Origin of the sequence: Mycobacterium europaeum (genome assembly GCF_034555895.2) — a bacterium.
Lineage (GTDB): Bacteria > Actinomycetota > Actinomycetes > Mycobacteriales > Mycobacteriaceae > Mycobacterium > Mycobacterium europaeum.
Window position 1 is genome coordinate 3,027,864 of sequence record NZ_CP157315.1, and the last position, 453,541, is coordinate 3,481,404.

A 453,541-nucleotide genomic window follows, 5' to 3' on the forward strand; every position below is an offset into this window, starting at 1 on the left:
GGACGCGGCGGCATGTTGCCGGGCGACGCGCCGGGACGCGGGGCGCCGGGCCGGGGCGCGCCGGGGCGCGGCGCCATGGGACGCGGGATGGGCCGGTCGACAGGCTGCGCCGACGAGAACGGGTTGTTGCCGACGCGCGGGGTGCGCACGCCGGGCTTCGGCGCCGGACCGGGGCGCGGACCCGGCGTCATGCCGGGATGGGGACCGGGCTGAGCGGGGGGCTGACCGGTCGGCTGCCCGGGAACGGGCGGCTTCGGCTGCCCCGGTGCGGGACGGCCGGGCACGGGGCCGGGGCGCGCCGGCGCTTCGGCGGGCGCGGCCGGGGCCGCCTCGGCGGCGGCGGTGGTCGTCCCGCCAGCGGGCGCGGCGGCCGATTCGCCGTTACCGATGGCCTTGTCGAGCGCCTGGTCAAGCGACTTGTCCGGCCCCTTGACGGGAGCCTTCGCGCCCGGCTTGGCCGCGGGCTTCTGGGGAGCCGGCTTGCCGCCCCCGAAGGATTCGCGCAGCCGACGTGCGACCGGCGCCTCCACCGTCGACGATGCGGATTTTACGAATTCGCCCTGTTCATTCAGCCGGGCGAGAACTTCCTTGCTGGTAACACCGAGTTCCTTGGCCAACTCGTGTACGCGGGCCTTACCTGCCACTACATCTCCTGTCTGAGAGGCGACAGTCGTGGGGCCGCGCCTCGGGAATTAGCTGTAACGCATAGGAATGCGAGTCATCGGGACTTCACGGTGTGCTCATGTTCTTTGCTGCCTCTTCTGTTGCCGGGCAAGTCGAGCGCTTCTAGAGACTCTAGGTGCTCGACCAGCGCGGAGGTGTCCGGTGGACGGTCGATGCGCAGCGCTCTGGTGAAAGCTCGCCGCCGAATCGCCTGTTGCACGCATTGCGGCACGGGATGCAGCCACGCACCCCGCCCCGGCAGGCTGTTCTTGGTGTCAACGATCACGGCATGTTCGCCGTTCCCGTCCGACACAGCCACGACGCGAAGCAGTTCGACGGCCAGCTCTCGCTTCCGGCACCCGACACACGTCCGGACTGGTCCGTCCACACGCCTGTGCGCCGAGACCGAAGGCTCACGCTGGATCACGGCTCAGTCTAGCGTCACTTATCCGATGGTCAGAACCGGCCGCGCTAGCGGTCGTGCGCCATCCCGCGGGTGGCCCCGTGTTCGGGGTGGCCCGACGAATGCGCCTCGGATCCGCCGGGCGTGTCGCCGCGGATGTCGATGCGCCACCCGGTGAGCCGGGCGGCCAGCCGCGCGTTCTGGCCCTCCTTGCCGATGGCCAGCGACAGCTGGAAATCGGGCACCACCACGCGGGCGGCGCGGGCGTTCGGGTCGATGATCGACACCGAGACCACCTTGGCCGGCGACAACGCGTTGGCCACGAAGCGGGCCGGGTCTTCGTCGTAGTCGATGATGTCGATCTTCTCGCCGGACAGCTCGCTCATCACGTTGCGGACCCGCTGGCCCATCGGGCCGATGCAGGCCCCTTTCGCGTTCAGGCCGGGGACGTTGGATTTCACCGCGATCTTGGAGCGATGGCCGGCCTCCCGCGCCACGGCCACGATTTCGACCGACCCGTCGGCGATCTCGGGGACCTCCAGGGAGAACAGCTTGCGCACCAGGTTGGGATGCGTCCGGGACAGCGTGATCAGCGGCTCCCGCGCGCCGCGGGTCACCCCGATCACGTAGCACCGCACCCGGTTTCCGTGCTCGTAGCTCTCGCCGGGGACCTGTTCGGCCGCCGGGATCACGCCCTCGGAGGCTTTGGTCTCGGTGCCCATCCGGACCACGACCAGGCCGCGGGCGTTGGCGCGGCTGTCCCGCTGGATGACGCCCGCGACGATCTCGCCCTCGCGGGTGGAGAACTCGCCGTAGGTGCGCTCGTTCTCCGCGTCCCGGAACCGCTGCAGCATGACCTGACGGGCGGTGGTGGCGGCGATGCGGCCGAAACCCTCGGGGGTGTCGTCCCATTCGCTGATCACATTGCCGTCTTCATCGGTCTCGCGGGCGACCACCTTGACGACGCCGGTCTTGCGGTCGATATCGATGCGCGCGTCGTTCTGATGGCCCTCGGTGTGCCGGTAGGCGGTGAGCAGCGCCGACTTGATCGTCTCGAGCAGCTCGGTGACCGAGATGCCCCGATCGACCTCGATCGCATGCAGCGCGGCCATGTCGATATTCATGCTCCGGCCTCCGTCCTGTCGGCCTGGCCCGCCAGGTCCAACTCCGCTTGAGCTGGGGGCGAAAACTCCACCTGGACAACGGCTTTGGCGATATCACCGAGCGGGATCCGGCGCAACCCATAGTCGCGGCCCGCGCGGACCACCAGCGCGACGGCGCCACCGCCCGTCTCGCCGACCCGGCCGGTCAGCCGCGTACCGTCGGCGAGGACGACGTCGACCCTGCGGCCGCGGGCGCGGCGGAAATGCTTTTCCGTGGTCAATGGGCGGTCCACGCCCGGCGAACTCACCTCGAGCACGTACCGGTCCCCGATGTCGTCGAGCTCGTCCAGCAAAGCCGACGCCGAATGCGACAGCGTCGCGATGGTGTCCAGGTCGAGGGCTTTGTCGCCGTCGGCGATCACCGTGATCCGCGGCGGGCGCGTCCGGGCGTCGATGACCACGTCCTCGATCTCATATCCCGCGCGCGCGAACTCATCACCGAGTAGCTCGATCACCTGCGTCTGCGAAGGTAGCCCGGTGGTCACGGCGAGCTCCTCATCTTGAGTTGTCCGGTCAGCTGGAGGGCGTCGCCGCCCCGCTGGCTTGCGGGCGGCTCCAGTGTCCCGGCGGAACGGGAAGGCTGTCGTCCCGCGAGAGCCAGCTATCAACGATACGCCAGGATTCGCGTCTGACGGCCGGATCGCGTCCTGGCTTCGTGCCCACCTCCGTACCGATGGCAGGATGTGTTTGTGTCTAGCGCAGATCCCGTCGTCAACCGGCGGGGTGTGCTCGTCGGCGGCGCGGCCCTGGCTGCGCTCGGGGTGGTCGCCTCCGCCTGCGGCGAGTCCCCGCCCAAGCCCCCGGCCGTCGAAGAGCTGCTGGGGCCGTTGGACCAGGCCCGCAAGGACAGCGCGCTGGCCGGCGCGGCCGCGGCGGCCGTCGGCAATCCGCCGCAGATCGCCGCCGCGTTGACGGTGGTCGCGAGCCAGCGCGCCGCGCACGCCCGCGCCCTGTCCACGGAGATCTCGCGGGCCGCCGGCAAGATCACCACGTCGTCGACGAGCGAGACGACCGCCCCCTCCCCCAGTCCCGCCGAACCGGCCGGCCCGCCGCCGCCCCCGCCGCCGGTGTCCGACGTGATCAACGCGCTGCGCGCCTCGGCGGACAGCGCCAACCGCCTGGTGGCCGGCGAATCGGGCTACCGGGCGGGGCTGCTGGCCTCGATCATCGCGTCCTGCACGGCGTCGTACACGGTCGCCCTGGTGCCCGGGGGGCCGTCGATATGAGCTCGGGCAAGGACGCCGACAACGCGGCGCTGTGCGACGCGCTGGCCATCGAGCACTCGACGATCTACGGCTACGGCATGGTGTCGGCGCTGTCGCCGCCCAGCGTGAACGGCCTGGTGGTGGAGGCCCTGGGCCAGCACCGCCAACGCCGCGACGACGTGATCGCGATGCTGACGGCGCGCAAGGTCAACGCACCCGTCGCCGCCGCCGGTTATCAGTTGCCCATGCTGGTGGGCAGCGCGGCGGATTCGGCGCGCCTGGCCGCGCGGATGGAGAACGACTGCGCGTCGGCCTGGCGTGTGGTGATCGAGCATGCCGAGACGGCCGACGACCGCGCGTTCGCCGCGACGGCCCTGACGCAAAGCGCCGTGATGGCCGCCCGATGGAACCGCGTGCTGGGCGCCTGGCCGATCACGACGAGTTTCCCGGGCGGAAACGACTAGCGCCGCAAGGCTTTTGGCCCTATCCGGCCAGGGCGGCCGCGAGGTCGGTGGCCAGCGACGGCCCGGTGGCCAGTTCGCGGGTCTCCCCGGTGAAGCGGTCACGCAGCTCCACCACGCCGTTGCCCCAGCCGCGCCCCACCACCAGGATCCAGGGCACGCCCAGCAGCTCGGCGTCCTTGAACTTGACCCCCGGCGACGCCTGCCGGTCGTCGAGCAGCACGTCGACCCCCAGCCGGTCCAGGTCGCCGGCCAGCTCGGTGGCCCCGGTGCGGGCGTCCGCGTCCTTGTTGGCGATCACCAGGTGGACGTCGAACGGCGCGATCGCCGGCGGCCAGCGCAGGCCCAGCTCGTCGTGGTGCTGCTCGGCGATCACCGCCACCATCCGCGACACCCCGAGGCCGTAGGAGCCCATGGTGAGCCGCACCGGCTTGCCGTCCTCGCCGAGCACGTCGGCGGTGAACGCGTCGGTGTATTTGCGGCCGAGCTGGAAGATGTGTCCGATCTCGATGCCCCGCGCCGAGACCAGCGGGCCGGCGCCGTCGGGAGACGGGTCGCCGTCGCGCACCTCGGCGGCCTCGATGGTGCCGTCGGCGGTGAAATCGCGGCCGGCCACCAGGCCGACGACGTGCCGGCCCGGTTCGTCGGCGCCGGTGATCCAGCTGGTCCCGTCCACCACCCGCGGGTCGACGAGATAGCGAACACCGTTCTCGCACAGCGCCTTCGGCCCGATATACCCCTTCACCAGGAAGGGGTACTTGGCGAAGTCGGCGTCGTCGAGGAGCGCGTAGTCGGCCGGTTCCAGCGCCGCGCCCAGCCTCTTGTCGTCGACCTCGCGGTCGCCGGGCAGGCCGATCGCCAGCAGTTCCCAGTCCCCGCCGGGCTGGCGCACCTTGAGCAACACGTTCTTCAGCGTGTCGGCCGCGGTGACGGTGCGACCGAGGTCGGCCTGGTTGGCCCAGTCGACCAGGGTGGCGATGGTCGGGGTCTCCCCGGTGTCGTGGACCACCGCCTCGGGCAGCCCGTCGGTCGGACGCGCCTCGGGGCGGGCGGTGATCACGGCCTCGACGTTGGCAGCGTAGCCGGACTGCAGGCAGCGCACGAAGGTGTCCTCGCCGACCGGACTTTCGGCCAGGAACTCCTCGGAGGCGCTGCCGCCCATCGCTCCCGAAACCGCGGACACGATCACGTACCGCACCTGCAGCCGATCGAAGATGCGCTGGTAGGCCTCGCGATGCGCGTGATAGGCGGCTTTGAGTCCGGCGTCGTCGATGTCGAAGGAGTAGGAGTCCTTCATCAGGAACTCGCGCACCCGCAGGATGCCCGCGCGCGGCCGCGCCTCGTCGCGGTACTTGTTCTGGATCTGGTAGAGCAGCACGGGGAAGTCCTTGTAGGAGCTGTATTCGCCCTTGACGGTGAGGGTGAACACCTCTTCGTGCGTGGGCCCCAGCAGGTAGTCGTTGCCGCGGCGGTCCTTGAGCCGGAACACGCCGTCGCCGTATTCGGTCCACCGGTTCGTCGTCTCGTACGGCGCGCGCGGCAGCAGCGCGGGAAACAGGATCTCCTGCCCGCCGATCGCGTCCATCTCTTCGCGGACGATGCGTTCGATCCTGCGCAGCACCCGCAAGCCGAGCGGCAGCCAGCTGTACAGCCCGGGCGCCACGGGCCGGATGTAGCCGGCCCGGATGAGCAGCTTGTGGCTGGGCACTTCCGCGTCGGCGGGATCGTCGCGCAATGTGCGCAAGAACAGCTGGGACATCCGGGTGATCACAGCGGGCCAGCCTAGCGGTGACCGCGAGCGCGGCGAAGCCGGGCGCGGCGGGTCACCGCCATCGGGCCCAGCGGTGACCAGCGGCCCGGCGACGATGCGGGCCGCGTCGGCCCGTTGAGGAGCCGGGCAATTCAGCACGGCGCGGAGATCAGGACCATACGAGGCTTCGAGAATGAGATATCGCGGGCGCTATCACACCCGGCGAGCACCAAATGGTTCCCGGCCCGCCACGGCCGTAATGCGGTGAAATCCGCGAGCTACAGCTCGCCGGCGTCGATCGCTTCCTTGACCTCTTGCGCGTGGGCCACCTGTGCCGGCGTGTAGCCGATCAACAGCGCCGCGCCGCCGACAACGACCGCCACCCCGGCCACCCACAGCAGTCCATAGGTATAGCCCTGGTCGAGCGCATGCAATTGGAGGTTGTTCATGATCTTCACCGGGCCGGTGGTGCCGCCCAGGTACAAGGTGCGCGAGGTGATCACGGCCTGGATGACGGCCAGCACCAGCGGCCCGCCCAGGCTCTGCAGCATCAGCGCGATCGCCGACACCGGGCCGATCTGGTCGAAACCGACCCCGGCGATCGCCGACAACGTCAGCGGGACGACGCAGATGCCGATGCCGATTCCGCCGACGATGATCGGCAGCACCAGGTTGGGGAAATAGGGCACCCCACGGTGCATGAACCCCCAGCCGTAGATCATCGCCCAGAAGAGCAGGAGTCCGCCGCCGATGGTCAGCACCCGCGGCGAGAACCGGGACACCAGCTGGGAGGAGACGCCCAGGCCGATGCCCATCGCGATGACGAACGGGATGAAGCCGACGCCCGCGCGCAGCGCGCTGTAGCCGAGGATGTCCTGCACGTACAGGCCGATGCAGACCGTCAGGCTGAACATCAGCCCGCCGGCGAGGAAGATCGCGGCGAAGGTGACCAGCCGGTTGCGGTCGCGGAACAGGTCGAACGGGACGACGGGGTTTTCGGCGGTGCGCTCCACGATGATGAACGCCAGCGCGGCGGCCATCGCCACCACACCCGAGCCGACGGTCGTGATCGACACCCAGCCCTTTTCCGGCCCCATCGAGAAGGCGAACACGGCGGCGGTGCAGGCCAGCGTGGCCAGCATGGCCCCGGTCGCGTCGAGCTTCATCCGTTCCCGGTTGGTCTCGCGCAGCGCGGTGCGGGCCAGGTAGATCATCACCAGCCCGATCGGCACGTTCACCAGGAACGCCAGCCGCCAGGACACCTCGGTCAGCGCTCCGCCGACCACCAGGCCCATCACCGAACCGATGGCGGTCATCGCGGCGAACACCGCCGTCGCGAAGTTACGCGCGGGCCCCTTGGGGAATGTGGTCGCCACCAGCGCCAGGCCCGTGGGCGAGGCGATGGCGGACCCGACGCCCTGGGAGAGCCGCGCGATCACCATGGTCGCCTCGTCCCACGCCACCGCGCACAGCACCGAGGAGATGGTGAACAGCGCGACGCCGACGATGAAGGTGCGCTTGCGCCCGATGGTGTCGCCGAGCCGGCCACCCAGCAGCATCAACCCGCCGAAGGTGAGCACGTACGCGGTGATCACCCAGCTACGGCCGGCATCGGACAGGCTCAGCTCGTTCTGGATCCTGGGGAGCGCGACGATGGCGACGGTGCTGTCCATCGTCGCCAGCAACTGCATGCCGCCGATGGCGATCACGGCCGCGATGAAGCGACGCGAAGGCAGCCACGCCGGGTAGTACTTGCTGATGCGAGTGGAGGCGGTCTCCGCCGGGCGCGTGGCGCGCACCGGGGCCGGACGATCGGGGCGCGCAGAAGTGAAGTTTCGCACCGCGCGCTCACTGTCGTTGAGAGCCGTCATAAAGGGTTACCTTACAGTAATCTTAAGATCCGTTTAAAGCCCGAAACCGGCCACCGGCCCGATCACGATGATCGCGGGAGGTCGGATGCCCTCGGCGCGAATCTTTTCCGGCGTGTCGGCCAGGGTAGCCCGCAAAGTTTGCTGAGCCGCCGTCGTGCCGTGCTGCACCACCAGCACCGGCGTATCCGCAGGTCGGCCACCTTTTATCAAAGCATCGGCGAAAAGTTCGATGCGTTCGACGGCCATCAGCAAAACCAGCGTGCCGGACAAGGCGGCCAGCGCATTCCAATTCACTAACGATTCGGGGTGATCGGGTGGCAGGTGGCCGCTGACCACCACGAATTCGTGATTTACGGCCCGATGCGTGACCGGCACGCCGGCCAGCGCGGGCACCCCTATGGCACTTGTCACACCCGGCACGACGGTGACCGGGATCCCGGCGTCGACGCAAGCGAGCACTTCCTCGTACCCGCGGGCGAAGACGAACGGGTCGCCGCCCTTGAGGCGGACGACGAACTTTCCGGACCGGGCCCGGTCGATCATGACGTCGTTGATCGCGTCCTGTGCCATCGCGCGCCCGTACGGGATCTTCGCCGCGTCGATGACTTCCACGTGCGGCGGCAGTTCGGCCAGCAGTTCCGGCGGCGCAAGCCGGTCGGCGACCACCACGTCGGCGTGGGCCAGCAGGCGGCGCCCGCGCACCGTGATCAGTTCGGGGTCGCCGGGCCCTCCGCCCACGAGCGCCACCCCACCGTGCACGACGTCGGAGCTCGCGGCGCTGTCGGTGGTGATGATCCCGGCCTGCAACGCCTCGCGGATGGCCGAGCGGATCGCTGCCGACCGGCGGTGCTCGCCGCCGGCCAGCACCCCGACCGACAACCCGGCGTAGCCGAAGGACGCCGGTGTCACCGCGGTCCCCTCGACCGCGATGTCGGCGCGGACGCAGAACAGGTGGCGGCGCTCGGCCTCGGCGACCACCGCGGCGTTCACCTCGGGATCGTCGGTGGCGGCGATCGCGTACCAGGCGCCGTCCAGGTCGCCGTCGCGGTACTCGCGCAGAGACAAGGTGATTCCGGTCATCGCCTCGACCGACATGGTGGCACTGCGGGAGATGACGTGGACGTCGGCGCCGCTGGCGATGAGGAGGGGCAGCCGGCGCTGGGCAACCGAGCCGCCGCCGACCACCACAACCTTCTTGCCGGCCAGCCGCAGTCCAGCGAGGTAGGCGTTCTCGGTCACCGGGCAAGCCTAGTGGTTGGCGTTCGCAGCGCCGGCGCGGCGGTCGGCGGCGTGCGCGACGAACCGCGCGACCGCGGTGGGCGCCGCCGCCGGATGGGTGTGCAGGTAGGAGGCGTGCACGCCGGCGTGCACGACGCCATCCCGCACGGCATCGGCGTCCGCGCCCCGGTACACCCACGCCGGCTGGTAGCTGTCGCTGAAGCTGACCGCGGTCCGGTGGAACTCATGCCCCACCGCCCGTTGCCCGGCGGAATACAGCGGCGAATCGGCTACCGCGACCGCGTCGCGGTAGGCCAGCGTGAGGTGCGGGGTGAACCGCGCCGACCCGGCGAGCACTCCGCACATCGGGTAGCCGTCGAGTTCGGTGGCCAGATAGATCAGGCCGGCGCATTCGGCGTGTACCGGCGCGCCGGCGGCGGCCAGCGCGTGGATCTGTCCGCGCACGGCGACGTTGGCCGAGAGTTCCGCGGTGAACTGTTCCGGAAAGCCGCCGGGCAGCAGCACCGCGTCGGTGCCATCGGGCAACCCCTCGGCCAGCGGGTCGAATTCGGCCACGTCGGCGCCGGCCGCCCGCAGCAGCTCGGTGTGCTCGGCGTAGGCGAAGCTGAACGCCTTGCCGGCCGCCATCGCCACGGTGGCGCGCCCGCCCCGCGTCTCCCCTATCGCCGTCGCCGGGTCCCACGCCGGGGCGGCCCGGCTCGCGGCGACCGCCGCCACGGCCGCCAGGTCGACGTGACGCGCGACCAGGTCCGTCATCGCCTCGACCGCCTGCCGCGCCCGCCGCCCGTATTCCACAGCGGTGACCAAGCCCAAATACCTTGTCGGAAGCTCTAATTCGGCCGCACGCGGAATGGCGCCCAGCACCGCGACGCCGGCCTGCTCGCAAGCCTGCCGCAGCACGTGTTCGTGCCGGGCCGAACCGACCCGGTTGAGGATCACGCCGCGGACCCGCGTCGCGGCGTCGAACGTCGAAAAGCCGTGCAGCAGCGCGGCGATGCTGTGGCTCTGGCCGCGCGCGTCCACGACCAGGATGACGGGTGCACCCAACAACCCGGCGACGTGGGCGGTGGAGCCCTCCGCGGGGCCGCCCGCCGCGGGCCCGATCCGCCCGTCGAAGAGGCCCATCACCCCTTCCACCACCGCGATGTCGGCGCCGCCGGCCCCGTGGGCGTAGAGCGGGCCGACGAGGTCCTCGCCGACCAGCACCGGGTCGAGGTTGCGGCCGGGACGCCCGGCCGCCAGGCCGTGGTAGCCGGGGTCGATGAAGTCGGGGCCGACCTTGAACGGTGCCACCACCCGACCCGCGCGCCGTAGGGCGCCGATCAAACCCGTTGCGACGGTGGTCTTTCCGCTGCCCGACGCCGGCGCGGCGACGACGACCGCGGGCACGCTCACCACTCGATGCCCTTCTGTCCCTTGCGGCCCGCGTCCATCGGGTGTTTGACCTTGGTCATCTCGGTGACCAGGTCGGCGGCGTCGATCAACCGTGGCGGGGCGTCACGCCCGGTGACCACGACGTGCTGGTGGCCGGGCCGCGCCAGCAGGACGTCCACCACCTCGTCGACGTCCACCCACCCCCACTTCAGCGGGTAGGTGAACTCGTCGAGCACGTAGAAGTCGTGGCGCTGCTCGGCCAGCCGGTGGGAGATCTCGGTCCACCCGTCGGCCGCGGCCGCCGCGTGATCGACTTCGCTGCCCGCCTTGCGCGACCAGGACCAACCGGACCCCATCTTGTGCCATTCGACGGGCCCGCCGACGTTGTGCTGCTGGTGCAATTGGCCGAGTTGGGTGAAGGCGGTCTCCTCGCCCACCTTCCATTTCGCGCTCTTGACGAACTGGAACACCGCGACGGAAAGCCCGGCGTTCCAGGCGCGCAGCGCCATCCCGAACGCGGCCGTCGACTTCCCCTTGCCGGGCCCGGTGTGGACAGCCAGCACGGGGGTGTTGCGCCGGGCCTTGGTGCTCAGTCCGTCGTCGGGCACCTGAAGCGGGCGGCCTTGGGGCATGAGCGATCGCCTTTCTCAGGCCGCGTCGCGCACGGCACGGGTCAGAGAGTCCGCGTGCAACTGCTCCAGGCGCACCGCGGGCGCGCCGAGCTGGCGGGCCAGTTGCCCGGCCAGACCCAGCCGCACGTAGGACGTTTCGCAGTCGACCACCACCGCGGCGGCGCCCTCGGCCGCCAGTCGGGCGGCCGCGGCCCGGCTGCGGCCCAACGGGTCGGGCCCGGCGGTGGCCCGGCCGTCGGTGAGCACCACCACCAGGGCACGCCGGCCCCGGTCGCGCGCCTTCTCGCGGATGATCAATTCCCGCGCGGCCAGCAGGCCCTCGGCGAGCGGGGTCTTGCCGCCGGTGTCGAACCGGGCCAGCCGCCGGCCGGCGATGTGCGCCGACGACGTCGGCGGCAGCAACAGCCGCGCCTCCTGCTGGCGGAACGTGATCACGGCGACCTTGTCGCGGCGCTGGTAAGCGTCGCGCAGCAACGACAGCGTGGCGCCGCTCACCGCGGCCATCCGGTCACGCGCCGCCATCGAGCCCGACGCGTCCACGACGAAGATGACCAGGTTGCCTTCCCGTCCCTCGCGGATCGCCCGCCGCACGTCGTCGGGCCCGGGCCGCAACGGGCCGGCCCCGGCGCGCGCGGCGGCCGACAGCAGGGTGGCGAACAGGTGCAGCCCGTGCGCACCCGCGCCGATGTCGTTGCCGTCGGCGGCCGCGATCACGCTGCCGGCGGCGTTGCGGGCCCGCGACCGCCGCCCCGGCGCGCCCGCGCCGACGCCGGGCACCGTCAGCGCCTTGGCGCGGAAGGTCTTCGACGGCGGCGCGCTGGGGCGCGGTGGCTGCGGCCTTGGCGATCTCGACGGGTTTGATTGCGCCGCAGGGTCTTCCGCGGACTGGCCGCCGCCGGGCGGCCCGGGGTCGGGGTCGGGCTCGGGTCCGCCGTCGCCGGCTTGCGCCAGCGCCTGGTCCAACTGGTCGCGGTCGATGCCGGGGTCGTCGAACGGGTCGCGGCGGCGGCGGTGCGGCAACGCCAGCTCGGCGGCCACCCGGACGTCTTGCTCCTCGACCGACACGGCCCCGCGCCAGGCGGCGTGCGCGGCGGCGGTGCGGGCCACCACCAGGTCGGCCCGCATCCCGTCGACGTCGAACGCCGCGCACACCGCGGCGATGCGACGTAACTCGTTGTCCGGCAACATCACCTGGCCGACCAGCGCCCGCGCGTCGGCGATCCGGCGGGCCAGCCGGGCCTCGGCGTCGGCGTAGCGCTCGGCGAATGCGTCCGGGTCGGCCTCGTAGGCCATGCGCTGGCGGACGACCTGGACCCGCACGTCGACATCGCGCGACGCGTGCACGTCGACGGTGAGACCGAACCGGTCCAGCAGTTGCGGGCGCAGTTCGCCCTCTTCGGGATTCATGGTGCCGATCAGCACGAACCGCGCCTCGTGCGAATGGGAGATGCCGTCGCGTTCGATGTGCACCCGACCCATCGCCGCGGCGTCCAGCAGCACGTCCACCAGATGGTCGTGCAGCAGGTTGACCTCGTCGACGTAGAGCACGCCACCGTGGGCGCGGGCCAGCAGCCCGGGCGAGAAGGCGTGCTCGCCGTCGCGCAGCACCCGCTGCAGGTCGAGCGAGCCGATTACCCGGTCTTCGGTTGCGCCGAGCGGCATTTCGACGAGGCCGGTCCCCGCGCTGCCGTTGGCGGCGGACAGCAGCGCCGCCAGGCCGCGCACGGCCGTCGACTTGGCCGTGCCCTTCTCGCCCCGGATCAGCGCGCCGCCGATCTCCGGTCGAACCGCGCACAACAGCAGCGCGAGGCGCAGTTGGTCGTGTCCGACGATCGCGCTGAACGGATAGGGCTTCACGGTAGCTCCGCCAGACCCGAGCCCGGCCGCAGCATCGGCACGTGCGGGATGCCGTCGTCGACGAAATCCTCACCGGCGCGCACGAAGCCGTGCTGGGCGTACATGTCGGCCAGATAGGTCTGCGCGTCGATCCGGCACGGGTACTCGCCGACCTCGGCCAGGGCGGCACGCAGCAGGCGGGTGGTGTGGCCCTGCCCGCGGGCGCTGCGCTTGGTGCACAGCCGGCCGATCCGGAACGTCTTGTGTCCGCCGGCGTGCTCCTCCATCAAGCGCAGCGTGCAGATCACCTCGCCGTCGGGCGTCTCGAGCCAGAAGTGCCGCGTCTCGGCGAGCAGGTCGCGCCCGTCGAGCTCCGGGTAAGGGCAGGCCTGCTCCACCACGAACACCTCCACCCGCAACTTGAGCAGCTCGTAAAGGGTCCGCGCGCCAAGGTCTTTGGCCCAGGACCGACGCAACGCTTCACTCATGACCGCACCCCCGAATCGGACCTCAACCCCAGCACCTCGGTGCTCCAGGACCACACCTCGTCGTACAGCGCCGGCTCGCGGGACAGCTCGACGCCCAGCGACGGCACCATCTCTTTGAGCACGGGCAACCAGGCGCGATAGTGGTCGGCGAAGCACCGTTGCAACACCTCCAGCATGGCCGCCACCGCGGTCGACGCTCCCGGGGACCCGCCCAGCAGCCCGGCGATGCTGCCGTCGGCGGCGGCCAGCACGGTGGTGCTGAAGTCCAGCACGCCGCCCTTGCGCCTGTCGCGCCGGATCACCTGCACGCGCTGACCGGCCACCGTCAGCTGCCAGTCGGAAGCGGATGCGCTGGGCGCGAATTCGCGCAACACGTGGATGCGGTCCGGTTCGGACAGCCGCAACTGGCCGATCAGGTAGTTGACCAGTTTCAGCTGGGTCAGGCCGACCCCGAGCATGGACAGGGCGTTGTCGGGCCTGACCGAGCGGGGCAGGTCGCTGAGGCGGCCGTGCTTCAAGAACTTCGGAGACCAGCCGGCGTACGGCCCGAACACCAGCCACGGCTTGCCGTTGACGAACCGCAGGTCCAGGTGCAGGGCGCCGAGCGGCGGGGCTCCCGGTGCCGGCACCCCGTACACCTTGGCGCGGTGGCCGGCGACCAGCTGCGGGTTGTCGGTGCGCAGGAACCGGCCGCCGATGGGAAACCCGGCGAAGCCCCTGACCTCTTTGATGCCGGACTTCTGCAGCAGCGGCAGCGCGTCGCCGCCGGCGCCGACGAAGACGAATTTGGCGTTGAGCCGGTGCTTTTCGCCGGTGCGCCGATTGCGCAGCAGCAGCGTCCAGGTGCCGTCGGATTGCCGGGTCAGATCGCGGACCTCGTGGCCGAACAGCGCGGTCGCGCCGCCCCGCACGCAGAAGCCGACGAGTTGGCGGGCCAGCGCACCGAAGTCGACGTCGGTGCCGTGTGGGGCCCAGTTGAGCGCGGTCGGCTCGGAGAAGTCGCGCTTGGCGGCCATCAACGGCAGCCGGCGGGCGAACTCGCGCGGGTCGTCGATGAATTCGGTGCCGGCGAACAGCGGGTTGGCCGCCAGGGCCTGCTGCCGTCGACGCAGGAACTCGACGCGCCGCGCGCCGCGCACGAAACTCACGTGCGGGAGCGGGTTGAGGAAGCCGGTGTCGGTCAACATCCCGTTCTCGACGGCGTACGCCCAGAATTGGCGGGTCACCTGGAACTGCTCGTTGATCCGCACCGCCTTGGTGATGTCGATCGAGCCGTCGGCGTTCTGCGGGGTGTAGTTGAGTTCGCACAGCGCGGAGTGCCCGGTGCCTGCGTTGTTCCAGGGGCTGCTGCTTTCCGCAGCGACGGCGTCCAGTCGCTCGACGACGGTCATCGACCAGTCGGGTTGCAGCCGGCGCAGCAACGCGCCCAGCGTGGCGCTCATGATGCCCGCGCCCACCAGCACGACGTCCGTCCGTGCGGTTCTGGCTAGCGACGACACCTGCTCCTTGGTCCTTCCCTCGACTGCGCCGACACTCAGGCTATCCCGAGCCAAACCGGCCACGAACGGCGTGCGCCCCCCGGTGGCCAGCAAAACCTCTAAGCTGGCCTCGTGACTGGCTGGGAACCCGATGTCCTGCCCGGTTATTGGCAGCGCACCATCCCCCTGGGGCCCGACCCGGTGGGCGAAGGGGAGATCGTCGCGACGCTGGTCCGGCGCGGCGAGCCCGCCGGGCCGCCCGGCGCTTCCGGCACGGGCCACGCGGTGCTGGCCGTGCACGGCTACACCGACTACTTCTTCAACACGGCGCTGGCCGATCACTTCGCCGCCCGCGGCTTCGCCTTCTACGCGCTGGACCTACAGAAATGCGGCCGGTCGCGGCGCGACGGGCAGACACCGCACTTCATCACCAACCTCGACGACTATGACGCCGAACTCGAACATGCGCTGACGGTCATCCGCGAGCGGGACCGGTCCCCCAGGGTTCTGGTGTACGGCCATTCCTCCGGGGGGCTCATCGTGTCGTTGTGGCTGGACCGGCTCCGCCGGCGCGACGCGGGGGCCCACGCCGGCGTCGGGGGGTTGGTGCTCAACAGCCCGTTTTTGGACCTGCACGGCCCGGCGGCCCTGCGCCTGCCGGTCACCTCGGCGCTGATCGCCGGCCTGTCCCGGGTGCGCTCCAAGGGGGTGGTCCGCACCCCCACCGACGGCGGTTACGGCACCACCCTGCACCGCGACTACCACGGCGAGTTCGATTACGACCTGCAGTGGAAACCGGTGGGCGGATTCCCCATCACGCTCGGCTGGCTCAACGCGATCCGCCGCGGCCACGCCCGGTTGCACCGCGGGCTCGACGTCGGGGTGCCCAACCTGATCCTGCGCTCGGATCACACCGTGCGGGAGACCGCCGACGCGGCGTCGATGCAATGCGGCGACGCGGTGCTCGACGTCACCCAGATCGCCAGGCGGGCCGGCTGCATCGGCAACCACAGCACCATCGCCCCGATCATCGACGCCAAACACGACGTCTTCCTGTCGTTGCCGCAGCCTCGTCGGGCGGCCTACCGCCAGCTGGACCTCTGGCTCGACGACTACCTCGACACCGATCGCACGGACGCCTCGCCGTCGTCGAGGAAGGGCTGACGGGGTGGAGGCGTACGACATCGCGATCATCGGAAGCGGGTCGGGCAACACACTTCTCGACGATCGCTTCCTCGCCAAGCGCGCGGCGCTGTGCGAGCATGGCACGTTCGGCGGCACCTGCCTGAACGTCGGGTGCATCCCGACCAAGATGTTCGTCTACGCCGCCGAGGTCGCCACGACGATCCGCGCGGCGGGGCGCTACGGGGTCGACGCACGCATCGACCGGGTGCGCTGGGACGACATCGTCTCGCGCATCTTCGGCCGGATCGATCCGATCTCGATGAGCGGGGAAGACTACCGCCGCGCGTCACCCAACGTGGACGTGTACAGCCAGCACACCCGGTTCGGGCCGGTTCAGCCCGACGGCCGCTACCTGTTGCGCACCGACGCCGGCGACGAATTCACCGCCGAGCAGGTGGTGATCGCTGCGGGCTCGCGCCCGGTGATTCCACCCGCGATCGCCGAATGCGGCGTCACCTATCACACCAGCGACACGATCATGCGGATCCCGGAGCTGCCCGAGCATCTCGTGATCGTCGGAAGTGGCTTCGTCGCAGCCGAATTCGCCCACGTCTTCTCCGCTCTCGGCGTGCGGGTGACGCTGGTGATCCGCGGCGGCACCATGCTGCGGCACTGCGACGACGCCCTGTGCAAACGTTTCACCCGCATCGCCGCGGCCAAATGGGAGCTGCGCACCCATCGCAACGTCGTGGGGGGCACCGACAGCGGCTCCGGTGTCTCCCTGCGCCTCGACGACGGGTCCACGCTGAACGCCGACGTGCTGCTGGTCGCGACCGGCCGCATGTCCAACGCCGACCTGCTGGACGCCGAACAGGCCGGCGTCGACGTCGAGGACGGCCGGGTGCTGGTCGACGAATACCAACGGACCTCCGCCCGTGGCGTTTTCGCCCTCGGCGACGTCTCCTCGCCGTACCAGCTCAAGCACGTCGCCAACCACGAGGCCCGCGTCGTACAACACAACCTGCACTGCGACTGGGACGACACCGATTCGATGGTGATGACCGATCACCGCTACGTGCCGTCGGCGGTGTTCACCGATCCTCAGGTGGCGACCGTCGGCCTGACGGAAAACCAAGCCACCGCAAAGGGGTTCGACATCTCGGTCGCGATACACGACTACGGCGACGTGGCCTACGGCTGGGCGATGGAGGACACCACCGGGATAGTCAAGCTCATCGCCGATCGGGACACCGGCCGCCTGCTGGGCGCGCACGTCATGGGCGCCCAGGCGTCGTCGATCATCCAGCCACTGATCCAGGCGATGAGCTTCGGGCTGACCGTCCCGGAGATGGCCCGCGGCCAGTACTGGATCCATCCGGCGCTGCCGGAGGTGGTCGAGAACGCGCTGCTGGACCTGTACTAGTGGCGATCGCGAGCGCGGCGAAGCCGGGCGAAGCGGGGCGAAGCGGGTCGCCACCATTGGGCGAAGGTCAGCGCCGCTGGCACTCGGGGCACAGGCCGTGCAGCGTCAGGCCCGCGGCCTCGGACAGCGCGAAGGAACTGCCCGCCATCGCGTGTTCGAGCGCCGAACTGAGCTGCCGGGCGGGCACCTCGATGATCGAGCCGCACGCGGTGCATACGGCGTGGTGGTGCGGCGCCGTGGCCATCCCGTAGGTGGTGACGCCGCCGTCGAGGGTCAGCGCGTGCAATACCCCCTGCCCGACGAGGGTGGTCACCGTCCGATAGATGGTGGCCACGTCGGGAGCGTGCGCGCCGTGCGGCAGGCAGTCGCGCAGCCGCTGGTGGATCTCCGCCACCGGCAGATGCCCGTCCACCGGCTCGAGCACGGCCAGCACCTGGATCCGCGACGACATGCGCCGCAGCCCCTTGGCGCGCAACAGATCGCCGATCCGGGCGGTGACGGAGGGATCCAATGCCGACGGCTGGGGCGTCACCCGTTCAGTGTCGCGCCGCCGCCCGGGGGCGCGCCAGTTTTCCGCCGAATTCGGCCCCTGCGCCGGCCGTGGCGATTCCTGCAACCCACTTGCATCTAGTTGACCGCGGCGCGCACCGGCACATACATTCGTGCCGGTTGCTTTCCTCCCGATGCTGGAAGGACCCCGGTGACCAGTACCGAGCCCGGCCGGCGCCCGTCATGGGTGACCAGGCTCCGCAGCGCGTTGACGCCGGCGGAGTGGTGGCGGCTCGCGGCCATGCTGACGGTCATCATCGGGTTGCACGTGGTCGGCTGGTTCACCCTGGTGGCCTTGGTTGCCCCCGCGCAATTCAGCTTCGGCGGCAAGGCATTCGGTGTCGGGATCGGGTTGACGGCCTACACCCTGGGCATGCGGCACGCGTTCGACGCCGACCACATCGCGGCCATCGACAACACCACCCGCAAACTGATGAACGACGGGCAGCGCCCCCTGGCCGTGGGATTCTTCTTCTCGCTGGGTCATTCGACGGTGGTCTTCGGGCTGGCGGTCCTGCTGGCGTCGGGGGTCAAGACCATGGTCGGGCCGGTCCGGGACGACTCCTCGAACCTGCACCACTACACCGGGCTGATCGGCACCGGCGTCTCGGGCGTGTTCTTGTACGCGATCGCCCTGCTCAACTTCGTCGTGCTGGTCGGCATCCTGCGGGTGTTCGGCCGGCTGCGCCGCGGCGACTACGACCCCGAGACCGACGGGGCCGAGCTGGAACGGCAGCTGGACAGCCGGGGCCTGATGAACCGGATCCTCGGCCGCTTCACCAAGTCGATCACCAAGTCGTGGCACTCCTACCCCGTGGGGCTGCTGTTCGGGCTCGGCTTCGACACGGCCACCGAGATCGCGCTGTTGGTTCTGGCAGGCACCAGCGCGGCCGCCGGGTTGCCGTGGTACGCGATCCTGTGCCTGCCCGTGCTGTTCACCGCCGGCATGTGCCTGCTGGACACCGTCGACGGCTCGTTCATGAACTTCGCCTACGGCTGGGCCTTTTCCAACCCGGTGCGCAAGATCTACTACAACATCACCGTGACCGCCCTGTCGGTGGTCGTCGCGCTGCTGATCGGCAGCGTCGAACTCCTCACCCTGCTGCAAGCGCAGTTCGGCTGGCGCGGCGCGTTCTGGAGCTGGATCGGCGCGCTGGACCTCAACGTCGTCGGCTATTTCGTGGTGGGCGCGTTCGTCGCCACCTGGGCGGTGGCCGTGCTCGTCTGGCGTTACGCGCGCCTGGAGCAGAAGTGGACGTCCTCCTGACACCGCTGCGCGGCCGGGGCGTCCGGGTGTAGAACGGTGCTCATGAGCCTCGCTGGACGCCGGTGACCGCCGGTGCATGAGCTGTCGCTGTGCGAAGCGATCGCCGGGGTGGCCAAGACGCATGCCGACGGCCGGCACGTCGACGTGGTCCGCGTGCGGATCGGGGCGCTTCGGCAGGTGGTGCCCGAATCGCTGTCGTTCTGCTGGACGCTGGTGCGCGACGCCGAGGACATGCCGGAGGCCGAACTCGAACTCGAGTGTGTGGGCGCCGAGGTGCGCTGCCGGGCGTGCGGCCGGCAATCGGAGATCACGTCGGCCTGGTCGATCTGGTGCCCGGAGTGCGACAGCTCCGACGTCGAGGTGTTGCGTGGCAACGAATTCTTGGTGACGTCGCTGGACGTCTCGTGACAATCGATCGCTCCGAACGGATTTGACCATGGGCAGATTTCATCGGCACGACGACGGTACCGTGCACACCCACGACCACGACGATGTCGACCACCGGCACGGCGATCACGGCCAGTACCGAACGGGCAAGCAGCGCGTCGATGTGCTGGAGGCGATCTTCGCCGAGAACGACATCCTCGCCGACGCCAACCGGGCGGCGTTCGACAACAACGGGGTGCGCACCCTGAACCTGATGAGCTCGCCGGGATCGGGCAAGACCACCGTCCTGCAGGCGACGCTCGACGAGCTCGCCGGTGAGCTCGCCATCGGGGTGATCGAAGGCGACATCGCCACCGATCTGGACGCGGCCAAGCTCAGCGGCCGGGGCGCCCAGGTGTCATTGCTGAACACCAGCAACGGTTTTGGCGGTGAGTGCCACCTGGACGCGCCGATGGTCAACCGCGCCCTGCCGGGGCTCGACCTTCCCGCGCTGGACCTGGTGATCATCGAGAACGTCGGCAACTTGGTCTGCCCGGCGGAGTTCGACGTCGGCGAACACGCCAAGGCCATGGTGTACTCCGTGACCGAGGGCGAGGACAAGCCGCTCAAGTACCCGGTCATGTTCCGGTCGGTGGATGTGGTGCTGCTCAACAAGATTGACCTGGTCCCCTACCTCGATGCCGACGTCGACACCTACATCGAGCACGTGCGCAAGGTCAATGCGGCGGCAACCATCCTGCCGCTCAGCGCGCGCACCGGCGCGGGGATGGCCGCGTGGTTCGGCTGGCTACGGCGCTTTGCCGGGGAGCCGTCGGCCTAACGATCCGTCTTGGAACGCTTTTGCATGACCCCGGGGCTCCCGGGCCACCGATCGCCGGCCCGGCGGCACGAAACACGATGCAACGCTTGTCTAAGTACTTGGTTCCGCGGAACCGTTGACACGCCCGGCGGTGAGGAGTAGACCCGGAAATTAGCGCTGCGCAAGTGGGCCGACGGTCGACTCCGGCGGCGCAGGGGTCTCAGCCCGGCCCCGGAAAGCTGCAGCATGTCAACAGAAGCAGCAGTCAAAGCAGAAGAGACGTTGATTCACGTTCTATGGATCAATGCGGGGCTCAGTTGTGACGGCGATTCGGTGGCGTTGACTGCCGCCACCCAACCCACAGTCGAGGAGATCGCCCTGGGCGCTCTGCCCGGGCTGCCGAAGGTCGCCGTGCACTGGCCGCTCATCGATTTCGAGTGCGGACCCACCGGGGGGGCCGACGACTTCCTCTCGTGGTTCTTCAAAGCCGACCGCGGCGAGCTGGAGCCCTTCGTGCTCGTCGTGGAGGGTTCGATTCCCAACGAGAAGATCAAGGACGAGGGGTACTGGTGCGGGTTCGGCAACGACCCGGCGACCGGCCAGCCGATGACCACCAGCGAGTGGCTCGACCGGCTGGCGCCCAAGGCCACCGCGGTCGTCGCGGTAGGAACCTGTGCAACCTACGGCGGCATCCACGCCATGGCCGGCAACCCGACGGGGGCGATGGGGGTGCCCGACTACCTGGGCTGGGAATGGAAGAGCAAGGCCGGCATTCCGATCGTGTGTGTGCCCGGTTGCCCGATCCAGCCCGACAACCTGTCGGAGACGCTGACGTATCTGCTCTACATGGCGACCGGTCAGGCGCCGATGATTCCGCTGGACGACGCGCTGCGGCCCAAGTGGTTGTTCGGCGCCACCGTCCACGAAGGCTGTGACCGGGCCGGCTACTACGAGCAGGGCGACTTCGCCACCGAATACGGATCACCGAAATGCATTGTCAAGCTTGGCTGTTGGGGCCCAGTCGTCAAGTGCAACGTGCCCAAGCGCGGCTGGATCAACGGCGTGGGCGGCTGCCCCAACGTCGGTGGGATCTGCATCGGGTGCACGATGCCGGGCTTCCCCGACAAGTTCATGCCGTTCATGGACGAACCGCCCGGCGGCAAGGTTTCCACCACCGCATCGGGCCTGTACGGCACCGTGATTCGCAGTTTGCGGGGTATCACGGCGCGCACCGTCGACAAAGAACCGCGGTGGCGCCACAACGGTAACCAACTCACTACCGGAGCGCGCCGCACCTGGTAGGTCACCTACCAGGTCGGCGCGCTTCGTCCTCACCACCTGAGCCGTCAGGCCGAAGAGCCCACAGCGGGAAGAAGTAGCGCGATGACAACCATCATTCCGGAGCCCACCCACGCCAACCGGGAACCCGGCCAACTGGTCGACATGGCCTGGGACCCGATCACCAGGATCGTGGGCAGCCTGGGCATCTACACCAAGATCGACTTCGAGAACCGCGAAGTCGTCGAGTGCCACAGCACCTCGTCGATCTTCCGCGGCTACTCGATCTTCATGAAGGGCAAGGATCCCCGCGACGCCCACTTCATCACCAGCCGCATCTGCGGCATCTGCGGCGACAACCACGCCACCTGCTCGTGCTACGCGCAGAACATGGCCTACGGTGTCAAGCCGCCGCATCTGGGCGAGTGGATCGTCAACCTGGGTGAGGCCGCGGAATACATGTTCGACCACAACATCTTCCAGGAGAACCTGGTGGGTGTGGACTTCTGCGAGAAGATGGTCTCCGAGACCAACCCGAGCGTGCTGTCGCTGGCGGAGAAGACTCCCGCGCCGCAGGCCGGCGCGCACGGGTACCGGACCATCGCCGACATCATGCGCTCGCTGAACCCGTTCAGCGGGGAGTTCTACCGCGAGGCGCTGGCGGTCAGCCGCTGGACGCGAGAGATGTTCTGCCTCATGGAAGGTCGCCACGTGCACCCGTCCACGCTGTACCCCGGCGGGGTCGGCACCGTGGCGACCATCCAGCTGATGACCGACTACATGACCCGGCTGATGCGCTATGTGGAGTTCATGAAGAAGGTCGTGCCGATGCACGACGACCTGTTCGACTTCTTCTACACCGCACTGCCCGGGTACGAGAAGGTCGGGCTGCGGCGCACCCTGCTCGGCTGCTGGGGCTCCTTCCAGGATCCCGAGGTGTGCAACTTTGCCTACCAGGACATGGAGCGCTGGGGCAACGCCATGTTCGTGACCCCGGGCGTGGTGGTCGACGGCAAACTCGTCACCCACTCGCTGGTGGACATCAACCTCGGCATCCGGATCCTGCTAGGCAGTTCGTATTACGACGACTGGACCGACCAGGAGATGTTCGTCAAGACCGATCCGCTGGGCAACGCGGTGGACCGGCGGCACCCGTGGAACCAGCACACCAACCCGCACCCGCAGAAGCGCGACATGGACGGCGGCAAGTACAGCTGGGTGATGTCGCCGCGCTGGTTCGACGGCACCGACCACCTCGCGCTGGACACCGGCGGCGGCCCGCTGGCCCGGCTGTGGGCGACCGCGCTGGCCGGCCTGGTCGACATCGGTTACGTCAAGGCCACCGGCAACAGCGTCAAGATCAACCTGCCCAAGACCGCGCTCAAGGGCCCGGTCGAGTTCGAATGGAAGGTCCCCAAGTACGGCAGCAACACGATCGAACGGGACCGTGCGCGCACCTACTTCCAGGCCTACGCGGCGGCGTGCGCGCTGCACTTCGCCGAGAAGGCGCTGGAAGAGATCCGGGCCGGCCGCACCAAGACGTGGGAAAAGTTCGAGGTGCCCGACGAGGCCATCGGGTGCGGCTTCACCGAGGCGGTGCGTGGCGTGCTCAGCCACCACCTGGTGATCCGCGACGGCAAGATCGCCAACTACCACCCCTACCCGCCCACCCCGTGGAACGCCAACCCGCGCGACAGCTACGGCACGCCGGGACCCTACGAGGACGCGGTGCAGGGCCAGCCGATCTTCGAGGAGAACAGCCGGGAGAACTTCAAGGGCATCGACGTCATGCGCACGGTGCGCAGCTTCGACCCGTGCCTGCCCTGCGGCGTGCACATGTACCTGGGTAAGGGCAAGACCCTGGACAGACTGCACACGCCGACGCAGTCGCCCGTCGGTACGTGACGCATGGCGGATCGCCCGGAGGCACCCCGATGACCTCAGACAACGACGCGCAGTGGCGCATGGCGGGCGATCGGATCCAGACCCTGCTGGATTCCTGCGCGGCAAGCGGAGCGGCCGCGTATGAACGCGCGAGCGAGCTGGTCCGCGAGGTGGTCGGGCTCTACGGGGCCGGGCTGGAACGGATCATGCTGTTGGCTCAGGACGGTCCAGGCCCGGGCCTGGCCGAGCGGCTGGCCACCGACGACCTGGTGGCCAGCCTGCTCCTGATTCACGGGCTGCACCCGCACGGCGTGGGCCGCCGGGTGTCCGACGCGCTCGACCGGGTGCGGCCCTACCTGGGCTCGCACGGCGGGGACGTCGACCTGCTCGGCGTCAGTGACGACGGGGTGGTGCGGCTTGCCTTCACCGGCAGTTGCAAGAGCTGTCCGTCATCGGCGGTGACGCTGGAGTTGGCGGTGCAGGACGCGGTGCTCGCCGCGGCACCCGAGGTCACGTCGATCGAGGTGGTAGCGGCCGAACCCGGCGCCACCGGCGTCATCCCGGCCGAATCCCTGCTGGCGCGTGTGCATTCCAACGGGCCGAGGGGCTGGCACCCGGTCCCCGAGCTGGCCGAGCTGGCCCCCGGCGACGTCGCGGGCTATCGGGTCGACGCAACCACCGTCCTGGCGTGCCGGGTGGGCGACCAGGCGTTCGCATACCGCGACCACTGCCCGGTGTGCGACGCCACCCTGGCCGGTGCGGAACTGCATGGGGCGCAACTGCGTTGCCCCCGCTGCCAGACGGACTTCGACGTCGTCCACGCGGGGGCGGCCGTGAACGGCACGCACCTCGATCCGCTGCCGCTGTTGGCCCGCGACGGCGTGCAGTCGGTGGCGATACCGGCCCGGGAGCCGGCACAGACGATGGGCGCCCCGGCATGACGACCCCGTACGAGGTCCTGACCCGGATCCGCAGCAACCGGCCGGCCCCCGAACCGGCCGGTGAGCGCTGCGAGATGTGCGCGGAACCGGTCGCCGACGAACACCAGCACGTGGTCGATGTGGCCGACCGGCAGCTGATGTGCGTATGTCGCGCCTGCTACCTGCTGTTCACCGACTCCCGGGCCGAACTGCGCTACCGCGCGGTGCCCGACCGGTATCTGTCCTTCCCCGGCTTCGCGCTGGACCGGCGCGCCTGGGAGGCACTGCAGATCCCGGTCGGCGTCGCATTCTTCTTCACCAACTCCGCCCTGGGGCGCACCGTCGCCTTCTATCCCGGGCCGGCCGGGGCCTGCGAATCCGAGCTCGCCCTCGACGTGTGGGACGCGCTCAGCGGCGCCGACGCGCGGGTGGGCCTGCTCGCGGACGACGTGGAGGCGCTCCTGGTCCGGGTCCCCGAATCCGGTCCGCCGCAGAGCTATCTCGTTCCCATCGACGCCTGCTACGAGTTCGTCGGGCGGCTGCGCCTGCTCTGGCGCGGGTTCGACGGCGGGCAGCAGGCCCGCGAGTTCATCGACGGCTTCTTCGCCCACCTCGACGCCCGCGCGGTCAAGAGACCGCCATGATGGACATCGAGTTCTCCGTCCTCGACGTGGCGCCCGAGCCGTACACCGTGAGCCCGGTGCTCGCCGCACGCGTCGCCGTGGCCACCGGCGGCGCTGACGGCGGGGACCCGGTGCACGCGATCGCCCTGCGCTGCCAGGTCCGCATCGAGCCGCTGCGGCGGCCCTACTCCGACGACGAAGCGGCCGGCTTGACGGACCTGTTCGGGCCGCGCGAACGCTGGGCGAGCACCCAGCGCACCTTCCTGTGGCAGCACTGCACCGCGATGGTGCAGGGCTTCACCGGAAACACGACCGTCGCGCTGCCGCTGGAGTGCACCTACGACTTCGAGGTCGCCGCCGCCAAATATCTGCACGCGCTGCGTGACGGCGCCCTGCCCCTTCAATTCCTGTTCAGCGGAACGCTTTTCGTCCGATCCGAGCGCGGGTTTTCCGTCCAGCAGATCCCGTGGGACTGCGAAGACCGCTACGACATGCCGGTCGCGGCCTGGCGGCAGCTGATCGCCCAGCACTACCCGAACGCCGGGTGGCTGCGGCTCAGTCACGAGACGATCGCCGCGCTGGCCGCCTACAAGTCGGCGCACGGGCTGCTCGACCTCGACCACGCGATCACCGCGCTGTTGGACGCGGACCGGGAGACGGCGCGGTGACCGCGCATCGGGACCGGGCCCGCGCCGTCGCCGACGCGGTGCTCTACGAGGGCTACCTGCTCTACCCGTACCGCGGAACGTCGAGCAAGAACCAATCGCGCTGGCAGTTCGGCGTTCTGGGACCGCCCGGGGCCGCGGACGCGGGCCTGGGCGAGGACGCCACCCTGGCGGCGCAGTTCCTCGTCGACGGCGCCCGGGAACTGCACCTGGTGGTGCGGTTCCTGCAGTTGCAGCACCGCGGGGCCGAGCAAGAGATCGCCCCGGGCGAATACCGGCCCGTCGACCAGCTGAGCACCCCGGGCGGGTCGTGGCTCACCTGGGACGAGGCGGTCGAATGCGAAAGGTCCTTCGGCCCTGTCGCACTGGACGGCCGGCCGTGGACACTGTCGGTGACGGCGGACCCGGGTACCGACATCGAATTCCTCGAGGACGGTCGCCTGGTACGCCAACGGCGGGAGGTACGCGGAGTGCTGACGGTCGCCGGTGAGGCGGACGGTGACCTGTGCCGGGTGTCGGTGCGGCTGAGCAACGTCGGCGACCGCGCGGCGGACAAGAACGACGCGATCGCGCGGTCCATGATCGGAACACACCTGATCGCCGAACTCCAGGAGGGGCAGTTCGTCTCGCTGCTCGAGCCGCCCCCGGCGGCGGCCGACGCCGTGACCCGGTGCGGCCAGCATCGCTGCTTCCCGGTGCTCGCCGGCCCACCCGGCGCCCGGGACCTGCTGCTGATCTCGCCGATCATCCTCTACGACCACCCAGAGGTCGCCGAACAAAGCGACACCGCGCTGTACGACTGCACGGAGATCGACGAGATCCTCACCCTGCGGGTGATGACCATGACGGACGAGGAGAAGGCGCAGGCCCGGGCCACGGATCCGCGAGCGGCGCGGATCATCGACGAGTGCGACGCCATGTCGCCCGAGGCGATGGCGCGCCTGCACGGCGTGCTGCGCGATCCCCACGCGATCTCGGGTCTGGTCCCGCAGATCCCCGAGGGGGTCGACTGGTGGGATCCGCTGGCCGACAACGCCGTCCGGCCGGAAGTCGACGCGGTGCTGGTGAACGGGATCCGGGTGGCGCGCGGCAGCAGGGTCCGGTTGCGGCCGCGGCGCAACGCCGACGCGCAGGACATCTTCGTGGCCGGCAAGACCGCCCGCGTCACCTCCGTGCACTCCGACGTCGAGGGCAACACGCACGTCGCGGTCGTCGTCGACGACGATCCCGCCGCCGACCTGCACGACTGGTACGGGCGTTACCTGTACTTCTCCCCCGACGAGATCGAGCCCCTGGAAGCTCAACGCAGCCCCGCAAACTCGTGAAAGGAGTTTTCAGATGGAAATCCTCGGCTGGATATTCCTCGCTATCATCGCGCTGGTGCTGGTGATCGGATTGGCGCTGGGGGTGGTCTCCATCCCCGATGCCCGCCGCTACCTCAAGCTGAGGCGGATGTAACTTGCTCGGGCGACGAAGATGACAGCGCGCATCCTGGTAGCGGGCATCGGCAACATCTTCCTGGGCGACGACGGGTTCGGATCGGAGGTGATCCGCAACGCCGAGATCCCGCGGGACGACCCGAGGGTACGCGTCACCGACTACGGCATCAGCGGCATGCACCTGGCCTACGACCTGCTCGAGGGATGGGACACGCTGGTGCTCGTCGACGCGGTGCCCAACCGCGGCAGCCCCGGCACGTTGCACGTGTTCCAGGCCGACCATGAACCGGATTCGGCCGCAACAGGTTTCGACGCCCACAGCATGGATCCGGCCGCGGTGTTCGCCAGCCTGCGGGCGCTGGGCGGCACTCCGCCCTACACCGTCGTCGTCGGATGCGAGGCGGGCAGCGTCGAGGAGGGCATCGGCCTCACCGAGCCCGTGGCCGAGGCGGTTCCCCGCGCCGCGCGCGCCGTCGAGGAGATCGTCGCGGCGTTGCACGCCCACCCGGGCGCCAGCACGGAGGGGACCGCTGAGCCATGTGTCTAGGAATTCCCGGTCAGGTGATCCGGATGCTGGACGGCTTCGAAGGGCAGCTCGCGCTGGTGGACGTCACCGGCGAACAGCGCCGGGTCAACGTCGGCATGCTGCCGGAAGAGACCTTCAATCCCGGCGACTGGATCATCATCCACATGGGCTTCGCCGTCGAAAAGACCGACCGCGCGGGCGCCGAGGAGGCGATGGCCGGCCTCGAGCTGATGGGACGCGGCCGCACGGACACGACTGACTTCCCGGAGGGCGGCTGAAATGACCCCGTCCCCCCTGCTGCTGCGGCATGACCCCTCTTCCCGGGTTCGGCAGCGCTTCACCGTGACCGGTGTTGTCCAGGGGGTGGGCTTCCGGCCCTTCGTCCACCGCATCGCGACCGAGCTCGGCCTGTCCGGCTTCGTCGGCAACGACTCCGGCGCCGTCTTCCTCGAGGTGCAGGGCGAACCCGCGCGCGTGGCCGAATTCGGCCGGCGCCTGCGCGCCGACGCGCCGCCCCTGGCCCGGATCAGCAACGTCAGCGTCCACGAACTCGCCGCCGACGCCGGCTGCCAGGGCGGGTTCTCGATCGTGGACAGCCGGTCCGTCGCCGGCGCCACGACACCGATCCCGCCCGACATCGCGGTGTGCGACGACTGCGTCGCCGAACTCTTCGACCCGCGCAACCGGCGCTACCGCCACCCCTTCATCACCTGCACCAACTGCGGACCGCGATTCACCATCATCCGCGAGCTGCCCTACGACCGCCCGGCCACCACCATGGCGGGGTTCGCCATGTGCGAGCGCTGCGCCGCCGAATACCACGACCCGGCGGATCGCCGGTTCCACGCGCAGCCGATCGCCTGCCCCGACTGCGGCCCGTCCCTGTGGTTCCGGTCGGCGGCCGAGCGCATCGACGGGGCGGACGCCGCGCTGGCGGCCGCCCAGCGCGCGCTGGCCGCGGGCGCGGTGGTCGCCATCAAGGGCGTCGGCGGCTACCACCTGGCCTGCACGGTCAGCGACGGCGCCGCGGTCGGCGCGCTGCGCACCCGAAAGGCCCGCGGCGCCAAGCCATTCGCCGTGCTGGTCCGCGATCTCGAGGTGGCGCGCCGCTACGCCTACATCGGCGACGCCGAGGCCGCGGCGCTGCTGGGTCCCGCCCGCCCGATCGTGCTGCTGCGGCGGCGGACCGGTGACGACTCCGCGCCGGTGGCCCACGCCGTCGCGCCCGGCAGCCCGCTGCTCGGCCTGATGCTGCCGTACTCCCCCCTCCATCACCTGCTGCTGGCGCCCGTCCCCGGCGCGGCCGGCCGGCCCCCCGACGCGCTGGTGCTCACCAGCGCCAACCGATCCGACGAGCCCATCTGCTTCACCGATGACGATGCCGCACAACGCCTTCCGGCGCTGTGCGATGCGGTCCTCGACCACGACCGCCCGATCCATGTCCCGTGCGACGATTCGGTGGTGCGCATCGTCGGTGACGCCGAACTGCCGATCCGTCGGTCCCGCGGCTATGCGCCGCTGCCGGTCGACCTGAACGTCGCGGGCCCGCCGGTGCTGGCCGTCGGCGGGGAGTTGAAGAACACGTTCTGCCTGACCGACGGCTCGCGCGCCTACCTGTCCGGGCACATCGGTGACATGTCCAGCTGGGAGACGCTGCGCGCGTTCGAACGGGCGGTGCGCCAGCTCAGCGAAATTCGCGGTGAGCCGGCGCGGTTGGCCGCCGACCTGCATCCGGGGTATCACACCCGAAGCTGGGCGGAGCGCCACGCGGACGGCCGGCCGCTGGATCTGGTTCAGCACCATCACGCGCACGTGGTGTCGCTGCTGGCCGAGCACGGGCGTATCGGCGAACCGGTCATCGGGGTCTCCTTCGACGGCACGGGTTACGGATGCGACCAGAGCGTCTGGGGCGGTGAGATCCTCCGGCTCGGCGACGACAGTCACCGATTCGTCCGGGCCGGCCACCTGTTGGCAGTGCCACTGCCCGGCGGCGACGCGGCGGTCCGCAACCCATGGCGGATGGCGTTGTCGCAGCTGTGGTCCGCCGGCATCGACTGGACCGCCGACCTGGCCCCCGTCGCGGCGGCCACCCGCGACGAATTACGGTTCACCCGTGCCCAATTGGAGACGGGAACCGGCTGCGTGCCGTGTTCGAGCATGGGCCGCCTGTTCGACGCGGTCGCCTCGCTGCTCGGCGTCCGCCACCGCATCGACTACGAGGGTCAGGCCGCCATCGAGCTGGAGACGCTGGCGGAGTCGGCCGCGACCAAGGCCGGGCCGTCGCTGCCGCTCACGGTGCGCGGCGACGGGGTGATCGACCCGGCCCCCATGGTGCAGGCCCTGGTGTCGGCGCTCTACGCCGGCACGCGGCCCGCGCTGCTGGCGGCGGCGTTCCACGAGGCCGTCGCGGACGCCGTCGCCAAGGTGGTCGCTCAGGTGGCCGGCGCGACCCGGCTGGTGGGCCTCACCGGCGGGGTATTCCAGAACGTGTTGTTGCTGAACGCGTGTCGTCAGCGGTTGCAGCTGGCAGGATTCGAGGTGCTGACCCACCGGACCGTGCCGCCCAACGACGGCGGGCTGGCGCTGGGGCAGGCCGCGATCTCCGTGCTGAGCGCGTCGAGGGGGACCGAGTCATGACCACCACAGCCATCGATCGGGGCCTGGGCGCCGAATTGGCCGACGACCTCGCCGCCACCGCGTTCACGCTCGCCAAGCGGTTCGCCGCCGGCGCCACCATGTGGTCGATCGCGCCGTCGTGGGAACCGCATGCACTGCACATCGCGGTCGAGTTCGTCCACCCGGTGATCATGGGCAAACGGGCCCTGCCCGCGGTGGCGCTGACCGGACCGGACCTGGTGGACCTGGTCCGGGTGTCCGTGCGGCCGGGTGACATCGTGGTCGCGGTGTCGGGTGCGGACGAGGCGCAGGTCCGCTCGGTGATGCGGCGCGCCCCCGCATGGGGCGCCACCACCATCTGGATCGGCAGCGGCGAACACCCCGCGCCGGGCATGGCCGATCACGTGTTGTGGCTCGACGATCCCGACCCGCGGGTCCCCGCGACGGGCGGCTTCGTGCTGTTCTATCACCTGCTGTGGGAACTGACCCACGTGTGTTTCGAGCACCCCGGCCTGCTCAAACCCGAATGCGCCGAATCGGTTTGCGTCACCTGCAGCGACGAGGGGCGCCCGGCCGAGGCGGTGACGGCGTCGGCCGACGGGCACGCCACGGTCCGCACCGCGCGCGGCATCGAGAACGTGGTGACCACGCTGCTCGACCCGGTGGATGCCGGGGACCTGATTCTGGTGCACGCGGGCATGGCGATCGGCAGACTGGAAGACGAGGAGGGCGAACAATGAGCCCCGAAGACCGCGACGAACCCACCAACTTCCTGTACCCGTTCATCGACGCGCAGGAGGACGATCCCGGGTCGCTGCTGGCCGACCTGGCCGCGTCGGCTCAGGCGAAAGCGGCCGAGAGCCTGGCATTGCGGCGCTCGACGCTGGAGGCCAATGCCGCGGTGCTGGGGCAGGCCGCCGCCGAGGTGGCGCGGCGCTTCGCGGCGGGCGGACGCATGTTCACCTTCGGAAACGGCGGCAGCTGCACCGATTCGACCACCCTGGCCAGGCTGTTCGCCCGGCCGCCGGTCGGCAAGCCGTTGCCCGCGTGGCCGTTGACCACCGACCAGGCCATCCTGACCGCCCTGGGCAACGATGTCGGGTTCGAGTTGGTGTTCGCCCGGCAGCTGATCGCCCGCGCCGGGGCCGGTGACATCGCGATCGCCATGTCCACCAGCGGCGGCTCACCCAACCTGCTCGCCGCGCTGGCCGAGGCGCGGCAACGCGGCCTGTACACCATCGGGTTCGCCGGCTATGACGGTGGCGCGTTCGCGAACAACCCGAATGTGGACGCCTGCTTCGTCGTTCGCTCGCAAAGCGTGCACCGCATCCAGGAATCGCAGGCGCTGCTCGGCTATCAGCTGTGGCTGAGCGTGCATCAACACCTCGGCGGCGAGCAGGGCCTGGGGGCGGCATGAACAAGCCTGCGGGTGAGTACCTGTCGTCGGGGCCGCGGTTCGCCGAGGGCGAGGTGATCGAGCGCATCGAGTCGTTCCGCAGGCGCCGCCCACGCCTGCTCGACAATCACGTGACGCTGGCGCACGGCGCCGGCGGCAAGGCCTCGGCGGCGCTGGTGGACGCGGTGTTCGTGGAGGCGTTTCGCAACCCGCTGCTGGAATCGCTCGGTGACAGCGCGGTCCTGCCGCTGCCCGGCGGCCAACGCCTGGCGATGTCCACGGATTCGTTCGTGGTGCAGCCCAGGCGGTTCCCCGGCGGCTCGCTCGGCGCACTCGCCGTGCACGGCACCTGCAACGACCTCGCGATGGCCGGCGCCGTGCCGTCGTGGATCTCGGCGGCGTTCGTGCTCGAAGAGGGCTTCCCCATCACCGAATTGAAGGAGATCGTCGCGGACATGGCGGCCGCCGCCGCCGACGCGGGCGTGCGGATCGTGACCGGTGACACCAAGGTGGTGCCCCGGGGCGCCGCCGACGGCGTGTTCGTCACCACCGCAGGGGCGGGCGTCATCCCCGCCGGACGCGCGCTGTCCGCGGCGTCGGTGCGGCCGGGCGACAAGCTGCTGTTGTCGGGTTCGATGGGCGATCACGGCATGGCGGTCATGCTGGCGCGGGGCGACCTGGCCATCGAGGCCGACATCGCCTCCGACACCGCGTGCCTCAGCCCGCTGGTGGAGCTGTTGATGGCCGCGGCGCCGTCCACCCGCTGGATGCGGGACGCGACGCGGGGCGGGGTGGGCACCGTCTGCAACGAGCTGGCGCAGGCCTGCGGCCTGGGGGTGCTCCTCGACGAGGAGCGACTGCCGGTGGCGCCCACGGTCAACGGCGCCTGCGAGCTGCTCGGCATCGACCCGCTCTACGTCGCCAACGAGGGCAAGTTCGTCGCCGTCGTCGCGCCGGAGGAGGCGGCGGCCGGGCTCGAGGCACTGCGCTCGCATCCGTTGGGTGCCGACGCGGCCGAGGTTGGGGAAATCGTCGCCGAACCCGCCGAAAGCGTGGTGCTGCGAACAGGATTCGGTGGAACGCGGATCGTCGACATGCTGGTCGGTGACCCGCTGCCGCGGATCTGCTAGGGCGTAGCGGGGTCGCCACCAGAAAGGAAGGGAGGCCGCACATGTGTCTGGGGATTCCAGGCCGGATCGTTGAGATCACCGATCCCGCCAACTATTTGGCGAAGGTCGATGTCAGCGGCGTGCAGCGCACCATCAGCGTCCGGCTGCTCGAGGACGACATGCCCGAGCCCGACGACTGGGTCCTGGTGCACGTCGGGTTCGCGATGGCCAAGATCGACGAGACCGAAGCGCTGCTCACCCTGGCCGCCGTCAAGAAACTCGGCGACGCCTACGACACCGAGATCCAAGCCTTCGACTCGTCGGCCATCATCTAGGAAGGCGCACAATGAAATTCGTTGACGAGTTCCGTGACCCCGCCGCCGCCCGCAAGCTGCTGGGCGCCATCGGGCGGCTGGCCGGCAGCGACTCCCCCGGCGGTGAGCAGTTCAAGTTCATGGAGGTCTGCGGCGGCCACACGCACACCATCTACCGGCACGGCATCGAACACCTGCTGCCCGACAATGTCGAACTGGTGCACGGCCCCGGGTGCCCGGTCTGCGTGATCCCGATGGGCCGCATCGACGACGCGATGTGGCTGGCCGGCCAGCCCGACGTGATCTTCACCTGCTTCGGCGACATGATGCGGGTGCCCGGGTCCAACGGCAGCCTGCTGGACGCCAAGGCACGCGGCGCCGACGTCCGGTTCGTCTACTCGCCGCTGGACGCGCTGAAGATCGCGCTCGACAACCCCGACAAGCACGTGGTGTTCTTCGCCATCGGTTTCGAGACCACCGCGCCGTCGACGGCCGTGACGCTGGTCCGGGCGCGCGAGCAGCGGCTGACCAACTTCAGCGTGTTCTGCAACCACGTGATGATCGTGCCGCCGATCAAGGCCATCCTGGAGTCGCCGGACCTGCGGCTGTCGGGGTTCATCGGGCCCGGGCACGTCTCGACGGTGGTGGGCAACCGGCCCTATCGGTTCGTGCCGGAGGTGTACCGAAAGCCGTTGGTGGTGGCCGGTTTCGAGCCGCTGGACATTCTGTCGGCGGTCGCGATGCTGCTCACCCAGATCCGCGAGGGCCGCTGCGAGGTGGAGAACCAGTACAAGCGGGTGGTGCCCGAGGGCGGCAATCCGGCCGCCCTGGCGCTGATGGGCAAGGTGTTTGCGCTGCGTCCCCACTTCGAGTGGCGCGGCCTGGGCTTCATCTCCCAGAGCGCGTTGCGGCTGCACGACGACTTCGCGGAGTTCGACGCCGAGCTGCGGTTCTCGATGCCGGGGGTGCGCGTCGCCGACCCCAAGGCGTGCCAGTGCGGCGAGGTGCTCAAGGGTGTGCTCAAGCCTTGGGAGTGCAAGGTTTTCGGCACCGCGTGCACCCCGGAGACCCCGATCGGCACCTGCATGGTGTCTCCCGAGGGGGCGTGCGCGGCCTACTACAACTTCGGCCGGCTGCACCGGGATGCGGTCAAGCTGGTGGGGCGCCCTTGACCCACACCGGCGGCCCGGTCAGCGGCGTGGAGATGTTCGCGCGCTACGCGTACGCGCCCAACGCGCTGGGCTACTGCGGTCCCCCGCTGGGCGCCACCCTGCGCGACGGTTCGGCCGACGAGGTGCGCACGGCCGTGACGCGGTTCTCCGGGGCGTGGCCGTACCTGCGGGTGTTGTCGGCGCTGACCGGGATCGCGGACCCGCTGGATTACCGACTGGTGGAGTCGTACTGGCTGGGCGGTGGCGTCGGCGCCGGGCTGGACCCGCGGGACTTCTTCGAGGCGTTGTTGGAGATCATCGGCCCGCAGGCGGGCCGCTACTGGTCGCACCTGACGCCCGAGTTGGCCCGCGAGGCCGCCGCCAACCACAGCTTCCACGTGTTCGGCGTGTATCCGTGGACGCGGTTCCTGGGCCGGGGCATGGACGAACATCCCCTGACGGTGCTGGACAACTGCCGCATCACCTGGGGGACCGTGGTGTCGCGCGACCACGACCGGATCGAGGTGCTGCGCCGCCCGCTGGCCTTCGACGGCGGGGCGCTGGCGCTGTCCGAACCATCCTCCGGCGTGTTCGACGTCTGGACCGACGGGTACAGCGCGGTCCCCGACGTGGCCGCCGGCGACGAGGTCGCGCTGCACTGGGGGCGGCTGTGCGGCCGGTTGTCGCCGCGACAGGTTCGCGCGCTGGCCGACGGGACCGAGCGCCAGCTGCGGCTGACGAGCCGCCGACTGGCGCACGCCTGGCGGTGATCGCCACAGTCCAGCGGAAGCCGCGCGACGTCCCCCTGGTCGCCGCCATTGGCGGTCGGCTCATGCCAGACTGGCCCGGTGCCCGGTTCCCTCTGCGACGTGCTGCCGTCCGTCGCTGCACTGCTCGGCGCGCCGGGCGCCGCCGACAGGCTGGGTTTGGCCGACTGGCTCGGCGGGACCGATCAACTCGATCGTGTCGCGGTCGTCCTGGTGGACGGACTGGGCTGGCACCTGCTCGACGAGCTGGCCGGCAGCGCCCCGCTGCTGGCCGCGGTGCTGGCCGGGCAAACCGGGCGCCTCATGGAGCTGAACTGCACGTTCCCGTCGACCACCCCGACGAGCCTGGTTTCCCTGGGCACCGGTGCGCAGCCCGGCGAGCACGGGATTCTGGGCTTCACGCTCAACGTTCCCGGCACCGACCGGGTGCTCAATCACATCCTGTGGCGCGACGACCCACCGCACGCCCAGTGGCAGCCGTTACCGACCTGGTTCGGGCGGCTCAACGAGGCCGGTGTGAGCGCGCGCGCCGTGTTGCCGGCCGCGTTCATGGGCAGCGGGCTGACCGACGCGGCGTACCGCGGCGCCGAATTCCGCCCGATCCAGCCGGCGGACGACAACGCGCAGAAGGTGGCCGACGAGGTGCACGCGGCGCCGGGCCTGGTCTATGGCTACACCGCCGCCCTGGACACCGCGGCGCACGCCTTCGGGGTCGGATCCGCCCAGTGGCACCAGGCGGCGGCCCAAGTCGACGCGCTGCTGACCCGGCTGGTCGAGACGCTGCCGCCGGGTGCGGCGCTGCTGGTGACGGCAGATCACGGCGGTTTCAACGTGCCGCCGCACGCACGGGTCGACCTCGACACCGACCCGCGGCTGGGCGCGGGAGTCCGCGTGGTCGCGGGCGAGCCGCGGGTGCGATACCTGCACACCCAGCCGGGCGCCGCGGCTGACGTGCAGGCCACCTGGAGCGAAGTGCTCGACGGCAGGGCGAATGTCTACAGCCGGGAGCAGGCCGTGGCCACCGGGATGTTCGGGCCGGTCAGTCCGGCACATCTGGCGCGAATCGGCGACGTCGTCGCCGTCTGCACGGGCGATGCCGCCGTCCTGGCCACCGGGCACGAACCGCCGGAAACGGCCCGCCTCGTCGGCTTTCACGGCGCGGCGACACCCGCCGAAATGGCCATCCCGCTCATCGGCTTCAGGTCCGCCGCCGCTTAGCGCTGCCGATGGGCAGGGCCACCGCTGACGCACGCCGGATTTTGACCGTTTTCACAGCTCGTTTGGACTTGCGGTCCAAGCTTCGCGTTGTAGGTTCGGGCCACTGTGACAGTCGGAGGCGCCTGCCGGGTTTCGCGATGGCCGTCAGCCATCGCGATCACTGCGGCGATCTGCCTGTTCGGCGCGGTCACCGCGGGCTGGTCGTCGGGCGGGACCGCGGTGGCCGGTGTGGGAGTGCCGCAGGCGTCGGCGCTGTCCACTCAGACCGTCCACGCCGGCGCAGACGCGGCGCCGGTGCAGGCGCACGGCGCCAGCGCTGTCGCACCGCGTTTTTCGTCCGGCTCGGCTCCGACACATCACAACAAATTCACCAAGCGCGCGTGGATGACGCGGGACCGGCCGCCGACGTGGGCGCGTTTGATACCTCCATCAATCGGGTCCCCGTTGCCGGATTCGTTTGCGGCCGCGGCATTTTGGGCGCCCGGCACACCCTCCCGCGATCCCGGGGCGGTTCCGCCCGACCGGGACCTGCTGACGCGGCTCTGCATCGCTCGCTGCTGAGGGATCCGTCGCCGGCGGCTGCCGCCGTCGTTGCACTGCCGCGCGTGCAGTGAGGCCCGTAACCCTTCGGCCTACGTCCCAACAGAAGAGTCCACATGCTCGCACCGGCCCCATTGGGCGCCGATACCGCCGTCGTTAGGCAGAGATCAATGAATTTCACGACGCTCCCGCCGGAGATCATCTCCGGGCAATTGCATGCCGGTCCTGGACCGAAACCGATGAAAGAAGCAGCGGCGGCCTGGGCCCTGCTGGCCAACCGACTGCACGCCGCGGTCGCGGACTACCGGGCGGTCACCTCGAAGCTGCTGGCCCGATGGGAGGGCCCGCCGGGCGCGATCCCCTACACCGAGTGGCTCAACACCACCGCGATACGCGCCGCGCAAGCGGCCACCCAGGCCGCCGCGGCGGCGGAGGCCGCCGAAACGGCTCTGGCGGCGACCGTTCCGCCGTCGGAGATCGGCGCCAACCGAGCGCTGCGCGGCTCGCTGGTTTCGGCGGATGCGCTGGGGCTGGCCGGCCCGGCGATCGCCGACACCGAGGCCGACTACGACCGGATGTGGGCCCAGGACGCCGCGGCCATGTACGCCTACGCCGGGGCCTCGGCGCAGGCCGCGGTCCTCACGCCGTTCACCACGCCGCCCGGCCGCGTGACCGAAGGCACCTGGGCGCTCAAGTCCGCGCCGGAGGTGGTGTCGGCCGGCCGGCAGCTGATCTCGGCCGTTCCCACCGCCCTGCGCGCGCTGTCGGAGTCGCCGCTGACCACGTTCGACGTCTCGCTCGCGTCGGTGACGTGCCCCCTGTCCAAGCTCAGCTCGCTGACGGCGCCCTCGGGTGTGGCGATCGCCTACCTGAATTCGCTCAACAAGGCGGCGGCAGTGCGGTGCCTGCTGCCCGACCGGCGTGGCGGCGGTCGGGCGGGAACGACCGCGCGGCCCGGCGGCGCGACGTCGGTCGGGGCGCTGTCGGTGCCCCCGGCCTGGGTGGCGGCCGCCGCACCGGCGGCCGTCTACCACGGAACGGTCGCCTAGCGCCGACTCAGCCCCGCGTACGCCCGCGCGGCGCCCACCACGGCGGCAAAGAGGCGCAAGTCGTCCAACGACTGTTCCGGATGCCACTGCACCGCAAGCACAAACGCGTCCCCGGGCAGCTCCAGCGCCTCGACCACGCCGTCGGGATCCCAGGCGCTGACCACCAGGCCCGCACCGACTTCGTCGATCGCCTGGTGGTGGTAGCACGCCGCGTCGGCGGACTCCCCCACCAACGCCGCCAGCCGGGTGCCCGCGACCGTGCGCACCGGCAACCTGGTGAACACCCCTTCGCCCGCGCGATGCCCGTCGTGCCCGAGCACGTCGGGCAGGTGCTGGTGCAGGGTTCCGCCGAGCGCCACGTTCAGCACCTGCGCGCCGCGGCAGATGCCCAGCACCGGCAGCCCCCGGTCCAGCGCGCCGCGCAACAGCGCGAGTTCCCAGGCGTCGCGGGCGGCGCGCGGCTCATCGGTGGCCGGATGCGGTTGCTGGCCATACGCGGCGGGGTCCAGGTCGTAGCCGCCGGTGATCACCAGACCGTCCAGGCGATCGAGCACCCGGTTGGCGATGTCCGGGTCGACCGGCTGCGGGGGCAGCAGCACCGCGATGCCGCCGGCCATCGTGACGCCTTGAAAATAGTTGGCCGGCAACACACCGGCGCAGATATCCCATACACCCATCTGCGCACGATCCAGGTAGGCCGTCAGCCCCACGATCGGTCCCGGACTAGAGGCGTTCAAAACCACGCATCCTCTCCCAGTCGGTGACCGCCGAGTTGAAAGCCGCCACCTCCACGCGAGCGTTGTTCAGATAATGCGCGACAACGTCGTCGCCGAAGGCCTCGCGAGCAAGCGCCGATTCGCCGAATAAGGCGGCCGCCTCGGCAAGGGTACTGGGCAGCCGCTCAGCGCCGGTCTCCTCGTACGCGTTGCCCGCGCAAGGCGGGGGCGGCTCGAGGCCTCGCTCGATACCGTACAACCCTGCGGCGATCAGCGCCGCCACCGCCAAGTACGGGTTGACGTCGCCACCGGGGACCCGGCACTCCACCCGGGTATCGCACCCGTGGCCGACGACGCGCAGGGCGCAGGTGCGATTGTCCAGCCCCCATGCCACAACCGTCGGCGCAAAGCTGCCATCAGCAAATCTTTTGTAGGAGTTGATGTTCGGCGCATAGAACAGCGTCAGCTCACGCAGCGTGGACAGCACACCGGCGACGAAACTGCTGAACGTCGCGGACATGCCATGCGGCCGGCCGGCGTCGGGGAACGCCGCCGAGCCGTCGTGGTTGCGCAGGGAGAGGTGGATGTGGCAGCTGTTGCCTTCCCGCTCATCGTATTTCGCCATGAAGGTCAGACTCTTGCCGTGCTGACCGGCAATCTCTTTGGCGCCGTTCTTGTAGATGGTGTGGTTGTCGCACGTGACCAGCGCTTCATCATAACGAAAGCCGATCTCCTGCTGTCCCTTGTTGCATTCGCCTTTGACGGCCTCGAATTGCAGGCCCGCGCCCTGCATGCCCTGCCGGATGTCACGCAGCAGCGGCTCCATGCGCGACGAAGCCGAAATCGCATAGTCGACGTTGTAGTCGCTGGCCGGGGTGAGCCCGCGGTACCCGCAGGCCCACGCCTGGCGATACGGCTCGTCGAACACGATGAATTCCAGCTCTGTCGCGACGTTGGCGAGAAATCCGTGCTCGCCCAGTCGGTCGAGTTGGCGACGCAGGATGGCGCGGGGTGACACGGTAATCGGGCCGCCGTCAACCCGACTCAGGTCGGCCATCACGAGACCCGTGTTGGGCAGCCAGGGAACCAGGCGAAGCGTGGACAGGTCCGGAGTCATCACCATGTCGCCGTAGCCGGTGTCCCAGCTCGACATCGCGTAGCCGCTCACCGTGTTCATGTCGACGTCGACGGCGAGCAGATAGTTGCAGCACTCGATTCCCCGTGTGGCCACTTCCTCGATGAAGAACCGGGCGGCCACGCGCTTACCGACGAGCCTGCCCTGCATGTCGGCGAACGCAACGATGACCGTGTCCAACCCGCCGACACCGACGAGTTGTTCAAGCGCGGCCAACGAGAGCGTAGGCGAAACCTGGGTCACAGCGACTTCCTTCCTGGCCATGACCGCAAGTCGACCAGGGCCCTACCAGGTACTGGTGCGCAATACGATCTCGGCGGCCAACTGTGCGGTCGACTCCTGCACGGTGCGCCTGCCCAGGTGCACCACGCGGTATTCGGCGTAGACGTATTGCTGGCTGGCGCGCGCCACCGCGCGCGCGGCCGGCGAGCTGAACAGCACCGTGGTGCCGATCTCCACCGGCGGGCAATGCTCGTCGCGAACGACGCCCTCGCGGCCGGCCACCCGCGGATGCCCGCGGTCGATCACCACCAGGCCGACGAAGCGGCCCAGCTTCGTCGCCGCCAGCTCCCAGGCCAGGTCGCCGCCGGCGCGGTCGCCCACCACCACCGCCCACCCGATGGCCAGCGCGTCGAGGATGCCGACCACCGACTTCGGGGTCAGGCGCGGGTCGAGACCGATGACGACCGTGCGAAGCGACGCGGTGTGCAGACGCTCGCAGACCGCGTCGTACGCGGCGGGGGCGCGTTCCTCGTCGCCCAGGATGACGACCACGACGCCCTGCTCGGGGCCGGCGACGGACACCGGCACGGGAAACCCGTCGAGCGTGGTCATCATGGAGGGCACCTACGCACGCTACAACCGATCGGCCTGCGCGCGCGACGATTTCTTCAACATCCGTGCGCGATCAACGGGATTGCGTCGCCGTCAATTCCGCTTCCGCCACGCGACAACACGACGAATACCTCAGGGCCGCAACCGAGTTGCGAGGTGCGGCCGACGCGGCGGCGGACCGTCGAGCAGCCCGAGGACCGCGTCGACGTCGAGGTGCGCAACCAGCAGATCCGCGATGCGGTCGAGTTGGGCGTCGCGTCGCGCGGCCACGTCGGTGTCGGCCACGACGAACCCGCCGCGGCCAGCCGCGGCGGCGACCCGGGTCAGCCACGCCCGGCGGAAGTCGTCGTTGTCGAGCAGCCCGTGCCAATGCGTGCCGAAGACCGCGCCGCGCGCAACGCCGTGTGGTTGACAGTCTCGGCCGCCCTCCACGCCGAACCAGGTCTGTTCGGCGCACCGCGTCACCCGGCCATGGTGGATTTCGTATCCGGCGAGCGGCGGCGGCCACCGGCGCAGAATCTTGGCCTCGCCGAAGGCGATGTCGGCGTCCAACAGCCCCAGCCCGGCGACCTCGCCGGCCCGCGATTCCACGGTGTCGTCGATGCGCCGGCACAGCATCTGGAAACCCCCGCAGATACCCAGCACCGGCTTGCCGGCCGCGGCGTGCGCGGTGATCGCCTCGGCCAGGCCGCGATCCCGCAACCAGGCCAGATCGGCCACGGTCGACTTGCTCCCGGGAAGCACGATCAGGTCGGTCCCGGCCAGGTCGGCCGGGTCGGTGCTCCAGCGCACCAGGACGCCGGGTTCGCAGGCCAGCGCCTCGACGTCGGTGGAGTTGGAGATCCGCGGCAACCGGATCGCGGCCACCCGCAGCCAGTCACGCCCGCGCGGCGGCGCCGGGGTGCCGACGACCCGGTGCGCGACCACCGACAGCGAGTCCTCGGCGTCCAGCCACAGCTTGTCGGCGTAGGGCAGCACCCCGTAGGTCGGGCGGCCGGTCATCTCGTGCAGCTGCCGCAGCCCGGGCTCCAGCAGCGCGGGATCCCCGCGGAACTTGTTGACCACGAAGCCCGCGATCAGCTCTTGGTCGCCGGGCTCGAGCACCGCGACCGTCCCGAACAGGTGCGCGAGCAGCCCGCCACGGTCGATGTCGCCGACCAGGATCACCGGCAGGTTCGCCGCCCTGGCCAGGCCCATGTTGGCTAAATCGGTTGCCCGCAGATTGATTTCGGCTGGCGAACCGGCACCCTCACAGATGACTGCGTCGAATTCTTCACGCAGGCACGATAATTCGGCCGCAACGATCCCCGCGAGGCGATCCCGATGCCGCACATAGCTTGCCGCGGTCACCGAATCGGCGACCTGGCCCCGGATCACCAGCTGCGACGTCCGGTCGCTGCCCGGTTTGAGCAGGATCGGGTTGAACCGCACGCTGGGCTCCAACCCCGCCGCCCGCGCCTGCAGCGCCTGGGCCCGGCCGATCTCGCCGCCGTCGACGGTGACCACCGAGTTGTTGGACATGTTCTGCGCTTTGAACGGCGCCACCCGAACGCCGCGGCGCGCCAGCAGCCGGCATAGGCCCGCGACCACCACCGATTTCCCGGCGTCGGAGCTGGTGCCGGCGACCAGCAGCGCCCCGCTCACCCTATTTCGGCCACCAGACACAAACTCGCATCAATCAGGCGGAAAGCATGCGAGTTTGCGTCTGCTCGCGGTGGGCGTGTCACGCAACCGTGAGGATCTCGACGCCGGTGTCGGTCACCAGCAACGTGTGCTCGAACTGCGCGGTCCACTTGCGGTCCTTGGTGACCACCGTCCAGCCGTCGTCCCAGATTTCGTAGTCCAGGCCGCCGAGGTTGATCATCGGTTCGATGGTGAATGTCATCCCCGGCTGCATGACCGTCGTGACCGAGGGCTGGTCGTAATGCAACACGACCAGCCCGTTGTGGAAGGTGGTGCCGATGCCGTGTCCGGTGAAGTCACGAACCACGTTGTACCCGAACCGATTCGCATAAGCCTCGATGACGCGGCCGACGACCGACAGGGCGCGGCCCGGCTTGACGGCGTTGATCGCACGCATCGTCGCCTCCCGGGTCCGCTCGACCAGCAGCCGGTGTTCCTCGGAGACGTCGCCGGCCAGGAAGGTCGCGTTGGTGTCGCCGTGCACCCCGTCGATGTAGGCGGTCACGTCGATGTTGACGATGTCGCCGTCTTCGATCACGGTCGAGTCGGGGATTCCGTGGCAGATGACCTCGTTGAGCGACGTGCAGCACGACTTCGGGAAGCCCTTGTAGCCCAGCGTGGACGGGTAGGCGCCGTGGTCGATCATGTAGTCGTGGGCGATCCGGTCCAGTTCGTCGGTCGTCACCCCGGGCGCCACCGCTTTGCCCGCCTCGGCCAGCGCGCCGGCCGCGATCCGGCCGGCGACCCGCATCTTCTCGATCACCTCCGGGGTCTGCACCCACGGCTCGCTGCCCTCGCGCACGGTGGACTTCCAGGCGTATTCCGGACGGGCGATACGGCTGGGCACCGGCAGAGTCGGGGACAACTCTCCGGGGGAAAGCGCGGTGCGAGCGGGCATGCCGACCAGCTTAATCACGCCGCGCGACGCCGGCTCAGCCGAAGCGGCCGCGCAGCAACGCGCGCCGCTGCCCCCGGATGGTCACCGAACCGCACACCACCCGCCCCGTCAGCACGACGTGCGGCCGCCCTTCGCCCGGCGCGTCTTTGCGGCGGTCGCTGGCGCTGCCCACATAGACCTCCACGTCGTCGATCGACGCGCTGGCACCGTCGGGCAGTCGGATCTCCACCGAGCCGAACCGCATGTCGAGTTCGATGACCACCACCGGGCCCGCGAACCGCGCCTTGGTGAGGTCGAGTTCGATCGAGCCCAGCCGCCGGACCAGCGCAAGGCGGGTCGGCACCATCCACTCCCCATGCCGTTTGAGTGAGCCGGCCCAGCCACGCAACTCGACCCGGTCGGCCGCGGAGGTGACGATGGCGCCGGGACCGGGCAGGTCACCGACCAGCCCGTCGAGCTCGCCCCGGGTGCGCGCGTAGGACACCTGCGACGAGCGCTGCTCGAATTCGTCGATGTCGATCAGGCCCAGCGCGACGGCGTTGTGCAACCGCCGCATCGTGCCGTTGCGGTCGGCGTCCGAGACCCGCAACGCGACCATGTCGCCGCCGGTATCCGTCATGCTCGCAATTTACCGCCGAAGCGGCATCGGGGACCGGCTCAGGCCAGATGGCGCCGCCCCGCTGCGCGCGGCGCCGGCGCCGCGCTTGCGAACGGAGCTAGGCCAGAAAGTCCGGGGGCAGCGACTCGAACATCACCTTGGTCATCCGAACCGCGTATTCCGAGCTGCCACCCCCGACGATCAGCGACGCGAACGCCAGGTCGCCGCGGTATCCGGCGAACCAGGAATGCGAACCGCCCGGGAACTCGGCCTCACCCGTCTTCCCGTAGACCGCGCCGCAGCCGGCGATCTCCTTGGCGGTCCCGTTGGTCACCACCAGCCGCATCATGGGCCGCAGCGCGTCGACCATCTTGGGACTGATCGGCGTGGTGTCGCCCTGAACCGCGGTGGGCCGCCCCGCGATCAGCTGCGGCGTCGGGGTCTTACCGGCGGCGACGGTCGCCGCCACCAGGGCCATGCCGAACGGGCTGGCCAGCACCTTGCCCTGGCCGAAGCCGTCCTCGGTGCGCTCGGCGAGGTCGACCGTCGGCGGCACCGACCCGGTCACCGTGGTGATGCCGTCCACCTGATAGTCCAGCCCGATCCCGTATCGGCTGGCGGCCTGCGTCAGGCCCCGGGGCGGCATCTTGCTGCTCAGCTCGGCGAAGGTGGTGTTGCAGGAACTGGCGAACGCCCGCGACATCGGCACCACCCCGAGGTCGAAGCCCCCGTAGTTGGGGATGGTGCGGTGCCCGATGTCCAGATGGCCCGGGCAGCCCAGCATCGTGTTGGGGGTGGCCATGTCGCGGTCGACGGCCGCGCCCGCGGTCACCATCTTGAACGTCGACCCCGGCGGGAACAGGCCGGTGGTCGCCAGCAGGCCGTCGGCGTCGGCGCCCCCGTTCTGGGCGATCGCCAGGATCTCCCCGGTCGACGGCTTGATCACGACCATCATGGCCTTGCCGCCACGGGTGTCCACCGCACGCTGGGCGGCGTTCTGCACCACCCGGTCGAGCGTGATCGAGATCGACGGCGCCGGCGACCCCGGCACCTCGTGCAGGACTTCGACTTCGACGCCGTTCTGGTTGACACTGACCACCCGCCAGCCGGCCTCGCCGTCGAGTTGGTCGACGACGGCCTTCTTCACCTCTGACATGACGGCCGACGCGAAATGCGGGTCGGTGGGCAGGATCTCGGGCTGCGGCGTGACCACGACGCCGGGCAGCCGGCCGATCGCCGGGAAGACCTTGTCGTTGTCGTCGGGGTGCAGCGTCACCAGGTCCACCTGCTGTGTCGCGGAGCTGGCCTGCTCGGCGAGCAACTGCGGGTCGTTGAGCGCGCCGTTGAAGGGGCGCAGGACGTCGACGATCGCGTGTGCCGTCCCGAACAGGGCGGCTCCGGATCCGGCCTGGGTGGCGTCCAACGTGTAGTGGTACAGGTAGCCGGGCACCAGCACATCGCTGCCGCCGAGCTCGTTCACCGAGGCGCGCCGCGGGGCATCGGCCCGCAGCGCGAACGTCTGATGCTCGCCCAGTTTGGGGTGCAGGTCGGTGGTGGTCCAGCGGACCTCCCAGCGACCCTCGTCGCGCGCCATTTTCAGCTGGCCGTCGTAGGTCCAGAGGCGGTTTTTGGGCAGGTGCCAGGTGAAGCGGTAGCCGACCGTGCCGGTGTCCTCGGCGTACTTGGCGTTGAGGATCTGCGCGTCGAGGTGACTGGCCTGCAGCCCCGCCCACGCCGCGTTGAGCGCCTCACGGGCGTCGTTGGGGTTGTCGCTGAGCTCGGCGGCCGTGGCGGTGTCGCCGACGGCCAGGGCGCCGAAGAACTTCTCGGCCGCCGGCCCGGGGCCGTCGGGCCGCGGCGTGCACCCGGACATCGCGACGGCAGCAACGAGTGATCCGGCCGCCACGATTACCAGTGGGGTTTTTGTGACCATTGGTACAGATGTTATGAAGTCTGGCTGCCCCACCGGCATCGACACACCGAGACGCGATCGTTATGCATGCGCACGTAACGCCACGGCGAAGAAGACCGCCGAAAATCGCCGCCCCGTTAGGCGCGCGAACGCGCGGGGCGCCTTAATCCAGCAGGACCGTCGCGAAGGTGCCGACCTCGGCGAAGCCGACGCGGGCGTAGGCCGCACGCGCGACCGTGTTGAAGCTGTTGACGTACAGGCTGGCGGTGCGCCCGCTGCCGACGACCACGGCGGCCACGGTCGCGGTGCCGGCCGTGCCCAGGCCCAGGCCCCGCCACTCCGGGTGCACCCACACCCCCTGTATCTGGCCGACGCCCGGCGACTGCGAACCCACCTCCGCCTTGAAGACGACCTGGCCATGCTCGAAGCGGGCCCAGGCGCGGCCGGCCGCGATCAAGCTCGCCACCCGCCGCCGGTAACCGCGACCGCCGTCGCCGATGCGGGGGTCGACGCCCACCTCGCCGATGAACATGTCCACCGCGGCCACCAGATAGGCGTCCAGCTCGTCCGGCCGTACCTGGCGCACGCCGGGGTCGATGTCGCAGTCGGGGTGTCTGGACAGCGCCAGCAGCGGCTGGCTGTCGCGCACGTCGCGGGCCGGGCCCCACGCGGACTCGAGCCGCTCCCACATCCGCATCACCAGGTCCGCCCTGCCCACCAACGACGAACAGCGCCGAGTCCCGCTCATCGCCTCGTCGGCGAAGGCGTCCATGTCCGCCGGTGTGCCGCGCAGCGGGATCAGGTTGGCGCCGGCGAAGCACAGCGACTCGTCCGCGCCGCGCAGGGTCCACAGTTCGCCGCCGATGGAGTTCGGGTCGATGCCGTGGTCTGCCACCCGGGCCGCGACCATGCAGGAGCCGACCGGATCCTCGTCGAACACTCGCCAGACGGCGGCGGCGTCGCGCACCACGGACACCCGTCGCTCACCGACAAGGCGGAACAAGGGCGGAGCCGACATCTGGCGAACTCTCTGTGCAGCGAACTAGAGGACCGGCACGGGGAAGCCGGCCCCCATCAGCTTACGGTCACGATCGGCGAACCGCTGGATGTTGTGTCAGGACCGTGATCGGTCCCCATCTCGGAGGCGAGCCGCATGGCTTCCTCGATCAGCGTCTCGACGATCTGGGCTTCCGGCACGGTCTTGATCACTTCGCCGCGAACGAAGATCTGCCCCTTGCCATTTCCGGACGCGACGCCCAGGTCGGCCTCGCGCGCCTCGCCCGGGCCGTTGACGACGCAGCCCATCACGGCGACCCGCAGCGGCACGTCGAGGCCGTCCAGCCCGGCGGTGACCTCGTTGGCCAATTTGTAGACGTCGACCTGCGCGCGGCCGCACGACGGGCACGACACGATCTCCAGCCCGCGCGGCCGCAGGTTCAGCGACTCGAGAATCTGGATGCCGACCTTGACCTCTTCGACCGGCGGCGCGGACAGCGACACCCGGATGGTGTCGCCGATCCCCCGCGACAGCAGCGCGCCGAAGGCCACCGCGGACTTGATGGTGCCCTGGAAGGCCGGGCCGGCCTCGGTGACGCCGAGGTGCAGCGGATAGTCGCACCGGGCGGCCAGCTGCTCGTAGGCGGCGACCATCACGACGGGGTCGTTGTGCTTGACGCTGATCTTGATGTCGCCGAAGCCGTGCTCCTCGAACAGCGAGGCCTCCCACAGCGCGGACTCGACCAGCGCCTCAGGTGTGGCCTTGCCGTACTTCTCCAGGAAGCGCTTGTCCAGCGAGCCGGCGTTGACGCCGATGCGGATCGGGATGCCCGCCGCGGCGGCGGCCTTGGCCACCTCGCCGACCCGACCGTCGAATTCCTTGATGTTGCCGGGGTTCACCCGCACCGCGGCGCACCCGGCGTCGATGGCGGCGAAGATGTACTTCGGCTGGAAGTGGATGTCGGCGATCACCGGGATCTGGCTGTGCCGGGCGATCTCGGCCAGCGCGTCGGCGTCCTCCTGACGCGGGCAGGCCACCCGGACGATGTCACAGCCGGCGGCGGTCAGTTCCGCGATCTGCTGCAGCGTCGTATTGACGTCATGGGTTTTGGTGGTGCACATCGACTGCACCGAAATCGGATAGTCGCTGCCCACCCCGACGTCGCGGACCATGAGTTGGCGCGTGTTGCGCCGGGGGGCGAGCGTGGGCGCCGGAGCGTCCGGCATGCCGAGGCGAACGGTCATTTGCGGCACTCCTCCGCATCGCTTCGTCCCCCTCGCCGCTTCGCGGCTGGGGGTGGCCCCACTGCATCGTCGCGGGCGCGGGTCACTGTTCTAGTCCTTTGGTCGATTATTGGAAGAGCCTGATCGGATTGACCAGATCGGCGGTCACGGTCAGCAACATGTAGCCGACCACGAACACCAGCACCACGTAGGTGGCGGGCATCAGCTTGAGGTAGTTCACCGGCGCGGCCGCGACCATGCCGCGGGCCGACCGGACCAGGTTGCGGAGCTTCTCGAACACCGCGATGGCGATGTGGCCGCCGTCGAACGGCAGCAGCGGGACCAGGTTGATCGCGCCCAGGATGAGGTTCAGCTGGGCCAGGAAGAACCAGAACGCCACCCACAGCCCATGGTCGACGGTGTCGCCGCCGATGATGCTGGCGCCGACCACGCTCATCGGGGTCTGCGGATCGCGCTGCCCACCACCGATGGCGTGCACCAGCGCACCCACCTTGGTGGGGATGGTGACCAGCGCCTTGCCCACCTCTCCGGTCAGGTCGGCGGTGAACGCGAAGGTGGCCGGCACCGCCGAGAACACGCCGTAGTGCACGGGCGCGAGCCTGACGCCGGCGACGCCGATGGCGCCGACCGTCGAGGGCGCCGCCTGACCGCCGGGGCCATTGGTCCCGTTGGTCAGGTAGCGCTGGGTGGGCGTGACGTCGACGTAGGTGGTGATTGTCTTGCCGTCGCGCTCGACGACGACCGGAACGGTGCCGTGCATCTTGCGGACCGCGGCGGCCATGTCGTCGAACGTGGACACCGGGGTGTCGCCGACCTTGACCACGACGTCGCCGGCGCGGATTCCGGCCAGCGCCGCCGGGCCGGGACCGGTGCAGTCGGCGATCTTGCCCGGTGCGACTTCGGGTGCGACACAAGCCGTTTCACCGATCACCGCCTTGGTGGGCGGGTGCAGGTTGGGCAATCCCCAGACCAGTGCGATGCCATAGAGCAGCACCAGGCAGATGACGAAGTTCATGGCCGGGCCGGCGAACAGCACCGCGACGCGCTTCCACGCGTCCTGCTTGTACATAGCCCGGTCGGTCTCGTCGGGAGCCAGCTCCTCGACCGAGGTCATCCCGGCGATGTCGCAGAAGCCGCCCAGCGGCACCGCCTTGAGGCCGTACTCGGTCTCACCGCGGCGCGTCGACCACAGCGTGGGCCCGAACCCGACGAAGTAGCGGCGCACCTTCATGCCCGTGGCACGGGCGACCCACATGTGACCGCACTCGTGCAACGCCACCGACACCAGGATGGCGAGGGCGAACAGCACAATGCCGATAACGAACATCATCTCCGCTGCAGGACCTTTCTCACACCATTCCGGAGGCGTTGACGGAGGCCTCGGCGGGCCGTGCGTGTGCGACGGCGCGTCGCGCCCGCTCCCGCGCCCAGCGCTGCGCGTCCAGTACCTCATCCACGTTAGCGGGTGAATGCGCCCATTGGTCTGCGGCGTGCAGCACGTCGGCGATGGATTCCACGATGACGGGGAATCCCACCCGGCCGTCCAGGAACGCCGCGGCCGCCTCTTCGTTGGCCGCGTTGTACACGGCGGTCATGCAGCCGCCGGTCTGGCCGGCGTACCGGGCCAGTTCGACGGCGGGGAAAACCTCGCTGTCCAGCGGTTCGAACTCCCAGCTGGAGGCGGTGCTGAAGTCGCAGGACGCGGCCACCCCGGGGACCCGGTGAGGCCAGCCCAGGGCCAGCGAGATGGGCAGCTTCATGTCCGGCGGGCTGGCCTGGGCGATGGTCGAGCCGTCCACGAATGTGACCATCGAGTGAACAATCGACTGCGGGTGCACGACGACCTCGATGCGGTCATACGCGACGCCGAACAGCAGGTGCGTCTCGATGAGTTCGAGCCCCTTGTTGACCAGCGAGGCCGAGTTCAGCGTGTTCATCGGCCCCATCGACCAGGTCGGGTGGGCGCCGGCCTGTTCCGGGGTGACGCCCTCGAGCTGCGCGGCGGTCCAGCCGCGAAACGGCCCGCCGGAGGCGGTCAGCACCAGCTTGGCGACTTCCTCGGGGGCACCGCCGCGCAGGCACTGGGCCAGCGCGGAGTGTTCGGAGTCGACCGGCACGATCTGCCCCGGGCGCGCCGCGCGCAGCACCAGCGGACCACCGGCGACCAGCGACTCCTTGTTGGCCAGCGCCAACCGGGCGCCCGATTCCAGCGCGGCCAGCGTCGGTCGCAGCCCCAGGGCGCCCACCAGCGCGTTGAGCACCACGTCTGCGTCGGTGTCCTCGACCAGCCGGGTCACCGCGTCGGGACCGCGGTAGGGGACGTCGGCGATCTGCGCCGCGCGTTCGTCGGCGACGGCGATGTTGGTGACACCGGTGTCGGCGCGCTGGCGCAGCAAGGTGTCCAGGTTCGCGCCCCCCGCGGCCAGGCCGACCACCTCGAAGCGGTCGGGGTGGGCCGCTATCACCTCCAGCGCCTGGGTGCCGATGGAGCCGGTGCTGCCCAGCACCAGCACGCGCAGGCGGCCTTCGGGTGTCGCGTTTGTCACTCACCCATTGTGCCCCGCCATCGGACCCCGCAATGGCTGCGGGACCGCGCCGCGGGTATGCCAGAATCGCTGCAGAAGCGACGAAAGGGATCAACCGTGGCCAGTACCGAGGTGGAGCAGTTCACCGGTGTCGACACCGTCGAGGTGCCGTCGGCGGCGTGGGGTTGGAGCAGGATCAATCACCGCACCTGGCACATCACCGGTCTGGTCGTCTTCGGATTCCTGCTGGCGATGCTGCGCGGCAACCACGTCGGCCACGTCGAGAACTGGTACCTCATCGGGTTCGCCGCGCTGGTGCTCGTCGTTCTGGTCCGCGACCTGTGGGGCCGCCGGCGCGGCTGGATCAGGTAGCCGGCTACCCGCCTGCTACCTCTTTTCGAAGGCCAGCTGTCCGCAGGCGGCGCTGATCTCGCGTCCGCGCGTATCGCGGACCGTGCACGAGACCCCTTGGGCGCGGACCCGCCGGACGAACTCCCGCTCCACCGGCTTGGGGCTGGCGTCCCACTCGCTGCCCGGCGTGGGGTTGAGCGGAATCAGGTTGACGTGCACCAGCGGGCCGAGCGCCCGATGCAGGCGTTTGCCGAGCAGATCGGCCCGCCACGGCTGGTCGTTGACGTCGCGGATCAACGCGTACTCCACCGATACGCGGCGACCGGTGACGTCGGCGTAGTAGCGGGCGGCCTCAAGCGCCTCGGTGATCTTCCACCGGTTGTTGACCGGCACGAGCGTGTCGCGCAGTTCGTCGTCCGGCGCGTGCAGCGACAGCGCCAGCGTGACCCCGAGCCGTTCGTCGGCCAGTTTGCGGATGGCCGGGGCCAGGCCGACGGTCGACACCGTGACCGAGCGGGCCGAAATCCCGAAGCCGTGGGGTGGCGGTTCGGTGATGCGACGCACCGCGGCGACCACCCTGGCGTAGTTGGCCAGCGGCTCGCCCATGCCCATGAACACGATGTTGGAGAGCCGATCGCCGAAGTCGTCGCGCAGGGCGGCGGCAGCCGAACGGACTTGCTCGAGGATCTCCGCGGTCGACAGGTTGCGTGTCAGTCCCCCCTGCCCCGTCGCACAGAACGGGCAGGCCATGCCGCAGCCGGCCTGCGACGAGATGCACACGGTGTTGCGCTGCGGGTAGCGCATCAGCACCGACTCGAACGTCGTCCCGTCGGTGCCGCGCCACAACGTCTTGCGGGTCTGCCCGGCGTCACAGGTGACTTCGGCGGCCGCGGTGAGCAGTCGCGGGAACATCGCCTCGGCGACCCGGTCCCGCACGGCGGCCGGCAGGTCGGTCATCTCGCGGGGGTCGGCGATCAGGCGGCCGTAGTACTGATGCGCGAGCTGCTTGGCGCGGAACGCCGGCAGGCCCAACTCGGCGACGGCCGACGCGCGGCCTTCCGCGTCGAGGTCGGCGAAATGCCGCGGCGGCCTGCCGGGGCGGGGTTCGGTGAAAACGAGTTGTTGGACCATGACCAGTCCAGTATCGGTCCTCCGTCAGGGGACCAGCGTCAGCACCGTCCACGCGGCGACCGCCGACGGCAGCACGCCGTCGAGCCGATCCATCAGACCGCCGTGGCCGGGCAGCAGGCGGCCCATGTCCTTGATGCCCAGATCACGCTTGATCTGGGATTCGACCAGGTCGCCCAGCGTGCAGGTGAGCACCAGGACGACGCCCAGCAACGCGCCGATCCAGGGCGGTTTTCCGGCCAGGAACGTGGCCGTCAGGATCGCCGCGGTGATGCCGAAGAAGAGCGAGCCCGCGAAACCCTCCCAGGACTTCTTCGGGCTGATCGCAGGAACCATCGGGTGCTTGCCGAGCAGGACGCCCACCGCGTAGCCGCCGACGTCGGAGGCGACGACGGTGACCATCAGGCAGAACACCCGGCCCGCGCCGTCCTTCGGGTAGACCAGCAGGGCACCGAACGAGGCGAACAGCGGCACCCACGCGGCCAAGAACACGGTCGCCGACGCGTCACGCAGATAATTCGCCGACGGCGAACCGGCGAACGGCTCGGGCCGCTTGCTGTTGTCCTGCATGAACAGCCGCCACACGTTGCAGACCACCACGGTGGCGCCGAACCCGGCCAGGGCTCCGGCGGCGTGGAAGGGCCACGTCAGCCAGATCGTGACCTGGCCGCCGATCAGCAACGGGATGAGCGGGATGACGTATCCGGCCTCCCGCAGGCGGCGCGCCACCTCGAGGGTGGCCACGAAGATGGCGAGCGCGACGATGGGAACCCAGTAACGCGGCGCGAACACCAGCGTCACGATCAGCACGCCGCCGATCCCCGCACCCACCGCGATGGCGGCGCGCAGGTCGCGTCCCGCGCGGGACGTCTTCTTGGCGGGCTGCTGCGCGGCGTCGGTGGCCTCCCGCGGCGGCTCGTCGGGCGGGCTGGCTGCGCCGGTATTAGCCACGGACCTGGGTGAACTCAGCTGCTGGACGGCCGCTAGACCTCCAGCAGCTCGCCTTCTTTGTGCTTGACCAGGTCTTCGATCTGGGTGATGTACTGGTGGGTGGTCTTGTCCAGGTCTTTTTCGGCACGGCCGACCTCGTCCTCGCCGGCTTCGCCGTCCTTGCGGATGCGGTGCAACTCCTCCATCGCCTTGCGGCGGATGTTGCGCACCGACACCTTGGCGTCTTCCCCCTTGCCCTTGGCCTGTTTGACCAACTCCCGGCGCCGCTCCTCGGTGAGCTGCGGCACCGCCACCCGGATGAGGGTGCCGTCGTTGGTCGGGTTGACGCCCAGGTCGGAGTTGCGGATCGCCGTTTCGATCGCGCCGAGCTGACCGGTCTCGTAGGGCTTGATGACGACGAGCCGCGCCTCGGGCACGTTGATGCTGGCCAGCTGCGTGATGGGGGTGGTAGCGCCGTAGTAGTCGATGACGATCCGGGAGAACATGCCGGGGTTGGCGCGGCCGGTCCGGATGGTTGACAGGTCGTCACGGGCCACCGCCACGGCCTTCTCCATCTTCTCTTCGGCGTCGAAGATAGCCTCGTCAATCATTGCGCCGCTCCTCTTCGTCACTGCGTTGCGCATCGTCGCCAGCGCGGATCATGATTCGCTCTTCCCCTCAGGTGGTGACCAGTGTCCCGATTTTCTCACCGGCGACCGCGCGGGCGATATTGCCATTGGTCAGCAGGTTGAACACCAGGATCGGCATGCCATTGTCCATGCACAGGCTGAACGCCGTGGCATCGGCCACTCGCAGGCCCCGGTCGATGACCTCGCGGTGGCTGATCGCGGCGATGAGCTCGGCGTGCGGGTTCTGCCGAGGATCCGCGGAAAACACCCCGTCGACCGCCTTGGCCATCAAGACCACCTCCGCGCCGATCTCCAGCGCCCGCTGCGCGGCCGTGGTGTCGGTGGAGAAGTACGGCAGTCCCATGCCGGCCCCGAAGATCACCACCCGGCCCTTCTCCAGGTGGCGCACGGCGCGCAGGGGCAGGTACGGCTCGGCGACCTGACCCATGGTGATCGCGGTCTGCACCCGGGTCACGATGCCTTCCTTCTCCAGGAAGTCTTGCAGCGCAAGGCTGTTCATGACCGTGCCGAGCATGCCCATGTAGTCCGAACGGGTGCGTTCCATGCCGCGCTGCTGCAGCTGCGCGCCGCGGAAGAAGTTGCCGCCACCGATCACGACGGCGACCTGGACGCCGTCGCGAACCACCTCGGCTATCTGGCGGGCCACCCGCGCCACGACGTCGGGATCCAGGCCGACCTGGCCGCCGCCGAACATCTCGCCGCCGAGCTTGAGCAACACCCTGGAGTACTTCGGCCGCGTTCGCGCCTGCCCGGCAGCCGATCCGTTCTCCGGTGCCATGTCCTCCGTCTTCGGAGCCGCCGCGCCGGCGGCTTGGGGCTCGCTGGACTCCGTCATCAGGCTCCTCGCATGAGAGTGCCATCCCGGCGTGATCTCATCCGGAACGGCATTTCACATCCTGCCTCATCGCAGCACAACGCGGCCTCGGCGGGGTGCATTATGCGCAGAGTTGGCGATGCGGACGGCTTTTCGAGTCGATCGGCCCAGGTGAGCCGACGGCCGCGTCGGTTCCGCCGCCCTCGGCGAGCCAATGTTTGAGCGGTGGCCGACAGGGGGAATCCGCACCATCGGCGGCGGGAATTCACGGTCTTGAGAATAAGGACCAATCCGCCGTGTGACAGGACCGATCGCCCCGGCGATCGGCATTGAGCGATCGCTCAAGGTACGCCTACGAGGAGGAACTGACCCATGGCGGACAACAACTCGGGACCTGCTGAAGCTGTCAAGGGCGTCGTCGAGGACGTCAAAGGCAAGGCCAAGGAGGCCGTTGGTGCGGTGACGGGTCGCGACGACCTGACCCGCGAGGGCCAGGCCCAGCAGGACAAGGCTGAGGCGCAGCGCGACGCGGCGAAGAAGGAAGCCGAAGCCGAGGCGGCGCGGGGCGGCGCCGAGGCCGCTGAGCAGCGCCAGAAGGCCAATCAGTAGCTTGCTGGAAGGATGGGTCCGGTCTGTGCAAACGGACCGGGCCCATCGACTTTTTCCGGTCAGGGCACTCACGCCGAGTTAGCCGGGCCGACGCGCTCCGCCACCTCGTCGAAGCAGTTTGCTTAAGTTCGTGCTGAGCGGGTAATCATCGCTGCGCGTTGGCAGACATCTCTTTCGCGAGATGCCTGCGGGGCCGGGGCCAGAACCACGCGAAGTGTTCGGGAGATGCCGTTGGACGTTCTATTGCTGACCGACGCGGACGACTTCGATCGGGCCCTCCCGCCCCTGCCGTCGTTCGCGCGAATCACGCGGCGCGAGCCCCTCACCGGTGACCGCGGCGCACCCGACGATTCCGGTGACGTCGCGATCGTCGATGCGCGTGGCGACCCCGCGGCCGCCCGGGAGGCCTGCCGTCGGCTCACCACCGCAGCCCCCGCCACCGCGGTGCTGGCCCTGGTGGAAGGGGCCGAAGGAGCGCCGGTAGGCGGCGACTTGGTCGTTGACGACGTCATGGCGTGCGGCGCCGACGCCGACGAGGTGCAGGAGCGGCTGCGGCGCGCAATTGCCCAGCGGCGCAGCGCAATCGACGGCAGCCTGCGATTCGGGTCCCTGCTCTTGCACCCGACCAGCTTCACCGGGTTGCTGGAGGGCAAGGATCTGGGTTTGACGCTGACCGAGTTCAAGCTGCTGAGTTTCCTTGTGCAGCACGCCGGCCGGCCCTTTACCCGGACCCGACTGATGCACGAGGCGTGGGGTTACGACAGCAATGGTCGAGTCCGTTCGGTCGACGTCCACGTCCGCCGGCTGCGCGCCAAGCTCGGGCCCCGCCATCAGTCGATAGTCGACACCGTCCGGGGCGTCGGCTATAGGGCGGCCACCCCACCGTATCCGGAGTGGATCGTCACTGAATCGCCGCTGACACCGATGTGGACGGACTCCGCTTCGAACCCGGTGCCGCACTGATTCTGCGGAATCGAGTGATGTTGCAGGACAGAGACTTTCGCATCCATCAGCCGAACAGTGGGAAGGCTCGCTTACGGGCCAGCGCATCCATGCCTTGCTGGATGGAGTCCTGGATCTCGCGGTACTTGCGGTCGATGTAGGCCTCGTCCTCCGCGCGCGCGGGATCGTGGTCGAGTTCCACCGCCGGCATGAACCGGGTCCTGATCTTGGCCGGCAGCGGCAGCTGGGGAAGCGCCGCCGGCGCTATCCCCCACGGCAGTGAGATCGCCAGCGGGAACACCTTGAGGCGCAACAGCCGGTCCAGCTGCAAGGCCTTCGACAGCTTGTCACCGCGGATTAGCACGGGCATGGCGTCGGCACCGCCCACCGTGGCGATCGGCACCACAGGGACGCCCGCCCGGATCGCCATCTTCACGAACCCTTTTCGCCCCGCCAGGTTGGCCTGGTCGCGCTCGGTCCACGGACGCAGCGAGTCCACCTCGCCGCCGGGCCACAGCGCGACGTCACGCCCCTCGGCCAGGGCGGTGGCGATTGCATCCGGGGCGGCCGGAAGGACGCCCATGGACCGGAAGTACCGCCCGATCACCGGGATCGCCATCAACGCGTCATGCGCCGTGCCGTGGAGCGGGCGTTCCTGACCGAAGCGCCGCCACCACTGCAGACCGACGGTCCAGGCGTCCCAGACGAACGGAGCGCCGGAGTGGATACCGACCAGCAGCGCCGGCGGCGGCGGGACGTTCTCCCAGCCGTCGATCTCCATGCGAAACCAGTAGTCCACCAGCACGTTCCAGAGATACTTCTGTCGTTGCAGGGTGGTCTCGTCCTGCCCGCTGAGATCCCACTTGCCGGCGCGCTCGGCGACCCAACCGCTCAATCCGCCGCCCTGATCGCTGCGCCGCTCCTCCATCGTGGCCCGCGCCCGCTCGGCATGGACCTGCGCCTGTTCGCGAATGTCGGCTGGCCTGTGATCCGGGTTACTCATGGGTGCCGGGTACCCGATTGATGCCCGCACGATGCAACACGGCCATAAAAACGGAATCTCCCCGCGTCGCACGCGACACGGGGAGATTTCCGCGAGCCGGACTACGTGTGGGCCGGGGCCGGCGGAGCGCCCGGTGCCGGGCTGGCGTTGGGAGCGCCGGGCGCCGAGCCACCCTGCACGTTCGAGGTCCAGATCAGAATGTCTTGCATTCCGTCGTTGTAGACCACGCCGTTCGGCGGCGCACCCGTCACGTCGAAGTACAGCGTGCCGGTCGACTCGCTGCCCTGCGGGATCGGCGCCGGGTTGAGGCCATTGGGGACCCCCACCTTGTCGATCACCCGGTAGTTCTGGCCATTGGGGCCGCGGGCGATGAAGTCGTTGACCATCGGGGTGACGACCCCGCCGTCCGACCGCGCGGTGATGTCAGCCTGGTAGAGCGTCCCCTTGGGCGTGTAGCCGGGAATCGCGGCATTGCTGGGCTGCAGGTTGCTCACCGTGTAGTCCGTGATCAGCGGCCCGTCGACGAGTTTTTCGCTGGTGCCGAAGCCCTGAATGTTGGGCGGCGGCGCGGCCGAAGCCGGCGTCGCGGCGAAGATACTCGCCACCGCTATGCCCCCGGCTGCGGCGGCTGTCTTGACGGCCGTCTTGGTGACCTTCATTGTTCATTCCTTTCGTGTTGAACAATCGCCCCCCAGAAGGGCAATACGCACATATGGCGCCAATAGCCATTTGTCATCCGCTTTAAACATGTCCGCGCGTCGAAATTGCGAAATAGGCGGCGCTTACTGCCGGAACGGATTTTTTTGCCGGACAGCACCTTTCGTATCATTTCTTAACATCTGTATCGCTATTCACGTCGTATCACTGATATGCCCGCGCTCCGCGTCGGCGCCAGCGGGCGATTAGCCACCGTGGTGGCGGGTAGTCGGAGCCAGACGAAGCAGCCGATGAGGAAAGGGCCGTCCATGGAACGCGGAAGTTCGAAGCACAGCTCGCGCGAGGACGACGAACTCAAACACGAGTTGGACGGCACGCTACGCGGTAACCGCCCCAGTCGCGCCGAGGAATGGCGTGATCCCGAGCCACCGGCCGACGACGACGCCGACATCCCGACCGCCGGCCCGGTACCGCGGAAATCCTAGAGCCGCTTGTCCGCACCAGTGCATGGCGGACCTTCGATCACGAAAGAGAAATCGGATGGGTTTTGCCCCTCAGCAACAGGACGTCCCAGGCGTGCCATCGCGAATTTCTCGGCCAGCCTGGCACAACTGCTCGGCGAGAAGGGAATCCGGGTCAACAGCGTGGCGCCCGGCCCGATATGGACGCCACTGATTCCCTCGACCATGCCGCCCGACAGCGTCGAATCCTTCGGGGAGAACGTGCCGCTGGGGCGCGCCGGTCAGCCGGCCGAACTCGCCCCCATCTATGTGCTGTTGGCCTCCGACGACGCGAGCTATATCTCCGGCGCACGGGTCGCGGTGACGGGAGGGCGACCGGTGCTGTGAGCCGCCCGGGCGCCCGGTCACGGCCGGAACGGGCACGCCATGCCGGGCGTCCAGCCGAGCGGAACCGCCGGGTTGGCGGGATCCGGCGGGCAGACGCGGTAGCACCGGGTACCGCCCGAGGGTGACCATCCGCCCTGGCATGCGGCCGTCGGCAAGTTGTCGACGGGCCCCAACGGGTTGTCCGGCAAGGGGATTGGCCTGCCGGGCTCGGCCGCGGGCGCGCAACGCGCCGGGCTCAGGAACCCCTGTTCTCGCCCAGCTCGTCGACGATCGGGCTCTGGACGGGGATGTCCTTACCGTTTTCGGCGAGCCCGGGTTTGGTGTGGGAGCGACGCGCCGCGGCCTTGTCGCCGTCTTGGACGTCGTGTTCGTCGGTGATCGTGACCGACGCGGCGACCTGGGCGGCGTTGTTGTAGGTCTCGGGGGGAATGCCCCGCAGGGCGCGGATCGTGTCGTCGTTGCAGCCATTGCGACCGGCGGCGTCAAGCAGATCCTGCTTGTTGGCCGGAAAGTCCACATCGTTGAGGCACTGGCGCAGCTGACTAGGGGTGGTGGACGCAACCATGGCTGTCGGGATGCCCGGTGGCCACTGGTCTAAACGAGGCCACCGGGTGCCGACTGGGTCACATCGGCGCGACCGCCGGTGCGATGCTCAGCGGCCACGGACCCGCCGGTTGTGCTTCACGATCGCGTCGACCAACTCCGGCTTGCTCATCGTCGAGCGGCCCCGGACGTCGAGCCGACGGGCCAGGTCAAGCAGGTGTTTCTTGCTCGCGTTGGCGTCCACGCCCTCAGCGGTCGCCCCGGAGGCTTGCGGGCCGCCGCTCGTGGCGCGCTCGTCGGACGGACCCTTCTCCTCCTTGGGTTCCCAATGGTCGCCGACTTTTTCGAAACTGTGCTTGAGGGCCGAATACGCCACCCGGTGGGCGCGCTCTTCGCTGCCGTATTCGTCTGCGGCCGCATCGTGCGTCTTCGCGAACGTGCGTTGCGCCTTGGCGCTGGAACGCTGCAACGTGCTCGGCAGTTCGTCCTTCTTCGGCTTGCCGCCCTTCGTCGTCTTCGGCATGGAAAAACCTCCTGATCAAACCCGCGCGATGGGGGGCCACCCACCGGTGGTCGGTTACCCCCTTGACGGGCCGGCAATCACGACTTCGCCGCGCCGAATCCACGTCCGGACCGCCGAAATATGTCAATATCGTTGACATGGTTCTGGCCGAAGACGCCCCGCTCGGTTACCTGCTCTACCGGGTAGCGAGCCTGCTGCGACCGGAGGTGTCCGCCGTGTTGGGCCCGCTCGGTCTGACGCTGCCCGAATTCGTCTGCCTGCGTATGCTTTCCATGTTTCCCGGCACGTCGAGCGCCGAACTGTCCCGGCAGGCGGGCGTCACACCACAGGCGATGAACACCGTGCTGCGCAAGCTGGAAGACATTGGCGCCGTGGCGCGCCCGACGTCGGTGTCCAGCGGCCGCGCGCTACCCGCCACGCTGACCGGGCAGGGCCGGGCCCTGTTGAAGCGCGCGGAAGGCGCGGTGCGGACCGCCGATGCCCGCATCCTGGCCAAGCTGACCGAACCTCAGCAGCGCGAGTTCAAGCGGATGCTCGACAAGCTCGGGTCCGACTAGGTCGAGGTGTGGATCTTGGCCCAGGGCCGGGCCTCTTCGAGTTCGTAGGCCAACTCGAGCAACAGCGCCTCCTGCCCGACGGCGGCCGAGAACATCATGCCCACCGGCATGCCGTCGGCGGACTGGGCCAGCGGGAGCGAGATCGCCGGCTCCCCGGTGACGTTCTGCAGCGGGGTGAAGGACACCCAGTCGATCAGCCGCTCGATGACCTGGTGGTAGTCGGTGGGTGCCAGATACCCGATGCGGGGCGTCTCGTCGGCCAGCGTCGGGGTGAGCACGACGTCGTAGGTGCCGAAGAATTCCGCGGTGCGCCTGCGGATTCGGCGCAACCGCATGATGGCCAGCGGCAGTCGGTGCATGTTGCGGGCGGTGTTTCGCTCCAGACCCAGCGTCAGGCTGTCCAGCCGGCCGCGGTCGAACGTCTTGCCGAACATGTGCCGCCCGCTGCGCACCTGGGCCAGCGCGAGAAATCCCCAGTAGAGGACGAAATCGTCGACGAAGCTGGCCGGCACCGGGGGCTCATCGAGGTATTCGACGCGGTGCCCCAACTCCTCGAGAAGACCGGCGGACTTCAGCGTCAGCTCGCGTACCTGGGGGCTGCAGTCGCGTTGCACCGACCGGGTCAGTACGGCGATCCGCAGCCGCTGCCTGCCGGGGCCGGTGACGTCGCCGACAGGCGCCAGTTTCGGGTTACGCCAGATGCGTTCGGCCTCCCGGTAGAACGCCGCGGTGTCACGCACCGAACGGGTCACCACACCGTTGGCGACGATGCCCACCGGCATCCGGCGCAAATGGGCGTCCAGCGGCAGTCGCCCGCGCGACGGCTTCAGCCCGACGAGCCCGTTGCAGGCGGCAGGGATGCGGATGGAGCCGCCGCCGTCGTTGGCGTGGGCGATCGGCACCACGCCGGCGGCAACGAACGCACCCGAGCCCGACGAGGATGCGCCGGCGCTGTAGTCGGTGTTCCACGGGTTGCGGACCGGCCCCAGCCGCGGGTGTTCGGCCGACGCGCTGAACCCGAATTCCGACAACTGCGTCTTGCCCACGGGGGCCAGCCCGGTGGCCAGAAACAGCCGGGTGAATTCGCCGTCGGAGGTGGCATTCGACGGCGTCCACGCATCGGTGCCGTGCATCGTCGGCTGGCCGGCGATGTCGACGTTGTCCTTGAGGAACGTCGGGACGCCGTCAAAGAAGCCGGTCGCCGGGGCGGCGGACCTCGCCTGATGGAACGCCGCGTAGGCCAGACCGTTGAGGATCGGGTCGACGGCCTCGGTGCGGGCGATGGCGGCCTCGACGACCTCCGCCCTGCTCACCCAGCCGGCCTGGATGGCGTGGGCGAGGCCCACCGCGTCCAGATCACCGAGCGCGTCGTCGCCGAACGCGTGCACGTGTCGCATGTGTCGACGCTAACGCGCCCGGTCCCGCGGGTTAAGCCTGGCCCACCTCGAAGCGAACGAACCGCGTCACCGTGACGCCGGCGTCGTCCAGGAGGGCCTTGACCGTCTTCTTGCTGTCGGACACCGACGGCTGCTCCAGCAGCACCGCGTCCTTGAAGAATCCGTTCAGCCGCCCCTCGACGATCTTGGGCAGCGCCTGCTCGGGCTTGCCCTCGGCCTTGGCGGTCTCCTCGGCGATGCGGCGCTCGCTGGCCACGACGTCCTCGGGGACGTCGTCACGCGACAGGAACCGCGCCTTGAGCGCGGCGATCTGCAGCGCGACCGTGTGGGCGGCGTCCTTGTCGGCGCCCTCGAACTCGACCAGCACTCCGACGGCGGGCGGCAGGTCGGCCGCGCGCTTGTGCAGGTAGGCCTCGACGGTGCCGTCGAAGTACTGCACGCGCCGCAGTTCCAGCTTCTCGCCGATCTTGGCCGACAGGTCGGCGATGGCCTGCTCGACCGTCTTAGTCGCCGATCCTGAAGAAATCGGAGCCGCCTTGAGGGTCTCGACGTCGGTGGCCTTGGCGGCCAGCGCGGCGTCGACGACCTGGTCGGCCAGCGCCTGGAACTCGGCGTTCTTGGCGACGAAGTCGGTCTCGGAGTTCAGCTCGATCAGCGCGCCGCCCTTGGCCGCGACCAGGCCCTCGGCCGTGGCGCGCTCGGCGCGCTTGCCGACGTCCTTGGCGCCCTTGATGCGCAGCGCCTCGACGGCCTTGTCGAAGTCGCCGTCGCTCTCAGCCAGCGCGTTCTTGCAGTCGAGCATGCCGGCGCCGGTGAGCTCCCGAAGCTTCTTGACGTCGGCGGCGGTGAAGTTGGCCATATCAGCCTTCCGTGGTTGGTTCGGGTGCGCCCGCAGCGGCTTCGGTGGGGGCGCCGGTGGCAGCAGCGGAGGCCAGCAGTTCCTGCTCCCATTCGGGCAGCGGCTCGGCAGCCTCCACCTCGGGCTTGCCGTCGCCCCGGCCGACTCCGGCGCGCGCCTGCAGGCCCTCGGCGACCGCGGAGGCGATCACCTTGGTCAGCAGCGCGGCCGAGCGGATCGCGTCGTCGTTGCCGGGGATCGGGTAGTCGACCTCGTCGGGGTCGCAGTTGGTGTCCAGGATCGCGATCACCGGGATACCCAGCTTGCGGGCCTCGCCGACGGCGATGTGCTCCTTGTTGGTGTCGACGACCCAGATCGCCGACGGCACCTTGGCCATGTCGCGGATACCGCCCAGGCTGCGCTCCAGCTTGTTCTTCTCCCGGGTCAGCATCAAGATCTCTTTCTTGGTGCGGCCCTCGAAGCCGCCGGTCTGCTCCATCGCCTCGAGCTCCTTGAGGCGCTGCAGCCGCTTGTGCACGGTGGAGAAGTTGGTGAGCATCCCGCCCAGCCAGCGCTGGTTCACGTACGGCATGCCGACGCGGGTCGCCTCGGCGGCCACCGATTCCTGCGCCTGCTTCTTGGTGCCGACGAACAGCACCGACCCGCCGTGGGCGACGGTTTCCTTGACGAACTCGTATGCCTTATCGATGAAGGTCAGCGTCTGCTGCAGGTCGATGATGTAGATGCCGTTGCGGTCGGTGAAGATGAACCGCTTCATCTTGGGATTCCAGCGACGGGTCTGGTGCCCGAAGTGGGTGCCGCTGTCCAGCAGCTGCTTCATGGTTACGACGGCCATGGTGGTGCCTTACTTGTGTCGGTTGTCGCCCGGCATCGGGTGAGGCCGGGCCCTGGCGCCTGCTGCGATGCCGGACCCCGTCAGGAAAAGCCCTGGCGGGGACCGCCCGGCACGCGGTGCGAACTCCTAGTGGAACGGGAGACGCGGGGCGGACGCGCGAAGTCAGCCCGCGAACGAGCTGCGACCAGGAGTTTACACCGACTCAGCAGGTGGTTTTGCACAGCACCGGCGGGCCTGAGTGGTGCCGGCGTCGGCGGCGCAGTGAACTGAGCGGATGCGACGGGCCCTCTGGCTGGCGGTATGCGCGACGCTGCTCGGTGCGGCGCCCGCGGCCGCGGACGACGTGCGCCTGGACTGGCCGTTGCGCCCGCCGCCGGCCGTACAGCGGGGATTCGACGCCCCGTCACCGGACTGGAAGCCCGGGCATCGCGGGGTGGACCTGCCCGGCGCCCCCGGTCAGCCGGTGTACGCCGCGGGCGCCGCCACCGTGGTGTTCGCCGGGCTGCTGGCGGGACGGCCGGTGGTGTCCCTGGCCCATCCCGGCGGGCTGCACACCAGCTACGAGCCGGTCCGGGCCGCGGTGCGCACGGGCCAGGCGGTGACGGCCCAGACGGTCATCGGCGCGTTGCAGGCCGGGCATGCGGGCTGCCGGGCCGCGGCGTGCCTGCACTGGGGCGCGATGTGGGGCCCGGCGTCCGGCGCCCACTATGTCGATCCGCTGGGGCTGGTGAAGTCGACGCCGATCCGGCTCAAACCGCTGCACGGGTGAGCGCGCCTCACGGCTTTTTGCGCGTGTGCACGCGGCTTTTTGCGCGTGCGCTCAGGGCTTCCCGTGTGCGCCCTGGGCGCGGCTTTCGCGGATTTCCCGCCGTCACCGCACACTCAGCGCCGTCGACGCACACTCACGCCCGCGGGTGGGCCTGATCGTGCACCGCCCGCAACCGGGAGACGGCGACATGGGTGTAGAGCTGGGTGGTCGCCAGGCTGGAGTGGCCGAGCAGCTCCTGCACCACCCGCAGGTCGGCCCCGCCTTCGAGCAGGTGCGTCGCCGCACTGTGCCGCAGCCCGTGCGGCCCCATGTCGGGCGCGCCGTCCACCGCGGCGACCGTCTGGTGCACGACGGTGCGGGCCTGGCGCACGTCGAGGCGCCGCCCGCGCGCACCCAGCAGCAGCGCCGGGCCCGACGCCGCGGTCACCAGGGCGGGCCGTCCCTCGTCCAGCCAGGCGCGCAGCGCCTCGGCGGCCGGCGTCCCGAACGGCACGGTGCGCTGCTTGTTGCCCTTGCCCAGCACGCGGACCAGCCGATGCCCGGTGTCCACGTCGTCGACGTCCAGGCCGCACAGCTCGCTCACCCGGATTCCGGTGGCATACAACATCTCGACGATCAGCCGGTCCCGCAACGCCATCGGATCCCCTTGTTGGGCACCAGATTTCGCGGCGGCCATCGCGTCGAGCGCCTGGTCTCGGCGCAGCACCGCCGGCAGGGTGCGGTGCGCCTTCGGCACCTGCAGCCGGACGGCGGGGTCCCCGGCCAGCAGGCCGCGCCGCACCGCCCACGCGGTGAACGCCTTGACCGCCGAGGTGCGACGCGCCAGCGTCGTGCGCGCCGCGCCGGCCGCGGCCGCGGACGACAGCCACGCTCGCAGCAGCGGCAGGCTCAGGGTGTCCAGCCCGGCGCCGCGGTCGTCGAGGAACGTCAGCAGCGCGCGCAGGTCGCCGAGGTAGGCCCGACGGGTGTGCGCCGAGCGCCCGCATTGCAGCGCCAGGTACTCGTCGAACTCCTCGAGGATCGGTTCGCTGTCCGGCACTCCCCCACGCTCGCAGACACCGGCGCGCCGCGGTCAGTCGACGCGCCGAAGCGTGTCCGGGGTGAGATCTTGGCGGGTGGGATACCCGTCGACGGCCATGATGAGGTCGGCTTCGGCGAGCATCATCCGCAGCACGTGCACGATGCCGTCGACCCCGCCGAGGGCCAGGCCGTACGCGTACGGGCGGCCGATGCCGACCGCGGTGGCGCCCAGCGCGAGCGCCTTGATGATGTCGGCGCCGCTGCGGACCCCGGAGTCAAACAGGACGGGAAGGCCGTCGGCCGCCTCCACCACCCCCGGCAGGCAATCGAGGGCGGGCAACCCGCCGTTGGCCTGCCGGCCGCCGTGGTTGGAGCAGTAGATGCCGTCGACGCCGCCGTCCCTGGCGCGCCGGGCGTCGTCGGGATGGCAGATGCCTTTGACGAGCAGCGGCAAGTCGGTGAGCGACCGCAGCCACGGCAGGTCGTCCCAGCTCAGGGCGTGGCCGAAGACCTGCACCCAGCGCAGCACCGCGCCCTGGGGGTCCTCCTCGGGCGGGCGGGCCAGGCCGGCGCGGAAGACCGGGTCGCTGGTGTAGTTGGCCAGGCAGTGCCCGCGTAGCTGCGGGAAGTTCGATGTGCTCAGGTCGCGGGGGCGCCAGCCCGTCACCCAGGTGTCCAGCGTGACCACGATGCCCTTGAAGCCGGCCGCCTCCGCGCGCCGCACCAAGCTGGCGGCCAGCTCGCGGTCGTTGGGCGTATAGAGCTGGAAGAAGCCCGGGGTGTCGCCCAGGGCGGCGGCGACGTCTTCCATCGGGTCGACGGTCAGCGTGGAGGCGACCATCGGGACGCCGGTGGCCGCGGCCGCCCGCGCGGTGCCCAGGTCGCCGTGGCCGTCCTGGGCGCAGATGCCGATGACGCCGATGGGCGCCATGAACACCGGCGCCGGCAGGGTCATCCCGAAGAGCTCGACCGACAGGTCGCGCTGGGCGGCGCCGACGAACATGCGCGGCATCAGCCCCCACCGGTCGAAGGCTTCGCAGTTGGCGCGCTGGGTGCGCTCGTCGCCGGCCCCGCCGGCCACGTACGACCAGACCGACGGCGGCAGCGCGGTGGCCGCCTTGGCCTCCAGCTCGGCGAAGGCCATCGGCAGGGGCGGCACCACGCCGCCCAGGCCGCGCAGGTAGATCTCGTTCTGGTAGTCCCCGAAATGCGCCATGGGATAAGAGGATGCCAGCCGGCACCCCGGGCCGACGAACCCGCTACGAGGCGCCGGCCTCCGCTTCGGCCAGTTCCCTCTTCCATTGCCGGAACGTCTCTTCGGTGCGTCCGCGCCGCCAGTAACCCGAGATGGACGACGCCCACTTGGCGTCCACGCCCCGCTCCTTGCGGATGTAGGGCCGCAGGTTGTGCATGACGCTTTGCGCCTCGCCGTGGATGAAGACGTGCACCTGGCCGGGCAGCCACGGCGTGGTGGTGACCGCCTCGATCAGCGGGGCGTGGTCGCCGGCGCGGTCCTCGGGAACCAGGTCCGCGCGGCCGCCGCGATAGACCCAGTGCACCTCGACACCGTTCGGCGCGGCCAGCGGAATCTCGTCTTCCTGGCCGGCCACCTCGATGAACGCCTTGCCGACGGCGTCGCGCGGCAACGCTTCCAGCGCCGCGGCGATGGCCGGCAGCGCGGATTCGTCGCCGGCCAGCAGGTGCCAATCGGCGGCCGGGTCGGGTGCGTAGGCCCCGCCGGGACCCATCAAGAAGATCCGCTGGCCGGGCTGGGCGGCGGCCGCCCACTGGCCCGCGATCCCGTGCTCGCCGTGCACGACGATGTTCAGCGTGATCTCGCCGGCCGCCACGTCGACGTGCCGGACGGTCATGGTCCGGACCGACGGCCGCTTCTCCGGGGGCAGCTCGGCGAAGCTGTCCAGGGTCAACGGCCGGGGCAATCCCGCGACGTCGACGTCATCGGCGACGAACACCAACTTGACGTAGGAGTCGGTGAATTCGCTGGGCACGAAGGCGTCGAAGTCCTTGCTGCCCAGCACCACCGCCACCATGTGCGGTGTGAGTTCCTTGGTATCGACAACCTCGAAACGTTGCAGAGGTCGACCCGCCACTTGTCCTCCCGTCCAGACCCCGCCCCCCGTAGGACTATACGAGCCGCGTCGTCGAGCTAGCTTGGCCGCCCGCGACCCGGACAAGGCGCCACCGACCGTCCTGGCGCTGCACCAACCCGGCCAGCTCGAGGATCGCCAGCGGCCCCAGCACGCGCTCGGGCGCCAGGCCCGACGCGACCGCGAGCTGCTCGACGGTGGCGGCGCCGCGGCCGGGCAGGGCCTCGTAGACCCGGCGCTCGGCGCCGCCGAGCCCGTCGAGCGCCGTAGCCGGGCGCGGTTCGTCGGCGGCCAACTCGCCGATGCGGCCGATGAGCTCGACGATGTGGTCGGCCCTGGTCACCAGCTCGGCGCCGTTGCGCAGCAGCGCGTGGCATCCGGCCGACGCCGACGAGGTCACCGGCCCGGGCACGGCGGCCACCACCCGTCCGAGCGCCCGCGCCCAGGCGGCGGTGTTCGCCGCGCCGCTGCGCAGCCCCGCTTCCACCACCACGGCGGCCCCCGCGACGGCGGCCACCAGGCGATTGCGGGTCAGGAATCGGTGGCGGGCCGGCCGGACACCGGGCGGGTACTCGGTGAACAGCAGCCCGTGTTGGCCGATGCGATGCAGCAACGCCGAGTGGCCGCTGGGATAGGGGACGTCCAGCCCGCCGGCGAGGACGGCCACGGTGATCCCGTCGGCGTTGAGCGCCGCGCGGTGCGCCGCGCCGTCGATGCCGTACGCGCCGCCGGAGACGACGGCGACCTCGCGTTGGGCCAGGCCGTCGGCCAGGTCGTCGGCCACCTGCTCGCCGTATGCCGTCGCGGCCCGAGTTCCCACCACGGCGGCCGCGCGATGCGCCACCTCGTCGAGCCGGCTCGGGCCCTGCGCCCACAGCACCATCGGCGTCCCGCCCCGCGCCTTTGCCGAAGCGCCGCCGAACGCGGCGAACGCCAGCAGCGGCCACTCGTCGTCGTCGGGCGTGATCAAACGTCCGCCGCGGTTGGCGAGGAGCTCGAGGTCGGCTGCTGCGCAGTCGATTTCGCGTCTCGCCACGGTGTGGCGCGCCAGCTCGTCGTCCACCAGGCCGCGGCGGACCCGGTCCGCCGCCTCCACCGGGCCGACGGACCGCACCAGCGCGCTGAGCCCGGCGCAGGGCGGCTCGGCCACCCGCGACAGGTATGCCCAGGCCCGCAACGCGGGATCGTCTACCGCGGTCAGCATGGCCGCGGCCGGAGTTCTGCCAGCCGACCGGGCTCGCCATCCTGGTGAACGCGGCGATCGTGGTTCGGGGCGGCCACAACGACTGGCTGGCCAAGGCGTGCTGGTGATCCGTTGGCCCTCATCGGCCCGCCCCCGGTTGCCGGAAGCTGAGCGCGGCCGCGACCTCGTCGGGTCCCGGCGAGGTCCCGCCGGCCAGGTCGGTCAGGCTCCACGCGACCCGCAGGGTGCGGTCCAGGCCCCGGATGCTGAGCAGCCCCCGGTCCAGCGCTTTCTGCAGTGGGGTCATCGTGGTGTTGCCGGGGCGGAACTTTCGCCGCAGCAGCGTCCCGCTCACTTCGGCATTGGTGCGGAACCCGTGCGGTCGCCACCGCTCGGCCGCCGCCGCACGGGCCTGTGCCACCCGCCGCCGGACCTGTGCCGTCGACTCCGCTTCGGTGCCCGAGAGCGCGCCCGCGCGCACCGCATGCATCTGCACCCGCAGGTCCACCCGGTCGAGCAGCGGCCCGGACAACTTCCCCAGGTAGCGACGCTTGACCGCCGCCGCACAGATGCAGTCCTGCGGATCGGCGGGTGCGCACGGGCACAGGTTGGCCGCCAGCACCAGCTGGAACCGGGCCGGGTAACACGCGACCCCGTCGCGTCGGGCGAGGCGAATCTCCCCGTCCTCCAAGGGCGTTCGCAGCGCTTCCAGCGCACGCACGTTGATCTCGGCGCATTCGTCGAGGAAAAGCACGCCGCGGTGCGCGCGGCTGACCGCGCCCGGGCGCGCCATGCCCGAACCGCCGCCGACGAGCGCCGCCACGCTGGAGCTGTGATGTGGCGCCACGAACGGCGGCATGGTGATCAACGGCGTGTCCCCCGACAGCAGGCCGGCCACCGAATGGATCGCGGTGACCTCCAGTGACTCGCTCTCCGACAGCGGCGGCAGCAAGCCCGGAAGTCGTTGGGCCAGCATCGTTTTCCCGACGCCCGGCGGCCCGGTGAGCATGAGGTGGTGCGCCCCGGCGGCGGCCACCTCCACCGCGAAGCGCGCCTGCGTCTGCCCGACCACATCGGCGAGGTCCACCGCGGGCTCCGGCGCCGTGGCCGTCGCGGTGATCCTGTGGTCCAAGGCGACCGACCCGCTGAGCCACTTCTGCAACTGCCCCAGCGTGCGCACGCCCCAGACATCGATGCCGTCGACCAGGCTGGCCTCGGCCAGGTTGTCCACCGGGACGACGACGGCCGGCCAGCCGTCACGCTTGGCGGCCAGCACGGCCGGCAGCACGCCGCGCACGGGGCGGACCCGGCCGTCCAGCGACAGCTCGCCCAGCAGCACCGTTTTCTCCAGGCGCTCCCACGGGTTCTTTCGTTGCGCCGACAGGACGGCCGCGGCCAGGGCGATGTCGTAGACGGAGCCCATCTTGGGCAGCGTCGCCGGGGAGAGCGCGAGCGTGAGCCGCGCCATCGGCCAGCTGTTGCCGCAATTGGCGACCGCCGCCCGCACCCGGTCGCGGGACTCCTGCAGGGCGGCGTCGGGCAGACCCACCAGGTGCACGCCCGGCAGACCGGAGGTGATGTCGGCCTCGATCTCCACGATCTGCCCGTCGACCCCGCGCACGGCGACCGAGAACGCGCGCCCCAGCGCCATCAGCCGATCCCTTGCAGGTGGGTGATTTCCGGGGTACGGCGGCGCCCGATCCGCACCTGGATCACGTCGATGCGAAGCCCCGCCCAGCGGGTGTCCTGGGCGGCCAGCCACAGCCCGGCCAGCCGGCGCAGCCGGCGCACCTTGCGCTCGGTGACCGCGTACGGCAGGCCGCCATAGCCGTCGCCGGTACGGGTCTTCACCTCGACAAACACCACCGTGCCGGTGGCCCCGTCGCAGGCGATGACGTCCAGTTCGCCGTAGCGGCAGCGCCAGTTGCGGTGCAGGATCCGCAGCCCCATCCTCGTCAGGTGGTCCACGGCCAGCGCCTCACCCATCGCCCCGAGCTGGACCCGGGTCATCGTCATTTCGGTCGTCATGGGGCCACTGTGCGGAACGGCCACGACAAGCCCGGCCGCGGCGGTGCGGGCACGCCGCCCGGGACGGCCGGTTATCCCCAGTGCCGCGTTCGTCCACAACCGGCGGGAAACGGCTAGCTGATTCGGTCCGCCCGGGTGTAGACGTTCATCGAGTCCTCCCGCAAGAACGCCACCAAGGTGATGCCCGACTCCTCGGCCAGCGACACCGCCAGCGACGACGGCGCGGACACCGCGGCGAGCACCGGAATCCCGGCCAGCACGGCCTTCTGCGTCAACTCGAAGGAGGCCCGCCCGCTGACCAGAAGCACCGAGCCCGCCAGCGGCACGCGCCGATGTTCCAGCGCCCAGCCGATGACCTTGTCGACCGCGTTGTGCCTGCCCACGTCCTCCCGCACGGCCAGCATGGTGCCGTCGGCGCCGAACAGCGCGGCGGCGTGCAGCCCGCCGGTGCTGTCGAAAACCTTTTGCGCGGAACGTAGTTGGGCGGGCATCGCCTGAAGCGTCGCCGCCGCGACGGTGGCGGGGTCCGCGCCGGGCGCGAAGCGGCCGATCAGCCGCACCGCGTCCAGCGACGCCTTGCCGCAGACCCCGCACGACGAGGTGGTGTAGAAGTTGCGGGTGACGTCGAGGGTGGGCGCCGGGACGCCGGCGGCCAGCGTCACGTCGAGGACGTTGTAGGTGTTCGCGCCCTCGACCGCGCCGCCGCAGTACCGGATGGTCAGCACGTCGTCGCGGCCGGCGATGATCCCCTCGGTCAGCAGAAAGCCTTGCGCCAGTTCGAAATCCGCTCCCGGCGTGCGCATCGTGACGGTGACCGCGGCGCCGTTGACCCGGATCTCCAGCGGCTCCTCGACGACGAGCGTCTCCGGCCGGCTGATCGCGGTCCCGGCGCTGAGATGCTTCACCCGCCGGCGTGCAGTTACGTGCCGCACTAGGCGATTTCACCGCCGGGCGGGCTGGCGGCGGGAAGGGGGGACCTCACCCAGTCAACCTACCTCGGCGGCCGGCCGGTCGCCGGCCGTCACACCGCCGAAGCCAGCGCCGCGAGGGTCTCCGCCGACGAGTGCAGCGGCCGCCAGCCCAGCTGGGTGCGCGCTTTGGTGGTGTCCATGACCATCGACGTGCGCGCGGTGTGCAGCCACTCCAGCATCGACGGGACCAGCGGGACCCGCGACAGCGCCGCCGACGCCGCCGACGCCGCGACCGCCGGCACCCGCACCGGGCGGCCACCCAGGGCCCTGGCCACGTCCCCCACCGTCACCACGCCGTCACCGGCGATGTTGTAGGCCCCGGGCGGGGCGGGGGCGGTGGCCGCCAGCGCGATCGCGCTCGCGACGTCGTCGTGGTGCACCAGCTGCAACGGGATGCCGGGATCGGGCACGACCGGCTTCAGGACCGGCACCGCCTTGACCACGGCGCGGATCGGGCCGGGCAGCTGGTTCCAGGGCATCGCGTCGGCCAGGACGGTGGCGTTGGGCCCCGCGACGATGCACGGCCGCAGCACGAAGACCTCGAGCGGCGAGTCCTTGGTGATCTCGCCGAGCAGCGCCTCGCACGCGGCCTTCTGCGCGGAGTAGTAGTGCTCGTCGGAGCCGCGGGCCGGGACGTCCTCCGTCAGCGGGTCGGGGTTGTCGGCGTGGTAGCCGTAGGCCGCCACCGACGAGGTGTACACCAGGCGGCGCGTGCGCTCGCTGGCCACCGTCGCGTCGAACACGTTGCGGGTGCCCTGCAGGTTGATGCGGGCGCTCTCTTCCCGCGAACCCATGATGATGAACGCGAGGTGGATCACCACGTCGGCCTGCGCCACCAGGGCGTCGACGGCCTCGCGGTCCAGGATGTCGCCCTGCTGGTAGCTGGTCTTGAGCCAGCCGCGCGACGACGGGTCGAACGGCCGGCGCGCCATGCCGACGATGGCGTCCACGGCGGGTTCGCGCTCCAGCGCGGTCACCGCGGACATCCCGATCTCGCCGGTCGGCCCGGTCACCGCGACGGTAATTCCCATCCCAGGGCTCTTGCCCGACTCGGCCTCGCCGAAACCACCGGGTGGGAAACATCACCTGCGGGACCGCCGCGGGGCGCCGCCTTTCGTGAACGGCGAACGCACGGGTATCCCGTATTGTCAGCGGATTCTGTTTGCTGGCCGGTGGCCGGCAGCCCGGGCGCAAGGATTTCGGCGCAATCGCACCGAACATCGTGTGAGGCTCGCGCCGAGGAACGATAATCTACGGCGATCAAGCGCGGGTCACACGGCGACTGCGCGGGGAATGAGGCACAGCATGGGGGACGAATCGACAGCCGACGGCGCAACGCCCGGCGGCGACAAGGCCGATCCGGGCACCGTTTTCGCCGCGTTGGCCGAGATCATCTACCAGGGCTCCGACGCCGGCCAGATGTATGCGGCGATCTGTGTCGCCGCCACCCTGGTCGTCCCCGGATGTGATCACGCCAGCCTGTTGGTGCGCGACGGCGACCGCTACGTCACGGTGGGCGCGAGCGACCGGCTGGCGCAGCGGGTCGACGAGCTGGAACGGCGTTCGGGGGACGGACCCTGCATCGACGCGATCGAGGAGGAGACGCCCCAGATCGAGCCGGACCTCACCACCCCGTCCCTGTGGCCCAAGCTGGCGAAGATCCTGGTGGCCGAGACCCCGGTACGCGGGGCGATGGGCTTCCGGTTGCTGGTGGACAAGCGCAAGGGCGCCGCGCTCAACCTCTTCAGCGATGCCGCCAACGTGTTCGACGCCGAGTCGGCCGGACGCGGGGCGCTGCTGGCCGCGTTCGCCAGCGTGGCCATCAACGCGGTCGCCAAGGGTGAGGACGCCACCAGCCTTCGCCGGGGGCTGCTGAGCAACCGCGAGATCGGTAAGGCCGTCGGCATGCTGATGCTGCTGCACGACATGACCGAGGAGCAGGCGTTCGACCTGCTGCGGCGCCATTCCCAGGCGCTGAACATCAAGCTGGCCGATGTGGCGCGGGAGGTCATCGAACGGCGCGGCGAACTGCCGCCCGCGGAGGGCGGCTAGCGGCGGCTATTCCGGCAGCCGCAGCTCGGGCTTTTCCACCTCTTCGATGTTGACGTCCTTGAACGTCACCACCCGCACCTGCTTGACGAATCGCGCCGGCCGGTACATGTCCCAGACCCAGGCGTCGGACAGTCGCAGCTCGAAGTACACCTCGCCGTCGGCGTTGCGCGGCACCATCTCCACGCTGTTGGCCAGGTAGAAGCGCCGTTCCGTTTCCACCACGTAGCTGAACTGGCCGACGATGTCCTTGTATTCGCGGTACAGCGAGAGCTCCATCTCGGTTTCGTACTTTTCGAGATCCTCGGCACTCATCTGCTCAGACGTCCTTCTCGGAGAAACACTGCCCCGGCGTTGCGCCCGGGGAATCTTCGACCCATCTTTCCTCACCGATATCCCCCGCGCGCGGGCGAGGGCCCGGCCCGCATTCCGCCAGCACGCGGCCCACCCTCTCCGACCCTAGGGCCACGCGCCGGACGTTGATGAACGAATGGCGATGTTCGGGGCAGGGACCCAGCCGGGTGAGCGCCGCGCTGTGCGCCGGCGTGCCGTAGCCCTTGTGCTCGGCGAAGCCGTAGCCGGGGTGCTCGGCGTCCATGGCCACCATCAGCCGGTCCCTGCTGACCTTCGCCAGCACGCTGGCCGCGGCGATGCACGCCGCCACCGCGTCGCCGCCGATGACCGGCAGCGACGGCACCGGCAGCCCGGGCACCCGGAACCCGTCGCTGAGCACATAGCCGGGCCGCAGGGACAGGCCCGCCACGGCGCGGCGCATGCCTTCGATGTTGGCGACGTGCACGCCGCGCAGGTCCACCTCGGCCGGCGGAATGAACACCACGTGGTAGGCCAGCGCGTAACGACGGATAAGCGGGAACAACTTCTCCCGGGCGCTCTCGGTGAGCTTTTTTGAATCATCAAGCGCGGCAAGGCTTTCCAGTCGTCCCGGCCCGAGTACGCAGGCCGCAACCACCAGTGGACCCGCGCAGGCGCCGCGGCCGACTTCGTCGACCCCGGCGACCGGCCCCAAACCGCTGCGGTACAGCGCCGATTCCAGGGTCCGCAGCCCCCCAGCCTTGCGGATCACCGTCCGCGGCGGCCACGTCGTGGCCATGGCTACTGATGCTGCTGCGGGTTCACCGAAGACACGCCACCCCATCGCCCGGGCGGCCACACGATGAACCTCGCCTTGCCGATCACGTTGGACACGGGAACCGTTCCCGACGTCGGATCACCCGTGCACAACACCCCTTTGAGCGCCTCGGCCGGGACGCTGGTGCAATGCGCACGCGAATCCGCCGAGTGCGTCCGGTTGTCCCCCATCACCCACAGCCGGCCCTGCGGGACGGTGACGGGCCCGAACTCGCTGCCCAGGCACGGGTAGACCGCGGGGTCGGCCATCATGGTGGCCGGGTCCAGGTAGGGCTCCTTGAGCGGCTTGCCGTCGACCGTCAAACCGGTGTCCGCCCGGCACTGCACCGTCTGCCCCCCGACGGCGATGACGCGCTTGACCAAGTCGTTCTCGTCGGGCGGCACGAAGCCGATGAAGGACAGCGCGTTCTGCGCCCAGCGCAGCACGGTGTTGTTGGAGCGGATCGACTTGTACCCGAGGTTCCAGGACGGCGGTCCCTTGAAGACGATGACATCGCCGGGGCGCGGTCGCTCGAAGCGATAGGTGACCTTGTCGACCATGATCCGGTCGCCGACGCAGCCGGAGCAGCCGTGCAGCGTCGGCTCCATCGATTCCGACGGAATCAGGTAGGGCCGGGCCACGAACGTCAGCATGACGTAGTAGAGCCCCACCGCGATCACGGCCAGGAGCGCGAATTCCCGCAGTGCGGATCGCTTGGCGCGCTCCGGCGCGCCGTCCTCCGACGCCTCCGCCGGTTCGGGGACCGGCTCGGCGTCCTTCGGCGACTCGCCTTCGGGCGTGTCCGGGATTCGGGTGGAGACCTTCGGCTCTGACTGGGCGGGCTGGGGCGCAGATGAGTCCGTGGGTTCGGTCACGAGATCAGAGTAGCCAGCACAGATTTTGGCGCTGTAAACCGACCGGAACTGCCGCCCGGGCGCACCGTCTCAGCGCTTTTCCTTGATCTTGGCCTTCTTGCCGCGGAGCTCCCGCAGGTAGTACAGCTTCGCGCGGCGGACATCGCCACGGGTCACCACCTCGATGTGGTCGATGTTCGGCGAATGCACCGGGAAGGTCCGCTCGACGCCGACGCCGTAGCTCTCCTTGCGCACCGTGAAGGTTTCGCGGATGCCGCCGCCCTGCCGGCGGATCACCACGCCCTTGAACACCTGGATACGCTCCTTGGCGCCCTCGATGACCTTGACGTGCACGTTGATGGTGTCGCCCGGGCCGAAAACCGGGATGTCGTCGCGCAGCGACGCTTGGTCGACGAAGTCCAGGCGGTTCATCTGAGAAGGCACTTCCTTGCGGTCGCGGCCTGCGGCAACAGCCCTCACCGCGGGGTGAGGCGGTCGCCAAGCCGATGGTTTTGGGCAACTTGCGCGTATCTCGCAGCAGGCGGAAAGCGGCCCGGCCGGCCTGCAACCGCTGGAGACAACTGGTCAATTGTGCCAGACGGGACGCGTGCGGAGAAAATCACAGGATCGGACGCGGTTCGCAGCCTGCCGAAAAGGCTGGTGAATGGTACATATGAGCTGGGTTGGAACGCGCTGACCGCGCGATCCGGTCCCGCGTTCGAGCAGGTTGGGGACACCGGAGGAGAGGAATGCGCGTTCGGCCGCTGTTCTTGCTCACCGCCACCGCGGCGGTGGCGTTGGTGGTGGCCGCCGGATGTGAGGCGAAGGTGCAGGCCAAGGGATACAACCTCCCGGTGTACGTCACCCCCGACCGCGGCCTGCGCCCGCAGGCGCCCCCGCAGCCGGCCGAGCTGATGCTCGAAGCGGTCAAGCCCGCCCAGCCCGAACAGCAACCCGCCGGCGCGGGCTCGATTGGCCTGCAGGCGCGGGTGCAGCAGGCCACCGACGAGGCCGCCGCCAGTGGAGCCGCCCTATCGGTGGCGATTCTCGATCGCAAGACCCACCAACTGGTCTCCACCGGTAACACCCAGGTCATCGGCACCGCGTCGGTGGCCAAGCTGTTCATCGCCGACGACCTGCTGCTGCACGAATCCGAGGGCAAGGCCGCGCTGAGCGCGGACGACCGCCAGGCGCTGGACATCATGTTGCAGTCGTCCGACGACGGCGCCGCCGAGAGGTTTTGGGCCCAGGGCGGCGCGAACGCCATCGTCACCGCGGTCGCGGCCCGCTACGGGCTGACCTCGACCACGCCGCCGAGCGACGGACGGTGGTGGAACACCATGAGCTCGATGACCGACCTGATCCGCTACTACGAGATGCTGCTCGACGGATCGGGAGGGCTGCCGGCCGACAAGGCGAAGGTCATCGTCGACGACCTGGCCCGGTCCACCCCCAACGGGCTCGACGGCTACCCGCAGCGCTTCGGCATCCCCGACGGGCTCTACGCCGAACCGGTGGCGGTCAAGCAGGGCTGGATGTGCTGCATCGGCAGCGACTGGATGCACCTGTCAACCGGGGTGATCGGCGCGGACCGCCGCTACATCATGGCGGTGCAGTCCCTGCAGCCCTCCGACGATGCCACCGCCCGCGAGACCATCACCCGCGCGGTCAAGACGATATTTCCCGAGGGCCGGATCGACCCGCTGGGGCGCGGGCTCTAGTCCGATTGCCCGGCGTGCCCCCTCGCCGCTTCGCGGAGCGCATCGTCGCCGGGCGCATCCGGCCGCGGATCCAGCAACTCCGGGCGCCGTTCGCGGGTGCGCTGCAGCGAAACCTCCCGCCGCCATGCGGCGACGCGCGCGTGGTCGCCGGACAACAACACCTCGGGAACATCGAGCCCGCGCCAGCTCGGCGGCCGGGTGTAGCTGGGCCCCTCGAGCAGCCGGTCCAGGGCCGGCGAGTGCGAATCCTCGCGGTGCGACGCCGGGTTGCCCAGCACCCCTTCGAGCAGGCGCACCACGGCTTCGATCATCACCACCGCGGCCGACTCGCCGCCCGGCAGCACGTAGTCACCGATCGAGACTTCCTCGACCCGCATCCGCCGGGCGGCATCCTCGATGACCCGTTGGTCGATGCCCTCGTAGCGGCCGCACGCGAACACCAGGTGTTCCTCGGCGCTCCAGCGCTGGGCGTCGGCCTGGGTGAACAACGCACCGGCGGGCGTGGGGACGACCAAAACGGTTTCTTCCGAACAGATTTCGTCCAGCGCCTCGCCCCACACCGGCGCCTTCATCACCATGCCGGGCCCGCCACCGTAGGGCGCGTCGTCGACGGAGCGGTGCACGTCGTGCGTCCACCGGCGCAGGTCGTGCACCCGCAGGTCGACCAGGCCGGACTCAATCGCCCTGCCGGGCAACGACTGCCGCAGCGGATCCAGGAAGGCCGGGAAAATGGTGACGACGTCGATTCTCATGCCAGGTCCAGCAGGCCCTCGGGGGGATCGATCTCGACGACGTGATCGTCGAGCGACACCGACGTGACGATCGCGCCCACGAACGGCACCAGCACCTCCCCGCCGTCGCCGCGGCGCACCGCCAGCAACTCCCCGGCGGCCGTGTGCAACACCTCGGCGACCACGCCGACGTCCTGGCCCGTGACGGTCCGGACGTGCAGCCCTTCGAGCTGGTGGTCGTAGTAGGTGTCCGGCTCGTCGATCGGGGGCAGGTCGGCGGAGTCGACGACGAACACGGTGCCGCGCAGCGCGTCGGCGGCGGTACGGTCGGCCACGCCGGCCAATCGCACCAGCAGCCGCCCCCCGTGTTCGCGCGCGCTCTCCACGACGAAGTCGCGTTCCCCGCCACCGCGGGAGGCCTTGCCGCGCAGGGTGTTACCCGGGGCAAACCGGGTTACGGGGTCGTCGGTGCGGACCTCGACGACGACCTCGCCGCCGATCCCGTGCGCCTTCGCGATGCGCCCGACGGTCAACTCCAACGGAGTTCCCTCACCGGCTACTGGTCGGTGTCCACCACGTCGACGCGGATGCCGCGGCCACCGATGCCGGCGACCAGGGTGCGCAGGGCGGTCGCGGTGCGTCCGCCGCGACCGATGACCTTGCCCAGGTCGTCGGGGTGGACGTGGACCTCGACAGTTCGGCCGCGGCGGCTGGTCACCATGTCCACCCGGACATCGTCGGGGTTGTCGACAATTCCGCGGACCAGATGCTCCACCGCGTCAACGACGACCGTGCTCATGCCGGTCAGCTTTCGGTGCCCGGTGCGGCCTGCTCGCCGCCCTCGGCAGCCGCCTCCGCGGGCGCGGCCTGCTCGGCGGCCTCCGGCTCGGCGGCCTTGGCGGCCTTCTTCGCCGGCGCCTTCTTCTTCGGCTTCGCGGCCTCGGTGGTGGGACCGCCCTCGGCCTCGGCCAGCGCGGCGTTGAACAGCTCGAGCTTGCTCGGCTTGGGCGGGGCCACCTTCAGGCTTCCCTCGGCGCCGGGCAGGCCCTTGAACTTCTGCCAGTCGCCGGTGATCTTGAGCAGCTTGAGGACGGGCTCGGTGGGCTGGGCCCCCACGGACAGCCAGTACTGGGCGCGCTCGGAGTTGATCTCGATGAGGCTCGGGTCTTCCTTCGGGTGGTAGCGGCCGATGACCTCGATGGAGCGACCGTCGCGCCGCGTCCGCGCGTCGGCGACGGCGATGCGGTACTGGGGATTGCGGATCTTGCCGAGCCGGGTGAGCTTGATCTTCACAGCCATGGTTGAGCGGATTCTCCTGTGTGTGTCACGCTGCAATTCAGCGAACCGGGCGGGATGCCCGGATCCGGTTTTGCCTCGCGTGTCTGACCACGAAGCGATGCGTGATCGCTCGGCGGACAGCGGTCCATTGTGCCAGAACGGGCGGCCCGGCCCGAAATCGCGGCGGAGCCGCCGCGCCTACATGACCTTCTGGAAGACCTTGGCCTCGGCCCGCCGGGTCATCCGCCAGCCTTCGGGCGTGCGGACGAACTCGTCGTCGTACCACAGCCCGCAGAACAGCACCTGATCCCTGTCGCCGCCCAGCACCATCGGGTTGAAGCAGATCACCCGCGACGAGGCCTTGTCCCCGTCGATGCGCACCGAGAAGTTGCCCAGCATGTGCGCGTACACCGGGAAGTTCGGCAGCACCTCCGACAGCCACTTCTTGACCTCGGGATAGCGGCCCTCGATGCCGCCGAGGGCGGTGTAGTCGATGTACGCGTCCTCGGTGAACACCCTGTCCAGGTCGTCGAAGCGGCGGTTGTCGATGGCGGTGGAGTAGTCCACCAGCAGCTGCTGGATCTCTAAGCGGTCGGAAATCTCGGCCAGGCTCAACATGCATCGGACAGTAGACGAAAATCGTCGCCGAACAGGCCCGGAAGCTAGACTTTCGGCCCATGCGCAAGGTCATGGCCCTCAGGGTCGGCGTCGCGGCCCTGCTCGCGATCGGCGCCACCGCCCCGACGTCCTGGGCCGACAGCATGCAGCCGGTCGGCTCGGTACCGATCCCGGACGGTCCGGCGCAGACCTGGATCGTGGCCGACCTCGACAGCGGTCAGGTGCTGGCCGAACGCGACCAGAACGTGGCCCACCCGCCGGCGAGCACCATCAAGGTGCTGTTGGCGTTGGTCACCCTCGACCAGGTGAGCCTGGATTCCACCGTGGTCGCCGACGTCGCCGACACCCAGGTGGAGTGCAACTGCGTCGGCGTCAAGCCGGGCCGCACCTACACCGCGCGCCAGCTTCTCGACGGCCTGCTGCTGGTGTCGGGCAACGATGCCGCCAACACGCTGGCGCACATGCTGGGCGGCGCCGACGCCACGGTCGCCAAGATGAACGCCAAGGCCGCCTCGCTCGGCGCGACGAACACCCACGCGGCGACGCCGTCCGGGCTGGACGGCCCCGGCGGGTCGGGGGCCTCGACGGCCCACGACCTGGCGGTGATCTTCCGCGCCGCGATGGCCAACCCGGTGTTCGCCCAGATCACCGCCGAGCCGTCGGCGATGTTCCCCGGCGATAACGGCGATCACCCGATCACCAACCAGGACGAGCTGTTGCAGCGCTATCCCGGCGCGATCGGCGGAAAGACCGGGTTCACCGACGCGGCCCGCAAGACCTTCGTCGGCGCGGCCGCCCGCGGTGGCCGGCGGCTGGTCATCGCCATGATGTACGGGCTGGTGAAGGCCGGCGGGCCGAGCTATTGGGACCAGGCGGCGACGTTGTTCGACTGGGGTTTCGCGCTCAGCCCGCAGTCCAGCATCGGCTCGCTATAGGCCCGCGCCCGGCGCCGCCGCGGACAGCAGCGTCATCAGCATCGGGATGCGTTGCTCGGCGATCTGCGGTTGCGGCAGCACGCCCTCCACCACCGCGGCGCCGTCGAACACGTTGGTCAGCACCGCGACCAGCACCGGGAACGTCTCCTCGGGGAAGCTCTCGGCCCCGGGCAGCGCGCGGGCGGCGTCGTGAATCTTGGTGGAGTACTGCCGCAGCTCGTGTTGCAAAGTGGCCCTGAGCTTTTCGTCGGTGCGTGCGGCGACCAGCAGCTCGTAGAGCACGGCGTTGCTCGGGGCGGCGGTGAGGTCGCGCAGGATCGCCAGCGCGGCTTCGAGCGCGGGCCGATCGGGCGGTATCTCGGCCACCCGCTTGGTGAAGGTCTCGAGCTGGCGACGCAGCACCTCCGACGCCGTGGCCGCCATGAAGTCGCCCATCGTCTCGAAGTGCCGGAACAGGGCGCCCACCGAGACGCCCGCGCGCTTGGTGATCACGGCGGCGGACGCCCGTGCGTAGCCGACCTCGATGATGGTGGCGATGCAGGCGTCGAGCAGCCGCCCCACGGTCTCTTCCCGACGCTGCTGCTGGGTTCTCGCCATGTCAGGCCCCGATTGTGAGGGCGCTGCGGCCCCGGTTCCGCTGGCCGGCGCGCAGGTAGCGGCCCGACTTGACGGTCCGGCCGTAGCCGTCGCGGAACTGGCCCGCACGGAAGACGACGGCGCCGCCCACGCCGGTCGCGACGACGGCGTCGTCGTTGCGGTTGACCATGCGCCGCAGGCCGCCGTAGAACGGCACCTCGTCCTCGTAGTAGCCCTCGACCGCTTCGCCCAGGCCGGCCGGGTCGATCACCACGAAGTCCGCGCGGTCGCCCTGGCGCAGCGTGCCGGCGTCGACGCCGAACCACTCCCCCAGTTCGCCGGTCAGGCGGTGCACCGCCCGCTCGGTGGACATGAACGGCGCGCCGGCCCGCTCGGCGTCCCGGACACGCTTGAGCAGCTTGAGACCGAAGTTGTAGAAGGCCATGTTGCGCAGGTGCGCACCGGCGTCCGAGAAGCCCATGTGCACGCTGCCCTCGTTGGCGAGCGCATCGAGCAGCTTGGGGCGGTGGTTGGCGACGACGGTCGTCCACCGGACGTTGCGCTCACCGTTTTCGACGAGCACGTCGAGGAAGGCGTCCAGCGGGTGCAGCTTGCGCTCGTCGGCGATGGCGCCAAAGCTCTTGCCGATCAGCGACTCGTCGGGGCATTCGACGATGACGGCGTCGTGGAAGTCGCGGTGCCACAACGACGGTCCGAGCTTGACGCGGTCGAACTCGCGCCGGAACTTCCGGCGGTATTCCCTGTCGGCCAGCAACTCGTTGCGCTCCAACTGATCCCGCAGGTGCAGGGCGGCCGTCCCGGCGCCGAACTCCTCGAACACCGGCAGGTCGATTCCGTCGGAATACAGCTCGAACGGCACCGGCAGATGCTGGAACCGCACCTGAGAGCCCAGCAGCTTGTTCAGCAGGCGCGTTCCCGGGCCGAACACATATACCGACAGCGGCATCGACTTGGCGTCGGCGGAGACCAGCATGCTCATCCGAACGCCCTTGCCGCGGTTCAGGATTCGGCTGCTGGCCAGGAAGAACAGCATCCCGGTCGACGGCTTCGCCACATCCGGGGCGCTCTGCAGCAGGCGGCCGCGCTTGCGCAGCACCTTGATCAGCCTGCGCCGCTCGCGCCAGGTCGCGAAGGTGGACGGCAACGCCCGCGAGCGGAAGCGTTCACCGTCGAGCTTGTCGATGGCCGCGTCCATGCCCGACATGCCGAGCATCCCGGCGTCCAGCGCCTCGTCGAGCAGGCCCGCCATCTTCTCCAGTTCGGCGGGGGTGGGTTGGACGGCGGGGTCGGTGGCCCGGTCCAGCCCCAGCACCGCGGCCCGCAGGTCCGAATGCCCAAGCAGCGAGCCGATATTCGGCCCGAGTGGCAGGGCGTCGATCGCCTTGATGTAGTCCGCCGGGGTGGACCAGGTCTTGCCTTGCAGGGCGCCGTAGACGTATTCGCGCGGCACGGCCTCGACCCGACTGAACAGGTCGGCCGCGTCCTGGGCGCTGGCGTAGACCGTGGACAACGAGCAGTTGCCCAGCAACACCGTCGTGACACCGTGGCGCACCGACTCCCGCAGGCCCGGGTCCAGCAGCACCTCGGCGTCGTAGTGGGTGTGCACGTCGATGAAGCCGGGCAGGACCCACTTGCCGGCCGCGTCGATCACGTCCGGGCAACCGGTCTCGTCCAGCGGCCCGTCCGACACCGTGGCCACCACGCCGTCGCGGACGCCCAGCGTGCGGGTCTGCGGCGCGCGGCCGGTGCCGTCGAACCACAGCCCGTCGCGGATGATCACGTCGTAAGCCACTTCTGCCTCCCGGTCGTCGTGGTGACACGGACCGTAACATAGATAGCAAGCACTCGCAATCTTTTTGACCACGGGCGTGTCGACCCGGGGCCCGGCTACGCCTGCGGGCGAAACGCCCTGCCCCGCAAGATCACCAGGTCGGGGTCGCGCAGCACGGCCGGGCCCGACCGCGGGTCCTGCGCGTAACACAACAGGTCGGCCGACGCGCCGTGATCGAGGGCGGGCCGGCCCAGCCAGCGGCGCGCGTCCCAGCACGCCGCCCCCAATGCCTCGGCCGGGCTCATCCCGATGCCCTTGAGCGCCTCCACCTCGTCGGCGATCCGTCCGGGCGCGACCATGGTGCCGGCGTCGCTGCCGGCGTAGATCGGCACGCCCGCATCGCGGGCGGCGGCGATCCGCGACGGCCCACGGGCGTGCAGGTCGCGCATGTGGGCGGCGTAGGCCGGATACTTCGCCGCCGCGGCGTCGGCGATGCCGGGGAAGTTCTCGACGATGTTGACCAGCGTGGGCACCAGCACCGTCCCGCGCTCGACCATCAACGCGATGGTGTCGTCGGTGAGACCGGTGCCGTGTTCGATGCAGTCGATGCCGGCGTTGATCAGCCCGGGCAGCGCGTCCTCGCTGAAGACGTGGGCGGTGACGCGGGCGCCATGGGCGTGTGCGGTCTCGATCGCGGCCTTGAGCACGTCATCGGACCACAGCGGGGCGAGATCGCCGACGCCGCGGTCGATCCAGTCACCGACCAGCTTGATCCAGCCGTCCCCGCGGCGCGCCTCTTCGGCGACCGCGTCGGGCAATTGCCACTCGTCCTCGAGCTCGCGTGAGAAGCCGGCCGCATAGCGCTTGGGCCTGGCCAGATGCTTCCCGGCGCGGATGATGCGGGGCAGGTCGTCGCGGTCGTCGAGGCTGCGGGTGTCGGTCGGCGAGCCGCAATCACGCAGCAGCAGCGCCCCGACGTCACGCTCGGTCTCGGCCTGCGCGACCGCCTCCTCGAGCGGGATCTCGCCGCCGTTCCCGAGGCCGACGTGGCAGTGGGCGTCGACCAGGCCGGGGATGATCCAGCCGCCGTCGAAGACGGTGTCGGCCCCGGCGACGGGCTCCGTGCTGATGCGGCCGTCGACGATCCACAGTTCGGTTGGCGTCTCGTCGGGCAGCCCCACACCGCGCACGTGCATGCGCACGGCGGGTTACTTCCGTCCGGTCCGATGGTGACGACCCGCTTCGCCCGGCCCCGCCGCGCTCGCGATCGTCACCGTCCCATGGTGACGACCCGCTTCGCCCGGCCCCGCCGCGCTCGCGATCGTCACCGTCCCATGGTGACGACCCGCTTCGCCCGGCCCCGCCGCGCTCGCGATCGTCACCGTCCCATGGTGACGACCCGCTTCGCCCGGCCCCGCCGCGCTCGCGATCGTCACGGCTTGCCTGGGAACTTGAGTTTGGACAGGTCGAAGTCGGCCAGCCCGGGCGGCAGCTCGTTGAGGCCCTCGGGCATCTGCGACAGGTCGGGGAACCCGGCCGGCATGCCGGGCATGCCCTGCATGAGCGGGTTCCTGCCCTTGGGCGGCGTCGGGCCCCGTCCACCCTTCTTGCCCTTCTTACCCTTGCCGCCCTTGGCTTTCCGGGTCGCGGACTTGCGGCCCATGCCCGGGATGCCCATGCCGCCCAGCATCGACGACATCATCTTGCGGGCCTCGAAGAAGCGGTCGACCAGCTGGTTGACCTCTGACACGGTCACGCCAGAGCCGTTGGCGATGCGCAGCCGCCGCGACGCGTTGATGATCTTCGGGTCGGCCCGTTCTGCGGGCGTCATGCCGCGGATGATGGCCTGCAGCCGGTCGAGCTGTTTGTCGTCGACCTGGGCCAGCGCGTCCTTCATCTGCCCGGCCCCGGGCAGCATGCCGAGCAGGTTCCCGATCGGGCCCATCTTGCGGATGGCGAGCATCTGCTCGAGGAAGTCCTCCAGCGTCAGCTCGCCGGTGCCGATCTTGGCGGCGGCGGCCTCGGCCTGCTGGGCGTCGAAGACCTGCTCGGCCTGTTCGATCAGGCTCAGCACGTCGCCCATGCCCAGGATGCGGCCGGCCATCCGGTCGGGGTGGAAGACGTCGAAGTCCTCCAGCTTCTCGCCGGTGGAGGCGAAAAGGATTGGGACGCCGGTCACCTCGCGGACCGACAACGCGGCGCCGCCGCGGGCGTCGCCGTCGAGCTTGGTCAGCACCACCCCGGTGAAGCCGACGCCCTCGCGGAACGCCTCCGCGGTGGTGACGGCGTCCTGGCCGATCATCGCGTCCAGGACGAACAGAACTTCGTCGGGGTTGACGGCGTCGCGGATGGCCGCGGCCTGCGCCATCAGCTCGTCGTCGATGCCCAACCGGCCGGCGGTGTCGACGATGACGACGTCGTGGTGCTTGGCACGGGCCTCGGCGAGCCCCGCCGCCGCCACCGCGACCGGGTCTCCGGGCCCCGATTCGGGGGACTCGCCGGGGTGGGGCGCGAACACCGGGACGCCGGCGCGCTCGCCGACGACTTGCAGCTGGTTGACGGCGGCCGGCCGCTGCAGGTCACACGCCACCAGCAGCGGGGTGTGTCCCTGGCCGCGCAGCCAGGCGGCCAGCTTGCCGGCCAGCGACGTCTTACCGGAACCCTGCAGGCCGGCGAGCATGATCACGGTCGGCGGGGTCTTGGCGAAGGCCAGCTGGCGGGTCTCCCCGCCCAGGATGCCGATCAGTTCCTCGTTGACGATCTTGACGACCTGCTGCGCCGGGTTGAGGGCACCCGAGACCTCGGCGCCCCGGGCGCGGTCCTTGATCCGGGTGACGAACGCCCGCACCACGGGCAAAGACACGTCGGCTTCCAGCAGCGCCAGCCGGATCTCGCGGGTGGTGGCCTCGATGTCGGCGTCGGTCAGACGACCCTTGCCGCGTAGTCCCTGAAGGGCACCGGTCAACCGGTCGGACAGCGATTCAAACACCCCGCCAGCCTAGTGGTCAGCGCGCGTCCCGCGCCGCGGGGCGCGGTGCCCCGCGACACATAACCGTCTGCGACGACACGCCGGGACCGGTCGCAATGCTCGATGTTCCGGCGAGCGGCCCCGGCCGCCGGCCGCGACACTGCAACTACACACACGACACGCTGACGGTGTGCGTCATTGCAGTCTCGGCGAGACGGTGAGCGGGTTTGAATGGTCCCATGCTCGAGGTGATCGACAGGGGGTCCTGCAGCCGGGACCATCCGGTTCCGCTGCTCTTCGTGCACGGCGGCTGGCACGGCGCGTGGTGTTGGGAGCACTTCCTGGACTTCTTTGCCGACGCCGGCTACCGCGCCGTCGCGGTGAGCCTGCGCGGGCACGGCGCCAGCCCGACGGCGAAGCCGTTGCACAAGGTTTCCATCGCCGACTACATCGAGGATGTCCGCTCGGTGGCCGACGACCTGGGCGGCCCCGTTCTCATAGGCCACTCCCTGGGTGGCTTCGTGATCCAGCGCTACCTCGAAGACCGCCGCGCCCCGGCGGCCGTGCTGGTGGGCTCCGTCCCGCCGCAGGGCGTGCTGAGGTTGGCGGTGCGCGTCTGGCGCCGCCGGCCGTCGATGACCATGGAGGCCTGGACCGACCGCACGCTGCTGAAGTTCCTCGCCACCCCGGCGCTCACCCGCGAGTACCTGTTCTGCGCCGACACGCCCGAGGCCATCGTCGAATCCTGCATGCGGCGCGCCGGGGCCGAAAGCGTGCGCGCCGCCATGACCGACCCGATGGTCCGCCGCGTCCGGACCCGGCGGGTGACCACGCCGATCCTGGTCCTCGGCGCCGAGCACGACGGCTTCGTCAGCGTCGGCGACGTGCGCGCCACCGCGCGCGCCTACCGGACGCAACCGGAGTTCTTCTCGATGGGCCACAACATGATGCTCGAGCCGGGATGGGCTGACGTCGCCGAACGCATCCACGCCTGGCTGGAAATCCACGACCTGGCAGGCGAACCGCGCTAACCGCGCTCGAGTCGTTACTGCGCCGAAAAGCGTTGGCGTGCTACATTTCACGTCCGCCACTTAACCGGGGCCGTCCGCGTCGACAACTGCAACTACGGGGGGAAATGTCCGTGCAACCGGTCGCTCGCACGGAGTCCTCCGTCGACGGCGGCGGCCGGGTGCTGCGCGGCTGGCAGCGCCGGGCGTTGGTGAAATACCTGGCCGGCCAGCCGCGTGATTTCCTGGCCGTGGCCACCCCGGGATCGGGGAAGACGACGTTCGCCCTGCGGGTCGCCGCCGAACTGCTGAGCCAGCGCGCCGTCGAGCAGATCACGGTCGTGGTGCCCACCGAGCACCTCAAGGTGCAGTGGGCGCAGGCCGCGGCGCGGCACGGCATCGCCCTGGACCCGAAGTTCTCCAACACCAGCGCCCGCACGTCGGGCGAATACCACGGCGTGATGGTCACCTACGCGCAGGTCGCCGCGCACCCGACGCTGCACCGGGTGCGTACCGAGCAGCGCAAGACCCTGGTCGTCTTCGACGAGATTCACCACGGCGGCGACGCCAAGACGTGGGGGGACGCCATCCGCGAGGCCTTCGGCGACGCCACCCGCCGGCTCGCCCTGACGGGCACGCCCTTTCGCAGCGACGACAGCCCCATCCCGTTCGTGGACTACGAGGCGGGCTCCGACGGGGTGCGGCGTTCGCGGGCCGACCACACCTACGGCTATGCCGAGGCCCTCGCGGACGGGGTGGTCCGGCCGGTGGTGTTCCTGGCCTACTCCGGGGAGGCGCGCTGGCGGGACGGCGCCGGTGAGGAGCATGCCGCTCGCCTGGGCGAGCCGCTGACCGCCGAGCAGACGGCGCGGGCCTGGCGGACCGCGCTCGACCCCGCCGGCGAATGGATGCCCGCGGTCATCGCGGCCGCCGACCAGCGCCTGCGCCAGAAGCGCGCGCACGTGCCCGACGCCGGCGGCATGATCATCGCCTCCGACCGCACCGCGGCCCGCGCCTACGCCGCACTGCTGACCAGGCTGACCGGCGAGGAGCCGACGGTGGTGCTGTCCGACGATCCCGGATCGTCGGCGCGCATCAGCGAATTCGCCGCGAGCGCCAGCCGGTGGCTGGTCGCGGTGCGGATGGTCTCCGAAGGCGTCGACGTGCCCCGGCTCGCCGTCGGCATCTACGCCACCAGCGCCTCGACTCCCCTGTTCTTCGCGCAGGCTATCGGCCGGTTCGTGCGGTCGCGCCGGCCCGGGGAGACCGCGAGCATCTTCCTGCCCTCGGTGCCCAACCTGCTGCAGCTCGCCAGCGAGCTGGAGGCCCAGCGCAACCACGTGCTCGGGGAGCCGCACCGCCCGGACGACGATCCCCTCGACGGTGACCCCGCCGTCCGGACGCAGACCGAGAAGACCGAGATCGACAACGGCTTCACCTCGCTGGGCGCCGACGCGGAGCTGGATCAGGTCATCTTCGACGGGTCGTCGTTCGGCACCGCCGCCCCCGCCGGAAGCGACGAGGAGGCCGACTACCTGGGCATCCCGGGACTCCTGGACGCCGATCAGATGCGGGCGCTGCTGCACCGCCGCCAGGACGAGCAACTCCAGCGACGGGCCGCGCAAGGGGTGCCGGCCCCGGTGTCGGCGCCGCCGTCGATGCACGGCCAGCTGCGCGAGCTGCGCCGCGAGCTCAACACCCTGGTGTCGGCCACCCACCACCGCACCGGCAAGCCGCACGGCTGGATCCACAGCGAACTTCGCCGGCGCTGCGGAGGGCCGCCGATCGCCGCCGCCACCCGCGAGCAGATCCAGGCCCGCATCGAAGCGCTGCGACAGCTCAACGTCGAGCACTCCTGAGCCGCCTAGTCTCCGACGGGCTCCTCGAGCACTTCCACCGCGGGGCCGCCCAGCACGGCCAGCAGGTTCTGTTCGATCGCGGCCCGCGCCCGGTGCTCGGCGTGCGCCGGCACCGTCACGCAGAAGACGTCGGCCGCCGTCGAGCCGAACGTGTTGACCTTGGCCCAGGCGATGTCCGCGTCCGCGCGTTCCAGCGCGCTCGTCAGCAGCGCAAGCAGACCCAGGCGATCCATCGCGCGGACCTCGAAGATCAACTGCCCGGCGGTCGACGTCTCCAGCCACAGGATGCGCGGCGGAGCGGTCGACCGGGTGACGGGCACCCCGGCCTGAATCTCGCCGGCCCGCGCGGTCGCCGCGCTGATGGCGTCGGTGTCGCGCCGCTCCAGTGTGCCGAGGACGTCGAGGTCGCCGGCGAGGGCGCCGTTGAATTGCTGACGCAGCAGGCCTGATTCGGGCGGCGAGCCGAACACGGGCGACACGACGAACTCGACAATCGCGACGCCCTCGTGAATGTTGGCCAGCGCCGAGTGGATGCGCAGCGAGTTCAGCGCCAGCACCGCGGCGGCTTTCGACACCAGCCCACGCTGGTCCGGCGCCAGCATCACCGCGGTCAGCCGCTCCCGGTCGCCGGGGCGGATCTCCACGTGCACGCCGCGGTCGGCGGCCAGCGAAACGTAATGCGGCGCAATGGGTTCGGCTTCGGGAAGCGGCTCCCCGGCCATCACCAGCCGGCAGCGGCGGACCAGGTCCTCGATCAGCGAGGCCTTCCAGTCGCTCCACACCCCCGGCCCGGTGGCCTTCGAGTCCGCCTCAGCCAGCGCGTGCAGGAGCTCGAGGAGTTGCGGGTCGCCGTGCAGGGCCTCGGCGACGGACTCGATGGTCTTGGGATCGTTGAGGTCACTTCGGGTGGCGGTGATCGGCAGCAGCAGGTGGTGGCGGACCATGCCCGCGAGCGTGTCGGCGTCCTGCGCCGACAACCCCAGCCTGTTGGCGATCGGGATCGTCAGTTCCGCGCCCAGCACACAGTGGTCGGTGCCGCGCCCCTTGCCGATGTCGTGCAGCAGCGCACCGAGCGCGAGCAGGTCCGAGCGCGCCACGCGGGTGGTGAGCGGGGCCGCGTTGACGGCGGTTTCGACGATGTGACGGTCGACGGTCCACTTGTGCGAGACGTCGCGCGGCGGCAGGTCGCGGACGGCGTCCCACTCCGGGAAGATCCGGCCCCAGAGGCCGGTGCGGTCCAGCGACTCGATCGTGTTCACCGTCGTGGGCCCGGCCAGAAGCACCACCAGCAGGTCGTCCAGCGCCTCCCGTGGCCACGGCGACGGCAGGTCTCCGACGCTGTCGGCCAGCCGTTTGAGGGTGCCGGCGCCGATGGGCAGGCCGGTGTCCGCCGACGCGGCCGCCACGCGCAGCACCAACCCGGGGTCGGCCTGGGGCTGCGCGTCGCGGGCGAGGACCACCTCGCCGTCGTACTCCACCACGCCCTCGTCCAGTGGCCGGCGTTTCGGGCGCCGCACCAGGGCGGTGAGGCCGCGCCGGGGCAGCGCGTTCTGGGCGGTCCGCAGGCCGGTCTCGGCGTGGTAGGCGATGGTCCGGCTGACGCTGGAGAGCATGCGGGACAAGGCGAATCGGTCCCCGACGCCCAGCGCGGCGCTGACCTCGTCGGCAAACTGCGCCAGCAGTTGATCGAGTCCGCGTTTGGATACCCGGTGCAGTTCGGTGCGGACGTCGAGCAGCGTGAGGTACGCGGCGTCCAGCGAGCCGCCCGGCGCGTCGGGATGGCCCATGCCATGGCGGTCGATGAGCTGCGCGACGCCCAGCGCGTCGAGCAGTTGGACGTCGCGCAGGCCGCCGCGCCCCGACTTCAGGTCCGGCTCGGCCCGCTGCGCGATGCGCCAACACCGTTGCCAGCGTTCGTATGTCAACGCGACGAGCTCGTCCATGCGGGATCGGATCGCGCTGCGCCACTGGCGTCGCGCCCCGTCGATGAGTTCGGCCGACAGCCGCTCGTCCCCGGCGATGTGCCGCGCGTCCAGCATGCCCAGCGCGGCCACCATGTCGCTGTTGGCGACGCCCAGCGCCCCCGACACGGTGCGCACGCTGTGGTCGAGGCGAACGTTGGCGTCCCACAGCGGATACCACAGCCCGTCGGCGACCCGCTGCAGCACCTCGTCGGACTTGTTGTCGTGCAACAGCATCAGGTCCAGATCGGAATACGGCAGCAGCTCGCGGCGGCCCAGGCCGCCCACACCGACGATCGCGAAACCGCTGCCGTCGGCGATGCCGATCTCGCCGGCCTTGGCGGCCAGCCAGGACTCGTGCAGTTCCAGCCAGGCTTTGCGCAGCTCGGCCGCGCCGAGATGACTTCCCTCGGACAACAGACGGCGCCGCGCGGCAGCCAGATCGCTTGCGCCGCCGTCGCTTTGAGCGCCCGCTCCAGATGACCCGGACGGGCCGGGTGGGTTTGTCATACCCTCCCGGCCCGTCCGGCCTGCTTCAGCAATGTGCGGCTGGCCTCAGAGGGCATCGGTTCCGCGTTCACCCGTGCGCACCCGCACAATGGTTTCCACGGGGGTGACCCAGACCTTGCCGTCACCGATCTTGCCGGTGCGCGCCGCCCGGACGATGCTGTCCACGACCTTGTCCACGATGGAATCGTCGACCACGACCTCGATTCGCACCTTCGGCACGAAGTCCACCGAGTATTCAGCCCCCCGGTAAACCTCGGTGTGGCCCTTCTGCCGCCCGTATCCCTGGATTTCGCTGACCGTCATCCCCAGGACGCCCGCGTCCTCGAGGCTGGTCTTCACGTCATCGAGGGTGAACGGCTTCACTATTGCGGTGACTAGCTTCATGCCTGCTCTGCCTCCACCTTGTCGCCCACTCGAGCCTCCTGTAGACCGTTGCGGTCATCCACGGGAGTCCGCGCCACCGGAAGGACGGAACCTTGTCCACCGATCGTTCCGAAATCGTAACCGCTCTCCGCGTGCTCGGACTCGTCGATACCGGTTGATTCTTCTTCGGCGCCGACCCGCAACCCGATCGTGTACTTCAGGATCAACGCCAGGATCAGCGTGACGATCCCGGAGTAGAACAGTACCGCGAAGGCGCCGACCGCCTGGCGCTCGAGTTGGGCCCAGCCGCCGCCGTAGAACAATCCCTTGGACACCCCGGCCACGCCGTTGATCGCCGGCGACTCGGGTGCGGCGAGCAGACCCACCAGCAGGGTGCCCGTCAAACCACCGATCATGTGCACCCCGACCACGTCGAGCGAGTCGTCGTAGCCGAATTTGAACTTCAGCCCGACGGCCAGCGCGCACACCACCCCGGCCACCGCTCCGACCGCCAGGGCGCCCAGCACGTTGACCGACGAGCAGGACGGCGTGATCGCGACCAGTCCGGCGACGATGCCCGACGCCGCCCCCAGCGTCGTGGGCTTGCCGTCGCGGATGCGCTCGGTGAGCAACCACGCCAGCATGGCCGTGGCGGTCGCGATGGTGGTGGTCATGAAGGTGGTACCGGCCGACCCGTTGGAGCTGGTCGCCGAACCGGCGTTGAACCCGAACCAGCCGAACCACAGCAGGCCGGCGCCGAGCATGACGAACGGCAGGTTGTGCGGCCGGAACAGCGTCGTCGGCCAGCCGCGGCGCTTGCCCAGGACGATCGCCAGGGCCAGGCCCGCCACACCGGAGTTGATGTGGACCGCTGTCCCGCCGGCGAAGTCGATGGCGTGCAGCTTGTTGTTGATCCACCCGCCGTGCTCGGAGGCGAAGCCGTCGGCGGCGAACACCCAGTGCGCGACCGGGAAGTAGACCAGCGTCGCCCACAGCCCGGAGAACACCAGCCACGCAGTGAACTTGAGCCGGTCGGCGACCGCCCCGGAGATCAGCGCGACGGTGATGATCGCGAACATCAGCTGGAAGGCCACGAACACGGTAGCGGGCATGGTCCCGGCCAGCGGGATGTCGACCTGCGTGACGCCCTTGCTCGGGTCGGCCTTGACGGCGTTGCCGCCGATCAGCTTCGCCAGGCCCCAGTAGTCGGTCGGATTGCCCACGACGCCGCCCCGGTCGTCGCCGAACGACATCGAGTAGCCGTAGAGCACCCAGAGCACGGTGACCACGCCCATCGCGCTGATGCTCATCATGATCATGTTGAGCACGCTTCTGGTGCGCACCATGCCGCCGTAGAAGAACGCAAGGCCCGGCGTCATCAACAGCACAAGCGCGGAACTCGCCAACATCCAGGCGGTATCGCCGGTATCGGGTTGGCCCAATTGCGGGAATGCCACTCGCTCACCTCCGGTCGGACATGAATGGCCGTCAGGCGACGCCTGTGACCTGATCCAGAACCTTGCGCAATGGTTGTTTCCGCGGTGGAGCCACCGTGTTTCGCGCGGATTAACGTCGCGCGCGGCGTGTAAGGGCCTTTCAGCCCAGCAGGGCGTCGACGAAAGCGGCCGGCTCGAACGGCGCCAGGTCGTCGGGACCCTCCCCGAGCCCGACCAGTTTCACGGGCACCCCGAGCTCCTGTTGGACGCGGAATACGATGCCGCCCTTGGCGGTACCGTCCAACTTGGTCAGCGCGACGCCGGTGATCTCGACGACCTCGGCGAACACCCGCGCCTGGGCGAGCCCGTTCTGCCCGATGGTGGCGTCGAGCACCAGCAGCACCTCGTCGACCGCGGCGCGGCGGGTTATCACGCGCTTGACCTTGTCGAGCTCGTCCATCAGCCCGACCTTGGTGTGCAGCCGGCCCGCGGTGTCGATGAGCACCACGTCGGCGCCCGAGGCGATGCCCTTGTCGACGGCGTCGAACGCCACCGACGCGGGGTCGGCGCCTTCGGCTCCGCGCACCACCTCCGCGCCCACCCGCGACGCCCAGGTCTGCAGCTGATCGGCGGCGGCGGCCCGGAAGGTGTCGGCGGCGCCGAGCACGACGCGCCGCCCGTCGGCCACCAACACCCGCGCCAGCTTGCCGACCGTCGTCGTCTTGCCGGTGCCGTTGACGCCGACCACCAGCAGCACCGACGGGTGATCGGCGTGCGGCAGGGCGCGGATCGAGCGGTCCATGTCGGGGTGCAGCTCCCGGATCAGGACGTCGCGCAGGACGGCCTTCGCGTCGGCCTCGGTGCGCACGGCGCCGCCGGCCAGGCGGCTGCGCAGCTGCGACATCACCGAATCGGTGACCACCGGCCCCAGGTCGGCGACCAGCAGGGTGTCCTCCACGTCCTGCCAGGCGTCCTCGTCGAGATCGCCGCCGCCGATCAGCCCCAGCACGCTGCGTCCCAGCGCGTTCTGCGACCTGGCCAGGCGTCCGCGCAGCCGCTCCAGCCGGCCTTCGGGCGGCGCGATGGCCTCGATCTCCGGGGCCGCCGGCGGCTCGGGGGGCGCGGGCGGCTCGGGGACCGTCGGCTGTGGGGGCGCCGGGGCGGCCGGTGGCGGCGGGGCTGCCGGTGGCGGGGCCGCGGTCCCCGGGGCCGCCCCCGGTTCGGGGAGCTCGACCTCGGAGATGGTGCGCCGCGACGCGTCGCGCGGGATGGTGGCGTCGTCGCCCACCGCGGGCAGACCCGTGGTGTCCAGCCGGTCGGCCGGCGCGGTCTGGGTGAAGGTGATGCCGGACGACGCCGTGTAGCCGCCCGACCGGTCGATCGCGCCGGGCTCGGGCTTGGTCGTGAAGCTGATCCGCCGGCGGCGGTATCGCATCAGGCCCAGGACCAGCGCGGCGACGAGAACCAGGACGGCTATGACCGCGACGGCGATCCAAAGACCTTGTGACACGCTGACATTGTTTCAAGCGGGACAGCGATCCCCCGGCGCGGGTCTACGACTGCGAGACCAGCTGCTCCACCTGCTGTCCGCGCATCCGCTGTGAGATGACCGCGGTGATGCCGTCGCCCTGCATCGTCACGCCGTAGAGCGCGTCGGCGACCTCCATCGTCGGCTTCTGGTGGGTGATGATGATCAGCTGCGATCTGGCCCGCAGCAGCTCGAACAGGCTGATCAACCGGCGCAGGTTGGTGTCGTCGAGCGCGGCCTCCACCTCGTCCATGATGTAGAACGGCGACGGCCGGGCGCGGAAGATGGCCACCAGCATCGCCACCGCGGTCAGCGCCTTCTCGCCGCCGGACAGCAGCGACAGCCGGGTGACCTTCTTGCCGGGCGGCCGCGCCTCCACCTCGATGCCAGTCGTGAGCATGTCGTCGGGATCGGTGAGCCGCAGCCGGCCCTCGCCGCCGGGGAACAGCACGGTGAAGACTTCCTGGAATTCGCGTTCCACGTCGACGAACGCATCGCTGAACACCTGCAGGATGCGGGCGTCGACGTCGGCGACGACGTCGAGCAGGTCCTTGCGGGCCGCTTTGACGTCCTCGAGCTGGGTGGACAGGAAGTTGTAGCGCTCCTCCAGCGCGGCGAACTCCTCCAGCGCCAGCGGATTGACCCGGCCCAGCTCGGCGAGCTCCCGCTCGGCGCGTTTGGCCCGGCGCTCCTGGGTGGCGCGGTCATACGGCATCGGTGCGGGCGCGACGACCTGCTCGCCGCGTTCGCGGGCCTGCTCGAACTCGGCCATCTCGAGCTCGGTGGGCGGCAATGCCACGTCGGGCCCGTACTCGGCGATCAGGTCGGCGGGCGCCATGCCGAACTGCTCCAGCACCATCTGCTCGAGCTGTTCGATGCGCATCGCCGCCTGCGCGTTGGCCACCTCGTCCCGGTGCAGCGAGTCGGTCAGGGTGGCCACCCGGGCGCTCAACGCGGTCACCTCGTCGCGCACCGCCGCCATCGCCGCCGCGCGCTGCTGGCGTTCGGCCGCCAGGGCGTCGCGGATCTTCGACGCCGCCCCGACCACCCGGTCCAGCCGCTGCGCCAGCAGCCGTCCGGCGTCGGCCACCGCCGCGGCGACGGCAGCCGCGCGCAGCCGCGCCTCACGCGCCTGCTGGGCCCGCAGCCGCGCCTCGCGCTCCGCGGCCGCGGCGCGGCGCAGGGAATCCGCGCGCCCGCGCACGGCGTTGGCCCGCTCCTCGGCCGTCCGCACCGCCAGCCGGGCCTCCACCTCGGCGCTGCGGGCAACCTCGGCGGCGGCGGCGATCCGCTGGCGGACCTCCGCGTGGTTGGGCTCTTCGGCATGCACGTGCTGAGTCTCTTGCGCGTTGCGCAGCCGGGTCTCCAGCGCCGTGACTTCTTCGACCGTCTGCGTGCGGCCCGCTTCGAGCTCCTCGCGCTGCCGCAGCAACCTGTTCCACTCGTCTTCGGTGGTGCGGGCTTCCTGCCCGAGCCGGCCCAGCTGCTCGTACATCGCCGAGATCGCGGTGTCGGATTCGTTGAGCGCGGCCAGCGCCTGCTCGGCGGAGTCCTGGCGGGCGGCCTGTTCGGTCAGGGCCCCGGACAGCGCCGCGGTCAGCTGGGCGACCTGCGATTCCGCGGCGACCAGCTCGTTGCCCGCCTTGTCGATTTCCGACGTCACCTCCAGCGTGGACAGCTTGCGGTCGGAGCCGCCGCTCACCCAGCCGGCGCCCACCAGATCGCCGTCGCGGGTGACCGCGCGCAGCCGCGGCCGGGCCGCCACCAGCTCGAGCGCCTGGTCCAGGTCGTCGACCACCGCGACGCCCGAGAGCATCGCCGTGATGGCGCCCCGCAGCCGCGCGGGCGCGTCGATCAAGTCCAGCGCCCACAGCGCGCTGCCGGGTAGCGCATCCCGCGACGCGGCCTGATCGGCGGGCCAGTCGCCGAGCACCAGCGCCGCGCGCCCGCCGTCGGCCTGTTTGAGCGCGGCGACCGCGGACCGGGCCGCGCCGAAGCTCTCGGCCGCCAGCGCGTCGGCCGCCGAACCCAGCACCGCGGCCAGCGCCGCCTCATACCCGGAGCGAACCTTGACCAGCTTGGCGATCGGCCCGAAAAGACCCGCGCCCGCATGGTTTTCGGTGAGCCAGGCCGCGCCGTCCTTGCGCTCCAGACCGACCGAGAGCGCGTCGATTCGGGCCCGCAGCGACGCCACCCGGCGTTCGGCGTCGCGTTCGGCGGCCTGCAGTTCGGCGACGCGTTCGTCGGCCAGCCGCAACGCGGCCACCGTCCGCTCGTGGTGCTCGTCGAGGCCCACCTCGCCCTGGTCGAGCTCGCCGACGCGACCCTGCACGGTTTCGAATTCGGCCTTGGACTGTTGCGCGCGGGCGGCGGCCTGTTCGATGCGTTCGGACAGCCGCGCGACACTGTCGTCGATCGATTCCACGCGCGCCCGCATGGTCTCCACCTGACCGGCCAGCCGCGCCAGGCCCTCGCGCCGGTCCGCCTCGGCCCGCACCGCGGCCAGGTGGGCCCGATCGGCCTCGGCGGCCTCGCGCTCGCGCTCGCCCAGTTCGGCGCGGGCGGCCTCCAGGCGGGTGCGCGCCCCGGCCAGTTCGCCCAGTAAGTGCTGCTCGGCGACCGCAACCCGCTCGGCCTCGGCCTCCAGCTCTTCAGGCTTTCTGGGGTCGGTGTCGCTGGGCGGCGCCGGTTCGGTGTCGAGGTGCTGCGCGCGTTCGCTGGCGATGCGCACGGTGGCCGCCACCCGTTCGGCCAGCGCGGACAGCCCGAACCAGGTGTGCTGGACCGATTCGGCCCGGGCCGTGAGTTCGGCGACGGCCGCCTCGTGCGCGGTGAGCTCCTCCGACGCCACCGCCAGCCGGGCGGCGGCCTCGTCGTGCTCGCGGCGGATGGCGGCCTCGGCTTCGAAGATGGCATTCCGTTCGACCTGCCGATTGACCAGGTCGTCGGCGGCCAGCCGCAGGCGGGCGTCGCGCAGATCCGCCTGGATGGTCTGGGCGCGGCGGGCCACCTCGGCCTGGCGGCCCAGCGGCTTGAGCTGGCGGCGCAGCTCGGTGGTCAGGTCGGTCAGCCGGGCGAGGTTCGCCGACATCGCGTCGAGTTTGCGGAGGGCCTTTTCCTTGCGCTTGCGGTGCTTGAGCACACCGGCGGCCTCCTCGATGAAGGCACGGCGGTCTTCGGGGCGCGACTGCAGGATCTCGTCGAGCTTGCCCTGCCCGACGATGACGTGCATCTCCCGGCCGATCCCGGAGTCGCTCAGCAGCTCTTGCACGTCCATCAAACGGCAACTGGCGCCGTTGATCTCGTACTCGCTGGCGCCGTCGCGGAACATGCGGCGGGTGATGGACACCTCGGAGTATTCGATGGGCAGCGCGTTGTCGGAGTTGTCGATGGTGACGGTGACCTCGGCGCGGCCCAGCGGGGCCCGCGACGAGGTGCCGGCGAAGATGACGTCTTCCATCTTGCCGCCGCGCAGGGTCTTTGCCCCCTGCTCCCCCATGACCCAGGCCAGGGCGTCGACGACGTTGGATTTCCCCGAACCGTTGGGCCCGACGACCGCGGTGATGCCCGGCTCGAAACGCAGAGTCGTCGGCGATGCGAAGGACTTGAAGCCCTTCAGCGTCAGACTCTTGAGGTACACGGCGAGCCAGACTACCGCTCAAATCGCCCCTGCCACCCTCACCGCGGGGTGTCGCCGCGGCCGAAATGTCGGCGCCGGACACACCCCGACGCACGGGTCACAGTGGTCACATCAGTCACGGCGGGGAAGCGGGCCGGAACGCGTCAGCGCTCGACGAAACCGTCGAACCGCTCCTGCGGCTGCGACCAATCGGCGACCACCTTGTCGACGCGGCCCGGCCTGGGCGGCCACGCCTCGGCGCCCTCCAGCAGCGCCAGCAGCTTCTCGCCGGCTCCGCGCGGCCCCTGGGCGACCACCAGCACGCGGCCGTCCGCCTGGTTGGCCGCGTATCCGGCGAGGCCCAGCTCGAGCGCCCGGGAGCGGGTCCACCAGCGAAAGCCCACGCCCTGGACCTGCCCGTGCACCCAGGCGGTGAGCCTGACGTCAGGATCCGACATCGGCCACCTTGACATCGATCCGGGTGCCGGCTTTCAGCGTGCGCCCGACGGTGCAGGCCAGGTCGATGGCCCGGTCCACGACGGTCAGTACGCGCTCCTTCTCCTCCGGCGACAGCCCGGACAGGTCGAGCTCGAGCGTCTCTTCCAGCCGCGGATAGACCTCGTTGTCACGGTCGGCGTCCCCGGAGACCCGCACCACCGCGTGGTAGTCGTCGCCGAGGCGGCGGGCCAGCGGCCGGTCGCTGGACATCCCACTGCACGCGGCGAGCGCGATCTTGAGCAGCTCGCCGGGGGTGAACACGCCCTCGACGTCCTCGGAGCCGATAAGCACCTGCGCACCGCGCGAGCTGTGCCCGGTGTAACGGCGCGATCCCGTGCGTTCCACCCATAGTTCGGTCATGCCCTACTTTTTACCGGGCGGCGCGCCCCGCGCCGCGGGCATACTGCGGTCATGGCCACCGTGGTCGCCTTCCACGCCCACCCGGACGACGAGGTGATCGCGACGTCCGGCTGGGCGAATTGCGCCGCAGCGCAGACATTTTAGGAGCGCACCGGGTCGAGTGCCTGGGCTATGCCGACAGCGGCTACGACCCGCTGTTCTACCCGGACCCGCCGGGACGGGTCCGGTTCGGGCGGGCGGATGTACGGCGCCCTGCTCCGGCTGCCGCCGCAGGCCTTCGGCCTGCTGTTTCCCCGCGAATGGTTTGTCGACCCCGCCTTACCCGCCGGGGTTTTCCCGGCGCGACATCTTCGATTGAGTGCCCAATTGAGTGCCCCTGAGCCCTGAATCGAGTGTGCGTCCTGGGTGATGCCGCCCGGCGTGTCGCCGCCCTGAACGCACACCCGAAGCCCCGAACGCACACTCGACGACCGAGGCGCCCGTCGCGCCCTCAGCGGACTATCAACGACAGCAGCTTCTTGCCGAATGAGATTGCGGGCGAACCGCTTTCGGACAACACCAGCACGTCATCACCGGCCCGCGCCCGCAGTTCGCGCTCGAATACGTCACGCAACGTGGATGACGCGGCCGGACACCCGTCGCAGGCGCCCATCATTCGCACCGTCACGGTGCGGCCGGCCACCGAGACCAGCTCGATCGACCCGCCGTGCGAAGCGGCGAGCGCGCCGACGGGGCCTGCGAGCAGTTCCGCGGCAACGCTTTCCAGGCCCGGGGCCGACGATTCGTCGACCACCCACTCCTGCGGGTCCACCAGCGCTTCGCTGAGCGCCTCGCGAACGTCGTCTCCCAACTCGCGCCAGCTGTGACCCGCGCCGGTTGTGATCAGGATGTCGCCGGCGCCCACCAGAACCTCGGCGATCGTCCCGCCGTCCAGCAGAGCGCCCAACCTGCCCGGGGCCTGCCGAACGGTTCCGCGCGCCGGCAGCCGGTCGGGTGGAACCACCCAGCGCAGCTGCTGAGGATTCGCGGTGGCCGTGGCGTGGATCGGGATCATGCGCCCGCGGCTATCGCGATCGACCGGGCGGCAAAGGCCATCGTCCAGGCCAGGACGAACATGTAGCACCAGGCGAAGGCGGGCCACCGCCACGAGTTGGTTTCGCGGCGCATCACCGCGACCGTGGACATGCATTGCAGCGCGAAGATGAAGTACGCCATCAGCGCGATGACGGTCGACGAGGTGAACACCTTGTGGCCGTCGTCGTCGGTCATGGAGACCAGCGCCTCATGCGGATCCTCGGGGTTCGTCGCCGCCGAAACCTGCCCCAGGGTCGACACGAAAACTTCACGCGCCGAGAACGATCCGAGCAGCGCGACGTTGATGTGCCAATCGAACCCCAGCGGTTTGAACACCGGTCCGATCGCCTTGCCGATGTCGGCGGCGTAGCTGTGGTCCATCACGTAGGCGGTGGTCTGCGTCGGCGACATCTGTGCGGTCTCCGCCTGCCGGGCGGGCAGGTTGAGCAGCACCCACAGCACCACGGACGTGCCCAGGATGATGGTTCCGGCCTTGCGCAGGAACACCTTCGCCGAATCCCACATCGTGATGAGCACGTTCTTGGCCGACGGGAAGCGGTACGGCGGAAGCTCCATCGTGAACGGCAGCAGATCGCTGCGCAGGATCGTCGACTTGAACAGCGAGGCCGCGATCAGCGCCGAGGTGCCGCCGCACACATACAGCAGGAACATCGCGACGCCCTGCGCGCTCAGGCCCCACCACTGGGTCTGCGGCGACACCAGCAGCCCCACCAGCAGGGTGAACACCGGCAGCCGCGCCGAGCATGTCATCAACGGCGCCGTGATGATGGTCGCGATCCGGTCGCGCGACGACGGCAGCGTCCGGGTGGCCATGATTCCCGGGATCGCGCACGCGAAAGAGGAAAGCATCGCGACGAACGCACGGCCCTCCAACCCCGTCGCGGCCATCACCCGGTCCATCAAGAACGCGGCCCGGGCCATGTAGCCGACGTTCTCCAACAACGCGATCAACAGGAACAGCAACACGATCTGCGGGATGAACTGCAGCACCGTTCCCACGCCGCCGATGAGTCCCTGGCCGAGCAGGCCGCGCACCACGTAGTTGCCGACGTGGTCGCTGACCAGCGCGCCGAGCCAGCCCAGCCCCTGGCTCACCCGGTCCTGCAGTGGCGCGGCAAGGGTGAAGACGACTTGGAAGAAGCAGAACATCACCCCGAAGAAGATGACGGTGCCCCAGAGCGGATGGAGCACGATCGCGTCGATTCCTCGGGTGCGCCGATCCGGTTGCGGCGCAACGTATCCGGCGGCGCGTAGCACCGACTTGCCCCAGGCGTCGACGGCGTCGTCGTGGTGCGGGGGCAGGATGGGGGGCCGTTGCCACCGGTCGAAGGACGCCAGTCGGGCGCGCAGGGTGTCGATCCCCGCGCCGCGGTGCGCGATCACGGGGATCACCGGGATGCCCAGCGCCGTCGACAAGGCGTCGATATCGACGGCGCCGCCGCGCGCGGTCAATTCGTCGGTCATGGTCAGCGCCAACAGGCACGGCACGTCGAGCCGCAGCACCTGGGCCACGAGAGTGATCGAGCGGTGCAGCGTGGTGGCGTCGGCCACCAACACGATCGCGTCGGGCCGATCGGCGTCGGCCATGTTGCCGGCCAGCAGGTCGGCCACGACCTGTTCGTCCGGGCTGATCGGCTGCAGGCTGTAGGTGCCGGGCAGGTCCTCGACGGCGATCTCGACGTCGTCCACCTTGGTGATGCCCACGCTGCGGCCGACGGTGACGCCCGGGTAGTTGCCGGTCTTGGCGCGCAGTCCGGTCAGCTGGTTGAAGACGGAGGTCTTGCCCGCGTTGGGGCTGCCGACCAGCGCGACGCGCGCCATGCCCGCGACCGCGAGCGCGGTGCCGCCCTCCTCGTGGCAGGACGTCATGAGCCGCTTTCCGTGTCGACTTCGATCAGGCGGGCCTCGCGCCGGCGCAAGCACAGTTCGGTGTCTTGAACCCGGTAGATGGTCGGGTCTCCCATCGGGGCGCGGCGAATGACCTCGACGTGGGACGCCGGCCGGAATCCCAGTTGCCGCAGCCGGCCCGCCACCACGGGCGGCGCCGCCGGCGCCACGCCCACGATGGTTGCCCGCTGGCCCGGCGTGAGCTGAGCCAGCACGGTCGGCGGACCCGACACCCGAACTGAATCCCGCATTAGTAGTCCCGACGCCGAAGGTTCACCATGCCACCCAGGATAACGATGCTAGGTGAGGATAACCTCACCTTTCCCCGAAACGTTGCGGGCCTCCCCGCACGACCTGACCCGCCCTCAACGCCGTGGGCGGGGCTGGCATTTCGGGCAGTAAAACGACGACCGGTTCATGAACTTCTCCCGGTGCATCACCGCGCCGCAGCGCCGGCAGTTCAGGCCTTCGCGGCCGTAGGCGTCCAGCGACCGGTCGAAGTAGCCCGATTCGCCGTTGACGTTGATATAGAGCGAGTCGAACGACGTCCCGCCTTGCGCGAGCGCGTCGCGCATCACGTCGGCGGCGGCGTCCAGCAGGGCGCCCAGCCGGGCCCGGCTCAGCGTCGCGGCGATCCGGGCGCCGTTGACCTTGGCCCGCCACAGCGCCTCGTCGGCATAGATGTTGCCGATGCCCGAGACCACGGTCTGGTCGAGGAGCTGGCGCTTGATCTCGGAATGCTTGCGTCGTAAGACGTTCACCACGGCTTCGCGGTCGAAGAGCGGATCCAGCGGGTCGCGCGCGAGGTGCGCGACGGGAGCAGGCACCACGCTGCCGTCCACGCCCACCAGATCCGCGAGCATCCAGCCGCCGAAGGTGCGCTGATCGGCGAAGCTCAGCACGGTCCCGTCGTCGAGCAGCGCGGAGATGCGCACGTGCTCGGCGCGCGGCACTTCCCCCAGCAGCATCTGTCCGCTCATCCCGAGGTGCACGACCAGGGCCGTGTCCGATTCCGAGGGCGCGGGTTCGGTATCGAGCAGCAGCCACAGGTACTTGCCGCGCCGGTCGGTGCCGGTGATCCGGGCGCCGAGCAGCCGGGCGGTGAGGTCGCCGGGCCCGGCCTCGTGCCGGCGCACCGCGCGCGGGTGGTGCACCCGCACGGCCGTGATCGTCTTGCCCACGACGCGGGCCTGCAAGCCGCGGCGGACCACCTCGACTTCGGGTAGTTCGGGCATCTATTCGCGCATCTAGGCCGGCGTTTTCCCCGCCGTGTCGAGCGCTTCCAGCGTCTTCCAGGTCGCCGCCGCGGCCTTCTGCTCGGCTTCCTTCTTGGAGCGGCCCACCCCGGACCCGTATTCGGTGTCCATCACGACGACGACGGCGGTGAACTCCTTGTCGTGGTCGGGGCCGGTGGAGGTGACGACGTAGGACGGCGCGCCCATGCCCCGGGCCGCGGTCAGCTCCTGCAGGCTGGTCTTCCAGTCGAGCCCGGCGCCCAGCGTGGGCGCGGCGTCGAGCAGCGGGCCGAACAACCGCAGGATCACCTCGCGGGCGGTGTCGATCCCGTGCTGCAGGTAGATGGCGCCCAGCAGCGATTCCATGCCGTCGGCCAGAATGCTCGACTTGTCGGCGCCGCCGGTGGTGGCCTCCCCGCGCCCGAGAAACAGGTGCGCGCCCAGGCCGTCCGAGCACAGCTTGCGCGCGACGTCGGCCAGCGCCTGGGTGTTGACGACGCTGGCCCGCAGCTTGGCCAGGTCCCCTTCCGAGCGGTCGGGGTGGCGGTGGTAGAGCTCGTCGGTGATGGTCAGGCCCAGCACGGCGTCGCCGAGGAACTCCAGGCGTTCGTTGGTCGGCAGCCCGCCGTGCTCGTAGGCGTAGCTGCGATGCGTCAACGCCAGCGTGAGCAGCTCCTCGGGCAGCTCGACGCCCAGCGCGCCGAGCAGGTCCTGTCGCGACGTCATTGCTCGCCCCGCGGCGCGTCGGGTTCGGGGAACATGCCGGCCAGTTTCGCCCAGCGCGGGTCGATGCGGTCGTGGTGGTGCCCGGGCTCGGCGGCGAGGGAAACGCCGCATTCGGGGCACAGCCCCGGGCAGTCGGGAGCGCACACGGGCGAGAACGGCAGCTCGAGTACCACCGCGTCGACGATCGACTGCTCGAGGTCGAACGCGTCGTCGACGATGTGCCCGACCTCGTCTTCCTCGGTGGTCGCCTCCGTCGTGCTGTCGGGGTAGGCGAACAGTTCGGTCAGCTGGACCCGCACGTGACCGTGGACGGGGGTCAGGCAGCGTGAGCATTCGCCAACGCTGGGCGCGTCAACGGTGCCCGTCACCAGTACGCCCTCGGAGACCGACTGAACTTGCAGGTCCAGCTCCAACGGGGCGCCGGCCTCGATCGCGATCATGTCCAGCCCGATGCGCGAGGGGCTGGGTACGGTCTTCCGCAGGGTCACCATCGCCCCGGGGCGACGCCCGAGCCGGGTGATGTCGACCGTCAACGGCGAGCTCAGGCGGCGCTGGGAGGTGCTGCTGTGCTGCCGCGTCATAGGACAAATCCTACGGCGCGAACCGCACAATTCCAGGGCGCGGCCGCCCGGCTGCCGCGTTAGCGCACCGCGTAGTCGTGCGTGCCGGCCGCCGTCCGGAGCTGATGACGACCGCGGCCCACCGAGCGCAGCGTGCCGTTGAGGAATTCCTCGAACTCGGCCAGCTTGTTGTCGACGTAGATGTCGCATTCGCCGCGCAGCCGGTCGGCCTCGGCGTGCGCCGAGTCGATCAGGCGGGTGGCCTCGGCGTTCGCCGCCTCGACCACGCTGTTCTGCGAGACCAGGCGCTGCTGTTCCTTGATGCCCTCTTGCACGGCCTTCTCGTAGGAGATGTTGCCGTTCTCGAGCAGCCGGTCGGCCTCGGCCTGGGCGCGGCCGACGCTGGCCTCGTACTCCCGCTTCGCTGCCGTGGCGATGCGCATCGCCTCCTCGCGCGCCTCGCCGACCATCCGCTCGCTGTGCTGGCGCGCCTCGCTCACCATGCGGTCGGCCTGCGCTTTTGCGTCGGACAACAGCCGATCCGCCTCCGCGCGGGCGTGGTTGAGCATCGACTCCGACTCGGTGGTCGCCGAGGAGACCATGGAGTCGGCGTGCGATTTCGCGTCCTGCAGCATCGAGTCGCGCGCGTCGAGCACGTCCTGGGCGTCGTCCAACTCGCCGGGGATCGCATCCTTGATGTCGTCGATCAGTTCCAGCACGTCACCTCGTGGCACCACGCAGCCGGCCGTCATCGGAACGCCGCGTGCTTCTTCAACGATGGCGCTCAACTCGTCGAGCGCTTCAAAGACTCGGTACACGGCCATATCCTCCTGGCTTCTGCAAACGTGTTGTTACCAGTGTGCCTGGTGTTGCCTCTGTGACAGCGGTGGCAAGGCCGGTGTGTCGGACATTCACTGGTTGCGCCTGTTGCGGCCATTCTAGGGACCAGGGCGGCTCTCCGCCCTGGCCAGGACGCTTTGCTACGGTTGACGCATACCCCTATGGGGTATACGTTGGGTCGAAGCCAACCGAAGGGGGTCGAGCACTCGTGCTAGCGGCGGTCGGACACGCGTTGACGGTGGCGGGGTTGATGACATGGGAAATCCTGTGGGCGCTGATCCTGGGATTTGCGTTGTCGGCGGTGGTGCAGGCGGTGGTGCGGCGTTCGACCATCGTGGCGCTGCTCGGCGACGACCGGCCACGCACCCTGGCGCTGGCCGCCGGACTCGGCGCGGCATCGTCGTCGTGTTCGTACGCCGCCGTGGCGTTGGCCCGGTCGCTGTTCCGCAAGGGCGCCAGCTTCATCGCCGCCATGGCATTCGAGATCGGTTCCACCAACCTGGTGGTGGAACTGGGCATCATCCTGGCCCTGCTGATGGGTTGGCAGTTCACCGCCGCGGAGTTCGTCGGCGGCCCGCTGATGATCGTGGTGCTCGCCGTCTTGTTCCGGTTGTTCGTGCGCTCGCGGCTCATCGATGCGGCCCGCGAGCAGGCTGACCGCGGGATCGCCGGCTCGATGGAAGGCCATGCCGCCATGGACATGTCCATCAAGAAGCAGGGCTCGTTCGTTCGGCGGCTGTTTTCCCCCGAGGGCTTCACCTCCGTGGCCCACGTGTTCGCGATGGAGTGGTTGGCCATCCTGCGCGACCTCGTGCTGGGCTTGCTGATCGCGGGGGCCATCGCGGCCTGGGTGCCCGAAACGTTCTGGCAGGCTTTCTTTTTGGCCGATCATCCCGGCTGGTCCGCGATCTGGGGGCCCTTGGTGGGACCGATCGTCGCCATCGTGTCGTTCGTCTGCTCGATCGGCAATGTTCCGCTGGCGGCGGTGCTGTGGAACGGGGGCATCAGTTTCGGCGGGGTCATCGCGTTCATCTACGCCGACCTGCTGATCGTGCCGATCCTGAACATCTACCGCAAGTACTACGGCACCAAGATGATGCTGGCGCTGCTGGGCACGTTCTACGCCGCCATGGTGACCGCGGGGTATCTGGTCGAATTGATCTTCGGCGCAACGAGTCTCATCCCGAAGCAGCGCAATGCCACGGTCATGGAAGCGGCGATTTCGTGGAACTACACGACCTGGCTCAACATCGCCTTCCTCGTCGTCGCCGCCGTCTTGGTCGCCCGGTTCGTCGCAACGGGCGGAATTCCGATGGCGCGGATGATGGGCGGCTCCCCCGACGGGGGGCACGAGCACGCGCACGAGTGTCACTAGTGGCGTCGGAAATCTTTTGCGCGAGTGTGCATCTATGGCGGTTTCCAACGCCCCTCAAATTCCCTGCTAGCGCGTTGGCGGTCTCGCGCACCGACATGTGAGGGTTAATCGCGCGGCGGTCCGGTCAATGCGCGATGGCGTAGTCCCGTTGGCTTCCAGGGTCGTCGTCATCATCGTCGGGCGTATCGAATGGTTGTGCCCACCCTTTGAGAATGCCCGCGATATCGGCCACACCAAGCACGCCTTCGGCAGCATCGCCGGTAAGTCCGACCACCGCGCCGGCTTCCGCGTACAGGTTGTATCCGTTGACCATATAGAACATAGCTGTCGCAACCCACGCGGTGCGCTTATTGCCCGTGATGAACGGATGGAACCGTGCTAGCCCGTGCAGAAGTGCCGCCGCCTTCTCATGGATGCTGGGGTAGGCGTCTTCGCCGCCAGCGCTTTGCATTGGGCGAACGGTTGCAGCATCCAGCAACCCGTACTCGCGCAACTGATTCGGCCCACAAAGCCTCTCGTTGATGCGCTGCACATCGTTGGTCGAGAGGTAGATCGGCACCTACATGTCCTTGAGCTTGTCCAGCGCTACGGCGTGCTGGCGCAGCACTTCGTCGAAAGCGGTTTGCATCATCTCAGCGCGCCCATGCGTCTTGAGGTATTCGGTTAGCGCGAGCTTGATCACTTCGTTGGCCGACGTGCTAGTTAAGAACGCATAGTTGCGCAACACGTCAGCCAACTCCGCGGGTAGCCGAACCGTGAGCCCCGTCGTACGCTGGGCGTCCTGCTTAACCTGTGCCTTCATGACACCATGATGTCATAGTTACGCACTATCGCGCCACAGCTGCGCGGATATGAGCAGGCCCAAGGACCGCGGCCGCGCCGCGCCGCCTACTTGTCCGAAGTCATGTCACCGACTGGCCCAGTGCCCGCCGCACCGACATCGACAACTTCGCCTTCGCCTGCGGACCTAAAACCGCCTGCTCAACCCGACGCTTGGACCACCCGCAAAGACGCCAAAGGGGCACTGAATGGCCAACGCCCACCACCACCAGAGAAAAACTCCTACGGGACGACGATGACGACGAACCCTAGCCACTAGCATGCGTTGCAGCGCAAGGCTTTACGAGCAACGGGCGAGCTTCTCGCGCAGCCGGCGGTTGACCGGTTCGGGCAGTAGCTGCGAGACGTCGCCGCCGAACGTCGCGACCTCTTTGGCCAACGACGACGACACGAACGAGTACCGCGGTGTCGTCGCGACGAAAAACGTGTCGACACCGGCGATGTGCTTGTTCATCTGCGCCATCTGCAGCTCGTACTCGAAGTCGGTGCCGGTGCGCAGCCCCTTCACGATGGCGGTCATCCCCTGCGACCTGACGAAGTCCACCACCAGACCCTGCCCGGCCTGAACACGCAGGTTCGGCAGGTGTGTCGTCGACTCGGTGATCATCGCGATCCGCTCGTCGAGGTCGAACATGCCCTCCTTGGCGGGGTTGGTCAGGATCGCCACCACAACCTCGTCGAACTGGGCCGACGCCCGCTCGAAGACGTCGATGTGGCCCAACGTCACTGGATCAAACGACCCGGGGCATACCGCGCCACTCATGACGCAAGACGCTACACGCCCGCCTCAGAGTCGTTCGGCCATCTCCAGCCGGGTGTCGCCGTACACGCGCGGCGGCCATACGGACCAGCCGGCCGGCCAGGTCAACGGCGCACCGGTCGCCGCCCGCTCCACCACAACCACGGTCCCGGCGTCCGCCCAACCGTGTGTGACCAGGGCGGCGAGCATGCCTTCGACCTCGGCGGCCTCGACGTCGTAGGGCGGGTCGGCCAGGACGAGGTCGACCGGCCTCGCCGCGCCGCCGGCCAATACGGTTGCGACCGCGCCGCGGCGCACTGCCGCACCGTTCAAACCCAGGGCGTCGATGTTGCGGGCGATCACCGAGGCGCTGCGCTGATCCGATTCGACGAACAACGCCGAGGCGGCCCCGCGTGAGAGCGCCTCCAATCCCAGTGCGCCCGAACCGGCGTAGAGGTCCAGCACCGCGGCGCCGGTCAGGTCATGCCGCGCGGTCAGGATGTTGAACAGCGACTCGCGCACTCGATCGGTGGTGGGTCTTGTCCCCCGCGGCGGGACGACGATCCGCCGGCCACCCGCCGCGCCGCCGATGATCCGGGTCACGTGCCAACACTTACAGCAGCGTCGACCAATAGTCCCAGAACCGCGCCATGATCAGCAGGAACACCGCGGTGAACCACAGCGCGGTGACCGACCAGCGCCATTGGTACAGCGCCGAGGCCACACCGTGTCCGCGGCGTTGCAGCGCCGGACGGCACGCGATCGACGCGACGACCACCAGCAGGGTGATGGTGGCCGCCCAGACGACCATGCAGTACGGGCACAACGCACCGATGCGGTACAGGCTCTGGTAGATCAACCAGTGCACGAACGCCGCACCGATCAGCAGACCGATCGTCAGCCCGATCCAATACCATTGCGGCAACGCCAGTTTGGTCACCGCCAGCAGCCCCGTGACCACCACCACGGTGAACGCCACCAGACCGAGCAACGGGTTGGGGAATCCCAGCAGCGAGGCCTGCGGGGTGACCATCACCGAGCCGCACGACAGGATCGGGTTGAAGTTGCACGACGGCACGTACGCCGGGTTGAGTAGAAGATCGATCTTCTCCACGGTCAGCGCCGCGGAGGCGACCAGGCCGATCACGCCGGCGATCAGCACCCACCACGCGCTGGGCGCCGGTACGGGCGCTTCGGGACGCGATTGCGGTGTCAGGTCATCGGTTTGGGCTGACACCGGGGTGGTCACGCGGCCGCGGGGGCCACGGCGCCGTCGATGCCCGGCACGTCGCCGACGATGCTCTTGATCTTGGCGACCAGGGCGTCGGGTGTGGACGGGTCGTAGTCGTCGCCGTTGATCTTGATGGTCGGCGTCGCGTTGATCTTCGCGGCCGACGCCTCGGCGGTGACCTTGCCGATGTACTTGCCGCTGTTGATGCAGTCGGGCACCTTGCCGACGACACCGGACTCCCGGGCGATCTCGATCAACCGGGCGTTGTCCGGAAAGCTACTCCCGCGCTCGCTGGGCTGCAGGTCGGTGGTGAACAGCGCGGTGTGGAACCGGCGGAACGCGTCGAGGGATTCGTCGGCCACGCACAGGGCCGCGGCGCCCGCCCGCGACGAGTAGTTCTGGTTCCTGGCGTTGTCGAGGATCGACACCATCGAGTAATCCGCCGCGATGGCGCCGACGTCGATCAGCCTGGATACCGTCGGACCGAACGTGCGCTCGAAGTTGCCGCACGCCGGGCACAGGAAGTCCTCGTAGAACGTGACCACGGCCTTGGGGTTGCTGGTACCGGGCTGGGTGACCAGTTTGCTCGACGTCACGCGCACCGTGTCGCCCGCGCCGATCGCAGCCGTCTTCTTGTGGTGCGTGACCACGATGTAGGAGACGACGGCGACCAGGAAGATGACGACGAGGGCGGTCCCACCGATCTGGATGAGCCGGCCGGATTTGCCGTCGGCGGCCTTCATGTCAAAGCGCGGGGGGCGTTTGGGTTTGTCGGCCACAGTCTGCGTGATTCCTTCGGTGCTCGGGTGGTCATTCGTCGGTTAAGCGCCTCTAGGTTACCGGCGCCGACCGCGCGACAGGTCAGACTCGGCTCAGGTGGGCACGCAGAGCTGAAATCAGCTCGGTGGTGGCGGCGGCGCTGCCGCCGCCGAGCTTGAACAGATTGGCGAAGCCGTGCGTCAGCGACCCCATGCATCGCAGGTCGACCGGGGTGCCGGCGGACTGCAGGGCCGCCGCGTAGCTCTCACCCTCGTCGCGCAGCGGATCGAAACCGGCGACCGCGATCAGCGCCGGGGCGAGCCCGGCCAGCGACTCGGCCAGCAGCGGCGACACCCGCGGATCCGACCGGTCGACGCTCGAACGCCGCAGGTATTGCGACTCGAACCAATCGATGTCCCGCTTGGTCAGCAGAAACCCGCGCGCGAACAGGCTCAGTGAGCGTGTCTGCGTGGTGAAATCCGTGCGCGGGTAGATCAGCCACTGCAGCACCGGGGCGGGCGCGCCCTCGTCGCGCGCCAGCTGGCAGACGACGGCGGCCAGGTTGCCGCCCGCACTGTCACCGCCGACCGCGACCCGGCCGGGAGCGGCGCCGAGCTCACCGGCGTGGTCGTGCGCCCACCGGAAGGCCGCGTAGGCGTCCTCGACCGCGGCCGGGGCCGGATGCTCGGGGGCCAGACGGTAGTCGATCGACAACACGTGGATGCCGGCATCGCGGCACGTCAACCGGCACAGGGCGTCGTAGGAATCCAAGTCGCCGATCGACCACCCACCGCCGTGATAGAAGACCAGCAGCGGCGCGGACGCGCCGTTGGCGGGGCGATAGTGCCGCGCCGGGATGTCGCCGGCCGGCCCGGGCAGCGACAGGTCCTCGACGTCGACGTGGATCTGTGGACCGGGAAGTTCCAGCGACAGCTGGCGCATCTGAGCGCGCGAGGCAACGGGGTCGTCGTCGACGACCAGGCCGTCGATTCCGACGGCGCGCAGACCGGAGAGCATCAGCTGAAGCGTGGGATCCAGCGTGTTGCCGTCGATGGTCACCGAGCGGCCCCCGAACAGCGCACGCTTGGCGGGCGTCGGGATCCACGGAATGACCTTGACACCGATGGTGGATACGGCGCCCTGCATGCGAGTGGCCAAGCGCATGGGCGCGTGTTTCACACCGAGGTGAAGGTCTGGCGCGGGCACGCTCTTGGTCATGGGCACTCCCTCGAATGAACGTCTTTCGGGCCCCGGCGGCCGCCGAGCAGGTGCGGCTCGTGCCGGTCACCGACAGGGCGGTTACCGGTTCCGGTGTGCGGTGTGACCAACTCTACGTGGTGACGAATTCGCCAAATGCAGACCAGGGCCGATAATCACCGCCCCCCGCCGCCGCGCCAATGAGGTGGTATTTTCCAGCCCAGTAATATCGTGATCCCCAAGCGGAACCGCCTAACGGATTGCGAGCAGCTTCGACGTGTCCAATTTTGAGCTCAGCGCCTCGAACTCGGCGCCGGTGCAATGTCGATCTCCTCGCTCGATGACGGCGTCCGGTCGGGTCCACGATCCTTCAATTTCACAGGCAGGTGAATGACATTGGCTGGCGAGTCGGGCGCTGCCGTGCCCTCTGTAGCGCTTAATGACGAAAACACGATGCCGGTCCTTGGCCTGGGCGTCGCGGACCTGTCGGAGGACGAGGCCGAGCGCGCGGTCTCGGCGGCGCTGGAGATGGGCTGCCGGCTGATCGACACGGCCGCCGCCTACGGCAACGAAGCGGCCGTCGGCCGCGCGATCGCGGCCTCGGGGATCCCGCGCGCCGAACTGTTCGTCACCACCAAACTGGCCACCGCCGACCACGGGTTCCTGCGATCCATCGAGGCCTGCAAGGAAAGCCTCGAGCGCCTCGGCCTGGATTACCTGGACCTGTACCTGATCCACTGGCCCGTGCCGTCACGGGGTGAATACGTCAATTCGTTCGGCGGGCTGATCCAGTGCCGCGCAGAGGGGCTGGCCCGTTCGATCGGCGTCTCGAACTTCACCGAGGTGCATCTCACCGACATCATCGACCTGACGTTCGTCACGCCGGTGGTCAACCAGGTCGAGCTGCACCCGCTGCTCAACCAGGCCGAGATCCGCAAGGCCGACGCCGAGCACAACGTCGTCACCCAGTCCTACACGCCGTTGGCGCTGGGCAAGCTGACGGACAACCCGACGGTGACCTCGGTCGCCGGCGAATACGGCAAGACGCCCGCGCAGGTGCTGCTGCGGTGGAACCTGCAGCTGGGCAACGCGGTGGTCTTCCGGTCGGCCAAGCCCGAGCACATCGCCGGGAACCTCGACGTGTTCGACTTCGAGTTGGCCGCCGAGCACATGGACGCGATCAACGGGCTCGACGACGGCACCAGGCTGCGCCCGGACCCCAACACCTTCGAGGGCGTCTGAGTCAGCCCGCCGGGCAGGTGGCCGCCGCCTGACGCAACACCCCGGTCGACGGCTGGTCCACCGGTAGGGCGTAGCCGCGCAGCACGGCGATGAACTGCATGGCGTATTGGCAGGCGAACGCGGCGTTCGGCGGCATCCATTGTGCCGGGGCCGCGTCGCCCTTGTCCTGGTTGGCCTGCCCGTCGACGGCCAGCAGGTTGGCCGGATCGTTGGCGAACCGCAGCCGCTCGTCGGCCGGCCAGGCGTAGGCGCCCATGTCCCAGGCGTAGGCGAGCGGGACGATGTGGTCGATCTGCACGGCCTCGCCGACCCTGGCGCCTCGCTGGAACGCGATGGTCTTGTTCGTGTACGGATCATGCAGCGTGCCGGTGGCCACCGCGTCCGGGCATCGCTTGGTCGACACATACGTCTTGTCGACGAGGTCGCGGTTGAGGATGTCGTCGCGGGTGTCGCAGCCGTTGTGCCCCATCGGGGCGTCGTTGTCGTCGGTCCACGCGTCGCCGAACGCGGCCCTGCGGTAGTCATACCGGTGCGCCCGCAGCGGCAGCACGGCGATACCCGCGAGCACATCGGTGCCCGGCTGCACCGTCGGGACGTCGGCGCGCGCCGCGTATTCGGCGGAGTGCCTGGCCGCCGAGGACCCGACCGTCTGGTAGGCCACCACCAGTGCCAGGCCCGCGACCACGCACAACCACAGCAGCACCTTGCGGTTCACGACTTGTCCAGGTATTCGATGCGGTCGGTGGTGACGAAAGGCGCTGCCAGCAAAGCCAATTCGGGACTTGCCGGGTCGTCGGCGTACGCTCGGACGCAGAAGTCGCGCGCGGCCTCGATGACGTCGCGGTGATCGGCCAAAGACAGCAGCCGCAGGTTGATGGCGCGGCCGGATTGGTTGCGGCCCAGCACGTCTCCCTCGCGGCGCTCCTTGAGATCCAGGTCGGCGAGGGCGAACCCGTCCAAGGTGGCGGCCACGGCGGACAGGCGCTTGCCCGCCGGCGACCCCGGCGACACCCAGCTGGCGAGCAGGCACAGGCTGGGATGGCTGCCGCGGCCGATGCGGCCGCGCAGCTGATGGAGTTGGCTGATGCCGAAGCGATCGGCATCCATGACCAGCATCACCGTGGCGTTGGGCACGTCCACGCCCACCTCGATGACGGTCGTGCACACCAGCACATCGACCTCACCGGCCCGAAACGCCGCCATCGCGGCGTCCTTCTCGTCGGCGGACAACCGCCCGTGCATCAGCCCGAGCCGCAGGCCGGACAACTCGCCAGACCGCAACCGTTTGTACAGTCCCTCGGCGGTTTCCGACGGTTTGGTGTTCTGCTCCTGCTTGTCCGAATCGTCGGTCTCGTCGATCCGGGGCGCCACCACGTAGGCCTGGCGGCCGGCGGCGACCTCTTCGGTGATGCGCCGCCAGGCCCGCTCGAGCCACGCCGGCTTGTCCTTGACGAAGATGACGCTGCTGGTGATGGGCTGGCGTCCGCGCGGAAGCTCGCGCAGCGTCGAGGTTTCCAGATCGCCGTAGACGGTCAGCGCCACCGTGCGCGGTATCGGCGTGGCCGTCATCACCAGCAGGTGCGGCGTGACACCGGGACGGGCCTTGGCCCGCAACTGGTCTCGTTGTTCGACGCCGAACCGGTGCTGCTCGTCGACCACCACCATGCCCAGGTTGTGGAATTCCACCGCGTCCTGCAACAGCGCATGGGTGCCGACGACGATGCCGGCCTGACCGCTCGCCACCTCGTCACGGACCTGCTTCTTCTGCGCCGCCGTCATCGAACCGGTGAGCAGCGCGACGCGCGTGGCGTTATCCGCGCCACCCAGCTGGCCCGCCATCGCCAACGGGCCCAGCACGTCGGTGATCGACCGCAGATGTTGGGCGGCAAGGACTTCCGTGGGTGCGAGCAGCGCACACTGGTACCCGGCGTCCACCAATTGCAGCATCGCCAGCACCGCGACGATGGTCTTTCCCGAGCCGACCTCGCCCTGCAGCAGGCGGTTCATCGGCCGGGTCGCCGACAGCTCCTCGGCGAACACGTCGAGCACGTCGCGTTGTCCCGCGGTCAGCTCGAACGGCAACCTGCCCAACAGTTCCGCGCACAGACCGTCGGAGCGCGGCGGTGCCGGCGGCCCGGATTCCGACAGCTCGCTGTGCCGCCGGGCCACCAGCGCCCACTGCAACCCGACGGCCTCGTCGAAGGTCAGGCGCTCCCGGGCCCGCATGCGTGCCGTCTCGTCCTCTGCCAGATGGATGTCGCGCAACGCCCGATCCTCGGAGACCAGGTGGTAGCGGCCGCGCAGGTCGTCGGGTAACGGGTCGTCCACCGGATCCAGGACGTCGAGCACCAGGCGCACGCACCGGAAGATGTCCCAGCTCTGCACCTTCGTGGTCGCCGGGTAGATGGGAAAGAAGGCCCGCTCGAATGCCTCCATCTGCAGCTCGCCGGTGGTGGCCTGCGAGGCGATGGCGATGTTCTTCAGCGAACTCGTGCCGCGACTCTTGCCGTCCGGTGAGTCGAGGATGAGGAATGCCGGATGCGTCAGCTGCATGACGTTCTTGAAGAAGCCAACCTCGCCGGACAGCATCACCTTGGCGCCCTTGGTCAGGTCCTTCTTCAGGTAATTGGCGTTGAAGAAGGTCGCGGTCACCTTGTTGCGGCCGGAGCCGAGGGTGATGCGGTGGCAATCCCTCTTCGGGGTCTTCTTCATCGGCCAGGTCTTGGTTTCGGTGATCGTGTCGACGATCGTGATGTGCTCACCGGCCGGCGGGCGCTGGTCGTCGGAGTCCCAGCGGGTCGCGCCCTCGGTGTAGCTGCGCGGATAGTGCCGCAGCAGGTCGTCGACGGTGCGGATGCCCAACTCCTCGTCGAGCTGATCGGCGGCCTTGGCGCCCACCACGAAATCCAGCCGGTCGCGCAGGGTGGCCACGGCTACTCGACCCCGATCAACAGCGCGTCACCGCGATGGCCGGTGCGGTAGGTGACCAGCTCGGTTCCCGGGTGGTGGTCGTGCATGTGCTCTTCGAGGCTGTCGCCCAGAGCCGCCGCCGCTTCGTCCGTTTCGATGCCGGCGCCCACCAGCACCGTCACCAAGTCGCCGCCGGAGGCCAGCAGCAGATCGAGCAGGCCGATCGCCGCCGCGGTCGCGTCGGCCGCCACGATCAGCACCTCGTCCCCCGCGATACCCAGGCCGTCGCCCGGCTGGCAGCGCCCTGCCCAGGTCAACGCGCTCTCGGTCGCGATGCGCACCGAACCGTGCCGGGCCGCGCCGGCGGCGCGCGCCATGGTGTAGCCGTCGTCGACCGCCTGCCGGCCGTTTTCGTGCACGGCCAGCGCGGCCAGCCCCTGCACCATCGACCCCGTCGGGATCGGGACCACATCGATACCCCAGCCGATGGCCGCGGTGCACCCGGCCACCAGTTCCTCGGCCGGCACGTAGCCGTTGGGCAGCACCATCACCTGCGCGGCACCGGTGTCGACCACCGCCCGCATCAGCTGGTGCGCGCTGATGTAGCTGACCGGGTCTCCCGCGGCCGGATCGCACTGCAGCACGCAGGCGCCTTCCCCGCCGAACAGCTCGGCGGCACCCTCGCCGTCCACGACGGCCAGCACCGCGCGTTCCCGCGTCCAGCCACCGGCCGGCAGCCCGGTGGTTCCGGAGCTCAACGCCGAGATCACGATGCGGCTCAGCCGGCCCACCGCCAGCCCCGCCTCGACCGCGGCGCCGGCGTCGTCGGTATGTACATGCACCGAGTACGCGCGCCGCGCCGACGACTGCGCGGCCGCGATACCCACGGAGTCGCCCAGCTCCCCGAGCCGGTCCCGCAGCGCGTCGGCCGCGGCATGCTCGCAGCCCTCCAGCCGGTACATCACCTCGAATTGCGGCGCGGGGCGTTCCGCGACGGCCTGCGGTTCCGGCGCGCGCGGTGACAGCTCGTACACGGTGCGGGCGGGCGCCTGGCCGGTGACGGTGGTGCGCAGGGCGTCCAGCAGCACCAGCAGGCCGCGCCCGCCCGCGTCCACGGCGCCGGCGTCGGCCAGCACGTCGAGCTGCTCGGGCGTCTTCTCCAGCGCCACGACCGCCGCGTCGCCGGCGGCGATGATCGCCGAGCCGAGGCCGTCCCCGGCCTGGGCGCACTCCGCAACGGCGTCGGCGGCGGCGCGCAGCACCGAAACGATGGTCCCGGGGATCTCCTGCCCGCCCATCGACGTGATGACCAGGTCCACCCCCCGTCGCAGCGACGCCCCGAGGAGGGCGGCGTCGATCCGGGGCAGCTCACCGCCGGAATCGGCGGCCGCGGCCGCGGTGACGTCGGCGATGCCGCGCAGGATCTGGGACAAGATCACGCCGGAGTTGCCGCGGGCGCCGTTCAGGGCACCGGCCGACATCGCTGCGGCGGCCTTGGCGACGCACGCCGACCCGCCCTCGGAACCGACGCCGGCGCTGGCCTCGGCCAGCGCCGAACGCATGGTGAACAGCATGTTCGCGCCGGTGTCGGAATCGGCAACCGGGAAGACGTTGAGCCGGTTGATCTCGTCGATGTGGGTGATGAGATCGCTGACCGCGGTGTGCGCCCAGTCCCGCAGAGTGACCGCGTCCAGTAGACGCTCCGACGGTCGCAGTGTTACCCACCTCCTCGGTGCCTCCCGGGACCCAGCCCCCGGTGGGCGCCAGCGTAACTCGGCGGCTCGGGCGACGACTGCCCGTGACCACCACCCGCCGGCGGGGCGGGGCGGCCCGGCCCAATGAGCCTAGCCAGGCGCGGCGACAACGGTGCTGATCGTTTTGGTGGTTGCCGCGACAGTCGGTATCCTGGTTGGGCCCGGGTCAACCCGGGCTGTCCCGGCCACGTGTGAGACCGCCGAGCCGGACCCCCGAGATTTGAGGAGCTTGAACAATGGCCGCTGTGTGCGACATCTGCGGGAAAGGCCCCGGCTTCGGCAAGTCGGTGTCGCACTCCCACCGCCGCACCAGCCGCCGGTGGGACCCCAACGTCCAGACCGTGCACGTTGTCACCCGCCCGGGCGGCAACAAGCAGCGCCTCAACGTCTGCACCTCCTGCATCAAGGCCGGCAAGGTCGTCCGGGGCTAGTCCGCAGCTACATCACGATGTGCCCGGCGTCCACGGGTATGGACACGCCCGTCACGTAGCGGGCGCGGGGACCGACCAGCCACAGCACCGCTTCCGTCACGTCTTGCGCCTCGACCAGCGGCACGTCGGGCAGCAGCATCTGCGAGACGGCCGGGTTCGGGTTCTCCAGCATCCGGTTGACGACGAAATCGTTGAGGATCATCGGCGTCATGACGCCGCTCGGATGCACCGAGTTGACCCGGATCTTATGTGGCGCATAGGCATTGGCCGCTGAGCGCATCAACCCCACCACCCCGTGCTTGGACGCGGCGTAGGCGAACATCGCCGCACTGCCGTCGCCGCCCCGGCCCGTCAGCCCCTGCGAGGAGCTGACCAGCACGATCGACCCGCCCTGGCCCTTGCGGATGATCGACGGCACCGTCGCCAACAACGTGTGCCACACCCCCTTGAGGTTGGTGTCGACGATCGTGTTGAACACCGGCTCGGAATGCGCTTCCGGGTCACCGATCGCCACCACCCCGGCGTTGGCGACGACGATGTCCACCTCGCCGAGGTCGTCGATGCCGCTTTGCACCGCGGCCTCCAATTGCGGCAGGTCGCGGACGTCGGCGACCACGGGCACCACCTTGCCGCCCGCGGCTTTGACCAGCCGCGCGGTCTCGTCGAGATCCGATTTGGTCCCCAGCGGGTAGGGAATCGCGTCGATATCGGTGCAGATGTCGACCGCGATGATGTCGGCGCCCTGTTCGGCGAAGGCCACCGCGTGACTGCGGCCCTGGCCGCGCGCGGCACCGGTGATGACGGCGACCTTGTTGTCGAGCTCACCCATGGCTATACCTCCAGCTTCGTGCCGGTCTCTTGTTCGGCGAAGGCCACCAGGCGGGCGGCCGCGTCGTAGTCGCAGGCGACCGGCGAGCGGCCGATCAGCACCGGCCCGCCGCGCAGGCCGAACCTGCCGGTGACCCCGACGTAGCTGCCCGGCGGCAGCGGTTCGCTGATGCAGTACAGCGTGGGCGCCGCGCCCTCGTCGATGTCGTTGGCCAACCGGTCGGCCACCACCTTGACCACTCTGTGGGCCACCGACATCACCGGCGAGTCGCCGAGCTGCGACAGGTTCGAGGCCACCCAGCCCGGATGGGTGAGCTGGGTCTCCACCGGTGACCGGGCCTCCCGCAGCCTGCGGTCCAGCTCCAAGCCCCACAGCATGACCGCGAGCTTCGATTGCGCGTACGCGCCCAGCCGGGTCCACTTGTGCCGGCGCAGGTGCAGGTCGTCGAGGTGCAGCGTCGCCGACCGGTGCGCGTCTGAACCGACGTTGATGATCTGTGCCCGCACCTTGGGCAGCAGCAGATTGGTCAGCGCGAACGGGCCGAGCAGGTTGGTGCCCAGCGTCTTCTCGAATCCGTCCACCGTTTCGGTCCGGCGCTCGGTCAGGGCGCCGGCGTTGTTGATCAGGATGTCGATGTCGTCGGCGATCGCCGAGGCGAACGCCCGCACCGAGGACTGATCGGCCAGGTCGACCCTGGCGACTTCGGTCGACCCGCCCATCTCGGCCGCGCGTTGCTCGCCCAACCCGGTGTTGCGCACCGCCAGGATCACGTGCGCGCCGGCTTTAGCCAACGCGCGGGCGGTGCCCAGCCCGACGCCGTTGGTCGCTCCAGTCACGATGATTCGTTTGCCGGTCAGGTCGCCGAGCCGGCTCGGGGTCCAAGGTAACGTCACGGCGATCAAGAGTAATGGTCGGTTCTATGTAAATTGGACCGGTTCTGCCACCATTGTTCGCGGACGCGGAGGAGATGGCTCGACAGGTGGTTCCACATGAGTGACAGCGCGCAAGAAATCACCAATCTGATCTACACCTACGCCGAGCTTCTCGACGGCGGCGACCTGGACGGCGTGGCCGCGCTCTTCGAGCACGGCCGCATCTGCGGAGTGGAGAACGGTCCACCGGAGACGGTGTTCGCCGGGTCCGCCCGGGTGCGCGAGATGTACGAGATGGCCACGCGCATCTACGAGGACGGCACCCCGAAGACCAGGCATAACACGACCAACGTGCAGCTCTACATCGACGAGGCGGCAGGGACCGCCCGCAGCACGTCCTACTACTGCGTCACACAGGCCACCCCCGAGCTGCCGCTGCAGGTGATCGTGACCGGCCACTACAAGGACACCTTTGCACGGGTGGACGGCGCCTGGCGGTTCGACACCCGCACCATGTTCGTCGACCAGGTCGGCGACGTCAGCCGGCATCTGAAGTTCTGAGCCGGTGGCCGAGGAGCAGCGCATGCCTGAAGACCCCGTCGCGACGAAATCCCAGCACGAACAGGAACTGGCCGCCCTCGACCTGATCGAGCACCCCACGGTCAGGGCTGCCTATCGGACGGTGGCGCAGACCTGGCTGGGCCGGGCCAAGGCGTCGGAGGCGATGCGGGAGCGGTTCGACGACGCGTTCGCCGAGGTGATGTTCTCGGCGGCGATCTGGTCGTCCAACCAGGACAAGCTGCGGCCCAAGGTCAGCTGCATCACCCGGCTGGCGCACCCCGTCGACGGCCGGCGCATCCCCGGATCACGCTGGGGCATCGACAATCCCGACAGTGTGTACCGGGTGATCCCGATCTCCGGCGACGAGCGCTACGAGATCCGCGGCCGCGTGGGCGAGCACCGGATGACGGAGAACTACTTCACGCTGTGGGATGCGCACATGGGCACCGTCGACGTGCTCAACGGCCGCACCATGCGGGTCGACGCCGACGGCAGCTTCACCATCACGGTGGACGCCGACCCCGCCGGCGGCCGGCCCAACCACGTGCGGACCTCCCCCGCGGCGCACGAGTTCTACATCCGCGACGTGCTGCTGGACTGGGACCGCGACGACCCCAATCACCTTGAGGTGCAACGGCTCGGCGGGCCGCCGGTGACGCCCGCGCGCACGCTCGACGAGCAGGCCGAGGCCACCGCGGCGATGATGGATTACTTCGCCAACTTCACCGGCAAGCTCAGTCACGGCGTGTACAAGATGCCGGCCAACCACTTCAACCTGGCCTGGTCGGCCGACAAGGTTGGCGCCATGCGCAACCAGGTCTACGTCATGGGCCGCTTCGACCTCGCCCCCGACGAGGCGTTCGTGGTGGACCTCAACGACGGTGGCGCCGAATACTTCACGGTGCCGCTGAGCAACATCTGGGGCACCACGCTGGACATCCTCGACCGCACCGGCAGTCTCAACAAGGCGCAATCGGTGGCCAACGAGGATGGCGGTTACACCTACGTGATCTCCCCGACCGATCCGGGCGTGGCCAACTGGATCGACTCCGACGGGCTGCGCGAGGGCATCCTGACGCTGCGGATGGCGGAATTCGGCGAGGCCGGCCCGCGCGAAGACCTCGGCGCGCGCGGACGCGTGGTCAAGCTGGACCGGCTCGACGCCGAGGTGCCGCACCTGCCGCGGGTGGATCCGGGGGCCCGGGCCGACCAGCTCGCCGAGCGCCGCGCCGCGTATCTGCGGCGGCTGCCCGAAGGGGCGGCCTGAGATGGCGCGCTGGCTGATCACCGGATGCTCCACCGGCTTCGGCCGTGAAATCGCCCGCGCGGCACTGGAAGCGGGCCACGACGCGGTGGTGACGGCGCGGCGGGCCGACGCGGTGCGCGACTTGGTCGACGAGTTCGGCGACCGCGCCCTGGCCGTCGCGCTCGACGTCACCGACCCCGAGCAGATCGCGGCGGCGGTGTCGGCGGCCGAGGCGGCGTTCGGCGGCGTCGACGTCCTGGTCAACAACGCCGGTCACGGCTACCTGTCCGGCGTGGAGGAAGGCGAGGACGCCGAGGTCCGGAAGCTGTTCGAGGTCAACTACTTCGGCGCGGTCAACATGATCAAGGCAGTGCTGCCGGCCATGCGCGCCCGCGGATCGGGGCACATCATCAACATGTCGTCGATGACCGGCCTGGTCGCCAATCCACCCAACGCGTATTACTCGTCGACCAAGTTCGCGCTGGAGGCGGTCACCGAGGCGCTCGCCACCGAGGTGCGGCCGTTGGGCATCAAGGTGACCGCCATCGAACCGGGCGCCTTCCGCACCGAGTGGGCGACGCGGTCGATGAAGGAAACCGGCACGCCGATAGCCGATTACGTCGACGTGGCGGCGCGCAAGGATCTGATCAAGCAGTTCGCCGACCACCTCCCCGGTGACCCGAAGAAGGTCGCCGCCGCGGTGCTGATGGTGACCGCGCTCGACGAGCCCCCGCTGCGGCTGCTGCTGGGCCGTGACGTGCTCAAGGCCATGCGCGACAAGATCGCCGCGCTCTCGTCGTCGATCGAGGAGTGGAAGTCCGTCACCAAGGACGTCAATTTCGAGGGTTCGTAAGTTCAGTCGTCGAGGAACACGGCGTGCCGGTCGACCGCGTCGCGCCCGATGCGCAGGTTGTTCGCGGGGAAATCGGGATCGGTGTACCCGATCGCCAGGCCGCACAGGATGTTCAATTCCGGCGGGATGTTCAGTTGCTCGCGCACGACGTCGGGATAGCCGGCGATCGCCACCTGCACGCAGGTGCCCAGACCGCGCGCGGTCAAGGCCAGCAGCAGCGTCTGCAGGAACATGCCGACACCCATGCTGTCGGCGTAGCCGAGATCGCGGTGCATGCACACGATCCCGCCCAGCGGTGCGCGGAAAAACTCCCAGTTGCGCAGCACGGCGATGCGCCGGGCCTCGCTGTCGTGGCGGGCTATCCCCATCGAGCCGTACACCTGCGCGCCCGTATCGCTCCGGAAATGGGCGAACGCCGGGGGCAGCTGCGGCACGTTGGGCGGTTCGGAGCGGGCCTTTTCCAGCATGGCGGCGACCAACCGGTCGCGGGCCGAACCGGAGACGAACACCATGTGCCATGGCTGCACGTTGGAGTTGGACGGCGCGCGCACGGCCAGTTCCAGTGACTCCTCCACCAGGTGGCGCGGTACCGGGTTGGGCAGGAACAGCCGCGTCGAATGCCGCTGCCGGATGGTGTCTTCGAGGTCGTACACGGCCCTCCCCTTGCCCTCAGTCCCGGACCACGGCCGGGGCCGGCACGGGCGCCCGCAACGCCGTCGTCTCGATCAAGGCAGCCGCCAATCGATCGGGTCGGCGCCCATGCCCGTCAAGAGTTCGTTGGCGCGGCTGAATGGACGCGACCCGAAGAACCCCCGCGACGCCGACAGCGGCGACGGGTGCGGCGACTCGATCGCCACGCAATTACCCTCGGCCAGAATCGGTTTGAGGGCTGAAGCGTCGCGCCCCCACAGGATCGCCACCATGGGCTGCGAGCGCGCCGTCAGCGCGCGGATCGCGCACTCGGTCACCACCTCCCAGCCCTTGCCCCGATGCGAGGCGGGATTGCTCGGCCGCACGGTGAGCACCCTGTTCAACAGCATCACCCCACGCTCGGCCCACGGCGTCAGGTCACCGCACGAGGGCAGCGGATGGCCGAGGTCGGCGGCGTATTCGTCGAAGATGTTGGCCAGGCTGCGCGGCAGCGGACGCACGTCAGGGGCCACCGAAAAGCTCAGTCCCACAGCGTGTCCCGGCGTCGGGTACGGGTCCTGCCCGACGATCAGCACCCGGACGTTGTCGAATGGAAAGGTGAACGCCCGCAACACGTTCGGGCCCGCCGGCAGGTACCTGCGCCCGGCCGCGATCTCGGCCCGCAGGAACTGACCCATCTCGGCGACCCGCTCGGCCACCGGCTGCAGCGCGGCCGCCCAGCCCGGTTCGACGAGTTCGGTCAACGGCCTCGCCGTCATCGGGCTCCTCCCCTGGCATCGATCACCCTAGTCGTCATAGGACTGCCAGCCCGCATACCCGGTCCACTCCTGCCCGTCGACGAGCACTCCGGCCTTCCCCTCCAGCACCCGGCCGATGATTCGCCATCCGGCGGGCGCGGGGCCGGCGAAACACGCCACCAGGGCATGGTCTTCGCCGCCGCCCAGCACCCACGACCACGGGTCGGCGCGCACGGCGGCGGCCGCGGCCGTCAGTGCGTCGTGGTCCGCACCCAGCGCCGCCGTCGACAGATCCATCGCCACCCCCGACGCCTCGGCGACGTGCCGCACGTCGGCGACCAGGCCGTCGGACACGTCGATCATCGCCTGCGCTCCCCCGGCCGCCGCCGCCACGCCCTGCCCGTAGGGCGGTTGCGGCACCAGATGCCGGCGGCGCAATGTGTCGAAGCCCTCGATCCCCTTGTCCAACAACGAGAAACCGGCGGCCGAGCGGCCCAGCTCACCGGCGACCGCGATCACCGAGCCGGCCTTCGCCCCGGACCGCAGCACCGGGGCGCGGCCGTCCAGGTCACCGAGCGCCGTCACCGAGATCACCCACTGCGGGCAGCTGACCAGGTCGCCGCCCGCGATGCCCGCGCCGATGCGCTGCGCCTCGTCCCACATCCCGGCGACCAGCGCGTCGGCGTCGGCCGCCGACGTGTCACCGGGCGCGCCGAAGGCGACCACGAAGGCCGTGGGCCGCGCGCCCATCGCCTCGATGTCCGCGGCGTTCTGGGCGATGGCCTTGCGGCCGACGTCGTGCGGGGTGGACCAGTCCAGCCGAAAATGCCGGCCCTGCACCAGCATGTCGGTCGACACCGCAACGCGCCGATCCCGGGCGTGCACCACGGCCGCGTCGTCGCCCGGGCCGACCGCCACCGCGGCCGGCTGGCGGCGGCCGCGCACCAGGCGATCGATGACGGTGAACTCGCCCAGCTGTTGCAGGGTGGGGTTTGTTTCCTCGTCGCCCACGCCACCTCCTTCGGCGCGTCCTCGCCCTGTGCGGGCCTCCATCTCGGTCGCCGACCTGCGGTAAGTTGGGTTACTGCCCGCGCGAGCGGCCCGCGCCAGTGTAGAGGCCCGTGATGTCGTGCCAGAGATAGGAGGTGCGCGGGCGGTGACGACCGACGCCGAGACCGGCCCCCGTGGCGACGGGGGGCCGCCGCCCGCGGTGATCATCGCCGCGGTCGCCCTGGCCGTCGTGGCGATCGGCGTGATCCTGGTGATAGCGGCGAACCGAGCGGCACCGCCGCAACCGGTGGCCATACCCGCCGCCCCGGCGCCGCAGGCCGACAGCGCGGCGTGCCGGGCGCTGGCCGGGGCGCTGCCGCAGCGGCTCGGCGACTATCAACGCGCGCCCGTCGTGCAACCGGCACCCCGGGGCGCCGCCGCGTGGCGGGCCGGGCCCGACAGCGAGCCGGTGGTGTTGCGCTGCGGGCTCGACCGCCCCGGCGAGTTCGTGGTGGGATCTCCGATTCAGGTCGTCGACCGGGTGCAGTGGTTCGCCGTGCGCCCCCAACAGCAGTCCGCCGGAGACGCGGGCAGATCCACCTGGTACACGGTGGACCGGCCGGTGTACGTGGCGCTCACGCTGCCGTCGGGATCGGGTCCCACACCCATCCAGCAACTGTCCGAAGTGATCGACCGCACCATCGCGGCGATCCCCATCAACCCGGCGCCGGCCGGTTAACTATGGTGGCGACCCGCTTCGCCCGGCTACGCCGCGCTCGCGATCGCCACTGACTCTATGCTGGCGACCCGCTTCGCCCGGCTACGCCGCGCTCGCGATCGCCACTGACTCTATGGTGGCGACCCGCTTCGCCCGGCTGCGCCGCGCTCGCGATCGCCACTAGCGCAGGCCCACCCCGCGGGCCAGCGCCGTTTCCACCATCGTCGCCAGCAGGGTGGGATAGTCGACGCCGCTGGCCGCCCACATCCGCGGGTACATCGAGATCGTGGTGAACCCGGGCATCGTGTTGATCTCGTTGAGCACCGGCCCCTCGTCGGTGAGGAAGAAGTCGACCCGGGCCAGGCCCTGGCAGTCGATGGCCTTGAACGCCCGGATCGCCAGCTGCCGGATGGTGTCGGCGACGTCGTCGTCCACCTTGGCCGGAACGTCCAATTCCGCTGCGTCATCGAGATATTTGGTGGCGAAGTCGTAGAACGAGTCCTCGCGCCCCCGCACCCCGGCCACCCGGATCTCGCCCAACGTGCTGGCTTCCACTGTCCCGTCGGGCATTTCGAGGACACCGCACTCGACCTCCCGGCCGGTGATGGCCGCCTCCACGATCACCTTCGGGTCGTGCCGGCGGGCCACCGCGACCGCCGCGGGCAGGTCCTCCCAGTCCGTCACCCTGGTGACGCCGATCGACGATCCGCCGCGGGCGGGTTTGACGAACACCGGCAGGCCCAGCCGCTCGCACTCCTCGGGTCGCAGGGCCGACCGTGACGGGCGCAGCACCGCGTACGCGCCGACCGGCAACCCTTCGGCGACGAACAGCTTCTTGGTGAACTCCTTGTCCATACCCGCCGCGCTGGCCAGCACGCCGGCCCCGACATAGGGCACCCCGGCCAGCTCCAGCAGACCCTGGATCGTGCCGTCCTCCCCGTACGGACCGTGCAACACGGGGAACACCACGTCGACGGACGCCAGCACCTCGCCGGCCCCGGGCGTCAGGGAGACCAGCTGGCCGCTGCGGCGCGGGTCCGCCGGCAGCGCCAGTTCGGTACCCGACTGCGCGGTGACCTCAGGCAGCCGCCGGTCGCTGATGGCCAGCGCGGCCGGGTCACCGTCGGTGAGCACCCAGGACCCTTCCGGGGTGATGCCGATCGCGACCACCTCGAACCGCTGGGGGTCGAGGTTGCGCAGGATGCTGCCCGCGGACACACACGAGATGGCGTGCTCGTTGCTGCGCCCGCCGAATACGACGGCGACGCGCACGCGGCTTCCGTTGGCACTCACAACTTAAAGAGGCTACCGGTTGCGCCCGACTCGGGCCGGGTGGCGGGCCGCCAGCTGGGGTTTCGGCGACCGCGCGGAGTCACTCGGGCTTGGTCCTGCGCCCCAGCAACAGGGCCATCGCCTCGTCCACCGACAATCCCTTGTGGCAGACCCGGTGCACGGCGTCGGTCAGCGGCATCTCGACGTCGTAACTCGAGGCGAGCGCCAGCACCGACTCGCACGAGGTCACGCCCTCGACGACGTGTCCCTCCCGGGCCTGCATGGCCGACTCCATCGTTCCGCCGCGGCCCAGGCGCTCGCCGAACGACCGGTTGCGCGAATACGGCGAGGTGCACGTCGCGACCAGGTCGCCCACCCCCGCCAGCCCGGCCAGCGTGGCACCCTTGGCGCCGAGCGCGATGCCCAGCCGCATGATCTCCGCAAGACCTCGGGTGATGATGGCCGCCGCGGTATTTTCCCCGAGGCCGACGCCGGCCGCCATGCCACAGGCGAGCGCGATGACGTTCTTGCACGCCCCGCCGATCTCGGTGCCGACGACATCGCTGTTGGTGTACGGGCGGAAATACCCGGTGTTCAGCATGCGCTGCAGGGCGACGGCGCGGCCGGAGTCGTTGCACGCGACCACGGTGGCGGCGGGCTGACATTCGGCGATCTCGCTGGCCAGGTTGGGCCCCGAGATCACCGCGACCTGCGCCGGGTCGACGCCCGTCACCGAAACGATGACCTGGCTCATCCGCATCAGGGTGCCCAGCTCGATGCCCTTGGCCAGGCTGACCAGGGTGGCGCCCTCGCGCAGCACCGGCGCCCACCCCTCGAGGTTGGCGCGCATCGTCTGCGCGGGCACGGCCAACAGCACCGTCGACGCGCCGTCGAGCGCCTCCGCCGCGTCGGTGGTGGCGCGGACGCCCGCCGGCAGCACGGTGCCGGGCAGATAGTCGGGGTTGGATCGGGTGGCGTTGATCCGGTCGGCGACGTCGGATCGGCGGGCCCACAGCGTGACCGCCGCCTCCGCTCCGCCGGCCTCCACGAGCACCTTGGCCAGTGCGGTGCCCCACGCCCCGGCACCCATGACCGCGACGGCGCCCGTAGAACTGGCAGGTGTGCCGGCCATCCACCACCCCCGTGTGTCGTCTCCAGCGTGTTGCAGCCGCTACACCCTAGATCAGTGACGGACCGGCCGTCACGCGAGCTAGCGCGTCCGGCGCGGACGCTCGCTGGCAGGATGGCATGTCATGAGCGGCACACGGGCCGACGGCACGGCAAAAGACATCGCCCTGATCATCGCCGTGAAACGGTTGGCGGCGGCCAAGACCAGGCTGGCCCCGGTGTTCTCGGCGCGCACGCGGGAGAGCGTGGTGCTGGCCATGTTGATCGACACCCTGACCGCTGCGGGACGCGTCAGCTCGCTCGGTTCGATCACCGTGATCACGCCCGACGAGGCCGCGGCCGCGGCGGCGACCGAGCTGGGGGCGGATGTGCTGGCCGACCCGACGCCCGAGGGCCACGGTGACCCGCTGAACAACGCCATCGCCACCGCGGAGCGGACGGTTGCCCAGTCTTTCCCGAATGTCGTTGTGCTGCAAGGTGATTTACCGGCACTGCAGACGCAGGAGCTGGCCGAGGCGATCGCCGCTGCGCGGCATCACCGGCGCAGCTTCGTCGCGGACCGGCTGGCGACGGGGACCGCCGCGCTGTTCGCCTTCGGCGCGCCACTCGATCCGCAATTCGGAGCCGATTCGTCGGCGCGGCACCGACGTTCGGGCGCGATCGAACTGACCGGCGCGTGGCCGGGCCTGCGCTGTGACGTCGACACCCCCGACGACCTCGCCGCCGCCCGCCGGCTCGGGGTGGGGGCGGCGACCGTCCGGGCGCTCGCGCATCAGTGACCCCGACCGCGACGCGGTACACCTGTCCTGGGGGTGAACGTCGCCCCAACGGCGAACGGATGTCCGTCGAGCGCTAGCAGCATGGGCGCGTGATGAGCAATGATCGCAGGGTGACTGAAACCGAAGCTGAGGCGCGCCCCGACGAGAACTTCTGGCATCACGGCGACTCGGCCGTGACCGCGCCGCCCGCCGCGACGCCGTCAGCGATCCCCGACCTGCCGGAGGACCGCTACCTCAACCGGGAGCTGAGCTGGCTGGACTTCAACGCCCGCGTGCTGGCGCTGGCCGCGGACACCTCGTTGCCGCTGTTGGAGCGAGCCAAGTTTCTGGCGATCTTCGCCTCCAACCTCGACGAGTTCTACATGGTGCGCGTCGCCGGCCTCAAGCGCCGTGACGAGATGGGACTGTCGGTGCGTTCGGCCGACGGGCTGACGCCGCGCGAGCAACTCGCGGTCATCGGCGAGCAGACTCAGCGAATCGCCACCCGGCACGCGCGGGTGTTCCTCGATTCGGTGCGCCCGGCGCTCGCCGGGGAAGGCATACATATAGTCACGTGGGCCGATTTGGACCAGGGTGAGCGCGACGAGCTGTCGACCTATTTCCACGAACAGGTCTTTCCCGTGCTCACGCCGCTCGCCGTCGATCCCGCGCACCCCTTCCCCTTCGTCAGTGGGCTGAGCCTGAACCTGGCGGTCATGGTCCGCCAGCCCGAGGACGGCAGCCAGCACTTCGCGCGGGTGAAGGTGCCCAACAACGTGGACCGCTTCGTCGAACTGGCGGTGCGCGAGCACGCCGACGACTCCGACGGGCATCCCATAATCCGCTACCTGCCAATGGAAGAGCTGATCGCGGCCTTTTTGCCGGTGCTGTTCCCGGGCATGGAGATCGTTCAGCACCACGCCTTCCGCATCACCCGCAATGCGGACTACGAGGTCGAAGAGGACCGCGACGAAGACCTGCTGCAAGCGCTGGAACGGGAGTTGGCGCGCAGGCGGTTCGGATCGCCGGTGCGACTCGAGGTCGCCGACGACATGACCGAGAGCATGCTCGAACTGCTGCTGCGCGAGCTCGACGTGAACCCGGGTGACGTCATCGAGGTGCCCGGCCTTCTCGATCTGTCGTCGCTGTGGCAGATCTACAGCCTCGACCGGCCGGCGCTCAAGGACCCGGCGTTCGTTCCGGCCACCAGCCCGGCATTCGTCGACCGCGAGACGCCCCGGAGCATCTTCGCCACGCTGCGCGAAGGCGATGTGCTGCTGCATCATCCGTACGAGTCGTTCTCCACCAGCGTCCAGCGATTCATCGAGCAGGCCGCCGCCGACCCCAATGTGCTGGCCATCAAGCAGACGCTGTACCGCACATCCGGTGACTCGCCCATCGTTCGGGCGCTCATCAACGCCGCCGAGGCCGGCAAGCAGGTGGTGGCGCTCGTAGAAATCAAGGCGCGCTTCGACGAGCAGGCCAACATCCGCTGGGCGCGCGAGCTGGAACAGGCGGGCGTGCACGTCGTCTACGGCTATGTCGGGCTCAAGACGCACTGCAAGACCTGCCTGGTGGTCCGGCGCGAGGGTTCGGCGATCCGCCGCTATTGCCACATCGGGACCGGCAATTACAACGGAAAGACGGCACGGCTGTACGAAGATGTCGGCCTGCTGACGGCCTCTCCCGAGATCGGCGCGGATCTGACCGATTTGTTCAATTCGCTCACCGGCTATTCGCGCAAGGTCTCCTACCGCAACCTTCTGGTGGCCCCGCACGGAATTCGCACCGGCATCATCGAACGCGTCGACCGCGAGATCGCCGCCCACCGCGAACACGGCGGCGGCCGGATCCGCCTGAAGATGAACGCCCTCGTCGACGAGCAGGTGATCGACGCGCTGTATCGCGCGTCGCGGGCGGATGTGCGAGTCGAGGTGGTGGTGCGCGGGATCTGCGCGCTGCGCCCCGGCGCGGAAGGGTTCTCGGAGAACATCACGGTCCGGTCCATCCTCGGCCGCTTCCTGGAGCATTCCCGCATCATGCATTTCAACCGCATCAACGAGTTCTGGATCGGCAGCGCGGACATGATGCACCGCAACCTCGACCGGCGCGTCGAGGCGCTCGTTCAGGTGAAGGACCCGAGGCTGACCTCATACCTGGACGACTTGTTCGAGTCCGCACTGGACCCGTCCACCCGCTGCTGGGAGCTGGGAGCCGACGGGCAATGGACCGCGTCGCCGCAGGACGGCCACAGCGTGCGCGACCACCAAGTGTCGTTGATGGAGCGGCACCGCACTCCGTAACCCCCTGTGTGGTGATTTACGGTTGTTTCCGGCCGCACCGCACCATGCGCGCGACCCGACCGAATTGACCTGCAGGAGTTGAGTTGCCGACCAAGAGCTCGTCTACCGCTCGGCGTCCGGGAAGCCGCATCGTGTATGCCGCCGGGGCGGTCCTGTGGCGGCCGACCGATTCGTCCAACCCCGGCCTGGAGATCGCGGTGATCCATCGCCCCCGCTACGACGACTGGTCACTGCCCAAGGGGAAAGTCGACCCCGGCGAGACGGCGCCCGTCGCCGCGGTCCGCGAAGTGTGCGAGGAGACGGGCCAGCACGCGCTGCTGGGCAGGCGGCTGGACATGGTGAGCTACCCGATCGAGGCCGGCGTCAAGAAGGTCTACTACTGGGCGGCGCGCAGCACCGGCGGCGACTTCACCCCCGGCAACGAGGTCGACCAATTGGTGTGGGTGCCGGTGCCGGAAGCGCTGAACATGCTCACCTATTCGCATGATCGAAAAATGCTGCGCCACTTCATGAAACATCCCGCTGACACGCATACCGTGCTGGTGGTCCGGCACGGCACCGCCGGCCGGAAATCGCGTTTCAAAGGCGACGACACGCAGCGACCGCTGGACAAGCGGGGACGTGCGCAAGCCGAGGCGCTGGTTCCGCAGCTGCTGGCCTTCGGCGCCACCGACGTGTACGCGGCCGATCGCCTGCGTTGCCATCAGACGGTGGAGCCGCTCGCCGCGGAATTGGGCGTCCCCGTGCACAATGAGCCCGCCCTCACCGAGGAGGCCTACGCCAAGAGCCCCAAACGCGCCCGCCACCGGATGCTGGCCATCGCCGAGCAGCAAGGGACACCGGTCATTTGCACACAGGGCAAGGTGATCCCGGACCTGATCGCCTGGTGGTGCGCACGGGACGGGGTGAGCCCCGACAAGGCGCGCAACCACAAGGGCAGCGCCTGGGTGCTGTCACTGTCGGGCGGCCGACTGGTGGCGGCCGACCACATCGGCGGCGCGCTGGCCGCCAACGTGCGCGCATAACACGCGAATACCCTTCGGGTGCATCGCTGCCACCCGAAGGGTATTCGCGTCTAGAGTTGGGCTGCTGCCTTAACGGCGACCGCGCCGCGCGGTGGCCTTCTTGGCCGGAGCCTTGCTGGCCGGCCTCTTTGCCGCGGCCTTCTTGGCGGGAGCCTTGGTAGCGACCTTCTTCGCCGCGACCTTCTTCACCGGAGCCTTGGTCGCGGCCTTCTTGGCCGGAGCCTTGGTCACGGCCTTCTTGGCCGGAGCCTTCGTCGCCGCCTTCTTGGCCGGAGCCTTGGTCACGGCCTTCTTGGCCGGAGCCTTCTTGACGGGCGCAGCCTTCTTCGCTGCGGCCTTCTTGGCTGGAGCCTTCTTCGCCGCGGTCTTCTTGGCCGCGCCGGTTGCCACTACACCACGCTTCACTGCAGGTCCTTCCGACGGGAGACGCTGTGCGCCAGACACAACCGCTTTGAATTGAGCACCGGGCCGGAACGCCGGGACGGAGGTCGGCTTCACCTTCACCGTCTCGCCGGTCCGCGGGTTGCGGGCCACCCGGGCCGCGCGGCGCCGCTGCTCGAACACACCGAACCCCGTGATGGTGACGCTGTCGCCCTTGTGCACCGCACGCACAATGGTGTCGACGACGTTCTCGACGGCGGCGGTCGCCTGCCGACGATCGGTGTTCAATTTCTGTGTGAGCACATCAATGAGCTCTGCCTTATTCATCCAATCCCTCCGACGCTAGTTGGTCCTCGATTTGAACCGACTGAGCACACGGTAAACCCTCACCCAGCAAATTTCCAAGAGCCACGCGCAATTTCAGGGTCGGACAATCGGCGGTTTCGCAATCCGGTTGCCCCCCTTGACCGGTGGCGGTACTCGAAAATCGGCCCGGTTTAGTTAGGTGAGCGAGAAGAAATTCCGGCCTTCTCGACCGTTCAGGAGGCGGGCAGAGTGCGCGGTTTCCACTGCGGATAGGCGGCCTCGTAAGACTCGATTTTTTCGAGTTTCCGCAGCGTAAGGGCTATATCGTCGAGTCCTTCAAGGAGCCGCCAGGCCGTGTGGTCGTCAATCTTGAACGGCAACACCGTCGTTCCCGCGGCGATATTTCGATCTTGAAGATTGGCAGTGATTTCCAGTCCCGGGCTCTGCTCGATGAGCTTCCAAAGCAGTTCCACGCCGTCTTGAGAGACTTCTGCCGCCAGGAGCCCCGCCTTGCCGGCGTTGCCCCGGAAGATGTCACCGAATCGAGACGAGATGACCACCCGGAATCCGTAGTCCATCAGCGCCCACACGGCGTGCTCACGCGACGAGCCGGTGCCGAAATCGGGCCCGGCGACCAGGACCGACCCCCGGTCAAAGGGGCTGAGGTTGAGGATGAATGAGGGATCCGAGCGCCAGCTGGCGAACAGCCCGTCCTCGAAACCGGTTCGGGTGACCCGCTTCAAATACACCGCGGGAATGATCTGATCGGTGTCGACATTGGACCGCCGCAACGGCACCCCGATACCGGTGTGGGTGTGAAATGCTTCCATGGTCATCCGTTCTTCTTGATTACGTCAGTTCAAATCAGCCGGTGAGGACAATGTGCCGCGAACTGCGGTCGCGGCGGCGACGGCCGGAGACACCAAATGCGTGCGGCCGCCTTTCCCCTGGCGCCCTTCGAAGTTGCGGTTGGAGGTCGCCGCGCACCGTTCCCCCGGCGCCAGCTGGTCCGGATTCATCCCCAGGCACATCGAGCAGCCCGCCTGCCGCCATTCGGCGCCCGCGGCGGTGAAAACCTCGCCCAGCCCTTCGGCTTCGGCCTGAGCGCGCACCCGCATGGACCCCGGCACCACGAGCATCCGCAGGCCGGGGGCCAGCTTGCGGCCGCGCAGCACGTCGGCGACCACCCGCAGGTCTTCGATACGACCGTTGGTACACGAGCCCACGAACACGGTGTCGACCGCGATGTCGCGCATCGGAGTGCCCGGCCGAAGGTCCATGTAAGCCAACGCTTTCTCGGCGGCCTGTCGCTCGGCGTCGCCGGTCATCAGCTCCGGGTCGGGTACGGCCGCGGCCAGCGGCACGCCCTGCCCGGGATTGGTTCCCCACGTCACGAACGGGCTCAACGATGCGGCGTCGAGGTGGACCTCGGTATCGAAGACGGCGCCGGGGTCGGTGTGCAGCTGTTCCCAATAGCGCATGGCCGCGTCCCACAGCGCACCCCGCGGCGCGTGCGGCTTGTCGCGCAGGAATTCGTACGTGGTCGCGTCCGGGGCCACCATGCCCGCCCGGGCGCCGGCCTCGATGCTCATGTTGCAGATCGTCATCCGGCCTTCCATCGACAGTGATTCGATGGCGCTGCCGCGGTATTCGATGACGTGCCCCTGCCCGCCGCCGGTGCCGATCTTGGCGATCAACGCGAGAATGACGTCCTTGGCCGTCACGCCGGCGGGCAGGTCCCCGTCGACATTGACGGCCATCGTCTTGAATGGCCGCAGCGGCAACGTCTGGGTGGCCAGCACATGCTCGACCTCCGAGGTGCCGATGCCCATCGCCAGTGCGCCGAACGCGCCGTGCGTCGACGTGTGACTATCACCACAGACGATCGTCATTCCCGGTTGGGTGAGGCCCAATTGCGGCCCGACGACATGCACGATGCCCTGCTCGATGTCGCCCATCGGGTAGAGCCGAACACCGAATTCGGCACAGTTCCGGCGCAACGTCTCGACCTGGGTGCGCGACACCGGGTCGGCGATCGGCTTGTCGATGTCGATGGTGGGCACGTTGTGGTCCTCGGTGGCCAGCGTCAGATCGGGCCGTCGCACCGGTCGGCCGGCCAGGCGCAGTCCGTCGAAAGCCTGCGGGCTGGTGACCTCGTGCACCAGATGCAGGTCGATATAGATCAGGTCGGGAGCGTCACCGCCCCCGCTGTCCACAACATGGTCGTCCCACACCTTTTCGGCCAGGGTGCGCGGCTTGCCGGATCCCATCTGAAATTCGCCTCGATTCGCCTCACGCGCGGCTCGCCGATCGACCATGGGCTGTGATCTCAGAATGCGAGACGCTAGTATCTCTTTGTGAGACAGCATAGCGGCATCGGCGTTCTCGACAAAGCCGTGGGCATCCTGCACACGATCGCCCAATCCCCCTGCGGGTTGGCCGAACTGTGCGAACGGACCGGATTGCCCAGGGCCACCGCGTATCGGTTGGCCGCCGCGCTCGAAGTCCATCGCCTGGTGGCTCGTGACGACGAGGGGCGCTGGCGACTCGGTCCGGCCGTGACCGAGCTCGCGGCCCACGTCAACGACCCGCTGCTGGCCGCCAGCGCGGGGGTACTCCCCCTGCTTCGCGAGACCACTGGGGAGAGCGTGCAGCTGTACCGCCGCGAGGGCACCGCACGGGTTTGTGTGGCGGCCCTGGAACCCGCTGCCGGCCTTCGCGATACGGTCCCGGTCGGGGCGCGCCTGCCGATGACTGCGGGCTCGGGCGCCAAGGTGCTGCTGGCTCACAGTGACGCTGCCACGCAAAAGGCGGTGCTGCCGTCGGCGAAGTTCACCGAGCGCACCCTGGCCGAAGTGCGGCGCCGCGGCTGGGCGCAAAGCGTGGCCGAGCGAGAGCCCGGGGTGGCGAGCGTGTCGGTTCCCGTGCGCGACGGCCGCGGTGCCGTCGTCGCCGCGATCTCGGTGTCGGGACCCGTCGACCGGATCGGCAGGCGTCCGGGCGCGCGCTGGGCCGCGGATCTCATTTCCGCGGCCGAAGCGCTCACCCGCCGGCTCTAGGGCCGCCGAGTGTGCATCGATGGCGTCGCGAGTGCAACTTCGGCGGTGGCATCGCCAAAACCCCGCCGCACACGCACACTCGAAACCATCGGCGCACACTGAACGCCACCAGTGCACAGCCGACCTGACGCGGCCTGACAGACTGACCGCCATGGGAACCAATCAGCGCGCGAGCATCGTCATGTCCGAGGACGAGATCGCCGACTTCGTCGTGAAGAGCCGGACCGGCACGCTGGCCACCGTCGGCCCCGACGGCCAGCCGCACCTGACCGCGATGTGGTACGCCGTCGTCGACGGCGAGATCTGGCTGGAGACCAAGGCCAAGTCGCAGAAGGCGGTCAACCTCAAACGTGACCCGCGGGTGAGCTTCCTGATCGAGGACGGCGACACCTACGACACGTTGCGCGGAGTGTCGTTCGAAGGGGTCGCGGAGATCATCGACGATCCCGACGTCTCGCACCGGGTGGGCGTCAGCGTGTTCGAGCGCTACACCGGCCCGTACAGCGACGAGATGAAACCCTTCGTCGAGCAGATGATGAACAAGCGCGTCTGCGTGCGCATCGTCGCCCGGCGCAGCCGCTCGTGGGACCATCGCAAACTCGGATTGCCGGCCATGCCGGTGGGGGGGTCGACGGCACCAGCCGTGCTGGGGACCGGTCAGTAGTTGTTTGTAGCCCCGATGGGATTCGAACCCACGCTACCGCCGTGAGAGGGCGGCGTCCTAGGCCGCTAGACGACGGGGCCAGACACGATCCGGAGTGCCAGCATAGCTCACACTCGAAAGCCCACCTAATCGCTTGAGGTGGTGCGGTTTTGCTGGGGTACCAGGACTCGAACCTAGAATGGCTGAACCAGAATCAGCTGTGTTGCCAATTACACCATACCCCATCGGCTGCCTAAAACCGCTGGTCAACGCTCATCCGGAGCGATATCACGCTGCCCGGAAGACCGCCGCTGCCAGCCGTTGTCGGCTTTGTGAGCCGCAGTGCAGACTACCAAAGACTCGGCACACAATCCGCACGCGAGGTCCTCGCCTATCCGCCGACCGATTCCCGCGCGGCGCGCAACCGCAGCAGGCTGCGGTCACGGCCCAGCAACTCCAGTGATTCGAACAACGGCGGGCTGATTGTCGTTCCCGTGGCGGCAACCCTGATCGGACCGAACGCCTTGCGTGGTTTGAGGCCCAACTTTTCGATGAGCGCCGCCTTGAGCGCGGACTCGATCTGGGCCGTGGTCCAGTCCGTCGCGCCCTCGAGCGCGGCCAGCGCGGCGTCGAGTACCGCGGCCGCGTCCGCGCCGAGTTCCTTGGCGGCGGCCTTGGGGTCGATGGCGTATTCGTCGTCGTTGAGGAACTTCAGCAGGTCCCACGCGTCGGCGAGCACGACGATGCGGGTCTGCACCAGGTCGGCGGCGGTGGCGAACGCGGCGTCATCCAACCCGAGCCGACGGCCGTGGGCGTCGAAGTAGTCGCGCAGCCGGCCCGCGAAGTCCGCCGGCTCCAACATTCGGATGTGCTCGGCGTTGAGCGCGTCGGCCTTCTTCTGGTCGAACCGCGCCGGGTTGGAGTTGACGTCGACGACGTCGAAGGCGGCCACCATCTCGTCGAGGCTGAACAGATCGTGGTCGTCGGCGATGGCCCAACCCAGCAGCGCCAGATAATTGAGCAACCCTTCGGGGATGAACCCCCGGTCGCGGTGGGCGAACAGATTCGACTGCGGGTCGCGCTTGGAGAGCTTCTTGGTGCCCTCCCCCAATACCGTTGGCAGATGGGCGAACTCCGGGACGCGCTCGGCGATGCCGATCCGGATCAGCGACCGGTACAGCGCGAGCTGGCGCGGCGTCGAGGGCAGCAGGTCCTCGCCGCGCAGCACGTGGGTGATCTTCATCAGCGCGTCGTCGCACGGGTTGACCAAGGTGTACAACGGATCTCCGTTGGCGCGGGTCAGCGCGAAGTCCGGCACGCTGCCCGCGGCGAAGGTCGTGGTTCCGCGCACCAGGTCGTCCCAGGCGAGGTCCTCGTCGGGCATCCGCAGCCGCACCACCGGCTTGCGCCCCTCGGCCAGGAACGCGGCGCGCTGGGCATCGGTCAAATGCCGGTCGAAGTTGTCGTACCCCAGTTTGGGATTGCGGCCCGCCGCGATGTGGCGCGCCTCAACCTCTTCCGGGGTCGAGAACGCATAGTAGGCCTCGCCCGCTTCGAGCAGCTTGGCCACCACGTCGCGGTAGATCTCCTTGCGCTGCGATTGCCGGTAGGGGCCGTAGGGTCCGCCCACTTCGGGGCCTTCGTCCCAGTCGAGGCCGAGCCAGCGCAGCGCGTCGAGCAGGGCCAGATAGCTTTCCTCGCTGTCGCGTTCGGCGTCGGTGTCCTCGATGCGGAAGACGAAGGTGCCGCCGGTGTGCCGGGCGTAGGCCCAGTTGAACAGCGCGGTGCGGACCATGCCGACGTGCGGGGTGCCCGTGGGAGACGGGCAGAACCTGACCCGGACCTTCGTGGCGGCGGTCACGGCTTTCCCTTACGGACCACGGGATTGGTGAGGGTTCCGATCCCTTCGATGGTGATGGAGACGGTGTCGCCATGCTCGATCGGGCCGACTCCTGCGGGCGTTCCGGTGAGGATGAGGTCGCCGGGGAGCAGGGTCATCACGGCCGAGATCCATTCGACGATGGCGCCGACGTCGTGGATCATCAGCGAGGTCCGGCTGTGTTGCTTCACTTCGCCGTTGACCTCGGTTCGTATCTCGAGATCCGCCGGGTCGATGTCGGTGACGATCCACGGCCCCACCGGGCAGAAGGTGTCGTGCCCTTTGGCGCGGGTCCATTGACCGTCCGACTTCTGTTGGTCGCGGGCGGACACGTCGTTGCCGATGGTGTAACCGAGGATGCTGCCGGCGGCCTCCGCGGCGGTGACGTCCTTGCAGGGCCGCCCGATGACCGCGGCCAGCTCCCCCTCGAAATGCACCGGTGATGCGTTGGCGGGCAGCCGAATCGGCACGTTCGGGCCGACGATGGCCGTGTTGGGCTTGAGGAAGATGATCGGATCCGGCGCCGCCGGGCCGGTGAGTTCGGCCATCTCCGCGATGTGATCGGTGTAGTTCTTGCCGACGCAGACCACCTTGCTCGCCAGTATCGGAGCCAGCAGCCGCACATCGGCCAGCGGCCACGACCGGCCGGTGAAGTTCGGCGTGCCGAAGGGATGCTCGGCGATCTCGCGGGCGACCATCGCGGCGGGATCGGCGAGTTCGCCCTCGATGCTGACGAAGGCGACACCGTCCGGGCTGGCGATTCGACCAAGGCGCATTTCGTTGAGCCTAGTGAGGGTTGCGATCGCGGCGTTGGCCGGGCGCGGCGGGCCGTCACGACGAACCTTGTGATGGGCGCCCTGCCCCCGTGGCCGGTCATCGCAACGGGAAGGGCGGCGCGAGGATTACCAGCGGTTTCCGGTGCGTGTGCGAGCATGAGGAATGCACACGGGGCCGGCCACCGCGCGTGAGCTGGGTGCGGGCGCGCGCTGGTCCATCGTGGTGGTATCGCTGGTCGCCACGGCCAGTTCCTTCCTGTTCATCAACGGCGTCGCGTTCCTGATCCCCTCGCTCCAAGCGGCGCGCGGGATCCCGCTCGGGGAAGCCGGTCTGTTGTCCTCGATGCCCAGCTGGGGCATGGTGGTCACGCTGGTGCCGTGGGGGTACGTGCTGGACCGGGTGGGCGAGCGGGAAGTCATGGCAGCGGGTTTGGCGCTCACCGCGGTGGCGGCATACGCCGCGGCATCGACGCATTCGATGATGCTGATGGCCGTCTATTTGTTTCTCGGGGGCATGGCCGCGGCCAGCTGCAACACCGCCGGTGGGCGGCTGGTGTCGGCGTGGTTCCCTCCGCAGCAACGTGGCCTGGCCATGGGTGTCCGCCAAACCGCCCAGCCCCTCGGAATAGCCCTGGGAGCGCTGGTGATTCCCGAGCTGGCCGAACACGGGCCGAGCGCGGGTCTGAAATTCGCGGCCATGGCGTGCGCGTTGGGAGCGGTGGCGAGTGCGGTCGGCGTCATCGACCCGCCCCGCAAGCCGCGGGAGAAGGCCAGCGACACCGAACTCGCGAGCCCCTACCGAGGGTCGTTGGCACTGTGGCGAATTCACGCGGTGGCCGGGCTGTTGATGGTTCCGCAGACGGTGACCGTCACCTTCATGCTGGTGTGGCTGATCAGGAACCTGCACTGGTCGGTGGCGGCGGCCGGTAGCCTGGTCACCCTGTCGCAGTTGCTCGGCGCGATCGGCCGGGTCCTGGTGGGCCGCTGGTCCGACCGCGTCGGCTCTCGAATGCGACCGGTCCGGATCATCGCGGCGGCCGCCGCCCTCACCCTCTTCCTCCTGGCCTGGGCCGACTTTCTGAATTCGAGTTACCAGGCGCCCCTGATGGTCGCGATCTCGGTGATCGCCGTGCTCGACAACGGTTTGGAGGCCACGGCCATCACCGAATACGCCGGCCCCTTCTGGAGCGGGCGGGCGCTGGGCATTCAGAACACCACCCAGCGGGTGTTGGCGGCCGCCGCGCCGCCGGTGTTCGGCGCCTTGATCACCGCCGCGAAATATCCGAACGCGTGGATACTCTGTGGGCTGTTCCCGGCGGTCGCGGTACCGCTGGTGCCGGCGCGGCTGCTGCCGCCGGGCCTGGAAACTACAGCCCGGCGGCAATCCTTTCGCCGACTGCGCTGGTGGCGAGCCGTTCGTTCCCACGCGTCGCCAGATAGGCCTCGACAGCCCGGTCCACCCGACTAGCGGCGTCGTCCTCGCCGAGATGGGCGAGCAGCAGCGCCACCGACATGATCGCCGCGGTCGGATCGGCGATGCCCTGACCGGCGATGTCGGGCGCGCTGCCGTGCACCGGCTCGAACATCGACGGGTTGGTCCGGGTGGCATCGATGTTTCCGCTGGCGGCCAAGCCAATTCCGCCGCACACCGCCGCCGCCAAGTCGGTGATGATGTCGCCGAACAGGTTGTCGGTGACGATCACGTCGAAGCGTCCGGGGTCGGTGACCATGAAGATGGTGGCGGCGTCGACGTGCTGGTACGCCACCTCGACGTCGGGGTAGTCCGCCCCGACCTCGGCCACGATCCGCGACCACAACTTCCCGGCGAAGGTCAGCACGTTGGTCTTGTGCACCAGCGTCAGGTGTTTGCGCCGGCGCTGGGCGCGCTCGAAGGCGTCGGCCACCACGCGGCGCACGCCGAAGGCGGTGTTCAGGCTCACCTCGGTCGCCACCTCGTGAGGCGTCCCGGTGCGGATCGCGCCGCCGGTACCGGTGTAGGGGCCTTCGGTGCCCTCGCGGACCACCACGAAATCGATGTGCGGGTTGCCCGCCAACGGGCTGCTCACGCCGGGATACAGCCGGCCCGGCCGCAGGTTGACGTGATGATCCAGCTCAAAACGCAGGCGCAGCAACAGACCCCGCTCGAGCACACCGCTGGGCACCGACGGGTCGCCGATCGCCCCGAGCAGGATGGCGTCGTGCTGGCGCAGTTCGGCGAGCACCGATTCCGGCAGCAGCTCGCCGCTGGCGTGAAAACGCCGCGCGCCCAGGTCGTAATCCGTCTTCTCCACGCCGGGCAGCACCGCATCGAGGACCTTGAGCGCCTCGGCCGTCACTTCCGGCCCGATACCGTCGCCGCCGATAACCGCCAGTTTCACGACAGATCGACCACCTCGAGCTTGTTGGCGCCCACCGCGGCACCGATCGCCGAGCGGACCTCACGCGGCACGTCCTGATCCAGCCGCAGCAGGATGGTCGCTCCGGGACCCTCGGCGTCCTCGGAGAGCTGGGCGGCATGGATGTTCACGCCCGCCGAACCGAGCAGGGTGCCGATCTTGCCCAGCGCCCCGGGGGCATCGACGTAGTTGATCACCAGGTTGGTCCCCTGGGCGCGCAGATCGAAGTTGCGGCCGTTGATCTGCACGATCTTCTCCGCCAGCTGCGGGCCGGACAGCGTGCCGGCCACGTTGACGGCGGCGCCGTCGGAGGTGACGGCGCGCACGTCGACGACGCTGCGGTGGTTCGGGCTCTCCGAGGCCGTGGTGAGCTCGGCGGTGACGCCGCGCTCTTCGGCCAGCGCGGGCGCGTTGACGAAAGTGACCGGGCCCTCGACCACCGCCGAGAACAGCCCGCGCAGGGCCGAAAGCTTCAGCACCTCAACGTCTTCGGAGGCCAGCTCGCCGCGCACCTGCACCGACACCGAGACCGGCGGACCGTCGGACAGCGACGCCGCCAGCACCCCGAGCTTGCGCACCAGGTCCAGCCAGGGCGCCACCTCTTCGTTGACCACACCGCCGCCGACGTTGACCGCGTCGGGAACGAATTCGCCCGCCAGAGCGAGTTTCACGCTCTCCGCGACGTCGGTGCCTGCCCGGTCCTGCGCCTCGGCGGTGGAAGCACCCAGATGCGGTGTGGCCACCACCTGCGGCAGCTCGAACAGGGGGCTGTCGGTGCACGGCTCCTTCGCGAAGACGTCGATGCCGGCCGCGCGGACGTGTCCGCTGCTGACCGCTTCGGCCAACGCGGCCTCGTCGATCAGGCCGCCGCGGGCGGCGTTGACGATGATGACGCCCGGTTTGGTCTTCGCCAGCGCCTCTTTGCCGATCAGGCCCGCCGTCTCAGGCGTCTTCGGCAGGTGCACCGAGATGAAGTCGGCGCGGGCGAGCAGGTCGTCGAGGGACAGCAGTTCGATGCCCAGCTGCGCGGCCCGGGCCGGCGAGACGTAGGGGTCGTAGGCGACGAGATGGGTGCCGAAGGCCGTCAGCCGCTGCGCGACCAACTGCCCGATCCGGCCCAGCCCCACCACGCCGACCGTCTTGCCGAAAACCTCGGTGCCATTGAACGACGACCGCTTCCAGGTGTGCTCGCGCAGCGAGGCATCGGCGGCCGGGATCTGCCGGGCGGCGGCCAGGAGCAGCGCCAGCGCGTGCTCGGCGGCGCTGTGAATGTTGGAGGTCGGGGCGTTGACCACCAGGACGCCGCGCTCGGTCGCGGCCGCCACGTCGACGTTGTCCAGCCCGACCCCGGCACGGGCGACGATCTTCAGCTTGGGGGCGGCCGCCAGCACCTCGGCGTCGACCGTGGTGGCCGAGCGGACCAGCAGCGCGTCGGCTTCCGGCACCGCGGCCAGCAGCTTCTCCCGGTCGGGCCCGTCTACCCAGCGCACCTCGACCTGGTCTCCCAGGGCGGCGACGGTCGATTGGGCGAGTTTGTCGGCGATCAATACAACAGGCAGATTCACCCGGCCAGCCTATCGGCTGGCTTTGGCGGGCATTGACGGGCTCGCCACTGCCGTAACCTGCGCCGACGCGTGCTTGGGGCGGGGTCCGTCGCGGCCATACGATGCGCTCGTGACCAAACTCGCGATCATCTACTACTCGGCCACCGGCCATGGCACCGCGATGGCGCGACGGGTCGCCGCCGCGGCCGAGTCCGCGGGCGCGCAGGTCCGCCTGCGGCACGTCGCCGAAACCCGCGACCCGGAATCGTTCGCCCAGAACCCTGCGTGGACGGCGAATTACGAAGCGACCAAGGACCTTCCGGCGGCCTCGGGTGAGGACATCGTCTGGGCCGACGCGGTGATCTTCGGTTCACCGACTCGCTTCGGCTCCCCCGCCGCGCAACTGCGCGCCTTCCTCGACTCGCTGGGCGGGCTGTGGGCCGAGGGCAAGCTCGCGGACAAGGTGTACGCGGCGTTCACGTCGTCCAACACCCTGCACGGCGGCCAGGAGACCACGCTGCTGTCGCTCTACATCACGCTGATGCATTTCGGCGGCATCATCGTGCCGCCGGGATACACCGACCCGCTGAAGTTCGTCGACGGCAATCCGTACGGGGTGAGCCTGGTCTCCACCCACGACAACATCCACGAGTTCGACGAGGCGACCGGCAATGCCCTGGATCACCTGGCCCGCCGCGTGGTGCTGACGGCCGGCCGCCTCCGCGACACCTAAACGCACACGACACGCCGTAAACGGTCGCCGTGGTTTATGTCTCGCGGCGGGCGGCCGGCGGCGAGCTACGCCGTCTCGGTGATCGGCCGGTCGACCCAGCTCATCAGGTCACGCAGCTTCTTGCCGGTCACCTCGATGGGGTGCTCGGCGTTCTCCTTGCGCAGTTGCTCCAGCTGCTTGTTGCCGCCCTCGACGTTGGCGACCAGCTTCTTGACGAATTCGCCGTTCTGGATGTCGCGCAGGATCTCCCGCATCCGCTCTTTGGTGCCGGCGTCGATGACGCGCGGTCCCGACAGATACCCGCCGAACTCCGCTGTGTCGGACACCGAGTAGTTCATCCGGGCGATGCCGCCCTCGTACATCAGGTCGACGATCAGCTTGAGTTCGTGCAGCACCTCGAAGTACGCCATCTCCGGCGGGTAGCCGGCCTCCACCATCACGTCGAAACCGGCCTTCACCAATTCCTCTGTGCCGCCGCACAACACGGCCTGCTCACCGAACAGGTCGGTCTCGGTCTCGTCCTTGAAGGTGGTCTTGATGACGCCGGCGCGGGTGCCTCCGATGGCCTTGGCATAGGACAGCGCCAGCGCCTCACCCTTGCCGGTGGGGTCCTGGTCCACAGCGATCAGGCAGGGCACACCCTTGCCGTCGACGAACTGGCGGCGCACCAGGTGGCCGGGACCCTTCGGGGCGACCATCGCGACGGTGACATCGGCCGGCGGCTTGATCAGGCCGAAATGGATGTTGAGCCCGTGCCCGAAGAACAGTGCGTCGCCGGGCTTGAGGTTGGGCTCGATGTCGTTCTTGAAGATGTCCGCCTGCGCGGTGTCGGGCGCCAGCAACATGATCACGTCGGCCCACTTGGCCACCTCGGCGGGGGTGTCGACCTCCAGACCCTGCTCTTCGACCTTGGCCCGGGACTTCGAACCCTCCTTCAGACCGACGCGCACCTGCACACCCGAGTCGCGCAGGCTCAGCGAGTGCGCGTGACCCTGGCTGCCGTAACCGATCACGCCGACCTTGCGGCCCTGGATGATCGTCAGGTCTGCGTCGTCGTCGTAGAACATTTCTAGTGCCACTGTTGAATCTCTCCTTGTGTGTTACTTGGCCGTGGTGATGCCGCGCGGACCGCGGGACAACGACACCACGCCGGACTGGACGATCTCGCGGATGCCGAAGGGCTCCAGCACCCGCAGCAGCGCCTCGATCTTGCCGCGGTCACCCGTCGCCTCGATCGTGAGCGCCTCGGGTGAAACGTCAATCACCTTGGCGCGGAACAGGTTCACCGCTTCGATGACCTGGCTGCGGCTACCGGCGTCTGCGCGCACCTTGATCAGCGCCAGCTCCCGGGACACCGCGGCCCCGTCGTCCAGTTCGACGATCTTGATGACGTTGATCAGCTTGTTGAGCTGCTTGGTGATCTGCTCGAGCGGGGTCTCCTCGGCGCTGACCACGATGGTCATCCGCGACATGTCCTTTTGCTCGGTGGCACCGACGGCCAGCGACTCGATGTTGAACCCGCGCCGGGAGAACAGCGCCGCCACGCGGGCGAGCACACCCGGCTTGTCCTCCACCAGCACCGACAGCGTGTGGGTGTTCATCAGGCGTGCCCTTCGCTCTCGTCGTCGAACAGCGGGCGAATGCCGCGGGCGGCCTGAATCTCGTCGTTGCTGGTGCCGGCGGCCACCATCGGCCACACCTGCGCGTCCGCGCCGACGATGAAGTCGATCACCACCGGGCGGTCGGTGATCGCCCGCGCCTGATTGATCACGTCCTCGACGTCTTCCTCACGCTCACAACGCAATCCGACACACCCCAGCGCCTCCGCCAGCTTCACGAAGTCCGGGATGCGATGCGAATGCGTGGCGAGGTCCGTCTGCGAGTACCGCTCCTCGTAGAACAGCGTCTGCCACTGGCGCACCATGCCCAGGTTGCCGTTGTTGATCAGCGCCACCTTGATCGGCACGCCTTCGATCGCGCAGGTGGCCAGCTCCTGGTTGGTCATCTGGAAGCAGCCGTCGCCGTCGATGGCCCACACCTCCGCCTCCGGGCGAGCCATCTTGGCCCCCATGGCCGCCGGGATGGCGAATCCCATGGTGCCCAGCCCGCCGGAGTTGATCCAGGTGCGCGGGTTCTCGTAAGAGACGAACTGCGCCGCCCACATCTGGTGCTGACCCACCCCGGCGACGTACACCGCGTCCGGACCGGCGATCTGACCCAACTTCTCGATGACGTATTCGGGACCCAGGCTGCCGTCGCTCTGCGGGTCATAGCTCAGCGGATAGGTGGACTGGACCTCGTCGAGGTAGCTCCACCATTCGGTCATGTCGACATTGCCGGGAATGTCGTAGTGGCGCAGCATCGCGATCAGGTCGGTGATGACGGCTTTGACGTCGCCGACGATCGGCACGTCGGCGTGGCGGTTCTTGCCGATCTCGGCCGGGTCGATGTCGGCGTGAATGACCTTGGCCTCCGGTGCGAAGGTGTCCAGTTTCCCGGTCACCCGGTCGTCGAAGCGGGTGCCCAGCGCGATCAGCAGGTCGCTGCGCTGCAGCGCCGCCACCGCGGCGACGGTGCCGTGCATGCCGGGCATGCCCAGGTGCTGGCGGTGGCTGTCGGGGAACGCGCCGCGCGCCATCAGGGTGGTCACCACCGGGATGCCGGTCAGCTCGGCCAGCTCGTGCAGTAGCTCGGTCGCGTCGCCGCGGATGACGCCGCCGCCGACGTAGAGCACCGGTTTGCGCGCGTCCGCGATCAGCCTGGCGGCCTCGCGGATCTGCCGGTTGTGCGGTTTGGTGGTGGGCTTGTAGCCGGGCAGGTGCATGCGCGGCGGCCAGTTGAACGTGCACTGGCCCTGCAGCACGTCTTTGGGGATGTCGACGAGCACCGCACCGGGACGCCCCGAGGCGGCGATGTGGAAGGCCTCGGCGAGCACCTGCGGAATCTCGTCGCCCGAGCGAACCAGGAAGTTGTGCTTGGTGATCGGCATCGTGATGCCGGAGATGTCAGCCTCCTGGAAGGCGTCGGTGCCGATCAGCGTGCGACCGACCTGTCCGGTGATCGCGACGACGGGAACCGAGTCCATCTGGGCGTCGGCCAACGGCGTGACCAGATTGGTGGCGCCGGGCCCCGACGTCGCCATGCACACCCCGACCTTGCCGGTCGCGTGGGCGTAGCCGCTGGCGGCGTGGCCGGCACCCTGCTCGTGGCGGACCAGCACGTGGCGAAGCTTTTTCGAGTCGAACAGCGGGTCGTAGACCGGCAACACGGCTCCGCCGGGGATGCCGAAGATCACCTCGACGTCGAGTTCCTCCAGCGACCGGATCACCGATTGGGCGCCGGTAAGTTTCTCGGGCCCAACACGTTTCGGCTTGGCCGCGGAGGACTTCCCGGCGGGCTTGGTCGCGTCGGAGGCGACGTCGGCGGCACTCTGTGGCTGTGTGCCGTGCTGCCTGGTGGGTGCGCTCACTGTCCTTAGTCCTTATTCACTCTGGGAATCTCGCTGGGGGCAACAAAAAACCCCCGACAGCTCATCTGCTGCACGAGGGTTGCGCGTTGGTCTGGATAGCTTCAAATGCCGAGAGGCTAGTCAGGCACCAACGCGCCGACCAATTACTACGAGCATCCCGGGCTGTCCGGCGGTATCCATAACGTCCGACGGTAGCCTTCGCACAGCTCAGCAGTCAAATCCGCCGCCTCGGCCCGCGCGGAGATCCGGCCCTCCTGACGGGTGAAATGATGGTCAGGTGGCTACCGCTTCGTCTTCGCACACGCCCGTCGTGATCAAGGTCTCCCCGATCGCGCACCTGGCCGTCGGATTCGTGACCCTCGGGTTGCTGATACCGGTGATGCTGTGGCCGCTCTCGGCGCCGCTGCTGGTGATCCCGGTGGTGCTGTCGGCGCTGATCGTCCGCCAACGCACCGTCGCCGACGAGCGGGGGGTCACCGTCCGGACCCTGCTGGGCAGCCGGTCGGTGGCATGGGACGAGATCGACGGGCTGCGCTTCCACCGGGGTTCCTGGGCCCGCGCGCACCTCAAGAGCGGCGCGGACGTGCGCCTGCCCGCGGTGACGTTCGCGACGCTGCCGCAGCTGACCGAAGCCAGCTCGGGGCGCGTGCCCAACCCCTATGCGTGAGGGTCAGGCGATCGGGTTGACCCCGTTGAGCAGGACCCACACCGCGATGCCGGCGGCGATACCGACCAGCAGCGCGACGAACGACCCGATGAAGGGCCGGTGGGCCCAGCCGCGGCGCGCGTCGAGGCCGTAGCGGCCCGGCCCGCACAGGATGACGGCGACCGCCAGGACGATCAGGGTGATCTGGTATTCGTGTCCGTCCGGCAGGAAATACGTGAAGGTGTGCGGATGCGGCCGCGCCGTGATGGTGGCCAGCATGCCGTTGATCAGGAACGCCAGCGCACCCGCCGCGGCGACCGGGGTGAACAGTCCCAGCACCAGCAGCACGCCCGCGACGAGCTCACCGCCCGTGCTGACGTAGGCGAGGATGTCGGCGTGCTGGTAGCCGACGTCGGACAGCGAGTTCTTGAACCCGCCCACCCCTGAGCCGCCCCCCCAACCGAAGAGCTTCTGCAGCCCGTGGGCGGCCAGCACGACACCGAGGCCCACCCGCAGTACCAGCAAACCCAGGTGCTGGGTTCCGCGCCGGCCGACCTCGTGCAGCCGGTCGTGGTGTTCGTCCGCATCGATCTCGACGGGCTCGGCGGCCGCGTGCCGGGATGACTGCGGCTGGACGTAGGGCAGGGGCTCCTGCTGGTCGAGCACGTGGTAACCGGTCGCACTGGACCCGCCCACGGCGGCGTGGTCGCCCATGTACGGGATGACGGTGGTGGTTCCGGTCGAGGGGTTGAAGTCGCCGGGGTAGCCGACGGGCGTCAGATCGTCTTCCGGGTCAACCACGCGCGCCGTCGCGGGGCGTCCCGGGGCGGGCGCCGGGGATTCACCGGGCCGCTGCCAATGTCCGTCATTCGCTTGACTGGTCACGCGTGTCAGGGTAAGGGCATTTGGCGCCGAATTGGGGATTTGAGCGGCGCTTTCGCCAGGCAATCGACGGTTTTCCCGCCAAACCGGCCCGGATCGGCCCGAAATGACCTCGCGCGCCGCTCCGCGGCGTTCGAAACGGGCGCACCGGCGCCGCGGGACGCGGCCCGCGGCGAGCATGGGAAGCGTTCCGATCCTGTCACGTCAGGCGGCCAGGCGCGGGCGTGTGGCGGCGGCGGCCGCCCTGTCCGTAGCCTGTCGGTCATGCGACTACGGCGCTCGGTTCGGTGCGGCTTTGCCGCGCTCTGCGCGGTGGTGCTGCTCGCGAGCGGGTGCGCACGGTTCAACGATGCCCAGTCGCAGCCCTTCACCACCAACCCGGAACTCAAGCCCCAACCCAGCTCGACGCCTCCCCCTCCGCCGCCGCTGCCGCCCACGCCATTTCCCAAAGCGTGCCCGGCGCCGGGCGTGATGCAGGGCTGCCTGGAGAGCACCAGTGGGCTGATCATGGGGCCGGACAGCAAAACCGCGCTGGTCGCCGAGCGCACCACCGGCGCCGTCAAGGAGATCTCGGTCAGCGCCGAGCCGAAGGTGAAGACCGTCATCCCGGTCGACCCGTCCGGCGACGGCGGCCTGATGGACATCGTGCTGTCGCCGACCTACACGCAAGACCGGCTGATGTACGCCTACATCAGCACGCCGACCGACAACCGGGTGATCCGGGTGGCCGACGGCGACGTCCCCAAAGACATCCTCACGGGCATCCCCAAGGGCGCCACCGGTAATACCGGAGCGCTGATCTTCACCAGCCCCACCACGCTGGTGGTCATGACCGGCGACGCGGGCGACCCCGCGGCGGCCGCCGACCCCAAATCGCTGGCGGGCAAGGTCCTTCGCATCGAGCAGCCGACCACCATCGGTCAGGCGCCGCCGACGACTGCGCTGTCAGGCGTCGGCTCCGGCGGCGGCCTGTGCATCGACCCCGTGGACGGGTCGCTCTACGTCGCCGACCGCACGCCGACGGCGGATCGGTTGCAGCGCATCACCAAGACGTCCGAGGTCTCCACGGTGTGGACGTGGCCGGACAAACCCGGCGTGGCGGGCTGCGCAGCGATGGACGGGACCGTGCTGGTCAACCTGATCAACACCAAACTGACGGTGGCCGTGCGGCTGGCACCGGCGACGGGTGCGGTCACCGGGGAACCGGACGTGGTGCGCAAGGACACCCATGCGCACGCGTGGGCGTTGCGGATGTCGCCGGACGGAAACGTCTGGGGGGCAACGGTCAACAAGACCGCAGGGGACGCGGAGAAGCTCGACGATGTGGTGTTCCCGCTGTTCCCCCAGGGTGGCGGCTTCCCACGCAACAACGACGACAAGACGTAGGTCTTATCAGCGGGGCTGATTATCCCGGCCGAGTGTGCGTTTCACGACGGGTGAGCGGCGCGTCGCGTCGTGAAACGCACACTCGGTGGTGGCGCGGGCGATCGGCGTGGCGTCGTCAACTCTGTCCGCAGGCGGCCAGCACCAGTTCCCGCACGCGGGCGGCGTCGGCCTGCCCGCGCGTGGCCTTCATCACCGCGCCGACGATCGCGCCGGCCGCGGCCACCTTGCCGCCACGGATCTTCTCTGCCACATCGGGATTGGCGGCCAGCGCCTCGTCGACCGCGGCCTGGGTCACCGAATCGTCGCGCACCAGTTCCAGGCCGCGCGACGTCATCACCTGCTCGGGTTCGCCCTCGCCGGCCAGCACGCCCTCCACGACCTGGCGGGCCAGCTTGTTGGAGAGCTTGCCCCCATCCACGAGGGCGATCACGGCGGCCACCTGGGCCGGGCTGATCGCCAGTTCGTCCAATCCGACGTTGGCCTCGTTGGCCTTCTGCACCAAGAAGTTTCCCCACCAGGCGCGCGCCTGCTCGCTGGCCGCACCGTGCTTGACGGTCTCGATCACCAGCTCCACCGCGCCGGCGTTGACCAGATCGCGCATCACCTCGTCGGAAACGCCCCACTCCTGCTGAATCCGCTTGCGGCTCAGCCACGGTAGCTCCGGGATGGTCTGGCGCAGTTGCTCGACAAGTTCCCGGCTGGGCGCGACGGGCTCCAAGTCGGGCTCGGGGAAATAGCGGTAGTCCTCGGCCGTTTCCTTGACGCGGCCCGGGCTGGTGTATCCCGCCTCGTGGAAGTGCCTGGTCTCCTGGGTGATTCGGCCACCTGACGCGAGGACGGCGGCCTGCCGCTGCATTTCGTAGCGCACGGCGACCTCGACGCTCTTCAGCGAGTTGACGTTCTTGGTCTCGGTCCGGGTGCCGAACTCGGACGCGCCCTTCGCCATCAGCGACACGTTGGAATCACAACGCATCGAGCCCTGGTCCATCCGGACGTCGGATACGCCCAAGGCGCGCAACAGGTCTCGCAAGGCCGTGACGTAGGCGCGGGCGATCTGGGGCGCCCGTTCGCCGGCGCCCACGATGGGCTTCGTCACGATTTCGATCAGCGGCACACCGGCGCGGTTGTAGTCCAGCAGCGAGGTCGTCGCGCCGTGGATGCGGCCGGTCTCGCTGCCCAGATGGGTGAGCTTGCCGGTGTCTTCCTCCATGTGCGCGCGCTCGATCTCGACCCGCCAGGTGCTGCCGTCTTCCAGCGGGGCGTCCAGGTACCCGTTGATGGCGATCGGCTCGTCGTACTGGGAGATCTGATAGTTCTTGGGCATGTCCGGGTAGAAGTAGTTCTTCCGGGCGAAGCGGCACCACGGCACGATCTCGCAGTTCAGCGCGAGCCCGATCCGGATGGCCGACTCCACAGCGGCGCGGTTGAGCACCGGCAGCGAACCGGGCAAGCCGAGGCAGACGGGGCACACCTGGGTGTTGGGTTCGGCGCCGAAGGCGGTGGAGCAGCCGCAGAACATCTTGGTGACGGTCGACAGCTCGACGTGCACCTCGAGGCCGAGTACGGGGTCGAAGCGCGCGATGACGTCGTCGTAGTCCATGAGATCGGCGCTGGCAGCAACACTCATGCCGTCGATCGTAGTGGTGACCGCGAGCGCGGCGGAGCCGGGCGAAGCGGGTCACCACCAACAGGCGTAGTGGTGACCGCGAGCGCGGCGGAGCCGGGCGAAGCGGGTCACCACCGACAGGCGTAGTGGTGACCGCGAGCGCGGCGGAGCCGGGCGAAGCGCCCGCTTGCCTGGGGACCGGCGAACTCAAGGCCAGTGCGGCGAGCGCGGCACCGGGAACCGATTGCGGTCCCCTCCCCTGCCCGGGAACATGTCGGCCAGCACGGCCGCCATCTCGAGGTAGCTGCGGCGACTTTCCTTGCTCAGTCGGTCCAGCTGGATCTGTTTGCCCTCGTGGATGTGGCGGTCGAACGGCAGCACCACCGTCGCGGCGACACGCGCGGACAGCCGCTCGAGCTCCCTGGCGGCCAGCAGGTCCAACTTGGCCGGCTCGACGTGGTTGATCGCAAGTACCGTCGACCGCACCAAGGATTGATAGCCGTTGTTGCCCAACCAATCCAGCGTGGTCGCGGTCTTGCGTATCGCGTCGATCGAGGTGCTGGTCACCACGACCAGCGCCCGCACCTCGGGCAGGACCGCTTCCATCACACCCGAATTGAGCGCCTTGGCGCAGTCCACCAACACCACCGAATAGTGGTTGCGCAACAGCGAGAATGCCCTGACCACGTCGTGCCGCTCCAGCCGCCAGTCGGTGTGCGCGTAATCGGGCAATCCGAGCACTTCCAGGCCGAAGCTGTTCATGTAGGTGTGCGCCCGGACGTCCGAATAGTTCGTGACCGCCTTTTCGGCGAGCAGCTCGGGCATGCCCACGGAGTTGGGGCGGCCATGCCGCTCCGGCAGGTCGCCGGCGTCGATGTCGACGGCGATGACCCGGTCGTGACGCACATCGGCGAACGTCGACCCGAGCGCCTCCACCACCGCGGTCTTGCCGACGCCCCCCTTGAGGTTGAGCACGGCGATGGGGAACGCCCCGCCCACGGCCGCCCGGATGCGGTGGCGCAGCCCGTCCTTGTACTGCGCATCTTTGCCGGGGCCGAGGTCGACACCGATCACGCGATGGACCACTTCCCGCCAGCTGAAGCCCGAGGAGCTTTCCCGCGCCTGCTGGTCAAGCCCGTCCAGCGCCATCCCGCCCGGTAGTGGCGCCCGCCGCGGCCGCGAAGGGGCGCGCGATGCCGGGGCGGGCGCAGGAGGGGGCGGGGCCGGCGGTGGCCTGAATGGCGGCCTGCGGCCCGATGGGTCCGCACGCGGGGGCTGCGGCACCGTAGCGGCGGCCGGATCGGCGTCGATCCTCCGATCGGCGGAACGCGGCGGACGCACCGGCGGGCTCGGTGGCCCTGCCGACCCGGCGGGGTGCTGAACGACTCCGCGACTCGAACCGCGGTTGCTCACATCTCAGGTATAACCGCTGGGAACCGGTCGGGAAACCACGAATCTTCGCTGACGGTGTCGCAGCAGGTCAACGCCGGGCAAATTCAGGCCACCGTCAGGCCGGGGTCACTCGCCGTTTGCCGGATCCGGGGTCACCCGAAGAAGGCGGCGGCGTCGTCGTAGCGGCTTTCGGGTACCAGCTTGAGCTGGCGCACGGCGTCGGCCAACGCCACCCGGCCGATGTCCTGGCCCCGCAACGACACCATCTGACCGTATTCCCCCGCGTGCGCGGCGTCGGCCGCATTGACGCCGAACCGGGTGGCCAGGACCCGGTCATAGGCCGTCGGGGTCCCGCCGCGCTGGACGTGGCCCAGCACGGTCACCCGGACGTCCTTGTTGATCCGCTTCTCCACCTCGGCGCCCAGTTGGGCCGCGACGCCGGTGAACTTTTCGTGACCGAACTCGTCAATTCCGCCTTCGCGCAAGGAGATCGAACCCGGAACGGGTTTTGCTCCCTCGGCGACCACACAGATGAAATGCGAATCCCCGCGCTGGAAGCGGCGTTTGACCAGCCGGCACACCTCCTCGATGTCGAAGGGCTGTTCCGGGATCAACGTCATGTGCGCGCCGGAAGCCAGGCCGGCGTTCAGCGCGATCCAGCCGGCGTGCCGGCCCATCACCTCCACCAGCATCACCCGTTGGTGGGATTCGGCGGTGCTGTGCAGGCGGTCGATGGCCTCGGTCGCCACCGTCAGCGCGGTGTCGTGACCGAAAGTGACGTCGGTGCAATCGATGTCGTTGTCGATGGTCTTCGGCACCCCGACAACGGGAACGTTCTCCTCGGACAGCCAGTGCGCGGCGGTCAGGGTGCCTTCCCCGCCGATCGGGATGAGCACGTCGATGCCGTTGTCGTCCAGGGTCTGCTTGATCTGGTCCAGGCCGGCCCGCAATTTGTCGGGATGCACGCGCGCGGTTCCCAGCATCGTGCCGCCCTTGGCCAGCAGTCGGTCATTGCGGTCGTCGTTGTGCAGCTGGATGCGCCGGTTCTCCAGCAACCCGCGCCACCCGTCCTGAAAGCCGACCACCGACGAGCCGTACCGGGCGTCGCAGGTGCGCACCACCGCCCGGATGACGGCGTTCAACCCCGGGCAGTCCCCGCCTCCGGTCAGAACTCCGATCCGCATGCCCTTATCTTGCCCTGCGGCGAGCCCGCCGCGCCGGGCAGACGGCTAGATCGCGCTCGGCAACGGTCCGCGCGCGGCCTCGTAGGCGGCGCCCACCCGGTACAGGCGGTCATCGGCCAGCGCCGGCGCCATGATCTGCAGGCCGACCGGGAGTCCGTCGTCCGGCGACAGCCCCGACGGCACCGACATGCCGCAGTGGCCGGCCAGGTTCAGCGGCAGCGTGCACAGGTCGAACAGGTACATCGCCAGCGGATCGTCCACCTTCTCGCCCAATGGGAAGGCGGTGGTCGGTGTTGCGGGCGACACGACCACGTCGACGGATTCGTAGGCCCTGTCGAGGTCTCGGGCGATCAGTGTGCGCACCTTCTGCGCCTGGTTGTAATACGCGTCGTAGTAACCGGCCGACAGCGCGTAGGTGCCGATCATGATGCGCCGCTTGACTTCCGGCCCGAAACCGGCCGCGCGCGTCAGCGCCATCACCTCCTCGGCGCTGTGCGTCCCGTCGTCGCCGACGCGCAGCCCGTAGCGCATCGCGTCGAAGCGGGCCAGGTTGCTCGACACCTCCGACGGCAGGATCAGGTAGTAGGCGGCCAACGCGTATTCGAAGTTCGGGCAGTCGACTTCGCTCACCTCGGCACCCAGCTCGGTGAGCCGCCCGACGGCCGCCTCGAACGAGGCGAGCACACCCTGCTGGTAGCCCTCCCCGCGCAACTGCTTGACGACGCCGACGCGCACGCCGGTGAGGTCACCGGCCGCGCCCGCCCTGGCGGCGGCCACGACGTCGGGTATCGCCGCCTCCACGGAGGTGGAGTCGCGGTGGTCGTGCCCGGCGATCACCTGGTGCAGCAGCGCGGTGTCCAGCACGGTGCGCGCACACGGGCCGCCCTGATCCAGCGAGGACGCGCAGGCCACCAGCCCGTAGCGCGACACCGTGCCGTAGGTCGGTTTGACGCCGACGGTCGCGGTCAGCGCCGCGGGTTGCCGGATGGAGCCGCCGGTGTCGGAGCCGATGGCCAGCGGCGCCTGAAACGCCGCCAGCGCCGCCGCGCTGCCGCCCCCGGAGCCGCCGGGCACCCGGTCGAGGTTCCACGGGTTGCGCGTCGGGCCGTAGGCGGAGTTCTCCGTCGACGAACCCATCGCGAATTCGTCCATGTTGGTCTTGCCCAGGATCGGGATGCCCGCGGCGCGCAACCGCGTGGTGACGGTGGCGTCGTACGGGGACCGCCAGCCCTCGAGGATCTTGGAACCGCAGGTGGTGGGCATGTCGACGGTGGTGAAGACGTCCTTGAGCGCCAGCGGAACCCCCGCCAGCGCCGATGGCAGCCGCTCGCCTGCGGCCACCGCCTCATCGACCACCGCCGCCGCCCCCAGCGCCTCGTCGGCGGCGACGTGCAAGAAGGCGTGGTACCGGTCGTCCGTCGCCGCGATCTGGTCCAGGCACGCCTGGGTGACCTCGACCGATGACAGCTCCCTGGCGGCGATCCGGGCGGCCAGGGTCGCGGCGTCGGAGCGGATGATCTCGTTCACTCGCTGTCCCCCAGGATCTGCGGCACCGCGAAGCGGCCATCGGCGGCCTCGGGCGCCGCGGCGAGAGCCTCGGCCTGGGTCAGGCAGGGTGTCGGCTCGTCCGGGCGGGTGACGTTGACGTCCTTGAGGGGGTTGCCGGTCGCTTCGATGCCGGTGACGTCGACGGCCTGCACCTGGCTGACGTGGGTCAGGATGGCGTCGAGCTGACCGGCGAAGCTGTCCAGCTCGCTGTCGGTCAGCGCCAGCCGGGACAGCCGGGCCAGGTGCGCCACCTCGTCGCGGGAGATCTGAGACACGACAGGAAAGCCTAGCCGCGGGCGTGCGGGCGGGTTCAGGGCCGCCGGATATCCGCGAAAATGCAGTCCACGCGCCGCTGTGTCACAGTGTTGGCCGTGCCGTCCTATCTGTTGCGCATCGAGCTGGTCGACCGCCCGGGCAGCCTGGGCTCGCTGGCGGTGGCGCTCGGTTCGGTGGGCGCCGACATCTTGTCGCTCGACGTGGTGGAGCGCAGCTCGGGCTACGCGATCGACGACCTGGTGATCGAGTTGCCGCCCGGGGCGATGCCCGACACGCTGATCACTGCCGCGGAGTCGCTTTCCGGTGTCCGGGTGGACAGCGTGCGTCCGCACACCGGGCTGCTGGAGGCGCATCGCGAGCTGGAGCTGCTCGACCACGTCGCCGCGGCCCTCGACAAGGCGTCCCGGTTGCAGGTCCTGGCCAATGAGGCGCCCCGGGTGCTGCGCGTGAGCTGGTGCTCGGTGCTGCGCCGTGCCGGTGACGAGCTGCAACGCCTGGCCGCCAGTCCCGGTGCGCCGGAGACGCGGGCGGCTACGGCGCCGTGGCTGCCGATCGACCGAGCAACGACGCTCGACGGCAGCGCCGAGTGGGTGCCGCAGGCGTGGCGCGACATGGACACCACGATGGTGGCGGCGCCGCTGGGCGATACGCACACGGCCGTGGTGCTGGGCCGTCCGGGACCCGAGTTCCGGCCCTCGGAGGTGGCCCGCCTGGGATATCTGGCCGGGATCGTGGCCACCATGCTGCGCTAGCTACTGCCCGCCGGCGCCTTGGACCCCGCCCCCACCACGGGATCGTCGTCCTCCCACAGCAGCAGCTGCCGAACCGCCGGCCGCGGACCGTACGGCCGCAGCATGGTGCTGGCCGGGCGCGGGCGCACCCGTTGGGGCCACCAGAACCATCGCCCGAGAAGCGTTGCGACCGAGGGTGTCATGAAGGACCGCACGATCAGCGTGTCGAACAGCAGCCCGAGACCGATGGTGGTGCCGATCTGGCCGAGCACCTGGAACCCGCTGAAGACGAACGCGCACATGGTGACGGCGAAAACCAGGCCGGCCGAGGTGACCACCGATCCGGAGCCGGCCATCGCCCGGATGATCCCAGTCTTCAGGCCGGCGTGGATCTCCTCCTTGAATCGCGAGATCAACAGCAGGTTGTAGTCGGAACCGACTGCCAGCAAGAGGATTACGGCCAGCGCGAGCACGACCCAGTAGAGCTGAATGCCAAAGATGTACTGCCACACCAGAACCGAGAGCCCGAACGAGGCGCCCAGGGACAGGGCGACGGTGCCCACGATGACCAGGGCGGCGATCAGGCTGCGCGTGATGATCATCATGATCAGCAGGATCAGGCTCAGGGCCGCGAACGCGACGATCAACAGGTCGTATTTGGCACCGTCCTGAATGTCCTTGTAGGTTGCCGCGGTCCCGCCGACATAGACGCGGGCGTCGGCCATGGGCGTGCCCTTGAGGGCCTCGTGCGCGGCCTTGGTGATCGGGGCGATGTGCGCGATGTCCTCGGGCGTCGCGGGATCGCCCTCATGGGTGACGATCATGCGGGCGGCCTCGCCGTCGGGCGAGAGGAACAATTTGAGCCCGCGCTTGAAGTCGGGGTTGTTGAACACCTCGGGCGGCAGGTAGAAGGTGTCGTCGTTCTTGGCGGCGTCGAAGGCCCGCCCCAGGGCCGTGGCGTTGTCGATCGCGGCGGCGGTCTGCGCGTAGATGCCCGACAGCGTGGCGTAGTTGGCCAACGTCAGGTCGCGATTGGTCTGCTGGCTGGCGATCTGCGGCGGGATCAGCGCCACCAGTTTCGGCTGCAGCGCGTCGAGCTTGTCCAGGGTCGCCGTGAGGTCCTCGAACTTCTCGGTGAGCTGGTCGATGCCGTCGAGCGCGTCGAACAGGGATCGGAACGCGAAGCACGCGGGGATGTCGTAGCAATGCCTTTCCCAGTAGAAGTAACTGCGCACCGGCCGGAAGAAGTCGTCGAAGTTCGCGATCTTGTCGCGCAGGTCCTGGATCGTGGCGATGGTGTCGTGAAAGTTCTGGGCCTCGCTGTGGGTGGTGTCGGCGAGCTGCTGCTGCAGGACGTACTGCTGCTTGAGAATGTTGATCGTCTTCGCCAGTTCGTCGGCCTGCTTGCGCAGGTCGTCCGCCCGATCGCGTTGGTAGGTCAGGTTTTCCTGCTGGGCGGCGCTCTGGTTGCTGACCACGAACGCCAGCGAGCTGTGGTCCAGCGGGGTGCCCAACGGCCTCGTGATGGCCTGCACCTGGGCGATGCCGGGCACGTGGAACACCGCCTTGGCCACCCGGTCCAGGATGAGCATGTCGGCCGGGTTGCGCATGTCGTGATCCGTTTCGACCATCAGCAATTCGGGCTCCAGCCGGGCACGGGAGAAGTGGCGCTCGGCCGCGGTGTACCCCACATTCGCCGGGGCGCTCGCGGGCATGTAGGGCCGGGTGTCGTAACTCGTCTTATAACCGGGCAGCGCGAGCAGGCCGACGAGCGCCAGCGCGCACGCGGCGGCGAGAACGGCTCCGGGCCAGCGGACGATCGCGGTGCCGATCCGCCGCCAGCCGCGAGTTCTCATCGCGCGCTTGGGGTCGAAGATCCCCACCTTGGCGCCCAGGGTGAGGATCGCCGGGCCCAGCGTGAGCGCGGCGAAAAGCGCGACGAGGATGCCCAGCGCGGCGGGAATGCCCAGGCTCTGAAAATAGGGCAACCGGGTGAAACCCAGGCACGCCACCGCGCCGGCGACGGTGAGCCCCGAGCCCAAGACGATGTGGGTGGTGCCGTGATACATGGTGTAGAACGCCTTTTCGCGATCTTCACCGGCCGCGCGCGCCTCCTGATAGCGGCCCGCGAAGAAGATCGCGTAGTCGGTTCCGGCGGCGATCACCAACAGCGTCAACAGGTTCGTCGCATAGGTCGACAGCCCGATCACGCCGGCGTTGCCGAGGAGGGCGACCAGACCGCGGGCGGCCGACATCTCGATCAGCACGGTGGCAAGGACCAGCAAGGTGGTGAGCACCGAGCGGTAGACGAAGAACAGCATCACGGCGATCACGCCGACGGTGATCGCGGTGACCTTTGCGGTCCCCTTGCTGCCGACGTCGAATTGGTCGGAGATCAGCGGCGCCGCGCCGGTGACGTACGCTTTGACGCCCGGCGGGGGCGTTGTGTGCTCGACGATGTCGCGGACCGCGCCGACGGATTCGTTGGCCAGCGCGGAGCCCTGATTGCCGGCGAGGAACACCTGAACGTAGGCCGCCTTGCCGTCGGAACTCTGGGATCCGGCCGCGGTCAGGGTGTCGCCCCAGAAGTCCTGGACGTGTTCGACGTGCTTGCGGTCCCGCTCGAGCTTGCGAATCATCGCGTCATAGAACGTGTGCGCGTCCGCGCCGAGCGGCTTGTCGCCTTCCAGCACGATCATGGCGGAGCTGTCGGTGTCGAACTCGTGGAACTTCTCCCCGATCCGCTTGATCGCCTTGAGCGACGGGGCGTCGGGTGAGTTCAGCGCCACGTTGTGGGTCTTGCCGACGTCCTCCAGCTGCGGCACCGCGATGTTCGTGATCGCGGCCAGGGCCACCCAGAAGAGCAGGATCGGCAAGGCCAGCCGGCGGATGGTGCGCGGCACGAAGCCCCGCGACTGTTGGTCGTTGCTCATCCCGATTTGTCCAGACAGAACGTGTAGGCGTCGACTTTGTTAACGGTGCGTTGGTCTTTCACTTCGCCGTTGACGGTGATGCGGCAGCCGAGGGTGTCCCCGTTGCCCTGTGCGACGACGTTGCCGAGTACCGCGGGCTCCGTCGTGGTGATGGTGAACGACCACGGCAGCGGCGCGTCCTTGACTTGTTGCGGCTGGGCGTCGACATCAAGGTAGTTGATGGTCGCGGTGGCGCCTGGCGCACCGAACACCTCCAGCACCACCTGCTTGGGGTTGAAGGGGACGATCTCGTTCGAAAGGCCGCTGTTGGCCGAGGTGCTGGCGTTCGAGCCGAAGATTCCGTGCAGGCGATAGATGGCGAACCCGGCAAGCGTGACGACCAGCACCGCAACCAGCACCATCCATCCTCGCTTGACCAGCGATGCCACCGAAATCCGCTTCACCCGTTCACCTTTCGATCATCGGGCGACACCCTCACCTGCTCGGCGACGACGGGTGCCGACGGGGTCGGGCGTGATCGACAGCTATGACAGTACGGTACGGGACCGTACTGTACAAGAGACGCGCGCGTACACATTCGACGAAAGACGGCCTGCCCGTGGGCGGCCGCGCCGTTAGCCGATGGTTCTGGTCAGCCCCGGCACGAGGAAACCGTCGACCAGCGCTTGCACGGTGCGACGGGTGGGCGGCCGGTCCGGAATGATGGACCGGAAGATGAGGTAGCCGGGCAACAGGTCCCAGAGTTCGTCGGTGATCGCGTCCGGGTGAACCTCGCCGCGGTCCACCGCCTGCTGCAAGACGTGCTGGATCAACGCCTTGCGCTGGTCGAGGAACTGATGGTGCATGGCCTCGTTGAGCGCGGGATGGCGCGACACCTCGACCATCACCGCGCGGATGGTGCTCGCGTGCCGGCCGCCCTCCTGGCAGATCGTCTCCCCCAGTCGCAGCAGATCGCCGCGCAACGTACCCGTGTTCGGCGGCACCGCGACCTGGCGGACGCCTTCGATGAACGCGGCCAGCACCAGTTCGGCCTTGGAGGGCCAGCGCCGATAGACCGTGGCCTTGCTGGCGCGAGCGGCAGCGGCGACGGCATCCACGGTCAGCTGGTCATAGCCGTGTTCCTGCAGCAGGCGCAGGGTCACCGCCAGGATCTCGGCCTCCCGGGGGGACCACGGGGATGCCTGTGCGCGGTCCGCCGTCTGGGTCATAGCGCCCACGATAGAGGCGCGTGGGCGGTGCAGCCCAATTTCGGATGAAGCCGTTGTCGCCTAGTCCGCGGGAGTTGCCGGCGGCCCCTCGGCCAACAGTTTCCGGAAGCCGTCCTCGTCGAGGACCGGGACGCCGAGCTCGACGGCCTTGTCGTACTTGGAACCCGGCGCGTCGCCGGCCACGACGTAGTCGGTCTTCTTCGACACCGAACCCGCGGCCTTTCCCCCGCGCGCGATGATCGCCTCCTTGGCGTCGTCGCGGGAAAAGCCCGCCAGCGAACCGGTGACGACAACGGTGAGCCCTTCCAGCGTGCGGGCCACGCTGGCGTCGCGCTCGTCGGCCATCCGCACCCCGGCGGCCCGCCACTTGTCGACGATCGCGCGATGCCAGTCGACGGTGAACCACTCGGTGAGCGCGGCGGCGATCGTCGGTCCCACGCCCTCGACCGCGGCCAGCCGCTCGGTCGACGCCGCCATGATCGCGTCCAGGCTGCCGAATTCGGTGGCCAGGGCGCGCGCGGCGGTCGGTCCGACATGCCGGATCGACAGCGCCACCAGGACGCGCCACAACGCCACCGACTTGGCCTTGTCCAGGTTGTCCAGCAGCCGCCTGCCGTTGGCGGACAACGCGCCGGCCTTGGTCCGGAAGAGCTCGGTGCGCAGCAGGTCGTCCTCGGTGAGGGTGAACAGGTCACCCTCGTCGGCGATCACCCCGGCCTTCAGCAGCGCGGTGGCCGCCTCGTAACCCAGCCCCTCGATGTCGAGCGCCCCGCGGCCGGCGACGTGAAAGACGCGCTCCCGCAGCTGCGCCGGGCAGGACCGGGCATTGGGACAACGGATGTCGGCGTCACCCTCTTTGGCGGGGGCCAGCGGAGTACCGCATTCGGGACACGTTGTGGGCATGACGAATTCGCGTTCGGACCCGTCGCGGAGGTCGACGACAGGGCCGAGCACCTCGGGGATCACGTCGCCGGCCTTGCGGATCACCACCGTGTCGCCGATCAGCACGCCCTTGCGTTTGACCTCGCTGGCGTTGTGCAGCGTGGCCAGCCCTACGGTCGAGCCGGCCACCTTTACCGGCGTCATGAAGGCGAACGGCGTGACGCGCCCGGTGCGCCCGACGTTGACCCGGATGTCGAGCAGCTTGGTCTGCGCCTCCTGGGGCGGGTACTTGTACGCGACGGCCCAGCGCGGCGCCCGCGACGTCGTCCCCAGCCGGCGCTGCAGCGAAAAGTCGTCGACTTTGATTACCACACCGTCGATTTCGTGATCGATCTCGTAGCGGTGCTCGCCCCAGTAACCGATTCGCTCCTCCACGGCGGCAAGACCACGCACCCGCGCGGTCTGGTCGGCGACGGGCAGACCCCAGGCCTTCAGCGCAGTGTAGGCGTCGTGCAGGGTCTTGGGCGCGAACCCGTCGGTGCGGCCGATGCCGTGGCAGATCATCCGCAGCTTGCGCCGCGCGGTGACCGCCGGGTTCTTCTGGCGCAGCGAACCGGCCGCGCTGTTACGCGGATTGGCGAAGGGCGCCTTGCCCTCCTCGACCAGGCTGGCGTTGAGCGCCTCGAAATCGGCGAGCATGAAGAAGACCTCGCCCCGCACCTCGAGCACGGCGGGAATCGGCAGATCCGCACCGGCGGTGAGCCTCTCGGGCACATCGTCGATGGTGCGCGCGTTGAGCGTCACGTCCTCGCCGACCCGGCCGTCGCCGCGCGTGGCGGCGCGTTCCAGCCGACCGTCGCGGTACACCAGCGACAACGCCACCCCGTCGATCTTGAGTTCACACAGGTAGTGGGGATCGCGGCCGATCTCGGTCTCGACGCGATTGCTCCAGGCGACCAGCTCGTCGCGGTCGAAGACATCGTCGAGGCTCAGCATCCGCTCGAGGTGCTCGGCCTCGGTGAAGTCGGTCGCGAAGCCGGCTCCGCCGACCAACTGGGTCGGGGAATCGGGGGCGCGCAGTTCCGGATACCGATCCTCGAGCGCGAGAAGCTCGTTGAACATGGTGTCGAATTCGGCGTCGGAGACGATCGGCGCGTCCTTGATGTAGTAGCGGAACTGGTGTTCACGCACCTCGTTGGCCAGTTCCTGCCACTGCCGCCGCACCTCGGGCGACACCGAATCAGCTTCTGCTGAGCTCACCCTCGCAGGCTATCCGAGCCCGCCGACACCGTACCCATGCGCGCTGCCGCCGCCTGTTCGCCGCGCGTCAGGCCGGTTGTTCTGCCGTCCCGGTGTAGCCGCCACAAAGGGGCGGTGAGCTGCGGTTCCAGCCGCATCCAGGCTGCCCTCGTCATCGACTCTCACCGCATGGCTAGATGGCGTCGGGGTCGCCTGCGAAGGCCTCGGCCGCCTTACGGGCCAGCCCGATCGCCAGGCGGGCCCATTCGGGCGTCGCGCCGGCCAGGCCGCACGCCGGGGTGACGCCGATCCGGTCGCGCAGCGCCGAGCGACCGAACCCGAGGCGATCGGTCACCGCCACCACGGCGGCCGCCACCTCTTCGGCCGACGGCCGCCGCTCCGGAGCGCTGCTGGGCACCACCCCCAGCACGATCGTGCGGCCCGATTCGAGGAAGCCGGCCATACCGTCGAGATCCGCCGCGACCAAGGTGCCCGCGTCCACCGACACCGCATCGATCTTGCTGTCCTGCAACATCTTCCACGGCAGCCCCGGGGAGCAGCTGTGTAGCAGCGTCGCGCCCCCCGCCGCGGCGACACAGGCGTCGAGCAGACCGACGGCCACCGCTTCGTCGAGCGGCGCCACTGGGCTCAGCGCGGTCACGCCGGTCAACCGGCCGCCCAACGCCTGCGGCAGCGAGGGCTCATCGAACTGCACCACCACCGGCGTCTCGAGCCGGCGCGCCAGGGTCGCGCGGTGGGCGGCGACGCCTTCGGCCAGCGACGCGGTCAGATCGCGTACGGCCCCGGGGTCGGTGATCGCCCGATGGCCGTTGGCCAGCTCCAGCTCCGCCGCCAGGGTGATCGGTCCGGGGGACTGCACCTTGACCACGCGGTCACCGCCGCGCAGTCCGGCCACCTCCCAGGCCTCTTCCAACGCGTCCATGTCCTCCTCGAGGAGACTGGCGGCGCGGCGGGTGACCGCGCCCGGCCGCGTGACCACCCGATAGCCCCGCGGCACGGTGTCGATGGCCACGTCGATCAGCAGCGCGCCGGCCCGCCCCAGCATGTCGGCGCCCACTCCCCGGGCGGGCAGCTCGACGATGTGCGACAGCCCGTCGGCCAACTCGCCGACGACGACCTCGGCGGCCTCCCGTGGCTTGATGCCGGGCCACGACCCGATGCCGCTGGCCTTCGCGAAGGAAGGCGGGAAAACACTCACCCGCCCAACCGTATTCGACGTCAACCACCACGCCGTTGACCAGGGGTGTCTGTCACGCCACCGCACGGGTAGGTTCGACCCGAGAAGGATGCGAAACGTGTCGCGGACGGCAAGATGGGGGCGGCCGCTGCTGCTGTGGGCGGTAGTGGTGCTGGTTGCCGCGTGCACCCGGGTGGTGGACGGCGCGGCGGTGGCCGGATTCGGTTCCGCGCGCAGGTCCGTGCGCGGGGTGAACGTCGACACGATTCTGTTGGACCAGTCGCGGATGCGCGCGATCACCGGCGCCGGTGAGCACCTGACGATCATCCCGTCCATGGACGGCACCAGCCCGGTGGACATCGACGCCCTCGCCGACACCACGCCCCGCGAATGCCGGTTCATCTACGCCGAGACGGCCACGTTCGGTCCCGATGTCGAGGAGTTCCACAAGACGACGTTCCAGGACCCGCCCGACGGCGCGCTGATCTCCGAAGGCGCCGCGGCCTACCGGGACGTCGACACCGCGCGGCGCGCATTCGGCGCGTTGGTGACCACGGTCGGGAATTGCGCCGACGGCTCGGGTGGCCAGCAGTACGTCGGCGACTGGAAGGCCGACGCCGGCTCGCTGCGCCTGCGGCCCGGTGGCTGCGGTCGCGACTACCGGCTGCGGTCGGTGGCCCTGCTGGAGGTCACCTTCTGCGGTTTTGCGCAATCGGTGTCCGACATCGTGATGACGAACATCGTCGCGAACGTACCGGCCTAACGCGCGGTCCCGGCGATGGTGGCGCTGCCGAGCACCTCGTCACCGTCGGGGTCCGGGCGGTACAACACCAGCGTCTGGCCGGGGGCGACGCCGCGCAGCGGGACGCGCAACCGCACGACCAGCTCGTCGGCGACCAATTCCGCTACCGCGTCCGCGGTTTCACCGTGCGCCCGGACCTGCACCGCGCACTCGACGGGGCCCGCCGGCGGCCGTCCCGCGGTGAAGACCGGTTCGCGCCCGCGTAACTGGCGCACGTCGAGGTCGGCCGCCTCCCCCACCCGAACGGTCGCGGTGTCGGCGTCGATGGCCGTCACGTAGCGCGGGCCGCCGTCGGGCCCCGGGCCGGCGATGCCCAGGCCCTTGCGCTGGCCGACGGTGAAACCGTGCACGCCGTCGTGCTCGGCGAGCACCGCGCCGTCCGCGCCGACGACGGCGCCGCGGCGGACCGCGATCCGCTCGCCGAGGAAGGCCCGGGTGTTCCCCGACGGGATGAAGCAGATGTCGTGACTGTCCGGCTTCTCCGCGACCGCGAGGCCGCGGCGGGCGGCCTCGGCGCGAATCTGAGCCTTGGGGGTGTCCCCGATGGGGAAGGTGGCGTGGCGCAACTGCTCGGCGGTGAGGACGGCGAGCACGTAGGACTGGTCCTTGTCGTGATCGACCGCGCGGCGCAGCCGCCCACCGGACAGCCTGGCGTAGTGGCCGGTGGCCACCGTGTCGAAGCCCAGCGCAAGCGCTTTCGCCGACAGGGCGGAGAACTTGATCCGCTGATTGCAGCGCACGCACGGGTTGGGCGTTTCGCCGCGGGCGTAGGACGACACGAAGTCGTCGATCACGTCGGCCTGGAACCTCTCGGCGAAATCCCAGACGTAAAAGGGGATTCCGAGGACGTCGGCGACGCGGCTCGCGTCCGAGGCATCCTCTTTCGAACAGCACCCGCGCGAGCCGGTCCGCAGCGTGCCGGGCGTGGCCGACAACGCCAGGTGCACGCCGACCACGTCGTGGCCGGCGTCGACCATGCGGGCGGCGGCGACCGACGAGTCGACGCCACCACTCATCGCGGCGAGGACCTTCACTTAAGGGGCCCCCGCAGCGGCCAGTGCGGCACGGCGCGCGCGGTCCACCGCGGCGGGCAGCACCTGCAACACCGCATCCACATCGTCATCGACGCTGGTGTGCCCCAGGGACATTCGCAGGGAACCGCGAGCGCTGATGCGGTCGGCACCCATTGCGAGCAGCACGTGCGACGGCTGCGCGACGCCCGCGGTGCACGCCGATCCGGTCGAACACTCGATGCCGTTGGCGTCCAACAACATCAACAACGCGTCGCCTTCGCAGCCGCGAAAGGTGAAGTGTGCGTTGCCGGGCAACCGCATGGGGTCGCGGGCGCCGTTGAGGCTGACGTCCTCGATGCCCGCGAGCACCCCTTCGATCAGCCGGTCACGCAACGCCCGCAGCCGCGCGGTTTTCGCGTCGATTCCGTCCACCGCGATCCGGGCCGCGGCCGCCATGCCTACCGCACCGGCGACATCGGCGGTGCCGGAACGGATGTCACGCTCTTGTCCGCCACCATGGGCCAGCGGCACGCACGCCACGTCGCGGCGCACCAGCAGTGCGCCCACACCCGGCGGGCCACCGAACTTGTGCGCGGCCACGCTCATCGCCGACAGCCCGCTGGCGGTGAAGTCCACCGGCAACTGCCCCACCGCCTGCACGGCGTCGCTGTGCATCGGAACCCCGAATTCGGCCGCGATGGCGGCGAGGTCGGCGACCGGCATGACGGTGCCGACCTCGTTGTTGGCCCACATCACCGACACCAGCGCGACATCGTCGTGGCTGCGCAGTGCCTCGCGCAGCGCGGTGGCCGAGACCGAACCGTCGGCGGCGGTCGGCAACCACGTCACCTCGGCGCCTTCGTGTTCGACGAGCCAGTTCACCGAGTCCAGGACGGCGTGGTGTTCCACCTCGCTGGTGATGATGCGCCGGAGCCGCGGTTCGGCGTCGCGCCGCGCCCAGTAGATGCCCTTGACCGCCAGGTTGTCGCTCTCGGTGCCGCCCGCGGTGAAGACGATCTCGGACGGGCGGGCGCCCAGCCGGTCGGCGATCAGTTCGCGGGATTCCTCGATGCGACGCCGCGCCGCCCGGCCGCTGGTGTGCAGCGAGGAGGCGTTGCCGACGGTGCCCAGCACGGCCGTCATCGCCTCAACGGCGGCGGGGTGCATCGGCGTGGTAGCGGCGTGATCAAGGTAGACCATGACGCGACCCACGATACCGGCAGGTGGACGGCCTTCCGCCTACGAGGCCACCAGCAGGGGTCCGCGACCGGCGGGCCGGACGGCTGTGCCGCCCACCACCGACTGGCATCGGCTGGCCAGCGCTCGCCGATCCGTCCCTGGGAGCTGCAGAGATTCGACGTGCACCCGCGCCAGCGTGCGTCGCACGGTCAGCAGCCGGCGGATGGACCCGACCAGGGTCTCGTCACCGACGAAGGCCGGCACGGTCGAGACGCTCCCGTCGACGTGGTGGTAGGTCAGCCGAAGCGGCTGCACCGGCCGGCCGGCGTCGATCGCCGCCTGGAACATCGCGGGATAGAAGGCACCGCCGTCCCGACCGCACCAGGTGGTGCCCTCCGGGAAGCACACGACCGTCTGACCGCCGCTCAGCCGGCGGGCGACGGTGTCGACCACCGCGGGCAACAACCGCAGACTGGACCGCTCGATCGGGATGATCTTCAGGATGCGGGCCACGATCCCCGTGGCGGGCCCGGTGAACATGTCGGCCCGGGCGACGAACGACCCGGGCAGCACGGAGCCGATGGAGAAGACGTCCAGCCAGGACATGTGCGGGCTGACCACCAGCACCCCGCGCAGGTTGCGAATCGGACTGCCGGTGACCGTGATCCGGATGCCGAAGCAGCGCAACACCATCCGGCAGTAGATGCGCTGCACGCGCGTCCGGCCGGGCAGCGGCACCGCCAGCAGCACCACCCCCGGCGCCAGCAGCAGGGCCAGCATGACGCGAAGCGTGACCCGCAGCGCCGTCACAAGTCTCGATGACGCGGCCACGTCGCCGCAGCCCACGCAGCCCGCGTCACACGTCGCGCGCGGTAGCCAGGAGTGCCCGGCGCGAGCGGGGGCGCTCATCGGTCGCCGCCGGCCATCTGCGCGGCGGCCGATACGGACCGCAGGCGCTTCAGATATCGCGTATCGGCGCGGCCCTTGTCGAGCAGGACGCAGAAATCGCCAACTCCGAAATCGGGGTCGTGCGCGGGCTCGCCGCACACCTGGGCGCCCAGCCGCAGGTAACCGCGCATGAGCGCCGGGACCGACGGGCGCGCGGGCGCCGGGATGTCGTCGAGGGACTTGCCGTCCACCACCACCGGCCGGTGCGGGCGCACCCGGTACTGCGGCGGTGCGGCGTGACGGCCCAGGATGAAGTCGCGGACGCCGCGCAGCTGGCGGCCCGGAACCCGGTTTTCCGGGTCGTCGGAGTCCCCGCAGACCGGCACCGACACGCAACCTGTCACGTAGTCGTAGCCGTAGCGGTCCAGGTAGGCCAGGATGCCCGCCCACATGAGCAGCACGACGCCGCCGTTGCGGTGGCCCTCGCGCACCACCGCGCGCCCCATCTCCACCAGCGACGGCCTGAGCGGGTCGAAAGCGCGGATGTCGAACTCCGTCGCGGTGTAGAGCCCGCCTGCCGCGATCGCGCCCGCCGGCGCCAGCATCCGGTAGCAACCCACCAGTTCACCGGTGCTGTCGTCGCGGACCAGCAGGTGGTCGCAGTGCTCGTCGAACCTGTCGACGTCCCGTCGTTCGTCGTCGTTCGTGGGCAACGCGAAGCCGGGCGTGCTCGAAAAGACGTCGTACCGGAGCCGCTGCGCCGCCTCGATCATGCTGGCGTCGGTGGACAACAGGAGTGAGTAGTGCGGCCCGGCGGGCGACGCCGTCGTCGCCCCTTCCGGCTTGTCGCTGGGAATCAGGACAGAAGCAATGCTCATGTCAACCAACGTTGCGTAGCCGATGAGCGAGCCGGCATCGTGGCTGTGACGTGTCCGTGCACGTCAGGTGACGAAATGTGGTTGCGAGTGCCGGCCTGACCCGGGCTCCCCCTCAGAGCCCGGGTCAGGAATTCTGCAGCGGCGCGCTCCAGCGGACCCGGGTACCGCCGCCAAGCGGACTGGTGATCGCGCAGTCGCCGCCGAGGTCTTTGGCGCGGCGGACGATGTCGTCCAGACCGCCCGCACGTTGGCGGTCGGCGGGAATCCCGCACCCGTCGTCGGTGATCTCGAGGAGCAGCTCATCGGTGACGGTGACCTCGACGGCGATGGTCGCGGCGCGCGAGTGCCGCACCGCGTTGCTGAGCGCTTCGTTGACGACGGCCTCGGCGTGTTCGGCGAGTTCGTCGCCCACCGCGGTCATCGTCCCGGCCATGCGCAGCACCGTCGCCTGGTTGTCGTCGTCGGTGAGGCGCGCGATCGCGTCCTGGACACGCTCGGCGAAGGTGCGCCGCCGGGCTGGTGGCCGCTGCAGATCGAAGACGGTGCGCCGGATGTCGTTGATGACGTCCTGCAACTCGTTGACGGATTTGGTCAGCCGCGAAGCGAGTTGCGGTGAGCGAAGCCGGGCGACGACGCCTTGCAGGTCCATCCCGACGGCGAAGACGCGGCTGATCACTTGGTCGTGCAGATCGCGGGCGATGCGTTCCCGGTCGACCAGCACGTTCAACTCCCGTGCGTTCCGCCGTTCGGTGGCCAGCGTGAGGGCGATCGCCGCATGGTCGGCGAAGTCGCGAACGAGGTCCAGATGCGCTTCGTCGAAGGGCTCCGCGTCCGTGCTGCGGGCCACCACGATCACGCCCAGCGTCTGCTGGTCGGATCTGAGCGGCATCAGGATCGCGGGTCGCTCGCCCACGTCGGTGAACGCCGGGATGGGACGCCGGAATGTCTCGGTGAGCAGGGGCCGACCGGACCGAAACACTTCGCCGGTGGTGGACCCGTCGACCGGGATCTCTTGCCCCAGAACCTCATCGGCGTGCAGGCCGACCGCCGCGGACACGACCAGGCGTTCGTCATCGGGTTGGTCGGGGTCGATCGGAACGAGGACGATCGCCTGCTCGGCGTCCGTCAACTCGGCGGCGCGTTCGGCGATCAGATGCAGCGGCCGCAGGTCGGGGCAAGACTCGGAGAGCAGGGTGGTGCTGATCTCGCGGCTGGCGTCGGTCCACCGGGCGCCCGCGCGGACCCGGTCAAACAGGCGGGCGTTGTCGATGGCCACCGATGCCGCCGACGCGAGCGCCCGCACGGTGATTTCGTCGGCCTCGCGGAAGCAGCGCCCGGGCCGGTCGTCGGTGACGTACAGGCTGCCGAACACCGCGCCGCGGATGGTGATGGGCATTCCGAGGAAAGCCCGCATCGGCGGGTGGCGCTCCGGGAAACCCACGGCGGTCGGATGGTCGGACAGGTCGCCCAGGCGCAGCGGCTCGGTGCGGTCGCGCAGGGCGCCGAGCAGACCTTTGCCCACCGGCAGATGACCGACCCGCAGCACGGTCTCCGCGTCCATCCCGCTGTGCACGAAGGACGCCAGGGTTCCCTCCGGTCCCCATACCCCGATGGCGCCGTAGCGGGCACCGGTCATGCCTATCGCAGCGGCGACGATGCGGTGCAGTATCGCGTCGAGTTCGAGGTCGGAGCCGATCTCGATCGCCACTTGGAGCAGCTGCGCCATCTGCTGGCGTTCCGCGGCCAATTCGTCGAGCTGCTCGTGCATCCGGCTCAGAAAATCAAGCCGGCGGAGCCCAAAAGTCGATCCACACTCGTCTTCGCGCATCTCCCGACCTTCTCCAGAACTGATGCCCGGCGGCCAGGCAGTGAAGGCGAGAACCAACTGCGGGAATGTTTGCTGACGAGCGGAACTGTCGTTGGGGTCAAGCCTTGATCTGCCGGTAGAGGTCACCTTACCAGCGCGAAGTCGCCATAGCGGATTTGTTGCTGAGCGTCACGATTAGTCGTAACATTCCGTTATGGCCGCTTGCCGGCTGCAGTGCTGGGAATGCGGCACGGTCTTCCATGGCCGCGCCGACGCGCACTACTGCAGTGCGGCGTGTCGGCAGAAATCCCACCGCGCCCGCCTCCGGCGCCGCGCCGCCGACGAGGCGGTGCCGGCGCCCGTGCTCGGAGACGCCATCGCGCAGGCGCGCGAAACGCGTGAGTCGGCCCGCGTCGTCCGGCAACGCGCCCAGGATGCGCGCCGCGCGGCATCGGAAGCCCGTGCGGCACTGACATTTTCGAGCGGTGATCCAAATCCCGGCAACCGGCCCGCGCGCCGGGCGTCGATGCCCGATTGACACCTGCCCCACGATCGTTAAGTTGGTGATCAGATCGTTCGGCTACCGCGGCCACCCCGCGGCCCGTCCGGTACGCCGTTCCGACTTCGCGCCCGCGAGCTGTCCTCTGGTGGAAGACATTTCGGTTTTGATGAACGCACTCCGACTCCGGTGGCCGGCATGAGCACCGCGCTGCGCCGATGGTGTTTCGCCGACCAGTTGGGAACGCACTTCCTGGACCATCCGGACCAACCGGTCTTGCTGATCGAGTCCAGGGCGGTGTTCGAACGCCGGCGGTTCCACCGCCGCAAGGCCCACCTGGTCCTTTCCGCGCTGCGTCACCGCGCGGCCGAACTCGGCGACCAAGCCATCTTTCTTCCGACCCGGACCTATCGCGAGGCGTTGGACCGAGTGAAAGACCGCATCAGCGTGTGTCAGCCCACCTCGCGCGCTGCGGACAGATTCGTGCGGTCGATGCCAGACCTCGAAGTGTTGCCCGCGCGTGGATTCTGCACCGCGCGTACCGAATTCGAAGAGTGGTCCCGCCGGCAGCGGACCTTGCGGCTGGAGAACTTCTACCGTGACGCCCGTCGTCGGTTCGATGTGTTGATGGAGGGCGACCAACCCGCCGGGGGTCGGTGGAATTTCGACGCCGACAACCGGCAACCGGCACCCAAGAACGCCGACGCCCTCTCCGTGGCCCCGCCCTGGCAACCGGAAGAGGACGAGATCGACGAGCGGGTACGCGCGGACCTGGATCGTTGGGAACGAGACGGAAGCGTGGCGTTCGTCGGCCGCGACGGCCCGCGCGAATTTCCGGTCACCGCGACCGAAGCGCAGGCCGCGTTCCAGGTGTTCCTCCGAGATCGCCTGCCGTACTTCGGTCCTCACGAAGATGCCATGCTTTCCGGTGATCGCTACATGGCGCACAGCCTGCTGTCGGCACCCATGAACCTCGGCCTGCTGGACCCGTTGGCATGCGCCTACGCGGCCGAGGACGCCTACCGGGCCGGGCGTGCACCGCTCGCCAGCGTCGAGGGGTACATCCGCCAGCTCATCGGGTGGCGCGACTACATCTGGCACGTCTACTGGCATTTCGGCGAGGACTACCGCCGCCGCAACGCGCTCGACGCCCACGCCGGGTTGCCCGACTGGTTTACCGACCTGGATGCCGACGCGGTGCGGGCGCATTGCCTCAAAGACGTGCTGGCCCAGGTGCGCGACCACGGCTGGGTGCACCACATTCCGCGGTTGATGGTGTTGTCCAATTACGCGCTGCAGCGCGGATGGAACCCCACCGAGGTCGCCGACTGGTTCCACCGCTGCCTCGTCGACGGTTACGACTGGGTGATGGTGGCCAACGTCGTCGGCATGTCCCAGCATGCCGACGGCGGTTTGATGGCCACCAAGCCGTATGCCGCCGGCGGCTCCTACATCAATCGGATGAGTGACTACTGCGGCCACTGCCCCTACCGGCCCACCGTGCGGGTCGGCGAACGCGCCTGCCCGTATACGGGCGGCTACTGGTGGTTCCTGGACCGCAACAAGCGGCAACTCGCTGCCAACCGGCGGATGAGCCAACCGCTGGCGGGGTTGCGACGGCTCACGGATCTGGACGACGTGGTGGAGCAACAGCGGCGACTCGGTGGGGCGGCCCCGTGATCGGCGGCGGCATGATGCTCACCGTGGACCGCGTGGTCGCGGCACCTCCAGCGGCGGTCTGGGGCGTGCTGGTCGACCTGGATGCGTGGCCGAAGTGGGGCCCGACGATCCGGGGCGCCCGGCTCGACGAACCACATACCGAGTTGGCGTTGGGTGTGACCGGCACGGTCCAGACGTCGCTGCTGGTTCCGGTGCCGTTCGTCGTCACCGATTTCGAGCCGGGGCGTCATTGGGCCTGGACGGTGGCGGGCGTTCCCGCAACGCGTCATTGGGTGGAGCCGATGGACCACGGGGCGCGAGTCGGCATGGCCGTTCCGTGGTGGGCGGCGCCGTATCTGACGGTGTGTGCGATCGCGTTGCGGCGCATCGACGCGATGCTGACCGGGGCGCGGTAGTCGGCTTCAGAACCGCTCGGCGACTTTGAAATTCGATAGCGCCCGCGGTATCAAATTCCAGCGATGGTGCACCCTGCGCACTCAGACGCGACGCGACCCTCGAGACGCAAGTGCCCCCGGCACCGGGGTGCCGGGGGCCGCTGAGCCGAGGGAACTCAGCCCTTGCGTGCCTTGATGGCGTCGGTCAGCTGCGGGGCGACCTTGAACAGGTCGCCCACCACGCCGTAGTCGGCGATCTCGAAGATGGGCGCCTCTTCGTCCTTGTTCACCGCGACGATGGTCTTCGACGTCTGCATGCCGGCGCGGTGCTGGATGGCTCCGGAGATGCCGAGCGCGATGTAGAGCTGGGGCGACACCGTCTTGCCGGTCTGGCCGACCTGGAACTGGCCCGGGTAGTAGCCGGAGTCGACCGCGGCGCGCGACGCGCCGACGGCGGCGCCCAGCGAGTCGGCCAGCGCCTCGACCACGCTGAAGTTCTCCGCGCTGCCCACCCCGCGGCCACCGGACACCACGATCGATGCCTCGGTGAGCTCCGGGCGGTCACCGGCGACCGCCGGCTCGCGGGCGGTGATCTTGGTGGCGTTCTCGGCGGGCGCGGGCACCTCGACGGTGACCTGCTCGCCGGCACCGGCCTGCGGTTCGGCGTCGATGGCGCCACCGCGCACCGTGATGACCGGGGTGTCGCCGTTGGCCTGCGACTCGACGGTGAACGCGCCACCGAAGATGGAGTGCACCGCCTTGTTGCCCTCCTGGACACCGACCACGTCCACCAGCAGGCCGGATCCGATCCGGGCCGCGAGCCGGCCCGCGACCTCTTTGCCGTCGGCGTTGGCCGATAGCAGGACAGCGGCGGGCGCGTTCGACTCGGCGAGCGCGGCCAGCACGTCGACCACCGGGGTGACCAGGTAGTTCTCGGCGTCGTCGGACTCGGCGACGTAGATCTTGGCGGCGCCCGCCTCCTTCAACCCGTCGACCAGCGGCGCGGCGGTGCCGGGCTTGCCGACCACGACGGCGGCCGGCTCACCCAGCGCGCGGGCGGCGGTGATGAGTTCGGAGGTGACCTTCTTCAGGGCGCCTTCGGCGTGCTCAACGAGCACCAAAACTTCAGCCATGGTTTCTTCGCTCTTCTCGTCTATGGGATGGGTGCTCGGCTAGATGATCTTCTGGGCGACCAGGTACTGGGAGATCTGGTTGCCACCCTCGCCCTCGTCGGTGACCTTCTCACCCGCGGTCTTCGGCGGCTTCGGCGTCGACGACAGCACCTTCGACCCGGCGTTCTCGAGGCCGACCTCGTCGCTTTCGACCCCGATCTCGGCGAGGGTCAGCACCGTCACCTCTTTCTTCTTCGCGGCCATGATGCCCTTGAAGGAGGGGAAGCGCGGCTCGTTGATCTTCTCGGTCACGCTCACGACCGCGGGCAACGAGGCCTCGAGCGTGAACACGCCGTCGTCGGTCTCCCGCTCGCCGGTGACCTTGCCGCCCTCGATCGACAGCTTGCGCAGGTGGGTCAGCTGCGGAAGGCCAAGGTACTCGGCGATGATCGCCGGCACCGCGCCGCCGGAGCCGTCGGTGGACTCGTTACCGGCGATGACAAGCTCGGTGCCCTCGATGGTGCCCAGCGCGCGCGCCAGCGCCCAGGCCGTTTGCACCACGCAGGAACCGCGCATGCCGTCGTCTTTGAGGTGGACGGCCTTGTCGGCGCCCATCGACAGCGCCTTGCGGATCGCCTCGGTGGCACGTTCGGGGCCCGCGGTCAGCACGGTCACCGACCCCTCGCCGCCCTCGCGCTCACGAATCTGCAGGGCCTCTTCGACGGCGCGCTCGTTGATCTCGTCCAGTACCGCGTCGGCGGCCTCTCGGTCCAGCGTGTAGTCGCCGTCGTTCAGCTTGCGTTCCGACCAGGTGTCTGGGACCTGCTTGATCAGGACCACGATGTTCGTCATGAGTGTGGTTCGTCCTCCTCGAAGGAGTCTCGCAGCAGTCGACCACGAGACTTTCAGTACGCGTTTCGCAGGGCACGGTCGTGTTACTACCGGGTAACTTTGTGCGGCCTGCATTCACACCATAGCGGGTCGTACTGCAGGTTCTTGCGGCGTGTCTACCGTCGGCAAGCGGGGGCGCCTCGTCCCCGGTTCGCGAATCCGACACTTCGCGTTAGCCTGCCTATGCGATGAGCGCAACCGTCCCCGACGTACCCCGGCACAGCCTCGGCGATCCCACGCCGGCGGCTGACCCCGTCCTGACGTTGACCGGCGAGCGCACCATCCCGGACCTGGACGTCGAAAACTATTGGTTTCGCCGCCACCAGGTGGTTTACCGGCGACTGGCCGGGCTCTGCGCGGGCCGCGACGTGCTCGAGGCCGGCTGTGGCGAGGGGTACGGCGCCGACCTGATCGCCGGCGTCGCCCGTCGGGTGGTGGCCGTGGATTACGACGAGGCCGCCGTGGCCCACGTGCGCGCCCGCTACCCCCGCGTGGAGGTCATGCGGGCGAACCTGGCCGAGCTACCGCTGCCCGACGGGTCGGTGGATATTGTGGTCAATTTCCAAGTCATCGAGCATCTGTGGGATCAGGCACAATTCGTGGCCGAATGCGCCCGGGTGCTGCGCCGCGGCGGGCTGCTGATGGTGTCCACACCCAACCGGATCACGTTCTCCCCGGGCCGCGACACCCCGATCAACCCGTTCCACACCCGCGAACTCAACGCCGGCGAGCTGACCGGGTTGCTGATCGGCGCGGGCTTTCGCGACGTGTCGGTCTCCGGCTTGTTCCACGGTCCGCGGCTGCGGGAGATGGACGCCCGCCACGGCGGCTCCATCATCAACGCGCAGATCGAGCTCGCGATGGCCGGCGCGGCCTGGCCGCCTGAGCTGGCCGCCGACGTGGCCGCGGTGACCACCGACGACTTCGACGTCGTCGAGGACGGCCGTGACATCGACGACAGCCTCGATCTGATCGCAATCGCGGTAGCGCCGTGAACGATTCGCATGACCGGGTGCCCGGCATGTTCACCCTGGTCCTGCACACCCACCTGCCGTGGCTGGCCCACCATGGCCGGTGGCCGGTCGGCGAGGAGTGGCTCTATCAGTCGTGGGCGGCGGCCTACCTGCCGCTGATGCGGGTGCTGACCGCGCTCGCCGACGAGGACCGTCGCGGGCTGGTGACCCTCGGGGTCACTCCGGTGGTCAACGCGCAACTGGACGACCCGTACTGCCTCGACGGCATGCACCACTGGCTGGCCAACTGGCGGCTGCGGGCGGCCGAGGCCGCCAGCGTGCGGTCCGCAGCCCGGTCGAAGTCGGCCGGTTTCCAGTCATGCACACCGGAAGCGTTGCGGGCCTTGGGGATTCGGGAATGTGCCGAAGCGGATCGGGCGCTCGAGGAGTTCGCCACCCAATGGCGGCACGGCGGGAGTCCGCTGTTGCGCGGCCTGATCGACGCCGGCACGGTGGAGTTGCTCGGCGGCCCGCTGGCCCACCCGTTCCAGCCGCTGCTCGCGCCGCGGCTCCGCGAGTTCGCGCTCAGCGAGGGGCTGGCCGATCCCCAGCAGCGGATGGCGCATCGCCCGAGCGGCATCTGGGCGCCCGAATGTGCGTACGCCCCGGGCCTGGAGGACGGTTACGCGGCGGCGGGTGTCACCCATTTCATGGTCGACGGGCCGTCGCTGCACGGCGACACCGCGCTGGGCCGTCCCGTCGGCGACACCGACGTGGTCGCGTTCGGGCGCGACCTGCAGGTGAGCTACCGGGTCTGGTCGCCGAAGTCCGGCTACCCGGGGCACGCCGCCTACCGCGACTTCCACACCTACGACCACCTCACCGGGCTGAAGCCGGCGCGGGTGACCGGCCGCAACGTGCCGTCCGAGGGGAAGGCACCCTACGATCCCGAGCGCGCCGACCATGCGGTCGACGTTCATGTCGCCGATTTCGTCGACGTGGTCCGCAACCGGCTGGCGAGCGAATCGGAACGGATCGGGCGGCCCGCCCACGTGGTGGCCGCCTTCGACACCGAGCTGTTCGGCCATTGGTGGTACGAGGGCCCGACGTGGCTGGCGCGGGTGCTGCGCGCCCTGCCCGCCGCCGGCGTGCGGGTGGGCACGCTGAGCGACGCCATCGCCGACGGATACGTCGGGCGCGCAGTGGCTTTGCCGCCCAGTTCGTGGGGGTCCGGCAAGGACTGGCAGGTGTGGGCCGGTGACAAGGTGGCCGATCTCGTCCAGCTCAACGCCGAAGTGGTCGACACGGCGCTGAGCACCGTGGACAAGGCGTTGTCGCAGCGGGCCTCGCTGGACGGGCCGCTCCCCCGCGACCACGTGGCCGACCAGATCCTGCGCGAGACGCTGCTCACGGTCTCCAGCGACTGGCCGTTCATGGTCAGCAAGGACTCGGCCGCCGACTACGCGCGCTACCGCGCGCATCTGCACGCCCACGCCACCCGCGAGATCGCCGGGGCGCTGGCGTCCGGGCGGCGGGACACCGCCGGCCGGCTGGCCGAGGGTTGGAACCGCGCCGACGGCCTGTTCGGCGCGCTCGACGCGCGCAGGCTGCCCCGATGAGGTGGTTGGCCGCGTGAAGATCCTGATGGTGTCGTGGGAGTACCCGCCGGTGGTGATCGGCGGCCTCGGCCGGCACGTGCACCACCTGTCCACCGCGCTGGCCTCGGCCGGCCACGAGGTCGTCGTGCTGTCCCGTCGCCCCTCGGGCACCGACCCCAGCACCCACCCGTCGTCCGACGAGGTGGTCGACGGTGTGCGCGTGATCGCGGCCGCACAGGACCCGCACGAATTCTGCTTCGGCGCCGACATGATGGCGTGGACGCTGGCCATGGGCCATTCCATGGTCCGCGCCGGGCTGTCGCTGAAGAAGCGGGGCAGCCACCGGCCGTGGCGCCCCGACGTGGTGCACGCGCACGACTGGCTGGTCGCCCATCCCGCGATCGCCCTCGCCCAGTTCTACGACGTGCCAATGGTTTCCACCATTCACGCCACCGAGGCCGGGCGGCACTCCGGCTGGGTGTCCGGTTCCATCAGCCGGCAGGTGCACGCCGTCGAGTCGTGGTTGGTGCGCGAATCCGACTCGCTGATCACGTGTTCGGCGTCGATGGCCGACGAGATCACCGAACTGTTCGGCCCCGGGCTGGCCGCAATCACGGTCATCCGCAACGGTATCGACGCCGCGCGCTGGCCGTTCGCCGAGCGCCGGCCGCGCACCGGTCCCGCCGAACTGCTCTACCTCGGGCGCCTCGAGTACGAGAAGGGCGTGCACGACGTCATCGCCGCCCTGCCGCGGATCAGGCGTACCCATCCCGGGACCACACTGACCATCGCCGGGGAGGGCACCCAGCAGGAGTGGCTCATCGAGCAGGCCCGAAAGCATCGGGTGCTCAAGGCAATCCGGTTCGCCGGCCATCTCGACCATGCCGAGCTACTCCCGGTGCTGCACCGGGTCGATGCCGCCGTCCTCCCCAGCCACTACGAGCCGTTCGGGATCGTCGCGCTGGAGGCCGCCGCGGCGGGCACCCCGCTGGTGACGTCGAACATCGGCGGCCTGGGCGAGGCTGTCATCAACGGCCGGACCGGGGTGTCGTGTGCGCCCCGCGACGTCGCCGGACTGGCCGCTGCCGTACGGGTGGTGCTCGACGATCCGGAAGCCGCCCAGCGGCGCGCCCGCGCCGCCCGCGACCGACTCACCTCGGCTTTCGACTGGAAGACCGTGGCCGAGGAAACCGCGCAGGTGTATCTGGCGGCCAAGCGGGGCGAGCGCCAGCCCCATCCGCGCATGCCCATCGTTGAGCACGCCTTGCCCGACCGCTAACCTGCAGTATGGGGTTGGAATATTCGAGCGTGGTCGACGCGCCGATCGCTGAGGTCTTTGCCTGGCACGCCAGACCGGGCGCTTTCACCCGGCTCTCGCCGCCGTGGCAGCCCATGCGGCTGGTCACGGAGGCCACCTCGCTCAAGGACGGTCGGGCGACGTTGGCGCTTCCGGGCGGCCTGCGCTGGGTCGCCGTGCACCAGGCCGACGGATACGACCCGCCGCGGCGCTTCGTCGACGCGATCGGTGGTGACGGGCTGGCAGCGCTGCCGGCGCGAACCGCGGTGCGCTGGCGGCACACCCACGATTTCGAAGACGTCGGCGACGGCCGCACCAGGGTCATCGACCGGGTCGACACGCCGGTGCCCGGCTCGTTACTGCGCCCCATGTTCACCTACCGGCACCGTCAGCTGGCCGATGATCTGGCCGCGCACCGGCTGGCCGCCGAGAACGGCCTGTCGCCGCTGACGATCGCGGTCACCGGGGCGTCGGGGTTGGTGGGTTCGGCGTTGTCGGCGTTCCTGAGCACCGGCGGCCATCGCGTCATCCGGTTGGTCCGCGGCCCCGCCCGCGGCGGCGGCGAGCGGGAGTGGAATCCCGACCGGCCAGACCCCGGCCTGTTCGAGGGGGTAGACGCGGTCATCCACCTGGCCGGCGCCTCGATCGCCGGCCGGTTCACCGAGAAGCATCGAAACGCCATCCGCGACAGCAGGATTGGCCCAACCCGCCGACTCGCCGAGGCGCTGGCCCGCACCCCGCGGCGGCCGGCCGTGCTGGTCACCGCATCGGCGATCGGCTACTACGGATACGACCGGGGCGACGACATCCTCACCGAGGACAGCGGCCGCGGTGACGGCTTTCTCGCCGATGTCGTGGCCGACTGGGAGGCGGCGACCGCGCCCGCGCAACAGGCCGGAGTGCGGGTGGTGCCGGTGCGCACCGGCATCGTGCAGTCGCCGCTCGGCGGCACGCTGAAGCTGATGCGCCCGTTGTTCGGCGCCGGGCTGGGCGGCCGGCTGGGCGACGGCCGGCAATGGCTCTCGTGGATCGGGATCGATGACCTCGTCGACGTGTATCACCGCGCGCTGTGGGACAACGCCCTGTCCGGGCCGGTGAACGCCGTTGCGCCGCACCCGGTTCGCAACAGCGAATACACCGCCACCCTGGCCCGCGTCATGCACCGGCCCGCGGTGTTGCCGGTGCCCTCGCTCGGGCCCCGGGTGCTGCTCGGCGAGCAGGGCGCCCGCGAGCTCGCGTGCGCCAGCCAACGGGTGGCTCCGCAGAAGCTCACCGCGGCCGGACACCGGTTCCGCCACCCCGACCTCGAGCAGGCGCTGCGGCACCTGCTCGGGCGCGAGGGCTGATCGGAACATCTCGGGCAATCGCGCCTGATCATGCCCGACCGGCATCCAGAAATGATTCAATTTCTTAATGATCTCAGGAGCGCTGGCCCGGCACGCCCGCCGGACCGGCGCGGTCGTGATGGGCGTGGTCGCGGTGGCCGCGATGGTGCTCGCCCCGCGCTACGCCCGGGCCGAGTCCACCGAGGCCGACAGCGCGACCGACATCGCCTGCGCAAGCACCACCCAGGCGGCGCCGACGACGTGGTATCTACCCAGCACGCCGCCCACGGGACTGGTTTGGCTACAGCACGGGTTCGTCGAGGGCAAGAAGGTGTGGTCCACGTTCGGGGCCGAACTCGCCGACCGCGGGTACGTCGTCGTGGCAACCACGCTGCCCACCCTCAGCGCGTTCGGCTGCACCGTGGAGCACCTGATCGACAACAGGGGCTTCCTGGACAACATCGCCGACGTCTTCGCCCACAAAGACGACCCGAACGGCGCGTTGGCGACGTCCTTCGCGAGGGCGGCGGCTGACGCCGGCCGACCGGTGACGCCGTTGCCCGACAAGGTGGTCTTCGTGGGACATTCGGCGGGGGCCGAGGCCGTTGAGTATGTCGCCGAGCGCCTGCACAGCACCTACCCGGCCGCCTTCGCCCAACTGCGCGGCATCGTCAGCGAGGACGGCGTGAAGTCGTTCATCGGTTCCAATACCGATGAGGCGCTGGCGGGCCTGGCAGGCACCCCACTGCCCGTCTACGCCACGGCGTCGCCACATCTGCTCTGCAACTACTTCCAACGTGGCACCAAGGCGATCGAGCGGTATCTGGCGGACCGGCCGTTCCACGGGGTGAAAGTCACGACCGGAGCGCACGGTGACGCGCTCGGTCCCTCCTCACCCCTTTACGAAAACCTGGTGTGCGGCCGTCCGAAGCCGGCCAACATCGAGGCGGTGTGGGGCCTGACCCGGGGCTGGATCGCCGACATGGTCGCGGGCACGACCACACCCGACTTCTACCCGGGCGGAAGCTATTACACCGAGCTCGAGACGGCCGGCACCATCACCACGCTGCCCTGACAGGTCACGGCATCCCGCCGCGCGGTGAGCGGCCCCCGGGGCGACATCGCGCCTCCTAGTCCGCGTCTCTGCCGTGCCGGCTGCGCCGGTACGCGCGGGCGCGCAGATCGGCGAGCCACCGCGGATGCAGGCTTACGCCGGGCGCGGTGTTGATGACGGGGTCGAACGACACGTCCGGTGCGCGTCGGGGGTCGACGACGCGGGTCAGCGTGAGCCGGCCCAGCGGGGTGAAATCGGCTCCGCCACAGGCCTGGTCGAGCGAGACGTCGATCGCGTCGTGCTCGAGTCGCCTGCGGATGCCGTCCAGCGAAAGGCCCGAACCGCCGATCTCGCTCTCGATCCGGGCTCGCAGCCACCAATTGGCCCCCTGATAGTGCAGCGGCATCAGGGTGGTCAGGGTCTGGCCGCTCCACGAGAGGGCCGGCCGCAGTGCCAGCGCCCGGGACAGCATCCCCGATCCCGACGAGACGACCAGGATGTCCCATGGGCCCGTCGCCTGCGGCGGTGCGACCCGGAAGGCCAGCCCGATGAAGTCGGGCAACGCCCCCGGGGTGCCACTGGCCTTCGACACCCGCGCGACGACCTCGCAGGACGAGATGGGCAGCCCCTCCCCCGCGGGAGCGGCGCGCTCGATGAAGCCTTCGGCCAACACTCCGACGGGATGGAACAACCGTTTGCCCCGGAGGGCCGAGCCCCACTGGAAGGGCAACGCGACAAGATCGGAAACGCTCACCGGCGGCGGATTCCCCTTTCCCGCCGAGGAAAACACCCGGCCGCGGCTCCGATATCCGAAGTCCGCTCCGGCTCTTGCGTTTCAGCCGCGCGTCACGGCCGGCAGACCGTTCACGCGGCCCACCGCCGGCCGATCATCTGCGCTTCCCCGCCCGGTTGTTGCTACTGGTTCTGCGCGCGGCCGTCGATGTCGACCGACCTGAGATCGCCGGTCAACGCCCTGCGGCGCCCAGCTCGCCCTGAAATCGCCGCATCGCGCAGATCAGCGCGGCGAACACCCGATGTGCGGCGATCAGGTCGGCGTCGGGTAACTCCTCGAGGGCGACGCGGGTGTGGGCGGCCAGTGGGCTGAAGAACGACCGGGCGGTGGAAAGGCCGGATTCACCGTGCCGCAGGATCACCTTGCGACGATCGTCGGGATGGGAGTCGCGCCGAATGTGGCCGGAATTGATCAACCGGTCCACCAGGTAGGTGATGGCCGAGCCGGACAACCCCATCCGATGGCTGAGGTCACCTGAGGTCATCGGCCGCCCCGCCGTCTCTGCCACCATGATGTACATCAACGCCCGGAAGTCGTTGGGCCGCAGGCTATGTGATGTCGCGAACTGACGGCCGATCTGGTCGGATTCGGTAGAAATCTCCCGCAGATCGGCCGAGATCAGCGACTCCAGCGCGTCTCGGCGCCCGCGCTGTTCGTCAGCGTCCATAACGGTGTGCAGCATATCCCTAAACGCAGTCTTTCATTCAGTTTGTTAACGGTTAACAGATTGAACTGCGCGCGACGCCGCCTCGTTCCAACAACCGTGAGGACGGGACGGGCCGCGGCCGCAGCTCACCAAACCATGCGCCACGGCTGGCCAAGAACGATGAAGTTCAGTAAGTTAACGTTTAAGTTATTGAAGGTAGTGGCATCCCAGAACGGGGTCGACGGGCACGATCGCGGGCGTTTGAGCGGTTCTTGCCTGGGAATGCCAAGCCGTCCAGGAGGAAGCGCGTGGCCAAGATGGGTGCTTTGTCGTTGACGCCCGCCACCGAGTCGCCGGTGATCGCGACCGAATCGACCGGCACGGCCAACTTCACCGAGTGGCGAACCGGGGTGCGGCAAGCGGTGCTTGCCCACCTCGTCGACTTCGTCGGCCCGCGCCGTGCGGAACTGGACGACACGCGCATTCATGCCGCGGGCGAGATCTTGACGGCGTTCGTATCCGGCGGCAAGTGCCTGCGGTCGATGTTCGTGTACCTGGGATGGCTGTGCGGTGCCGCACCCGACGAGGCGGCGTTGCGGGCGGCGGCCAGTTTCGAGTTACTCCATGTCTTCGCCCTGTTGCAGGACGACGTCATGGACGGGTCGACCGAGCGGCGGGGACGTCCGGCGGCGCACCTGCAATTCGCCCGATGGCACCGCGAGCGCGGGATGTCCGGCTCGTCACGGCGGTTCGGTGAGTCGGCCGCCGTCCTGCTCGGTGACCTCTGCCTGATCTGGTCCGAGCAGATGCTGCGCGAAAGCGGTGTCGAACCCCGGCGGCTGCAGCGGGCGTGGCCACGCTACGACACGATGAGGACCGAGCTGGCAGTGGGGCAGTTCGCGGACCTGACCAGCGATGTCCGGCAGATGCCGTCCCTGGAGACCGTGCTGGACGTGGCGCGGCGCAAGTCCGGCAACTACACCGTGCGGCGACCGCTGGAGATCGGCGCGGCGATGTCCGATTGCGACGACCGAACGCTGACACAGCTCGGCCGCTACGGCGCGGCCGTCGGCGAGGCGTTCCAACTTCGCGACGACGTCCTCGGCGTCTTCGGCTCGCCGGCGACCACCGGGAAGCCCTGCGGCGGTGACCTGCTGGAACGCAAGGCGACCAGCCTCGTGGTGACCGCGCACCAGCTGGCCGCTCCGCCGGCCCGGGCCGAGCTGACGGAGCTGATGACCGCCCGCGTCCTCGACGCCGAGGCCCTCGACCGGTGGAAGGCGCTGATCGTCTCGACCGGGGCCGTCGACCTGATCGAGGAGATGATCAGCGACCGGGTCGCGGCCGCACGGCAACACCTTGGCGACGCGTCGATCGACGAGCAGGTCCGTGCCACGCTGAACGACATGGCGACCGCATGTACGGATCGCGTCGAATGAAGGCCACAAGTTTGGGAGCATGCTGACATGCGGACCATCGAAGGACGCAGCGAGCGCGTGGTGGTGATCGGCGCCGGCCTGGCGGGGCTGTCCGCCGCGTTGCATCTGGCCGGCCGGGGGCGCGCGGTGACGGTGGTCGAGCGCCAGCCATGGCCGGGCGGGCGCGCGGGCCGGCTCGACATCGACGGCTACCGCATCGACACCGGGCCGACGGTGCTGACGATGACCGACATCATCGACGAGACTTTCGCGGCCGTGGGCCGCAGCCGATCGGGCCGACTGGAGCTGCTGCCGCTTGATCCGGCCTACCGGGCGGTGTTCGCCGACGGCAGCGCGCTCGACGTCCACACCGATGCGGACCGGATGGCGACCGCCATTGAAGAATTCGCCGGCTTCGGGCAGGCTGCGGGTTACCGTCGGTTGCGCGAGTGGCTGAATCGGTTGTACCGGATCGAATTCGACGGGTTCATCGCCGCCAATTTCGACTCCCCGCTGTCGCTGCTCACGCCGCAATTGGCGCGGCTGGCCGCGATCGGCGGGTTCCGCAAGTGGGATCGGATGGTCAAGCGCCACATCAGCGATCCCCGGCTGCAGCGGGTCTTCACGTTTCAATCGCTGTACGCGGGGGTGGCGCCGCGGAACGCGCTGGCGGTGTACGCGGTCATCGCCTACATGGACACCATCGCGGGAGTGTTCTTTCCGCGCGGCGGGGTTCGCGCGCTGCCCGACGCGCTGGCCGGGGCGGCCGCCGAGGCCGGGGTCCAATTCCGCTACAACGCCACGGTGACCGGATTCGATCGGGTCGGGTCGCGGGTCAGCGCGGTGCGAACGGATCGCCTGGACCCGATCGCGTGCGACGCGGTGGTGCTGACCACCGAATTGCCGCAGACCTACGCGTTATTGGGCCGCACCCCGCGTCGGCCCCTGCGGCTGCGGCCGGCGCCGTCGGCGGTGGTGGCTCATCTGGGCTGTCGCCGGGTTCCGTCGGAGACCGCGCATCACACCATCCTGTTCGGTGATTCCTGGGACCAGACCTTCACCGACATCATCCGCGACGGACGGCTGATGCGGGACCCGTCGCTGCTGGTCACCCGCCCCACCGCCAGCGACCCGACACTCGCCCCGGACGGGCACGATCTGCTCTACGTGCTTGCCCCGGCGCCGAACCTGGATCGCGGGGACATCGACTGGGGCAGTGCGGGCAAGCCGTATGTCGACACCCTCATCGACGACGTCGCGGCCCGGCTGCTGCCCGGCCTGCCCGACAGCGCAACGGTATTGGACGTCGTCACGCCGGCCGACTGGGCGCGGCAGGGCATGGCCGCGGGCAGCCCCTTCGCGCTGGCCCACACCTTCGCGCAGACCGGTCCATTCCGGCCGGCCAACATGGTGCGCGGCGTCGACAACGCGGTGCTGGCCGGGTCGTCGACGGTGCCCGGCGTCGGCGTCCCCACGACCCTGATCTCGGGCCGACTCGCCGCCGACCGCATCACCGGCCCGGGTAGTGGCCGCGCCAACCGAATGCCGAAACATCACGACATGGGAGCCGGGCTGACATGATCCGCAGCGAGTTGGGCGCGGCCGGAATCGACGATCCGCGGCTGCGCGAGGGATATCGGCGGTGTCGCGAACTCAACGCCGCGCACGGCCGCACCTTCTTCCTGGCCACCCGGCTACTGGCGCCCGACCAGCGGCCGGCGGTGCACGCCCTGTACGGTTTCGCCCGCTACGCCGACGACATCCTCGACGACCTGGATCCCGGGCTGAGCACCGATATTCGCGGCATGAGGCTCCAGCAGTTGGCCGACAAGTTCTTCGCGGGCGGAGACCATCTCGACGATCCCGTGCTCGCCGCGGTCACCCACACGGCGCGCCGCTACCGGATCGACACCGGGCTGTTCGACGACTTCCTCGCCTCGATGCGGATGGATCTCACGATCACCGACTATCCCGACCGCGCGGCGCTCAACCTCTACATGCGCGGATCCGCCGAAGCCATTGGCCTGCAAGTGCTTCCGGTACTGGGCACGGTGACGCCGGTCGAGGAGGCCGCACCCTACGCCGCCGCGCTGGGCAGGGCGTTTCAGCTCACCAACTTCCTGCGCGACGTCGACGAAGACCTGCTGCGCGGGCGGGTCTACCTGCCGGCCGACGAACTCGCAGCCCACGGGGTCGACCGCGAGCTGTTGACCTGGTGTCACCAGAATCGACGCACCGACCCGCGGGTCCGCACGGCGCTGGCCGCTCAGCACGAGATCACCAGGGAGACTTACCGATTCGCCGACGCTGGCATCGCCATGCTCAGCCCCCGCTCGCAACCGTGCGTGGCGGCGGCGGCGACGCTGTACTCCGAAATCCTGGACCGCATCGAACAAAGCGATTTCGCCGTGTTCAGTCGCCGGGCCACGGTCGGCAGGGCTCGAAGGCTGCAGGTCGGCGGAATCGGGCTGATACGGTCGTGGCGGGCGCGCAACAGTTCGCCCGGTGTTTCGGATCCTCCGGGGGCCGCATGACCGATCGCTGGCAATATCTTTTGGTCCTGGCCGCATGCCTGGCGATCACCGCCCCCCTGGAGATGTTCGGTCCCGGCGTCTACCGGCAATGGCGCCGCCTCGTGATCGCGGTCTTCCCCGTGGCAGTGGTGTTTCTGGTCTGGGACGAGATCGCCGTGGCCGCGCGTGTGTGGACCTACAACAGCGCCTACATCACCGGCCTGAGCATCCCGTTCCGGGTGCCGATCGAGGAGGTGCTGTTCTTCATCGTCATCCCGATCTGCGCGCTGCTGACCTACAACGCCGTGACCACCATCCTGGATAGGGTGAACCGGCGATGACCGGGCTGGGTTACACGGTTCCGGCCGTGGCGGCCGTGTTCGCCGTGTGCGCACTGGAATTGGCGGTGTTGCGCACCGGGCTGTTCCGGCGTCCGGCCTATTGGCTGTCGATGTTGATCGTTCTCGGCTTCCAGGTCCCCGTCGATGGCTGGCTGACCAAGCTCAGCTCGCCCATCGTCAGCTATGACCCTCGTCAGATCACCGGCCTGCGCTTCCCGTTCGACATTCCCGTCGAGGACTTCTTGTTCGGCTTTGCGCTGGCGACCGCGGTGTTGCTGGGATGGGAACGCCAACGTGCGCGTCGGTGAGGCCCGGCCCAGCCGCGGCCAGTTGTCGGCCGCCTTCGACGCCGGAGCGACGGCATACGACCGCTTGGTGGGCGCCAGCCCCGGGTACCACGAACAACTGCTGCTCTCGGCCCGCCGCATGCGAATCCGCGACCGCGGCAAGGGTTTACGGCTGCTCGACCTGGGATGCGGGACCGGGGCCTCGACGGCCGCGCTGCTGACCGTGGCCCCCGAGGCCCAGATCGTCGCCGTCGACGCCTCGCGGGGCATGCTCGAGGCAGCGGCCGCGAAGGACTGGCCCCCGTCGGTCCGGTTCGTGCACACTCCCGTCGAGGAGCTGGCCGAACACGGCATCACCGGACCCTTCGACGGCATCCTGGCCGCCTACCTGATCCGCAACCTCGCCGACCGGGACGGCCAACTGCGAAAGTTCCGGGCGCTGCTGCGGCCCGGCGCCACCCTGGCCGTGCACGAATACTCGGTGCGCGACTCCCCCGCCGCCACCCTGATCTGGCACGCCGTGTGCTGGGGCATCATCATTCCCGCCGGGTGGTGGCGCACCCGGGACACCGCGCTGTACCGCTACCTGTGGCGCAGCGTGCTGAAGTTCGACGGCGCGGCGCGCTTCCGGGCCCGCCTCGCCGATGCGGGCTTCACCGCGGTGCACAGCGAAACGATGCCCGGCTGGGAGGCCAACATCGTCCACACGTTCCTGGCGGACGCGCCGTCATGACCGGATCGGGCCACGCTCAGCAGGCCGATCCCCGGCGCGAAACACACTTCGCCGCAATAGGTTTGCCGGACGCGGGGGCGCTGACCGCGCGTCCCCGGGTGGTCGTCGTGGGCGGCGGCATCGCGGGCCTGACCGCCGCGACCGGCCTGGCCGAGCGCGGCGTCGCCGTCGAGGTGGTCGAGCGCGAGCATTACCTCGGCGGTCGGGTGGGTGGCTGGACCGAGCACGACGACGGGGCCGACCTCGCCATGAATCGGGGCTTCCACGCGTTCTTCCGGCAGTACTACAACCTGCGGGCCCTGCTCGGGCGCATCGATCCCGACTTGGGGATGCTGACGCCCGTCGACGACTACCCGCTGATCGATGGGGAGGGCCGGCGCGACACCTTCCGGGGACTGCCGCGCACGCCACCGTGGAACGCGGTGGCCTTCGCCGCCCGCAGCCCCACGTTCCGGCTTCGCGACTTCCTCGAGATCGACGCTCGCGCGGCCGCGCCGCTGGCCGCGGTGTCGGTGCCCGACATCTACGAGCGCCTCGACCATGTCGACGCCGCGACCTTCCTGGAGAACATCCGGTTCCCGCCGGCCGCAAGGCATCTGGCATTCGAGGTGTTCTCCCGCAGTTTCTTCGCCGACCCGTCGAAGCTGTCCGCGGCGGAGTTGGCGACCATGTTCCACATCTACTTCCTCGGGTCCTCCGAAGGCCTCATCTTCGACGTCCCGACGTCCAACTACGACACCGCGCTCTGGCAGCCGCTGCGGTCCTACCTCGAGGCGCTCGACGTGCACTTCCGGCTCGGCACCGGCGCAGCGCGCATCGACCCGGGCCAGACGGCGCCCTTCCGGGTGCAGACCGATTCCGGCGAGCACGTCGAGGCGGACGCCGTCGTGCTGGCCACCGACGTGGCGGGATTGCAGCGGGTGGTGGCCGCATCGACCGAGCTGGCCACCGATGACTGGCGCGGACAGATCGCCCGGCTGCGCACCGCCCCGCCTTTCGCCGTGCACCGGCTGTGGCTGGATCGGCCCGTCGCCGCCCGGCGACCGGCGTTCCTGGGTACGGCCGGCCACGAGCCGCTGGACAACATCAGCGTGCTGGAGCGCTACGAACGCGAGGCCGCCCAATGGTCCCGCAGGCACCACGGGTCGGTCGTCGAGTTGCACTCCTATGCCCTCGACGCCGCGCCGTCCCGCGCGGCGGCGCTGCGTCAACTGCACAAGGTCTACCCGGAAACCGCGGCGGCGCAGGTTGTTTCCGAGCGACTGCTGCATCGCAGCGATTGCCCGCTGTTCTCTCCGGGGTCCTACGCGGACCGGCCCGCCGTCGTCACGCCGCAGCCCGGACTGGTGCTGGCCGGCGACGCGGTGCGCATCGACTTGCCCGTCGCTCTGATGGAGCGCGCCGCCACCACGGGGTGGTGCGCCGCGAACCATTTGCTGAGAAAATGGGGACTGGCCGGACACGCGTTGGTCACCGTACCCACCCGGGGCCGGTCACCCGTGCTGCGATGGCTTGCCACCCGCGAAGGACGTGCCCGACGATGAACATTCGCGAACAGCTGCAACACCTGTGGCCGGCGACCCGGTCCAAAGACTGGCCCCTTCAGGTGATCCCGCGCGCGTCGTGGGCCGACCAGCGACCGACCTACCGGGAGGCACAGCCCGCCATCATCGACGCCGCCCTGGAACGGGCCCGGCAACGGCCCACCGGAAACTGGTTCGCTTTCGCCGGGAGTGCCGACGTGCGCCCCGGCCGGCCGTTCGGCGCGCGCGTCGCCGGGGTCGAGATCGTCGCCTGGCGCGACGAAGAACGCCGGCTCTGTGTGGGCCCCCGCAGTTGCCCGCACCTGGGGGCCGATCTGGCCACCGGGGCCGTACACCGCGGCACGCTGATCTGCCGGTGGCACGGATTGGCGCTGAACGGCCATTCTCGTGAGTTCGGGTGGAGCCCCTTGCCCGGTCACGACGACGGCACGCTGGTATGGGTGCGGCTCGACGAGGTGGGCGGGGAAACGCCGTTGGAGGAGCCGGTGATTCCCGCCAGGCCGACCGGCGAGACGCTGGCCGCGGTCGCCCGCATGGCCGGCGTGTGCGAGCCCGCCGACATCATCGCCAACCGGCTGGACCCCTGGCACGGCGCATGGTTTCACCCCTACTCGTTCACCCGGCTCGAAGTGCTCACCACGCCGACCGAACACGCCGATCGCTTCTTGGTGGCGGTGACCTTCCGGATGGGCCGTCTGGGCGTTCCGGTCGTCGCGGAATTCAGCTGCCCGGAGGCGCGCACCATCGTGATGCGCATCGTGGACGGTGAGGGAACCGGCAGCACCGTCGAGACCCACGCCACCCCAATCGGTTTGGGCCCCGACGGACGTCCCCGCACCGCGGTGCTGGAAGCCACCCTCGCGTATTCGGACCGGCCGGGGTTCCAGCGGGCCTCGGGGGCCGCGCCTGTGATCGCGCCGCTCATGCGCTTTGCGGCCAACAGGCTCTGGCGTGACGACCTCGCCTACGCCGAGCGCCGCTATCAGGTCCGTAGCGGCCTCGGCTGAAGGGCTTGACCGTGCGGAAAGGGTATGTCGCCGCCGTCGTCCTCACGGTCGGCATGCACCTCGCCTACCTGGCGTACCTGCCGGTGGGCGGCTTCCTCGCCCTGCGCTGGCCACGCACCATCACGCTGCACCGTGCCGCAGTCGCCTGGGGTGTCGCCGTCGTCACGCTCGAGCTGCCATGCCCGCTGACGGCTCTGGAATCGTGGGCGCGCCGCCGCGCAGCCATGAATCCCTTGCCCGCCAACGGGTTCGTCGACCGGTACGTCGAGGGGTTATTCGTCCCCTCCGGCCGCGTCGGCGCGGCCCAGTTCCTCGCGTTCGCGTCGGCCGCCGTCTCCTGGGGTCTGTTCGCGGGGCGCGTCAGCCGCTCAGGCCGGCCGGTGCCCCCGGCGCGCCGGCCACCGACGAATCGGTGACGGGCGCCGCCGTGTCGGGTTGACTCCGACGAGAGTTGCGGTGCCACACGGCCCACGCGGCCGCCGACAGCAGCACCGCTGACAGGATCACGGCGGGCCAGAGGGCCAATTGCGCAAGCCACAGATCGCGCTGGAGCCGCATCACCTTGCGTCGGCCGCGCCAGACACGCTGCGGCAGCTGTTTCACAGTCATCGGACGCCAGGTACCCCCCACCCGGCGGTTTAAACGGCGCGGAGCGGCAGGGGTTTCGCGGTCCCCGGGTGTTTGGCGCGCGCCCGTGCGGGCTAGTCACCAGCATGAGCACTGAGCCGCGCGTTGCCCCCGAGCCGTCGTCGCGATCGTTCACCCGGCTGGCGGCCGCGTGGTGGGCGCTGGTCGTCGGGCTGGTGATCCTCATCGTTCTGCTCACCTTCGTCGCGCAGAACACCGAATCGATCGCCGTGCATTTCCTCGTCTTCCGCTGGAACTTGCCGGTGGGCGTGGGCTACCTGCTGTCGGCCGTGGCCGGCGCGACCACGACGGTGCTCGTCGGCGCCGCCCGGATCATCCAGCTGCGGCGCGCCGCCAAGAGGCAACTCAGGGCCCTCTGATCCCGGCCTAAGCGGGACCCCAAAACCCTTGCCAGGCAGGCGTTCACGAGTATATGACCATGGCCGCACCCGCCTCCCCCGAGTAAATTAAATATCAATTTTCTTAACTAAAACGAGCCCGTCGGAGGGTTCGGCCCGGATTCGGGTGGGAATGCCACAGCGAGCAAGGGGGAAGATCATGGGCGAAACGCGCGACGGGGTCGCGGAGGCGGTCGGCAAAGTCACCGAGGCCCTCGAGACCGTGGAGCGGGCCCGGGGACACCTGTACTCGTTTCATCAGCTGACCGGGCACGCCGACTTGCAACTCGATGCCGCCGTCGCCCGGCTGCGCGAACTCGGACATGCCGACCTGGCGCAACACATCAGCGACGAGCTGGTCGGGCGCAACGTCTTACCGGGCCGATGGACCTTTCAGGTTGTCGACGAATACGACGACGGCTATTACCGATGCTTCCGAGAAGTCGAGCGCCTGGTACGAGACCGCCTCACCGGCGGACGCCGTCACGTCCACGAAGCGCAGCTGAAAGAGAGCCGGCGCACGCCCGCGCATCCGGCCCATACCGCCACCCCCGACGACGACTCGGCAAAGGAGTGAATTGATGCACTGCGTCGTGTTCGGCGCCACGGGATACCTGGGCACGCGGCTCGTCCCCCACTTGCTCGCGAACGGTCACACGGTGCGGGTGCTGGCCCGCGATCCGGCAAAGCTGGACGGCGTCGCCTGGCGGGGCCGGGTGGAGGTCGTGCGGGGTGACGTCGCCGACGCGACGACGGTGCGGCGGGCGCTGGAAGGTCAGCACGTCCTGTACTACCTGGTGCATTCGCTGATGCGCTCCGACTTCGTCGACTTCGACGAACGCGCCGCGCGCACTGTGGCCGAGTGCGCGGGGCAGGCCGGCCTGTCCCGCATCGTCTACGTTGGCGGCATCACGCCCGACGGGCAGCAGCTCTCCGACCATCTGGCCTCACGCGCCCAGGTGGGGCGCGTGCTCGGGACCTCCGGCGTCCCCTGCGTCGAGTTGCGCGCGGCCGCCATCATCGGGGCGGGCTCGGCCAGCTTCGAAATGCTGCGCTATCTCACCGAGCGGCTGCCCCTGATCCCCGCGCCGCGCTGGTTGCGTACCTGCGTGCAGCCCATCGCCGTTCGCGACGTGCTCTACTACCTGGTCCGCGCGGCGGGGCTGCCCGCCGAGGTCAACGGGCCATTCGACATCGGCGGGCCCGACCGCTTCACCTACACCGAAATGATCCGCAAGTACGCGGTGATCGCGGGCCTGCCCAGGCGACCCGCGGTACCGGTGCCGTTGCTGACACCGCGACTCTCGGCGCCGTGGGTAGACCTGCTCACCCCCATTCCCCGCCAATTGGCCGGTTCGCTGATGGAGTCGCTGGAAAGCGACGTGGTGTGCGCCAACCATGACATCGCCCGCTACATACCCGATCCCGACGGTGGGCTGACGCATTACGAGGAAGCCGTCGAACTGGCCCTCGCGCACGCCCGGGAAAAGGACCTGCGCACCCGATGGTCACGCGCCGATACCAACGGCGCACCGTCCCAACCGCTGCCCACCGACCCGCAGTGGGCCGGTGGATCGCTGTATGAGGATGTGCGCCAACGCCGTAGCCGCTCCGACCCCGATACGCTGTGGCGGGCCATCCGCACCGCCGTGGCCGCGCGCAATTGGTCGGCATTGCCGTTGGAATGGCCGCTGCGCGGCTGGCTCAACGGCGCGCTCGGGATGGTCCGGCCGTCGCACCGGCCACTCGACGGGCAGAACTTGCACGAGGGCGAGGCACTGGACTGGTGGCGGGTGGAGCACATCGACGCGCCACGACTGGTCCGGTTACGTGCCGACATCCCGCTGCCGGGGCGCCTGTGGCTGGAGCTGTCCGCGAGCCCCCACGACGACGGCGGCTCGCGCTACCACCAGCGGGCGCTGTTCCAGCCGTACGGGCTTGCGGGCCAGCTCTTCTGGAGCGCGTCGGCACCCTACCGCGATGTGGTGTTCGGCGGTATCGCGCGCGACGTCACGGCCACCGCACGCGCCGGCGCGAGTCGGGCGGCGGCCCCGTCGCACTGTTGAGAGGAGGACCGACATGGGTGAGCGGAGATTCCATGACGGCGACAAGGTGGAATGGCGGAGCCACGGCAACACCGTCCGGGGCACCGTCGAAGGAGAAATCACCTCCGACACCGAGACCGCCGGGCGCACCGTCCGGGCGTCCGAAGACGAGCCTCAGTACCGGTCCGCAGCGACAAGTCGGGTGCGGACGCCGTGCACAAGCCGAGCGCGCTGCGCCCGGTCGACTAGGGCCGCAACCCGACGAAGTCCTGACCAGACGGTGCGCGAGACCGCTCGGCTTCGCCGATAAACCGCCCGATCGGACAGAAAAGCGCGACACTTGTCGGGGTTCGTGGGGCGCGTGAAGCGGTCGCCGATACGCTGGTCGGCGAATCTTGCAGAAGGACACAGCTAAGTGACCAAGCGCGGCGCCGCTGATCGGCGACTGGACCGAGCCGAACTCGAGAAGTTGATGTCGGCCGACATGCGCGCGCTCACGGCGCAATCGGACCGCATCGGCAGGCACTTCGCCCGTCAGAACGACGTGGGCGGCACCGACTTGCACGCCTTGCTGCACATCATGGTCGCCGAAACGGCAGGGACGCCCTTGACGCCGGCGCAGCTGCGCCAACGCCTGGATGTGTCGCCCGCGGCGATCACCTACCTGGTGGACCGCATGATCGACTCCGGCCACCTGCGGCGTGAGCCCGATCCCGACGACCGGCGCAAGACGCTGCTGCGCTACGAGGAATCCGGCATGGCGCTGGCCCGCTCGTTCTTCACCCCCCTGGGGGCGGAGCTGCACGCGGCCCTCGCCGGCATCTCCGACCGCGACCTGACCGCCGCACACCGGGTTTTCCTGGCGATGATGGAGGCGATGTCGACCTTCGAGTCGCAACTCGACGGAGCGGCCCCCCAACCGCCGGCGGCGAGCGGGAAGCGCCCGCCTGCCAAGGGCCGGGGACGTGCGGTGAGCAAGACCGGCGAGCGCCCGGCCTAACGCACCGGCCGCCGGGCCGCGGAGCCGAGTACCCGCTGCTCGATCAGGTCCGCCCCGCCCTGCACGCCCCCGGTCGCGGCGAATCCCGCCGCCACTCGACGCGCGCCGTCCGCCATCGTCATCGCCGCGCGCACCTTCGTCCTCAGCCGGGCCGGGGTGAGGTTTCTGGCGGCCAGGCGGGTGCCGCAACGGGCGACCTCGACGCGCCGGGCCACTTCGGCCTGGTCGCGCGCGAACGGCACGACGCAGACGGGGACGCCGCGATCGAGGGCTTTCAGTGTCGTCCCCATACCCCCGTGCGTGATGGCGCAGCTGGCCCGCTCGAGCACGGCCGCGTGCGGGACGAAGCGGCATATGGTCGCGTTGGGTGGTCGCGGGAGATCCGGCGGTATCCCCGCCGGAAATGTCGCCACCACGTGGACGGGCTCATCGGCCAGCGCCCGCAACGCGATCCGCCCCAAAGCGGCGTCGGCCTGCCTGATCGAGGACGTGTTCACCAACACCACCGGCCGCTTGATCGCAGCGACCCAGGCCGGCGCGGCCGTGGTCGGCTCGAACGCGCAGGCACCGATGTGGTGGACCAGCCCGCCCCAGCCAGGGTGTGGGTACTCGAAGGGCTCGCCCCCGACGGCCAGCAGCAGCGGCGCGCGGCGCATGAAGTCGTCGACCGAAGCGACCGGCGACACGCCCAGTTCGGCGCGAATGGCGTTGACGCGCGGGAGCATTGGCCGGTCGAACAGATGGCGGACGATCGGCCGCACCGAGGCGTCCCGGATGTCGCCGAGGATGCCCGGCAGGGGGCGAAAACCCGGGCCGAAGGGCGGCACCCCGCGGGATCGCAGGTAGGGCGTGAACGGGGAGAACACCAGCCACGGAGTATGCCCCGCCTCCGCCGCCGACATCGCGCCCCAGCAGTTCGCGTCCACGATGACCGCGTCCGGCCGGACCGTATCCACCGCCCGGCGCAGGTCTGAGACCTCGAGCACCGCTCGCCGGCAGAGCACGTCGATCGTCGACTTCAGGACTCCCAGGGCGTTTGGCGCTCGCCAGTCCTCGCCGGCGATCGCCTCGATGGCGGGATCGACCGGCTCGGCGTGTACACCGACCGCGCGCATCGTCGCGACGCCGTCCGCCATGGTGCGGGCGTGAACCTCGTGACCACGGCCGGCGAGCTCGGCCAGCAGCGCCCCGACCGGCAGCAGGTGGCCCAGGGCCGGCGACCCGTAGGCCAGTATCACCGCCATGTCACACGCAGCTACGAGGCGGGCGTGAGGTCGAGCGCGCGCAACGCCGAAACGCCCGCGGCGCCGCAGCCGTGCAGGCAGACCCGGAGCTCGTCGATGAATGGCTGCAACCAATCAACCACGGCCGCAGCGGATTCGATCGCGGCCGGCAGCAGGGGCCGAGCCACCGCCACGACATCGGCACCCAACGCGATCGCCTTGGCCGCGTCCATGCCGGTGCGGATACCGCCGGAGGCCACCAACGGGATGTCCGGCAGCACCTCGCGCACCTCCACAATGGCCCTCGCGGTCGGGATGCCCCAGTCGGCCAGGTGCGGGTAGCGAAGCTCGCCGTAGCGGACGAACTGCTCGACCCGCGACCACGAGGTGCCGCCGGCGCCCGCGACGTCAATTCCGGATACCGGCAAGTCGCCTTCGGCGCCAACCAGTTCCGCGGCCGCCACGCCACCGATCCCGTGGCCGACCTCCTTGAGCAGTATCGGGCGATCTATGGCGTCGGCGGCGTCCCGCAGCCTGTTCAACGAGCCGGAGAAGTCGGTGTCCCCGTTGCGCTGCATGGCTTCCTGCAGCGGATTGGTGTGCACCGCAAGCACGTCGGCGCCCACCCGGTCGAGAGCCTTCGCCAGGTCGGGCACGGCGGCCCTGGTCAGCTGGGCCAGGCCGATGTTGCCGAACAGCAACACATCCGGGGCCACCTCACGGACGGTGAAGCTGGCCGCGGCCCGTTCCCCCAGCGCACTGTCCAGCATTATCCGCTGCGATCCGAGCATCATCCCGATGCCGAGTTGTTGAGCGGCCGAGGCCAGGTTCCGGTTGATGGTGCCCGACAACTCAGCACCGCCGGTCATCGCACCGATCAGAATCGGCGACCGCAGGTTCGCCCCGAAGAACCGGGTCGACAGGTCGATGTCGCCGAGGCTGGTCTGGGTCAGGGCGTTGTAGGGCAGTTGGTACCGTTCCAGGCCGGTAGTGAGGTGCTCATAGTTGACCTGCTCGCCGAGGCACACGTCGATGTGCCGCCGTTTGCGGGTGGTCATCGGCGCGCCGTCGACGGTCACGGCAGGATCCCCGGCGCGACCAACCCCTGGCCCGTCACATCCATAATGTCCATAGTGCCCCTTTGTTGCGTGCCGTCGGCGCGTATTGCGTGACGATGCGTAATTTCAGTTGATTAATGTTTAATATACTGAAAGACTTCGATTCGTGGTGTGGGATGGCGTGGCCGCGGCCGTGACGGGACGACGGTCGTGGCTGTACGCGCTGGGGGCCCTGCTGTTGGGCATCGTCTTCATGGCGGCCGTCGGCGCCAACGCGGCCGCCGGGCAGGCGCCGCTGTCGGTGCCGACCGGTTCCGATTCGGCCCGCGTCGACGCCCTGGCCCGCCAATTTCCCGGCGGGGACCGCGCTCCGCTGATCCTGGTCATCAGCCGCGCCGACGGCGCGCCACTCGGCCCCGCCGGCCTCTACGCCGCCCAGGCGGCCCGCGACCGCATGCAGGCCGCCGCACCGCAGGGCGGACCCGCCGTCGCGGTGCCGCCACAGGTGTCAGCCGACGGCAAGGCCGCCATCGCGGTGGTGCCCGTCAGCGCCGACCTGTCGGGTCTCACCCTGACCGACGCGGTCACCCACTTGCGCGCGGCCGCCTCGGCCGGCCTGCCGACGGAACTGCGGGCCCACGTGACCGGCGGCCCGGCGTTCGGCGCGGACATCGCCGGGGCGTTCACCAACGCCAACGTCACCCTGCTCGCGGTGACCGCGGCGGTGGTGGCGCTGCTGCTGATCGCGACCTACCGGTCCCCGGTCCTGTGGCTGGTGCCGCTGCTGGTGGTCGGGTTCGCCGACCGGGTCGCGGCGGCGGTGGGCACCGCCGTGGCGCCGCTGACCGGGCTCAGCTTCGACGGCGCCACATCCGGGATCACCAGCGTGCTGGTATTCGGCGCCGGCACCAACTACGCGCTGCTGCTGATCTCCCGCTATCGGCAGGAACTGCGGCGCCATCGCGAGCACCGGGACGCCTTGCGTCGCGCGGTGCGGATGGCCGGGCCGGCGATCGTCGCCAGCAATGCCACCGTCGTGCTGGCGTTGCTCACCTTGCTGTTCGCCTCGACCCCGAGCACGCGCAGCCTGGGCGCGCTGGCGGCGTGCGGGTTGCTGGTCGCGGCGGTGTCGGCCCTGGTGATACTGCCGCCGCTGCTCGCCCTGTGCGGCCGTCGATTGTTCTGGCCCTTCATCCCCCGCCCCGGCGACGCCGCAACCGCGGATTCCGGTGCCTGGCACCGCGTCGGGGAGTGGGTGAATCGGCGCCCGGCGCTGGTCGCGGCGGCCGCCATCGCCGCTCTGGCGGCGCTGGCCACCGGACTGCTCGGCACGCGGATCGGCCTGTCGCAGACCGAGCAGTTCCGGGTGCACGCGGACTCGGTGTCCGGCTATGAGGTTGTGGCCGCACACTTTCCGGCCGGCCTGACCAACCCCACGCTGGTCATCGCGCCCACCGCTTCGCGGGTCCCGCAGGCCATCAGGGCCACTCCGGGCGTGGTGTCGGCGACAGATTCCGCGCGCTCGACATCCGGGCTCACGAAGTGGTCGGTGGTGATCGACGCGCCACCGTCCTCCGACCGGGCGTTCAAGACCATTGCGGCACTGCGTGATACGACGAAGGCCATCAGCCCCGCCGCGCTGGTGGGCGGGCCCGATGCGCAGGCTCTCGATGTCCGCGACGCCGCCACCCACGACCGCCACGTGTTGATCCCGGCGATCCTCGCGGTCATCCTGGTGGTTCTCTATATCCTGCTGCGATCCGCACTTGCGCCGCCCACGCTGTTGTCGGCCACCATTCTCGGGGCGCTGGCCGCGCTCGGCATGGGCGGCTGGGCCAGCAGCCATCTCTTCGGTTTCCCGGCGCTGGACAACAGCACCCCGCTGTTCGCCTTCCTGTTCCTGGCCGCGCTCGGCGTGGACTACACCATCTTCCTGGTCACCCGCGCCCGCGAGGAGTCGGCGCAGCGGGGCGCACGCGCCGGAATGGTGGCCGCGGTATCGGCCACCGGCGGCGTGATCACCAGCGCGGGAATCGTGTTGGCCGCCGTCTTCTGCGTGCTGGGCGTGCTGCCGCTGATCGTGCTGACCCAGCTGGGAATCATCGTCGGCCTGGGCATCCTGCTGGACACCTTCGTGGTCCGCACACTGGTCATTCCCGCGCTGTTCGCCCTCATCGGGGACCGCATCTGGTGGCCCGCCACACCCACACCCGCCAAAGCCGTTGCAGCACAAGCCGAAATACAGCAAGAACGGAGCATCCCATGAACAAGTCCACGTTGGCCGCCACCAGCGCCGCCGTCGCCGTCGCCGCCGGCTCCGGCAGCATCGCGAGCGCCAAGGCCGTTCCCGCCTGGTACGCGCGGCTGCGCAAGCCGCCCTACCAGCCGCCCAACGCCGCCTTCCCGGTGGCGTGGACCACCCTCTACGGTGACATCGCGGTCACGTCCGCGGTGGCCATCGACCGATTCCGGGCGGCGGGACAGCACGACAAGGCACGCCGCTACGCCGCCGCGCTCGGCGTGAACCTCGTCCTCAACGCCGGATGGAGTTGGCTGTTCTTCCGCTTCCACAAGCTGGGCGCCTCGGCAATCGGCGCCGCCTTGCTCGCGGCGAGCAGCGCCGACCTCACGCGCCGCACCGCGCAAGCCGACCCGCGGGCCGCGCTGGCGCAGTCGGCGTACCCGCTGTGGTGTTCGTTCGCCACCGTCCTGGCCACCCATGTTTGGCGCCTCAATCGCTGAGGAAACCCTCGAATCATGCCGACACTCTTGTGGTTTCGTCGCGACTTACGGTTGAGCGATCATCCGGCGCTGAATGCCGCGGCCGACGACGGGGAGGTGCTCGCGTGCTTCGTGCTGGACCCGAAGCTCGAGGCCTCCGCCGGCCGGCGCCGCCTTCAGTTCCTGGGCGACTCGCTGCGACGGCTGCGCGACGACCTGGGGGGACGGCTCCTGGTGACGCGGGGCGACCCCGAGAAGCGGATCCCGCGCCTGGCGAGGGAGATTGGCGCGTCGGCCGTGCACGTCTCCGAGGACTTCGCGCCGTACGGAAAGCGCCGTGACGAACGCGTCCGCGCCGCACTGGGTTCGGTGCCCCTGGTGGCCACGGGTTCGCCGTATTTGGTCTCGCCGGGGCGGGTCACCAAGAACGACGGCTCCCCCTACCGGGTGTTCACCCCGTTCCTGCGCCAGTGGCGCGAATCCGGTTGGCGCGCACCGGCTCAGTCGAGCGCGAAGTCCGCGCGCTGGCTGGATCCGGCGCGGCTGCGGGTCCGCCACGCCGAGATCCCCGATCCCGGGGCCCCGCTCGACCTCGCCGCCGGTGAGGAGGCGGCCCGCAAGCAGTGGAAGTCGTTCGTCGACAACGGCTTACGGCACTACGCCGAGGAACGCAATCGGCCGGACCGGCACGGCACCAGCCGGATGTCGGCGCACCTGAAGTTCGGCACCATCCATCCCCGCACCATGGTCGCCGACCTGGACCTGGGCCAACCCGGGGCGCAGGCATACCTGCGCGAGTTGGCGTTTCGCGACTTCTACGCCGACGTGCTGCATCACTGGCCGGCGAGCGCCTGGCGCAACTGGAACAGTCAGTTCGACGGCATCCGCACCGACACCGGGGCCGAGGCGAAGCGCCGCTTCGAGTCCTGGAAGGCCGGGGAAACCGGCTACCCGCTGGTGGACGCGGGGATGCGTCAGCTTCGCGAGACGGGCTTCATGCACAACCGGGTGCGGATGATCGTCGCGTCGTTCTTGGTCAAGGACCTGCACCTGCCCTGGCAGTGGGGCGCGGAGTGGTTCCTGGATCAGCTGGTCGACGGCGACATGGCAAACAACCAGCACGGGTGGCAATGGTGCGCGGGCTGCGGCACCGACGCCGCGCCGTACTTTCGGGTGTTCAACCCGACCACGCAGGGCGAGAAGTTCGACCCGTCCGGCGAGTACATCCGGCGATGGGTGTCCGAGCTGCGCTCCGTCGACGACCCGCACCTGCGCAAGGGGGAACGGCCGGCCGGCTACCCCGCCCCGATCGTCGACCACGGCGCCGAGCGCGCCGAGGCGCTGCGGCGCTACCAGAGCATCTGACCCGCGCGTCGGCAACCTCGCACAGCAACGAGATTATCGGCGGCGTGGTTGTTTGCTCAATTCCCCGCCCGAAGCTGTTTGGCATGCGATTATCAGCCGATTCACAGTTGTCGGGCCGCTCGGGAGGCACCCATGGCACACACCATCGTTCGGGCATTGCTGGTTTCCGGCGCCGCCGCCGCGTTGCTGGCCGGGGTCAGCGCCTGTTCGTGCTCCGTTGGCTCGTCGCACACGGTCAGCAAGAGTGACGTCGCCGGCCAGATCACCTCGAAGATGACCGACGCCGCGGGTAACAAGCCCGACTCGGTGAACTGCCCGAACGATCTGCCGGCCAAGGTTGGGGCGCAACTCAATTGCGAGATGAAGGTCAAGAACCAGACCTTCAACGTCAACGTGACCGTGACCAGTGTCCACGGCAACGACGTCAAATTCGACATGGTCGAGACGGTCGACAAAAACCAGGTGGCCAGCATCATCAGCGACAAGCTGGCCCAGCAGGTGGGCAAAAGACCGGATTCGGTGACCTGCCCGGACAATCTGAAGGGCACTCGGGGCGCGACGCTATGGTGCCAACTCGTCGACGGCCCCGACAAGTACGGCATCGAGGTGACCGTCACCAGCGTCGACGCCGGCGACGTCAGGTTCGAATACAAGGTCGACGACCACCCCGGACCACGGAGCTAGCACCGCCATCTGGCTAGCGGTGATCGCGAGCGCGGCGAAGCCGGGCGCTGCGGGTCACCGCCATCTGGCTAGCGGGCGGCCTTCTTGCGTTCGATGTCGGCCAGCGCGGCGGCCAGTTCCGCCCGCTGGGCGGCCGTACTCTCCCAGGCGAGCTGGCGGTTCTTGACCACCTTGGCCGGCGCCCCGACCGCGATCGAGTAGTCCGGGATCACACCGCGGACCACCGCGTGCGACCCCAGCACGCAGCCGCGGCCGACGGCCGTGCCGCGCAGCACCGTCACCTTCACCCCGACCCACGTGTCGGGGCCGATCCGCACGGGCGACTTGACGATGCCCTGGTCCTTGATGGGCATGTTGATGTTGTCCATGCGGTGGTCGAAGTCGCAGACGTAGCACCAGTCGGCCATCAGGACCGAATCGCCCAGCTCGATGTCGAGGTAGGCGTTGATGACGTTGTCGCGGCCCAGCACCACCTTGTCGCCGAACCGCAGCGAGCCTTCGTGCGCACGGATGGTGTTCTTGTCACCGATGTGCACCCACCGGCCGATCTCGAGCTGCGCCAGTTCGGGCGTCGCGTGGATCTCCACGTCCTTGCCCAGGAACACCATGCCCCGGGTGATGATGTGCGGATTGGCGAGCTTGAACTTCAGCAGCCGCCAGTAGCGGACCAGGTACCAGGGCGTGTAGGCCCGGTTGCGCAGCACCCATTTCAGCGAGGCCAGCGTGAGGAACTTGGCCTGCCGTGGGTCCCGCAGGTTCGATCCACGCCAGCGGCGATGGACCGGGGCACCCCACATGCTCGTCATGGCCGGACAGCCTAGCTCGCCGACGCCCCGCGCCCGGCGGGCGGGCTGAGAAGCGCGGGCAATCCCCCGGCGCCGAGTCGCGACGGGTTACCCTCACCTGTACTCACTCGCCGCTCGTGCCGAACGCCGTGGAAGAAGGATCTGGGAATCGAGGTGCTTGACCGACATCTCCCGCGCGGGCTTCGGCGGTGGTCATCCGCGTTGCTGGCGGCCGGAATCGCGGTTGGACTCGGCGGCTGCGCCAACACCGACTCGTGGGTGGAGGCCTCCCCCTCGGCCGGCTGGCCCGCGCAATACGGCGACGCCGCCAACAGCGGCTACACCGCCACCACCGGGGCTTCCAAGCTGTCGTTGCGGTGGACGCGCTCGGTCAAAGGGAGCCTGGCCGCCGGTCCGGCGCTGAGTGCGCGCGGTTACCTGGCCCTCAACGCGCAGACCCCGGCCGGATGTTCGCTGATGGAATGGGAGAACGACGACAACGGCCGGCAGCGCTGGTGTGTGCGGCTGGTCCAGGGCGGCGGCTTCGCGGGCCCCTTGTTCGACGGGTTCGACAACCTATACGTCGGCCAGCCCGGCGCGTTCCTGTCCTTCCCGGTGACGCAGTGGACGCGGTGGCGGCAGCCGGTCATCGGAATGCCCGCCACCCCAAGGTTTCTCGGGAACGGGCAGCTGCTTGTGGTGACCCATCTGGGCCAGGTGCTGGTCTTCGAGGCCCACCGCGGCGCGGTGGTCGGCAGCCCGATGGACCTGGTGGACGGCGTCGACCCCACCGATGCCACGCGCGGGCTGGGCGATTGCGCGGCGGCGCGGCAGGGCTGCCCGGTGGCCGCCGCACCCGCTTTCTCGGCGGCCAGCCAGATGGCGGTGCTGGGCGTCTGGCAGCCGGACGCGCCGGCGGCGGGGCTGGTCGGCCTGAAGTACCACCCCGGGCAGACACCGCTGCTGTCCCGGGAGTGGACCAGCGACGCCGTCGGCGCCGGTGTCATCGCCAGCCCGGTGCTGTCCTCCGACGGGTCGACCGTCTACGTCAACGGCCGCGACGACCGACTGTGGGCATTGCATGCCGCCGACGGCAAAGTGAAGTGGTCGGCGCCGCTGGGGTTCCTGGCCCAGACGCCGCCCGCGGTCACGCCGGATGGCCTCGTCGTGTCGGGCGGCGGTCCCGACACCCGGTTGGTCGCCTTCAAGGACGCGGGCGATCACGCCGATCAGGCGTGGCGCCGTGACGATGTCGTCCCGCTGTCGTCGTCGAGCCTGGCCGGCGCGGGCGTCGGCTACACGGCCATCAACGGCCCGGCGGCAAACGGCGCTCCCGGCATGTCGCTGCTGGTCTTCGATCCGAGCACCGGCCACACGCTGGGCAGCTACCCGCTTCCGGCGGCCACCGGCTATCCGCTGGGGGTGTCGGTGGGCGCCGATCGCCGGGTGGTGGCCGCGACGAGCGACGGCCAGGTGTACGGTTTCGCACCGGCATGACCGGGCCATACTGACCCCATGGCCACCGATGACAACGAGACGCATTCCGCGGTCGCCGCATACTCCGAGAAAAACGAGCGCAACCTGGCGGTGGACCGCGCCGCGACCGTGGTGCTGCTCGCCGTCCAGGCGTTCCTGGTCGCGGCCACAATCGGCCTGCTGAGCCTGTTCGTCATGGGCACCGACCCGTGCGGCTACCGAAAGTGCGGCGACCCGGCATGGATCGATCGCGCCATGTTCCTGGGCCTCGGCGGCGGCGGCATCGTCTTCGTCACCGCCCTGATCCTCGCCGTCCGCCGCCTCTCCCGGCGCCGGACCGCCTTCTTCGTTCCGCTCCTCGGATGCGTCGCCCAGGTGGCGCTGGCGACCGGTGCGGCGGCGATGGAGACGCTGGCCGGTCCCGTCTAGACCGTCGATGGCGACCCGCTTCGCCCGGCTACGCCGCGCTTGCGATCGCCACTCAGACGGCCAGCGGCGGGATCGCGTTGCGCGGGACATCCGCCTGCACCGGCCCGGCGAACGCCGGCAAGATCTCACCGGGCGCGAAGTAGAAGATCAGCTGGTCGTCGGTGATCGCGAAGTTCTGGTAGTGCGTCGGGTCGTGCCCGGTCGAGGGCAGAATGGCCGCGCCCAGTGGGGTTTGGCGGGCCAGGTCGCGCTGCACGATCGGGAAAATGCTGTCCAGCGGCGCGGTGCCCGGCGCGAAAAGGTTGTCGAATGTGATGGGCTGCTTCGTCCCGAGGTTGTAGTTGAATGCCTTGTACCAGATCGACGGGTGCGCTCCCCCGAGATCCTGAAAGAACTTGAGCACCACGCTGCGGGTGTTGTGCGGCGGCTGACCGGAGGCGTGCTGCTCGGTCGTGGCCTCCAATTGGTAGGGCTGGTCGCGCGGCCCCGAACTCTGGGCGACGTTGACGAAGCCGTCCCGGTTCTGCGCGATGTAGTCGGTCAGCGCCTGCTCGTCGGGGTAGTCGGCGGGAAACACCAGGTTCAGCGTGTAGGTGGGGCCGGTGGCGCGGATGCGGCACATCTGGCCGCCCTCGAGGGTGCCGCCCAGGTCGGCGCACGACGGTGGTGCGGCGGCCGCCGGCCAACCCCACAGGGCCGCCGATGCGAGCACCACGGCCGCGATCAGATAACGCATTCTTCGATTGTCCTTGCAGGAATTAGGCGGGGCTGGCGCCTGAAATAGCGATCGCACCAGCCTACCGGGCGCTATCGCGACGCCCGGCAAACGAATGCCGTTGCCCCTCCGGCGGCCCGCGACCCGAGGCGGGTGATGACCACCGACAGGGGCCGGCCGCCGCGCAGCCGCATCCGGCGCCGCAGCGCGTCGGGGTCCACCCGCACCCCGCGGACCAGGATCTCCAGCGCCCCGCAATCGAGCGTCGACAACGCCCGACGCAGCCGTCGCTCATCGAACGCCAACTGCTCGAGCACCTCGAAGCCCCGGACCGCCGGCGGCAGCTCATCCCCCGACAGGTAGGCGATGTCTCGGTCGAGTTGCCACAGCCCGTGCCGCGCGCCGTAATGGCGCACCAGACCGGCCCGGACCACGGCGCCGTCGGGGTCGACGATCCACCGCCCGGCCGGGCGCACCGGGCAGTCGTCCGGGTCGCTGTCGGTGATCTGCTCGCCGCGATCGAGGACGCTGGCGCGCCGGCGGATGCCGGGCTGCGTCAGCCTGGCCGGCCACAGGCACGCTTCGCGCACCGACCCGCGATACGAGGTCACCTCGATCTCGCCGGCGAAGCCAAGCCTCCTCAACTCGTCGAAATCTATTCCGGGAGAACACTTCACGACGAGGTCTCGATCTCGGTAGGTATCGATCAGGGCGGCCAGGCCGGGCCGGTAGTCCTCGATGCGGAAGCGACGGCGCCCGTCGAGGCGTCGCGCCGGGTCCACCAGGACCGCGGCGTTGCGGGTCACCGGCGCCAGCGCATCCGCGCGGCACAGCACGGCGGCCTCCCCCAGGTTGTGCCGCGCCATGGCCAGCCGCACCGCGTCGAGGTCACTGCCGACCGCGCGGACGCCCGCACCGCGCAGCGCGGCCAGCTCGGTGCCGATCGAACAGGTGGCGTCGTGCACGACGGCCCCCGCCTCGGCCAGCCGCTTGGCCCGGTGCACGGCCACCGGGGCCGCGGTGGCCTGCTGCAGCGCCTCGTCGGTGAACAGCCAGTTCGACACCGGCACGGGGCCGCCCAGCCCACACAGTTTCTCGGCGGCGCGCCGGCGCAGCAGCGTCGTCTCCACCAACAGCGGCGCCCGGTCGCCGAACCGGGCGCGCGCCGCGGCGATGTCGGCGACCCGGCTGGCGCCGGTCAGCTCGAGCTCGGCGACCGCGGCCAGCGCCGCGGCGCCCGATTCCGATCGCAGATAACGGACGTCCTCGACACCGAACGTGAGGCCGTCAGTCAGGAGGGTTTGACCCCGGTGATCATCACGTTGTAGAACCAGCCCTTCGGCGCGACGTGACGCATGACGTTGGCGTCCAGCCAGCTCAGCGTCTTCCAGCTGTTGAACGCGAATTTGGCCCAGCCCCAACCCAAGCGGCCGGGTGGCACGGCGCATTCGAGGGTGCGCAGCGGCCAGCCCAGCATCGCGGCGGTGAATTCCACGGTGGCCGTTTGCACATCGGTGGCGCCGGCGTTGCCGGCCAACCGCTCCAGGTCGCCCGGGGTGAAGGTGTGCAGGTCGACGACGGCCTCCAGCGCCGCGGCGCGGGAGGATTCGTCGAGCTCGGCCTGCGGCCGCCGCCAGCCCTGCAGCCCGGGCAACTTGGTGACGTTGGTCGCCAGCCGCCAGGTCAAGGTGGACAACGTGCGGGCGTAGGTGTCGCCGACGGTGGTGGGCTCACCGGCGAACACGAAGCGGCCGCCCGGCCGCAACACCCGGACGACCTCCCGCAGCGCCAGCTCGACGTCGGGGATGTGGTGGAGCACGGCGTGCCCGACCACCAGGTCGAAGGTGTTGTCCTCGTAGGGGATTCCCTCGGCGTCAGCGACCCGGCCGTCGATGTCCAGCCCCAGCGACTGCCCGTTGCGGGTGGCGACCTTGACCATCCCGGGCGACAGGTCGGTGACCGAGCCGCGCCGGGCCACCCCGGACTGGATCAGGTTGAGCAAGAAAAACCCTGTGCCGCAGCCCAATTCGAGGGCCCGATCGTAGGGAAGCTCGCGCTGGACCTCGTCGGGCACGATGGCGTCGAAGCAGTCCCGGGCGTAGTCCACGCAGCGCTGGTCGTAGGAGATCGACCACTTCTCGTCGTAGGACTCGGCTTCCCAGTCGTGGTAGAGGACCTGGGCCAGCTTGCTGTCATGGCGAGCGGCCTCCACCTGCTCGGCTGTGGCATGGGGCGTCGGAGCCGCGTCAGCGGCGACATCCTTCCCGGGAACGGCATCGGTCGAACTCGTCGTCATGCAGGGCAGCCTAACGGGCGCCGGATCCGGAGTCCTCCTCGCCGCTGTGACCAGCGGCGAACACGTCGATGTAGCGGCGCCGCTCGGCGGCGGCCCGCTCGGCCGGGCCCAGCTCGAACACGTCGTTGATGCCGGCCTTGGCGGCGGCCAGCGCGTGCCGCGGGCCGTCGAGGAAGCGCCGCGCCCACCCCGCGGCGGCGTCGTACACGTCGTCGGGGGCCACCATCTCGTCGATCAGGCCCAGCGTCAGGGCCTCCTCGGCGTCGAAGAACCGGCCGCTGAACACCAGCTCCTTGGCCCTGCTCGCCCCGGCCGCGCGGGTCAGGCGGGCCATGCCGTCGCCGCCGGGGATCAGGCCGGCCAGGACCTCGGTCGCGCCGAACTTCACGTTGTCACCGCTGACGCGCCAATCGGCGGCCAGTGCCAGCGTGAGCCCGGCGCCCAGCGCGTATCCGGTGATCGCGGCCACCGTCGGCTTGGGGATGCCCGCCACGGCGTCGATGGCCTGTTGCCGCGCCCGGGCCGCCGTCTCGGCCTCCGGCGCGGTCAGCGTCCGCAGCTCGGGCATGTCGTCGCCGGCCGAGAAGATCTCGTGGCCACCGAACAGGATGACCACGGCCACGTCGTCGCGCTCGCCGAGTTCGGCGGCCGCGGCCACGATCTCCCGGTAGACCTGGCGGGTCATCGCGTTGGTCGGCGGCCGCGACAGCAGCAGCATGGCCAGTCCGGCGTCCCGCGAGCCGTCGCTGACCACCGTGCTGACGAACTCGCTCAATGCCGCCATCCCATCCCGCCGGCCTCGCGTGCCCGGTGGTAGCGGTCGGAGTCGAAGAACTCGAAGACCCAGTTGTCGCCCTGGATCTCCAGGTGCGGCTGCACGGTGACGATCTGCCGCTCGACGGCCAGCACGTCCGCGACGGTCCGCCCGGCCAGCGAATCCAGCTGGGTCCACGTCGGCGGCAACAGGAAGCAACGTCCGGTGGAGAAGTCCTCGATGGCGGCCTGCGGCGTCGTCCAGCCGGCGCGGTCCGATTCGGTGTTCTCGCCGTCGGCCCGCTGCCCCTGCGGCAGGGCTCCGACAAAGAAGTAGGTGTCGTAGCGGCGGGTGCGCTCGGCTTCCGGCGTGACCCAGTTGGCCCACGGCCGCAGCAGGTCGGAGCGCAGCTCCAGGTTCTCGCGGCGCAGAAAGTCCGCGAACGACAGCGTGCCGTCGGCGAGCGCGCGGCGCGCGTCGGCGTACACCGTGGCGTCCCCGACGATGCCCTCCGGATCGCCGGCCGGCCCCGCGAACAGCACCCCCGATTCCTCGAACGTCTCCCGGGCCGCGGCGCACACCAGCGCCTCGGCCAGGTCGGGTTCGATGCCGAACCGCTGCGCCCACCACTGCGGTGGCGGGCCGGCCCACGCGATGTCGGCGTTGCGGTCGCGGTCGTCCACGCCGCCGCCGGGAAACACCATGGTTCCCGCGGCGAACTCCATCTTGGCGTGCCGGCGCATCAGGAAGACGGCGATGCCGCCCGGGTCGTCGCGGACCAGCATCACGGTCGCCGCCGGGCGCGGGACCAGCGGGGGCGGTTCGGGGGTGGACGTCATAGTTGCCTCCGGTGGGCTGCGCGGGTGCGGACGCGGCGGGCGAAATACCGCCCGTCGACGACGTCGAGGGCGATCGCCTGGCCGAACGCGGTGGACAGGTTCTCGGCGGTCAGCACGTCGGTCAGCAATCCCGCGGCCACCACCTTCCCTTCCGACAGCAGCATGCAGTGGCTGAAGCCCGGCGGGATCTCCTCGACGTGGTGGGTGACCAGCACCAGCGCGGGGGCGTCCGGGTCGGCGGCCAGGTCGGCCAGGCGCGCCACCAGCTCCTCCCGGCCGCCCAGGTCGAGGCCCGCGGCGGGTTCGTCGAGCAGCAGCAGCTCCGGATCGGTCATCAGGGCGCGGGCGATCAGCACCCGCTTGCGCTCGCCTTCCGACAACGTTCCGTAGCTACGATCGGCGAGGTGCTCGGCGCCGAGGCTCTCCAGCATGTCGATGGCGCGGCGGTAGTCGACGTCCTCGTAGCGCTCCCGCCAACGGCCCAGCACCGCGTAGCCGGCCGAGACGACCAGGTCGCGCACCACCTCGTCGGTGGGCACGCGCTGCGCCAGGGCCGACGAGCTCAACCCGATCCGGGACCGCAAATCCGAGACGTCGACCCGGCCCAGCCGCTCGCCGAGCACGAACGCCACGCCCGACGAGGGGTGCTCGGCCGCCGCGGCGATCCGCAGCAGCGACGTCTTGCCGGCACCGTTCGGGCCGACGATGACCCAGCGCTCGTCGAGTTCGACCTGCCAGTCCACCGGCCCGACGAGGACGCGTCCATCCCGCAGCAGTGAGACGTCGCGGAAGTCGATCAGCAGATCGGGGTCGGCTGCCTCCGTACCGATTTCGGGCACCCGACCATCGTGCCGTACCGCGACCGCTAAGCGTCGGGCGGGATCTCCACCCGGCGCACCTCGCCGTCCACCGCGTCGGCGGCCTCGATCTCGCCGCGCGTCACGCCCAGCAGAAACAGCACCGTGTCCAGGTACGGGTGGCTCAGCGAGGCGTCGGCCACCTCCCGCAACGCCGGCTTGGCGTTGAACGCCACCCCGAGCCCGGCCGCGGCCAGCATGTCGATGTCGTTGGCCCCGTCACCCACGGCGACGGTCTGGGCCATCGGCACCCCGGCCCGCTCGGCGAAGTCCCGCAGCGCCGTGGCCTTGCCGGCGCGGTCGACGATCGGGCCGAGGACCCGCCCGGTGAGTTTGCCGTCGACGATCTCCAGGTCGTTGGCGGCGACGTAGTCCAGCATCAGCTCCTCGGCCAACGGCTCGATGATGCCGCGGAAGCCGCCGGAAACCACTCCGCAGTGAAAACCCAAGCGCCGCAACGTCCGCAGCGTGGTCCGCGCCCCGGGCATGAGCTCGAGCTGGGCAGCGACCTCGTCGATCACGGTGGCGGGCAGACCCTCCAGGGTGGCCACCCGTTGTTCGAGCGACTGCGCGAAATCCAGCTCGCCCCGCATGGCGGCCTCGGTGATGGCGGCGACCTGGCCCTCGGCACCCGCGCGGGCGGCCAGCATCTCGATGACCTCGCCCTGCACCAGCGTCGAGTCCACGTCGAACACGATCAGCCGCTTGGCCCGCCGCTCCAGGGTGTAGTCCTCGACCGCCACGTCGACGCGCTCGTCGGCGGCCACCTGGTTCAGGGCGGTCCGCAGCGCGCCGTCCGAACCCGGCGGCACCGAGACCCGCAGCTCCAGGCCGGTCACCGGGTAGTCGGAGACACCGCGGATGAGGTCGATGTTGACGCCCAGGCCGGCCGCCGCCCGGGCCACCGCACCGAACGCGCCCGCGGTGATGGGCCGGCCCAGCACGAAGATGGTGTGGGTGGACGGATCCCGAATGATCGGCACGTCGTCGCTGCGCTCGATCGTGACGTCCAGGCCGACCCGGCGGATGGCCGATTCGACGTCACGACGCAACTCGGTTCCGTCGGCGACGTCCGCCGGGCAGCACACCAGCACGCCGAGGGTCAGACGGTGCCGAATCACCACCTGTTCGACGTTGAGCAGCTCGACGCCGTGCCGGGAGAGCGCCTCGAAAAGGGCCGACGTGACGCCCGGTTGGTCCACTCCGGTGACGGTGACCAGCACCGACACCTTCGGTGTGCTCACTCGCGATAGCCGCCGCTCAGGCCATCAGCTGCGAACCTGGACGTCGTCCAGCCTGGTGACGTCCTTGTCCGTCGGCCCGTGGGCCCGGCCTACGTGCGCCTCGGCGCGCAGCCGCTCCACCATGTGCGGGTAGTGCAGCTCGAAAGCCGGACGCTCTGAACGGATCCGGGGCAGCTCGGTGAAGTTGTGCCGCGGCGGCGGGCAGCTGGTCGCCCACTCCAGGGAGTTGCCGTAGCCCCACGGATCGTCGACGGTCACGACTTCGCCGTAGCGCCAGCTCTTGAAGACGTTCCAGACGAACGGGAACACCGACACGCCCAGGATGAAGGCGCCGATCGTGGACACGATGTTCAGCCCCTGGAATCCGTCGCTGGCCAGGTAGTCGGCGTAGCGGCGCGGCATACCCATGTCGCCCAGCCAGTGCTGCACCAGGAACGTGGTGTGGAAGCCGATGAAGGTCAGCCAGAAGTGCAGCTTACCCAGCCGCTCGTCGAGTAGCCGGCCGGTCATCTTCGGGAACCAGAAGTAGACGCCCGCATAGGTGGCGAACACGATCGTTCCGAAGAGCACGTAGTGGAAGTGCGCCACCACGAAGTAGGAGTCGGTGACGTGGAAGTCCAGCGGCGGGCTGGCCAGTATGACGCCGGTCAGGCCACCCAGCAGGAAGGTCACCAGGAAGCCCACCGAGAACAGCATCGGGGTCTCGAAGGTGATCTGCCCCTTCCACATCGTGCCGATCCAGTTGAAGAACTTGATCCCCGTGGGCACCGCGATCAAATACGTCATGAACGAGAAGAACGGCAGCAGAACGGCTCCGGTGGCGAACATGTGGTGCGCCCACACGGCGACCGACAAGGCGGCGATCGACAGCGTCGCGTACACCAGCGTGGTGTAACCGAAGACCGGTTTGCGCGAGAACACCGGGATGATCTCGGTGACGACGCCGAAGAACGGTAGGGCGACGATGTACACCTCGGGGTGGCCGAAGAACCAGAACAGGTGCTGCCACAACAGAACCCCGCCGTTGGCCGCGTCGTAGACGTGCGCCCCCAGATGCCGGTCGGCGGCCAGCCCGAACAGCGCGGCGGTCAGGATCGGGAACGCGATCAGGATCAGGATCGACGTCACCAGGATGTTCCAGGTGAAGATCGGCATCCGGAACATGGTCATGCCGGGCGCGCGCATGCACACCACGGTGGTGATCATGTTGACCGCACCCAGGATTGTGCCCAGACCCGCGACGATCAGGCCGGTGATCCACAGGTCTCCCCCGGCTCCGGGCGAGTGCACGGCGTCGGAAAGCGGCGTGTAGGCCGTCCAGCCGAAGTCGGCCGCGCCACCCGGGACGATGAAGCCACCCATCGCGACCAGTCCGCCGAAGAGGAAGAGCCAGAACGAGAAGGCGTTCAGCCGCGGGAACGCCACGTCGGGCGCGCCGATCTGCAGCGGCAGCACCAGGTTGGCCAATCCGAACACGACGGGCGTCGCATACAGCAGCAGCATGATCGTGCCGTGCATGGTGAACAGCTGGTTGTACTGCTCATTCGACAGGAATTGCAGCCCCGGCGCCGCGAGCTCGGTGCGCATCAACAAGGCCATCAGTCCGCCGATGAAGAAGAAGACGAAGCAGGTGACCGTGTACATGATGCCGATCAGCTTGTGATCGGTGGTGGTGATCAGTTTGTAGACGAGGTTCCCTTTGGGGCCGGTCCGGTCCGGGTACGGACGAACGGCCTCGAGTTGTCCCAACGGGGGCGCTTCGGCTGTCAACAGCTTCTCCAAACATCCGGATAGAACGAGGGCCCAAAACGGAGCTGACACGAATACTAACCGTCGATCCTGTCGACGTCAGGGTTGGTCCTACAAACTGTCGTAATTGGCTCGGCGCTGCGGCGTGTCGTTTCAGCGTGCCGGGCGCGGGGCCGGCAGGTGTTAGCGTTCGACCCGTGCTTTTCGGCGTGACCCGACCCGCGTTCCGCGCGGCCGCCGCGCTGGCGGCGGCGGTCGCCGTCGCGTGCAGCGGCTGCGGATCCGGCAAGCCGGGCGGCAACGCGGCGGGCCCCTCCCTGGTGACCCCCACCACCCAGATCGCGGGCGCCGGTGTGCTCGGGAACGACCGCCGCCCGGACGAGTCGTGCGCGCGGGACGCCGCGGCGGCCGATCCGGGGCCGAAGACGCGGGAGGCGCACAACGCGGCCGGCGTCACCCCGGACGTGGTGCCGGTGCCCGCGGAGCCGCAGCGGATCGTGGTGCTGTCCGGCGATCAGCTCGACGCCCTGTGCGCGCTCGGCCTGCAGTCGCGGGTGGTCGGGGCGGCCCTGCCGGACGGATCGTCAGGCCAGCCCGCCTACCTGGGCAGCGCGGTGCACGACGTGCCCGGCGTCGGGAGCCGCAGCGACCCGGACCTGGCTCGGATCGCGGCGACCCACCCGGACCTCATCCTGGGATCGCAGGGCTTGACGCCGAAGTTGTATCCGCAGCTGGCCGCGATCGCCCCGACGGTGTTCACCGCGGCGCCCGGCGCGGCCTGGGAGGACAACCTGCGGGGAGTGGGCGGCGCGACGGCGCGCGGTGGCGCGGTGGACGCGCTGCTCAGCGGCTTTTCCCGGCGGGCCGCCGACGTCGGCGCCCGGCATGACGCATCTCACTTCCAGGCGTCCATCGTGCAGTTCACCACCGACACGATCCGGGTGTACGGCACCAACAACTTCCCGGCCAGCGTGCTGGGCGCCGTCGGCGTGGACCGGCCGGCGTCACAGCGGTTCACCGACAAGCCGTACCTCGAGATCGGGGCCACCGACGACGACCTGGCCAAGAACCCCGACCTCTCCGCCGCCGACGCCGACGTCGTCTACGTGTCGTGTGCGTCACCGGCGGCCGCCCAGCGCGCCGCCGCGCTGCTCGACAGCAACCCGTGGCGCAAGCTGTCCGCGAACCGCGACAACCGCGTCTACATCGTCAACGATGAGATCTGGCAGACCGGCGAGGGCCTGATCGCGGCCCGCGGCATCGTCGACGACCTGCGCCTGCTGAACGCCCCGATCAACTAGCGACGCGGCGGGCGGGTACCCGTCGCCTTAAGGTGATGACGTGCGGCCACCGGTTGGCCCGGGAACATTACCTTAGCTAAACTTTTGACGACGCGACCACATCGAAGAGGGATATTCATGAGCACTGTTTCGGCCTACGCCGCCACGTCGGCGACCGAACCGTTGACCAAGACCACCATCGAGCGGCGTGACCCCGGTCCGCACGACGTGGCGATCGACATCAAGTTCGCCGGGATCTGCCACTCCGACATCCACACCGTCAAGGCCGAGTGGGGCACGCCGAACTACCCGGTGGTGCCCGGCCATGAGATCGCCGGCGTGGTGAGCCAGGTCGGTTCCGCGGTCACCAAGTACAAGGTCGGCGACCACGTCGGCGTGGGCTGCATGGTGAACTCCTGCGGTCAGTGCAGCAGCTGCAAGGCCGGGCTCGAGCAGTACTGCAAGCCGGGGGCGACCTTCACCTACAACTCCATCGACAAAGACGGCACCTCCACGCAGGGCGGCTACAGCCAGGCGGTCGTCGTCGACGAGAACTTCGTCGTGCGCATCCCCGACTCGCTGCCGCTGGACAAGGCGGCGCCGCTGCTGTGCGCGGGCATCACGCTGTTCTCGCCGCTGCGGCACTGGAAGGCCGGCGAGGGCACCCGGCTGGCGATCATCGGCCTGGGCGGGCTGGGACACATGGGCGTCAAGCTGGGCGCGGCGATGGGCGCCGAGGTGACGGTGCTGTCGCAGTCGCTGAAGAAGATGGAGGACGGGCTGCGCCTGGGCGCGAGCCACTACTACGCCACCTCCGACCCCGACACCTTCAAGAAGTTGCGTGGCAGCTTCGACCTGATCCTGAACACCGTCTCGGCGAACCTGAAACTGAACGACTACCTCAACCTGCTCGACGTCGACGGCACCCTGGTGGAATTGGGCATTCCGGAGCACCCCATGGAGGTGGGGGCGTTCCCGCTGGCGCTGGCGCGGCGCAGCCTCTCCGGGTCGAACATCGGCGGGATCGCCGAAACCCAGGAGATGCTGGACTTCTGCGCCGAACACGATGTGACACCCGAAATCGAGCTGATCGACCCGGATTACATCAACGAGGCCTACGAGCGGGTCCTGGCGAGCGACGTCCGCTACCGGTTCGTCATCGACATCTCGAAGCTATGAGGCGACGCCCGACGGTTCTTCGGGCGCGCGGTGACGGGCAACCAGTTCGGCCGCCTCGGCGTGCTCGTCGTCGGGAACAACCTCGCTGACGTCGATGCCGGCCAACGGCCATCCGGCCGCCGCCAGCGTGGCGGCGACCCGGATGACGTTTTCCTTGCCGGCGTCGAACTGCGTCATGTCGGAGATGAATTCGGCGATCTCGTCACGATCGATGGGGTGCCCGATCGTCTCCGGCGACCCTTCTTTGGCAGTGATGTGGCGCACCACCTCGCGGATCTGGTCTTCGGTCAGCGGTGTGCTGCGCAGTAAGGCCATCAACGGCACGCGGTCCGGGCCGGGAACGCCGTTCGGGTAGCCGACCTGCAGCCACTGAATCACTGAGCGGCAGAAATGGCGGCGGTGATCCTGCTCTGAAGAGGGGGGTTTCGTCACCAGAACAGTGTCGGGCAGCGCCATCGGCCGCGCTAGCGAGGCATCGTTCCGTCCCCACAATTCACATGTCGTTCACTGCCCGAACATGTCGGAGGCTGGTTTGTCGCCGCCCATCCCTACCATCGAGGCGTGCTCAAGGCGCTCGTCGTCATCCCGCTGGCGTGCGGGCTGTTGGTCGGCGTCGTCGAGCACAACCCAGGGGCGGCATTCGTGGCGTTCTACCTGACGGTGCTGCTCGAGGTGCTCGTGGCCTGGTCGACCAATCGTCGGTGGCCGCGCGCGGGCCGCGCCGTGTTGGCCGCCGTTGACGCCATGGACGGGCTCGAATTCGAGCGCTATGTCGCCGCGCGGCTGCGCCGGGCCGGCTGGCGGGTCACGCTCACCCCGCCGGTCGGCGACTACGGCGTGGACCTGATCGCCGAGAAGGACGGCCACTCCGTGGCGGTCCAGTGCAAGCGCTACGGCCAATCGGTGGGCGTCGCGGCCGTCCAGCAGGTGGTGTCCGGCGCCCGCCACCACGGGTGCACCCGGAGTATCGTGGTGAGCAATCGTGAATTCACCAGGGCCGCAAAGCAATTGGCGCACACCCACGGCTGTCAGTTGATCGGCCGCAAGGTCCTGCTGGGGTGGGTGCCGCCGCCCCCGGGCAGCGCCAAAGATCCCGCGGGAAGAAAATCGGCGCAGCCGGTGTATGAATAAGGGATCGGGCCGGCCCCAGTCCCTCCCCCCCGACAGTGCGGCCGGCCCGATTCTCAATCCATGTGCGGCTTTAGAAGTCCCAGTCCTCGTCCTCGGTGACGACGGCCTTGCCGATCACGTAGCTCGAGCCCGAACCCGAGAAGAAGTCGTGGTTCTCGTCGGCGTTGGGTGACAGCGCCGACAGGATCGCCGGATTGACGTCGGTCTCGTCGCGCGGGAACAGCGCCTCGTAGCCGAGGTTCATCAGCGCCTTGTTGGCGTTGTAGCGCAGGAACTTCTTGACGTCCTCGGTCAGCCCGACCTGGTCGTAGAGGTCCTGGGTGTACTCCACCTCGTTGTCGTAGAGCTCGAAGAGCAGCTCATAGGTGTAGTCCTTGAGCTCGGCGCGCTTGGCCGCGTCGACCAGCGCCAGCCCGCGCTGGTACTTGTAGCCGATGTAGTAACCGTGCACGGCCTCGTCGCGAATGATCAGCCGGATCATGTCGGCGGTGTTGGTCAGCTTGGCCCGGCTCGACCAGTACATGGGCAGGTAGAAGCCGGAGTAGAACAGGAAGCTTTCCAGCAGCGTCGAGGCCACCTTGCGCTTGAGCGGCTCGTCGCCCTTGTAGTACTGCATGACGATCTCGGCCTTGCGCTGCAGGTTGGGATTTTCCTCCGACCAGCGGAAGGCGTCGTCGATCTCGGCGGTCGAGCACAGCGTGGAGAAGATGTTGCTGTAGCTGCGCGCGTGCACCGACTCCATGAAGGCGATGTTGGTCATGACCGCTTCCTCGTGCGGGGTCAGCGCGTCGGGAATCAGGCTGACCGCGCCGACGGTGCCCTGGATGGTGTCCAGCAGCGTCAATCCGGTGAACACCCGCATGGTCAGCTGCTTCTCACCGGCCGTCAGCGTGGCCCACGACGGGAGGTCGTTGGACACCGGCACCTTCTCGGGCAGCCAGAAGTTTCCGGTCAGCCGGTCCCAGACCTCGGCGTCCTTCTCGTCCTGCAGCCGGTTCCAGTTGATCGCCGAAACGCGGTCAATCAGCTTCATGTTCTCGGTCACCAGAACCCCACTTCACACGCCGTTTTGCCTGCGGTTGACTAGAGCTCAAACACTACCCCTGGGGTACGACAAGCCGCGGCAACACAACAAGTTGTGTTTTCCGTGTCGTAACCCGTTCCTTGGCCCAGTTTCGCCTCTCACCAGGTGCGCGCGAGCCCTGGTCAACGCGATGCAGCCCGATGTACCATTTGGTACATGTTTACCGAAGACAGCATCGAGATCGACGCCCCGCCGCAGCTGGTGTGGGATGTCTTCAGCGACGTGCAGCGCTGGCCCGAGTGGACCGCCTCGGTGAGGTCGCTGGTCGGACGGGACGGGCCCGCACTCGAGGTGGGCAGACGGTTCGCGATCAAGCAGCCCGGCATGGCGACGCTGGTGTGGCAGGTCACCGAGCTCGATCCGGGCACGTCGTGGACCTGGGTGCAGCGCTCCCCCGGTGCGCGGGTGAGCGCCCGGCACGACGTGATCGCCCAGCCCGGCGGCCGCACGGTGGTGCGTCAGCAACTGGATCAGCGCGGTGTGCTCGGCGCGCTGGTCGGCCGGCTGATGGCCGGCAAGACGAAACGATTCCTCAAGCTCGAGGCCCAAGGACTCAAGGCCCGGTCTGAGCAGCTCAGGCGCGCCGATGGCCCGCACTCCTGACTCACAGCGGCGTCGCGAACTACTGCATGCGCTATTCGATGAGTTCGCCACAAACGGCATCGGCAACCGTTCGCTCCGCGATGTCGCAGTCGCTGTCGGCACCAGCCACCGGATGTTGTTGCACCACTTCGGTTCCCGCGACGATTTGCTGATTGCGGTCGTCGAGGAGGCCGAGCGCCGCCAGATGGCTCTCGTTCCCGGCTTGCCGGAGGATCCGGCCGAGGGCTTCGCCGCGATGTGGGCCGACCTTCGTCGCCCGGAACTGCGCCAGTTAGAACGGCTCTTCTTCGAGTGCTACGCGCGCGCGGCCCAAGGCGAGAAGCCTTTCACACGAATGGTTCCCGGGGCGGTCGACGGCTGGCTGCGTGAGGTCGACACCGCCGCCGCCGGCGTCCCCTACGACGGCGCGATGGCAAGGCTCGGGCTGGCCGTCACCCGAGGCCTGCTGCTGGATCTCGTGGCCACCAACGACGACGCCGGCGTCGACGCGGCCGCGAGTGCCTTCGTCAGGTTGCTAAGCGGTGGCGGCCCGGCGGCCGCCCTCTGAGCCCGCGCCGAAGAACTGATACTCCTCGGGCTTGATCGAGCGGGTGTCGCGCCAGTACTCCCAGGTGTAGCCGCCCCACAGCACCGTGTTCTTGCCGTGCTCGTCGAGGTACCAGCTGCTGCATCCGCCGCTGTTCCACACCGAATGCCCCAGCCTGCGCTGCAACTCGTCGTTGAACGCGTCCTGGGCGGCGCGCGTCGGCGCGAGCGCCTGGGCGCCGCGCTTGTCGCAGGCCCTGATCGCGCTGGCGACGTAGCGGATCTGGGACTCGATCATGAAGACCACCGAGTTGTGGCCCAGGCCGGTGTTCGGGCCCAGCAGGAAGAACAGGTTGGGCATGTCGGCGACGGTGATGCCGCGGTGCGCGGCGATGCCCTCCCGGTTCCAGCGATCGACCAGGTCCTCGCCGTTGTGCCCCTTGATCTGGACGTAGGTGTAGGAGTCGGTGACGTGGAAGCCGGTGCCGTAGACGATCACGTCGACTTCGCGTTCCTTGCCGTCGGCGGTGACGATGCCGGTGGGCGTGATCCGGGCGATGTGGTCGGTGATCAGTTCGGTCTTCGGGTCGGCGACCGCGCGATAGTAGGTCGAGGAGTTCAGGATTCGCTTGCACCCGATCCGGTAGTGCGGGGTGAGCTTGCGACGCAGCTCGCGATCCTTGACCGATCGGCGGATGTTGTATTTGACGTAGGCCTCGATGAACTTCAAGGCGTCGGGGCGCTTGGTCATTCCAACGGCCAGGGCCTCTTGGCCCCAGTAGATCACCGCACGCACCAGCGCCCGCAGGCCGGGCACGTTGGCCATGGCGCGCCGCAGCGCCACCGGGATCTCGGGGTTGGAGCGCGGCACCACCCAGGGCGGAGTGCGTTGGTAGAGCTGCAGTTCGGCGACCTGCCCGACGATCTCCGGCACGATCTGGATGGCGCTGGCGCCGGTCCCGATCATCGCCACCCGCTTTCCGGTCAGGTCGACGGTGTGGTCCCACTCCGCGGAATGGAAAGCGGGGCCACGGAATTCGTCACGGCCCTCGATGTCGGGCATGGCCGGGATGTGCAGCGCACCCGCGCCCGAGATCAGGAACTGCCCGACGAACTCGCGGCCGTCTTCGGTGAAGACGTGCCAGCGCTGCTCGTCGTCGTCCCAGTGGGCACGATCCACGTGCGAATCGAACTCGATGTAGCGGCGCAGCCCGTATTTCTCGGTGACTCCCTTGAGGTAGTCCCAGATCTCGGGCTGATAGGAGAACGGGTTGCGCCAGTCGGGCTTGGGCTCGAAGGAGAACGAGTACAGGTGCGACGGGATGTCGCAGGCGCAACCGGGATAGCTGTTGTCGCGCCACGTGCCGCCGACGTCGCCGAACTTCTCCAGGATGACGAAGTCCACGCCCAGCTGCTGCAGCTTGATCGCCATCCCCAGGCCGGAGAACCCGGTCCCGATGATGATGGCGCGCGCGTGGACGGGTTGGTGCATGTTGGTCGGCTCGGCTTGTGTCACGACGTCGGTCACGGTGGATCGGTCTTCCTGTCAGATTGCGCAAAATACCCAGTACCCAGGGTATCGAATGGCACGAGTGTCGACGATCGCCGCAGCGATGTCAACGTGCCAAAAGTCCTCAGCTCGCCGCGGGGCTGCTGGGCATCACGCTGTGGATGGGCTGGTCGGGGTCCATGGTGATGCCGAGCACCTCGGCGGTGCCGACGATGACCCCGACCATGATCGTCGTCAGATGGGCGACGAACCGCTCGCGCGGCATGCGGCGTGGGCTGTCGGCGTCGGGCCCCAGCCACCACTCGGTGGCCGATGCCGCCGACCCGAAGGCCGCATTCCCGGCCAGTTCGAAAGCCGCGTGGTCCAATTCCATCTCGCGCAGCTCGTTGTCGAACATGTCGGCCACCGCCAGGGTGATCCCGCGGCCCTCGTTGAGGATCTGCGGGCTCGCCGCGGAGCGCCCCTGGATGAAGACCCGCAGCACGTTCGGGTGCTGGTCGACCAGGTTCACGTACTCCTCGACGGCGCGACGGATCACCTCGCGCGACGAGTCGGTTTTCAGGTCGATCGACGGGAAGATGGCGGCCCACAGCATGTCGCGCAGCCGTTCCCCGATGGCCTGGAACAGGTCGGCCTTGTCGTGGAAGTGCCGGTAGATCTTCGGCTTGGCGGTGCCGGCCTCCTCGGCGATCTCCCGCACGCTCAGCTCGGGGCCCAGGCGGTCGATGGCGCGGAAGGCCGCGTCCACGATTTCGCCGCGCACCTTCTTGCGGTGTTCGCGCCACCGCTCGCTGCGCGCGTCGACCTTCGCCCCCGGCGGCTTGACGCTGGGGTGGGGTGGTCGCGGAATTCTCACCACGTCAAGCACCATACCCCTCTGACGACCATTCGAGCCGCTGACCTGGGCAGACTGCGCGACGATCGAGGATGACATCCACTGAACCGCCACATCATCGTCTGTACCGTTGGGCGTACTCGCCGGGGCTGCAGCCCAACATCGACCGGAAGTCGTTCGTGAAGTGCGCCTGGTCGTACCAGCCGAGTCGCACTGCCAGGTCGGCGAGGTCGACGCACCGGTCAGTCTCGAGCGCCAACGCGGCGTGCTGCAAACGGTATCGACACAGCACCCATTTGACGGAGACGCCGACGTAGCGCCGAAATACCCGCTGCGTGGTTCGCGCGCTCCACGGCGAGTACGCCATAACCTGGTCCACGCTGTGCAAAGCCTGCTCGTCGCGCATCCGTTGAAGCAGCGTTGCGAGGGCCGCATAGGTTGGATCGGGCCGGGTCGCAGCACCGATCGCGGCATCGAATTGCGCCGTGGCGGCGTCGATATCGTCGTCGAAAGACACGGAGCCGCCGAACAGCTCGCCGTCCGCCCGCATAACGCGGCCCGCCACCGCGGCGGCGTCGCGCCCGAATCGGGCGGTGAACCCGCCCGGCTTGAAACGCGCACCGACTACCGCGCCCCGTCCGGACAATGTGATGCTGAAGACCCGTTGCACCACGCCGTGCACCAAAGTGGCAGGTAAGGCATGGCCGTGACGCGGCGAGTCGGTCCCCCACTCGTGCGTGAGGTGCATCGACGGGAAGGTGATCACCAGGCTGTCATGCGGCGGTCGCCCGGTCAGGTCCCAGCAGACCGACCAGTAGTGTTCGACGAATTTGCCCGCGAGTTCCGACGGCGCCCTGCGGACGAGGTCGAACACCGCCGCGCTGCCCGCCCGCCCGACCACGCCCAACTCGGCACCGTGGATTGGTGGCGCGTTTTTCCAAGCCAACACGTGACGAATGTAGCGAAGGTGGACGCCATGACCCCCACACCCATTCCCGCCGGCTACACAAGTTTGACCCCGTTCCTGGTCGTCGACGGCGCCGCGGCAGCCATCGATTTCTACCTCGACGTGTTCGGCGCCGTCCTGGTCGAGAAGATGACCGGACCGGACGGCACGATCGCGCACGCGGAATTGGATTTCGGCCACGGGAGGCTGCAATTGTCCGATCCCAACCCCGATTACCGGCTCGTGGCTCCCGCCGCGCACAACGGGTCCGTGACCCATTCGGTCGCGCTGTATTGCGCTGACGTCGACGACGTACTGGCGCGCGCCGAGCAGGCAGGGGCGACGATTCGCGAGGCAGCCCAGACCTTCGTCACCGGTGACCGGTTCGGTTCCATCGTCGACCCGTTCGGGCAACGCTGGTCGATTATGACGCGGGTCGAAGAGGTCGACGCCGCCGAACGCGAACGGCGCCTGGCGAGCTGGGGACAAACGAATCTGTGAGGGTCCGTCCTACAGCATGCAGGACACGCAGCCCTCGACCTCGGTGCCCTCCAGCGCCATCTGCCGCAGCCGGATGTAGTAGAGCGTCTTGATGCCCTTGCGCCAGGCGTAGATCTGCGCCTTGTTCACATCGCGCGTGGTGGCGGTGTCCTTGAAGAACAGCGTCAGGCTCAGTCCCTGATCCACGTGCTGGGTGGCCGCGGCGTAGGTGTCGATGACCTTCTCGTAGCCGATCTCATACGCGTCCTGGAAGTACTCCAGGTTGTCGTTGGTCATGTAGGGCGCCGGGTAGTAGACGCGGCCGATCTTGCCTTCCTTGCGGATCTCGACCTTGCTGGCGATCGGGTGGATCGAGCTCGTCGAATGGTTGATGTAGGAGATCGACCCCGTCGGCGGGACGGCCTGCAGGTTCTGGTTGTAGATGCCGTGCGCCTGCACCGACTCCTTCAACCGCTTCCAGTCGTCCTGGGTCGGGATCCGGATGTCCGCGTCGGCGAAGAGCTGACGCACCTTGTCGGTCTGCGGCTCCCACACCTGGTCGGTGTACTTGTCGAAGAACTCGCCCGAGGCGTACTTCGACCGCTCGAAACCGCCGAACGCCCTGCCCCGTTCGATGGCGATGCGGTTCGACGCCCGCAGCGCGTGGTAGAGCACCGTGTAGAAGTAGATGTTGGTGAAGTCGATGCCCTCTTCGGACCCGTAGAAGATGCGCTCGCGCGCGAGGTAGCCGTGCAGGTTCATCTGCCCCAGGCCGATCGCGTGGGATTCGTTGTTGCCCTGCTCGATCGAGGGCACCGACGTGATGTGGGTCTGGTCGCTGACCGCGGTCAGGGCGCGGATGGCCACCTCGATGGTCTGCGCGAAGTCCGGTGAGTCCATCGCCTTGGCGATGTTCAGCGAACCGAGGTTGCACGAAATGTCTTTGCCGACTTTGGCATACGAGAGGTCGTCGTTGAACAGCGACGGCGTGGACACCTGCAGGATCTCCGAGCACAGGTTCGAGTGCGTGATCTTGCCCTCGACCGGGTTGGCCCGGTTCACCGTGTCCTCGAACATGATGTAGGGGTAGCCGGACTCGAACTGCAGCTCGGCCAGCGTCTGGAAGAACTCCCGCGCCTTGATCTTCGTCTTGCGGATGCGCGCGTCGTCGACCATCTCGTAGTACTTCTCGGTCACCGAGATGTCGGCGAACGGCAGGCCGTAGACGCGTTCGACGTCGTACGGCGAGAACAGGTACATGTCCTCGTTCTTCTTGGCCAGCTCGAAGGTGATGTCGGGGATCACCACGCCCAGGCTCAGCGTCTTGATCCGGATCTTCTCGTCGGCGTTCTCGCGTTTGGTGTCCAGGAAGCGGTAGATGTCGGGGTGATGCGCGTGCAGGTACACCGCGCCGGCCCCCTGGCGCGCGCCCAGCTGGTTGGCGTAGGAGAACGAGTCCTCGAGCAGTTTCATGATGGGGATGACGCCCGAGGACTGGTTCTCGATGTTCTTGATCGGCGCGCCGTGCTCGCGAATGTTGGTCAGCAGCAACGCAACGCCCCCGCCGCGCTTGGACAGCTGCAGGGCGGAGTTGATCGATCGGCCGATCGATTCCATGTTGTCCTCGATGCGCAGCAGAAAGCAGCTCACCGGTTCGCCGCGTTGCTTCTTGCCCGAGTTCAGAAACGTCGGGGTGGCCGGTTGGAAGCGGCCGTCGATGATCTCGTCGACCAGCTTCTCGGCCAGCCCGGTGTCACCGGCCGCCAGCGTCAGCGCCACCATGACCACGCGGTCCTCGAAGCGCTCCAGGTAGCGCTTACCGTCGAACGTCTTCAGCGTGTAGGAGGTGTAGTACTTGAACGCGCCCAGGAACGTCGGGAACCGGAACTTCTTGGCATAGGCGCGGTCCAGCAGCTCCTTGACGAAGTTGCGCGAGTACTGGTCGAGAACCTCGCGCTCGTAGTAGTTTTCGCGGATCAGGTAGTCGAGCTTCTCGTCCTGATTGTGGAAGAAGACCGTGTTCTGGTTGACATGCTGCAGGAAGTACTGGCGCGCCGCCAGCACGTCCTTGTCGAACTGAATCCTGCCGTCGGCGTCGTACAGGTTCAGCATCGCGTTCAGCGCGTGGTAGTCCGTTTCACCGGGCAACGCGTGCGCGCCGGACGTTACAGGCTCTGCAGTGACGGTTGGTGGCACGTCTGTTCCTTCCAGAAATCTTCCAAGCCCGCGCGGACGGCTTCCACGTCGTCCGGGGTGCCCATCAGTTCGAAGCGGTAAAGGTAGGGGACGCCGCATTTGCGCGAGATCACGTTGCCCGCATAGGCGAATTCGGCGCCGAAGTTGTTGTTGCCCGCCGCGATGACGCCGCGGATCAACGACCGGTTGTGCTCGTCGTTCAGGAATGCGATGACCTGCTTGGGAACGTATCCGCCGGCGTTGAGGTCAGGGGTGGCCCGGCCGCCGCCGTACGTGGGCACGATCAGGACATACGGCTCGTCGACCTCGATGCGGCCATGCAGCGGTATCCGCGTGGCGGGAACACCCAGCTTCTGCACGAAGCGGTGGGTGTTCTCCGACACGGAGGAGAAATAGACCAGGCTGCGCCGCGTGATGTCCATAGCACCGCAACCTCCTTCTTACCTATCGTCCGCCGCTGGCCACTCAGGCGCTGAGGGCCGCTTCCGCGAGCGCCTTGATGCGGTCCGGCCGGAACCCCGACCAGTGCTCGTTCCCCGCCACCACCACGGGCGCCTGCAGGTGCCCCAGCGCCATCACGTAGTCGCGCGCCTCGTTGTCCAGCGTGATGTCGACCTTCTCGTAGCCGATGCCCTGCTTGTCCAGGGCCTTGAACGTGGCGCTGCACTGCACGCATGCCGGCTTGGTGTACACGGTGATGCTCATAGAAGCCGCTCCTTTGCGGAAGGTGGGACTTGTCACGGACTGGCAACTACTCGGTACTACGTCTTCGCTGTGTTTCAGCGGCCCGCCAAGCCCCCACATTCCCGTCGTGCGGCCGTCGGGGTCGAATGACCCATTGAGCCGATTTCGGGTGGTGAACCAGGCCCCGGTCGGGCTGGTGAACCTGGGATCTGCCGGTGCTCGAAACACTACACCTAGTGGCAGACAAGATGACCAGATACAAGATGTTCGGAATGACATTTTTGAAATTCGCTGGTCGTACGCCGTTCGGGCGACACGCGCCCGGCGTGTCGCAGGTCACATTCTTCGACGAAGCCGCCCATGCGAATCGTTGTATCACCGGCCACCGACATCTCCCCGTGGCCCGCGCCCAAACCGCCGCGTTCGGCCTCCCCGGCCGACCGCCAGCAAAGCCGCCAGCCGAGGGCTGGCGGCTTTGGCTATCCGGTTGCCACAACCTCGCTGGTCACCCGGTGACCAGCTTGTGGACTTCCCCCAATCAGCCGACTTCGGCGACCAGCTTCCCGACCGCGTCGCGCACATTCCCCGAGAGCTCGGCGTGCTCCGCGGGCGCTTTGCCCTCCAGCGTCTTGAACGGCACGGAGAGTTTGATCGAATCCACCACGCGCGCGCCGGCGATGCCGAACGACTTGCGGGTTTCGTCGTGCGCCCAGACCCCGCCGTACTGACCGAAGGAGCCCCCGATCACCGCCAGCGGCTTGCCCTTCAGCGCGCCGTCGCCGAACGGGCGGGACAGCCAGTCGATCGCGTTCTTGATGACGGCCGGAATGCTGCCGTTGTATTCCGGGGTGACCACCAGCGCGGCGTCGGCGTCGGCCGCCGCGGCGCGCAGGGCGACCACCGGGGGCAGCGGCGGGGCGCCGGTGGTCATCGCGTCGTCGATCTCTTCGTTGTAGAACGGCAGCTCTGCGAGCTCCTCGAAGATCGTGACGGTCACGCCGTCGGGGGCCACCGCCGCCGCCAGTTCGGCGATCTGCCGGTTCACTGACGCCGCACGCAGGCTTCCCACGAACGCCAAGATCTTGGTTGTCACTGTCGGAGTCCCTTCGGTCGTTGGTCTACATCCTCGCATGCCCAAACCGGACTGCAGTCCGGTTTATTCCGGCGGCGTTAAAGTGCAGTCATGAGCGAACGGTTGGGCGAGCTGCCCGTGTGCGCTCCGCAGGTGGTCCACCAGGAGCGGGGCGACGCGGCGCGCAACCGTGCCCTGTTACTCCAGGCTGCCCGAAACCTGGTCGCCGAGCGCGGCGCCGATGCGGTCACCATGGACGACATCGCCGCGGCCGCCGGGGTCGGCAAGGGCACGCTGTTCCGCCGTTTCGGCAGCCGCGCCGGCCTGATGATGGTGTTGCTCGACGAAGACGAGCAAGCAAGTCAGCGGGCGTTTCTGTTCGGGCCACCGCCCTTGGGCCCCGGCGCGCCGCCGACGGATCGGCTGGTGGCGTTCGGCCGCGAGCGGATCCGCTTCGCGCACACCCACCGCGAGCTGCTGTCGGCCGTCAACCGCGACCCGCAAAGCCGTCACAACGCGCCGGCGATGGTGCAACGCACGCACGTGCGCGTCCTGCTGAAGGCCGCCGAGTCCACCGGCGACCTCGATGTGCAAACCGACGCGTTGCTGGCGCTGCTGGACGTGGACTACATCGAGCACCAGCTCGCCGAGGGCGGCCACACCCTGCAGACCCTCGGCGACGCGTGGGAAAGCTTGGCGCGCAAGCTTTGTGGGCGGTGACCCGGCGTGATCGCGCCGACGCAGAGCTGGGTCCTGCACGTCGACCTCGATCAGTTCCTGGCGTCCGTGGAATTGCGTCGCCACCCCGAGCTGGCCGGGCTGCCGGTGATCGTCGGCGGCAACGGCGATCCGTCCGAACCGCGCAAGGTTGTCACCTGCGCGTCCTATGAAGCCCGGAAATTCGGCGTGCACGCCGGCATGCCGTTGCGGGCCGCCGCCCGCCGCTGCCCCGAGGCGACGTTCCTGCCGTCGGACGCCGAAGCCTATGACGCGGCCTCCCAGCAGGTGATGGGGTTGCTGCGCGACCTGGGGCACCCGGTCGAGGTGTGGGGATGGGACGAGGCGTACGTCGGGCTGGCGGGGACCGACCCGACGGAAGTGGCCGACGAGATCCGGGCGGTCATCTCGGCGGAAACCGGGCTGTCCTGCTCGGTCGGCATCAGCGACAACAAGCAGCGCGCCAAGGTCGCGACCGGCTTCGCCAAACCGGCGGGCGTCTTCGCGCTCACCGACGCGAACTGGATGACCCTGATGGCCGACCGCCCGGTCGACGCGTTGTGGGGCGTAGGCACCAAGACCGCGAAAAAGCTTGCCGCGCTGGGGATCACGACGGTGCGTGAGCTCGCGGACAGTGAGGCCGAGCTGCTGATGTCCGCGTTCGGCCCGCGCACCGGGCTGTGGCTGCTGCTGTTGGCCAAGGGCGGTGGTGACACCGGCGTCAGCGCCGAGCCGTGGATCCCGCGCTCGCGCAGCCACGTGGTCACCTTCCCGCGCGACCTCACCGAACGCGCCGAAATGGATTCGTCCGTCACGCAATTGGCCGAACAGGCGTTGGCCGACGTGCTCGCGTCGGGCCGGATCGTGACCCGCGTGGCCGTCACCGTGCGGACCGCGACCTTCTACACCCGCTCCAAGATCCGCAAGCTGGACGCCCCGACCACCGATCGCGACACCATCGTCGCCGCGGCGCTGCGCGTCCTGGACCTATTCGAGCTCGACCGCCCGGTCCGGCTGCTGGGGGTGCGCCTCGAACTGGCCATGCCGCACTAGCGGCGCCGGGGCCGGCCGCAGCGCCCGGGTGAACACCACGTTCACCTGACGCATCGCCACGCTGTAGGGCCACCAAGCCAGCCGCTTGAAGGCGTACAGCGCCCGGATGTCCGCCGAGGTGTAGATCAGGTAGCGGTTCTTGGCCACTCCGGCCAGGATCTTCTCGGCCGCCCTCTCCGGCGAGACGGCGTGGCCGCTGAAGCGGTTCACCCAGCGGGCCACCTTGGGGTCTTCGCGGTCCACGCCGGCGATCTCGACGGTCTGGACCAGCGGGGTGTTCACCGCGCCCGGCACCACGACCGAGACCCCGATGCGGTGCCGCGCCAGGTCGAAGCGCAGCACCTCCGACAGCCCCCGCAGCCCGTACTTGCTGGCGCTGTAGGCCGCATGCCACGGGAGGGCGACCAGCCCCGCGGCCGACGACACGTTGACCAGGTGCCCGCCGTTGCGGGCCGCCACCATCGGCGGGACGAATGTTTCGATGACGTGGATCGGACCCATCAGGTTGATCGCGATCATCTTGCTCCACTGCTCGTGGCTCAGCCGGTCGACGGTGCCCCACGCCGACACACCGGCGATGTTGAGCACGACGTCCATGCTCGGATGGTCGCGATGGATGTCGGCGGCGAACGCGGCCACCTCGTCATAGCTGGCGATGTCGAGGGCCCGATGCTCGGGCACCCGCCCGCCCAACGCGCGGGCGTCGGCCACGGTCCGCTCGAGGCCGTCCCGGTCACGGTCGGTGAGATAGAGCTCGGCGCCGTGGGCGGCCAGCCGCAGCGCGGTGGCGCGGCCGATGCCGCTGGCGGCCCCGGTGACCAGACACCGTTTGCCCGCGAAGTATCCCTGCTGCCCCATTGCCGTGACGATACCGGCGGTAACGCCTCGGCCTAGGGACGCCCGCCCCAAAGCGCGTGCAGCCACAACCGCTCCAGCACGCGCACGCGGCGGTCGCGGTCGCTGTCACGGCCGGCCAGGATCGGGTCGCCGGTCAGCATCAGCGCGGTGGTACCGGCGAGGGTGCGGATCAGCGTCGGCAGGTCGTCGCTGATCGGGCTGGCGGTCCCGGCCTTCATCTCCGCCTCGACGATGGAGACGATCTGCCCCAGCACCACCTCGAACTGCTGGTCGAGGAGATTACGGATCTCGACGTCGGTGGTGCGCGCCTCGTTGCACGCGGTCATCACCGGGTCGTTGTGCGCGTACACCGCGGCCGCGCTGCCGACCATGCGTTGGGCGAACTGCTCCGGCGACTCGCCGGGCTGGCGCGGGGCGAAGTCCTGCGTGAGCTCTTCGAGTTCGGCGGCGGCCTCGGCCATCAACTGGGCCAGCACCGCGTATTTCGAGTCGAAGTAGAAGTAGAAGCCGGAGCGGGCGACGCCGGCCCGAAGGCTGATGGTGCTGACGGACAGCTCGGCGAATGGCTGCTCCTGCAACAGTTCCCGCACCGCCTGCAGGATCGCCTGGCGTTGCTTGTCGCCGCGCCGTTGCCCGACGGGCTCCGGGGTGGCGGGGTGGCTGCTCACTCCCTGACCTTGCACCACGCCGCGCGAAAAGCAAACTTGACAGCCGTCAAGTTTTTTCCGAAGGTTATAGAACAGTGACGGCTGTCACCTCGGAGGGAACGCAAAGGAGCGTCTATGACCGCCACGATCAGCACCCCGCAATACCTGCTGGACCAGGCGCGGCGCCGGTTCACCCCGACGCTGAACACCATCCCCGGGATGGGTGCGGTCGAAAAGCGGCTGCTCGCCCACGACTGGGACACCAAAGTCCTGGCCGAACCGCCCGCCGGCAGCGGCCTCAAACCGGTGACAGGCGATGCCGGCCTCCCGATCCTCGGGCACATCATCGAGATGTTCCGGGGCGGGCCGGACTACGCGCTGCACCTCTATCGCACCCGGGGCCCCCTGCACTTCCTCGACTCGCCGATCATGCCGGCGGTCACGGCGCTGGGACCGGACGCCACCCAGGCCGTGTTCTCGAACAAGAACAAGGACTTCTCGCAGCGGGGCTGGCACCCGGTGATCGGGCCGTTCTTCAACCGCGGCCTGATGATGCTGGACTTCGACGAGCACATGTACCACCGGCGGATCATGCAGGAGGCCTTCACGCGCAGCCGGTTGACCGGCTACGTCGAGCACATCGACCGCGTGGCCAGCGACATCGTCGCCAACTGGCCGACCAACGACGCGCGTTTCCTGTTCCACCCGGCGATGAAGGAACTCACCCTGGACGTCGCCTCCCTGGTGTTCATGGGGCACGAGCCCGGCACCGACCACGATCTGGTCACGAAGGTCAATCAGGCGTTCACGATCACGACGCGCGCGGGCGGCGCGATCATCCGGCAGCCGCTGCCGCCGTTCAAGTGGTGGCGGGGGCTGCGGGCCCGCACACTGCTCGAGGAGTACTTCGCCGAGCGGGTCAAGGAGCGCCGCCAGGCCACCGGCAACGACATGCTCACGGTGCTGTGCCACACCGAGGACGAGGACGGCAACAGCTTCACCGATGAGGACATCGTCAACCACATGATCTTCTTGATGATGGCCGCCCACGACACCTCGACGTCGACGACCACCACGATGGTCTACAACATGGCCGCCAACCCGGAGTGGCAGGAGCGGGCGCGCGAGGAGTCGGCCCGGCTCGGCGACGGGCCGCTGGACATCGAGGCGCTCGAGAAGCTCGAAACGCTCGAACTGATCATGAACGAGTCGCTGCGCATGGTGACGCCGCTGCCGTTCAACATGCGGCAGGCCGTTCGCGACACCGAGCTGCTCGGCCACTACATCCCCGCCGGCACCAACATCACGATCTGGCCGGGCATGAACCACCGCCTGCCCGAATTGTGGACGGATCCAGACAAATTCGACCCCGAACGCTTCGCCGAGCCCCGCTCCGAGCACAAGAAGCATCGGTACGCGTTCGCGCCGTTCGGCGGCGGCGCGCACAAGTGCATCGGCATGGTGTTCGGACAGCTCGAGGTCAAGACCGTCGTGCATCGGCTGCTGCGCCGCTACCGGCTGGAGCTGGCCCGGCCGGGCTACCAGCCGCACTGGGACTACGGCGGCATGCCGATACCGATGGACGGCATGCCGATCGTGCTGCGCCCGCTCTGACTCGCCGCGAGCAGACGCAAAATCACGTAGTGCGGCTGCTCGGCGTGCGATTCTGCGTCTGCTCGGCCAACCCGAACTACGCGATCAGGCGGTTGGCACACGCGATCACCGCGCGCAACGCCGACTGGGCCGGTTCCTCGGACCAGCCCATCGCCCATTCCACACGGGCGCCGTTGCCGCCTTGGACGAACGTGGCCGTGCGCTCGCAGGAGCGCAGCTGATGGAACTTGAGAATCTCCACCGGGATGCCGCGTTCGTGCAGCATCGCGCTGAGCGCCGCGATCGGGCCGCCGGCCGCCGCCGTCGACACGCTGATGCGCTCGCCGACGGCGATCATGGCCCGAAAGTTGCGCGGCTGCGGGCCCGGCCGCCGCTGGTCGTCGGTGCACTCCCAGTTGCGCAGGCGGATCGGTCCGGTCATCTGGCCGTAGGTCGCGACGAAACGCTGCCAGGACATCGCGCCCGCGGGCTCTCGCAGGCCGCTCGGTAGCGGCGCGCCGAACTGTCGGGCGAACCACTCCGTGGCGAGGCACGGGCTGGCCGGGTCGGTGTCGGAATCGAGACGCTCGGGAAAAGTTTCGGGAACGGTCATGGTGCCGGTCTTCTTCGGTCGAAGGATTGACCGACGGCAGTAGCTTCCGACCCACAGCGGGGGGTCGGTCTGGATCAGACCCCGCTGCGGGTGCTAGCTACTACGACACGCTCGAGAAGACGCACGAGCGACGACCTTAGTCGCGTACCCGCCTGACGTGCAAGTTTCGGGCGAGCGGCATATCGCGCCAACCCGTCTCGAAATTAATCGAAGATTTTGGTTTACCCGCGCGAGCCAGCGGGTATGGGGCGGGGGCATGTGTCGTTCAACGGCTGTGCAATTACCCCTCGAAGGATGATGAAAGAAGGCTCATCATGAAGGCGAAGCGCACCATGAAAACCCTCAAAGCCGCTGTAGCGGCCGCGGGCCTCGTCACGGTGTTAGTGGTACCGACAGGATGTGCCTCCTCGACGGCCGGCAGCGGCGGACTCGTCGGCGGGGCTAGCGGCGGCTGTGTGATCAGCGCGCTCGGTGTCTGCGTCTAACTGATTTCGACCGAGCAACCTCCGGGACCGGTGCGTGGGGGACGGGTTTCCCGGGGGTTGCTCGGCGTTCAGCCCGTCGGCCCGGCCGACGGCTCGAACCGCAGGTAAGCCTGGATCGTCGTTCCGCTGGCCGTGGTGTGCGTGCGTACCAGGTCCGAGATGGCGTTGACCAGATACAACCCGCGGCTGGCGGGGCCGCACGGCCCCGGGTCCAGGCGACCCACCAGCGGATCCTCGAAGCAACCGGTGTCGCGCGCCTCGCACACCAGGTACCCGTCGTCGCGCCAGAAGGCCAGCTGGCAGGCGCCGTCGGTGTACATCAGGCTGTTGCTGGCCAACTCCGTGGCCACCAACTGGAGGTCCTCGATCGCGTCCTCGGATAACCCGACCCAGCCCGCGTAGTCGACGGCGAACGAGCGCGCCGGGCGAAGGTCCGCCGACTTGCGGACCACGTAGGTCACCGCCCCCGGATTACCGGGCAGCGGCCGGTTGCAGCGCTGCAAGGCGGCATCGGGCGCGTAGTCCGCGCTGCGTCGCAGGCCGCCGCCGCCCCACAGCCAGGGGTGGGTCGCGTGGGCGTCCGCCAGCACGTCGTCGTCGAGCCGGCTCCCGTCGTAGAGGCACAGGCCGGTCACCTGGTAGCCGTCCATGGCCCCGTTGACCAGCGCCTCGTGCTCCACGCACGCGATCAGTTCCTCGTCGGTCCGTCCGGGCCAGGCGAGTTGGCTGACGATCCGCACGCGCCGGTCGGGATGGTCGTCGACGAAGGCCCCCTCCATCGCCATGAGCCGGCTCGGGTTGCGGGCGACCTCGGTGATGTCCACCATGCGCAGATCGTCCGGCGCCGTGCCGTCCGCGCCCAGCGCGTCGTGCAGCAGCGCCAACATGTCGGCCGGGACCGCGACGAGCACGGCCTCGTCGAGGTCCAACCCGTCCCGCACGAAGCGGGTCACGACATCCAGATACTCGTGCTGGGATTGGTAGATGAGCGCGGAATGGACGAAGCCGAGCTTCCCGATTTCTGTGCCCGCGGTCACTCCAGCACGCTCACCTTCGATCACTAACGCCAACCCCCTGCTGGACCGGCCGTCTGCCTTCTCCCTCCCCAGTACCCGCGGCGGGGCTTGGCTATACCGCGCTGCAGATCACATCTGCGAACTCAGTACTTGTCACAGCCACCAGGAGGCGGCGGCGTCCAGGTGACGGCGGACGCGATAGCGGGCCAGGCTGTCGTCGCCTGCCTCGATGGCATCCGCGATCCGCAGGTGAGCGTGGTGGACGGCCAGGACGTCCGCCCAGGTCGGCGGGGCCTGCCCGGTGCTTGTCCAGTGCCGCCGGAACAACTCGACGATGATCCGCAGGAACAAGTCGAGCAGGGCGTTGCCGGCCAGCTGCGCCAGTCCGACGTGGAACCGGAACTCCTCCGCGGTTGCGTCGCCCACATCACCGGACGTTTCGTCGACGTCTGACCGATGCGCGGCCAGGAAGGCGGCCACCTCGGATTCGCCCCGCCGCTTGACCACCTTGGCGACGTTGTCGATCTCGATCGCGTCCCGGACGCAACGGAGGTCCTCGCGGCTGGGGTCGCGGTACTGCAGATACAAGGCGATGGTGTCGATGCTGGCCTGCGCCTGGGGTTTGGCGATGACGAGCCCGCCGCCGGGGCCGCGACGCATGTGGGCGATCGAGTGATATTCGAGCAGCCGCACCGCTTCGCGGAACACGGCGCGGCTCACCCGGTAGCGCTCCAGCAGGGCGGTTTCGGTGCCGAAGACCGAACCGACCTGCCAGCCGCCGGCCGCGATGTCGTCGCCGATCGTGGCGGCCAGCATCTCGGCGAGCTTGCCGGGGGGCACCTCGGCGGTGAGCCGCCGCGGCTTGCGCCGTCGGCTCACCGTGCCCGGATGATGGCGCTGCAGCCAGGCCGTGACGGCCTCGATGTGTCGTTCGCTGAGCATCTTGGCTTGCGCCGAGTCACCGGAAGTGACGGCCGCGACGATCTCGGAGTGGTCGATGTGCATCCGGTCGAGCGCCTCGATGGCCTCGCTGGCCGTGTCGGTCCGCGACTGCAGCGCGTATCGGGTGGTGAGCCGCATCAGGACGTCGATAAACAGTTGCAGGACAGGGTTTTTGGATTGTTCCGCCAGGGCGATGTGGAACTCGTCCCGCGGCGTCGGCAGCCCAGGTCTCCACTCTTGTTCACCGGCCAACACCGCCCGCAGCCGCGCGATACCCGCTTCGTCGATACGTTCCGCGGCCAGCGATGCCGCCAACGGTTCGAGCACCAGGCGGGCATTGAGTAGGTCGCCCAGGGTGGTGCCGAGGTGTTCGAGATAGATGACGACGGCCCGGGTGGCGGGGCCGGCGTCGGGCTCGCAGATGATCAGCCCGCCGCCCGGCCCGCGGCGCATCCGGGCGACCTGATGGTGTTCGACGAGGCGGACGGCTTCGCGCAGCACCGAGCGGCTCACCCCGAAGCGCTCCTGCAGGGCGTGTTCGGATCCCAGCGATTCACCGGTGGCCCAGCCGCGGCGGACGATCTCCACCTCGAGGTCCCGCGCGATCCTGGCGGCCAGCTTGCTCTCGCGGTCGGTACTCATGTCAGGCCCGACAATGCTCTCCGGCAAGCGCTTTCAGCATGTGAGCAGCATGCAGCCGGCGACGGGCCCGCCCCCCACGGACACCACGCCGACGTCCGGGCGCTGCGCCACCTGCCGCTCCCCCGCCTCGCCGCGCAACTGCAGGCATCCCTCGTGCAGCGCCCAGTAGCCGTGCATCCGCCCGGCCGACAGCTGGCCGCCATACGTGTTCAGCGGAAGCGCACCGTCGCGGGCGATCCGCGCGCCGCCGTCGACGTACGGCCCGGCCTCGCCGTCGCCGCAGACGCCCAGCGCTTCCAGCCACGCGAGGGTGAGGTAGGTGAACCCGTCGTACAGCTCGGCGACCTTGAGATCGGACGGCTTGAGGTCCGTGCGCGACCACATCTGCGCCGCCGCGTCCGACATCGCCATCTTCGGATAGTCGGCACGGTGGAACCAGCCCCCGGCGCCGTCGGCCCCGCCGACCGCCTCCACCGCCACCGGGCGGTGCGGGCAGTCACGCGCGTACTCGGCATGCGAGACCACCACGGCGATGGAGCCGTCGATCGGAACATCGCAGTCCAGCAGCCCGAACGGCGTGGACACCGGCCGAGCGCCCAGGTAGTCGGCCATCGTCATCGGGTCGCGGTAGACGGCGCGCGGATTCAACGCGGCGTTGCGCCTGCCGTTGAGCGCCACCCAGCCCAGCTGTTCTTTGGTGGTCCCGTAGAGCTCCATGTGGCGCCGGCAGTTGAGCGCCAGCCAGTTGGCCGCGGAGTACGCGTTGGCCGCCACCAAGTCGTTGACGTCGTCCATCGCGCCGACGGCGGGGCGTTCGGCGCCCTCCGGCGTCTCGAACATCCGCGCCAGCGGCGGCGCGGGCGCGTTCTCCTGCGGCTTCACCGGGACCGTGCCCCCGAGCATCTGGATGGTCCGGTACACCACCACGTGGCGGGCGCGGCGCTCGGCGACCGCGCGGCACGCCGACATCACCGGGCTGAGCAGGCCGCCGGTGCCGAACCCGGACCCGCAGTCGGCGGCCTCGATCCGCAGTTGGGCGTTCACGTCGGCGGCGGGGGTGTCGCCCAGCGTCGCGATGCCGTCGACGTCGGAAGGGACCAATCCGGCGTCCTCGATGGCGGACCGCACCGCTTCCATGGTCAGGTCCAGCCCCGCGATGCCGGTGCGACGGCCGATCCGCGAGATGCCGATACCGGACAGGATCGCGTCCTTCTCGAAATGCGTCATGCACACCGCCCGTCAGACCATGCGTCGAAACCAATTGAGTGTACTGTATTCGTCGTGCCGGACGCGCCGCTGCTCATCGAATACTGCGACGATTGCGCGCGCTGGGTACATCCGGCGACCGGCGAATGCCGCGCCTGCGGCGGCCCACTGGTCGCGCGGCCCGTCTCCGGGCGCGGCACCGTGTTCACCTACACGGTCAACCACCACCCGTACAACCCGGAGATCCCGGTCCCGTACGTGATCGCCATCGTCGAACTCGCCGAGCAAGAAGGCCTACGGGTGGCCGCCAACATCGTTGGGTGCGAGCCGGATTCGGTCACATGCGGCATGGCCGTCGGGATCCTGCCGGAGAAGGGCAGCGGCGGGGCGCCGCTGTTCGCGCCCGCTAGTTGATCAGCGGGTCGCGCGGCATGCCGAGGATCCGCTCGGCGATCTGGTTGCGGGTGACCTCCGAAGTGCCGCCGGCGATCGCCATGCCGCGCGCTCCCATCGCCAGCCGGCCCACGATCGCTCCGGGCCCGTCCATCAGTGCGACCTCGGGGCCCGCCAGCGCCGCCCAGATGGCGGCGCCGTCCACCATGTGTTCGGCCAGCTTCAGCTTGGTGATGTTGCCTTCCGGGCCCGGCCCCGCGCCCTCGACGCTGCGGGCGGCGCGGCGCAGGTTGAGCAGCCGCAGCGCGTGATCGTCGGCGAGGAAGGACCCGATCCGAATGGGCGCCCCCGCCAAGCGATCTGACTGCTGCTGCGCGAGTTGCACAAGGGTGGGCGCCAGGGCCTCGTAGAACGACCCGCTGCCGCCGATGCTGACCCGCTCGTTGCCCAGCGTGGCGCGCGCGACCGTCCATCCCGAGTTGGGCGCCCCGACGACGTCCTCGTCGGGGACGAACACGTCGTTGAAGAACACCTCGTTGAATTCCGAGCCGCCGGTGATCTGCCGCAATGGCCGCACCTCGACGCCCGGGCCCTTCATGTCGATGATGACGGTCGTGATCCCGGCGTGCTTGGGGGCTTCGGGGTCGGTGCGCACGGTGGCCAGGCCACGCGCACAGTACTGGGCGCCGCTGGTCCAGACCTTCTGCCCGTTGATCTTCCAGCCGCCGTCCACCCGGGTGGCGCGGGTCTTGACCGACGCCGCGTCGGAGCCGGCCTCGGGTTCGGAGAACAGCTGGCACCAGATCTCTTCCTGGCGGAGCGCCTTCTCCACGAATCGTTCGATCTGCCAATCGGTTCCGTGCTGGATCAGGGTCAGGATCACCCATCCGGTGATCGAGTAGTCGGGCCGTTTGATGCCGGCCGCGCGGAACTCCTCCTCGATCACCAACTGCTCCACCGCGTCGGCGGCGCGCCCCCACGGCTTGGGCCAGTGCGGCATCACGTAACCGGTCTCGATCAGTTTGTCGCGTTGCGCCTCTTTGTCCAGGGCGGCGATCTCGGCAGCGTCGGCGTGGATCCTGGTGCGCAGCTCTTCGGCCTCGGGCGGCAGGTCCAGGCTGTTCTCCCGCGTGGCGCCGGTGGCGGTGCGCTCGAAGACATCCCGGGCCGGGGCGTCACCGCCGAACAGCGCCTGTATCACCAGCGCGCGGCGCAGGTGCAGGTGCGCGTCGTGCTCCCAGGTGAAACCGATGCCGCCGTGCACCTGGATGTTCAACTCGGCGTTGCGCGCATAGGCGGGAAAGGCCAGGGTCGCCGCCACCGCCGCAGCCAGCTGGAACTGGGCTTCGTCCTCGGAGGCCGCGCGCGAGGCATCCCACACCGCGGCGACCCCGGACTCGGCGGCCACCAGCATGTTCGCGCAATGATGCTTCACCGCCTGGAAAGTGGCGATGGTGCGCCCGAATTGCTGCCGCACCTTGGCGTAGTCGACGGCGGCGTCGACGCAGTCCGCTGCGCCACCCACCGCCTCGGCGGCCAGCAACGTCCGCGCGCGCGCCAGCGCCGACGCCCGCGCGCCCGACAGGACGTCGTCGGCGCTGACATTCACGTTTTCCAGGCGAACCCGTCCGGAGCGCCGGGTCGGGTCGAAGTTGTTCGGCACTTCTACCGACACGCCGGCGCGACCGCGCTCCAGCAGCAGCACGTCGTCGCCCGCCGCGATCACCAGCAGTTCGGCCAGTCCGGCACCCAGCACGATTCCGGCGTCACCATCGGCGATCCCGTTGGTGACCCGCACCTGGCCGTCCAGACCGATGCCCGCGGTGACGGTCCCGTCGATCAATCCGGGCAACAGCCGCGACTTCTGTTCGGCCGAGCCGTCTTTGGCGATCACCGCCGACGCGATGACGGTCGGTACGAACGGTCCGGGTGCTACCGCGCGGCCGAGTTCCTCGACGACCACCACGAGTTCGGGAAGCCCGAATCCCGAACCGCCGTGCTCCTCGTCGATATGCAGGCCGAGCCAGCCCAGCTCGACGAGGTTCTGCCAGAACGGCGGACGGGACTCCTCGGCGGCGTCGAGCAGGGACCGCGCCGCCCAGCGCGCCTTCTGCGAGGTCAAAAACCCCCGGGCGACTTCGGCGAGTTCGCGATGGTCGTCGGTCAGTGCGATACCCATGAGGCGCCCTCCTCGCTACCGGCTGGGGTGCCGGCCCCGCTTCGAGGGGAAGCGGGGCGGCTGCCTAAAGAGTGTACTTAATGCGAGGAGGGCGACCCGTGGGGGTGGTTACTTGGGCGCGAACCGCTGCCCGGCGTCCAGTCGCAGGCACTGCCCGTTGAGCATCGGGTTCTCCACGATGGCCGCCACCAGCTTGGCGTACTCGATCGGCCGGCCCATCCGCTTCGGGAAGGCGGCGTCTTTGACCAGGTTGGCCGCCATCTCGTCGGGGACCATCGAGGTGATTCCGGTCAGGAAAAGGCTGGGGGCGATGGCCAGCACCCGGATGCCCATCGAGCCCAGGTCGCGGGCCATGGTCAGGCACATGCCGGCGATCCCGGCTTTGGCGGCGGTGTAGGCCACCTGCCCGATCTGGCCTTCGAAGGCCGCGATCGATGCGGTGTTGATGATGACGCCGCGCTCTTCGTCCTCGGGCTCGTTCTTGGCCATGTGCGCGGCGGCCAGCCGGCTGATGTTGAAGGTGGCGATCAGGTTCAGGTCGATCACGGATTGGAAGGACTCGAGGTCATGCGGACCGGACTTGGTCAGCGTCCGCTTGGCGATGCCGCCGCCTGCGGTGGTGACCGTGACGTGCAGGCCGCCCAGCTTGTCCACCGCGGTCTGCAACGTCTCCTCGGTGCCCTTGAAATCCGTGACGTCGACCGGATAGAACGCGCCGCCGATCCCTTCGGCGACGGTCTTGCCGTCGGAACCCTCGCGGTCGAGCACCGCGACGTCCGCGCCCCGCTCGGCCAGCAGCTCCGCGGAGGCGCGACCCATCCCCGACGCACCGCCGATGACGACGACCTTCTTCCCGTTGATCTCCATCCGGACCTCTCCCTTTGGGTTGTCAGATTTCTTGCATTCTGTAACGTTACGTAGGCACGCTAGCGTGTCCATCTTTCAGGATTGTCGGCGAGCCGTGCCAAGCTGGCTCCGTGCTGCTTCTCGACGTGGCGACTACCTCGTTTGACGTGGGCGGTACGTCGTCGCGGCTGAGCAAGGTCGCCCACATCGCCGACCTGTTGCGGCGCGCGGCAGGCGACCCCGACGGTGTCGCGACCGTGGTCTCCTGGCTCTCGGGTGAGCTGCCCCAGCGCCAGATCGGGGTCGGCTGGGCATCGCTGCGGTCGCGGCCGCCGGCGGCGTCGCAGCCGACGCTGACCGTCGCCGGCGTGGACGCCCGCTTCTCGGAGATCGGAGCGGTGTCGGGCAAGGGAGCGCAGGCGCGGCGCGCCGAGCTGGTCGCCGACCTGTTCGCCGCCGCGACCGATGCCGAGCAGACCTTCCTGCTGCGGTTGCTCGGCGGCGAGCTGCGCCAGGGGGCGCTGACCGGAGTCATGGCCGACGCGGTGGCCAAGGCCGCCGAGCTGCCCGTCGCCGCGGTGCAGCGCGCCGCAATGCTGGGCGGGGACTTGCCGTCCGTGGCCGCCGCCGCCCTGGGCGGCGGGGCCCGGGCGCTGGACGCGTTCGCGCTGCGAGTCGGCCGGCCGGTCGGCCCGATGCTGGCGCAGACGGCGACCGGGGTGGCCGACGCGCTGGAACGCCACGGCGGCACAACGATTTTCGAGGCGAAACTGGACGGCGCACGGGTGCAGATCCACCGGGCCGGCGACCGGGTCACCGTCTACACCCGAAGCCTCGACGACGTCACCGCGCGGCTGCCGGAAGTGGTGGAGGCGACGCTGGCGCTGCCGGTGCGCGACCTCATCGCCGACGGCGAGGCGATCGCGCTGCGGCCCGACAACTCACCGCATCGCTTCCAGGTCACCGCGTCACGGTTCGGCCGATCGGTCGATGTTGCGGCAGCCCGTGCGGCCCAGCCACTTTCGGTGTTCTTCTTCGACATCCTGCACCGCGACGGCGCCGACCTGCTCGACGCGCCGACCGCCGAGCGGCTGGCCGCCCTGGACGCTTTGGTGCCTGCCGCGCAACGGGTCGATCGGCTGCACACCTCGGACGCCGCCGAGGCGGCCGCATTCCTCGACGCGACGCTGGCCGCCGGCCACGAGGGCGTCCTGGCCAAGGCGCCGGATGCGCCGTACCAGGCGGGCCGCCGCGGAGCGGGGTGGCTGAAGGTGAAGCCCGTCCACACGCTGGACCTGGTGGTGCTCGCGGTCGAGTGGGGATCCGGGCGCCGCACCGGCAAGCTCTCCAACATCCACCTCGGGGCGCGCGATCCGGCGACGGGCGAATTCGTCATGGTGGGAAAGACTTTCAAGGGCATGACCGACGCCATGTTGGATTGGCAGACGGCGCGGTTCTGCGAACTCGCGGTCGGCGGCACCGACGGTTACGTGGTGCGGCTGCGGCCGGAGCAGGTGGTCGAGGTGGCGCTGGACGGCGTCCAGAAGTCCTCGCGCTACCCGGGCGGCCTAGCGCTGCGCTTCGCCCGCGTGGTGCGCTACCGCGACGACAAGGGCCCGGCCGAGGCCGACACCATCGACGCCGTGCGCGCGCTGTACTAAACACGCAGCAGCAGTGGTGACCGTGGTCGTCGCGGGAATCATCGCTGCACTCAAGTCAATTCGCGGTGGCGGGCGGCCGCTGACCGAGGACTACCCGGTGCCGTCGAAGATGTTCGCGCCCGCCGGCCTGATCCCCACCGCCGGTGAGCGGGGATTGCAGAAACGGTGGGATGCCTGGGCCGAAGCGGCGTCGCAACCCTGACGAGCTCGACGCCGCCTCACTGCGAATCGGAATTCCACCGCCAGTCCGGCAGATGGACGTATTGCAGCGCCTCCGCGACCGTCAGCCCGCTCATCGCGCGGGCGCGGTTCTGCGCACAGTGACGCTGAAAGGTCGCCATCTCGGCCTGGCTCGGCGGGTGCGGATCGCGATACGGCACCTTCTGCCCCACCAGCATCACCAAATATCCTTCGAGCCCGAACTGATTGTCCTGCCCGATCGTGCTGGTCACAAAATGCCGAAGGAAACCCGTCGGCCCGTTCTCGTGATAGAAGTCCAGCAGCGGCTGCACCGGTGTCACGTCCACCTCGTTGCGGCACGCGGTCCAGAACTCGTTGTCGAGGCGCGTGTTGAACCGGTAGTGGATCGACAGGAAGTCCTTGATGCCGTCCCACCAGTCGACGAACAGCGTGTTGTAGAGCTCCTGCAGGCTCGGGGTCGGCTCGAGGTGCGACTCCACGAGCATCTCGACCATCGCCTTGATCTGCGACGACGAGACCATGAGCGACGTCGCCTCGAGCGGCTCGACGAAGCCGCACGCGTTGCCGATCGCGAAGACGTTCTTGACCCAGCCCTTCTCGTAGCGCCCCGAGCGGAACTTGATGACGTGATCCCACGCCGTGGCCTTCGGGTTCTTCTTCAGGAGCTCGTCGCGCGCCTGGTCGTCGCTGAGGAACTGTGACGAATAGACGTAGCCGCGATTGATCGAGTTCTCGTGGTCGATCTGCCAGCACCAGCCGGCCTCCATCGTCTCGGCGACGGTGTAGGGATAGATGAACTCGTCCGTCCGGTCCCAGCTGCCGACGATGGCGCGGTCACAGAACAGCGAGCGGTCGTACGGGACGAACGGCGTCCCCAGCGCGCGGCCGAGCAACTCGGAGCGAAAGCCGCTCGCGTCGACGTACAGGTCGGCCGAGAACGTGCGGCCGTCCTCGAGGATGATGGACTGCACGCCCTGCTCATCGACGGGCACGCCGGTGATGCGGGCATCGATCAGCTCGATGCCGCGTTCGACGGACGCTTTCTCCAGCGCCTCGACCAGCGCGGGATTGAACAGGTGCAGCGCCGTGTCGGCCGTGATCATCGGCCCCTGGCCGCTCGGGTGCCTCTCGAATGCCTTGCCCTGAGCCATCAGCGCGGAGTTCATGTTGACGCTGTCGAACTCGTCGCCGCAATAAAAGCCGTTGTAGCGCGTGAGGTCGGTGTAGAACGCGTCGAGCTGGAACTGGAACCCGTAGTCGAACGACTCGCGTGGCCCCCAGAGGAAGTGGATGCCCATCTTCCAGGTCGGCCGCACGATTGAATAGAACTCCTTCTGCGGCAGCTTCAGATAATCGAAGAGCAGGCTGATGAGCTGCGGTGTGGTGCTTTCGCCGACGCCGATCACGCCGATGTTCTTGCTGCGCACGACGCGGACCTGGAGCTGCGGGGCGTGTTGTTTGAGCGCAAGCGCCGTCAGCAGGCCGGCGCTGCCGCCGCCCACGACGAGTACGGATTCGATCATCCCGCTCCCTTGTTTCCTGTCCGCACGACCGCGCGTCTACACCTGGCCCCTAACAGAGCGGAACCCATTCAAACAGATCGCCCCGGCATCCGCTTGCTGGCCGTCTTCGTCCAGGGCACCCGTTCCGCCGACAAGAATTGACGCCCTAAACCGGATCGAAACCGGATATCAACCAGCGACCCCCGACCTTGTCCAGCGTGACCCGGACGCTGGATGCCGTGTACGCGGGCGCGTCGGCGCCGACGACCGTGGTCTGGTTGACGAACAGCAGGACGACACCGTGGTCGGGCCCCGCTGACACCGACGCCGCAGACTGGACGGTGGCCAGCGCCGAGATGTGCCGCTGCTTCGAACCGGGGATCACCACGTCCCGGGTCAGCGACGTGTAGGCGTCCTTGAACCGCCCGGTCAGCCGGTCACGCGCGGCGGCCAGATCGCGCTCGACCGTGTCGGGCCGGTAGGTCAGCAGGGCGGCGGTGGCATCCCGCGCCGCCTGGGTGGCCTCGATGCGGCCGCGGTCGGCATCGGCGATCGACGAACCCTGCCACTTCAGGACGGCGGCCGTCGACGCAAGCGCCAGCGCCAGCCCCGGTATCACACCGTATGCCAGCACCCGCGACCAGTTGATGCGGTGCGCGCGTTCGGGCACGCCGTCCGTGGGCCCGTCGACTTCGCGGTCTGAGCGCTTTCTCATGGCACGAACTCCACGTTCGACACCTTCGCCTCGCCGCCGACCTTCACCACGGAGAGCCGCATCCGCCAGGCGTGCGGCTGCTGTTCGGCCGCGGCGGCATTCGACGTACGGACTGTGACGGCGACCAGGACTTCGGCGCGGTCGCCGGACTGGGATTCGATGCCCGCTTCCGTCACCGTTCCGACGGACTTCGACTGGGTCCGCAACACCACGTCGATAAACGGCTGCGAGCGTGTGGAGAAGTTGTCGTGCAGCTGCCCGGTCGCACCCGCCAGGATGCGCCGCACGTCCGCGTCGGCTTCGCGGAAGTCAACCGTGGTGAGGTTGACCGCGCTCTGGCGACCGGCCTGCAGGAAAAGCTGGCGCTGCTCCTGCTCTTCATGCGCCCGGTGGGCGCGCAGCCCGACCCAGCCGATCAGCCCGATCAGCGCCGCGACGATGGCCAGCCCGACGGTCAGCGTCAACCGGACGGGAGGGCGGTCGCGGGACGGCTCTTCGTCTTTCGTGCGGTCCTCGAGTTCCATTGGGAGTTCGGTCAATTCGGCGGTAGCAACATCGTCTGCCATGTGCGCTCCTTTCCCCCGGCGGTCGCCAAATCCGATTGCGTGTGGACATGCCCGTCGGGGCCGACGTAGGTGCCGGTGGCCGGGTCGTACTCGGCCGCCGGGATCGGCACCGGGACGGGAGCCGGCACGGCTGGTGCCGGCGCCGCCGGGGTGCGCGGCTGCGGGACGGGCTGACCCGAAAGCGTCGCGTTCGGGTCGCCTTTCCAGTTGTAACCGTCGTTGAGCGGAATGTAGCTTTCGTCGCTGTCGCACATCTGCACCGTCGGGGCGCGTTTGCCCGGGCGGCCCACGCACGGGGTGTTGCGGACGCCGCGGACGTTTTGCGCGGAGTCCTGCGGCACCCGGCAATACAGGTCGCCCGCGGGTCGGTCCGGGTAGTCCTCCCAGGACGGAACCCGCTGCTGCTGTGCCGGCAGAAAGCCGGTCAGACACGGCGGCGGCAGGTTCAGTCGCAGGTTGAAGCTGAGGAAGGCGCCCTTGTAGCCCTGCTTGGTGTTCCTGTTCGGGACATTGATCGCCTGAATCGTTGCCACCGCCTGGGGAAGCAGGACCAATAGCTGCTCGAGGCCGGCGTGATAGGTGAGCGCCACCTGCCCGACGCCGACCAGGTTGGCGAGTATGACCGGTAGCGTCGGGTCCACCCGGTCCAAGAGCTGACGGATTTCCCCGATGGCCGGCGCGCCCTGCTCCAGCACCTGCCTGACGGCGGCGTCGCTTTTCCGCACCCCGCCCGTGAGGTCGGCGAGGTGCGCGGCCCACGCCTGCACCGCGTCGGGGGTGTCGCTCTGCGTGTCGAGCACCGGCTTGGCGTCGTCGATGAGGGTGAGCAGCGCACCGAGGTTCTTTCGCGCGTCGATGGACAGTGAGCTGGCACCGGCCACGAGCCGGGAGATGTCCGGACCGAGCCCACCGACGGCGGTGGACGCCTCGTCGACCAGCGTCTTGAGGTCCGCACGCGGGACCGACTGCATGCCCCGGTTCGCCGCATCCAGCATCGTGTCCAGGTCGGGCGGCACCGACACGCGATCGGCCCGGATCACGTCGCCGTCCCGCAGCGGCGGCGAATTCCTGCGTGGCAGCAGGGCGACGTATTGCTCCCCCACCGCCGACTGACTGTGCACCTGCGCATCGAGGTCCGACGGGATATCGATCCCGGACTTCAGCGAGAGCACCGCCGCGACGCCGGTGGTGGTGAGACGCACGCTGTCGACCCGGCCGACTTCGGTGCCGCGATAGGTGACGTTGCCGCTGGGGTACAAGCCCGCGGCCTGCGGCAACTCGACGGTGACCCGATACCGTCCGATGCCGAACATGGCCGGCACCTGGATGTAGCCGAACACCATCACTGCGCCACCGACCAGCGCGACGACGACAAAGATCGCCAGCTGGATGAGGATTCGTCTCGGCAAGGGCGGCATCTCAACGGCCCTGGTCCCAATGATACGGCGCGACAAGCGGATTGCCGGCGGTGTACGGGCTGGGCATCTGGCCGATGGTGCGGCCCCACTGCAGTTCCAACTCCGTCAGATTGCCCTCGAACCGGGTGCCGGTGAGGAATGATGCGTCGAGTCGGCTCAGCGTCAGATCGATGATGGCCGTCAGATTGGCGTAGTCCCCGCGGGCCCACTTGCTGATGGTCTCCTTCGGGAACGGATAGGTGGCGAGCAGGCTCAATGCGCGGGTCATGGCGGGACCGGCGTTGGCCAGCGATTCCAGCACCGGCGCCAGGTCGTTGAGCTCTTTGACCAGAGCGTCCTTGGTCTGCCGTGTCGAATCGGCCACCAGCGCACTGAATTTGCCGAACTGATCCAGCGCCTCCACCAGAGTCTGCCGCTCGTCGGCCAGGGTGCGAAGTGCGGCAGGGATGGCCGTCAGCGCCCTGTCCACCACCGGCTTCTGATCGGCGAACTGGCCGACCAGGGTGTTGAGGCTCTCGGCGGCGGCGATGATGTCACCAGTCTGGTCGACCACGTGGCCGGTGAAGGTGTCGAGCTGGGCTATCAGGCTGCGGAGGTCATCGGCGCGGCCGGCCAGCGCGGTGCTCAGCGACTGGGTGATGTCCTGAATCTGCCCGATCCCACCCCCGTTGAGCAACAACGAGATAGCGGCGAGCGTCTGCTCGGTCGACGGGTAACTGCCGGCCGACGACAGGGAAATCAGCGACCCCTCCCTCAACCTGCCGCGGGGCGGGACGTCGGCGGGTGGCGCGAGCTCGACGTGCAGGGAACCCAGCAGGCTGGTTTGGCCGATCGTTGCGGTCGCGTTCGCCGGCAGGTCGACATCGCCGTCGAGCCGGATGGTCAGCAGCGCATGCCAGCCCTGCCGCTCGATCCGGGTGACGTTGCCGACCGTCACGTCGCCGACCTGCACGCGCGAGTTCTGTTCCAGGGTGCCCACGTCAGGCAGTTGCGCCTGAATCGTGAACGCCCCGGGGCCGCGTCCGGCGGTTCCCGGCAGCGCCACCGAGTTCAGGCCGCGCCAGCCGCACCCCGCCGGCGCCACCATCGCCAGCGCCACCAGCAGGCCCACCACGCCGCGGCGCGGGCGCGCGCCCGTCATGATCCGCCCTCGGTCGGCAGCATCAACCCGCGCAAGCCGTCGGCGGGATTGGTCGGGTGCGCCCGGGCCGGCGCGGGCGCAACGCCCGGGCTTCCGACCGGATTCGGCTGCGGCGGAACGTAGTCCGGCCGCAACCAGTCCTCGCTGTAGGTCACCTCGTTCGGGCGCGCGGTGGCGCCGACCACCAGGTTCTCGCCCAGCGGGGGGAAGTTGTACTGACGGTTCTTGATGATCGGCGCCAGGTACTGAACGCACAGCTTCGCCGACTGGTCCCAGCCCAGGCGCGACGCCGCCTGTATCGCCCCGCACAGGAAGGCGACGGGATTGGCGAAGTTGGCGAACGCCGGCGCACCGCTCAATGTGCCTTGCGCGGGCTGATAGATGTTCATGAAGTTCTGCAGCTCGGTGGGGGCGATGTGCAACACCTGCCTCAAGTCGTCGAGGCTGTTGTTCAGCGCCGTCGACACCGACGCCAGCCTGTCCGACGTCGTGCCCAGCGCTTCCCGGTTGTCGGCCACGAAGGTCTGCACGTCGCCGACGACGTCGGAAAGTGCCGTGAGCGCGTTGGCAACCTCGTCGGGATCGTTGGTCAACAGGCCGGTGACCGAGGCCAGGTTCTGATTCAGCTGCCGCATCAGGTCACCACTGCTCTGCAGCGCCGAAACCAGGATCGACAGGTTCTTCACCGTGCTGAATAGATCGTTGCTGTGATCGCCCAGCGCCGAAACCGCTTGGGAGAGTTTGACGAGGGTGTCGCGGATGGACGCTCCCTGGCCGCGCAGGTTGTTCGCGGCGGTCGTGAGCAGTGAGCCGAGGGGGCTGAGGCCGCCGTGCGTCGGCTGCAGCATCTGGGTGAGCTTTTCGAGGTCCTGACGCAGGTCGTCCCACTCCACCGGGACCGCGGTGCGCGTCTGCGGGATCACGGCACCGTCTTGGAGCTGCGGCCCACCGGTGTAGGCGGGAGTCAGCTGAATCGCTCGGGCCGTAACCAGCGACGGCGACAGGATCACGGCCTTGGCGTCGGCGGGCACCTGATACCGGGCCTCATACCAGAAGGTGATCTTGACGCGCTCGGGCTGCGGCTCGATCTTTTTGATGTGGCCGACCGCCACACCCAGGATGCGCACCTCGTCGCCCACGAAGATGCCGTTGCTGTTGGTGAAGTACGCGACCACCGTCTTCGTGCGGCTCACCGCGGACGAGTGCCAGACCGCCGCGGCACCGGCGAGCAAGGTCAGCACCAGCGCGGCGGCCAGGGCGATCCTGGCGTTGCGGCGGTTCATCTTTCGCCGGCTTTCGGTGGTGACGGCGGTTCACCCGGCGCCGGCACGTACACCGGCGACGGCGAAGGAGGCGCCGGGGGCAGGGCCGTCTGCCCCGGGGCGAGCGGTGGTGGCCCGGGCGGCGGCCCACCCGGCGGCGGCGCGGGGGGCGGCTCACGGTAGGGGTAGCGCGGGTCACCCGGGTTGCCGGTGATCGCGTCCGGAAGGTTCAGCCTCGGCTCGCCGCCCTGACCCGTGCGCGGGAACGGGACCGGCAGGGCCGGTGTCCCCGGCTGACCGACCTGCGGATCGGTGAGTTGCGACGGCAGCAGCACATTCGGGTCCAGACCCAGGTCGGAGAACGCGGCGTCGACGAAGGGTTGGATGAACTGCCCGGGGATCAGGTTGGCGATGTAGAAGTTGAACCACGGGCCCGTGGACATCGATTCGCCGAGCGACAGCGCATAGTCATCGAACTTCCTGATCGCCTGCCGCACGCGTTCTTTGCGGTTGTCGACGATCGCCAGTACCTCGTTGAGCTTGTCCAGTGCCGGCTTGAGGGTCTGACGGTTGTCGGAGATGAGCCCCTTCATCTGCCGGCTCACCGCGGCGATGTTGCCGGAGATCTGGTCCAGCGCGCGGCTCTGGCTTCGCAATTCCGCGAGCAGCGCGTTGGTGTCGGTGACCAGCCGGGCGATCTGGTCACTGCGCTCGGACAACACGGTGGTGGCTTTGTTAGCGTTGGCCAACAGATTTCGCAATTGCGTGTCGCGGTCGCTCAACGTCTGTGAGAACCGCGCGACACCGGCCACCGCGATCTTCAGGTCGGCGGGGGTACCGGAGAAGGTGTCCGCCAGCACCGCCAGCGATTCGGATAGCCGGTTGGTGTCTATCCCGCTGATGGCGGCGCCGAGGTCGCCGAGCGCGTCGGGCAGTTGGTAGGGCGCGTGAGTGTGCTCGAGCGGGATCGGCCCGGACAGCCTGCCGTCGCCGCGGGTGGTGATCTCCAGGATCTTGGCACCCAGCAGGCTCTTGGTCTTGATCGACGCCTCGCTGCGGTCACCGAGCCGGATGTGCTTGTCTACCTCGAACGTGACGAGCACCCGGGCGCCGTCCAGCGCGATGCTGTCCACCGTGCCCGCCTTCAGACCCGAAACCTGCACGGCCGCACCGGTTAAGAGCCCACCCGCTTCGGCGAAGTATGCCGAATACTGCCTGCCCGATTTGAACACGGGCAGCTTGTCATAGGTCAGCGACACCGCCACGGCGCCCGCGACGACCACGACGCCGATCGCGCCGACAACCAGAGGATTGCGTTCGGAGAAATACTTCATCGCGGCGTGCACCTGCCCGAGGGTTGGCCGATCACTTTCACGTAGACCGGCTGCCCGCCTTTGCCATTCAGCTTGAAGAGCATTTCGCAGAGATAAAAGCTGAAGAAGTCGCCATACAGGCCCTGCCGGTTCAGCATCTGGTAGGCGTCCGGCAAGGTGTTGAGGAAGTCGTCGAAGTAATCGCGGTCGGCCATGATCAGTCCGCCCACCCGGTCCCCCTCGCTGAGGATCTTCGCCAGGGGCGCACGGCCTTTAGCGAGCAGATCGGCCATCGAACCGGCCGCGGCATTGGCGTAGGCGATCCCGTTGCTGATGTCTCGCTTACGGTCGGCGAGCGTTGCCAGCAGCCGGGACAGCGAGTCGACGGTCTTCGCGAACTGGGCGCTTTGGTCTCCGAGCGAGCCCAACACCGTGTTGAGGTTCACGATGACCTGCCCGATGAGCTGGTCCCGGTCCGCCAGGGTGTTCGTCAGGGCGGCGGTGCGCGCCAAGACGGAACCGATCGTTGGGCCCTCTCCCTGGAACGCCTTGATGAGTTCGCTGGACAAGGTGTTGACCTGATTGGGATCCAGCGCGCGGAACAACGGGCGGAAGCCGCCGATCAGCGCGTCCAGGTCGAGCGCCGGCGACGTCCGGCCCAGCGGAATGGTGTCGCCAGGCCGGAGTTGCCTGGTGCCACCGGGGCCTTCCTGTAGCGCCAGGTAGCGGCCGCCGATCAGGTTCTGGTAGCGGATGACCGCCTTGCTGCCCTCCGTCAACACCACGGTGTCGTCGGCGCTGAAGTCGACGAGCACGGTGCCGTCGTCCTGCACCGAGATCTTGCTGACCTTGCCGACTTCGACGCCCGCGATGCGGACGAAGTTGCCGGCCTCGAGCCCGGACACGTTGCTGAACCTGGCCTGGTAGCGCAACTCGTTGCCGAACCGCAGCTGCGCGAAGATCGCCAGCATCGCAACCAGGCCCAGGGTGCACACGACCAAGAAGATGGCCAGGCGCCAGATGGCGCCCGACAGGTTCTCCTTCATGGCGTGCTCCTCTTACGTGGGTTGGCTGGTCGTCACGGCGGTGGCGGTGCGGGGGTGGGCTGCAGCTGCGCGGGGGCGGGTATCACGGCCGGTTCCGACCCGGGCGGCGGGGGCCCCGGTTCGGGCGGCGCGCCCGGCGGTGGCGCCGGCGGCAGGCCCGGGTATAGCGGTGTTCCGTCCGGGGCGTATTGCGGGGCGCCGTAGGGCGGCGCCCCCGGGTACGGGATCGGCCCGGGAGCGGGACCCCCGGGGTAGCGGATGCTGGGCGGTTCTGGGATTCCGCGGGTCACGGGCAGGTAGTCGGCGTATCCCGGGAACGCGATGCCGGGGTTGGGCCGGATATCCAGACCGGTTCCCCACCCGGTGTTCGTAATCAACTCACGCAGTGGCCAATTCGCTGCGACGTCCGGGAGCGATCCGCAGCCCGGCTTACCTCCGGGCCCGCCCCTGGCGCCGACGATCGGAAGGTTCTGCGGGTAGCGGTATTGGTCCGCGCCGAACAGCGGCGTGCTGTCGATGATCAGCGAGTAGCCGTTGGCGCCGCCCATCGCGTCCCGGTACCCGGTGTCGAGGGCGGTCTTCGCGCCGACGAGCATGCACGTCAGTGCGGGGTTGTATTTCATCAGCAGGCTCGTCGTGGGCTCGAGCAGGTTCACCGCCTTGATGAGGTTGTCCTTGTTGGGGCCAACGAGATTGATACCCGCGCGAGACAGGCCGATGACGCCGGCGAGCAGCGCGTCGAGGGCGGCTGAGTCGTGGTCGATCGTGCCGCTGGTAACGCTGGCCGCGTCGAGCACCCGCAGAATGTCCTGCGCGGCAGGGCTATAGGTGTCGTTGACGCGCTTGACCGCGCGAATGTCCGCCCTGACCGTCTCGGCGCGCGGATTGATCGCGCGCAGCACCTCGTTGGCGTCGGTGATGCCCTGCCCGATGACTGCGCCCCTTCCGCGCAAACCCTCGGCCAGGGCGGACAGGACGGCCTGCAGCTTGGCCGGGTCGACCTCGTCCAGCACCTTGACGAGATTGGCGAACATGGTGTTGACCTCGGTGCCGACGTTGTCGACCCGGATCACCGCCCCGGCCGCCAGGCGCTGGGGGCTGGGCTGGCTCGGATACACGAGGTCGACGTATTTCGCGCTGAAGAAGGTGGTCGCCCTGATGCGGGCACGCACGTTCGCCGGGATGTATTGGATCTGGTTGGGGTCCAGATCCAGCCTGAGGCTCACGTGGTCCTTGGCGGTGGCGATCGCGGCGACCCGGCCCACCTGCACCCCGCGCATCTTGACCTTCCCGCCGCGGTCCATCACCAGGCCGGCCCGGTCGGATATCGCCGTCACCGGCACGTAGGACTTGAACGACCCGGAGAAGAAGGCGGACGTCAGCACGATGGCGGCGAGCGTGGCGACGGCCGAAATCAGTGTCCACCACGCGGGATGCATCCCCTCCGAGCGCGATTCCGACATGGCCCTACCCCGAGAGATTGAAGTGGCCGGACTGGCCGTGTACGGAAAGGGAGATCGCCAGCACCATGAGCGTCAGCACGATGAGAGAAGTGCGGACGGAGTGGCCGACCGCCCGGCCCACGCCGGCGGGACCGCCCCACGCGTTGTAGCCGTAGTAGGTGTGCACGAGCATGACGGCGATTGCCACGGCGATCACCGTGACGAAAGACCACAGCAGGTCGGTCGAATTGAGAAATGTGCGGAAGTAGTGGTCGTACACACCGGTGGACTGGCCGTAGATGCCCGTCGTGCCGAACCGGGCCGCCTGAAACGCACACACCACCGCCACGCAGTACAGCGGGATGACCACGACGACGCCCGCGACCACCCGGGTGGAGACGAGATAGGCGATCGATCGCACCGCCATCACCTCGAGCGCGTCGATCTCGTCGGCGATCCGCATCGCGCCCAATTGCGCGGTCGCGCCCGCGCCGATGGTCGCGGCCAGGCCGACCCCGGCAACCGCAGGGGAAATGATGCGTACGTTGACATAGGCGGAGATGAATCCCGTCATTGCCTCGACGCCGATGCCCGACAGCTGGTTGTAGCCCTGTACCGCGATGACCGCGCCGGTCGACAGGGTCAGGAAGCCCACGATCACCACGGTGCCGCCGATCACCGCCAGCGCGCCGGTGCCCAGGCTCATCTGAGCGACCAGTCGGATGATCTCCTTCCCGTACCGAAGGAAGGCCGTCCGCATTTCGGTGATCGCCATCGCATAGAACTTCACCTGCGCCCCAACGTGATTCCAATCAGCGGCGACGCGGTCGGCCGCGTGCTGCAGCCAGTCGAATCGCCGGTGCATCGCGCTGTCGGCGGTCATTGCGGGCCCGTGTAGTAGACGGCTGTCGCCACGATGTTGATGACGAACAGCGCGACGAACGAATAGACGACGGTCTCGTTGACGGCGTTGCCGACGCCTTGCGGGCCGCCGCCGACGGAAATGCCTTTGTAGCAAGCGATCAGAGCGGCCGCCATCCCGAACAGTGCCCCTTTGACCAGCCCGAGGACGAGGTCGGACAGGTGGGTGAGCAGCGTCAGACCCGCGGCGAAGGCGCCCGGGGTGACGTGTTGCACGAAGACCGAGAAGAAGAACGACCCGGCCATGCCCACCAGGGTCACCAGCGACACCAGGGACACCGCGACGACGGTGGCCGCCAGCACCCGCGGCGCGGCCAGCCGGCGAACCGGGTCGACGCCCATCACCCGTAACGCATCGAGTTCGTCGTGGATGGCGCGCGCTCCCAGGTCGGCGCACATCGCCGTGGCCCCGGTGCCCGCGACCACCAGGACGGTCACGACCGGCCCGATCTGGGTGACCGAGGCGGTCGCGGCGCCGGTGCCGGAGAAGTCGGCCGCCCCGAACTCGACCAGCAGGATGTTCATGGTGAACACGACGAGCACGGTGAACGGGATCGTCAGCAACAGCGTCGGAATGATAGACACCCGGGCCACGAACCAGGTTTGCAACAGAAACTCGCGCCACGGAAAGGGCAGCTTGAACATCGCCACGAATGTGTCGAGCGACATCGCGAAGAAATCGCCGACCGATCGCAGGGGTTTGGTGACCGACTCTGCGGAAATCACGGCAAACCCCTCCTGCGGCCTGTAAATACGGCCGTTGTCGCGACGCCCGAACGCCTGACATGGGGCCGCTTGTGGGGAAGCGTACGACAAGTGTCCACGACGCAACGGCACATTCGCAATCTTTGCCGCCCCAACGCGAAATGCACCTGGCCCGAACAACATCCACAACAATACGAATGGCTGAGATATCCGACCGGTGTTGTCATCGCGGCGCGGCCCCGGGGGGAAGATATCCGGCGGCCGATTGCCGTAATTGCCAGATCTGCGCGGGGCACAATTCACCGACGGCCTGGCTGATCAGATACGACGCCTGATACTCGTCGGAGTTGCCGAAGTCCGCTTTGACCTCCGCCATGATCTGCGCGTAGCGCTCCCCCGCCCGCACCTTCTCGCAAATGCCGTTCCCGTACGCCAAGGCGGCGTCGGCGTTGGCGAAGTTGTAGCCCGGGCGCACCGTCACGTTGACGAGGTAGGCCACCGCATCGGCCCGCGCCGGGGGTGGCCCGCCGCCGCACAGCAGGACGGCAGCCGCGGCAGGACCGGTCAGCCGGTGAAGGTTCATCTCGGCGCCCGAGCGCCGGGTGCGCCGTACATCGCCACGACGACACTGCGGTCCAGGCTGTTCTCCGACCACACCCCCATCTGCGTGTAGGAACAATTTCGCATGATCGCCAGGTAGGCGGGGTTGGAGTACCACTGGTTGATCACCTCGAGCCCGCTGATAGCCAGCGCCGGGTTGATCGCCACGGTCTCGGCGACGCTGCCCCCGTAGCCCGCGGCATTCGCCCGATCCTGCGGTGTCGAGCCGTCGGAGCCGATGTCGCCGTCGAGCGCGCGGTTGGTGAGCACATCGTCGGTGTGCCATTGCGCGGCGAGCTGCAGTTGCGGGTTGATCCGCACGTCGTTGGTGCAACCGGCGTTGTGTTGGACGGTGTAGACATTGGCGACGACTCCGTCGTTGAGCCGCTTGTTATCCGCGTTCGCCAGTGGCGGGCGGGCGAGTACCGCGCCGGCCAGCAGACCGGCCAGGATCGCCGTGCAGCAACAAATGGAGTCGCGCAGTTTCATGCGGCCCCGCGCCTACCGCCGGGTTTGGAAATCCATTGGCGTGCCTTTTCGGCCTCGGCGTTCGAAAAGGTTCGGTACCTCCCGGGCCATAGGAATCCGAGGAGTTCAGTCAGTTTCGCCACATGCTTCACCCATGGCAGGTCACTGACGACCGCGCACCGATCCCAGTCGAAGTAGTGGTCCACTCCGAACTTCGAATCCGCCCACACCGCGCTCGGCCCGAGAAGGGTTAAATCAGATGCGATTTCGCAATAAATCCGAACCTTTTTGTGCCGGGTCAGTTTGTCTTCGAAGCTGGGTATCAGCACCGCGTCGTAATCGGCCTTGGTCACGTGCCCATGAATGGCGAACGCGGCCACGTCGTCGGGAAAGCCGCGAAGCATCTCGATCACGGTGCCTCCTGGAAACAAACGCAAATCTTCTTCGATCCGGTCATCGTCTCCGCGCCGAGCGCGGCGGCCTAGGGGCCAAAGTCATCGGAAGATGCGACCGGTGGCCGCTCACTCGAGGACCCGTCGGGCCGCGGCGCGCCGGGCAGAAAGCTTGTTTCAGGCCCCCGGCGCGGTCCTAAAATTGCGCGATGAGGGTCGGCATCGACTTTGGCACCACACACACCGTCGTCGCGGCCGTCGACCGGGGCAACTACCCCGTCGTCTCGTTTGACGGAGTCGATACCTGGCCTTCGCTGATCGCCGCCAACGCCGCCGGTGAGTTGCGGTTCGGTTTGGACGCCGCCGCGGTCCGCCACGAGTCGGGATGGTCGGTGCTCCGATCGTTCAAGCGCCTCCTCACCGAGGCCGGGCCGCAGACCGAAGTCAGCCTGGCCGGCCGCAACCATCGACTGGCCGACCTTCTCACCGGCTTGCTGGCCCAGCTGAAAAGCGACCTACAGCGTCGTTCGAATGCCGGCCTTGCCCCGGGCGAGACCATCGAGGCCGCGATCAGCGTGCCGGCCAATGCTTCCAGCGCCCAACGCCTGCTGACACTGGACTCCTTCGTTGCCGCCGGTTTCCACGTCGTCGCGCTGCTGAACGAGCCGTCGGCTGCGAGCCTGGAATATGCCCACCGGTACCGCTCCACGATCACCGCCAAGCGTGAGTACGTCTTGATCTACGACCTCGGCGGGGGCACCTTCGACGCCTCGCTGCTGAAGATGACCGGCCACGCGCATGAAGTGGTGATCAGCGAGGGCATTCAGCGGCTCGGCGGCGACGACTTCGACGAGGCGATCCTCGGGCTCGTCGTCTCCCGGTCGGATCTGCAGACGGCGGATCCCGCCACGCTCGACTTGCTCAGAGAGGAATGCGTGGCCCGCAAGGAGGCCATCGGGCCACAGACGCGGCGCTTCCTGGCCGACCTTTCCGCCGTGGACCGGCCCCCGTTCTCCTGCCCCATCGACGACATCTATTCGGCCTGCGCGCCGCTCGTCGACAAGACGGCGGAATTGCTCGATCGCGTCCTGTACGACGTGACGTGGTCCGAGGTGGCGGGCATCTACGTCGTGGGCGGCGCCGGAGCCTTCCCGCTGGTTTCGCGGATGCTGCGCACCACCTTCGGCGATAAGCGGGTGAAGCGTTCGCCGCACCCGTTCGCCGCGACGGCCATCGGGTTGGCGGTCTTTTTGGACAAAGCGGCCGGTTTCGCCCTGTCCGAACGCTTCTCGCGCAACTTCGGGGTCTTCCGCGAGGCGGAGGCCGGTGCCGGCGTCGTGTTCGACCCGATCGTGTGCAAGGACGTCTCACTGCCGGCCGACGGCCAGACCCCGCTGGTGGTCAGGCGGACCTATCGGGCGGCACACAACATCGGACACTTCCGGTTCGTCGAGTGCAGCCGCGTCGTCAACGGCCGGCCCGACGGGGACGTGACGCCTTACGATCCGGTGCTCTTCCCCTTCGACCCGGCCCTGCGCGATCAGGAGGACCTCGGGCGCCAGCCGGTCGGCCGGTGGAAGGACGGCCCGGACGTCGAGGAGCGTTACGTCATCACTCCCAGCGGGGCCGTCGAGGTCACCCTGACGACGCGCCCCGCCGGCTTCGAGCGCACCTTCCGTTTGGAGCGCTGCGCCTCCGTGAGCGCGTGACGCGGCCATGGAGCTCTATGACGTCATGCGAACGACCTTCGCGGCGCGGGAATTCACCGACGACACGCTGCCCGACGAGGTGTTGTGGCGCATCCTCGACAGCGCCCGGTTCGCGCCGAGCGGCGGCAACCGGCAGGGCGCCCACATCACCGTGGTGCGCGACCCGGACGTCCGTCGCCGACTCGCCGAGCTGGGTACGGCCGCCGCCCGCCGCTACTTCGCCCAGCTCCAGGCGGGTGAAAACCCCTGGAATTCGATCCATCCCAGCGGCGTGCCGCAGGACATCATCGACCGAACGGAAATCCCCGAGACGTTCGTCGCGCCGATCGTGAAAGCGCCGGTCGTGCTTGTCTTTTCGGTCGATTTGACCGTGGTCGCGGCCGTCGATCAGGATCTGAGCCGCGTCGGCCTGGCCAGCGGGGCATCCGTATATCCGCTGGTATGGAATGTCCTGCTGGCCGCCCGCGACGAGGGCTACGGCGGGACGATCACCACGATGGCCATCGCGGCCGAGGCGCACGTTCGCCAATTGCTAGGCATCCCGGATCAGCACGCGGTTGCCGCGATCGTGCCGCTCGGCAAGCCGGTGCGGCAACTGACGAAGCTGCGGCGGCGCGCGGTTGCGGAGTTCGTTACCCGTGACCGTTTCGACGGCCCGGCGTTCGACGGCTGAGGGCCCGTCCCTGGGCCGGTCCGTCCTTATCCGATGACATCGGCATAGATGTCTAGGAGCCGGAACCTTGTCGCATCGAGATACTCTCCGAGAACCGCGATCACACGCTTCTGCAGCTCGTACCCGAGTTCGTGGTCCTCTTCGCACTTGTCGCGCAGGCACTTGCCGTCGAAACCGATGGCGCGCGTCGTCTCGACGGCGCGCGCGTCGAACCGCGAGTTGTACGGCGGCACCAACCACGACCATCCGAGGATGTCTCCGTCTCCGAGTGTCTGCACCGTCAAGCTGCCACGGCCCAGAACGGCGGTTTCGAGCGCGATCCTGCCGGCGCGGATGAGGTAGAAGTGATCAGCGGGGCGGCCCTCGCGGAAGATCAAGTCACCCGCGGCGAAGCGCATGTTTGCCGCACACCCGACCGCCAACTCCAAATAGCGCGGGTCCATCCCGCGGAAGAACGGGTGTCTGGCCAGAACGCCTTCAAGCGTCCGCACTGCCTGCTTCCTTCACCGGTGCCTGATCAGTTCCTCGAGTCGGACGATAGTCGATTATGAAGGCCTCGTCCCGGGATCGAAGGGAAGAATTGCCCGCCGAAAGCCGACGCCGGGTGTCGGACCACCCTCGTACGATGCTTTCGTCATCCCCCGCGACTTCCCGACGAGGGATGTAGTCGACGCGATCGAGTTGGACGACGATCGGAACCCACCTTGGGTACCCGACGTCGGGGGCCTATCACCGGTTAACGCTGCCCTGGCGTACACGCGGGCGAGCTGGTACGTCCTGCCGACCGACCCCGCTGATATCAAGAACCCCGGCAGCGTCGTACATGGCCACCGGCAGGACCAGTCAAGCCGCGGCCCCCGGCAGATACGCGCATGGTGGCGCGATTCGCACGCCTGAAGTGGCGGCCATATCGACGGCCGCACGACGAGTGACCTGTCCAAGTCAGTACCGTAGTCTGACAAAACATTTCACGGTACCAGTTGCGTCTCGGCGAGAAGGAGCCATCCCGTATGTCCACCTGGCTGATCACCGGATGCTCGACCGGACTCGGTCGCGCGCTTGCCGAAGCCGTCATCGGGGCCGGCCACAACGCGGTCGTCACCGCGCGCGACGTCGCGAAGGTCGCCGACCTGGCGTCTGCCGTGCCGGACCGGGTGCTGGCGGCGGCTCTTGACGTCACCGACCCCGCACAGGTCGCCTCGGTTGTGCGGCAGGCCGACGACCGGTTCGGCGGCGTCGACGTACTGGTGAACAACGCCGGCTACGGGTACCGCGCCGCGGTCGAGGAGGGCGACGACGCCGACGTGCGCGCCCTGTTCGAGACGCACTTCTTCGGCACCGTCGCGATGATCAAGGCGGTCCTGCCGGGCATGCGGGCGCGCCGCAGCGGCGCGATCGTGAACATCTCCTCGATCGGCGCAACGGTAACCCCGGTGGGCTCCGGCTACTACGCGGCGGCCAAAGCCGCGGTCGAAGGCATGAGCGGCGCGCTGCGCGGTGAGCTTGCCCCGCTGGGCATCTCGGTGACCATCGTCGAGCCGGGTGCGTTCCGCACCGATTTCGCCGGGCGGTCGCTCGTCCAGTCGGCCACCGTCATCGACGACTACGCGGGCACCGCGGGGCAGCGCCGCAAGGAGAACGACACCATGCACGGGAACCAGGCGGGCGACCCCGCCAAGGCGGCCACCGCGATCATCGCGGCGGTCGAGTCGAGCGAGCCGCCCGGTTTCCTGCTGCTCGGACCCGACGCGCTGGCCATCTACCGCTATGTCGCGGACACGCGCGCCACCGAGATCGCGAAATGGGAACAGCTGACGAGCGGCACTAACTTCGGGCCGTAACCGCCTGCCGCAGCTGGTTTTTGGCCAGTTTACCGGTCGGCGTCCGGGGCAGGTCGTCGACGAACTCGACCGAACGGGGCGCCTTGTAGTGGGCGATACGATCGCGGACGTACTCGATGAGCTCTCTTGCGAGGCAGTCCGTTCCGCTCATCCCGGGTGTCAGCTGGACGAAGGCTTTGACCTCCTCGCCCATTTCGGGGTGGGGCACCCCGATGACCGCGACGTCGAGCACTGCGGGGTGCAGCGCGAGGGCGTTCTCCACTTCCTGGGGATAGATGTTGACGCCACCGGAGATGATCATGAACGACTTGCGGTCGCTCAGGTACAGAAATCCCTCGGGATCGAGGTAGCCGACGTCGCCGACGGTGGTCCAGAACCGATGTTCGGGGTGGCAGGCCGCGGCGGTCTTGTCGGGATCATTGTGGTACTCGAACGGTAAGTGGTCGCGTTCGAAGTACACGGTGCCCACCGCACCGACGGGTAGCTCGTTTCCCTCGTCGTCGCAGATGTGCAGCGTGCCGAGCACGCTTTGTCCCACCGACCCCGGGTGGGTGAGCCAGCGCTTCGAGTCGATGTAAGTCAGGCCGTGGGCTTCGGTGGAGCCGTAGTACTCGTAGAGAATCGGGCCCAGCCACTCGATCATCGCCCGTTTGACATCGGCGGGACAGGGCGCGGCGGAATGCATGAGCATCCGCAGGCTCGACAGGTCGTAACGGCCGCGGATGGTCTCGTCGAGTCTGAGCAGCCGGACGAACATGGTGGGGACCAACTGGGCGACGGTCACCCGGTACCGCTCGATATACCGCAGGGTGGCCTCGGCGTCGAACTTCTTGGCCAGCACCACCGTTCCGCCGAGCGCCTGCACCATGCCGCACCATCGCAGGGGTGCCGCATGGTAGACGGGCGCCGGAGACAGATAGACGTCGGTGACGTCGATCCCGTAGACGTGGCTCGCCATCGCGACGATCGGATCGCCCGGTTCGTCGACGCGACGGTCCGGCAGCGGGGGCTTGACGCCCTTGGGGAATCCGGTTGTGCCGGAGGAGTACAGCATCACCGCCCCGGACGGCTCCTCGCGCAGGCGCGGGCCGGCCCCCGCGAGACCGGTTTCGTAGCAGGCGAAACCGGGGACGGCGCCGCCGAATGCCAGCCGCAGTCCGGGGCCGCCGGCCCGGGCGGCGACTTCGGCCGCCAGGTCGGCCAGCGCAGCAGAGGCGATCAGCGCGCGTGCACCCGAGTCACGCACGATGTAGGCGGCCTCCTGCGCCGTGAGGTGGTGGTTGACGGCGGTGATGTACAGGCCCGATCGTTGCGTCGCCCAGTACACCTCCAACACCTCGGCGGCGTTGTCGGACAGCAGCGCGACGACATCGCCACGGCGGAGCCCGGCGTCGTAGAGCAGCCGCGCCAGCGCGGCGGAATTCTCGTCGAGTTGCCGGTAGGTCAGCACCTCCCCGGTCTCGGCGAGGACGACGGCGGGCCGGTCGGGACCGTTCTTGGCGTGGGCGGCCGGGTACATCGATCAGGCCGTTGCGGGGGCGGACACGACAACGGCGTAGACCCGCTTGGCGCGGTCGTTGGTCATGTCGACGTGCACGAACTTCTGCTCGGTGTACTCGTCGAGGGCGGTGGGTCCCAATTCCCGCCCCAGACCGCTTTGCTTCACACCGCCGAAGGGGAACATCGCGTTGACCATGTGCCAGTCGTTGATCCACACCGTGCCGGACTCCAATTCGCGCGCGATCGCCAACGCGCGTTCGTTGTCCGTGCTCCACACGCCCGCGGACAATCCGTACTCGCTGTCGTTGGCGATCGCGACCGCCTCGGCGTCGTCGGCGCACTTGATCACGACGAGCACCGGCCCGAAGATCTCCTCCCGGGCCACCCGCATGTCGTTGGTGGCCCCGGTCAGGATCGTCGGCCCGACCCAATGACCGTCGGCCCACCGCGCGTCGGCGGGAACCGTGCCCTGGAAGGCGATCTTGCATCCCGCCTCTTGGCCGAGCGCGATGTACTTCTCCACCCGCGCTTGCTGTTTGGCCGAGATCAGCGGGCCGACGTCGGTGGCCGGGTCCATCGGATCGCCCACGACAAGGGTGGACGCGCGGGCGACCAGGCGTCGCACGAACTCGTCGTGAATCGACTCGTGCAGCAACAGCCGCGTACCGGACTCGCAGGCCTGACCACACATCAGCAGGAATCCGAACAGCGTGCCGTCGACCGCCAGGTCCAGATCGGCGTCGTCGCAGACGATGTTGGCGCCCTTGCCGCCCAGCTCGAGGGTGACCCTCTTGACGTTGCCGGCGGCGGCGCGCATCACGGCCTTGCCGACTTCGGTCGAGCCGGTGAAGGCCACCTTGCGAACATCGGGGTGTTCGGCGAGCCGGGCGCCCACGACCGGGCCGGGCCCGGTGACGACGTTCAGCACCCCCGCCGGCAAACCGACGTCGTCTGCCGCCCTGGCCAGTTCGAGCAACGTCAGCGGAGTCTGCTCGTCGGGCTTGAGCACTATCGTGTTGCCCGCCGCCAACGCGGGGCCCAGCTTCCACACCGCCAGCAGCAACGGGAAGTTCCACGGCACGATGCCTGCGCAGACGCCGACCGGCTCGCGGCGAAGCACACCGGCGGCCAGCGTCGGCGCTTGGATCAACGGTCCGGTTTCCTCGAATGCATACGAGCGCGCCAGGGAGGCGAAGTATTTCAGGTGGGCGATCGAGTAGCCCAGCAGGAACGCGCCCGCCGACCGTGCGGTCGCACCGTTTTCGCGTACCTGCAGCACGGTCAGCTCGTCGAGCCGCGCGGCGAGGTTGTCCGCGATCGCGTCGAGGATGCGGGCGCGTTCGGCCGGGGGCGTCAACCGCCATACACCGCAGGCATGTGCCGCGTGCGCCGCGGCGACGGCCTCGTCGGCCACGCTGACGTCGCCGCGGGCAACGGTCGCGACCACTTGACTCGTCGCGGGGTCGCGCACCTCCGACCTGCTCGAGGTGTCGCGCCACCGCCCGTCGATGTACATCGGATAGTGCGGAATGCCAGTCATGTCGTCCTCGCTCTCGTCATCGGATCCGTCGGCGCCATCGCGCGAGACCACGCCATCCGTCGGCGGCGTGGTGCGCGGCGCTGACCCCGGCCGGGATGCCGAGCGGGGCAGCGAAAATGGCGACGATGGTGATCAGGCCGATCATCGGTGGCCCGGTTCAGAACCGGATCAACCCGCGCAGATTCACGCCGGCATGCATGTCGGCGTAGCCGGTGTTGATGTCGTCCAGGGTGTACTCGCGGGTGACGAGTTCGTCGAGCTTCAATCGACCGGCCCGGTAGAGGTCGAGCATCCGGGGTATGTCGTGGCGCGGATTGGACGATCCGAAAAGCGATCCACGGACCTGCTTTTCGTACAGGGTCAGATCGAACAACGACATGTCGACGCAGGTGTCGGCCGGGTGCGGGATCGCGGTCATCACCACCCTGCCGCGCTTGCCGACCAGGCTCAGCGCCTGCGCGACATAGGCCCCCTCGGCCGAGTCGGCGCTGACCACGCAGACGTCGGCCATCTGGCCGCGCGTCAGGTCGGCGATCAGCTCTTGCGCCTCGGCCACCGTCGCCGCCGTGTGGGTGGCGCCGAATTCAAAAGAGCGGCTGCGCTTGTACTCGACGGGATCGAGGGCGACGATGACGCGGGCTCCGGCGATCCGCGCGCCCTGCACCGCGTTCATTCCGATCCCGCCCACCCCCATGACCACCACGGCATCGCCGTCCCGCGCCTCACCGGTGCGGACCATGCTGCCGTAGCCGGTCGTGACCCCGCAGCCGACCAGCGCGGCGGTGTCCAGCGCGGTGGACGGGTCCACCTTGATCACCGAGGCCAGCGGCACCACCGTGTATTCGGAGAACGTTCCCAGCACGCACATTTGGCCGAGCCCTTGGCCTTTGGCGTGGAACCGGAACGTGCCGTCGAGTTGCGGTCCGGCGATGATGGCGGCCCCGAGCACGCACAGGTTGCTCATGCCGCGCGAACACGGTTCGCATCGACCGCAGGCCGGGATGAAACTCAGCGCCACCGAATCGCCCGCGGCGACGTCGGTGACGCCCGGGCCGACCTCGACGACCACGCCGGCGCCCTCGTGACCCCCCACCACCGGCAACTGCATCGGCATGTCCCCGGTGATCAGGTGGTCGTCGGAGTGGCACAGGCCCGCGGCCGCCATCTTGACCAGGACCTCGTTCTCCTTGGGCCCGTCGAGGTCGACCTCTTCGACCTCCCACTTCTGGTGCAGCCCCCACAACACCGCGGCTTTGGTCTTCATCGAAAACTCCTCGAGGTCAGCGCTTCTCGGGCGTCCAGGTCGCCGGCAGGCTGTTGACGCCGTTGATGAAGTTGGCCAGGGCGTATTGCGGCTCCGGCGCCGAGATGTCCGGGATGCGGGTGTAGACCTCGGTCAGCAAGGCCTTGAGCATGGTGCGCGCCAGCGCCGCGCCCAGGCAGAAGTGCGGCCCACCACCGCCGAAGGCGATGTGCGGGTTCGGGTTTCGCAGGATGTCGAACGAATGCGGATTGTCGAAGACGTCCTCGTCGCGGTTGCCGGAGTAGTACCACAGCACCACCTTGTCGCCGGCCTTGATCTCGGAGTCGCGGACGGTGATGTCCTGGGTGGCGGTGCGGCGCATGTGCAGCAGCGGCGAGCCCCAGCGCAGCACCTCCTCCACGGCGGTGCCGACCCTGCCCTCGACGTCCTCGACCAGCAGCGCGCGCTGCTCGGGGAACTTGGAGAGGGCGGCGATGGCATGTGCGGAGGCGTGGCGGGTGGTGTCGTTGGACGCGACGCCCATCAACACGAAGAACGCCTTCAGCTCGTCGTCGGTCATCTTCTTGCCGTCGAACTCGGCCTGCACCATCCAGGTCATCAGGTCGTCGCCGGGATTGGCCCGCCGCTGCGGGATCAACACCGTCGCCACCTCGTGCAGGTCCATCACGGCGCCCATGAACAGTTCCAGTTCGCTCTGCTCGCCGCGGATGTTCGGGTCCGTCCACCCCACCAGGCGCTGGGCGGCCGTGACGGCCTTGTCCCGCAGATCGCCCTCGGGCAGCCCGAAGAAGCTGCCGAAGATGCGGCCCGGCAGCTTGACCGACACGAGTTGGACGAAGTCCCCTGCACCGAGGTGCGCCATCTCGCTGACCAGGTCGTGGGCGTGGCCCCGGATCCAGCCTTCCAGGCGGCGCACGTTCTTGGGCTTGAAGGCTTCCGTCGTGATGCCCCGCAGCTGGGTGTGGCGCGGGGCGTCCATCGCGATGAACGACTGCGCGATCTCCACCGCCTCGGGGGCGAAGTCCTCCATCGTGATGCCCTGGGCCGAAGAGAAGATCTCCGGGTGGCGGCTGGCCATCCGGATGTCGTCTTGCTTGGTCAGCGACCAGAATCCCCTGGTGTTGAGTTCGGGGGGCAGCAGGTCAGACTCCGCGGGACGGCTCCACGGCACGGGGTTCTCCGCGCGCAGGACCGCGAAGGCGGCGTCGCGCTCTTCCGGGGGTTTCGCCCAGAACTCGCGGGCGCTCAGGTCGATGTCCTTGTGGGTGGGCGCGGTCGTGGGAGCGGTCATCGTGGGGGCCTTTCTGGCGGTGTGCTGTGGTGCACGTCACCGCCGCTTCGCACCCATGCTGGCCAGCGCGAGGGCGGCGCGGCACTGACCCGAGTGCCAATCGCTGGCCTGCGCGGGCCAGCGCGCGGGACTGCCCGGTCAGGCGATCGGCGCGCGGAAGGTGGCGATCAGGCCGCCGCCGTCGCGCGCGGCGAAGTCGACCCGGCCACCCATCGCCTCGGCGATCTGCTGCACGATCCACAGGCCGAGGCCCGCGGTGCCGCGTTGGCCGCCGGCGCTGACGTATTTGGCGGTCAGCTCGCCGAGGTTTTCGGCCGGGATACCCGGGCCCCGGTCGGCCACCGTGAAGACCACCTCGTCGCCGTCGCGTGAGCAGGTGACGTCGACCGGTTCCCGGCGGCCGTGCCGGGAGGCGTTCTCCAGGAGGTTGGTCAGCAGCCGGCGCAGCCCCTGGGCGTTGACGGTCACGGCGCCGACGTCGCCGCCGACGCTCAGCCGCAACCGCGGTGCCGCGAGGCCGACGGCGTCGGCGGCGGCAACGATGAGGTCTGCCACGTCGACCCGGCGGACCCGGCCGGCCGAGAACGTCGGCCGGCGACTCAGCGCGACATCGGAGAGGGCATCGAGCATGTCGCTCAGGTGATGCACGTGCCGGGCCACCAGCTGCAGACTGGTGTCCCGATCCGCCTGCGACATCGGCGGCTTCGCGGTCAACGCCTCGGTCAGCGCCTCCAAAGACGTGACGGGAGTGCGGAATTCGTGCACCAGCACCTGCAGGCCGTCCTGTTGGGACTGGTAGGACCGCAGCAGGCGGGCCCGCAGGTCACGCTCCTCCTCGGCGGCGGCGTGCTCGGCCTCGGCTTCTACGAGCGCGCGCACCCGGGAGCGGTGTTCGCGTTCGGCGAGCGCGGACAGCCCCGCGGTGATGATCGCGACGAAGAGCAGGTACACCGCCCACCAGCCGGCCTGTAGCGCCGGAGCCGGGCTGACCGGCCGTTCGGGCGACGAGATCAGCGCCACGAGGATGTAGGCGGCGCCCAACAGCAGCGCGACCAGCAGGGTCTCGCCGAAGGAAAGGCGCGCCGCCGAGGCGATGACGGCCAGCGCCAGCACCGCGACCACGGGGCTGTAGACGCCCCCGCTCAGGGCGATCAGCGCCAGCGTGAACGCCGAGTCGAAGGCGGTGACCAGCCACGAGTACCGGGTGCGCCGGACCTCCAGCTGCGGATAGGCCATCACCACGGCCGCGTAGACCATCGCGCCGGCCAACACCGCGACGGTGGCCGCCGTGTGCTGACGGACCCACTGGGGCCCGATCGCCAGCAACACGCCGATCGAGATGACGACGGCAACCCGTACCGCCACCACGGTGCGGGCCAGGCCGTAGTCCTCGCCGTCGAAGTCCACCGTGGTCCTGAGCTGATCGAGCGGTCTCACCCGGCTGACCATAGAGTTCGCGCTAGCATCGCGGCAATGACTCGCTCGCCGTATGTCGTGGTCATCGTGGACGACCATGAGCTATTCGCCCAGGGCCTCGCCCTGTTGCTCACCCGCGAGTGGGGCGAGTTGTTCACCGTGGGCGGCCAGACGACGTACGTGGAAGAGGCCGCCGACCTGGTGGCCCGCTGCGATGCCGATGTCGCGATCATCGACCTGTCGATGCCGCCGCTGGGCGGGGTCGCCGCCATCCGGCACATCAAGGCGCGCCGCCCCACGACCCGGATTCTCGCGCTGTCGGGGACCGAGGACCTGGCGCTGGCCGAAGAGGCGTTACGCGCCGGCGCGGACGGCTTTCTGCCGAAAACCGCGAGGCCCGAAGCGCTGGCGGGACCGTTGTGGACGATCGCGGAGGGCTTGCGGGTCGTCGACGGCGCACTGCTCGACGCGCTGCTGAGCAACACCCGCAAGCCGCCGTCCGAACTGCTGGACAGCCTGTCCGCCCAGGAACTTCAGCTTTGGACGCTGCTGGCGACCGGCGTGGAAACGGGCGACATCGCCCAGCGGATGCTGGTGTCGGAGCGCACCGCCAAACGTATGGTGGCCGCGCTGCTGCACAAGCTCCGGGTCAGCAACCGGGTTGCGGCCGCCGCGTTGGCCGGGCGTTACCGGCTGCTCGATGACGTCGCCGAAACCAACCGGATCAGTTGAGGATTCGGATCGCCTGCGCGGGGCACATCGCCGCCGCGCGGATCAGCCGCTCCCGATCGGCTTCGGGCGGGTCCGGCTGCAGAACCACCACTTGTTCGGCACCATCGGGAATGTCGAAAACGTCGGGGGCGGCCAGCAGGCACTGCCCATGGCCCTCACACAGGCCGAGGTCGACGGTGATGTGCATGGGCGCCAGTATCGGCGATCGCCATGCCCCGCCGGCGGCCCGCTTGCGCCAGAGTTGGCCTGCGCGGGCCAGTTGGTCGAGGGCCTTTCAGCCCTAGGCGCACGGCGTCGCTTCTGCTCATTCTGGAGCCCTCCGTGTCCCCCATCGAAAACGCGATCATGACCACTACGCCAACCCAGCCCACCTCCTCAGTCGCAGACCCCTTGGTCGGCGAGCAGCGCAGACACGAAGTCGACGCGATCGTCGGCAGGGCGGCCACGGCGGCCCGCGCCTTCCGCAACCTCGACCAGCAGCAGGTCGATGCGATCGTCGAGGCGATGGTGCGCGCCGGGGTACGGGCCGCGGGGGAGCTGGCGAGCGTCGCGATCGAGGAGACGGGTTTCGGCGTCTTCGAGGACAAGGTGGTCAAGAACTATGTGGCCACCGAGTTCCTGCACGACTACCTGCGTGGCAAGAAATCGGTGGGGGTCATCGACGAGGACGTCGAGCACAACATCACCTACGTGGCCGAGCCGATCGGGGTCGTGCTGGCCATTACCCCGGTGACCAACCCGACGTCGACGGTGCTGTTCAAGGCGATCGTGGCCGCCAAGACCCGCAACGCCATTCTCTTCCGGCCGTCACCGTATGCGGTGCGCTGCTGCGAACGCAGCCTGGAGGTGCTCCGCACGGCGGCCGAAGCGGCCGGGATGCCACCGGGGGCGCTGCAGGTCATCCCCGACGCCGCACACGAGGTCACCCACTATCTGTTCAAACACCCCGGAGTCGATTTCATCTGGGTGACCGGTGGACCGAAGATCGTCGCGCTGGCGAATTCGGCCGGAAAGCCGGGCCTGTCGGTCGGTCCCGGGAACGCACCGATCTACATTCACAAGACGGCGGACCTCAAGGGCGCAGTCGTCGACATCCTGATCTCGAAAACCTTTGACTCCTCGGTCATTTGCCCGGCAGAGCAAACCTGCGTCATCGACGACGAGGTGTATGACGAGATGATGGCCGAGTTCCAGCGGCTGGGCGCCCAGGTGCTCACACCGGACGAGGCGAAGGCGTTGGCGGAGTTCGCGTTTGGCTGCGGTGACAAGATCTCGCTCGACGCGGTCGGACAGAAGCCGTCGGAGCTGGCCGCCCGGGCGGGCTTCAGCGTGTCGCCGACCGTGAAGGTGCTGCTGGCGCAGCTGCCCGCCGACTTGGACGAACTCGCTTCCCATCCCCTGTTGCGGGAGAAGCTGATGCCGGTGCTCGGGGTGGTGCGGGCACGCAGCGTCCAGCACGCCATCGACGTCGCCGTCCTGGTCACCGAGCACGGGGGTCTGGGCCACACCTCGGCGGTCTACGCCAACGACGAGGACGTCATCGACGCATACGGCCTGGCGGTCCGGACCGGTCGCATCCTGGTCAACGCCCCCACTGCGGTCGGGGCCCTCGGTGGGGTCTACAACAACCTGACCCCCACCTTCTCGCTGGGTTGCGGCACGTGGGGCGGGTCCAGCACGACGGAGAACGTGAACTACCGGCAGCTGCTGAACATCAAGACGGTCTCGCGGCGCCGCACCCCGCCGCAATGGTTCCGCGTCCCGTCCAACACCTACTTCAACGAAGGCGCGCTGGACAACCTGCGCGAACTCGACACAGAGACCGTCGTCGTCATCACCGATGCGCTGACCGAGGAGCGCGGCGTGGTCGAGGCGTTGCGCGGCAAGTTGCGCGCCCAGCACGTGCAGGTGTTCAGCGAGGTGACGCCGGAGCCCGACGAGGCGACCATCCGCCGTGGCGTCGCGCTGCTACAGCGGGTCCAGCCCGATCTGCTGATCGCCGTCGGCGGCGGCTCCGTGCTCGACGCCGGCAAGGCGATCCGGCTGTTCTACGAGCACCCGGAGAAGAGCCTCGACGAGTTGACGATGCCGTTCCTCGATCCCCGCAAGCGCGTGGCCGACTATCCGGTCGACCGGCATCGCGTCCAATTAGTCGCCGTCCCGACGACGTCGGGCACCGGGTCGGAAGTCTCGCCGGCGGCGGTGCTGACGGTACGCGGCAAGAAGGAAACGCTCGTCGACTACAGCCTGGTGCCCGATCTCGCGATCGTCGACCCGGTCCTGACGTCCTCGATGCCGCAGCAGCTGACCGCCGACACGGGCATCGACGCGCTGACCCACGCCCTGGAGGCCTGCGTCTCGATCTTCGCGTCGCCCTATACGGACGCGTTGTGCGCCCAGGCGGCACGGCTGATCTTCGACGCGCTGCCGCGATCGTTCGAGCATCCGGACGACCTGTCCGCGCGAACCGACATGTCCAACGCGGCAACCCTTGCGGGGCTTGCCTTCTCGAATGCCTTCGTCGGGACCAACCATGCGCTCGCCCATGCCGTCGGCGCCAGATTCGGGATCTCGCATGGCCGGGCGAACGGGATATTCCTGCCGCATGTGCTGCGCTACAACGCCAGCCTGCCGAGCAAGTTCATGCCCGCGCCCGGCTACTCCGCCTACGTGGCGCCGGACAAATACGCGCAGCTCGGCCGGCTGATCTTCGGTGGCCATGAACCAGACGAATGCCGCAGTCGGTTGTTTCGCGGCGTCGACGATCTGCTGAACCGGCTGAACATGCCGCGATCGCTGCGCGAACACGGCGTCGACGAGGGGGAGTTCCTGGCGGCACTGCCCGCGTTGGCGATGACGGCATTCGAGGACCTGAGCAACCGCACCAATCCGCGGATGCCGTTGGTCAGCGAGATCACCGCGTTGCTTCGGGCGGGCTTCTACGGCGATGCCCAAGCGGAGGCTCAGCCGCGGACCTGAGGCAGCACGTCGCGCTCCCACACCGCGAAGAAGCCGTCCTTGTCCGGCCCGATCTGCTGCACGTACACCTCGTCGATGTCGGCGTCGAGGTACTTGCGCACCCTCGCGACATGTGCGTCGGGGTCCGGTCCGCAGACCACGGCTTCGGCGACCTGCTCGGGCGTGACGAGCGACATCAGCGCGGCAAAGTCCTTGGGGCGCGGCAGGATCTGGGCGGACTGTCCGGGCAGGGCATCGTTGCCCCACAACCGGTGCGCCGTCGTGAGCGCGGCGTCGGCGTCGTTGTCCCAGCTGACCTTCATGCCTGCCTGAACCGGCTTGTCCCCTCCGCCGGCCTCCCGAAAGGCTTTCACCAAGTCAGCCTCGGGCGTCACCAAGACGAAGCCGTCGCCGATGCGCCCGGCCAGCTCGGCGCCCTGCGGCCCGAAGCCGGACACGTAGATCGGCACCGGCCGCTCGGGCCGCGTGTAGATGCGGGCCTCCTGCACCTCGTAGTGCTTGCCGTGGTGACTCACCTCGTCCCCGCGGTGCAGCAGGCGGATGACGTCGACCGCTTCCTCCAGCATTTCCTGGCGCACGCCCACCGACGGCCAGGGGTCCCCGAGGATGTGTTCGTTGAGCGCCTCGCCGCTGCCGACGCCCAGCACGAAGCGGCCGTCGAGCTGAACGGCGGCGGTCGCCGAAGCCTGCGCGATGATCGCCGGGTGCGTCCGGATCGTCGGGCAAGTCACGGCGGTGCTGACCGGCAGCGACGTCGCCTCCGACAACGCGCCGATCACGCCCCATACGAACGGGCTCTGCCCCTGCTCGTCGTTCCACGGGTGGAAGTGGTCGGAGATCCACAGCGCGTCGAACCCGGCGGCCTGGGCGCGCTTGGCCTGGTCCACAAGTTCTTTCGGGCCGTACTGCTCACTGGAGAGGAAGTATCCGATCTTGGTCATGCGGTGCGGGCTACCCGATGCGCGCCGGCTTATGCGCTGCTGCCCACCCGGCGAGAATAGCTTCGCCAATTTGGAGAAGGTAGTTCTCCACAGCCGAGAGACGAATTACGATACCGGTGATCCGTGAGGTCATCGCCCCCGAACGATGGGAGTCCGTCATCGACGCCTGGATCCTCGATGCAGTGCGCACGCCCCGCGGCCGAGGCCGCCCCGACGGCGGACTGCACGCCGTCCATCCGCAGACCCTGTTCGCCCGTTGCCTCACCGCGCTGGCCGAGCGGATCGGCTTCGAGCCGGCCGACGTCGATGACGTGGTCGCGGGCAACGGCATCCTCAGCGGCGACCACGGCGACGACATCGCGCGCCTGTCGGTTCTGCTCGCGGGGTGGCCCGAGACCGTGCCGGGGATGACGCTGAACCGATTCTGCGGATCGGGCCAACAGGCCGTCACGGTCGCGGCGTCGTCGATCGCGGCCGGCAACGAGAATCTGGTGATCGCCGGCGGAGTCGAATCGATGTCCCGGTGGGACGCCACCGTGGGAATCCCGACGATCGACGGCCACAACCCCGACTTCCGGGCGCGGTACCCTACTGTCCCCCAAGGCATTTCGGCGGACCTGATCGCCACGCTGGAGGGCTTCACCCGCGAAACGGTCGACGCCTACGCCGCGCAAAGCCAGAGCCGCGCCGCCGTGGCGATCGACGAGGGAAGGTTCGCGCGTTCGCTGGTCGACGTCCCCACGCCCGATGGCCCTTTCGGACGCGACGAACATCCCCGCCCCGGCACCACCACCGAGACGTTGGCGCGCCTCAAGCCTGCCTTCGCCGCGATGGGCGACACCCGCGCCGACGGTGAGCAACGCACCTTCGACGAGATCTGCCTTCAGCGCTACCCCGGCATCGACCACATCGATCACGTTCACCACGCGGGCAACTCTTCCGGGGTGGTCGACGGGGCCGCCGCGGTGCTGGTCGCCTCCTCCAACTGGATGCACGCCCATGGCGTCACCCCGCGCGCTCAGGTGCGCGCCGCCGCGACGGTCGGCAGCGAACCGATCATCATGCTCACCGCGCCCGGACCGGCGGCCCAGCGATGTCTGGAACGCGCCGGCATGACGGTGGCGGACATCGACCTCTGGGAGATCAACGAGGCCTTCGCCGCGGTTCCGCTCAAGACGGTGCGCGATCTCGACATCGATCCCGAGGTGGTCAACGTCAACGGTGGCGCCATTGCCCTGGGCCACCCCATCGGCGCCACCGGGGCGATGCTCATCGGCACCCTGCTGGACGAACTCGAGCGCCGCGACCTGTCAACGGGTCTGGTGACCATGTGCACCGGCGGCGGAATGGGTACCGCAACCATCATCGAGCGAGTGTGACCATGCCGAGCGCGCTGGAGCTCGAGCGGCCGTGCGACGGGGTCGCCGTGCTGCGCCTGAACCGCCCGAAGCAACTCAACGCCATCAACGAGGTGATGCAAACCGAATTGGGCCAGATGCTGGCCGATTTCGCCACCGACCACTCGGTGCGTGCCGTCGTGCTGACCGGTGCCGGGCGCGGCTTTTGCGCCGGGATCGACGTGCGCGACTTCGGCCCTTCGATGCTGGAGGCCACCGCACCCGCGCTGGATCGGATGCGCTTCCAGGAGCGGATGGCCGCCCTGGCGGAAGAAGTCCGGGCCTTGCCGCAACCCGTCGTCGCCGCGGTCAACGGCCCCTGCGTCGGAGCCGGACTCGCGCTGTGCCTGGCCGCCGACATCCGAATCTGTTCGCAGAACGCATCGTTCGGCAATGCCGCCATCCTGCTCGGGCTCTCCGGCGCCGAGATGGGGATGAGCTACCACCTGCCGCGCATCGTCGGCACCAGCGTGGCCGCCGACTGGATGCTCACCGGCCGCACGGTTTCGGCCGCCGAAGCCGATCGGCGCTGTCTGGTCAGTGAGGTGGTCGAGCCGGATCGGCTGGCCGAACGCGCGGTCGAGTTGGCGGCGCTGATAGCGAGCCATTCGCCGCTCGGAGCGCAACTGACCAAGCGTGCGCTGCAGGTCAACACCGACGCCGCGAGCCTGTCGGCGGCTCTGGAGCTGGAGAACCGCAACCAGGTGATCTCGCACGCCACGGACGAGGCGGCCGAGCGCCGCAAGAAATGGTCGTCGTGACCGGACCGCTGCGCGGCGTGCGCATCGTGATGATGGGCGGCCTGGGGCCCGCCCCGTTCTGCGGAATGCTGTTGGGCGACTTGGGCGCCGACGTCATCCGCGTCGACGGCCTTCCCGGTGTGGACGGTCCGCTCCCCATCGATTACTCGGTGCGTCGTAGCCAGCGGTCGCTCGCCGCCGACGTCAAGGATCCACGCGGCAGGGACCTGGTTCACCGCCTGGTCGCCGACGCGGACGCCTTCGTTGACGTGTACCGGCCCGGAGTGGCCGAACGACTCGGCATCGGCCCCGATGCGCTGTGCGAGCGCAATCCCCGCCTGGTGTACGCCCGCATGACCGGGTACGGCCAGGACGGGCCGCTGGCCGGGCACGCCGGCCACGACATCAACTACATCGCCCTGGCAGGTGCCCTGCACGGCATCGGCACCGCCGAATCCCCGGTGCCGCCGCTGAACCTGGTCGGGGACTACGGCGGCGGCGGCATGCTGCTGGCGGTCGGCCTGCTGAGCGCGATCCTCGAGGCCCGCGAATCCGGCACCGGTCAGGTGCTGGATGTCGCCATGGTCGACGGGGTCGCCACGCTGCTGGCGCCCTATTTCGGGATGGTGCCCGCCGGCACCTGGCGCGACCGACGCCACGACAACCTGCTCGACGGCGCCGCCCACTTCTACGGCGTCTACGCCACGGCAGACGGCGGTCATTTCGCCGTCGGCGCGATGGAGCCGAAGTTCTACGCGGAGCTGTGCGATCGTCTGGGCGTCGACGTGCCCCACGATGAAGACGCACCGCAGACGTGGGCCGCCCACCGGGCCACACTGGCCGCCCGCTTCGCCGAGAAATCGCGTGAGGAGTGGGCGCGGCTCCTCGATACGCCGGGATGCTGTGCGACACCGGTCCTTTCGCTGTCCGAGGCGCCGCGGCACCCGCATCTTGCCGCGCGGAAGACGTTCATCGACATCGATGGCATCACCCAACCGGCGCCGGCGCCCCGGTTCTCCCGTACCTGGCCGGCGACCCCCACTTCCCCCTCGCTTCCCGGTGACCACACGCGCACGCTGCTGCGCGAAATCGGGTTGGACGACAACGCCATCACCGCGCTCGAGCGCGCGGGCGTGGTGGCCCAAAGCGGCTCAGAGTCAACAACCTAGAGAGGACGGCGCATGTCGTGGGACTTCTCCACCGACCCCGAGTGGGCGCGGCAACTCGAGTGGGTCGAGGACTTCGTGCGCGAAGAATGCGAGCCGATCGACATGATCGTCAAGGAGTCGCACGATCTCAACGACCCGGTGCGCCAGGCGCTGATCCCGCCGCTGCAAGACATCGTCAAGGAGCGCGGCCTCTGGGCCACCCACCTCGGACCGCACCTCGGCGGACCCGGCCACGGTCAGGTGAAACTGGCCCTGCTCAACGAGATCCTGGGCCGCTCGGAGTGCGCGCCGATCGTCTTCGGCTCCCAGGCTCCCGACTCCGGCAACAGCGAAATCCTGGCCCACTACGGCACCCCCGAGCTCAAGGCCCGCTACCTGGAGCCGCTGCTCGACAACCGCATCGTTTCCTGCTTTTCGATGACCGAGCCGCAGGGCGGTGCCGACCCGAAGGTCTTCCGCACCACCGCCGTGCCCGATGGGGATCACTGGATCATCAACGGGGAGAAGTGGTTCTCCTCGTTCGCCTCGATGGCGTCGTTCCTGATTGTGATGGCCATGACCGATCCCGACGCGCCGCCCTACCAGCGTTATTCGATGTTCGTCGTTCCGGGCGACACTCCCGGCATCAACGTGCTGCGCGACGTCGGGCTGGGTTACCAACCGCTGGGCGGAGGGCGCGAGGGCTACGTCCGCTACGAGAACGTCCGCGTTCCGGCCGATCACATGCTGGGCCCGCGGGGTGGCGCGTTCGTGGTCGCGCAAACCCGCTTGGGCGGTGGGCGGATTCACCACGCGATGCGCACCGTCGGCCTGGTCCGCCGAATCTTCGACATGCTCTGCGAGCGCGCCGTGTCGAGATACACCCAGGGCGAGGTGCTGTCCAACAAGCAACTCGTTCAGGAGATGGTCGCCGACTCGTGGATGGAGATCGAGGCCTTCCGGCTGCTCACCCTGCAAACCGCTTGGAAGATCGACCAATTCAACGATTATCAGGCGGTGCGTGCCGATATCTCGGCGGTGAAGGCGATGATGCAGAAGGTCCTGCACGACGTGTCGGCGCGGGCGCTGCAGCTGCACGGGTCGCTCGGCACCACCCACGAGATGCCCTTTGTGCAGCACTTGGTGGAGTCGTTCGTGCTGGGCCTTGCCGACGGCCCGACCGAGGTGCACAAGGTGACGCTGGCCCGGCTGCTGTTGAAGGACCGTGAGCCCGCGCCCGATCTGTTCCCGTCCGAACATTTACTGCGGTTGCGCGCGGCCGCGGAAGCGAAGTTCGCCGACAGGCTGGCCGGCATCCCCCGCGGCGTGGCGATCGCTAGCGCGGCGGAGCCGGGCGAAGCGGGTCGCCACCATCGGCCTTAGACCGATTTGGTGACGCCGACGTACGACAGCACCACGTCGGACAGGTCGGTCATTCGGGTCAGCACCGCGTAGGAACGGATGAAGGACTGGCCCACGCACCCGTCGATCTTGATGTGGAAGTTGCTGATCATCACCCAGGGATTCGCACCCTTGAAGTTCTTCTTGATCACCGGCACCGTGAGGACGAGGCCCGGTTTCATTCCGATGCTCATCACGCCGTTCATCGGAGTCGAAACAAACGGCAGCAGGGGCGGCAAGGTACCGGTGGTGTCGAAGGTCGGGCTGACGCCCGGGATGATGCCGGCACCGCCCTCCATGATCACGCCGTTGGAGGTGCTCATATCGATCCCGCAGCCGATCTGATAGCCCACTTCCAGGATTCCGTGGGGCTCTTCGGGTCCTTTCAGGAAGCCGACGTAGATGCCGCTGGCCATGTATTCGCGCGACGCGATGGACGTGGTCAGCGGCGCCACCGGAACTTGCGCCTCGTCCTTGGCGCCCAACCCCAGGGTCCAGCCGTCGGGAGTGTTGAGCATGACGGGGGGATTCGAGGGCACCGCACCCCCGGCCGGTGCCGAAGCTGCAGCGGCAGGCTCGATCTCGGGACCGTCATCGGGATCAGCGGTCGCCACCGGCGCCGCGACCACAGCCATGACGAGGCAAACGGCGACCACCAGCGCGCGACGAACGACCACGGCTACCGGCCTCACGCACGCCAAGGTACGCACTTGCCGATTCGAGTCGCGAAATTTGCTGGGCGGCCGATCGAAGTTGTTGTGTGTTCGTGACCCTTATGCGATATGGACACCGTAGGTAGAATTAGGCGCAGTTAGCCAGCATTTCAGGCAGACGACCGAAGGGCCAGATGATGAAGCGTAGGTATGCTGCTCTACTCATCGTGGGATTGACGGCCCTTGCAGTTTTAATAGGCGGCAGCGGATTTTCGGTCGGAAGGGCCCTCGCGTCTCCGGACCCAGGCCAGGTGGACGACATCCCGACGATCGACGAATGGCAGATCCAGTACCCGACCACAATGACGAACCCATACGAAGATTCGGTCGGCACGTCAGGTGATTGGGGTGGCGTCGGAATGTGGTGCCAAAATCTCCACGCCAACTGCAGCTGATCGGGTGCCCCGCTAACCCAGCAGTGACCGCGCCCGGGCCAGCAACCTCGGGAGCGTTGCCGCCATGGCCTCCAATTCCGGCCGCGGACTGCGCCGTCGCCGGTTGTGTTTGACGATCAGGGACCACGTCGCGGCCGACTTGAAGCACGCGAGCGCCTCGAACCAGCCCAGGTCGGTGACCTCGCGGCCCAGCCCTTCTTGGTAGATCTCGGCGAGTTCGGCCACGGACGGCACCATGCCGGTCGACCCGGAAAAGCGCCCGTAGGTGTCGGGGTTGCAGTTGATCAGAAACCAGCCGGCGTCGATGCGCGGATCGCCCACCGACCAGATTTCCCAGTCGATCACCGCGTTGATGCCGGATCCGGCGGCCAGCAGGTTGCCCAGCCGGAAATCACCGTGGACCACGCTCGGCCGCATCGCCCTTGGGGCACAACTCAACAACGCGTCACCTACCGTCGGCCAATCGGGCACCAGCGTCGCGTCCACCGTTCGCAGCGTTTCGGACCACCGCCGGACCTCGGCGCCCGCATCGACGGTCGGTTCGTCATCCAGGCCGAGCTCACTCGGCGACAGGCCGTGCAGGACGGCCATGGTCCGGCACGCGTTGCGGTACCGCTCGGGAAGCGTGGGCGAAGCGGCGCAACCGTCGAAAAGTGGTTCCACACAGTCGCCTTCGACGTGCGACATCACGAACAAAGGCGGTATGCGCGGGGGGTCCGCCGGGTCCTCCCGCAGCACCTCCGGCACCGGAACTCCCGTTCCGGCAAGCGCCTTGATGATACGGGCCTGACGCAGTACGTCGCGGTGACCGACCGGGTCGACACCGGGTGGAGCGACCTTGATCACGACCGGTCGCCCGCCAAGGTCCCCGCTGAACGTCAGGCTGGAGGCGCCGCCGGTCAGTGGGGCAATGCCGGTGACGCCGGCACCGCCCAAACGCCGCCGCAGCTCGTCCGAATCGAGCTCGGCCATTCAGTCGGCGGACTTTGTCCAGCCCACCTCGGCGAGGAAGGGCTGGGTGTGCGCGATGCGGCCGGTCAGGATTTTCGGATCACCGGTACACAGCCGCAGGGCGGTCTCGGTGATCAGTTCGATGTCCTCGGTGTCGGTCTTGGCCAGATCGAGGGTGCCGGCCCCGGGTGTGGCCACGGGATTGCTGGGCGCGGCGGCGTTGACGGCGATTCCGTCGTCGTACAGCTCGGCCGCAAGGCTTTTCGTCAGCCGGTTCAGCGCGGCCTTGACCGTCCCGTAGATGCCGAAGCCGGCTGTGCGGTCGAACTCGGAGAACGGCGGCCCCGGCGGCAGGTCGCCGCCCACCGAGGTGAGGTTCAGGATCCAGCCCCTCCCGCGCTCGCGCATCGCGGGAATCGCCAGCTGGCTCAACTGCAGAGGACCGAGGACGTGCATCTCGATCATCAGGCGGGCCCGCCGTTCGGGAAATCCGTCCAGGGAACGCAGGAAGGTCACCGCCGCGTTGTTGACCAGAATGTCCGGAGGCCCGACGGCGCTGACCACCTCGGCGAAAAGCCTTGCCCGCTCCTCGGATTGGGACAGATCGGCCTGGACCGCGACGGCCTTGCCGCCGCCGGCCACGATCTCGTCCAGGGTTTCCCTCAGCGACCCCCGGTACTTGGGGTCAGGGTCCATCGTGCGGGCGGTCAGCGCGACCGTGGCACCGTGTGCGGCGAGCCGTGCGGCGATCGCCTTGCCCAGCCCGCGGCTGCTGCCGGTGACGAGAGCCACCATCCCCTCGCAGCTTTGGTCGACGCTCATCTTCGGCCCTCCTATGGAAATAGCTTCTCCGTATCAGAGAATGCCATTATCGAGGCTTGGCCGAAAGTGCCGTCCTGGCGCGCACCGCGTCGATCGAGTAGTTCCCGCCCCCCGCGAAGACCAGCAGCAAGAACGCGAAGCAGAACAGGATCGCCAAGGCCCCACCGTTGCCGGCCGGCGGATCGGCGACGGGCCACAGCGCTTGGGGTTGGTGGATCCAGAAGTAGGCGACCGCCATCTGCCCCGAGGCCACCAACGAGACGGCGCGGGTGAACAGGCCCGTGCCGATGAGCAGACCCGCGACGACTTCGATCAACCCGGCATACCACCCCGGCCAGGAGCCGAACTCGACGCGAACCGGCGAACGGACGGGCCAATCGAACAGGCTCCTGGACCCGTATGCGGCGAAGAGCAAACCGTAGACGACCCGAAACACACTCAGCACCGCCGGGGTGTGGCGATCCAGTCGCCGGCCCAGATCCGCTGTCACGACTGCGAGGTTACGGTCGCGGCCCAGTCGAGCAGGCGCCGCCAAAGCCGATGGCGGCTCGAGGCCATGTTGTGGCAGTGCGCGCTGTCGGCCAGAACCAGCGTGGTGATGTCCGGGCAACTGCGATACAGGGCGGCTTCGCCGCGCGGGTCCGGTGAGACGTCGACGACGCCGTACCCGATCAACACGGGGACGTCGATCAGTGCGGCGTGGTCGGCGACGACCCCCGGGACCATGGCGGTGCCGAACACTCGCGGCACCATCGACTTGGCGACGACGCAGTCCGCCGCCACGACGCCGGCCGGAACGTCGGCCAGGTGGAACCAGCTCTGCAGGTGCTCACGGGGTCCCTCGAAGTAGGGCTCCGGCAGGGCGGACAGGATCTCCCGGGCGAGTTCGGCGCGTCCCCGCGCGGTTGCCGACCGGGCGATGAACGCCGGATCCAGGTTCAGCGGCGCGACGTGCTGATTGGTGCACCCGAGAAGGGCCAGTGCGGTGAAGCTGGAGAACAGCGCCTGCTGCGTGATTGCCAGGTAGCCGCCGAGGGAATGGGCCACCGTCACCGGAGGTGCCTGGATTCCGGTCCTCTCGGGCAACGCGGAGACGGCGTGGGCGAGCGCCGCAGCGATGTCGCGGAATCCGAAATCGCCTGCGGGTTGGGAGCTCTCACCGGTGCCCAGCGGGTCGATGGTTAGCACGGCGTAGCCGTTTCCGGTGGCGAACTCGGCGAAGCTGTAGCCGTGATGGCCGGGAATGCACAGGTCCCAGTAGTCGCGGCTGTAGGTGCCGCCCGGCAGACAGACCAGCAGGCCCACGGTCGCCCCGCCGGTGCGCGCGGGATAGTAGGTCGCCGCCAGGGATGCTTGCTCCCCGACCGCTTCGCTGACGTCGAACCGCAACGCCCGAGCGGGAGAGTTCATAGGGCGCTCATGTCCTCGTCTTCCTCTGCGTGCCGGCCAGACCGGTCACCACGCGATGCGGTCCGTGGTTGCGCCATTTCGGCGTAACGTCATACTCGCGTACATCGGGTGATCAAGACGCCAACTCGTGGACTCTGGTGGATGGAAATGTGGTGATGGCCGAGACTTCCCCCGATCGGCGATCGGACCCTTCGGAGCGGGCCGCCAAGGTCCAACAGCGGGTGAAAGAGCTCAACCAGCGAAGGGCGGAATTGGCCGCGGGCGAGCGCCCGACGCCTGAGTCGGTGGAGCTGGCGCACCGCCGCGCCGAGGAATCCTTGCTCCGCGCGCAAGCGGCTCACCACGCCGCGGCCCAGCGGCACGAACAGTTGGCCCGGGTGCACGAGCAAACGGCGAACAGCTATCAACGGGCCGCACTGCAAGGGCTGGGGCCCACCGCTCGGCTGCAACAAGCGGCCGATGATCATTGGCAGGCCGCACAAGAAAGCCGGCTGGAGGCCCTGGAGGACGAGGCGAAGGCCCAAGAACCCAAGGAATCCTCATCGGGTTAGCTCCCGAACCAGTCCGCCCGTCGCCCGTCCAAGGAGACTCCTTGACATACGTCCTTCTCCTCTGCGCCATCCTCGCGGAAGTGGCCGCCACCAGCCTGCTCAAGAGCACGGAGGGCTTCACCAGGCTGTGGCCGACGGTCATCTGCCTGACGGGTTACGCCATCTCGTTTGCGCTGCTGGCGCTGTCGATCTCGCGCGGCATGCAGACAGACGTCGCCTACGCGCTGTGGTCGGCAATCGGTACGGCCCTGATCGTGCTCATCGCGGTGCTGTTTCTCGGCTCGACGGTCTCCGTCGCCAAGGTGGTCGGCGTGGGGTTGATCATCGCCGGCGTGGTCACGTTGAACCTGTCCGGCGCCCACTGACGTCAGGCGCGGGCGGCTAGCGGCGCACTCAGCCTCGAGCGAATTCATCCAGCCCAGGTATTCGGCTTCCAGCGCGGTGTCGAAGCAGCCGAGCCTTCGATAGCGGGTCAGTGCCAGATGGTGCAGCGCGGCCAGCGGAAGACGGTGTGCGGCATCAGACAGCGCCGGGTGGGTCGCGATCCAGCGTTGCCCCCGGGAAAAGCGGTAGAACCCCGGGCGAAAGATGCCATGCGCACGGGTGTTCAAGAGAGCAAGCCGCAGCACTCGCTCGGCATGGCGGATGGCATAACCGAGTCCGATGAAGCCCCCGTAGTCGTGGGCGCACAGGTTGAACCGTTGCCACCCCAACTCCGCCACGAATCGTTCGAGCCGCTCTACCTCGTTGTCGTAGGTAGGCACGGTCGACGGCGGATCCGACCGGCCGAAGCCGGGCCAGTCCGGCGCCACGACATGATGGCCGCCGGACAGCGCCGTGATCTGATGGCGCCAGCAGGATGCGCTCTGCGGGTAGCCGTGCAGCAGCAGGACCGGCTCTCCCCTGCCAACGGATTCTCCGAACACGTTGCGTCCGTCGATGTTCCACACGGTCGAAACATATGCGCATCCGGCGCCGTGCCACCCCTCGCTTTGAGACACACGACGCTCCATTCGCGCCACCGCAAGATCCCGCGGCCCGACGGCCGCCCGCGCCGATTCGTCGCCGGCCCGTGAGCTGGTGTTTACGTAAGAGCCTTCAGCTGCGCTCCTCGTGTGCAAACATCACTGCCAGACTGACGGTCTGCCGTCCCCGGACGACAGGTTGATTTGCGGCAACCTCGAGGGAGTAGGACTCACGATGACCGATGTCGATCAGCCGCCCACCGACGGAATCGCCCCCTCAAGTCCCGCGAGGGCCGATCTGGTCGAGCACTCTCGCACCGGGATGAGCGCGGCCGCGCTGCAACGGGCCATCAACGACCACCTGCGCTACTCGATCGGCCGGCCCGCCGCGGCCCGCCGGCCCGAGCATTACTACCGGGCGCTCGCACTGGCCGTGCGCGACCGCATGCAGGACCGCCGCGTGGTGTCGACCCAGACCTCGCTCGATCTCGGCCGCAAGGTGACCTGCTACCTGTCGGCGGAATTCCTGATGGGTCCGCAACTGGGTAACAACCTGCTCAATCTCGGCATGGAGCGGGCAGCCCGTGAAGCGCTGACGGCGATGGGGCAGAACTTGGACACCGTCCTGGCATGCGAGGAGGAGCCGGGCCTGGGCAACGGCGGCCTGGGCCGGCTCGCGGCGTGCTACCTGGACTCGCTGGCCACCCTGGAGCGGCCGGCGATCGGCTACGGAATCCGTTACGAGTTCGGCATTTTCGATCAGGAGATCCACGATGGCTGGCAGGTTGAGCAGACCGACAACTGGCTGGACCACGGGAACCCCTGGGAGATCGCTAAACCCGATGTCAACTACTTGGTCAAGTGGGGCGGTTACGCGGCGCACTACACGGACGACGCCGGCAAAGACCGCGTCCGATGGGTGCCGGGGCGGGTGCTGAAGGGCGTCGCCTACGACACCCCAATCCAGGGCTACGGCGTCAACACCTGCAACGTGCTGACATTGTGGAGCGCGCGCGCCGTCAAGTCGTTCGCGTTGGAAGCCTTCAACACCGGCGATTACTACGGGGCGGTCGAGGACGAGGTGATGTCGGAGACGGTCACCAAGGTGCTCTACCCGAACGACGAGCCAGAGGCGGGCAAACAGCTGCGCCTGCTGCAACAGTATTTCTTCGTGTCGTGCTCGCTGCAGCATGTGCTGCACATCATGGACGATCTCGCCGACGTGTCCGTCAAGGAACTTCCGCAACGTTTCGCCCTGCAGCTCAACGACACCCATCCCTCGATCGGCGTCGCCGAGCTCATGCGGTTGTTGGTCGACGAGCGCCAGCTGGACTGGGACGAGGCGTGGCAGATCACGGTTGCGACGTTCGGTTACACCAACCACACGCTGCTGCCCGAGGCGCTGGAGACCTGGCCACTGGACATGTTCGCCGAGGCACTGCCGCGCCACCTGGAGATCATCTACGAGATCAACCGCCGGTTCCTGGACGAGGTGCGCGCCCGGTTCCCCGGCGACGACGAGCGGGTCGGCCGGATGTCGCTCATCGGCGAGAACGGCGGCAAGAGCGTCCGGATGGCGCACCTGGCCACCGTCGGCAGCCACGCCATCAACGGCGTCGCCGCACTGCACTCGGAGCTGCTGAAAAGCAGTGTGCTCAAAGACTTTTACGAGATGTGGCCCGAACGGTTCAGCAACAAGACCAACGGCGTGACGCCGCGCCGCTTCCTGGCGCTGGCCAATCCGGGGCTGCGCGAACTGCTGGACCGCACCGTCGGTGATGGATGGCTGACCGATCTGAGTCGCCTGCGCGGACTCGAGCCGTTCGTCGACGACCACACGTTCCGGCGGGAATGGCGCGACATCAAACGCAACAACAAGGCGCGCCTCGCCAAGTACATCCGCTCGGTAGCCGGCGTGGACCTCGACCCGGACTGGATGTTCGACGTCCAGGTCAAGCGCATCCACGAGTACAAGCGTCAGCATCTCAACGTCCTGCACGTGGTGGCGCTCTATCGCCGCCTCAAGCAGGACCCCGGCCTGTCGACCCCTCAGCGGGCCTTCATCTTCGGCGGGAAGGCCGCCCCCGGCTACTTCATGGCCAAGCGGATCATCAAGCTGATCAACGCCGTCGGGGAGACCGTCAACGCCGACCCGGACGTCAACCGGTTCCTGAAGGTGGCGTTCGTGCCGAACTTCAACGTGCAGAACGCGCACATGATCTACCCGGCCGCCGATTTGTCCGAGCAGATCTCCACCGCGGGCAAGGAGGCGTCGGGCACCGGGAACATGAAGTTCATGATCAACGGCGCCCTGACGGTCGGCACGCTCGACGGCGCCAACGTCGAGATGCGCGACGAGGTGGGTCCGGAGAACTTCTTCCTGTTCGGCCTGACGGAGCAGGAGGTCGAGGCGGTCAAGGCCGGCGGATACCGCCCGGCCGATTACATCGACGGCAACGACGAGCTGCGCGCGGTGCTGGATCTGATTGCGGCCGGAACGTTCTCGCACGGCGACACCGAGGTGTTCCGCCCGCTGGTCGACAACCTGCGCCATGACGACCCCTTCCTGGTGTGCGCGGACTTTGCGTCCTACGTCAACTGCCAGGAGCAGGTGAGCGCCGCGTGGCAGGACAGGGAGTCGTGGACGAAGATGTCCATCCTCAATACCGCTCGCAGCGGCAAGTTCTCGTCGGATCGCGCGATCACCGAATACTGCGACGACATCTGGAACGTGTGGCCGCTGACCGTGAAGATGTAAGAAGCATCGCAACGCCGGTAGGTCCGGCACTCCGCCCGCGGTCAGCCATCCATCGCCGCTCGTCGCTGCGTATCGCCACAGGCTAAGGCTGAACCGGCGCTCGACAGTGGACGTTTTCCCGCTCCGCCGCAAGGATCGACACAGTGACCCCTGGCAGGAGGAAAGTGACCCTACGATTCCGTCGGCTTGCGCTGGCCCCAGTGACCATGGCGCTGGCGATGCTGCTCGCGCCGTCCGCGTCGGCCGACACCTATACCGATCAGCTGGTGGACAAGTTCAACGCCCAGACGCACGTCCTGGCCGACCCGGCGGCGAATCCGCCGCTGCGGGACCCCGACGGGCTCAACGACCAGATCCTGTCCAGCCGATGGACCTGGAGTTCCACGCCGCCGGTCTGGGTGGCGGCGGTGGCCCGCAGCCAGACCGGAGTGACCACCGCGGACGCCGTCCACACCGCCATGCTCCGCCGGGATCCCACCTTCAGCGGCGTCATTCTGGTCATCGACGCCAGGGGCTACCACGTCCGCGCCTACAACGTGCCCAAGGCGGTCGCGGACAGCGTCGACCCGCTCATGAGCCAGTCGGCCAGAAACCACCGGAACGACCCGTACGGCGCGACCAGCGAATTCGTCGGCAGGCTCGCCAGAGTGGACGTGTCCTCGGGTGGACCGGCGACGACGTCGCCCGTGGTGCACAGGAACCCCGACCGGTGGTCGTGGCTGTGGACCCTGCTGGTCTTTCTCGCCGTCGCGTTGAGCGTCATCAGCTTGGTCTGGTTCGTGGCGAGCCGAAAGCGCAAGCGCCGCACGGACGCAGAGGCGCGCGAGCAGATCAAGCAGGAATTGATCACCGCCACAGCGGATGTCGGCGACCTCGACAACGCGGTGCTCACCAACAGCGAAACGGACGTCAGCGCGGAGTCCACCAAGGCGAACGCCAGCCTGTATGACGCCAGGAAGGCCTATGAGACGGGGGACTACGGTGCGGCGCGGGCACACCTGAGCGTGGTGCAGTCGACGGTGGCCAAGGCCAACCAGAAGCTCAACCCAGGTCACCCGGCACCCAACGTCGCCGCCGTCGACTCGGTGCCCGAGGACGACCGCAAGCAGGCCTCGGTGCGCACGAAAAACCCCGACACCGGGGAGTACGTGACGATCAACAACAACAACTACAGCACCACCCCGCAGCCCGGCTATCCCCACTACTACGGGGGTGGCTACTACAACGGGATGTTCTTCTACCCCGGGTATTACCCGTACGCGTTCTGGGGTCCGGGCTGGGGTTGGGCGCTGACCGACGTCCTGCTGATGGATGCGCTGCTGGACGACCACTGGGGCGGCGGCTACGAACGCGGCTTCGAAGCCGGCCGCGATTCGGCGTACACGGACGCCGGCTATGACGGCGGGCAAAGTGGCGGTTATGACAGCCCGCAGGGCGATGTCGGGTTCGGCGGCGGCTATGACTCCGGCGGCGACACCGGCTTCGCAGGCGACGGCGGCGCGTACTCCGGCGGTGGCGACGTGGACTTCGGCGGCGGCTGGGACTCGGGTGGTTGGGACTCGGGCGGCGGATCCGACTTCGGCGGGTCCGATTTCGGCGGCGGTGGTTCGGATTCCGGAGGCGGCGACTTCGGGTTCTGACTCCCGAGAAGTAAGGTTTCCGGAGATGAGCACCGGCCGGGCGCCTTTCTGGTGGGGCCCGTCGTCTGTGACGTCGTCAACGACCGGAAGCGGTGGCTCCGAAGGAGTGTGATCGTGACTGAGGGGTTGTTCGGCCTGCTGACCGTGGTCGCCTTGGGCCTGGCACTGACACTTGCCGCCATTGGCGCCGTGTACGTCAGGCGGCTGGAGAGGCGGACGACCAGCCCGATAAGCGAGGAAATCGGCAGCGCCAAAGAGGTCGTGCGCAAATTGCGCAAACGCGAACCCATGTCTGCGGAAGAGCTGGATTACGCCCGGCAGGTCGTCGCCGACCGCGGCTCCCTCATGGCGCTCTGCATCCCGGGCGCGTTGTTCATGCTGGGCTGCTTCTACGTGTTCGGCAGCCTCTACCACCTGCACGGAGCGACACCGTCGGAGCGCACATTTCTCGGGGTGATTCCCATGCTGACGTCGACCAACCTGGCTCTACGGCTTCGAAGTAGCGCACGGCTGAAGAGGCGGCTGCGCGGCGCGCCCATCGCAGCATGACGGTTCCGCGACCCAGGTTCGACACACCGAGATCGCGCCGACGGCCCGGCTGCAGTAATCTCTTTACCGACATATGTCAACCTTCTTGATATATGACGGGCTCCTGGCGGCCCTTCGGGGGGCGGAGCTGAGGCGGGAACGTTTGTAGGACTGGGTCGCGAAAGGTGAGGGAGTGAGCCGTCGTTCAGTCGGCAGGACTGCCTTGGAGCGGGGCTGGATGCCGTTGGTCACCGTTGTTGCGGTCGGGGTGGGCCTGCTGTGCATGTACAAGGTGCACCAGTTCTCCGAACCCGAGCCGGTCATCACCGTCAACGGCCCGCAGGCACCCGAGCAGTTCAATCTCAAACGGATCACCTACGAAGTGTTCGGCAATGCCGGCAAGGGGGGAAAGCTCGTCTACATCGACATCGACGGCCATCCGCACCAGGTCGATTTCACGAGTCTGCCGTGGTCCCACACGGAGACCACGACGCTCTCCGTGGCGTCCGGCAGCATCTCGGTGCATGTTCGTAGCGGTCAGGTGAGTTGCCGGATGCTGGTGGATGGCGTCGTCCGCGACGAGCAGTCGGACGACCATCCGGATGCCGACGTCGAGTGCCGGGTGAAGTCGGCATGACCGAGCATCGCCTCGACGAGCCCCGGGCCAAACGCCCGTTCATCCCCAGGATGGTGCGGGCTTTCGCCATACCGATCATCTTCTTCTGGGGCCTTCTCGCGGTCACCACGAACACGTTCATGCCGCAGGTGGAGCGGGTCGCAGAAGAGCTCGCCGGGCCGATGGTCCCGCACTACGCTCCCTCGCAGCGGGCGTTGCTGCACATCGGCGAGAAGTTCCACGAATCCAACTCGACCAACTTGACCATGGTGGTGTTCGAGGCGAACCGGCCGTTGGGAGACCAAGACCACCGGTACTACGACGACCTGATGCGCCGCCTACAACAAGACACCCAGCACGTGCAGTACGTGATGGACCTGTGGGGTAAGCCGTTCACCGCGGCGGGAGCGCAGAGCGTGGACGGCAAGTGCACGTATGTGCTCCTTCGTCTCGCCGGGGACATCGGCCAGATTCAAGCCAACCAGTCGGTGAACGCCGTCCGCGACATCATCAAGAACGACCCGCCCCCACCGGGTCTCAAGGTCTACGTCAGCGGCGCGGCTCCGCTGGCCTCGGACACGCTGGCCATCGCGAACGCGAGCCTGAACAACGTCACGATCGTCACGATCATCCTCATCGTCGTGATGCTCCTGCTGGTCTACCGCACCCCTTCCACCCTGCTGGTGCCCTTGCTCGGCGTGCTCATCGAGATGCTCGTGGCGAAGGGAATCATCTCCACGCTCGGGCACCTCGGATACATCGAGCTCTCGTCGTTCGCGGTGAACATCGTGATCGCCCTAACCCTGGGTGCGGGAACGGATTACGGCATCTTCCTGATGGGCCGCTATCACGAGGCCCGGCAGGCCGGGGAAAGCCGGGAGGACAGTTTCTACATCGCGTACAAGGGTGTCGCGCCGATCATCATCGGCTCCGGGCTGACGATCGCCGGCGCGTGTTACTGCTTGACGTTCGCGCGCCTGAACTACTTCCACACCATGGGGCCCGCCGTCGCGATCACCATGCTGTTCACCATCGCCGCGGCGATGACGCTGGGCCCGGCTGCGCTGACCGTCGGCAGCCTGTTCGGGATGTTCGACCCGAGGACCAGCGCCAAGGGATATCTGTATCGGCGCATCGGGGCGAGCGTCGTGCGGTGGCCGGTGCCGATCCTGGTGGCCAGTTCCGCCGTCGTCATGCTCGGGGCGGTCTTTGTACCGACTTACCGGCAGAACTACGACGACCGGCAGTACCAGCCGGCCAGTGCGCCCGCCAACCTGGGTTTCCAGGCGGCGGATCGGCACTTCCCCAAGAGCAAGCTCTTCTCCGAGATGATCATGGTCGAAACCGATCACGACATGCGCAACTCGGCCGACTTCATCTCGCTGGACCGGGTCGCCAAGGCCCTGATCCGCCTGCACGGCGTGGCGATGGTGCAAGGCATGACCAGACCCTTGGGCCGGGCGCTCGAGCACGCCAGCATCCCCTACTTGTTCACCACGCAGGGCAGCGGCAACGGGCAACAGCTCCCCTTCAGCAAGGAGCAGAACTCCAACACCGACGCGCAGGCCGACATCCAGGCGCACTCGGTCGCGGTGCTGCGGAAGGAGATCGGCTTTTTCCAGAAGGTGTCCGATGAGCTGCACCAGACGGTTCTCACCGTCGAAGACCTCCAACGGGTCAGCGACGACATCAGGGACGAGGTCTCCAACGTCGAGGATTTCTTCCGGCCGATCAAGAGCTACTTCTATTGGGAGAGGCACTGTTTCGACATCCCCATCTGCTGGACGTTCCGTTCGCTGTTCGAGGCGATCGATCAAGTCGACAAGTTGGCCGACGACATCGCGGACGCGAAGCTGTCCCTGGAAGAGGTGGACAAAGCCTTCCCGCAGATCATCGCCCAACTCAAGGCCACCGCCGACGACACCGAGGCGCTGCAGTCGAAGCTGGTGAACAGCTACGGATCCGCCGACCTGCAGACCATTCAGACCGCGCAGACCTTCGATGATCTGATCAACGTGGGCAACGACTTCGACAAGTCCCGCAGCGACGACTACTTCTACATCCCGCACGAGGGCTTCGACAACGACGACGTCAAGACGGGCATGAAGCTGATGATGTCGCCGGACGGCAAGGCGGCCCGCTTCATCGTCACCCACGAGGGCGACGCCATGGGCCCCGAAGGCGTGGAGCACGTCCAACAGTTTCCCGACGCGATCAAGACGATCCTCAAGGAGACTTCGTTGGCCGGCGCGCGCATCTACATCGGCGGTTCGGGCTCCAACGACAAGGACATCAAGGAGTACGCGATGTCCGACCTGATGATCGCCGCGATCGCCGCCTTCGTGCTGATCTTCTTGATCATGATGTTCATCACGCGAAGTCTGGTGGCGGCCTTGGTGATTCCCGGCACCGTGGCCTTCTCCTATGCCGGCGCCTTCGGGCTGTCCATCCTTTTTTGGCAGCACCTGGTCGGCCTGCACCTGCACTGGCTGGTCCTGCCGCTGACGTTCATCATCCTGGTGGCGGTGGGTTCGGACTACAACCTGTTGCTCATCAACAGGGTCAAGGAGGAGCTGCACGGCGGCATTCACACCGGGCTGATCCGGGCGCTCGGGAGCACGGGCGGTGTGGTGACGTCGGCCGGTTTGGTCTTCGCCTTCACCATGCTGGCGATGCTCACCAGCGATCTGCGCACCATCGGTCAGGTGGGTTCCACCGTGTGCATCGGCCTGCTGCTCGACACGCTGATCGTGCGGTCGTTCGTGGTGCCGTGCATCCTGCGACTCCTGGGGCCGTGGTTCTGGTGGCCGACCCTGGTGCGCGCCCGCCCGCTGCGGCAGAGCATAACGAGCTAGCCGGCACCCTTGCCGTTGTCGACGCGATAGACGGCGCCGTGCACCGCGGCGGCGGCATCGCTGGCCAGGAAGGCGATCACGTTCGCGACGTCAAGGGGCCGCATCATGCCGCGCGGCGATGCCGTGCGCATGATCAGGTCGTAGTTGGGGTTCTCCGGTGCGCTGAAGCGTTCGATCTGCGGCGTCAGCATGCCGCCCGGGCAGATCGCGTTGACGCGCAAGCGATCCGCGGTGTACTCCACCGCCAGGGCGCGGGTGAGCCCGATCAGCCCGTGCTTGGCGGCGCAGTAGCCGGCCGAGTACGCCTGGCCCTCGACACCGGCGATGGAGGCGACGTTGACGATGTTGCCGCCGCGCTCCAGCAGCCGGGGCAGTGCGGCCCGGCAGAGATAGAACGGCCCGTTGAGGTTGACCGCGAGATCGTGCGCCCAATCCTCCTCGGTCATCGACTCCGTCCGGCGCATCTGGTGCTGTCCGGCGACGTTGACCAGGATGTCGAGCCCGCCGAACTCGCGCACACACCGTTCGACCGCATCGCGACACGCCTGCGCGGAAGCGAGATCCACCGATGCGTACGAACCGTTTTGCACATCGGAGAACACCTCGGCCAGGCGTGCGGTATCGCGACCGATCCCGAAAACCGTTGCGCCCTGGCGGGAAAAGAGCCGGGCCGTCTCGGCGCCGAGGCCTGACGACGCTCCGGTCACGAACGCGACCTTGTCCTGCAGTGCCGACATGGCTGTCCTCGTGGTCAGTAGGGGCGAATCCGTGCCACGCTACCGCGGAGCAGGACCAGCGGCGCAACACATCTCGGCCCCCACAGGGTCATCGCACGGCGCGCGGTGAACAACACGAGCAGGCTGATCGCCATCCGGCCGAGGGCGACCCTACTGGTTCGTCTCTTCCAGGTCCGCGGCGCCGATCCCGCGCGCCGACCCAGGTAGTAGCCGAGGCAGGTTGCCACCGCGAGAGCCGCGATTCCCGCGAGCACCGTCATGATGATGAGCGTTTCGCGTCATCGTCGCGGCGAGGTCACACGCGCGACACACCTTGGCCACTACGCGCGACGAACGCGCGTCAAACGGTCTCGCTCACGACGTAGACCGCGACATACCCGATCGGGATGCCGGTCCAGGTGGCGATGCATTCGCGCGCCGCCAACTCCACGGCATTCCGGCGGCCGGCGCGGGTGACCCGGCCGATCTCCGGGATCTGGATCAGCCAGCCGTCGCCGTCGCAAGTGATCTCGATATCGAAGCACTGGCCGACCATGGGGCACTTCACGCGGGGGGCGACCCGCGACGCACGGGCGCTGCGCAACGATTGACGGCGCAGCAGGGTGGGCTGAATGGGCATGGCTGCTTTCGGAGAGTCGCAATCAGAACCGCGGGCAAGAGTAATGCGCATTCAGGCGAAAACCTAATCGGCGGCCATGTCGACGCATGCCCGCTGCCCAGTCTCCACCAAGTCGTTGCCGGGACTTAATGTTTGGGTCCGCGCGCGACCGAGGCAGAAGGAGCCGCTGTCGCCACGGTCAGCGGCCACGCGTGCGCGGGGCCGCCGAGCGGGCCGGCCGGGCGCGCATGTGATCGCGCGCGCGACCCATGATGTCGCCGAGCGCGCGCACGTCCTCGGCCGAAAGCGCATCGAACAGTTGGTCGCCCACCACACGGATGTGGCCCGGCAGGACCTGGGCAAGACGCGCGTGGCCGGCGTCCGTGATGCGGACGACCGTGGCCCGCTGGTCGGCATCGCTGGCCTCGCGGGCGATCAGGCCCGCCCTCTCCAGCAGAACGGCCTGATGCGTCAGGCCACTGCGGCTGTACACCACGCCGTCGGCCAGCTCGGTCATGGTCAGTTCGCGCTGCGCGTCGGCGAGCTTGGCCAGGATCTCGAACTGCACATAGCTGAGGTCGCCCTCGGCCCGAAGCTGTCGCTGCACGGCGTACTGCAGCAGGCTGACGGCCTCCATCAGGGCGAAGTAGGCGCGCATCTGCTGAGGCTGGAGGGTTTCGGCCATGCCGCGATCCTAAAGCTTCGACCTCGAAGCAATGTGGCAGTTGTCACCCCCCGATCAGGAATCGCTTCGATCTCGAAGCGGGTTGTACCGACCGCAACTGCTTCGATATCGAAGCACCTATCGAACGGAGATGACCATGAAGGCTGTGCAGTACCACCGTTACGGCGACAGCGACGTTCTGCAGTACGAAGAGGCCCGCCGGCCGGCGCCCGGACCTGGCCAGGTCTTGGTGCGGGTCGCCGGGACCTCGTTCAACCCGGTCGATGCGGGCATCCGCGGCGGCTACCTGTCCGAGGTGTACGCGATTTCCTTCCCGCACATCCCGGGCGTTGACGTCGCAGGAACCGTCGCCGGGCTCGGTGACGGGGTGACGGGCTGGACGATCGGCGATGCCGTCGTGGGCATGCTCCCGCTGGATGCTCCCGGCGCGGCCGCCGAGTACGCGCTCGCGCCGGCCGCGGTGCTGACCGCCGCGCCCAGGTCGGTGCCGCTGGCCGACGCCGCCGCGCTGCCGACCGTGGGCTTGACGGCCTGGCAGGCCTTGTTCGACGTCGCCGAACTGGCTGCGGGGCAGGCGATTCTGATCAACGGCGCGGGCGGAGCGGTCGGCGGCTATGCGGTTCAGCTGGCCAAGCAGGCCGGAGCCGTCGTCACCGCGACCGCCTCGACCCGAAGCGAGGCGCGGCTGCGCCGCCACGGCGCCGACCGGATCATCGACTACATCGACTACGCCGCCACCCCGCTCGCCGTGGCCGGACAGCCGTTCGACGTGGTGTTCAACCTGGTCAGCACCGCGCCGGAGCAGACCGCGGCCCTGGTCGGCCTCGTCGCCGACGGCGGGTCCTACGTCGGCACGATGACGTCGGGCGAGGGGGACCCGGCACGGCGGGTGCGCGCGCAGCGCGTGTTCGTCCGCGGCGACGCCGGCGAGCTGGCCGGACTCGTCAGCCGCGTCGACGCCGGACAGCTGGTGATCGACGTGGCCGATCGCCGCCCGCTGACCGACGTGGCCGCCGTGCACGACGACTCCGACGCCAATCGGCTGCCGGGGAAGACGATTCTCGTTCCTGGACAGTGACTTTCGCCGTCCACCGCTTGTCCCGCCGGCCACCCGCCGGCGGGACTTCCTAATCCGGTCGGCCCGGCGGGAATTCGGCTCGCTTCTCGATGGCCTCGCGATAGGCATGCACCCGACCGGGCATCGTCCCGAGCACCGCGATCGTGCGACCGCCGCGCCCGTAGGCGGCGACGAACTCCCCGGAGTTCTGGTCGCCCTCGACGACCTCGACGGCGTCGTAATCGGCCGGCACGCCCAGCATCTGCAGCTTGACGTCGTAGTGGTCGGACCAGAAGTACGGCACTTCGTCGAAAACTTCGGCGCGCTCGGGCTCGGCCAGCAGGGTGCGCGCCGCGGCCGCGCCCTGACGGCCCGCGTCGTCCCAGTGCTCGGTACGCAGGTGCCGTTCGTACAGCGGGTGCCACCAGCGTGCGACGTCACCGGCCGCGACGACAATGCCATCGCCGTCGTTGCCCTCGGCGACACCTTTCGCATCGCAGACCACTCCGTCATCCAAGCGCAGTCCCGAGCCTTCCAGCCAGCCGGTGGCGGGTGTGACGCCCAGGCCGACGATGACCACATCGGCCGGCACCTGCGAACCGTCGGTGAGTCGGACGGCCTCCACGTGCCCGTTGCCGACGAATCCGTCGACGCCAACGCCGACGCGCAGGTCCACACCGTGCTCTCGATGCAATTTCGCCCAGCACGGCGCCAGCTCCGCGCCCAATGCTTGAACCAGCGGCCCGGATGCCTTCTCGACGAGCACCACATCCAACCCCAGCAATCGGCAGGTCGCGGCGACCTCACTACCGATGAATCCGCCTCCGACCACCACGACACGGGGACGCGAGCCGAGTCGTTCCCGAATCTTCAGACAGTCCTCGACCGTCCGCAGCAGGAACACGCCTTCAGGAGCTTGGCCGGGCCACTGGCGTGGCTCGGCGCCACTGGCGATGACGACGCCGTCGAAGGCCAGGGACAGGGTCTGACCCTCGTCGCGGACCCGGACGGTGCGGGCGGATAGGTCGAGCCCGACCGCCGTGGCACCTCGAAGTACCCGCGCATCCATGTCGAACTGCGGCGCCATGTCGATGCCGGCTCGGTGCACCTGCCCGCTGAGCAACTTCTTCGACAGCGGCGGTCGATGGTAGGGGGCGTGCCGTTCGGCGCCGACAATCGTCAGGGCACCGTCATAGCCGTCCCGTCGTAGCGTCTCCGCCGCACCCATCCCGGCCACGCCGGCACCGACGACGACGACCTGGTTCAGTTGCCCGGGCATCGCGTCAGTCCTCCACCACGATCGCCCCGGTGGGGCAGGACACTTCGGCAGCCTTCAACGGTCCGCGTAGCTCCCGTCGCGGCTGGTCTTGGAGCAAGTGCAACCCATCCTCGCGCACGTCAAAAACCTCGTGGCACAGGCTCATACAGACGCCGTTGCCGTCGCAGGTGTCGAGGTCGACCGAAACCTTCATCGAACCGCGGCCTTTCCCTCTAACTGGGCCCGTTCGCGGGCGGCCTTTGCCGCCGGCGACTTCTTGATGTATTCGACCGCCATCTCCGTGACCGCTTCGGGACCCGGGTGATGATGGGGTCGCATGTACCTGGCGGGTTGCGTCACCATCAGCTGCCAGGGACCGGGCAACTTGTACTCGCGGGCCGCACGAAGCCAATCGCGCCAGCGCCATTTCTGATCGATGGTCGGGTCATGAGCCATCAGGTATTTGGCTCCGGCGATCCACCACCCGTAAAACAGCGGGGTGGTCATCACCATCGAGAAGGCCCTGATGAAGTAGTTGCCACACACATGCTGGTAGACGTCGAACACCAGCGAGCGGTGTTCGACCTCCTCGGCGCCGTGCCAGCGCAGCAGATCCAGCATCATCGGGTCAGTGCCCGCATAATCCAGGCCTCGGTTCTGTAGCACCCATTGCCCCAACATCGCGGTGTAATGCTCCAGCGCCGCGACGTCCGCCAACCGGCGATACAACCACCAGCGCTTCATCGCCGGCGGGAAAAATTTCGGCGGATCACCCAGCGCAACCGACAGCATCTTCCGGAGCCGGGAGGTGTACGGCTTGGTGTCGATGCCCTGTTCGGCCAGGTGGTCGAGCACCACTTGGTGCGCCCACGCGTGCCAGGACTCCTGTTGGATAAACGGTTTGATCGCCGCCTCCAGCTCGGGGTCATCAACCAGCGACGACGCTTCCAGGACGGCCTTGATGAAGTGCCGCTCGCCCTCGGGGAGCAGCAGATGCAGAACGTTCATCATGTGCGTTGCGAAAGGGTCGTCGGGCACCCAGTGCAGTGGCGTCTCGGACCAGTCAAATCGCACCATCCGGCGATATCGTGGGTGTCCGTCGTGATGAAGTTGGACCTCCGGCATCGAAAGCTCCCTCGCGACTCGCTGCGAACAACCGTTCACTCGGCCGCGTACCCACACTGGTCCCCGGTTATGCGTACCGGCGGTACGAGGTTTCTGGGACTTCCGTCTGCGCTTCAGCCATGGACTCGACACGGTCAACCGCGGAAACCGATTTGATATCGACTGCTACGCGCCACTTCTGTTGACAAAAGTCACAAATTTAACATCACGCGATGCAGAAATTGCCGGCGAATGTGCGTCGGCCGCGCCCCATTCCCCGGCGCGACTTGTTGCGCTACGCCATTCCCGTGGTCGCACTTCCAGGGTTGTATGCCGCATCGACCCGCGTTGGCGTTCCCGCGACGGCTTCCGTACCTCCCCGACTGATCGACTTCGCCATGCGCCAGATTCCGGCGGACCACATTCGGGCGGCCGGCTACTCCGGGGTTATCAACTACGTCTCGCAATCACGTCCCGGCTCGTCCATGGGCGCCAAGCCCATCACGCGGCCCTACGCCGAGCAGCTGACCGCCGCCGGGCTCGTGATCGTCAGCAATTACCAATACGGCAAGCCGGGCGGAACGGCACCGTCGGACTTCAGGCGCGGGTTCGAGGGCGGCGTTGCCGATGCGCGAACCGCCTGGGAACTGCATACCGCCGCGGGTGGCGGTCAGAGCGCCCCGATCTTCTTCAGCGTCGACGAGGACATCAACCGCGACACCTGGAATAACCTGGCGCTCAAGTGGTTTCGCGGAATCAATTCGGTGCTGGGCGTGCAGCGCACCGGCGTCTACGGCGGTATCGACGTGTGCCGATGGGCCGCCGCCGACGGCGTCATCGGCAATTCCCGTACCCCCGGCCACCGGTGGGCCTGGCAAACCAAGGCGTGGTCCGGCGGCAAGGTCGACCCCGCCGCCGTCCTCTATCAACGCGTGGTGAGTACGCCGTCGAATCCGGGCCCGGAAGTCGGGGGGCTGCAAGTCGACGTCAACGACGTTCTTGCAGCCGATTGCGGCCAGTGGAACCTACATCGGTGAATTGACCACCTTCGGTGCGCTCGCAGCCTTTCGGCAGGATAGACAGGATGAGCGGTGACGGCAGTGTGGGTGCGGCAGACTTCCGTCGCGCATTGGCACTCATTCAGCACGGTGAGCGCGGCGACGAAGCGGGCATGCGCGTCATCGTCGACGACGAAGTCATCCCGGCCAACCGGCTGCCACAGCTGATCCGCGCCACCATCTCGATCTTGTGGCAGCTGGTGGCTCAGCTCTGCGAACCGGATGAAGTCGCCGAGATCGGCGAAACCTTCACCTTGGCGGCCACCGACGAGGAGATCGGCCTCGACCGCGACAACCGGCTCGTGGCCCGGATGGCCATGGCACAACACTCGCGAGATACCAGCGCGGAGTACGAGGTGCTCAGCGAAGCAGACACGGCGCCCGACGGTCTGGTGCGTCTTGCGCTCACCGCCGCAGGTGTCGTCTCCGCAATGCTGCCCGTGTTACGCACCGCCGAGGGCCGGCAGTTGATCAACAACTTGGCGATGCAAGCCTCGCGCGAGGAGAACAGCGCTTAGGGTAAAACGTCCCGGGTGGAGCTAAGGGGACTCGAACCCCTGACCCCCACACTGCCAGTGTGGTGCGCTACCAGCTGCGCCATAGCCCCAAGTCGTGCTCATCGAAGTTACACCACTGCCAACAGGCGTTCAAAGTCGCAGTTCAGGCCGCCTCGCCGTCCGCCTGGGGTTCCGCCATGCCGTGCTCCGGATGAATCAGGGTCCGCGTTTCCGGCGCCAGCACCCACCCGGCGGCGGCGATCAGCAAGACGACTCCGCTGATGCCGAAGCCCCAGCCGAAGCTCAGCTTCTCGGCGGCCCAGCCGACCGTCACCGAGCCGACGATGGCACCCAGGTCCGACAGCATCTGCACCGCCGCCACCGGAAGGCCGGCGCGCGCCTCGTTGCCGAGGATGTCCGCCACCGCGGCCTGCATCGGCGACATGAAAATGCCTGTGGTGGCGCCGGATACGGCCGCGGCGACCATGAACGCGGGCAACGTCGACACGACCCCCAGTGCGGCGGTCGCCGCGCCAGACGTCGCCAGGCCGATGATCAAGAGCGTGCGCCTGCCCATCCGATCGGACAGGTAACCGGCGGGGACGACAGCCAGGGCGTTACCGGCCGCGAACGCCGCGAGGGCCACGCCGATCATGCCGACGCTTTCCCCCATCACGTCGGAGAGAAACAGCGGCACCAGCGCGACGCGCAGACCGAACGCCGCCCAGCCGGTCGCGAAATTGGCCAGCAGCGCCGCCCAATACGCGCGGAAACGCAGCGCTTGGCGCATCGTGACCGTCGACCGTGTCGGCGGCGGGGGCGCGGCCAGCTCCGAATGCCGCAGGCCGTAGAACAGCACCACGCAAACGCCCAGCATCGCGACGCCGTACACGATGAACGGCGCGGTCAGCCCCCACCCCGCGGTCAGGCCGCCGATCGCCGGACCGCCGACCGCGCCCACCATGAACGACGTCGTGAACAGCCCCGCGATCCGGCCGCGCGCGTCGGGCGGGCTGATATGGATCATCAACCCCAGCGCGGAGACATAAAACATCGTCGAGCCGATGCCGCTGATGGCCCGGAAGGCCAACAGTTGCCAGTAGGCCTGCGAATACGCGCACGCGATGGTGGACAACGCGACGATCAGCAAACCACCGATGTAAATCCGCCGCTCGCCCAGCCGCTGCACCAGCGCCCCGCTGACCGGTGCGAAACACAGCCGACTCAACGAAAAGACGGTGACCAGATAAGTCACCGCCTTGATGCTGACCCCGAAGGTATGAGCGAACGCGGGCATCGCGGGCGAGATGACGCCGTAGCCCAGCGCGACCATGACATTCGCCCAGCTGAGGATCCAGACTTCGCGCGGCAGCGGGGCGGAACGGGACCTGCTTTCCCCCGAGCGGGCAAGGCGGAGGGAAATGGTCACCCAATGACTTTATTAACCACCTCGCGCGCGGCTTCTTGCACCTCCGCCAAATGCTCCGGTCCGTTGAAAGACTCGGCATAAATTTTGTACACGTCCTCGGTCCCCGACGGCCGCGCGGCAAACCACGCGTTCGCGGTCGTCACCTTCAATCCGCCCAGCGCGGCGCCATTGCCGGGCGCGGCGGTGAGTTTCGCGATGATCGGCTCGCCGGCCAGCTCGGTGGCGGTGACCTCCTCGGCCGACAGCTTGGCCAGGCGGGCCTTTTGCTCGCGGTCGGCGGGCGCATCGACGCGAGCGTAGAACGGCGTGCCGTATTCGGCGGTCAGCTCCTGGTAGCGCCGGGACGGACTCAAACCGGTGACGGCCAGGATCTCCGAGGCCAGCAGCGCGAGGATGATGCCGTCCTTGTCCGTCGTCCACACCGAGCCGTCGCGCCGCAAGAACGACGCCCCGGCCGACTCCTCGCCGCCGAATCCGATGGCGCCGCCGATCAAACCGTCGACGAACCATTTGAAGCCCACGGGCACCTCGACGAGCTTGCGGCCGATGCCGGCAACCACCCGGTCGATGATGGACGAACTGACCGCGGTCTTGCCCACGGCGATGCCGTCCGGCCACGACGGCCGGTGCGTGTAGAGGTAGTCGATGGCCACCGCCAGGTAGTGGTTGGGGTTGAGCAGCCCCCCGTCGGGCGTGACGATGCCGTGGCGGTCCGAGTCGGCGTCGTTGCCGGTGGCGATCTGATAAAGGTCCCGGTTGGCGATCAGGGAAGCCATCGCGTCGGGCGAGCTGCAGTCCATCCGGATCTTGCCGTCGTGGTCGAGCGTCATGAACCGCCAGGTCGCGTCGACCAGCGGGTTGACCACCGTCAGGTCCAGACCGTGCCGCTGGGCGATCTCACCCCAGTAGTCCACGCTCGCTCCGCCCAGGGGGTCGGCGCCGATCCGGACCCCGGCCGCTCGGATCGCGTCGATGTCCACCACGTTGGGCATGTCGTCGACGTAGTTGCCCAGGTAGTCGTGGCGCTGGACCGTCCGCAGCGCCCGGGCCAGCGGCACCCGCTTGGCCCCCGCGCCGCCGCGCAGAATCTCGTTGGCGCGCTTGGCGATTGCGTTCGTGGCCTCGGTGTCCGCCGGGCCGCCGTTGGGCGGGTTGTACTTGAAGCCGCCGTCCGGCGGCGGATTGTGCGACGGTGTGACGACGATGCCGTCGGCCAGCGCTTCGGTGCGGCCCCGGTTGTAGCCGAGGATGGCGTGGCTGACCGCCGGCGTCGGGGTGTAGCGGTCGCGGGAGTCGATCATCGCGACGACGTCGTTGGCGGCCAGCACCTCCAGCGCCGACACCCACGCCGGCTCGGAGAGGCCGTGCGTGTCACGGCCGATGAACAACGGCCCCGTGGTGCCCTGCGCAGCGCGGTATTCGACGATGGCCTGGGTGATGGCCAGGATGTGGGCCTCGTTGAACGCCCCGTTCAGCGCCGAACCGCGGTGACCCGACGTGCCGAACACCACCTGCTGGGCGACGTCCTCGGGATCGGGCTGAATCGAGTAGTAGGCCGTCACCAGGTGAGGCAGGTCGACGAGGTCTTCGGGCTGGGCCGGCTGACCGGCGCGGGGGTGGGCCATGGTGGTCAATTCTGCCCGTAATCAACTGTTCCGACTCACCAGGCACGTTCCCGACTTCTCAGCTACTTCCTCGGTTCACCCACTGGCCAATCTCCCCCTAGGCTGCTAACGACCGGGCGCACACCGAAGGGATCACGCGTGGCACAGGATTATCGGGAACTGGGAGCGATCTTTGTGGGCGGGGGCCTCGGAACGCTCAGCCGCGTGGCACTGGACACCGCTATCGTGCGCGACCCGCATCACTGGCCCTGGCCGACGTTCATCGTCAACATCGTGGGCGCTTTCCTGGTGGGCTACTTCACCACCCGATTGCTGGAGCGCCTGCCGCTGTCGAGTTATCGGCGCCCGCTGCTGGGCACCGGATTGTGTGGTGGTTTGACCACGTTCTCGTCGATGCAGGTCGAGACGCTGAGGATGATCGAGCATGGCCATTGGGTGTTGGCCACGAGCTACACCGTCATCAGCGTCGCGGGCGGCCTGCTGGCGGTGCACCTGTCCACCAAGCTGGTGCGGCGGGTCAGGGTGCGCGGATGACGGCTTCCATAGTCACCACGGCCCTCGTCTGGAGCGGTGTCGTTATTCTCGGGGGGCTCGGGTCGGTGCTGCGGTTCACGGTCGACCGTGCGGTGGGCCGCCGGATAGCCCGGTCCTTTCCGTTCGGCACGCTGACCGTAAACGTCAGCGGTGCAGCGCTTCTCGGCTTTCTCGGTGGCCTTGCGCTGAGCAAAGGCGCCGCGTTGCTGGCCGGCACCTCATTCGTCGGCGCCTACACCACGTTCTCCACCTGGATGTTGGAGACCCAGCGACTCGGCGAGGAGCGGCAGGTCCGCGTGGCGGTCGCCAACCTGATCGTCAGCATCGTGCTCGGTGAAGCCGCGGCGCTTCTCGGACAACAGATCGCCGAACACCTCTGAATCAACCACCGGGAACGTCGCCCGGCGTGCGGGGCAGCACGTAGAGCGCCATCCGCCGATTCGTCATGTCGTGCTCGCCGAGGAAGACGCAGCCGCCCCGCTCGCAGAACGTGCGCGCCAGGACGTTGCGGTGGTCGGGATCGAACATGATGCGCCGGCATTGCGGATCAAGGCCCAGGATGCTGCCCACCAGATAGGGCAGCAGGTAACTCACGTGCCCCCGCTTGATGTAGTCCAGATCGGCCACCGCGACATGCAACCCCAGATCGTGGGGATCATGCTCGTATCGAGTAGCGATGGAATCCTTTGCCGCCCGGTATAATTCGATGTAGGCGCGGTCCGTTCCGTAGAGCGTGGCGATGAATGGGCGGGAGAAAGTGCCCTCGAGTTGCGCCCGCAGATAACGATGCCAGCGCGCCACCGGCCAGGCGGACTCCCACGCTTCGACCAAGTGCGGCCGGCTCATCCACTCGGCGATCATCTCCGCGTCCGCGTCCGGGTCGGCCAGCCGCAACCCGTACGGATCGGGCAACGCGGGGATCGGCGGCGGCGGGACTGCGCGAATCTCGTCGGAGATGTCAGTCAATTCCCGCGGCAGGAGCGGGTCGGCCTCACTCACGCGAGCGCCGCCTCCATCCACCGCTCGGCCAGCGCCGCAACCCATTCGGCCGCCGCCTCGGGCCGGTCGGGGGGTGATTCGACGAGAACCAGTTCGTCGATGCCCAAGTCGGTGAGGACGCCGACGTCAGCAACGCTCGGATCGCGCAGTGCGACCGACAGCCGCAGCTGGGCACGATCGCGACCCGAGTTGGCGCATAGCCGCTCCAGCTCGGCGACCCGGCCCCGCACGGCCTCCAGCCCGTCGATGTTGAACCCGTACCAGCCGTCGCCCCAGGCCGCCGCGCGGCCCAGTGCCGAATCGCTATTGCCCCCAAGCACGATCGGGATACGACGATCCCGTGCCGGCTTGGGGTTGACCCGGATGGAGTCGAAGCGGACGAAGTCGCCATCGAACGAAGCGACGTCATCGCGCCACACCGTGCGCATCGCGGCCGCGTATTCGGCGGTGCGCGCACCGCGACGAGCGAAGGGCACTGAGAGCGCGGCGAATTCCTCCCGGGACCACCCGACGCCGACACCCAGCGTCAGCCGCCCACCGCTGAGTCGATCCAGGCTGGCGGCCTGCTTGGCCACCACCACCGGGTTGTGTTCGGGCAGCAGGAGCACGCCGGTCGCCAGCCCGATCCGGGACGAGGCGGCTGCGGCGAAGCTCAGGGCGATCATCGGGTCAAGCCAATCCGCTTGCGCGGGAACGGCAATGACGCCGTCATCGGAGTAGGGATAGCGCGAAGCGGGTCGGTCGACCATCACGACGTGTTCGCCCACCCACAGCGTGGCGAAGCCGCAATCGTCGGCGGTCGACGCGACGGCATCGATCACCGCGCGGTCGGCGCCGGCACCGATCCCCAGCGCATGCAATCCCAGCCGCATCGCACGATCGTCTCACGGCGTTCAGCGGCTTTTCAGCAACTCCGCAAGGACGGCCGCCTGGCTGATCTCCACGTCGCGAGTCGCGGTGACCAGGGTGACGGCACCGTGCCCGGCCAGTTCGCGGAGTTCGTCCAGCGCGGGGCTGTTCCGCAGCTCGGCCTTGTAGCGTTTGGCGAACTCGCCGAACCGTTCGGAGCGGTGTTGATACCACTCCCGGAGTTCCTTCGACGGGGCGACCTCCTTGCACCAGGTCCCCACCCTCGGGTCGTCCTTGCGCACTCCCCGCGGCCAGACGCGGTCGACCAGCACCCGCGGACCCTCGTCGGCGGTGACGTCGTCGTACACCCGCGCCACCTTGATCCTGCTCTTGGCGCTCATATCGCCAGCGTAGGCGCGTGTCGGACCCTCCACCTAGTATCGAAACTATGTTCGAAGAACTGACGAACGTCGACCCGGCGGCCGGCGAACCGGCGCTGATCGAGCGCATCGCCGAGCTGGAGACGATCAAGTGCGCCGCCGCCGCGGGTCAGGCCCGGGCCACGGCCGCGTTGGACGCCGCCCGCCGAGCCGGCGAGGCAGCCGCGGGGGTGCCCGCCGCGCGGCGCGGGCGCGGCGTGGCCGCCGAGGTAGCCCTGGCCCGGCGCGACGCACCCGCCCGGGGCGGCCGTCATCTGGGCTTCGCCAAAGCGCTGGTGAACGAGATGCCGCACACGCTGGCGGCGCTGGAATGCGGGGTCCTGTCGGAGTGGCGAGCGACGTTGATCGTGCGCGAGAGCGCCTGCCTGGACGTGGAAGACCGTCGCGCTCTGGACGCGGAGCTGTGCGCCGAGCCGGCCGGCCTGAACGGCATGGGGGACGCGCGAGTTGCGGCGGCGGCCAGAGCGATCGCCTACCGGCTGGATCCGCATGCCGTCGTCGAGCGGGCGGCCAGGGCCGAGAGCGACCGCACGGTCACCATTCGGCCGGCACCGGACACCATGGCGTACGTCACCGCGTTGTTGCCCGTGGCGCAAGGCGTTTCGGTGTACGCGGCGCTGCGCCGCGAAGCGGACACCCGGGGGGACGGGCGCTCACGCGGGCAGCTGATGGCCGACACCCTGGTCGAACGGGTCACCGGCCGTAGCGCCGCGGCCCCCAGCCCCATCGCGGTCAACCTGGTGCTGTCCGACGAGACGCTGCTCGGCGGTCACAACGGGCCGGCCGATCTCGATGGCTACGGGCCCATCCCCGCGGCGGTCGCGCGCGCCATGGTGCGCAGCGCTGTCACCGACCGACGTTCGCGCGCGACCCTGCGCAGGCTGTACGCGCATCCGCGGTCCGGGGCGCTGGTGGCCATGGAGTCACGGGCGCGCATCTTTCCCCGCGGGCTGGCCGCATTCATCGGACTACGCGATCAGCGTTGCCGCACCCCGTACTGCGACGCCCCGATCAGGCAGCGCGACCACGCGCGACCGTGGGCCGACGGCGGCCCGACCACCGCGGACAACGGTCTGGGGCTGTGCGAGCACTGCAACTACGTCAAGGAGAACGCGGGATGGCGAGTGAGCACCGCGGTGGACGAAAAGCACACTCACACGGCGTTATTCAGGACGCCAACCGGCAAGACCTACCGGTCGACGGCACCGCCGCGCGCCCCCGCGATCACCGTCAGCGAGCTGGAGATCCGGATCGGGGTCTGTCTCGCGCGACACGCGGCCTAGGTCTCCTGGCCGGTGAGGCGCTCGACATCGATGACTTCGCCGCGGTTGATGCTGACCCAGTCACGCCCGTCCAGGTAGGGACGCAGGCTTCGGCCGATGAGCTCGACATCGGCGGGCGATTTGGGCCGCTGCAGCTCGTAGACGTGGTGCAGCTCGGCCATGCCGGTGACGACATTCCACAGCGTCAACGCCTGGGGACCGGTGGGCGGGTCCACCAAGACCGGCCCGAACAGGCACTGCCCCGCCAAGAACAAGGTGGGCACCCCGTAGCCGCCGGCATCGACGACCCGTTGATGATCCTGGCGTATCTCGTCGTGAGTGGTCGGGTCGTCCAGCGCCGCGTCGAAAACCGACGCGTCGACGCCGATGTCGCTCAGCAAACGGCGGGCAACTACCGGGTCGTGCGGTTTGCCGCCCAGCGTGTGCAGTTCGTGGCCGATGGCGCCGTACCACCGATCCAGCAGCGCCATGTCCATTCGGCGCAGCAGCGCCCCGATCCGCATCAACGACCATCCATAGGACCACTCCCGCTCCCACGGGTGCTTCTGGCCCTCGGACCGGTTGATCTCTTCGAGGCTGAAGAAGCGCCAGTCGACGGTGATGCCGAGTTGCTCGCGCACGTCGCGAATCCACACCGACGTCTGGTAGGCGAACGGGCACATCGGGTCGAAATGGAACTCCACCGCAACGCTCATGTTGGACCCGCTTCGCCGCTCAGTAGTGATAGGTGTCCGACGGCGCGGGCGAATGATCGCGTTCTTCGTCGTCGAAGTCCGACGGTTCGATGCCGTAGGCGCGAGCCAGCTCGAGAATCTTGGTGGCCCGGGCGATGCGCGGCAGGTCGGAACCGTTACGAATCTCTCCCCCGTCACGTTCGAACTCGGCGAAAAACTCCTTCGCCCAGGATATTTCGTCGTGCGATGGCGACAGGCCCTCGTTCACCACCGCGCACTGGTCGGGCGTCAGGCAGATCTTGCCCGTCATCCCGAACTCCACGGACACGGCCGTGGCCTCGATCAGCTTCAACGCGTTCGAGCCGATCGTGGGCCCGTCGATGGCGCTGGGCAGGCTGGCCGCCTTGGCGGCGATCGTGAACCGCGACCGGGCGTATGCCAGCGTGCTCGGGTCCTCCCCGAAACCGGTGTCGCGGCGGAAGTCTCCGATGCCGAAGGCCAGCCGGAAGGTGCCCTTGGCCGCGGCGATTTCGGTGATGCGCTCGAGCCCGCGGGCCGTTTCCACCAGCGCCACGATCGGCACGTTGGGCAGCCGTTGCGCGGTCTCGGTGACGTGGTCCACCGATTCCACCATCGCCAGCATCACCCCGCCGACCGGCGTTTCCGCCAGCGCCGCGAGGTCGTCCGCCCACCACGGCGTGCCGAAGCCGTTGACGCGCACCCAGTCGGTGTTGCCGGCGCCCAGCCAACTCACCACGTTGTCGCGGGCGGCGTGCTTGTCCTTGGGTGCGACGGCGTCCTCGATGTCGAGAACGACGATGTCAGCCCGGGAGTGCACCGCGGACTGGAACCGGTCGCCGTGCGCGCCGTTGACCAACAGCCAGCTCCGGGCCAAAACGGGATCGATGCGGTAGCCGATGGTGTCGTCGGGCTCCGTCGCGGTGGTCTCGACCTGGTCGTACATTTCGCTGATCTGTCGTCTTTTCGTGGTTATCGGTGGTGGGCGTGCCCCATAACCGTAGCGATATCCGGCAACGGGCGGTCGGGCATGCCCCCATCGGGGGGTTCAGCCTTTCGAAACGGCGCGGCCGCCCGGATCGAGACGGGAAGCCTCGTCCGGGCGGCCTTGCTGTCGAGCCCGCGGTTCGACTAGTTGATGCCGACGACCTCCTGCGCGATGGCGGCAACGCGCGTTTGGGCGGCCGACACGACCCGCTGGCGGTTCTTGTTGGCCTCCTCGTAGGCGATGATCGTCCGCACGTCGCTCGGGTTCGCGAGGTCCTTGATCTCCGCGACGGCCTCGTTGACGTTGAGCTCGTCATAGTTGGCGATCGGCAGCTCGTCGGCGTCGAGGACCCCCACGGAGGCGCGGGCCGCATGCAGGGCGTTGGCGGTCTGCCGGGCCCCCTCGTTGCGGGTCACCCGCTCGGCGGCTTCGAGGGCGGCGTTCCGGGACGCGGCGAGCGCCCGGGTCGCCACGTCACCCGCGTGCGCGCCCCTGCTGACCAGTTCGTTGAACGTCGGGCGGGCGGAGCGCAGCGCGTCCGCGGCGCGGTCGACCCCTCGGACCGACCACTCCATGGGCAGGTTGACCAGTTTCACCGCGGTACCGGCCGCCGCCTGCAACGGTGTGCGACGCAGCGCGGCCGGGCCGCCGAGCGCATCCTCGGCAAGCACGGTCGTCAGCCAGTCGACGGTCGCCGAGTGAGCGGTGATCAGCCGCGTGGCCAGGCTTTCGACCTCGCGCAGCTCGGCGGCCACCGCCAGCGCCTTGAGGTAGCGGGCGCGGTCGAGCAGTTGATCCTCGAGCGCCAGGTCGCCCAGCAGGGCCTCGTCGAACGGTTGCGCCTGTTCGGTCAGCGCCTTGACGGCCGCCGCGGCACGGCCCAGGAAGGGGCCGACGATGTCGGGGACGCCGCCCAGCTCGCGGATCGCCTTCTCGATCGCCTCGGAGCGCTCGCGCGCGTTCGAGGCGTTTTGTGTCAGTTCACGCTCGACGGCCTCGGTACGCGCCTGCGCGATGCGGGTTTCGGCAACCTGGATCTCGGTGTTGGTCAGCTGGTGCAGGGCGCGCAACTGCGCCAATACCGTCGTCTTGTCCGATGAAGTCATTGAAAGACTCGCCTCCTGCGTTGATTGTCTGGATCGGCACGAAAGCGCCTTCCGATCGGCTACCCGTTCGGGGGGGAACGGATAACATCGGCGCCCGGCGTGTGACCCAGATCGCTTTCTGGCGCACAACACCCTCGGTGCTGCCGCGAAACACCCTGCGGTGCAAGGCGGCAGCGCGGGCGGACACCGGCACCCCGCCCGCGTCGTTTAGCCGCTTGTACAGGGGGTACGCCTCGACGAACCGCACACAAGCCCACGGTGCGAGCTAACCAATTCCCGAACACTGGAGGTATCGCGATGGCCGACATGATGGTGCAATCGCCCGACGAGGTCGTCGCTTTCCTGAAGGCGCAACACAACCTCATCGAGGACATGTTCGACGAAGTCCTGCACGCCTCCGACCCGCAGGCCCGGGAGAAGCCGTTCGTCGAATTGCGTCAATTGCTGGCCGTCCACGAGACGGCCGAAGAAATGGTTGTGCATCCGCGGGTGCGCCGCGAGACCGACGACGGGGATACCATCGTCGACGCCCGGCTCGAGGAAGAGCACGAAGCCAAGGAGCTGCTGTCGCAGATCGAGGACCTCGACATCGCCTCGCAGCAGTTCGTCGACGCCGTCACCAAGCTGCGCGACGCCGTGCTCGAGCACGCGCGGCACGAGGAGGAAGACGAGTTCCCCGTGCTGCTCCGGGAGGTCGACGAGGGCGATCTCAAGCGCATGGGTGCGGCGGTGCGAGCGGCCGAGGCGATCGCGCCGACCCGCCCGCATCCGGGCGTCGAATCGGCGAAGCTCAATTTCGCCCTCGGGCCATTCGCGTCGATGCTCGACCGCGCCCGCGACGTGATCAAGCAGGCCATCGGCGTCGGCTAGGCCGGCGACCCCGAACTTTCCGTAGGCTCAACGAGGTGAGTGTCGCTCCGGATATGACGGTTGCTCTGCAAGACCGGTTCTTCCGCGAGCTGCCGGAGATGGCCGTGCGCTGGCAGGCGGAGGCCCCGGCCGAGCTGACGCTACTCGCGTTCAACGAGGCGCTTGCGGCGGAACTCGGCCTGGACGCCGACTGGCTGCGGAACGCCGACGGGCTGCGCTTCCTGGTGGGCGACTTGGTGCCGAGCACCGCCGTTCCGGTGGCGCAGGCCTACGCGGGCCATCAGTTCGGCGGCTTCGTCCCGCGGCTGGGCGACGGGCGGGCCCTGCTGCTCGGCGAGCTCGTCGACGCCGGCGGCGGTCTGCGCGACATCCACCTCAAGGGCTCCGGGCCGACGCCGTTCGCGCGCGGCGGCGACGGGCTGGCGGCGGTGGGTCCCATGCTGCGCGAGTACATCGTCAGCGAAGCGATGCACGCGCTCGGAGTGCCGACGACGCGGTCGCTGGCCGTCGTGGGCACCGGCCGCCCGGTGCTGCGCGAGGCGGAACTGCCCGGGGCGGTGCTGACCCGCGTGGCCAGCAGCCATCTGCGGGTGGGCAGCTTCCAGTACGCCGCGTCCGCCGGCGACATCGAATTGCTGCGCCGACTCGCCGACCACGCGATCGCCCGCCACCATCCCAGCGCCGCACAGGCCGAACGCCCCTACCTCGCGCTGTTCGAGGGCGTGGTCGCCGCGCAGGCGTCGCTCATCGCCCGCTGGATGCTGATCGGATTCGTGCACGGGGTGATGAACACCGACAACATGACGATCTCCGGCGAGACGATCGACTACGGACCGTGCGCCTTCATGGAGGCCTACGACCCCGACACGGTCTTCAGTTCGATCGACTTCTGGGGGCGCTACGCCTACGGCAACCAGCCTCTGGTCGCGGGCTGGAACCTCGCCCGTTTCGCCGAGACCCTGCTGCCGCTGCTCGCCGAGGACGTCGAGGAGGCGGTCGCGCTTGCCGAGGCATCGTTCGGTGTTTTCCAGCGCGAGTACGACGCCGTGTGGTCGTCCGGCATGCGCGCCAAACTCGGTTTGCCCGCCGACATCGAAGCCCGAGACTGCACGGCGCTGGCCGACGAGTTGCTTGCCCTGCTGAAGGCAAGCCACGTCGACTACACCTCGTTCTTCCGCCACCTCGGCCGAGCGGCCCGTGGCGATGCCGAACCCGCGCGCGGATTGTTCATCGACCTCGCCGGGTTCGACGCCTGGCTGTCGCGCTGGCAGGGCCTGCGCCCCGACGCCGACGTCATGAACCGGGCCAACCCGATCTACATTCCGCGCAACCACCTGGTCGAGGAGGCCCTGGCCGCCGCGACGGCCGGCGAGCTGGGACCCGTCGAACGGCTCCTCGCCGCGGTGACGGCGCCTTTCGACGAGCGGCCGGGCCTGGACCGCTATGCCAGCCCGGCCCCGGAGGACTTCGGCAAGTACCAAACGTTCTGCGGCACTTAGCCTTACGCGAGCTTTGCGACCTCGGCCCAGAGCCCGGCCGGAATGTGTGAATGCTCAGCGAGGAACAGCGACTCGAAGCCGTGCTGCTCGAGCGCCTGCACCAGTTCCACCGGATTGATGCCCGCGTCCATCACCGGCCCGGGTGGTACGTCGCGCCGCGCCCCACAGCCCGACCCCGATGCCGACGACGGCGCCACCGAGCCCGACGATGCGCTGCGAGGGCTTCAGCTGGTCGTGGACGCTGATGCCACCGAACAGGTCGGCCGCGTCCGCACCGCCGGACGCCAGGAACCAGCCGCGGGTGTTCTTGCCGCGCAGTGCCGCCGCCGCGAGCATGCCGCCGATCAACGCGTCGCGATATCCCATGGAGCGCAACAACAGTCGCGCTGTCGGTGGCGGGTCGCCCGGGTCTCCCCAGAATCGGTTCGCGCTCAACGGGTCCACGAGGAACCAGACGCCGGAGGTGAATCGGATGCTGCCCGCCACGAGAGCGGCCCGGTCGATCGACATGGTTTGCCAGCCTAGGAGCAACCCGCGCTCTCGCGCACCGGTTTGCCCCAAGGGGCGGTCACGGCGCCGGGCACGCGTGCGCGATCGGTATGGAGGCCGGCCACAACGCGGCGGTCAGGCCGAAGGCGACGGCGTCGGCACCCGCGGGCAGCACGGCTTCCACCCGGGCCTGGATTCGCCGGGTCTCGTCACCGTGCAGCACGGTCCACCCGAAACCGACGCACAGATAGGGAATCGCCAGCCACAGCGCCAATTCGATCAGCGCGCCCACCCGGACCCGATGGCGCAGGGTGCGGCGCAGTAGATCCATGACCGCACACTCGCACACGGCCGTCGTCACCGCAAAGGTGCAGCGGCCTTCACTCCAGCGCGGGGTCGGGCAGCCCGCATAGCTTGCACAAGGCGGCAAGCCCTTCGGGTGTGCCGGGCCAGTGCTTGGCGAGCGCGTCGGGTCCCGCCGTGCGGCTGACCCAGCGCAGCCCCAGGCCGACGATGATCACGTCGTCGGCGAATCCGATGACCGGGATCGCATCGGGAATCAGGTCGATGGGCGACACGACAAAGCCGATCAGCGCGACCAACGCGATCCGGATCCGGCGCGGCAGCTCGCGGTCGGCGGCGAGGCGCTTCAACAGCCGGAGCACGTCGGGCAGCAGGCGCACCAGGTCCTGCATGTTGGCCTTGGGTTTCATCAGCCAGAAGGTGATCGCGAGGATCACCCAGATCACCGCAAACGCGCACATGAGGCCGATCGGAATCATCCACCAGTCAGACCACATCATTCGATCTTCCTGGACGCGCCTGGTGCCTTACGCGGCACCCGGCGCGGGCCACGGAAACATGGGCCACATGCCCGTCGGCGGCAACGTGGGACTCGGCGGGGGCTCGGTGGTCGGTTCCCCCAGGTGCTGGGGGCAATAGGCGGCGACCGCGCTGACCGTGAACTTGGTTGCGTCGTCCACCGAGAATCCCGGGTTGCTCGCCGACATGCTTTGGATCACGTCGGCCTGCGAGTGGCCCTCGTCCATCAGCTGGCAGGCCTTCTTCGCGACCCCGATCGCGACGGGCCCGCTCTTATAGGGCACCCCCTCCTGATTGAGCGCCGCCAGGAAACTCCCATCGGGGCCCGATCCGTTGCCAGCGGGATCGGCCTGCGCCGGGGCGGCCACGCCGATGAGGGCGGCGAAGCTCGCCAGCACGAGAAGTATCCGCACCGCTTCATCCTGGTACAGGAAGTCGGTGTTGTCCTGTTGGCTGCGTCGCCCGCGATTCGATGTGGGTTGAGGGGAACTCGGCTTACTGTGGGTGCGGGATGAAGGACGAGTGCCAATGAACATCGACGACGAGCCCGTCACGACGCTGGAAGACCTGCGGGGCGACCTGGCGCAGCGGTACCGGCGGACGCGCAGCGGCGGGCAGTCGGTGGACACCGCCGTCGTCGACGCGGACATGGCGGCCCTCGACCGCGATGGGTACGTCGTCTGGGAGAACCTGCTCACCGCCGAGCAATGCCGCGAGATCCGCGAGGTGGTGCGCCCGTGGCTCGCCCACACGGGACGCAACTCCTTCGAGGGCCGGCGCACCCAGCGCGTCTACAGCCTGCTGAGCCGGACGCGGCTCTGCGACGGACTCGTCGACAACCCCCGCGTGCTCGCGGTGCTCGATCGGCTGCTGATGCCCAACTACCTGCTTTCGGCGTTGCAGGCCATCAACATTCAGCCCGGCGAGGCCGCGCAGCTGGCGCATCACGACGACGGGTTCTACCCCGTTCCGCGGCCGCGAGAGCCGTTGGCGGCGGCCACGATCTGGGCCATCGACGACTTCACCGCCGACAACGGCGCCACGGTGCTCTACCCGGGCAGCCACCGGTGGGGCAAGCGCCGGCCGGGCCCGGACGATGCGGCCCTGCCCGTGGTGATGCCCGCCGGGTCGTGCGTCTTCTTCGTCGGCACGCTGTGGCACGGCGGGGGCGCCAACAGCACCGACCGCGACCGCCTCGCCGTCACCGCCCAGTACTGCCAGCCGTGGCTGCGGCCGATGGAAGCGTTCACGCTGTCGATCTCGCGCGACATCGCCCGGACGGTGTCCGACGACATTCGCCGCATGCTGGGCTACAGCATCCACCCGCCTTTTGTCGGCGCGGTCGACGGTCTGCACCCGCTGCGACTCCTGGAGACCGCGCAGGACTCGTAGGGCCCACTCCCGGGTGAGGACGGCTCGCGCGCCGGATGACTTTGCACCTCGATCGCCTGGCTGCGGCTGAGGGCCGGCGACGTTAACTGCGCGCGCGGGCCGGTCCACGGACACGGCGCGGACCCGCTGGTGTGTGACGCACCGCACATCTATGCTGGTGGTGTATCGCGGGTCACAACCCTAGGAGCTCTCATGGCGGCAACCCACAGCTCGGGCAAACCCGTCGTTGTCGTACGACGTTCCGGCGGGGCGATCCATCCGCACCGGACATTGCTGGCCGTGGCCATCGTCGTGGCCCTGATCGCCGCGATCACGGCCACCGTCGTCGCCGCATCGACGGGGCACACCACCACCGCGCTCATCATCGCCGTCGCGGCGGGCGCGTGGTTCTCCGCCGCCCTCTGCTGCTAGCGGCCTGCTAGCTGGCGACAGCGCCGGGGCAGTACTTGATCCGGCCCAGGTCGACCCACATGTTGGCGGTCTTGGCGGCCTGCTGCGGGTTCAGCCCGGTCACGCTCTGATTGTTGGCTTGTTGCATCGCACCGACGATCTGGGCGCGTGACCAGCCCTGTGCCATGGCCCTGCACATCGTCTGTTCGGTTTGCATCTCGTAGAAGGGCCAATCCGGCGGAAAGCCGATCGGGTCGGCATGGGCCACAGCGAGTGTGGGCGGCAGCGAGGCCGAAGCAACGAACGCGATCACGAACGACACGGCGGTGAACAGCCTTCTCGTGACGGACAGGGGTGCGAGCGACAGTTGCACGGACACTTCTCCTCGATTCAGCGCCTCGATGACCCGGAGGCTCGGCAAACGACAGCCCCCGCTCGTCAATCGTAGGGCTTGGGCGCTCCTTGCGTGGCCCCCTCCGAGGAGGTCGGTAGTGGGCGACGTTTCCGCTGTGCGCCGTGCGGTGCGGGGAAGCAATGGCCCACGCGACCCACTCGGTGCCTTTGGTCCTTCGGCTTACATCTCTTCGGCCCTGACACTGACGGCCGCCCCGGGCGATCCTTCGCGGTGAGCACACGGCAGACGGAGCGAGCTGAGATGTGGCAACCACCACCTGGCGCGATCTTGGTGGGCGTTGACGGCTCCGCCGCGGCGCTGGGCGCCGTCCGCTGGGCGGCGCTGGATGCGGCGCTGCGGAAGGCGCCGCTGACCCTCGTCCATGTCGTCGACGCCGTCTTACCGGAGTGGTTCGAGGTCGCCGCGCCGGCGGGATTCAGCCAATGGCAGCAACACCGGGCACGCGAGGTCATCTCCGCGGCGGTCAAGGTGGCCGAGGCGAACACCGGTGACTGCGATCCGGTGCGGATCGATGGCAAGGTGTTGCATTCGGCCACCGTCCCGACGCTCGTCGGCCTCTCGCAAGCGGCGGACATGGTCGTCGTCGGCCACCGCGGAAACGGCGGCGCCCTGGCCGGCAGCTTCCTGGGCTCGGTGAGCTCGAAGTTGGTTTACCACGCGCATTGCCCCATCGCCGTGATCCGCGACAAAGAGATGACCGGCGATGGCGCGCGGGCCCCGGTCCTGGTCGGCATCGACGGCTCACCGGCATCGGAAACGGCCACCGCCCTCGCGTTCGAGGAAGCCTCCCGGCGTGGTGTCGGCCTGACGGCCTTGCACGCCTGGACCGATCCGCGGGTTGCCGGCTCCAAGGCGTTGTTCCAAGACGCCAAATGGGACGCTCAGCTATCGCAGGAGGAGGCGGTGCTCGCGGAGCGGCTGGCGGGCTGGCACGAACGCTATCCCGACGTGGCGATCGATCGCAGGATCGAGATCGGCGACCCGGCGCGTTGGCTGATCGAGGCGTCCGAACGGGCGCAACTGGTCGTGGTCGGCAGCCACGGCTGCGGCTGGTTCAGGGGCAGGCTGCTGGGCTCGGTCGGGGCGGCGGTGGTCAACAAGGCCAAGGTCCCGGTGATCGTGGCTCGCCGGCCCTGACTGCGGCCGAGTAGCGTGTCCCGGGGCGCGTCGGCCTAACGGCTCATCACGGCGGTGGGGATGCAAGAAGCAAGCGGCGAGGACTCATCCCCGTCGACACCTTTCGAGCGGCGACGTCCAGCGGCGGCGGGAGCGCTCGCCGCATGTCTCGTGCTGGTGGCGTGCACCGCCGGGCAGCGGGCGCCATCGCCGTCTTCCACGCCGTCCCCGCCGGCCGTCGCGTCGTCGGCCGGTGTGCCGCCGGCGCCCGCCGGCGCAACGGTGGAGCCGGTCACCGAGGAAGAGCTGGGCGCGAGCTGGCGGCCGGGTTGCCCTGTCGAGCCGGGGCGGCTGCGACGGGTCACCGTCGACTACATCGGCTTCGACGGCCAGGCGCATCGAGGCGCGCTGATCGTCCACGAGGACTTGGTGCAGGACGTCATCGCGATCTTCGAGAGGCTTTCCCGGCTGCGCTATCCGGTCGAGAGGATCCGAACGGTCGGCCACTATTCGGATGCGGATGACGAATTGTCCATGGAGGACGACAACACTTCGGCGTTCAACTGCCGGCGCATCCCCGGAACCGACGAATGGTCTCCGCACGCGTACGGCCGGGCCATCGATGTCAATCCGCTGGTGAATCCCTGCCTCTACGCGAGCGGGTATTTCGAACCGCGCAACGCGGCGGCCTACCTGGACCGCAGCCGCACCGATCCGGGGCTCCTACACGACGGCGACGCGGCGGTTCGGGTCTTCACGGATCGAGGCTGGATGTGGGGCGGCGCGTGGGCGCGTCCCCTCGACTATCAACACTTCGAGCGGCCCTAGAGGCCCAGGGCGCGTGCGGTCGCCGTGGCAATCTCACCTCGCAGATTGGATATCGGCGGGCTGCCTCGGGTGTGAATCGAATTCGACAGCACAACGACGTAGGTGTCCGACCCGGGGTCCAGCCAGATGGAGGTTCCGGTGAAGCCGGTGTGGCCGAAGCTACCGATGGGGAAGAGCAGGCCCCGTGGCGCGGACTGACCCGTGTCGATATCCCAGCCGAAGCCGCGCAGGTTCTGCCCCGCGATCGCCGGATAGCGTGGGGCGAGCAGCGGATCTGTCCTGTTCGGTCTCGTTGCGAGGGCCGCCCGCGCGGCCGCGTTGGCCGCCGTGAGTTGCGCGGGCGTATGTCCCGGCTGCTGCGGGGTCGTCATCAGCTCGAGAGTCGTTTGCGCCAAGGGGAATTCGCTGGGGCGGCCCGCGAGCCGGTCAAGCAGTGCCTGCGCGAAGACGCCGACGTCGTGGGCCGTCGAGAACACGCCGGCATGCCCGGCCACCCCGCCCATGCGCCGCGCCGTCGTGTCCTGCACGGTGCCCCGCAGCAGGTGATCGAGATCGGGATTCTTGCCCGGATCGGTCCTGCCCTCTTCGTCACGCGCCGTCGGTGCGATGCGCGGCAGCAGACCGGTGCTCCAGGCACCCGCGGGGCAGGCGTCCGGCGCCCGGTCCTGCGGCGCGGGAGCCCAGGCGATCGCTGCGCCCAGCGTCGTGTGGGGACCGCACGCTTGTGCGGGCGGGAGGTAGCGCGTGTCTGTCATGCCCAGTGGCTCGAACACGTGTCGCTGAACGTAGACGTCCAGGGCCTCGCCGGTGACCTTCTCGATCAGCGCGCCGAGCAGGATGAAGTTGATATCCGAGTAGCGGAAGACGCCGCCGGGCGCAGATTCCAGCGGCGTGGTGAGCGCACGGCGGATGCCCTCGTCCTTGTCGGATTTGTCCAGTCCCCACGGGTCGCCGAGATTGACGTCCCCCGTTTCGCCGGAGGTGTGGGTCAGGAGCATGCGGACGGTCACTTGCGCTCGGCGCGAATCGTTGCCGGTGTTGAAGTCGGGTAGGTATTGCTGCAGCGGGTCGTCGACGGCCACCTCGCCGCGCTCGTAGAGCTGCATGACGGCGGTCGCCGTCGCGAGGCTCTTGGTCAGCGACGCCAGGTCGAAGATCGTGTCCTCGGTCATCAGCTCGGCCGGCGTCGGCGACCCGTCCAGCCCGGGTTCGCCCGCAAGTTTGCGCATGCCGTAGGCCTGGTGGAAGGCGACCTTGCCGCCGTGACCGATGACCACCACTGCGCCCGGCAGCTTGTTCGCCGCGATCGCGTCGTTGATCAGCTGGGAGACTCGCGCGAATTCAACCAAGCTTGCGGCATCGGGCGGCTTGACGACGGTCGCGACCTCCGGCCTGGGAGCCGGCGTGCTTGCACCCAACGCGGGGCCGCCCGCGTCGCCACGCGAGCAAGCCGCAGTCAACGCCAGGAAGGCGGTCCCGGCGGCGAGGGCGGTTCGCACCGAGCCGCGCAAGCCTGCGGCGACCGGTCGATTCATTGTTGGGCTCATCTCGTTACCTGCGATCTTGTTTTCGGGTCCCGGCGGCGTCAAGAGAGGGCGACGAAACGCATCCGCCCCCTCGGATCGCGCCCGTATCGTGAGGGCGGTGTGCGAGCCTGCGCCGGGCCGGCCCCATGAACCGCCCGGCGTTGTCAGCCGCCGCCGGCTGCTAGGGGTGGCCGGCGGCCTAGGCGTGGCCTCCCTGATCGGCGCCTGGTCACCTTCGGCTCAGCCTCCTTCCCCGACGTCGACGACCAGCCTCGGCCTGACGGCGACCAGTTCGGCATTGTTGATCTGCCGGGACGCCTGGGGCGCGCGCCCGGCGCGCCCTGGCGGAAAGCGTCACACCATCACCCGGATGACCCTGCACCACGAGGCCGTCGTCCTTGGCGAAAACCGTAATGCCCCCGGCCATCTCCGACAGGACCAGCGGTACCACCAGGACCAGCACGGGTGGATCGACATCGCCTATCACGTCGGCGTCGACCGCAACGGCAACATCTACGAACTCCGGAGCACCGAGATTGCGGGCGACACCGCGACGGATTACGACACGGCGGGCCATTTCCTGGTCCTCTGCGAAGGGGACTTCGATCGAGAGGCTGTGCCGGAGGCCCAGCTCCAGGGCGCAGCGCGCGCGTTCGCATGGGCCGCCCAGAATTTCCGGATAGCGAGCGCCACGTTGGCGGGCCATCGCGACCTGGCCCAGACCTCTTGCCCGGGTGGAAACCTGTATGCCCACCTTTCCTCGGGTGACCTGAAACGCCGGATCGACGACCTGCTGGCCGCGGGCGGAGTGGACCTCCAGCGTTTCTGCGGACCCGAGGCGGCCGCAACAGTCGCGGCAATCGAGGCCGGCAACTGACCCCAGCGCGAATTTCTACAAGGGCAATAGTGCAAAGCGGTTTCGCAGGTATAGACTTCGAGGACGCTACTACCTCAATTCGGCTGGACGTGGGCGTCCGGAGTTGAGTCTAAGTCGGACGGGACGTGGGCGTCCGCGGCATATATGGCCAATGTCAAGCCCTTTCAAAGCCAGAAGGCTCCCATGGAACAACTGTGTGACGACCTAACCCGATTCGCTATCCAGGTGCGTCAGATCGGGTACTCGGTCAACGGCGGTGTCGGAGAGCGGGAATGCCTGGATCTGAGCACTCGCATGCTCGCCGCGGTTAAGCAGGCTCGGGCCAGATCGCTCGCCAAATGTCCCGAGTGACCTGGCGACTGCGGACAAGTCGGCCAGCGGGGACGACTGACAGCGCCGATTCGAATCAACTCTGGCCCGGAGAGCTCATCGCCCAAGCCACGGACATCATCAGGGACCGCTTCCAACTCGACGGCGCGCAAGCCTTGGAAGTGCTCCGCACGATGTCACGCGAAACCAGGACGCAAATGTGCGCGGTCGCCGAGCAGCTGATCAACCACCCTGAGGCGGACTCGTGGGACTCGTTGAGGTCGCGGGACTCGTCGGGGTCGCAGCACTCGTCGGGGTCGCGGGACTGGTAGTCCGCACTGGACTCGTGGGGGTCGTAGGCGTCGTAGGCGTCGTAGGCGTCGTACTTGCCAGGCCTGGGCCTTCGCCGCACCACTCGGCCACATCTTTGGGGTACTGCTCGAGCGGCGGCGGACAACGCTGGCCCGGCGGGAAATTGGCGCCGGCGTTGAGCAGATCGCAGGGCACGTAGACCTGCTTGCCCTTGGGAGTGTTGGTCAGACACTTCGTCGGCGGCTCGCCATGGGCCTCGACGGGGATGATGGCCGCCGCCGCCACCGCGGCGAGCACCCAGGCAAGACGGCGATAGGTCATGAGTGCTCCTCACTCCGGCCGCCAAGGTTCATCACCGGAGCTGGCCAGTGGTGATCCCGAGCGAGCGAAATAACTGCGGTGTCCGGCGCGCACGACGTGGCATCGCCGTCGTATCACGATTAAAGCCGCTCACCCCGGGCACAATCCAACCCACAGGTCTGGCGAGCAGTCGCGGCGCATACCCAGCTTGTCGCGTTGAACAGCACATTCTGTAGTGGAGCTGCCGGGAATCGAACCCGGGTCCTACGGCATTCCCTCAAGGCTTCTCCGTGCGCAGTCCGCTATGCCTCTGCTCGGATCTCCTGGTCACACGGACTAGCCAGGATGACGATCCCAGTCGCTGTTGGTGTCCCGACGAGTCCCGCGACCGGACTCATCGGTGGATCCCTCTAGCTGACGCCAGGCTCCGGGTCGAGGGCTTTCCCGGTCTGACGGACTAGCTGTCGCTTAGGCAGCGAGAGCGTAGTCGCGCTGATGTGAATCGGCGCTTATCTGGTTGCAACGACGCTTACGGTGGTCTCTTGCCTGCACCGGCACGCTTCCCTTGATTCGATGCGCGAAGTCGAAACCGTTCAGCCCCTCGCATCCCCGCCGATTTTCGGCAGGACAATCAATGGTACGCCGCTATCAACGCGGGGCAACCGAGTTATCTTCCCGGCCGGTACGGCGGTCAGATCACGAAATTGAGATGCTCGATGACCTGGGCGGCGACCTCCTTGTCGCCGTCCACCTCGATGTCCTGCGAGCGTGCGGAGCACATCGGGCGCCCGCCGGCGAGCCGGGTGAACTGCAGCCCGTCCAGCCGGATCGACACCGTCGGCTCCCGACCGCCGAAGTCGTCGACCACCTGGGCCCGGCCGTCGACGGCGACGCGGATGCTGCGGGAAAGCGGCCCGGTGAGCTCGAGCAGGACACGCGAACCCTCGGGTGCTTTGGCCCGCTTGCCCACCACGTAGCCCATCGTCGCGGCGATCTCGTCGAGGGACAGCTCCGACGCGGGCCCGCCTAGCTGATCATCGGAGGAGGGCCGCCCCAGCGCCTGGCGAATGTCCTGCTCGTGCATCCAGCAGTCGAACACGCGGACCCGCATGAACCGCCCGTAGCTCTCCGGACCGACCGGTGTCAGCGTCACCGCGTCCCACTCCCCGACGGGCATGCCCGTCAGTGCCTCGCGCCGCTCGTCGGTGATGTGCTTGAACCGTTTCAGCACCTCCGCACCGGGCTCCGCGGCCAGGTGACGCACCCAGCATTCGTTCATCACGCCGATGTCGTTGCGGACGTGGTCGAGCGCCGAGACGTCGACGTCGGGCTGGGGCGCGGGGACGCCGGCGAGGAAGCATTCGGTGCCGATCATGTGCGCCACCAGCGCCTTGACGTCCCAGCCTGGCAGCGGACTGGCCGTCTGCCAGTCCGCTTCCGCCAGCCCGCCCAGCAGCGTGGTGATGTCGTCCCACACCGCGAACAGACCAGTGAGGACCTCGGACTTATCCAGCTTGGTTACGGGGCGATCGGCCATGTTCGGATAGTAGGCCGGTCATTTCCCGATGAAGAGTCCGATCCGAATAATGACCAGGGCGCTGACGGCCAGCAGTCCGCCGATGGCGATCATCGCCGGGGGTCCGGGGTAGACGGTGATCCAAGCGCCCGCCGCGATCGCGACCAGCGCGTGGATGGCGCGGGCAGCGGAGAATCGCTGCTTGCGCAGTACAGACAGCAGCACGCCGCGCGGGATCGCGCGCAGCAACCACCACAGCACGGCGATCAGGGCCCCGGTGAGCAACCCCACGACCACTCGCGCTACGGCGGTCGGACGCCCATCGTTGTGAGCCCCGGCGGTGATGGCGAGCACCACACTCAACAGACCGGCGCCGACCGTCACGCCGGTGAGCACCTTTTGCAGCACCACGCCGATGTTTCGGCGTGCCAGGTCCGCCAGATCCGGATCGCTCCCCGCGCCGAGAAATCCGCGTAGGGCGCGACCAAACTTGTTGCGGTCTAATCCGTGGACGGCCAGATCGTTGAGCGCCTCGGCGTTTCCGGGATCCAGCTGCAACGCCTGCCGATAGGACGCATCGGACTCGACCAGCCGGCCCAGCCGGTGCAGGGTCGCGCCCCGCAGGATCAGTGCGTCCACACTGTTGGGTTCGAGCTGCAGCGCTCTGTCGATCACGTACAGCGCCGTGGACTGTTGTCGCGACCTCAGCAACAGACCGGCGTAAAGGCGGTATTGGGATGCCTGGTTCGGATGGGCGACGACTCCTCGCCACGCCATCCACATCGCGTCGTAGTTGCGACCTAGGCCCTCGAGCGCGAGCGCGTACACCCGCATCGCGAATTCGTGCTGAGGTGCGGCGGACAACGCTCCATACGCGCTGTTGGCTGCAGGCCAATAGTTTTGGAGCGCGTGTTCGGTCGCGGCGTGCAGGGCCAGCAGGTCGGGGTCATTGGGATTCTGCGACAACGCGACCCGCGTGACGTCTCGCGCCCGCTCGTAATTCTTGGTTTCGTAGTACGCATGGGCTAGCCGCAGGGCACCATCGGCTCGATTGACGCCGGCCTCCGAGGTCACTGGCAGCTACCGAAACTTCTTGCGCCGCAGATACTTCGCCAACTCGTCATAAGTGCCGTCACCGTTGGCGAATTCGACGACATTGCGAGCCGTCTCGAACCACGGCCCGGTGCTGGGCCGGATCTGGGCGAGGGCGTTGTCGATATCGGCCATCAGCACCGGCCGCACCTGGCCGCTGCGCATTGAATCCGCCATAGCCAGCTGCGTCGCGATCTCGCACACGTAGGCCAGGTCGGCGCCGGAGAAGCTTTCGGTGCGGTTGGCAATCGTCTTGAGATCGATGCCGGAAGCGGGCCGATCCTGCAGGTGCGAACGGACAATGCCCGCTCGGGCCCCGACATCGGGCAGGCCGACGAAAATCATCCGGTCGAAACGGCCCGGCCGCCTCAACGCCGGGTCGACATCCCAGGGCGCGTTAGTGGCGCCCAGCACGTACACGCCGTCGTTGGCCGACCCCGCAGAATCCATCTCCTCCAGCAGCGTGTTCACCACCGGCCGCATCCCCGAGCTACCGCTCAAGGCCGAGCGCCGGTGGCCCAACGCGTCCACCTCGTCGAAGAACAGCACGCAGGGCGCGTTGCGCCGGGCGGTGTCGAAGACGGCGCGGATGCTGCGTTCGCTGTCGCCGAACCAGTGGTGCAGCACGTCGGCGATCCCCACTTGGTAGAAGTTCGCACCCAGCTCGCCCGAAACGGCTTTGGCAATGAACGTCTTGCCGCAGCCCGGTGGACCGTAGAGCAGCAGACCGCCCCGCGCGGTCACCTTGTACGCCTTCATCAGCTCGGGATTTTTGATCGGGCCGAGCAGCGAAAGGTCCAACTGCCTTTTGACGTCCTCCATGCCGGCGACGTCGTCCAGTCCGACGCGGACGCGCTGCACGACGTCGAAGTCGTCCTCGTTAACGGCGTCCGGAGGCGGGTCAACGAACGCGGGCTCGATGATGTCGGCGACTTCGCGTTCGGCGCTCGACCAGTCGAAACACTCTTTGTCTGCGGACCCCTCGTCGGCCGGCGCCGAACCCTCCGACGACGGCGCCCCCAGCGCCGCGCTGCACCGCTGCAGCAGGCTCAGCGCCTGGGTGTTGCCCGGTTGCTGGGTCAGCGCCGTGCTGCAGTGACTCAGCGCCTCGGCGTAGCGCCCTTTGTCCGTCAGTAAACCGGCGAGATGCAACCGCAGCTCGATCACGTCTGGGCTGCGCTCCACCGCGCCCGACAACTCCCGGATGACCGGGTCCTCGGTATCGGATGCCCCCACCGTCATCTCCCCGCGTATGAGTGCTGGCAGCCCAATACTAAGGGGGCGCAGCCGTCAGCTGGCGGCGATCATGGCCACCGACCCCATGGCCATCACCATGCCGAAGCCCTGCCAGCGGGTCAGCCGCTCGCGCAGCACCACCATCGCCAGCACGACGGTCGCCGCCGGGTAGAGCGAGATCAGGATGCTGGCCAGCGACAGGAGCCAGGTGTGCAGGGCCAGCAGCATGGTGACGTTGGCGCAGATGTCCAGCAGCGCCACCGCCCAGGCGAGCTTCATGGGCTTCCCGCGCGGCACCCGGAAGTTGTTGCTGGCCGCGGCCATCACGAAGATCACCACGGTGGCCGAGAGCCGGGCGAAGACCAGCGGCCACAGCTTGCATGCGTGCGGCGCCTGATGGAGAAACACCAGGTTCAACCCCATCGCCGAGCCGGCCAGCAGCGTGAGCCACGCCACTTTCGGGGTGAATCGATACGGTGTGACCTCCTGTGCGGTGGCCTCCCGGCTCACCAGCATGACCGCGATGAGGGCCAGGACAACGCCCACCGAAGCCCCCGGCCCCGGACGCTCCCCCAGCGCCACGCCGACCGCCACCGGCACGGCGGCGTTGAGGACCGCAGCCAACGGCGAGACGACGGAGATCGGTCCGGCGCCCAGCGCCGCGAAGAACGCCCACATGCCGACCGCCATGCCGACGCCGTACAGGCCGCCCCAGAAGATGGCGCCGCGCGTGATCGGCCCGCCCACGACGACGGCCAGCACGCCCAGCAGAAGGGTCTCGATCGGGTAGACCACCAGCATCACGCGCAGCGCGGCCACCCGTCGAGCGGCTACACCGCCCACAAAATCGCTGACGCCGTACGTGACGGCCGACAGCTGGGCGTAAGCGGCCCCGATCAGTTCATGCCCTTGGCTCGGCGACCCAATTCACGGACCACTTCGCGCTGGGCATCGCGGCGGGCCATGTCCTGGCGTTTGTCGTGCGCTCGCTTGCCGCGCGCCAGCGCGAGCTCGACCTTGACCTTTCCTTCGGAGAAATACAGAGACATCGGCACGAGGGCGAGGTTACCATCTCGTATCTTTCCGATCAGCCGGTCAATTTGTTGCCTATGTAACAACAACTTTCGATTGCGGCGGGGTTCATGGTTGGTCCAGCTACCGTGCTGATACTCCGGAATGTACAAGTTGCGCAACCACACTTCGCCGTCGTCGACGGTTGCGAACGCGTCGGCCAGCGACGCGTGGCCCTCGCGCAGGCTCTTCACCTCGGTACCCTGCAAAGCCACTCCCGCCTCGAATTCCTCGAGGATCGAATAGTTGTGCCGCGCTTTGCGATTGGTGGCCACGATCTGTTTGCTGCCGCGCTTGCCGCCCGCCGCCTTGGCCCGGCCGGGATCTTTGGCCATAGCTACCGCCGTATGTAGAGGCGCAATGTCGCGTAGGCGGTCAGCCCGGCCATCGACACGCCAAGCAGGAACAACCACGGCGCGATGTAGAGGATGTCGGCATAGTCGACCTTCGCGATCAAATGAGCTTGGTAGAACTGGCTGAGCGCGTTGTCCAGGAACCACGCCCGCACCAGGACCAGGCCGGCGATCGCGATGGCCACACCGATGGACGCGGCCAGCATCGCCTCCACCAAGAAGGGCAACTGCGTGTACCAGCGACTGGCGCCGACCGAGCGCATGATCCCGATCTCGGTGCGTCGCGTGTAGGCCGCGACCTGGACCATGTTGGCGATCAGCAGGATCGCCCCGACGGCCTGCACCAGGGCGACGGCGAACGCGGCGTCGCGCAAACCGTCCAGAACGGCGAATAACCGGTCGATCAAATCTTTTTCGTTGAGGATGCTGCGCACCCCGGGCTGACCCTGCATCGCGGCGTCGAACTCCGCGTGCTGTTCGGGGTTGTTCAGCTTGACGATGAACGACGCGGGAAACGATTCCTTGCCGGCCACGTCCTTGAACTCGGGAAACTTCTTGATCGCGTCGTTGTAGGCGTCCTGCCGGTTGACGAAGCGCACCGATTTGACGTCTTGTCGCGCATTGATCTTGTCCCGCAGCGCTTTACACGGAGGGGACGCACACGTCGCGTCGTTGGCGGAGATGTCGTCGGTGAGGAACACCTGCGTCTCGACGCGGTCGAGATAGATCTCCCGCGAGTTGTCGGCCAACCGGACCACCAGCAGACCGCCACCGAACAGGCCGATGGAGATGGCCGTGGTGAGGATCATCGCGGCGGTCATCGTGACGTTGCGACGAAGGCCGGTCAGGACCTCGTTGAACAGGAAGCCAAAGCGCACTTAGCGGTCCATCCCATAGATGCCGCGTTGCTCGTCGCGAACCAGCCGCCCCAGAGACAACTCCACGACGCGCTGACGCATCGAGTCGACGATGTGGTGGTCGTGCGTCGCCATCACCACCGTCGTGCCCGTGCGGTTGATCCGCTCCAACAAATCCATGATGTCCTTACTGGTGTCCGGGTCGAGATTGCCAGTCGGCTCGTCGGCCAGCAGAACCAGGGGCCGGTTGACGTACGCGCGTGCGATCGCGACGCGTTGCTGCTCGCCGCCGGACAACTCGTGGGGCAGCCGGTTGGCTTTGCCGGACAGGCCGACGGTTTCCAGCACCTCGGGGACCACCCGGTTGATCGCGTCGGTCCGTCTGCCGATCACCTCCAGCGCGAAGGCGACGTTCTCGTAGACGGTCTTCTGTTGCAGCAGGCGGAAGTCCTGGAAGACGGTCCCGATCACCTGGCGCAGCTTCGGGATGTGACGCCCGCGCAGCTTGTTGACGTGGAACTTCGACACCCGGATGTCGCCGGACGTCGGGTTCTCCTCGCCGAGCAGCAGCCGCATGAACGTCGACTTGCCGGAGCCCGACGGGCCGATCAGGAAGACGAATTCACCCTTGTCGATCTTGACGTTGACGTCCTCCAGCGCCGGGCGGGCCGACGTTTTGTACTTCTTGCTGACATGGTCCAGGGTGATCATCACGGCACGCCAGTGTAGCCGTGAATTTCGCTGGCAAGCCAAGTCAAGGGGCCGGTGGCGGTGAACTGGGCGCCGGACCGGGCTCCGGCTGCGGTAGCTGGGGCGGCGGCGTGGTGGGGCTGGTACTGGACGGGCAGAAGGGCGGCGGCAACAGACAGGGCAGCTGCGGAAGTTGCACCGGCGGCGGCGTCGTGGTCGTGGTCACCGGCGGCGGTGGCGGAGGTGGCGGCGGCGTGCTCGTCGGGGTCGGCGTGTACGTGTTGGTGGCCGGCGGCTGCTGCAACCGGCTGCGCGGCACCCACGTGTAATTCGGGTCGGGAACGAAGCCGGGCGGCACCACCTGCTGCGCCGGTGGCTTGGGCGCGGGTACCGGACGGTAGGTGTCGTAGACCCACCAGACGGCGAAGAAGGCGATGATCAACACGATGGTCGACGTGCGGACTCGGCCGCCGAACATGTAGCGCGGCCAGTGGCGATCCGCATCCGAGTCGGCGCTGCGCTTCTCGAAGATGCTCAGGGTGAACTTCAACGCTTCTGCACCGCACCTTGCACGTCATCGCCGGCCCGGTCTTCGGCGGCCTGGGCGGCCGGGACGGAGGGGTCTTCCACCAGGCCCACCTTCGCGTCCGCCGCGGTCACGATGCCGACGCGGGCCAACGCGCGAATCACCAGGACTCGCAGCTGGCGGCCCGCCTCGAACTGCTTGCCGGGCAGGGTACGGGCCACCAGACGCAGGGTGACGGTGTCGAGCTCGATGCTTTCCACGCCCATCACGGTGGGCGCATCGAGCAGCAGTTCGCCCAGCACGGGGTTATCCATGGCGTGGTCGCATTCCTGGTGCAAGACCTCGTTCACCCGATTCAGGTCGGCGGTGGTCGACACCGGGATGTCCACCACAGCACGCGCCCAATCCTTGGACAGGTTCACCACTTTGACGATCTGCCCGTTGGGAATGGTCACCACCTCGCCGTCGGGTGACCGCAACCGGGTCACCCGCAGCGTCACGTTCTCCACCGTGCCGCTGGCCTCCGTGGACGCCACGACGGTCAGGGTGACCAGGTCCCCGAAGCCATACTGCCGTTCCGCCAGGATGAAGAAACCGGACAGCAAATCCCTGACCAACTGCTGCGCGCCGAAACCGAGGGCGGCGCCGACCACGGTCGCCGGCGCGACCAGCCCACCGACCGAGAACTGCAGCACGTCGGCGATCTGCATGACCACCCAGATGCTGATGAGGACCACCGACACCCAGGAGATCACCGACGCCAGGGCCTGGCGGTGCTTGGACGCCTCCGAGCGCACCAGCGCGTCGCTTTCGGCGAACCCCAGGTTGAGCTGACGGGTCACCTGCTGCGCCACCCAGTTGACGAACCGGGCCGCCAGCACCGCCACGATCAGCACCATGACGATCCGCAGACCGCGGGTGATGATCCACTGCCCGACGTCGCCGCGCCAGAATTCGTGCCAGCCGAGCGCCTTGGCCAAGGCGGGTGAGGCGAGAAGAGTTGTGTTAGTCGTCATCTTTTCGGTTGCGCCACCGGATTCCCGCTTCCAGGAACCCGTCGATGTCCCCATCCAGGACGGCCGCCGGATTGCCGACCTCGTACTCGGTCCGCAGATCCTTGACCATCTGATACGGGTGCAGGACGTAGGAGCGCATCTGGTTGCCCCACGAACTGCCGCCTTCGCCTTTCAACGCGTCCAGCTCCGCGCGTTCTTCGGAACGCTTGCGCTCCAACAACTTTGCCTGAAGCACTCGCATCGCCGAAACCTTGTTCTGCAGTTGCGATTTTTCGTTCTGGCAAGTCACGACGATACCCGTTGGGATGTGGGTTAAACGAACAGCCGAGTCGGTGGTGTTCACCGATTGGCCACCGGGACCGCTGGAGCGGTAAACATCAACGCGCACATCGCCTTCCGGAATGTCGATGTGATCGGTGGTGTCGACCACCGGAAGAACCTCGACTTCGGCGAACGACGTCTGACGTCGATTCTGGTTGTCGAAGGGGCTGATCCGCACCAACCGATGGGTGCCCTGCTCGACGGACAACGTGCCATAGGCGAACGGGGCGTGCACCGCGAACGTCGCGCTCTTGATGCCCGCCTCCTCGGCATAGGACGTGTCGAACACCTCGACGGGATACTTGTGCTGTTCGGCCCACCGTATGTACATCCGCATCAGCATCTCGGCCCAGTCGGCGGCGTCCACCCCGCCCGCGCCCGAGCGGATGGTCACCAGCGCCTCGCGTTCGTCGTACTCACCGGAGAGCAGCGTGCGCACCTCGGTGGCTTCGATGTCGGCACGCAGCGCCTTGAGCTCGGCGTCCGCCTCGGCGAGCGCTTCTGTTTTGCTGGCGGCACCTTCCGCTTCTTCGGCCGCCAGCTCGTAGAGCACGGGCAGGTCGTCGAGGCGCCGGCGCAACTCCTCGATCCGGCGCAGCTCCCCCTGAGCGTGCGACAGTTCGCTGGTCACCCGCTGCGCGCGGGCCTGGTCGTCCCACAGCTGGGGATCGGACGCCTCGTGTTCGAGCTTCTCGATGCGGCTGCGCAGACCGTCCACGTCGAGCACCCGCTCCACCGTCGTCAGGGTGGAGTCAAGGGCGGCGATATCGGCTTGACGGTCGGGTTCCACAGCCGACAACGTTACCGGGGCCCGCCGGGCACCTCGTCTCCCGCCGAGTGCCCGGGCCACGACCAGCGGTCATGCGTTTAGCATCGAATCACGATCATGCGCACCCCGCGCTGCGCGCCGACAGCCCCCCGCGCGCTGACCGGGCACGAATAGAAGGTCGAGTATGCGCCCCTACCACGTTGCAATCGTCGGCTCCGGACCGTCGGGATTCTTCGCCGCGTCCTCCCTGCTCAAGGCGGCCGACGCGGCCGAGGGCTTCGACATGGCCGTCGACATGCTGGAGATGCTGCCCACCCCGTGGGGGCTGGTGCGCTCCGGCGTCGCGCCCGACCACCCGAAGATCAAGTCGATCAGCAAGCAGTTCGAAAAGACCGCGGAGGATCCGCGCTTCCGGTTCTTCGGCAACGTCGTGGTCGGTGAGCACGTGCTGCCCAGGGAACTCGCCGAACGCTACGACGCCGTCGTCTACGCCGTCGGGGCGCAGTCCGACCGCGCGCTCAACATCCCCGGTGAGGACCTGCCCGGCAGTGTCGCCGCCGTCGACTTCGTCGGCTGGTACAACGCGCACCCCAACTTCGAGCAGGCCACGCCCGACCTCTCGGGCGCCCGGGCCGTGGTGGTCGGCAACGGCAACGTGGCGCTCGACGTGGCACGCATCCTGGTCACCGATCCCGACGTGCTGGCCGCCACCGACATCGCCGACCACGCGCTCGAATCGCTGCGGCCGTGCGGCGTCGAGGAAGTGGTGATCCTCGGCCGGCGCGGCCCGCTGCAAACCGCCTTCACCACGCTCGAGCTCCGTGAGCTGGGCGAGCTCGAAGGCGTCGACGTGATCGTCGACCCGGCGCAGCTGGAGGGCGTCACCGACGAGGACGAGGCCGCCGCGGACAAGACCACGAAGCTGAACGTCAAGGTGTTGCGCGATTACGCCGGGCGCGCGCCGCGGCCCGGCCATCGTCGCATCGTGTTCCGGTTCATGACCTCGCCGATTGAGATCAAGGGCGACGGCAAGGTGGAGAGCATCGTGCTGGGCCGCAACGAACTGGTCACCGACCAGAACGGGCGGGTGTCCGCCAAGGACACCGGCGAGCGCGAGGAGCTGCCGGTTCAGCTGGTGGTGCGGTCGGTCGGCTACCGCGGTGTGCCCACCCCGGGGCTGCCGTTCGACGACAAGTCCGCGACGATCCCCAACATCGCCGGCCGGGTCGAGGGCAGCCGCAACGAATACGTCGTCGGCTGGATCAAGCGCGGACCAACCGGTGTCATCGGCACCAACAAGAAGGACTCCCAGGAGACCGTCGACACCCTGCTGGCCGACCTGGACCGCGCGAAAAGCGGCGATCTGGCGGACTTCCCCGACGACCACGCCGACAAGCTGGCCGATTGGCTCGCCTCACGCCAGCCGAAGCTGGTCACCTCGGCGCACTGGGAGATCATCGACCGTCACGAGCGCGCCGCCGGTGAGCCGCACGGGCGTCCGCGCGTCAAGCTGCCCAACCTGACGGAGCTGCTGCGCATCGGCCACGGCTGATCACGAAGCGGCGGTGGGCCGCCATCCCATTCCCGCCGTCACAGGTTGCCGGACCGTATCGCCAGCACGGAATGGGTCCCGTCGCAAAGCCGCTCGGCGGTATGACCTTCGGTGACCAACAACTGTCCCGCTTCCGGGTTGGCGCGCAGGTACTGCTCCACACTGCCGCGCGCGATCGCGGACTCCGCCCGCACGTCGGGGTACAGCCGCGTCCAACGCGCGAGGCGTCGAGTCAATTGCGCCCGTGCCGAGCGCGTTCCGTCGCCGGCGCCCTCGGCGTCCTCGCCGCGGCACACCCAGAGCGCGCGCAGCGTGGCTCCGCGCAGCCTCGCCTCGTCGAACGCATGCCGCAGCACCACGCCGTTGCCGGCCTCGACCAGCACGGTGTTGACCTTCGGCGCCGCCGACCGTTTTGCCGGCTGCCGGATCACGGCGACCGGGCACCGGGCGGAGCGGGCCAACACCTTCGCGACGGAGGTTGCGCCTTGGCGGGCATGGTCGAGTCCGATGGAACCGATGCACAGCATGGCCGCCGAACTCGACGCCTCCAGCAGCTTGGCGAGCGGTCGTCCGCACAGGATCTCGGTTTCGACCTTGACCGGGGCGCCGGTGGCTTCCACGGACCGATGGGCGTCGGCCAGCGCCGTCCTCGCGGCGGCGAGGCTCGCCTCGCAGGCGTTCGCGGTGGTGGCCTCGCGCGGGTCGACGACGTAGACCAATCGCATCGGGATGTCGCGGCTGACCGCCTCGTCGATCGCCCACAGGACGGCCTGCTCGGCCGCCCTCGAGCCGTCCACACCGACGACGACTTCCGGAGCCGGGAAGCTATTGCCCATCGCGGTCTCCTCTGCTGAGGTGTAAAGCGGGAAACTTTCGCGTCGCTCAGCCACACGTTATGGGCGGGAAACCACTCTCTCCCAGGGGCATTGGTCCCGAAAACAATGCCATTGGCCCCCTGGGACGTGCGACGGCGAACATGCGTTCCCCGTGACGACAACCGAATACAAGCTGTTTGCGCAGACGGACAGCGGGGCACCACCACCCATCACCGGAGACGGGAGACTCGCCCATGGCCGCTCAACAGACCGCCCGACCGGCTTCTTCGCAGCCCCTGGTGGGCAAAGGCTGGATCCAGGGCGTCGCCCTGGTGATGATCTTCGGCTTCCTGGTCATGGGCGTCCTGGCCTACCGCACGTACTCGGCATCGATGCCGATGCCGGACAAGGTTGTCGACGAGTCGGGCCAGCTGCTCTTCACGGGCGACGACATCACCCGGGGTCAGGAGCTCTACCAGGCTCGCGGCCTGATGGAATACGGTTCGGTGCTGGGGCATGGCGCATATCTGGGGCCCGACTACACCGCGGAATACCTGCGCATGGCGACGCAGGACGTCGCCGACCAGCTGCGGGGTCAGGGGGTGGCCGACCCGCACGACCGCGTGGTCACCGAGTTCCGCACCAACCGCTACAACCCCACCACCAAGACGCTGGTGTTCACCAACCGGCAGGCCGCGGCGTTCGACCACATCCAAAGCCACTACGCCGCCTACTTCGGCGAGAACTCGACGAAATACGGCCTCTTGCCCCAGATGATCACGGACAAGGCACAGATTCGCGACCTGACGGCGTTCTTCGCATGGACCGCCTGGGCGGGCGCGGCCGAACGCCCGGGCCACAAGTACACCTACACCAACAACTGGCCGGCCGAACCGCGCGTCGACAACGGCCCCACCGCACCGGTGATCGTATGGTCAGCGCTGTCGCTGATCGCGCTGCTGGGTGGCATCGGCGTCATGTTCGCGGTGTACGGACGGTGGAGCCAGAAGGTGGGCTGGCACAGCGCCGAGTCGTCCACGCTGTCCTTCCGCCAGCCCGGCGAGGTGAGCCTGACGCCGGCGCAGCGGGCCACGATCTGGTTCTTCGCGATCGTGTCGGTGCTGTTCCTGGCGCAGACGCTGCTGGGCGCGGCGGCCGAGCATTACCGGGCCGACTTGTCGACGTTCTTCGGGCTGGATCTGGCCCGGGTGCTGCCATACAACCTGGCCCGGACCTGGCACGTGCAGCTGGCGCTGTTCTGGACCGCGGCGGCCTTCCTGGCCGGTGGCATCTTCCTGGTGCCGTTCATCGCCCGCCGGGAGCCGCGCCGCCAGGGCCTGCTGGCCTATGTGTTGCTCGGAGCGGTCGCGGTGGTGGTGTTCGGTTCGCTGATCTGCGAGGCGCTCTCCATCTACGGAGTGATCCCGCATGGGCTGCTGTCTCAGCAGTGGGAGTATCTCGACCTGCCGCGGCTGTTCCAGATCCTGCTGATCATCGGCATGTTCGTGTGGATCGCGATCATCTTCCGGGGCATGCGCGCCCGGCTCAAAGGCGAATCGAAGATGAACATGCCGTGGTTATTCTTCTTCTCCGGATTGGCGATCCCCGCCTTCTACACCGTCGGGCTGTTGGCCAGCAGCGGCACGCATTACACGGTCGCCGAATTCTGGCGGTTCTGGGTGGTGCACCTGTGGGTCGAGGACTTCCTCGAACTCTTCACCACCGTGATGGTGGCCTACATGTTCGTGTTGCTGGGAGTGGTGCGCGAGCGGATCGCGCTGGGCGTGATCTTCCTTGACGTCATCCTGTACTCCGCCGGTGGCGTCATCGGCACCATGCACCACCTGTACTTCTCGGGCACCCCGGTGGAACACATGGCGCTGGGCGCGTTCTTCTCGGCGGCCGAGGTCATTCCGTTGACCTTCCTCACCGTCGAGGCGTGGGCGTTCCTGCAACTGGGTTCGCGACAGCAGTCCGGCGACGCCAACCCGTTCCCGCACCGGTGGGCCGTCATGTTCCTGGTCGCCGTGGGCTTCTGGAACTTCTTGGGCGCGGGCATTTTCGGGTTCCTGATCAACCTGCCGATCGTGTCCTACTACCAGATCGGCACCGCGCTCACGGCCAACCATGCGCACGGCGCGATGATGGGGGTCTACGGCATGCTCGCCGTAGGCCTGGCGATGTTCGCTTTCCGCTACGTGATCCCGGCCGACAAATGGCCGGAGAAGTTGGCGCGAACCTCGTTCTGGTGCATGAACATCGGCCTGGCCTGGATGGTGTTCGTCACCCTGCTGCCGCTGGGCGTCCTGCAGCTTTACCACTCGGTCAACAACGGCTACTTCGAGGCGCGCTCGCTGGGCTACATCACCAGACCCGGCAACGCGGTGATCGAATGGCTGCGGATGCCCGGCGATCTCATCCTCATCGTCGGCGGCGTCCTGCCGTTCGTGTGGATCGCCTGGATCGCGCTGCGCAACTTCCGCACGGGCTCGACGGTTCAAGAGCTGCCCGAACATCCGCTGTACGTCGAGGCCCCGACCGAGCCGGAGGCCGGCGCCACGGTGTCGGCGAAGGACTGAGCGGTGACTCAACCGGCCGCCTCGGTATGGCTGATCGCCGGGTATTCCCTCGCCCTGCTGGCCATCGGCTGGAGCTTCGACTCGATGGCCCGACGGGCGTCGGCGCGCGCCGCGCGTTGGCGCACGGGACACTTCACCTACCGGCCGGATCACGATGCCTGGGTGTGTCCACGGGATCACTGGCTGTGGCCGACGTCGTTCGATCCACGGCACCGGGTCATGCGATATCGCGCCCAGCCGGTGGTGTGCAACAGCTGTCCCATCAAGTCCAGCTGCACGACGTCCGACCACGGCCGGGAGATCAGCCGCGAGGTGGACCCGTGGCCGCATTCCGACGCGGGGCGATTCCACCGCGGGATCGCTTGTTGCGTAGCGGGATTCGGGATCGTGCTGCCCCTGGCGACGATGGTCGCCAATCACTCGGGCGCTGACGTGCTGGTCCTGGCGGGCACCATCTCGATCGTCGCGCTGCTCGGCCTGCCGCTGATCCGCCACCTGTGGAACACGCCGTCCAACGCACCCGAGCATCTGCCGCATCGCACCGCGCTCGAGGACCAGGCGGCCGCGGCGATCGACAGGTATTCCACCCGCTGGGGCAGCTGGGAAAGCAAGGAGGGCAACGCAACATGACCGCCGTGGTGATCGTCGCCGTCATCGCCGGGGTCGTCGGGCTCGCCGTGCTCGCGGTGTGGTCGCTGGCCGTGCTGCGCGAGTACGAGCGCGGAGTCGTCTTCCGGATGGGGCACGTGCGCCCGCTGTACGGTCCCGGTCTTCGCTTCCTGATCCCCTTTCTGGACAGGATGATCCGCGTGGATCAGCGATTGGTGACACTGACCATTCCCCCGCAGGAGGTGATCACCCGCGACAACGTACCGGCCAGGGTCAACGCCGTCGTGATGTTCCAGGTGATGGAACCGCTCAAAGCGATTCTGGCGGTGGAGAATTACGCGGTGGCCACCTCGCAGATCGCCCAGACGACACTGCGTTCGCTGCTGGGACGGGCCGACTTGGACACCCTGCTGGCCCACCGCGAGGACCTCAACAGCGACCTGCGCACGATCATCGAAAAGCAGACCGAACCGTGGGGCGTGCAGGTCCGCGTCGTGGAGATCAAAGACGTCGAGATTCCCGAATCGATGCAGCGGGCGATGGCCCGCGAGGCCGAAGCAGAACGCGAGCGCCGCGCGAAGGTCATCAACGCGCGAGGCGAACTGCAGGCGTCCGAGGAGTTGCGCGAAGCCGCCGAGACGCTGTCCAAGAGCCCGGCTTCCCTACAGTTGCGCTATCTGCAGACGCTGTTGGAGCTGGGGGCGGACCAGAACTCGACGGTCGTCTTTCCACTGCCCGTGGACATCATCACACCGTTCTTGCGGCATCCGGAGGTGCTGCAGGACGTGGTCGACAACCTCAATCACCGAGGCTGAGAAAGCCCCCAGTCGAGCTCTGGAGTTCATTCAGACCTGTCAGGAATTCACCTGATCCCACGCGGCACACGTAGATCTCTGCCAGTTTTGAGGCACCCAAGACAGAGGTCTGCTAAAGATGCCCGGTGCGCGTGCCGTAAGGCCACCTCGATCGGAGATCAAGTCCTTCACGGGATCTCGCGACCCGGCAGACCGAATTAACGTCGCCCGTCCACGAAGTAAATCTCCGGTTAACTCTGCACGCCCTACCGCCACGAATTCAGCGGAAAATCCACGTTTTGCCGCCGCGCCTGCGAGTTTGAACACGTCAGAGAACCGAAGGTCGCTTGAGATGTTCCGTGCACACGCCCCACCGACAACGTGCGCGAGGCTGCCCGGCCAGACGTAGACGGCGACCGTCCGCCGTCATCGCCGTCCGCCCGCATCACCAGACTCCCCGCGCTTTCCCGTCCGCGAGCGGCCACCGCCGAAGCGGCGGCCATCCGACATCGCGCCGTATGCCGCGCGACCTAACACTCAATCTACCTAAGGAGCTGTGACACAATGGATTTCGCCTTCTTACCCCCAGAGATCAACTCTACCCGGATGTACGGTGGCCCCGGGTCTGGCTCGCTGCTCGCCGCCGCGGGCAGCTGGGACTCGCTGTCGGCCGAATTGGCCACCACGGCCGACTACTACGAATCGGTGCTCTCGACCCTGAGCTTGCAGTGGGGCGGCGCGGCTTCGGAGGCGATGGCGGCCGCCGCCGCCCACTATGTGGGTTGGCTGCAGACGGCCGCCGAGCAGACGAAGCAGACGGCCATGCAGGTCCGGGCGGCCGCGGCGGCCTATGACCAAGCGCACGCGATGACGGTCCCCCCACCAGCGGTCACGGCCAACCGCACCCAATTGTCATCGCTGGTGGCGACCAACGTGTTGGGCCAGAACACCGCGGCGATCGCGGCCACCGAGGCGCAGTACGCCGAGTATTGGTCCCAGGACGCCTCCGCGATGGCCGGGTACGCGAGCTCCTCGGCGGCGGCAACACAGTTGCCACGGTTCGCCTCCCCGAGCAACTCCACCAACGAAGCGGGGCTGACCGCTCAGAAGGCCTCGGTCACCCAGGCCGTCAACACCGCCGCGGCCACCACCCCGGTGTCACAGGTCATTGCCGCGGCGCCGAATCTGCAGGCGACCGCCACCCTGCCGACGAACCCCATCATCCCGGAGGACTTCACCGTGCTCGACGGCATCCTGGCCAGCTACTCGACGATCAACGCCACCTACTACATAGAGGCATTCGCCTCCGGCATCATCGGGGCCGAGAAAAACCTGGGCATCTTGCCCAAACTGGCCACGGCATCCGATGTAGCCCCGGCGTTGACCGCGGCACCGCAGATCACCGGAGCCGCATCGACCCTCGGCGGTGGTGCGGGGCTGGGCAACATCACCGCAACCCTTGCCCGCGCCAACAACATCGGGCCGATGTCCGTACCGGCGAGCTGGTCCGCACCGGCAACCACCCATATCGCAGAGCTGCAACCCGCCGGCCTGACGACACTTCCCGGCACCGACGAGGTCGCCGCGTCCGGTTATCCGGGTTATCCCGGAATGCCCGGGGGCGCGCTGTCGCGCTCCACCGGCGTGGGTGTCCCGCCCCGATACGGCGTCCGGCTCACGGTGATGCCACGCCCGCCCGCGGCCGGGTGACACACCGCTAGCCCGATGACGGGTCGCTCGGCACGAATGTCGAGTCGACCCATCGCACTCGCGTTCCGGTATCTCGCCGCATACCCAGCCAAGGAAAGTGACGCAAGATGGATTTCGCTTTCGTGCCGCCGGAGATCAACTCTGGGCGGATGTACAGCGGGCCCGGCGCCGGCCCGCTGTTGGCGGCCGCGGGGAGTTGGGACTCGCTGTCGGCCGAGTTGGATATCACCGCCGCGACCTATGAATCGGTGTTGTCGGGCCTGACCCGTTTGCACTGGCGCGGCCACGCCGCCGAATCGATGTCGGCTGCGGCCGCCCCTTACATGGATTGGCTGTATGCGACCGCTGATCTGACGAAGCAGACGGCCATGCGGGCCCGGGCCGCCGCGGCGGCCTATGAACAGGCATTCGCGATGACGGTGCCGCCAGTAGCCGTCACGGCCAACCGCACCCAGCTGGCGATGCTGGTGGCGACCAACTTCTTCGGCCAGAATGCCGCGGCGATCGCCGCCGCCGAGGCCCAGTACGCCGAATATTGGGCGCAGGACGCCGCCGCGATGTCCGGCTACGCCGTCTCCTCCGCGGCGGCCACCCAGTTGCCGGCGTTCTCCTCCCCCCGCCAGAGCACCACCCCGACCGCGATGACCGCCCAGAGCGCCGCGGTCACCAAAGCGGTCAACAGCGCCTTCGCCCCGGTGTCGCAGCCGGTTTCGGCGACATCAACCCTGCCGACGAACCCGATCCTCCCCGAGGACTTCACCGCGCTCGACGCCATCCTCACTTTTATCTTCACCATGAAAGCCGTCGACTACGAGCAGGCACTCGTCACCGGCATCATCGGCGCCGAGAGCGATTTGGGCGTGCTGCCCAACCTCGGAGCGGCCGCGGCGCCCGCGCTCGTCCCGGTGCTCGCCGCGGCCCCCCAGTTGGGCGGTGCCGCCTCGGGGCTCGGGGCGGCGAGCCTGGGCGACGTCACCGCGACTCTTGCCCGCGCCGGAACCATCGGCTCGATGTCGGTGCCCGCGAGCTGGACCGCACCCGGCAGCCCCATCACGGCGCTACCCGGCGCCGGCTATCCGGTACTTTTCGGGATCGACCAGCCAGTCGCTTCCGCAACCGGCATGCCGGGAGTCCCCGGGATACCAGGCGGGACGGCCTCGCGAGCCACGATGGTCGTCCCGCGGTACGGCGCCCGCATCACGGTGATGGCGCGGCCGCCGGCCGCCGGATAGCGGACGCTACACCGGGGGCGGCTCGGCCGGCGCCATCCTCCAGTTGTCCGGATTCTTCGGCGAATACACCACCGGGAACAACTGGCCCATGGTCGGCCAGTGGTCGACGTCGACCGCCATGCGCTGATACACCGCATGCTCGCTGACGGTGGGTCCGTTGATCACCCCGGCGATGGTGACGAACTGTTCACCGGTGGCCTCCGGCCGCGGGCTCACCCCGGTCACCAGCAGCGTGCCGTTGAGCAGTTCACCGCGAGGGCCGCGAGGGAGGAACCGCTGGGCCAGGAACACCGCCAGGACGGCCACCAGCAGGATCAGCACACCGAATTCCCACACGCCGCCATGGTAGGGCCGTGATAGGACTGCGTCATGAGCCGGGACGATCTGACGTTGGCGCTGACGCTGGCCGACCGCGCGGACGCGCTGACCTCCGCCCGGTTCGGGGCGCTCGACCTGCGTGTTGACACCAAACCCGACCTGACGCCGGTCACCGACGCCGACCGCGCGGTCGAGATCGGGCTGCGCGAGGTGCTGGGACGCGAACGACCGCACGACAGCATCGTCGGCGAGGAGTTCGGCGGAACCACCTCCTTCACCGGAAGGCAGTGGATCGTCGACCCCATCGACGGCACCAAGAACTTCGTGCGGGGGGTGCCGGTCTGGGCCAGCCTGATCGCGCTGCTCGAAGACGGGGTGCCCACGGTCGGCGTCGTCAGCGCACCCGCGCTGCAGCGGCGCTGGTGGGCGGCACGGGGCCAGGGCGCCTTCGTCTCGGTCGACGGCGCGCCGCCGCGCCGGCTGGCGGTTTCCTCTGTGGCACAACTGGATTCGGCCAGCCTCTCATTCTCCAGCCTGTCCGGCTGGGCGCAGCGCGGACTGCGCGAGCGCTTCCTCGCGCTGACCGACGCGGTGTGGCGGGTGCGCGCCTTCGGCGACTTCCTCTCCTACTGCCTGCTGGCCGAGGGCGCCGTCGACATCGCCGCCGAGCCCGAGGTGTCGGTGTGGGACCTCGCCGCCCTCGACATCCTGGTGCGCGAGGCGGGCGGGAACCTGACCGGGCTCGACGGCATCGCCGGGCCGCACCGCGGCAGCGCCGTGGCGACGAACGGGCCGCTGCACGCGCCGGTGCTCGGCATCCTCGCCGGTGCTGTGAATTAGTTAACAGGTGTTCTCGGTGATCTTACTCCGGAGTAAGATAGGGTTATCCGCATCGCCCCAACAGCAGAGGCTGCCGACATGACCGACACTCGTTCCGGTTCACCACAAACGCCCAAATCCGCCCGCTCACGCAAGCGCAAAGACCGGCAGAGCGGGATCGGGCTGCAACCGCACAAGCGCACGGGCGTCGACATCGCCATCGCGCTGCTCACCCCGCTGATGGGGCAGGAGTTCCTGGACAAATACCAACTGCGCGACCCCGTCAACCGCGGCCTGCAGTACGGCACGAAGACGATCTTCTCCACGGCCGCCGCGGCGTCCCGGCAGTTCAACAGGCTGCAGAATCTGCGCGGGGGGCCGACCCGGCTCAAGTCGAGCGGCAAGGACTACTTCGACCTGACACCCGACGACGACCAAAAGATGATCGTCGAGACGCTCACCGAATTCGCCGAGGAGGTGCTGCGGCCCGCGGCTCACGACGCCGACGAGGCGGCGACCTACCCGCCCGATCTGATCGCCAAGGCCGCCGAGTTGGGCATCACCGCGATCAACATCCCCGAGGACTTCGACGGCATCGCCGCCCACCGCTCCAGCGTCACCAACGTGCTGGTGGCCGAGGCGCTGGCCTACGGCGACATGGGTCTCGCGCTGCCGATCCTGGCCCCCGGCGGCGTGGCCGCCGCGCTGACCCACTGGGGCAGCGCGGACCAGCAGGCCACCTACCTGCACGAGTTCGCCGGCGAGAACGTGCCCCAGGCCTGCGTCGCGATCGCCGAGCCGCAGCCGCTGTTCGACCCCACCCGCCTGGCGACCACCGCGGTGCGCACCCCGAGCGGCTACCGCCTCGACGGTGTGAAGTCGTTGGTCCCGGCGGCGGCCGACGCCGAGCTGTTCGTCGTCGGGGCGCAACTCGACGGCAAGCCGGCGCTGTTCATCGTCGAGTCGTCGACGAAAGGCCTTACCGTCAAGGCGGATCCGAGCATGGGCTTGCGCGCGGCGGCCCTGGGCCACCTGGAGCTGTCCGGCGTGACGGTACCGCTGACCGCGCGGCTCGGCGAGCACGAGGCAACCGATGACGACTACTCGGAGGCGATCGCGCTGGCCCGGCTGGGCTGGGCGGCGCTGGCGGTGGGCACCTCGCACGCGGTGCTCGACTACGTCGTCCCCTACGTCAAGGAGCGCGAAGCCTTCGGCGAGCCGATCGCCCACCGCCAGGCCGTCGCCTTCATGTGCGCCAACATCGCCATCGAGCTCGACGGGCTGCGGCTGATCACCTGGCGCGGCGCGGCCCGCGCCGAGCAGGGCCTGCCCTTCGTTCGCGAGGCGGCGCTGGCCAAGCGGCTCGGCACCGACAAGGGCATGCAGATCGGCCTCGACGGCGTCCAGCTGCTCGGCGGCCACGGCTTCACCAAGGAACACCCGGTCGAGCGCTGGTACCGCGACCTGCGGGCCATCGGCGTGGCCGAGGGTGTCGTCGTCATCTAAGTCGTTTCGTCAACTCAAGCCGAAAGATCAATCATGGCAATCAATCTCGAACTGCCCCGCAAGCTGCAAGCGGTGGCCGTCAAGACCCACCAGGGTGCCGCCGAGCTGATGCGGCCGATCGCCCGCAAGTACGACCTCAAGGAGCACGCTTACCCCGTCGAGCTCGACACGCTGTACAATCTGTTCGCGGGCGCGTCGGAATCGCTCGAATTCGCCGGGGCCGACAAGCTGGGCGACGAAAACCAGGACCGGGACCAAAACCACAACGGCGCCAACATGGCCGCGCTGCTGCAGACCTTGGAGGCCTGCTGGGGCGACGTCGCGATGATGCTCTCGGTGCCCTATCAGGGCCTGGGCAACGCGGCCATCTCCGCCGTCGCCACCCCGGAGCAGCTGGAGCGCCTGGGCAAGGTCTGGGCGGCGATGGCGATCACCGAACCGGGCTTCGGCTCCGACTCGGCGGCGGTGTCGACCACCGCCAAGCTGGACGGCGACGAGTACGTGATCAACGGCGAAAAGATCTATGTCACCGCCGGCTCGCGCGCCACCCACATCGTGGTGTGGGCCACGCTGGACAAGTCACAGGGGCGGGCGGCGATCAAGTCGTTCATCGTTCCCCGCGAGCACCCCGGGGTCACCGTCGAACGGCTCGAGCGCAAGCTCGGCATCAAGGGCTCCGACACCGCGGCGATCCGGTTCGACAACGTCCGCATCCCCAGGGAGAACCTGCTCGGGAACCCGGAAATCGAAGTCGGCAAGGGCTTTTCCGGCGTCATGGAGACCTTCGACAACACCCGTCCCATCGTGGCCGCCATGGCGATCGGGGTGGCCCGCGCCGCCCTGGAGGAAATCCGCAAGATCCTCACCGAGGCCGGGGTGGAGATCTCCTACGACAAACCGTCGCACGCCCAGAGCGCCCCGGCCGCCGAGTTCCTGCGGATGGAGGCCGACTGGGAGGCCGCGTACCTGCTGGCGCTGCGGGCGGCCTGGCAGGCCGACAACAAGATCCCCAACTCCAAAGAGGCCTCGATGAGCAAGGCCAAGGCCGGCCGCATGGCCAGCGACGTCACCCTCAAGTCCGTCGAATTGGCCGGCACCGCAGGCTATTCCGAGCAGTCGATGCTGGAAAAGTGGGCCCGCGACTCCAAGATCCTCGACATCTTCGAGGGCACCCAGCAGATTCAGCAGCTGGTGGTCGCCCGGCGCCTGCTGGGCCTGTCGTCGGCCGAGCTCAAGTAGCGATCGCGTCCAGCCGCTCGCGGGTGTCGTCGTCGAGCTGGATGGAGGCGACGTCGAGGTTCTCCTCCAGGTGGCGCACCGACGAGGTGCCGGGGATCAGCAGCACGTTGGGCGCCACGCTAAGCGTCCACGCCAGCGCGACCTGCGCCGGCGTCCGCCCGAGCCGCTCGGCGGCCTCGACCACCAGTTCGTGGGTGAGCACGGGATTCGGCTGGATGAAGGCCGCCCCCAGCGGGAAGAACGGAACGAACGCGATACCCCGCGCCGCGCACTCGTCCAGGACGGGCCGCGATGACCGGTCGACGAGATTGAAAGCGTTTTGCACACAGACGATTTCGGTGCGGTCGAGGGCGTGCAGCAGGTGTTCGCGGTTGACGTTGCTCAGCCCGACGCCGCCGATCAGACCGTCGTCGCGCGCTTGGATCATGACCGAAAGCTGGTCGTCGAAGAGCTGATCCGGGCCGTCGCTTTCGAACACGCGCAGGTTGACCGCGGCCAACTGGTCGACGCCGAGCGCGCGCAGGTTGGTCTCGATGTCGCGGCGCAGGTCGGCGGGGTCGTCGACCGGCAGCCAGCCGCCGCGGTCGTCGCGGCGCCCGCCGACCTTGCTCACCAGCGCCAGGTTCTCCGGGTACGGATGCAGCGCCTCGCGGATCAGCTCGTTGGCCACGTCGGGGCCGTAGAACTGGGCGGTGTCGATGTGGTCGACGCCGAGTTCGACCGCCCGCCGCAGCACGGCCAGCGCCTCGTCGCGGTCCCGCGGCGGGCCGAACACGTTCGGGCCCGGCAACTGCATGGCGCCGAAGCCCACCCGGGAGACCGAAAAGCGACCGAGTGGAAAGGAATCCATACGGTGAGGTTAGCGTCGAGGGATGGACACGTTTCAAGCGCTCGTCGCTCGGGAAGATGGTGACCGGATCACCGCGTCGGTCGAGACGCTGAGCCACTCGGACCTGCCGCCCGGCGAGGTGACGATCCGGGTCCTGTATTCGAGCGTCAACTACAAGGACGCGCTGGCGCTGACCCCGCGCGGCGGCGTGGTGCGCAGCTACCCGGTGGTGCCCGGCATCGACCTGACCGGCGAGGTCGTCGAGTCCGGGTCACCCGACTTCACCGTCGGCGAGCAGGTGCTGGCCCACGGATACCAGATCGGCACCGGCCACCACGGCGGCTACGCCGAATACGCGCGGCTGCCGGCCGACCAGGTCGTCGCGCTCGGGGCGTTGAGCCCACGGGAGGGCGCCGCGATCGGCACCGCCGGCTTCACCGCCGCGATGAGCGTGCAGGCGCTGATCGACTGGGGCGTCCAGCCCGGCGCCGGGCCGGTGGTGGTCACCGGGGCCTCCGGCGGCGTCGGCTCGGTCAGCGTGGACCTGCTGGCCGCCGCGGGCTATCGGGTGGTCGCCTCGACCGGCAAGGAGTCAGCGGCCGGGCTGCTGAAAGAGCTTGGCGCCGCGGACGTTATCGGCCGGCTGCCGGAGGACCCCGACGCCAAGCCGCGGCCGTTGGCCAAGGCGCGCTGGGCGGCCGCGGTGGATTGCGTGGGCGGCGCGACGCTGGCCGACGTGCTCAGCGCCGTCGACTACGGCGGGGCGGTGGCCTGCAGCGGCCTGACGGGTGGTCCGGCTTTGCACACCACGGTGATGCCGTTCATCCTGCGCGGCATCGCGCTGTTGGGGATGGACTCGGTGCAGATGCCGATCGACCGGCGTCGCAAACTGTGGGCGCTGCTGGGCGATTCGCTGCGGCCCCGCCATCTGGACTCGCTCACCAGCGACGTCGACGTCAGGGACGTGGTCGATGTGCTGGACCAGGTGCGCGCCGGCAAGTTCACCGGGCGTGCGGTGGTGCGGGTGGCCGACGGATTTTGAGCCGGCAGTAGGCTGTCCGACCATGCGAGCTGCACGGGTGACCCGGCTGGACGGGCCGGACGCGATAGAGGTGGCCGAGGTCGACGAACCGTCGGGTGACGGCGTGGTCGTCGACGTGTACGCCGCCGGCGCCGCCTTCCCCGACGCGCTGCTGACCCGCGGCCTCTACCAGTACCGCCCCGAACCGCCGTTCGTGCTGGGAGCCGAGATCGCCGGCGTGGTGCGCTCGGCGCCGGACGGCGCGCACGTTTCGGCCGGCGACCGGGTCGTCGGGCTTACGATGCTGTCCGGGGGCATGGCCGAGGTCGCGATCCTGCAGCCCGACCGGGTGTTCAAGCTGCCCGACAACGTGAGCTTCGAGGCGGGCGCCGGCCTGCTGTTCAACGACCTGACCGTGTACTTCGCCCTGACGGTGCGCGGCCGGCTGGCCCGGGGCGAGACGGTGCTGGTGCACGGCGCCGCCGGCGGCATCGGGACGTCGACGCTGCGGCTGGCGGGGCTGCTCGGGGCGTCGCGCACCATCGCGGTCGTCAGCACCGGAGCCAAGGCGGACGTCGCGAGCGCCGCCGGGGCCACTGATGTGGTGCTGGCCGACGGGTTCAAGGACGCGGTCAAGGAGCTGACCGGCGGGCGCGGCGTCGACATCGTGCTCGACCCGGTCGGCGGCGACCGGTTCACCGATTCGCTACGCTCGCTCGCCCCGGGGGGCCGGCTGCTGGTCGTCGGCTTCACCGGCGGTGACATCCCGACGGTCAAGGTGAACCGGTTGCTGCTCAACAACATCGACGTGGTGGGCGTGGGCTGGGGCGCGTGGACCGCGACGCATCCGAACGCGTTGGCCGAGCAGTGGGCGGGCCTCGAGGAGCTGCTCAGTTCGGGCCGGCTGGCGGCCCCCAACCCGGAGGTCTACCCCTTGGCGGAGGCCGCCGCCGCGGTGGCGTCGCTGGAGAACCGCACCGCCAGAGGCAAGGTCGTGGTGCGCGTCCGCGACTGACGCGATGGGCCGCGCCGGCGGCTCCTGGTCATGTGGCCTTCGCAGGATTTGATAGCGCGGGCGATATCAAATCCGGTAAGCCGGGCCTGGTCGGCGGATCCGCTCACCCTTGTGCGCGCCCGAAACAAAAAGTAATGTCACTTTCAGTTTTGTCCGTCGCCCGAACCGGGGGTCAGCCATGGAATCCTTCGTCCACCTGCGAAGAGGCAGGACACCGCGACGCCTGCACGCCGATCTCGACGGCCTCAAGGACGACGAGCTGGGCCGGGGCGGGTTCACCGGCCGCACCGCCAACCTCTACCGCCGCCATGACCCGACCGCCTACCGGTCGGCCGGGCCGCTGCGCCCGATCGACGTGCTGGCCGGCGAGCTCAAGCCCGGCGACGCCACCGACGCCCGCGGCGGTCCCCTGCTGATGTTCGACAACGCCGACTGCCGAATCCTGTTGAGCCGCCGGCACGAGCCGATGCCGTTCTACACCCGCCATGTCGACGGCGACCTGCTGTGCTTCGTCCACCGGGGCGCGGGCCTGCTGGAAACCGAGTTCGGCCCGCTGCGCTATTCCGAAGGCGACTGGGTCTACCTGCCGAAGGCGTGCACCTGGCGTCAGCTGCCGGACAGCGAGACGACCCTGCTCATGGTCGAGGCGACCGACGAGTTCCGGGTGCCGCCGCCCGGACCGCTGGGCCGCCACTTCCCCTTCGACCCGTCGCAGGCCATCATCCCCGAGCCGGCGCCGATCGACGACGACGGCCGCGACGAGTACGAGGTCCGGCTCGTCCACCGGCCCATTCACGATGAGGGCACGACAACGCTCGTCTACCAACACAATCCGCTCGACGTCGAGGGCTGGCGCGGCGACAACTTCGCGTTCACCTTCAACATCGCCGACTACAACGTCGTCACCTCCGACAGCGTCCACCTGCCTCCGACGGTGCACTTGTTCATGCAGGCCACCGGCGTCTACGTGATGAACTTTCTGCCCAAGCCGGCCGAAGGCGTGCAGGGCACCGAGCGCACGCCGTGGTATCACCGCAATGTCGACTATGACGAGATCGCCTTCTTCCACGGCGGCTCGCTCTACGGCATCCCGATGCCGCCCGGACTGATTTCCCATGCGCCGCAAGGTGTTCACCACGGCGCACCGGAGAAGGCGCGGGAACGGGCGCGCCGCAAGTTCGACGAGTACTCCCGCGTCGATTGGCAAGTGATCGCCGTCGACACCCGCCGGCGACTGAACCCGTCGGCCGAGGTGCTGGCGCACGACCTAGGACAACACTGACCATGACGAACCGTCACGAATACGAGCGAATCCCCTATCTTGTTGCCTTCCAGAACAATTCCGGCGTCCGCGACGTGTACGGCGGCCTGGCCGAGATCACCGTGCTGGAGAGCTACCTGCTCAAGCCGAACGACAAGCCGTCGGACACCGTGCTGGTGTTCATGCACCCGATCGGCGGCGGCGCCTACCTGCCCATGATCAACGCGCTGGCCCGGGCCGGCCACCACGTCATCTACTGCAACAGCCGCTTCCGCGGTACCGACTCCGCGCTGCTGATGGAGAAGGTGGTCGAGGACCTCGGCGAGTGCATCAAGGACGCCAAGAAGCGGCTGGGCTATCAGAAGGTGGTCCTGGCGGGGTGGAGCGGTGGCGGCTCGCTGTCGATGTTCTACCAGCAGCAGGCCCAGCACCCGACCATCACCTCGAGCCCGTCCGGCGACGGCCCCGACCTGACCGCCCTGGACCTGATCCCCGCCGACGGCATCATGCTGCTGGCGGCGCACATCAGCCGGCACGGCACGCTGACCGAATGGCTCGACGCGTCGATCCTCGACGAATCCGACCCCACCCAACGCGATCCCGAGCTGGACCTGTACAACCCGGACAACCCGAACCAGCCGCCCTACACCCAGGAGTTCCTGGCCCGCTACCGCAGCGCCCAGGTGGAACGCAACCGGCGCATCACCGCGTGGGTCAAGGACAAGCTCGCCGAGCTGAAGGCTGCCGGACGTCCGGACGACGAGTTCTGTTTCGTGGTGCACGGCACCATGGCCGACCCGCGATGGCTGGACCCCACCGTCGATCCCAACGAACGCACCCCCGGAACCTGCTACCTGGGGGATCCTCAGGTGGTGAACATGAGCCCGGTCGGGCTGGCGCGCTTCTCCACGTTGCGGGGCTGGCTCTCGCAATGGAGCTACGACGACGCCCGGGGCGACGGGGTCGCCTGCGGGGCCGACATCGCGGTCCCGGCGCTGGTGATCGGTAACCTGGCGGACGACGCCTGCACGCCCAGCCACACCCGGCGGCTCTTCGACGCGATCGGGCGCGATGACTCTCATGACAAGGAGATGCACGAAATCCCCGGCGCCACCCACTATTACGCGGGCCCCGACCAGCGCGACAAGCTGCGCGCGGCCGTCGACATCGTCACCGACTGGCTGGTCCGCCACGACTTCGCGGGCAAAGAGTGACGCCCGCCGGCCCGCTGGACGGGATCCGGGTGCTCGAACTCGGCACCCTGATCGCCGGGCCGTTCGCGGGCCGGCTGCTGGGCGACATGGGCGCCGACGTCATCAAGATCGAACCCCCCGGCGCCCCCGACCCGCTGCGCACCTGGGGCCAGGCGGAGGTCGACGGGGAGCACGTCTTCTGGACGGTGCACGCGCGCAACAAGAGGGCCATCACCCTCGACCTGCGCCGCCCGCGCGGCCGCGAGCTGTTCTGCGACCTCGTCGAGAAGTCCGACATCATCGTGGAGAACTTCCGCCCGGGGACGCTGGAGAAATGGGACCTGGGTTACGACGTGCTCAGCGCCCGCAATCCGGGCATCATCCTGGTTCGGGTGTCCGGCTATGGACAGACCGGGCCCGACGCCCACAAGGCCGGCTACGCCTCGGTGGCCGAGGCGGCCAGCGGGCTGCGACACCTCAACGGCTTCCCCGGCGGCCCGCCGCCCCGCCTGGCGCTCTCGCTCGGCGACACCCTGGCCGGGATGTTCGGCGCCCAGGGCGCGCTGGCCGCGCTGCACCGCCGCGGCGTCACCGGGCGCGGCCAGGTGGTGGACGTCGCGCTGACCGAATCCTGTTTGGCCGTCCAGGAATCCACCATCCCCGACTATGACGTCGGCGGCGTGGTGCGCGGACCGTCCGGCACCCGGCTCGAGGGCATCGCGCCCTCGAACATCTACCGCAGCGACGACGGCTCGTGGGTGGTGATCGCCGCCAACCAGGACACCGTCTTCGCCCGGCTGTGCAAGGCGATGGGGCGCCCGGAACTCGCCACCGACGACCGGTTCGCCACGCACGTCGCGCGCGGGCGCAACCAGGACGAACTCGACAAGATCATCGGCGCGTGGGCCGCCGAGCGCCAGCCCGGTGACATCATCGAAACCCTCAGCGCCGCAGGGGTGATCGCCGGGCCCATCAACACGGTCGCCGAGGTGGTCAACGACCCGCAGTTGCGGGCCCGCGGCATGCTGGTCGAGCATTACGACGAGCGGGTGCGGCGCAACGTGCTGGGCCCCGGCGTCGTGCCCGTGCTCTCGGAATCCCCCGGCCGGGTCCGCGCGGCCGGGCCCGCCCGTCCCGGCCAGCACAACGACGAGGTCTACCTCGGGTTGCTGGGCAAGACCGGCGAGGAGCTCGAGGCGCTGCGGGCCGAGGGGGTGGTGTGAACACACACGTGACCATCCGTGAGGTGGCGCTGCGCGACGGGCTGCAGATCGAAGCGCCGATCCCGTTGTCGGCCAAGCTCGAGCTGCTGGCGGCGATCGCCGCCACCGGGGTGCGCGAGGTGGAGGCCACCGCGTTCGTCTCGCCGTCCAAGGTGCCGTCGATGGCCGACGCCGCCGAGCTCGCCGCCCACCTGCACGACTATCCCGACATCGAGTTCTCCGCCCTGGTGGCCAGCCCGAACGGGGCCAAGCGGGCCGTCGCGGCGGGGCTGCGCTCGGTCGAGTATGTGGTGGCCGCCGACGACACGTTCAGCAAGGCCAACGTCGGCCGGACCAGCGCCGAGGCCACCGGCCAGATCGACGAGATCGTCGCCATCGCGCACGGCAGCAACGTCACCGTCGAGGTGGTCATCGCCACCGCATGGGACTCCCCGTTCGAAGGCCCCACCCCGCCGCAGCGGGTGCTCGAGATCGCCGCGACCGCCCGCGACCGCGGCGTCGACCGCCTCTCGATCGCCGACACGATCGGCACCACCACCCCGGGACGCGTGAGTTCGCTGATCGCGCAATTGCGCCCGGTGATCGGCGACCTGCCGCTGGGCGGCCACTTCCACAACACCCGCGGCTCGGGGCTGGCCAGCGCCTACGCCGCGGTCAGCGCCGGGGTGACCCGGCTGGACGCGTCGGTCGGCGGCCTGGGCGGTTGCCCGTTCGCGCCGGGAGCCACCGGCAACATCGCCACCGAGGACCTGGTGTACCTGCTGCGTGACAGCGGCATCGGGGTCGACGTCGACCTGCAGGCCGCCATCGCCGCGGCCGGGGTGGCGAAATCCGTCGTCGGGCACGACCTGCCGAGCGCGCTGCTGCGCGCCGGCGACCGGATGCGCAGCTGATGCCCGCCTCGGAGGCGCCGACCGCCAAGGGCCGCCAGACCAGGCAGGCCATCGAGCAGGCGGCCCGTAAGCTGTTCGCGGAGCGCGGTTTCCACGGCACGACCCTGGCCGACATCACCTCGGCGGCGGGCAAATCGCCCGCGGTGTTCTACCGGTATTTCGCCGACAAGGAGGACCTGCTCGCGGCCCTCGCGGAGTCGTTCCTGCACGACGTCGTGACACCGTCGGGGCTGAGCCTGGAGCTACCCGACTCGCCGGACGACGACGCCTTCTTCACCGCGGTGGTCACCGGGTATTGGAACATGTTCAAGCAGAACATCGGCATCATGATCGCGGTGGCGCAGCTGGCCGCCACCCAGCGCCGATTCGCGGCCGTGCAGAACGAATTCCGCCGCTTCGGCATGGACATCGTGGCCGCCTCGGTGCGCCGCGCCCAGGAGCAGGGCTACGGGACCGAGCTCGACCCGCAGCACACGGCGGCGGCCATCGCCCTGCTGTTCGAGAACTTCACCACCGTGTTCGTCGGCCCCTCCAACCTGGGCATCAAGATCAGCGACAAGGACGCCATCGCCACCCTGTCGACGATCTGGAAGAAAACTCTCTACGGCAGCGGCAAGCAGACATAGGAGACAAACTGTGGATTTCACGCTCCCCGAACACCTTCCGGGCCTGCTCGCCGAGATGGACGAGTTCATCGAGGCGGAGATCAAACCCCTGGAGCGCGACCACATCCAGTTCTTCGACAAGCGCCGCGAACACGCCCGCACCGACTGGGACAACGACGGCATCCCCACGCGCGAGTGGGAAGACCTCCTCGCCGAGATGCGCAGGCGCGCCGACAGGGCGGGGTGGCTGCGCTACGGGCTGCCGTCGTCGCTGGGCGGCCGGGACGGCACCAACGTCGACATGGCCGTGATCCGGGAACACCTGGCGCACAAGGGTCTCGGCCTGCACAACGATCTGCAGAACGAGTCCTCGATCGTCGGAAACTTCCCGCAGGTGATCATGATGGAGCGGTTCGGCACCTCCGAGCAGCGCCGGTTGTGGTCCGAAGCGCTGATCACCGGGGAACGCTCGATGGCGTTCGGCCTGACCGAGCCGCAGCACGGCTCGGACGCCACGTGGCTGGAGACGCGCGCGCAGCCCGACGGCTCGGGCTCTGGGGGCTGGGTGATCAACGGCGCCAAGCGGTTCAACACCGGGGTGCACCGCGCGACCCACGACCTGGTCTTCGCCCGCACGTCCGGTGAGCCGGGCCAGGCGCGGGGCATCACGGCCTTTTTGGTGCCGACGGATGCGCCCGGCTTCGACGTCCCCTACTACTGGTGGACGTTCAACATGCCGACCGATCACGGCGAAGTCCTGCTGACCGACGTCCGGGTGCCCGCCGACGCGGTGCTCGGCGAGGTGGACCGCGGCCTGGAGGTCGCGCAGACGTTCTTGCACGAGAACAGGATTCGGCAGGCAGCCAGCAGCCTGGGCGCGGCGCAGTACTGCATCGACCGGGCCGCCGAATACGCCGGTCAGCGGACCGTCTTCGGCAAGCCGCTGTCGGTCAACCAGGCCGTGCAATGGCCGCTGGCCGAATTGCAGACCGAAGCCCAGATGGTGCGGCTGCTGGTGGCCTACGCCGCCTGGCACCTGGACCGGGACCACCACATGGAGGTCTCCGACAAGGTGTCGATGGCCAACTATCGTGCCAACCGGCTCGTCTGCGACGCCGCGGACCGGGCCATGCAGATCTTCGGCGGCCTGGGCTACAGCCGGCACGAGCCGTTCGAGCACATCTATCGGCACCACCGCCGCTACCGGATCACCGAGGGCGCCGAGGAGATCCAGATTCGCCGGGTGGCCCAGCGGCTGTTTAAGTTTGGCAAGTGACGTCGACCGAGGAGCTGGCCTCTCGACTCGCCGCCGAACTGGCGCCCGTCCTGGGCGCCGGGGTCGCGGTGGAGAACCTGCGCGCCCTGACCGGCGGCGCGAGCCGCTCCACGTGGGCGTTCGACGGCGTCACCGGCGACCGGCGCCGAGCGCTGATCCTGCGCATCGGCGCGCCCGACGACATGCACGCCGGCATGGAGCTGGAGGCGAACGCCCAGGCCGCCGCGGCCGCCGCCGGCGCACCGGTCCCCCACGTCCTGATCGCCGATGATTCGCCTGCGGCCCTGGGCAATCCGTTTCTGATCTGCGACGAGGTGGCCGGCGAGACCATCGTCCGGCGCATTCAGCGCCAGCTCGACGCGGCGGGCGGCCAGCCGGCCCGCGCCGGGCTGCTGCGGCAGTGCGCGGCCGCCCTGGCGGCCATCCACCGAGCCGACCCGCGCATCCCCGGCCTGGCCCACGAGGACCCGCTCACGCAGTGGCGCGAGCGGCTCGACGCCATGGGCGACACCACCGCCACCTTTGAATGGGCGTTTCGCTGGCTCGAGGCCCGCCGCCCGGAGCCTTCGGCCGACGTCCTGGTGCACGGCGACTACCGGATGGGCAACCTCATCGTCGACGGCGCCCGCCTCGCCGCGGTCCTCGACTGGGAGCTGGTACACCGCGGTGACCCGTACGACGACCTCGCCTGGTTTTGCATCCGGGCCTGGCGCTTCGGCGCCCCGGCCAGCCTCGGCGCCGGCGGCCTCGGCAGCATCGAGAGCTTCCTTCGCGCCTACGAGCAGGCCGGCGGGACTAGCGTCGACCGGGTGGCGTTTCACTGGTGGCTGGTGCTGGCCACGCTGCGTTGGGGCGTCATCTGCCGCTACCAGGCGGAGCGGCATTTGACCGGCCAGTTCCGCTCGGTGGAGCTGGCCGCGATCGGTCGCCGGGTGTGCGAGACGGAGTGGGACCTGCTCGACCTGCTCGACGAGGTGCCGGAGTGATCGGCCCGTACGGCCGTCCGCTCGCGGCCGAGCTGGTGGCCGCGGTGGCCGAATTCCTGGAGACCGACGTGCGGGCGGCGACCAGTGGGCAGGTCAACTTCCACGCCCGGGTGGCCGCCAACGCGTTGCGCATCGTCGAACGCGAACTGCTCGACGAGAGCGAGGCCGAGTCCGTCGCCGCGCTGGCCGACCTGGGGTTCGCCGACGAGGAAGAGCTGGCCGCCGCGATACGGGCGGGTGAGCTGGACGGACGGACCCGGGAGGTCATCGCCTGCCTGCGCACGCTGGTGCGGCGCCGGCTGGCGGCCGCCCACCCCGGATACGAAGCGGACGACGGCGAATAGCTCGGCGACGATGCGGGCCGTGCAGCGGCCCGAGGAGGAGCCGGGCCACCAGGAGAGGAGCGAGATCATGCCCGCTGCGAGCAAGGAAATCGTCGCCGACTCCGCCGATCGCCTGTTCACGGCGATCGAACAGGGTGACTTCGCGGCGGTCGAGCGGATGTGGAGCGACGACATCGCGGTGTGGCGCGTCGGCGCCCGCCGCGACCCCTCCAAGCCCGATGGCAAGGCCCGCGCGCTGCGGGTCATCGGCTGGTTCATCTCCGCGACCACCGAACGCCACTACGAGGTTCTCGATCGGCGGTTCTTCGACGGCGGCTTCGTCCAGCAGCACGTCCTGCACGCGACCGGCCATGCCGGCCAATCGATCTCGATGCGGGTCTGCATCGTGATCAGGGTGGGCGGCGACGGCCGGCTCGAGCGGATCGACGAGTACTTCGACCCCGCCGAGATCGCGCCACTGCTGGACTAGGCGCTAGATTCGCCACGAGAGATGGGGTGACGATGACGACTCTGGAAACACTGCTGAACGATCCCGACGTGGCCGGCGTGTGGCACCTCGTCCCGGACCGCTCGGCCATCACCTTCAAGATCCCGAACATGTGGGGCCTGCTGCGCGTCAAGGGCCGGTTCACCGAGTTCAGCGGCGACGGCCAACTGACGGGCAAGGGCGCGGTTTTCGGCCGCCTGGACATCCGCGCCGCATCCCTGGACACCGGGATCGGCCGCCGCGACAAGCACCTGCGCTCGGCGGACTTCTTCGACGTCGAGCGCTTCGGTGAGATCAGCGTCGTCGTCACCGGCGTGCAGCCGACCAAAGGCAACACCGGCGAACTGCGGGCCGCCTTCACCATCAAGGGCATCACCGCGCCGCTGCCCCTGACGGCCACGATCACCGAGCTCGACGACGGCTCGATCCGGATCGCGGCGGAAGCCAAGATCGAGCGCACCCAGTTCGACCTGGGCTGGAACCGGTTGGGCATGATCGGCTCGACGGCCACCGCGGGGGCCGAAGCCGTCTTCGCGCGGGCTGCCCAGTGAAGCCGGGGCGACACCAGTAGCATCTGCACCGTGTCGGACTCCAGCCCCGAATCCAGCGTCGCCCTGCGGATCCTGGTCTACAGCGATAACGCCAGAACCCGCGAACAAGTGATACGGGCATTGGGCAAGCATCTGCATCCGGATCTGCCCGAGCTGACCTACCTCGAGGTGGCGACCGCCCCGATGGTGGTCCGGCAGATGGACGAGGGCGGCATCGACTTGGCCATCCTGGACGGCGAGGCCACGCCCACCGGCGGCATGGGAATCGCCAAGCAACTCAAGGACGAACTCGCGACGTGCCCACCGATCGTGGTGCTCACCGGCCGCCCCGACGACGCGTGGCTGGCGAACTGGTCGCGCGCCGAGGCCGCCGTGCCGCATCCCCTCGATCCCATCGTGCTGGGCCGCACGGTGCTCGGACTGCTCCGCACCCCCACCCGCTAGGCCCTCCACCTGCGTTGATACCGCGACCGCCGGCCCACCGGCGGCCGCGAAGCGTGCGCGCGTGCGCCGCGGGCCGCGCCCGGCGGCGAACCGCCCGGTTGCGGCCACCCAAAAACGAGGCGAATACCCCCACCCCGACAAAACACACCCGCCTTCGCGACGCTATGTTGTGAAGGTCACTGTGATCGCCCGCGGCCCGGGTACGTCACAGCAGCCCGGCCCCCCGCCCGGCCGCCGCACCGGCGACCCGTACGAGGAGATCTTGGAGCGAGTTGAACGTCTACATACCCATCCTGGTGCTCGGAGCGATCGCCGCGGCCTTCGCCGTGGGTTCGGTGGTGATCGCGAGCCTGGCCGGCCCATCGCGCTACAACAAGTCGAAGATGGCCCCCTACGAATGCGGCATCGAGCCCACCGAAACGGCGGTGAGTGGCCCGCATGCGACGCCCGGCCAGCGGTTCCCGGTGAAGTATTACCTGACCGCAATGCTTTTTATCGTCTTCGACATCGAAATCGTGTTCTTGTATCCCTGGGCGGTCAGTTACGACGCGCTGGGAACGTTCGCGTTGGTCGAGATGGTGGTGTTCATGCTCACGGTTTTCGTGGCGTACGCCTATGTGTGGCGCCGCGGCGGCCTGACGTGGGATTGAGGTAGACGTGGGTCTCGAAGAACAGCTGCCCGGTGGGATTCTGCTGTCGACGGTCGAGAAGGTGGCCGGCTATGTCCGCAAGAACTCCTTGTGGCCGGCGACGTTCGGGCTGGCGTGCTGCGCCATCGAGATGATGGCAACCGCCGGGCCGAGATTCGACATCGCGCGGTTCGGCATGGAGCGGTTCTCGGCGACGCCGCGGCAGGCCGACCTGATGATCGTTGCCGGGCGGGTGAGCCAGAAGATGGCGCCGGTGCTGCGGCAGATCTACGACCAGATGGCCGAACCGAAGTGGGTGCTGGCCATGGGCGTCTGCGCCTCGTCCGGCGGCATGTTCAACAACTACGCGATCGTGCAGGGCGTGGACCATGTCGTCCCGGTGGACATCTACCTGCCCGGGTGCCCGCCCCGGCCGGAGATGCTGCTGTACGCAATCCTCAAGCTGCACGAGAAGATTCAACAGATGCCGCTGGGCGTCAACCGGGAGACCGCCATCGCCGAAGCCGAGCAGGCGGCGCTGTCGGCCCGGCCCACCATCGAGATGCGCGGGCTGCTGCGATGAGCTCACCGGACCACGACCCGAAGGAAGCGGCGACCGAAGGCGGGGGGCCGCCCCGCGCCGACGGCGAGGTGATCGGCGTGCGGCGCGGCATGTTCGGCATCTCCGATTCCGGCGACACCACCGGCTACGGACGGCTCGTGCGGCAGATCGCCCTGCCGGGCGGCAGCCCCCGGCCCTACGGCGGCTACTTCGACGACGTGGTGGACCGGTTGGCCGGGGCGCTGGAGGCCGACGGTATCCAATTCTTTGACGCGATAGAGAAAGTCGTGGTTTATCGCGACGAACTGACGCTGGACGTGCGCCGCGAGAAGCTGGTGGCCGTCGCGCAGCGCCTCCGGGACGAGCCGGAGCTGCGTTTCGAGATGTGCCTGGGCGTCAGCGGGGTGCACTACCCCAACGAGACCGGCCGCGAACTGCACGCGGTGTACCCGCTGCAGTCGATCACGCACAATCGCCGCGTCCGCCTGGAAGTGGCTGTGCCGGATGGCGATCCGCACATCCCGTCGCTGTACGGGGTGTATCCGACGTGCGACTGGCACGAACGCGAGACCTACGACTTCTTCGGCATCATCTTCGACGGACACCCATCGCTGACCCGCATCGAGATGCCCGACGACTGGCATGGCCACCCGCAGCGCAAGGACTATCCCCTCGGCGGCATCCCGGTGGAGTACAAGGGAGCGCAGATACCCCCGCCCGACGAGCGGAGAGCGTACAACTGATGAGCACAATCACTGACTCGACGCACGACGGCGGCGCCTCAGAAGGCCCCGAGACCGTCTTGGTCGCGGGCGGCCAGGACTGGGACCAGATCGTCGACGCCGCCCGCAACGCGGACCCCGGTGAGCGGATCGTCGTCAACATGGGTCCCCAGCACCCGTCCACCCACGGGGTGCTTCGGCTGATCCTCGAGATCGAGGGCGAAACGGTCACCGAGGTGCGCTGCGGAATCGGCTACCTGCACACCGGGATCGAGAAGAACCTCGAATATCGGTACTGGGCCCAGGGTGTCACCTTCGTCACCCGAATGGATTACCTGTCACCGTTTTTCAACGAGACCGCGTACTGCCTGGGCGTGGAGAAACTGCTCGGCATCACCGACCAGATACCGGAGCGGGTCAACGTCATCCGGGTGATGATGATGGAGCTCAACCGGATCTCCTCGCATCTGGTCGCGCTGGCGACCGGCGGCATGGAACTGGGCGCCATGACCCCGATGTTCGTCGGTTTCCGCGGCCGCGAGATCGTCCTGACCCTGTTCGAGAAGATCTCCGGGTTGCGGATGAACAGCGCCTACATCCGGCCGGGGGGCGTCGCGCAGGACCTGCCGCCGGGCGCGGAGACCGACATCGCCGAAGCCCTCAAGCCGCTGCGCCAGGTGCTGCGCGAAATGGGCGATCTGCTCAACGAAAACGCCATCTGGAAGGCCCGCACCCAGGACATCGGCTACCTCGACCTGACGGGCTGCATGGCGCTGGGCATCACCGGCCCCATCCTGCGCGCCACCGGGTTGCCCCACGATCTGCGCAAGAGCGAACCGTACTGCGGATATGAAAACTACGAATTCGACGTGATGACCGCCGACACGTGTGATGCTTACGGGCGCTACATGATTCGCGTCAACGAGATGTGGGAGTCGATCAAGATCGTCGAGCAGTGTCTGGACAAGCTGAAGCCGGGCCCGATCATGGTCGAGGACCGCAAGATCGCGTGGCCGGCCGACCTGAAGGTGGGGCCGGACGGCATGGGCAACTCAGAAGAGCACATCGCCAAGATCATGGGCGGCTCGATGGAGGCCTTGATCCACCACTTCAAGCTGGTCACCGAGGGCATCAGGGTGCCCGCGGGCCAGGTGTACACCGCGGTGGAGTCGCCGCGCGGTGAGCTGGGCGTGCACATGGTGAGCGACGGCGGCACCCGGCCGTACCGGGTGCACTACCGGGACCCGTCGTTCACCAACCTGCAGTCGGTGGCCGCGATGTGCGAGGGCGGGATGGTGGCCGACCTGATCACCGCGGTCGCCAGCATCGACCCGGTCATGGGCGGAGTGGACCGGTGACCGGCCCGCAAGGACAGCCGGTCTTCATCCGGCTCGGGCCGCCGCCCGAGGAGCCCAACGCCTTCGTCACCGAGGGTGCGCCGCAGACGTATTCGCCGGAGGTGCGGGCGCGGCTCGAGGTCGACGCCAAGGAGATCATGGGCCGCTACCCCAACAAGCGCTCGGCGTTGCTGCCGTTGCTGCACCTGGTGCAGGCCGAGGACTCCTACCTGACCCCCGCGGGATTGGAGTTCTGCGGCGAGCAGCTGGGGCTGACGGGCGCCGAGGTGTCGGCGGTGGCGAGCTTCTACACGATGTACCGCCGCGGACCCACCGGCGACTACCTGGTGGGAGTCTGCACCAACACGCTGTGCGCGATCATGGGCGGCGACGCCGTATTCGACGCCCTCAAAGAGCATTTGGGCATCGGCAACGACGAGACCACCCCCGACGGCTCGGTCACCCTGCAACACATCGAGTGCAACGCCGCCTGCGATTACGCGCCGGTGGTGATGGTCAACTGGGAGTTCTACGACAACCAGACGCCGGAGTCCGCGCGCGAGCTCGTCGACTCGCTGCGCTCCGGGCAGCCGAAGCCGCCCACCCGCGGCGCCCCGCTGTGCGCCTTCCGCGAGACCTCGCGCATCCTGGCCGGCCTGCCCGACCAGCGCCCCGACCAGGGCCAGGGGGGCGCGGGCGAGGCCACCCTGGCGGGCCTGAGGGTGGCCAAGGAACTCGGCATGGCCGCGCCGACTCCCCCGGTGGGCCGGTCATGACCAGCTCGCAGGCCACGCCGCTGACCCCGGTCATCAGCCGATTCTGGGACGACCCGCAGTCGTGGACGCTGGAGACCTACCGGCGCCACGACGGCTACGAGGCGATGAAGAAGGCGCTGGCGATGGCGCCCGACGACGTGATCGCCGCCGTCAAGGACTCCGGGTTGCGCGGGCGTGGCGGCGCCGGCTTCTCGACCGGGACGAAGTGGTCGTTCATCCCGCAGGGCGACACCGGAGCGGCCGCCAAGCCGCACTACCTGGTGGTCAACGCCGACGAGTCGGAACCCGGAACGTGCAAAGACATTCCGCTGATGCTGGCGACGCCGCACGTCCTCGTCGAGGGCGTCATCATCGCCGCCTACGCGATCCGGGCCAGCCACGCGTTCATCTACGTGCGCGGCGAGGTGCTACCGGTGCTGCGCCGCCTGCAGAACGCGGTGGCCGAGGCCTATGCGGCCGGATACCTGGGCCGCGACATCAACGGCTCGGGCTTCGACCTGGAGCTGGTGGTGCACGCGGGGGCCGGCGCCTATATCTGCGGCGAGGAAACGGCGCTGCTCGATTCGCTGGAAGGCCGGCGCGGCCAGCCGCGGCTGCGGCCGCCGTTCCCCGCGGTGGCCGGGCTCTACGGCTGCCCGACGGTGATCAACAACGTCGAGACGATCGCCAGCGTGCCGTCCATCATCCTCAACGGCGTCGAGTGGTTCCGGTCGATGGGCAGCGAGAAATCCCCTGGCTTCACGCTTTATTCGCTGTCCGGGCACGTCGCCCGGCCCGGTCAGTACGAGGCCCCGCTGGGCATCACGCTGCGCGAGTTGCTCGCCTACGCCGGCGGGGTGCGGGCCGGGCACCGCCTGAAGTTCTGGACGCCCGGCGGGTCGTCCACCCCCCTGCTGACCGACGAGCACCTCGATGTTCCGCTGGACTACGAGGGTGTGGGCGGCGTCGGGTCGATGCTGGGCACCAAGGCGCTGGAGATCTTCGACGAGACCACCTGCGTGGTGCGCGCGGTGCAGCGCTGGACGTACTTCTACAAGCACGAATCGTGCGGCAAGTGCACGCCCTGCCGGGAGGGCACCTTCTGGCTGGACCAGATCTACGAGCGGCTGGAAAGCGGCAAGGGCACCACCGAGGACATCGACAAGCTGTTGGACATCTCGGATTCGATCTTGGGAAAGGCGTTCTGCGCGTTGGGAGATGGGGCCGCCAGCCCGGTGATGTCGTCGATCAAGTACTTCCGCGACGAATACGTGGCTCACGTCGAAGACGGCGGCTGCCCGTTCGACCCCCGGGACTCCATGCTGACGCCCAACGGAAAGGCTTGACGCGCCCATGACCCAGGCGGCCAAAACCGAGACCGGCGACCCCAAGGACGGCCCCGAGAAAGACGGGGCGCGTCCGCCGGACATGGTGACGTTGACCATCGACGACAACGAAATCAGCGTGCCCAAGGGCACATTGGTGATCCGCGCGGCCGAGCTGATGGGCATCCAGATCCCCCGGTTCTGCGACCACCCGCTGCTCGAGCCGGTCGGAGCGTGCCGGCAGTGCCTGGTCGAGGTCGAAGGACAGCGCAAGCCGATGGCTTCGTGCACCACCGTCGCCACCGACGACATGGTGGTGCGCACCCAGCTCACGTCGGAGGCCGCCGACAAGGCCCAGCACGGCGTGATGGAGCTGTTGCTCATCAACCACCCGCTGGACTGCCCGATGTGCGACAAGGGCGGCGAGTGCCCGCTGCAGAACCAGGCGATGTCCAACGGCCGAGCCGATACTCGCTTCACCGATGTCAAGCGCACCTTCGCCAAGCCGATCAACATCTCCGCCCAGGTGCTGCTGGATCGCGAACGCTGCATCCTGTGCGCCCGCTGCACGCGGTTCTCCGAGCAGATCGCCGGGGACATCTTCATCGACATGCAGGAGCGCGGTGCCCTGCAGCAGGTCGGCATCTACGCCAATGAGCCGTTCGACTCGTACTTCTCCGGCAATACCGTGCAGATCTGCCCGGTGGGCGCGCTGACCGGAACCGCCTACCGCTTCCGGGCCCGCCCCTTCGACCTGGTGTCCAGCCCCAGTGTCTGCGAGCACTGCGCGTCGGGATGCGCCCAGCGCACCGACCACCGGCGCGGCAAGGTGCTGCGGCGGCTGGCGGGCGACGACCCCGAGGTCAACGAGGAATGGAACTGCGACAAGGGCCGGTGGGCGTTCACCTACGCGACGCAGCAAGACGTCATCACCACTCCCCTGATCCGCGACGCCGACGGCGAGCTGGTGCCCGCCTCGTGGTCGCACGCGATGGCGACGGCGATCCGGGGCCTCGACGCGGCCCGCGGGCGCACGGGAGTGCTGGTCGGCGGCCGCGCCACCCTGGAAGACGCCTACGCCTACTCCAAGTTCGCCCGAATCGTGTTGGACAGCAACGACATCGACTTCCGCGCCCGCCCGAGCTCGGCCGAGGAGGCCGATTTCCTGGCGTCGCGGATCGCCGGCCGGCGTGACGTCAGCTACGCGGATCTGGAAACGGCGCCGGTGGTGTTGCTCGTCGGCTTCGAACCGGAGGACGAGTCGCCCATCGTGTTCCTGCGGCTGCGCAAGGCCGCGCGCAAGCACCGGCTGCCGGTGTACGCGGTCGCGCCGTTCGCCACCCGGGCGCTGGAGAAGATGTCCGGACGGCTCATCCCCACCGCCCCCGGGGCCGAGGCGGCGGCGCTGGACGGGCTGGCCACCGGTGAGGTGGGAGACCTGCTGTGCACCGCCGGCGCGGTCATCATGGTCGGCGAACGCCTGGCCACGGTGCCCGGCGGGTTGTCCGCCGCCGCCCGGCTGGCCGACGCCACCGGGGCGCGGCTGGCCTGGGTGCCGCGGCGGGCCGGCGAGCGCGGCGCGCTGGAGGCCGGCGCGCTGCCCGCGCTGCTGCCGGGCGGCCGCCCGCTCGACGACGAGACCGCCCGCGCCCAGATCGCCGCGGCGTGGAACGTGTCCGAACTGCCCTCGGGCGCCGGGCGGGACGTGGACGGCATCCTGGCCGCCGCGACCGACGGAACGCTGGGCGCCCTGCTGGTCGGCGGTGTGGAACCCGATGACTTCCCGGACCCCGAAGCCGTGCTGGCCGCGCTCGATGCCGCGGGCTTCGTGGTCAGCCTGGAGCTGCGGCACAGCGCCGTGACCGAGCGCGCCGACGTGGTGTTCCCGGTCGCGCCGACGACGCAGAAGGCCGGGGCCTTCGTCAACTGGGAGGGCCGCTATCGCCCGTTCGGGCCGGCGCTGCACGGCAGCACCCAGCGGGCCGGCCAATCCGACCACCAGGTGCTCGACGCGCTGGCCGACGAGATGGGCGTCTACCTGGGGCTGTCGACCGCCGAAGCGGCCCGCGCCGAACTGTCCTCGCTGGGTACCTGGGACGGCAACTGGGCCGCCGGGCCCGCCGTCCCGACGCCGGAGCCGGCCCAAGCCGGGAACCGGCCCGAAAAGGGACAAGCGGTGCTGGCCGGCTGGCGGATGCTGCTGGACAACGGCCGGATGCAGGACGGCGAGCCGCATCTCGCCGGGACCGCACGCAAGCCGGTGGTGCGGCTGTCGGCCGACACGGCCGCCGAGATCGGCGCCGGCGACGGTGACGCGGTCACCGTCAGCACGCCGCGCGGATCGATCAGCCTGCCGCTGGTCATCACCGACATGCCCGACCGGGTGGTGTGGCTTCCGCTGAACTCGCCGGGCTGTGCCGTGCACCGGCGGCTGGGTGTAACGCTGGGCAGCACAGTGCAAATCGGAGTGGGATCATGACGACGAACTCCTTGACCGCCTTCGGACACGACACCTGGTGGCTGGTGCTGGGCAAGGCGCTCGCCATCTTCGTGTTCCTCATGCTCAACGTGCTGGTCGCGATCCTGCTCGAACGCAAGATCCTGGGCTGGATGCAGCTGCGGCCCGGGCCCAACCGGGCCGGGCCGTGGGGCGCCCTGCAGAGCCTGGCCGACGGAATCAAGTTGGCGCTCAAGGAAACGATCACCCCGGGCGGCGTCGACAAGTTCGTCTACTTCGCGGCCCCGGTGATCTCCACCATCCCCGCGTTCACCGCCTTCGCCTTCATCCCGTTCGGCCCGGTGGTGTCGGTGTTCGGCCACCGCACACCGCTCCAGCTCACCGACCTCCCCGTCGCGGTCCTGTTCATCCTGGGGCTTTCGGCGATCGGGGTGTACGGCATCGTGCTGGGCGGCTGGGCGTCGGGGTCCACCTATCCGCTGCTGGGTGGCGTCCGCTCCACCGCCCAGGTCATCTCGTACGAGGTGGCGATGGGCCTGTCGTTCGCGGCGGTGTTCCTCTACGCCGGCACCATGTCGACGTCGCAGATCGTCGCCGCCCAGGACCGGGTCTGGTACGTGTTCCTGCTGCTGCCGTCGTTCGTGATCTACCTGATCTCGATGGTCGGCGAAACCAACCGCGCGCCATTCGATTTGCCCGAGGCCGAGGGCGAGCTGGTCGCCGGGTTCCACACCGAGTACTCGTCGCTGAAGTTCGCGATGTTCATGCTGGCCGAGTACGTCAACATGATGACGGTGTCGTCCCTGGCGACGGCCCTGTTCTTCGGCGGTTGGCACGCGCCGTGGCCGATCAACATGTGGGCGGGCGCCAACACCGGGTGGTGGCCGGTGCTGTGGTTCACCGCCAAGATGTGGACCTTCCTGTTCATCTACTTCTGGCTGCGCGCCAGCCTGCCGCGGCTGCGCTACGACCAGTTCATGGCGCTGGGCTGGAAGCTGCTGATCCCCGCCTCGCTGGTCTGGGTGCTGATCGCGGCGGTGATCCGCACGCTGCAGAACCAGGGGTATGCGCACTGGACCCCGGTGTTGGTGGTCAGCAGCATCGTGTTCGCCACGGCGCTGCTGCTGTTGCTGCGAAAACCGTTCGCGACGCCCGGCATTCGCGCGCTGGAGCGCCAGCTGCGCCGCCAGGCCAAACAGCTGCCGGCCGGACAGGCCTCCACACCGGTATTCCCGACACCGCCGCTGCCGATGAAGTCCCTGGCGGCCGCGAGCAAGGAGAAAGCACATGGCTAGGTTCCTGGACGCCGTGGCCGGATTCGGCGTGACATTCGGATCGATGTTCAAAAAGAACGTCACCGAGGAGTATCCGGAGAAGCCGGGCCCCGTCGCGCCGCGCTACCACGGCCGCCACCAACTCAACCGCTACCCAGACGGCCTGGAAAAATGTATCGGCTGCGAGTTGTGCGCCTGGGCCTGCCCGGCCGACGCGATCTACGTCGAGGGCGCGGACAACACCGAAGAGCTGCGGTACTCGCCGGGTGAACGCTACGGCCGGGTCTATCAGATCAACTACCTGCGCTGCATCGGCTGCGGCCTGTGCATCGAGGCCTGCCCGACCCGGGCGCTGACGATGACCAACGACTACGAGCTGGCCGACGACAACCGCGCCGACCTGATCTACGAGAAGGACCGGCTGCTGGCGCCCCTGCTCCCCGAGATGACCGCGCCGCCGCACCCCCGGACACCCGGCGCCACCGACAAGGACTACTACCTGGGCAATGTCACCGCCGACGGCCTGCGCGAACACCAGAAGGCCGGAGACTCCCGGTGACCGGGTTCACCGGCCAGCTCCTGGCGTCCAGCCTGGCTTCCGACACCATCGTCCGCACCTCCACCGGCGAAGCGGTGGCGTTCTGGGTGCTGGGCGCGCTGGCGCTGATCGGCGCGATCGGGGTGGTGCTGGCGGTCAACGCCGTGTACTCGGCCATGTTCCTGGCGATGACGATGATCATCCTCGCGGTGTTCTACATGATCCAGGACGCGCTGTTTCTGGGTGTCGTCCAAGTGGTGGTCTACACCGGCGCGGTGATGATGCTGTTCCTGTTCGTGCTGATGCTGATCGGCGTGGACTCCGCGGAATCGCTGAAGGAGACGCTGCACGGGCAGCGCATCGCCGCCGTGCTCGCCGGCGTCGGGTTCGGCGTCCTGCTGATCGCCGCCATCGGCTCCGCCGCGACCGGGGGCTTCGCCGGGCTGACCACCGCCAACGCCAACGGCAACGTGGAAGGCCTTGCGGCGCTGATCTTCTCCCGCTACGTCTGGGCGTTCGAACTCACCAGCGCGCTGTTGATCACCGCGGCCATCGGGGCGATGGTGCTGGCCCACCGCGAGCGCTTCGAGCGCCGCAAGACGCAACGGGAGCTGGCCCAGGAGCGGTTCCAGCCCGGCGGGCACCCGACCCCGATGCCCAGCCCCGGCGTCTACGCGCGCCACAACGCCGTCGACGTGGCCGCGCTGCTGCCCGACGGTTCGTATTCGGAGCTGTCGGTGCCGGCGATCCTGCGCAGCCGCGGCGCCGACGGCAAACAGACTCCCTCCCGTCAGGCCATCAAAGGCGGTGCGTCGTGAATCCGGCCAACTACCTCTACCTTTCGGCCCTGCTCTTCACCATCGGCGCCTCGGGTGTGCTGTTGCGGCGCAACGCCATCGTGATGTTCATGTGCGTCGAGCTGATGCTGAACGCGGTCAACCTGGCATTCGTCACGTTCGCGCGGATGCACGGGCACCTGGACGGGCAGATGATCGCGTTCTTCACGATGGTGGTGGCCGCGTGCGAGGTCGTCGTCGGCCTGGCGATCATCATGACGATTTTCCGTGCCCGCAAATCGGCCTCGGTCGACGACGCGAACCTACTCAAAGGCTGACGACGCCAACATGACTCACTACACCTGGCTGCTGGTGGCGCTGCCGCTGGCGGGTGCCGCGATCCTGCTGTTCGGCGGACGGCGCACCGATGCGTGGGGCCACTGGCTGGGCTGCGCCACCGCCCTGGCGGCGTTCGGCGTGGGCCTGAGCCTGCTCAACGAGCTGCTCGGCCGCGCCGCGGAGGACCGGGTCATCCACCAGACGGTGTTCAGCTGGATCCCCGTCGGCCAACTGCAGGTGGACCTCGGCCTGCAGATCGACCAGCTGTCGGTGTGCTTCGTGCTGCTGATCACCGGGGTCGGGTCGCTGATCCACATCTATTCGGTCGCCTACATGGCCGAAGACCCGGACCGCCGGCGGTTTTTCGGCTACCTCAACCTGTTCCTGGCCTCCATGCTGCTGCTGGTGGTCGCCGACAACTACGTGGTGCTCTACGTCGGCTGGGAAGGCGTCGGCCTGGCGTCCTACCTGCTGATCGGCTTCTGGTACCACAAGCCCACGGCGGCCACGGCGGCCAAGAAGGCGTTCGTGATGAACCGCGTCGGGGACGCCGGACTCGCGCTGGGAATGTTCCTGATGTTCAGCACCTTCGGGACGCTTTCCTACGCCGGGGTGTTCGCCGGGGCACCCGCCGCCGGCCGGGGCGCGCTGACCGCCATGGGGTTGCTGCTGCTGCTGGGTGCGTGCGCCAAGTCCGCGCAGGTCCCGCTGCAGGCCTGGCTGGGTGACGCCATGGAGGGCCCCACCCCGGTGTCGGCGCTCATCCACGCCGCCACCATGGTGACCGCCGGCGTGTACCTGATCGTGCGGTCCAACCCGCTGTACAACCTGGCTCCGGATGCGCAGACCGCGGTGGTCGTGGTCGGCGCCGTCACGCTGCTGCTCGGCGCGTTCATCGGCTGCGCCAAGGACGACATCAAGCGCGCGCTGGCGGCGTCGACGATGAGCCAGATCGGCTACATGGTGCTGGCCGCCGGCCTCGGCCCGGCGGGCTACGCGTTCGCCATCATGCATCTGCTCACCCACGGCTTCTTCAAGGCGGGCCTGTTCCTGGGCTCCGGCGCAGTGATCCACGCGATGCACGAGGAACAGGACATGCGCCGCTACGGCGGCCTGCGCGCCGCGCTGCCGATCACCTTCGCCACCTTCGGGCTGGGGTATCTGGCGATCATCGGCGTGCCGCCGTTCGCGGGTTTCTTCTCCAAGGACGCCATCATCGAGGCCGCGCTGGGCGCCGGCGACGTCCGCGGCTATGTGCTGGCCGGGGCCGCGCTGCTGGGCGCGGGCGTCACCGCGTTCTACATGACGCGCGTGATGCTGATGACCTTCTTCGGCCAGAAGCGTTGGGCGCCGGGCACGCATCCGCACGAGGCGCCCGGCCTGATGACCTGGCCGATGATCCTGCTCGCCTTCGGCTCGGTGTTCTCCGGCGGGCTGCTGGCGTGGGGCGGCACCCTGCAGCGCTGGCTCGAGCCGGTGGTCGGGAAACACGAAGAGGTGACGCATGCGTTCCCCGCCTGGGTGAGCACCGCCCTGGCGCTGGGCGTCGTCGCCATCGGGATCGCGGTCGCCTACCGGCTGTACGCCACCGCGGAGATCCCCAGGGTGGCCCCGCTTTCGGTGTCGCCGGTGACGACGGCCGCCCGACGGGACTTCTACGGCGATGCCTTCAACGAGGAGGTGTTCATGCGCCCCGGCGCCGAGCTGACCCAAGCGCTCGTCGACGTCGACAACGCGGGTGTGGACGGCTCGGTCAACGCGCTGGCCGCGCTGGTGGGCCGCACTTCGAATCGCTTGCGCGGGCTGCAAACCGGCTTCGCCCGCAACTACGCATTGTCGATGCTGACGGGCGCGGTCCTGGTGGTCGCGCTGATCCTGGCGGTGAAACTGTGGTGAATAACCTCCCGTGGCTGAGCATCCTGTGGTTGGTGCCGCTGGCCGGCTCGGTGCTCGTCATCCTGCTGCCCCCGGGGCTGCGCCGGCTCGCCAAGTGGACCGGCCTGGTCTTCGGCGTCGCGACGCTGGCGATCGCGATCGTCGTCACCCTGGGCTTCAAGACCGGCGGCAGCAATTACCAGTTCGTTGAAAGCCATTCCTGGATACCGGCGTTCGGCGCCACCTACTCCCTGGGCGTGGACGGCATCGCCGTGGTGCTGGTGCTGCTGACCGCCGTGCTGATCCCGGTGCTGCAGGTGGCCGGCTGGAACGACGGTGGCGATGCTGACGACCCGCTGCGCCCGGCTCCGCCGCGCTTGCGGTCGTCAGGTGGCGAAGAACGCAACCGCGGTGTGCACGCCTACGTCGCGCTGACGCTGGCCATCGAGTCGATGGTGCTGATCTCGGTGGTCGCGCTGGACGTGTTGCTGTTCTACGTCTTCTTCGAGGCCATGCTCATCCCGATGTACTTCCTGATCGGGGGCTTCGGCGGCGGGCCGGGCCGGTCCCGCGCCGCGGTGAAGTTCCTGCTGTACAACCTGTTCGGCGGGCTGATCATGCTGGCCGCGGTGATCGGGCTCTACGTGGTGACCGCCGAGCACGGTTCGGGCACGTTCGACTTCCGTGAGATCGTCGCCGGCGTCGCCTCCGGTCGCTACGGCGCCGACTCCGCGGTGTTCAAGGCGCTGTTCCTGGGCTTCATGTTCGCGTTCGCCATCAAGGCGCCGCTGTGGCCGTTCCACCGCTGGCTGCCCGACGCCGCGGTGGAGGCCACCCCGGCGACCGCGGTGCTGATGATGGCGGTGATGGACAAGGTCGGCACCTTCGGCATGCTGCGCTATTGCCTGCAGCTGTTCCCTGGCGCCTCAACGTATTTCCGCCCCCTGATCGTCGTGCTGGCCGTCATCGGCGTCATCTACGGGGCGGTCGTGGCGATCGGGCAGACCGACATCATGCGCCTGATCGCCTACACCTCCATCTCGCACTTCGGGTTCATCATCCTGGGCATCTTCGTGATGACGAGCCAGGGCCAGAGCGGGTCGACGCTGTACATGCTCAACCACGGCCTGTCCACGGCGGCGGTGTTCCTGATCGCGGGATTCCTGATATCCCGGCACGGCAGCCGGGCGATCGCCGATTACGGCGGCGTGCAGAAGGTGGCGCCCATCCTGGCCGGAACGTTCCTCGTCTCGGCCATGGCCACCCTGTCGCTGCCCGGCCTGGCGCCGTTCATCAGCGAATTCCTCGTCCTACTGGGCACTTTCAACCGATACTGGCTGGCCGCCGCGTTCGGTGTCACCGCGCTGGTGCTGTCCGCCATCTACATGCTGTGGCTCTACCAGCGCGTCATGACCGGTCCCGTGGCCGCCGGCAACGAGAAGATCGGCGACCTGCGGGCGCGCGAATTGCTGGTCGTCGCACCGTTGATCGCGCTGTTGCTCGTTCTCGGCGTCTACCCCAAGCCGGTGCTGGACATCATCAACCCGGCCGTCGAGAACACCATGACCACCATCGGTCAGCACGATCCCGCGCCGAGCGTGCCGGCAGTCAACCGCGTACCCCGGACAGCCGAAGGACCGCGCCCATGACCCTCCCCACCCCCAGCATCGAGTACTTCCTGCTCTGCCCGACGCTGATCGTCTTCGGGGTCGCCGTGGTCGGCGTCCTCGCGGAGGCGTTCCTGCCCAGGCGAATCCGCTACGGCGCCCAGGTGACGCTCGCCCTGGCCGGCCTGGTCGCGGCATTCCTGGCGACCGTGGAAGTGGCCGAGTCGCTCCCGGCCTCCGGCCGCGCGGCGGTGCTGGGCGCGATGGCCATCGACCGCCCGACCCTGTACCTGCAGGGCACCGTGCTGCTGGTCGCGGTGCTGGCCGTCATCTTCATGGCCGAACGCACGCAAACCAAGGCGGAGACCAAGGTCGCCGCGGGGGTCGGCGCCGGCGGATCGGCCGGCCTGGACTCCTTCACCCCGCAGGCGTCCGCGGTGCCCGGCAGCGACGCCGAGCGGGACGCCGAGCGGGCCGGGGCCGCGCAGACGGAGCTGTTCCCGCTGGCCATGCTGTCGGTCGGCGGCATGATGGTCTTCCCCGCCTCCAACGACCTGCTGACGATGTTCGTTGCGCTGGAAGTTCTTTCGCTGCCGCTGTATCTGATGTGCGGGCTGGCCCGGCACCGGCGCCTGCTGTCGCAGGAAGCGGCGATGAAGTACTTCCTGCTGGGCGCGTTCTCGTCGGCGTTCTTCCTGTACGGCGTGGCACTGCTGTACGGCGCGACCGGCACGCTGCTGCTGACCGGCATCCGCGACGCGCTGGCGGCGCACGGAGACACCTCGATGGCACTGGTGGGCGTGGCACTGCTGTCGGTCGGCCTGCTGTTCAAAGTGGGTGCGGTGCCGTTCCATTCGTGGATCCCGGACGTCTACCAGGGCGCCCCCACCCCCGTCACCGGGTTCATGGCCGCGGCCACCAAGGTCGCCGCCTTCGGCGCCCTGCTGCGGGTGGTCTACGTCGCGCTGCCACCCCTGCACGATCAATGGCGGCCGGTGCTGTGGACCATCTCGATCCTCACCATGGCGGTGGGCACCATCACCGCGGTGAACCAGACCGACGTCAAGCGCATGCTGGCCTACTCGTCGGTCGCCCACGTCGGGTTCATCCTCACCGGCGTCATCGCCGACAACCAGGCCGGCCTGTCGTCCACGCTGTTCTACCTGCTCGCCTACAGCTTCAGCACCGTCGGCGCGTTCGCCATCGTGAGCCTGATCCGCGACGCCGACGGCGTCGAAGACGCCACCCTGGCCCATTGGGCGGGGCTCGGGCAGCGTTCACCCATTGTGGGCGTGATGTTTTCGATGTTCCTGCTGGCCTTCGCCGGCATCCCACTGACCAGTGGTTTCGTCAGCAAGCTCGCCGTGTTCAAGGCCGCGGCCCAGGGCGGCGCGGCACCCCTGGTGATCATCGGTGTGGTCGCCAGCGGAATCGCCGCCTACTTCTACGTGCGGGTGATCGTGTCGATGTTCTTCACCGAGGCCACCGACGACACCCCGCACGTGGTGGCGCCCGGCATCTTGAGCAAGGCCGCGATCGCGGTCTGCGCCTTGGTCACCGTGCTTTTGGGCATCTTCCCGCAGCCGCTGCTCGACCTCGCCGACCACGCCGCCCAGCTGCTGCACTGACCTCAGCTCAGGAACGGCCGCACAGCCAGCACGTAGGCGGCCAGCGCCGCCAGCGGCGCGGCCAACGGCAACCACGGCAACTGCAGCGGGAACGACGCCGCGACCCACCCCGCGAGGGTGAAGCTTACGGCCCCAACGACGGTCGGCACGCTGCCCAGCACCGCACCGGCCCCCGCCCCGGCCGCGTGCCGGCAGACCAGGTACGCGGTGGCGCACAGCCCGGAGAGCGCGACGAACACGAGCGGCGGGTCGGACAGCACGATGGTGATCACCGACAGCAACACGGCAAGCGTCGCCGCGGGGCGAAATGCCACTCCCCCGACCACCGCGATCAGGGCCGCCGCCCAAGCCGCCACCGCGGGTCCGTGCGAGCCGTCGGCGACCAGGCCCACCATCAGCAGCCCGAACGCGACGGAGAACACCGGGGCCCACAGCCGCGGCAGCGCCGCCCCGCCGCCGCTAGCCACGGAGCCGCCCCCGCACCCGCCGGCGGCGGTCCGGCAGCACACCCATGGACTGCTCCAGCCCGCTGTCCCCTTCCCACGACACGATGTCGACGCCGACGGTGGCCATGTCGCGATACATGGCCGAGCGCTGCAGCGACCACATCCGGTCCACCAGGGGATCCAGGCGGCCCGCGAACGGCGAGCTGTCGAGGACGTCGACGGCGATGACGACGTGGCCGCGCCTGCGCAGGTCGATCAGCGCGAGCGCGAACTCGGTGTCGAGCAGCGTGGAGAACGCGATGACGATCGCGCCCGCGGGCATGGCCGCCCGCGGCGCTAAAGTCCCCGTCGTGCCTTCGAATCGATCGCCGGCGGCGAGCACCGTGTCCAGCACGCGATAGAACTGGCGCTGCCCGATGTCGGCGCCCAGCCAGCGCGGGTGGTTGCCGCCGAGGGCGACGATCCCGGCGCGGTCGCCGTGCCGCAACGCGGTCTGCACGACTTGCGCGGCACCGCGGACGACGCGCTCGGTGGCCTCGGTTGCCGGGCCCGCCGGTTGCCGATAGGTGTCGATCAGCACCACCACGTCGGCGGCGCGGTCGGTGAGGCGCTGCGTGACGTGCAGCTGGCCGCGACGCGCGCTCACCGGCCAATTCACCGCCCGCAGTTGGTCTCCGGGGACGTAGGCGCGGATGTCGGCGTATTCCACGCCGGGACCGACGTGCCGGGTCAGGTGCGCGCCCAGCCGGTCGAGCAGCTCGGTCTGCGGGATGGGCGTCGACTGCGGGGGCGTCAGGGGAAACACGATCACCTCGGCGGCGTCCACGGTGGCCGTCCCCGACAGCAGCCCACCGCGCGCGATCACATCGACGCGCGCCCCGATGAAGTACCGGCCCCACCGTTGCGCCGTCGCCGCAACGGTTTTGGCGTGCGGCGACGCCGAGTCCAGGATTTCGAGCTGCATCCCCTCGACGGCCGGCACTGTGAGCTCTGCCGCCGAAAACCCGGTCGCCCCGCCCTCTTCCGTCATCCAGATGCGCAGCCGCGCCCGGTCGTTCTCGAAGCACCGCTGCGCGTCGGGATCGCCGTGTACGCGGATCGCCGGCACGGGGCGTTGCCAGCTGATCGAGCAGAGCACACCGAGCAGGGGCGCGGCGAAGGCGATCAACTGCCACCGCACGGCGATCACCGCGACCGCCACCGCCAGCCCCGCGCAGGTCGCGACGGCCCGCGTCAAGTGCGATGCGCGCCAGCAGAACTCGGCCTCACGCCCGGTCACACCGGCCTCATCCGCCGCTCGGGTGGCCCTCGCCGGTTCGCGGCACCGGCAGGCGGCGCAACAACTCCCCGACGACGTCGGCGCCTTGGATCTTGCGCACCCACATCTCCGGGCGCAGGGTGATCCGGTGCGCGACGGCCGGGACGGCGAGCGCCTTGACGTCTTCGGGGATCACGTAGTCCCGGCCGAGCAACAGCGCGCGGGCGCGGGCCAGTTGCACCAGGTCGAGCTCGGCCCGGGGGCTGGCGCCGACGGCGACCTGCGGATGATGCCGCGTGGCGTTGGCCAGCGAAACCACGTAGCGCAAGACGTCTTCGTGCACGGTCACCTGCTCGACCGATTCCCGCATCGCGAGCAGGTCGTGCGCATCCACCACCTGGTTGACGGCCGGCTCGACCGACCCGCGTTCGAGCCGCCGCCGCAGCATCGCGGCCTCGTCGCGCTCGGAGAGGTAGCGCAGCTCGAGGCGGATCGCGAACCGGTCGAGCTGCGCTTCCGGCAGCGGGTAGGTGCCCTCGTACTCGATCGGATTGTCGGTCGCCAGGACGATGAAAGGTTGTGGCAGCTGGTGGGTTTCGCCGTCGATGCTCACCTGGCCCTCGGCCATCGCCTCGAGCAGCGCCGCCTGCGTCTTGGGCGGCGTGCGGTTGATCTCGTCGGCCATCAGCAGGTTGGTGAAGATGGGCCCGGGCCGGAAGGCGAACCGGCCCGATTGCATGTCGTAGATCGTCGAGCCGAGCAGGTCCGCGGGCAGCAGGTCCGGGGTGAACTGCACGCGGGTGAACTGCAGCCCCAGCGCGGCGGCGAACGATCTGGCGATGAGCGTCTTGCCCAGCCCGGGCAGGTCCTCGATCAGGACGTGGCCGCGCGCGAGGACCGCGATGAGGATGAGGGTGAGCGCGGAACGCTTGCCCACCACCACGCGCTCGATCTCGTCGAGCACCGCCTCGCAGTGCGCTGTGGTTGTTGCCGCCGGCAGCGTCATACCTGTTCCAACTTTCGCAGAATCTCTTCCAGCACCGCACGGCCGGGCCCGGGCCGCCGGTCACCGGTCCGTGCGACGTCGTTCGGGTTGACCCATTCCCACAGTTCGTCCCCGAAGAGCATCTGGCCGCCCGCCTGATACGCCACGGGGTCTTTGGAACGTCGTTGGCCGGTCGTCATCTCGTAGCGGCGCGCAAGCATGGGCCGCAGGTGGCGGTCCCAGTCCACCCGGGTGGACTCCGACCATCGGATCGTCGTCTCGGTGCTGGACAGCCAGCGGCGCAAGGAATCCCCGAGATCGTCGGGCTCCGCGTCCGCCTCGGGTTGCAGCCCCCGCCCGAGCACGCGACGGACGGTGAACAGCACCAGGGCGAGTGCGCCGCCGGAGGCGGCCAACACGACCCGGCGATCGTGCGGCAGCAGCGCGAGCAGCTCGATGCCGAGGATGAAGCAGACGCCCAGGGCCAGTGTCTTTTTCATGCAGCACTCCTGGTGCCCAGCTCGTCGAGCACCAACTGCAGAACACGCACCGCCACGTCGCGGTGACCCTCGTTCATCACGTGCGGGCTGAACCGCGCCTCGGCGAACAGGTTCACCAACTGCACGGCGTTGTCGGCATGCAGCGCGCGGTGTTCCACCGCGCGGGCCAACACCTCGGTCGGGGTGTCGAAGTCCTGCGGGACGGCGCCGGGCACGTGGGCCAGCTCGCGTTCCATCGCCGCGTAGCAGGCGATGATCGCCTCGCGAGGTTCACGGCTTAGGTCGGCCATCTCGGCCAGCCCGCGTTCGGCCGCCCGCGCCAAGGATTCCGAACGTGACGGCGGCGCCGGGGGTTCGGCGTGATCGTCCGCGACGGCGCCGGGCGCGGCCGCGCGCCACCGCCGCCGCGACATGACGACCGTCCCGGTGACGATCACCAACAGCATCGGGACGGTGGCCGCGAGCAGGATGCCGAACACGTCGCCGTTGCGCGCGTGCGGTTGCGGCGGCGGGGCGTTCGCCTGCTCCGGTGACGCGGCACCGGTCGCCGGAGCGGGCGGCGCCTGACCGACGTGATGGGGGGCCAGCAGGTGGGTGGCCACCCACACGATCAGCAGCCACGCCGCGATGACCGCCAGCCCGATCAGCAACACCCGCCAGCTCGGCCGGCCCCTGCCGGTGCCCAGCATCTCGGACAGCTGACCGGCTCGGGGCGCCGCCGCCCGCGGGTCCCGCAACCGCGCGATGACCGCGATCGTCACCAGCGCGAGCGTGACCCCGAGGGTCGCCACCACGAAGATCAGCGCCGCCGGCCCGCCGGTTTCCTCCCCGCGCGCGGCGGGGTGGGGGGACGGCAGGTAGCCGCGCAGGGCGGCGGAGAGGACGAGCAGCAGCGCGATCAGGGCGACGGCCCGCCCCGTGGGCTTGTCCATACCGGGCATCGGCATACCACTCGACCGGTTGTTGCGGCACTGCTTTGCCTCATCCTGGCACGTCAGGCGGGAGGTTATCCACAGTCGGCGATTCATCCACCGATCGCGACCCGGACGACCGCGCCTAGTCGGGCTCGAAGGGCCGGAAGGTGCCGTCGAGCACCTGCAGGTGACCGATCGTGCGACCGGTGACCTTTTCGGGATCGACCAGAGTCAATTCGACTGCGGCCCGGGCGAATTCGTCGGCCGCGGCGGTCTCGTCGAACTCCCGGGCATAGTAGGCCAGCCCGGGGGTGAGGATCGGTTTCGACGGCGACAGGGCATTCACCGCGATGTGGTGATCGGCGAGGTCGAACGCCGCGCACTGGGTCAGGTGCTCGAGCGCCGCCTTGGATCCGCCGTATCCGGGCAGCACGCTGCCGCTGCGGTCCGGATACGGACCGTTGCCGGGGATCCTCGATGCCACCGAGCTGACGTTGATGATCGACCCGCGGCCCGCCTCGATCATGTCGGGGCATACCAGCTGCATCAGCTCGTAGGCGGCAAAGACGGCGATGTCGAAATGCCGGCGATAGGCGGCCAGCGGGATGCTGACGAAACCCGGCCACCCGGGCTTGGCGGCCCCGGCCGCCGGCTTCGCGGACGGGGTGCGCGGCTCGCCCCCGGGCGCCCGGGGGCGGCCGGGCGCGGTGAAGGCCGCATTGTTCACCAGAATCGTGATGGGCCCCAGGGCTTCTCGCGCCGCGACCACCAACCGGGCGATGTCCTCGCGTTCGGTCAGGTCGGCGCGGATGGCCACCGCGCGCCCGCCGGCCGCCTCGATGTCGGTGACCGTCTCGCCGATGGTTCCCGGCAGCCGCTCGTCCCACACCTGTTCGGTGCGCCCCGCCACCGCCACGGCGGCGCCCTCGGCCGCCAGCGCCAGCGCGATCGCCCGGCCCAGTCCCCGGCTGCCCCCGGTGACGATCGCGGCCCGCCCGGCCAGCCGGGCCGTCATCGCCTCACCCCGTGCACCACGATGGCGGTGGTCTGCTCCACCCACCCGTCGTCGAGTTCGTCCTCCGGGCGCAGCAGCATGCGCAGCATCGTGGCTCCCCCAATCAATTCGATCAACCGGTCCGGGTCCACGTCGGGATGCGCCTCGCCGCGGTCGACGGCGTCACTCAACCGCACCCGAACGGTCGCGAACAAATCCGCGAACCGGGACATCACCCGGGCGTTGAGGGCGGGATCGGCGGTCATGTCGGCCACCAGGCCGGGCAGGGCGGCGCGGACGACGGGCGTGGTGAACACGTCGCGGGTGGCCTCGATCATCATGCGGACGTCGGCGGCGAAGTCCCCGGCGGGCGCCTGCAGCGCGGTGGGCGCCACCGGGAAGGCCGCCTCGTGGACCAATTCGGCCTTGCTGGACCACCGGCGGTACAGCGCCGATTTGGTGGTTCCCGCGCGCTCGGCGACCGCCGCCAGGCTGAGATTGGAATAGCCCATTTGGACAAGCAGTTCCGCGGTGGCCGATAGGATGGCCGAGTCGATGCGCGGGTCCCGCGGGCGGCCGGCACCGGGGGCCTTGTCAATGGCGGATGGGTCTGCTTTCATAACGCTACCTACCGTATCGTAATTGCCGCGAAGAAGTCTCAAAGAATGGAGGCACCCGTGGCCAATGAACCCGTGCTCGACAAGGTCGACCGGCTTCAGCGGTCCAGCAGAGACATCACGACGCTACCCGCGGTGATGTCGAATTGGCTGTCGACCGTGCTGCCCGCCGGGGCGGCGCCGGAGGTCACCGTCGAAAGCGGCGTCGACTCGACGGGGATGTCGTCGGAAACCATCATCCTGACGGCCCGGTGGCAGCAGGACGGCAAGCCCACCGAACAGAAGCTGGTGACCAGGGTGGCGCCGGCCGCCGAGGACGTGCAGGTGTTCCCCACCTATCGGCTGGACCACCAATTCGAGGTCATCCGCAAGGTCGGCGAACTCACCGACGTCCCCGTCCCGCCCGTGCGCTGGCTCGAGCCCACCGGCGACGTGCTGGGCACCCCCTTCTTCGTGATGGACTACGTCGACGGCGTGGTGCCGCCGGACGTGATGCCCTACACGTTCGGCAACAACTGGTTCGCCGACGCCCCGGCCGAGCGGCAGCGCGAGCTGCAGGACGCAACCGTCGGCGTGCTCGCCAGGTTGCATTCGATCCCCAACGCGGAGAAGACGTTCGGCTTCCTGTCCGACGGCCAGCAGGGCGACACCGCGCTGCGCCGGCACTTCAACTGGGTGCGGTCCTGGTACGACTTCGCGGTGCCCGACATCGGGCGCTCACCGCTGCTGGAGCGGACCTTCGCCTGGCTCGAGGACCATTGGCCGGCCGAGGCCGCCACGCGGGAACCCGTGCTGCTGTGGGGCGACGCGCGGGTGGGCAACGTGTTGTACCGCGACTTCGCGCCGGTGGCGGTGCTGGACTGGGAGATGGTCACCCTGGGCCCACGCGAACTCGACGTGGCGTGGATGATCTACGCGCACATGGTGTTTCAGGAGCTCACCGGCCTGGCGGGGCTGCCGGGCCTGCCCGCGGTGATGCGCGAGGACGACGTCCGCGCCACCTACGAACGGCTGACCGGCGTGGAAGTCGGCGACCTGCGCTGGTTCTACGTCTACTCGGGCGTCATGTGGGCCTGCGTGTTCATGCGCACCGGCGCGCGCCGGGTGCACTTCGGGGAAACCGAGAAACCCGAGGACGTCGAGTCGCTGTTCTACCACGCCGGGTTGATGCGAAGCCTGATCGGCGAGGGCCCCACGGGAGAGGACCACTGATGCTCGGACCGCTCGACGAGTTCCCGGTTCACCAGATTCCGCAGCCGATCGCATGGCCGGGATCCTCGGACCGGAACTTCTACGATCGCTCCTACTTCAACGCACACGACCGCACCGGAGACATCTTCGTCATCAGCGGCATCGGCTACTACCCCAACCTGGGCGTCAAGGACGCGTTCTTCCTGGTGCGGCGCGGGGACACCCAGACCGCGGTGCACCTGTGCGACGCGATCGACTCCGACCGGCTCAACCAGCATGTCAACGGCTACCGGATCGAGGTGATCGAGCCGCTGCGCAAGCTGCGGTTGGTCCTCGACGAAACCGAAGGCATCGCAGCCGATCTCACCTGGCAGGGCCTGTTCGACGTCGTGCAGGAACAGCCGCACGTCCTGCGGTCGGGCAACCGGGTGACGCTGGACGCCCAGCGGTTCGCCCAGCTCGGCAGCTGGAGCGGCCGCATCTCCGTCGACGGCGAGGAGATCGCCGTCGACCCCGCGATCTGGCTCGGCAGCCGCGACCGGTCGTGGGGCATCCGGCCGATCGGCGAGCCCGAGCCCGCCGGGCGGCCCGCCGACCCGCCCTTCGAGGGCATGTGGTGGCTGTACGTGCCGATGGCGTTCGACGACTTCGCCATCGTGCTGATCATCCAGGAGGAACCCAACGGCTTCCGCTCGCTCAACGACTGCACCCGGATCTGGCGCGACGGACGCGTCGAGCAGCTGGGCTGGCCCCGGGTCAAGATCCACTACCGCTCCGGCACCCGCATCCCCACCGGGGCGACCATCGACGCCACCGCCCCCGACGGGACGCCGGTGCGCTTCGACGTGGAGTCCAAGCTGCCGGTGCCCATCCACGTCGGCGGCGGCTACGGCGGCGACTCGGACTGGCTGCACGGCATGTGGAAGGGCGAGAAGTTCGTCGAACGCCTGACCTACGACATGACCGACCCGGCGATCGTCGCGCGGTCCGGATTCGGGGTCATCGACCACGTCGGGCGCGCGGTGTGCCGCGACGGCGACGGGGAGCCCAAAGAGGGCTGGGGCCTCTACGAGCACGGCGCGCTGGGCCGCCACGACCCATCCGGGTTCGCCGACTGGCTCACCGTCGCCCCCTAGGCGGCCCGCGAACGTCGGCCCCCTTCCGAGATGAAACCGGGGCGGCGTTTGGCGCACGAAACCGCGAAAATTGGGGTTGACTGGTGCGCGTGCCAAACCCGCCGTGGATTGTCGACGTTGTCGTGGTCGGCGCAGGCTTTGCCGGACTTGCCGCGGCGCGCGAGCTGGCCCGCCAGGGCCACGACGTGGTGGTCTTCGAGGGCCGCGACCGCGTCGGGGGCCGCTCCTTCACCGGCAGCGTGGCGGGTTTGCCCGCCGATCTCGGCGGCACCTTCGTCGGCCCCACCCAGGACGCGGTCCTGGCGCTCGCCGCCGAACTCGACGTGCCGACCATCCCCACCCACCACGACGGCAAGAACGTCATCCACTGGCGCGGCTGGACGCACTCCTACCGGGGCACCATCCCCAAGCTCTCGCTGACCGGGCTGCTCGACATCGGCCGGCTGCGTTGGCAATTCGACCGGCTCGCCCGCAGCGTCCCGCTGTCGGCGCCGTGGGAGGCGCGCCGTGCGCGCGAGCTCGACGACGTGTCGCTCGGCGGCTGGCTGCGGTCCGTGCGCGCCACCGCCTCGTCGCGCGACCTGCTGGCGATCGTGGCGCGGGTGACCTGGGGATGCGAACCCGACGACGTGTCGATGCTGCACGCGGCCCGCTACACGCACGCGGCCGGTGGCCTGGACCGGCTGCTCGACGTCGAAAACGGCGCCCAACAGGACCGTTTTCCGGGCGGCACGCAGCAGATCGCCGAGGCCGCGGCCGCCGAGCTGGGCACGCGCGTCGTGCTGGGCGCGCCGGTCCGGCGCATCGACCGGCACGGCGCCGGGGTGACGGTCACCACCGACGTCGGCCAGGCGGAGGCGGGGTTCGTGGTCGTCGCGGTGCCGCCCGCCCATCGGGCGTCGATCGAGTTCGCGCCTCCGCTGCCCGCCGAATACCACCAACTGGCCCAGCACTGGCCGCAGGGCCGGCTCAGCAAGGCCTACGCCGCCTATTCCACGCCCTTTTGGCGGACCAACGGCTTCTCGGGTCAGGCCCTGTCCGACAGCGGGCCGGTTTTCATCACCTTCGACGTCAGCCCGCACGCCGACGGGCCCGGTGTCCTGATGGGGTTCGTCGACGCGCGCGCGTTCGACTCGCTCTCCCCGGAGCAGCGCCGCGACGACACGCTGCGCTGCTTTGCGACGCTGTTCGGCGACGACGCGCTCAAACCGCTCGACTATGTCGACCATTGTTGGGGCGCGGAGGAATTCGCGCCCGGCGGACCCACCGCCGCGGTCCCGCCGAGGTCGTGGACCCGGTTCGGGCCGTGGCTGCGCGAGCCGGTCGGCCCCATCCACTGGGCCGGCACCGAGACCGCGGACGAATGGACCGGGTTCCTCGACGGGGCCGTGCGGTCCGGCCAGCGCGCGGCCGCCGAGATCACCGCCCTGCTATGAACTGATCCGCACGTCCTTGGTCACCGATTCGGCGAGCGCCCTCAGGTGGCGGTTGACCTCGCGCGGGTGTTCCAGCATCGAGCAGTGGCCGCCGGGCAGCTCGACCAGACCGACCACGTTGGGCGCGGTGCCCGCGATGCGGCGGGCCTGGCTGATCGGGGTGAGCCGGTCGCGTTCGCTGCCGATGACCAGGGTCGGCACCGTCAAACCGTCCAGCTCCAGGTGCCGCGACCCCAGCGCGGCGACCAGCATCCGCGCGCAGCCGGCGCGCCCCGCGGGTGAGGTCTGCTCGAAGAACCGGTGGACGATCCTGGCCACGTTCGGGTCGGCGTCCCGGCCCACCGCCAGCATTCCGACGATGTAGCGGCTCGGGATGCGGGCCGCACTCGGGATCGGGAACCCACCGAACGCGTGGATCAGCGCGCGGGCGGCGGCCACCCGGGCCGGGGACAGCCCGCGTGGCACCGACAGCAGTTGCACCTCGCGGACCAGGTCCCCGGTCGTGGTGTTGATCAGCGCGACCGCGTCGGCGCGCCGGGGCACCATGTGCCGGTACCGCGCAGACCACGCGGCGATGGTGATGCCGCCCATCGAATGTCCGGCCAGCACCGCGCGCTCGTGCGGCGCCAACGTCGCATCCAGCACCGAATTCAGGTCGGAAGCAAGGTGTTTCAGGCTGTATTCGTTGCGCCGGGGCATGTCGCTGCGCCCGTGGCCGCGGTGATCGAAGGCGATCACCCGGTAATCGTTGGCCAGGTCGGCGATCTGGTAGGCCCAGGCCCGGATGGCGCACGTGATGCCGTGCGTCAGGACGATCGGGTAGCCGTCGGGCGGCCCGAAGACCTCGGCGTGCAACCGGGTGCCGTCGGTCGCCCGGACCGCGACGGTCTGACTGGGCGGCAAAACGTCGGGGTAGGGGTCGACCGCGCGAGCCGATCGTCGAGCGCTCATGACCGCACCCCCCCTTCCAAACCCGGCCCCGTCGCCGCAGTTAAGGACTTTGGGAAGTTTATCCGCAAGATCCGTTCGGATTCGGTAAATCCGGCAAACGATTCTGATGTGAGACGCTAACACCCGTGTACCCGATGTCCCGTCGGGAATTCATCGCGGCCACCACGGGTTTGGCCGGTGGCGGGCTGATGGCCGCCTGCGCCCACCGCCCGCCGGCGCAACCGTCGCGGCCGGACACCCGGTCGGTCCTGGTCATCGGCGCGGGGATGGCGGGTCTGTCCGCCGCGCGCAGCCTCGCCGACGCCGGATGGCCGGTTCGGGTGATCGAAGCCCGCGACCGCGTCGGCGGCCGGGTCCACACCGACCGCGACTGGGGCGCCCCGCTGGAAATGGGCGCGTCGTGGATCCACGGAACGGCCGGCAACCCGCTGGTGGCGCTGGCGCGGCAAGCCCGGGCGGAGCTGGTCACAACCGACTATTACAGCTGGACCAGGCTCGTGATCGATCCCGACCTTGCGCCGCTCGACTACGACCCGACGCTATGGCGCGCCTTTGTGGAGCGGGCGCGTTACCAAGCCGGCGGCGGCAGCCTGGCCGCCGCCGTCAGCGCCGCGGTCGGCGGCGCAGCACTGTCCACCTCCGACCGCGCCCAGCTGGCCTTCTACCTCACCACCGAGATCGAGGACGAGTTCGCCGCCGACGCGGATCAGTTGTCGGCCATCACCTTTGACGAGGGCGACTACACCGGCGGCGATCAGGTTGTCATCACCAACGGCTACGACGCCCTGCCGAGGCTGCTGGCCAACGGCCTTCGGATCGAGCTGAACACGCCGGTGACCGCGATCGCGCAGCGGGACGACTCCGTCGTCGTGCGGGCAAAGAATCGGTCGTTGCGGGGATCCGCCGCCATCGTCACGGTGCCGCTCGGCGTGCTCAAAGCCGGGGCGATCGCGTTCGATCCGCCCCTGCCCGACCACCACGGCCGCGCGGTGGAAGCCCTGGGATTCGGGGTGCTGTCCAAGAGTTTCTTCCGGTTCGACCGGCGCGGCTGGACGGCGGACAACGCCTTCTACCAATACCTCGCGGCCGACGGCGGCCGGTGGGCCCAGTGGTTCACCATGCCGGCCGCGGCGGGCCCGATCGTGTTGGCGCTCAACGCCGGTCACCGCGGCCGCGCCGCCGAGGCCGCGCCACCGCGCGAGCTGATGGCGAGCGCGCTACCCGTCGCTCGCCGGCTGTTCGGCGACGTCTCGCCGGTGGCGGTCAAGACGTCGAACTGGAGCGCCGACCCGTATGCGCGCGGCGCCTACTCTTTTCACGCTCCGGGTTCGGGCCTCGACGACCGCCGCCGACTGCAGGACCCCGTCAGCGACCGGCTCTACCTGGCGGGCGAGGCGGTAGGTGTCGACAATCCGGGCACCGTGCACGGCGCCCTGGCCAGCGGCCGGTACGCCGCCGAGCAGTTGATGCACCGGTTGGGCCCCTAGGACGCCAGTCCCCGAAGCCGCGCCGACGTGTGGCGCTGCGGCTCGTGTTGGCGGGCCGGGTCCGAAACCAGCCGACGCCGGGCCGCCGTCGCGCCCTCGATGTGCGCAAGGGCCGCGGCGACCGAATCGGCGATCGGCAGGCCGTGATCGGTCACGACGCGGGTGAGCCGGCGCAACGCCGGCCCGCTGACGACGCTGGACCGCAGCTGGGCCCGGCGGTGTTCCTCGTTGAGCACCAGCAGCGCGCGCAGGCCCGAGCCGGCAAGGAAGTCCAAGCCACTGAGGTCGAGCACCAGCGGGGCCTTCAGCCGCGAAAACCGGCGAATCGCCTCGGTGATCAGCTCGGCGTTGGATGCATCGACTTCACCGTCGATGCGCAAGACGGTGGCCACGCTGCGGGCGTGGACATGGATTTGCGCTGCGGCGCAATCGATTCGGTAGCGGCTGCGCGGTTGGCCAAGCAGCTCGGGGGCAGGTGCCCGGGGTGTACATAGGTCGGGTGAAGCAGTCATGGGTTGTGCGCCCTTCAGGCTTGATAGTGAGCAGGGCGAGCGACGACGGTGTCCGAGTGGCGCCCGTTGATAACGGCAGCTGGGGACTCAACCTGACCAAAGCTTACCGGCTACGGCGGCCGCCGGCGCACCTCGGCGCCGGCTGGCAACTTCCGTTCTACCCGTAATCGGCGGCCGACCAGGGGTTACCCCGACGACACGGGGTGGGAAAAAACAACTTTCGGCGTGTTCGCGTCGCGGCCGTGGCGCGAAGGTGACGCACGGTGAACGCGACGTTGCTGACCTGCGGCTTGACGGCGTGTCGCTACGACTGCGGGGTCATGTGCCGCAGGGTGGTGTGCGGGCTCTGGCCGTACGTCTGCCGATACAGCACCGCGAACCTTCCGGTGTGCGCGAACCCCCACCGCTGGGCGATTTCGGTGACGGTGGTTTCGGACGGCGCCCCCGCCAGCAGCTCTTGATGGGCGCGGCTGAGGCGCACGCGGCGAATGTATTCCGTTGGCGTGGTGGCGAGCTGGCGGCGGAAGAGGTACTGCACCGCCCTGGGCGTCAGATGCACCGTGGCCGCGACATCGTTGATGCTGACGTCGGCGGCGGCGTGACGATGGATGAAAGACACTGCTTCCTTGAGCGTTTCGGGCAACGCCGGCTCGTCGACCAGATCCTGCTCGGTGACGCTGGACGGGAAACATTCCAGCAGCGCGCCGGCCAGCAGCGGAGCCAGCCCCGCCACGATCAGCGGCTGGTGGGCCGTGTCCGGCGCGTCCAACATCCCCACCACATAGTCCAGCGCCCGATGCCACGCCCGCACGGCGGCGCGCGAGCGCGGGCGCCAGTCCCGGAAGTGGATCTGCTGGGGTAACGGCGCGCGCCAATCCGCGGCGACCCTGTGCAGCACCTCGGCGGGGATGCTCACCACATCGAACCGCGACTCGTTGCACTGCAACACGCACGGCATCTCGGGAGCGACCAGCACCGGGAAGTCCACCGCCGTGAGGGGGCCGCCGGCAACGCTCGTCGACCCCGCGCGGGGCTGGATCACGACGACGCCCTCGGAGGCCGGAATCTCCAGCGCGACGCGCCCCTGGATCGTCACGTCGTCCACCGTCATGGAGCCGGCTTCGCAACGGCGATGGGAGACGGCCGAGCGGCCCATCAGCCCGGTGATGCGCCAACCGGGGGTGTAGACGCCGGCAAAGAATCGCCGCGCGGCCTGCGCGTCGACGGTGCGGAACTGGTCGAACCGAACCGCCCAGTCTGCAACGCCTGCCCGTAGTCCGGCATCACCGGCAGCAGGCGGGGGGTCGGGTTGGCCCGGCCCGGGCCGTCGACCGGTGGCACCGGTGACCCCGCCGGGGCCGGTGCTGTCCGTGGTGCTCGTCATGGCGGTCATAGTCTGCGGCCCCTCCAAGGGTTTCGCGCTGTCATCATTGCATCACCGGACACCGGATGACTGCAAGCGCGCCGGCGTCCAGCGTAGCGCCGCGACCTGGCGGTAGATGTTGAGCGCGTCAAGCGCGATCCGGTCCCAGGCGTAGCGCGACACGGCGCGACTGCGGCCCGCCGCGCCCATGCTCTCACATTGAAAGCTTTGCGGCAGAATGCTTCTCAACGCGGCGGACAATCCGACGGACGATTCCGGCGACACCAGCAGGCCGGTGACGTTGTCCACCACCGCGTCTTTGAGCACCCCGGCCCTGAACGCCGCCACCACCACGCCGCTGGCCATCGCCTGCAGCACCGCTGTGGCACGCGGTGGCCGCCGGGGCGTGCACGCGACCACGTCGGCGGATCTCAGCAGCATCGGCAGCTCGTCACCGGCGACGGTGCCCGCGAAGCGAACCCGGTCGTCGACCCCCAGCCTGGCGGCCAGGTGGTGCAGCCGGGCCCGCGCGTCGTCGTGCGCCCGGTTGGTGGCGGCGGTCTCGGCCACCACCAGCTCGGTGGCGGGAACCCTGCGCAGCGCGTCGATGGCGATGTCGAAGCCGTTGTGCGGCAGCGGGTTCGGCGCCAGGCAAAGGACACGCTGCAGGTCGGTTCGGGCCGGCGCCGGCCCGCTCGAGTTGAATCGCTCGACGTCGACACCGCTGGTCAAGGCCGACACCCGGGCGCGGCCCCGGCGCAGCCGGCTCAGCGCTTCGACGTCATCGGAGCTCTCGCCGGTCACCCACGTCGCGCTGCGCGCCAGCAGCGGTTCGATGCGAAGCCGTTCGCCCTCCTCCTGCGGCGCTCCCCCGGCGGCGTCGGCCCGGTTGGGGGCGGCCAGTCCCAGGAAGGTCTGGACGGTGGGCACGGCTTGCCGCCGCGCGGCCAGTTGCGCGGCCAGACCGCCGAGCCACCCGTAGGCGTGCACGACGTCGGGCGGCTCGGCCGCCCACTGGCCGGCGAGTGCGGCCGCCCAGTCACCGACGTAGGGCAGCACGTCCGGGACGGACTTTGCCGCCCGGGGGCCCGCGCCGACCGATACCGTGCGACCGTCCGCGCTCGTCCCCGCAGCCCGGCGGCCATTGTGGCGGACGAACCGGGTGACCTCGTGGCCCCGGGCGGTGAGCGCGGCGGACAGTTGCTGTGGGTCGTCACCGACGATGTCGTCGCCGCTGACGATCGCAATCCTCACATCGACCCCTTTTCGTCGCTGTTGGCGTGGGGCGTACCCGGCCCGGTAGGGGCAAAAACTCGGCGGCGCGGCCGCTTCGCCTGAGGCGCGACCATTTCGCATTGCGGACAACCCTTCGGGGCCCGGCCCGAACGGATCGCTCGCGGGACTGTGCCGCGTCCGCCGATTTGGAAGACTGGACGGGTGGCGAGCGACGCGCACCGGCCCGTCGTCGAGCTGGTAATCCTGCTGGCGTCGGCGGGTGGCCTGGACGCGCTGTCCCGAGTTTTGGCGGACCTGCCGGCGGAGCTTCCGGCCGCGATCGTCGTGCAGCAGCACCTCGGCAACCACGACAGCGTGCTGCCGACGATTCTTCGCCGGCAGAGCGCGCGGCGAGTCAGTTGGGCGCGCGACGGGCAGGCCCTGGCGGCGGGACACGTGGTCGTCTGCCCCCCAGGGATGTCCCTCGAGTTGACGCCGGGCGGCCGTTGTCGCCTGCGGGCCGCGAACACCGTGGGGGTGCGGCGCTTCGATGCGCTGCTGCGGTCGGTCGCCGAGTCCTACGGGCCGCGCAGTGTGGCGGCGGTGTTGTCGGGCTCCGGGCAGGACGGGGCCGCGGGCACCGCGGCGATGAAGCGCGCCGGCGCCATCGTCATCGCGGAGAGCCCGGAGACCGCCCTGTATTCGTCGATGCCGCTGGCGGCGGCGCGGGCCGGGGCCGACCTGGTGTTGCCGATCCAGCAGATCGGCCGCATGCTCGCGGACATCGTCGAGGGGGCGCCGCTGCCCGCGCGGCTGTCCCACGGCGGCGGGGTGTGCTGGGGACCGTCAACGCAGGACGCGGGCGCGGACACGCCGGAGCCGGGAGTCGCGGGGCTGGTGCGCGACGAGGTCGTCAACAGCGCGGCGGGCCGCGCCGAAATCGCCGCCTCGCGCGCCGCCGAGCTCCGCCGCAGGCGCCGGGACCTGTCCGCGGGATTCGGCGCCACCGCAGAATCGGTGGAGACGGCGCGGCGCAGGGCCGCCGAGTCGCGGCGCCGCGCGCAGCTGGCCCACCAGGCGGCCGAGGAAGCGGCCGCGCGGTGGGGGCACTGAGGCGGCTAGACCAGCGCCTCCATCAGCAGCAGCGCGCCCCGGACCGTCCCCTCGCCCGACCGGAACGGTGTGCACATGACGCGCACCCGGGTGGGCCGCCCCCGCCGGTTGACCGCGTCCACTTCCGTCTCGCCCGAGCTGTCCGCGTCCACGAACGCGTTGCCGATCAACGGCCGCACGGTCTCCAACGACAGCCCGATGTCCAAGTCGGTCAGCCTCGTTCCAATCGTCTCCTCGGAGCGCAGCCCCCACAGCTCCTCACAGCCGCGGTTCCACAGGATCACCTTCATCTCGCGGTCCACCACCACCATTCCCATGCGAACGGAGTCGACCAGCGAATCCAGGAAGCTCTTCGCCTCGTCCAACTCCAGGCTGCGCTCCCGCAGCATGTCGTTGATGGTGTGCAGCTCGTCATTGGTGGACTGCAGCTCCTCGTTCATGGTCTCGAGTTCTTCGTTGGTGGATTGCAGCTCCTCGTTCGTGGTCTCCAGTTCCTCCACGGTGGACTGCAGTTCCTCGTTGGTGGTCTCGAGTTCCTCGTTGGTGGACTGCAGCTCCTCGTAGGCCGCTTCCAGCTGGCGGTTGGTCTGAACGACCTTGTCCAACAGGGCGCGCGTCGCGCTGACGTCGAAGAACACGATCGACACGCCGAGCAGCCCGTTCTCGGCGTCGACCAGCGGGTTGACGTGGATCTCGAACCACACCGTCTCGGCGCCGGGCCGCTGCCATTTGACGTCCTGGATCCGCGCCGACCGGCGCTCCACCTTGGCCTGCTCCAGATAGGCCCGCAGCTCCACCGGACGGTAGGACACCTCGAGGTCACGCAGCAGCCGGCCGATGTCGCGCGCCGAGAGCCCGAACAAGGTCTCGGCCTGTTGATTGATCATCGCCACGGTGTCCTCGCCCGTGACCACGATCTGAGCCACCGGGCTGGCACGAAAAGCCAAGTCCCGCACCGTCGTCAGGCCCGTCAGGTCGACGTTGCGTTCGTAGAACGCCCCGGCGGGGTCGTAGCGCTCGAGGCCGAGGTGGCTGCCGATCGCCTTGCGGAAGATCCGGTATTTCAGGTTCAGCGGGGTGAACCGATCGCCGTGGCTGAGCAGCATCTCGGCGTGCCCGAGGAACAGCGTCCCCTGCGGCGCAAGCGCGAAATGTAAGCGGCTCACGACGTTTCGTTGCGTCTCGGCGTTGAGGTACATCAGGGTGTTGCGGCACACCAGCAGATCGACGCGGGAGATGGGCGCATCCTTGACCAGGTCGTTGCGGCCGAAGATCACCGCGCGGCGCAGATCCTTGTGAAAGACGTAGCGGCCGTTGACCTGTTCGAAATAGCGCGACAGCAAGTCAGCGGGCACGGACTCGACGGCCTTGGCGTCGTAGGATGCGGCACGCGCCTCGGTCAGCGCGTCCTCGTCGATGTCGGTCGCGTAGATCTTGACGCGCTGGCGGAACGCCTCGGGCCCCAGCGCCTCGGCCAGCAGCATGGCCAGCGTGTAGGCCTCCTCCCCGGACGCGCATCCCGCGCTCCACACCCGGATCGGGTCGCCCGGCCCGCGCTCGGCCAGCATCCGGGGAATGACGTCGGCGGCGATGTATTCCCAGGCGTCGGGGTCGCGGAAGAACGCGGTGACGTTGATCAGGATGGTGTTGAAGAGCGCCGCGAATTCGTCGGAACTGGCCTGCAGGAAGTCCAGGTATTCCTCGAAGGAGGTGTAGCCCGCCTGCTCCATCCGGTGACGGACCCGGCGCATCAGGGAGGTGCGCTTGTAGCCGGTGAAGTCGAAGCCGCGCGAGTCCCGCATATAGCGCAGCAGGGCCTCGAAAGCCTCGTCAGTGGTCCCGTCCATTCCAGTCCCGTTCGCCTCGAGCGTGGCCGAAGGACTTGAACACTACTCGCGTGATCAGAGTCGATTCTCAAGGCCGACCAGCGCCCACACCGTCTTACCCGACGGCGTTGGGATGCTGCCCCAGACCCGGCACAGGGCGGAAACAATGGCCAGGCCGGACACGATCTCGGCGCCGCGTTCGGCGTCTTCATGGCGACCCGGCAACCGGTCGCTGCAATCCTCCACCGCGACCGTGACGGCGTGCTCAAAGCTCTCGACGATCAGCACCGGCGCGCTGTCGGTGTGGTCGAGCACGTTCTCGACGAGCACGGTGGTCACCGTCGCGGCGACGGGAATCACCTCTCGGCTGCCCCATTCGGTCAGCCAATCGCTGACGACCCCGCGGGCCAGGCCGAGGCTGCCGCGCGAGCGCGGAAGCTCGGTGCGAGCCCGCCTGCGGACCCGCAACGACCGGCTGCGGAGGGCGCTGAGCGCCGACTCCCGGGTGGGGTGCACCGGCACGTACCGGGACACGCCACCGGCGGCGATCGCCCGCCGCGTCTCCGGTTCCGAGCACACCAGCAGGATCGGGACGTCCGGCCAGACGCTGACATGCCAGCGCGCGCTCGTGAAGACCGTCCAGGCCGAGGCCGTCGGCACGGCGAGCCGGTTGACGTCGACGATCACCGCCCGGGGCTCGTCCAGGGCCGCCTTGATCACCGCATCGCGGAGACCGCGGTACGTGCAGCCGTCCAGCAAGCCCTCGACCACCAGCACCGGCACCTCATGCTGCGCGTCGGTAGCGATGCGGAGGGCGGAGCGCGGTTCAGCCACCGGCCCCACCGCCACGCGGAGCATTGTTCGGCGGCCGCTCGCCGAGGACCTTCAGCGCCCGTTCGGTTTCCTCGGCGAGGTTGGTGTAGCGCCGGTTGAGCAGACCGGTCTCGGCCCGGTCGGCCAGATGTCCGACTTCGTCGTCGCGCGCGGCCAGCAACGCGTCGGCCGTCCACGCGTGACCCACCTGGCAGCGAAAGTTGCCCTCGTCGATGGAAACCAGGGAGCCATTGCAGTCCGGACAGGTGTATCCCGACGGCGCACCCAGCTGCTGGGTGTCGAAATCGGTCGAGAATCGCGACATCATGGCGATGCGGTTCTCCAATTCCATTGCGGCGCCGGGCTCCATCTCGGGATCCTCTCGCTCTTGGTGCGACAACTCTTTGAGCAGGCCGCCGATGTCGGCGGCCGCGGCCTGATGATCCAGCAGGCCGGCGTCGCGCGCGTTGGTCGGCAGCGACGGGAACAGCGCGTCATCGGGTGACTGACCGATGGTGACGCCGCCGCGCGAGCGGATCGCGGCCAGGCCCAGCACCCCGTCGTCGAGCACGCCGGAGAGCAGGACGCCCACCGCGCGGTGGCCGTATGCCAGGGCGACCGAGCGAAACAGCGCGTTGATCGCCGGGCGGTGCCCGTTCTCGGTGGGCCCCGGCGACAGCACCACGCGGTGGTCTGCGACCAACAGGTGGTGGTCGGGGCGGGCCACGTAGATGCGCCCCGGTTCGAGCTTCGCGCCGTCTTCGGCCGCGGCGGCCGGCAGCGGGCCGGAGCGGTCGACGATGCGGGCCAGCACGCTGGGTGCACCGGCCGGGATGTGCAGGGTGATGGCGTAGGCGTAGGGGATGTCGCGCGACAATCCCGCGGCCAGCCTCGACAGCGCTTCCACTCCCCCGGCGGAGGCACCGACCGCCACCACACCGCGCAATTCGCCGTTGCCGCCGATCGACCCGATCATCACCCCGGACTACCCGCATCAATGCCAGGTAACCCAGGCGGCGAGGGATAGCTGAGCGCATCGGCCGCTGCGGCCTCGCGGGCAGGCGTTTTCACCCCGGCCGGGGCGGGCATCCTGACTTCGACTCTTCGGACGGAAGGATGGATGATGCCGAATTCGTCGATCAAGAACGAGAAGTTGTACAAGGACCTCCGCAAGCAGGGCGACTCCAAGGAGAAAGCGGCCCGCATTTCCAACGCGGCCGCCGCCCGGGGCAAGTCCTCGGTCGGCCGCAAGGGCGGCAAATCGGGCTCGTATCAGGACTGGACCGTCCCGCAGCTGAAGAAGCGCGCGAAAGAGCTTGGCATTTCCGGGTATTCGAGCCTGACGAAGGACAAGCTGGTAGCCAAGCTGCGCAATCACTGACCGTCGCGACCACCGGTGAGGCCGAGTCGCTCGACCAACACCAGGAAGGCGACCGCGTAGTCGTTATCGGCGGTGTGCGTCCTGATCCGATCCCAGTCCAGCCGTTCGCGAACCGCGCGCACGGCGGGCAGCAGCCTGGCGAAGTCACAGTAATGCTCGCCCAGTGACCGCAGTTGCTGGATCAATACCATGGTGGGCGGCAGCACGGGCATCCTGACGGCCAGCACGTCGTGCTGCTCGGCACAGTCCAGGGTCGGCGTTTCCACCCGCACGCCGTTGAGGCGATGCAGGACGTCGACGACCGTGTCGCCGGTGCGCGCCTTGAACAGCCAGTCCTCGGGCGGCCGTTCGACGGCGAAGCCCGCCCTGGTGAGGGTCGCCACGGCGTCGTCCACGTCCGACTCGGCCACCACCAGGTCCACGTCGTGGGTGGGCTCGGGCGCCCCGTAGGCCCACAACGCATAGCTGCCGGCCAACGCGAAACGGGGCCCGTTCTCCTTGAGCGCCGAGGCCGCACTCCGCAGCGCCTCCCGCAGCGGCGTGCTGGACGCGGGTGGGTCGACATGGGTCTCATGGGCGGTCATCGTGCCTAGGTCATACCCCGCCCGCGGCGGGTGGAACCTGCGCGGACGCGGCGCCGGGGAGGGTAAGCCGTTTAAGTTGCGGCCGTTTGGGCAAATCTTATGGTTATGTCAGCCTCCTGGCTCCATGCGCGTGACGCCGCAGCCACTCCGATCTCCGCCCGCATCCAGTGGGCGGGCCACCCCCTTCACCGCGTCACCGAATCGTTTGTCATCACGTCGGCGCGAACCCGGGCTCGGGCGCCACACGGGTTCGCTGACCGCCTCAGGCAACTGGGGGGATCGGTGGCGGGTGATTGCGCGTGACGGCGGGTTTGGTCAGGCATTGGCTGGACGCCGGTCGGCTCGAGCTGCCGCTGCCCGCCTCCGGACGCACCGCCGAACGCTGGCAGCGCCTGGCGTCGCTGGCCGAAGAGAACATCGTGGCGGCCAGGGTCGCCGAAGCCCACGCGGACGCCGTCGCGATCCTGCACGAACTGGGCGGTAAACCCCCGGAATCCGGCCAACTGTGGGGCGTCTGGACCGCCGAGTCGCCCGATGCGGTGTTGACGGCCACCGACGTCAACGGCGCGTTCACCCTCACGGGCACGAAGGTGTGGTGCTCGGGCGCCGGGTTTTGCACCCACGCACTGGTGACCGCCCGACTCGAAGACGGAACGCCGGGCCTGTTCGCCGTTCAGGTGACGGATCCGGGGGTCAAACCCCTGCCCAGCACCTGGTGGAACGCGGGAATGGCGGGCAGCGACACCCGGCCGGTGCAGTTCACGAATACCCACGCGGTCGCCGTCGGCGATCCCGGCGACTATCTGAACCGGCCCGGGTTCTGGCACGCGGCGATCGGCGTGGCCGCCTGCTGGCTCGGTGGCGCGCGCAGGGTTGCCGATCCCCTGTATCGTTGCGCCGCAAGCGAATCCGCCGACGCCTACTCGTTGGCGCACCTCGGCGCCGTGGACGCCGCGTTGGCCGCCGGCGACGCGATCCTGGCCGTCGCGGCGACCCAGGTCGATTCCGATCCGTTCGACCGGGCCGGGACCGCGCAGCTGCTGGCCCGCCGCGTCCGCACGGTGGTGGAACACGCGGTCGACGAAGCCATCACCCGCACCGGCCGCGCGCTGGGACCCGGCCCGCTCTGCCAGGACGGGCGGCACGCCCAGCGGGTCGCCGACCTGAGCATCTACATCCGGCAAAGCCACGCCGAGCGGGACCTCGCCGAACTCGGGCAGCTGGCCGGCCGGCGGCCCTGAGGCGCGCCATGCGAACCGCATCGACCAGCAACCGCGACCGGTTTGCCGCCAAGCCCCTCACCCACGGCGGGACCCCGGCGCCCTTGTGGCTGGCCGCTTTCGAGCGCAGCCCCGTGCCGCCGCTCGACCTGAGCGAGTGCCCGCGCCTGATCGTCGTCACCCCCCACCCCGACGACGAAACCCTCGGCCTGGGCGCGACGATCGCTCAACTGGTCGCCTCGCACGTCGACGTCCGGGTGGTCTCGGTCAGCGACGGAGGCACGGCCCAACCCGGCGCCACGCGGTCCGGCCGGATTCGTCTGGCGACCACGCGTCGATACGAATTGCGCAGGGCCAGCCACGTTTTGGGAGTCAGTCCACCCGTTTCGCTGGGCCTGCCCGGCGGCGAGCTGGCCGACCACGAGGACGCGATCGCCGAGTCGCTCGCCGGCATCCTGGCGGCCGCCGGCCCCGACACCTGGTGCGCGGCGACCTGGCGGGGAGACGGGCACCCCGATCATGAGGCCGTGGGACGGGCGGCGGCCGCGGCGTCTGCGCACACCGGCGTCGCGCTGCTCGAATATCCGATATGGATGTGGCACTGGGCCGCTCCCGCCGATCCGACGGTGCCGTGGGACCGCGCCCGCTCGGTGCCCGCATCGGGCTGGGCCGTCAACCGCAAACGCCTTGCGGCGCAATGCTATCGGAGCAGGTTGGGGCCCAGCCGTGCCGGACGGACGACCGTCCTGCCGCCATTCGTCCTGCAGCGGCTGCTCGCCGTGGGAGAGGTCGTGTTCCGGTGAGGGCGCATCCTTCGCGGTCATGACTGCCCGCCCGGGAAAGTGGGTAGGAGAAGCCCTATGCGCGTGGCGACCTTCAACATCCTGCACGGCCGCACCGTCGGCGACGGGGTGGAATTGCAGCGGCTGCGCGACTGCGTGCGCCGCCTCGATCCCGACGTGTTGAGCCTGCAAGAGGTCGACTGCGATCAGCCCCGGTCCGACCGCGCCGACCTCACGGCGGTGGCGGCCGAAGCCATGGGGGCCGTCGAACACCGGTTCGTGGCAGCGATTTCCGGCACCCCGGGGGCGACGTGGATGGCCGCCACGGGTCACGAGCAGCCCGGGACGGCGGCCTACGGAATCGCATTGCTGTCGCGCTACCCGGTGGCCAGCTGGCAGGTGGTGCGGCTGCCCCGCATTCCGATGCGTTTTCCCATGTACCTGCCGGGGCCCAACCGGGTGATGATCGTCGACGAGGAGCCGAGGGCGGCGGTCATCGCGCAGCTGCACACCCCGATGGGCGGGCTGACGGTGGCCAACACGCACCTGTCGTTCGTGCCCGGCTGGAATCGGCGCCAGCTACGCAGGCTGGTGCACGACCTGCGCGGCTTCCCGGGGCCGCGGCTGCTGACCGGCGACCTGAACATGACTCCCGAAACGGTGCGGCGCTGGTCGGGCATGCGGGCGTTGGCCTCGGCCGCGACGTTCCCGGCGGAGACCCCCGACCGCCAGCTCGATCACATCTTGACCGACGACCGCGGCTTGCGCGGCAGCGCCGTCGAGGCCGAGCCCATGGGCATCTCCGACCATCGGCCGCTGGTCGTCGACCTCGCACACGGGTGAATCGCGGCGCTCAGGCCCCGGGGCGCCCCACCCATCCCAGCGCGTTCAGCCGGTGGCGGACCCGCTCGATCTCATCGACGGAGGGCAGCTCGTCGGTAACCCGGGTGATCGCCACTCCGACGTCAACGTTGGTGATCGAAGGAGGTTTCGGCGCGGCCAATTTCGTCGCGATGGTGGTGACCTCGTCGTCGGACACCCGGCGCGGCAGCAGCGCCAGCAGCGGCGCGTATCCGAGCGCCGGCGCCCCGCTCGGGTAACCCGCGCGCAGGAACGCGAGAAGGCTCGAGACCCGTTCGGTCAAGCGCATCTTCCACCTCGCTAATCCACCGCACGCTACCCCGGCGATCGGCTCTAGCCAGGGATAACCCCGCCCCCGGGTTTGAACCGCGGAGCGGACAGGAGGGGCCCGGCCCTCAGCCGGACCGGACCCCTTCGCCGGCGACTTACTGGTTTTCCTTCTCGCGCTGCTCGGCGGCCTCCGCACCGGCCCGCGCGGACTCGGCTTCGGCCTCCTTCTTGCCCGCGTCGCGCTGGGCGTCGGCCTTGTCCTGCTGGGCCTGCCCCTCCTTGACCATGTCATCGCGGCCGAGCACGGCCCCGCCGACCTCCTTGACCTTGCCCTTGACGCCCTCGACGGCGCCCTGGACGGCTTCCTGCGGCCCGCTCTTGTCGTCCCCCATGGACTGACCTCCCTTTGGTTAACTGAGCAACTCGTCCCTACGGCGTTCCCACCGGCCGACCCGCCAAACGCCGCCGCCGGTGTGCGGGCGATCACGGGGTTGGGGCCGCGGCCCAATCGGGCCGTTTCAACCGCAAACGAGTGGGTAAAGCTGAGCGACCAACGAAAGAGGGGGAGGCTTCTGACCACCATCGCCGTGATCGGGGCGACCGGCACCGCCGGGTCGCGCGTCGTCGCCAGGCTCAGGGCCCGGGAGGTCGCCGTCGTCGAGATCTCCCGCGCGCATGGCATCGACCTGCTCAGCGGGGAGGGCCTGTACCGGGCGTTCAAGGGAGTCGACGTCGCGATCGACGTCTCCAACCCCGCGCCGCACGATGGGCAGCCCACCGTCGTCGAGGCTCTGGTCACCGCCGCGCGCAACATCATGGGTGTGTGCGCAGCCCGCGACGTCCAGCGACTGGTCGTCTCGACCATGGCCGGCATCGACGACCCGGCTTTCGACGGCGCACCCTATTTCGAGGCTAAACGGGCGGCGAAGGAGATCCTGCTCGACGGCCCCGTCCCGACCACGGTGGTGAAGTCGACCCCATGGTACGAATCCGCCACCGGCCCGCCGGGGCCGGTGCACGGTGACGGCGACCAGGTGATCGTCGAGGACTGGCTGATTCAGCCCATCGCCGCCGACACCGTCGCCGACGTGCTCGTCGAGACGGCCCTGGGCCAGACGCCGACGCCGCGCACCATCACCGGCCCGGAGACCATCCGCCTGCCCGAGCTGACCTCGAAAGTGCTTGCCCGTCAAGGCGATAGCCGTACCGTGCGGCCGGTGAAGCCCGCCGTTCCCGCGCTCGCCGCGGGGGCGCTGCTGGCCACCGAACGGGCGGTGGTGGTCGGGCCCGACGTCGAGACCTGGCTGCGGTCGCTGCCCCCGGCCGGTGCCGACGGCCACGCGCAGGACGGCGACGGTGCCCACGCATTGTCGCACCGACCGGACTTGTCCCGGATGTGAGCGGGTCTCCCGAAGCCAGGAAACGAAGAATTCTCGGCCCGCCTCGGCGCGGCCGGCCCGAACCCGCTGGTTGACGGGGCTTTTCGGAGCAGTACACCGCGGGGCGAAGTCATTCCCGTATCCTGGCGGCCGCATTGACGCTATGGTCATCTCAGGTTGAATCCACAGCTGCCCTCATTCGAGCGGCCGCGCGGACACCGGGTCGCTCGCCACCATCACGACATCCGACGGGCGACGACATGACTGCTCAACCGTATCGAGTCGAAGAACGACTCCACTGCTATGAAATCGATTGCGCCGGCGCGCGACTGCGCGTGCAGGCGCACCGCCTCGCCACCGTGCTGCGCATCACCGGCGAGATCGACGCGTCCAACGCCGATCTGGTCGCCGCGGCGATCCGCCGTTTCCTGCGGCTGCGGGCCCCGCTGGTCCTCGACCTCGGCCGGGTGGATTACCTGGGCAGCGCGGCCCTGAACGTGCTGCTGCTGGTCGGCGACGACTGTCAGCTCGCCGGCGTGCCCTACGGGGTGGTCAGCGGCGTCGCACTGCGCCGGCTCACCCGGTTGGTCACCGGCCTCGGCTTGCCCCTGGCGGATTCGGTCACCGACGCGCTTCGACGGATCCAGGGCGCCGTGTGCACCCCGTGAAGGCTGCAAAGGCGCCGATTTCAGGTCACGATTCCGTCACGATGTCGATCACGGTTTCTTAAGAACCACCCTGGGGTCCTTAAGAATTCTCAACGTTGCCGTCAGGAATTGATGATTCGCTTAGTGAACGCATACGTTCACTGGCCGCATTGATGGATTTCCGCTCCCCCGCCCGGCGCGAGCGAACTCGACCCATTTCGACTTCCGCTACTTTGGTTTTCGAGGATCGGGAGCCTCTGTCGAGAATCGATTGCAATTTCTGTAAGGACACACTGAACCATGAAAATCAGCAGTATTGTCGCGCGCCGGCGACTGGCCGGCATCAGTGCCGGTTGCTTGCTCGGGGGAATCACCATGGGCGTCGTCGCGCCCTCCGCGGCCGCCGCGCCCGACTGCAGCCCGGGCGGGGTGCACGCCACCGTCTCGTCCGTGCAGGGCTCGGCCGAGCAGTACCTGTCGGCACACCCGGGCGCCAACCAGGTGGTCACGGCCGCCTACGGCCAGCCGCGCCCGGAGGCCGCGGCCAACCTGCGGAGCTACTTCACGGCGCATCCGCAGGAGTACTACGACCTGCGCGGCATCCTGGCGCCGATCGGCGACACCGAACGGCAGTGCAACGTCCAGGCCCTGCCGCCGACCCTGGAGTCGGCCTACCAGGAGTTCATGGCCGGCTGATAGCGCGCGATAGGCCGAACGACCCGCCACGACGCTGTGGCGGGTCGTTTCCTTGCAACGTGTGAACGGCCATCGCGACGGGTAATTGTCCGGTCAGCGAACGTCACTGGAGGGAAATGATGCGGCTGCGTCGCAGCGTTCTCAGCAAGCCGGGCATCACGCGCAAGCGTCGCGGGAAAGGCTTCGCGTATTACGGGCCCGGCGGCGACCTGCTGTCCGACCCGCAAACCCTGCAGCGCATCAAGGATCTGGTGATTCCGCCGGCCTGGAAAAAGGTGTGGATCTCACCGCATCCCAACGGCCACATCCAGGCCGTCGGCGTGGATGCCGCCGGCCGCCGCCAGTACCTCTACCACACCGCGTGGCAACAGGAACGCGCCGAGGAGAAGTTCGACCGCGTCCTGGAGCTGTCCACCCGGTTGCCCCAGTGGCGCGCCGCCATCGCGAAAGACCTGGCGCGCAACGGGTTAACCCGCAAGCGGGTGTTGGCGCTGGCCCTGCGCCTGCTGGACCGCGGCTACTTCCGCGCCGGCGGGGAGCAGTACGCCGAGGAGCACGAGTCGTACGGCCTCGCGACCCTGCTGTGCGAGCACGTGGTGGTCCGGCGCGGCGCGGTCGAGTTCGACTTCCCCGCCAAGAGCGGCGTGCGCCGCACCGTGGAGATCGAGGACCCCGAAGTGGTCCGCGCGGTGCGCGCGCTGACGCGCCGGCCCGAGCGCAGCGAACGACTGCTGGTGTGCCGCACCGCGTCCGGCTGGGTCGAGGTGCGGTCCGACGACCTCAACGCCCGATTCAAGGAGCTCGTCGGCGACGAGTACACGGTCAAGGACCTGCGGACCTGGCACGGCACGGTGTTGGCGGCCACCGCTTTCGCCGACGCCGACCCGGCCGTTTCCCGGCGGGTGGCCAAACGCGTGGAATCCGCCGTCATGAAGGAGGTCGCCGAGGAGCTGGGCAACACCCCGGCGGTGGCCCGCGGCTCCTACGTCGACCCGCGCGTCGTGACCGGCTACGAGCAGGGGCTGACCGTCGCCGCGGCCACGCGGCGCGCCGAACGCGCCCGTGACCCCGACGCGGCCCAGGAGATCCTGGACAAGGCCACCCGCATGCTGATCCGGCGGGTGGCCAAGGGCCACAGCGCGTCCGGGTCATCCGAGCTGGCCAGGACCGCGTGACCCAAGCCGGGTAGGTCCCGGCGAAACCGCTCCGGCAAACCGCCTCTCACCCCTGCCTCCTCGCGTCCGCAGCCCGCACCCTCGACCGGCACCCGAAGCGCCGTTGGCTTGGATGTAAAACCGACGAATAACGGCGGCGATCCGGGGTATGCCCCGACGTGTGGGATGCGCGCTAGCCGCCCATTCGCGCCAGACTGCGGTCGAAACAGACGGCCGCGGGCCCTCGCAGCAAACCACGCGCGTCGCCGTGGCTCCCGCGTCGGCCGGCGTACGCAGCGACATCATCGAACCGTCTGTCGAGGAGGGACATCAATGGCCAAGCAAGAGGTCTCCGACTATCTGCTGGATCGATTGCGGGCGTGGGGCGTCGAGCACGTGTTCGGCTACCCCGGCGACGGCATCAACGGGCTACTCGCCGCGTGGGGCCGCGCGGACAACAAGCCGAAATTCATCCAGTCGCGCCATGAGGAGATGAGCGCATTCGAGGCGGTCGGCTACGCGAAGTTCACCGGCCGGGTCGGGGTCTGCGCGGCCACGTCGGGGCCCGGGGCCGTCCACCTGCTCAACGGACTCTACGACGCCAAACTCGACCACGTCCCGGTGGTCGCCATCGTCGGGCAGACCAACCGCACCGCGATGGGCGGCAACTACCAGCAGGAGATCGACCTGCTGGCCCTGTTCAAGGACGTCGCCAGCGACTACGTCCAGATGGTCACCGTCCCCGAACAACTGCCCAACGTGCTCGACCGCGCGATCCGGATCGCGATGACCCAGCGGGCACCGACGGCCCTGATCATCCCCAGCGACGTGCAGGAGTTGCCGTACTCGCCGCCCGAGCACGCGTTCAAGATGGTGCCCTCCAGCCTGGGCATCGAGTACCCGGAGATCTCCCCCGACGACGCGGCCATCGCGCGCGCGGCCGAGGTGCTCAACGCAGGTAAGAAGGTCGCCATGCTGGTGGGCACGGGCGCCCGCGGGGCGCACGAGGAGCTGAGCCAGGTGGCCGACCTGTTGGGCGCCGGCTCGGCCAAGGCGCTGCTGGGCAAGGACGTGCTCTCCGACGAATTGCCCTGGGTCACCGGCTCTATCGGCCTGTTGGGGACGCGGCCGAGCTACGAGCTGATGCGGGACTGCGACACGCTGCTCACGGTCGGGTCCAGCTTCCCCTACACGCAGTTCCTGCCCGATTTCGGGCAGGCCCGCGCGGTGCAGATCGATGTCGACGGCCGACTCATCGGGATGCGCTACCCCTACGAGGTCAACCTGGTGGCCGACGCGAAAACCGCGCTGCGGGCGCTGATTCCGCACCTGCGCCGCAAGGAGGACCGGTCGTGGCGGGAGACCATCGAGAAGAACGTGGCGCGCTGGTGGGAGACGATGGACAAGGAAGCGAACGTCAGCACCGACCCGATCAACCCGATGCGGCTGTACTCCGAGCTGTCCCCGATGCTGCCCGACGACGCCATCGTGACGGCCGACTCCGGGTCGGCGGCCAACTGGTATGCCCGCAACCTGCGTTTCCGCGGCAACATGCGGGGCTCGCTGTCTGGCACGCTGGCCACGATGGGACCCGGTGTGCCGTACGCGATCGGCGCCAAGTTCGGCCAGCCGCGCCGGCCCGTCATCGCGTTCGTCGGCGACGGCGCGATGCAGATGAACGGCATGGCCGAGCTCATCACGATCAAGCGCTACTGGCAGGAGTGGGAGGACCCCCGGCTGATCGTCGCGATCCTGCACAACAACGACCTCAACCAGGTCACGTGGGAGATGCGGGCCATGGCGGGCGCACCGAAATTCCATGAGTCCCAAGCACTTCCCGACGTCGACTTCGCCGCGTTCGCCGCGAGCCTGGGCCTGAACGCGATGGCCATCAAGGACCCGAATGAACTCGGGGGCGCGTGGCGCCGCGCCTTGTCGGCCGACCGCCCCACCGTGCTCGACGTGTTCACCGATCCCGACATGCCGCCGATCCCGCCGCACGCCACCTGGGAACAGTTCAAGTCGTCGGCCACCGCGGTGCTCTCCGGCGACGAGGACCGGGTGGGCTTCATCAAGGTCGGCCTCAAGACCAAGGCGCAGGAGTTCATGCCGCACAAGAAGGGATGAGTGTCAGCGGCCGGCCACGACTCCTGAACGCGCGCTGCGCAAATCGTCGACGAAGAGCCGGTAGGACTCGTTGCGCCGCTCGCTGCGATCGCGCAACACGGCCGACGGATGCACCGTCGCCACCACGACCGGCTCGGGCTCCAGGTCGACGACGGATGGAGGCAGCCGCACTTCTTGACCCCGCTGGGTGGATACCCGAAAGGCCGCTCCCAGAAGGGATTGCGCGGCCGTCGCGCCGAGGCACACGATGACCTGCGGCCGCACCGCCTCGATCTCGGCGATGAGCCAGGGCCGGCAGGCGACCACCTCGGTGCGGCCCGGCTTCTGGTGGATCCGTCGCTTGCCGCTCTTGCGGCTGAACTTGAAGTGCTTGACCGCGTTGGTCTCATACGTCGACGCCGGATCGACGCCGGCGTCTTCGAGGGCCCGGGCAAGCAGCCGCCCCGCGGGCCCCACGAACGGCTCGCCCGCGCGATCCTCCTGGTCGCCCGGCTGCTCGCCCACCAGCATGATCGGCGCGCCGGGACGTCCGCGGCCGAACACCGTTTGGGTGGCATCGGCGAAAAGCGGGCAGCCGCGGCAACATTGCGCCGCCGCCCGCAGCGCGTCCAGCCCGTGTTCGGCGGGCAGATACCGGGCGGCGCCGGGCGCCTCAGCGGCGGTCATGGCGTTTCCCCTCAGCGCGGGCCGGGGTGTCCCCACTCCCCCTCGAGTGGGGACACCCCGTAAGTGTGGTGCTAGCCCTTGCCGACGATGGCGTCGCGGGCGCGGTCCAGCATCGCCGCGAACGGTCCCGCGGCGAGGTTGGCCGCCTGCGACTCCACACCGGCGTGCGGCCGGGTCGGCGCGATCGCCTCGGCGAGCTTGGCCGCGCGGCCCATCCGTTCGAGCTCGTCGTCGCTCAGTTCCTGGCCGAGCTTGGAGAACTCGTCGTGCTCCTCGTGCTCGGCGTGCTCGACGACCGCGTCACGCAGCTGCGTCAGCATGCTGGTGAACTCCGCGCTGTCGACGTCGAGCTTCTCCAGCTTCTGCAAGACGGTCTTGGCCTCGTGCTCTTCGTGGAGCCGCTCGTCGACCACCGCGGCGCCGCCGGACAGCTTCCGCTTGGCGCGCGGGTGCACGATCTCCTCTTCGGCCGTCTCGTGGACGGCCAGCAATCGGCGGAGTTCGACGAACGCCTTCTCACGTTCTTTCCCCGAAGCCGCCAGCGTCGTGGCGAACAACGTCTTGATCTGCTGGTGTTGACTGACGAGAAAGTCGACCACATCGGTGGGCGACTTGATGGCACTCTGAGCCATGGTGTCCTTCCCAACTCTGATTCGGCGCGCGGGCTGTTGCGCGCTCCCTTTCGGCTACCCGACGAAATCCGGCACCAAACGGGTACGGGCGCCCACCAGTGGGTAGTTCCTCACCAAGTCGCGAGAGGGAGGTCGCTCATGGCCGGCCGTGTCCGCACCCGGGCGGCGATGCTGGGCGCGCTCGTCGTCACGGCGGGCTGTGCCGCGCCCGGCGCGTCGTTGGAAAGCGCCCCCGACGTCGTGCTGTGGTCGGTCGCGACGCCCCTGCGCGCGCCGGTGTGGTCGTATCACGCGCACGCCCTCGTCGGGCTCACCGACGATAGCCGGGTTGCCGAGGTGACCGCCGGTGACCGCCCGGGCGACGCGCACACCCGGTTCTCGGCGCCGATGGCGGCCGGACGCAATCTCCAGATCAGCCAGAAGAACGATCGTGTCGTGTTCGTGCCGCAGCCCGAGCGGGGCCGGGTGGCCGAGGTCGACCTCGAAAGCCTGCGCCAGGTCGGCGATTTCGATGCCGGACCCGCCCCGGCTTACCTGTCCGAGGACGCCGGATTGCGGACGCTGCTGGCGCTGTCGTCGGACGGGACGTCGGTGACGCCGGTGGACCAGTACGGCTTGCGGAAGCTGCCCACCGCCCGAATCACCGGTGATCCCGCGGACAGCATCGACGGCGCAAACCGCGGCCGCGAGATCGAGTACCACGCCTACGCGCCGTCGGGAATCCGCCATTACCAAGGGCCGTCGTCGCCCGCCGCGGAGCGCGGGTCGCTGCGCATGAACGTGGCCGTCTCGGCGGGCGACGGCGCGGCCGTGACGCGCAGCTACGTGGCCGGGCGTGACGACGCCACGCTGTACGCCGTGGACGCGCGCCGGGGCGGTGAGGGCCTGACGGTGCTCGCGAGCACCCGGCTGCCGTCCCCGATCCGCGAACTGGGCACCGACGACACCCGGATCTACGCCGCCACCGACCACGAGGTGGTGGTGCTCGAGACGGCCAGTTTCACCGCCTTCCCGACCCGGACGATCCCCGTCATCCGCGTCATCGGCTACCGGGCGGGGCTGCCACCGACGGCGCAGTCGGCGGCGCTGTCCGGCATGGCGATCGGGCCGCACCGGGTGTACCTGACGTTGGCCGGCCGGCCCTACGTGGTCAGCGTGGCCAAACCGCGCCTGTGACGCTCGGTCGCTTCGTCGGCTACATTGCGGGCAGGTTTGGCCGGTAAGGAGGCGCTGGCGTGACCGACCCGCAGGACCGGTATTGGCAGAACCCGTACACCTACGACCCGCTGGGCCGGGTGCCTCCGGCCCCGCCCCCGCTGGAGCCGCCGCCCCTGACGCCCCCGCCCGCGCCGCCGTACCGACCGCCGGTCAACGTGCTGGCGACGCTGTCGCTGGTGTTCGCGTTCGTGTTCGCGCCGGTCGGGGCCATCCTGGGACATGCAGGGCTGGCGCAGATCCGCCGCACCGGCGAGCTCGGCCGGGACCGCGCCCGGGCGGGGCTGGCGCTGTCGTATGCGTTCATCGCCGTCGGTGTCGTCGCCCTGGTCGCGTGGGCCACCCTGGGCGGCGCGCCGCCGCCGCAGACCGCCGCGCCGGCCACCACCTCCGCGGGCCCGGCGACCCCGGCGGGCCCGGGCCCGGTCGCGCCGGACGCGCTGGCCGCGCTGCTGCCCGGCGCCGACGCCCTGAAGAACATCACGGCCGACCAGAACCTCGAGGCCGGCCAGACGTGGGACAACCCGGGCCGCCCGGGCGCGGCGGGAGCCATCGACCGGCCGGAATGCTGGGGCAGCGTCGCCCCCGGCACTCCGGACGCCTACACCGGCGACGTGGCCGGATACCACGCGGCGGAGTACCGCGACACACACAGCTTCCTCAAGTCGACGCAGGTCATCCAGGCGGTCGTGGCCTTCCGCGACCCGGCGGCGGCCCAGTCAGAGTTGGCGGCGCTGCTGTCGGGATGGCGTCGATGCGGTGGGCTGACCGTGACGCTGACACCACCGCGCGGGGAAGCGCTGCCCTTCGAGGTGGGCGCGCCGGCCGATGCCGGCAACGGCATCACCACGCTGGATTTGACGCCCCGGGGTCTGCAGATCCGGTCGGCCCGGGCGATCGCGGCCAAGGCCAACGTCATCGTCGACCTGGAGGTCTCCTGCAGCGGCACCACCGACCCCGGCCAGCCGCGGCTGGCCGCGGTGGGCATCGCCGGCTACGTGCTGGGCAAGATCCCTGGCTAGGGTGGGCGCATGAAGTATCTCGACGTCGAGGGAGTGGGACGGGTCAGCCGGATCGGCCTGGGCACCTGGCAGTTCGGGTCCCGGGAATGGGGCTACGGCGAGGGCTACGCCTCGGGCGCCGCGCGTGACATCGTGCGCCGCGCCCTGGCGCTGGGGGTGACGCTGTTCGACACCGCCGAGGTGTACGGGCTGGGCAAGAGCGAGCGGATCCTCGGTGCGGCGCTGGGCGACCAGCGCGCCGACGTCGCGGTGGCCAGCAAGATCATGCCGGTCGCGCCGTTCCCCGCGGTGGTCAAGCAGCGCGAGGGCGCCAGCGCGCGGCGGCTGGGCCTGGACCGCATCCCGCTCTACCAGATTCACCAGTCCAATCCGCTGGTGCCCGACACGGTGATCATGCCGGGCATGCGCGATCTGCTCGACAGCGGCAAGATCGGCGCGGTCGGCGTCTCCAACTACTCCCTGCAGCGCTGGCGCAAGGCCGACGCGGCGCTCGGCCGGCCGGTCGTCAGCAATCAGGTCCACTTCTCCCTGGCCCACGCCGGGCCGCTGGAAGACCTGGTGCCCTTCGCCGAGCGGGAGAACCGCATCGTGATCGCCTACAGCCCGCTCGAGCAGGGGCTGCTGGGCGGCAAGTACGGCCTGGACAACCGCCCCGGTGGGGTCCGGGCGCTGAACTCGTTGTTCGGCACGGAGAACCTGCGCCGCGTCGAGCCGCTGCTGCAGACGCTGCGCGACGTGGCGACCACCGTCGGCGCCAAACCGGCCCAGGTGGCGCTGGCATGGCTGATCAGTTATCCGGGGGTGGTCGCCATCCCCGGCGCGTCCAGCGTCGAGCAGCTCGAATTCAACGTCGCCGCCGCCGACATCGAACTGCCGCCGGACGCCCGCGAGGCGCTCACCGGCGCGGCCCGCGCCTTCCGCCCGGTGTCGGCCGGGCGGTTCCTGACCGACCTGGTCCGCGAGAAGCTGGGGCGCTAGGCCCTACGGCGGCGACCCGCAGCATTCCTCAGGACTGCGCGGAATCCGCGAACGCCGCGGGGCTGGCGGGCGCGCCCCTGGCCACCACCACCGGCATCGACGTCGCGGCGTTGGTCCGCAGGATGGTGTGCACCACGTCGATGAGGTCCTCGACCGGCATCAGCTTGCCGGGCATGCAGCCACGGGAGGCCCACAGCGGCACGGCCTTCATCGCGAGGTCCATGTCCCAGCCGATGTTCATTCCCGTCGCCGCGTCCCCCTCGCCGCCCGGGCATTCGCCGACGATGAGGGTGGTGAAGCCGATGTCGGGGTGTTCGGCGCGCCAGGCGTCGACCATCCGCTCGAGGGCCGCCTTGCTGACGCCGTACGCGCCCAGGCCCGGCCACGGCGGCCCGAACGTGCCGGCGTCGGAGGACAGGTAGACCGCCTTGCCCGCGGAGACCGTCAGGTGCGGCACCGCGGCGGCGGTCACCAGCGCCGCGCCGACGACGTTGGTGTCGAAGATGCGCCGCCAGGTGGCGGCGTCGGTGTCGACCATGCGAACCAGTGGCCCGACGGCGGGGGTGTAGACGATGTTGTCGATACCGCCCAGGGCGTCGGCGGCGGCGACGATCGCCGCCCGGCACGACGCCTCGTCGGTGACGTCGCATTCGATGGCGATCGCGCCCGGGCCGGCGTCCTTGGCCGCCGCCTCGATGCGTTCGCGGCGCCTTGCCAACAGGGCGACCTGGTCGCCGCGCTGGGCGAGACCGACGCCGATGCAGCGACCGAGTCCACTCGAGGCGCCCACCACCACTGTCCTTGACATATTTGCCCTCTCTTGTAACGAGCTGCCGTCGGCAAGAACCTACCGGATATCGCCCGTCAGGTGGTGAGGGTTGGGCTGCTCAACTCGCGACGACGGTGTTGCGCTCCCCGAACTTGGCCTGGTACATGGCCGCATCCGCCCGGGCCGTGACCGTGTCGACGGAGTCACCCGGAAGGGCGAGGGTGGCGCCGATGCTCAGCGTCGCGGAGAACGTCCTGCCCGTGACGTGGATGGGTTCGGCGGCGCGGCAGCGAATCTTCTCGGCGATCTGGGTGAGCTCGTCGATGCTGCGAACGCCGGGCAACAGGACGAGCATTTCGTCGCCCCCGGTCCGGCCGACGGTGTCCCCCCGGCGCACGCTGCCCCGGACCCGTGCGGCCAGCGTTGCGAGCACGAAGTCGCCGATGCCGTGTCCCCACGTGTCGTTGATTTCCTTGAAACGGTCGACGTCGCAGAACAAGACCCCGACATACGTTCCCACCGGCTGCGGCTCCTCGAGCGCGGAGGCGAGCCGGTCGATCGCCTCGGCCCGGTTCACCAGGCCGGTCAGCGTGTCGAACCGGGCCAACCGTTCGAGTCGCTGCTCGGCCTCGACCTGATCGTCGACGATGCGCAGCGCCGCGATCAGTCCGTCGGTCCTGCCGTCGGCGTCGACGTACGGTTTTCCGTGGCCCTCGAACCAGTGGTAATCGCCGCCGGCGGAGCGGATCCGGAACCGTTGCAGGACCGATTCGCCGGCGGCGACCTTACCCAGCGCGGCGATGACCGTGTCGAGGTCGTGCGGGTGGATGTGGCGATACAGGTCCGAGCGGGTCCAGTCCTGGGGTGGCCGGCCCAACACGGCCTGCACGGACGGCGAGACCCACGCGACCTCGCCGTCGCGCAGGTGCACGACGATGTCGACCGCGTTGTCCGCGAGGATGCGATAGCGCATCTCGGCGTCGGCGCGTTCGTTGCTGACCAGCTCCTTCTCGATCAACAATTTCTGCTCGCGCTGGATGAAGTAGAAGGTGATCGCCCCGACGACGGCGGTGCCCAGCAGTATCGAAAAGGTCCAGTCCGCGTGCTCGCCCAGACGAAGCCGCAAGAAGAAGGGCCGCGACAGCGCGACGACGACCGGAAGGGCGGCGAGCAGGACCGCCAACCGCAGCAGCGACTTCTTGTCGGGCCGGGCGAGCAGCCAGGCGACCGGCGACCGATCGGGGCGTGCCAGCGTCGTCGCGGCGGCCAGCAGCAACAGAGCGACGGCCGTCATGAGCGCCTGGCCGGTCGTGGGCGAGAAGCCCACCAGCGCCAAAGCGCCGAACAGGTAGGCCCCGACCGTGACGAACGGGATGGCCCCGCCGGCCAGCATGCATGCGGGCCAGACCACGCGGGTGCCCCGATCCACGCGGATCAGCGCCGCGGCCACCGCCAGGGGCAGGACCGACGACGTCGTCTGTGCGCTGGGACGCCCCGGCCACGTCTGTTGCGACGTGCGCACCGCGTCGGAGAACCAGACCAGGTCCAGGGCGGTCGACGACCCGCCGGCCACGTACTCCACGGTGGTGATGGCCGCGAGGGCGGCTACCGTCAGGGCCAAGCCCCGCCCGGCCCACACCCGCCCACGCGAGGGGTGACCCGACTGGAGCAGGATCGCCGCAGCCAGCCCCAGCAGCCACAACGCCGTCCACGGCATCATCTGCGGCCAGGTTGGATCGATGCGGGTCAGCCAGTCGATACCGGCCGCCCAGCCCACCCATGTGGTGGCGGCGAGGGCGAACACCACCAGCAAGGCGATCCGCCTGCACCAGGCCACGTCGTTCAGGCACGAGTCGGGGCTCGTACTTCCCATCGGCTGCCCCTTTTCTCCCCTGTGGCGGCGCAACCGACAGTGTGCGCGAACGGGCGACCGATGGCCGAGGGCACAAGGTAACCAATCCGTGGGCGAAAGTCACCGACGGCGCTCGATCGCCGCGCCGCGACGCGGGTGAGGGTCAGCCCCCGTCGGGGGCCTGCAACACCACGGCGGTGTGCGCGTCCACGGTGAGCGTGCCTCCCCCGGGCACCTCCTCCGCGGGCGTCTCCTCGTCGGGACCGGTGAACACCACGAGCTGCCATGCGGCGCCGAATTCCTTTGCCGGCAAAGTGAATTCAATCGGCTCGTAGTGAGCGTTGAAGCACAGCAGGAAGGAGTCGTCGAGCACCCGCTGGCCCCGCGCGTCGCGGTCGGGGATGCCGTGCCCGTTGAGGAATACCGCGACGGACTTCGCGAACCCCGCGCCCCAGTCCTCCTCGGTCATCTCGGTGCCCTCGGGGGTGAACCAGGCGATGTCGGGCAGCCCGTCCTGGCCGCGGCGGCCCAGCGGCTTGCCGGAAAAGAAGCGGCGCCTGCGGAAGACCGGATGGCCGGCGCGCAGCGCCGACACCACCCGGGTGAACTCCAGCAGACCGTTGTCGGCGTTCGCCCAGTCGATCCAGGTGAGCTCGTTGTCCTGGCAGTAGCCGTTGTTGTTGCCGTGCTGCGTGCGGCCCAGCTCGTCGCCGTGGCAGATCATCGGCACACCCTGCGACAGCAGCAGCGTGGTCAGGAAGTTGCGCTGCTGGCGGGCGCGCAGCGCGTTGACGTCCGGGTCGTCCGTCGGCCCCTCGGCGCCGCAGTTCCACGACCGGTTGTGGCTCTCGCCGTCGTTGTTGTCCTCGCCGTTGGCCTCGTTGTGTTTCTCGTTGTAGGACACCAGGTCGCGAAGCGTGAAGCCGTCGTGGGCGATGACGAAGTTGATCGAGGCCACCGGCCGGCGCGCGGTGTGTTCGTAGAGGTCGGCGGAACCGGACAGCCGGTAGGCGAACTCGTCGAGCGTGGACGGCTCGCCGCGCCAGAAGTCGCGGACGGCATCGCGGTACTTGCCGTTCCATTCGGTCCATTGCGGCGGGAAATTGCCGACCTGGTAGCCGCCCGGCCCGACGTCCCACGGTTCGGCGATGAGCTTGACCTGGCTGATCGTCGGATCCTGTTGCACCAGCTCGAAGAACGTCGCCAGGCGGTCCACGTCGTAGAATTCGCGGGCCAGCGTTGCGGCCAGGTCGAACCGGAAGCCGTCGACGTGCATCTCGAGAACCCAGTAGCGCAGCGAGTCCATGATCAGCTGCAGCGCGTGCGGGTGCCCGACGTTCAGGCTGTTGCCGGTGCCGGTGTAGTCCATGTAGTAGCGCTTGTCGTCGTCGACCAGCCGGTAATAGGCAGCGTTGTCGATGCCCCGCATCGACAGCGTCGGACCCATGTGGTTGCCCTCGGCCGTGTGGTTGTAGACGACGTCCAGGATGACCTCGATGCCGGCCTCGTGCAGCGCGCGCACCATCGCCTTGAACTCCTGCACCTGCCCACCCGCGGACGTGGCGCTGGAGTACTTGAAGTCGGGAGCGAAGAACCCGATCGTGTTGTAGCCCCAGTAATTCGAGAGGCCCTTGTCCACCAGGGTGGAGTCGTTGGCGAAGTGGTGCACCGGCATCAGCTCGATGGCGGTGACGCCGAGGTTCTTGAGGTGGTCGATGATCACCGGGTGCGCCACGGCCGAATAGGTGCCGCGCAGCTGCTCGGGGATGTCCGGGTGGGTCTGCGTCAGGCCCTTGACATGTGCCTCGTAGATGACCGTGTCGGCGTACTGGTGGTCCGGCGGCCGATCGTTGCCCCAGTCGAAGTAGGGGTTGATCACCACCGATTTGGGCATGAAGGCGGCCGAGTCGTCGTCGTTGCGGCTGTCCGGGTCGCCGAAGTTGTAGCTGAACAGGGCCTGGTTCCACTCGAAGCTGCCGTCGATGGCCTTCGAGTACGGGTCCACCAGCAGCTTGTTCGGGTTGCACCGCAAACCGTTCTGCGGGTCGTACGGGCCGTGGACGCGGTAGCCGTAGCGCTGGCCGGGCTCGATGTTGGGAATGTAGGCGTGCCAGACGAATCCGTCGACCTCGGGCAGCGTGACCCGGCTCTCGGTGCCGTCGGCGTCGAACAGGCACAACTCCACGCGTTCGGCCACCTCGCTGAACACGGCGAAATTTGTGCCCGCGCCGTCGTAGGTCGCGCCCAGCGGGTAGGCCCGGCCCGGCCACACCTCTCCGGTGGGCGTGGGGGCGGGTGTTTCTGCGGAGGTCATGGCGCATCAATACCCTACCGGCGCCACCCCCAAACGGATGACCGGACGGCCTTGTGGCACAGCGGTTTTCAGGGTCTCAACATGACCTTAACCGCACCGTCCTGCTTCTTCTGGAAGATCTCGTAGGCGTGCGGCGCCGCGTCGAGGGGCAGCACGTGGGAGGCGAAGGTGTCGACGCCGAGGGGGTCGTCGTCGGTGAGCAGCGGCATGATGTCGTCCACCCACCTCTTCACGTTCGCCTGGCCCATCCGCAGCGTCACCTGCTTGTCGAACAGGGTGAGCATCGGCAGCGGGTCCGCCATCCCGCCGTACACCCCGATCAGCGATATCGTGCCACCGCGGCGCACGATGTCGATCGCGGAATACAGCGCGCTGAGCCGGTCCACCCCGGCGGTCTGCATGAGCCGCTTGGCGAAGACGTCGGGCAACATGCCGGTGGCCTGCTGGACCAGCCGGGCCGCGGGGGAACCGTGCGCTTCCATGCCGACCGCGTCGATCACCGAGTCGGAGCCCCGCCCGTCGGTCAGCTCCCGGATCGCATCGCCCAGCGAGCAATCCAGTCGCCCCAAATCGATGGTGTGGATGCCGCGTTGCGCGGCGCGCCCCAGGCGTTCGGCCACCAGGTCGACGGCGAACACCCGGTAGCCCAGGTGTTGCGCGATGCGCGCGGCCATGTCGCCGATGGGCCCCAGGCCGAGCACGGTCACCGTGCCGCCGTCCGGGATGTCGGCGTAGGCCACCGCCTGCCACGCGGTCGGCAGCACGTCGGACAGATAGACGAATCGCGAATCCGGCGGCCCCACAGGAACTTTGATGTGGGTGAACTGCGCCTGAGGAACGCGCAGGAGCTCGGCTTGACCGCCGGGGACCTCGCCGTAGAGCTCCGAGTAGCCGAACAAGGCCGCGCCCATGCCCTGCTCGCGGACCTGGGTCGTCTCACACTGGGTGTAGAGCTGGTGGTCGCACATGTAGCAACTGCCGCAAGAGATTTGGAAGGGGATGACGACGCGGTCGCCGACGCGCAGGTCGCCCGTTTCGCCGCCGACCTCGCGCACGATACCCATGGGTTCGTGCCCCAGGATGTCACCGGGCTTCATGAAGGCCCCGAGAATCTCGTAGAGATGCAGGTCGGATCCGCAGATGTTGGTCGATGTGACTTCGATGACGGCGTCGGTCGGCTTCTCGATCTTCGGGTCGGGCACCGACTCCACCCGCACGTCGCGCTTGCCGTGCCACGTGACAGCTTTCATGTGGATGGCACATACCCCGCTGGGCACGCGCGAAACGCCGGCCCGCGGGGCCGTTAGCGACGGCGCTTGAGTGGATGCTCGCTGTCGATGAGCCCTCGGGCGATGTCGATGAGCCTGGTGTTGGACTGTTGCGAGAGGCGGGTGAGCAATTCGAACGCCTCGACGGCGTCGAGATTGAAGCGCTCCATGATGATTCCCTTGGCCTGACCGATCATGTCCCGGGAGGCCAGGGCGCTGCGGAACTGATCCTGGCGGCGCAAGATCGACCACGCCAACGCGATGTGCGCGGCGTAGACGGCACCGAGCTCCACCGCGTCGTCGGGGAACGCGTGCGGGGATTCGGCATAGAAGTTGAGCGCGGCCATGCTGCCGCTATCGACGAACAACTCGTACGACAGGATGGATCGGATGGGGGTCTGCTCCAGCGCGTACCGCCGATACCGCGGCCACCGCCCCTCTGCGCCGAGGTCCTCGACGTGCATCACGTGGTGCCGCCAGGCCGCCTCCACGCACGGCCCCTCACCGTACTGATTCTGGATCTCGTCCAACACGATCGGGTATTGGTGCGTGGCGGCCACGTTGGTGACGGACTTGCTGCGCTCGGCGAGGGTGATCCCCGCGTACTGCGAGCCCGCCACGTGCAGAACGCCGTCGCCGATGAGTTCGTTCAGCCCCGCCACGGTGTCGGTCTCCCGGCGGTCGAGGTTCGACACCATCTCGGCGAGCTGGGCGACGACCACCGCACACCCGTTTCGCACAGCATCCCCTTTCGAAGCTCCCGCCCTGGGCGACCACCCTGGGCGGGACATCAGGCACACTTCGGCTTCAGGCACACTTATTCTCGAGAGCCACGCCCCGCAGTTCGATCGTTGAAAATGTGAATTCGGTGTGTCAACCCCACCCAGCGAAGTCTATAAGCCAATAAGCGAAACGTAACCTCCCGGGGCCGAGCGCTCCGCTCGGCTCGCGTGCCACCAGTGCATACACGCAATGCCCTGGCAATAAACACTTTTCGCATCCACCGCGGCGGGTCGCCCGTCGACGCCGTCGGCCCCGCGCCCCGGCAGCGGCCGTCCTGCACTCGGATTGGTGGCTTCCATAGTGATCGTGGGCAGCGGCTTCAAGCGAGGGCATCCCGATGCCGAAGACCGGGCGCTCAGCCTTCGGCCGACTGCTGGGCCATCGCGTAGGCCAGCTGCAGGAAGTCGGCGCCGGCCAGCACCGTGAAGACGCCCGCGACCAGGCGGGTGAACCGCGGCGCGAACACCAGGCCGATGGCGAAGCCGGTCGCCACCCACATGTCCAGGCAGAACGGGCAGGTCAGCAGCTCGCCCAGGCTGTGCCGCAGCTGGCTCTCGTTCCTGACCTCCTCGTGGACCTCCGCCGGGCCGCCGGTGCCCGCGTAGCGGGTGAACGGTGCGCGCAGCGGGCTCGTCACCGCATCCTTGGTCAGCGTCCGCGAGAGCTTGTGGGTGCCCAGGGTGACGGTGACCAGGTCCTGGATTCGCCAGCGGTTCGGCAGCGTGCGCCCGCTGAGCAGCGCGGCCGCGGTCGCGGCGGCCACCACGGCGCTGTAGATCACCAGCACCGCCACGTAGCCGCCCAGCGGCCGGGGCGCCTCGCCACGATATGCGTCCGCTTCGCGCCGTGCGCCGTCGACCACCTGGGCCTTGGCCTCCGCCACCTCTGCCATTGCATCTCCTTCAACTCAGGGGCACAGCAGGCTGGATACCCGTTGGCGGTGAGCGCAATCGGGCGACCGTGGGCCGCGGTCAGGCGTCCTGCTCGCCGGACCCGCTGGCCGCGTCGGCGAACTTCGCGGTTCTGGCGGCCTTGCGCAGGGTCCGGTTGGTGGAGCGCAGGTCGGTGTTGGCCGCCGAGAGCGACGCGTTGTGGTCCTCGAGGTCGAGGATGCGGGCGACCCCGGCCAGGTTGACGCCGGCGTCGACGAGCTCGCTGATGCGCTTGAGCCGGGCCAGGTCGTCGGCGCTGTAGCGCCTCGTGCCGCCATCGCTGCGCGCCGGCGTGACCAGTCCATGGCGTTCGTACAGGCGCAACGACTGCACCGCGATGCCCGAAAGCTCGGCGGCCACCGAGATGCCGTACACGCCGTGATCGGGCGCCGGGGCGCCGGAATCGCCGCGTTGGTCGGTCATCACGCGTCTCCTCGAAGCTAGCTGGCTGAAAATCTATTTATCACACTTGCACGACTGTGTCGACGGTGCTATACAAAATCTATGTCATTGGACATAGGTATCTACCAGACCACCACAGCCTAGATTGGAGTGAGAGGTGACCACCATGCTGATGCGTAGCGACCCCTTCCGTGAGCTCGACCGCTTTACCCAGCAGGCGTTCGGCACGGCCGCCCGGCCGGCGGTGATGCCGATGGACGCCTGGCGCCAGGGCGAGGAGTTCGTCGTCGAGTTCGACCTGCCGGGCATCAACGCCGACTCGCTGGACATCGACATCGAGCGCAATGTGGTGACCGTGCGCGCCGAGCGGCCCGGCCTGAACCCCGACCGCGAGATGCTGGCCACCGAGCGGCCGCGCGGAGTGTTCAGCCGGCAACTGGTGCTGGGCGAGAACCTCGATACCGACAAGATCGAGGCGTCCTACCGCGAAGGCGTTCTGCGCCTGCGCATTCCGGTAGCCGAACGCGCCAAGCCGCGCAAGATCAACATCGAGCGCGGCGATTCACAGACCGCCATCGACGAGAACGCCAAGCGGCACGAGGTCATCAACGCCTGAGCGGAGCGGGGCGGCGGCCCGGGCCCGTTCCGGGCCCACGGGCCGCCGCCCCGCCCGGCTCAAGGCACCCAGGGAGTCCAGGTGCGAGATGAAGTGGGAACTCGACGGCCAAACGGCTGACGTCGAAAGGGCATTGGCCGGCGGCGCCGAGCAACCGGCCGGCTGGTTTCGCTTCTACTTCGCCGACCAGCGCTGGGAGTGGTCGGAGCAGGTGCAACGGATGCACGGGTATGAGCCCGGCAGCGTCACCCCCACCACCGAACTGGTGCTCTCGCACAAGCATCCGGACGACCGCGGACACGTCGCGGCCACCATCGATCAGATCGTCAACACCCGCCAGGCGTTCGGCACCCGCCATCGCATCATCGACACCGCCGGCAACGTGCGCGAAGTCGTGGTGGTGAGCGACCGCCTCTTCGACGACGACGGCGACGTGATCGGAACCCAGGGCTTCTACATCGACGTCTCGCCGGCACCGCGACAGGCGAACGAGGACATGGTCAGCGCGAGGCTGGCCGAGATCAGCGAGAACCGGGCGGGCATCGAACAAGCCAAGGGCATGCTGATGCTGGTCTACGGCATCGGCGAAAGCGCGGCCTTCGAGCTGCTCAAATGGCTTTCGCAGCAAGCGAATATCAAGCTCCGGCCACTCGCCGAGCAGATCGCCGAAGACTTCCGCAACGCCGGCCTACCCCTCGACAACCGGCCGGCGTTCGACCATCTGATCCTCACCGCGCATCAACGCGTCGCCCAGACCGACGGGTCATGACGACTTGCGGCGGGTACGGGCCGCCCCGACCAGATGCGCAATCCCCTTCTCGATGCCGGCGGCGAGCGTGTCGATGTCGGGAGCGGTGTCGTAGTCGGCGGTGATGCCGAAGACGAAGGTGTCGGCGTAGCTGAGCATCGCGATGCCGGTGCGCACCTGCAGCGCGATCGGCGGAATCGGCAGCAGCTCCAGCACCCGTCGACCCATCAGTCGCTGACGGCTGCGTGGGCCGGGGACGTTGGTGGCCAATGCGACCACCGCCCGCTGGGGCAGCCGGGAGAGCAACCGAATCGCCCACGCGGACAGGGCGAACGGGCTGCGTTGGGCCGCTACCACCACCGCGCTGCCACCCTCGCTCTGGCCGCTCGCCTTGGCACGGGCGAGCCGGTCGTGCACGAGCTTGAGCTGCCGCACCGGATCCGGCTCGTCGACCGGCAGCAACGGCAGCATCGCCGAGACCCGGTTACCCGCGACATTGAAGTGGTCGACCGCGCGCACCGAGACGGGAACGAGGGTGCGCAGCGAATCCGGGCCGGGCCGCTCGCCGCGCGCCAACAAGACGGTCCGATAGCTGTGCGTGATCGCCGCCAGCGCAACGTCATTCAGCGTGACGTCGAAGGCCCGGGCCGCCTTGTTCATGTCGGCCAACCGGGCGCGTGCGGCACTGTACCGCCGCATCGTGGTGACCGGCCCGTGCAGCGACGATTCCGGGGCGGGGCGCAGCAGGCCGGCCGCCAGTTCGGCCACCCCGATCGCCGCGTGTTCGGCCGCGGCCACCGCGCCGAACGCGCTCCGACCGATTCCGCCGGCCCAGCTCAAGGGATTGAGGCTCACCTTCGGGGCGGCCGCGGGCGCGGGCTTTCTCGCAGCGCCGACGTCGGCGGCGAAGGTGTCCCCGTGGCCGTCGTCGCTGAACTTCGCCAACAGCTGGGTGGTCGCGATGCCGTCGGCGATGCAGTGGTGGATCTTGGTCAGCACCGCCCATCGGCCCTTGCTGAGCCCCTCGATGATCCAGCATTCCCACAGCGGGCGCTCGCGATCGAGCCGGCGCTCCATCAGCGTGGCGATCATGTCGAACAGCTCCCGTTCGCCGCCGGGGCGCGGCAGCGCGACCCGGTGCAGGTGACGCGCGAGGTCGAAGCGCGGGTCGTCCACCCATTCGGGCGGCCGCAGGTCGAGCGGGTGGGTCCGCAGGACCTGCCGGCAGCGCGGGATGGTCTCGACCCGTTTGGCGAACGACGCGGCGAACTCCTCGTACGTCGGGGCCGGTCCCTCCACGATCGACACCCCGCCCACCGCCAGGCTGACGTGCGGGTCGGAATCCTCGACCTCGAGGAAACCGGCATCGAGCGCGGTCAATCGCTCCATGGCCGCTACTTTCCGCGCCGCGATGGCCTGCTGGCAGGGTCGTAAGTCCTCAACTACTGAGGCCAAACGGCGGCTGCGGCGGGGCGCCCCCGGCCATATCGTAAGGGGGGTGCAGGGACAGCAATTGAGCAGCGAGGCAGATGCTTTCGCCGCCGCGTCCCGCACCGACCTGACCGCACTGCCCGACCTCCTGCACGGGCGGCCGCGCGCGGGCCCGGTCCGCGAACGCCGCCCGATCTACGTCGATCTGCTGCCGCCGTGCAACGCCGGTTGCCCCGCCGGCGAGAACATCCAGGCGTGGCTCGCCCACGCCCGGACCGGACGCTTCGAGCAAGCCTGGCGGCAGCTGACCGCCGACAACCCCTTCGCCGCGATCCACGGCCGCGTCTGCTACCACCCCTGCGAATCCGTCTGCAACCGGGCGCATCTGGACTCCTCGGTGTCGATCCACGCGGTGGAACGGTTCCTCGGCGACACCGCGCGCGCGCAGGGATGGCGGTTCGACCACCCGCCGCAGCCGACGGGCAAGCGGGTGCTGGTGGTCGGCGCCGGCCCCAGCGGGCTGTCGGCCGCCTATCACCTCGCGCGGCTCGGCCACCTGGTGGAGGTCCGTGACACCGGTGCGCAGCCGGGCGGGATGATGCGCTACGGCATCCCGAAATACCGGCTGCCCCGCGACGTGCTGGACGCCGAGATCGACCGAATCGCCGCGCTTGGCGTGGAGTTCACGTGCGGGCACCGGGTGGAGGACCTGGGCGCCGAGCGCGACGCCGGGGGTTTCGACGCGGTGTTCGTCGCAGTCGGTGCCCACCTCGCCAAGCGCGTGGACATCCCGGCCGCCGATGCCGCTTCGATGCTGGATGCGGTCTCCTTCCTGCGCGCCGTCGCCGTCGGCGAAACACCCGAACTCGGCCGCCGCGTCGCCGTGTACGGCGGCGGCGACACCGCGGTGGACGCCGCGCGCGTCGCGCGCCGGCTCGGCGCCGAGGACGCCGTCATCATCTACCGCCGCACGGCGGCCCAAATGCCCGCGCACTCCCACGAGGTGCAGGAGGCCGAGCGCGAGGGCGTGCGGATCCACTGGCTGCGCACGATCACCGCCTTCGACGGCCCCGAACTCCAGGTGGAGCTCATGCGACTCGACGAATCCGGACGTCCGGTGCCGAGCGGGCAATTCGAGACGCTGGCGGCCGACACCGTGATCATGGCCCTGGGGCAGGAGACCGAGTCGGCGTTCATGCGCAGCCTGCCCGGCGTGGAGTTCGACGACGACGGTTCCGTGCGCGTGTCGTCGTCGCTGATGACCGGCTGCCCGGGGGTGTTCGCCGGCGGCGACATGGTGCCCTGCGAGCGCACCGTGACGGTCGCCGTCGGGCACGGCAAGAAGGCGGCCCGGCACATCGATGCGTGGCTGCGCGGCGTCGACGGGCAGCGCGCCCCCAAAAATCCGACCGCGGAGTTCGACCTGCTGCACCCGTGGTACTTCGGCGACGCCTCCCGGCGCACCGAGCCCGAACTTCCCGCCGCACAACGCATTAGCGGGTTCGACGAGGTGGTCGGTGGCCTGTCGGCACCGGCCGCGACGTTCGAGGCCGGCCGGTGCCTATCGTGCGGCAACTGCTTCGAGTGCGACGGCTGCCTGGGCGCCTGCCCGGAGGACGCGGTGATCAAGCTGGGACCGGGTCACCGCTACCGCTTCGACTACGACCGCTGCACCGGTTGCGCCACCTGCTACGAGCAGTGCCCGGTGCACGCCATCGAGATGATCCCGGAGCCCCGGTGACGCGCGCCACGATCGACGGCAACGAGGCGGCGGCGTCGGTGGCCTACCGCCTCAACGAGGTGTGCTGCATCTACCCGATCACCCCCTCCTCGCCGATGGCGGAGCTGGCCGACGACTGGTCGAGCCGGCACCGGCCCAACGTCTGGGGCACCGTGCCCACGGTGGTGGAGATGCAGAGCGAGGGCGGGGCCGCCGGAGCGCTGCACGGCGCCCTGCAGGGCGGCGCGCTGGCCACGACGTTCACCTCGTCGCAGGGCCTGTTGCTGATGATCCCGAACATGTACAAGATCGCCGGCGAGCTGACTTCCGTGGCGATCCACGTTGCGGCCAGGTCGATTGCCGCGCAAGGTCTTTCGATTTTCGGTGACCATCAGGACGTGATGGCCGCGCGCCAGACCGGCTTCGCGCTGCTGTCGTCGGCCTCGGTACAGGAGGCCCACGACCTGGCCCTGGTCGCGCAGGCGGCCACGCTGCGCACCCGAATCCCGTTCGTGCACTTCTTCGATGGCTTCCGCACCTCGCACGAGCTGAACACCATCGAGCTGCTCGACGACGACGACCTGCGGGCCCTGGTTCCCGAGGAGCTGGTGCTGGCGCACCGGGAGCGCGCCCTTTCCCCGGAGCGGCCGTTCATCCGCGGCACCGCGCAGAATCCCGACACCTATTTCCAGGCGCGCGAGACCGTGAACCCGTTCTACGCCCGGGTGCCCGAGGTGGTCGAGGACCTGATGGCCGAGCTCGGCCGCCGCACCGGGCGGCCGATGCGCATCGTCGAGTACACCGGTCACCCGCAAGCCGAACGGGTGGTCGTGCTCATGGGATCCGGCGCCGAGACCGCCGCCGCGACGGTGGCGGCCCTGGTCGCGCGCGGCGAGCGGGTCGGGGTGCTGCGGCTGCGGCTGTACCGGCCGTTCCCGGTGCGGGCGCTGCTGGCCGCCCTGCCGCCGACCGTCCGCGCGGTCGGCGTGCTCGACCGGACCAAGGAACCCGGCTCGCACGGCGAGCCGCTGTATCTGGACGTCGTCGCCGCCCTCGCCGAGGCGTATGTGAGCGGCGAACGGTCGGCGCTGCCGATGGTGTGCGGCGGGCGCTACGGGCTGTCGTCGAAGGAATTCACCCCGGCCATGGTCGCCGGCGTGTTCGCCGAACTGGCCCGCGACCGGCCCCGGCCCCGCTTCACCGTGGGCATCGACGACGACGTGAGTCGGACGAGTATCGAGTACGACCCGGCCTTCGACATCGAGCCGGCCAACACGGTGCGCGCGGTGTTCTTCGGCATCGGCTCCGACGGCACCGTCGGCGCCAACAAGAACACGATCAAGATCCTCGGCGGCGAGGAGGACCTCTACGCCCAGGGCTACTTCGTCTACGACTCGAAAAAATCCGGCTCGCAGACGGTTTCGCACCTTCGGTTCGGGCCCGAGCCGATTCGCGCGCCCTACCTGGTGCAGCGGGCCTCCTTCGTCGGCTGCCACCACGAGCGGTTCCTGCACAAGCTGGACGTGCTGGGTGGCGCCGCCGAGAACGCCGCGCTGTTGGTCAACACGAGACGTCCGCCCGAGAAGGTGTGGGACGCCCTGCCGGGCAGCGTGCAGCGCCAGATCCTCGACAAGCGCATCCGGCTGTACGTCGTCGACGCCAGCGGCATCGCCCGCGAGGTGGGGCTCGCCGGACGGATCAACATCGTCCTGCAGACCTGTTTTTTCGCCATCTCCGGTGTGCTGCCGCTGGAACAGGCGCTCGCCCGGATCAAGGACAGCGCGGCCAAGACGTACGCCGGGCAGGGTGCCGACGTGGTGGCCCGCGAGGCCGAGGCCGCCGACCGCGCCCTGCAACGGCTGCACCAGGTCGACGTCCCGGACACCGCGACGTCGGTCGTCGCGCTCGAACCGCCGGTCGGACCCGACGCCCCCGAATTCGTGCGGGCGGTGACCGGCGAGATGATCGCCGGCCGCGGCGACGCGCTGCCCGTCAGCGCCCTGCCGATCGACGGCACCTACCCCAGCGGCACTGCCGCCTACGAGAAGCGCAACATCTCCGACCTCGTCGCCGTCTGGGACCCCGACACCTGCATCCAGTGCGGCAACTGCTCGTTCGTGTGCCCGCACAGCGTGATTCGCACCAAGTTCTACGACCAGGAACACCTCGAGGACGCGCCCGCGACGTTCCCTTCGGCACCGCTCGACGCGGTCGGCCTGCCCAACGCCCGCTACACCCTGCAGGTCTACGTCGAGGACTGCACCGGATGCGACCTGTGCGTCCAGGCCTGCCCCGCCGTGGTGCCCGGCACGCCGGTGATTAAGGCGATCAACCTGGCGCCGCGCGAACCGCTGGTCGCCCCCGAACGTGAGAACATCGCGTTCTTCGAGACGCTGCCGGTGGCCGACCGCTCGAGGGTCGATTTCGGCACCGTCCGCGGCACGCAGTTCCTGCAGCCCCTGTTCGAATTCCCCGGCGCGTGCGCCGGTTGCGGGGAAACGCCCTACCTCAAATTGCTGTCGCAGCTTTTCGGGGACCGGTTGGTGATCGCCAATGCCACCGGCTGCTCGTCGATCTACGGCGGCAACCTGCCCACCACGCCCTGGACGGCCAACGCCGAGGGGCGCGGGCCCGCCTGGTCGAACTCGTTGTTCGAGGACAACGCCGAATTCGGCCTCGGGCTGCGGCTGGCCGCCGACACCCATCTCCGCCAGGCCCGCCAGCGGCTGACCGAACTGCGTGACGCGCTGGGCCCCGACCTCGTCGACGCCGCCCTGGCCGCCCCGCAGCGCCGCGAATCCGAACTGGACGAGCAGCGCCGCCGCGTCGCCGAGCTGCGCGGCCGGGTCGACCGGCTGCAGGTCGGCGACGAATTGCAAAGCGTAATCGAGCATCTGGTGCGCCGCAGCGTGTGGATCGTCGGCGGGGACGGGTGGGCCTACGACATCGGCGCCGGCGGGCTCGACCACGTGCTCGCCAGCGGGCACAACGTCAACGTGCTGGTGCTCGACACCGAGGTTTATTCGAACACCGGCGGACAGATGTCGAAGAGCACACCGCTGGGGGCGGTGGCCAAGTTCGCCGCCGGCGGCAAGACCGTGCCGCGCAAAGATTTGGCGTTACAGGCTATTTCGTACGGCAACGTGTATGTCGCGCGCGTCGCCATGGGCGCCGACCCGCAACAGACGCTGCTGGCCTTCCGCGAGGCCGAGGCCTACGACGGGCCGTCGCTGATCATCGCCTACAGCCACTGCATCGCGCACGGCTTCGAGATGCGCAACGGCCTGGATCAGCAGCACCGCGCCGTCGCCAGCGGGCACTGGCCGCTGATCCGCTACGACCCGGTGCTGCGCGCCACCGGAGACCCGCCGTTCTTGCTGGATTCGCACCGGCCCCGCATTCCCCTGGCCGACTACCGCAACCGCGAGCTGCGCTACCGGAGCCTGGCCAACACCGACCCCGACGAGGCCGAACGGCTTGCGGCGCTGGCGCAGGAGTCCATCGACCAGCACTGGAACGTCTACGAGGACATGGCCTCCCGCGACCCGCACGACTTTCCCGCCAAAGCGGGATCCCCTCCGACGCCGCGGAGGGAGGGCTGATGGACCTGACCACCCACTACCTGGGCCTGAGGCTGCGCAACCCCCTGCTGGCATCGGCATCCCCGCTGAGCACCACGGTCGACGGGGTGCGCCGGCTCGCCGACGCGGGCGTCGGGGCGGTGGTGCTGTACTCGCTGTTCGAGGAGCAACTGCGCCGCGAGGCGGCGCACAACGAGCGAATGGCGTTGCAGGGCAGCGAAGGCTACGCCGAGTCGCTCAGCTACTTCCCCGCCACCGTCGAATCGTCAGGCAACGGCGGGCCCGAGCGCTACCTGCGCCAGCTCGAGCGAGCGGTCGCCGCGGTCGACGTCCCCGTGATCGGCAGCCTCAACGCGTCCACGCCCGGCAACTGGGCGCACTACGCCCGCCGCATGCAGGACGCCGGCTCGGCGGCGATCGAGTTGAACATTTATTACCTCCCCGGCGACGCCGGCGTGGACGGCCGCGCGGTGGAGCAGCGCCACCTCGACGTGCTGGCCGAGGTCAAAAGCGCGACCGGCATCCCGGTCGCAGTCAAACTCAGCCCGTACTTCAGCGCGACCGCCGAGATGGCGCACCGGCTGGACGCGGCGGGCGCCGACGGGCTGGTGCTGTTCAACCGGTTCCTGCAGCCCGACATCGACCCCGAGACGCTCACCGCGGTGCGCACCGTGACGCTGTCGACGGCGGCCGAAACGCGCGTGCCGCTGACCTGGATCGCGTTGCTGAGCGGCCGGATTCGCGCCTCGCTGGCCGCCAGCACCGGCGTGGAGCTCGCCGGCGACGTGGTCAAGTACCTGCTCGCCGGGGCGGACGTCGTGCAGTCGGCGTCCGCGCTGCTGCGCCACGGTCCAGACTACGCGGGCGTGCTGCTGCGGGGGCTGTCGGAGTGGATGGCCCGCAAGGGCTTTCAGTCCCTCGCCGAGGCGCGCGGGCTGCTGGCCGCGCCCGACACCGAGCACTCCGGACTCCGCGAACGCGCGGATTACGTCTGGGCGGTCCGCAAGGCGAACAACGGTATCTACGAAGCATATTGACGCGGTAACTACAGGGAGGAAAGAGACGATGAGCGGCTTGACCTACATTCGCTTCTTCGAGGAGGTCGGCATCAGCGACGTCCCGCTGGTCGGCGGAAAGAACGCCTCGCTCGGCGAGATGTTCCAGAAGCTGTCCGGGCAGGGCATCCGGGTGCCGCACGGGTTCGCGACGACCGCCGGGGCCTACAAGCACGTCCTGGACAGCGCCGGGGCATGGGACGCGCTACACGCCGAGCTCGACGATCTGGACCCGGGCGACGTGGCCGCGCTGGCGCGCAAAGGCAAACGTGCCCGCGAGATCGTCTACGGCGCAGGCCTTCCCGACGACCTGGCCGCCGAGATCGTGGCCGCCTACCGGATGCTGCAAGACGAGTACGGCGAGGATGTCAGCCTGGCGGTTCGCAGCTCGGCCACCGCGGAGGACCTCCCGACGGCGAGCTTCGCCGGCCAGCAGGAGACCTTTCTCAACGTCACGGGGGCCGAGAGCCTGCTCGACGCGTGCCGCCGCTGTTTTGCCAGCCTGTTCACCGATCGGGCCATCCACTATCGCATCGACCAGGGCTTCGACCACTTCAAGGTCGCGCTGTCGATCGGCGTGATGAAAATGGTGCGCTCCGACCTCGCCTCGTCGGGCGTCATGTTCACCATCGACACCGAGTCGGGCTTCAACGACGTCGTGTTCATCACCGGCGCCTACGGGCTCGGCGAGAACGTGGTGCAGGGCGCCGTCGACCCCGACGAGTTCTACGTCCACAAGCCGACATACCTGGCCGGCCACCGCGCCGTGCTGCGCCGCCTGGTCGGCGACAAGGCCGTGAAGATGGTCTTCGTCGAGGGCGGAACGAAGCACACCACCCGCAACATTCCCACGCCCAAGGCCGACCGCGCCCACTTCTGCATCACCGATGAGGACGTCCTCGAATTGGCCGGCTACGCCTGCGCCATCGAACGGCATTACGGGCGGCCGATGGACATCGAGTGGGCCAAAGACGGTCTCGACGGGAAGCTCTACATCGTCCAGGCCCGCCCCGAGACGGCGGCCTCCCAGCGCAGCCTGACGACGGTGGAGAGTTACGTCCTGGAAGGCAGAGGCGAGGTACTCGCCGAGGGCCGGTCGGTCGGCGAGAAGGTGGCCACCGGCGTGGCGAAACGGATAGAGCACCTCGATCAACTGTCGGAGTTCCAACCCGGCCAGGTTCTGATCGCCGACATCACCACGCCGGACTGGGAACCGGTCATGAAGACGGCGGCCGCCGTCGTCACCAACCGGGGCGGGCGCACCTGCCACGCGGCGATCATCGCGCGCGAACTCGGCATCCCGGCCGTGGTGGGGGCGGGCGACGCCACCGCGAGCGTGCCGGACGGCGAGGTCGTCACGGTGTCCTGCGTGGAGGGCGACACGGGGCGTGTCTACCGCGGCGAGGTCGGCTTCCACGTGGACCGCACGGAAGTGGCCGACCTGGCGCGGCCCCGCACCGAGATCATGATCAACCTCGGCAACCCCGACCTCGCCTTCAAGACGTCGTTCCTGCCCAGTGACGGTGTCGGGCTTGCCCGGATGGAGTTCATCGTCAGCGAATACATCAAGGTTCACCCGCTGGCCCTGCTGCATCCCGACAAGGTCCACGACCCCGAGGCCCGCCGGACGATCGCCCGACTCACCCAGGGCCATGCCGACGGGGGCGAGTTCTTCGTGCAGCGGCTCTCCGAGGGGATCGGCACCATCGCGGCCGCCTTCTGGCCCAAGCCCGTGGTGGTGCGGATGTCGGACTTCAAGACGAACGAATACGCCAGCCTGATCGGCGGGACCGCCTTCGAGCCCGTCGAGAGCAACCCGATGATCGGATTCCGCGGCGCCTCGCGCTATGCGCACCCGGCCTACGCCGAGGGATTCGCGCTGGAGTGCCGTGCCATGAAGCGGGTGCGCGAACAGATGGGCCTGACCAACGTCGTGCTGATGTTGCCGTTCGTGCGGCGGGTGGCCGAGGCCGACCTGGTCCTGGCGGAGATGGCCAAACACGGTCTGCATCGCGGTGAGAACGGGCTCAAGGTGTACGCGATGTGCGAGATCCCCAACAACGTCATCCTCATCGACGAGTTCGCCAAGCGCTTCGACGGCTTCTCCATCGGGTCCAACGACCTCACCCAGTTGACCCTCGGCGTCGACCGGGACAGCGAGATCGTGGCCTTCGACTACGACGAACGCGACGAGGGCGTCAAGGAGATGATCCGCCTGGCCGTGGAGGGCTGCCGCCGCAACGGGATTCACTCCGGGTTGTGCGGTCAGGCGCCGTCGGACTACCCCGACATGGCCGAGTTCCTGGTTCGCTGTGGCATCGACTCGATCAGCCTCAACCCCGACGTGGTGGTCAAGACCACGCGGCAGATCCTGGACCTCGAGCAGCAGGTGGCAGCTGCCCGCTGAATCGACCGATTGCCACCGCGGCCCGGCTGGGTCATTTGTGAGTTAATGTTCGATTCGAGTGCGCGGGCGCAAGGGTTGTCGGCACCGGTGTCCGCGACTCGACAGGTAGCCAGCCAGCCAGCCAGCGCTGAACGAATCTTGCGATGGCCCAATGTCGTTGGGCTTCGATCCCGGGCCCCCCGGTAACCGGGCTAATTGGTCGTCGGTGGTGGTTGGGGCTGGAAGGGTTCGTACCACCACCAGTCGGCGCGCTCGCCGGTGGGCCCCGGGCACGGCGCGACAGCCGGTGGGGGCCCAGTGGGTGGGTGCGCCAGCGATCCCGGGCTCAGTGCGCGGCCGGCGCTGTCGGTGATGACGAGAGCCTCTGGGCTCCCGGTGATGGTGATGACGCCGCGGTGGTGCAGCCGGTGGTGATACGGGCAGAGCAGCACCAGATTGGCCAGCTCGGTGGGGCCGCCGTCTTCCCAGTGCCGGATGTGGTGGGCGTGCAGACCGCGGGTCGCGCCACAGCCGGGAACCGCGCACATGGGGTGGCGATACTCCAGCGCGCGGCGAAGCCGCCGGTTGACGGTGCGGGTGGTACGGCCCGCGCCGATGGGCTCGCCGTGCCGTTCGAACCAGACCTCACAGGTGGCATCACAGGTCAGGTAGCGGCGTTCGGCGTCGGACAGCAGCGGACCCAGATGCAGCGCGGCCGCGCGCTGCTCAACGTCGAGGTGCACCACCACCGTGGTGTGCTGCCCGTGCGGCCGCCGTGTCGCCTCGGCGTCCCACCCCGCCTCGACCAAACGCAGAAACGCCTCGGCGGTGCCAGGCAACGGGGGCCGCCGATCTGAATCGCCACGGCCCGCGCCGTGATCGCGCTTCCACTCGGCGATCAACGCCTCACGATGCGAGGCCAGCGCCGCGTCGAACTTGGCGGCGTCCTGGCGGGGAAGTGCGATCCGGTAGCAGCTGCCCGCCTCGGTACGGGTCGTGGTGATCGAGCACTCAGGCTCGGGCCGAGGATCGGGGCAGGGTCGCGGTTCCAGCCTGACCGCGGTGCGCAGCTGGTTGACCGTGGCCACCTGCGCCAGCTGCGCATAGTGCTCATCGGATCCCCGCCCGCCGCGCGCGGCGATGACGCCGACCTGATCCAGCGACAGCCGCCCATCCCGCAAGCCCTCCACGCAGCGCGGGAACTCCTCCAGCCGGCCCGCGACGGTGGCGATCGTGTGCGCGTTGGCCGGCGAGCAGCCCAGCTTCCAGGCCACCAACGCCGGCACCGAGCGCGCCCCGGTGACCCCGCCCAGCTGGTCGCGATCGATCTCGGCCACGATCTCCACGATGCGCCCATCGATCGCGTTGCGCTGACCGGCCAACTCCGCCAACTCCTCGAACAACACCTCAAGACGCTCGCCGGGACTTACCACCACGGCGCCAACAGATGCGGTCGAAGACATAACACCATTCTCGCGGCCGGGTACGACAAGTGCGCCGCGACTACCGCTCGCGGGCGCGATCTCAGCCGCGCGGTGGCTGGCGATAGAGGGCGGCGCCGGCGACGACGTCGGCCCCGGCCGCGACGAACAGGACCCGCGCGCCCGCCGGCAACCGCTCGGCCCGCTGACCGAACGCGGCGGCCAGGGCGGCTGTGTGCATGCGTTCGTCGTCGGCGACGCTGATCGCCTCGGCCGGCACGCCCAGCCGGGCGCCCAGCGCGGTGCGGTATCCGGGCCGGGCGGGGGCGGCGACGATCGCGTCGACGTCGGACAGCCGCACCGACTGCTCCTGTAGGCACGCCGCCACCGCCCGCCCGGCCGCCGCGGCGAACCGCTCGTCCCTCGCCGCCGACTGACAGAAGCGCAGGACGTTGCGGGAATCAGCGAAACCCACTGTGGCGCTGAATGTTTCGTCGCCGGTTTCACTCGGGTCGTTCACCCAGGAGACCCGGCTGAGGCCGTAGTCGTCGTCGGACCAGCCGCACAGCATCGCCGCGCCGGCCGCCGAGAACGGGAAGTGCTCGCTCATCCCGTGTCCGGGGTCGGCGTCGCTGGCGACCACCAGCGCGCGCCGGATCGCGCGGCTGCGCATGAACCCGTCGACGATCTGCAGCGCCGTCAGCAGCCCGCACGTGCCGTTGGCGATGTCGAAGGAGAAGGTCCCGTGGGCGCCGGCGTGCGGGTCCTCCGGATTGGCGCCGATGTCGTCCTGGATCAGCGCGGCGAGCGCCGGCTCACCGAGGTTGCGGTCGCGGTAGATGCCGGCGTTGACGACCAGGTCGAGGTCCGAGGCATCGCATCCGGCCCGCTTCAGGCAGTCCTTGGCGGCGACGACGGCCAGGTGCAACGCGCTGTGGCGCCCGCGCAGCCGCGAATGCGAGACGTCGATCCTATCAATCACCGTGCCCATAGCGGCTCACCACATCCTCGTCCAGGGTCAACAAGACCACACCGATCTCCAGCCCGGAGGCCAAGGCCAGCAACGCAATTCGCTCCCCGGGCCTGATCCGCCCGGCCTCGAGTTCCTCGACGAGCGCCACCGTGTGGGTCGTGGAGGCGGTGTTGCCGTAGCGGTCGACGGTGATCACCGCGTCGTGGCGAGGGCTGTCGCCGAACACCTCCGACATCCGGGCCATTCCCTTGCGGATGGCGCGCGCGGACGTCTGGTGGGTGATCACGTGGTCGATGTCGTGGATCGAAAGGCCAACGGTGTCAAGCACTTCGCTCAACAGCAGCGGAGTGTTGGCGATCGCGGCCTTCTGGATGGCGCGGGAGTTGGTGAACATCCGCGCGCCCGGGTCGCCCCCCTGCGGATACGCCAGACAGAGCCGGCTGTAGTCGGCGACGGTGGTGAAGCCGGCCAGGGCGATGCCGGCCGAACCGGCCGGCGCCCGCTCCAGCAGCAGCGCCGCGCCGGCATCGCCCAGCGTCAGGGAGGCCAGCTCCTTGCTCATGATGTTGCGGATGTGCCGGGCGGCGTTGTTACCGAGCTGCGAGATGTACTCGCCGCTGACGACCAGCCCGCGCTCGACGACGCCCTGGCGGATCCAGTTGTTCAAAATCGTCACGCCCGTAAGCATTCCGGCGCACGCGTTGGACACGTCGAACGTCATCGCGTTCACCGCCCCGATCCCGCGCGCCACGGCGCTGCTCATGGTCGGCTCGAGCCACTGGGTCAGCCCGTCGCGGAACTTGGTGATGCTGCAGCTGATCACCACGTCCAGCGCCGCCGGATCCTGCTGCGCGGTGGCCAGGCAATTCAGCGCCGCCGAGCTGGCCAGGGTGTAGGAATCCTCGTCGCCCACCGACACCCGGCGTTCGCGGATCCCGGTCAGCCGTTCCAGGTCGATGTGGGTGCGGTGGCGGGTGGACGCCATCAGCTCGTCGGTCGTCAGGTGGGTTCCGGGCAGATGCCGGCCCGCGGCCGCGACCCGCGCGACGAAGGGCGCCGCACCGCCCGTCCCGGTTGTTTCCATCACCAGCCAGTGCCTGGTCATCGATGGCACCTCCTTGGCATCGTCCTTGGCATGTCGGTCACCCACGCATCTCGAGGACTTCGGTCACCGGACGCCGGGCGGTGGGTTTCGCGTGTGGGTCCTTGGCCGGTGACCGGCCGACCCGGATCAGCAGCTGCGGCTGGCCGGAGCCGCCGGTGATCTGCCTGATGATGTCGCGGCTCTGCGACATCTCCGTCATGTGGGTCAGCGTGCAGGTGGCCATGCCTGCCAACGTGCATTCGAGCAGCACCGCCGACAGCGCCTCACCGCAGCGCAGCACTTCGGCCGGCGCATCGTCGTGAGGGGTGGACAGGACTACGATCTTGGAGTGGTCCACCTCGATCGCGGCGCGACGGCTGCCCCCGCCCGCCGGCGGGAACGCGCGGGCGATGTCGACGCGCGCGGCCTCGGAGCTGGACAGCAGGGCGCTTTCGGGCACATGGTCGGCGTTCGCCTCGAAGGGTGATGTCCACCAACGCAATTCGGTGAGGTAGGACGTATCGCTTCGGCGCAACTGCTCGGTGAGCCGCGACGCCTCGGCCAGCCTCGGCCGCTCGTCGTCGTCGACCACGTCCAGCGACACGTCGTACGGAGTCACCGCGCGGCTCAGGGCCGAATACAGCGTGGGCCACGCGGTCGGTGCGCCCAGGGGCAGCCGGTCGGTGCGGCGGCGAAGGATCGCGTCGGCCCGCAGCCGGCACTGCGCCGTCACGTTCTCGACGGGCAGAAAGCCCACACTCGCGAGGTGATCCGGTCTGCCCTCGGTGGGAAAACGTTCGGTGACGCTTTCCCAGCCCGCGGCGGCCATGGCGACCCGCAGGTGGTCGAGGACGGCGCCGCAGCTCAGGATCAGCTCCCGGCCGGTGTGGTCGGTGGCGTGCATCGCGTGGCGCGGGTCAGCCCACAGATGCAGCCTCGTGCCGTCGGCCACCCACCGCCAGGGCTGGCTGTTGTGCAGCGAAGGCGCACGGCACGCGAGCGTCACCGCGTCCCGGATGACCTGCTCGGTCGGCACTTTCGCGTCCATCTCCACCATTTCGTCGACTTCGGTGAGGCAAACTGTATGCCCGTGCGGCGGGTGCGGGCAGGGCCGTTGGTCCCCGACGGCCGGGACGTTGGAACCTCCTGAGGGCCGTCACGTCGCGCGTACCCAGAGCTCGTGCGCCTCGCGAACGACCACGTCCGGGCGCCGCGAGGTGTCGATCCGGTGCGCGCCGTCCCAGTCGGCGTGCCCGGCAGCCAGGGCGGCGGCGATCTCCGGGGTCACCTCCGAATTGCCCGCGGGCCTGGTCTTGATCCGGTCGGCCGCCACGTCGGCCGTCGCCGAGCACACGAATTCGACCAGCGCCGAGTGGGTCTCGGTGGCCAGCCGGTGAGCCGCCTCGCGCGTCCGCGGATCGCGCCAGGTGCCGTCGAGGATCACCGAGTGCCCCTCGCCCAGCAATTGCCGCGCGCGGCTCAGGGCGGTCTCGTAGACCACCGCGACCTGGTCAGGGCTGTAGAGCCCGGCGTTCAGCACGCCGGGCTCACCGGCGATGGCGCCCGAGTCCCGAAGCTCCCGGCGTACGTCGTCGGTGGAAATAAGCCGTGCACCAAACGATTCGGCCAGACCGCGGGCCACGGTGGACTTCCCGGTGCCCGGGTTGCCGCCGACAAGCACAAGGCGAACGGTGCCGCTCTGCAGGTGCCGCGTGGCGATGGCCAGGTGGCGGGCGGCGTCGTCGGACGCCCCCGGGCTGCCCTGCGAAACGCGGACGCAGTCCACCTTCGCCCGCACCGCGGCCCGGTAGGCGATGTAGAAGTCGGACAGCGCCGGTGGCGCCGCCCGACCCGCGTGCTCGGCGTAGCGCTGCAGGAAGTAGTCACCGAAGTCCTTGTGGCCCAGAAACTCCAGGTCCATCGCGAGGAAGGCGGCGTCGTCGATGCAGTCGACGTGGCGCAGCCGGTCGTCGAACTCCAGGCAGTCCAGCAGCGCCGGGGTGCCCCCGACCCAGAAGATGTCGTCGGCGAGCAGGTCACCGTGCCCGTCGACGATGCACCCCTCGCGGATGCGCCGCGCGAACAGCGACGCGCGCCCGGCGACGAACTGGGCCACCAGGCGCTGCAGATGGGCTACCTCACTTTCGGCTACGCCCGGGATCGGTTGCTTTGCATACCGTTCCAATTCGGACAGGTTCTCCTGCCAGCGCCCCTCGATCGCGGCCGCCCGGCCCTGGGCGTCGATCCGCTCGCCGCGCTCGGCGCGGTCGTGGAACCGGGCCAACACGGCCGCGATCGCGTCCAGCACGCGGTGCACGGACTCTGAAGTGTCGTGGGCCACCAGGTGCGCGAGGCGGTCCTCGTCGCGGTAGCGCCGCATGACCACGACCGGCTCGGCCGGCCCGCCGAGCGGGTCGGTGAGGTGGGCGACGCCGAGGTAGCTTTCGGGCGAGAGCCGGCTGTTGAGTTCGACCTCCCGGCGGCAGGCGTGCTCGCGCTGCTGCGGCGCGCGGAAGTCGAGAAAGTCGGTCAGCACCGGCTTCTTGGCTTTGTATGCGCGGTCGCCGGCGAGAATCACGACGCCCGTGTGGGTTTCGTGCAGCTCGAGATACGGCACGGCGGCGCGGCGGCTCTACGAGGGTCGCGCCACGATGACGGGCATGCGCACCGAGTGCACGACGGCGTTGCTCACCGACCCAAGCAGCATGCCGGACAGCCCGCCGCGGCCGTGGCTGCCCACGACCACGAGTTGCGCGGACTCCGATTGTTCGATGAGCTGGCGGGCCGGCCGGTCGGCGACGACGATGCGTTGCACGGTGACGTCGGGATAGCGTTCCTGCCAGCCGGCCAATTGCTCGGCCAGGCTCCGCTCGGCCTCCGACCTCACCGCCGACCAATCCACCCCGGGCAGTTCGAAGACGTCCACGTCGCTCCAGGCGTGCACGGCGGTCAGCTGCACACCGCGACGCGACGCTTCGTCGAACGCCACGCCCACCGCGGCCTCCGAGGCGGGTGAGCCGTCGATGCCCACCAGCACCGGGGCCTGCTGGGGATGCTCCATGAGCGGATCCTCGTCGCGGATCACTGCGACCGGGCAGCGCGCGCCGCGCACCACGGCGCTGCTCACCGAACCCAGCAACAGCCTGCCCAGCGCCCCGCGCCCGTTGCTGCCCACGACCACCATCTCGGCCTCTTTGGACATCTCGACCAGGGTGGGCACCGGGGGTGCACACCTGAGCTCGCTGCGGACGTCGACCTTGCGGTCGGTGGTGACGGCCTCCTCGGCGATCTTGACGGCCTGCTCGAGCACCTCGCGGCCCTGCTCCTCCTGCCACACCGCCACACCGGTCGACAAAGGCAGGGCGGGATACATCGGCACGGTGGCGTTGACCATGTGGACCACGGTCAGCGGGACGTGCCGCAGGGCCGCGTCCCGGGCCGCCCAGCAGACGGCGGCGTTGGAGGCCGGCGATCCGTCGATCCCGACGACGATGCCGTGGCGGTTTGCAAGTGCAGACATGATGTTCTCCCTCTCCTCGCCCAAAACGCTATGGCGCGAACCACCGTCGATCATGAGGCTTTAGTCACCAACCGCATGGCCATGAGGCCTCGCCTGCGCCGACGGCCCTTGATCGGCGCCCGCGCTGTGGCATCGTCACAGGCGTGTCCGAATCGCCAGTCACCGTCGACAAGCGCTACCACGACGCGGTGATCCTCGGGCTCGACTGCGTGATCGCCCAGGCGGCACCGGGCGTGGTCGAGGCCCGCGATTCCACCGCTGCATTCCTGCAGCGGTCGCGCGACGCCGGCGTGGCCACCGCCGTCTATTCGTCCAGCCGAGACTGCGCCGCCCTGTTGCGCGCCGCGGGAATCGAGGAACTCGTCGGCGTCGCCGTCGGCGCGGCCGACACGGCCGAGCAGGTCGACGCGGCGCTGATCATGACGTCGACACGACTGGGCGTGCGCCCGGTGCGCTGCGTCCTCATCGACTGCGACGAGGCGGGGGTGGCGGCCGGCCGGGACGCCGGCTTCGGCCTCGTCATCGGCCTCGAGCGCAACGGCGGGGGCGACGGGTTGCTGTCCCGCGGGGCGGACGCCGTCGCCGCCGACCTTGCGGAGATCTCGGTGCGGCGCGGGGGCGCCCCGTTGTCGAGCATCGCCGACGCGATGGGGGTCTACAGCCAGCTCAAAGAGCTGGTGGCGAGCCGGCGGCCGGCGGTGTTCCTGCACTTCGACGGCACACTGTCCGAGATCGCCGCCCGGCCCGAATCCGCCACCCTCGTCGAGGGCGCCCGCGAAGCGCTGCGCGCGCTGGCAGCGCAATGCCCCGTCGCGGTGATCAGCGGCCGCGACCTGGGCGATCTGCGCGAACGCGTGCAGGTCGACGGGATCTGGTACGCGGCCGGTCACGGCTTCGAACTCGTCGCACCCGATGGGACCCACCAGGAGAACGCCGGCGCCGATGCGGTGGACGCCCTGACGCGGGTGGCCGACCGGCTTGCGGAGCTGCTCACCGACGTCTCCGGAATCCACTTGGAGCGCAAGCGGTTCGCGGTCGCGCTCCACTATCGCAACGTCGACCCGACCGAAGTCGACCGCGTGATCGCGACGGCGCGCAAACTCGGGCGGTCGCACGGCCTGCGGATCACGATGGGCCGCAAGGTCATCGAGCTTCGCCCCAGCCTCGACTGGGACAAGGGCAGAACGCTGCGCTGGATCCTCGAACAGATCGAGGGTGCCGGCTCGGGCACCATGTTGCCGATCTACATCGGCGACGACATCACCGACGAAGACGCTTTCGACGCGGTGCAGTTCGACGGGGTGGGAATTGCATTGCGGCACAACGAGGACGGGGACCGCACCTCCGCCGCGTTGTTCAGCCTCGCCGACCCGCCCGCGGTGTCCGACTTCGTCCGGCGGCTGGCCGACGACCTGCGCGACGCGGCGGCCGCGCCCCACGATCCGTGGGAACTGGTCTACGAGGGCTATAACCCCGCATACGAGCGGCTGCGCGAAACGCTGTGCACCGTCGGCAACGGCTACGTCGCCACCCGGGGCTGCGCTCCGGAGGCCACGGCAGCGCAGGCGCACTACCCGGGCACCTACGCCGCGGGCGTCTACAACACGCTGTCCGACCGGATCGCCGGCCGAATCGTCGAGAACGAGAGCCTGGTCAACCTGCCCAACTGGTTGTCGCTGACATTCCGGATCAACGGCGGTCCGTGGTTTCACATCGACGACGTCCACCTGTTGTTCTACCGCCAGACATTCGACCTGCGGCATGCGACGCTGACCCGCACGCTGCGATTCTCCGACGGGGCGGGGCAGATCACGAGGATGACCCAAGAACGGTTCGCATCGATGGACCAGCCGCACCTGGTCGCCATGCGGACCACGATCGTTGCGGAGAACTGGTCGGGCACCCTGGAATTCCGGTCGCTGCTGGACGGCAGCGTGCGCAACACCATGGTGGAGCGCTATCGCTCGCTGTCGAGCACCCACCTCTCGTTGCCGGTGATCGACGAATCCGCGGACGGCGCGGTGGTGCTGCGCACCGAAACCACGCAGTCGCGCATCGCCATCGCGGTGGCCGCGCGCAGCACCGTGTGGTGCGGCGATGCCCGGGCCGTCGCGCAGTACCAGAGCGTGCGGGAAGGCGGCCGCGGCGGTCATGACATCGCGGTGGAGCTGGCCGCGGGGCAATCGGTCACCTGCGAAAAGATCGCGACGATCTTCACAGGCCGGGACAGCGCGATCGCCGAACCGGCCAGCACCGCCCAGCTGCACCTCGACGCCGCGGGCCGGTACGCCGAGCTGCATTGCCAGCACGCCCGGGCCTGGGACCTGCTGTGGGAGCAGTGCAGCATCGGCCTGACCGACGGCCTCGACGCGCTGCGCATCCTGCGGCTGCACCTGGTGCACCTGCTGCAGACGCTCTCGCCGCACACCGCCGAACTCGACGCCGGGGTCCCCGCGCGCGGGCTGCACGGCGAGGCCTACCGCGGACACGTCTTCTGGGACTCGCTTTTCGTCTCCCCGGTACTGAGCGTGCGCATGCCCAATGTCGCGCGCTCACTGCTGCTCTACCGCTACCGTCGGCTGCCCGAGGCCCGCCGGGTGGCGCGGCGAGCCGGCTACCTGGGCGCGATGTATCCGTGGCAATCGGGCAGCGACGGGCGCGAGGTGAGCCAGGAACTGCACCTCAATCCGCAGTCCGGCCGGTGGAATCCGGATGCCAGCGCGCGTGCCCACCACGTGGGCCTGGCCATCGCCTACAACACCTGGCAGCACTACCAGGTGACCGGGGACCGGCAGCTCCTCGTCGACTACGGCGCGGAGATGCTGGTCGAGATCGCGCGGTTCTGGGTGGGGCTCGCCGGCTTCGACGAAGCTCGCGGCCGGTACACGATCAACGGCATCATCGGCCCCGACGAGTTCCACTCGGGCTACCCGGGCAAGGAATACGACGGGATCGACAACAACGCGTACACCAATGTCATGGCGGTCTGGACGATCCTGCGGGCGATGGATGCCCTGGACCTGCTTCCGCTGCGGGACCGCCTCGACCTGGTCGGCAAGATCGACCTCACCAGCGACGAGCTGAGCCGGTGGGAGCACGTGACCCGGCGCATGTTCGTCCCCTTCCATGACAACGTGATCAGCCAGTTCGAAGGCTATTCCCAACTGGCCGAGCTGGATTGGGAGCGATACCGGCAGCGCTACGGCAACATCCAGCGGCTCGACCGGATCCTGGAGGCCGAGAACGACAGCGTGAACAACTACAAAGCGTCCAAGCAGGCCGACGTGCTGATGCTGTTCTACCTGCTGTCGTCGGACGAGTTGTTGGCCCTGTTCGGCCGGCTCGGTTACCGCTTTGCGCCCGAGCGCATCCCGGAGACCGTGGACTACTACCTCGCCCGCACCTCGGACGGATCGACGCTCAGCGCGCTCGTCCATTCGTGGGTGCTCACCCGCGCCAACCGGCACCACGCCATGAAGTACTTCGTGCAGGTGCTCGCCTCCGACATCGTCGACATCCAGGGCGGCACCACGTCGGAGGGGATACACCTGGCCGCGATGGCCGGCAGCATCGACCTGCTGCAACGCTGCTTCACCGGGCTGGAAACCCGCGACGACCGGCTGATCCTGAGCCCACAGTGGCCGAAGGCGCTGGACCCCATCGGGTTCCCCTTCGTCTATCGCGGCCAGCGACTGCACCTGCGGGTCAGCGGGCGGGAGGCCGATCTCACCTCCGAAGCGGGCAACACCGCGACGATCGCGGTGGAATGCCGAGGCCGGGTGCAACACCTGGCGCCCGGGCACACCGTCGGAGTCGCCTGACGCCTGGTGACAAATTCCCGGCAAGGGGGGTCGAAGGGCCCTGCTGGACCACGCCCCCTGCCCATAACGTGGGCAGTGACGGGCCTTAACGCCCCGGCAGCCAGTCACACAGGAGGACTCGATGAGCAATCCGCAGTCGTTGCAGCGGATCGTGGTGGGTATCGACGGCTCGGACGCCGCGATCAACGCGGCCAGATGGGCCGTCGCCGAGGCCGTCAGCCGCAACATCCCACTGCGGCTGATCCACGCCATCCCCGAGCGTCGCGCGGGCGCGGCCGGCGACGACAGCCTGGACCTCCAGTACGCCCAGACGTCGTTGCGCGCCGCCGACGCGGCGCTTCAGGCCATGGGTCAGCCGGTCAAGATCGAGTGCGACGTCGTGCGGGGCTCCTCGGAAAGTGCTTTGATCGACGAATCCCGCTGCGCCGCAATGGTTTGCGTGGGATCGGTGGGGACCGGCTGGGTGGCCCGCAAGGTCCTCGGCTCGACCGCGGCCACGGTGGCGCAGAAGGCGCTCTGCCCGGTGGCCGTCATTCGCAGCAGCCCCGACGTCACCCTGCCGGACGGCGGGTATGTCGCCGTGGCCGTCGAGGAGTCGGCCGCCAACGACGCGGTGCTCGAGCACGGCTTCCGCGAGGCGCGCCTACGGGAAGCCCCCATCCTGGCGATGGGAGTCTGGCGCTGGGGCCTGGGCGAGATCCCCTACCACCAGCTCGACCACCGGCTCCGCCCCTGGGTGTCGCAACACCCCGAGGTACACGTCCAACCCGCCGCGGCGCGGCGCGGGGCCGCCGAATTCCTCACGCACACCTCCGAACCCGTCCAGCTGGCGGTGGTGGGCAGCGAGGACGCCGACAAGGTCGCCCGCATGGTCGGCCCGATCACCACGCACCCGAACGGCCACCCCGGGTGTTCGGTGCTCGTCGTACGCGAGTGAGCGGGTGGGCTATCCGGCCGCCCAGGCCTTGGCGCGGTCGAGCTCACCGAGCCCGAAGACGGCGATCTCGCCCGGCACCATCCACGCCAGAGCGTGCAGGACGGGCGCGACCCACTCCTTGTCGGAGACCACCGCGATCCGCTTGAACGCCGAATGGTGCGGCAGGACGGTGCCGAAGCCGAGCTTGAGATCCTCGAGGAATCCACCGGGCCCGAATCCCTCGTAATCGGATTCGATCACCTCGACGATCCTCACCTCGCCGGCCTGTAGCACCCGGTCGATTTCGGGCTTGACGCCGCGCAGCTCGTCACCGCGCAGCCGGCCCGACACGCGAATGCCGATCACCTTCTCCGGCATGCCTTCGAGCAGTTCGATCATGACCAGCCTCCTGCAACTCCAGCGATTCTCTTCGTCAACGGACGACCAGCACGGGGACGCGGGCCGACTGCGCCACCGCGGAACTCACCGAGCCGAGCAACATCCCGGGGAATCCGCCCCGGCCGCGGCTGCCGACCACCACCAGTTGAGCGTGTTCGGATTCCTTCAGCAGCCACTCGGACGGCTTGTCGCAGAACAATTTCCGCTCGACATGCACGTCGGGATAGCGTTCCTGCCAACCGGCCAGGCGCTCGGCGAGGATCTCCTGCCCCTCCTTCTCGCGGTCATGCCAGTCCATTCCCAGGATGGGAAACACCCCCACATCGCTCCACACGTGCAGCGCCACCAGCCCCACTTTCCGGTGCGACGCTTCGTCGAAGGCGATCGCGGTCGCGGCTTCCGAGGCCGGTGATCCGTCGACGCCCAGCAGCACGGGCGCGCCGGAGTCGGGTTCCCCGCCCTCGCCGGAGTGGATGACCGCCACCGGACAGTGCGCGTAGTGGACGAGCCCCGTCGTCACCGAGCCGAGCAGCAGGCGCCCGAGGGCACCGAGCCCCTGGCTTCCGGCGACGAGCATCCAGGCGTCCCCGGAGGCCTCGATCAGTGCCGGGACGATCGCCGAATACACGGTCCGGGTGCGTATCTCGGGCGGTTCGGCGCCCCCCAGGCTGGCGGCGAGCGCCGCGCGGGCCTGGTCGATGACGTGCTGGGCGCTGTCCTGCTGCCACTCGGGCATGTCCGCGTACAGTTGGCCCACCGGCCACCCGACCACGACCGGCGGGACGGCGTGCATCAGCGTGATGGGCATGCCACGCATGACCGCCTCGCGGGTCCCCCAGGCGACGGCGGCGTCGGACGCCGCCGACCCGTCGACACACACCAGCACCCCGTGCTTCTTCCCGCTTTCCGCCATCTTCTGCTCCTTTATGCCGGCGCCTCGTCGAATTCCGGTAGCTCGATCTCGAGGTGACGAATCGATCCGTAATCAATCGGCCGGCAGGGCCAGCCGAGATCGAAGAAAACCGTGAGCATGAGGTGATTCTCGCCGAGGACGTCCGCGACGAACCGCGCGATCCCGTGAGCTCGGGCGATGGGAGCCAGATGCTTGAGCAGGGCGGTGCCCACGCCCATCGAATGGTCCTCGTGCGCCACCACGATCGCGACCTCGGCGACCTTCGGGTCCTCGAGGACGACGCAGTGGGCCACGCCGATCAGCCGCCCGGCGTCGAAGGCCCCCAGGGCGTACAACCCGTCCGCGGGCTCGGTGAGCATGGCGACCAGGTCGTGCAGCGGCGACAGCTGCAGCGTGAAGAAGCGGAAGTAGCGGTCGTGGTCGGAGAGGTGTTCGTGCAGCGCCAGGACGGCGTCGGCGTCGGTGGCCGCGAGGGGCCGCAACGTCACCAGCCGCCCGTCGAGCAGCCGGGCCGTAACCGCGACGTCCACCACCGGCCGATCAGTCACCCGCCCGAGGTTAATCGTCAGGCGACGCGGTTGGGCAGGGTCGTTAGACCCCCCGGCCCCTCCCATTGGTCCCGGCGCGAAACGATCGCTACCGGTCGATGATGGGCGCCACCCAGTGGACCCGGGTACCGCCCTCCGGCGGCTGGGTGATCTCGCACGCACCGCCCAGTTGTTCGGCGCGGCGCTTCATGTTGGCCAGACCGCTGTGGCGCGTGTTGCCGGCGGGTATGCCGGAGCCGTTGTCGATGATGTCGAGGACGAACATGTCGGCGACGCTGATCTCGACGGTCAGCCGCGACGCACCGGAGTGGCGCAGGGCGTTGCTGACGGCCTCCGTGGTCACCGCCTCGGCGTGGTCGGCCAGCTCGCCGCCGACGGCGGTCATCGGTCCGTGCATGCGCAGGGTGGTCACGATGTCGCGGTTCTCGGTCAGGTCGGCGACCACCTGCTGGATGCGGTGCCGGAAGTCGTTCTTCCCCGGCGGGGATTTCAGCTGGAAGATCGTCGTGCGGATCTCCTCGATGATGGTTTGGAGGTCGTCGAGCGTGCGGTTGAGCCGGTCGGACACCTCCGGGTTGCGCGCCCGGGCCAGCGTTCCCTGCAAATCCATGCCGGCGGCGAAAAGCCGCTGGATCACGTGGTCATGCAGGTCGTGCGCGATGCGTTCGCGCTCGGCCAGGATAGTCACCTGGCGCGCGTCGTCACGAGCCGATGCGAGCACCAGGGCAATCGCGGCGTGGGTGGCGAAATCGCTGACCAGGTCCAGGTAGCTCTCGTCGAAGGGTGGCTCGTGGCTGCCGCGGGCGATGGCGATCACGCCGACGACCTCGTCGTGGGCGCGCAGCGGCATGAGGATCGCCGGGCGCTGCCCGACGTCGGTGAAGGCCTGAATCGGGTACCGCAAGCTCTCGGTGATCAGCGGTTCACCGGAACGGAAGACGGCGCCGCTGGTGGAACCGTCCACCGGGACCCGCTGGCCGACCACCTCGGCGGCGTGCAGCCCCACCCCCGCCGAAACCACCAGCGTGTCGACCTCGTCCTCGGGCAAGTCGGGATCGGCGGGCACCAGGACGATCGCCTGTTCGGCATCGGTCAGGGCCCGGGCGCGTTCGGCGATCAACTGCAGGGGGCGGCGGTGCGGCTCGGCGTTCGACAGCAGCGCGGTGGTGATTTCGCGGCTGGCCTCCATCCACTTGGCGGTCGTGCGCTCCCGTTCGAACACCTGCGCGTTGTCGATCGCGATCGCGGCGGCGAACGCCAGGGCCCGGCCGGCCACCTCGTCGGAGTCGGAGAACACCCGGCCGGGTTCGACGTGGGTGAGATAGAGGTTGCCGAACACGTTGTCGCGGATGGTGATCGGCACCGCGAGGAAGGCGCGCATCGGGGGGTGGTGTTCGGGGAAGCCGACGGCGGCCGGGTGGGTGGTCAGGTCGTCCATCCGCAATGCCGGCGTGTCCAGCAGCGACAGGCTCAGCAGGCCCTTGCCCACCGGCAGGTGCCCGATGCGGGACGCCGTGTCGGCGTCGATGCCCTCGTGGACGAAGGAGAGCAGGTTGCCCTCGGGGTCACGGACGGCCAGGGCGCCGTAGGGGGCGGACGTCAGCGTTCTGGCCGCCGAGATGATCCGGTGCAGGGTGGCGTCGAGGTCGAGTCCCGCGCCGATCTCGACAATGACCCGCAGCAGCTGCTCCATTTGATCGCGGGCCGCCAGCAACTCGTCGAGTTGCTCGTGCATCCTGCTCACCAGCCCCCGCTGGCCCAGTCCGGCGAACGCCGAGCCGCTATCGTGGGTCGTCACCCGACAAACCTCCCGATACTTCTGACCCGACGTTGACAGATGGCATAGAACAGCCTAATCGCTACCTGTCAAGTACCCAAGCGAACAGTTGTCGGCGGGGCGTTTGCGGCCGATCGTCACTCGGGCGGCGCCGCCGGCGGCTGAGACTGGCCGGACTGTTGGTCCAGCTTGGACGCGAATACCGCCGCCTGGGTACGACGCTCCATACCCAGCTTGGCCAGCAGCCGCGACACGTAGTTCTTCACCGTCTTCTCGGCGAGGAACATCCGGGCCGCGATCTGCCTGTTGGTCAGCCCCTCGCTGAGCAGCCCCAGCAGCGTTCGCTCCTGTTCGGTGAGCCCCGACAGCGGATCTTCGCGTTCGGCCGCGCCGCGGAGCTTCGCCATCAGCGCCGCCGCCGCCCGGTTGTCCAGCAGGGATTTTCCGGCGCCGACCTCCTTGATGGCGTGGGCCAGCTCCATCCCCTTGATGTCCTTGACGACGTAGCCGCTGGCCCCGGCCAGGATGGCCTCGAGCATCGCCTCGTCGGAGGTGAACGACGTCAGCATCAGGCAGCGCAGGTCGGGATGATCAGACACCAGGTCACGGCACAGCTCGATGCCGTTGCCGTCCGGAAGCCGCACGTCGAGCACGGCGACGTCGGGTTGCAGCGCCGGTATCCGCGCCTTGGCTTCCGAGACGGAGCCCGCCTCGCCGACGATTTCCAACTCAGGGTCCGAGGCCAGTAGGTCGGCGAGGCCGCGCCGGACGACTTCATGGTCATCGACCAGGAAAACCTTAACCATTACGAGCCCTTTCGCCGGTCATACGACGTGGATATCACATCTCCATCATCGTCCAGGCTCACAAGTGTTGCCGATTTACCACCAACAGCGAACAGTTGGCGTCCTGCATCACCGAGCTGCCGACCGGTCCGACGAGCTCGGCCACATGCGCACGATTGTGGGCGCCGACGATCACCAAGCCGACCGGCCCGCGGGGGCCGGCCAGGTATTCCAGCAGGCCGACGTGCACGGCGACCGACTCGACGCGCAGCTGCGGATGGCGCCGCTTCCACCGGGCCAGCCGGCGATCCAGGTCCGCGAGCGCCCGGCGATCGGCCTCGCCGGCCCCCACACCGCGCTCCGCCGGGCCGATCCGTCGCGAGATGAGCGCCTCGAGGGTGGCGCCACGCAGCAGGGCCTCGTCGATGGCGGCATCGAGCAGGTGCGGGTCCACGGACGCGTCGATCTCGACGACGGCCTTGTCCCCGGGTTGCGGGCGGTGACCGTCCCGGCCGCGGACGATCCCCACCGGGCAGCGCGACGATATGGCCAGGGCCGCGGCGGTCGAGCCGGCCCGGCCCGGTTGGAAGTGGCGCAGTCCCACGGCTCCCACGCACACCATGGCCGCCGACGCCGACGCGCGAATCAGCGACCCGACCGCGGGTCCGGCGACGACTTCCGTCTCGATCTGCACCGGCTTGCCCGTCGCCCGGATCGCCGTCACCGCCTGCCGAACCGCCAGTTCCGCGTGTTCGGGGCCGCCTTCGGGCTCGGTCGCGTGCAGGAGGCGCAGCGGAACGCCACGGCTGATTGCCTCGTCAACCCCCCACAGGGCCGCACGGACCGCCGCCTTGGAGCCATCGATACCGGCGACGATCGACTGGGTCCTGGCTGACTCGGTCATCGGTCTTCTAGTGGCGGACCACGAGCACCGAGCAGTCGGGGTAGCCGACGATCGGATGGCAGTTCGGGGTCGCCAGCCCCACGATCTCGTCGGCATCGACGCTGCCCACCACCGCCAATTCGATGGCACCACCGGGCTTTTCGCCGTGCTTGGTGCCGGTTCCGGCGGCGACGGTCTGGACGTGGACATCGGGGTAACGGCGGACCCAGCTGTTCAGGCGGCGGTCGATCTGGCGCACAGTGGCGTGCCTGCGCCGCCCTTCCTCCATGGCCTGGTGCACGACCTCGTCGTTGTCGGGGTCATCATTGAGCACCACGGCGATCACACCGAGCTCCGTCGGCGATCCGTCGGGATTGGTGCGGATGACGGCCACCGGGCAGTGCGCGTGTGCCACCAGGCCGGCCGCGGTGGGGCCCAGCAGCCCGTCGGAGGCCCAACCCCGCCTGGCGGTGCCGACGCAAACCAGCGCCGCGTCCTGCGACTGGTCCGCCAGCACCTGCGCCGGGTCTCCCGAGAGGATCGCCGTCTCCACCTCGACCGGCCTCGACGCCCGCTGCAGGGCCCACTCCGCCTGGGACAGAGCCGTTTCCGCTCGCTCGAGCTCCCACTCGGAGACGGGCACCACCACGCCCGTCGCCTCCCGGCCGGCGATGACATAAACAAGGCGCAAGGGCAGCTGCCGACTCACCGCCTCGTCGACCGCCCACCGGGCGGCGTTCACCGCGGCTTGCGAGCCGTTGATGCCCACGACCACTGACTTGGCGTCCAGCTCCGTCATGTCGGCTCCTGAGAGGATTTCCATCGCTGCCCGCCAGGATATTGCGCCCGTCGCCGTTGCGGAGGGGCCGTTAGGCCTCAGCCCGGATGCCGTTCGTCCCAACGTCACTGACGTCGTAGCCTTCTCCGACGAGGTCGAAAAGCCGCTCCACGTCCGCGCGTTCGCAGACCGCCGTCCCGGGCGTCATCAGCATCGCCGTGCCCGCGGCGATGCCGAACCGCACGGACTTCGCCAGCGGCCATCCGCGGCTGAGCGCCACCGTGATTGCGGCGACCATCGCGTCGCCCGCACCGACGCCGCTCCCGCTCGGCATGGGTATGGCCGAAAACCGCTGGCTGGTATGGCCTGTGGCCAGTAGCGCACCGTACGAACCCAGGGAGACCACCACCACCTGCGCCACGCCGCGGTCGATCAGCTCATGGGCGGCGGCGAACTGCTCGGGCTCGGTGGCGAGCCGGCGCCCGACGCATTCCCTCAGTTCCCGCACGCTCGCCTTGAGGAGGTACACCCCCGACGAGATGTGCTGCAGTCCCCCGCCGGAGGTGTCCAAGATCAGCGGCACGCCCAGCTGGCGGCAGATATCGGCGACGCCCTGGTAGAAGTCGGCCGGCACACCCGGCGGCAGGCTGCCGCTTGCGACGACGAATCCGGCCGATTCGGCCGCGATCCGCAGCAGGTCGAGGCAGCGCTCCTGTTCCGCACCGGTCAACTGCGGGCCCGGCAGGACGAACCGGTATTGCTGGCCGGTGCTGGTCTCGTTGACGGTGAAGCTCTCCCGCGTCTGCGCGTCGATCGGAATCCGCCGGAACGGCACCCCCGCGTCGCCGAGCAGGGTCGTCAGGAGACCACCGTGCGAGCCGCCCGCGGGAAACAGCGCCAGCACCGAGGCGCCCAGGACCCGCGCGACCCGCGCGACGTTGATGCCGCCGCCGCCCGGGTCGTAGCGCGTCGCCGAACAGCGCAATTTGTCGGTCGGCCGCACGACGCCGACGCTGGTCGTGATGTCGAGCGCCGGATTCATGGTCAGCGTCACGATCTGCGTGCGGCGCGTGTCCCCCTCGGCTGGCATCTCCATTGCTGTCGGCGCCCCCTAGAGACCGCTCGGGTACGTTTCCGGCGTTTCACCGGCGACCCACACGCTGGTGACCTCCAGCGGTTCCAGCGCCCGGGTCCTGTCGATGTGGATCATCGCGTCGAACTGGTCGGCCGGCCGGACGTGGAAGTAGTGACTCTGCCGCTCGGTCTCGGGCCGGTAGATCACGCCGATGGCCCGCCCCAACCGGACCGCACTGAGCGGCTCGGCGGCCCCCGAGCCGATGTGCGGCGACACCAGGAACTCGCCGCGGCCCGTCTCGTGCAGGAGTTCTTCGATGCTGCCGTTGAGCGCCGGACGGACGACCTTTCGTTCGGCGATGCCACCCCAGTCGCTGGCGGCGGTGACCGTGCCCGAGTACGTGCTGAAGCCGATCAGGCGCGAGTCGTCGCCGTGCCGCTGCCGGACCAACTGCCCCAGGGTGAGTTGACCGTCCGACCACACCTCGGTGGCGCGCGCGTCGCCGACGTGGGAATTGTGTGCCCACACGACAATGCGCGCCGACGGGACATCCCGGTGGCGGTCCAGGTGCTTGAGCAGCGCCTCGAGCGTCTGCGCCATGTGCTTGTCCCGCAGGTTCCACGAGGTGACCCGCCCGCTGAACATCGCCCGGTAGTACACCTCCGCGTTGTGCACCGTCTGGGCGTTCTGGTGGGCGTAGAACAGTTCGTCCTCGGCGAGCAGCCCGTCGCGGCGCGCGTAGGCCAACGCGTTGCGCTGCATGTCGACCAGCTGATCGATCGCTTCCTTCTCGCACGACGGTCCGGCGCCGAACGCCGCCGAGAACCCGTACGCCTGGCCGTCGTCCGCCGACGTGTGGTCGAAGCACGCGTAGCGCTCCCGCGCCCGCGCCGCCGCCCGAGGGTCGATCTTGTCCAGGTAGCCGATCACTTCGTGCATCGACCGGTGCAGGCTGTAGAGATCCAGGCCGTAGAAGCCGGCCTGGCGCTGACCGTTGTTCTCGTGCAACCGGTTTCGGGTGCGCAACCACTCGACGAAGTCACGGACGACGGTGTTGCGCCACATCCAGGCGGGAAACCGCTCGAATCCGCTCAGCGCCCCGTCCGCGCTGGTGTCGTCGCCGATGCCGCGGACGTAGCGATTCACCCGATACGCGTCGGGCCAGTCGGCCTCCGCCGCGACGGCACAGAACCCCTTCTCCTCGATCAGCCACTTCGTGATCTGGGCGCGGGCCTCATAGAACTCGTGTGTGCCGTGCGAACTTTCGCCGATCAGCACGATGCGCGCATCACCGATCAGCTCCTCGAGCGTCTCGCGGGGCGGGACGCCCGCGGGCGCGTCGACGGCCGCCCGGCCGATCAGTTCGGCGGGCGTGCGCGCCGCGGCGGGCGCCGAGACCCCGACGGTCGGGGTGGCGAGCAGCCGACGCACCTCGTCGTCGCTGACCTGGCGGAAATCCCAGAACGACTCCCCCACGGCGAGGAACGGGGTGGGCATGCTCGCGCAGACGACGTCGTCGACCAGCCCGGCGAATTCCCGGCACGTCGACTCCGGCGCCGCCGGCACGGCGACGACGATGTGCGCGGGCTCGGCTTCGCGCAGCGCCTGCACGGCCGCGGACATGCTCGCGCCGGTGGCCAAGCCGTCGTCGACGAGGATGACCGTCTTGCCGGCGACATCCACGGGCGGACGGCCGTCGCGATACGCGGCCTCGCGCCGGATCAGTTCCCGGCCTTCGCGTTCGGCGACGGCGCGCAATTCCTGCGGGGTGATGCGCAAGCCCCGCACGACGTCGTCGTTGACCACGACGCGGCCCCCGCTCGCCAGTGCGCCCACGGCGAACTCCTCGTGGCCGGGAGCGCCGAGCTTGCGCACGATGAAGGCGTCCAGCGGCGCATGCAGCGCCGCCGCCACCTCCCAGGCGACGGGTATGCCGCCCCGCGCCAGCCCCAGCACGATCACGCCGGGCCGATCGCGGTAGGCGCCGAGAAGGTTCGCCAGCACCCGGCCGGCTTCGGCGCGGTCGCGGAACACACGCCGCGGCGAGCGCCGGGTGGCATCAGCTGCTCGGGTCATCACACACCTCTTCTCGACCATTGACCAGTCCATCCGACCAGCACCCGCGTAATCGGCGGTAGGGACCGAAGTCCCGGGCTTGCGGGTCGTTCGTCGGCTCAGCGTCGTCGACGCAGCTCGCCGATATAGGCCATGACGCGGTTGAGGATGAGCCCGTACGCGTCGCCGTCTTCCACCAGACGGACCAATCCGCGGTGCCGGAGAAAGCCGTCCAGACGCTGGTCCAGGCGCCAGTCGACATAGGTGTCGCCGGCATAGGGCGAGTGCAGGAACTCGTACGCGAGCTCGTCGACGGCGGAATCGGTCAACGACGGGCATCCGTCTGTGGCGAAGGACATTTGAGCTTCCTATCCGCCCCGGGCCCGGTTCCTGATGGCGGCCTGGACGGCGGTGATCCGCGACAGCGCCCGCTCGTCGGCGGCCTTCTGCTCGGCGGCCGTGACGACTATCGCGTCGGGGCCGGGGAACACGGTCGCTTCCTCCCCGGTGGCCATCCACCGGACCCGGTAGGGCGGTTCGCCGTTCGGCGCGCCCACCGAGGTGATCAGTCCCCGCAGATCCGGGCGGCCGATCGTGCCGCTCTTGATGATGAGCCAGTCCCCCGTGTCGGCGTGCATTTGTCGTCGTCTCCCTTCGGAACAAATTGGGGTGCAACCGGACTCGTTATTGACGCAGCTCCAGGACATCGTGTATCCGGCGCCGCGGTGTCGGTTCGGGAGCGCCCCGGCCCGGCAGTGCGGTGCCGACCCGGATCAGCACCTGCGGTACCGCTTCGGCGTCGGGTATCAGCTGGGAGATCATGGCGCGGCTGGGCCGCAGCTCCGTCACGTGCGTCACGGTGCAGGTCGCGAACCCGGCCATGGTGCACTCCAGCAGGATCGCCGACAGCGCCTGCCCGCACCGCAACGCGTCGGCGCGGGCCTCCCCGGGTGTGGACAGGACGAGGACCTTGGCCTGATCCTGGGGACCCGAGGAGCTTGCCCGGAGGTGCTCGTCGACGGGAAACCGGCGATTCACGTCGACGCCGCGCTGCTGGTTCACCAGCGCTTCGGGTATGCCGTCGTCGTGCCTGCCCGGCGCCGTCCACCAACGTAATTCGTGCTGATACACGTCGTCGTAGCGGCGCAACGCCTCGTTGAGGCGGGCGGCCTCCACCAGCCGCGGCCGCGCGTCGTCGGCCAACACGTCGAGGCGGGCCAGGCCGGGATCGAAGGCGCTGCGCAGCACCGGCTCGAAGGACGCCCAGCCCTTCGGGGCGCCGAACGGGCGGCGGTCGGTCCTGCGACGCACGATCGCCGCCGCGCGGTCCCGCCGGGCGACGGCGACGTACTCGGCGGAGACGAAGTCGATCGACGCCAGGTGGTCGAGGTTGTTGGGATTGGGAAACTCGTCGACCATGGTGTCCCACCCCTCGGCGGCCATCGCCACCCGGAAGTGGTCGAGCACCGCGCCGCAGCTGATGATCGACTCGCGGCCCGAGCTGTCGGCCGAGGGCACCATGCGGTGCGGGTCGGCGAAGAGGTCGACGGTCGGGCCGCCGGCAATCCATCGCCACGGCTGGCTGTTGTGCAGCGAGGGTGCCCGGCACGCCAGCTCCACCGCCCTGGTGAGCACTTTGGTGTCGACCATCGTTGGGGTCATTGCTCGTCGCCTCCTGTCTCTCCTTGGACCCTCTGGCATGCGGGCAGCACGCGCCAGGGTCCTTGGTCCCCAGGGGCGCGTCATTGGGCCCGCGGCCCGGTGCGGCTGATGGCCACTGATGACCTTGGTCTCTATTGCGGGCTCGCGGCGCGGCAAACGATGAAGTCGACCACCTAACCGAGGACTTGTCATGGACGTCATCCACAAAACCGCCGCCGATTCTCGTGTTCGGCCCAACCTCACCGACTACGAGCACGAGCGGGCCCGCTTCGAGTGGTCGGACGTACCGAACCTGTGCGAGGGCATGGGGCCGGGCCTGTGCAACATCGCCTACGCCGCCCTGGACAGGCACGCCGACGGCCCGGCGGCGACGCGCCCGGCCCTGCGGTTCGTCACCGACAGGCCGTGGGACGGCGCGATCACCACCCAGGACCTCAGTTACGCGGAGCTCGGCCGGCTGGCAAGGCGGTTCTCCAGCGCGCTGCGCTCGCTGGGCATCAACAAGGGCAGTCGCGTGTTCACGCTGATGGGCCGCAGCCCCGAGCTCTACATCGCGATGCTCGGCGCGCTGCGCAACGGAAGCGTCGTCTCACCGTTGTTCTCGGCCTTCGGACCCGAACCGATCGCCACCCGCGTCAACATCGGCCAGGCCGAGGTTCTGGTGACCACCAGGGCGATCTATCAGCGCAAGGTCGCCAAGATCCGCGATCGGCTGCCGTCGGTGAAGCACATCTTCGTGGTCGACGACGGCCAGGCCGACGGCGCGCCGCCGGGCACGCTGCCCTTCCGGCAGTGGGTGGAGGCGGCCGACGAGAATTCACCGATCGAGCCCACCACCGCCGACGACCCGTCGCTGCTGCACTTCACCAGCGGGACCACGGGTACCCCCAAGGGTGCCATCCACGTGCACGGCGCCGTCACCATGCACTACGTCACCGGGCTGTACGCGCTCGACCTTCATCCGGACGACATCTATTGGTGCACAGCCGATCCGGGCTGGGTGACGGGCACGTCGTACGGCATCATCAGCCCGCTGCTGCACGGCGTCACCTCCATCGTCGACGAAGCGGAGTTCGACGCCGAGCGCTGGTACCGCATCCTGCAGGACGAGGCGGTGTCGGTGTGGTACACCGCGCCGACCGCCATCCGGATGCTGATCAAGGCCGGCCCGGAACTGGCCGCGCAATACCGCTTTCCGCGGCTGCGCTTCATCGCCAGCGTGGGCGAACCGCTCAACCCGGAGGCGGTCTGGTGGGGAAAGCGGGTGCTGGGCTTGCCGATTCACGACAACTGGTGGCAGACCGAGACGGGCGGCATCATGATCGCCAACACGCCCGCGTTCGACATCAAGCCCGGCTCCATGGGCCGGCCACTGCCCGGCGTGGACGCCTTCATCGTGCGGCGCGACGACGACGGACCCGTCGAGGTGATCGACGAACCCGGCGTCGAGGGCGAGCTCGCGCTGCGGCCCGGCTGGCCGTCGATGTTCCGCGGCTATCTCAACGCCGAGGAGCGCTACCGCAACTCCTTCGCCAACGGCCTCTATCTGAGCGGGGATCTCGCCAAAAAGGATGCCGACGGCTATTTCTGGTTCGTCGGGCGCAAGGACGACGTGATCAAGTCCGCGGGCCATCTGATCGGCCCGTTCGAGGTGGAGAGCGCGCTGACCGACCACCCCGCGGTCGCCGAGGCGGCCGTCATCGGCATACCCGACCCGACGGTCGGGGAGATGGTCAAAGCCTTCGTCACGCTGAAGAACGGGGTCGTGGCCGACGAAGACCTGCGGCTGCAGCTGCTCGGCCATGCCCGCAAACGGCTGGGGGCCACGGTGGCGCCCAAGGAGATCGAATTCGTCGACTCGTTGCCGCACACCAGCAGCGGCAAGATCATGCGGCGCCTGCTGAAGGCCCGCGAACTCGGGTTGCCCGAAGGCGATACGTCCACCATCGAGCGACAACCCGCCGAGCGAGCCCAGGGGGTGCCGTCATGAGTGATACGAAATTGGCCCACGAGCTGTTGTCCGACATGATCCGCGTGCGGCGCATGGAGGAGAAATGCGCGGAACTCTACAGCGCGGCCAAGATTCGCGGATTCCTGCATCTGTATGTCGGCGAGGAGGCCGTGGCCGCCGGGTCGCTGCGCGCGCTCGCCGACGACGACGCGGTGGTCGCCACCTACCGCGAGCACGCGCATGCGCTGCTGCGCGGCATCCCGATGCCCTCGATCATGGCCGAGATGTTCGGCAAGCAGGAGGGCTGCTCCCGCGGCCGGGGCGGTTCGATGCACCTGTTCGACGCGGCCAAACGGTTCTACGGCGGTAACGCGATCGTGGCCGGCGGCTTGCCGCTCGCGGTGGGCATCGCGCTGGCCGACGCCCAACTGCAGCAGAAGCGGGTGACCGCCTGCTACTTCGGCGACGGCGCCGTCGCCGAGGGCGCGTTCCACGAGTCGTTGAACATGGCGGCGTTATGGAACCTGCCGGTGCTGTTCTGTTGCGAGAACAACCTTTACGCGATGGGCACCGCACTCGACCGCGCCCAGTCGCAGACCGACCTGACCGTCAAGGCGGCCTCTTACCGTGTTCCCACGCTGGCCGTCGACGGCATGGATGTCGAGGCCTGCCATGCGGCCGCGCAACAGGGTGTCGATCACGTCCGCGACACCGGCGGTCCGTTCTTCATCGAGTTCCGCACCTACCGGTTCCGCGCGCATTCGATGTTCGACCCGGAGCTGTATCGGGACAAGGCCGAAGTCGAGCGGTGGCGCGAGCGCGACCCGATCCAGGCGTTCACCGAGAAGTGCCTGGGCGACGGCACGCTGTCCGACACCGACGTGCGGGAGATCGAGGACGCGGCCGCCGCCGAGATCGAGGAGGCGGTGGCCTTCGCGGAGGCCGGAACATGGGAGGACGTGGCGGACCTCGAACGCGACGTGTTGACTCCGGAGGGGGCACGATGAAGACCAGTTACCGGACCGCCGTTCACGACGCCCTGCGCGACGCCCTGCGCGACGACGCGCGGGTGGTGGTCATGGGCGAGGACGTCGGCCGCTACGGCGGCACCTACGCCGCGTCCAAGGGTCTGCTGGAGGAATTCGGCCCCGACCGGGTGCGCGACACGCCGCTCTCGGAGCTGGGCTTCGTCGGCATCGGGATCGGCGCGGCGCTCAACGGGTTGCGTCCGATCGTGGAAGTCATGACGGTGAACTTCAGCCTGTTGGCGCTCGATCAGATCGTCAATACCGCTGCAGCCCTGCGTCATATGTCCGGCGGCCAGTTCTCGGTGCCGCTGGTCGTCCGGATGGCGACGGGGGCCGGACGCCAGCTCGCCGCCCAGCACTCGCACAGCCTGGAGCCGTGGTACGCCCACATCCCGGGCATCAAGGTGGTGGCCCCGGCCACCGTCGAGGACGCGTACGGCATGCTCGGTCCGGCCCTGGCCGACCCCGACCCGGTGGTGATCTTCGAACACGTCCAGCTCTACAACACCTCCACGGACGTCGACGTGCTCAGCCCCACCGACATCTCCCGGGCGGCGGTCCGCCGCAGCGGCGGCGACGTCACCCTGATCACCTACGGCGGCAGCCTGCCCAAGACGCTGGACGCCGCCAACGAGCTTTCGCTGGCCGGAATCGACTGCGAGGTCATCGATCTGCGGGTGCTGCGGCCACTCGACGACGCCACCATCCTGGAATCCGTCCGCAAGACCCATCGAGCGGTGGTCATCGACGAGGCGTGGCGGACCGGCAGCCTGGCCGCGGAAATCACCGCGCGCGTGATGGAGGGCGCCTTCTACGACCTCGATGCACCGGTGGCCCGGGTGTGCAGCACCGAGGTGCCGATGCCCTACGCCAAGCACCTCGAAGAGGCGGCCCTGCCGCAGGCCGGCAAGATCGTGGCCGCCGTGCAAGGCCTGTTCGGAGAACGGTCGTGATCGAATTCAAGATGCCCTCGCTCGGGTCCGACATGGACGAAGGCACCCTCAACGAGTGGCTGGTCAAGCCCGGCGACAAGGTGACTCGCGGCCAGGTCGTGGCGATCGTCGAGACCACCAAGGCCGCGGTCGAGGTCGAATGCTGGCAGGAGGGCATCGTCGACGAGCTCGTCGTGCCGGTCGGCGAAACCGTCCAAGTGGGAACGACATTGGCCACGCTGACCGCACCCGGCGAGCAGGCGGAGAAGCAGCCCACGCCACGGCCGTCGGCGAAGGCCGCCGCCGCGAAGGCCGCCGCCAGACCGGCGACCGCGCCGCCGAAGCCGCCGCCGGTTCCCAGCGCGCCCCCGGCCGCCCCCGGGCGGCGCCGCTGGGTGTCACCGGCCGCGCGTCGGTTGGCGACGTCGCTGGGCGTCGACATCGACGCGGTGACCGGCACCGGACCGCAGGGCGCGGTCACCATCAACGACGTCGAGCACGCGGCCGCAGCCAAGCCGCCCAAGCCGGTCACCCAACCGGCCGCCAAACCGACCGCGGCCGACCGCGCGGCGCAGATGCGCAAGTCGATCGCCGCGGCGATGAGCCGGTCGAAGCGGGAGATCCCGCACTACTACCTCGCCCAAGAGATCATGCTGGAAAAGGCGCTGTCCTGGCTGACGGCGCGAAACGCGCAGCGGTCCATCGACGAGCGGGTGCTGCCGGCCGTCCTGCTCTTGAAGGCCGTCGGCGTGGCCGCGCAGCGGTTCGCCGAGTTCAACGGGTTCTGGCGGGAAGAGGGGTTCGAGCCGGCGAATGGCGTTCATGTCGGCGTCGGCATCTCCCTGCGCGGCGGCGGCCTCGTCGCGCCCGCCATCCACGACGTCCCGGAGAAGAAGCTGGACGAATTGATGGAAGACCTCACCGATCTGGTGGCGCGGGCGCGGTCCTTCTCGCTGCGCAGCTCGGAGATGTCGGACCCGACCATCACGGTCACCAACCTCGGCGACCAGGGCGTCGACGCCGTCTTCGGTGTCATCTACCCGCCGCAGGTGGCGATCGTCGGTTTCGGCCAGCCGGCCGAGCGGGTGTGCGTCATCGACGGCGGGATCCGGGTCGTCACCACGGTCCAGGCCACGCTCGCCGCCGACCACCGCGCCAGCGACGGACACCGGGGCGCACTCTTCCTTGCCGCGATCAACGAGCTGCTCCAGCAGCCCGACCTCCTAGAAAAGTGATGTGAAATGACCAATGAAGACACTCGCGCCGTGGTGCTGTCAGTCCTGACGACCATCGCTCCCGAGGTTGACCCGGACGAGATTCGCGACGACGCCCTGCTGCGCGACCAGGTCGACCTGGATTCCATGGACTGGCTGAGCTTTCTGCGCGGCATTCACAAGCGACTGCACGTCGACATCCCCGAATCGGATTACGCGTCGCTGCGCACGCTGGCCGACGTGGTCGGCTATGTGGAAAAGAACGCATCGGCGGTCTGAGCCGCGAAACGCGACGCGGGCCGCGCCTTTCGGTGCGCTCGGCAGGGGGTTGGCATGATGGCTGGTGTGCAGGGCAAGGCACCGGACGTCGACGTGCTCGAACGGGCGGTGCTACTCGCCTGCCGCGCGCCCTCCGTGCACAACAGCCAGCCCTGGCGCTGGCTGATCGAGGGCGGCGCCCTGCACCTGTTCGTCGACCGGCGGCGGGCGATCGCGGCCACCGACTATTCCGGCCGCGAAGTAATCCTGTCCTGCGGGGCCGTCCTGGACCACCTGTGCGTCGCCATGACGGCCGCGGGCTGGGAGCCGAGAGTCGCGCGGTTCCCCGACTCGGATGACCCCGACCGGCTGGCCTCCATCACGTTCGGCCCCTTGGAGCGCGTCACCGAAGCCCAGCGTCGCCGGGCCGAGGCCATCCTTCAGCGCCGCACCGACCGACTTCCGTTGGGGCGCCCGACGTATTGGGACCTGTTCGAACCCACGCTGCGTGGCACCTTCGATGACACCGAGGTCGCTCTCGACGTCCTCGGCGAGGACGTGCGGCCGCTGCTGGTGCAGGTGTCGCAACTCACCGAGGAGATCCGCCGCGACGACTCTTACTATCACGCCGAACTCGACTGGTGGACTTCGTCTTTCGCGCTGGCCGAAGGGATGCCGCCGAGCGCGCTGGCCTCCGACAAGGAAGGCTGGCGGGTGGACGTGGCCCGCAGCTTCCCGATCAGGAGCCACGCGGACCGGCGCGGCGAGGTCAAGGCGGATTGGGCCAGGATCCTGGTGCTGTCCACCCCGCACGACACCAGGTCGGACGTGTTGCGGTGCGGCGAGGTGTTGTCGACGGTGTTGCTCGAATGCACGGTGGCCGGGATGGCGACGTGTCCGCTCACCCACCTGATCGAAGTGGACGAGAGCCGCGACATCGTGCGGCAGCTCATCGGCGGGGTCGGCGAGCCGCAGGTGTTGATCCGGGTGGGGATAGCGCCGCCGCTGGAACACCTCCCGGCGGCGACGCCGCGACGCCCGTTGAGCGATGTGCTGCAGATCCGCTAGCGGCGCAACGGTGCTGCCGCGCGGCCAGACAACCTTGGTCCCCGCCCCGCGGGACTTTCGGCCGACGCTGTCGGTGGGCCTGCGCAATACCATCGAGGGTGTCGTGCTGCCGATGAAGGGATGACTGATGTCACTGACCGACGACGGGGTTTCCATCCTGCCGGTGAACGAATGCTGGGATCTGCTGGCGGGCGTGACGCTGGGCCGGTTGGTCACCAGCGTCGGCGGTCAACCCGAGATCTTCCCGGTCAATTATGTTGTCCAGCGCCGTACCGTGCTGTTTCGCACCGCGGAGGGCACCAAGCTGGTCAGCACCGCGATCAACAACAAGGTGCTCTTCGAGGTCGACGACCACAACGTGGCCGAGGGATGGAGCGTGATCATCAAGGGCACCGCGCGCTCGCTTCGCACCGACGAGGAAATCGAGGAGGCCGAGCGCGCCCAGGTCATGCCCTGGACGTCCTCGGAAAAGTCGCACTACGTGCGGATCGTTCCCGAGATCGTCACGGGCCGCCGGTTCCGCTTCGGCGGGCAGTCGGACTGATCCCGCCGCTACCCGGGCCGCACGTGGCGGGGGCGGGGGATGAACTCCAGCGAGAGCAGGACCAGCAACGCGGCCGGAATATGGTGGGCGCACAGCACCACGTAGCGCCGCTGCGACAGGGCGTGGAACTTGCGGAGGTAGCGGTAGAGGGACTCCAGCCGGATCAGCGGGTCCAGCAAGTGGATCAGCCACAGCGCGATCCGCTGTAGCGGGCCCGGCCGCGCGGCCTCGAAGATCTCCGGGAACGCCGCGAATGCCAGCGAAAGACGCTGTCCTCCAGAGTCTTTCGCGTGAGCGATCATGTCGACGCTGAGCCGCTCGTCGACACCGTTGGGGGCATCCGGGCGGCGGAACGGCACGTCGAGGCTGACCTCCGACCCCTCACCGGCGGTCAGGTAGCGGTGAAACGCGACCACTCGCCCACTCCGGTCGCGCGCGACGGCCAGGTGGACGCCGGGATAACGGCCCTGCAGCGCACCGTCGAGGTTCATGCAGAACCCGCGGTCGGTGCGCGCCGCGCGGTGAGCGGCGTACAACACCTCGGTCAATTCGGCCTGCGTCGCACCGTTGAGCCCCTGCTCGTCGACGATCTCGGTCGTGACTCCGCAGTTGTGCGTGCGCTGCACCGCCTGGCGCAGATTGCGAAATCGCCGCCCCCTCAGGGTGAAGTGGCGGATGTCGACGACGACATCGCGGCCGATCGGCACCGACAGCATGGGCTGGCCGACCGTGTCCCCGCGCCACAACCGAAGGTGGCGTTCGCCGGCCGCCAACACGATGATCTGCCATCCCCGGCTTCGGCACATCCGGACGAAATCGGCTGCCAGATCCTCGAATTGCGCCACGTCGCCGATCGGGTCGCCGCTGACCACCGCGAACCCCAGCCGCGTGCGGTAGGCGATCGCCGCGGTCCCGTCCGCGTTGAGGTGATAGCTCTTGCTCGAATGCATCGCGAACGGGGCCAACGGGTCCCCCCGGGTCGCGTTGACCAGCCCCCACACCCGGCCCAACAGCTCCGGCTGCGGGCGGGCCGCGGTCGGCAGCATCAGCGCCAGTCCACTGACGGCGATCAGGGCATTGCCCAGCACCGCCCAGGACACGACATGCGCGCCCACTCCGGCACCCACCGTGGCGGCCGCATACATCGCGTGCGCGGTGGTCACCGGGCGGCCGAGAAAGATGCCGCGCGCGATCAGGGCGGCCGCGCCCAGCAACGCCACCGACCACCCGAACCGGCCCGGGGCGACGCTTTCGTAACCGAGGCGCTCCCGCGCGACCAGCACCGTCAACCAGACCAGGACGCACAGCAGCAAAGCCACGCTGACGATGCGCGCCGCCGGGACGTCGGCACCCACCAAGACCCGCTCCCTGCCGGCTCGGCCGCCTCCGGGACTGATCTTCACGGCGCCCGCTAGCGCACGACGAGCACGGAGCATTCGGGGTGACGGAAGAGCGGATGCCCCTGCGGCCCTACCAATTGCGCGAGCTGGCGGGCCTCGTCGGCACCGATGACGGCCAGAAGGACTCGTTCGTCGTTGGCGCTGAGGTAGCCGGCGATGCCCTGCCTGGTGGTGATCGGGTA

Annotated in this window: 443 protein-coding genes, 3 tRNA genes, 1 other RNA gene and 6 pseudogenes (2 of these 453 only partly in view); 195 read left to right on the forward strand and 258 right to left on the reverse strand. The window is 69.1% G+C overall.

Annotated features, from left to right (window positions below; genetic code table 11):
- The 4 genes from infB to rimP all read right to left on the reverse strand — a co-directional run.
- On the reverse strand, positions 1-644 hold the 5' portion of the coding sequence (infB, locus tag U8D42_RS13575) for a translation initiation factor IF-2 (RefSeq protein ID WP_322860015.1). 2,140 nt of this gene lie to the left of the window's left edge; the window shows 644 of its 2,784 coding nt (coding positions 1-644); its start codon is at positions 642-644; the stop codon falls past the left edge of the window.
- A 74-nt stretch (positions 645-718) separates the two neighbouring features.
- A complete protein-coding gene (locus U8D42_RS13580) occupies positions 719-982 on the reverse strand; it encodes a YlxR family protein (protein WP_322860014.1) in 264 nt (87 codons plus the stop codon).
- A gap of 152 nt (positions 983-1,134) precedes the next feature.
- The gene (gene nusA, locus U8D42_RS13585; protein WP_085242064.1) at positions 1,135-2,190 is read right to left on the reverse strand and encodes a transcription termination factor NusA; all 1,056 of its coding nucleotides are present in this window, start codon (positions 2,188-2,190) and stop codon (positions 1,135-1,137) included.
- On the reverse strand, positions 2,187-2,714 hold the full coding sequence (gene rimP / locus U8D42_RS13590) for a ribosome maturation factor RimP (protein WP_322860013.1): 528 nt from the start codon (positions 2,712-2,714) through the stop codon (positions 2,187-2,189). Before rimP ends, nusA begins: the two co-directional genes overlap by 4 nt.
- Before the next feature lie 204 nt (positions 2,715-2,918).
- Between rimP and U8D42_RS13595 the strand changes: the two genes are divergently transcribed.
- Both U8D42_RS13595 and U8D42_RS13600 read left to right on the forward strand, forming a co-directional pair.
- Positions 2,919-3,455, forward strand: coding sequence for a hypothetical protein (locus U8D42_RS13595; RefSeq protein ID WP_322860012.1), 537 nt, complete (start codon positions 2,919-2,921; stop codon positions 3,453-3,455).
- Positions 3,452-3,898, forward strand: coding sequence for a ferritin-like domain-containing protein (locus U8D42_RS13600; protein ID WP_085242066.1), 447 nt, complete (start codon positions 3,452-3,454; stop codon positions 3,896-3,898). The genes U8D42_RS13595 and U8D42_RS13600 overlap by 4 nt, the downstream gene beginning before the upstream one ends.
- Positions 3,899-3,917: 19 nt before the next feature.
- Here the strand turns inward: U8D42_RS13600 and U8D42_RS13605 are convergent, their stop codons facing one another.
- The 8 genes from U8D42_RS13605 to mqo all read right to left on the reverse strand — a co-directional run bounded on the left by U8D42_RS13605 (position 3,918) and on the right by mqo (position 14,527).
- The gene (locus U8D42_RS13605) at positions 3,918-5,666 is read right to left on the reverse strand and encodes a proline--tRNA ligase (RefSeq protein ID WP_322860011.1); all 1,749 of its coding nucleotides are present in this window, start codon (positions 5,664-5,666) and stop codon (positions 3,918-3,920) included.
- Positions 5,667-5,923: 257 nt separating this feature from the next.
- Positions 5,924-7,516, reverse strand: a complete 1,593-nt coding sequence (locus tag U8D42_RS13610) for an MFS transporter (protein WP_090423038.1) — start codon at positions 7,514-7,516, stop codon at positions 5,924-5,926.
- Between the two features lie 33 nt (positions 7,517-7,549).
- The gene (cobA, locus tag U8D42_RS13615) at positions 7,550-8,755 is read right to left on the reverse strand and encodes a uroporphyrinogen-III C-methyltransferase (protein ID WP_322860010.1); all 1,206 of its coding nucleotides are present in this window, start codon (positions 8,753-8,755) and stop codon (positions 7,550-7,552) included.
- A 9-nt stretch (positions 8,756-8,764) separates the two neighbouring features.
- The gene (locus tag U8D42_RS13620; protein ID WP_322860009.1) at positions 8,765-10,150 is read right to left on the reverse strand and encodes a cobyrinate a,c-diamide synthase; all 1,386 of its coding nucleotides are present in this window, start codon (positions 10,148-10,150) and stop codon (positions 8,765-8,767) included.
- Positions 10,147-10,761 carry a cob(I)yrinic acid a,c-diamide adenosyltransferase gene (gene cobO, locus U8D42_RS13625; RefSeq protein ID WP_085242071.1) on the reverse strand — a complete coding sequence of 205 codons (615 nt, stop codon included), beginning with the start codon at positions 10,759-10,761 and terminating at the stop codon, positions 10,147-10,149. Before cobO ends, U8D42_RS13620 begins: the two co-directional genes overlap by 4 nt.
- A gap of 15 nt (positions 10,762-10,776) precedes the next feature.
- Positions 10,777-12,618 carry a VWA domain-containing protein gene (locus U8D42_RS13630; RefSeq protein ID WP_322860008.1) on the reverse strand — a complete coding sequence of 614 codons (1,842 nt, stop codon included), beginning with the start codon at positions 12,616-12,618 and terminating at the stop codon, positions 10,777-10,779.
- Positions 12,615-13,085 carry a GNAT family N-acetyltransferase gene (locus U8D42_RS13635; RefSeq protein ID WP_085242073.1) on the reverse strand — a complete coding sequence of 157 codons (471 nt, stop codon included), beginning with the start codon at positions 13,083-13,085 and terminating at the stop codon, positions 12,615-12,617. The genes U8D42_RS13630 and U8D42_RS13635 overlap by 4 nt, the downstream gene beginning before the upstream one ends.
- A complete protein-coding gene (gene mqo / locus U8D42_RS13640) occupies positions 13,082-14,527 on the reverse strand; it encodes a malate dehydrogenase (quinone) (protein WP_348636974.1) in 1,446 nt (481 codons plus the stop codon). The genes U8D42_RS13635 and mqo overlap by 4 nt, the downstream gene beginning before the upstream one ends.
- Positions 14,528-14,695: 168 nt before the next feature.
- Between mqo and U8D42_RS13645 the strand changes: the two genes are divergently transcribed.
- Positions 14,696-15,727 carry an alpha/beta hydrolase gene (locus tag U8D42_RS13645; RefSeq protein WP_322860006.1) on the forward strand — a complete coding sequence of 344 codons (1,032 nt, stop codon included), beginning with the start codon at positions 14,696-14,698 and terminating at the stop codon, positions 15,725-15,727.
- 4 nt (positions 15,728-15,731) lie between these two features.
- Positions 15,732-17,111, forward strand: coding sequence for a mycothione reductase (gene mtr, locus U8D42_RS13650; protein WP_322860005.1), 1,380 nt, complete (start codon positions 15,732-15,734; stop codon positions 17,109-17,111).
- Positions 17,112-17,178: 67 nt separating this feature from the next.
- Here mtr and U8D42_RS13655 read toward each other — a convergent pair whose 3' ends face one another.
- Positions 17,179-17,643: a Fur family transcriptional regulator gene (locus tag U8D42_RS13655; RefSeq protein ID WP_085242138.1), complete on the reverse strand. Its 465-nt coding sequence runs from the start codon at positions 17,641-17,643 to the stop codon at positions 17,179-17,181.
- 168 nt (positions 17,644-17,811) lie between these two features.
- On the opposite strand from U8D42_RS13655, the gene U8D42_RS13660 reads away from it, so the two are divergent.
- The 22 genes from U8D42_RS13660 (at position 17,812) to U8D42_RS13760 (ending at position 37,608) form a co-directional block, all read left to right on the forward strand.
- On the forward strand, positions 17,812-18,927 hold the full coding sequence (locus tag U8D42_RS13660) for a HoxN/HupN/NixA family nickel/cobalt transporter (RefSeq protein ID WP_322860004.1): 1,116 nt from the start codon (positions 17,812-17,814) through the stop codon (positions 18,925-18,927).
- Between the two features lie 72 nt (positions 18,928-18,999).
- Positions 19,000-19,335: a hydrogenase maturation nickel metallochaperone HypA gene (locus U8D42_RS13665; RefSeq protein WP_085242078.1), complete on the forward strand. Its 336-nt coding sequence runs from the start codon at positions 19,000-19,002 to the stop codon at positions 19,333-19,335.
- Between the two features lie 28 nt (positions 19,336-19,363).
- Positions 19,364-20,134 carry a hydrogenase nickel incorporation protein HypB gene (gene hypB, locus U8D42_RS13670; RefSeq protein ID WP_322860003.1) on the forward strand — a complete coding sequence of 257 codons (771 nt, stop codon included), beginning with the start codon at positions 19,364-19,366 and terminating at the stop codon, positions 20,132-20,134.
- A gap of 225 nt (positions 20,135-20,359) precedes the next feature.
- A complete protein-coding gene (locus tag U8D42_RS13675; RefSeq protein WP_348636920.1) occupies positions 20,360-21,415 on the forward strand; it encodes a hydrogenase expression protein HypE in 1,056 nt (351 codons plus the stop codon).
- Between the two features lie 81 nt (positions 21,416-21,496).
- Positions 21,497-23,296, forward strand: coding sequence for a nickel-dependent hydrogenase large subunit (locus U8D42_RS13680; protein ID WP_322860182.1), 1,800 nt, complete (start codon positions 21,497-21,499; stop codon positions 23,294-23,296).
- A 29-nt stretch (positions 23,297-23,325) separates the two neighbouring features.
- Positions 23,326-24,216: a NifU family protein gene (locus U8D42_RS13685; RefSeq protein ID WP_322860002.1), complete on the forward strand. Its 891-nt coding sequence runs from the start codon at positions 23,326-23,328 to the stop codon at positions 24,214-24,216.
- Complete coding sequence (locus tag U8D42_RS13690; RefSeq protein WP_322860001.1) at positions 24,213-24,839, forward strand: DUF5947 family protein; 627 nt, start codon at positions 24,213-24,215, stop codon at positions 24,837-24,839. The genes U8D42_RS13685 and U8D42_RS13690 overlap by 4 nt, the downstream gene beginning before the upstream one ends.
- Positions 24,836-25,486 carry a DUF6084 family protein gene (locus U8D42_RS13695; protein WP_322860000.1) on the forward strand — a complete coding sequence of 217 codons (651 nt, stop codon included), beginning with the start codon at positions 24,836-24,838 and terminating at the stop codon, positions 25,484-25,486. Before U8D42_RS13690 ends, U8D42_RS13695 begins: the two co-directional genes overlap by 4 nt.
- Complete coding sequence (locus U8D42_RS13700; protein WP_322859999.1) at positions 25,483-26,808, forward strand: hypothetical protein; 1,326 nt, start codon at positions 25,483-25,485, stop codon at positions 26,806-26,808. The genes U8D42_RS13695 and U8D42_RS13700 overlap by 4 nt, the downstream gene beginning before the upstream one ends.
- A 13-nt stretch (positions 26,809-26,821) precedes the next feature.
- Entirely contained in the window at positions 26,822-26,941 is a 120-nt protein-coding gene (locus U8D42_RS29360) for a DUF6893 family small protein (protein WP_090423027.1), read from the forward strand.
- A gap of 18 nt (positions 26,942-26,959) precedes the next feature.
- Complete coding sequence (locus tag U8D42_RS13705; RefSeq protein ID WP_322859998.1) at positions 26,960-27,469, forward strand: hydrogenase maturation protease; 510 nt, start codon at positions 26,960-26,962, stop codon at positions 27,467-27,469.
- Positions 27,460-27,726, forward strand: a complete 267-nt coding sequence (locus U8D42_RS13710; protein ID WP_085242087.1) for a HypC/HybG/HupF family hydrogenase formation chaperone — start codon at positions 27,460-27,462, stop codon at positions 27,724-27,726. The genes U8D42_RS13705 and U8D42_RS13710 overlap by 10 nt, the downstream gene beginning before the upstream one ends.
- Position 27,727: 1 nt before the next feature.
- Positions 27,728-30,085, forward strand: a complete 2,358-nt coding sequence (gene hypF, locus U8D42_RS13715; RefSeq protein ID WP_322859997.1) for a carbamoyltransferase HypF — start codon at positions 27,728-27,730, stop codon at positions 30,083-30,085.
- Positions 30,082-30,804, forward strand: coding sequence for a HypC/HybG/HupF family hydrogenase formation chaperone (locus tag U8D42_RS13720; protein WP_322859996.1), 723 nt, complete (start codon positions 30,082-30,084; stop codon positions 30,802-30,804). The genes hypF and U8D42_RS13720 overlap by 4 nt, the downstream gene beginning before the upstream one ends.
- The gene (locus tag U8D42_RS13725; RefSeq protein WP_090423023.1) at positions 30,801-31,481 is read left to right on the forward strand and encodes a D-sedoheptulose-7-phosphate isomerase; all 681 of its coding nucleotides are present in this window, start codon (positions 30,801-30,803) and stop codon (positions 31,479-31,481) included. The genes U8D42_RS13720 and U8D42_RS13725 overlap by 4 nt, the downstream gene beginning before the upstream one ends.
- On the forward strand, positions 31,478-32,590 hold the full coding sequence (gene hypE / locus U8D42_RS13730; protein WP_322859995.1) for a hydrogenase expression/formation protein HypE: 1,113 nt from the start codon (positions 31,478-31,480) through the stop codon (positions 32,588-32,590). The genes U8D42_RS13725 and hypE overlap by 4 nt, the downstream gene beginning before the upstream one ends.
- A gap of 41 nt (positions 32,591-32,631) precedes the next feature.
- On the forward strand, positions 32,632-32,904 hold the full coding sequence (locus U8D42_RS13735) for a HypC/HybG/HupF family hydrogenase formation chaperone (protein ID WP_067921005.1): 273 nt from the start codon (positions 32,632-32,634) through the stop codon (positions 32,902-32,904).
- Positions 32,905-32,915: 11 nt separating this feature from the next.
- Complete coding sequence (hypD, locus tag U8D42_RS13740) at positions 32,916-34,055, forward strand: hydrogenase formation protein HypD (RefSeq protein WP_085242092.1); 1,140 nt, start codon at positions 32,916-32,918, stop codon at positions 34,053-34,055.
- A gap of 32 nt (positions 34,056-34,087) precedes the next feature.
- On the forward strand, positions 34,088-34,804 hold the full coding sequence (locus U8D42_RS13745) for a DUF6390 family protein (protein WP_322860181.1): 717 nt from the start codon (positions 34,088-34,090) through the stop codon (positions 34,802-34,804).
- Positions 34,805-34,882: 78 nt separating this feature from the next.
- Positions 34,883-36,019: an alkaline phosphatase family protein gene (locus U8D42_RS13750; protein ID WP_322859994.1), complete on the forward strand. Its 1,137-nt coding sequence runs from the start codon at positions 34,883-34,885 to the stop codon at positions 36,017-36,019.
- Positions 36,020-36,124: 105 nt separating this feature from the next.
- Positions 36,125-36,580, forward strand: coding sequence for a hypothetical protein (locus U8D42_RS13755; protein WP_322859993.1), 456 nt, complete (start codon positions 36,125-36,127; stop codon positions 36,578-36,580).
- Between the two features lie 149 nt (positions 36,581-36,729).
- Positions 36,730-37,608: a PPE domain-containing protein gene (locus U8D42_RS13760; RefSeq protein ID WP_085242095.1), complete on the forward strand. Its 879-nt coding sequence runs from the start codon at positions 36,730-36,732 to the stop codon at positions 37,606-37,608.
- Here U8D42_RS13760 and U8D42_RS13765 read toward each other — a convergent pair.
- The 11 genes from U8D42_RS13765 to dxr form a co-directional block, all read right to left on the reverse strand.
- On the reverse strand, positions 37,605-38,351 hold the full coding sequence (locus U8D42_RS13765; protein WP_322859992.1) for a gamma-glutamyl-gamma-aminobutyrate hydrolase family protein: 747 nt from the start codon (positions 38,349-38,351) through the stop codon (positions 37,605-37,607). The two genes, U8D42_RS13760 and U8D42_RS13765, sit on opposite strands and share 4 nt — an antisense overlap.
- Complete coding sequence (locus tag U8D42_RS13770; RefSeq protein WP_322859991.1) at positions 38,332-39,723, reverse strand: glutamine synthetase family protein; 1,392 nt, start codon at positions 39,721-39,723, stop codon at positions 38,332-38,334. Before U8D42_RS13770 ends, U8D42_RS13765 begins: the two co-directional genes overlap by 20 nt.
- Before the next feature lie 21 nt (positions 39,724-39,744).
- Entirely contained in the window at positions 39,745-40,296 is a 552-nt protein-coding gene (locus U8D42_RS13775; protein ID WP_322860180.1) for an alpha/beta hydrolase, read from the reverse strand.
- A 129-nt stretch (positions 40,297-40,425) separates the two neighbouring features.
- On the reverse strand, positions 40,426-41,937 hold the full coding sequence (locus U8D42_RS13780) for a cobyric acid synthase (RefSeq protein ID WP_322859990.1): 1,512 nt from the start codon (positions 41,935-41,937) through the stop codon (positions 40,426-40,428).
- Positions 41,938-42,016: 79 nt separating this feature from the next.
- Complete coding sequence (map, locus tag U8D42_RS13785) at positions 42,017-42,874, reverse strand: type I methionyl aminopeptidase (protein ID WP_085242140.1); 858 nt, start codon at positions 42,872-42,874, stop codon at positions 42,017-42,019.
- 34 nt (positions 42,875-42,908) lie between these two features.
- Positions 42,909-43,493 (reverse strand): DUF1707 SHOCT-like domain-containing protein, encoded by a 585-nt coding sequence (locus U8D42_RS13790; RefSeq protein ID WP_322859989.1) that lies wholly within the window; start codon positions 43,491-43,493, stop codon positions 42,909-42,911.
- A gap of 97 nt (positions 43,494-43,590) precedes the next feature.
- A complete protein-coding gene (locus U8D42_RS13795; RefSeq protein ID WP_090423018.1) occupies positions 43,591-45,405 on the reverse strand; it encodes a penicillin-binding transpeptidase domain-containing protein in 1,815 nt (604 codons plus the stop codon).
- A 142-nt stretch (positions 45,406-45,547) separates the two neighbouring features.
- Positions 45,548-46,402, reverse strand: a complete 855-nt coding sequence (locus tag U8D42_RS13800; protein ID WP_085242101.1) for a GNAT family N-acetyltransferase — start codon at positions 46,400-46,402, stop codon at positions 45,548-45,550.
- Positions 46,403-46,458: 56 nt separating this feature from the next.
- Positions 46,459-47,625 carry a flavodoxin-dependent (E)-4-hydroxy-3-methylbut-2-enyl-diphosphate synthase gene (ispG, locus tag U8D42_RS13805; RefSeq protein WP_322859988.1) on the reverse strand — a complete coding sequence of 389 codons (1,167 nt, stop codon included), beginning with the start codon at positions 47,623-47,625 and terminating at the stop codon, positions 46,459-46,461.
- Positions 47,626-47,731: 106 nt separating this feature from the next.
- Entirely contained in the window at positions 47,732-48,955 is a 1,224-nt protein-coding gene (locus U8D42_RS13810; RefSeq protein ID WP_322859987.1) for a M50 family metallopeptidase, read from the reverse strand.
- Between the two features lie 19 nt (positions 48,956-48,974).
- Positions 48,975-50,171 (reverse strand): 1-deoxy-D-xylulose-5-phosphate reductoisomerase, encoded by a 1,197-nt coding sequence (gene dxr / locus U8D42_RS13815; protein WP_322859986.1) that lies wholly within the window; start codon positions 50,169-50,171, stop codon positions 48,975-48,977.
- A 96-nt stretch (positions 50,172-50,267) separates the two neighbouring features.
- Between dxr and U8D42_RS13820 the strand changes: the two genes are divergently transcribed.
- Positions 50,268-50,522 carry a DUF2631 domain-containing protein gene (locus U8D42_RS13820; RefSeq protein ID WP_085242141.1) on the forward strand — a complete coding sequence of 85 codons (255 nt, stop codon included), beginning with the start codon at positions 50,268-50,270 and terminating at the stop codon, positions 50,520-50,522.
- Positions 50,523-50,537: 15 nt separating this feature from the next.
- Here U8D42_RS13820 and rlmN read toward each other — a convergent pair whose 3' ends face one another.
- The 4 genes from rlmN to pyrH all read right to left on the reverse strand — a co-directional run bounded on the left by rlmN (position 50,538) and on the right by pyrH (position 54,044).
- Positions 50,538-51,632, reverse strand: a complete 1,095-nt coding sequence (rlmN, locus tag U8D42_RS13825; protein WP_322859985.1) for a 23S rRNA (adenine(2503)-C(2))-methyltransferase RlmN — start codon at positions 51,630-51,632, stop codon at positions 50,538-50,540.
- 24 nt (positions 51,633-51,656) lie between these two features.
- Positions 51,657-52,580 carry a phosphatidate cytidylyltransferase gene (locus U8D42_RS13830; protein WP_085242106.1) on the reverse strand — a complete coding sequence of 308 codons (924 nt, stop codon included), beginning with the start codon at positions 52,578-52,580 and terminating at the stop codon, positions 51,657-51,659.
- Positions 52,581-52,612: 32 nt separating this feature from the next.
- Complete coding sequence (frr, locus tag U8D42_RS13835) at positions 52,613-53,170, reverse strand: ribosome recycling factor (protein ID WP_322859984.1); 558 nt, start codon at positions 53,168-53,170, stop codon at positions 52,613-52,615.
- A 67-nt stretch (positions 53,171-53,237) separates the two neighbouring features.
- The gene (pyrH, locus tag U8D42_RS13840) at positions 53,238-54,044 is read right to left on the reverse strand and encodes a UMP kinase (protein ID WP_085242108.1); all 807 of its coding nucleotides are present in this window, start codon (positions 54,042-54,044) and stop codon (positions 53,238-53,240) included.
- A gap of 351 nt (positions 54,045-54,395) precedes the next feature.
- Here pyrH and mbp1 (U8D42_RS13845) point away from each other — a divergent pair, with 351 nt between their 5' ends.
- Both mbp1 (U8D42_RS13845) and U8D42_RS13850 read left to right on the forward strand, forming a co-directional pair.
- The gene (gene mbp1, locus U8D42_RS13845; protein ID WP_085242109.1) at positions 54,396-54,632 is read left to right on the forward strand and encodes a microaggregate-binding protein 1; all 237 of its coding nucleotides are present in this window, start codon (positions 54,396-54,398) and stop codon (positions 54,630-54,632) included.
- Between the two features lie 225 nt (positions 54,633-54,857).
- On the forward strand, positions 54,858-55,595 hold the full coding sequence (locus tag U8D42_RS13850; RefSeq protein WP_322859983.1) for a response regulator transcription factor: 738 nt from the start codon (positions 54,858-54,860) through the stop codon (positions 55,593-55,595).
- A 46-nt stretch (positions 55,596-55,641) separates the two neighbouring features.
- Here U8D42_RS13850 and U8D42_RS13855 read toward each other — a convergent pair whose 3' ends face one another.
- Together U8D42_RS13855 and U8D42_RS13860 are read right to left on the reverse strand one after the other, a co-directional pair.
- A complete protein-coding gene (locus U8D42_RS13855) occupies positions 55,642-56,577 on the reverse strand; it encodes a lysophospholipid acyltransferase family protein (RefSeq protein WP_085242111.1) in 936 nt (311 codons plus the stop codon).
- 101 nt (positions 56,578-56,678) lie between these two features.
- Positions 56,679-57,236, reverse strand: coding sequence for an MPT63 family protein (locus tag U8D42_RS13860; protein WP_322859982.1), 558 nt, complete (start codon positions 57,234-57,236; stop codon positions 56,679-56,681).
- Between the two features lie 306 nt (positions 57,237-57,542).
- On the opposite strand from U8D42_RS13860, the gene U8D42_RS13865 reads away from it, so the two are divergent.
- Positions 57,543-57,719, forward strand: a complete 177-nt coding sequence (locus tag U8D42_RS13865) for a hypothetical protein (protein WP_322859981.1) — start codon at positions 57,543-57,545, stop codon at positions 57,717-57,719.
- Positions 57,720-57,806: 87 nt separating this feature from the next.
- Positions 57,807-58,082 (forward strand): annotated as a pseudogene (locus U8D42_RS13870) (SDR family oxidoreductase); the annotation flags it as partial.
- A gap of 235 nt (positions 58,083-58,317) precedes the next feature.
- On the opposite strand, the gene U8D42_RS13875 reads toward U8D42_RS13870, so the two are convergent.
- Together U8D42_RS13875 and U8D42_RS13880 are read right to left on the reverse strand one after the other, a co-directional pair.
- Positions 58,318-58,647 (reverse strand): DUF2795 domain-containing protein, encoded by a 330-nt coding sequence (locus tag U8D42_RS13875; RefSeq protein ID WP_085242114.1) that lies wholly within the window; start codon positions 58,645-58,647, stop codon positions 58,318-58,320.
- A gap of 87 nt (positions 58,648-58,734) precedes the next feature.
- The gene (locus U8D42_RS13880; RefSeq protein WP_085242115.1) at positions 58,735-59,148 is read right to left on the reverse strand and encodes a ChaB family protein; all 414 of its coding nucleotides are present in this window, start codon (positions 59,146-59,148) and stop codon (positions 58,735-58,737) included.
- A 137-nt stretch (positions 59,149-59,285) separates the two neighbouring features.
- On the opposite strand from U8D42_RS13880, the gene U8D42_RS13885 reads away from it, so the two are divergent.
- Positions 59,286-59,705: a MarR family winged helix-turn-helix transcriptional regulator gene (locus tag U8D42_RS13885; RefSeq protein WP_068053011.1), complete on the forward strand. Its 420-nt coding sequence runs from the start codon at positions 59,286-59,288 to the stop codon at positions 59,703-59,705.
- Here U8D42_RS13885 and U8D42_RS13890 read toward each other — a convergent pair.
- Genes U8D42_RS13890 through rpsB form a run of 3 tightly spaced genes read right to left on the reverse strand, consistent with a single transcriptional unit; the run spans position 59,702 to position 62,796 of the window.
- The gene (locus tag U8D42_RS13890) at positions 59,702-61,102 is read right to left on the reverse strand and encodes an amidase (protein WP_322859980.1); all 1,401 of its coding nucleotides are present in this window, start codon (positions 61,100-61,102) and stop codon (positions 59,702-59,704) included. The two genes, U8D42_RS13885 and U8D42_RS13890, sit on opposite strands and share 4 nt — an antisense overlap.
- Before the next feature lie 31 nt (positions 61,103-61,133).
- A complete protein-coding gene (tsf, locus tag U8D42_RS13895; RefSeq protein ID WP_322859979.1) occupies positions 61,134-61,961 on the reverse strand; it encodes a translation elongation factor Ts in 828 nt (275 codons plus the stop codon).
- A gap of 1 nt (position 61,962) precedes the next feature.
- Complete coding sequence (gene rpsB / locus U8D42_RS13900; protein WP_085242118.1) at positions 61,963-62,796, reverse strand: 30S ribosomal protein S2; 834 nt, start codon at positions 62,794-62,796, stop codon at positions 61,963-61,965.
- Positions 62,797-63,070: 274 nt separating this feature from the next.
- On the opposite strand from rpsB, the pseudogene U8D42_RS13905 reads away from it, so the two are divergent.
- A pseudogene (locus tag U8D42_RS13905) lies at positions 63,071-63,556 on the forward strand (M23 family metallopeptidase); the annotation flags it as partial.
- A gap of 142 nt (positions 63,557-63,698) precedes the next feature.
- Here the strand turns inward: U8D42_RS13905 and U8D42_RS13910 are convergent.
- The 8 genes from U8D42_RS13910 to U8D42_RS13945 form a co-directional block, all read right to left on the reverse strand.
- A complete protein-coding gene (locus U8D42_RS13910; protein ID WP_322859978.1) occupies positions 63,699-64,604 on the reverse strand; it encodes a tyrosine recombinase XerC in 906 nt (301 codons plus the stop codon).
- Positions 64,605-64,637: 33 nt separating this feature from the next.
- A complete protein-coding gene (locus U8D42_RS13915) occupies positions 64,638-65,801 on the reverse strand; it encodes a lactate 2-monooxygenase (protein WP_322859977.1) in 1,164 nt (387 codons plus the stop codon).
- Positions 65,802-65,844: 43 nt separating this feature from the next.
- Positions 65,845-66,696, reverse strand: coding sequence for a siderophore-interacting protein (locus tag U8D42_RS13920; RefSeq protein ID WP_322859976.1), 852 nt, complete (start codon positions 66,694-66,696; stop codon positions 65,845-65,847).
- A gap of 34 nt (positions 66,697-66,730) precedes the next feature.
- Complete coding sequence (gene dprA / locus U8D42_RS13925) at positions 66,731-67,897, reverse strand: DNA-processing protein DprA (protein ID WP_322859975.1); 1,167 nt, start codon at positions 67,895-67,897, stop codon at positions 66,731-66,733.
- Positions 67,898-68,015: 118 nt separating this feature from the next.
- Positions 68,016-69,527: a YifB family Mg chelatase-like AAA ATPase gene (locus U8D42_RS13930; RefSeq protein ID WP_322859974.1), complete on the reverse strand. Its 1,512-nt coding sequence runs from the start codon at positions 69,525-69,527 to the stop codon at positions 68,016-68,018.
- On the reverse strand, positions 69,527-69,904 hold the full coding sequence (locus U8D42_RS13935; protein ID WP_322859973.1) for a YraN family protein: 378 nt from the start codon (positions 69,902-69,904) through the stop codon (positions 69,527-69,529). Before U8D42_RS13935 ends, U8D42_RS13930 begins: the two co-directional genes overlap by 1 nt.
- A gap of 113 nt (positions 69,905-70,017) precedes the next feature.
- Positions 70,018-70,836, reverse strand: coding sequence for a formate dehydrogenase accessory sulfurtransferase FdhD (fdhD, locus tag U8D42_RS13940; protein ID WP_322859972.1), 819 nt, complete (start codon positions 70,834-70,836; stop codon positions 70,018-70,020).
- Positions 70,837-70,925: 89 nt separating this feature from the next.
- Complete coding sequence (locus U8D42_RS13945; protein ID WP_322859971.1) at positions 70,926-71,906, reverse strand: NAD-dependent epimerase/dehydratase family protein; 981 nt, start codon at positions 71,904-71,906, stop codon at positions 70,926-70,928.
- A gap of 274 nt (positions 71,907-72,180) precedes the next feature.
- Between U8D42_RS13945 and U8D42_RS13950 the strand changes: the two genes are divergently transcribed.
- Positions 72,181-72,927, forward strand: a complete 747-nt coding sequence (locus tag U8D42_RS13950) for a GAF and ANTAR domain-containing protein (RefSeq protein WP_085242128.1) — start codon at positions 72,181-72,183, stop codon at positions 72,925-72,927.
- Between the two features lie 6 nt (positions 72,928-72,933).
- Here the strand turns inward: U8D42_RS13950 and U8D42_RS13955 are convergent, their stop codons facing one another.
- From U8D42_RS13955 to rplS, 4 genes are all read right to left on the reverse strand, one after another.
- A complete protein-coding gene (locus tag U8D42_RS13955) occupies positions 72,934-73,239 on the reverse strand; it encodes a DUF2469 domain-containing protein (RefSeq protein ID WP_007171389.1) in 306 nt (101 codons plus the stop codon).
- A gap of 4 nt (positions 73,240-73,243) precedes the next feature.
- Positions 73,244-74,035, reverse strand: coding sequence for a ribonuclease HII (locus U8D42_RS13960; RefSeq protein WP_322859970.1), 792 nt, complete (start codon positions 74,033-74,035; stop codon positions 73,244-73,246).
- 2 nt (positions 74,036-74,037) lie between these two features.
- Complete coding sequence (lepB, locus tag U8D42_RS13965) at positions 74,038-74,928, reverse strand: signal peptidase I (RefSeq protein WP_085242130.1); 891 nt, start codon at positions 74,926-74,928, stop codon at positions 74,038-74,040.
- Between the two features lie 69 nt (positions 74,929-74,997).
- Positions 74,998-75,339, reverse strand: a complete 342-nt coding sequence (gene rplS, locus U8D42_RS13970; protein WP_007775353.1) for a 50S ribosomal protein L19 — start codon at positions 75,337-75,339, stop codon at positions 74,998-75,000.
- Between the two features lie 317 nt (positions 75,340-75,656).
- Here rplS and U8D42_RS13975 point away from each other — a divergent pair, with 317 nt between their 5' ends.
- Entirely contained in the window at positions 75,657-76,628 is a 972-nt protein-coding gene (locus U8D42_RS13975) for a hypothetical protein (protein ID WP_085242131.1), read from the forward strand.
- On the opposite strand, the gene trmD is transcribed toward U8D42_RS13975, so the two are convergent.
- The 5 genes from trmD to U8D42_RS14000 all read right to left on the reverse strand — a co-directional run bounded on the left by trmD (position 76,625) and on the right by U8D42_RS14000 (position 79,255).
- On the reverse strand, positions 76,625-77,380 hold the full coding sequence (gene trmD, locus U8D42_RS13980) for a tRNA (guanosine(37)-N1)-methyltransferase TrmD (RefSeq protein WP_322859969.1): 756 nt from the start codon (positions 77,378-77,380) through the stop codon (positions 76,625-76,627). The genes U8D42_RS13975 and trmD overlap by 4 nt on opposite strands.
- A complete protein-coding gene (rimM, locus tag U8D42_RS13985; RefSeq protein ID WP_322859968.1) occupies positions 77,377-77,898 on the reverse strand; it encodes a ribosome maturation factor RimM in 522 nt (173 codons plus the stop codon). The genes trmD and rimM overlap by 4 nt, the downstream gene beginning before the upstream one ends.
- A gap of 17 nt (positions 77,899-77,915) precedes the next feature.
- The gene (locus tag U8D42_RS13990; protein ID WP_003878715.1) at positions 77,916-78,158 is read right to left on the reverse strand and encodes an RNA-binding protein; all 243 of its coding nucleotides are present in this window, start codon (positions 78,156-78,158) and stop codon (positions 77,916-77,918) included.
- 5 nt (positions 78,159-78,163) lie between these two features.
- The gene (gene rpsP, locus U8D42_RS13995) at positions 78,164-78,658 is read right to left on the reverse strand and encodes a 30S ribosomal protein S16 (RefSeq protein ID WP_085243522.1); all 495 of its coding nucleotides are present in this window, start codon (positions 78,656-78,658) and stop codon (positions 78,164-78,166) included.
- A 177-nt stretch (positions 78,659-78,835) separates the two neighbouring features.
- Positions 78,836-79,255 (reverse strand): nuclear transport factor 2 family protein, encoded by a 420-nt coding sequence (locus U8D42_RS14000; protein ID WP_085243523.1) that lies wholly within the window; start codon positions 79,253-79,255, stop codon positions 78,836-78,838.
- A gap of 59 nt (positions 79,256-79,314) precedes the next feature.
- Here U8D42_RS14000 and U8D42_RS14005 point away from each other — a divergent pair, with 59 nt between their 5' ends.
- A complete protein-coding gene (locus tag U8D42_RS14005) occupies positions 79,315-80,190 on the forward strand; it encodes a D-alanyl-D-alanine carboxypeptidase family protein (protein ID WP_322859967.1) in 876 nt (291 codons plus the stop codon).
- Here U8D42_RS14005 and U8D42_RS14010 read toward each other — a convergent pair.
- The 4 genes from U8D42_RS14010 to ffh all read right to left on the reverse strand — a co-directional run bounded on the left by U8D42_RS14010 (position 80,185) and on the right by ffh (position 85,547).
- The gene (locus U8D42_RS14010; RefSeq protein WP_322859966.1) at positions 80,185-80,787 is read right to left on the reverse strand and encodes a TetR/AcrR family transcriptional regulator; all 603 of its coding nucleotides are present in this window, start codon (positions 80,785-80,787) and stop codon (positions 80,185-80,187) included. The two genes, U8D42_RS14005 and U8D42_RS14010, sit on opposite strands and share 6 nt — an antisense overlap.
- 1 nt (position 80,788) lies before the next feature.
- Entirely contained in the window at positions 80,789-82,639 is a 1,851-nt protein-coding gene (locus tag U8D42_RS14015; RefSeq protein ID WP_431523872.1) for an N-acyl-D-amino-acid deacylase family protein, read from the reverse strand.
- Between the two features lie 35 nt (positions 82,640-82,674).
- Positions 82,675-83,754, reverse strand: coding sequence for a metal-dependent hydrolase family protein (locus U8D42_RS14020; RefSeq protein WP_142278522.1), 1,080 nt, complete (start codon positions 83,752-83,754; stop codon positions 82,675-82,677).
- A 236-nt stretch (positions 83,755-83,990) separates the two neighbouring features.
- A complete protein-coding gene (gene ffh, locus U8D42_RS14030; RefSeq protein WP_085243528.1) occupies positions 83,991-85,547 on the reverse strand; it encodes a signal recognition particle protein in 1,557 nt (518 codons plus the stop codon).
- Positions 85,548-85,765: 218 nt separating this feature from the next.
- Here ffh and U8D42_RS14035 point away from each other — a divergent pair, with 218 nt between their 5' ends.
- Positions 85,766-86,557: an alpha/beta hydrolase gene (locus U8D42_RS14035; RefSeq protein WP_322859964.1), complete on the forward strand. Its 792-nt coding sequence runs from the start codon at positions 85,766-85,768 to the stop codon at positions 86,555-86,557.
- 104 nt (positions 86,558-86,661) lie between these two features.
- Positions 86,662-88,392, forward strand: coding sequence for a DEAD/DEAH box helicase (locus U8D42_RS14040; protein ID WP_322859963.1), 1,731 nt, complete (start codon positions 86,662-86,664; stop codon positions 88,390-88,392).
- 5 nt (positions 88,393-88,397) lie between these two features.
- On the opposite strand, the gene U8D42_RS14045 is transcribed toward U8D42_RS14040, so the two are convergent.
- The 7 genes from U8D42_RS14045 to U8D42_RS14075 form a co-directional block, all read right to left on the reverse strand.
- Positions 88,398-90,863: a [protein-PII] uridylyltransferase gene (locus U8D42_RS14045; RefSeq protein ID WP_322859962.1), complete on the reverse strand. Its 2,466-nt coding sequence runs from the start codon at positions 90,861-90,863 to the stop codon at positions 88,398-88,400.
- 45 nt (positions 90,864-90,908) lie between these two features.
- Positions 90,909-91,247, reverse strand: coding sequence for a nitrogen regulatory protein P-II (glnB, locus tag U8D42_RS14050; RefSeq protein ID WP_066952569.1), 339 nt, complete (start codon positions 91,245-91,247; stop codon positions 90,909-90,911).
- Positions 91,244-92,635, reverse strand: coding sequence for an ammonium transporter (locus tag U8D42_RS14055; protein WP_085243533.1), 1,392 nt, complete (start codon positions 92,633-92,635; stop codon positions 91,244-91,246). The genes glnB and U8D42_RS14055 overlap by 4 nt, the downstream gene beginning before the upstream one ends.
- Positions 92,636-92,822: 187 nt before the next feature.
- Positions 92,823-94,172 (reverse strand): signal recognition particle-docking protein FtsY, encoded by a 1,350-nt coding sequence (gene ftsY / locus U8D42_RS14060; protein ID WP_322859961.1) that lies wholly within the window; start codon positions 94,170-94,172, stop codon positions 92,823-92,825.
- A gap of 43 nt (positions 94,173-94,215) precedes the next feature.
- A complete protein-coding gene (gene smc / locus U8D42_RS14065; protein ID WP_322859960.1) occupies positions 94,216-97,830 on the reverse strand; it encodes a chromosome segregation protein SMC in 3,615 nt (1,204 codons plus the stop codon).
- A gap of 143 nt (positions 97,831-97,973) precedes the next feature.
- Positions 97,974-98,267, reverse strand: coding sequence for an acylphosphatase (locus tag U8D42_RS14070; RefSeq protein ID WP_322859959.1), 294 nt, complete (start codon positions 98,265-98,267; stop codon positions 97,974-97,976).
- The gene (locus U8D42_RS14075) at positions 98,254-98,667 is read right to left on the reverse strand and encodes an OsmC family protein (RefSeq protein ID WP_090423001.1); all 414 of its coding nucleotides are present in this window, start codon (positions 98,665-98,667) and stop codon (positions 98,254-98,256) included. The genes U8D42_RS14070 and U8D42_RS14075 overlap by 14 nt, the downstream gene beginning before the upstream one ends.
- 51 nt (positions 98,668-98,718) lie before the next feature.
- Here U8D42_RS14075 and U8D42_RS14080 point away from each other — a divergent pair.
- Positions 98,719-98,948 (forward strand): annotated as a pseudogene (locus U8D42_RS14080) (PIG-L family deacetylase); the annotation flags it as partial.
- Between the two features lie 209 nt (positions 98,949-99,157).
- Here the strand turns inward: U8D42_RS14080 and U8D42_RS14085 are convergent.
- The 7 genes from U8D42_RS14085 to sepIVA form a co-directional block, all read right to left on the reverse strand.
- The gene (locus U8D42_RS14085) at positions 99,158-99,721 is read right to left on the reverse strand and encodes a NifU family protein (RefSeq protein WP_322859958.1); all 564 of its coding nucleotides are present in this window, start codon (positions 99,719-99,721) and stop codon (positions 99,158-99,160) included.
- The gene (gene feoB / locus U8D42_RS14090; protein ID WP_322859957.1) at positions 99,718-101,631 is read right to left on the reverse strand and encodes a ferrous iron transporter B; all 1,914 of its coding nucleotides are present in this window, start codon (positions 101,629-101,631) and stop codon (positions 99,718-99,720) included. The genes U8D42_RS14085 and feoB overlap by 4 nt, the downstream gene beginning before the upstream one ends.
- Positions 101,628-101,900 (reverse strand): FeoA family protein, encoded by a 273-nt coding sequence (locus tag U8D42_RS14095; RefSeq protein ID WP_244275424.1) that lies wholly within the window; start codon positions 101,898-101,900, stop codon positions 101,628-101,630. Before U8D42_RS14095 ends, feoB begins: the two co-directional genes overlap by 4 nt.
- Positions 101,901-102,014: 114 nt before the next feature.
- Entirely contained in the window at positions 102,015-102,884 is an 870-nt protein-coding gene (mutM, locus tag U8D42_RS14100; protein ID WP_322859956.1) for a DNA-formamidopyrimidine glycosylase, read from the reverse strand.
- Positions 102,885-102,896: 12 nt separating this feature from the next.
- Positions 102,897-103,610 carry a ribonuclease III gene (gene rnc, locus U8D42_RS14105; protein ID WP_322859955.1) on the reverse strand — a complete coding sequence of 238 codons (714 nt, stop codon included), beginning with the start codon at positions 103,608-103,610 and terminating at the stop codon, positions 102,897-102,899.
- Positions 103,607-104,191: a YceD family protein gene (locus U8D42_RS14110; RefSeq protein WP_322859954.1), complete on the reverse strand. Its 585-nt coding sequence runs from the start codon at positions 104,189-104,191 to the stop codon at positions 103,607-103,609. The genes rnc and U8D42_RS14110 overlap by 4 nt, the downstream gene beginning before the upstream one ends.
- Before the next feature lie 59 nt (positions 104,192-104,250).
- On the reverse strand, positions 104,251-104,988 hold the full coding sequence (sepIVA, locus tag U8D42_RS14115; protein WP_068079496.1) for a cell division protein SepIVA: 738 nt from the start codon (positions 104,986-104,988) through the stop codon (positions 104,251-104,253).
- 272 nt (positions 104,989-105,260) lie between these two features.
- Between sepIVA and U8D42_RS14120 the strand changes: the two genes are divergently transcribed.
- Positions 105,261-106,385: a permease gene (locus U8D42_RS14120; protein WP_348636921.1), complete on the forward strand. Its 1,125-nt coding sequence runs from the start codon at positions 105,261-105,263 to the stop codon at positions 106,383-106,385.
- A gap of 124 nt (positions 106,386-106,509) precedes the next feature.
- Here U8D42_RS14120 and U8D42_RS14125 read toward each other — a convergent pair whose 3' ends face one another.
- From U8D42_RS14125 to U8D42_RS14155, 7 genes are all read right to left on the reverse strand, one after another.
- Positions 106,510-106,944 (reverse strand): type II toxin-antitoxin system death-on-curing family toxin, encoded by a 435-nt coding sequence (locus tag U8D42_RS14125; protein WP_322859952.1) that lies wholly within the window; start codon positions 106,942-106,944, stop codon positions 106,510-106,512.
- Entirely contained in the window at positions 106,945-107,187 is a 243-nt protein-coding gene (locus U8D42_RS14130) for a DNA-binding protein (protein ID WP_322859951.1), read from the reverse strand.
- Between the two features lie 318 nt (positions 107,188-107,505).
- The gene (gene coaD, locus U8D42_RS14135; RefSeq protein WP_322859950.1) at positions 107,506-107,988 is read right to left on the reverse strand and encodes a pantetheine-phosphate adenylyltransferase; all 483 of its coding nucleotides are present in this window, start codon (positions 107,986-107,988) and stop codon (positions 107,506-107,508) included.
- A gap of 24 nt (positions 107,989-108,012) precedes the next feature.
- Positions 108,013-108,567: a 16S rRNA (guanine(966)-N(2))-methyltransferase RsmD gene (gene rsmD / locus U8D42_RS14140; protein ID WP_322859949.1), complete on the reverse strand. Its 555-nt coding sequence runs from the start codon at positions 108,565-108,567 to the stop codon at positions 108,013-108,015.
- A 10-nt stretch (positions 108,568-108,577) separates the two neighbouring features.
- Entirely contained in the window at positions 108,578-109,201 is a 624-nt protein-coding gene (locus U8D42_RS14145; protein ID WP_322860179.1) for a vitamin K epoxide reductase family protein, read from the reverse strand.
- An 8-nt stretch (positions 109,202-109,209) separates the two neighbouring features.
- Entirely contained in the window at positions 109,210-109,974 is a 765-nt protein-coding gene (locus U8D42_RS14150) for a DsbA family protein (protein ID WP_322859948.1), read from the reverse strand.
- An 82-nt stretch (positions 109,975-110,056) separates the two neighbouring features.
- A complete protein-coding gene (locus U8D42_RS14155) occupies positions 110,057-111,172 on the reverse strand; it encodes an alpha/beta hydrolase (RefSeq protein WP_090422993.1) in 1,116 nt (371 codons plus the stop codon).
- 375 nt (positions 111,173-111,547) lie between these two features.
- Here U8D42_RS14155 and U8D42_RS14160 point away from each other — a divergent pair, with 375 nt between their 5' ends.
- Positions 111,548-112,393, forward strand: a complete 846-nt coding sequence (locus U8D42_RS14160) for an aldo/keto reductase (RefSeq protein WP_322860178.1) — start codon at positions 111,548-111,550, stop codon at positions 112,391-112,393.
- 1 nt (position 112,394) lies between these two features.
- On the opposite strand, the gene U8D42_RS14165 is transcribed toward U8D42_RS14160, so the two are convergent.
- Genes U8D42_RS14165 through U8D42_RS14175 form a run of 3 tightly spaced genes read right to left on the reverse strand, consistent with a single transcriptional unit; the run spans position 112,395 to position 116,997 of the window.
- Positions 112,395-113,108 carry an HNH endonuclease family protein gene (locus tag U8D42_RS14165; RefSeq protein ID WP_322859947.1) on the reverse strand — a complete coding sequence of 238 codons (714 nt, stop codon included), beginning with the start codon at positions 113,106-113,108 and terminating at the stop codon, positions 112,395-112,397.
- Positions 113,105-115,324, reverse strand: coding sequence for an ATP-dependent DNA helicase RecG (gene recG / locus U8D42_RS14170; protein ID WP_322859946.1), 2,220 nt, complete (start codon positions 115,322-115,324; stop codon positions 113,105-113,107). Before recG ends, U8D42_RS14165 begins: the two co-directional genes overlap by 4 nt.
- 2 nt (positions 115,325-115,326) lie before the next feature.
- Complete coding sequence (locus tag U8D42_RS14175) at positions 115,327-116,997, reverse strand: DAK2 domain-containing protein (protein ID WP_431523873.1); 1,671 nt, start codon at positions 116,995-116,997, stop codon at positions 115,327-115,329.
- A 296-nt stretch (positions 116,998-117,293) separates the two neighbouring features.
- On the opposite strand from U8D42_RS14175, the gene rpmB reads away from it, so the two are divergent.
- Positions 117,294-117,488, forward strand: a complete 195-nt coding sequence (rpmB, locus tag U8D42_RS14180; protein ID WP_046185726.1) for a 50S ribosomal protein L28 — start codon at positions 117,294-117,296, stop codon at positions 117,486-117,488.
- A 7-nt stretch (positions 117,489-117,495) separates the two neighbouring features.
- Here the strand turns inward: rpmB and U8D42_RS14185 are convergent, their stop codons facing one another.
- Together U8D42_RS14185 and U8D42_RS14190 are read right to left on the reverse strand one after the other, a co-directional pair.
- Entirely contained in the window at positions 117,496-118,317 is an 822-nt protein-coding gene (locus U8D42_RS14185; RefSeq protein ID WP_322859945.1) for a mycofactocin-coupled SDR family oxidoreductase, read from the reverse strand.
- Between the two features lie 2 nt (positions 118,318-118,319).
- Positions 118,320-119,210, reverse strand: a complete 891-nt coding sequence (locus U8D42_RS14190) for an SDR family NAD(P)-dependent oxidoreductase (protein WP_085241174.1) — start codon at positions 119,208-119,210, stop codon at positions 118,320-118,322.
- A 96-nt stretch (positions 119,211-119,306) separates the two neighbouring features.
- Here U8D42_RS14190 and U8D42_RS14195 point away from each other — a divergent pair, with 96 nt between their 5' ends.
- From U8D42_RS14195 to U8D42_RS14205, 3 genes are read left to right on the forward strand one after another with little or no spacing between them, the layout of a single operon-like run.
- The gene (locus U8D42_RS14195; protein ID WP_322859944.1) at positions 119,307-119,750 is read left to right on the forward strand and encodes a nuclear transport factor 2 family protein; all 444 of its coding nucleotides are present in this window, start codon (positions 119,307-119,309) and stop codon (positions 119,748-119,750) included.
- Between the two features lie 22 nt (positions 119,751-119,772).
- Positions 119,773-121,017 (forward strand): hypothetical protein, encoded by a 1,245-nt coding sequence (locus U8D42_RS14200; protein WP_322859943.1) that lies wholly within the window; start codon positions 119,773-119,775, stop codon positions 121,015-121,017.
- Between the two features lies 1 nt (position 121,018).
- Positions 121,019-121,849, forward strand: a complete 831-nt coding sequence (locus U8D42_RS14205; protein WP_322859942.1) for an oxidoreductase — start codon at positions 121,019-121,021, stop codon at positions 121,847-121,849.
- A gap of 2 nt (positions 121,850-121,851) precedes the next feature.
- Here U8D42_RS14205 and U8D42_RS14210 read toward each other — a convergent pair whose 3' ends face one another.
- The 3 genes from U8D42_RS14210 to U8D42_RS14220 all read right to left on the reverse strand — a co-directional run bounded on the left by U8D42_RS14210 (position 121,852) and on the right by U8D42_RS14220 (position 124,290).
- A complete protein-coding gene (locus tag U8D42_RS14210) occupies positions 121,852-122,502 on the reverse strand; it encodes a nitroreductase (RefSeq protein WP_322859941.1) in 651 nt (216 codons plus the stop codon).
- A gap of 72 nt (positions 122,503-122,574) precedes the next feature.
- Positions 122,575-123,258 carry a uracil-DNA glycosylase gene (locus U8D42_RS14215; RefSeq protein ID WP_322859940.1) on the reverse strand — a complete coding sequence of 228 codons (684 nt, stop codon included), beginning with the start codon at positions 123,256-123,258 and terminating at the stop codon, positions 122,575-122,577.
- 27 nt (positions 123,259-123,285) lie between these two features.
- The gene (locus tag U8D42_RS14220) at positions 123,286-124,290 is read right to left on the reverse strand and encodes a thiamine-phosphate kinase (RefSeq protein ID WP_322859939.1); all 1,005 of its coding nucleotides are present in this window, start codon (positions 124,288-124,290) and stop codon (positions 123,286-123,288) included.
- A 103-nt stretch (positions 124,291-124,393) separates the two neighbouring features.
- On the opposite strand from U8D42_RS14220, the gene U8D42_RS14225 reads away from it, so the two are divergent.
- Positions 124,394-124,966: a DUF3515 domain-containing protein gene (locus U8D42_RS14225; RefSeq protein WP_322859938.1), complete on the forward strand. Its 573-nt coding sequence runs from the start codon at positions 124,394-124,396 to the stop codon at positions 124,964-124,966.
- A gap of 159 nt (positions 124,967-125,125) precedes the next feature.
- Here U8D42_RS14225 and U8D42_RS14230 read toward each other — a convergent pair whose 3' ends face one another.
- Together U8D42_RS14230 and U8D42_RS14235 are read right to left on the reverse strand one after the other, a co-directional pair.
- Entirely contained in the window at positions 125,126-126,238 is a 1,113-nt protein-coding gene (locus tag U8D42_RS14230; RefSeq protein WP_322859937.1) for a D-alanine--D-alanine ligase family protein, read from the reverse strand.
- Positions 126,239-126,317: 79 nt separating this feature from the next.
- Positions 126,318-127,349: an NAD(P)H-dependent glycerol-3-phosphate dehydrogenase gene (locus tag U8D42_RS14235; RefSeq protein ID WP_322859936.1), complete on the reverse strand. Its 1,032-nt coding sequence runs from the start codon at positions 127,347-127,349 to the stop codon at positions 126,318-126,320.
- 121 nt (positions 127,350-127,470) lie between these two features.
- Between U8D42_RS14235 and cofC the strand changes: the two genes are divergently transcribed.
- The 3 genes from cofC to U8D42_RS14250 all read left to right on the forward strand — a co-directional run bounded on the left by cofC (position 127,471) and on the right by U8D42_RS14250 (position 131,431).
- Positions 127,471-128,124, forward strand: coding sequence for a 2-phospho-L-lactate guanylyltransferase (gene cofC, locus U8D42_RS14240; protein WP_085241007.1), 654 nt, complete (start codon positions 127,471-127,473; stop codon positions 128,122-128,124).
- A gap of 89 nt (positions 128,125-128,213) precedes the next feature.
- Positions 128,214-130,406, forward strand: coding sequence for an RNA degradosome polyphosphate kinase (locus U8D42_RS14245; protein ID WP_322859935.1), 2,193 nt, complete (start codon positions 128,214-128,216; stop codon positions 130,404-130,406).
- An 83-nt stretch (positions 130,407-130,489) separates the two neighbouring features.
- Positions 130,490-131,431 carry an NUDIX hydrolase gene (locus tag U8D42_RS14250; protein ID WP_322859934.1) on the forward strand — a complete coding sequence of 314 codons (942 nt, stop codon included), beginning with the start codon at positions 130,490-130,492 and terminating at the stop codon, positions 131,429-131,431.
- A gap of 69 nt (positions 131,432-131,500) precedes the next feature.
- On the opposite strand, the gene U8D42_RS14255 is transcribed toward U8D42_RS14250, so the two are convergent.
- The 3 genes from U8D42_RS14255 to leuC all read right to left on the reverse strand — a co-directional run bounded on the left by U8D42_RS14255 (position 131,501) and on the right by leuC (position 134,388).
- Complete coding sequence (locus U8D42_RS14255) at positions 131,501-132,139, reverse strand: HU family DNA-binding protein (RefSeq protein ID WP_322859933.1); 639 nt, start codon at positions 132,137-132,139, stop codon at positions 131,501-131,503.
- Positions 132,140-132,351: 212 nt separating this feature from the next.
- Entirely contained in the window at positions 132,352-132,948 is a 597-nt protein-coding gene (leuD, locus tag U8D42_RS14260; protein ID WP_322860176.1) for a 3-isopropylmalate dehydratase small subunit, read from the reverse strand.
- A gap of 24 nt (positions 132,949-132,972) precedes the next feature.
- Entirely contained in the window at positions 132,973-134,388 is a 1,416-nt protein-coding gene (gene leuC, locus U8D42_RS14265) for a 3-isopropylmalate dehydratase large subunit (protein ID WP_322859932.1), read from the reverse strand.
- Positions 134,389-134,475: 87 nt separating this feature from the next.
- Between leuC and U8D42_RS14270 the strand changes: the two genes are divergently transcribed.
- Together U8D42_RS14270 and U8D42_RS14275 are read left to right on the forward strand one after the other, a co-directional pair.
- Positions 134,476-135,177 carry an IclR family transcriptional regulator gene (locus U8D42_RS14270; RefSeq protein ID WP_322859931.1) on the forward strand — a complete coding sequence of 234 codons (702 nt, stop codon included), beginning with the start codon at positions 134,476-134,478 and terminating at the stop codon, positions 135,175-135,177.
- A gap of 151 nt (positions 135,178-135,328) precedes the next feature.
- Positions 135,329-135,841: a PPOX class F420-dependent oxidoreductase gene (locus U8D42_RS14275; protein ID WP_322859930.1), complete on the forward strand. Its 513-nt coding sequence runs from the start codon at positions 135,329-135,331 to the stop codon at positions 135,839-135,841.
- A gap of 7 nt (positions 135,842-135,848) precedes the next feature.
- Here the strand turns inward: U8D42_RS14275 and U8D42_RS14280 are convergent.
- From U8D42_RS14280 to U8D42_RS14295, 4 genes are all read right to left on the reverse strand, one after another.
- A tRNA-Glu gene (locus tag U8D42_RS14280) sits at positions 135,849-135,921 on the reverse strand.
- A 72-nt stretch (positions 135,922-135,993) separates the two neighbouring features.
- A tRNA-Gln gene (locus U8D42_RS14285) sits at positions 135,994-136,065 on the reverse strand.
- A gap of 146 nt (positions 136,066-136,211) precedes the next feature.
- Positions 136,212-137,681 carry a glutamate--tRNA ligase gene (gene gltX, locus U8D42_RS14290; RefSeq protein ID WP_085241019.1) on the reverse strand — a complete coding sequence of 490 codons (1,470 nt, stop codon included), beginning with the start codon at positions 137,679-137,681 and terminating at the stop codon, positions 136,212-136,214.
- Entirely contained in the window at positions 137,678-138,475 is a 798-nt protein-coding gene (locus tag U8D42_RS14295) for a fumarylacetoacetate hydrolase family protein (RefSeq protein ID WP_322859929.1), read from the reverse strand. Before U8D42_RS14295 ends, gltX begins: the two co-directional genes overlap by 4 nt.
- A gap of 163 nt (positions 138,476-138,638) precedes the next feature.
- Here U8D42_RS14295 and U8D42_RS14300 point away from each other — a divergent pair, with 163 nt between their 5' ends.
- The gene (locus tag U8D42_RS14300; RefSeq protein WP_322859928.1) at positions 138,639-139,943 is read left to right on the forward strand and encodes an MFS transporter; all 1,305 of its coding nucleotides are present in this window, start codon (positions 138,639-138,641) and stop codon (positions 139,941-139,943) included.
- Here U8D42_RS14300 and U8D42_RS14305 read toward each other — a convergent pair.
- Positions 139,843-140,853 carry a 3-isopropylmalate dehydrogenase gene (locus tag U8D42_RS14305; protein WP_322859927.1) on the reverse strand — a complete coding sequence of 337 codons (1,011 nt, stop codon included), beginning with the start codon at positions 140,851-140,853 and terminating at the stop codon, positions 139,843-139,845. The two genes, U8D42_RS14300 and U8D42_RS14305, sit on opposite strands and share 101 nt — an antisense overlap.
- Entirely contained in the window at positions 140,850-142,436 is a 1,587-nt protein-coding gene (serA, locus tag U8D42_RS14310; protein WP_085241027.1) for a phosphoglycerate dehydrogenase, read from the reverse strand. Before serA ends, U8D42_RS14305 begins: the two co-directional genes overlap by 4 nt.
- A gap of 109 nt (positions 142,437-142,545) precedes the next feature.
- Here serA and wrbA point away from each other — a divergent pair, with 109 nt between their 5' ends.
- Positions 142,546-143,148: an NAD(P)H:quinone oxidoreductase gene (wrbA, locus tag U8D42_RS14315; protein ID WP_322859926.1), complete on the forward strand. Its 603-nt coding sequence runs from the start codon at positions 142,546-142,548 to the stop codon at positions 143,146-143,148.
- A 65-nt stretch (positions 143,149-143,213) separates the two neighbouring features.
- On the opposite strand, the gene ilvC is transcribed toward wrbA, so the two are convergent.
- Genes ilvC through U8D42_RS14330 form a run of 3 tightly spaced genes read right to left on the reverse strand, consistent with a single transcriptional unit; the run spans position 143,214 to position 146,617 of the window.
- Positions 143,214-144,215 carry a ketol-acid reductoisomerase gene (gene ilvC, locus U8D42_RS14320; RefSeq protein WP_322860175.1) on the reverse strand — a complete coding sequence of 334 codons (1,002 nt, stop codon included), beginning with the start codon at positions 144,213-144,215 and terminating at the stop codon, positions 143,214-143,216.
- A gap of 33 nt (positions 144,216-144,248) precedes the next feature.
- Positions 144,249-144,749 carry an acetolactate synthase small subunit gene (ilvN, locus tag U8D42_RS14325; protein ID WP_085241033.1) on the reverse strand — a complete coding sequence of 167 codons (501 nt, stop codon included), beginning with the start codon at positions 144,747-144,749 and terminating at the stop codon, positions 144,249-144,251.
- A complete protein-coding gene (locus U8D42_RS14330) occupies positions 144,749-146,617 on the reverse strand; it encodes an acetolactate synthase large subunit (RefSeq protein WP_322859925.1) in 1,869 nt (622 codons plus the stop codon). Before U8D42_RS14330 ends, ilvN begins: the two co-directional genes overlap by 1 nt.
- Positions 146,618-146,927: 310 nt before the next feature.
- Between U8D42_RS14330 and U8D42_RS14335 the strand changes: the two genes are divergently transcribed.
- The gene (locus tag U8D42_RS14335) at positions 146,928-147,284 is read left to right on the forward strand and encodes a PH domain-containing protein (RefSeq protein ID WP_322860174.1); all 357 of its coding nucleotides are present in this window, start codon (positions 146,928-146,930) and stop codon (positions 147,282-147,284) included.
- A gap of 3 nt (positions 147,285-147,287) precedes the next feature.
- Here the strand turns inward: U8D42_RS14335 and U8D42_RS14340 are convergent, their stop codons facing one another.
- Positions 147,288-148,148: a DoxX family protein gene (locus U8D42_RS14340; protein WP_322859924.1), complete on the reverse strand. Its 861-nt coding sequence runs from the start codon at positions 148,146-148,148 to the stop codon at positions 147,288-147,290.
- Positions 148,149-148,409: 261 nt separating this feature from the next.
- On the opposite strand from U8D42_RS14340, the gene U8D42_RS14345 reads away from it, so the two are divergent.
- The gene (locus U8D42_RS14345; protein ID WP_085241041.1) at positions 148,410-149,531 is read left to right on the forward strand and encodes a PQQ-dependent sugar dehydrogenase; all 1,122 of its coding nucleotides are present in this window, start codon (positions 148,410-148,412) and stop codon (positions 149,529-149,531) included.
- A 115-nt stretch (positions 149,532-149,646) separates the two neighbouring features.
- On the opposite strand, the gene gatB is transcribed toward U8D42_RS14345, so the two are convergent.
- The 5 genes from gatB to gatC all read right to left on the reverse strand — a co-directional run bounded on the left by gatB (position 149,647) and on the right by gatC (position 155,536).
- Complete coding sequence (gene gatB / locus U8D42_RS14350; RefSeq protein WP_085241043.1) at positions 149,647-151,158, reverse strand: Asp-tRNA(Asn)/Glu-tRNA(Gln) amidotransferase subunit GatB; 1,512 nt, start codon at positions 151,156-151,158, stop codon at positions 149,647-149,649.
- A 186-nt stretch (positions 151,159-151,344) separates the two neighbouring features.
- Entirely contained in the window at positions 151,345-152,286 is a 942-nt protein-coding gene (locus U8D42_RS14355) for a MinD/ParA family ATP-binding protein (RefSeq protein WP_322859923.1), read from the reverse strand.
- A gap of 395 nt (positions 152,287-152,681) precedes the next feature.
- A complete protein-coding gene (locus U8D42_RS14360; protein ID WP_322859922.1) occupies positions 152,682-153,713 on the reverse strand; it encodes an ATP-dependent 6-phosphofructokinase in 1,032 nt (343 codons plus the stop codon).
- Positions 153,714-153,758: 45 nt separating this feature from the next.
- Positions 153,759-155,240 carry an Asp-tRNA(Asn)/Glu-tRNA(Gln) amidotransferase subunit GatA gene (gene gatA / locus U8D42_RS14365; protein WP_090422982.1) on the reverse strand — a complete coding sequence of 494 codons (1,482 nt, stop codon included), beginning with the start codon at positions 155,238-155,240 and terminating at the stop codon, positions 153,759-153,761.
- Entirely contained in the window at positions 155,237-155,536 is a 300-nt protein-coding gene (gene gatC / locus U8D42_RS14370; protein WP_322859921.1) for an Asp-tRNA(Asn)/Glu-tRNA(Gln) amidotransferase subunit GatC, read from the reverse strand. The genes gatA and gatC overlap by 4 nt, the downstream gene beginning before the upstream one ends.
- Positions 155,537-155,632: 96 nt before the next feature.
- Between gatC and U8D42_RS14375 the strand changes: the two genes are divergently transcribed.
- Complete coding sequence (locus tag U8D42_RS14375; RefSeq protein ID WP_090423446.1) at positions 155,633-156,289, forward strand: amino acid-binding protein; 657 nt, start codon at positions 155,633-155,635, stop codon at positions 156,287-156,289.
- On the opposite strand, the gene U8D42_RS14380 is transcribed toward U8D42_RS14375, so the two are convergent.
- The 5 genes from U8D42_RS14380 to U8D42_RS14400 all read right to left on the reverse strand — a co-directional run bounded on the left by U8D42_RS14380 (position 156,286) and on the right by U8D42_RS14400 (position 163,749).
- Positions 156,286-159,201 carry an RND family transporter gene (locus U8D42_RS14380; RefSeq protein WP_322859920.1) on the reverse strand — a complete coding sequence of 972 codons (2,916 nt, stop codon included), beginning with the start codon at positions 159,199-159,201 and terminating at the stop codon, positions 156,286-156,288. The genes U8D42_RS14375 and U8D42_RS14380 overlap by 4 nt on opposite strands.
- Positions 159,198-159,644 (reverse strand): MmpS family transport accessory protein, encoded by a 447-nt coding sequence (locus U8D42_RS14385; protein WP_322859919.1) that lies wholly within the window; start codon positions 159,642-159,644, stop codon positions 159,198-159,200. The genes U8D42_RS14380 and U8D42_RS14385 overlap by 4 nt, the downstream gene beginning before the upstream one ends.
- A 171-nt stretch (positions 159,645-159,815) precedes the next feature.
- Positions 159,816-160,421: a TetR/AcrR family transcriptional regulator gene (locus tag U8D42_RS14390; RefSeq protein WP_090422980.1), complete on the reverse strand. Its 606-nt coding sequence runs from the start codon at positions 160,419-160,421 to the stop codon at positions 159,816-159,818.
- Positions 160,422-160,469: 48 nt separating this feature from the next.
- Positions 160,470-162,551, reverse strand: a complete 2,082-nt coding sequence (ligA, locus tag U8D42_RS14395) for an NAD-dependent DNA ligase LigA (RefSeq protein WP_322859918.1) — start codon at positions 162,549-162,551, stop codon at positions 160,470-160,472.
- A gap of 172 nt (positions 162,552-162,723) precedes the next feature.
- Positions 162,724-163,749 (reverse strand): methionine synthase, encoded by a 1,026-nt coding sequence (locus U8D42_RS14400; protein WP_322859917.1) that lies wholly within the window; start codon positions 163,747-163,749, stop codon positions 162,724-162,726.
- 97 nt (positions 163,750-163,846) lie between these two features.
- Between U8D42_RS14400 and U8D42_RS14405 the strand changes: the two genes are divergently transcribed.
- Positions 163,847-164,491, forward strand: coding sequence for a sensor domain-containing protein (locus U8D42_RS14405; RefSeq protein ID WP_322859916.1), 645 nt, complete (start codon positions 163,847-163,849; stop codon positions 164,489-164,491).
- Here U8D42_RS14405 and mnmA read toward each other — a convergent pair.
- The 5 genes from mnmA to U8D42_RS14430 form a co-directional block, all read right to left on the reverse strand.
- Positions 164,488-165,564, reverse strand: a complete 1,077-nt coding sequence (mnmA, locus tag U8D42_RS14410) for a tRNA 2-thiouridine(34) synthase MnmA (RefSeq protein ID WP_322859915.1) — start codon at positions 165,562-165,564, stop codon at positions 164,488-164,490. The two genes, U8D42_RS14405 and mnmA, sit on opposite strands and share 4 nt — an antisense overlap.
- Entirely contained in the window at positions 165,565-166,743 is a 1,179-nt protein-coding gene (locus U8D42_RS14415; protein ID WP_322859914.1) for a cysteine desulfurase family protein, read from the reverse strand. It lies immediately after the preceding gene.
- Between the two features lie 39 nt (positions 166,744-166,782).
- Positions 166,783-167,631, reverse strand: a complete 849-nt coding sequence (locus U8D42_RS14420) for a lysophospholipid acyltransferase family protein (RefSeq protein ID WP_322859913.1) — start codon at positions 167,629-167,631, stop codon at positions 166,783-166,785.
- Entirely contained in the window at positions 167,628-168,488 is an 861-nt protein-coding gene (locus U8D42_RS14425; protein WP_322859912.1) for a GNAT family N-acetyltransferase, read from the reverse strand. Before U8D42_RS14425 ends, U8D42_RS14420 begins: the two co-directional genes overlap by 4 nt.
- Before the next feature lie 124 nt (positions 168,489-168,612).
- Positions 168,613-170,256: a GAF domain-containing sensor histidine kinase gene (locus U8D42_RS14430; RefSeq protein ID WP_322859911.1), complete on the reverse strand. Its 1,644-nt coding sequence runs from the start codon at positions 170,254-170,256 to the stop codon at positions 168,613-168,615.
- Between the two features lie 253 nt (positions 170,257-170,509).
- Here U8D42_RS14430 and U8D42_RS14435 point away from each other — a divergent pair, with 253 nt between their 5' ends.
- The 3 genes from U8D42_RS14435 (at position 170,510) to U8D42_RS14445 (ending at position 172,869) form a co-directional block, all read left to right on the forward strand.
- Positions 170,510-170,833, forward strand: coding sequence for a hypothetical protein (locus U8D42_RS14435; RefSeq protein ID WP_322859910.1), 324 nt, complete (start codon positions 170,510-170,512; stop codon positions 170,831-170,833).
- Positions 170,834-170,992: 159 nt separating this feature from the next.
- Positions 170,993-172,474 (forward strand): cryptochrome/photolyase family protein, encoded by a 1,482-nt coding sequence (locus tag U8D42_RS14440; RefSeq protein ID WP_322859909.1) that lies wholly within the window; start codon positions 170,993-170,995, stop codon positions 172,472-172,474.
- Positions 172,475-172,485: 11 nt separating this feature from the next.
- Positions 172,486-172,869, forward strand: coding sequence for an SRPBCC family protein (locus U8D42_RS14445; RefSeq protein WP_085241186.1), 384 nt, complete (start codon positions 172,486-172,488; stop codon positions 172,867-172,869).
- 155 nt (positions 172,870-173,024) lie between these two features.
- On the opposite strand, the gene U8D42_RS14450 is transcribed toward U8D42_RS14445, so the two are convergent.
- Together U8D42_RS14450 and U8D42_RS14455 are read right to left on the reverse strand one after the other, a co-directional pair.
- Entirely contained in the window at positions 173,025-173,981 is a 957-nt protein-coding gene (locus tag U8D42_RS14450; protein WP_322859908.1) for an electron transfer flavoprotein subunit alpha/FixB family protein, read from the reverse strand.
- Positions 173,982-174,020: 39 nt separating this feature from the next.
- Positions 174,021-174,812, reverse strand: a complete 792-nt coding sequence (locus U8D42_RS14455; RefSeq protein WP_068057559.1) for an electron transfer flavoprotein subunit beta/FixA family protein — start codon at positions 174,810-174,812, stop codon at positions 174,021-174,023.
- A gap of 227 nt (positions 174,813-175,039) precedes the next feature.
- Between U8D42_RS14455 and U8D42_RS14460 the strand changes: the two genes are divergently transcribed.
- The 5 genes from U8D42_RS14460 (at position 175,040) to U8D42_RS14480 (ending at position 181,099) form a co-directional block, all read left to right on the forward strand.
- Positions 175,040-175,846, forward strand: coding sequence for a class I SAM-dependent methyltransferase (locus tag U8D42_RS14460; protein ID WP_322859907.1), 807 nt, complete (start codon positions 175,040-175,042; stop codon positions 175,844-175,846).
- A 26-nt stretch (positions 175,847-175,872) separates the two neighbouring features.
- The gene (locus tag U8D42_RS14465; RefSeq protein ID WP_090423443.1) at positions 175,873-177,423 is read left to right on the forward strand and encodes a 1,4-alpha-glucan branching protein domain-containing protein; all 1,551 of its coding nucleotides are present in this window, start codon (positions 175,873-175,875) and stop codon (positions 177,421-177,423) included.
- Positions 177,424-177,436: 13 nt separating this feature from the next.
- A complete protein-coding gene (locus tag U8D42_RS14470) occupies positions 177,437-178,681 on the forward strand; it encodes a glycosyltransferase family 4 protein (protein ID WP_322859906.1) in 1,245 nt (414 codons plus the stop codon).
- Positions 178,682-178,689: 8 nt separating this feature from the next.
- A complete protein-coding gene (locus U8D42_RS14475; protein WP_085241072.1) occupies positions 178,690-180,045 on the forward strand; it encodes a TIGR01777 family oxidoreductase in 1,356 nt (451 codons plus the stop codon).
- Positions 180,046-180,112: 67 nt separating this feature from the next.
- The gene (locus U8D42_RS14480) at positions 180,113-181,099 is read left to right on the forward strand and encodes a hypothetical protein (protein ID WP_322859905.1); all 987 of its coding nucleotides are present in this window, start codon (positions 180,113-180,115) and stop codon (positions 181,097-181,099) included.
- Between the two features lie 55 nt (positions 181,100-181,154).
- On the opposite strand, the gene U8D42_RS14485 is transcribed toward U8D42_RS14480, so the two are convergent.
- Both U8D42_RS14485 and U8D42_RS14490 read right to left on the reverse strand, forming a co-directional pair.
- Entirely contained in the window at positions 181,155-181,832 is a 678-nt protein-coding gene (locus tag U8D42_RS14485) for a phosphodiesterase (RefSeq protein WP_322859904.1), read from the reverse strand.
- A gap of 211 nt (positions 181,833-182,043) precedes the next feature.
- Entirely contained in the window at positions 182,044-182,553 is a 510-nt protein-coding gene (locus tag U8D42_RS14490; protein ID WP_085241078.1) for a MarR family winged helix-turn-helix transcriptional regulator, read from the reverse strand.
- Between the two features lie 281 nt (positions 182,554-182,834).
- Between U8D42_RS14490 and U8D42_RS14495 the strand changes: the two genes are divergently transcribed.
- From U8D42_RS14495 to U8D42_RS14560, 14 genes and pseudogenes are all read left to right on the forward strand, one after another.
- On the forward strand, positions 182,835-183,956 hold the full coding sequence (locus U8D42_RS14495) for a polyprenyl synthetase family protein (RefSeq protein WP_322860173.1): 1,122 nt from the start codon (positions 182,835-182,837) through the stop codon (positions 183,954-183,956).
- 27 nt (positions 183,957-183,983) lie between these two features.
- On the forward strand, positions 183,984-185,516 hold the full coding sequence (crtI, locus tag U8D42_RS14500) for a phytoene desaturase family protein (RefSeq protein WP_322859903.1): 1,533 nt from the start codon (positions 183,984-183,986) through the stop codon (positions 185,514-185,516).
- On the forward strand, positions 185,513-186,469 hold the full coding sequence (locus U8D42_RS14505) for a phytoene/squalene synthase family protein (protein WP_322859902.1): 957 nt from the start codon (positions 185,513-185,515) through the stop codon (positions 186,467-186,469). The genes crtI and U8D42_RS14505 overlap by 4 nt, the downstream gene beginning before the upstream one ends.
- On the forward strand, positions 186,466-186,789 hold the full coding sequence (locus U8D42_RS14510; protein WP_322859901.1) for a lycopene cyclase domain-containing protein: 324 nt from the start codon (positions 186,466-186,468) through the stop codon (positions 186,787-186,789). Before U8D42_RS14505 ends, U8D42_RS14510 begins: the two co-directional genes overlap by 4 nt.
- Positions 186,786-187,097, forward strand: a complete 312-nt coding sequence (locus tag U8D42_RS14515; RefSeq protein WP_085241086.1) for a lycopene cyclase domain-containing protein — start codon at positions 186,786-186,788, stop codon at positions 187,095-187,097. Before U8D42_RS14510 ends, U8D42_RS14515 begins: the two co-directional genes overlap by 4 nt.
- Positions 187,084-187,809 carry a class I SAM-dependent methyltransferase gene (locus U8D42_RS14520; protein ID WP_322859900.1) on the forward strand — a complete coding sequence of 242 codons (726 nt, stop codon included), beginning with the start codon at positions 187,084-187,086 and terminating at the stop codon, positions 187,807-187,809. The genes U8D42_RS14515 and U8D42_RS14520 overlap by 14 nt, the downstream gene beginning before the upstream one ends.
- The gene (locus tag U8D42_RS14525) at positions 187,806-189,353 is read left to right on the forward strand and encodes an NAD(P)/FAD-dependent oxidoreductase (protein ID WP_322859899.1); all 1,548 of its coding nucleotides are present in this window, start codon (positions 187,806-187,808) and stop codon (positions 189,351-189,353) included. Before U8D42_RS14520 ends, U8D42_RS14525 begins: the two co-directional genes overlap by 4 nt.
- The gene (locus U8D42_RS14530; RefSeq protein ID WP_322859898.1) at positions 189,350-190,360 is read left to right on the forward strand and encodes a DUF5914 domain-containing protein; all 1,011 of its coding nucleotides are present in this window, start codon (positions 189,350-189,352) and stop codon (positions 190,358-190,360) included. The genes U8D42_RS14525 and U8D42_RS14530 overlap by 4 nt, the downstream gene beginning before the upstream one ends.
- An 11-nt stretch (positions 190,361-190,371) precedes the next feature.
- A complete protein-coding gene (locus U8D42_RS14535; RefSeq protein ID WP_322860172.1) occupies positions 190,372-190,776 on the forward strand; it encodes a DUF2784 domain-containing protein in 405 nt (134 codons plus the stop codon).
- A gap of 297 nt (positions 190,777-191,073) precedes the next feature.
- Positions 191,074-191,367 (forward strand): LapA family protein, encoded by a 294-nt coding sequence (locus U8D42_RS14540; RefSeq protein WP_322859897.1) that lies wholly within the window; start codon positions 191,074-191,076, stop codon positions 191,365-191,367.
- A gap of 178 nt (positions 191,368-191,545) precedes the next feature.
- A complete protein-coding gene (locus U8D42_RS14545) occupies positions 191,546-191,962 on the forward strand; it encodes a hypothetical protein (protein WP_322859896.1) in 417 nt (138 codons plus the stop codon).
- Positions 191,963-191,966: 4 nt separating this feature from the next.
- The gene (locus tag U8D42_RS14550; RefSeq protein WP_322859895.1) at positions 191,967-193,451 is read left to right on the forward strand and encodes an SDR family oxidoreductase; all 1,485 of its coding nucleotides are present in this window, start codon (positions 191,967-191,969) and stop codon (positions 193,449-193,451) included.
- A gap of 13 nt (positions 193,452-193,464) precedes the next feature.
- Positions 193,465-193,679 (forward strand): annotated as a pseudogene (locus tag U8D42_RS14555) (DUF2945 domain-containing protein).
- Positions 193,680-193,845: 166 nt separating this feature from the next.
- Positions 193,846-194,430 (forward strand): MarR family winged helix-turn-helix transcriptional regulator, encoded by a 585-nt coding sequence (locus tag U8D42_RS14560; RefSeq protein ID WP_090422969.1) that lies wholly within the window; start codon positions 193,846-193,848, stop codon positions 194,428-194,430.
- On the opposite strand, the gene U8D42_RS14565 is transcribed toward U8D42_RS14560, so the two are convergent.
- Together U8D42_RS14565 and fni are read right to left on the reverse strand one after the other, a co-directional pair.
- On the reverse strand, positions 194,427-195,674 hold the full coding sequence (locus U8D42_RS14565) for a glycosyltransferase (protein WP_322859894.1): 1,248 nt from the start codon (positions 195,672-195,674) through the stop codon (positions 194,427-194,429). The two genes, U8D42_RS14560 and U8D42_RS14565, sit on opposite strands and share 4 nt — an antisense overlap.
- A gap of 11 nt (positions 195,675-195,685) precedes the next feature.
- A complete protein-coding gene (fni, locus tag U8D42_RS14570) occupies positions 195,686-196,711 on the reverse strand; it encodes a type 2 isopentenyl-diphosphate Delta-isomerase (RefSeq protein ID WP_322860171.1) in 1,026 nt (341 codons plus the stop codon).
- A 166-nt stretch (positions 196,712-196,877) separates the two neighbouring features.
- Here fni and U8D42_RS14575 point away from each other — a divergent pair, with 166 nt between their 5' ends.
- The 4 genes from U8D42_RS14575 to U8D42_RS14590 all read left to right on the forward strand — a co-directional run bounded on the left by U8D42_RS14575 (position 196,878) and on the right by U8D42_RS14590 (position 201,481).
- Positions 196,878-198,977: an MMPL family transporter gene (locus U8D42_RS14575; protein WP_322859893.1), complete on the forward strand. Its 2,100-nt coding sequence runs from the start codon at positions 196,878-196,880 to the stop codon at positions 198,975-198,977.
- The gene (locus U8D42_RS14580; protein ID WP_085241109.1) at positions 198,974-199,453 is read left to right on the forward strand and encodes a TspO/MBR family protein; all 480 of its coding nucleotides are present in this window, start codon (positions 198,974-198,976) and stop codon (positions 199,451-199,453) included. Before U8D42_RS14575 ends, U8D42_RS14580 begins: the two co-directional genes overlap by 4 nt.
- Before the next feature lie 15 nt (positions 199,454-199,468).
- Positions 199,469-200,797: a cryptochrome/photolyase family protein gene (locus tag U8D42_RS14585; RefSeq protein WP_322859892.1), complete on the forward strand. Its 1,329-nt coding sequence runs from the start codon at positions 199,469-199,471 to the stop codon at positions 200,795-200,797.
- A gap of 132 nt (positions 200,798-200,929) precedes the next feature.
- Positions 200,930-201,481, forward strand: coding sequence for a DUF4333 domain-containing protein (locus U8D42_RS14590; protein WP_322859891.1), 552 nt, complete (start codon positions 200,930-200,932; stop codon positions 201,479-201,481).
- 68 nt (positions 201,482-201,549) lie between these two features.
- On the opposite strand, the gene U8D42_RS14595 is transcribed toward U8D42_RS14590, so the two are convergent.
- Positions 201,550-202,287 (reverse strand): acyltransferase, encoded by a 738-nt coding sequence (locus U8D42_RS14595; protein WP_085241114.1) that lies wholly within the window; start codon positions 202,285-202,287, stop codon positions 201,550-201,552.
- A 147-nt stretch (positions 202,288-202,434) separates the two neighbouring features.
- On the opposite strand from U8D42_RS14595, the gene U8D42_RS14600 reads away from it, so the two are divergent.
- Together U8D42_RS14600 and U8D42_RS14605 are read left to right on the forward strand one after the other, a co-directional pair.
- On the forward strand, positions 202,435-203,763 hold the full coding sequence (locus U8D42_RS14600; RefSeq protein ID WP_431523874.1) for a PQQ-binding-like beta-propeller repeat protein: 1,329 nt from the start codon (positions 202,435-202,437) through the stop codon (positions 203,761-203,763).
- A gap of 18 nt (positions 203,764-203,781) precedes the next feature.
- A complete protein-coding gene (locus U8D42_RS14605; RefSeq protein WP_322859890.1) occupies positions 203,782-204,171 on the forward strand; it encodes a DUF6264 family protein in 390 nt (129 codons plus the stop codon).
- A gap of 52 nt (positions 204,172-204,223) precedes the next feature.
- Here U8D42_RS14605 and U8D42_RS14610 read toward each other — a convergent pair whose 3' ends face one another.
- The 8 genes from U8D42_RS14610 to ctaD all read right to left on the reverse strand — a co-directional run bounded on the left by U8D42_RS14610 (position 204,224) and on the right by ctaD (position 212,646).
- On the reverse strand, positions 204,224-204,907 hold the full coding sequence (locus U8D42_RS14610; protein WP_085241120.1) for an esterase: 684 nt from the start codon (positions 204,905-204,907) through the stop codon (positions 204,224-204,226).
- A 71-nt stretch (positions 204,908-204,978) separates the two neighbouring features.
- Positions 204,979-206,292, reverse strand: a complete 1,314-nt coding sequence (locus U8D42_RS14615) for a THUMP-like domain-containing protein (RefSeq protein ID WP_348636975.1) — start codon at positions 206,290-206,292, stop codon at positions 204,979-204,981.
- Entirely contained in the window at positions 206,178-207,182 is a 1,005-nt protein-coding gene (locus U8D42_RS14620) for a class I SAM-dependent methyltransferase (protein WP_322859889.1), read from the reverse strand. Before U8D42_RS14620 ends, U8D42_RS14615 begins: the two co-directional genes overlap by 115 nt.
- 10 nt (positions 207,183-207,192) lie before the next feature.
- Entirely contained in the window at positions 207,193-207,957 is a 765-nt protein-coding gene (locus U8D42_RS14625; RefSeq protein ID WP_322859888.1) for an enoyl-CoA hydratase, read from the reverse strand.
- Entirely contained in the window at positions 207,954-208,775 is an 822-nt protein-coding gene (locus tag U8D42_RS14630) for an NUDIX domain-containing protein (protein WP_085241126.1), read from the reverse strand. Before U8D42_RS14630 ends, U8D42_RS14625 begins: the two co-directional genes overlap by 4 nt.
- Positions 208,772-209,614, reverse strand: coding sequence for an ABC transporter ATP-binding protein (locus tag U8D42_RS14635; RefSeq protein ID WP_322859887.1), 843 nt, complete (start codon positions 209,612-209,614; stop codon positions 208,772-208,774). Before U8D42_RS14635 ends, U8D42_RS14630 begins: the two co-directional genes overlap by 4 nt.
- A 26-nt stretch (positions 209,615-209,640) precedes the next feature.
- The gene (serB, locus tag U8D42_RS14640) at positions 209,641-210,876 is read right to left on the reverse strand and encodes a phosphoserine phosphatase SerB (RefSeq protein ID WP_322859886.1); all 1,236 of its coding nucleotides are present in this window, start codon (positions 210,874-210,876) and stop codon (positions 209,641-209,643) included.
- 24 nt (positions 210,877-210,900) lie between these two features.
- A complete protein-coding gene (gene ctaD, locus U8D42_RS14645) occupies positions 210,901-212,646 on the reverse strand; it encodes an aa3-type cytochrome oxidase subunit I (RefSeq protein ID WP_085241198.1) in 1,746 nt (581 codons plus the stop codon).
- 176 nt (positions 212,647-212,822) lie between these two features.
- On the opposite strand from ctaD, the gene U8D42_RS14650 reads away from it, so the two are divergent.
- Positions 212,823-213,926, forward strand: coding sequence for an iron-siderophore ABC transporter substrate-binding protein (locus tag U8D42_RS14650; protein ID WP_322859885.1), 1,104 nt, complete (start codon positions 212,823-212,825; stop codon positions 213,924-213,926).
- A 117-nt stretch (positions 213,927-214,043) separates the two neighbouring features.
- Positions 214,044-215,084 carry an NAD(P)-dependent alcohol dehydrogenase gene (locus U8D42_RS14655; protein WP_322859884.1) on the forward strand — a complete coding sequence of 347 codons (1,041 nt, stop codon included), beginning with the start codon at positions 214,044-214,046 and terminating at the stop codon, positions 215,082-215,084.
- On the opposite strand, the gene U8D42_RS14660 is transcribed toward U8D42_RS14655, so the two are convergent.
- On the reverse strand, positions 215,079-215,462 hold the full coding sequence (locus U8D42_RS14660; RefSeq protein WP_431523875.1) for a DUF3349 domain-containing protein: 384 nt from the start codon (positions 215,460-215,462) through the stop codon (positions 215,079-215,081). The genes U8D42_RS14655 and U8D42_RS14660 overlap by 6 nt on opposite strands.
- Positions 215,463-215,645: 183 nt before the next feature.
- Here U8D42_RS14660 and U8D42_RS14665 point away from each other — a divergent pair, with 183 nt between their 5' ends.
- Positions 215,646-216,215, forward strand: a complete 570-nt coding sequence (locus tag U8D42_RS14665; RefSeq protein ID WP_322859882.1) for a restriction endonuclease — start codon at positions 215,646-215,648, stop codon at positions 216,213-216,215.
- A 70-nt stretch (positions 216,216-216,285) separates the two neighbouring features.
- On the opposite strand, the gene nrdF is transcribed toward U8D42_RS14665, so the two are convergent.
- Complete coding sequence (gene nrdF, locus U8D42_RS14670; protein WP_322859881.1) at positions 216,286-217,260, reverse strand: class 1b ribonucleoside-diphosphate reductase subunit beta; 975 nt, start codon at positions 217,258-217,260, stop codon at positions 216,286-216,288.
- A gap of 195 nt (positions 217,261-217,455) precedes the next feature.
- Here nrdF and U8D42_RS14675 point away from each other — a divergent pair, with 195 nt between their 5' ends.
- Both U8D42_RS14675 and U8D42_RS14680 read left to right on the forward strand, forming a co-directional pair.
- Entirely contained in the window at positions 217,456-217,902 is a 447-nt protein-coding gene (locus U8D42_RS14675) for an SRPBCC family protein (RefSeq protein ID WP_322859880.1), read from the forward strand.
- Entirely contained in the window at positions 217,886-218,449 is a 564-nt protein-coding gene (locus U8D42_RS14680) for a TetR/AcrR family transcriptional regulator (protein WP_322859879.1), read from the forward strand. Before U8D42_RS14675 ends, U8D42_RS14680 begins: the two co-directional genes overlap by 17 nt.
- Here U8D42_RS14680 and U8D42_RS14685 read toward each other — a convergent pair.
- The 3 genes from U8D42_RS14685 to U8D42_RS14695 form a co-directional block, all read right to left on the reverse strand.
- Positions 218,417-219,919 carry a flavin-containing monooxygenase gene (locus tag U8D42_RS14685; protein WP_322860168.1) on the reverse strand — a complete coding sequence of 501 codons (1,503 nt, stop codon included), beginning with the start codon at positions 219,917-219,919 and terminating at the stop codon, positions 218,417-218,419. The genes U8D42_RS14680 and U8D42_RS14685 overlap by 33 nt on opposite strands.
- A 142-nt stretch (positions 219,920-220,061) precedes the next feature.
- A complete protein-coding gene (locus tag U8D42_RS14690; protein ID WP_322859878.1) occupies positions 220,062-220,796 on the reverse strand; it encodes a TetR/AcrR family transcriptional regulator in 735 nt (244 codons plus the stop codon).
- A 91-nt stretch (positions 220,797-220,887) separates the two neighbouring features.
- On the reverse strand, positions 220,888-221,721 hold the full coding sequence (locus tag U8D42_RS14695; protein ID WP_085241147.1) for a helix-turn-helix domain-containing protein: 834 nt from the start codon (positions 221,719-221,721) through the stop codon (positions 220,888-220,890).
- Between the two features lie 27 nt (positions 221,722-221,748).
- On the opposite strand from U8D42_RS14695, the gene U8D42_RS14700 reads away from it, so the two are divergent.
- Positions 221,749-222,219 carry a VOC family protein gene (locus U8D42_RS14700; protein ID WP_322859877.1) on the forward strand — a complete coding sequence of 157 codons (471 nt, stop codon included), beginning with the start codon at positions 221,749-221,751 and terminating at the stop codon, positions 222,217-222,219.
- 9 nt (positions 222,220-222,228) lie between these two features.
- Here U8D42_RS14700 and nrdE read toward each other — a convergent pair whose 3' ends face one another.
- The 4 genes from nrdE to U8D42_RS14720 all read right to left on the reverse strand — a co-directional run bounded on the left by nrdE (position 222,229) and on the right by U8D42_RS14720 (position 226,210).
- Positions 222,229-224,394, reverse strand: coding sequence for a class 1b ribonucleoside-diphosphate reductase subunit alpha (nrdE, locus tag U8D42_RS14705; RefSeq protein ID WP_085241149.1), 2,166 nt, complete (start codon positions 224,392-224,394; stop codon positions 222,229-222,231).
- Positions 224,364-224,816 (reverse strand): class Ib ribonucleoside-diphosphate reductase assembly flavoprotein NrdI, encoded by a 453-nt coding sequence (nrdI, locus tag U8D42_RS14710; RefSeq protein ID WP_085241151.1) that lies wholly within the window; start codon positions 224,814-224,816, stop codon positions 224,364-224,366. The genes nrdE and nrdI overlap by 31 nt, the downstream gene beginning before the upstream one ends.
- A gap of 43 nt (positions 224,817-224,859) precedes the next feature.
- Positions 224,860-225,099 carry a glutaredoxin-like protein NrdH gene (nrdH, locus tag U8D42_RS14715; protein WP_322859876.1) on the reverse strand — a complete coding sequence of 80 codons (240 nt, stop codon included), beginning with the start codon at positions 225,097-225,099 and terminating at the stop codon, positions 224,860-224,862.
- A gap of 517 nt (positions 225,100-225,616) precedes the next feature.
- Positions 225,617-226,210, reverse strand: coding sequence for an NAD(P)H-dependent oxidoreductase (locus U8D42_RS14720; protein WP_322859875.1), 594 nt, complete (start codon positions 226,208-226,210; stop codon positions 225,617-225,619).
- Positions 226,211-226,261: 51 nt separating this feature from the next.
- Here U8D42_RS14720 and U8D42_RS14725 point away from each other — a divergent pair, with 51 nt between their 5' ends.
- Complete coding sequence (locus U8D42_RS14725; RefSeq protein ID WP_085241156.1) at positions 226,262-226,870, forward strand: TetR/AcrR family transcriptional regulator; 609 nt, start codon at positions 226,262-226,264, stop codon at positions 226,868-226,870.
- A gap of 6 nt (positions 226,871-226,876) precedes the next feature.
- The gene (locus tag U8D42_RS14730; protein ID WP_431523770.1) at positions 226,877-227,920 is read left to right on the forward strand and encodes a DNA polymerase IV; all 1,044 of its coding nucleotides are present in this window, start codon (positions 226,877-226,879) and stop codon (positions 227,918-227,920) included.
- On the opposite strand, the gene U8D42_RS14735 is transcribed toward U8D42_RS14730, so the two are convergent.
- A complete protein-coding gene (locus tag U8D42_RS14735) occupies positions 227,855-228,778 on the reverse strand; it encodes an SDR family oxidoreductase (RefSeq protein ID WP_322859874.1) in 924 nt (307 codons plus the stop codon). The genes U8D42_RS14730 and U8D42_RS14735 overlap by 66 nt on opposite strands.
- A gap of 32 nt (positions 228,779-228,810) precedes the next feature.
- Complete coding sequence (locus tag U8D42_RS14740) at positions 228,811-229,446, reverse strand: TetR/AcrR family transcriptional regulator (RefSeq protein WP_085241161.1); 636 nt, start codon at positions 229,444-229,446, stop codon at positions 228,811-228,813.
- A gap of 114 nt (positions 229,447-229,560) precedes the next feature.
- Between U8D42_RS14740 and U8D42_RS14745 the strand changes: the two genes are divergently transcribed.
- A complete protein-coding gene (locus U8D42_RS14745) occupies positions 229,561-231,039 on the forward strand; it encodes a cytochrome P450 (RefSeq protein ID WP_322859873.1) in 1,479 nt (492 codons plus the stop codon).
- Positions 231,040-231,115: 76 nt separating this feature from the next.
- Here U8D42_RS14745 and U8D42_RS14750 read toward each other — a convergent pair whose 3' ends face one another.
- The 4 genes from U8D42_RS14750 to U8D42_RS14765 form a co-directional block, all read right to left on the reverse strand.
- Complete coding sequence (locus U8D42_RS14750) at positions 231,116-231,631, reverse strand: homocitrate synthase (protein WP_322859872.1); 516 nt, start codon at positions 231,629-231,631, stop codon at positions 231,116-231,118.
- Between the two features lie 553 nt (positions 231,632-232,184).
- Entirely contained in the window at positions 232,185-233,177 is a 993-nt protein-coding gene (locus U8D42_RS14755; protein ID WP_322859871.1) for a sensor histidine kinase, read from the reverse strand.
- A gap of 108 nt (positions 233,178-233,285) precedes the next feature.
- Complete coding sequence (locus tag U8D42_RS14760) at positions 233,286-234,716, reverse strand: FadR/GntR family transcriptional regulator (protein WP_322859870.1); 1,431 nt, start codon at positions 234,714-234,716, stop codon at positions 233,286-233,288.
- 33 nt (positions 234,717-234,749) lie between these two features.
- Positions 234,750-235,943 carry a thiolase family protein gene (locus U8D42_RS14765; protein ID WP_322859869.1) on the reverse strand — a complete coding sequence of 398 codons (1,194 nt, stop codon included), beginning with the start codon at positions 235,941-235,943 and terminating at the stop codon, positions 234,750-234,752.
- A gap of 54 nt (positions 235,944-235,997) precedes the next feature.
- Between U8D42_RS14765 and U8D42_RS14770 the strand changes: the two genes are divergently transcribed.
- Positions 235,998-236,336, forward strand: coding sequence for a Zn-ribbon domain-containing OB-fold protein (locus tag U8D42_RS14770; RefSeq protein WP_322859868.1), 339 nt, complete (start codon positions 235,998-236,000; stop codon positions 236,334-236,336).
- Here U8D42_RS14770 and U8D42_RS14775 read toward each other — a convergent pair.
- Positions 236,329-238,494 carry an acyl-CoA dehydrogenase gene (locus tag U8D42_RS14775; RefSeq protein WP_322859867.1) on the reverse strand — a complete coding sequence of 722 codons (2,166 nt, stop codon included), beginning with the start codon at positions 238,492-238,494 and terminating at the stop codon, positions 236,329-236,331. The two genes, U8D42_RS14770 and U8D42_RS14775, sit on opposite strands and share 8 nt — an antisense overlap.
- A gap of 108 nt (positions 238,495-238,602) precedes the next feature.
- Positions 238,603-239,361, reverse strand: coding sequence for an SDR family NAD(P)-dependent oxidoreductase (locus U8D42_RS14780; RefSeq protein WP_085241487.1), 759 nt, complete (start codon positions 239,359-239,361; stop codon positions 238,603-238,605).
- A gap of 110 nt (positions 239,362-239,471) precedes the next feature.
- Here U8D42_RS14780 and U8D42_RS14785 point away from each other — a divergent pair, with 110 nt between their 5' ends.
- Entirely contained in the window at positions 239,472-241,001 is a 1,530-nt protein-coding gene (locus tag U8D42_RS14785) for an ATP-dependent DNA ligase (RefSeq protein ID WP_085241485.1), read from the forward strand.
- A 13-nt stretch (positions 241,002-241,014) separates the two neighbouring features.
- Positions 241,015-241,203: pseudogene (locus U8D42_RS14790) on the forward strand (hypothetical protein); the annotation flags it as partial.
- Between the two features lie 16 nt (positions 241,204-241,219).
- On the opposite strand, the gene U8D42_RS14795 reads toward U8D42_RS14790, so the two are convergent.
- From U8D42_RS14795 to U8D42_RS14860, 14 genes are all read right to left on the reverse strand, one after another.
- Positions 241,220-242,725 carry an FAD-dependent oxidoreductase gene (locus U8D42_RS14795; protein ID WP_322859866.1) on the reverse strand — a complete coding sequence of 502 codons (1,506 nt, stop codon included), beginning with the start codon at positions 242,723-242,725 and terminating at the stop codon, positions 241,220-241,222.
- 145 nt (positions 242,726-242,870) lie between these two features.
- Positions 242,871-243,353, reverse strand: coding sequence for a hypothetical protein (locus tag U8D42_RS14800; protein WP_085241500.1), 483 nt, complete (start codon positions 243,351-243,353; stop codon positions 242,871-242,873).
- Between the two features lie 62 nt (positions 243,354-243,415).
- Positions 243,416-243,985, reverse strand: coding sequence for a mammalian cell entry protein (locus U8D42_RS14805; protein WP_322859865.1), 570 nt, complete (start codon positions 243,983-243,985; stop codon positions 243,416-243,418).
- Positions 243,955-245,403, reverse strand: coding sequence for an MlaD family protein (locus tag U8D42_RS14810; protein WP_322859864.1), 1,449 nt, complete (start codon positions 245,401-245,403; stop codon positions 243,955-243,957). The genes U8D42_RS14805 and U8D42_RS14810 overlap by 31 nt, the downstream gene beginning before the upstream one ends.
- A gap of 1 nt (position 245,404) precedes the next feature.
- Positions 245,405-246,544 (reverse strand): virulence factor Mce family protein, encoded by a 1,140-nt coding sequence (locus U8D42_RS14815; protein ID WP_322859863.1) that lies wholly within the window; start codon positions 246,542-246,544, stop codon positions 245,405-245,407.
- On the reverse strand, positions 246,541-247,827 hold the full coding sequence (locus U8D42_RS14820; RefSeq protein ID WP_322859862.1) for a virulence factor Mce family protein: 1,287 nt from the start codon (positions 247,825-247,827) through the stop codon (positions 246,541-246,543). Before U8D42_RS14820 ends, U8D42_RS14815 begins: the two co-directional genes overlap by 4 nt.
- Positions 247,824-249,140 (reverse strand): MCE family protein, encoded by a 1,317-nt coding sequence (locus U8D42_RS14825; RefSeq protein ID WP_322860166.1) that lies wholly within the window; start codon positions 249,138-249,140, stop codon positions 247,824-247,826. Before U8D42_RS14825 ends, U8D42_RS14820 begins: the two co-directional genes overlap by 4 nt.
- Positions 249,137-250,165: a virulence factor Mce family protein gene (locus U8D42_RS14830; protein WP_090422948.1), complete on the reverse strand. Its 1,029-nt coding sequence runs from the start codon at positions 250,163-250,165 to the stop codon at positions 249,137-249,139. The genes U8D42_RS14825 and U8D42_RS14830 overlap by 4 nt, the downstream gene beginning before the upstream one ends.
- Before the next feature lie 32 nt (positions 250,166-250,197).
- Positions 250,198-251,628, reverse strand: coding sequence for an MCE family protein (locus U8D42_RS14835; protein WP_322859861.1), 1,431 nt, complete (start codon positions 251,626-251,628; stop codon positions 250,198-250,200).
- 4 nt (positions 251,629-251,632) lie between these two features.
- Positions 251,633-252,490 (reverse strand): ABC transporter permease, encoded by an 858-nt coding sequence (locus U8D42_RS14840; protein ID WP_322859860.1) that lies wholly within the window; start codon positions 252,488-252,490, stop codon positions 251,633-251,635.
- On the reverse strand, positions 252,487-253,197 hold the full coding sequence (locus U8D42_RS14845; RefSeq protein WP_431523876.1) for an MlaE family ABC transporter permease: 711 nt from the start codon (positions 253,195-253,197) through the stop codon (positions 252,487-252,489). Before U8D42_RS14845 ends, U8D42_RS14840 begins: the two co-directional genes overlap by 4 nt.
- Before the next feature lie 259 nt (positions 253,198-253,456).
- Positions 253,457-253,816 (reverse strand): DUF732 domain-containing protein, encoded by a 360-nt coding sequence (locus U8D42_RS14850; RefSeq protein ID WP_322859858.1) that lies wholly within the window; start codon positions 253,814-253,816, stop codon positions 253,457-253,459.
- A complete protein-coding gene (locus U8D42_RS14855) occupies positions 253,813-254,322 on the reverse strand; it encodes a CAP domain-containing protein (protein WP_322859857.1) in 510 nt (169 codons plus the stop codon). The genes U8D42_RS14850 and U8D42_RS14855 overlap by 4 nt, the downstream gene beginning before the upstream one ends.
- Positions 254,319-254,705, reverse strand: coding sequence for an STAS/SEC14 domain-containing protein (locus U8D42_RS14860; protein WP_322860165.1), 387 nt, complete (start codon positions 254,703-254,705; stop codon positions 254,319-254,321). Before U8D42_RS14860 ends, U8D42_RS14855 begins: the two co-directional genes overlap by 4 nt.
- A gap of 197 nt (positions 254,706-254,902) precedes the next feature.
- Between U8D42_RS14860 and U8D42_RS14865 the strand changes: the two genes are divergently transcribed.
- Entirely contained in the window at positions 254,903-256,402 is a 1,500-nt protein-coding gene (locus U8D42_RS14865; RefSeq protein ID WP_322859856.1) for an Hsp70 family protein, read from the forward strand.
- Positions 256,403-256,409: 7 nt separating this feature from the next.
- Positions 256,410-257,075 (forward strand): nitroreductase family protein, encoded by a 666-nt coding sequence (locus U8D42_RS14870; RefSeq protein WP_322859855.1) that lies wholly within the window; start codon positions 256,410-256,412, stop codon positions 257,073-257,075.
- Between the two features lie 26 nt (positions 257,076-257,101).
- On the opposite strand, the gene U8D42_RS14875 is transcribed toward U8D42_RS14870, so the two are convergent.
- Positions 257,102-257,566: a cyclic nucleotide-binding domain-containing protein gene (locus U8D42_RS14875; protein WP_090422942.1), complete on the reverse strand. Its 465-nt coding sequence runs from the start codon at positions 257,564-257,566 to the stop codon at positions 257,102-257,104.
- Between the two features lie 519 nt (positions 257,567-258,085).
- On the opposite strand from U8D42_RS14875, the gene U8D42_RS14880 reads away from it, so the two are divergent.
- Positions 258,086-258,916 carry an oxidoreductase gene (locus tag U8D42_RS14880; protein WP_322859854.1) on the forward strand — a complete coding sequence of 277 codons (831 nt, stop codon included), beginning with the start codon at positions 258,086-258,088 and terminating at the stop codon, positions 258,914-258,916.
- On the opposite strand, the gene U8D42_RS14885 is transcribed toward U8D42_RS14880, so the two are convergent.
- From U8D42_RS14885 to U8D42_RS14905, 5 genes are all read right to left on the reverse strand, one after another.
- Complete coding sequence (locus tag U8D42_RS14885; protein WP_322859853.1) at positions 258,900-260,435, reverse strand: AMP-binding protein; 1,536 nt, start codon at positions 260,433-260,435, stop codon at positions 258,900-258,902. The two genes, U8D42_RS14880 and U8D42_RS14885, sit on opposite strands and share 17 nt — an antisense overlap.
- A 3-nt stretch (positions 260,436-260,438) precedes the next feature.
- Positions 260,439-261,956 (reverse strand): aldehyde dehydrogenase family protein, encoded by a 1,518-nt coding sequence (locus tag U8D42_RS14890; RefSeq protein ID WP_085238815.1) that lies wholly within the window; start codon positions 261,954-261,956, stop codon positions 260,439-260,441.
- A gap of 157 nt (positions 261,957-262,113) precedes the next feature.
- Positions 262,114-263,220: an NDMA-dependent alcohol dehydrogenase gene (locus U8D42_RS14895; protein WP_322859852.1), complete on the reverse strand. Its 1,107-nt coding sequence runs from the start codon at positions 263,218-263,220 to the stop codon at positions 262,114-262,116.
- Positions 263,221-263,236: 16 nt separating this feature from the next.
- The gene (locus U8D42_RS14900; protein ID WP_085238776.1) at positions 263,237-264,511 is read right to left on the reverse strand and encodes a cytochrome P450; all 1,275 of its coding nucleotides are present in this window, start codon (positions 264,509-264,511) and stop codon (positions 263,237-263,239) included.
- Between the two features lie 138 nt (positions 264,512-264,649).
- A complete protein-coding gene (locus U8D42_RS14905; RefSeq protein WP_322859851.1) occupies positions 264,650-265,948 on the reverse strand; it encodes a sensor histidine kinase in 1,299 nt (432 codons plus the stop codon).
- A gap of 36 nt (positions 265,949-265,984) precedes the next feature.
- On the opposite strand from U8D42_RS14905, the gene U8D42_RS14910 reads away from it, so the two are divergent.
- The gene (locus tag U8D42_RS14910) at positions 265,985-266,659 is read left to right on the forward strand and encodes a response regulator transcription factor (protein WP_085238778.1); all 675 of its coding nucleotides are present in this window, start codon (positions 265,985-265,987) and stop codon (positions 266,657-266,659) included.
- Here the strand turns inward: U8D42_RS14910 and U8D42_RS14915 are convergent.
- Positions 266,652-266,846 carry a ferredoxin gene (locus U8D42_RS14915; protein WP_085238779.1) on the reverse strand — a complete coding sequence of 65 codons (195 nt, stop codon included), beginning with the start codon at positions 266,844-266,846 and terminating at the stop codon, positions 266,652-266,654. The genes U8D42_RS14910 and U8D42_RS14915 overlap by 8 nt on opposite strands.
- Before the next feature lie 158 nt (positions 266,847-267,004).
- On the opposite strand from U8D42_RS14915, the gene adhE reads away from it, so the two are divergent.
- Entirely contained in the window at positions 267,005-269,638 is a 2,634-nt protein-coding gene (adhE, locus tag U8D42_RS14920; RefSeq protein ID WP_322859850.1) for a bifunctional acetaldehyde-CoA/alcohol dehydrogenase, read from the forward strand.
- On the opposite strand, the gene U8D42_RS14925 is transcribed toward adhE, so the two are convergent.
- Positions 269,623-270,579: an LLM class F420-dependent oxidoreductase gene (locus tag U8D42_RS14925; protein ID WP_322859849.1), complete on the reverse strand. Its 957-nt coding sequence runs from the start codon at positions 270,577-270,579 to the stop codon at positions 269,623-269,625. The two genes, adhE and U8D42_RS14925, sit on opposite strands and share 16 nt — an antisense overlap.
- 182 nt (positions 270,580-270,761) lie before the next feature.
- Between U8D42_RS14925 and U8D42_RS14930 the strand changes: the two genes are divergently transcribed.
- The 4 genes from U8D42_RS14930 to U8D42_RS14945 are packed head-to-tail and all read left to right on the forward strand — an operon-like array spanning position 270,762 to position 275,247.
- Entirely contained in the window at positions 270,762-271,958 is a 1,197-nt protein-coding gene (locus U8D42_RS14930; RefSeq protein WP_322860164.1) for an acetyl-CoA C-acetyltransferase, read from the forward strand.
- Between the two features lie 2 nt (positions 271,959-271,960).
- Positions 271,961-272,737, forward strand: coding sequence for an enoyl-CoA hydratase/isomerase family protein (locus tag U8D42_RS14935; RefSeq protein WP_431523877.1), 777 nt, complete (start codon positions 271,961-271,963; stop codon positions 272,735-272,737).
- Positions 272,734-273,885, forward strand: a complete 1,152-nt coding sequence (locus U8D42_RS14940; RefSeq protein WP_322859847.1) for a CaiB/BaiF CoA transferase family protein — start codon at positions 272,734-272,736, stop codon at positions 273,883-273,885. Before U8D42_RS14935 ends, U8D42_RS14940 begins: the two co-directional genes overlap by 4 nt.
- A gap of 12 nt (positions 273,886-273,897) precedes the next feature.
- Positions 273,898-275,247 carry an acyl-CoA dehydrogenase family protein gene (locus U8D42_RS14945; protein WP_322859846.1) on the forward strand — a complete coding sequence of 450 codons (1,350 nt, stop codon included), beginning with the start codon at positions 273,898-273,900 and terminating at the stop codon, positions 275,245-275,247.
- Here the strand turns inward: U8D42_RS14945 and U8D42_RS14950 are convergent.
- The 5 genes from U8D42_RS14950 to U8D42_RS14970 all read right to left on the reverse strand — a co-directional run bounded on the left by U8D42_RS14950 (position 275,244) and on the right by U8D42_RS14970 (position 279,556).
- Complete coding sequence (locus U8D42_RS14950) at positions 275,244-275,900, reverse strand: MspA family porin (RefSeq protein WP_322860163.1); 657 nt, start codon at positions 275,898-275,900, stop codon at positions 275,244-275,246. The genes U8D42_RS14945 and U8D42_RS14950 overlap by 4 nt on opposite strands.
- A 485-nt stretch (positions 275,901-276,385) precedes the next feature.
- Positions 276,386-277,345, reverse strand: coding sequence for a phosphotransferase family protein (locus U8D42_RS14955; protein ID WP_322859845.1), 960 nt, complete (start codon positions 277,343-277,345; stop codon positions 276,386-276,388).
- Positions 277,346-278,146, reverse strand: a complete 801-nt coding sequence (locus tag U8D42_RS14960) for an SDR family NAD(P)-dependent oxidoreductase (RefSeq protein ID WP_322859844.1) — start codon at positions 278,144-278,146, stop codon at positions 277,346-277,348. It abuts the gene before it with no gap.
- 46 nt (positions 278,147-278,192) lie between these two features.
- Positions 278,193-278,636 carry a DoxX family protein gene (locus tag U8D42_RS14965; RefSeq protein ID WP_085238787.1) on the reverse strand — a complete coding sequence of 148 codons (444 nt, stop codon included), beginning with the start codon at positions 278,634-278,636 and terminating at the stop codon, positions 278,193-278,195.
- Entirely contained in the window at positions 278,633-279,556 is a 924-nt protein-coding gene (locus U8D42_RS14970) for an alpha/beta hydrolase (protein WP_322859843.1), read from the reverse strand. Before U8D42_RS14970 ends, U8D42_RS14965 begins: the two co-directional genes overlap by 4 nt.
- A gap of 155 nt (positions 279,557-279,711) precedes the next feature.
- On the opposite strand from U8D42_RS14970, the gene U8D42_RS14975 reads away from it, so the two are divergent.
- Positions 279,712-280,107 (forward strand): hypothetical protein, encoded by a 396-nt coding sequence (locus U8D42_RS14975; protein ID WP_322859842.1) that lies wholly within the window; start codon positions 279,712-279,714, stop codon positions 280,105-280,107.
- Between the two features lie 41 nt (positions 280,108-280,148).
- Positions 280,149-280,472 carry a DMT family transporter gene (locus tag U8D42_RS14980; RefSeq protein ID WP_085238790.1) on the forward strand — a complete coding sequence of 108 codons (324 nt, stop codon included), beginning with the start codon at positions 280,149-280,151 and terminating at the stop codon, positions 280,470-280,472.
- Here U8D42_RS14980 and U8D42_RS14985 read toward each other — a convergent pair.
- Positions 280,452-281,120: pseudogene (locus U8D42_RS14985) on the reverse strand (alpha/beta fold hydrolase); the annotation flags it as partial. The gene U8D42_RS14980 and the pseudogene U8D42_RS14985 sit on opposite strands and share 21 nt — an antisense overlap.
- 274 nt (positions 281,121-281,394) lie before the next feature.
- Between U8D42_RS14985 and U8D42_RS14990 the strand changes: the two are divergent.
- From U8D42_RS14990 to U8D42_RS15010, 5 genes are all read left to right on the forward strand, one after another.
- On the forward strand, positions 281,395-283,830 hold the full coding sequence (locus tag U8D42_RS14990) for a glycogen/starch/alpha-glucan phosphorylase (protein ID WP_322860162.1): 2,436 nt from the start codon (positions 281,395-281,397) through the stop codon (positions 283,828-283,830).
- Between the two features lie 164 nt (positions 283,831-283,994).
- Positions 283,995-285,470, forward strand: coding sequence for a hypothetical protein (locus tag U8D42_RS14995; RefSeq protein ID WP_322859841.1), 1,476 nt, complete (start codon positions 283,995-283,997; stop codon positions 285,468-285,470).
- 114 nt (positions 285,471-285,584) lie between these two features.
- Entirely contained in the window at positions 285,585-286,019 is a 435-nt protein-coding gene (locus tag U8D42_RS15000; protein WP_322859840.1) for a hypothetical protein, read from the forward strand.
- A 217-nt stretch (positions 286,020-286,236) separates the two neighbouring features.
- Positions 286,237-286,635 carry an MmpS family transport accessory protein gene (locus U8D42_RS15005; protein WP_085238792.1) on the forward strand — a complete coding sequence of 133 codons (399 nt, stop codon included), beginning with the start codon at positions 286,237-286,239 and terminating at the stop codon, positions 286,633-286,635.
- Positions 286,632-289,469, forward strand: a complete 2,838-nt coding sequence (locus U8D42_RS15010; protein ID WP_322859839.1) for an RND family transporter — start codon at positions 286,632-286,634, stop codon at positions 289,467-289,469. The genes U8D42_RS15005 and U8D42_RS15010 overlap by 4 nt, the downstream gene beginning before the upstream one ends.
- Here U8D42_RS15010 and U8D42_RS15015 read toward each other — a convergent pair.
- The 4 genes from U8D42_RS15015 to U8D42_RS15030 form a co-directional block, all read right to left on the reverse strand.
- Positions 289,466-290,206, reverse strand: coding sequence for an SDR family NAD(P)-dependent oxidoreductase (locus U8D42_RS15015; RefSeq protein ID WP_322859838.1), 741 nt, complete (start codon positions 290,204-290,206; stop codon positions 289,466-289,468). The genes U8D42_RS15010 and U8D42_RS15015 overlap by 4 nt on opposite strands.
- Before the next feature lie 14 nt (positions 290,207-290,220).
- The gene (locus U8D42_RS15020) at positions 290,221-290,466 is read right to left on the reverse strand and encodes a hypothetical protein (RefSeq protein ID WP_322859837.1); all 246 of its coding nucleotides are present in this window, start codon (positions 290,464-290,466) and stop codon (positions 290,221-290,223) included.
- Positions 290,467-290,546: 80 nt separating this feature from the next.
- The gene (locus U8D42_RS15025) at positions 290,547-290,741 is read right to left on the reverse strand and encodes a long chain fatty acid-CoA synthetase Faa4p (RefSeq protein WP_322860161.1); all 195 of its coding nucleotides are present in this window, start codon (positions 290,739-290,741) and stop codon (positions 290,547-290,549) included.
- A gap of 262 nt (positions 290,742-291,003) precedes the next feature.
- A complete protein-coding gene (locus U8D42_RS15030; protein ID WP_322859836.1) occupies positions 291,004-291,489 on the reverse strand; it encodes a MarR family winged helix-turn-helix transcriptional regulator in 486 nt (161 codons plus the stop codon).
- A 136-nt stretch (positions 291,490-291,625) separates the two neighbouring features.
- Between U8D42_RS15030 and U8D42_RS15035 the strand changes: the two genes are divergently transcribed.
- The gene (locus tag U8D42_RS15035) at positions 291,626-292,567 is read left to right on the forward strand and encodes an NADP-dependent oxidoreductase (RefSeq protein ID WP_322859835.1); all 942 of its coding nucleotides are present in this window, start codon (positions 291,626-291,628) and stop codon (positions 292,565-292,567) included.
- Between the two features lie 49 nt (positions 292,568-292,616).
- Here U8D42_RS15035 and U8D42_RS15040 read toward each other — a convergent pair whose 3' ends face one another.
- The 3 genes from U8D42_RS15040 to U8D42_RS15050 are packed head-to-tail and all read right to left on the reverse strand — an operon-like array spanning position 292,617 to position 294,929.
- Entirely contained in the window at positions 292,617-293,825 is a 1,209-nt protein-coding gene (locus tag U8D42_RS15040; protein WP_322859834.1) for an NAD(P)/FAD-dependent oxidoreductase, read from the reverse strand.
- 4 nt (positions 293,826-293,829) lie between these two features.
- Positions 293,830-294,018 (reverse strand): ferredoxin, encoded by a 189-nt coding sequence (locus U8D42_RS15045; RefSeq protein WP_322859833.1) that lies wholly within the window; start codon positions 294,016-294,018, stop codon positions 293,830-293,832.
- The gene (locus U8D42_RS15050; protein WP_065517749.1) at positions 294,015-294,929 is read right to left on the reverse strand and encodes a metal-dependent hydrolase; all 915 of its coding nucleotides are present in this window, start codon (positions 294,927-294,929) and stop codon (positions 294,015-294,017) included. Before U8D42_RS15050 ends, U8D42_RS15045 begins: the two co-directional genes overlap by 4 nt.
- Before the next feature lie 212 nt (positions 294,930-295,141).
- Between U8D42_RS15050 and U8D42_RS15055 the strand changes: the two genes are divergently transcribed.
- Both U8D42_RS15055 and U8D42_RS15060 read left to right on the forward strand, forming a co-directional pair.
- Positions 295,142-295,945: a DUF1906 domain-containing protein gene (locus tag U8D42_RS15055; protein ID WP_322859832.1), complete on the forward strand. Its 804-nt coding sequence runs from the start codon at positions 295,142-295,144 to the stop codon at positions 295,943-295,945.
- A 14-nt stretch (positions 295,946-295,959) separates the two neighbouring features.
- Positions 295,960-296,484 (forward strand): hypothetical protein, encoded by a 525-nt coding sequence (locus U8D42_RS15060; protein ID WP_322859831.1) that lies wholly within the window; start codon positions 295,960-295,962, stop codon positions 296,482-296,484.
- A gap of 16 nt (positions 296,485-296,500) precedes the next feature.
- On the opposite strand, the gene U8D42_RS15065 is transcribed toward U8D42_RS15060, so the two are convergent.
- The 3 genes from U8D42_RS15065 to pgm all read right to left on the reverse strand — a co-directional run bounded on the left by U8D42_RS15065 (position 296,501) and on the right by pgm (position 299,517).
- Positions 296,501-296,573 (reverse strand) — tRNA-Ala (locus U8D42_RS15065).
- Between the two features lie 53 nt (positions 296,574-296,626).
- Entirely contained in the window at positions 296,627-297,796 is a 1,170-nt protein-coding gene (locus U8D42_RS15070; protein WP_348636976.1) for an MFS transporter, read from the reverse strand.
- 92 nt (positions 297,797-297,888) lie between these two features.
- Positions 297,889-299,517: a phosphoglucomutase (alpha-D-glucose-1,6-bisphosphate-dependent) gene (gene pgm, locus U8D42_RS15075; RefSeq protein ID WP_322859830.1), complete on the reverse strand. Its 1,629-nt coding sequence runs from the start codon at positions 299,515-299,517 to the stop codon at positions 297,889-297,891.
- A 138-nt stretch (positions 299,518-299,655) separates the two neighbouring features.
- Between pgm and crcB (U8D42_RS15080) the strand changes: the two genes are divergently transcribed.
- Complete coding sequence (gene crcB, locus U8D42_RS15080) at positions 299,656-300,051, forward strand: fluoride efflux transporter CrcB (RefSeq protein WP_322859829.1); 396 nt, start codon at positions 299,656-299,658, stop codon at positions 300,049-300,051.
- Positions 300,048-300,431, forward strand: coding sequence for a fluoride efflux transporter CrcB (gene crcB, locus U8D42_RS15085; protein WP_322859828.1), 384 nt, complete (start codon positions 300,048-300,050; stop codon positions 300,429-300,431). Before crcB (U8D42_RS15080) ends, crcB (U8D42_RS15085) begins: the two co-directional genes overlap by 4 nt.
- A 1-nt stretch (position 300,432) precedes the next feature.
- Here crcB (U8D42_RS15085) and U8D42_RS15090 read toward each other — a convergent pair whose 3' ends face one another.
- From U8D42_RS15090 to U8D42_RS15100, 3 genes are read right to left on the reverse strand one after another with little or no spacing between them, the layout of a single operon-like run.
- Positions 300,433-301,050, reverse strand: coding sequence for a GNAT family N-acetyltransferase (locus U8D42_RS15090; RefSeq protein WP_322859827.1), 618 nt, complete (start codon positions 301,048-301,050; stop codon positions 300,433-300,435).
- Positions 301,047-301,922 (reverse strand): LLM class F420-dependent oxidoreductase, encoded by an 876-nt coding sequence (locus U8D42_RS15095; RefSeq protein WP_322859826.1) that lies wholly within the window; start codon positions 301,920-301,922, stop codon positions 301,047-301,049. Before U8D42_RS15095 ends, U8D42_RS15090 begins: the two co-directional genes overlap by 4 nt.
- Before the next feature lie 21 nt (positions 301,923-301,943).
- Positions 301,944-302,300 carry a DUF488 domain-containing protein gene (locus tag U8D42_RS15100; protein ID WP_085243491.1) on the reverse strand — a complete coding sequence of 119 codons (357 nt, stop codon included), beginning with the start codon at positions 302,298-302,300 and terminating at the stop codon, positions 301,944-301,946.
- Between the two features lie 47 nt (positions 302,301-302,347).
- On the opposite strand from U8D42_RS15100, the gene U8D42_RS15105 reads away from it, so the two are divergent.
- Positions 302,348-303,622 carry an HNH endonuclease gene (locus tag U8D42_RS15105; protein ID WP_322859825.1) on the forward strand — a complete coding sequence of 425 codons (1,275 nt, stop codon included), beginning with the start codon at positions 302,348-302,350 and terminating at the stop codon, positions 303,620-303,622.
- Here U8D42_RS15105 and U8D42_RS15110 read toward each other — a convergent pair.
- The 3 genes from U8D42_RS15110 to U8D42_RS15120 all read right to left on the reverse strand — a co-directional run bounded on the left by U8D42_RS15110 (position 303,619) and on the right by U8D42_RS15120 (position 306,408).
- Positions 303,619-304,317 carry a DsbA family protein gene (locus tag U8D42_RS15110; protein WP_322859824.1) on the reverse strand — a complete coding sequence of 233 codons (699 nt, stop codon included), beginning with the start codon at positions 304,315-304,317 and terminating at the stop codon, positions 303,619-303,621. The two genes, U8D42_RS15105 and U8D42_RS15110, sit on opposite strands and share 4 nt — an antisense overlap.
- Positions 304,318-304,336: 19 nt before the next feature.
- On the reverse strand, positions 304,337-305,269 hold the full coding sequence (locus U8D42_RS15115) for an HpcH/HpaI aldolase/citrate lyase family protein (RefSeq protein WP_322860159.1): 933 nt from the start codon (positions 305,267-305,269) through the stop codon (positions 304,337-304,339).
- A 176-nt stretch (positions 305,270-305,445) separates the two neighbouring features.
- Positions 305,446-306,408: a hypothetical protein gene (locus U8D42_RS15120; protein WP_085243487.1), complete on the reverse strand. Its 963-nt coding sequence runs from the start codon at positions 306,406-306,408 to the stop codon at positions 305,446-305,448.
- Positions 306,409-306,705: 297 nt separating this feature from the next.
- Here U8D42_RS15120 and U8D42_RS15125 point away from each other — a divergent pair, with 297 nt between their 5' ends.
- Both U8D42_RS15125 and U8D42_RS15130 read left to right on the forward strand, forming a co-directional pair.
- Entirely contained in the window at positions 306,706-307,278 is a 573-nt protein-coding gene (locus U8D42_RS15125) for a hemerythrin domain-containing protein (RefSeq protein ID WP_322859823.1), read from the forward strand.
- Between the two features lie 35 nt (positions 307,279-307,313).
- Positions 307,314-308,777: a protein adenylyltransferase SelO gene (locus U8D42_RS15130; protein ID WP_322859822.1), complete on the forward strand. Its 1,464-nt coding sequence runs from the start codon at positions 307,314-307,316 to the stop codon at positions 308,775-308,777.
- Between the two features lie 54 nt (positions 308,778-308,831).
- Here the strand turns inward: U8D42_RS15130 and U8D42_RS15135 are convergent, their stop codons facing one another.
- From U8D42_RS15135 to U8D42_RS15150, 4 genes are read right to left on the reverse strand one after another with little or no spacing between them, the layout of a single operon-like run.
- Positions 308,832-309,287, reverse strand: coding sequence for a DUF4267 domain-containing protein (locus tag U8D42_RS15135; RefSeq protein ID WP_322859821.1), 456 nt, complete (start codon positions 309,285-309,287; stop codon positions 308,832-308,834).
- 58 nt (positions 309,288-309,345) lie between these two features.
- Positions 309,346-309,597 (reverse strand): hypothetical protein, encoded by a 252-nt coding sequence (locus tag U8D42_RS15140; RefSeq protein ID WP_322859820.1) that lies wholly within the window; start codon positions 309,595-309,597, stop codon positions 309,346-309,348.
- A 49-nt stretch (positions 309,598-309,646) separates the two neighbouring features.
- On the reverse strand, positions 309,647-310,069 hold the full coding sequence (locus U8D42_RS29365; RefSeq protein WP_431523771.1) for a YkvA family protein: 423 nt from the start codon (positions 310,067-310,069) through the stop codon (positions 309,647-309,649).
- Positions 310,070-310,096: 27 nt separating this feature from the next.
- The gene (locus tag U8D42_RS15150; protein WP_322859819.1) at positions 310,097-310,501 is read right to left on the reverse strand and encodes a DUF732 domain-containing protein; all 405 of its coding nucleotides are present in this window, start codon (positions 310,499-310,501) and stop codon (positions 310,097-310,099) included.
- Between the two features lie 115 nt (positions 310,502-310,616).
- Here U8D42_RS15150 and U8D42_RS15155 point away from each other — a divergent pair, with 115 nt between their 5' ends.
- Both U8D42_RS15155 and U8D42_RS15160 read left to right on the forward strand, forming a co-directional pair.
- On the forward strand, positions 310,617-311,480 hold the full coding sequence (locus U8D42_RS15155; protein ID WP_085243482.1) for a phytanoyl-CoA dioxygenase family protein: 864 nt from the start codon (positions 310,617-310,619) through the stop codon (positions 311,478-311,480).
- Positions 311,481-311,672: 192 nt separating this feature from the next.
- A complete protein-coding gene (locus U8D42_RS15160) occupies positions 311,673-311,891 on the forward strand; it encodes a hypothetical protein (protein ID WP_141659281.1) in 219 nt (72 codons plus the stop codon).
- Between the two features lie 7 nt (positions 311,892-311,898).
- On the opposite strand, the gene U8D42_RS15165 is transcribed toward U8D42_RS15160, so the two are convergent.
- Positions 311,899-312,243, reverse strand: coding sequence for a hypothetical protein (locus U8D42_RS15165; protein ID WP_141659280.1), 345 nt, complete (start codon positions 312,241-312,243; stop codon positions 311,899-311,901).
- Between the two features lie 282 nt (positions 312,244-312,525).
- Between U8D42_RS15165 and U8D42_RS15170 the strand changes: the two genes are divergently transcribed.
- Both U8D42_RS15170 and U8D42_RS15175 read left to right on the forward strand, forming a co-directional pair.
- Positions 312,526-313,422 carry a universal stress protein gene (locus tag U8D42_RS15170; RefSeq protein ID WP_322859818.1) on the forward strand — a complete coding sequence of 299 codons (897 nt, stop codon included), beginning with the start codon at positions 312,526-312,528 and terminating at the stop codon, positions 313,420-313,422.
- A 60-nt stretch (positions 313,423-313,482) separates the two neighbouring features.
- A complete protein-coding gene (locus U8D42_RS15175; protein WP_322859817.1) occupies positions 313,483-314,229 on the forward strand; it encodes a M15 family metallopeptidase in 747 nt (248 codons plus the stop codon).
- On the opposite strand, the gene U8D42_RS15180 is transcribed toward U8D42_RS15175, so the two are convergent.
- Positions 314,226-315,764: a serine hydrolase domain-containing protein gene (locus U8D42_RS15180; RefSeq protein ID WP_322859816.1), complete on the reverse strand. Its 1,539-nt coding sequence runs from the start codon at positions 315,762-315,764 to the stop codon at positions 314,226-314,228. The genes U8D42_RS15175 and U8D42_RS15180 overlap by 4 nt on opposite strands.
- A gap of 361 nt (positions 315,765-316,125) precedes the next feature.
- On the opposite strand from U8D42_RS15180, the gene U8D42_RS15185 reads away from it, so the two are divergent.
- Positions 316,126-316,632, forward strand: coding sequence for a peptidoglycan recognition protein family protein (locus U8D42_RS15185; RefSeq protein ID WP_348636922.1), 507 nt, complete (start codon positions 316,126-316,128; stop codon positions 316,630-316,632).
- A gap of 338 nt (positions 316,633-316,970) precedes the next feature.
- Entirely contained in the window at positions 316,971-317,273 is a 303-nt protein-coding gene (locus tag U8D42_RS29370) for an ANTAR domain-containing protein (RefSeq protein ID WP_431523772.1), read from the forward strand.
- 513 nt (positions 317,274-317,786) lie between these two features.
- Here U8D42_RS29370 and ssrA read toward each other — a convergent pair.
- The 11 genes from ssrA to prfB all read right to left on the reverse strand — a co-directional run bounded on the left by ssrA (position 317,787) and on the right by prfB (position 327,021).
- Positions 317,787-318,154: a transfer-messenger RNA gene (gene ssrA, locus U8D42_RS15195) on the reverse strand.
- 90 nt (positions 318,155-318,244) lie between these two features.
- On the reverse strand, positions 318,245-319,090 hold the full coding sequence (locus U8D42_RS15200; RefSeq protein ID WP_322859814.1) for a maleylpyruvate isomerase family mycothiol-dependent enzyme: 846 nt from the start codon (positions 319,088-319,090) through the stop codon (positions 318,245-318,247).
- Between the two features lie 18 nt (positions 319,091-319,108).
- Positions 319,109-320,143, reverse strand: coding sequence for a tetratricopeptide repeat protein (locus tag U8D42_RS15205; protein WP_322859813.1), 1,035 nt, complete (start codon positions 320,141-320,143; stop codon positions 319,109-319,111).
- A 6-nt stretch (positions 320,144-320,149) separates the two neighbouring features.
- On the reverse strand, positions 320,150-321,397 hold the full coding sequence (locus U8D42_RS15210; protein ID WP_322859812.1) for an AAA family ATPase: 1,248 nt from the start codon (positions 321,395-321,397) through the stop codon (positions 320,150-320,152).
- A 54-nt stretch (positions 321,398-321,451) separates the two neighbouring features.
- The gene (locus U8D42_RS15215) at positions 321,452-322,240 is read right to left on the reverse strand and encodes an EamA family transporter (protein ID WP_348636923.1); all 789 of its coding nucleotides are present in this window, start codon (positions 322,238-322,240) and stop codon (positions 321,452-321,454) included.
- Between the two features lie 53 nt (positions 322,241-322,293).
- On the reverse strand, positions 322,294-322,803 hold the full coding sequence (gene smpB / locus U8D42_RS15220) for an SsrA-binding protein SmpB (RefSeq protein WP_085243476.1): 510 nt from the start codon (positions 322,801-322,803) through the stop codon (positions 322,294-322,296).
- 2 nt (positions 322,804-322,805) lie between these two features.
- Complete coding sequence (ftsX, locus tag U8D42_RS15225) at positions 322,806-323,699, reverse strand: permease-like cell division protein FtsX (protein ID WP_322859811.1); 894 nt, start codon at positions 323,697-323,699, stop codon at positions 322,806-322,808.
- A complete protein-coding gene (gene ftsE, locus U8D42_RS15230) occupies positions 323,700-324,389 on the reverse strand; it encodes a cell division ATP-binding protein FtsE (RefSeq protein WP_085243474.1) in 690 nt (229 codons plus the stop codon). It lies immediately after the preceding gene.
- A 43-nt stretch (positions 324,390-324,432) separates the two neighbouring features.
- The gene (locus U8D42_RS15235; protein ID WP_322859810.1) at positions 324,433-324,918 is read right to left on the reverse strand and encodes a hypothetical protein; all 486 of its coding nucleotides are present in this window, start codon (positions 324,916-324,918) and stop codon (positions 324,433-324,435) included.
- Positions 324,915-325,910 (reverse strand): mechanosensitive ion channel family protein, encoded by a 996-nt coding sequence (locus U8D42_RS15240; protein WP_322859809.1) that lies wholly within the window; start codon positions 325,908-325,910, stop codon positions 324,915-324,917. The genes U8D42_RS15235 and U8D42_RS15240 overlap by 4 nt, the downstream gene beginning before the upstream one ends.
- On the reverse strand, positions 325,900-327,021 hold the full coding sequence (prfB, locus tag U8D42_RS15245; protein WP_085243471.1) for a peptide chain release factor 2: 1,122 nt from the start codon (positions 327,019-327,021) through the stop codon (positions 325,900-325,902). Before prfB ends, U8D42_RS15240 begins: the two co-directional genes overlap by 11 nt.
- Positions 327,022-327,184: 163 nt before the next feature.
- Here prfB and U8D42_RS15250 point away from each other — a divergent pair, with 163 nt between their 5' ends.
- Positions 327,185-328,552, forward strand: coding sequence for an FAD-dependent oxidoreductase (locus tag U8D42_RS15250; RefSeq protein WP_322859808.1), 1,368 nt, complete (start codon positions 327,185-327,187; stop codon positions 328,550-328,552).
- A gap of 38 nt (positions 328,553-328,590) precedes the next feature.
- Here the strand turns inward: U8D42_RS15250 and U8D42_RS15255 are convergent, their stop codons facing one another.
- Positions 328,591-329,388 carry a universal stress protein gene (locus tag U8D42_RS15255; protein WP_322859807.1) on the reverse strand — a complete coding sequence of 266 codons (798 nt, stop codon included), beginning with the start codon at positions 329,386-329,388 and terminating at the stop codon, positions 328,591-328,593.
- A gap of 233 nt (positions 329,389-329,621) precedes the next feature.
- On the opposite strand from U8D42_RS15255, the gene U8D42_RS15260 reads away from it, so the two are divergent.
- The 5 genes from U8D42_RS15260 (at position 329,622) to U8D42_RS15280 (ending at position 336,291) form a co-directional block, all read left to right on the forward strand.
- The gene (locus U8D42_RS15260; RefSeq protein WP_322859806.1) at positions 329,622-331,946 is read left to right on the forward strand and encodes a nitric-oxide reductase large subunit; all 2,325 of its coding nucleotides are present in this window, start codon (positions 329,622-329,624) and stop codon (positions 331,944-331,946) included.
- Positions 331,947-331,949: 3 nt separating this feature from the next.
- On the forward strand, positions 331,950-332,576 hold the full coding sequence (locus U8D42_RS15265; protein ID WP_322859805.1) for a hypothetical protein: 627 nt from the start codon (positions 331,950-331,952) through the stop codon (positions 332,574-332,576).
- On the forward strand, positions 332,573-333,370 hold the full coding sequence (locus U8D42_RS15270; protein WP_322859804.1) for a slipin family protein: 798 nt from the start codon (positions 332,573-332,575) through the stop codon (positions 333,368-333,370). The genes U8D42_RS15265 and U8D42_RS15270 overlap by 4 nt, the downstream gene beginning before the upstream one ends.
- Positions 333,371-333,913: 543 nt before the next feature.
- Positions 333,914-335,059: a PPE family protein gene (locus U8D42_RS15275; RefSeq protein WP_322859803.1), complete on the forward strand. Its 1,146-nt coding sequence runs from the start codon at positions 333,914-333,916 to the stop codon at positions 335,057-335,059.
- A gap of 107 nt (positions 335,060-335,166) precedes the next feature.
- The gene (locus U8D42_RS15280) at positions 335,167-336,291 is read left to right on the forward strand and encodes a PPE family protein (RefSeq protein ID WP_322859802.1); all 1,125 of its coding nucleotides are present in this window, start codon (positions 335,167-335,169) and stop codon (positions 336,289-336,291) included.
- 6 nt (positions 336,292-336,297) lie between these two features.
- Here the strand turns inward: U8D42_RS15280 and U8D42_RS15285 are convergent, their stop codons facing one another.
- A complete protein-coding gene (locus U8D42_RS15285; RefSeq protein WP_085243464.1) occupies positions 336,298-336,627 on the reverse strand; it encodes a hypothetical protein in 330 nt (109 codons plus the stop codon).
- Positions 336,628-336,660: 33 nt separating this feature from the next.
- Between U8D42_RS15285 and hisN the strand changes: the two genes are divergently transcribed.
- The 3 genes from hisN to U8D42_RS15300 all read left to right on the forward strand — a co-directional run bounded on the left by hisN (position 336,661) and on the right by U8D42_RS15300 (position 340,173).
- A complete protein-coding gene (hisN, locus tag U8D42_RS15290) occupies positions 336,661-337,449 on the forward strand; it encodes a histidinol-phosphatase (protein WP_322859801.1) in 789 nt (262 codons plus the stop codon).
- A gap of 78 nt (positions 337,450-337,527) precedes the next feature.
- The gene (locus tag U8D42_RS15295; RefSeq protein ID WP_322859800.1) at positions 337,528-338,934 is read left to right on the forward strand and encodes an acyl-CoA dehydrogenase family protein; all 1,407 of its coding nucleotides are present in this window, start codon (positions 337,528-337,530) and stop codon (positions 338,932-338,934) included.
- Positions 338,935-338,967: 33 nt separating this feature from the next.
- Positions 338,968-340,173, forward strand: a complete 1,206-nt coding sequence (locus tag U8D42_RS15300; protein ID WP_322859799.1) for an acyl-CoA dehydrogenase family protein — start codon at positions 338,968-338,970, stop codon at positions 340,171-340,173.
- Here U8D42_RS15300 and U8D42_RS15305 read toward each other — a convergent pair.
- Positions 340,166-341,023 (reverse strand): oxidoreductase, encoded by an 858-nt coding sequence (locus U8D42_RS15305; RefSeq protein WP_322859798.1) that lies wholly within the window; start codon positions 341,021-341,023, stop codon positions 340,166-340,168. The two genes, U8D42_RS15300 and U8D42_RS15305, sit on opposite strands and share 8 nt — an antisense overlap.
- Before the next feature lie 22 nt (positions 341,024-341,045).
- Between U8D42_RS15305 and U8D42_RS15310 the strand changes: the two genes are divergently transcribed.
- The 27 genes from U8D42_RS15310 to nuoN all read left to right on the forward strand — a co-directional run bounded on the left by U8D42_RS15310 (position 341,046) and on the right by nuoN (position 368,126).
- Positions 341,046-342,044 carry an acryloyl-CoA reductase gene (locus U8D42_RS15310; protein ID WP_322859797.1) on the forward strand — a complete coding sequence of 333 codons (999 nt, stop codon included), beginning with the start codon at positions 341,046-341,048 and terminating at the stop codon, positions 342,042-342,044.
- A gap of 22 nt (positions 342,045-342,066) precedes the next feature.
- Positions 342,067-343,038 (forward strand): NADPH:quinone oxidoreductase family protein, encoded by a 972-nt coding sequence (locus U8D42_RS15315; RefSeq protein ID WP_322859796.1) that lies wholly within the window; start codon positions 342,067-342,069, stop codon positions 343,036-343,038.
- Positions 343,039-343,216: 178 nt separating this feature from the next.
- Complete coding sequence (locus tag U8D42_RS15320) at positions 343,217-344,320, forward strand: homogentisate 1,2-dioxygenase (protein WP_322859795.1); 1,104 nt, start codon at positions 343,217-343,219, stop codon at positions 344,318-344,320.
- A 2-nt stretch (positions 344,321-344,322) separates the two neighbouring features.
- The gene (locus U8D42_RS15325; RefSeq protein ID WP_322859794.1) at positions 344,323-345,513 is read left to right on the forward strand and encodes an alpha/beta hydrolase family protein; all 1,191 of its coding nucleotides are present in this window, start codon (positions 344,323-344,325) and stop codon (positions 345,511-345,513) included.
- Complete coding sequence (locus U8D42_RS15330) at positions 345,510-346,715, forward strand: CaiB/BaiF CoA transferase family protein (protein ID WP_322859793.1); 1,206 nt, start codon at positions 345,510-345,512, stop codon at positions 346,713-346,715. Before U8D42_RS15325 ends, U8D42_RS15330 begins: the two co-directional genes overlap by 4 nt.
- The gene (locus tag U8D42_RS15335; RefSeq protein ID WP_322859792.1) at positions 346,712-347,608 is read left to right on the forward strand and encodes a hydroxymethylglutaryl-CoA lyase; all 897 of its coding nucleotides are present in this window, start codon (positions 346,712-346,714) and stop codon (positions 347,606-347,608) included. The genes U8D42_RS15330 and U8D42_RS15335 overlap by 4 nt, the downstream gene beginning before the upstream one ends.
- Positions 347,608-348,234 (forward strand): TetR/AcrR family transcriptional regulator, encoded by a 627-nt coding sequence (locus U8D42_RS15340; RefSeq protein ID WP_322859791.1) that lies wholly within the window; start codon positions 347,608-347,610, stop codon positions 348,232-348,234. Before U8D42_RS15335 ends, U8D42_RS15340 begins: the two co-directional genes overlap by 1 nt.
- Positions 348,235-348,244: 10 nt before the next feature.
- Positions 348,245-349,489 carry an acyl-CoA dehydrogenase family protein gene (locus tag U8D42_RS15345; protein WP_322859790.1) on the forward strand — a complete coding sequence of 415 codons (1,245 nt, stop codon included), beginning with the start codon at positions 348,245-348,247 and terminating at the stop codon, positions 349,487-349,489.
- Complete coding sequence (locus tag U8D42_RS15350) at positions 349,486-350,475, forward strand: phosphotransferase family protein (RefSeq protein ID WP_322859789.1); 990 nt, start codon at positions 349,486-349,488, stop codon at positions 350,473-350,475. The genes U8D42_RS15345 and U8D42_RS15350 overlap by 4 nt, the downstream gene beginning before the upstream one ends.
- Positions 350,472-350,819, forward strand: a complete 348-nt coding sequence (locus U8D42_RS15355; protein ID WP_322859788.1) for a DUF6285 domain-containing protein — start codon at positions 350,472-350,474, stop codon at positions 350,817-350,819. Before U8D42_RS15350 ends, U8D42_RS15355 begins: the two co-directional genes overlap by 4 nt.
- A 67-nt stretch (positions 350,820-350,886) precedes the next feature.
- Positions 350,887-351,288: a nuclear transport factor 2 family protein gene (locus U8D42_RS15360; protein WP_090423421.1), complete on the forward strand. Its 402-nt coding sequence runs from the start codon at positions 350,887-350,889 to the stop codon at positions 351,286-351,288.
- A 32-nt stretch (positions 351,289-351,320) separates the two neighbouring features.
- Positions 351,321-351,857, forward strand: a complete 537-nt coding sequence (locus U8D42_RS15365) for a YceI family protein (protein ID WP_322859787.1) — start codon at positions 351,321-351,323, stop codon at positions 351,855-351,857.
- A 30-nt stretch (positions 351,858-351,887) separates the two neighbouring features.
- Positions 351,888-352,301, forward strand: coding sequence for an Rv3143 family two-component system response regulator (locus tag U8D42_RS15370; protein WP_085243449.1), 414 nt, complete (start codon positions 351,888-351,890; stop codon positions 352,299-352,301).
- A gap of 272 nt (positions 352,302-352,573) precedes the next feature.
- Positions 352,574-352,951 (forward strand): NADH-quinone oxidoreductase subunit A, encoded by a 378-nt coding sequence (locus U8D42_RS15375; RefSeq protein WP_085243448.1) that lies wholly within the window; start codon positions 352,574-352,576, stop codon positions 352,949-352,951.
- Between the two features lie 7 nt (positions 352,952-352,958).
- The gene (locus U8D42_RS15380; protein ID WP_003874821.1) at positions 352,959-353,513 is read left to right on the forward strand and encodes a NuoB/complex I 20 kDa subunit family protein; all 555 of its coding nucleotides are present in this window, start codon (positions 352,959-352,961) and stop codon (positions 353,511-353,513) included.
- Entirely contained in the window at positions 353,510-354,235 is a 726-nt protein-coding gene (locus U8D42_RS15385) for an NADH-quinone oxidoreductase subunit C (protein WP_085243447.1), read from the forward strand. The genes U8D42_RS15380 and U8D42_RS15385 overlap by 4 nt, the downstream gene beginning before the upstream one ends.
- Entirely contained in the window at positions 354,235-355,572 is a 1,338-nt protein-coding gene (nuoD, locus tag U8D42_RS15390) for an NADH dehydrogenase (quinone) subunit D (protein WP_322859786.1), read from the forward strand. The genes U8D42_RS15385 and nuoD overlap by 1 nt, the downstream gene beginning before the upstream one ends.
- Positions 355,569-356,327, forward strand: a complete 759-nt coding sequence (nuoE, locus tag U8D42_RS15395) for an NADH-quinone oxidoreductase subunit NuoE (protein WP_322859785.1) — start codon at positions 355,569-355,571, stop codon at positions 356,325-356,327. The genes nuoD and nuoE overlap by 4 nt, the downstream gene beginning before the upstream one ends.
- Positions 356,324-357,652, forward strand: coding sequence for an NADH-quinone oxidoreductase subunit NuoF (gene nuoF, locus U8D42_RS15400; protein WP_322859784.1), 1,329 nt, complete (start codon positions 356,324-356,326; stop codon positions 357,650-357,652). Before nuoE ends, nuoF begins: the two co-directional genes overlap by 4 nt.
- A gap of 82 nt (positions 357,653-357,734) precedes the next feature.
- Complete coding sequence (locus U8D42_RS15405) at positions 357,735-360,110, forward strand: NADH-quinone oxidoreductase subunit G (protein WP_348636977.1); 2,376 nt, start codon at positions 357,735-357,737, stop codon at positions 360,108-360,110.
- 11 nt (positions 360,111-360,121) lie between these two features.
- The gene (nuoH, locus tag U8D42_RS15410; RefSeq protein WP_322860156.1) at positions 360,122-361,384 is read left to right on the forward strand and encodes an NADH-quinone oxidoreductase subunit NuoH; all 1,263 of its coding nucleotides are present in this window, start codon (positions 360,122-360,124) and stop codon (positions 361,382-361,384) included.
- A complete protein-coding gene (gene nuoI / locus U8D42_RS15415; RefSeq protein WP_085243441.1) occupies positions 361,377-361,922 on the forward strand; it encodes an NADH-quinone oxidoreductase subunit NuoI in 546 nt (181 codons plus the stop codon). Before nuoH ends, nuoI begins: the two co-directional genes overlap by 8 nt.
- A gap of 20 nt (positions 361,923-361,942) precedes the next feature.
- A complete protein-coding gene (locus U8D42_RS15420; RefSeq protein WP_322860155.1) occupies positions 361,943-362,719 on the forward strand; it encodes an NADH-quinone oxidoreductase subunit J in 777 nt (258 codons plus the stop codon).
- Positions 362,716-363,015 carry an NADH-quinone oxidoreductase subunit NuoK gene (nuoK, locus tag U8D42_RS15425; RefSeq protein WP_007168303.1) on the forward strand — a complete coding sequence of 100 codons (300 nt, stop codon included), beginning with the start codon at positions 362,716-362,718 and terminating at the stop codon, positions 363,013-363,015. Before U8D42_RS15420 ends, nuoK begins: the two co-directional genes overlap by 4 nt.
- 10 nt (positions 363,016-363,025) lie before the next feature.
- Positions 363,026-364,912, forward strand: coding sequence for an NADH-quinone oxidoreductase subunit L (gene nuoL, locus U8D42_RS15430; protein ID WP_322859782.1), 1,887 nt, complete (start codon positions 363,026-363,028; stop codon positions 364,910-364,912).
- Positions 364,909-366,540, forward strand: coding sequence for an NADH-quinone oxidoreductase subunit M (locus U8D42_RS15435; protein WP_322860154.1), 1,632 nt, complete (start codon positions 364,909-364,911; stop codon positions 366,538-366,540). The genes nuoL and U8D42_RS15435 overlap by 4 nt, the downstream gene beginning before the upstream one ends.
- Entirely contained in the window at positions 366,537-368,126 is a 1,590-nt protein-coding gene (nuoN, locus tag U8D42_RS15440) for an NADH-quinone oxidoreductase subunit NuoN (protein ID WP_322859781.1), read from the forward strand. The genes U8D42_RS15435 and nuoN overlap by 4 nt, the downstream gene beginning before the upstream one ends.
- Positions 368,127-368,128: 2 nt before the next feature.
- Here nuoN and U8D42_RS15445 read toward each other — a convergent pair whose 3' ends face one another.
- From U8D42_RS15445 to U8D42_RS15475, 7 genes are all read right to left on the reverse strand, one after another.
- The gene (locus U8D42_RS15445; RefSeq protein ID WP_322860153.1) at positions 368,129-368,521 is read right to left on the reverse strand and encodes a hypothetical protein; all 393 of its coding nucleotides are present in this window, start codon (positions 368,519-368,521) and stop codon (positions 368,129-368,131) included.
- A 64-nt stretch (positions 368,522-368,585) separates the two neighbouring features.
- Positions 368,586-369,851: a DUF58 domain-containing protein gene (locus tag U8D42_RS15450; RefSeq protein ID WP_322859780.1), complete on the reverse strand. Its 1,266-nt coding sequence runs from the start codon at positions 369,849-369,851 to the stop codon at positions 368,586-368,588.
- A gap of 7 nt (positions 369,852-369,858) precedes the next feature.
- The gene (locus U8D42_RS15455; protein WP_085243434.1) at positions 369,859-370,836 is read right to left on the reverse strand and encodes an AAA family ATPase; all 978 of its coding nucleotides are present in this window, start codon (positions 370,834-370,836) and stop codon (positions 369,859-369,861) included.
- The gene (locus U8D42_RS15460; protein ID WP_322859779.1) at positions 370,833-371,315 is read right to left on the reverse strand and encodes a hypothetical protein; all 483 of its coding nucleotides are present in this window, start codon (positions 371,313-371,315) and stop codon (positions 370,833-370,835) included. The genes U8D42_RS15455 and U8D42_RS15460 overlap by 4 nt, the downstream gene beginning before the upstream one ends.
- Positions 371,312-372,247, reverse strand: a complete 936-nt coding sequence (locus U8D42_RS15465) for a DUF4129 domain-containing protein (protein WP_431523773.1) — start codon at positions 372,245-372,247, stop codon at positions 371,312-371,314. Before U8D42_RS15465 ends, U8D42_RS15460 begins: the two co-directional genes overlap by 4 nt.
- Positions 372,248-372,371: 124 nt before the next feature.
- On the reverse strand, positions 372,372-373,244 hold the full coding sequence (locus U8D42_RS15470) for an SDR family NAD(P)-dependent oxidoreductase (protein WP_322859777.1): 873 nt from the start codon (positions 373,242-373,244) through the stop codon (positions 372,372-372,374).
- On the reverse strand, positions 373,241-373,843 hold the full coding sequence (locus tag U8D42_RS15475; protein WP_322859776.1) for a TetR/AcrR family transcriptional regulator: 603 nt from the start codon (positions 373,841-373,843) through the stop codon (positions 373,241-373,243). The genes U8D42_RS15470 and U8D42_RS15475 overlap by 4 nt, the downstream gene beginning before the upstream one ends.
- Before the next feature lie 57 nt (positions 373,844-373,900).
- Between U8D42_RS15475 and U8D42_RS15480 the strand changes: the two genes are divergently transcribed.
- From U8D42_RS15480 to U8D42_RS15490, 3 genes are all read left to right on the forward strand, one after another.
- Positions 373,901-375,052: a phosphotransferase family protein gene (locus tag U8D42_RS15480; RefSeq protein ID WP_322859775.1), complete on the forward strand. Its 1,152-nt coding sequence runs from the start codon at positions 373,901-373,903 to the stop codon at positions 375,050-375,052.
- Positions 375,052-376,167, forward strand: coding sequence for a hypothetical protein (locus U8D42_RS15485; protein ID WP_322859774.1), 1,116 nt, complete (start codon positions 375,052-375,054; stop codon positions 376,165-376,167). The genes U8D42_RS15480 and U8D42_RS15485 overlap by 1 nt, the downstream gene beginning before the upstream one ends.
- Before the next feature lie 89 nt (positions 376,168-376,256).
- Positions 376,257-377,603 carry a flavin monoamine oxidase family protein gene (locus U8D42_RS15490; RefSeq protein ID WP_085243513.1) on the forward strand — a complete coding sequence of 449 codons (1,347 nt, stop codon included), beginning with the start codon at positions 376,257-376,259 and terminating at the stop codon, positions 377,601-377,603.
- Here the strand turns inward: U8D42_RS15490 and U8D42_RS15495 are convergent.
- Positions 377,598-378,554 (reverse strand): alpha/beta fold hydrolase, encoded by a 957-nt coding sequence (locus U8D42_RS15495; RefSeq protein ID WP_322859773.1) that lies wholly within the window; start codon positions 378,552-378,554, stop codon positions 377,598-377,600. The genes U8D42_RS15490 and U8D42_RS15495 overlap by 6 nt on opposite strands.
- A 134-nt stretch (positions 378,555-378,688) precedes the next feature.
- Here U8D42_RS15495 and U8D42_RS15500 point away from each other — a divergent pair, with 134 nt between their 5' ends.
- Positions 378,689-380,041: a flavin monoamine oxidase family protein gene (locus U8D42_RS15500; protein WP_431523878.1), complete on the forward strand. Its 1,353-nt coding sequence runs from the start codon at positions 378,689-378,691 to the stop codon at positions 380,039-380,041.
- Here the strand turns inward: U8D42_RS15500 and U8D42_RS15505 are convergent.
- The 3 genes from U8D42_RS15505 to U8D42_RS15515 all read right to left on the reverse strand — a co-directional run bounded on the left by U8D42_RS15505 (position 380,038) and on the right by U8D42_RS15515 (position 383,170).
- A complete protein-coding gene (locus U8D42_RS15505) occupies positions 380,038-380,433 on the reverse strand; it encodes an STAS domain-containing protein (protein WP_322859771.1) in 396 nt (131 codons plus the stop codon). The genes U8D42_RS15500 and U8D42_RS15505 overlap by 4 nt on opposite strands.
- A 424-nt stretch (positions 380,434-380,857) precedes the next feature.
- Entirely contained in the window at positions 380,858-381,946 is a 1,089-nt protein-coding gene (locus U8D42_RS15510; protein WP_322859770.1) for a helix-turn-helix transcriptional regulator, read from the reverse strand.
- Positions 381,947-381,988: 42 nt separating this feature from the next.
- Complete coding sequence (locus U8D42_RS15515; protein WP_322859769.1) at positions 381,989-383,170, reverse strand: glycosyltransferase; 1,182 nt, start codon at positions 383,168-383,170, stop codon at positions 381,989-381,991.
- Positions 383,171-383,353: 183 nt separating this feature from the next.
- Between U8D42_RS15515 and U8D42_RS15520 the strand changes: the two genes are divergently transcribed.
- Positions 383,354-384,244 (forward strand): chemotaxis protein CheB, encoded by an 891-nt coding sequence (locus U8D42_RS15520; protein ID WP_322859768.1) that lies wholly within the window; start codon positions 383,354-383,356, stop codon positions 384,242-384,244.
- Positions 384,245-384,249: 5 nt separating this feature from the next.
- On the opposite strand, the gene U8D42_RS15525 is transcribed toward U8D42_RS15520, so the two are convergent.
- From U8D42_RS15525 to U8D42_RS15535, 3 genes are read right to left on the reverse strand one after another with little or no spacing between them, the layout of a single operon-like run.
- Positions 384,250-386,091 (reverse strand): CheR family methyltransferase, encoded by a 1,842-nt coding sequence (locus U8D42_RS15525; RefSeq protein WP_322859767.1) that lies wholly within the window; start codon positions 386,089-386,091, stop codon positions 384,250-384,252.
- A 54-nt stretch (positions 386,092-386,145) separates the two neighbouring features.
- Positions 386,146-386,904 carry an STAS domain-containing protein gene (locus tag U8D42_RS15530; protein ID WP_322859766.1) on the reverse strand — a complete coding sequence of 253 codons (759 nt, stop codon included), beginning with the start codon at positions 386,902-386,904 and terminating at the stop codon, positions 386,146-386,148.
- A complete protein-coding gene (locus U8D42_RS15535) occupies positions 386,897-387,859 on the reverse strand; it encodes a chemotaxis protein CheB (RefSeq protein ID WP_431523774.1) in 963 nt (320 codons plus the stop codon). The genes U8D42_RS15530 and U8D42_RS15535 overlap by 8 nt, the downstream gene beginning before the upstream one ends.
- Before the next feature lie 147 nt (positions 387,860-388,006).
- Between U8D42_RS15535 and U8D42_RS15540 the strand changes: the two genes are divergently transcribed.
- Complete coding sequence (locus tag U8D42_RS15540; protein WP_085243509.1) at positions 388,007-388,264, forward strand: DUF7218 family protein; 258 nt, start codon at positions 388,007-388,009, stop codon at positions 388,262-388,264.
- Here U8D42_RS15540 and U8D42_RS15545 read toward each other — a convergent pair.
- Positions 388,258-388,848, reverse strand: coding sequence for a nucleotidyltransferase (locus U8D42_RS15545; protein WP_322859764.1), 591 nt, complete (start codon positions 388,846-388,848; stop codon positions 388,258-388,260). The two genes, U8D42_RS15540 and U8D42_RS15545, sit on opposite strands and share 7 nt — an antisense overlap.
- Before the next feature lie 299 nt (positions 388,849-389,147).
- Here U8D42_RS15545 and U8D42_RS15550 point away from each other — a divergent pair, with 299 nt between their 5' ends.
- Genes U8D42_RS15550 through U8D42_RS15560 form a run of 3 tightly spaced genes read left to right on the forward strand, consistent with a single transcriptional unit; the run spans position 389,148 to position 391,693 of the window.
- A complete protein-coding gene (locus tag U8D42_RS15550; protein WP_085243421.1) occupies positions 389,148-390,089 on the forward strand; it encodes an acyl-CoA dehydrogenase family protein in 942 nt (313 codons plus the stop codon).
- A gap of 8 nt (positions 390,090-390,097) precedes the next feature.
- Entirely contained in the window at positions 390,098-390,871 is a 774-nt protein-coding gene (locus tag U8D42_RS15555; protein ID WP_322859763.1) for a PIG-L deacetylase family protein, read from the forward strand.
- Between the two features lie 57 nt (positions 390,872-390,928).
- Positions 390,929-391,693: an endonuclease/exonuclease/phosphatase family protein gene (locus tag U8D42_RS15560; RefSeq protein WP_322859762.1), complete on the forward strand. Its 765-nt coding sequence runs from the start codon at positions 390,929-390,931 to the stop codon at positions 391,691-391,693.
- Positions 391,694-391,703: 10 nt separating this feature from the next.
- On the opposite strand, the gene U8D42_RS15565 is transcribed toward U8D42_RS15560, so the two are convergent.
- A complete protein-coding gene (locus tag U8D42_RS15565; RefSeq protein ID WP_085243418.1) occupies positions 391,704-392,000 on the reverse strand; it encodes a DUF3349 domain-containing protein in 297 nt (98 codons plus the stop codon).
- A 136-nt stretch (positions 392,001-392,136) separates the two neighbouring features.
- Positions 392,137-392,373: a microaggregate-binding protein 1 gene (mbp1, locus tag U8D42_RS15570; RefSeq protein ID WP_085243417.1), complete on the reverse strand. Its 237-nt coding sequence runs from the start codon at positions 392,371-392,373 to the stop codon at positions 392,137-392,139.
- Positions 392,374-392,523: 150 nt separating this feature from the next.
- On the opposite strand from mbp1 (U8D42_RS15570), the gene U8D42_RS15575 reads away from it, so the two are divergent.
- From U8D42_RS15575 to U8D42_RS15595, 5 genes are all read left to right on the forward strand, one after another.
- Positions 392,524-393,381 (forward strand): SDR family oxidoreductase, encoded by an 858-nt coding sequence (locus tag U8D42_RS15575; RefSeq protein ID WP_322860152.1) that lies wholly within the window; start codon positions 392,524-392,526, stop codon positions 393,379-393,381.
- 239 nt (positions 393,382-393,620) lie between these two features.
- Entirely contained in the window at positions 393,621-394,028 is a 408-nt protein-coding gene (locus U8D42_RS15580) for an STAS domain-containing protein (protein ID WP_322859761.1), read from the forward strand.
- A gap of 279 nt (positions 394,029-394,307) precedes the next feature.
- Complete coding sequence (locus U8D42_RS15585) at positions 394,308-394,703, forward strand: heme-binding protein (RefSeq protein WP_085243415.1); 396 nt, start codon at positions 394,308-394,310, stop codon at positions 394,701-394,703.
- A gap of 119 nt (positions 394,704-394,822) precedes the next feature.
- Complete coding sequence (locus U8D42_RS15590) at positions 394,823-395,878, forward strand: DNA topoisomerase IB (protein WP_169716555.1); 1,056 nt, start codon at positions 394,823-394,825, stop codon at positions 395,876-395,878.
- 312 nt (positions 395,879-396,190) lie between these two features.
- Positions 396,191-397,984, forward strand: coding sequence for a thiamine pyrophosphate-requiring protein (locus U8D42_RS15595; RefSeq protein WP_322859760.1), 1,794 nt, complete (start codon positions 396,191-396,193; stop codon positions 397,982-397,984).
- 3 nt (positions 397,985-397,987) lie between these two features.
- Here the strand turns inward: U8D42_RS15595 and U8D42_RS15600 are convergent, their stop codons facing one another.
- Positions 397,988-398,650 carry a UdgX family uracil-DNA binding protein gene (locus tag U8D42_RS15600; RefSeq protein ID WP_322859759.1) on the reverse strand — a complete coding sequence of 221 codons (663 nt, stop codon included), beginning with the start codon at positions 398,648-398,650 and terminating at the stop codon, positions 397,988-397,990.
- A 71-nt stretch (positions 398,651-398,721) separates the two neighbouring features.
- Positions 398,722-399,282, reverse strand: coding sequence for a hemerythrin domain-containing protein (locus U8D42_RS15605; RefSeq protein WP_322859758.1), 561 nt, complete (start codon positions 399,280-399,282; stop codon positions 398,722-398,724).
- Positions 399,283-399,420: 138 nt separating this feature from the next.
- Here U8D42_RS15605 and U8D42_RS15610 point away from each other — a divergent pair, with 138 nt between their 5' ends.
- Genes U8D42_RS15610 through U8D42_RS15620 form a run of 3 tightly spaced genes read left to right on the forward strand, consistent with a single transcriptional unit; the run spans position 399,421 to position 402,497 of the window.
- Entirely contained in the window at positions 399,421-400,458 is a 1,038-nt protein-coding gene (locus U8D42_RS15610) for a hypothetical protein (RefSeq protein ID WP_322859757.1), read from the forward strand.
- A gap of 59 nt (positions 400,459-400,517) precedes the next feature.
- Entirely contained in the window at positions 400,518-401,519 is a 1,002-nt protein-coding gene (locus U8D42_RS15615; RefSeq protein WP_322859756.1) for a sensor domain-containing protein, read from the forward strand.
- 9 nt (positions 401,520-401,528) lie between these two features.
- Positions 401,529-402,497: an aldo/keto reductase gene (locus U8D42_RS15620; protein WP_085243408.1), complete on the forward strand. Its 969-nt coding sequence runs from the start codon at positions 401,529-401,531 to the stop codon at positions 402,495-402,497.
- A gap of 28 nt (positions 402,498-402,525) precedes the next feature.
- On the opposite strand, the gene U8D42_RS15625 is transcribed toward U8D42_RS15620, so the two are convergent.
- The 7 genes from U8D42_RS15625 to U8D42_RS15655 form a co-directional block, all read right to left on the reverse strand.
- On the reverse strand, positions 402,526-403,293 hold the full coding sequence (locus U8D42_RS15625; protein WP_322860151.1) for an SDR family oxidoreductase: 768 nt from the start codon (positions 403,291-403,293) through the stop codon (positions 402,526-402,528).
- 91 nt (positions 403,294-403,384) lie between these two features.
- On the reverse strand, positions 403,385-405,139 hold the full coding sequence (locus U8D42_RS15630) for a sensor domain-containing diguanylate cyclase (RefSeq protein ID WP_322859755.1): 1,755 nt from the start codon (positions 405,137-405,139) through the stop codon (positions 403,385-403,387).
- Between the two features lie 142 nt (positions 405,140-405,281).
- Positions 405,282-407,432, reverse strand: a complete 2,151-nt coding sequence (glgX, locus tag U8D42_RS15635) for a glycogen debranching protein GlgX (RefSeq protein ID WP_322859754.1) — start codon at positions 407,430-407,432, stop codon at positions 405,282-405,284.
- Between the two features lie 68 nt (positions 407,433-407,500).
- Positions 407,501-408,682, reverse strand: coding sequence for a zinc-dependent alcohol dehydrogenase (locus U8D42_RS15640; RefSeq protein ID WP_322859753.1), 1,182 nt, complete (start codon positions 408,680-408,682; stop codon positions 407,501-407,503).
- 53 nt (positions 408,683-408,735) lie between these two features.
- A complete protein-coding gene (locus U8D42_RS15645) occupies positions 408,736-409,398 on the reverse strand; it encodes a GAF and ANTAR domain-containing protein (RefSeq protein ID WP_322860150.1) in 663 nt (220 codons plus the stop codon).
- Between the two features lie 440 nt (positions 409,399-409,838).
- The gene (locus tag U8D42_RS15650; protein ID WP_322859752.1) at positions 409,839-410,375 is read right to left on the reverse strand and encodes a DUF1360 domain-containing protein; all 537 of its coding nucleotides are present in this window, start codon (positions 410,373-410,375) and stop codon (positions 409,839-409,841) included.
- A gap of 79 nt (positions 410,376-410,454) precedes the next feature.
- Entirely contained in the window at positions 410,455-410,838 is a 384-nt protein-coding gene (locus U8D42_RS15655; RefSeq protein WP_322859751.1) for a MerR family transcriptional regulator, read from the reverse strand.
- 145 nt (positions 410,839-410,983) lie between these two features.
- On the opposite strand from U8D42_RS15655, the gene U8D42_RS15660 reads away from it, so the two are divergent.
- Both U8D42_RS15660 and U8D42_RS15665 read left to right on the forward strand, forming a co-directional pair.
- A complete protein-coding gene (locus U8D42_RS15660; RefSeq protein ID WP_322859750.1) occupies positions 410,984-411,433 on the forward strand; it encodes an Hsp20/alpha crystallin family protein in 450 nt (149 codons plus the stop codon).
- An 88-nt stretch (positions 411,434-411,521) separates the two neighbouring features.
- Positions 411,522-412,202 carry a PAS and ANTAR domain-containing protein gene (locus U8D42_RS15665; protein WP_322859749.1) on the forward strand — a complete coding sequence of 227 codons (681 nt, stop codon included), beginning with the start codon at positions 411,522-411,524 and terminating at the stop codon, positions 412,200-412,202.
- Here U8D42_RS15665 and U8D42_RS15670 read toward each other — a convergent pair.
- A complete protein-coding gene (locus tag U8D42_RS15670) occupies positions 412,197-413,570 on the reverse strand; it encodes a WS/DGAT/MGAT family O-acyltransferase (RefSeq protein ID WP_322859748.1) in 1,374 nt (457 codons plus the stop codon). The genes U8D42_RS15665 and U8D42_RS15670 overlap by 6 nt on opposite strands.
- Positions 413,571-413,679: 109 nt before the next feature.
- On the opposite strand from U8D42_RS15670, the gene U8D42_RS15675 reads away from it, so the two are divergent.
- The 4 genes from U8D42_RS15675 to ppsA are packed head-to-tail and all read left to right on the forward strand — an operon-like array spanning position 413,680 to position 422,375.
- The gene (locus tag U8D42_RS15675; RefSeq protein ID WP_322859747.1) at positions 413,680-415,353 is read left to right on the forward strand and encodes an NAD(P)-binding protein; all 1,674 of its coding nucleotides are present in this window, start codon (positions 413,680-413,682) and stop codon (positions 415,351-415,353) included.
- Complete coding sequence (gene nifJ, locus U8D42_RS15680; protein WP_322859746.1) at positions 415,350-418,934, forward strand: pyruvate:ferredoxin (flavodoxin) oxidoreductase; 3,585 nt, start codon at positions 415,350-415,352, stop codon at positions 418,932-418,934. Before U8D42_RS15675 ends, nifJ begins: the two co-directional genes overlap by 4 nt.
- A complete protein-coding gene (locus U8D42_RS15685; protein WP_322859745.1) occupies positions 418,934-419,950 on the forward strand; it encodes a dihydroorotate dehydrogenase-like protein in 1,017 nt (338 codons plus the stop codon). Before nifJ ends, U8D42_RS15685 begins: the two co-directional genes overlap by 1 nt.
- Before the next feature lie 28 nt (positions 419,951-419,978).
- Positions 419,979-422,375, forward strand: a complete 2,397-nt coding sequence (ppsA, locus tag U8D42_RS15690; RefSeq protein ID WP_322859744.1) for a phosphoenolpyruvate synthase — start codon at positions 419,979-419,981, stop codon at positions 422,373-422,375.
- 191 nt (positions 422,376-422,566) lie between these two features.
- On the opposite strand, the gene U8D42_RS15695 is transcribed toward ppsA, so the two are convergent.
- The 6 genes from U8D42_RS15695 to U8D42_RS15720 form a co-directional block, all read right to left on the reverse strand.
- Complete coding sequence (locus U8D42_RS15695; RefSeq protein WP_322859743.1) at positions 422,567-423,817, reverse strand: HNH endonuclease signature motif containing protein; 1,251 nt, start codon at positions 423,815-423,817, stop codon at positions 422,567-422,569.
- Between the two features lie 61 nt (positions 423,818-423,878).
- Positions 423,879-424,766 (reverse strand): 3-oxoacyl-ACP synthase, encoded by an 888-nt coding sequence (locus U8D42_RS15700; RefSeq protein WP_322859742.1) that lies wholly within the window; start codon positions 424,764-424,766, stop codon positions 423,879-423,881.
- Entirely contained in the window at positions 424,750-425,853 is a 1,104-nt protein-coding gene (locus U8D42_RS15705) for a 3-oxoacyl-ACP synthase III family protein (RefSeq protein WP_322859741.1), read from the reverse strand. The genes U8D42_RS15700 and U8D42_RS15705 overlap by 17 nt, the downstream gene beginning before the upstream one ends.
- A 37-nt stretch (positions 425,854-425,890) precedes the next feature.
- On the reverse strand, positions 425,891-426,889 hold the full coding sequence (locus U8D42_RS15710) for an Acg family FMN-binding oxidoreductase (RefSeq protein ID WP_322859740.1): 999 nt from the start codon (positions 426,887-426,889) through the stop codon (positions 425,891-425,893).
- Positions 426,890-426,988: 99 nt separating this feature from the next.
- Positions 426,989-428,449, reverse strand: a complete 1,461-nt coding sequence (locus U8D42_RS15715; protein ID WP_322859739.1) for a nucleoside monophosphate kinase — start codon at positions 428,447-428,449, stop codon at positions 426,989-426,991.
- A 15-nt stretch (positions 428,450-428,464) separates the two neighbouring features.
- Positions 428,465-429,352, reverse strand: coding sequence for a universal stress protein (locus U8D42_RS15720; protein ID WP_322859738.1), 888 nt, complete (start codon positions 429,350-429,352; stop codon positions 428,465-428,467).
- A 191-nt stretch (positions 429,353-429,543) separates the two neighbouring features.
- Here U8D42_RS15720 and otsB point away from each other — a divergent pair, with 191 nt between their 5' ends.
- On the forward strand, positions 429,544-433,173 hold the full coding sequence (gene otsB, locus U8D42_RS15725; RefSeq protein ID WP_431523879.1) for a trehalose-phosphatase: 3,630 nt from the start codon (positions 429,544-429,546) through the stop codon (positions 433,171-433,173).
- 121 nt (positions 433,174-433,294) lie between these two features.
- Complete coding sequence (locus U8D42_RS15730) at positions 433,295-434,110, forward strand: universal stress protein (protein WP_322859736.1); 816 nt, start codon at positions 433,295-433,297, stop codon at positions 434,108-434,110.
- A 9-nt stretch (positions 434,111-434,119) separates the two neighbouring features.
- Here the strand turns inward: U8D42_RS15730 and U8D42_RS15735 are convergent, their stop codons facing one another.
- The 12 genes from U8D42_RS15735 to U8D42_RS15790 form a co-directional block, all read right to left on the reverse strand.
- The gene (locus U8D42_RS15735) at positions 434,120-434,488 is read right to left on the reverse strand and encodes an STAS/SEC14 domain-containing protein (RefSeq protein ID WP_322859735.1); all 369 of its coding nucleotides are present in this window, start codon (positions 434,486-434,488) and stop codon (positions 434,120-434,122) included.
- A gap of 34 nt (positions 434,489-434,522) precedes the next feature.
- On the reverse strand, positions 434,523-435,401 hold the full coding sequence (locus U8D42_RS15740) for a universal stress protein (RefSeq protein WP_322859734.1): 879 nt from the start codon (positions 435,399-435,401) through the stop codon (positions 434,523-434,525).
- A gap of 11 nt (positions 435,402-435,412) precedes the next feature.
- Positions 435,413-435,949: a GNAT family N-acetyltransferase gene (locus U8D42_RS15745; RefSeq protein ID WP_322859733.1), complete on the reverse strand. Its 537-nt coding sequence runs from the start codon at positions 435,947-435,949 to the stop codon at positions 435,413-435,415.
- Between the two features lie 88 nt (positions 435,950-436,037).
- Entirely contained in the window at positions 436,038-437,684 is a 1,647-nt protein-coding gene (locus tag U8D42_RS15750; RefSeq protein ID WP_322860149.1) for a GAF domain-containing sensor histidine kinase, read from the reverse strand.
- Positions 437,685-437,863: 179 nt separating this feature from the next.
- Positions 437,864-438,532, reverse strand: a complete 669-nt coding sequence (gene dosR / locus U8D42_RS15755; RefSeq protein ID WP_322859732.1) for a hypoxia response regulator transcription factor DosR/DevR — start codon at positions 438,530-438,532, stop codon at positions 437,864-437,866.
- Between the two features lie 58 nt (positions 438,533-438,590).
- Complete coding sequence (locus U8D42_RS15760; RefSeq protein WP_322859731.1) at positions 438,591-439,415, reverse strand: universal stress protein; 825 nt, start codon at positions 439,413-439,415, stop codon at positions 438,591-438,593.
- A 7-nt stretch (positions 439,416-439,422) separates the two neighbouring features.
- Entirely contained in the window at positions 439,423-440,193 is a 771-nt protein-coding gene (locus U8D42_RS15765) for a universal stress protein (RefSeq protein ID WP_322859730.1), read from the reverse strand.
- A gap of 70 nt (positions 440,194-440,263) precedes the next feature.
- The gene (locus tag U8D42_RS15770; protein WP_322859729.1) at positions 440,264-441,268 is read right to left on the reverse strand and encodes a 1-phosphofructokinase family hexose kinase; all 1,005 of its coding nucleotides are present in this window, start codon (positions 441,266-441,268) and stop codon (positions 440,264-440,266) included.
- Positions 441,269-441,283: 15 nt separating this feature from the next.
- A complete protein-coding gene (locus tag U8D42_RS15775; protein ID WP_322860148.1) occupies positions 441,284-443,344 on the reverse strand; it encodes an erythromycin esterase family protein in 2,061 nt (686 codons plus the stop codon).
- A 77-nt stretch (positions 443,345-443,421) separates the two neighbouring features.
- Complete coding sequence (locus U8D42_RS15780; protein WP_322859728.1) at positions 443,422-443,661, reverse strand: hypothetical protein; 240 nt, start codon at positions 443,659-443,661, stop codon at positions 443,422-443,424.
- A 9-nt stretch (positions 443,662-443,670) separates the two neighbouring features.
- Positions 443,671-443,940, reverse strand: coding sequence for a DUF1918 domain-containing protein (locus tag U8D42_RS15785; RefSeq protein ID WP_322859727.1), 270 nt, complete (start codon positions 443,938-443,940; stop codon positions 443,671-443,673).
- 46 nt (positions 443,941-443,986) lie between these two features.
- A complete protein-coding gene (locus U8D42_RS15790; RefSeq protein ID WP_322859726.1) occupies positions 443,987-444,964 on the reverse strand; it encodes an Acg family FMN-binding oxidoreductase in 978 nt (325 codons plus the stop codon).
- A 190-nt stretch (positions 444,965-445,154) separates the two neighbouring features.
- Between U8D42_RS15790 and acsA the strand changes: the two genes are divergently transcribed.
- The 7 genes from acsA (at position 445,155) to U8D42_RS15825 (ending at position 451,959) form a co-directional block, all read left to right on the forward strand.
- Entirely contained in the window at positions 445,155-446,954 is a 1,800-nt protein-coding gene (gene acsA / locus U8D42_RS15795; RefSeq protein ID WP_322859725.1) for an acetate--CoA ligase, read from the forward strand.
- Positions 446,951-447,922, forward strand: a complete 972-nt coding sequence (gene pdhA / locus U8D42_RS15800) for a pyruvate dehydrogenase (acetyl-transferring) E1 component subunit alpha (RefSeq protein WP_322859724.1) — start codon at positions 446,951-446,953, stop codon at positions 447,920-447,922. The genes acsA and pdhA overlap by 4 nt, the downstream gene beginning before the upstream one ends.
- Positions 447,919-448,896: an alpha-ketoacid dehydrogenase subunit beta gene (locus U8D42_RS15805; RefSeq protein WP_322859723.1), complete on the forward strand. Its 978-nt coding sequence runs from the start codon at positions 447,919-447,921 to the stop codon at positions 448,894-448,896. The genes pdhA and U8D42_RS15805 overlap by 4 nt, the downstream gene beginning before the upstream one ends.
- Positions 448,893-450,110: a dihydrolipoamide acetyltransferase family protein gene (locus U8D42_RS15810; RefSeq protein WP_322859722.1), complete on the forward strand. Its 1,218-nt coding sequence runs from the start codon at positions 448,893-448,895 to the stop codon at positions 450,108-450,110. Before U8D42_RS15805 ends, U8D42_RS15810 begins: the two co-directional genes overlap by 4 nt.
- A 6-nt stretch (positions 450,111-450,116) precedes the next feature.
- On the forward strand, positions 450,117-450,368 hold the full coding sequence (locus tag U8D42_RS15815; RefSeq protein ID WP_085243376.1) for an acyl carrier protein: 252 nt from the start codon (positions 450,117-450,119) through the stop codon (positions 450,366-450,368).
- Positions 450,369-450,425: 57 nt separating this feature from the next.
- Positions 450,426-451,415, forward strand: a complete 990-nt coding sequence (locus U8D42_RS15820) for an Acg family FMN-binding oxidoreductase (protein WP_431523775.1) — start codon at positions 450,426-450,428, stop codon at positions 451,413-451,415.
- 127 nt (positions 451,416-451,542) lie between these two features.
- Entirely contained in the window at positions 451,543-451,959 is a 417-nt protein-coding gene (locus tag U8D42_RS15825) for a pyridoxamine 5'-phosphate oxidase family protein (RefSeq protein WP_322859720.1), read from the forward strand.
- 8 nt (positions 451,960-451,967) lie between these two features.
- Here the strand turns inward: U8D42_RS15825 and U8D42_RS15830 are convergent, their stop codons facing one another.
- Together U8D42_RS15830 and U8D42_RS15835 are read right to left on the reverse strand one after the other, a co-directional pair.
- On the reverse strand, positions 451,968-453,362 hold the full coding sequence (locus U8D42_RS15830; RefSeq protein WP_431523776.1) for a bifunctional lysylphosphatidylglycerol flippase/synthetase MprF: 1,395 nt from the start codon (positions 453,360-453,362) through the stop codon (positions 451,968-451,970).
- Between the two features lie 8 nt (positions 453,363-453,370).
- Positions 453,371-453,541 carry the final stretch of a universal stress protein gene (locus U8D42_RS15835; protein ID WP_085243372.1) on the reverse strand. It continues 621 nt past the right edge of the window, so the window shows 171 of its 792 coding nt (coding positions 622-792); its start codon lies beyond the right edge, outside the window; the stop codon is at positions 453,371-453,373.

What these genes read in the sequence shown, in the direction of transcription:
- U8D42_RS14455 (WP_068057559.1), bottom strand. Translation starts at nt 174,812, where the DNA reads ATGACGAACATCGTGGTCCTGATCAAGCAGGTCCCAGACACCTGGTCG.
- U8D42_RS15305 (WP_322859798.1), bottom strand. Translation starts at nt 341,023, where the DNA reads ATGGATTCCTTTCCACTCGGTCGCTTTTCGGTCTCCCGGGTGGGCTTC.
- U8D42_RS15405 (WP_348636977.1), top strand. Translation starts at nt 357,735, where the DNA reads ATGGTGACGTTGACCATCGACGACAACGAAATCAGCGTGCCCAAGGGC.
- nuoI (WP_085243441.1), top strand. Translation starts at nt 361,377, where the DNA reads ATGGCTAGGTTCCTGGACGCCGTGGCCGGATTCGGCGTGACATTCGGA.
- U8D42_RS14095 (WP_244275424.1), bottom strand. Translation starts at nt 101,900, where the DNA reads ATGCGGGATTCAGTTCGGGTGTCGGGTCCGCCGACCGTGCTGGCTCAG.
- U8D42_RS14855 (WP_322859857.1), bottom strand. Translation starts at nt 254,322, where the DNA reads ATGAAACTGCGCGACTCCATTTGTTGCTGCACGGCGATCCTGGCCGGT.
- U8D42_RS15760 (WP_322859731.1), bottom strand. Translation starts at nt 439,415, where the DNA reads ATGACCGAGTCAGCCAGGACCCAGTCGATCGTCGCCGGTATCGATGGC.
- U8D42_RS14880 (WP_322859854.1), top strand. Translation starts at nt 258,086, where the DNA reads ATGTCCACCTGGCTGATCACCGGATGCTCGACCGGACTCGGTCGCGCG.
- acsA (WP_322859725.1), top strand. Translation starts at nt 445,155, where the DNA reads ATGGACGTCATCCACAAAACCGCCGCCGATTCTCGTGTTCGGCCCAAC.
- glnB (WP_066952569.1), bottom strand. Translation starts at nt 91,247, where the DNA reads ATGAAGCTAGTCACCGCAATAGTGAAGCCGTTCACCCTCGATGACGTG.
- U8D42_RS14495 (WP_322860173.1), top strand. Translation starts at nt 182,835, where the DNA reads ATGGGTGCTTTGTCGTTGACGCCCGCCACCGAGTCGCCGGTGATCGCG.
- U8D42_RS14955 (WP_322859845.1), bottom strand. Translation starts at nt 277,345, where the DNA reads ATGGCCGAGCTCGATTCGGACGAGCTGCGGCGGCGTTTGGGCGGTGCC.
- mbp1 (WP_085242109.1), top strand. Translation starts at nt 54,396, where the DNA reads ATGGCGGACAACAACTCGGGACCTGCTGAAGCTGTCAAGGGCGTCGTC.
- pyrH (WP_085242108.1), bottom strand. Translation starts at nt 54,044, where the DNA reads ATGACGGAGTCCAGCGAGCCCCAAGCCGCCGGCGCGGCGGCTCCGAAG.
- nrdH (WP_322859876.1), bottom strand. Translation starts at nt 225,099, where the DNA reads ATGAGCATCACCGTGTACACCAAGCCGGCATGCGTGCAGTGCAGCGCC.
- U8D42_RS13695 (WP_322860000.1), top strand. Translation starts at nt 24,836, where the DNA reads ATGATGGACATCGAGTTCTCCGTCCTCGACGTGGCGCCCGAGCCGTAC.
- U8D42_RS13890 (WP_322859980.1), bottom strand. Translation starts at nt 61,102, where the DNA reads ATGCGACACGTGCACGCGTTCGGCGACGACGCGCTCGGTGATCTGGAC.
- U8D42_RS29370 (WP_431523772.1), top strand. Translation starts at nt 316,971, where the DNA reads ATGTCCCGAGTGACCTGGCGACTGCGGACAAGTCGGCCAGCGGGGACG.
- U8D42_RS15185 (WP_348636922.1), top strand. Translation starts at nt 316,126, where the DNA reads ATGACCCTGCACCACGAGGCCGTCGTCCTTGGCGAAAACCGTAATGCC.
- U8D42_RS15310 (WP_322859797.1), top strand. Translation starts at nt 341,046, where the DNA reads ATGGACACGTTTCAAGCGCTCGTCGCTCGGGAAGATGGTGACCGGATC.
- cofC (WP_085241007.1), top strand. Translation starts at nt 127,471, where the DNA reads ATGAGCGGCACACGGGCCGACGGCACGGCAAAAGACATCGCCCTGATC.
- U8D42_RS14045 (WP_322859962.1), bottom strand. Translation starts at nt 90,863, where the DNA reads ATGACAAACCCACCCGGCCCGTCCGGGTCATCTGGAGCGGGCGCTCAA.
- U8D42_RS15200 (WP_322859814.1), bottom strand. Translation starts at nt 319,090, where the DNA reads ATGGCCGATCGCCCCGTAACCAAGCTGGATAAGTCCGAGGTCCTCACT.
- nuoN (WP_322859781.1), top strand. Translation starts at nt 366,537, where the DNA reads ATGACCCTCCCCACCCCCAGCATCGAGTACTTCCTGCTCTGCCCGACG.
- U8D42_RS14425 (WP_322859912.1), bottom strand. Translation starts at nt 168,488, where the DNA reads ATGAGCATTGCTTCTGTCCTGATTCCCAGCGACAAGCCGGAAGGGGCG.
- U8D42_RS14925 (WP_322859849.1), bottom strand. Translation starts at nt 270,579, where the DNA reads ATGACCAAGATCGGATACTTCCTCTCCAGTGAGCAGTACGGCCCGAAA.
- U8D42_RS15170 (WP_322859818.1), top strand. Translation starts at nt 312,526, where the DNA reads ATGTGGCAACCACCACCTGGCGCGATCTTGGTGGGCGTTGACGGCTCC.
- U8D42_RS14765 (WP_322859869.1), bottom strand. Translation starts at nt 235,943, where the DNA reads ATGACGCATTTCGAGAAGGACGCGATCCTGTCCGGTATCGGCATCTCG.
- U8D42_RS13865 (WP_322859981.1), top strand. Translation starts at nt 57,543, where the DNA reads ATGGAACGCGGAAGTTCGAAGCACAGCTCGCGCGAGGACGACGAACTC.
- U8D42_RS15700 (WP_322859742.1), bottom strand. Translation starts at nt 424,766, where the DNA reads ATGGGCACGGTGATTGATAGGATCGACGTCTCGCATTCGCGGCTGCGC.
- U8D42_RS13685 (WP_322860002.1), top strand. Translation starts at nt 23,326, where the DNA reads ATGACCTCAGACAACGACGCGCAGTGGCGCATGGCGGGCGATCGGATC.
- U8D42_RS15250 (WP_322859808.1), top strand. Translation starts at nt 327,185, where the DNA reads ATGCGCCCCTACCACGTTGCAATCGTCGGCTCCGGACCGTCGGGATTC.
- U8D42_RS14725 (WP_085241156.1), top strand. Translation starts at nt 226,262, where the DNA reads ATGAGCGAACGGTTGGGCGAGCTGCCCGTGTGCGCTCCGCAGGTGGTC.
- crtI (WP_322859903.1), top strand. Translation starts at nt 183,984, where the DNA reads ATGCGGACCATCGAAGGACGCAGCGAGCGCGTGGTGGTGATCGGCGCC.
- U8D42_RS14540 (WP_322859897.1), top strand. Translation starts at nt 191,074, where the DNA reads ATGAGCACTGAGCCGCGCGTTGCCCCCGAGCCGTCGTCGCGATCGTTC.
- U8D42_RS14070 (WP_322859959.1), bottom strand. Translation starts at nt 98,267, where the DNA reads ATGTCGGATCCTGACGTCAGGCTCACCGCCTGGGTGCACGGGCAGGTC.
- U8D42_RS14620 (WP_322859889.1), bottom strand. Translation starts at nt 207,182, where the DNA reads ATGACGACGAGTTCGACCGATGCCGTTCCCGGGAAGGATGTCGCCGCT.
- U8D42_RS15295 (WP_322859800.1), top strand. Translation starts at nt 337,528, where the DNA reads ATGACCGACACTCGTTCCGGTTCACCACAAACGCCCAAATCCGCCCGC.
- ispG (WP_322859988.1), bottom strand. Translation starts at nt 47,625, where the DNA reads ATGACCGTTCGCCTCGGCATGCCGGACGCTCCGGCGCCCACGCTCGCC.
- U8D42_RS15180 (WP_322859816.1), bottom strand. Translation starts at nt 315,764, where the DNA reads ATGAATCGACCGGTCGCCGCAGGCTTGCGCGGCTCGGTGCGAACCGCC.
- U8D42_RS15590 (WP_169716555.1), top strand. Translation starts at nt 394,823, where the DNA reads ATGCGGCTGCGTCGCAGCGTTCTCAGCAAGCCGGGCATCACGCGCAAG.
- U8D42_RS15460 (WP_322859779.1), bottom strand. Translation starts at nt 371,315, where the DNA reads ATGAAAAAGACACTGGCCCTGGGCGTCTGCTTCATCCTCGGCATCGAG.
- U8D42_RS14805 (WP_322859865.1), bottom strand. Translation starts at nt 243,985, where the DNA reads ATGGCAGACGATGTTGCTACCGCCGAATTGACCGAACTCCCAATGGAA.
- U8D42_RS14860 (WP_322860165.1), bottom strand. Translation starts at nt 254,705, where the DNA reads ATGCTTCGCGGCTTTCCCGACGACGTGGCCGCGTTCGCCATTCATGGG.
- U8D42_RS13800 (WP_085242101.1), bottom strand. Translation starts at nt 46,402, where the DNA reads ATGTCGGCTCCGCCCTTGTTCCGCCTTGTCGGTGAGCGACGGGTGTCC.
- U8D42_RS14040 (WP_322859963.1), top strand. Translation starts at nt 86,662, where the DNA reads ATGTCCGTGCAACCGGTCGCTCGCACGGAGTCCTCCGTCGACGGCGGC.
- U8D42_RS14655 (WP_322859884.1), top strand. Translation starts at nt 214,044, where the DNA reads ATGAGCACTGTTTCGGCCTACGCCGCCACGTCGGCGACCGAACCGTTG.
- U8D42_RS15585 (WP_085243415.1), top strand. Translation starts at nt 394,308, where the DNA reads ATGAAAATCAGCAGTATTGTCGCGCGCCGGCGACTGGCCGGCATCAGT.
- U8D42_RS14490 (WP_085241078.1), bottom strand. Translation starts at nt 182,553, where the DNA reads ATGCTGCACACCGTTATGGACGCTGACGAACAGCGCGGGCGCCGAGAC.
- U8D42_RS13790 (WP_322859989.1), bottom strand. Translation starts at nt 43,493, where the DNA reads ATGACGGATACCGGCGGCGACATGGTCGCGTTGCGGGTCTCGGACGCC.
- U8D42_RS14480 (WP_322859905.1), top strand. Translation starts at nt 180,113, where the DNA reads ATGATCTCAGGAGCGCTGGCCCGGCACGCCCGCCGGACCGGCGCGGTC.
- U8D42_RS13935 (WP_322859973.1), bottom strand. Translation starts at nt 69,904, where the DNA reads ATGACGACCGAAATGACGATGACCCGGGTCCAGCTCGGGGCGATGGGT.
- U8D42_RS15685 (WP_322859745.1), top strand. Translation starts at nt 418,934, where the DNA reads ATGGACCTGACCACCCACTACCTGGGCCTGAGGCTGCGCAACCCCCTG.
- U8D42_RS15140 (WP_322859820.1), bottom strand. Translation starts at nt 309,597, where the DNA reads ATGGATCTACTGCGCCGCACCCTGCGCCATCGGGTCCGGGTGGGCGCG.
- U8D42_RS14775 (WP_322859867.1), bottom strand. Translation starts at nt 238,494, where the DNA reads ATGGGTATCGCACTGACCGACGACCATCGCGAACTCGCCGAAGTCGCC.
- nuoD (WP_322859786.1), top strand. Translation starts at nt 354,235, where the DNA reads ATGAGCACAATCACTGACTCGACGCACGACGGCGGCGCCTCAGAAGGC.
- U8D42_RS14745 (WP_322859873.1), top strand. Translation starts at nt 229,561, where the DNA reads ATGACCGCCACGATCAGCACCCCGCAATACCTGCTGGACCAGGCGCGG.
- U8D42_RS14735 (WP_322859874.1), bottom strand. Translation starts at nt 228,778, where the DNA reads ATGGGGCAGCAGGGATACTTCGCGGGCAAACGGTGTCTGGTCACCGGG.
- U8D42_RS15320 (WP_322859795.1), top strand. Translation starts at nt 343,217, where the DNA reads ATGGAATCCTTCGTCCACCTGCGAAGAGGCAGGACACCGCGACGCCTG.
- U8D42_RS15765 (WP_322859730.1), bottom strand. Translation starts at nt 440,193, where the DNA reads ATGACGGAGCTGGACGCCAAGTCAGTGGTCGTGGGCATCAACGGCTCG.
- U8D42_RS15045 (WP_322859833.1), bottom strand. Translation starts at nt 294,018, where the DNA reads ATGAAGGTTTCGGTCGACCTCGACACCTGCGACGGCAACGGCGTCTGT.
- U8D42_RS14850 (WP_322859858.1), bottom strand. Translation starts at nt 253,816, where the DNA reads ATGAACCTTCACCGGCTGACCGGTCCTGCCGCGGCTGCCGTCCTGCTG.
- ilvC (WP_322860175.1), bottom strand. Translation starts at nt 144,215, where the DNA reads ATGTTCTACGACGACGACGCAGACCTGACGATCATCCAGGGCCGCAAG.
- U8D42_RS13945 (WP_322859971.1), bottom strand. Translation starts at nt 71,906, where the DNA reads ATGGGAATTACCGTCGCGGTGACCGGGCCGACCGGCGAGATCGGGATG.
- U8D42_RS14590 (WP_322859891.1), top strand. Translation starts at nt 200,930, where the DNA reads ATGGCACACACCATCGTTCGGGCATTGCTGGTTTCCGGCGCCGCCGCC.
- U8D42_RS15105 (WP_322859825.1), top strand. Translation starts at nt 302,348, where the DNA reads ATGTTCGAAGAACTGACGAACGTCGACCCGGCGGCCGGCGAACCGGCG.
- U8D42_RS14085 (WP_322859958.1), bottom strand. Translation starts at nt 99,721, where the DNA reads ATGATCCCGATCCACGCCACGGCCACCGCGAATCCTCAGCAGCTGCGC.
- U8D42_RS15600 (WP_322859759.1), bottom strand. Translation starts at nt 398,650, where the DNA reads ATGACCGCCGCTGAGGCGCCCGGCGCCGCCCGGTATCTGCCCGCCGAA.
- U8D42_RS15540 (WP_085243509.1), top strand. Translation starts at nt 388,007, where the DNA reads ATGCCGAATTCGTCGATCAAGAACGAGAAGTTGTACAAGGACCTCCGC.
- hypB (WP_322860003.1), top strand. Translation starts at nt 19,364, where the DNA reads ATGGGCAGATTTCATCGGCACGACGACGGTACCGTGCACACCCACGAC.
- U8D42_RS15055 (WP_322859832.1), top strand. Translation starts at nt 295,142, where the DNA reads ATGCAGAAATTGCCGGCGAATGTGCGTCGGCCGCGCCCCATTCCCCGG.
- nuoF (WP_322859784.1), top strand. Translation starts at nt 356,324, where the DNA reads ATGACCAGCTCGCAGGCCACGCCGCTGACCCCGGTCATCAGCCGATTC.
- U8D42_RS14345 (WP_085241041.1), top strand. Translation starts at nt 148,410, where the DNA reads ATGCGACTACGGCGCTCGGTTCGGTGCGGCTTTGCCGCGCTCTGCGCG.
- U8D42_RS15360 (WP_090423421.1), top strand. Translation starts at nt 350,887, where the DNA reads ATGCCCGCTGCGAGCAAGGAAATCGTCGCCGACTCCGCCGATCGCCTG.
- U8D42_RS14810 (WP_322859864.1), bottom strand. Translation starts at nt 245,403, where the DNA reads ATGCCGCCCTTGCCGAGACGAATCCTCATCCAGCTGGCGATCTTTGTC.
- U8D42_RS14220 (WP_322859939.1), bottom strand. Translation starts at nt 124,290, where the DNA reads ATGGAGGCCCGCACAGGGCGAGGACGCGCCGAAGGAGGTGGCGTGGGC.
- U8D42_RS15580 (WP_322859761.1), top strand. Translation starts at nt 393,621, where the DNA reads ATGACTGCTCAACCGTATCGAGTCGAAGAACGACTCCACTGCTATGAA.
- U8D42_RS15300 (WP_322859799.1), top strand. Translation starts at nt 338,968, where the DNA reads ATGGCAATCAATCTCGAACTGCCCCGCAAGCTGCAAGCGGTGGCCGTC.
- U8D42_RS14440 (WP_322859909.1), top strand. Translation starts at nt 170,993, where the DNA reads ATGAGCACCGCGCTGCGCCGATGGTGTTTCGCCGACCAGTTGGGAACG.
- U8D42_RS15485 (WP_322859774.1), top strand. Translation starts at nt 375,052, where the DNA reads ATGCTCGGACCGCTCGACGAGTTCCCGGTTCACCAGATTCCGCAGCCG.
- U8D42_RS13720 (WP_322859996.1), top strand. Translation starts at nt 30,082, where the DNA reads ATGACCACCACAGCCATCGATCGGGGCCTGGGCGCCGAATTGGCCGAC.
- rpmB (WP_046185726.1), top strand. Translation starts at nt 117,294, where the DNA reads ATGGCCGCTGTGTGCGACATCTGCGGGAAAGGCCCCGGCTTCGGCAAG.
- U8D42_RS14820 (WP_322859862.1), bottom strand. Translation starts at nt 247,827, where the DNA reads ATGAACCGCCGCAACGCCAGGATCGCCCTGGCCGCCGCGCTGGTGCTG.
- ilvN (WP_085241033.1), bottom strand. Translation starts at nt 144,749, where the DNA reads ATGAACACCCACACGCTGTCGGTGCTGGTGGAGGACAAGCCGGGTGTG.
- U8D42_RS13930 (WP_322859974.1), bottom strand. Translation starts at nt 69,527, where the DNA reads ATGGCGCTGGGGCGCGCGTTCTCGGTCGCCGTGCGCGGGGTCGACGGG.
- U8D42_RS15110 (WP_322859824.1), bottom strand. Translation starts at nt 304,317, where the DNA reads ATGAGCGTTGCGGTGGAGTTCCATTTCGACCCGATGTGCCCGTTCGCC.
- U8D42_RS14195 (WP_322859944.1), top strand. Translation starts at nt 119,307, where the DNA reads ATGAGTGACAGCGCGCAAGAAATCACCAATCTGATCTACACCTACGCC.
- U8D42_RS15525 (WP_322859767.1), bottom strand. Translation starts at nt 386,091, where the DNA reads ATGGACGGGACCACTGACGAGGCTTTCGAGGCCCTGCTGCGCTATATG.
- dosR (WP_322859732.1), bottom strand. Translation starts at nt 438,532, where the DNA reads ATGGTTAAGGTTTTCCTGGTCGATGACCATGAAGTCGTCCGGCGCGGC.
- U8D42_RS14200 (WP_322859943.1), top strand. Translation starts at nt 119,773, where the DNA reads ATGCCTGAAGACCCCGTCGCGACGAAATCCCAGCACGAACAGGAACTG.
- U8D42_RS15495 (WP_322859773.1), bottom strand. Translation starts at nt 378,554, where the DNA reads ATGAGCGCTCGACGATCGGCTCGCGCGGTCGACCCCTACCCCGACGTT.
- U8D42_RS15780 (WP_322859728.1), bottom strand. Translation starts at nt 443,661, where the DNA reads ATGTCCTTCGCCACAGACGGATGCCCGTCGTTGACCGATTCCGCCGTC.
- U8D42_RS14840 (WP_322859860.1), bottom strand. Translation starts at nt 252,490, where the DNA reads ATGACCGCCGACAGCGCGATGCACCGGCGATTCGACTGGCTGCAGCAC.
- U8D42_RS29365 (WP_431523771.1), bottom strand. Translation starts at nt 310,069, where the DNA reads ATGATGTGGTCTGACTGGTGGATGATTCCGATCGGCCTCATGTGCGCG.
- U8D42_RS15040 (WP_322859834.1), bottom strand. Translation starts at nt 293,825, where the DNA reads ATGCCCGGGCAACTGAACCAGGTCGTCGTCGTCGGTGCCGGCGTGGCC.
- U8D42_RS13955 (WP_007171389.1), bottom strand. Translation starts at nt 73,239, where the DNA reads ATGAGTGCCGAGGATCTCGAAAAGTACGAAACCGAGATGGAGCTCTCG.
- U8D42_RS14510 (WP_322859901.1), top strand. Translation starts at nt 186,466, where the DNA reads ATGACCGATCGCTGGCAATATCTTTTGGTCCTGGCCGCATGCCTGGCG.
- U8D42_RS13635 (WP_085242073.1), bottom strand. Translation starts at nt 13,085, where the DNA reads ATGAGTGAAGCGTTGCGTCGGTCCTGGGCCAAAGACCTTGGCGCGCGG.
- U8D42_RS14505 (WP_322859902.1), top strand. Translation starts at nt 185,513, where the DNA reads ATGATCCGCAGCGAGTTGGGCGCGGCCGGAATCGACGATCCGCGGCTG.
- U8D42_RS15610 (WP_322859757.1), top strand. Translation starts at nt 399,421, where the DNA reads ATGGCCGGCCGTGTCCGCACCCGGGCGGCGATGCTGGGCGCGCTCGTC.
- U8D42_RS15695 (WP_322859743.1), bottom strand. Translation starts at nt 423,817, where the DNA reads ATGTCTTCGACCGCATCTGTTGGCGCCGTGGTGGTAAGTCCCGGCGAG.
- mbp1 (WP_085243417.1), bottom strand. Translation starts at nt 392,373, where the DNA reads ATGGGGGACGACAAGAGCGGGCCGCAGGAAGCCGTCCAGGGCGCCGTC.
- U8D42_RS13770 (WP_322859991.1), bottom strand. Translation starts at nt 39,723, where the DNA reads ATGGCCAGGAAGGAAGTCGCTGTGACCCAGGTTTCGCCTACGCTCTCG.
- U8D42_RS14945 (WP_322859846.1), top strand. Translation starts at nt 273,898, where the DNA reads ATGTCGTGGGACTTCTCCACCGACCCCGAGTGGGCGCGGCAACTCGAG.
- U8D42_RS14885 (WP_322859853.1), bottom strand. Translation starts at nt 260,435, where the DNA reads ATGTACCCGGCCGCCCACGCCAAGAACGGTCCCGACCGGCCCGCCGTC.
- mqo (WP_348636974.1), bottom strand. Translation starts at nt 14,527, where the DNA reads ATGAGCGCCACGCTGGGCGCGTTGCTGCGCCGGCTGCAACCCGACTGG.
- U8D42_RS14295 (WP_322859929.1), bottom strand. Translation starts at nt 138,475, where the DNA reads ATGCGCCTTGGTCGAATCGCCAGCCCGGACGGTGTCGCCTTCGTCAGC.
- U8D42_RS14895 (WP_322859852.1), bottom strand. Translation starts at nt 263,220, where the DNA reads ATGAAGACCAAAGCCGCGGTGTTGTGGGGGCTGCACCAGAAGTGGGAG.
- U8D42_RS15710 (WP_322859740.1), bottom strand. Translation starts at nt 426,889, where the DNA reads ATGGTGGAGATGGACGCGAAAGTGCCGACCGAGCAGGTCATCCGGGAC.
- U8D42_RS15750 (WP_322860149.1), bottom strand. Translation starts at nt 437,684, where the DNA reads ATGCACGAGCAACTCGACGAGTTGCTGGCGGCCCGCGATCAAATGGAG.
- U8D42_RS14845 (WP_431523876.1), bottom strand. Translation starts at nt 253,197, where the DNA reads ATGTCGCTCGACACATTCGTGGCGATGTTCAAGCTGCCCTTTCCGTGG.
- U8D42_RS14130 (WP_322859951.1), bottom strand. Translation starts at nt 107,187, where the DNA reads ATGAAGGCACAGGTTAAGCAGGACGCCCAGCGTACGACGGGGCTCACG.
- U8D42_RS14215 (WP_322859940.1), bottom strand. Translation starts at nt 123,258, where the DNA reads ATGACGGCGAGGCCGTTGACCGAACTCGTCGAACCGGGCTGGGCGGCC.
- U8D42_RS14360 (WP_322859922.1), bottom strand. Translation starts at nt 153,713, where the DNA reads ATGCGGATCGGAGTTCTGACCGGAGGCGGGGACTGCCCGGGGTTGAAC.
- U8D42_RS15825 (WP_322859720.1), top strand. Translation starts at nt 451,543, where the DNA reads ATGTCACTGACCGACGACGGGGTTTCCATCCTGCCGGTGAACGAATGC.
- U8D42_RS15030 (WP_322859836.1), bottom strand. Translation starts at nt 291,489, where the DNA reads ATGGCCGAAACCCTCCAGCCTCAGCAGATGCGCGCCTACTTCGCCCTG.
- U8D42_RS14700 (WP_322859877.1), top strand. Translation starts at nt 221,749, where the DNA reads ATGACCCCCACACCCATTCCCGCCGGCTACACAAGTTTGACCCCGTTC.
- U8D42_RS15475 (WP_322859776.1), bottom strand. Translation starts at nt 373,843, where the DNA reads ATGAAAGCAGACCCATCCGCCATTGACAAGGCCCCCGGTGCCGGCCGC.
- U8D42_RS14525 (WP_322859899.1), top strand. Translation starts at nt 187,806, where the DNA reads ATGACCGGATCGGGCCACGCTCAGCAGGCCGATCCCCGGCGCGAAACA.
- U8D42_RS14430 (WP_322859911.1), bottom strand. Translation starts at nt 170,256, where the DNA reads ATGCACGAGCAGCTCGACGAATTGGCCGCGGAACGCCAGCAGATGGCG.
- U8D42_RS13705 (WP_322859998.1), top strand. Translation starts at nt 26,960, where the DNA reads ATGACAGCGCGCATCCTGGTAGCGGGCATCGGCAACATCTTCCTGGGC.
- tsf (WP_322859979.1), bottom strand. Translation starts at nt 61,961, where the DNA reads ATGGCCAACTTCACCGCCGCCGACGTCAAGAAGCTTCGGGAGCTCACC.
- coaD (WP_322859950.1), bottom strand. Translation starts at nt 107,988, where the DNA reads ATGAGTGGCGCGGTATGCCCCGGGTCGTTTGATCCAGTGACGTTGGGC.
- pgm (WP_322859830.1), bottom strand. Translation starts at nt 299,517, where the DNA reads ATGGCCCACCCCCGCGCCGGTCAGCCGGCCCAGCCCGAAGACCTCGTC.
- U8D42_RS14235 (WP_322859936.1), bottom strand. Translation starts at nt 127,349, where the DNA reads ATGGCCGGCACACCTGCCAGTTCTACGGGCGCCGTCGCGGTCATGGGT.
- U8D42_RS14585 (WP_322859892.1), top strand. Translation starts at nt 199,469, where the DNA reads ATGCCGACACTCTTGTGGTTTCGTCGCGACTTACGGTTGAGCGATCAT.
- U8D42_RS15015 (WP_322859838.1), bottom strand. Translation starts at nt 290,206, where the DNA reads ATGTCGGCACTGCAGGACAAGGTCGCGTTCGTGACCGGAGCGTCGTCA.
- U8D42_RS15705 (WP_322859741.1), bottom strand. Translation starts at nt 425,853, where the DNA reads ATGACCAGGCACTGGCTGGTGATGGAAACAACCGGGACGGGCGGTGCG.
- nuoL (WP_322859782.1), top strand. Translation starts at nt 363,026, where the DNA reads ATGACTCACTACACCTGGCTGCTGGTGGCGCTGCCGCTGGCGGGTGCC.
- U8D42_RS15445 (WP_322860153.1), bottom strand. Translation starts at nt 368,521, where the DNA reads ATGGTGGGCCTGGTCGCCGACGGCTCGCACGGACCCGCGGTGGCGGCT.
- U8D42_RS14110 (WP_322859954.1), bottom strand. Translation starts at nt 104,191, where the DNA reads ATGACGCGGCAGCACAGCAGCACCTCCCAGCGCCGCCTGAGCTCGCCG.
- rlmN (WP_322859985.1), bottom strand. Translation starts at nt 51,632, where the DNA reads ATGGTCCAACAACTCGTTTTCACCGAACCCCGCCCCGGCAGGCCGCCG.
- U8D42_RS14675 (WP_322859880.1), top strand. Translation starts at nt 217,456, where the DNA reads ATGTTTACCGAAGACAGCATCGAGATCGACGCCCCGCCGCAGCTGGTG.
- U8D42_RS14465 (WP_090423443.1), top strand. Translation starts at nt 175,873, where the DNA reads ATGTTCACCCTGGTCCTGCACACCCACCTGCCGTGGCTGGCCCACCAT.
- U8D42_RS14545 (WP_322859896.1), top strand. Translation starts at nt 191,546, where the DNA reads ATGGGCGAAACGCGCGACGGGGTCGCGGAGGCGGTCGGCAAAGTCACC.
- U8D42_RS15740 (WP_322859734.1), bottom strand. Translation starts at nt 435,401, where the DNA reads ATGGCGGAAAGCGGGAAGAAGCACGGGGTGCTGGTGTGTGTCGACGGG.
- U8D42_RS13690 (WP_322860001.1), top strand. Translation starts at nt 24,213, where the DNA reads ATGACGACCCCGTACGAGGTCCTGACCCGGATCCGCAGCAACCGGCCG.
- hypF (WP_322859997.1), top strand. Translation starts at nt 27,728, where the DNA reads ATGACCCCGTCCCCCCTGCTGCTGCGGCATGACCCCTCTTCCCGGGTT.
- U8D42_RS15735 (WP_322859735.1), bottom strand. Translation starts at nt 434,488, where the DNA reads ATGATCGAACTGCTCGAAGGCATGCCGGAGAAGGTGATCGGCATTCGC.
- U8D42_RS14825 (WP_322860166.1), bottom strand. Translation starts at nt 249,140, where the DNA reads ATGAAGTATTTCTCCGAACGCAATCCTCTGGTTGTCGGCGCGATCGGC.
- U8D42_RS13860 (WP_322859982.1), bottom strand. Translation starts at nt 57,236, where the DNA reads ATGAAGGTCACCAAGACGGCCGTCAAGACAGCCGCCGCAGCCGGGGGC.
- trmD (WP_322859969.1), bottom strand. Translation starts at nt 77,380, where the DNA reads ATGAGAATCGACGTCGTCACCATTTTCCCGGCCTTCCTGGATCCGCTG.
- rpsP (WP_085243522.1), bottom strand. Translation starts at nt 78,658, where the DNA reads ATGGCTGTGAAGATCAAGCTCACCCGGCTCGGCAAGATCCGCAATCCC.
- U8D42_RS13885 (WP_068053011.1), top strand. Translation starts at nt 59,286, where the DNA reads ATGGTTCTGGCCGAAGACGCCCCGCTCGGTTACCTGCTCTACCGGGTA.
- dprA (WP_322859975.1), bottom strand. Translation starts at nt 67,897, where the DNA reads ATGCTGACCGCGGTAGACGATCCCGCGTTGCGGGCCTGGGCATACCTG.
- U8D42_RS14055 (WP_085243533.1), bottom strand. Translation starts at nt 92,635, where the DNA reads ATGTTGGCGAGTTCCGCGCTTGTGCTGTTGATGACGCCGGGCCTTGCG.
- U8D42_RS13795 (WP_090423018.1), bottom strand. Translation starts at nt 45,405, where the DNA reads ATGGTCACAAAAACCCCACTGGTAATCGTGGCGGCCGGATCACTCGTT.
- U8D42_RS14680 (WP_322859879.1), top strand. Translation starts at nt 217,886, where the DNA reads ATGGCCCGCACTCCTGACTCACAGCGGCGTCGCGAACTACTGCATGCG.
- adhE (WP_322859850.1), top strand. Translation starts at nt 267,005, where the DNA reads ATGACCACTACGCCAACCCAGCCCACCTCCTCAGTCGCAGACCCCTTG.
- U8D42_RS14435 (WP_322859910.1), top strand. Translation starts at nt 170,510, where the DNA reads ATGGCCGCTTGCCGGCTGCAGTGCTGGGAATGCGGCACGGTCTTCCAT.
- U8D42_RS14380 (WP_322859920.1), bottom strand. Translation starts at nt 159,201, where the DNA reads ATGAGCAACGACCAACAGTCGCGGGGCTTCGTGCCGCGCACCATCCGC.
- U8D42_RS14010 (WP_322859966.1), bottom strand. Translation starts at nt 80,787, where the DNA reads ATGGCGAGAACCCAGCAGCAGCGTCGGGAAGAGACCGTGGGGCGGCTG.
- U8D42_RS13710 (WP_085242087.1), top strand. Translation starts at nt 27,460, where the DNA reads ATGTGTCTAGGAATTCCCGGTCAGGTGATCCGGATGCTGGACGGCTTC.
- mutM (WP_322859956.1), bottom strand. Translation starts at nt 102,884, where the DNA reads ATGCCCGAACTACCCGAAGTCGAGGTGGTCCGCCGCGGCTTGCAGGCC.
- U8D42_RS13735 (WP_067921005.1), top strand. Translation starts at nt 32,632, where the DNA reads ATGTGTCTGGGGATTCCAGGCCGGATCGTTGAGATCACCGATCCCGCC.
- U8D42_RS14915 (WP_085238779.1), bottom strand. Translation starts at nt 266,846, where the DNA reads ATGCACATCACCGTCGACCTCGGCCTGTGTGAGGGCCATGGGCAGTGC.
- U8D42_RS14005 (WP_322859967.1), top strand. Translation starts at nt 79,315, where the DNA reads ATGCGCAAGGTCATGGCCCTCAGGGTCGGCGTCGCGGCCCTGCTCGCG.
- U8D42_RS15630 (WP_322859755.1), bottom strand. Translation starts at nt 405,139, where the DNA reads ATGGGAAGTACGAGCCCCGACTCGTGCCTGAACGACGTGGCCTGGTGC.
- U8D42_RS14595 (WP_085241114.1), bottom strand. Translation starts at nt 202,287, where the DNA reads ATGACGAGCATGTGGGGTGCCCCGGTCCATCGCCGCTGGCGTGGATCG.
- rnc (WP_322859955.1), bottom strand. Translation starts at nt 103,610, where the DNA reads ATGACGTCGCGACAGGACCTGCTCGGCGCGCTGGGCGTCGAGCTGCCC.
- U8D42_RS14750 (WP_322859872.1), bottom strand. Translation starts at nt 231,631, where the DNA reads ATGACCGTTCCCGAAACTTTTCCCGAGCGTCTCGATTCCGACACCGAC.
- U8D42_RS13680 (WP_322860182.1), top strand. Translation starts at nt 21,497, where the DNA reads ATGACAACCATCATTCCGGAGCCCACCCACGCCAACCGGGAACCCGGC.
- U8D42_RS15595 (WP_322859760.1), top strand. Translation starts at nt 396,191, where the DNA reads ATGGCCAAGCAAGAGGTCTCCGACTATCTGCTGGATCGATTGCGGGCG.
- U8D42_RS13850 (WP_322859983.1), top strand. Translation starts at nt 54,858, where the DNA reads ATGCCGTTGGACGTTCTATTGCTGACCGACGCGGACGACTTCGATCGG.
- U8D42_RS15670 (WP_322859748.1), bottom strand. Translation starts at nt 413,570, where the DNA reads ATGGAGCGATTGACCGCGCTCGATGCCGGTTTCCTCGAGGTCGAGGAT.
- U8D42_RS14355 (WP_322859923.1), bottom strand. Translation starts at nt 152,286, where the DNA reads ATGGCGCTGGACGGGCTTGACCAGCAGGCGCGGGAAAGCTCCTCGGGC.
- U8D42_RS13960 (WP_322859970.1), bottom strand. Translation starts at nt 74,035, where the DNA reads ATGGCCACGACGTGGCCGCCGCGGACGGTGATCCGCAAGGCTGGGGGG.
- U8D42_RS13600 (WP_085242066.1), top strand. Translation starts at nt 3,452, where the DNA reads ATGAGCTCGGGCAAGGACGCCGACAACGCGGCGCTGTGCGACGCGCTG.
- U8D42_RS14515 (WP_085241086.1), top strand. Translation starts at nt 186,786, where the DNA reads ATGACCGGGCTGGGTTACACGGTTCCGGCCGTGGCGGCCGTGTTCGCC.
- fni (WP_322860171.1), bottom strand. Translation starts at nt 196,711, where the DNA reads ATGACCACCCGCAAACGGCGGCACATCGACGTGTGCCTCGGCGAGCAG.
- U8D42_RS14990 (WP_322860162.1), top strand. Translation starts at nt 281,395, where the DNA reads ATGAGCGCGGCCGCGCTGCAACGGGCCATCAACGACCACCTGCGCTAC.
- U8D42_RS14865 (WP_322859856.1), top strand. Translation starts at nt 254,903, where the DNA reads ATGAGGGTCGGCATCGACTTTGGCACCACACACACCGTCGTCGCGGCC.
- U8D42_RS15275 (WP_322859803.1), top strand. Translation starts at nt 333,914, where the DNA reads ATGGATTTCGCCTTCTTACCCCCAGAGATCAACTCTACCCGGATGTAC.
- U8D42_RS14000 (WP_085243523.1), bottom strand. Translation starts at nt 79,255, where the DNA reads ATGTTGAGCCTGGCCGAGATTTCCGACCGCTTAGAGATCCAGCAGCTG.
- U8D42_RS14935 (WP_431523877.1), top strand. Translation starts at nt 271,961, where the DNA reads ATGCCGAGCGCGCTGGAGCTCGAGCGGCCGTGCGACGGGGTCGCCGTG.
- U8D42_RS13775 (WP_322860180.1), bottom strand. Translation starts at nt 40,296, where the DNA reads ATGATGACCACGCTCGACGGGTTTCCCGTGCCGGTGTCCGTCGCCGGC.
- U8D42_RS14610 (WP_085241120.1), bottom strand. Translation starts at nt 204,907, where the DNA reads ATGCGTTATCTGATCGCGGCCGTGGTGCTCGCATCGGCGGCCCTGTGG.
- U8D42_RS14565 (WP_322859894.1), bottom strand. Translation starts at nt 195,674, where the DNA reads ATGGCGGTGATACTGGCCTACGGGTCGCCGGCCCTGGGCCACCTGCTG.
- pdhA (WP_322859724.1), top strand. Translation starts at nt 446,951, where the DNA reads ATGAGTGATACGAAATTGGCCCACGAGCTGTTGTCCGACATGATCCGC.
- U8D42_RS14530 (WP_322859898.1), top strand. Translation starts at nt 189,350, where the DNA reads ATGAACATTCGCGAACAGCTGCAACACCTGTGGCCGGCGACCCGGTCC.
- U8D42_RS13675 (WP_348636920.1), top strand. Translation starts at nt 20,360, where the DNA reads ATGTCAACAGAAGCAGCAGTCAAAGCAGAAGAGACGTTGATTCACGTT.
- U8D42_RS15025 (WP_322860161.1), bottom strand. Translation starts at nt 290,741, where the DNA reads ATGGTCGGCCAGTGCTTCGATATCGAGATCACTTGCGACGGCGACGGC.
- hypD (WP_085242092.1), top strand. Translation starts at nt 32,916, where the DNA reads ATGAAATTCGTTGACGAGTTCCGTGACCCCGCCGCCGCCCGCAAGCTG.
- U8D42_RS15120 (WP_085243487.1), bottom strand. Translation starts at nt 306,408, where the DNA reads ATGACTTCATCGGACAAGACGACGGTATTGGCGCAGTTGCGCGCCCTG.
- U8D42_RS14550 (WP_322859895.1), top strand. Translation starts at nt 191,967, where the DNA reads ATGCACTGCGTCGTGTTCGGCGCCACGGGATACCTGGGCACGCGGCTC.
- U8D42_RS14780 (WP_085241487.1), bottom strand. Translation starts at nt 239,361, where the DNA reads ATGGAGATCAACGGGAAGAAGGTCGTCGTCATCGGCGGTGCGTCGGGG.
- U8D42_RS14075 (WP_090423001.1), bottom strand. Translation starts at nt 98,667, where the DNA reads ATGACCGAACTATGGGTGGAACGCACGGGATCGCGCCGTTACACCGGG.
- U8D42_RS14445 (WP_085241186.1), top strand. Translation starts at nt 172,486, where the DNA reads ATGATGCTCACCGTGGACCGCGTGGTCGCGGCACCTCCAGCGGCGGTC.
- U8D42_RS14255 (WP_322859933.1), bottom strand. Translation starts at nt 132,139, where the DNA reads ATGAATAAGGCAGAGCTCATTGATGTGCTCACACAGAAATTGAACACC.
- U8D42_RS15095 (WP_322859826.1), bottom strand. Translation starts at nt 301,922, where the DNA reads ATGCGGCTGGGATTGCATGCGCTGGGGATCGGTGCCGGCGCCGACCGC.
- U8D42_RS14475 (WP_085241072.1), top strand. Translation starts at nt 178,690, where the DNA reads ATGGGGTTGGAATATTCGAGCGTGGTCGACGCGCCGATCGCTGAGGTC.
- U8D42_RS14580 (WP_085241109.1), top strand. Translation starts at nt 198,974, where the DNA reads ATGAACAAGTCCACGTTGGCCGCCACCAGCGCCGCCGTCGCCGTCGCC.
- U8D42_RS15605 (WP_322859758.1), bottom strand. Translation starts at nt 399,282, where the DNA reads ATGGCTCAGAGTGCCATCAAGTCGCCCACCGATGTGGTCGACTTTCTC.
- ppsA (WP_322859744.1), top strand. Translation starts at nt 419,979, where the DNA reads ATGAGCGGCTTGACCTACATTCGCTTCTTCGAGGAGGTCGGCATCAGC.
- U8D42_RS15100 (WP_085243491.1), bottom strand. Translation starts at nt 302,300, where the DNA reads ATGAGCGCCAAGAGCAGGATCAAGGTGGCGCGGGTGTACGACGACGTC.
- U8D42_RS15175 (WP_322859817.1), top strand. Translation starts at nt 313,483, where the DNA reads ATGCAAGAAGCAAGCGGCGAGGACTCATCCCCGTCGACACCTTTCGAG.
- U8D42_RS14155 (WP_090422993.1), bottom strand. Translation starts at nt 111,172, where the DNA reads ATGACCAAGAGCGTGCCCGCGCCAGACCTTCACCTCGGTGTGAAACAC.
- U8D42_RS14300 (WP_322859928.1), top strand. Translation starts at nt 138,639, where the DNA reads ATGCACACGGGGCCGGCCACCGCGCGTGAGCTGGGTGCGGGCGCGCGC.
- U8D42_RS13875 (WP_085242114.1), bottom strand. Translation starts at nt 58,647, where the DNA reads ATGGTTGCGTCCACCACCCCTAGTCAGCTGCGCCAGTGCCTCAACGAT.
- U8D42_RS14415 (WP_322859914.1), bottom strand. Translation starts at nt 166,743, where the DNA reads ATGGTCTACCTTGATCACGCCGCTACCACGCCGATGCACCCCGCCGCC.
- U8D42_RS15535 (WP_431523774.1), bottom strand. Translation starts at nt 387,859, where the DNA reads ATGATCGGGTCGATCGGCGGCAACGGCGAATTGCGCGGTGTGGTGGCG.
- U8D42_RS14970 (WP_322859843.1), bottom strand. Translation starts at nt 279,556, where the DNA reads ATGAACTCTCCCGCTCGGGCGTTGCGGTTCGACGTCAGCGAAGCGGTC.
- U8D42_RS15240 (WP_322859809.1), bottom strand. Translation starts at nt 325,910, where the DNA reads ATGACGACTAACACAACTCTTCTCGCCTCACCCGCCTTGGCCAAGGCG.
- U8D42_RS14760 (WP_322859870.1), bottom strand. Translation starts at nt 234,716, where the DNA reads ATGAGTACCGACCGCGAGAGCAAGCTGGCCGCCAGGATCGCGCGGGAC.
- U8D42_RS15135 (WP_322859821.1), bottom strand. Translation starts at nt 309,287, where the DNA reads ATGTCGATCGACCGGGCCGCTCTCGTGGCGGGCAGCATCCGATTCACC.
- U8D42_RS15820 (WP_431523775.1), top strand. Translation starts at nt 450,426, where the DNA reads ATGGCTGGTGTGCAGGGCAAGGCACCGGACGTCGACGTGCTCGAACGG.
- U8D42_RS14275 (WP_322859930.1), top strand. Translation starts at nt 135,329, where the DNA reads ATGGGAACCAATCAGCGCGCGAGCATCGTCATGTCCGAGGACGAGATC.
- U8D42_RS15035 (WP_322859835.1), top strand. Translation starts at nt 291,626, where the DNA reads ATGAAGGCTGTGCAGTACCACCGTTACGGCGACAGCGACGTTCTGCAG.
- U8D42_RS14720 (WP_322859875.1), bottom strand. Translation starts at nt 226,210, where the DNA reads ATGCGAGGATGTAGACCAACGACCGAAGGGACTCCGACAGTGACAACC.
- U8D42_RS13880 (WP_085242115.1), bottom strand. Translation starts at nt 59,148, where the DNA reads ATGCCGAAGACGACGAAGGGCGGCAAGCCGAAGAAGGACGAACTGCCG.
- U8D42_RS15770 (WP_322859729.1), bottom strand. Translation starts at nt 441,268, where the DNA reads ATGGAGATGCCAGCCGAGGGGGACACGCGCCGCACGCAGATCGTGACG.
- U8D42_RS15555 (WP_322859763.1), top strand. Translation starts at nt 390,098, where the DNA reads ATGCGAACCGCATCGACCAGCAACCGCGACCGGTTTGCCGCCAAGCCC.
- U8D42_RS15655 (WP_322859751.1), bottom strand. Translation starts at nt 410,838, where the DNA reads ATGACCGACCAACGCGGCGATTCCGGCGCCCCGGCGCCCGATCACGGC.
- U8D42_RS14975 (WP_322859842.1), top strand. Translation starts at nt 279,712, where the DNA reads ATGGCCGAGACTTCCCCCGATCGGCGATCGGACCCTTCGGAGCGGGCC.
- U8D42_RS14795 (WP_322859866.1), bottom strand. Translation starts at nt 242,725, where the DNA reads ATGATCGAATCCGTACTCGTCGTGGGCGGCGGCAGCGCCGGCCTGCTG.
- U8D42_RS14460 (WP_322859907.1), top strand. Translation starts at nt 175,040, where the DNA reads ATGAGCGCAACCGTCCCCGACGTACCCCGGCACAGCCTCGGCGATCCC.
- nrdI (WP_085241151.1), bottom strand. Translation starts at nt 224,816, where the DNA reads ATGGACATCACGCGGCGCAGCCTGGTCTATTTCTCCTCCGTGTCGGAG.
- U8D42_RS15270 (WP_322859804.1), top strand. Translation starts at nt 332,573, where the DNA reads ATGACCGCCGTGGTGATCGTCGCCGTCATCGCCGGGGTCGTCGGGCTC.
- U8D42_RS14910 (WP_085238778.1), top strand. Translation starts at nt 265,985, where the DNA reads ATGACTCGCTCGCCGTATGTCGTGGTCATCGTGGACGACCATGAGCTA.
- leuC (WP_322859932.1), bottom strand. Translation starts at nt 134,388, where the DNA reads ATGGGATCCGGCAAGCCGCGCACCCTGGCCGAAAAGGTGTGGGACGAC.
- smpB (WP_085243476.1), bottom strand. Translation starts at nt 322,803, where the DNA reads ATGGCCAAAGATCCCGGCCGGGCCAAGGCGGCGGGCGGCAAGCGCGGC.
- U8D42_RS14605 (WP_322859890.1), top strand. Translation starts at nt 203,782, where the DNA reads ATGGCCACCGATGACAACGAGACGCATTCCGCGGTCGCCGCATACTCC.
- U8D42_RS15260 (WP_322859806.1), top strand. Translation starts at nt 329,622, where the DNA reads ATGGCCGCTCAACAGACCGCCCGACCGGCTTCTTCGCAGCCCCTGGTG.
- nusA (WP_085242064.1), bottom strand. Translation starts at nt 2,190, where the DNA reads ATGAATATCGACATGGCCGCGCTGCATGCGATCGAGGTCGATCGGGGC.
- U8D42_RS15560 (WP_322859762.1), top strand. Translation starts at nt 390,929, where the DNA reads ATGCGCGTGGCGACCTTCAACATCCTGCACGGCCGCACCGTCGGCGAC.
- U8D42_RS15365 (WP_322859787.1), top strand. Translation starts at nt 351,321, where the DNA reads ATGACGACTCTGGAAACACTGCTGAACGATCCCGACGTGGCCGGCGTG.
- U8D42_RS13810 (WP_322859987.1), bottom strand. Translation starts at nt 48,955, where the DNA reads ATGATGTTCGTTATCGGCATTGTGCTGTTCGCCCTCGCCATCCTGGTG.
- U8D42_RS14835 (WP_322859861.1), bottom strand. Translation starts at nt 251,628, where the DNA reads ATGTCGGAATCGCGCTCGGAGGGGATGCATCCCGCGTGGTGGACACTG.
- U8D42_RS15815 (WP_085243376.1), top strand. Translation starts at nt 450,117, where the DNA reads ATGACCAATGAAGACACTCGCGCCGTGGTGCTGTCAGTCCTGACGACC.
- U8D42_RS13610 (WP_090423038.1), bottom strand. Translation starts at nt 7,516, where the DNA reads ATGACGGCTCTCAACGACAGTGAGCGCGCGGTGCGAAACTTCACTTCT.
- U8D42_RS15125 (WP_322859823.1), top strand. Translation starts at nt 306,706, where the DNA reads ATGGCCGACATGATGGTGCAATCGCCCGACGAGGTCGTCGCTTTCCTG.
- U8D42_RS15255 (WP_322859807.1), bottom strand. Translation starts at nt 329,388, where the DNA reads ATGGGCAATAGCTTCCCGGCTCCGGAAGTCGTCGTCGGTGTGGACGGC.
- U8D42_RS15645 (WP_322860150.1), bottom strand. Translation starts at nt 409,398, where the DNA reads ATGGTGTCGAACCTCGACCGCCGGGAGACCGACACCGTGGCGGGGCTG.
- frr (WP_322859984.1), bottom strand. Translation starts at nt 53,170, where the DNA reads ATGATTGACGAGGCTATCTTCGACGCCGAAGAGAAGATGGAGAAGGCC.
- U8D42_RS13855 (WP_085242111.1), bottom strand. Translation starts at nt 56,577, where the DNA reads ATGAGTAACCCGGATCACAGGCCAGCCGACATTCGCGAACAGGCGCAG.
- U8D42_RS15280 (WP_322859802.1), top strand. Translation starts at nt 335,167, where the DNA reads ATGGATTTCGCTTTCGTGCCGCCGGAGATCAACTCTGGGCGGATGTAC.
- leuD (WP_322860176.1), bottom strand. Translation starts at nt 132,948, where the DNA reads ATGGAAGCATTTCACACCCACACCGGTATCGGGGTGCCGTTGCGGCGG.
- U8D42_RS13950 (WP_085242128.1), top strand. Translation starts at nt 72,181, where the DNA reads ATGGGGGACGAATCGACAGCCGACGGCGCAACGCCCGGCGGCGACAAG.
- glgX (WP_322859754.1), bottom strand. Translation starts at nt 407,432, where the DNA reads ATGACCTCCGCAGAAACACCCGCCCCCACGCCCACCGGAGAGGTGTGG.
- U8D42_RS14950 (WP_322860163.1), bottom strand. Translation starts at nt 275,900, where the DNA reads ATGGCTGTGGTCGCGGCGCCGGTGGCGACCGCTGATCCCGATGACGGT.
- U8D42_RS15785 (WP_322859727.1), bottom strand. Translation starts at nt 443,940, where the DNA reads ATGCACGCCGACACGGGGGACTGGCTCATCATCAAGAGCGGCACGATC.
- U8D42_RS14420 (WP_322859913.1), bottom strand. Translation starts at nt 167,631, where the DNA reads ATGAGCGCCCCCGCTCGCGCCGGGCACTCCTGGCTACCGCGCGCGACG.
- U8D42_RS15020 (WP_322859837.1), bottom strand. Translation starts at nt 290,466, where the DNA reads ATGACGGTGCTCGCGGGAATCGCGGCTCTCGCGGTGGCAACCTGCCTC.
- U8D42_RS14035 (WP_322859964.1), top strand. Translation starts at nt 85,766, where the DNA reads ATGCTCGAGGTGATCGACAGGGGGTCCTGCAGCCGGGACCATCCGGTT.
- U8D42_RS15315 (WP_322859796.1), top strand. Translation starts at nt 342,067, where the DNA reads ATGCGAGCTGCACGGGTGACCCGGCTGGACGGGCCGGACGCGATAGAG.
- U8D42_RS15805 (WP_322859723.1), top strand. Translation starts at nt 447,919, where the DNA reads ATGAAGACCAGTTACCGGACCGCCGTTCACGACGCCCTGCGCGACGCC.
- U8D42_RS15010 (WP_322859839.1), top strand. Translation starts at nt 286,632, where the DNA reads ATGACCGAGCATCGCCTCGACGAGCCCCGGGCCAAACGCCCGTTCATC.
- U8D42_RS15790 (WP_322859726.1), bottom strand. Translation starts at nt 444,964, where the DNA reads ATGACCCCAACGATGGTCGACACCAAAGTGCTCACCAGGGCGGTGGAG.
- feoB (WP_322859957.1), bottom strand. Translation starts at nt 101,631, where the DNA reads ATGACGTCCTGCCACGAGGAGGGCGGCACCGCGCTCGCGGTCGCGGGC.
- U8D42_RS13990 (WP_003878715.1), bottom strand. Translation starts at nt 78,158, where the DNA reads ATGAGCACGGTCGTCGTTGACGCGGTGGAGCATCTGGTCCGCGGAATT.
- ftsE (WP_085243474.1), bottom strand. Translation starts at nt 324,389, where the DNA reads ATGATCACCCTGGACCATGTCAGCAAGAAGTACAAAACGTCGGCCCGC.
- map (WP_085242140.1), bottom strand. Translation starts at nt 42,874, where the DNA reads ATGCCCGCTCGCACCGCGCTTTCCCCCGGAGAGTTGTCCCCGACTCTG.
- U8D42_RS14020 (WP_142278522.1), bottom strand. Translation starts at nt 83,754, where the DNA reads ATGCACGTGCGCGGTGTGGGGCTGCCCGACGAGACGCCAACCGAACTG.
- U8D42_RS15660 (WP_322859750.1), top strand. Translation starts at nt 410,984, where the DNA reads ATGCTGATGCGTAGCGACCCCTTCCGTGAGCTCGACCGCTTTACCCAG.
- U8D42_RS13725 (WP_090423023.1), top strand. Translation starts at nt 30,801, where the DNA reads ATGAGCCCCGAAGACCGCGACGAACCCACCAACTTCCTGTACCCGTTC.
- U8D42_RS13760 (WP_085242095.1), top strand. Translation starts at nt 36,730, where the DNA reads ATGAATTTCACGACGCTCCCGCCGGAGATCATCTCCGGGCAATTGCAT.
- hisN (WP_322859801.1), top strand. Translation starts at nt 336,661, where the DNA reads ATGAGCCGGGACGATCTGACGTTGGCGCTGACGCTGGCCGACCGCGCG.
- U8D42_RS15640 (WP_322859753.1), bottom strand. Translation starts at nt 408,682, where the DNA reads ATGAAAGCTGTCACGTGGCACGGCAAGCGCGACGTGCGGGTGGAGTCG.
- U8D42_RS15665 (WP_322859749.1), top strand. Translation starts at nt 411,522, where the DNA reads ATGAAGTGGGAACTCGACGGCCAAACGGCTGACGTCGAAAGGGCATTG.
- U8D42_RS15620 (WP_085243408.1), top strand. Translation starts at nt 401,529, where the DNA reads ATGAAGTATCTCGACGTCGAGGGAGTGGGACGGGTCAGCCGGATCGGC.
- U8D42_RS15465 (WP_431523773.1), bottom strand. Translation starts at nt 372,247, where the DNA reads ATGGACAAGCCCACGGGGCGGGCCGTCGCCCTGATCGCGCTGCTGCTC.
- U8D42_RS15470 (WP_322859777.1), bottom strand. Translation starts at nt 373,244, where the DNA reads ATGACGGCCCGGCTGGCCGGGCGGGCCGCGATCGTCACCGGGGGCAGC.
- U8D42_RS14205 (WP_322859942.1), top strand. Translation starts at nt 121,019, where the DNA reads ATGGCGCGCTGGCTGATCACCGGATGCTCCACCGGCTTCGGCCGTGAA.
- U8D42_RS15160 (WP_141659281.1), top strand. Translation starts at nt 311,673, where the DNA reads ATGGCGGCAACCCACAGCTCGGGCAAACCCGTCGTTGTCGTACGACGT.
- crcB (WP_322859828.1), top strand. Translation starts at nt 300,048, where the DNA reads ATGACGGCTTCCATAGTCACCACGGCCCTCGTCTGGAGCGGTGTCGTT.
- U8D42_RS15500 (WP_431523878.1), top strand. Translation starts at nt 378,689, where the DNA reads ATGTCCCGTCGGGAATTCATCGCGGCCACCACGGGTTTGGCCGGTGGC.
- U8D42_RS15070 (WP_348636976.1), bottom strand. Translation starts at nt 297,796, where the DNA reads ATGGTCGCGCTGGGCTACGGCGTCATCTCGCCCGCGATGCCCGCGTTC.
- rplS (WP_007775353.1), bottom strand. Translation starts at nt 75,339, where the DNA reads ATGAACCGCCTGGACTTCGTCGACCAAGCGTCGCTGCGCGACGACATC.
- U8D42_RS14890 (WP_085238815.1), bottom strand. Translation starts at nt 261,956, where the DNA reads ATGACTGGCATTCCGCACTATCCGATGTACATCGACGGGCGGTGGCGC.
- U8D42_RS15545 (WP_322859764.1), bottom strand. Translation starts at nt 388,848, where the DNA reads ATGACCGCCCATGAGACCCATGTCGACCCACCCGCGTCCAGCACGCCG.
- U8D42_RS13915 (WP_322859977.1), bottom strand. Translation starts at nt 65,801, where the DNA reads ATGGCGCATTTCGGGGACTACCAGAACGAGATCTACCTGCGCGGCCTG.
- U8D42_RS15385 (WP_085243447.1), top strand. Translation starts at nt 353,510, where the DNA reads ATGAGCTCACCGGACCACGACCCGAAGGAAGCGGCGACCGAAGGCGGG.
- U8D42_RS14900 (WP_085238776.1), bottom strand. Translation starts at nt 264,511, where the DNA reads ATGACCGCTCCCACGACCGCGCCCACCCACAAGGACATCGACCTGAGC.
- U8D42_RS29360 (WP_090423027.1), top strand. Translation starts at nt 26,822, where the DNA reads ATGGAAATCCTCGGCTGGATATTCCTCGCTATCATCGCGCTGGTGCTG.
- U8D42_RS13745 (WP_322860181.1), top strand. Translation starts at nt 34,088, where the DNA reads ATGTTCGCGCGCTACGCGTACGCGCCCAACGCGCTGGGCTACTGCGGT.
- U8D42_RS15155 (WP_085243482.1), top strand. Translation starts at nt 310,617, where the DNA reads ATGAACATCGACGACGAGCCCGTCACGACGCTGGAAGACCTGCGGGGC.
- U8D42_RS15340 (WP_322859791.1), top strand. Translation starts at nt 347,608, where the DNA reads ATGCCCGCCTCGGAGGCGCCGACCGCCAAGGGCCGCCAGACCAGGCAG.
- U8D42_RS15730 (WP_322859736.1), top strand. Translation starts at nt 433,295, where the DNA reads ATGAGCAATCCGCAGTCGTTGCAGCGGATCGTGGTGGGTATCGACGGC.
- U8D42_RS14630 (WP_085241126.1), bottom strand. Translation starts at nt 208,775, where the DNA reads ATGACGTCCACCCCCGAACCGCCCCCGCTGGTCCCGCGCCCGGCGGCG.
- hypE (WP_322859995.1), top strand. Translation starts at nt 31,478, where the DNA reads ATGAACAAGCCTGCGGGTGAGTACCTGTCGTCGGGGCCGCGGTTCGCC.
- U8D42_RS15455 (WP_085243434.1), bottom strand. Translation starts at nt 370,836, where the DNA reads ATGACGCTGCCGGCGGCAACAACCACAGCGCACTGCGAGGCGGTGCTC.
- U8D42_RS14870 (WP_322859855.1), top strand. Translation starts at nt 256,410, where the DNA reads ATGGAGCTCTATGACGTCATGCGAACGACCTTCGCGGCGCGGGAATTC.
- U8D42_RS15510 (WP_322859770.1), bottom strand. Translation starts at nt 381,946, where the DNA reads ATGACCGCCATGACGAGCACCACGGACAGCACCGGCCCCGGCGGGGTC.
- U8D42_RS14685 (WP_322860168.1), bottom strand. Translation starts at nt 219,919, where the DNA reads ATGCACCAACCCGTCCACGCGCGCGCCATCATCATCGGGACCGGGTTC.
- U8D42_RS15650 (WP_322859752.1), bottom strand. Translation starts at nt 410,375, where the DNA reads ATGGCAGAGGTGGCGGAGGCCAAGGCCCAGGTGGTCGACGGCGCACGG.
- U8D42_RS14120 (WP_348636921.1), top strand. Translation starts at nt 105,261, where the DNA reads ATGACATGGGAAATCCTGTGGGCGCTGATCCTGGGATTTGCGTTGTCG.
- U8D42_RS14450 (WP_322859908.1), bottom strand. Translation starts at nt 173,981, where the DNA reads ATGGCTGAAGTTTTGGTGCTCGTTGAGCACGCCGAAGGCGCCCTGAAG.
- U8D42_RS15005 (WP_085238792.1), top strand. Translation starts at nt 286,237, where the DNA reads ATGCCGTTGGTCACCGTTGTTGCGGTCGGGGTGGGCCTGCTGTGCATG.
- U8D42_RS14960 (WP_322859844.1), bottom strand. Translation starts at nt 278,146, where the DNA reads ATGAGCGTCGACCAAAGCTGCGAGGGGATGGTGGCTCTCGTCACCGGC.
- U8D42_RS14830 (WP_090422948.1), bottom strand. Translation starts at nt 250,165, where the DNA reads ATGAAGGAGAACCTGTCGGGCGCCATCTGGCGCCTGGCCATCTTCTTG.
- U8D42_RS14185 (WP_322859945.1), bottom strand. Translation starts at nt 118,317, where the DNA reads ATGGGTGAGCTCGACAACAAGGTCGCCGTCATCACCGGTGCCGCGCGC.
- U8D42_RS13975 (WP_085242131.1), top strand. Translation starts at nt 75,657, where the DNA reads ATGCGCGTTCGGCCGCTGTTCTTGCTCACCGCCACCGCGGCGGTGGCG.
- U8D42_RS15325 (WP_322859794.1), top strand. Translation starts at nt 344,323, where the DNA reads ATGACGAACCGTCACGAATACGAGCGAATCCCCTATCTTGTTGCCTTC.
- U8D42_RS15720 (WP_322859738.1), bottom strand. Translation starts at nt 429,352, where the DNA reads ATGTCTGCACTTGCAAACCGCCACGGCATCGTCGTCGGGATCGACGGA.
- U8D42_RS15775 (WP_322860148.1), bottom strand. Translation starts at nt 443,344, where the DNA reads ATGGTCGAGAAGAGGTGTGTGATGACCCGAGCAGCTGATGCCACCCGG.
- cobO (WP_085242071.1), bottom strand. Translation starts at nt 10,761, where the DNA reads ATGCCCCAAGGCCGCCCGCTTCAGGTGCCCGACGACGGACTGAGCACC.
- U8D42_RS15050 (WP_065517749.1), bottom strand. Translation starts at nt 294,929, where the DNA reads ATGCCGGAGGTCCAACTTCATCACGACGGACACCCACGATATCGCCGG.
- U8D42_RS15565 (WP_085243418.1), bottom strand. Translation starts at nt 392,000, where the DNA reads ATGCGCTTGACCGAACGGGTCTCGAGCCTTCTCGCGTTCCTGCGCGCG.
- U8D42_RS14815 (WP_322859863.1), bottom strand. Translation starts at nt 246,544, where the DNA reads ATGACGGGCGCGCGCCCGCGCCGCGGCGTGGTGGGCCTGCTGGTGGCG.
- gatB (WP_085241043.1), bottom strand. Translation starts at nt 151,158, where the DNA reads ATGAGTGTTGCTGCCAGCGCCGATCTCATGGACTACGACGACGTCATC.
- rpsB (WP_085242118.1), bottom strand. Translation starts at nt 62,796, where the DNA reads ATGGCCGTCGTAACCATGAAGCAGCTGCTGGACAGCGGCACCCACTTC.